At 45.3% G+C, this 461,373-nt stretch carries 412 protein-coding genes, 5 tRNA genes and 4 pseudogenes (2 of these 421 running past the window's edge); 174 read left to right on the top strand and 247 right to left on the bottom strand.

Annotation, left to right across the window (positions count from 1 at the left end; all coding sequences use genetic code 11):
* The 4 genes from QMG91_RS23310 to QMG91_RS23295 form a co-directional block, all read left to right on the top strand.
* Positions 1-692 carry the 3' portion of a M48 family metallopeptidase gene (locus QMG91_RS23310; RefSeq protein ID WP_004408239.1) on the top strand. The gene continues 88 nt to the left of window position 1, outside the view, so the window shows 692 of its 780 coding nt (coding positions 89-780); the start codon falls outside the window, past its left edge; it ends in the stop codon at positions 690-692.
* Positions 693-961: 269 nt separating this feature from the next.
* A complete protein-coding gene (locus QMG91_RS23305; protein ID WP_281832650.1) occupies positions 962-2,212 on the top strand; it encodes an outer membrane protein transport protein in 1,251 nt (416 codons plus the stop codon).
* A 14-nt stretch (positions 2,213-2,226) separates the two neighbouring features.
* Positions 2,227-4,635: a VolA/Pla-1 family phospholipase gene (locus tag QMG91_RS23300; protein WP_281832649.1), complete on the top strand. Its 2,409-nt coding sequence runs from the start codon at positions 2,227-2,229 to the stop codon at positions 4,633-4,635.
* A gap of 179 nt (positions 4,636-4,814) precedes the next feature.
* Positions 4,815-5,372: a PhnA domain-containing protein gene (locus QMG91_RS23295; protein ID WP_281832646.1), complete on the top strand. Its 558-nt coding sequence runs from the start codon at positions 4,815-4,817 to the stop codon at positions 5,370-5,372.
* 69 nt (positions 5,373-5,441) lie between these two features.
* On the opposite strand, the gene QMG91_RS23290 is transcribed toward QMG91_RS23295, so the two are convergent.
* Entirely contained in the window at positions 5,442-5,633 is a 192-nt protein-coding gene (locus QMG91_RS23290) for a hypothetical protein (RefSeq protein WP_004408245.1), read from the bottom strand.
* Between the two features lie 772 nt (positions 5,634-6,405).
* Between QMG91_RS23290 and QMG91_RS23285 the strand changes: the two genes are divergently transcribed.
* Complete coding sequence (locus QMG91_RS23285) at positions 6,406-8,043, top strand: methyl-accepting chemotaxis protein (RefSeq protein WP_004408246.1); 1,638 nt, start codon at positions 6,406-6,408, stop codon at positions 8,041-8,043.
* A 36-nt stretch (positions 8,044-8,079) separates the two neighbouring features.
* Here QMG91_RS23285 and QMG91_RS23280 read toward each other — a convergent pair whose 3' ends face one another.
* A complete protein-coding gene (locus QMG91_RS23280) occupies positions 8,080-8,793 on the bottom strand; it encodes a hypothetical protein (protein ID WP_281832642.1) in 714 nt (237 codons plus the stop codon).
* A 106-nt stretch (positions 8,794-8,899) separates the two neighbouring features.
* Positions 8,900-9,748 (bottom strand): LysR family transcriptional regulator, encoded by an 849-nt coding sequence (locus QMG91_RS23275; RefSeq protein WP_281832640.1) that lies wholly within the window; start codon positions 9,746-9,748, stop codon positions 8,900-8,902.
* A gap of 149 nt (positions 9,749-9,897) precedes the next feature.
* On the opposite strand from QMG91_RS23275, the gene QMG91_RS23270 reads away from it, so the two are divergent.
* Positions 9,898-10,551, top strand: coding sequence for a glutathione S-transferase family protein (locus tag QMG91_RS23270; protein ID WP_281832637.1), 654 nt, complete (start codon positions 9,898-9,900; stop codon positions 10,549-10,551).
* Between the two features lie 58 nt (positions 10,552-10,609).
* Here QMG91_RS23270 and QMG91_RS23265 read toward each other — a convergent pair whose 3' ends face one another.
* On the bottom strand, positions 10,610-12,475 hold the full coding sequence (locus QMG91_RS23265; protein ID WP_004408253.1) for a DEAD/DEAH box helicase: 1,866 nt from the start codon (positions 12,473-12,475) through the stop codon (positions 10,610-10,612).
* Between the two features lie 378 nt (positions 12,476-12,853).
* Between QMG91_RS23265 and rnb the strand changes: the two genes are divergently transcribed.
* Positions 12,854-14,824 (top strand): exoribonuclease II, encoded by a 1,971-nt coding sequence (gene rnb / locus QMG91_RS23260; RefSeq protein WP_281832634.1) that lies wholly within the window; start codon positions 12,854-12,856, stop codon positions 14,822-14,824.
* A 244-nt stretch (positions 14,825-15,068) separates the two neighbouring features.
* On the top strand, positions 15,069-15,899 hold the full coding sequence (locus QMG91_RS23255) for a helix-turn-helix domain-containing protein (RefSeq protein WP_004408256.1): 831 nt from the start codon (positions 15,069-15,071) through the stop codon (positions 15,897-15,899).
* 78 nt (positions 15,900-15,977) lie between these two features.
* Here the strand turns inward: QMG91_RS23255 and QMG91_RS23250 are convergent, their stop codons facing one another.
* The 8 genes from QMG91_RS23250 to QMG91_RS23215 all read right to left on the bottom strand — a co-directional run bounded on the left by QMG91_RS23250 (position 15,978) and on the right by QMG91_RS23215 (position 25,165).
* The gene (locus tag QMG91_RS23250; RefSeq protein ID WP_004408257.1) at positions 15,978-16,337 is read right to left on the bottom strand and encodes a DUF3024 domain-containing protein; all 360 of its coding nucleotides are present in this window, start codon (positions 16,335-16,337) and stop codon (positions 15,978-15,980) included.
* A gap of 295 nt (positions 16,338-16,632) precedes the next feature.
* Complete coding sequence (locus QMG91_RS23245) at positions 16,633-18,270, bottom strand: SulP family inorganic anion transporter (protein ID WP_281832631.1); 1,638 nt, start codon at positions 18,268-18,270, stop codon at positions 16,633-16,635.
* Positions 18,271-18,333: 63 nt separating this feature from the next.
* Positions 18,334-19,407 (bottom strand): ABC transporter ATP-binding protein, encoded by a 1,074-nt coding sequence (locus QMG91_RS23240; RefSeq protein WP_022612015.1) that lies wholly within the window; start codon positions 19,405-19,407, stop codon positions 18,334-18,336.
* Positions 19,408-20,943, bottom strand: coding sequence for a sulfatase (locus QMG91_RS23235; RefSeq protein ID WP_281832626.1), 1,536 nt, complete (start codon positions 20,941-20,943; stop codon positions 19,408-19,410). It abuts the gene before it with no gap.
* 23 nt (positions 20,944-20,966) lie between these two features.
* The gene (locus tag QMG91_RS23230) at positions 20,967-22,010 is read right to left on the bottom strand and encodes a DUF4432 family protein (RefSeq protein WP_281832623.1); all 1,044 of its coding nucleotides are present in this window, start codon (positions 22,008-22,010) and stop codon (positions 20,967-20,969) included.
* A complete protein-coding gene (locus tag QMG91_RS23225) occupies positions 22,007-22,855 on the bottom strand; it encodes a carbohydrate ABC transporter permease (protein WP_281832620.1) in 849 nt (282 codons plus the stop codon). The genes QMG91_RS23230 and QMG91_RS23225 overlap by 4 nt, the downstream gene beginning before the upstream one ends.
* Positions 22,852-23,703 (bottom strand): carbohydrate ABC transporter permease, encoded by an 852-nt coding sequence (locus QMG91_RS23220; protein ID WP_281832617.1) that lies wholly within the window; start codon positions 23,701-23,703, stop codon positions 22,852-22,854. Before QMG91_RS23220 ends, QMG91_RS23225 begins: the two co-directional genes overlap by 4 nt.
* Positions 23,704-23,806: 103 nt before the next feature.
* Positions 23,807-25,165 (bottom strand): ABC transporter substrate-binding protein, encoded by a 1,359-nt coding sequence (locus QMG91_RS23215; protein ID WP_281832612.1) that lies wholly within the window; start codon positions 25,163-25,165, stop codon positions 23,807-23,809.
* A gap of 141 nt (positions 25,166-25,306) precedes the next feature.
* Here QMG91_RS23215 and QMG91_RS23210 point away from each other — a divergent pair, with 141 nt between their 5' ends.
* Positions 25,307-26,227, top strand: coding sequence for a LysR family transcriptional regulator (locus QMG91_RS23210; protein ID WP_281832609.1), 921 nt, complete (start codon positions 25,307-25,309; stop codon positions 26,225-26,227).
* A gap of 91 nt (positions 26,228-26,318) precedes the next feature.
* Here QMG91_RS23210 and QMG91_RS23205 read toward each other — a convergent pair whose 3' ends face one another.
* The gene (locus QMG91_RS23205) at positions 26,319-27,005 is read right to left on the bottom strand and encodes a MaoC family dehydratase (RefSeq protein ID WP_004400926.1); all 687 of its coding nucleotides are present in this window, start codon (positions 27,003-27,005) and stop codon (positions 26,319-26,321) included.
* A 348-nt stretch (positions 27,006-27,353) separates the two neighbouring features.
* On the opposite strand from QMG91_RS23205, the gene QMG91_RS23200 reads away from it, so the two are divergent.
* From QMG91_RS23200 to QMG91_RS23190, 3 genes are all read left to right on the top strand, one after another.
* Positions 27,354-27,444 (top strand) — tRNA-Ser (locus tag QMG91_RS23200).
* Between the two features lie 261 nt (positions 27,445-27,705).
* Positions 27,706-28,125 carry an antitoxin Xre-like helix-turn-helix domain-containing protein gene (locus QMG91_RS23195; RefSeq protein WP_022561371.1) on the top strand — a complete coding sequence of 140 codons (420 nt, stop codon included), beginning with the start codon at positions 27,706-27,708 and terminating at the stop codon, positions 28,123-28,125.
* Positions 28,122-28,826, top strand: a complete 705-nt coding sequence (locus QMG91_RS23190; RefSeq protein WP_022594106.1) for an RES family NAD+ phosphorylase — start codon at positions 28,122-28,124, stop codon at positions 28,824-28,826. Before QMG91_RS23195 ends, QMG91_RS23190 begins: the two co-directional genes overlap by 4 nt.
* Here QMG91_RS23190 and QMG91_RS23185 read toward each other — a convergent pair.
* Together QMG91_RS23185 and QMG91_RS23180 are read right to left on the bottom strand one after the other, a co-directional pair.
* The gene (locus tag QMG91_RS23185) at positions 28,823-29,230 is read right to left on the bottom strand and encodes a PPC domain-containing DNA-binding protein (RefSeq protein ID WP_281832604.1); all 408 of its coding nucleotides are present in this window, start codon (positions 29,228-29,230) and stop codon (positions 28,823-28,825) included. The two genes, QMG91_RS23190 and QMG91_RS23185, sit on opposite strands and share 4 nt — an antisense overlap.
* Before the next feature lie 41 nt (positions 29,231-29,271).
* Entirely contained in the window at positions 29,272-29,739 is a 468-nt protein-coding gene (locus QMG91_RS23180; RefSeq protein WP_022589042.1) for a hypothetical protein, read from the bottom strand.
* Between the two features lie 196 nt (positions 29,740-29,935).
* Between QMG91_RS23180 and QMG91_RS23175 the strand changes: the two genes are divergently transcribed.
* On the top strand, positions 29,936-32,047 hold the full coding sequence (locus tag QMG91_RS23175; protein WP_281832601.1) for an ATP-binding protein: 2,112 nt from the start codon (positions 29,936-29,938) through the stop codon (positions 32,045-32,047).
* Between the two features lie 36 nt (positions 32,048-32,083).
* On the opposite strand, the gene QMG91_RS23170 is transcribed toward QMG91_RS23175, so the two are convergent.
* Together QMG91_RS23170 and QMG91_RS23165 are read right to left on the bottom strand one after the other, a co-directional pair.
* Positions 32,084-32,602 (bottom strand): NUDIX hydrolase, encoded by a 519-nt coding sequence (locus QMG91_RS23170; RefSeq protein WP_281832598.1) that lies wholly within the window; start codon positions 32,600-32,602, stop codon positions 32,084-32,086.
* 122 nt (positions 32,603-32,724) lie between these two features.
* Positions 32,725-33,657: an exopolyphosphatase-like protein gene (locus QMG91_RS23165; protein ID WP_022561367.1), complete on the bottom strand. Its 933-nt coding sequence runs from the start codon at positions 33,655-33,657 to the stop codon at positions 32,725-32,727.
* 277 nt (positions 33,658-33,934) lie between these two features.
* Between QMG91_RS23165 and QMG91_RS23160 the strand changes: the two genes are divergently transcribed.
* Positions 33,935-34,369: a DUF333 domain-containing protein gene (locus QMG91_RS23160; RefSeq protein WP_281832595.1), complete on the top strand. Its 435-nt coding sequence runs from the start codon at positions 33,935-33,937 to the stop codon at positions 34,367-34,369.
* Positions 34,370-34,419: 50 nt separating this feature from the next.
* On the opposite strand, the gene QMG91_RS23155 is transcribed toward QMG91_RS23160, so the two are convergent.
* The 3 genes from QMG91_RS23155 to QMG91_RS23145 form a co-directional block, all read right to left on the bottom strand.
* Entirely contained in the window at positions 34,420-35,295 is an 876-nt protein-coding gene (locus tag QMG91_RS23155; RefSeq protein WP_281832593.1) for a YdcF family protein, read from the bottom strand.
* A 343-nt stretch (positions 35,296-35,638) separates the two neighbouring features.
* The gene (locus QMG91_RS23150; RefSeq protein ID WP_004407800.1) at positions 35,639-36,043 is read right to left on the bottom strand and encodes an OsmC family protein; all 405 of its coding nucleotides are present in this window, start codon (positions 36,041-36,043) and stop codon (positions 35,639-35,641) included.
* Between the two features lie 140 nt (positions 36,044-36,183).
* Entirely contained in the window at positions 36,184-36,603 is a 420-nt protein-coding gene (locus QMG91_RS23145; RefSeq protein WP_038147243.1) for a GNAT family N-acetyltransferase, read from the bottom strand.
* A 248-nt stretch (positions 36,604-36,851) separates the two neighbouring features.
* On the opposite strand from QMG91_RS23145, the gene QMG91_RS23140 reads away from it, so the two are divergent.
* A complete protein-coding gene (locus QMG91_RS23140; protein ID WP_281832589.1) occupies positions 36,852-37,955 on the top strand; it encodes a mechanosensitive ion channel family protein in 1,104 nt (367 codons plus the stop codon).
* 179 nt (positions 37,956-38,134) lie between these two features.
* Positions 38,135-39,883, top strand: a complete 1,749-nt coding sequence (locus tag QMG91_RS23135; protein ID WP_281832588.1) for a formate--tetrahydrofolate ligase — start codon at positions 38,135-38,137, stop codon at positions 39,881-39,883.
* A 98-nt stretch (positions 39,884-39,981) separates the two neighbouring features.
* On the opposite strand, the gene QMG91_RS23130 is transcribed toward QMG91_RS23135, so the two are convergent.
* Positions 39,982-40,653, bottom strand: a complete 672-nt coding sequence (locus QMG91_RS23130; RefSeq protein ID WP_004407804.1) for an OmpA family protein — start codon at positions 40,651-40,653, stop codon at positions 39,982-39,984.
* Between the two features lie 270 nt (positions 40,654-40,923).
* Between QMG91_RS23130 and QMG91_RS23125 the strand changes: the two genes are divergently transcribed.
* The 3 genes and pseudogenes from QMG91_RS23125 to QMG91_RS23115 all read left to right on the top strand — a co-directional run bounded on the left by QMG91_RS23125 (position 40,924) and on the right by QMG91_RS23115 (position 44,333).
* Positions 40,924-41,547, top strand: a complete 624-nt coding sequence (locus QMG91_RS23125; RefSeq protein WP_281832585.1) for a thiol:disulfide interchange protein DsbA/DsbL — start codon at positions 40,924-40,926, stop codon at positions 41,545-41,547.
* Positions 41,548-41,613: 66 nt separating this feature from the next.
* Positions 41,614-42,087 (top strand): FKBP-type peptidyl-prolyl cis-trans isomerase, encoded by a 474-nt coding sequence (locus tag QMG91_RS23120; protein ID WP_022561359.1) that lies wholly within the window; start codon positions 41,614-41,616, stop codon positions 42,085-42,087.
* A 483-nt stretch (positions 42,088-42,570) separates the two neighbouring features.
* Positions 42,571-44,333: pseudogene (locus tag QMG91_RS23115) on the top strand (methyl-accepting chemotaxis protein).
* A 69-nt stretch (positions 44,334-44,402) separates the two neighbouring features.
* On the opposite strand, the gene folE reads toward QMG91_RS23115, so the two are convergent.
* Complete coding sequence (folE, locus tag QMG91_RS23110) at positions 44,403-45,056, bottom strand: GTP cyclohydrolase I FolE (RefSeq protein ID WP_281870362.1); 654 nt, start codon at positions 45,054-45,056, stop codon at positions 44,403-44,405.
* 161 nt (positions 45,057-45,217) lie between these two features.
* Between folE and moeA the strand changes: the two genes are divergently transcribed.
* The 4 genes from moeA (at position 45,218) to QMG91_RS23090 (ending at position 50,131) form a co-directional block, all read left to right on the top strand.
* Positions 45,218-46,456, top strand: a complete 1,239-nt coding sequence (moeA, locus tag QMG91_RS23105; RefSeq protein WP_281832580.1) for a molybdopterin molybdotransferase MoeA — start codon at positions 45,218-45,220, stop codon at positions 46,454-46,456.
* Positions 46,457-46,467: 11 nt separating this feature from the next.
* Positions 46,468-47,214, top strand: coding sequence for a molybdopterin-synthase adenylyltransferase MoeB (gene moeB / locus QMG91_RS23100; RefSeq protein WP_281832579.1), 747 nt, complete (start codon positions 46,468-46,470; stop codon positions 47,212-47,214).
* Between the two features lie 211 nt (positions 47,215-47,425).
* The gene (locus QMG91_RS23095) at positions 47,426-49,660 is read left to right on the top strand and encodes an LruC domain-containing protein (protein WP_281832578.1); all 2,235 of its coding nucleotides are present in this window, start codon (positions 47,426-47,428) and stop codon (positions 49,658-49,660) included.
* A 12-nt stretch (positions 49,661-49,672) separates the two neighbouring features.
* Positions 49,673-50,131 (top strand): hypothetical protein, encoded by a 459-nt coding sequence (locus tag QMG91_RS23090; RefSeq protein WP_281832576.1) that lies wholly within the window; start codon positions 49,673-49,675, stop codon positions 50,129-50,131.
* Between the two features lie 77 nt (positions 50,132-50,208).
* Here the strand turns inward: QMG91_RS23090 and QMG91_RS23085 are convergent, their stop codons facing one another.
* Positions 50,209-51,096: an MBL fold metallo-hydrolase gene (locus QMG91_RS23085; protein WP_004407814.1), complete on the bottom strand. Its 888-nt coding sequence runs from the start codon at positions 51,094-51,096 to the stop codon at positions 50,209-50,211.
* A gap of 109 nt (positions 51,097-51,205) precedes the next feature.
* Here QMG91_RS23085 and QMG91_RS23080 point away from each other — a divergent pair, with 109 nt between their 5' ends.
* The 3 genes from QMG91_RS23080 (at position 51,206) to QMG91_RS23070 (ending at position 55,410) form a co-directional block, all read left to right on the top strand.
* Positions 51,206-52,111 carry a LysR family transcriptional regulator gene (locus QMG91_RS23080; protein WP_022561353.1) on the top strand — a complete coding sequence of 302 codons (906 nt, stop codon included), beginning with the start codon at positions 51,206-51,208 and terminating at the stop codon, positions 52,109-52,111.
* A 55-nt stretch (positions 52,112-52,166) separates the two neighbouring features.
* Positions 52,167-53,003, top strand: a complete 837-nt coding sequence (locus QMG91_RS23075; protein WP_281832571.1) for a sulfurtransferase — start codon at positions 52,167-52,169, stop codon at positions 53,001-53,003.
* A gap of 115 nt (positions 53,004-53,118) precedes the next feature.
* Positions 53,119-55,410 carry a bifunctional diguanylate cyclase/phosphodiesterase gene (locus QMG91_RS23070; RefSeq protein WP_022589022.1) on the top strand — a complete coding sequence of 764 codons (2,292 nt, stop codon included), beginning with the start codon at positions 53,119-53,121 and terminating at the stop codon, positions 55,408-55,410.
* A 67-nt stretch (positions 55,411-55,477) separates the two neighbouring features.
* On the opposite strand, the gene QMG91_RS23065 is transcribed toward QMG91_RS23070, so the two are convergent.
* A complete protein-coding gene (locus QMG91_RS23065) occupies positions 55,478-56,467 on the bottom strand; it encodes a sugar-binding transcriptional regulator (RefSeq protein WP_004407819.1) in 990 nt (329 codons plus the stop codon).
* A 411-nt stretch (positions 56,468-56,878) separates the two neighbouring features.
* On the opposite strand from QMG91_RS23065, the gene tal reads away from it, so the two are divergent.
* Together tal and tkt are read left to right on the top strand one after the other, a co-directional pair.
* Positions 56,879-57,829, top strand: a complete 951-nt coding sequence (gene tal, locus QMG91_RS23060) for a transaldolase (RefSeq protein ID WP_281832567.1) — start codon at positions 56,879-56,881, stop codon at positions 57,827-57,829.
* Positions 57,830-57,917: 88 nt separating this feature from the next.
* Positions 57,918-59,910 (top strand): annotated as a pseudogene (gene tkt / locus QMG91_RS23055) (transketolase).
* A gap of 82 nt (positions 59,911-59,992) precedes the next feature.
* On the opposite strand, the gene QMG91_RS23050 reads toward tkt, so the two are convergent.
* Positions 59,993-60,478 carry a cupin domain-containing protein gene (locus tag QMG91_RS23050; RefSeq protein ID WP_281832564.1) on the bottom strand — a complete coding sequence of 162 codons (486 nt, stop codon included), beginning with the start codon at positions 60,476-60,478 and terminating at the stop codon, positions 59,993-59,995.
* A 144-nt stretch (positions 60,479-60,622) separates the two neighbouring features.
* On the opposite strand from QMG91_RS23050, the gene QMG91_RS23045 reads away from it, so the two are divergent.
* From QMG91_RS23045 to QMG91_RS23015, 7 genes are all read left to right on the top strand, one after another.
* Positions 60,623-61,390: a DeoR/GlpR family DNA-binding transcription regulator gene (locus QMG91_RS23045; RefSeq protein WP_281832561.1), complete on the top strand. Its 768-nt coding sequence runs from the start codon at positions 60,623-60,625 to the stop codon at positions 61,388-61,390.
* Positions 61,387-62,403: an ABC transporter ATP-binding protein gene (locus tag QMG91_RS23040; RefSeq protein ID WP_281832558.1), complete on the top strand. Its 1,017-nt coding sequence runs from the start codon at positions 61,387-61,389 to the stop codon at positions 62,401-62,403. The genes QMG91_RS23045 and QMG91_RS23040 overlap by 4 nt, the downstream gene beginning before the upstream one ends.
* A gap of 14 nt (positions 62,404-62,417) precedes the next feature.
* Positions 62,418-63,704: an ABC transporter substrate-binding protein gene (locus QMG91_RS23035; protein ID WP_281832556.1), complete on the top strand. Its 1,287-nt coding sequence runs from the start codon at positions 62,418-62,420 to the stop codon at positions 63,702-63,704.
* A 57-nt stretch (positions 63,705-63,761) separates the two neighbouring features.
* On the top strand, positions 63,762-64,643 hold the full coding sequence (locus QMG91_RS23030) for a carbohydrate ABC transporter permease (protein WP_281832554.1): 882 nt from the start codon (positions 63,762-63,764) through the stop codon (positions 64,641-64,643).
* Positions 64,640-65,464, top strand: a complete 825-nt coding sequence (locus tag QMG91_RS23025; RefSeq protein WP_022600552.1) for a carbohydrate ABC transporter permease — start codon at positions 64,640-64,642, stop codon at positions 65,462-65,464. The genes QMG91_RS23030 and QMG91_RS23025 overlap by 4 nt, the downstream gene beginning before the upstream one ends.
* Positions 65,464-66,267 (top strand): HAD-IIB family hydrolase, encoded by an 804-nt coding sequence (locus QMG91_RS23020; protein WP_022589534.1) that lies wholly within the window; start codon positions 65,464-65,466, stop codon positions 66,265-66,267. The genes QMG91_RS23025 and QMG91_RS23020 overlap by 1 nt, the downstream gene beginning before the upstream one ends.
* Before the next feature lie 406 nt (positions 66,268-66,673).
* A complete protein-coding gene (locus QMG91_RS23015; RefSeq protein ID WP_281832551.1) occupies positions 66,674-67,645 on the top strand; it encodes a porin in 972 nt (323 codons plus the stop codon).
* A 138-nt stretch (positions 67,646-67,783) separates the two neighbouring features.
* Here QMG91_RS23015 and QMG91_RS23010 read toward each other — a convergent pair whose 3' ends face one another.
* The gene (locus QMG91_RS23010; protein ID WP_281832548.1) at positions 67,784-68,128 is read right to left on the bottom strand and encodes a HopJ type III effector protein; all 345 of its coding nucleotides are present in this window, start codon (positions 68,126-68,128) and stop codon (positions 67,784-67,786) included.
* A gap of 190 nt (positions 68,129-68,318) precedes the next feature.
* Here QMG91_RS23010 and QMG91_RS23005 point away from each other — a divergent pair, with 190 nt between their 5' ends.
* Both QMG91_RS23005 and QMG91_RS23000 read left to right on the top strand, forming a co-directional pair.
* Positions 68,319-68,972 (top strand): GGDEF domain-containing protein, encoded by a 654-nt coding sequence (locus QMG91_RS23005; RefSeq protein WP_281832545.1) that lies wholly within the window; start codon positions 68,319-68,321, stop codon positions 68,970-68,972.
* Positions 68,969-69,352, top strand: coding sequence for a BLUF domain-containing protein (locus QMG91_RS23000; protein ID WP_281832542.1), 384 nt, complete (start codon positions 68,969-68,971; stop codon positions 69,350-69,352). Before QMG91_RS23005 ends, QMG91_RS23000 begins: the two co-directional genes overlap by 4 nt.
* Before the next feature lie 84 nt (positions 69,353-69,436).
* Here QMG91_RS23000 and QMG91_RS22995 read toward each other — a convergent pair whose 3' ends face one another.
* From QMG91_RS22995 to QMG91_RS22960, 8 genes are all read right to left on the bottom strand, one after another.
* Complete coding sequence (locus tag QMG91_RS22995; protein WP_022561340.1) at positions 69,437-70,612, bottom strand: MFS transporter; 1,176 nt, start codon at positions 70,610-70,612, stop codon at positions 69,437-69,439.
* Positions 70,605-71,570 (bottom strand): GlxA family transcriptional regulator, encoded by a 966-nt coding sequence (locus QMG91_RS22990; protein ID WP_281832538.1) that lies wholly within the window; start codon positions 71,568-71,570, stop codon positions 70,605-70,607. Before QMG91_RS22990 ends, QMG91_RS22995 begins: the two co-directional genes overlap by 8 nt.
* Positions 71,571-71,692: 122 nt before the next feature.
* A complete protein-coding gene (locus QMG91_RS22985; protein WP_004399611.1) occupies positions 71,693-74,077 on the bottom strand; it encodes a diguanylate cyclase domain-containing protein in 2,385 nt (794 codons plus the stop codon).
* 324 nt (positions 74,078-74,401) lie between these two features.
* Entirely contained in the window at positions 74,402-75,166 is a 765-nt protein-coding gene (gene agaR, locus QMG91_RS22980) for a transcriptional repressor AgaR (protein WP_281832535.1), read from the bottom strand.
* Positions 75,167-75,274: 108 nt separating this feature from the next.
* On the bottom strand, positions 75,275-76,195 hold the full coding sequence (locus tag QMG91_RS22975; protein WP_281832532.1) for a sugar kinase: 921 nt from the start codon (positions 76,193-76,195) through the stop codon (positions 75,275-75,277).
* 2 nt (positions 76,196-76,197) lie between these two features.
* A complete protein-coding gene (locus QMG91_RS22970) occupies positions 76,198-77,133 on the bottom strand; it encodes an ABC transporter permease (protein ID WP_022561336.1) in 936 nt (311 codons plus the stop codon).
* Positions 77,126-78,643 (bottom strand): sugar ABC transporter ATP-binding protein, encoded by a 1,518-nt coding sequence (locus QMG91_RS22965; RefSeq protein WP_281832526.1) that lies wholly within the window; start codon positions 78,641-78,643, stop codon positions 77,126-77,128. Before QMG91_RS22965 ends, QMG91_RS22970 begins: the two co-directional genes overlap by 8 nt.
* A 57-nt stretch (positions 78,644-78,700) precedes the next feature.
* A complete protein-coding gene (locus QMG91_RS22960; protein ID WP_022601391.1) occupies positions 78,701-79,585 on the bottom strand; it encodes a substrate-binding domain-containing protein in 885 nt (294 codons plus the stop codon).
* Between the two features lie 436 nt (positions 79,586-80,021).
* On the opposite strand from QMG91_RS22960, the gene QMG91_RS22955 reads away from it, so the two are divergent.
* Together QMG91_RS22955 and gatY are read left to right on the top strand one after the other, a co-directional pair.
* Positions 80,022-81,302 (top strand): D-tagatose-bisphosphate aldolase, class II, non-catalytic subunit, encoded by a 1,281-nt coding sequence (locus QMG91_RS22955; RefSeq protein WP_281832522.1) that lies wholly within the window; start codon positions 80,022-80,024, stop codon positions 81,300-81,302.
* A 58-nt stretch (positions 81,303-81,360) separates the two neighbouring features.
* Complete coding sequence (gatY, locus tag QMG91_RS22950; protein ID WP_281832519.1) at positions 81,361-82,218, top strand: tagatose-bisphosphate aldolase subunit GatY; 858 nt, start codon at positions 81,361-81,363, stop codon at positions 82,216-82,218.
* Between the two features lie 139 nt (positions 82,219-82,357).
* Here the strand turns inward: gatY and QMG91_RS22945 are convergent, their stop codons facing one another.
* The 14 genes from QMG91_RS22945 to QMG91_RS22880 all read right to left on the bottom strand — a co-directional run bounded on the left by QMG91_RS22945 (position 82,358) and on the right by QMG91_RS22880 (position 96,939).
* Positions 82,358-82,825: a hypothetical protein gene (locus QMG91_RS22945; protein ID WP_281832517.1), complete on the bottom strand. Its 468-nt coding sequence runs from the start codon at positions 82,823-82,825 to the stop codon at positions 82,358-82,360.
* 20 nt (positions 82,826-82,845) lie between these two features.
* Positions 82,846-84,123, bottom strand: coding sequence for a hypothetical protein (locus QMG91_RS22940; RefSeq protein ID WP_281832515.1), 1,278 nt, complete (start codon positions 84,121-84,123; stop codon positions 82,846-82,848).
* Positions 84,124-84,721: 598 nt separating this feature from the next.
* On the bottom strand, positions 84,722-86,104 hold the full coding sequence (locus QMG91_RS22935) for a class II fumarate hydratase (RefSeq protein WP_281832513.1): 1,383 nt from the start codon (positions 86,102-86,104) through the stop codon (positions 84,722-84,724).
* A 10-nt stretch (positions 86,105-86,114) separates the two neighbouring features.
* Positions 86,115-86,498 (bottom strand): hypothetical protein, encoded by a 384-nt coding sequence (locus QMG91_RS22930; RefSeq protein ID WP_004401213.1) that lies wholly within the window; start codon positions 86,496-86,498, stop codon positions 86,115-86,117.
* Positions 86,499-86,574: 76 nt separating this feature from the next.
* Complete coding sequence (locus QMG91_RS22925; protein ID WP_281832510.1) at positions 86,575-87,735, bottom strand: mandelate racemase/muconate lactonizing enzyme family protein; 1,161 nt, start codon at positions 87,733-87,735, stop codon at positions 86,575-86,577.
* Positions 87,736-87,745: 10 nt separating this feature from the next.
* Complete coding sequence (locus QMG91_RS22920) at positions 87,746-88,402, bottom strand: 2-dehydro-3-deoxy-6-phosphogalactonate aldolase (RefSeq protein WP_281832507.1); 657 nt, start codon at positions 88,400-88,402, stop codon at positions 87,746-87,748.
* On the bottom strand, positions 88,381-89,325 hold the full coding sequence (locus QMG91_RS22915; RefSeq protein ID WP_281832505.1) for a 2-dehydro-3-deoxygalactonokinase: 945 nt from the start codon (positions 89,323-89,325) through the stop codon (positions 88,381-88,383). The genes QMG91_RS22920 and QMG91_RS22915 overlap by 22 nt, the downstream gene beginning before the upstream one ends.
* Before the next feature lie 12 nt (positions 89,326-89,337).
* The gene (locus QMG91_RS22910; protein ID WP_281832503.1) at positions 89,338-90,765 is read right to left on the bottom strand and encodes an NAD-dependent succinate-semialdehyde dehydrogenase; all 1,428 of its coding nucleotides are present in this window, start codon (positions 90,763-90,765) and stop codon (positions 89,338-89,340) included.
* Positions 90,766-90,774: 9 nt separating this feature from the next.
* On the bottom strand, positions 90,775-91,749 hold the full coding sequence (locus QMG91_RS22905) for an aldo/keto reductase (protein WP_281832501.1): 975 nt from the start codon (positions 91,747-91,749) through the stop codon (positions 90,775-90,777).
* Positions 91,750-91,791: 42 nt separating this feature from the next.
* On the bottom strand, positions 91,792-93,042 hold the full coding sequence (locus QMG91_RS22900; RefSeq protein WP_281832498.1) for a sugar ABC transporter permease: 1,251 nt from the start codon (positions 93,040-93,042) through the stop codon (positions 91,792-91,794).
* Positions 93,032-93,832 carry an ATP-binding cassette domain-containing protein gene (locus QMG91_RS22895; protein WP_281832495.1) on the bottom strand — a complete coding sequence of 267 codons (801 nt, stop codon included), beginning with the start codon at positions 93,830-93,832 and terminating at the stop codon, positions 93,032-93,034. The genes QMG91_RS22900 and QMG91_RS22895 overlap by 11 nt, the downstream gene beginning before the upstream one ends.
* A gap of 75 nt (positions 93,833-93,907) precedes the next feature.
* Positions 93,908-94,975, bottom strand: a complete 1,068-nt coding sequence (locus QMG91_RS22890) for an ABC transporter substrate-binding protein (RefSeq protein ID WP_281832492.1) — start codon at positions 94,973-94,975, stop codon at positions 93,908-93,910.
* Positions 94,976-95,045: 70 nt separating this feature from the next.
* Positions 95,046-95,789 (bottom strand): FadR/GntR family transcriptional regulator, encoded by a 744-nt coding sequence (locus QMG91_RS22885; RefSeq protein WP_004401398.1) that lies wholly within the window; start codon positions 95,787-95,789, stop codon positions 95,046-95,048.
* A 256-nt stretch (positions 95,790-96,045) separates the two neighbouring features.
* Positions 96,046-96,939: a DUF808 domain-containing protein gene (locus QMG91_RS22880; protein WP_281832489.1), complete on the bottom strand. Its 894-nt coding sequence runs from the start codon at positions 96,937-96,939 to the stop codon at positions 96,046-96,048.
* 351 nt (positions 96,940-97,290) lie between these two features.
* On the opposite strand from QMG91_RS22880, the gene QMG91_RS22875 reads away from it, so the two are divergent.
* The gene (locus tag QMG91_RS22875; protein WP_281832487.1) at positions 97,291-97,578 is read left to right on the top strand and encodes a hypothetical protein; all 288 of its coding nucleotides are present in this window, start codon (positions 97,291-97,293) and stop codon (positions 97,576-97,578) included.
* Here the strand turns inward: QMG91_RS22875 and QMG91_RS22870 are convergent.
* The gene (locus QMG91_RS22870) at positions 97,575-99,026 is read right to left on the bottom strand and encodes a sensor histidine kinase (RefSeq protein WP_281832485.1); all 1,452 of its coding nucleotides are present in this window, start codon (positions 99,024-99,026) and stop codon (positions 97,575-97,577) included. The genes QMG91_RS22875 and QMG91_RS22870 overlap by 4 nt on opposite strands.
* Before the next feature lie 248 nt (positions 99,027-99,274).
* Between QMG91_RS22870 and QMG91_RS22865 the strand changes: the two genes are divergently transcribed.
* The 6 genes from QMG91_RS22865 to gntR all read left to right on the top strand — a co-directional run bounded on the left by QMG91_RS22865 (position 99,275) and on the right by gntR (position 105,419).
* On the top strand, positions 99,275-100,291 hold the full coding sequence (locus QMG91_RS22865; RefSeq protein WP_022561315.1) for a TRAP transporter substrate-binding protein: 1,017 nt from the start codon (positions 99,275-99,277) through the stop codon (positions 100,289-100,291).
* A gap of 72 nt (positions 100,292-100,363) precedes the next feature.
* Positions 100,364-100,915, top strand: a complete 552-nt coding sequence (locus QMG91_RS22860; RefSeq protein WP_281832483.1) for a TRAP transporter small permease subunit — start codon at positions 100,364-100,366, stop codon at positions 100,913-100,915.
* Positions 100,908-102,230 carry a TRAP transporter large permease gene (locus QMG91_RS22855; RefSeq protein WP_022599267.1) on the top strand — a complete coding sequence of 441 codons (1,323 nt, stop codon included), beginning with the start codon at positions 100,908-100,910 and terminating at the stop codon, positions 102,228-102,230. The genes QMG91_RS22860 and QMG91_RS22855 overlap by 8 nt, the downstream gene beginning before the upstream one ends.
* A gap of 55 nt (positions 102,231-102,285) precedes the next feature.
* Entirely contained in the window at positions 102,286-102,795 is a 510-nt protein-coding gene (locus tag QMG91_RS22850; RefSeq protein ID WP_022599268.1) for a gluconokinase, read from the top strand.
* Entirely contained in the window at positions 102,792-104,276 is a 1,485-nt protein-coding gene (gene gndA / locus QMG91_RS22845) for an NADP-dependent phosphogluconate dehydrogenase (protein WP_281832481.1), read from the top strand. Before QMG91_RS22850 ends, gndA begins: the two co-directional genes overlap by 4 nt.
* Positions 104,277-104,423: 147 nt before the next feature.
* Complete coding sequence (gntR, locus tag QMG91_RS22840) at positions 104,424-105,419, top strand: gluconate operon transcriptional repressor GntR (protein ID WP_022599270.1); 996 nt, start codon at positions 104,424-104,426, stop codon at positions 105,417-105,419.
* Positions 105,420-105,490: 71 nt separating this feature from the next.
* Here the strand turns inward: gntR and pstB are convergent, their stop codons facing one another.
* From pstB to QMG91_RS22820, 4 genes are all read right to left on the bottom strand, one after another.
* Entirely contained in the window at positions 105,491-106,243 is a 753-nt protein-coding gene (gene pstB, locus QMG91_RS22835; RefSeq protein ID WP_281832715.1) for a phosphate ABC transporter ATP-binding protein PstB, read from the bottom strand.
* Between the two features lie 128 nt (positions 106,244-106,371).
* Positions 106,372-107,676, bottom strand: a complete 1,305-nt coding sequence (gene pstA / locus QMG91_RS22830) for a phosphate ABC transporter permease PstA (RefSeq protein WP_281832478.1) — start codon at positions 107,674-107,676, stop codon at positions 106,372-106,374.
* The gene (gene pstC / locus QMG91_RS22825) at positions 107,669-109,051 is read right to left on the bottom strand and encodes a phosphate ABC transporter permease subunit PstC (protein WP_281832477.1); all 1,383 of its coding nucleotides are present in this window, start codon (positions 109,049-109,051) and stop codon (positions 107,669-107,671) included. Before pstC ends, pstA begins: the two co-directional genes overlap by 8 nt.
* 55 nt (positions 109,052-109,106) lie before the next feature.
* The gene (locus tag QMG91_RS22820; RefSeq protein ID WP_004400362.1) at positions 109,107-110,147 is read right to left on the bottom strand and encodes a PstS family phosphate ABC transporter substrate-binding protein; all 1,041 of its coding nucleotides are present in this window, start codon (positions 110,145-110,147) and stop codon (positions 109,107-109,109) included.
* A gap of 300 nt (positions 110,148-110,447) precedes the next feature.
* Here QMG91_RS22820 and QMG91_RS22815 point away from each other — a divergent pair, with 300 nt between their 5' ends.
* On the top strand, positions 110,448-110,906 hold the full coding sequence (locus tag QMG91_RS22815; protein ID WP_004400361.1) for a low molecular weight phosphatase family protein: 459 nt from the start codon (positions 110,448-110,450) through the stop codon (positions 110,904-110,906).
* A 13-nt stretch (positions 110,907-110,919) separates the two neighbouring features.
* On the opposite strand, the gene QMG91_RS22810 is transcribed toward QMG91_RS22815, so the two are convergent.
* Positions 110,920-111,387 (bottom strand): hypothetical protein, encoded by a 468-nt coding sequence (locus QMG91_RS22810; protein WP_281832476.1) that lies wholly within the window; start codon positions 111,385-111,387, stop codon positions 110,920-110,922.
* 316 nt (positions 111,388-111,703) lie between these two features.
* Here QMG91_RS22810 and QMG91_RS22805 point away from each other — a divergent pair, with 316 nt between their 5' ends.
* The 3 genes from QMG91_RS22805 (at position 111,704) to QMG91_RS22795 (ending at position 115,669) form a co-directional block, all read left to right on the top strand.
* Positions 111,704-112,480 (top strand): UDP-2,3-diacylglucosamine diphosphatase, encoded by a 777-nt coding sequence (locus QMG91_RS22805; RefSeq protein WP_281832475.1) that lies wholly within the window; start codon positions 111,704-111,706, stop codon positions 112,478-112,480.
* A 74-nt stretch (positions 112,481-112,554) separates the two neighbouring features.
* Positions 112,555-113,841 carry an RNA polymerase sigma factor gene (locus tag QMG91_RS22800; protein ID WP_281832474.1) on the top strand — a complete coding sequence of 429 codons (1,287 nt, stop codon included), beginning with the start codon at positions 112,555-112,557 and terminating at the stop codon, positions 113,839-113,841.
* Positions 113,842-114,217: 376 nt separating this feature from the next.
* Complete coding sequence (locus QMG91_RS22795) at positions 114,218-115,669, top strand: right-handed parallel beta-helix repeat-containing protein (protein ID WP_281832473.1); 1,452 nt, start codon at positions 114,218-114,220, stop codon at positions 115,667-115,669.
* A 79-nt stretch (positions 115,670-115,748) separates the two neighbouring features.
* Here the strand turns inward: QMG91_RS22795 and QMG91_RS22790 are convergent, their stop codons facing one another.
* Positions 115,749-116,099, bottom strand: a complete 351-nt coding sequence (locus QMG91_RS22790; protein WP_022561297.1) for a YciI family protein — start codon at positions 116,097-116,099, stop codon at positions 115,749-115,751.
* Between the two features lie 232 nt (positions 116,100-116,331).
* Between QMG91_RS22790 and QMG91_RS22785 the strand changes: the two genes are divergently transcribed.
* The 6 genes and pseudogenes from QMG91_RS22785 (at position 116,332) to QMG91_RS22760 (ending at position 121,729) form a co-directional block, all read left to right on the top strand.
* A complete protein-coding gene (locus QMG91_RS22785) occupies positions 116,332-118,014 on the top strand; it encodes an RluA family pseudouridine synthase (RefSeq protein ID WP_281832472.1) in 1,683 nt (560 codons plus the stop codon).
* Positions 118,015-118,146: 132 nt separating this feature from the next.
* A complete protein-coding gene (locus QMG91_RS22780; RefSeq protein ID WP_281832471.1) occupies positions 118,147-118,854 on the top strand; it encodes a CDP-alcohol phosphatidyltransferase family protein in 708 nt (235 codons plus the stop codon).
* The gene (locus QMG91_RS22775) at positions 118,854-119,786 is read left to right on the top strand and encodes a phosphatidate cytidylyltransferase (protein WP_022561294.1); all 933 of its coding nucleotides are present in this window, start codon (positions 118,854-118,856) and stop codon (positions 119,784-119,786) included. Before QMG91_RS22780 ends, QMG91_RS22775 begins: the two co-directional genes overlap by 1 nt.
* Positions 119,787-119,801: 15 nt before the next feature.
* Positions 119,802-120,434: pseudogene (locus tag QMG91_RS22770) on the top strand (lysophospholipid acyltransferase family protein); the annotation flags it as partial.
* A 39-nt stretch (positions 120,435-120,473) separates the two neighbouring features.
* Complete coding sequence (locus QMG91_RS22765; RefSeq protein WP_281832713.1) at positions 120,474-120,983, top strand: GNAT family N-acetyltransferase; 510 nt, start codon at positions 120,474-120,476, stop codon at positions 120,981-120,983.
* A 98-nt stretch (positions 120,984-121,081) separates the two neighbouring features.
* Entirely contained in the window at positions 121,082-121,729 is a 648-nt protein-coding gene (locus tag QMG91_RS22760) for an MBL fold metallo-hydrolase (RefSeq protein WP_281832470.1), read from the top strand.
* On the opposite strand, the gene QMG91_RS22755 is transcribed toward QMG91_RS22760, so the two are convergent.
* Positions 121,709-122,194 carry a methylated-DNA--[protein]-cysteine S-methyltransferase gene (locus tag QMG91_RS22755; RefSeq protein WP_281832469.1) on the bottom strand — a complete coding sequence of 162 codons (486 nt, stop codon included), beginning with the start codon at positions 122,192-122,194 and terminating at the stop codon, positions 121,709-121,711. The two genes, QMG91_RS22760 and QMG91_RS22755, sit on opposite strands and share 21 nt — an antisense overlap.
* Positions 122,191-123,555 carry a DNA-3-methyladenine glycosylase 2 family protein gene (locus tag QMG91_RS22750; protein WP_281832468.1) on the bottom strand — a complete coding sequence of 455 codons (1,365 nt, stop codon included), beginning with the start codon at positions 123,553-123,555 and terminating at the stop codon, positions 122,191-122,193. The genes QMG91_RS22755 and QMG91_RS22750 overlap by 4 nt, the downstream gene beginning before the upstream one ends.
* A 240-nt stretch (positions 123,556-123,795) precedes the next feature.
* Here QMG91_RS22750 and QMG91_RS22745 point away from each other — a divergent pair, with 240 nt between their 5' ends.
* Both QMG91_RS22745 and QMG91_RS22740 read left to right on the top strand, forming a co-directional pair.
* Positions 123,796-124,770 (top strand): DUF6929 family protein, encoded by a 975-nt coding sequence (locus QMG91_RS22745; protein ID WP_281832467.1) that lies wholly within the window; start codon positions 123,796-123,798, stop codon positions 124,768-124,770.
* 288 nt (positions 124,771-125,058) lie between these two features.
* Positions 125,059-126,027, top strand: coding sequence for a DUF6929 family protein (locus QMG91_RS22740; protein ID WP_281832466.1), 969 nt, complete (start codon positions 125,059-125,061; stop codon positions 126,025-126,027).
* 90 nt (positions 126,028-126,117) lie between these two features.
* On the opposite strand, the gene QMG91_RS22735 is transcribed toward QMG91_RS22740, so the two are convergent.
* The 3 genes from QMG91_RS22735 to QMG91_RS22725 form a co-directional block, all read right to left on the bottom strand.
* Positions 126,118-127,407, bottom strand: coding sequence for a DEAD/DEAH box helicase (locus QMG91_RS22735; protein WP_004405758.1), 1,290 nt, complete (start codon positions 127,405-127,407; stop codon positions 126,118-126,120).
* Between the two features lie 236 nt (positions 127,408-127,643).
* Positions 127,644-127,910: a hypothetical protein gene (locus tag QMG91_RS22730; protein WP_004405757.1), complete on the bottom strand. Its 267-nt coding sequence runs from the start codon at positions 127,908-127,910 to the stop codon at positions 127,644-127,646.
* A gap of 178 nt (positions 127,911-128,088) precedes the next feature.
* On the bottom strand, positions 128,089-128,589 hold the full coding sequence (locus QMG91_RS22725) for a DUF2938 family protein (RefSeq protein ID WP_281832464.1): 501 nt from the start codon (positions 128,587-128,589) through the stop codon (positions 128,089-128,091).
* Between the two features lie 41 nt (positions 128,590-128,630).
* On the opposite strand from QMG91_RS22725, the gene QMG91_RS22720 reads away from it, so the two are divergent.
* Entirely contained in the window at positions 128,631-129,044 is a 414-nt protein-coding gene (locus tag QMG91_RS22720; protein ID WP_345739850.1) for a helix-turn-helix domain-containing protein, read from the top strand.
* 96 nt (positions 129,045-129,140) lie between these two features.
* On the opposite strand, the gene QMG91_RS22715 is transcribed toward QMG91_RS22720, so the two are convergent.
* Positions 129,141-131,597 (bottom strand): M9 family metallopeptidase, encoded by a 2,457-nt coding sequence (locus QMG91_RS22715; RefSeq protein WP_281832463.1) that lies wholly within the window; start codon positions 131,595-131,597, stop codon positions 129,141-129,143.
* A 363-nt stretch (positions 131,598-131,960) separates the two neighbouring features.
* On the opposite strand from QMG91_RS22715, the gene QMG91_RS22710 reads away from it, so the two are divergent.
* Entirely contained in the window at positions 131,961-132,209 is a 249-nt protein-coding gene (locus QMG91_RS22710) for a hypothetical protein (protein ID WP_281832461.1), read from the top strand.
* A gap of 78 nt (positions 132,210-132,287) precedes the next feature.
* On the opposite strand, the gene QMG91_RS22705 is transcribed toward QMG91_RS22710, so the two are convergent.
* The 9 genes from QMG91_RS22705 to QMG91_RS22665 all read right to left on the bottom strand — a co-directional run bounded on the left by QMG91_RS22705 (position 132,288) and on the right by QMG91_RS22665 (position 141,815).
* On the bottom strand, positions 132,288-133,568 hold the full coding sequence (locus tag QMG91_RS22705) for a serine hydrolase domain-containing protein (protein ID WP_281832459.1): 1,281 nt from the start codon (positions 133,566-133,568) through the stop codon (positions 132,288-132,290).
* A 171-nt stretch (positions 133,569-133,739) separates the two neighbouring features.
* Entirely contained in the window at positions 133,740-134,222 is a 483-nt protein-coding gene (locus QMG91_RS22700; RefSeq protein ID WP_281832457.1) for a CIA30 family protein, read from the bottom strand.
* Between the two features lie 400 nt (positions 134,223-134,622).
* Entirely contained in the window at positions 134,623-136,695 is a 2,073-nt protein-coding gene (locus tag QMG91_RS22695; RefSeq protein WP_281832455.1) for a hypothetical protein, read from the bottom strand.
* Positions 136,696-138,019: 1,324 nt separating this feature from the next.
* Complete coding sequence (locus QMG91_RS22690) at positions 138,020-138,226, bottom strand: hypothetical protein (protein WP_281832708.1); 207 nt, start codon at positions 138,224-138,226, stop codon at positions 138,020-138,022.
* A gap of 111 nt (positions 138,227-138,337) precedes the next feature.
* Positions 138,338-139,291: a nucleotidyl transferase AbiEii/AbiGii toxin family protein gene (locus QMG91_RS22685; protein WP_281832453.1), complete on the bottom strand. Its 954-nt coding sequence runs from the start codon at positions 139,289-139,291 to the stop codon at positions 138,338-138,340.
* 1 nt (position 139,292) lies between these two features.
* Positions 139,293-139,697 (bottom strand): DUF6088 family protein, encoded by a 405-nt coding sequence (locus QMG91_RS22680; protein WP_281832451.1) that lies wholly within the window; start codon positions 139,695-139,697, stop codon positions 139,293-139,295.
* A 377-nt stretch (positions 139,698-140,074) separates the two neighbouring features.
* Positions 140,075-140,317, bottom strand: a complete 243-nt coding sequence (locus tag QMG91_RS22675; RefSeq protein WP_281832450.1) for a hypothetical protein — start codon at positions 140,315-140,317, stop codon at positions 140,075-140,077.
* Between the two features lie 39 nt (positions 140,318-140,356).
* Positions 140,357-140,572: a DUF3820 family protein gene (locus QMG91_RS22670; RefSeq protein WP_004405721.1), complete on the bottom strand. Its 216-nt coding sequence runs from the start codon at positions 140,570-140,572 to the stop codon at positions 140,357-140,359.
* A gap of 67 nt (positions 140,573-140,639) precedes the next feature.
* A complete protein-coding gene (locus QMG91_RS22665) occupies positions 140,640-141,815 on the bottom strand; it encodes an MFS transporter (protein ID WP_281832448.1) in 1,176 nt (391 codons plus the stop codon).
* Between the two features lie 502 nt (positions 141,816-142,317).
* Between QMG91_RS22665 and QMG91_RS22660 the strand changes: the two genes are divergently transcribed.
* Entirely contained in the window at positions 142,318-143,319 is a 1,002-nt protein-coding gene (locus QMG91_RS22660; RefSeq protein ID WP_281832446.1) for an ABC transporter substrate-binding protein, read from the top strand.
* Entirely contained in the window at positions 143,316-144,665 is a 1,350-nt protein-coding gene (locus QMG91_RS22655; RefSeq protein WP_281832444.1) for a diguanylate cyclase domain-containing protein, read from the top strand. The genes QMG91_RS22660 and QMG91_RS22655 overlap by 4 nt, the downstream gene beginning before the upstream one ends.
* 368 nt (positions 144,666-145,033) lie before the next feature.
* On the opposite strand, the gene cydX is transcribed toward QMG91_RS22655, so the two are convergent.
* The 4 genes from cydX to QMG91_RS22635 form a co-directional block, all read right to left on the bottom strand.
* On the bottom strand, positions 145,034-145,132 hold the full coding sequence (gene cydX, locus QMG91_RS22650) for a cytochrome bd-I oxidase subunit CydX (protein WP_004405717.1): 99 nt from the start codon (positions 145,130-145,132) through the stop codon (positions 145,034-145,036).
* Between the two features lie 14 nt (positions 145,133-145,146).
* Complete coding sequence (cydB, locus tag QMG91_RS22645; protein ID WP_281832442.1) at positions 145,147-146,283, bottom strand: cytochrome d ubiquinol oxidase subunit II; 1,137 nt, start codon at positions 146,281-146,283, stop codon at positions 145,147-145,149.
* 10 nt (positions 146,284-146,293) lie between these two features.
* On the bottom strand, positions 146,294-147,880 hold the full coding sequence (locus QMG91_RS22640; protein WP_281832440.1) for a cytochrome ubiquinol oxidase subunit I: 1,587 nt from the start codon (positions 147,878-147,880) through the stop codon (positions 146,294-146,296).
* Positions 147,881-148,099: 219 nt separating this feature from the next.
* Positions 148,100-149,518 carry an aminotransferase-like domain-containing protein gene (locus tag QMG91_RS22635; RefSeq protein WP_281832438.1) on the bottom strand — a complete coding sequence of 473 codons (1,419 nt, stop codon included), beginning with the start codon at positions 149,516-149,518 and terminating at the stop codon, positions 148,100-148,102.
* A 239-nt stretch (positions 149,519-149,757) separates the two neighbouring features.
* Here QMG91_RS22635 and QMG91_RS22630 point away from each other — a divergent pair, with 239 nt between their 5' ends.
* Positions 149,758-151,158 carry an alpha-amylase family protein gene (locus QMG91_RS22630; protein WP_281832436.1) on the top strand — a complete coding sequence of 467 codons (1,401 nt, stop codon included), beginning with the start codon at positions 149,758-149,760 and terminating at the stop codon, positions 151,156-151,158.
* A gap of 69 nt (positions 151,159-151,227) precedes the next feature.
* Here QMG91_RS22630 and QMG91_RS22625 read toward each other — a convergent pair.
* The 6 genes from QMG91_RS22625 to QMG91_RS22600 form a co-directional block, all read right to left on the bottom strand.
* Positions 151,228-151,301: transfer RNA gene (locus QMG91_RS22625), tRNA-Cys, on the bottom strand.
* A 47-nt stretch (positions 151,302-151,348) separates the two neighbouring features.
* Positions 151,349-151,435: transfer RNA gene (locus QMG91_RS22620), tRNA-Leu, on the bottom strand.
* A 65-nt stretch (positions 151,436-151,500) separates the two neighbouring features.
* A tRNA-Gly gene (locus QMG91_RS22615) sits at positions 151,501-151,576 on the bottom strand.
* Positions 151,577-151,578: 2 nt separating this feature from the next.
* Positions 151,579-151,652 (bottom strand) — tRNA-Cys (locus tag QMG91_RS22610).
* Between the two features lie 204 nt (positions 151,653-151,856).
* Positions 151,857-153,305 carry an ATPase RavA stimulator ViaA gene (gene viaA, locus QMG91_RS22605; protein ID WP_022561272.1) on the bottom strand — a complete coding sequence of 483 codons (1,449 nt, stop codon included), beginning with the start codon at positions 153,303-153,305 and terminating at the stop codon, positions 151,857-151,859.
* Positions 153,306-153,317: 12 nt separating this feature from the next.
* Positions 153,318-154,976, bottom strand: coding sequence for an ATPase RavA domain-containing protein (locus QMG91_RS22600; RefSeq protein ID WP_004401428.1), 1,659 nt, complete (start codon positions 154,974-154,976; stop codon positions 153,318-153,320).
* A gap of 279 nt (positions 154,977-155,255) precedes the next feature.
* Between QMG91_RS22600 and QMG91_RS22595 the strand changes: the two genes are divergently transcribed.
* The 3 genes from QMG91_RS22595 to QMG91_RS22585 all read left to right on the top strand — a co-directional run bounded on the left by QMG91_RS22595 (position 155,256) and on the right by QMG91_RS22585 (position 157,215).
* Entirely contained in the window at positions 155,256-155,771 is a 516-nt protein-coding gene (locus tag QMG91_RS22595) for an NUDIX hydrolase (protein WP_281832433.1), read from the top strand.
* A 29-nt stretch (positions 155,772-155,800) separates the two neighbouring features.
* Positions 155,801-156,805: a low-specificity L-threonine aldolase gene (ltaE, locus tag QMG91_RS22590; RefSeq protein ID WP_281832432.1), complete on the top strand. Its 1,005-nt coding sequence runs from the start codon at positions 155,801-155,803 to the stop codon at positions 156,803-156,805.
* Positions 156,806-156,897: 92 nt separating this feature from the next.
* A complete protein-coding gene (locus QMG91_RS22585) occupies positions 156,898-157,215 on the top strand; it encodes a c-type cytochrome (protein ID WP_345739849.1) in 318 nt (105 codons plus the stop codon).
* 120 nt (positions 157,216-157,335) lie between these two features.
* On the opposite strand, the gene QMG91_RS22580 is transcribed toward QMG91_RS22585, so the two are convergent.
* The 3 genes from QMG91_RS22580 to QMG91_RS22570 form a co-directional block, all read right to left on the bottom strand.
* Positions 157,336-158,547: a glycerophosphodiester phosphodiesterase family protein gene (locus QMG91_RS22580; RefSeq protein WP_223097136.1), complete on the bottom strand. Its 1,212-nt coding sequence runs from the start codon at positions 158,545-158,547 to the stop codon at positions 157,336-157,338.
* 128 nt (positions 158,548-158,675) lie between these two features.
* Positions 158,676-159,926 (bottom strand): DEAD/DEAH box helicase, encoded by a 1,251-nt coding sequence (locus tag QMG91_RS22575; protein ID WP_004402960.1) that lies wholly within the window; start codon positions 159,924-159,926, stop codon positions 158,676-158,678.
* Positions 159,927-159,991: 65 nt separating this feature from the next.
* Positions 159,992-160,579, bottom strand: coding sequence for an acyl carrier protein phosphodiesterase (locus QMG91_RS22570; RefSeq protein WP_004402959.1), 588 nt, complete (start codon positions 160,577-160,579; stop codon positions 159,992-159,994).
* Between the two features lie 438 nt (positions 160,580-161,017).
* Between QMG91_RS22570 and QMG91_RS22565 the strand changes: the two genes are divergently transcribed.
* On the top strand, positions 161,018-162,226 hold the full coding sequence (locus QMG91_RS22565) for an aromatic amino acid transport family protein (RefSeq protein ID WP_281832429.1): 1,209 nt from the start codon (positions 161,018-161,020) through the stop codon (positions 162,224-162,226).
* 512 nt (positions 162,227-162,738) lie between these two features.
* Here the strand turns inward: QMG91_RS22565 and QMG91_RS22560 are convergent.
* The 3 genes from QMG91_RS22560 to QMG91_RS22550 all read right to left on the bottom strand — a co-directional run bounded on the left by QMG91_RS22560 (position 162,739) and on the right by QMG91_RS22550 (position 166,005).
* Positions 162,739-163,428: an HAD-IA family hydrolase gene (locus QMG91_RS22560; protein WP_004401716.1), complete on the bottom strand. Its 690-nt coding sequence runs from the start codon at positions 163,426-163,428 to the stop codon at positions 162,739-162,741.
* Between the two features lie 171 nt (positions 163,429-163,599).
* Positions 163,600-165,339, bottom strand: a complete 1,740-nt coding sequence (locus QMG91_RS22555; RefSeq protein ID WP_281870357.1) for an HD domain-containing phosphohydrolase — start codon at positions 165,337-165,339, stop codon at positions 163,600-163,602.
* 138 nt (positions 165,340-165,477) lie between these two features.
* Positions 165,478-166,005, bottom strand: coding sequence for a hypothetical protein (locus QMG91_RS22550; protein ID WP_281832425.1), 528 nt, complete (start codon positions 166,003-166,005; stop codon positions 165,478-165,480).
* Positions 166,006-166,238: 233 nt separating this feature from the next.
* Between QMG91_RS22550 and QMG91_RS22545 the strand changes: the two genes are divergently transcribed.
* On the top strand, positions 166,239-166,715 hold the full coding sequence (locus QMG91_RS22545) for a CreA family protein (protein WP_004401713.1): 477 nt from the start codon (positions 166,239-166,241) through the stop codon (positions 166,713-166,715).
* Positions 166,716-166,838: 123 nt separating this feature from the next.
* On the top strand, positions 166,839-168,143 hold the full coding sequence (locus tag QMG91_RS22540) for an inosine/guanosine kinase (protein ID WP_004401711.1): 1,305 nt from the start codon (positions 166,839-166,841) through the stop codon (positions 168,141-168,143).
* A gap of 51 nt (positions 168,144-168,194) precedes the next feature.
* On the opposite strand, the gene QMG91_RS22535 is transcribed toward QMG91_RS22540, so the two are convergent.
* Entirely contained in the window at positions 168,195-169,046 is an 852-nt protein-coding gene (locus QMG91_RS22535; protein ID WP_281832423.1) for an AraC family transcriptional regulator, read from the bottom strand.
* 142 nt (positions 169,047-169,188) lie between these two features.
* Here QMG91_RS22535 and grxC point away from each other — a divergent pair, with 142 nt between their 5' ends.
* Together grxC and QMG91_RS22525 are read left to right on the top strand one after the other, a co-directional pair.
* Positions 169,189-169,467 (top strand): glutaredoxin 3, encoded by a 279-nt coding sequence (gene grxC, locus QMG91_RS22530; protein WP_281832421.1) that lies wholly within the window; start codon positions 169,189-169,191, stop codon positions 169,465-169,467.
* Between the two features lie 27 nt (positions 169,468-169,494).
* Positions 169,495-169,980, top strand: coding sequence for a YkgB family protein (locus tag QMG91_RS22525; RefSeq protein ID WP_281832419.1), 486 nt, complete (start codon positions 169,495-169,497; stop codon positions 169,978-169,980).
* A gap of 259 nt (positions 169,981-170,239) precedes the next feature.
* Here the strand turns inward: QMG91_RS22525 and QMG91_RS22520 are convergent, their stop codons facing one another.
* Entirely contained in the window at positions 170,240-170,431 is a 192-nt protein-coding gene (locus QMG91_RS22520; protein ID WP_022592538.1) for a hypothetical protein, read from the bottom strand.
* A 57-nt stretch (positions 170,432-170,488) separates the two neighbouring features.
* Positions 170,489-171,748: an MDR family MFS transporter gene (locus tag QMG91_RS22515; protein WP_281832417.1), complete on the bottom strand. Its 1,260-nt coding sequence runs from the start codon at positions 171,746-171,748 to the stop codon at positions 170,489-170,491.
* Positions 171,749-172,128: 380 nt separating this feature from the next.
* On the opposite strand from QMG91_RS22515, the gene QMG91_RS22510 reads away from it, so the two are divergent.
* The 6 genes from QMG91_RS22510 to QMG91_RS22485 all read left to right on the top strand — a co-directional run bounded on the left by QMG91_RS22510 (position 172,129) and on the right by QMG91_RS22485 (position 178,264).
* On the top strand, positions 172,129-172,950 hold the full coding sequence (locus QMG91_RS22510) for a phosphate/phosphite/phosphonate ABC transporter substrate-binding protein (RefSeq protein WP_281832706.1): 822 nt from the start codon (positions 172,129-172,131) through the stop codon (positions 172,948-172,950).
* Between the two features lie 5 nt (positions 172,951-172,955).
* The gene (locus tag QMG91_RS22505; RefSeq protein ID WP_281832415.1) at positions 172,956-174,629 is read left to right on the top strand and encodes an ATP-binding protein; all 1,674 of its coding nucleotides are present in this window, start codon (positions 172,956-172,958) and stop codon (positions 174,627-174,629) included.
* Between the two features lie 164 nt (positions 174,630-174,793).
* The gene (locus QMG91_RS22500; RefSeq protein WP_022592541.1) at positions 174,794-176,092 is read left to right on the top strand and encodes an HD domain-containing phosphohydrolase; all 1,299 of its coding nucleotides are present in this window, start codon (positions 174,794-174,796) and stop codon (positions 176,090-176,092) included.
* 14 nt (positions 176,093-176,106) lie between these two features.
* Positions 176,107-177,066: a sensor histidine kinase gene (locus tag QMG91_RS22495; protein ID WP_004398910.1), complete on the top strand. Its 960-nt coding sequence runs from the start codon at positions 176,107-176,109 to the stop codon at positions 177,064-177,066.
* A gap of 101 nt (positions 177,067-177,167) precedes the next feature.
* On the top strand, positions 177,168-177,710 hold the full coding sequence (locus QMG91_RS22490; protein WP_022597468.1) for a YaeQ family protein: 543 nt from the start codon (positions 177,168-177,170) through the stop codon (positions 177,708-177,710).
* Positions 177,707-178,264, top strand: coding sequence for a hypothetical protein (locus tag QMG91_RS22485; RefSeq protein WP_281832411.1), 558 nt, complete (start codon positions 177,707-177,709; stop codon positions 178,262-178,264). The genes QMG91_RS22490 and QMG91_RS22485 overlap by 4 nt, the downstream gene beginning before the upstream one ends.
* Positions 178,265-178,279: 15 nt before the next feature.
* Here QMG91_RS22485 and QMG91_RS22480 read toward each other — a convergent pair whose 3' ends face one another.
* The 9 genes from QMG91_RS22480 to QMG91_RS22440 form a co-directional block, all read right to left on the bottom strand.
* Positions 178,280-178,840 carry a sugar O-acetyltransferase gene (locus tag QMG91_RS22480; RefSeq protein WP_281832409.1) on the bottom strand — a complete coding sequence of 187 codons (561 nt, stop codon included), beginning with the start codon at positions 178,838-178,840 and terminating at the stop codon, positions 178,280-178,282.
* A 143-nt stretch (positions 178,841-178,983) separates the two neighbouring features.
* Positions 178,984-179,904 (bottom strand): siderophore ABC transporter substrate-binding protein, encoded by a 921-nt coding sequence (locus tag QMG91_RS22475; RefSeq protein ID WP_004398899.1) that lies wholly within the window; start codon positions 179,902-179,904, stop codon positions 178,984-178,986.
* Between the two features lie 61 nt (positions 179,905-179,965).
* The gene (locus tag QMG91_RS22470) at positions 179,966-181,882 is read right to left on the bottom strand and encodes a TonB-dependent receptor domain-containing protein (RefSeq protein ID WP_281832406.1); all 1,917 of its coding nucleotides are present in this window, start codon (positions 181,880-181,882) and stop codon (positions 179,966-179,968) included.
* 98 nt (positions 181,883-181,980) lie between these two features.
* Complete coding sequence (locus QMG91_RS22465) at positions 181,981-183,318, bottom strand: sensor histidine kinase (RefSeq protein ID WP_022561251.1); 1,338 nt, start codon at positions 183,316-183,318, stop codon at positions 181,981-181,983.
* Positions 183,315-184,073, bottom strand: a complete 759-nt coding sequence (locus tag QMG91_RS22460) for a response regulator transcription factor (protein WP_004398893.1) — start codon at positions 184,071-184,073, stop codon at positions 183,315-183,317. The genes QMG91_RS22465 and QMG91_RS22460 overlap by 4 nt, the downstream gene beginning before the upstream one ends.
* Positions 184,074-184,160: 87 nt before the next feature.
* Positions 184,161-184,925, bottom strand: coding sequence for a siderophore-interacting protein (locus QMG91_RS22455; RefSeq protein ID WP_281832402.1), 765 nt, complete (start codon positions 184,923-184,925; stop codon positions 184,161-184,163).
* A gap of 58 nt (positions 184,926-184,983) precedes the next feature.
* Positions 184,984-185,742 (bottom strand): iron chelate ABC transporter ATP-binding protein VctC, encoded by a 759-nt coding sequence (gene vctC, locus QMG91_RS22450; protein WP_281870355.1) that lies wholly within the window; start codon positions 185,740-185,742, stop codon positions 184,984-184,986.
* 10 nt (positions 185,743-185,752) lie between these two features.
* The gene (locus QMG91_RS22445; protein ID WP_022561247.1) at positions 185,753-186,700 is read right to left on the bottom strand and encodes an iron chelate uptake ABC transporter family permease subunit; all 948 of its coding nucleotides are present in this window, start codon (positions 186,698-186,700) and stop codon (positions 185,753-185,755) included.
* The gene (locus QMG91_RS22440) at positions 186,693-187,628 is read right to left on the bottom strand and encodes an ABC transporter permease (RefSeq protein ID WP_022561246.1); all 936 of its coding nucleotides are present in this window, start codon (positions 187,626-187,628) and stop codon (positions 186,693-186,695) included. Before QMG91_RS22440 ends, QMG91_RS22445 begins: the two co-directional genes overlap by 8 nt.
* A gap of 221 nt (positions 187,629-187,849) precedes the next feature.
* Between QMG91_RS22440 and QMG91_RS22435 the strand changes: the two genes are divergently transcribed.
* The 4 genes from QMG91_RS22435 (at position 187,850) to QMG91_RS22420 (ending at position 190,945) form a co-directional block, all read left to right on the top strand.
* Entirely contained in the window at positions 187,850-188,209 is a 360-nt protein-coding gene (locus tag QMG91_RS22435) for a glutaredoxin family protein (protein WP_022561245.1), read from the top strand.
* Between the two features lie 147 nt (positions 188,210-188,356).
* A complete protein-coding gene (locus tag QMG91_RS22430) occupies positions 188,357-189,457 on the top strand; it encodes a DUF3541 domain-containing protein (protein WP_022592550.1) in 1,101 nt (366 codons plus the stop codon).
* Between the two features lie 41 nt (positions 189,458-189,498).
* Complete coding sequence (locus QMG91_RS22425; RefSeq protein ID WP_281832395.1) at positions 189,499-190,020, top strand: ATP:cob(I)alamin adenosyltransferase; 522 nt, start codon at positions 189,499-189,501, stop codon at positions 190,018-190,020.
* 13 nt (positions 190,021-190,033) lie between these two features.
* Complete coding sequence (locus tag QMG91_RS22420; protein ID WP_281832392.1) at positions 190,034-190,945, top strand: ADP-ribosylglycohydrolase family protein; 912 nt, start codon at positions 190,034-190,036, stop codon at positions 190,943-190,945.
* Here the strand turns inward: QMG91_RS22420 and QMG91_RS22415 are convergent.
* A complete protein-coding gene (locus QMG91_RS22415) occupies positions 190,936-192,060 on the bottom strand; it encodes an ROK family transcriptional regulator (RefSeq protein WP_281832389.1) in 1,125 nt (374 codons plus the stop codon). The two genes, QMG91_RS22420 and QMG91_RS22415, sit on opposite strands and share 10 nt — an antisense overlap.
* 55 nt (positions 192,061-192,115) lie before the next feature.
* The gene (locus tag QMG91_RS22410; protein ID WP_281832387.1) at positions 192,116-192,946 is read right to left on the bottom strand and encodes a glycerophosphodiester phosphodiesterase; all 831 of its coding nucleotides are present in this window, start codon (positions 192,944-192,946) and stop codon (positions 192,116-192,118) included.
* A gap of 234 nt (positions 192,947-193,180) precedes the next feature.
* Here QMG91_RS22410 and QMG91_RS22405 point away from each other — a divergent pair, with 234 nt between their 5' ends.
* From QMG91_RS22405 to QMG91_RS22350, 12 genes are all read left to right on the top strand, one after another.
* Positions 193,181-194,248, top strand: coding sequence for an ABC transporter ATP-binding protein (locus QMG91_RS22405; protein WP_004398730.1), 1,068 nt, complete (start codon positions 193,181-193,183; stop codon positions 194,246-194,248).
* Positions 194,245-195,117: an ABC transporter permease gene (locus QMG91_RS22400; RefSeq protein WP_281832384.1), complete on the top strand. Its 873-nt coding sequence runs from the start codon at positions 194,245-194,247 to the stop codon at positions 195,115-195,117. The genes QMG91_RS22405 and QMG91_RS22400 overlap by 4 nt, the downstream gene beginning before the upstream one ends.
* Positions 195,114-195,944: an ABC transporter permease gene (locus QMG91_RS22395; RefSeq protein ID WP_004398734.1), complete on the top strand. Its 831-nt coding sequence runs from the start codon at positions 195,114-195,116 to the stop codon at positions 195,942-195,944. Before QMG91_RS22400 ends, QMG91_RS22395 begins: the two co-directional genes overlap by 4 nt.
* Before the next feature lie 14 nt (positions 195,945-195,958).
* Complete coding sequence (locus QMG91_RS22390) at positions 195,959-197,068, top strand: extracellular solute-binding protein (RefSeq protein ID WP_281832382.1); 1,110 nt, start codon at positions 195,959-195,961, stop codon at positions 197,066-197,068.
* A gap of 166 nt (positions 197,069-197,234) precedes the next feature.
* Entirely contained in the window at positions 197,235-198,461 is a 1,227-nt protein-coding gene (locus QMG91_RS22385) for an ABC transporter substrate-binding protein (RefSeq protein WP_281832379.1), read from the top strand.
* A 21-nt stretch (positions 198,462-198,482) separates the two neighbouring features.
* On the top strand, positions 198,483-200,906 hold the full coding sequence (locus QMG91_RS22380) for a PAS domain-containing hybrid sensor histidine kinase/response regulator (protein WP_281832377.1): 2,424 nt from the start codon (positions 198,483-198,485) through the stop codon (positions 200,904-200,906).
* Positions 200,907-201,271: 365 nt separating this feature from the next.
* Positions 201,272-202,303: an Mbeg1-like protein gene (locus QMG91_RS22375; protein ID WP_281832374.1), complete on the top strand. Its 1,032-nt coding sequence runs from the start codon at positions 201,272-201,274 to the stop codon at positions 202,301-202,303.
* A 74-nt stretch (positions 202,304-202,377) separates the two neighbouring features.
* Complete coding sequence (locus QMG91_RS22370) at positions 202,378-203,457, top strand: TRAP transporter substrate-binding protein (RefSeq protein WP_281832371.1); 1,080 nt, start codon at positions 202,378-202,380, stop codon at positions 203,455-203,457.
* 67 nt (positions 203,458-203,524) lie between these two features.
* Positions 203,525-204,112, top strand: coding sequence for a TRAP transporter small permease subunit (locus QMG91_RS22365; protein WP_004398306.1), 588 nt, complete (start codon positions 203,525-203,527; stop codon positions 204,110-204,112).
* The gene (locus QMG91_RS22360; protein ID WP_004398305.1) at positions 204,102-205,454 is read left to right on the top strand and encodes a TRAP transporter large permease; all 1,353 of its coding nucleotides are present in this window, start codon (positions 204,102-204,104) and stop codon (positions 205,452-205,454) included. The genes QMG91_RS22365 and QMG91_RS22360 overlap by 11 nt, the downstream gene beginning before the upstream one ends.
* A gap of 319 nt (positions 205,455-205,773) precedes the next feature.
* The gene (locus QMG91_RS22355; protein WP_281832365.1) at positions 205,774-206,007 is read left to right on the top strand and encodes a hypothetical protein; all 234 of its coding nucleotides are present in this window, start codon (positions 205,774-205,776) and stop codon (positions 206,005-206,007) included.
* Positions 206,001-207,614 (top strand): 5'-nucleotidase C-terminal domain-containing protein, encoded by a 1,614-nt coding sequence (locus QMG91_RS22350; protein WP_281832363.1) that lies wholly within the window; start codon positions 206,001-206,003, stop codon positions 207,612-207,614. Before QMG91_RS22355 ends, QMG91_RS22350 begins: the two co-directional genes overlap by 7 nt.
* Before the next feature lie 241 nt (positions 207,615-207,855).
* Here the strand turns inward: QMG91_RS22350 and QMG91_RS22345 are convergent, their stop codons facing one another.
* The 3 genes from QMG91_RS22345 to ppiC form a co-directional block, all read right to left on the bottom strand.
* Positions 207,856-208,290, bottom strand: coding sequence for a hypothetical protein (locus QMG91_RS22345; protein ID WP_281870354.1), 435 nt, complete (start codon positions 208,288-208,290; stop codon positions 207,856-207,858).
* Between the two features lie 317 nt (positions 208,291-208,607).
* Positions 208,608-208,958 carry a hypothetical protein gene (locus QMG91_RS22340; RefSeq protein WP_281870353.1) on the bottom strand — a complete coding sequence of 117 codons (351 nt, stop codon included), beginning with the start codon at positions 208,956-208,958 and terminating at the stop codon, positions 208,608-208,610.
* A gap of 452 nt (positions 208,959-209,410) precedes the next feature.
* Positions 209,411-209,689, bottom strand: coding sequence for a peptidylprolyl isomerase PpiC (gene ppiC, locus QMG91_RS22335; protein ID WP_004398302.1), 279 nt, complete (start codon positions 209,687-209,689; stop codon positions 209,411-209,413).
* A 227-nt stretch (positions 209,690-209,916) separates the two neighbouring features.
* Here ppiC and QMG91_RS22330 point away from each other — a divergent pair, with 227 nt between their 5' ends.
* The gene (locus tag QMG91_RS22330) at positions 209,917-210,822 is read left to right on the top strand and encodes a chemotaxis protein (protein ID WP_004398301.1); all 906 of its coding nucleotides are present in this window, start codon (positions 209,917-209,919) and stop codon (positions 210,820-210,822) included.
* Positions 210,823-211,065: 243 nt separating this feature from the next.
* Positions 211,066-212,214, top strand: a complete 1,149-nt coding sequence (gene yiaY / locus QMG91_RS22325) for an L-threonine dehydrogenase (RefSeq protein WP_281832358.1) — start codon at positions 211,066-211,068, stop codon at positions 212,212-212,214.
* Between the two features lie 69 nt (positions 212,215-212,283).
* On the opposite strand, the gene QMG91_RS22320 is transcribed toward yiaY, so the two are convergent.
* Entirely contained in the window at positions 212,284-212,745 is a 462-nt protein-coding gene (locus QMG91_RS22320; protein ID WP_004398299.1) for a TetR family transcriptional regulator, read from the bottom strand.
* Between the two features lie 491 nt (positions 212,746-213,236).
* Here QMG91_RS22320 and QMG91_RS22315 point away from each other — a divergent pair, with 491 nt between their 5' ends.
* Positions 213,237-213,533 carry a YfcZ/YiiS family protein gene (locus QMG91_RS22315; RefSeq protein WP_022604103.1) on the top strand — a complete coding sequence of 99 codons (297 nt, stop codon included), beginning with the start codon at positions 213,237-213,239 and terminating at the stop codon, positions 213,531-213,533.
* A 25-nt stretch (positions 213,534-213,558) separates the two neighbouring features.
* On the opposite strand, the gene QMG91_RS22310 is transcribed toward QMG91_RS22315, so the two are convergent.
* The gene (locus tag QMG91_RS22310) at positions 213,559-213,810 is read right to left on the bottom strand and encodes a YnjH family protein (RefSeq protein WP_004398297.1); all 252 of its coding nucleotides are present in this window, start codon (positions 213,808-213,810) and stop codon (positions 213,559-213,561) included.
* A gap of 226 nt (positions 213,811-214,036) precedes the next feature.
* On the opposite strand from QMG91_RS22310, the gene QMG91_RS22305 reads away from it, so the two are divergent.
* On the top strand, positions 214,037-214,633 hold the full coding sequence (locus QMG91_RS22305; RefSeq protein WP_022561225.1) for a leucine-rich repeat domain-containing protein: 597 nt from the start codon (positions 214,037-214,039) through the stop codon (positions 214,631-214,633).
* A gap of 40 nt (positions 214,634-214,673) precedes the next feature.
* Here QMG91_RS22305 and QMG91_RS22300 read toward each other — a convergent pair whose 3' ends face one another.
* Positions 214,674-215,777 carry a lysophospholipid acyltransferase family protein gene (locus QMG91_RS22300; protein WP_004398295.1) on the bottom strand — a complete coding sequence of 368 codons (1,104 nt, stop codon included), beginning with the start codon at positions 215,775-215,777 and terminating at the stop codon, positions 214,674-214,676.
* 300 nt (positions 215,778-216,077) lie between these two features.
* Between QMG91_RS22300 and QMG91_RS22295 the strand changes: the two genes are divergently transcribed.
* Entirely contained in the window at positions 216,078-216,686 is a 609-nt protein-coding gene (locus QMG91_RS22295) for an AraC family transcriptional regulator (protein ID WP_281832352.1), read from the top strand.
* Positions 216,687-216,732: 46 nt separating this feature from the next.
* Here QMG91_RS22295 and QMG91_RS22290 read toward each other — a convergent pair whose 3' ends face one another.
* Together QMG91_RS22290 and QMG91_RS22285 are read right to left on the bottom strand one after the other, a co-directional pair.
* Positions 216,733-217,188 carry a hypothetical protein gene (locus tag QMG91_RS22290; protein ID WP_022561223.1) on the bottom strand — a complete coding sequence of 152 codons (456 nt, stop codon included), beginning with the start codon at positions 217,186-217,188 and terminating at the stop codon, positions 216,733-216,735.
* Between the two features lie 57 nt (positions 217,189-217,245).
* On the bottom strand, positions 217,246-217,767 hold the full coding sequence (locus tag QMG91_RS22285) for a nicotinate-nicotinamide nucleotide adenylyltransferase (RefSeq protein WP_022600899.1): 522 nt from the start codon (positions 217,765-217,767) through the stop codon (positions 217,246-217,248).
* A 132-nt stretch (positions 217,768-217,899) separates the two neighbouring features.
* On the opposite strand from QMG91_RS22285, the gene nadE reads away from it, so the two are divergent.
* Entirely contained in the window at positions 217,900-218,730 is an 831-nt protein-coding gene (gene nadE / locus QMG91_RS22280; RefSeq protein WP_281832345.1) for an ammonia-dependent NAD(+) synthetase, read from the top strand.
* An 82-nt stretch (positions 218,731-218,812) separates the two neighbouring features.
* Here nadE and QMG91_RS22275 read toward each other — a convergent pair whose 3' ends face one another.
* Positions 218,813-220,630 carry a hybrid-cluster NAD(P)-dependent oxidoreductase gene (locus QMG91_RS22275; protein ID WP_281832343.1) on the bottom strand — a complete coding sequence of 606 codons (1,818 nt, stop codon included), beginning with the start codon at positions 220,628-220,630 and terminating at the stop codon, positions 218,813-218,815.
* 340 nt (positions 220,631-220,970) lie between these two features.
* On the opposite strand from QMG91_RS22275, the gene pyrC reads away from it, so the two are divergent.
* Entirely contained in the window at positions 220,971-221,999 is a 1,029-nt protein-coding gene (gene pyrC, locus QMG91_RS22270; RefSeq protein WP_004401033.1) for a dihydroorotase, read from the top strand.
* Positions 222,000-222,094: 95 nt separating this feature from the next.
* Here the strand turns inward: pyrC and QMG91_RS22265 are convergent, their stop codons facing one another.
* A complete protein-coding gene (locus tag QMG91_RS22265; protein WP_281832340.1) occupies positions 222,095-222,997 on the bottom strand; it encodes a LysR family transcriptional regulator in 903 nt (300 codons plus the stop codon).
* A gap of 102 nt (positions 222,998-223,099) precedes the next feature.
* On the opposite strand from QMG91_RS22265, the gene QMG91_RS22260 reads away from it, so the two are divergent.
* Genes QMG91_RS22260 through QMG91_RS22245 form a run of 4 tightly spaced genes read left to right on the top strand, consistent with a single transcriptional unit; the run spans position 223,100 to position 227,713 of the window.
* Positions 223,100-224,668, top strand: coding sequence for a sulfatase (locus tag QMG91_RS22260; RefSeq protein WP_281832337.1), 1,569 nt, complete (start codon positions 223,100-223,102; stop codon positions 224,666-224,668).
* A gap of 54 nt (positions 224,669-224,722) precedes the next feature.
* Positions 224,723-225,718: a Bug family tripartite tricarboxylate transporter substrate binding protein gene (locus QMG91_RS22255; RefSeq protein ID WP_022594127.1), complete on the top strand. Its 996-nt coding sequence runs from the start codon at positions 224,723-224,725 to the stop codon at positions 225,716-225,718.
* 24 nt (positions 225,719-225,742) lie between these two features.
* Positions 225,743-226,225, top strand: a complete 483-nt coding sequence (locus QMG91_RS22250) for a tripartite tricarboxylate transporter TctB family protein (RefSeq protein WP_281832332.1) — start codon at positions 225,743-225,745, stop codon at positions 226,223-226,225.
* 3 nt (positions 226,226-226,228) lie between these two features.
* Positions 226,229-227,713 (top strand): tripartite tricarboxylate transporter permease, encoded by a 1,485-nt coding sequence (locus tag QMG91_RS22245; protein ID WP_281832329.1) that lies wholly within the window; start codon positions 226,229-226,231, stop codon positions 227,711-227,713.
* Positions 227,714-228,015: 302 nt separating this feature from the next.
* Here the strand turns inward: QMG91_RS22245 and QMG91_RS22240 are convergent, their stop codons facing one another.
* Positions 228,016-228,822 carry an AraC family transcriptional regulator gene (locus tag QMG91_RS22240; protein WP_022561214.1) on the bottom strand — a complete coding sequence of 269 codons (807 nt, stop codon included), beginning with the start codon at positions 228,820-228,822 and terminating at the stop codon, positions 228,016-228,018.
* A gap of 98 nt (positions 228,823-228,920) precedes the next feature.
* On the opposite strand from QMG91_RS22240, the gene QMG91_RS22235 reads away from it, so the two are divergent.
* The 3 genes from QMG91_RS22235 to QMG91_RS22225 all read left to right on the top strand — a co-directional run bounded on the left by QMG91_RS22235 (position 228,921) and on the right by QMG91_RS22225 (position 232,680).
* Positions 228,921-229,808 carry a DMT family transporter gene (locus QMG91_RS22235; RefSeq protein WP_004400624.1) on the top strand — a complete coding sequence of 296 codons (888 nt, stop codon included), beginning with the start codon at positions 228,921-228,923 and terminating at the stop codon, positions 229,806-229,808.
* Positions 229,809-230,075: 267 nt separating this feature from the next.
* Positions 230,076-231,212 carry an FIST signal transduction protein gene (locus tag QMG91_RS22230; RefSeq protein ID WP_004400623.1) on the top strand — a complete coding sequence of 379 codons (1,137 nt, stop codon included), beginning with the start codon at positions 230,076-230,078 and terminating at the stop codon, positions 231,210-231,212.
* 1 nt (position 231,213) lies between these two features.
* Positions 231,214-232,680, top strand: coding sequence for a sensor domain-containing diguanylate cyclase (locus QMG91_RS22225; RefSeq protein WP_022561212.1), 1,467 nt, complete (start codon positions 231,214-231,216; stop codon positions 232,678-232,680).
* Positions 232,681-232,697: 17 nt separating this feature from the next.
* Here the strand turns inward: QMG91_RS22225 and QMG91_RS22220 are convergent, their stop codons facing one another.
* Together QMG91_RS22220 and QMG91_RS22215 are read right to left on the bottom strand one after the other, a co-directional pair.
* Positions 232,698-233,165 (bottom strand): GNAT family N-acetyltransferase, encoded by a 468-nt coding sequence (locus QMG91_RS22220; RefSeq protein WP_004400621.1) that lies wholly within the window; start codon positions 233,163-233,165, stop codon positions 232,698-232,700.
* Between the two features lie 193 nt (positions 233,166-233,358).
* Positions 233,359-235,797 carry a chitinase C-terminal domain-containing protein gene (locus QMG91_RS22215; RefSeq protein WP_223100187.1) on the bottom strand — a complete coding sequence of 813 codons (2,439 nt, stop codon included), beginning with the start codon at positions 235,795-235,797 and terminating at the stop codon, positions 233,359-233,361.
* 437 nt (positions 235,798-236,234) lie between these two features.
* On the opposite strand from QMG91_RS22215, the gene QMG91_RS22210 reads away from it, so the two are divergent.
* Together QMG91_RS22210 and QMG91_RS22205 are read left to right on the top strand one after the other, a co-directional pair.
* Positions 236,235-236,549, top strand: coding sequence for a hypothetical protein (locus QMG91_RS22210; RefSeq protein WP_022561211.1), 315 nt, complete (start codon positions 236,235-236,237; stop codon positions 236,547-236,549).
* A gap of 18 nt (positions 236,550-236,567) precedes the next feature.
* Positions 236,568-237,257: a helix-turn-helix transcriptional regulator gene (locus QMG91_RS22205; RefSeq protein WP_281832322.1), complete on the top strand. Its 690-nt coding sequence runs from the start codon at positions 236,568-236,570 to the stop codon at positions 237,255-237,257.
* Positions 237,258-237,293: 36 nt separating this feature from the next.
* On the opposite strand, the gene QMG91_RS22200 is transcribed toward QMG91_RS22205, so the two are convergent.
* On the bottom strand, positions 237,294-237,566 hold the full coding sequence (locus QMG91_RS22200; RefSeq protein WP_004400614.1) for a hypothetical protein: 273 nt from the start codon (positions 237,564-237,566) through the stop codon (positions 237,294-237,296).
* Between the two features lie 141 nt (positions 237,567-237,707).
* On the opposite strand from QMG91_RS22200, the gene QMG91_RS22195 reads away from it, so the two are divergent.
* On the top strand, positions 237,708-238,085 hold the full coding sequence (locus QMG91_RS22195; protein WP_281832703.1) for a nitrous oxide-stimulated promoter family protein: 378 nt from the start codon (positions 237,708-237,710) through the stop codon (positions 238,083-238,085).
* Here the strand turns inward: QMG91_RS22195 and QMG91_RS22190 are convergent.
* From QMG91_RS22190 to cra, 5 genes are all read right to left on the bottom strand, one after another.
* On the bottom strand, positions 238,061-239,347 hold the full coding sequence (locus tag QMG91_RS22190; RefSeq protein ID WP_281832319.1) for an FAD-dependent oxidoreductase: 1,287 nt from the start codon (positions 239,345-239,347) through the stop codon (positions 238,061-238,063). The two genes, QMG91_RS22195 and QMG91_RS22190, sit on opposite strands and share 25 nt — an antisense overlap.
* 181 nt (positions 239,348-239,528) lie before the next feature.
* The gene (locus QMG91_RS22185; protein ID WP_281832316.1) at positions 239,529-242,909 is read right to left on the bottom strand and encodes a methyl-accepting chemotaxis protein; all 3,381 of its coding nucleotides are present in this window, start codon (positions 242,907-242,909) and stop codon (positions 239,529-239,531) included.
* A 301-nt stretch (positions 242,910-243,210) separates the two neighbouring features.
* Entirely contained in the window at positions 243,211-245,079 is a 1,869-nt protein-coding gene (locus QMG91_RS22180) for an Lnb N-terminal periplasmic domain-containing protein (protein ID WP_281832314.1), read from the bottom strand.
* A 70-nt stretch (positions 245,080-245,149) separates the two neighbouring features.
* A complete protein-coding gene (locus tag QMG91_RS22175; RefSeq protein WP_281832312.1) occupies positions 245,150-245,626 on the bottom strand; it encodes a DUF3015 family protein in 477 nt (158 codons plus the stop codon).
* A 202-nt stretch (positions 245,627-245,828) separates the two neighbouring features.
* Positions 245,829-246,809 (bottom strand): catabolite repressor/activator, encoded by a 981-nt coding sequence (gene cra / locus QMG91_RS22170; protein ID WP_281832310.1) that lies wholly within the window; start codon positions 246,807-246,809, stop codon positions 245,829-245,831.
* 232 nt (positions 246,810-247,041) lie between these two features.
* Between cra and fruB the strand changes: the two genes are divergently transcribed.
* The 3 genes from fruB to fruA are packed head-to-tail and all read left to right on the top strand — an operon-like array spanning position 247,042 to position 250,891.
* Entirely contained in the window at positions 247,042-248,187 is a 1,146-nt protein-coding gene (gene fruB, locus QMG91_RS22165) for a fused PTS fructose transporter subunit IIA/HPr protein (protein WP_281832307.1), read from the top strand.
* Positions 248,188-248,190: 3 nt separating this feature from the next.
* Positions 248,191-249,138, top strand: a complete 948-nt coding sequence (gene pfkB / locus QMG91_RS22160) for a 1-phosphofructokinase (RefSeq protein WP_281832304.1) — start codon at positions 248,191-248,193, stop codon at positions 249,136-249,138.
* 13 nt (positions 249,139-249,151) lie between these two features.
* Entirely contained in the window at positions 249,152-250,891 is a 1,740-nt protein-coding gene (fruA, locus tag QMG91_RS22155; RefSeq protein WP_281832301.1) for a PTS fructose transporter subunit IIBC, read from the top strand.
* 51 nt (positions 250,892-250,942) lie between these two features.
* Here fruA and QMG91_RS22150 read toward each other — a convergent pair whose 3' ends face one another.
* From QMG91_RS22150 to QMG91_RS22130, 5 genes are all read right to left on the bottom strand, one after another.
* Positions 250,943-251,932, bottom strand: coding sequence for a S1 family peptidase (locus QMG91_RS22150; protein WP_281832298.1), 990 nt, complete (start codon positions 251,930-251,932; stop codon positions 250,943-250,945).
* A gap of 222 nt (positions 251,933-252,154) precedes the next feature.
* Positions 252,155-253,207, bottom strand: coding sequence for a trypsin-like serine protease (locus QMG91_RS22145; protein WP_281832296.1), 1,053 nt, complete (start codon positions 253,205-253,207; stop codon positions 252,155-252,157).
* 199 nt (positions 253,208-253,406) lie between these two features.
* Positions 253,407-254,369 carry a trypsin-like serine protease gene (locus QMG91_RS22140; RefSeq protein ID WP_281832294.1) on the bottom strand — a complete coding sequence of 321 codons (963 nt, stop codon included), beginning with the start codon at positions 254,367-254,369 and terminating at the stop codon, positions 253,407-253,409.
* Positions 254,370-254,558: 189 nt separating this feature from the next.
* On the bottom strand, positions 254,559-255,689 hold the full coding sequence (gene gcvT, locus QMG91_RS22135) for a glycine cleavage system aminomethyltransferase GcvT (protein ID WP_281832292.1): 1,131 nt from the start codon (positions 255,687-255,689) through the stop codon (positions 254,559-254,561).
* Positions 255,690-256,067: 378 nt separating this feature from the next.
* Positions 256,068-256,691 carry a helix-turn-helix domain-containing protein gene (locus tag QMG91_RS22130; protein WP_004408899.1) on the bottom strand — a complete coding sequence of 208 codons (624 nt, stop codon included), beginning with the start codon at positions 256,689-256,691 and terminating at the stop codon, positions 256,068-256,070.
* A 499-nt stretch (positions 256,692-257,190) separates the two neighbouring features.
* Between QMG91_RS22130 and QMG91_RS22125 the strand changes: the two genes are divergently transcribed.
* From QMG91_RS22125 to gcvP, 3 genes are read left to right on the top strand one after another with little or no spacing between them, the layout of a single operon-like run.
* Positions 257,191-258,489 carry a serine hydroxymethyltransferase gene (locus QMG91_RS22125; RefSeq protein WP_281832290.1) on the top strand — a complete coding sequence of 433 codons (1,299 nt, stop codon included), beginning with the start codon at positions 257,191-257,193 and terminating at the stop codon, positions 258,487-258,489.
* A 37-nt stretch (positions 258,490-258,526) separates the two neighbouring features.
* Entirely contained in the window at positions 258,527-258,907 is a 381-nt protein-coding gene (gene gcvH, locus QMG91_RS22120) for a glycine cleavage system protein GcvH (protein WP_004408901.1), read from the top strand.
* A 30-nt stretch (positions 258,908-258,937) separates the two neighbouring features.
* Positions 258,938-261,802: an aminomethyl-transferring glycine dehydrogenase gene (gcvP, locus tag QMG91_RS22115; RefSeq protein WP_281832286.1), complete on the top strand. Its 2,865-nt coding sequence runs from the start codon at positions 258,938-258,940 to the stop codon at positions 261,800-261,802.
* 190 nt (positions 261,803-261,992) lie between these two features.
* On the opposite strand, the gene QMG91_RS22110 is transcribed toward gcvP, so the two are convergent.
* A complete protein-coding gene (locus tag QMG91_RS22110) occupies positions 261,993-266,102 on the bottom strand; it encodes an esterase/lipase family protein (RefSeq protein WP_281832284.1) in 4,110 nt (1,369 codons plus the stop codon).
* A gap of 388 nt (positions 266,103-266,490) precedes the next feature.
* Positions 266,491-266,712: pseudogene (locus QMG91_RS22105) on the bottom strand (DUF5062 family protein); the annotation flags it as partial.
* A gap of 393 nt (positions 266,713-267,105) precedes the next feature.
* Here QMG91_RS22105 and QMG91_RS22100 point away from each other — a divergent pair.
* Positions 267,106-267,456 carry a hypothetical protein gene (locus QMG91_RS22100; RefSeq protein ID WP_281832281.1) on the top strand — a complete coding sequence of 117 codons (351 nt, stop codon included), beginning with the start codon at positions 267,106-267,108 and terminating at the stop codon, positions 267,454-267,456.
* A gap of 331 nt (positions 267,457-267,787) precedes the next feature.
* Here the strand turns inward: QMG91_RS22100 and QMG91_RS22095 are convergent, their stop codons facing one another.
* Positions 267,788-268,048 (bottom strand): DUF5062 family protein, encoded by a 261-nt coding sequence (locus tag QMG91_RS22095; protein ID WP_004408908.1) that lies wholly within the window; start codon positions 268,046-268,048, stop codon positions 267,788-267,790.
* 280 nt (positions 268,049-268,328) lie between these two features.
* On the opposite strand from QMG91_RS22095, the gene QMG91_RS22090 reads away from it, so the two are divergent.
* On the top strand, positions 268,329-268,907 hold the full coding sequence (locus QMG91_RS22090; protein WP_281832278.1) for a TetR/AcrR family transcriptional regulator: 579 nt from the start codon (positions 268,329-268,331) through the stop codon (positions 268,905-268,907).
* Positions 268,908-268,923: 16 nt separating this feature from the next.
* Positions 268,924-269,403 (top strand): nuclear transport factor 2 family protein, encoded by a 480-nt coding sequence (locus QMG91_RS22085; protein ID WP_281832275.1) that lies wholly within the window; start codon positions 268,924-268,926, stop codon positions 269,401-269,403.
* Between the two features lie 79 nt (positions 269,404-269,482).
* Here the strand turns inward: QMG91_RS22085 and QMG91_RS22080 are convergent, their stop codons facing one another.
* Both QMG91_RS22080 and QMG91_RS22075 read right to left on the bottom strand, forming a co-directional pair.
* A complete protein-coding gene (locus QMG91_RS22080) occupies positions 269,483-271,930 on the bottom strand; it encodes a molybdopterin guanine dinucleotide-containing S/N-oxide reductase (RefSeq protein ID WP_281832272.1) in 2,448 nt (815 codons plus the stop codon).
* 18 nt (positions 271,931-271,948) lie between these two features.
* Positions 271,949-273,043, bottom strand: a complete 1,095-nt coding sequence (locus QMG91_RS22075; protein WP_281832270.1) for a NapC/NirT family cytochrome c — start codon at positions 273,041-273,043, stop codon at positions 271,949-271,951.
* 406 nt (positions 273,044-273,449) lie between these two features.
* On the opposite strand from QMG91_RS22075, the gene QMG91_RS22070 reads away from it, so the two are divergent.
* Together QMG91_RS22070 and QMG91_RS22065 are read left to right on the top strand one after the other, a co-directional pair.
* Positions 273,450-276,770: a S41 family peptidase gene (locus tag QMG91_RS22070; RefSeq protein ID WP_281832268.1), complete on the top strand. Its 3,321-nt coding sequence runs from the start codon at positions 273,450-273,452 to the stop codon at positions 276,768-276,770.
* 154 nt (positions 276,771-276,924) lie between these two features.
* The gene (locus tag QMG91_RS22065; RefSeq protein ID WP_281832266.1) at positions 276,925-277,344 is read left to right on the top strand and encodes a GFA family protein; all 420 of its coding nucleotides are present in this window, start codon (positions 276,925-276,927) and stop codon (positions 277,342-277,344) included.
* A 24-nt stretch (positions 277,345-277,368) separates the two neighbouring features.
* On the opposite strand, the gene QMG91_RS22060 is transcribed toward QMG91_RS22065, so the two are convergent.
* The 4 genes from QMG91_RS22060 to QMG91_RS22045 form a co-directional block, all read right to left on the bottom strand.
* Positions 277,369-277,935 carry an MAPEG family protein gene (locus QMG91_RS22060; RefSeq protein WP_281832264.1) on the bottom strand — a complete coding sequence of 189 codons (567 nt, stop codon included), beginning with the start codon at positions 277,933-277,935 and terminating at the stop codon, positions 277,369-277,371.
* A gap of 142 nt (positions 277,936-278,077) precedes the next feature.
* A complete protein-coding gene (locus QMG91_RS22055) occupies positions 278,078-280,009 on the bottom strand; it encodes a TonB-dependent receptor domain-containing protein (RefSeq protein WP_281832262.1) in 1,932 nt (643 codons plus the stop codon).
* A gap of 19 nt (positions 280,010-280,028) precedes the next feature.
* A complete protein-coding gene (gene fes, locus QMG91_RS22050; RefSeq protein ID WP_281832260.1) occupies positions 280,029-281,645 on the bottom strand; it encodes an enterochelin esterase in 1,617 nt (538 codons plus the stop codon).
* A 213-nt stretch (positions 281,646-281,858) separates the two neighbouring features.
* Positions 281,859-282,857 (bottom strand): NADP-dependent oxidoreductase, encoded by a 999-nt coding sequence (locus QMG91_RS22045; RefSeq protein WP_281832258.1) that lies wholly within the window; start codon positions 282,855-282,857, stop codon positions 281,859-281,861.
* 95 nt (positions 282,858-282,952) lie between these two features.
* Between QMG91_RS22045 and QMG91_RS22040 the strand changes: the two genes are divergently transcribed.
* Positions 282,953-283,855 carry a LysR family transcriptional regulator gene (locus QMG91_RS22040; protein WP_281832256.1) on the top strand — a complete coding sequence of 301 codons (903 nt, stop codon included), beginning with the start codon at positions 282,953-282,955 and terminating at the stop codon, positions 283,853-283,855.
* 30 nt (positions 283,856-283,885) lie between these two features.
* On the opposite strand, the gene QMG91_RS22035 is transcribed toward QMG91_RS22040, so the two are convergent.
* Positions 283,886-284,917 (bottom strand): S66 family peptidase, encoded by a 1,032-nt coding sequence (locus QMG91_RS22035; protein ID WP_281832254.1) that lies wholly within the window; start codon positions 284,915-284,917, stop codon positions 283,886-283,888.
* 544 nt (positions 284,918-285,461) lie between these two features.
* Between QMG91_RS22035 and QMG91_RS22030 the strand changes: the two genes are divergently transcribed.
* The 3 genes from QMG91_RS22030 to QMG91_RS22020 all read left to right on the top strand — a co-directional run bounded on the left by QMG91_RS22030 (position 285,462) and on the right by QMG91_RS22020 (position 289,010).
* A complete protein-coding gene (locus tag QMG91_RS22030; RefSeq protein ID WP_004408558.1) occupies positions 285,462-287,150 on the top strand; it encodes an L-lactate permease in 1,689 nt (562 codons plus the stop codon).
* Positions 287,151-287,280: 130 nt separating this feature from the next.
* Positions 287,281-288,423 (top strand): FMN-dependent L-lactate dehydrogenase LldD, encoded by a 1,143-nt coding sequence (gene lldD / locus QMG91_RS22025; RefSeq protein ID WP_022561179.1) that lies wholly within the window; start codon positions 287,281-287,283, stop codon positions 288,421-288,423.
* A 110-nt stretch (positions 288,424-288,533) separates the two neighbouring features.
* Positions 288,534-289,010 carry an outer membrane beta-barrel protein gene (locus tag QMG91_RS22020; RefSeq protein WP_022561178.1) on the top strand — a complete coding sequence of 159 codons (477 nt, stop codon included), beginning with the start codon at positions 288,534-288,536 and terminating at the stop codon, positions 289,008-289,010.
* Positions 289,011-289,077: 67 nt separating this feature from the next.
* On the opposite strand, the gene QMG91_RS22015 is transcribed toward QMG91_RS22020, so the two are convergent.
* From QMG91_RS22015 to QMG91_RS21990, 6 genes are all read right to left on the bottom strand, one after another.
* Complete coding sequence (locus QMG91_RS22015) at positions 289,078-289,428, bottom strand: hypothetical protein (RefSeq protein WP_281832249.1); 351 nt, start codon at positions 289,426-289,428, stop codon at positions 289,078-289,080.
* 72 nt (positions 289,429-289,500) lie between these two features.
* Complete coding sequence (locus QMG91_RS22010; RefSeq protein ID WP_281832246.1) at positions 289,501-289,884, bottom strand: MAPEG family protein; 384 nt, start codon at positions 289,882-289,884, stop codon at positions 289,501-289,503.
* 79 nt (positions 289,885-289,963) lie between these two features.
* Positions 289,964-290,317 carry a DUF1428 domain-containing protein gene (locus QMG91_RS22005; RefSeq protein ID WP_022561175.1) on the bottom strand — a complete coding sequence of 118 codons (354 nt, stop codon included), beginning with the start codon at positions 290,315-290,317 and terminating at the stop codon, positions 289,964-289,966.
* 87 nt (positions 290,318-290,404) lie between these two features.
* On the bottom strand, positions 290,405-290,734 hold the full coding sequence (locus QMG91_RS22000) for a gamma-glutamylcyclotransferase family protein (protein ID WP_281832243.1): 330 nt from the start codon (positions 290,732-290,734) through the stop codon (positions 290,405-290,407).
* A gap of 48 nt (positions 290,735-290,782) precedes the next feature.
* Positions 290,783-291,229 carry an NUDIX hydrolase gene (locus tag QMG91_RS21995; RefSeq protein WP_281832240.1) on the bottom strand — a complete coding sequence of 149 codons (447 nt, stop codon included), beginning with the start codon at positions 291,227-291,229 and terminating at the stop codon, positions 290,783-290,785.
* On the bottom strand, positions 291,229-291,723 hold the full coding sequence (locus QMG91_RS21990) for a GNAT family N-acetyltransferase (protein ID WP_004408575.1): 495 nt from the start codon (positions 291,721-291,723) through the stop codon (positions 291,229-291,231). The genes QMG91_RS21995 and QMG91_RS21990 overlap by 1 nt, the downstream gene beginning before the upstream one ends.
* Positions 291,724-291,944: 221 nt before the next feature.
* Here QMG91_RS21990 and QMG91_RS21985 point away from each other — a divergent pair, with 221 nt between their 5' ends.
* A complete protein-coding gene (locus QMG91_RS21985; RefSeq protein ID WP_281832236.1) occupies positions 291,945-292,388 on the top strand; it encodes a DoxX family protein in 444 nt (147 codons plus the stop codon).
* A gap of 65 nt (positions 292,389-292,453) precedes the next feature.
* On the opposite strand, the gene QMG91_RS21980 is transcribed toward QMG91_RS21985, so the two are convergent.
* Together QMG91_RS21980 and QMG91_RS21975 are read right to left on the bottom strand one after the other, a co-directional pair.
* Complete coding sequence (locus QMG91_RS21980) at positions 292,454-293,065, bottom strand: LysE family translocator (protein WP_281832234.1); 612 nt, start codon at positions 293,063-293,065, stop codon at positions 292,454-292,456.
* Between the two features lie 96 nt (positions 293,066-293,161).
* Complete coding sequence (locus QMG91_RS21975) at positions 293,162-293,965, bottom strand: AraC family transcriptional regulator (protein ID WP_022561171.1); 804 nt, start codon at positions 293,963-293,965, stop codon at positions 293,162-293,164.
* 120 nt (positions 293,966-294,085) lie between these two features.
* Between QMG91_RS21975 and QMG91_RS21970 the strand changes: the two genes are divergently transcribed.
* Positions 294,086-294,571, top strand: a complete 486-nt coding sequence (locus QMG91_RS21970; protein WP_022561170.1) for a GNAT family N-acetyltransferase — start codon at positions 294,086-294,088, stop codon at positions 294,569-294,571.
* A 2-nt stretch (positions 294,572-294,573) separates the two neighbouring features.
* Here QMG91_RS21970 and QMG91_RS21965 read toward each other — a convergent pair whose 3' ends face one another.
* The 7 genes from QMG91_RS21965 to QMG91_RS21935 form a co-directional block, all read right to left on the bottom strand.
* A complete protein-coding gene (locus tag QMG91_RS21965) occupies positions 294,574-295,212 on the bottom strand; it encodes a glutathione S-transferase family protein (protein WP_022606125.1) in 639 nt (212 codons plus the stop codon).
* A 9-nt stretch (positions 295,213-295,221) separates the two neighbouring features.
* On the bottom strand, positions 295,222-295,590 hold the full coding sequence (locus QMG91_RS21960; RefSeq protein WP_281832228.1) for a chromosome partitioning protein ParB: 369 nt from the start codon (positions 295,588-295,590) through the stop codon (positions 295,222-295,224).
* Positions 295,591-295,636: 46 nt separating this feature from the next.
* Positions 295,637-296,098: a GNAT family N-acetyltransferase gene (locus QMG91_RS21955; protein WP_022606127.1), complete on the bottom strand. Its 462-nt coding sequence runs from the start codon at positions 296,096-296,098 to the stop codon at positions 295,637-295,639.
* A 72-nt stretch (positions 296,099-296,170) separates the two neighbouring features.
* Positions 296,171-296,563, bottom strand: a complete 393-nt coding sequence (locus QMG91_RS21950; protein ID WP_004408586.1) for a hypothetical protein — start codon at positions 296,561-296,563, stop codon at positions 296,171-296,173.
* Between the two features lie 107 nt (positions 296,564-296,670).
* A complete protein-coding gene (locus QMG91_RS21945; protein ID WP_004408589.1) occupies positions 296,671-297,279 on the bottom strand; it encodes a DNA-3-methyladenine glycosylase I in 609 nt (202 codons plus the stop codon).
* 2 nt (positions 297,280-297,281) lie between these two features.
* On the bottom strand, positions 297,282-297,572 hold the full coding sequence (locus QMG91_RS21940; protein WP_281832223.1) for a YciI family protein: 291 nt from the start codon (positions 297,570-297,572) through the stop codon (positions 297,282-297,284).
* Entirely contained in the window at positions 297,572-298,150 is a 579-nt protein-coding gene (locus tag QMG91_RS21935; RefSeq protein ID WP_281832221.1) for a TetR/AcrR family transcriptional regulator, read from the bottom strand. The genes QMG91_RS21940 and QMG91_RS21935 overlap by 1 nt, the downstream gene beginning before the upstream one ends.
* Before the next feature lie 171 nt (positions 298,151-298,321).
* On the opposite strand from QMG91_RS21935, the gene QMG91_RS21930 reads away from it, so the two are divergent.
* On the top strand, positions 298,322-298,744 hold the full coding sequence (locus QMG91_RS21930; RefSeq protein WP_038147465.1) for a GFA family protein: 423 nt from the start codon (positions 298,322-298,324) through the stop codon (positions 298,742-298,744).
* Here QMG91_RS21930 and QMG91_RS21925 read toward each other — a convergent pair.
* Positions 298,741-298,905: a hypothetical protein gene (locus QMG91_RS21925; protein ID WP_004408602.1), complete on the bottom strand. Its 165-nt coding sequence runs from the start codon at positions 298,903-298,905 to the stop codon at positions 298,741-298,743. The genes QMG91_RS21930 and QMG91_RS21925 overlap by 4 nt on opposite strands.
* A 121-nt stretch (positions 298,906-299,026) precedes the next feature.
* Positions 299,027-299,701: a pyrimidine 5'-nucleotidase gene (yjjG, locus tag QMG91_RS21920; protein WP_022589343.1), complete on the bottom strand. Its 675-nt coding sequence runs from the start codon at positions 299,699-299,701 to the stop codon at positions 299,027-299,029.
* A gap of 193 nt (positions 299,702-299,894) precedes the next feature.
* Here yjjG and QMG91_RS21915 point away from each other — a divergent pair, with 193 nt between their 5' ends.
* From QMG91_RS21915 to QMG91_RS21895, 5 genes are all read left to right on the top strand, one after another.
* Positions 299,895-300,290 (top strand): glyoxalase superfamily protein, encoded by a 396-nt coding sequence (locus QMG91_RS21915; protein ID WP_004400130.1) that lies wholly within the window; start codon positions 299,895-299,897, stop codon positions 300,288-300,290.
* Positions 300,291-300,481: 191 nt separating this feature from the next.
* Complete coding sequence (locus QMG91_RS21910; RefSeq protein ID WP_022561161.1) at positions 300,482-300,769, top strand: putative quinol monooxygenase; 288 nt, start codon at positions 300,482-300,484, stop codon at positions 300,767-300,769.
* 470 nt (positions 300,770-301,239) lie between these two features.
* Positions 301,240-301,788 (top strand): ECF-type riboflavin transporter substrate-binding protein, encoded by a 549-nt coding sequence (locus tag QMG91_RS21905; RefSeq protein ID WP_022561160.1) that lies wholly within the window; start codon positions 301,240-301,242, stop codon positions 301,786-301,788.
* 7 nt (positions 301,789-301,795) lie between these two features.
* Positions 301,796-303,499: an ABC transporter ATP-binding protein gene (locus tag QMG91_RS21900; RefSeq protein ID WP_281832215.1), complete on the top strand. Its 1,704-nt coding sequence runs from the start codon at positions 301,796-301,798 to the stop codon at positions 303,497-303,499.
* A complete protein-coding gene (locus tag QMG91_RS21895) occupies positions 303,496-304,338 on the top strand; it encodes an energy-coupling factor transporter transmembrane component T family protein (RefSeq protein ID WP_281832213.1) in 843 nt (280 codons plus the stop codon). The genes QMG91_RS21900 and QMG91_RS21895 overlap by 4 nt, the downstream gene beginning before the upstream one ends.
* Positions 304,339-304,534: 196 nt before the next feature.
* Here the strand turns inward: QMG91_RS21895 and QMG91_RS21890 are convergent, their stop codons facing one another.
* From QMG91_RS21890 to ppsA, 12 genes are all read right to left on the bottom strand, one after another.
* Complete coding sequence (locus QMG91_RS21890; protein WP_022614355.1) at positions 304,535-304,741, bottom strand: hypothetical protein; 207 nt, start codon at positions 304,739-304,741, stop codon at positions 304,535-304,537.
* A 186-nt stretch (positions 304,742-304,927) separates the two neighbouring features.
* Positions 304,928-306,451, bottom strand: coding sequence for an aldehyde dehydrogenase (NADP(+)) (locus QMG91_RS21885; protein ID WP_281832210.1), 1,524 nt, complete (start codon positions 306,449-306,451; stop codon positions 304,928-304,930).
* Positions 306,452-306,457: 6 nt separating this feature from the next.
* The gene (locus QMG91_RS21880; protein WP_281832208.1) at positions 306,458-307,597 is read right to left on the bottom strand and encodes a fumarylacetoacetate hydrolase family protein; all 1,140 of its coding nucleotides are present in this window, start codon (positions 307,595-307,597) and stop codon (positions 306,458-306,460) included.
* A gap of 16 nt (positions 307,598-307,613) precedes the next feature.
* Entirely contained in the window at positions 307,614-308,543 is a 930-nt protein-coding gene (locus QMG91_RS21875; RefSeq protein WP_281832206.1) for an SMP-30/gluconolactonase/LRE family protein, read from the bottom strand.
* A 9-nt stretch (positions 308,544-308,552) separates the two neighbouring features.
* A complete protein-coding gene (locus tag QMG91_RS21870) occupies positions 308,553-309,791 on the bottom strand; it encodes an enolase C-terminal domain-like protein (protein WP_281870349.1) in 1,239 nt (412 codons plus the stop codon).
* Between the two features lie 12 nt (positions 309,792-309,803).
* The gene (locus tag QMG91_RS21865) at positions 309,804-310,541 is read right to left on the bottom strand and encodes an ATP-binding cassette domain-containing protein (RefSeq protein WP_004400143.1); all 738 of its coding nucleotides are present in this window, start codon (positions 310,539-310,541) and stop codon (positions 309,804-309,806) included.
* A gap of 9 nt (positions 310,542-310,550) precedes the next feature.
* Positions 310,551-311,567 (bottom strand): ABC transporter permease, encoded by a 1,017-nt coding sequence (locus QMG91_RS21860; protein ID WP_281832200.1) that lies wholly within the window; start codon positions 311,565-311,567, stop codon positions 310,551-310,553.
* A 2-nt stretch (positions 311,568-311,569) separates the two neighbouring features.
* On the bottom strand, positions 311,570-312,571 hold the full coding sequence (locus QMG91_RS21855; RefSeq protein WP_022589333.1) for a sugar ABC transporter substrate-binding protein: 1,002 nt from the start codon (positions 312,569-312,571) through the stop codon (positions 311,570-311,572).
* 103 nt (positions 312,572-312,674) lie between these two features.
* Entirely contained in the window at positions 312,675-313,868 is a 1,194-nt protein-coding gene (locus tag QMG91_RS21850) for an AGE family epimerase/isomerase (protein ID WP_281832197.1), read from the bottom strand.
* Between the two features lie 10 nt (positions 313,869-313,878).
* Positions 313,879-314,670 (bottom strand): SDR family NAD(P)-dependent oxidoreductase, encoded by a 792-nt coding sequence (locus QMG91_RS21845; RefSeq protein WP_281832195.1) that lies wholly within the window; start codon positions 314,668-314,670, stop codon positions 313,879-313,881.
* A 34-nt stretch (positions 314,671-314,704) separates the two neighbouring features.
* Positions 314,705-315,388, bottom strand: coding sequence for a GntR family transcriptional regulator (locus QMG91_RS21840; RefSeq protein WP_022561149.1), 684 nt, complete (start codon positions 315,386-315,388; stop codon positions 314,705-314,707).
* A 256-nt stretch (positions 315,389-315,644) separates the two neighbouring features.
* Positions 315,645-318,005, bottom strand: coding sequence for a phosphoenolpyruvate synthase (gene ppsA / locus QMG91_RS21835; RefSeq protein ID WP_022561148.1), 2,361 nt, complete (start codon positions 318,003-318,005; stop codon positions 315,645-315,647).
* A gap of 192 nt (positions 318,006-318,197) precedes the next feature.
* Here ppsA and ppsR point away from each other — a divergent pair, with 192 nt between their 5' ends.
* Complete coding sequence (ppsR, locus tag QMG91_RS21830) at positions 318,198-319,031, top strand: posphoenolpyruvate synthetase regulatory kinase/phosphorylase PpsR (RefSeq protein WP_281832192.1); 834 nt, start codon at positions 318,198-318,200, stop codon at positions 319,029-319,031.
* 16 nt (positions 319,032-319,047) lie between these two features.
* Here ppsR and QMG91_RS21825 read toward each other — a convergent pair whose 3' ends face one another.
* Positions 319,048-319,971, bottom strand: a complete 924-nt coding sequence (locus QMG91_RS21825; RefSeq protein WP_004402484.1) for a LysR family transcriptional regulator — start codon at positions 319,969-319,971, stop codon at positions 319,048-319,050.
* Between the two features lie 314 nt (positions 319,972-320,285).
* Here QMG91_RS21825 and torT point away from each other — a divergent pair, with 314 nt between their 5' ends.
* From torT to gabT, 10 genes are all read left to right on the top strand, one after another.
* Positions 320,286-321,371: a TMAO reductase system periplasmic protein TorT gene (gene torT, locus QMG91_RS21820; RefSeq protein WP_022589327.1), complete on the top strand. Its 1,086-nt coding sequence runs from the start codon at positions 320,286-320,288 to the stop codon at positions 321,369-321,371.
* Entirely contained in the window at positions 321,368-322,912 is a 1,545-nt protein-coding gene (locus QMG91_RS21815; RefSeq protein WP_281832189.1) for a sugar ABC transporter ATP-binding protein, read from the top strand. Before torT ends, QMG91_RS21815 begins: the two co-directional genes overlap by 4 nt.
* Positions 322,902-323,960, top strand: coding sequence for an ABC transporter permease (locus QMG91_RS21810; RefSeq protein WP_281832187.1), 1,059 nt, complete (start codon positions 322,902-322,904; stop codon positions 323,958-323,960). Before QMG91_RS21815 ends, QMG91_RS21810 begins: the two co-directional genes overlap by 11 nt.
* Positions 323,961-324,029: 69 nt before the next feature.
* The gene (pxpA, locus tag QMG91_RS21805) at positions 324,030-324,779 is read left to right on the top strand and encodes a 5-oxoprolinase subunit PxpA (protein ID WP_281832185.1); all 750 of its coding nucleotides are present in this window, start codon (positions 324,030-324,032) and stop codon (positions 324,777-324,779) included.
* 18 nt (positions 324,780-324,797) lie between these two features.
* Positions 324,798-325,037 carry an acetyl-CoA carboxylase gene (locus QMG91_RS21800; RefSeq protein ID WP_022598579.1) on the top strand — a complete coding sequence of 80 codons (240 nt, stop codon included), beginning with the start codon at positions 324,798-324,800 and terminating at the stop codon, positions 325,035-325,037.
* Positions 325,038-325,081: 44 nt separating this feature from the next.
* Positions 325,082-326,479, top strand: a complete 1,398-nt coding sequence (locus QMG91_RS21795) for an acetyl-CoA carboxylase biotin carboxylase subunit (protein ID WP_281832182.1) — start codon at positions 325,082-325,084, stop codon at positions 326,477-326,479.
* A gap of 9 nt (positions 326,480-326,488) precedes the next feature.
* Positions 326,489-327,364, top strand: coding sequence for a 5-oxoprolinase subunit B family protein (locus tag QMG91_RS21790; protein WP_281832180.1), 876 nt, complete (start codon positions 326,489-326,491; stop codon positions 327,362-327,364).
* Positions 327,354-328,337 carry a 5-oxoprolinase subunit C family protein gene (locus QMG91_RS21785; protein ID WP_281870348.1) on the top strand — a complete coding sequence of 328 codons (984 nt, stop codon included), beginning with the start codon at positions 327,354-327,356 and terminating at the stop codon, positions 328,335-328,337. The genes QMG91_RS21790 and QMG91_RS21785 overlap by 11 nt, the downstream gene beginning before the upstream one ends.
* Complete coding sequence (locus QMG91_RS21780) at positions 328,334-329,776, top strand: NAD-dependent succinate-semialdehyde dehydrogenase (protein WP_281832176.1); 1,443 nt, start codon at positions 328,334-328,336, stop codon at positions 329,774-329,776. Before QMG91_RS21785 ends, QMG91_RS21780 begins: the two co-directional genes overlap by 4 nt.
* 52 nt (positions 329,777-329,828) lie before the next feature.
* Positions 329,829-331,103 (top strand): 4-aminobutyrate--2-oxoglutarate transaminase, encoded by a 1,275-nt coding sequence (gene gabT / locus QMG91_RS21775; protein WP_281832174.1) that lies wholly within the window; start codon positions 329,829-329,831, stop codon positions 331,101-331,103.
* A gap of 22 nt (positions 331,104-331,125) precedes the next feature.
* On the opposite strand, the gene QMG91_RS21770 is transcribed toward gabT, so the two are convergent.
* The 14 genes from QMG91_RS21770 to QMG91_RS21705 all read right to left on the bottom strand — a co-directional run bounded on the left by QMG91_RS21770 (position 331,126) and on the right by QMG91_RS21705 (position 342,667).
* Positions 331,126-331,467, bottom strand: coding sequence for an Mpo1-like protein (locus tag QMG91_RS21770; protein ID WP_281832172.1), 342 nt, complete (start codon positions 331,465-331,467; stop codon positions 331,126-331,128).
* Between the two features lie 75 nt (positions 331,468-331,542).
* On the bottom strand, positions 331,543-332,151 hold the full coding sequence (locus QMG91_RS21765) for a Crp/Fnr family transcriptional regulator (protein ID WP_281832169.1): 609 nt from the start codon (positions 332,149-332,151) through the stop codon (positions 331,543-331,545).
* A gap of 62 nt (positions 332,152-332,213) precedes the next feature.
* Positions 332,214-332,435 carry a VF530 family protein gene (locus tag QMG91_RS21760; protein ID WP_004400149.1) on the bottom strand — a complete coding sequence of 74 codons (222 nt, stop codon included), beginning with the start codon at positions 332,433-332,435 and terminating at the stop codon, positions 332,214-332,216.
* Positions 332,436-332,545: 110 nt separating this feature from the next.
* On the bottom strand, positions 332,546-333,643 hold the full coding sequence (locus QMG91_RS21755) for a DUF3472 domain-containing protein (RefSeq protein ID WP_281832164.1): 1,098 nt from the start codon (positions 333,641-333,643) through the stop codon (positions 332,546-332,548).
* A 450-nt stretch (positions 333,644-334,093) separates the two neighbouring features.
* The gene (locus QMG91_RS21750) at positions 334,094-334,330 is read right to left on the bottom strand and encodes a hypothetical protein (RefSeq protein WP_022603674.1); all 237 of its coding nucleotides are present in this window, start codon (positions 334,328-334,330) and stop codon (positions 334,094-334,096) included.
* Positions 334,314-334,799, bottom strand: coding sequence for a Tse2 family ADP-ribosyltransferase toxin (locus tag QMG91_RS21745; protein WP_281870347.1), 486 nt, complete (start codon positions 334,797-334,799; stop codon positions 334,314-334,316). The genes QMG91_RS21750 and QMG91_RS21745 overlap by 17 nt, the downstream gene beginning before the upstream one ends.
* Positions 334,800-334,979: 180 nt before the next feature.
* Positions 334,980-335,447, bottom strand: coding sequence for a GNAT family N-acetyltransferase (locus tag QMG91_RS21740; protein ID WP_281832701.1), 468 nt, complete (start codon positions 335,445-335,447; stop codon positions 334,980-334,982).
* A gap of 95 nt (positions 335,448-335,542) precedes the next feature.
* Positions 335,543-335,881, bottom strand: a complete 339-nt coding sequence (locus QMG91_RS21735) for a hypothetical protein (protein WP_281832158.1) — start codon at positions 335,879-335,881, stop codon at positions 335,543-335,545.
* A 101-nt stretch (positions 335,882-335,982) separates the two neighbouring features.
* The gene (locus QMG91_RS21730; protein ID WP_281832156.1) at positions 335,983-336,918 is read right to left on the bottom strand and encodes a DUF2971 domain-containing protein; all 936 of its coding nucleotides are present in this window, start codon (positions 336,916-336,918) and stop codon (positions 335,983-335,985) included.
* 151 nt (positions 336,919-337,069) lie between these two features.
* On the bottom strand, positions 337,070-337,396 hold the full coding sequence (locus QMG91_RS21725) for a hypothetical protein (RefSeq protein ID WP_281832154.1): 327 nt from the start codon (positions 337,394-337,396) through the stop codon (positions 337,070-337,072).
* A gap of 285 nt (positions 337,397-337,681) precedes the next feature.
* Complete coding sequence (locus QMG91_RS21720; protein ID WP_281832151.1) at positions 337,682-339,148, bottom strand: FGGY-family carbohydrate kinase; 1,467 nt, start codon at positions 339,146-339,148, stop codon at positions 337,682-337,684.
* Positions 339,149-339,172: 24 nt separating this feature from the next.
* Positions 339,173-340,198 carry an ABC transporter permease gene (locus tag QMG91_RS21715; RefSeq protein WP_281832148.1) on the bottom strand — a complete coding sequence of 342 codons (1,026 nt, stop codon included), beginning with the start codon at positions 340,196-340,198 and terminating at the stop codon, positions 339,173-339,175.
* On the bottom strand, positions 340,195-341,694 hold the full coding sequence (locus tag QMG91_RS21710; RefSeq protein ID WP_281832146.1) for a sugar ABC transporter ATP-binding protein: 1,500 nt from the start codon (positions 341,692-341,694) through the stop codon (positions 340,195-340,197). Before QMG91_RS21710 ends, QMG91_RS21715 begins: the two co-directional genes overlap by 4 nt.
* Positions 341,695-341,746: 52 nt before the next feature.
* On the bottom strand, positions 341,747-342,667 hold the full coding sequence (locus tag QMG91_RS21705) for an ABC transporter substrate-binding protein (RefSeq protein WP_281832144.1): 921 nt from the start codon (positions 342,665-342,667) through the stop codon (positions 341,747-341,749).
* A 301-nt stretch (positions 342,668-342,968) separates the two neighbouring features.
* Here QMG91_RS21705 and QMG91_RS21700 point away from each other — a divergent pair, with 301 nt between their 5' ends.
* From QMG91_RS21700 to QMG91_RS21680, 5 genes are all read left to right on the top strand, one after another.
* The gene (locus QMG91_RS21700) at positions 342,969-343,958 is read left to right on the top strand and encodes a LacI family DNA-binding transcriptional regulator (protein ID WP_004401380.1); all 990 of its coding nucleotides are present in this window, start codon (positions 342,969-342,971) and stop codon (positions 343,956-343,958) included.
* Positions 343,959-344,354: 396 nt separating this feature from the next.
* On the top strand, positions 344,355-345,428 hold the full coding sequence (locus QMG91_RS21695) for an alcohol dehydrogenase catalytic domain-containing protein (RefSeq protein WP_281832141.1): 1,074 nt from the start codon (positions 344,355-344,357) through the stop codon (positions 345,426-345,428).
* A gap of 73 nt (positions 345,429-345,501) precedes the next feature.
* Positions 345,502-346,197 carry an L-ribulose-5-phosphate 4-epimerase gene (locus QMG91_RS21690; RefSeq protein WP_281832138.1) on the top strand — a complete coding sequence of 232 codons (696 nt, stop codon included), beginning with the start codon at positions 345,502-345,504 and terminating at the stop codon, positions 346,195-346,197.
* Positions 346,198-346,205: 8 nt separating this feature from the next.
* The gene (locus tag QMG91_RS21685; protein ID WP_281832135.1) at positions 346,206-347,090 is read left to right on the top strand and encodes an L-ribulose-5-phosphate 3-epimerase; all 885 of its coding nucleotides are present in this window, start codon (positions 346,206-346,208) and stop codon (positions 347,088-347,090) included.
* A 306-nt stretch (positions 347,091-347,396) separates the two neighbouring features.
* Positions 347,397-349,586, top strand: a complete 2,190-nt coding sequence (locus QMG91_RS21680; protein WP_281832132.1) for a hypothetical protein — start codon at positions 347,397-347,399, stop codon at positions 349,584-349,586.
* Positions 349,587-349,658: 72 nt separating this feature from the next.
* Here the strand turns inward: QMG91_RS21680 and QMG91_RS21675 are convergent, their stop codons facing one another.
* The 5 genes from QMG91_RS21675 to QMG91_RS21655 all read right to left on the bottom strand — a co-directional run bounded on the left by QMG91_RS21675 (position 349,659) and on the right by QMG91_RS21655 (position 356,713).
* Positions 349,659-350,624 carry an NAD(P)-dependent alcohol dehydrogenase gene (locus QMG91_RS21675; RefSeq protein WP_045965308.1) on the bottom strand — a complete coding sequence of 322 codons (966 nt, stop codon included), beginning with the start codon at positions 350,622-350,624 and terminating at the stop codon, positions 349,659-349,661.
* 248 nt (positions 350,625-350,872) lie between these two features.
* Positions 350,873-351,661 (bottom strand): PhzF family phenazine biosynthesis protein, encoded by a 789-nt coding sequence (locus tag QMG91_RS21670; protein WP_281832129.1) that lies wholly within the window; start codon positions 351,659-351,661, stop codon positions 350,873-350,875.
* Between the two features lie 124 nt (positions 351,662-351,785).
* Positions 351,786-352,316 (bottom strand): DNA mismatch repair protein, encoded by a 531-nt coding sequence (locus tag QMG91_RS21665; protein ID WP_281832698.1) that lies wholly within the window; start codon positions 352,314-352,316, stop codon positions 351,786-351,788.
* Positions 352,317-352,367: 51 nt separating this feature from the next.
* Positions 352,368-356,198, bottom strand: coding sequence for a DUF6701 domain-containing protein (locus tag QMG91_RS21660; RefSeq protein ID WP_281832126.1), 3,831 nt, complete (start codon positions 356,196-356,198; stop codon positions 352,368-352,370).
* Positions 356,199-356,386: 188 nt separating this feature from the next.
* Complete coding sequence (locus tag QMG91_RS21655) at positions 356,387-356,713, bottom strand: nuclear transport factor 2 family protein (RefSeq protein WP_004398161.1); 327 nt, start codon at positions 356,711-356,713, stop codon at positions 356,387-356,389.
* A 318-nt stretch (positions 356,714-357,031) separates the two neighbouring features.
* On the opposite strand from QMG91_RS21655, the gene QMG91_RS21650 reads away from it, so the two are divergent.
* Positions 357,032-358,663, top strand: a complete 1,632-nt coding sequence (locus QMG91_RS21650) for an ATP-binding cassette domain-containing protein (protein ID WP_281832122.1) — start codon at positions 357,032-357,034, stop codon at positions 358,661-358,663.
* A gap of 187 nt (positions 358,664-358,850) precedes the next feature.
* Positions 358,851-359,372, top strand: a complete 522-nt coding sequence (locus QMG91_RS21645) for a hypothetical protein (protein ID WP_022598644.1) — start codon at positions 358,851-358,853, stop codon at positions 359,370-359,372.
* On the opposite strand, the gene QMG91_RS21640 is transcribed toward QMG91_RS21645, so the two are convergent.
* The 4 genes from QMG91_RS21640 to QMG91_RS21625 all read right to left on the bottom strand — a co-directional run bounded on the left by QMG91_RS21640 (position 359,360) and on the right by QMG91_RS21625 (position 365,991).
* Positions 359,360-360,400: a GGDEF domain-containing protein gene (locus QMG91_RS21640; RefSeq protein WP_281832120.1), complete on the bottom strand. Its 1,041-nt coding sequence runs from the start codon at positions 360,398-360,400 to the stop codon at positions 359,360-359,362. The two genes, QMG91_RS21645 and QMG91_RS21640, sit on opposite strands and share 13 nt — an antisense overlap.
* Positions 360,401-360,838: 438 nt before the next feature.
* Entirely contained in the window at positions 360,839-362,752 is a 1,914-nt protein-coding gene (locus QMG91_RS21635; RefSeq protein ID WP_281832118.1) for an ABC transporter substrate-binding protein, read from the bottom strand.
* 64 nt (positions 362,753-362,816) lie between these two features.
* The gene (locus QMG91_RS21630; protein WP_281832115.1) at positions 362,817-364,559 is read right to left on the bottom strand and encodes a DUF2264 domain-containing protein; all 1,743 of its coding nucleotides are present in this window, start codon (positions 364,557-364,559) and stop codon (positions 362,817-362,819) included.
* A gap of 190 nt (positions 364,560-364,749) precedes the next feature.
* Complete coding sequence (locus QMG91_RS21625; protein ID WP_281832112.1) at positions 364,750-365,991, bottom strand: anaerobic sulfatase maturase; 1,242 nt, start codon at positions 365,989-365,991, stop codon at positions 364,750-364,752.
* Positions 365,992-366,144: 153 nt separating this feature from the next.
* Between QMG91_RS21625 and QMG91_RS21620 the strand changes: the two genes are divergently transcribed.
* Complete coding sequence (locus tag QMG91_RS21620; protein WP_281832110.1) at positions 366,145-367,623, top strand: sulfatase family protein; 1,479 nt, start codon at positions 366,145-366,147, stop codon at positions 367,621-367,623.
* Positions 367,620-369,104 carry a sulfatase family protein gene (locus tag QMG91_RS21615; RefSeq protein ID WP_281832109.1) on the top strand — a complete coding sequence of 495 codons (1,485 nt, stop codon included), beginning with the start codon at positions 367,620-367,622 and terminating at the stop codon, positions 369,102-369,104. Before QMG91_RS21620 ends, QMG91_RS21615 begins: the two co-directional genes overlap by 4 nt.
* Positions 369,105-369,175: 71 nt before the next feature.
* Here QMG91_RS21615 and QMG91_RS21610 read toward each other — a convergent pair whose 3' ends face one another.
* Positions 369,176-369,493 (bottom strand): DOPA 4,5-dioxygenase family protein, encoded by a 318-nt coding sequence (locus QMG91_RS21610; RefSeq protein WP_281832106.1) that lies wholly within the window; start codon positions 369,491-369,493, stop codon positions 369,176-369,178.
* A gap of 522 nt (positions 369,494-370,015) precedes the next feature.
* Here QMG91_RS21610 and QMG91_RS21605 point away from each other — a divergent pair.
* From QMG91_RS21605 to QMG91_RS21595, 3 genes are all read left to right on the top strand, one after another.
* Positions 370,016-371,302, top strand: a complete 1,287-nt coding sequence (locus QMG91_RS21605) for a dicarboxylate/amino acid:cation symporter (RefSeq protein WP_022613846.1) — start codon at positions 370,016-370,018, stop codon at positions 371,300-371,302.
* Positions 371,303-372,190: 888 nt separating this feature from the next.
* Positions 372,191-373,027 (top strand): Cof-type HAD-IIB family hydrolase, encoded by an 837-nt coding sequence (locus tag QMG91_RS21600; protein ID WP_022589283.1) that lies wholly within the window; start codon positions 372,191-372,193, stop codon positions 373,025-373,027.
* The gene (locus QMG91_RS21595; protein WP_281832101.1) at positions 373,024-376,215 is read left to right on the top strand and encodes a condensation domain-containing protein; all 3,192 of its coding nucleotides are present in this window, start codon (positions 373,024-373,026) and stop codon (positions 376,213-376,215) included. Before QMG91_RS21600 ends, QMG91_RS21595 begins: the two co-directional genes overlap by 4 nt.
* 101 nt (positions 376,216-376,316) lie before the next feature.
* Here the strand turns inward: QMG91_RS21595 and pcp are convergent, their stop codons facing one another.
* The 16 genes from pcp to QMG91_RS21515 form a co-directional block, all read right to left on the bottom strand.
* Entirely contained in the window at positions 376,317-376,955 is a 639-nt protein-coding gene (gene pcp / locus QMG91_RS21590) for a pyroglutamyl-peptidase I (RefSeq protein ID WP_281832100.1), read from the bottom strand.
* Positions 376,956-376,963: 8 nt separating this feature from the next.
* Positions 376,964-378,232 carry a pilus assembly protein gene (locus QMG91_RS21585; protein ID WP_281832097.1) on the bottom strand — a complete coding sequence of 423 codons (1,269 nt, stop codon included), beginning with the start codon at positions 378,230-378,232 and terminating at the stop codon, positions 376,964-376,966.
* A 59-nt stretch (positions 378,233-378,291) separates the two neighbouring features.
* The gene (locus QMG91_RS21580) at positions 378,292-378,930 is read right to left on the bottom strand and encodes an OmpA family protein (protein WP_281832096.1); all 639 of its coding nucleotides are present in this window, start codon (positions 378,928-378,930) and stop codon (positions 378,292-378,294) included.
* Positions 378,931-378,935: 5 nt separating this feature from the next.
* Positions 378,936-379,307, bottom strand: coding sequence for a hypothetical protein (locus QMG91_RS21575; RefSeq protein ID WP_281832094.1), 372 nt, complete (start codon positions 379,305-379,307; stop codon positions 378,936-378,938).
* Between the two features lie 25 nt (positions 379,308-379,332).
* Positions 379,333-379,881 carry a tight adherence pilus pseudopilin TadF gene (tadF, locus tag QMG91_RS21570; protein WP_281832092.1) on the bottom strand — a complete coding sequence of 183 codons (549 nt, stop codon included), beginning with the start codon at positions 379,879-379,881 and terminating at the stop codon, positions 379,333-379,335.
* A complete protein-coding gene (locus QMG91_RS21565) occupies positions 379,856-380,350 on the bottom strand; it encodes a TadE/TadG family type IV pilus assembly protein (RefSeq protein ID WP_281832090.1) in 495 nt (164 codons plus the stop codon). The genes tadF and QMG91_RS21565 overlap by 26 nt, the downstream gene beginning before the upstream one ends.
* Positions 380,337-381,104, bottom strand: coding sequence for a tetratricopeptide repeat protein (locus QMG91_RS21560; RefSeq protein ID WP_281832088.1), 768 nt, complete (start codon positions 381,102-381,104; stop codon positions 380,337-380,339). The genes QMG91_RS21565 and QMG91_RS21560 overlap by 14 nt, the downstream gene beginning before the upstream one ends.
* A complete protein-coding gene (locus tag QMG91_RS21555; protein ID WP_409351284.1) occupies positions 381,097-381,984 on the bottom strand; it encodes a type II secretion system F family protein in 888 nt (295 codons plus the stop codon). The genes QMG91_RS21560 and QMG91_RS21555 overlap by 8 nt, the downstream gene beginning before the upstream one ends.
* On the bottom strand, positions 381,981-382,901 hold the full coding sequence (locus QMG91_RS21550; RefSeq protein ID WP_281832085.1) for a type II secretion system F family protein: 921 nt from the start codon (positions 382,899-382,901) through the stop codon (positions 381,981-381,983). The genes QMG91_RS21555 and QMG91_RS21550 overlap by 4 nt, the downstream gene beginning before the upstream one ends.
* The gene (locus QMG91_RS21545) at positions 382,898-384,181 is read right to left on the bottom strand and encodes a CpaF family protein (RefSeq protein WP_281832695.1); all 1,284 of its coding nucleotides are present in this window, start codon (positions 384,179-384,181) and stop codon (positions 382,898-382,900) included. Before QMG91_RS21545 ends, QMG91_RS21550 begins: the two co-directional genes overlap by 4 nt.
* Positions 384,181-385,413, bottom strand: a complete 1,233-nt coding sequence (locus tag QMG91_RS21540) for an AAA family ATPase (protein WP_281832084.1) — start codon at positions 385,411-385,413, stop codon at positions 384,181-384,183. The genes QMG91_RS21545 and QMG91_RS21540 overlap by 1 nt, the downstream gene beginning before the upstream one ends.
* A complete protein-coding gene (locus QMG91_RS21535; RefSeq protein WP_281832083.1) occupies positions 385,413-385,931 on the bottom strand; it encodes a hypothetical protein in 519 nt (172 codons plus the stop codon). Before QMG91_RS21535 ends, QMG91_RS21540 begins: the two co-directional genes overlap by 1 nt.
* A complete protein-coding gene (locus QMG91_RS21530; protein ID WP_281832081.1) occupies positions 385,928-387,256 on the bottom strand; it encodes a type II and III secretion system protein family protein in 1,329 nt (442 codons plus the stop codon). Before QMG91_RS21530 ends, QMG91_RS21535 begins: the two co-directional genes overlap by 4 nt.
* 12 nt (positions 387,257-387,268) lie before the next feature.
* Positions 387,269-388,054 carry a Flp pilus assembly protein CpaB gene (gene cpaB / locus QMG91_RS21525; protein WP_281832080.1) on the bottom strand — a complete coding sequence of 262 codons (786 nt, stop codon included), beginning with the start codon at positions 388,052-388,054 and terminating at the stop codon, positions 387,269-387,271.
* Between the two features lie 107 nt (positions 388,055-388,161).
* A complete protein-coding gene (locus QMG91_RS21520) occupies positions 388,162-388,365 on the bottom strand; it encodes a Flp family type IVb pilin (protein WP_281832079.1) in 204 nt (67 codons plus the stop codon).
* 491 nt (positions 388,366-388,856) lie between these two features.
* Entirely contained in the window at positions 388,857-390,308 is a 1,452-nt protein-coding gene (locus QMG91_RS21515) for a chitinase (protein WP_004409250.1), read from the bottom strand.
* A gap of 596 nt (positions 390,309-390,904) precedes the next feature.
* Here QMG91_RS21515 and QMG91_RS21510 point away from each other — a divergent pair.
* Positions 390,905-393,529 (top strand): beta-N-acetylhexosaminidase, encoded by a 2,625-nt coding sequence (locus QMG91_RS21510; protein ID WP_281832078.1) that lies wholly within the window; start codon positions 390,905-390,907, stop codon positions 393,527-393,529.
* A gap of 137 nt (positions 393,530-393,666) precedes the next feature.
* Here the strand turns inward: QMG91_RS21510 and QMG91_RS21505 are convergent, their stop codons facing one another.
* The 4 genes from QMG91_RS21505 to QMG91_RS21490 all read right to left on the bottom strand — a co-directional run bounded on the left by QMG91_RS21505 (position 393,667) and on the right by QMG91_RS21490 (position 401,480).
* Entirely contained in the window at positions 393,667-396,246 is a 2,580-nt protein-coding gene (locus QMG91_RS21505; protein ID WP_281832077.1) for a polysaccharide lyase family 8 super-sandwich domain-containing protein, read from the bottom strand.
* Positions 396,247-396,564: 318 nt separating this feature from the next.
* Positions 396,565-398,748 carry a 1,3-beta-galactosyl-N-acetylhexosamine phosphorylase gene (gene gnpA / locus QMG91_RS21500; RefSeq protein ID WP_281832076.1) on the bottom strand — a complete coding sequence of 728 codons (2,184 nt, stop codon included), beginning with the start codon at positions 398,746-398,748 and terminating at the stop codon, positions 396,565-396,567.
* An 89-nt stretch (positions 398,749-398,837) separates the two neighbouring features.
* Positions 398,838-400,007: a glycoside hydrolase family 88 protein gene (locus QMG91_RS21495; RefSeq protein WP_281832075.1), complete on the bottom strand. Its 1,170-nt coding sequence runs from the start codon at positions 400,005-400,007 to the stop codon at positions 398,838-398,840.
* A gap of 285 nt (positions 400,008-400,292) precedes the next feature.
* Positions 400,293-401,480, bottom strand: coding sequence for an RCC1 domain-containing protein (locus tag QMG91_RS21490; protein WP_281832074.1), 1,188 nt, complete (start codon positions 401,478-401,480; stop codon positions 400,293-400,295).
* 290 nt (positions 401,481-401,770) lie between these two features.
* Between QMG91_RS21490 and QMG91_RS21485 the strand changes: the two genes are divergently transcribed.
* The gene (locus QMG91_RS21485) at positions 401,771-402,625 is read left to right on the top strand and encodes an endonuclease/exonuclease/phosphatase family protein (protein WP_281832073.1); all 855 of its coding nucleotides are present in this window, start codon (positions 401,771-401,773) and stop codon (positions 402,623-402,625) included.
* A 79-nt stretch (positions 402,626-402,704) separates the two neighbouring features.
* Here QMG91_RS21485 and QMG91_RS21480 read toward each other — a convergent pair whose 3' ends face one another.
* From QMG91_RS21480 to QMG91_RS21420, 13 genes are all read right to left on the bottom strand, one after another.
* Complete coding sequence (locus QMG91_RS21480; protein ID WP_281832072.1) at positions 402,705-403,469, bottom strand: YoaP domain-containing protein; 765 nt, start codon at positions 403,467-403,469, stop codon at positions 402,705-402,707.
* Between the two features lie 30 nt (positions 403,470-403,499).
* Entirely contained in the window at positions 403,500-403,967 is a 468-nt protein-coding gene (gene tsaA / locus QMG91_RS21475) for a tRNA (N6-threonylcarbamoyladenosine(37)-N6)-methyltransferase TrmO (RefSeq protein WP_281832071.1), read from the bottom strand.
* Positions 403,968-404,059: 92 nt separating this feature from the next.
* Complete coding sequence (locus QMG91_RS21470) at positions 404,060-404,926, bottom strand: AraC family transcriptional regulator (protein ID WP_281832069.1); 867 nt, start codon at positions 404,924-404,926, stop codon at positions 404,060-404,062.
* Positions 404,927-405,095: 169 nt separating this feature from the next.
* Positions 405,096-406,055: a metal ABC transporter permease gene (locus QMG91_RS21465; RefSeq protein WP_281832067.1), complete on the bottom strand. Its 960-nt coding sequence runs from the start codon at positions 406,053-406,055 to the stop codon at positions 405,096-405,098.
* Positions 406,052-406,993 carry a metal ABC transporter permease gene (locus QMG91_RS21460; protein WP_281832066.1) on the bottom strand — a complete coding sequence of 314 codons (942 nt, stop codon included), beginning with the start codon at positions 406,991-406,993 and terminating at the stop codon, positions 406,052-406,054. The genes QMG91_RS21465 and QMG91_RS21460 overlap by 4 nt, the downstream gene beginning before the upstream one ends.
* Positions 406,990-407,745, bottom strand: a complete 756-nt coding sequence (locus QMG91_RS21455) for a metal ABC transporter ATP-binding protein (RefSeq protein ID WP_281832065.1) — start codon at positions 407,743-407,745, stop codon at positions 406,990-406,992. Before QMG91_RS21455 ends, QMG91_RS21460 begins: the two co-directional genes overlap by 4 nt.
* 5 nt (positions 407,746-407,750) lie before the next feature.
* Positions 407,751-408,650 carry a metal ABC transporter solute-binding protein, Zn/Mn family gene (locus QMG91_RS21450; protein ID WP_281832064.1) on the bottom strand — a complete coding sequence of 300 codons (900 nt, stop codon included), beginning with the start codon at positions 408,648-408,650 and terminating at the stop codon, positions 407,751-407,753.
* A 424-nt stretch (positions 408,651-409,074) separates the two neighbouring features.
* On the bottom strand, positions 409,075-409,497 hold the full coding sequence (locus QMG91_RS21445) for a hypothetical protein (RefSeq protein ID WP_045965362.1): 423 nt from the start codon (positions 409,495-409,497) through the stop codon (positions 409,075-409,077).
* Between the two features lie 185 nt (positions 409,498-409,682).
* Positions 409,683-410,189, bottom strand: a complete 507-nt coding sequence (locus QMG91_RS21440; protein ID WP_281832061.1) for a P-loop NTPase family protein — start codon at positions 410,187-410,189, stop codon at positions 409,683-409,685.
* 211 nt (positions 410,190-410,400) lie between these two features.
* Positions 410,401-410,988 carry a hypothetical protein gene (locus QMG91_RS21435; protein WP_281832059.1) on the bottom strand — a complete coding sequence of 196 codons (588 nt, stop codon included), beginning with the start codon at positions 410,986-410,988 and terminating at the stop codon, positions 410,401-410,403.
* A 199-nt stretch (positions 410,989-411,187) separates the two neighbouring features.
* Entirely contained in the window at positions 411,188-411,529 is a 342-nt protein-coding gene (locus tag QMG91_RS21430; RefSeq protein WP_022561077.1) for a hypothetical protein, read from the bottom strand.
* A 182-nt stretch (positions 411,530-411,711) separates the two neighbouring features.
* Positions 411,712-412,287, bottom strand: a complete 576-nt coding sequence (locus tag QMG91_RS21425) for an NAD(P)H-dependent oxidoreductase (RefSeq protein WP_281832058.1) — start codon at positions 412,285-412,287, stop codon at positions 411,712-411,714.
* A 44-nt stretch (positions 412,288-412,331) separates the two neighbouring features.
* Entirely contained in the window at positions 412,332-412,718 is a 387-nt protein-coding gene (locus QMG91_RS21420) for a MerR family transcriptional regulator (RefSeq protein WP_004398253.1), read from the bottom strand.
* A 296-nt stretch (positions 412,719-413,014) separates the two neighbouring features.
* Here QMG91_RS21420 and QMG91_RS21415 point away from each other — a divergent pair, with 296 nt between their 5' ends.
* From QMG91_RS21415 to QMG91_RS21385, 7 genes are read left to right on the top strand one after another with little or no spacing between them, the layout of a single operon-like run.
* Complete coding sequence (locus QMG91_RS21415) at positions 413,015-413,746, top strand: FadR/GntR family transcriptional regulator (RefSeq protein ID WP_281832056.1); 732 nt, start codon at positions 413,015-413,017, stop codon at positions 413,744-413,746.
* A gap of 14 nt (positions 413,747-413,760) precedes the next feature.
* A complete protein-coding gene (locus tag QMG91_RS21410; protein WP_281832055.1) occupies positions 413,761-414,957 on the top strand; it encodes a mandelate racemase/muconate lactonizing enzyme family protein in 1,197 nt (398 codons plus the stop codon).
* Positions 414,958-415,016: 59 nt separating this feature from the next.
* Positions 415,017-415,988: a sugar ABC transporter substrate-binding protein gene (locus QMG91_RS21405; protein WP_022613812.1), complete on the top strand. Its 972-nt coding sequence runs from the start codon at positions 415,017-415,019 to the stop codon at positions 415,986-415,988.
* 29 nt (positions 415,989-416,017) lie between these two features.
* Positions 416,018-416,998: an ABC transporter permease gene (locus tag QMG91_RS21400; RefSeq protein WP_225911849.1), complete on the top strand. Its 981-nt coding sequence runs from the start codon at positions 416,018-416,020 to the stop codon at positions 416,996-416,998.
* A gap of 1 nt (position 416,999) precedes the next feature.
* Positions 417,000-417,731, top strand: a complete 732-nt coding sequence (locus QMG91_RS21395) for an ATP-binding cassette domain-containing protein (protein ID WP_022561071.1) — start codon at positions 417,000-417,002, stop codon at positions 417,729-417,731.
* A 9-nt stretch (positions 417,732-417,740) separates the two neighbouring features.
* Positions 417,741-418,478: an SDR family oxidoreductase gene (locus QMG91_RS21390; protein ID WP_281832050.1), complete on the top strand. Its 738-nt coding sequence runs from the start codon at positions 417,741-417,743 to the stop codon at positions 418,476-418,478.
* Positions 418,478-419,353, top strand: coding sequence for an aldose 1-epimerase (locus tag QMG91_RS21385; RefSeq protein ID WP_281832048.1), 876 nt, complete (start codon positions 418,478-418,480; stop codon positions 419,351-419,353). The genes QMG91_RS21390 and QMG91_RS21385 overlap by 1 nt, the downstream gene beginning before the upstream one ends.
* Before the next feature lie 42 nt (positions 419,354-419,395).
* Here the strand turns inward: QMG91_RS21385 and kduD are convergent, their stop codons facing one another.
* From kduD to QMG91_RS21370, 3 genes are all read right to left on the bottom strand, one after another.
* The gene (gene kduD / locus QMG91_RS21380) at positions 419,396-420,157 is read right to left on the bottom strand and encodes a 2-dehydro-3-deoxy-D-gluconate 5-dehydrogenase KduD (protein WP_004402094.1); all 762 of its coding nucleotides are present in this window, start codon (positions 420,155-420,157) and stop codon (positions 419,396-419,398) included.
* A gap of 144 nt (positions 420,158-420,301) precedes the next feature.
* Complete coding sequence (gene galT, locus QMG91_RS21375) at positions 420,302-421,351, bottom strand: galactose-1-phosphate uridylyltransferase (RefSeq protein ID WP_281832692.1); 1,050 nt, start codon at positions 421,349-421,351, stop codon at positions 420,302-420,304.
* A 42-nt stretch (positions 421,352-421,393) separates the two neighbouring features.
* Complete coding sequence (locus tag QMG91_RS21370) at positions 421,394-423,022, bottom strand: SulP family inorganic anion transporter (RefSeq protein WP_281832047.1); 1,629 nt, start codon at positions 423,020-423,022, stop codon at positions 421,394-421,396.
* A gap of 237 nt (positions 423,023-423,259) precedes the next feature.
* On the opposite strand from QMG91_RS21370, the gene kduI reads away from it, so the two are divergent.
* On the top strand, positions 423,260-424,096 hold the full coding sequence (gene kduI / locus QMG91_RS21365; RefSeq protein ID WP_022589240.1) for a 5-dehydro-4-deoxy-D-glucuronate isomerase: 837 nt from the start codon (positions 423,260-423,262) through the stop codon (positions 424,094-424,096).
* 70 nt (positions 424,097-424,166) lie between these two features.
* Here kduI and QMG91_RS21360 read toward each other — a convergent pair whose 3' ends face one another.
* On the bottom strand, positions 424,167-424,775 hold the full coding sequence (locus QMG91_RS21360) for a hypothetical protein (RefSeq protein WP_281832045.1): 609 nt from the start codon (positions 424,773-424,775) through the stop codon (positions 424,167-424,169).
* 1,230 nt (positions 424,776-426,005) lie between these two features.
* On the opposite strand from QMG91_RS21360, the gene QMG91_RS21355 reads away from it, so the two are divergent.
* On the top strand, positions 426,006-428,672 hold the full coding sequence (locus QMG91_RS21355; protein ID WP_281870346.1) for a hypothetical protein: 2,667 nt from the start codon (positions 426,006-426,008) through the stop codon (positions 428,670-428,672).
* A gap of 159 nt (positions 428,673-428,831) precedes the next feature.
* Here the strand turns inward: QMG91_RS21355 and QMG91_RS21350 are convergent, their stop codons facing one another.
* Complete coding sequence (locus QMG91_RS21350; protein WP_281832041.1) at positions 428,832-429,287, bottom strand: GNAT family N-acetyltransferase; 456 nt, start codon at positions 429,285-429,287, stop codon at positions 428,832-428,834.
* A 207-nt stretch (positions 429,288-429,494) separates the two neighbouring features.
* Here QMG91_RS21350 and QMG91_RS21345 point away from each other — a divergent pair, with 207 nt between their 5' ends.
* Complete coding sequence (locus tag QMG91_RS21345; protein WP_281832040.1) at positions 429,495-429,944, top strand: DUF6795 domain-containing protein; 450 nt, start codon at positions 429,495-429,497, stop codon at positions 429,942-429,944.
* Between the two features lie 60 nt (positions 429,945-430,004).
* On the opposite strand, the gene QMG91_RS21340 is transcribed toward QMG91_RS21345, so the two are convergent.
* The 3 genes from QMG91_RS21340 to QMG91_RS21330 all read right to left on the bottom strand — a co-directional run bounded on the left by QMG91_RS21340 (position 430,005) and on the right by QMG91_RS21330 (position 432,625).
* A complete protein-coding gene (locus QMG91_RS21340; protein ID WP_281832038.1) occupies positions 430,005-430,886 on the bottom strand; it encodes a dienelactone hydrolase family protein in 882 nt (293 codons plus the stop codon).
* Positions 430,887-431,061: 175 nt separating this feature from the next.
* A complete protein-coding gene (locus QMG91_RS21335; protein ID WP_022598739.1) occupies positions 431,062-431,697 on the bottom strand; it encodes a LysE family translocator in 636 nt (211 codons plus the stop codon).
* A 112-nt stretch (positions 431,698-431,809) separates the two neighbouring features.
* Positions 431,810-432,625 (bottom strand): TauD/TfdA dioxygenase family protein, encoded by an 816-nt coding sequence (locus tag QMG91_RS21330; RefSeq protein WP_281832036.1) that lies wholly within the window; start codon positions 432,623-432,625, stop codon positions 431,810-431,812.
* Positions 432,626-432,656: 31 nt separating this feature from the next.
* Between QMG91_RS21330 and QMG91_RS21325 the strand changes: the two genes are divergently transcribed.
* On the top strand, positions 432,657-433,286 hold the full coding sequence (locus tag QMG91_RS21325; protein ID WP_281832034.1) for a class I SAM-dependent methyltransferase: 630 nt from the start codon (positions 432,657-432,659) through the stop codon (positions 433,284-433,286).
* Here QMG91_RS21325 and QMG91_RS21320 read toward each other — a convergent pair.
* The 9 genes from QMG91_RS21320 to QMG91_RS21280 form a co-directional block, all read right to left on the bottom strand.
* Positions 433,281-434,162 carry a sensor domain-containing diguanylate cyclase gene (locus tag QMG91_RS21320; RefSeq protein WP_004400286.1) on the bottom strand — a complete coding sequence of 294 codons (882 nt, stop codon included), beginning with the start codon at positions 434,160-434,162 and terminating at the stop codon, positions 433,281-433,283. The two genes, QMG91_RS21325 and QMG91_RS21320, sit on opposite strands and share 6 nt — an antisense overlap.
* 252 nt (positions 434,163-434,414) lie before the next feature.
* Positions 434,415-435,638, bottom strand: coding sequence for a quaternary amine ABC transporter ATP-binding protein (locus tag QMG91_RS21315; RefSeq protein ID WP_281832032.1), 1,224 nt, complete (start codon positions 435,636-435,638; stop codon positions 434,415-434,417).
* Positions 435,631-436,530 (bottom strand): ABC transporter permease, encoded by a 900-nt coding sequence (locus tag QMG91_RS21310; protein WP_004400296.1) that lies wholly within the window; start codon positions 436,528-436,530, stop codon positions 435,631-435,633. Before QMG91_RS21310 ends, QMG91_RS21315 begins: the two co-directional genes overlap by 8 nt.
* Before the next feature lie 97 nt (positions 436,531-436,627).
* Positions 436,628-437,620 carry an ABC transporter substrate-binding protein gene (locus QMG91_RS21305; protein ID WP_281832030.1) on the bottom strand — a complete coding sequence of 331 codons (993 nt, stop codon included), beginning with the start codon at positions 437,618-437,620 and terminating at the stop codon, positions 436,628-436,630.
* Positions 437,621-437,901: 281 nt separating this feature from the next.
* Complete coding sequence (locus tag QMG91_RS21300; protein ID WP_281832028.1) at positions 437,902-439,107, bottom strand: MFS transporter; 1,206 nt, start codon at positions 439,105-439,107, stop codon at positions 437,902-437,904.
* 182 nt (positions 439,108-439,289) lie between these two features.
* On the bottom strand, positions 439,290-440,135 hold the full coding sequence (locus QMG91_RS21295; protein WP_281832026.1) for a 3-hydroxyacyl-CoA dehydrogenase family protein: 846 nt from the start codon (positions 440,133-440,135) through the stop codon (positions 439,290-439,292).
* Positions 440,136-440,244: 109 nt separating this feature from the next.
* Positions 440,245-441,927, bottom strand: coding sequence for a BCCT family transporter (locus QMG91_RS21290; protein WP_281832025.1), 1,683 nt, complete (start codon positions 441,925-441,927; stop codon positions 440,245-440,247).
* Between the two features lie 94 nt (positions 441,928-442,021).
* Positions 442,022-444,118, bottom strand: a complete 2,097-nt coding sequence (locus QMG91_RS21285; RefSeq protein ID WP_281832024.1) for an acetate--CoA ligase family protein — start codon at positions 444,116-444,118, stop codon at positions 442,022-442,024.
* 31 nt (positions 444,119-444,149) lie between these two features.
* Positions 444,150-445,316, bottom strand: coding sequence for an acyl-CoA dehydrogenase family protein (locus QMG91_RS21280; RefSeq protein WP_281832023.1), 1,167 nt, complete (start codon positions 445,314-445,316; stop codon positions 444,150-444,152).
* Positions 445,317-445,640: 324 nt separating this feature from the next.
* Between QMG91_RS21280 and QMG91_RS21275 the strand changes: the two genes are divergently transcribed.
* Both QMG91_RS21275 and QMG91_RS21270 read left to right on the top strand, forming a co-directional pair.
* The gene (locus QMG91_RS21275; RefSeq protein ID WP_281832021.1) at positions 445,641-446,426 is read left to right on the top strand and encodes an enoyl-CoA hydratase-related protein; all 786 of its coding nucleotides are present in this window, start codon (positions 445,641-445,643) and stop codon (positions 446,424-446,426) included.
* Between the two features lie 2 nt (positions 446,427-446,428).
* Positions 446,429-447,211, top strand: coding sequence for an SDR family oxidoreductase (locus QMG91_RS21270; RefSeq protein WP_004401047.1), 783 nt, complete (start codon positions 446,429-446,431; stop codon positions 447,209-447,211).
* Positions 447,212-447,213: 2 nt separating this feature from the next.
* On the opposite strand, the gene QMG91_RS21265 is transcribed toward QMG91_RS21270, so the two are convergent.
* A complete protein-coding gene (locus QMG91_RS21265) occupies positions 447,214-448,170 on the bottom strand; it encodes a GlxA family transcriptional regulator (protein WP_281832018.1) in 957 nt (318 codons plus the stop codon).
* A gap of 126 nt (positions 448,171-448,296) precedes the next feature.
* Here QMG91_RS21265 and QMG91_RS21260 point away from each other — a divergent pair, with 126 nt between their 5' ends.
* Entirely contained in the window at positions 448,297-449,235 is a 939-nt protein-coding gene (locus QMG91_RS21260; protein ID WP_281832016.1) for an endonuclease/exonuclease/phosphatase family protein, read from the top strand.
* Positions 449,236-449,337: 102 nt separating this feature from the next.
* Positions 449,338-449,841 (top strand): GNAT family N-acetyltransferase, encoded by a 504-nt coding sequence (locus QMG91_RS21255; RefSeq protein WP_022611175.1) that lies wholly within the window; start codon positions 449,338-449,340, stop codon positions 449,839-449,841.
* Positions 449,842-449,894: 53 nt separating this feature from the next.
* Here QMG91_RS21255 and QMG91_RS21250 read toward each other — a convergent pair whose 3' ends face one another.
* From QMG91_RS21250 to fepB, 7 genes are all read right to left on the bottom strand, one after another.
* Positions 449,895-450,788 carry a patatin-like phospholipase family protein gene (locus tag QMG91_RS21250; RefSeq protein WP_281832012.1) on the bottom strand — a complete coding sequence of 298 codons (894 nt, stop codon included), beginning with the start codon at positions 450,786-450,788 and terminating at the stop codon, positions 449,895-449,897.
* 171 nt (positions 450,789-450,959) lie between these two features.
* Entirely contained in the window at positions 450,960-451,583 is a 624-nt protein-coding gene (locus tag QMG91_RS21245; RefSeq protein WP_281870343.1) for a 4'-phosphopantetheinyl transferase family protein, read from the bottom strand.
* An 8-nt stretch (positions 451,584-451,591) separates the two neighbouring features.
* Entirely contained in the window at positions 451,592-452,404 is an 813-nt protein-coding gene (locus QMG91_RS21240) for an ABC transporter ATP-binding protein (RefSeq protein WP_281832008.1), read from the bottom strand.
* Between the two features lie 114 nt (positions 452,405-452,518).
* A complete protein-coding gene (locus QMG91_RS29010) occupies positions 452,519-455,734 on the bottom strand; it encodes a condensation domain-containing protein (protein ID WP_409351280.1) in 3,216 nt (1,071 codons plus the stop codon).
* Positions 455,735-455,937: 203 nt separating this feature from the next.
* Complete coding sequence (locus tag QMG91_RS21230; RefSeq protein WP_281832006.1) at positions 455,938-456,999, bottom strand: FecCD family ABC transporter permease; 1,062 nt, start codon at positions 456,997-456,999, stop codon at positions 455,938-455,940.
* Positions 456,996-458,042: a FecCD family ABC transporter permease gene (locus QMG91_RS21225; RefSeq protein WP_281832004.1), complete on the bottom strand. Its 1,047-nt coding sequence runs from the start codon at positions 458,040-458,042 to the stop codon at positions 456,996-456,998. The genes QMG91_RS21230 and QMG91_RS21225 overlap by 4 nt, the downstream gene beginning before the upstream one ends.
* Before the next feature lie 19 nt (positions 458,043-458,061).
* Positions 458,062-459,027 carry a Fe2+-enterobactin ABC transporter substrate-binding protein gene (fepB, locus tag QMG91_RS21220; protein ID WP_281832002.1) on the bottom strand — a complete coding sequence of 322 codons (966 nt, stop codon included), beginning with the start codon at positions 459,025-459,027 and terminating at the stop codon, positions 458,062-458,064.
* A gap of 247 nt (positions 459,028-459,274) precedes the next feature.
* Here fepB and QMG91_RS21215 point away from each other — a divergent pair, with 247 nt between their 5' ends.
* Positions 459,275-460,579 (top strand): NtaA/DmoA family FMN-dependent monooxygenase, encoded by a 1,305-nt coding sequence (locus QMG91_RS21215; protein ID WP_281832000.1) that lies wholly within the window; start codon positions 459,275-459,277, stop codon positions 460,577-460,579.
* A gap of 124 nt (positions 460,580-460,703) precedes the next feature.
* Here QMG91_RS21215 and QMG91_RS21210 read toward each other — a convergent pair whose 3' ends face one another.
* A protein-coding gene (locus tag QMG91_RS21210) for an amino acid adenylation domain-containing protein (RefSeq protein ID WP_281831998.1) crosses the window boundary here: on the bottom strand, positions 460,704-461,373 show its 3' portion. Its footprint extends 3,818 nt past the window's final position; only the last 670 of its 4,488 coding nucleotides appear in the window; its start codon lies beyond the right edge, outside the window — the gene reads right to left on this strand; the stop codon is at positions 460,704-460,706.

The raw sequence follows: 461,373 nt of genomic DNA, 5'->3' as shown, positions 1-461,373 counted from the left end.
TTCTCTTCTCTGCCAACGATATGGCAAACCTCGGTGCTAACTCTTTCGAGCAAATGAAGCAACGAGAGAAGGTGAGCAATGATAGCAAAACAAACGCTTACGTGCGCTGTGTAACCGACTCGATTACAAAACACGTCCCCAAACAATCAAGTTTTGATAAATGGGAGGTTGTGGTATTCGACAGCGACCAGATCAATGCGTTTGCCCTGCCCGGTGGCAAAATTGGCGTTTACACTGGCTTGTTGAAAGTGGCGAAAAATCAGGACCAGTTGGCAACGGTTATTGGTCATGAGATTGCTCATGTCCTTGCCGATCACGGTAATGAGCGATTATCGAGTTCTCAACTAGCCAATGTAGGGCTACAGATTACTAATGTGAGCCTGCAAAACTCAGAATACCAAGGTTTGGCAATGGGCGTGTTAGGCGTTGGAGTTCAGTATGGCGTGCTTATGCCTTACGGTAGAAGCCAGGAATCTGAAGCTGATATTCTGGGGCTGGATCTGATGGCAAAAGCAGGTTTTGATCCTCGCCAGAGTGTTGAACTTTGGAAAAACATGGCGAAAGCATCCAAGGGAAAGAATCCACCTGAGCTACTTTCTACTCACCCATCTCACAATACTCGCATCACAAATTTATCCAATCGATTTAGCGCTTTACCTGCTCCAGCGTCGACCAGACCCAATTGCGGTTAAGCCTCTGACTAAAGCGTGGTGTTGTTAAACTGCGCTTTTTTTATTCAATCAATTCAATATTGTTAAACAAATCACACGTCCAGTGACAAAAGTGCCAATCGGTATTGGCAATCATTATGATCCTTTAATAAAATCCCACTCACCTCTCATTTCATACTCACGATTTAAACATCCGTTTAACATATCAGCAACATTACTTTAAGGTTGGATTGAGCCATATGGCTTTTCCTACACATACAAGTAAAAAGTCTTACCCAAGGGGACCAAGGATGAAAATTAAGCACTGCTCTCTGCTTACAATATCCATATTGTTCGCGTGTAATGTTAACGCAGCCGGCTTTCAGGTTGCAGAGCATTCAGCTTCCGGTTTAGGACGCGCTTTTTCTGGTGAAGCAGCGGTGGCAGACAATGCCGGCGTGTTAGCTCGTAACCCAGCTGCCATGACACTGTTTGACACAGCCCAATTTTCTGGCGCGCTATCCATTATCGATCCAGAAGTGGATGTCAATGACGTTACCAACAATCAATATTCCAAAGATGTAGCCCCGATGCAGTTTGTTCCTGCTTCTTATTACATCAGCCCAATCAATGATAAATGGGCATGGGGTGTTGGTTTGTTCACCACTTATGGGGTAGGAACAGATTACCCAGATTCAATCGCAGCAGGCGACATGGCAGGCAACACCTCCCTAGCCTCTGTCAATCTAAACCCGAACATTGCTTATCGGGTTAACGACAATTTCAGCGTAGGTGCAGGGGTAAACCTTGTGTATGCGATAGCTGAATTGGATAGGCACATGGGTGCGCTGGCACCTTTCTTTAGCGGTTCACCGTCAGACAAGTTGATCTCCATGGAAGGCAAAACCTTTGCCTTTGGTTGGAACATAGGTGCGCTTTATGAGCTGAATGAAAACAACCGCTTTGGATTCGGCTACCGTTCGGCAGTTAACCTGAACTTTGATGATGGCAAATTCACCGACCATGGTGGTTCTATTGTTTCTGATGCTACTAAAAACCCAGTGACGGGTAAGTTGGAAATTGAACTGCCTGATATTGTTGAACTATCGGGTTTCCACCAATTGAACGACCAATGGGGTGTTCACTACAGCTGGCAACGCACTATGTGGAGCAAGTTCAAAGAGCTAAAAGCCACAAGCTCAGACTGTAACTTAAAGGCTGGTGTTTGCTTCCTTAAAGAAGAAGATTACTCAGATAACAACCGATATTCCGTGGGGGCAACCTATGCACTCGACTCCGACTGGACATTGCGTGCAGGTCTGGCGTTTGACGAGCAAGCAGGAAAAACCACTCTTAGTATTCCCGACTCCGACCGTACCTGGTACTCCGCTGGCGTAACGTACGCCTATTCTTCAAACCTGACGTTAGATGCTGGATTTGCTTTGGTAGTAAGTAAGAAAGGTACGTTCAAAGAAACCAACGCTATAGATCAGGAACTCACGTTTGATAGTAAAGGCAGCGCTTATATCACTGCTGTCCAACTTAACTACACATTCAATTAAGCGAGGAATAACGGATGTCTAAGAAATTTTCTATTAGCTTACTTGCTTCTGCGTTGATCCTTGCTGGATGTGGCAACGACAATCAAGTAACCGGTGACCCAACCAACAATCTAGAGTCTTATCTGACTGAATCGATAAACCGTGCAACAACCATTAAGTTTACGTTGCAGGGTAAAGATACAAGTGTGCCATTGCCGACAAATTTACTGTTTAACGCAAACGACGGCACATTAAATATCCCTAATGGTGGTGATCCCGCGATAACCAATCCCAAAGTAGGAATGAGCTACGCCGACGGTTTTTCCATCACCATGCCTATAGCTATAACATTAGACGGCGTTGGATTTAATGATGGTTCCGTTACTCAAGGGGTTAAACTGTATACCCTAACTAAAAAGCTAACCGAATCAGGCGTTGCAATCGCAAGCGAGTTAACGCTTGGTACGCACTTTGCGGTTGTTACTTCTGGTAACCAGTTAGTTATCGTTCCGCTAGTACCTTTCAAAGAGAAGACAGAATACCTGTTTACTATTACTGACGATGTAGTTGATAAAAAAGGTAACGCGATTGGTACATCTCAAAGCTATGCGGCGTTGAAAACATCAAATGTAACCTATGAAACGGGAAGTTTAGCCTCCGCTCAAAAGCTGATTAAAGGGCAAGAGCTGTTGGCACTTTCACAAGGGACAGATACCAAAAAGATTGTTTACTCTTCATGGTTTACCACTCAGTCGGTTGGTGATTCCATCACACCAACAATATCGCTGATTGGTCAAAACCTTTCAGATATTGGTGGGAAGTGGAAAAATAGTGCAAACCCAAATAGTGTTGATTTATCCACTGCCTACACAATGGATTTAAGCGCGACTGCGACAGATTTCGCTGCATCTCTTAATGCAGATGACAATTTCGTTAAATATATAGCAGATGATGCAACAGATGCAGCAACTAAGCGTGCAGCTATTTTATCTGCGTACACCGCTAACACCGTCAATGTTACTAAAGGCACTGTTAAGCTTCCGTACTTTTTGGAAAACTCAGCATCAAAATATGGTACAACGCCATTTGAATCTGCGACTCCGAGTTTAGCGATTGTTCTTAACGCATTACAAGACGATGACTTAAAAGGGGTAGTTGGTGCTCAGTTAGCGGCTAAATCGATTGATCCTGCCAAACTTGCAACAGATCAAGCTGAACAAGCTAAGTTGTTCGGCGTAGATTTGAAAAAGCCAGATGGTACGCCGTTGGATTCAACTCGCAAGATAACTCAGTACTCTCCTGTACCTAAAATAAAGTCTTTAGAAAGCGTTCCATTCCTGTTATTTACTCCTGCGAGTGGTACGGTCAACGGCTTAGTCATTTATCATCACGGTATTACATCGGCGAAGGAGAACGCTTATAGCTTTGTCGCAAATATTGTGAATAATGGCGGTGCCAATCTAGCTGTTCTAGCAATTGACCACCCTATTCATGGTGAGCGGTCAATTAGTGACACGATCTCTGCAAACGCAAGTGCTCTTAATTACTTAAATTTGGGTGCTTTGCCTGTGGCAAGAGACAATATGCGCCAAAGTATATTGGATGTAGCAGGTGTACGAGCTGCATTAACCAAGACTTTTTCTAGCGGCGGTTTTGCAAGCACTGTTCTTAGCCCGTACGACCCTACTACAAATTTGCCTAAATTTATGGGTCATTCACTGGGTGGTATAACAGGCTTCTCAGCCGTTTCAGCACTCAATGAACAGCCTTCTGCTCTAGCTACCGTATTTGGAATTGCAGCAGGAGCATACCCAAATGCTGGCGGTCAGATAGCAGAATTACTTTTCGGTTCAAAGCATTTCTCACCACTAATTAAGCATAGTCTTGCTCTACAATCGAGTGATATATACAAGGCGCATTACGCTTCATCTTGTACAACTCTTGCCGCTGATAAAATCGGGGATTGCTTTACAAGCTTCACCGATACTACAGAAATTGCGAGATTGACATCTGAAACCTTTTTACCTTTTAAATATGCTGCGCAGACCGTAATAGATACCATTGATCCATATGCGATCGCTGATGGCTTCACTAACGCAGCATCGACACCTACACTGATTTATCAGTCCAAAGGTGATGATACCGTTCCTAATAGTGTGACAGGTTTAGTTCCAGGAGTTACATTTGCGGGTACAACACCTTTAGCAAATAAGCTGTCCTTGACTGCGGTTACAAATGCTAATGCTGGTGCTCAAACTGGTAACAAACACTTAGTTCAGTACAATGCAACCGCAAAGCATAGTACGGTTATTGCTCCACAGACTGCTTCGGGGAACACGTTTGCCGATCTGGCGCACCATTCAGAGATGCAGATAGGTCTTGTAGACTTTCTTCTAGATAATGCTTTGGGTAATGTCAATAACGCCAATGGTGTTCTTGAATAACTCGATACAAGTATTATTCCAAAGAGCCTTCGGGCTCTTTTTTTATGCCTATCAAATATGAAAGAAAAGTTTGTTGTATGAATTATTTATAAGAGTGGATAAATCGCCTCAATGCCCTTTTCTTTGTGGGGATTACGTGGATAATACCCTGCTCTCATTCCAACAAAGGTAAGACCTTAATGTCTACTGAATCTACATTACTTGAGCGCTGTGGTTCTAAATGCGAACTTTGCGCTTCAGACTCTTCGCTTGAAGCCTATGCAGTTGCGCCACATGCCAATGTGACCGTTGACCACGCTATTATGCTTTGTGGTACATGCTTAAATGAAATTGATGAACCTAAAGATATCAACCACTGGCGTTGCCTGAACGACAGCATGTGGAGCCCAGTTGCTCCAGTACAAGTGATGGCTTGGCGTCAGCTTAAGCGTTTGTCTTCAGAGAGTTGGGCGCAAGACGCCTTGGATATGATCTATCTAGAAGATGATGTGGCTAAATGGGCAGAGATTGGACTGGATGACGATGCCAAAAAGCCGCTTGATGTAAATGGCGTTGAACTGAAGAAAGGTGACGACGTAACGGTCATTAAAGACTTGCCAATCAAAGGCTCAAGTCAGGTGATTAAACAAGGCACAGTAGTTCGTGGTATTGGCTTAACAGACGACCCTAAGCATATTCAGGGGAAGGCAAACGGTCAGGCAATGTACATTATTGCTGAGTATTGCCGTAAGAAATAAGATAAGGAACGAACACGCCTTATTTTTGAACAGATACAAAAAAGCCAGCATTTATGCTGGCTTTCGTTTTTATCGATTCAGTCCGATATCACGTTGTAGATAAGGAGAAAGTTGTCCAACGTTGTATTTTGGTTCCGCTTTACTCTCTACAAATAAGATATCCAACAAATGAGCAATCAATCCTTTGAAGTTTAACGCATAGGTCTTCTTTCCCATAGACCCTGGAGCTGCCATTGTTTCGATGTGCATTACCTGTGCCATGATTGCCTCACAATTAATCTGTTTTCTCGATAGCTCAGATAATAGTCGTATATTTCATTTTCAAAAAATGACTTTTCTTATATTTTCAGATTAGATTTTCTAATATAACAACTCGTTAACCAAGCGGGAAATAACAAATCAAAATTAATGGGTACATATGCATTAATGACTCTAATTGTCTGATAGTACCGGATTCAGATATTCAATATTGCATATGAGATAAACATATTTTTAACAAGTGTCCTCATCCAGTATTATGTCAGTTTAAAGTAAAATTAGTAATCCGAATCCAAATCCTCTTATCTTTCACTGAACGATGGCTTCTATTTGATTTTATTTCAGCGGAACAAATCGTATCAAGCTGTGGGTAGCCTTTGTTCTATCCCTGCTTTCCTTACGTAGATTATGGTCTTTGTCTAATTTATGTACTTTAGAGCTCACTCTCCATGACTTGTGATTTTGCAGCTCTATTTTTCATTTTGTCATTATAGTGTGTACCCTCTCCCAATTATAAGATTTTACGTTATTTTTAAGGTAATTATATCCAGATATGTGGTAGTGATTTTTGTTTACTTTAAAGCTCAATATTGCATTTGCGTTACATATTGTTACATCCCTAAAGCGGTATAAACGTACGGTGTTTCAAACACTTAGCTAATTCTCTTGTGCGTATATAACACGGTAAGCCAATTACGCATTTCCTTTATTCAATATACGAATAAAATCGAATGCCATTTTTATAATGTTTCAATGTGCAACCTATGGAGTATTCATGCTGAATCGCCTTTTAAACCGACTCAATGTATCAGCAAAGATACGGCTGATCATTGTCGTCGCCAGTCTTATGATTTTTGGCGCTAAGCTCTTTTCCGCATTGAATCTGAAAGATCAGATGATTGTTGAACGTAAACAAGCAGCGGAAGCTTTAGTTCAAAGTGGAATCAGTCAGATAAACCAGATCGAAAAACTCGTTACGCGTGGCAGCCTAACCTTTGAAGAAGGTCAGCAGCAGGCGCGTGAATTAATTAAAAACAAACGCTACGGAAGTAATGGCTACTTTTGGCTGAATGATTTGAATGGCGTGATGGTCATGCACCCTATTAAGCCTGAATTAGACGGCAAGAATATGGTGGCTCATTCTACTTCCTACATTTCGGATGCGTTTCGCCAGTTTGTAGAAACTGCTCGCTCACAAGGCAGCGGGTTTGTTGCTTACGACTGGCCGCAACCTGGTAGTAGTGAACTGGAAGAGAAAGTGTCTTTTGTTGGGAAATCTAACAAATGGGGCTGGGTTCTGGGTACAGGCGTCTACTTTACTGATGTAGAAGATGCCTTTAAAGACGAGTTGATTGCTACTTCTGTTCACACGCTGATCTTTGTGATTGCGCTTGTCTTGTTCTCCACTTTAATCGCGCAGAACATTCTTAAGCCATTAAATAAGTTAACGCGAACTATGTCGCTTATCGCTGACGACAAAGACTTGTCCATTGTGATGAAAAGCAAAGGCAAAGATGAACTGGCGACAATGGCTACGGCGTTTAACAAGATGAACAATAATCTGCGAGACGTGGTGGTCAGCATCCATGGGAATACCGACTCTCTTGCTTCTCAAGCTGAAGAATTGTCAAGCGTTACTCATCAAATTCAGTCTGGAATACGCGATCAAAAAGAACAGACACTCGCCGTTGCCGGTCGGGTTGAACAACTGACGCACTCCGCTGATTTGGTATCAGAGAAAGTTGAAATTGCGCTTGTTACTACTCGCGAGTCCAATGAAGTTATCGCCTCAGGTACGCAGAGCGTTCACGAAAACCTCGATGTTATCCAGAGTGTTGCTGAGGAGGTACAGGCGACAGCTAAGATCGCCGGAGATCTGGAATCGTCTTCTAATGAAATCGGAGATATTCTGGATGTCATCAAGCAAATCGCAGAACAGACCAACCTGCTAGCGCTAAACGCGGCAATTGAAGCTGCACGAGCTGGTGAGCAAGGTCGAGGTTTTGCCGTTGTGGCCGATGAAGTACGTACCCTCGCCCAACGAACTCAGGAATCCACGGGTAACATTCAGCGAATCATTTCAGATTTGCAAACTGGTGTTCAGCAAACAGTGGGTTCGCTGCAAAACTGTCAGCATAAAGCCGAATTGGGTATCGAGAAAGCAACCAATTGCGGAGATGCACTGACAAGCGTTCAGGCGTCGATTAAAACTCTGGCAGAAATGTCTACGGAGATCGCCTCTTCTGCTGAAGACCAGCGTCATCAGATTCTGAGCATAGGCGACAGCATTTCCAGCATTTCACAGGTCGCAGAGCAAACGGAAACCGGAACCAGCCACACTTCGCAATCCAGCGAGCAATTAAGTGTGATGGCACAAAAGCTAAACGGACTGGTTAACGCCTTTAAGGTCTAAACAATCAAAATGGGGAGCGCGATGCTCCCCTTTCTTTTAGCCATACAAAAACAAACAGTCTTCGGTATTCGGGTCTAAAGCAACAATTAAATCATCACCATAGTTGTCATCACTTTGAGCCAAAATGCATGTTTTCCCTGAAGTTCCACTCTCAAAATAGAATTCCATGGGATAGGATTTCTCTAATTCGATTTTTTCAGATAACTGGTTTGCCACCAGTGAAGCCAGTAGGTTGCCATCGCTAGATACTTTGTATTGAGCCTTGTCGTTCATGTTCAAGACGCGAACGCTTTTCTTGCTGGCGTCATTTTTCGTGTTTTCTCGAACAATATTCCACTGGAACCGATACCCTTCACTCTTATTTCCAATAGCAAAGAGATAATACTTCCCTCCGTCCTTAATGACCGTTGAAGCCTTAGCGAGCTTAGCCTTTGTATTTTGGTCGCGTAGCTCGTAAGACACCAGTGGAAACGTCACCTGGTTCCAGTTAAGGCGAAGTGCTTCTGAAGCGCCGTAAAGGTCGCCTGTATACATAGAGTCTGTTCTGCCCCCTATATCATTAGAAATAGCGATAGCGTTGCCAAAACCTTTTGAAAAAGAACTTCCTGTACTTGAGAAGTGGAAAACCTTAAGAGTTGCTGTCTGTTGCTTATTGGACGTTATTTTGACTGGTTGGGAATTAGAACTGCTACCAGCGCCGCAGGCTGACAGTAGCAAGACAAAAAACACAGAGATGGTTTGTTTGAGCATAGATGGATTACCAATTTCGTTATCAAAGTGCTAATCCTTCAGCGGGGCGCAAAAACTAACACAACGAATGGGTAATCCCAAGCACAATATTGAGACAGCCCGGTATTCAAGAATATTCCGTTTGGTACTTATCACTTAACCTTCGGGCTAAATCTGCCGGAAACTTGTTTCTCGCAATAGATGATGTAACCAATACGATATCGACAGCTGGCAGAGGTGGTAGCCAGTCTTCTTCGAGAATCGAAATCCCTTCTCCCGTGTTTTGAATTGCCAATGCTCCAATAGCCTGTCCGCTGCGAATTAACCCCGTTAATGCAACAGCGCTGGCACAACTGGCAACGACTTTAAAAGGAATTTGTTTTTTGGTTAGCCCCTCCGTTGCAGATGCATAATACTGACACTCCTTTTGAAGTAAAACCAAAGGAATTGGTCGCTGTTCGAGCAAACTTTTGTTCTCACCGATTAGCCAGACTCCACGGTCGTTGGATAACAGGTACCCTTCCTCGCTTCCCGCCGGTCTGCTTACGATACCGATGTCTAACCTACCACTATCGAGCATCATCCTTACTCTGTTGCTTGGCGTGCACACTATTTGTAAATCCAAGCTTGGGATCTCTTTGCGAAGTAAGCGGACGAAGTTTGGCAACACGGATTCCGCATAATCGTCGGGGCACCCTAATCTGATAACCGTTTCAACGTCCTGACCTTTTATCTGGTTTAATGTGTCATCGTGGAGTTGCAATAGCTGGCGGGCATATAGTGCCAAGCTCTGCCCATCTTTTGTCAGGTTCAGGTTTCGACCCTGTTTTTCAAATAGCGGTTTGCCAAGTTCTGATTCCAGCCTTTTCATTTGCATACTGACGGCAGACTGTGTTTTGAAGGTTTGTTTAGCCGCTCGGGTAAAGCTGCCTGTATCCACAAAAGCCAGAAAGCTTCGTAGTGCTTCTATATCCATGTAAATTCTCCCTAAAGCTCAAATTATTCACTAAGTCGAGAATAAAAACCCATTCCATTTGCTTATAGTTTGTATAAAAACATCTGTATGGTCGACAACTCTTTTTATCTTTAACGTAAAGAAAAGTCATCAATCAACGGAAGAACAATATGTTACTGATTCTAGGAAACAAGAACTACTCTACCTGGTCATTACGCGGATGGTTAATGCTTGAAAAATCGGGTGTAAATTATGATGAGAAAGTCATAAGTCTGGTTGGTTCCGGCTTTTACAGAGAAGTTCAGGAGTACACACCAGCATTAAAAGTCCCGGCTTTAGTCGATGGTGACATTCAGGTTTGGGATTCACTGGCGATTTGTGAATACATCAATGATGCTTATATGTCTGGTCAGGCTTGGCCTTCAGATGCAAAAGAAAGAGCAAAAGCTCGCTCTCTGGCGGCTGAGATGCATTCAGGCTTTCATGCCATTCGTTCTGAAATGCCAATGAACATCAGAGCAACAAGAAAGGTTGAGCTTTCCGAGCAGGCAAAACTAGAAATTGCACGAATAGAGCAGATTTGGTCGGAGCAGTCTATCGAATTCAAAACCAAAGGTGGATGGCTGTTTGGAAGCTGGAGCATTGCAGACGTTATGTTTGCTCCTGTAGCACTCAGATTTAAAACCTACCAGATAGAAATTGGAGCGGAAGCCCAAAGGTATGCGGATCACGTGCTCAGTTGCTCTGCTATCCAGAAATGGATTGAGGAAGCTTTATTGGAAGATCTAGTGGTTCCTCAAGGGGAAGCCGGACAGGAACTTTAGTAAGATCGTAAAAAAGCAGGTCCAATGACCTGCTTCTTAATTCTTTTTCAATCAGCGATTAAGCTTCTTCGAAACGACGGTTACGCGGAGCACGCTCACCACGGTGGCTACCGCGATGATCACCGCCACGGTTACGGTCGAAACGGCGCTCGCCACGACCTTCACCACGGTTTCCGCGTCCGCCTTCACGGTTGCCACGATAACCGCCACCTTCGCGATTACCACGGTGACCGCCATCACGACGTCCACCATCGCGGCGACCACGAGGCTCACGGAAGTCGTCGAAGTCACACACTACTGCACCCACTTCTTTCTGGCGAATACGCAGTTTGCGAAGCTTACCAGCTACTTCTGAAGTCATTGCTTTTGGAAGCTGCACAAATGTATGACCGTGTGCAAGTTTGATAGCACCGATTGAACCTTTTGTTAAGCCAAGCTCGTTTGCAAGAGCACCAACGATATCTTTAACCTGAACGCCCTGCTCACGACCAACTTGCAATTGGTAAGTATCCCAATCTTGGTTGTTGTTGCCGTAGCTGCTACGACCTTCACGACGTTCTTTACGGCGCTTCTTGTCGCGCTCAATCGCTTCAATCATTGGGTCTTCGCCAATGTAGAATAGAGGACGTTTGCCTTGCTGGCGCTTAAGAAGAATAGCCGCCAGTGTTGTCGCATCAATTTCCAGAGACTCTTGAAGCTTCTCAACCAGTTCGCCGAATTTGTCCAGAGACTTGTGCTCTTTGTCTGCTGTTAGCTCGTTACCAAGCTTAACCAGACGCGCTTCTGCAACTTTGTCACGCAGTGGAAGCTGGATTTCTTCCATAGAAGACTTCGTTACGCGCTCAATAGTACGAAGCATACGGATTTGGTTGGTACGAACCAACAGAATCGCTTTACCTTTACGTCCAGCACGACCAGTACGACCGATACGGTGGATGTAAGACTCAACATCGAATGGGATGTCGTAGTTAAATACGTGTGTAATACGAGGAACGTCCAGACCACGTGCAACAACGTCGGTTGCTACCAGGATATCGATAACACCTTGTTTGATGTGATCAACAGTACGCTCACGCAGAGACTGAGGAATGTCACCGTGAAGAGCTGCCGCTTTAAACCCACGTGCACTTAGCCAGTCAGCCAGACGCTCGGTATCTTGGCGAGTACGAACGAATACGATAGACGCGTCAGTTTCTTCAGTTTCAAGAAGACGAGACATAGCTTCATCTTTCTCTACACCTTTAACAACCCAGAATTGCTGCTCTACTTTGTCTACAGTGTGGTTCTTACCAGCAACGTCGATGTGCTCAGGATTACGTAGGAAACGCTCTACGATGTTTTTCAGCATTGGAGGCATGGTTGCAGAGAAAAGCACACGTTGTGCTGTGTCTGGTGCTTGTTCCATGATCCAAGTTACGTCGTCTACGAAGCCCATGTTCAACATTTCGTCTGCTTCATCAAGAACAAACGTGTGAACTTCGTCTAGGTGAAGACGATCGCGATTGATAAGATCTTGTACACGACCTGGTGTACCTACTACGATGTGTGCACCTGATTTTAGAGCACGCATCTGATCTACGATAGAAGCACCACCGTAGATTTCCAGAACTTTAAGACCTTTGATGTTTTGACCCAGGTTCTTCATCTCAGCGGCAACCTGAATAGCCAGCTCACGAGTTGGTGCTAATACGATAGCTTGTGGCTTACGTTGGCTTAGGTCTAGCTTGTTAAGAAGAGGAAGAGAGAACGCGGCAGTTTTACCTGTACCGGTTTGAGCTTTACCAAGTGCATCCTTACCTTCTAATAGGTGAGGAATAGCAGCTGCTTGAATTGGAGTTGGAGAAACGAAACCCATACCTTCAAGTGAAGAAAGAATGGCGTCATTAAGTGCTAATTCACTAAACTGAATTACAGAATCTTGCATTGGGATCCCACTAAATTAAACAAAAACAAACGGTCCCACGTGCTCTACCAATTCCAATACCAATCCAGAAGGTATACTGACTCCGTTCAGATGCGGATAAGTAATAAAACGCATCAAGCCGCCAGGGACATCATTAAGGGAGACGGATTCTGCCCTAAAAGCACAAGAAATGCCAGAAAAAATTGAAATTCATCACATTTTTCATCGATTTTTTATAATTTGGGTCATGAAATCGACATGTTGCACAAAATTGAACCTAAAAACGTCCTTAAAGATACATTTGTCAGCCCTCATTTCCCTTTAAAATTCTCAGATTATCTGGCAATGCTACCTGTTCAACTATATAGTGTTTCGGTTCATTAACAGCGACCAAATAAGATGTTTCAAGATAACCCGTTACTCGCACAATTAAAGCAGCAAATAAAAGAAACCCTTCCGACAAAAGAAGGCACAATCAAAGCCACAGATAAAGGTTTTGGATTTCTCGAAGTAGACAGTAAAACTTCATTCTTCATCCCACCTCCATACATGAAAAAATGTATGCACGGTGACAAAGTTGAAGCCATTATCCGAACAGAAAACGAAAAAGAAGTCGCTGAGCCAGATAAGCTTATTGAACCGTCTCTGACTCGCTTTATTGGTCGTATTAAAATGTTCAAAGGGCGTCTGAACGTGGTTCCGGACCACCCTCAGTTGAAAAAGCTTTCCCTAAAAGCAAAAGCTAAGAAAGGGCTAAACCCAGAAACGCTTAGCGAAGGCGACTGGGTTGTTGGGCACCTGACCAGACACCCTCTTAAAGGTGACAATACTTTCTTTGTTGAAATTTCAGAGAAGATTACCGACGCAAACGACAAAATTGCACCTTGGTGGGTAACGCTGGCTGAAAACGATTTGCCAAACAGCGAGCCTGCGGGTATCGATAATTGGGAACTGAAAGACGATGTTGACCTAGAGCGCGTTGATATGACGTCTGTTCCTTTTGTTACTATTGATGGTGAATCAACAAAAGATATGGACGATGCCCTTTTCGCTAAGAAGAACGAAAATGGCAATTTTGAGCTAACCATTGCAATTGCAGACCCAACTGCCTATATCACTCCAGATGATGAAATGGATAAAGTCGCGCGTGATCGTGGCTTTACCATCTATCTACCGGGTCGCAACATCCCAATGCTTCCACGTGATTTGGCAGACGATCTTTGCTCTCTGATGGAAAACGAAGTTCGACCAGCCCTGTGCTGCACAGTAACCATTGCGAAAGACGGCGTAATTGGTGATGACATCAAATTCTTCGCAGCCAACATTCAATCGCATGCACGTTTGGTTTACGACCATGTTTCCGATTGGCTAGAAACAGGCAGTTCAGACGCTTGGCAACCTAACGAAACCATTGCGCAGGTGGTTAAAGATCTCCATGAATTCGCACAAGCTCGTGCAAACTGGAGAGAAGAAAATGCCGTTGTTTTCCCAGATAGACCGGATTACCGCTTCGAGCTGAGTGAAGATAACGATGTTGTTGCGATTCATGCGGATCTTCGTCGTACAGCAAATCGCTTGGTCGAAGAGTCCATGATTACCGCTAATATCTGTGCAGGTAAGGCACTTAAAAGCAAGTTCGAAACAGGCGTATTTAATACCCACGCGGGTTTTAAAGATGACAAAATGGCTGATGTCCTTGAATTGATTAACAAGGATAACGAACAACCATTTACTGGAGAGCAAGCTAAGTCTCTGGAAGGGTTCAGTGCGATTCGTCGTTGGTTGGGTAACCAAGAAACTTCTTACATGGACAATCGCATTCGCAAATATCAGGCGTACAGTGAAATTGGTAACCAACCTCTTCCTCACTACGCTATGGGATTAGACATCTACGCGACTTGGACTTCCCCAATTCGTAAATATGGTGACATGATCAACCACCGCATGCTGAAAGCACTGATTCTTGACAAAGAACCAGTACAAAAACCAGACGACGCTGTTGGTGAGGAACTGGCGCTGCACCGCAAGCACCATAAAATTGCAGAGCGCAATGTGGGTGACTGGTTATATGCGCGTACTCTGATCAACGCTCCTAAAGATCAAACTCGCTTCCAGGGTGAAATTTTTGACGTGAATCGCGCAGGTGCACGAATCAGAATTCTGGAAAATGGCGCGTCTGCTTTTATACCGAGCTCACAAATTTTAGATAATAAAGAACGCATTGAGTGCAACAGCGAAGTTGGTCAAGTACTCATTGACAAGAACGTAGAATGGCAACTTGGTGATGTTCTTGAAGTTATCTTGATCGATGTCAATCTCGAAAACCGCAGCCTGGTCGCGAAACCGACCAAAGAATTTGGAACAGAGTAGACAGTTTCAAAACTTTATTTAAAAAATAATCACTTAAGAGCTCTCAAATAAAGTAGAGCTCTTTTTGTTTCCGTTAAATAAATACACCGTTTCAGTCAAAGGCGCAGCTTATCAATTACTTAGCGTAACAAACTTCTGGTTGTCTCATTAATTGGCATCAGTCATAATTCAGCTCAACTTTCCTTGATTTCAAAAACTCAATAGAAATAATTAAGTTACGGAAGAAACAAAACAGAGAAGTGCTATGGCGAATGTAACCCTACAAAAGTTCAGCAATTTCCAACAACGATCCCGTGATAGATATCACGCAGCCAACCCAGTCATCTTTATGGTGATTGAAGGCAGCGCTTCGTTCAAATTTCCCGATGGCGTCATTGGCAAATTAAACAGCGGTGAATTCACGTTAATGGATATTTCACTGCTGACAGACGTAAAGACCGACCAACCGAATAATGCGATTAACGCAACTGCTATTCACCTGGATACCTCCATTCTTCAAAGCATCAAAGCTGGCACTGAAGATTACGTGTTTGGTAAGCAAGAGAATTCATTTGTAAAATACGACGCTGACGACGTTACTGCGCAATCTATTCAGGACTTACTGATTGGTATTCTGGCGGAGTCTAACGGTCCGAATGAAACCGCTGAGTTTCTGGCGCGTGCTTTGGTTAGTGAAATGCTGAAGATCAACCCTAGCCTGCGCAGACTGATTCACAACTCTTTTGAATTGAAAGTTAGCCAGCGTGTTATTCAACATATCGAGAAAAATATCCGCAACGAGATTTCCCTTGAAAGCGTATCTCGCACACTTGGCATGTCTCCAGCAACATTAAAAAGACGCTTAGCTGCAGAAGAGCTTTCTTTCTCTCACCTACTGAAAGAAAAACGCATCAACTATGCAGCAAACCAATTGCGTGCTTCACACGAATCCATTTGTGAGATCGCGTTCCAGAGTGGCTTTAAGAGTGCTGCTCACTTCAGTACAGCGTTTAAGAGCATTCAGGGGATGACACCAAAAGAATTCCGTTCTCGTATTAACTGGAACCGTGAAGAACTAAGACACGCCACTGTGTGACCGAGCACATAGTGACGGATTGAAATTGTCAGATTCGCCATTTCGTAGCTTAACAGGTCGATAGACCTCAGAATTGAATCAGTACCAAATACAGTGTTCTTGGTCTGATTCAATCACTGAAAACACTTGTGACAAATCTCTGCATTGTGGCATCACTGGGTGCGGGTGCCACACTTTGGACAACGATTCTTTCTGGCGCCCGTTTATGTACAACTGCCAGATATTTCCATCTGGGTCGAATTCTAATTTAGCGACATCTTTGGAATAGTCAGGATGCCCTGAATCCAACTTAAAGAAAGATTTCGTAAATAAAATACCTGACTCAATAAGTTCAAAATGCGCTTTTCCGTGTTCTACTGGTAAGCCTTGGTTTCGGTGCTCGCAAAGCCTGCGTGCCAACTTATCGAGGCGTTGTCGGTCTATATCGCATACCAACATGATGGACTTTCCCCTTTCCTTTACCCCACCCATAACTATAAACCCAGATCCGCTATTTATCCTTGTCTCAATATTAAATTGTTCACAAAATAATCAATAATTGATTTTGCATCTTGATAGAGAATGAGCTGATTAAGAATGAATCATTTGATTTGCTTAGAAATTAATTGAGCGAAGTTTCATAAAGCTACTGTTCTCACAGTTGAAAAAATTTTTCTTTAACGGAATAGAGTGAGCGCAACCAGAAATTATAGATTGTGCGTCATCTACACTTTCAGTTTCTTTGTCTTGGAGGCTAAGACTTACGCATAGTTTCAGTAAGCTCTGCTACCAACTCCCCCAACTTCGGGTGGAACTGATGCTCTGAAAAAACCGGCGCACCTTTTAACAAGCTATTTCTAGCTGCGGACTTAAAGCGACAGAAGTATATTGCCTTTCCAGAAGTTTCCATAAATTCAGACAACATTCTTACCCCAACATGGTCAATGAAGTTGACACCGCGACCAAGAATAATGATTTTTGAGGCACTGATGGTTTGTAACTCACCATGCAAGTGCTGAACACTGCCAAAAAAGATTGACCCATTTATTCTGATCACCTGTACGTCATTGGCTATAGCTTCGTCTAGCGCCAGTTCTTCCGAGTCAAGTGAGTCAACAACCGGGCGGGAAGTCTGGCGCAGATAAAAAAACAGCGAAGCTGCAACACCTACGTAAATCGCGAGTTCGAGGTGCAATACCAATGCGGATACGAATGTAAGGCTGAGTACCCAGGTTTCTTTTTTGTCGTGCTTTACCACGTCCATAATGTGTGGGACGTCAATCAGATTAAAAGCCACCACCAAAAGGATTCCCGCCATGCCTGCAATTGGAATGGAAGCGGCATAGCGAGCAAAAAACATCATGATAATCGCGAGGAAAAGACCGGAAAAAACCGCTGCCAGAGGAGATTTGGCGCCACTCGAATAATTCACGCCGCTTCGGGTAAATGAGCCGGATGATACGTAGCACGAGAAAAAAGATCCCACCACATTCGACAAACCCTGACCAATGAACTCCTGATCACTATCGATAGTTTGACGGGACTTGAGTGCAACCGAGCGAGCGATGGAAATGGCTTCTACCAGCCCTAGCAAGGCTACAGCAAAGATTCCACCTAACATGGATTCAAAAGGAACATCTTTAAATTTCGGAACGTCAAAGACTGGTAACCCTGACGGAACTTCACCGATCAGCTTGATGTCCATGTCTGCACTGCTCATGCTGTAAGCCAGAAGCATGGACGCAATCATAGCAATCAGCATATGGGGCAATTTAGAAGACCAAAGCTTTAACAGTACACTGCAGGCAATGGTAGCCAGCGCTATAACAACCGGAGCAATCTGATATTCCGATAAGTGCTGCCATCCCAATAAGAGATTTTCGACAGCGGTAGAACCAGAAGAATATTCAACACCAAGAACGTGTTTAATTTGACTCGCACTAATTACAACTGCAGCGCCAGCGGTAAACCCCAGGACGACTGAATGAGAGACAAAATTAACGACAGCACCGAATTTAAGTAGCCCAAGTGCAAGCTGAATTATCCCGGCGCATAAGGTTGAAGTGATGACTAGCTGTATATATAGCGCAGAACCGGGGGCAGCAAACTGACTAATGGTTGTAAAGATGATGACTGAAAGTGCGGCTGTAGGGCCGGATATCAGATGATGGGATGAACCAAAAAGAGCCGCAATGATGGCTGGAACAATGGCGGTGTATAAGCCATATTCGGGAGGCAACCCAGCAATCATTGCATACGCAACGCCTTGTGGTAGTACGACGATTGCCCCTGTTAACCCTGCCATCAAATCCGCTTTTACATCTGCTTTCGAAGCTTTCTTTATCCAACTCAAAAACGGAAACCACTGCTCTGCGGCTGAGGCTACTTTCATTTTCATCCTCTCTGAAATCGAAATTAGATAATTAATACTTAAACAAGGTATTGCACTTCAGGCTCAATTGCTCTTTGGTAACCGATACCCATTTATATCAAAGAAGTGAGTCTTCTCGTTAGGAAAGCACAGGGTAATGTCTTGTTCTATCTTAAAATTGGCACGCTCACCAGTTGTAACCCGAAGCGAACCCTGCCCAACTTTTACTTCAAGAAACGTTCTGTCGCCAGTGCATTCTATGCTCAAAATTACTCCCGAAAAGCCCTTGCTTTCGTCGTTACACCCTATTTGAATGTGCTCCGGTCGAACTCCAACAGTAACCGTCTGTCTTGGAATACCCTTTATGTCTAAAGGAATTGAAAGATCATCACTATGAAATCGATTTTCGCCGCTTTGTTCTACTCGGCCCTTTATTAAATTAATTGCCGGTGAACCAACAAAACTGGCAACGAATTCGCTGGCAGGTTGGTCGTACAATTCAAGCGGAGGGCCAAATTGTTCGATCCGACCTTTGTTCATCAGAATCACTCTGTCTGCCATCGTCATTGCTTCAATCTGGTCATGAGTGACATAAATCGCTGTTTTGCCCAGTTCTTTCTGCAACCGCCGTATATCCGCTCTCATCTGAACTCTTAGCTTTGCGTCTAAGTTTGATAAAGGTTCATCAAACAGGAATACTTGAGGATCTCGCACTAATGCGCGTCCCATTGCGACTCTCTGCCGTTGCCCGCCCGATAAATCGCGCGGTTTTCTTGGCAGGTAGTTGGTTAAATTCAGCATGTCCGCGGCTTTATACGTGCGCTCTTTTTGTTCTTGCTCGGACACGCCTGCAAGCTTAAGAGGGAAACGGATATTCTGTTCTACGGTCATATGCGGATAGAGCGCGTAACTCTGAAACACCATGGCAACGTTACGCTCTTTAGGGGTGAAGGTGTTTACCACTTCTCCATCAATTAGGACATCACCTTGCGAAATTTCCTCCAATCCTGCGATCAGCCTTAACAAGGTAGATTTTCCACAACCACTCTCCCCCAGTATGGCGACAAACTCTCCATCTTGAATCTCGGCATTGAGTTGATGCAAAACTTCGTCGTTTCCAAACGACTTTCCTACACCTGAAAGTGTTACTACTGCCATTTACCCCTCCTTGGGATGGTTTCGTTCTTCAACAAGCGCAAGTCGTTTATACAATTCGTCTGGCGCATGATTTTTCTTTAAAAGTCTGACTAGCTGTTGTTCCAAGTTGTTTTCTACAGCTTTATCCGTTAACTCGACTTCTTGAGTCGGGCTTTGCTTCAGGTCATAAATAACGGTGTGGCAGTCTTTCATCCCGCCCGGTCCGTGAGACCCATACCAGTGCGTGTCTTCGCGCACCGGTATCTTTAAAACAGGGACATTCCCAGCGAAAGCTAAGTCATTTTTAAGGGAGGCATCTCCTAACTCTTCTTTTGAGAAAGGACCTAACATGTGCGATGGCATCAAGGTATATTCGTTCAGGTCTGCTGAATCCATATTGGTGGGGTAACGAAAGTAAGTGTATCTCCCGTCAGTTAGGTTTACTGCTCCTCCGAAATAGCCATAAATAATGGATTCATGCAGTTGTTTCTTTTTGCCGGATAGCAAATCCAACAGGGAATATGATGCCGCCTCAGGCTCTACCGGAAGATCAAAGCAATCTAAGAGTGTTGGTGCAATATCCGTTGTCTGTGTGAGTGATTCGCAACGAGTCCCACTTAGGTGAGAAAACTGAGGGTGAAAGACAAACAAGGGAATGTGAGCGACTTCGTTGAAACAAGGCATCCGATTTTTAGCCCACCAATTGTGCTCTCCAAGTAAGAATCCGTGGTCGGTCGTGACTATGATTGCGGTGTCTTTCCATGCATCAAGTTCATCTATTTTGTCCAGAAGACGGCCTAGCTGAGTATCGCAGTGTGCCACCAGTGCTTTATAGTTTTCGCGCAGCAGTTCATTTTCCGGAAGCCCCTCAACAAAGCGGTCATATGGAGGCCAATCGTAAATTTTCTCCGCTTCCTGCTGGAATTCTGCACGATACCCGGGAGGGGCAACAAAAGGTTCATGCGGGTCGAACGTTTCAAGCTGTAAAACCCAACTATCCACATGAGAGTAACGCTCCAGAAATGAAATCGCCTCGTCGAAACACTGAGTAGAAGAGAAATCTTCCTCTGAGACAATACGCTCACGGTTCGCCATATTCTGGAGCTGAAGTGATCCCGACTCGAAGCTGACCTGCTTTTCATGGTAAATCGACTGCCACTTGTCCTTTAAAGGATCGAGAGTAGGCGCCCATTTGTCTCCTTCCTGCCCCCGCAAGTATCCGTATGAGTCGTATCTTGTGTGATAGTTACCCGCTCCGTCTTCAAAGTAATGGTAGTGATCCGTTATCAAGTGAGAGTAAATCCCCTCTTCTCGAAGGCGGTCAAATAACGAGATATCAAAGGGTTCCAGCGGCCCCCAACTGCGGTGTAAAAAGCTCAGGCGACCAGTGTGCAAATCTCTGCGTGCCGGCATGCAAGGAAGGCTGCCTACAAAGTGGCGATCAAAGACCACGCTCTTTCGGGCTAGCCTGTCAAAATTGGGCGTCTTGTACTCACCGCCATAACATCCAAGTGCAAGTCGGTTCAAAGAGTCAAATACGACAAAAATGGTTTTCATTAAAGCTTTCCTTGTTTAACGATTTAAATGTGTTCCAATGTCAGACTTATGCTGTAAGTCCTACTTTCTCCCCGCTCTAAAATCGCCATCTCGCCTTTGTCGAATGCCTCTTTTCGGTTTCTGTACCCAGTCGTACAAGGTTCTATACCAACCCCATAATGCCCAGGCGCGTCCATTCGCAATACCTGGCAATAAGGAAGCTCAACTGAGTCATAATCAATAGATAAGAAGAGCCCTAGCTCTGGACTAATCACGGCAGCTTTGGCTTTATGACCCATATTTTTGAAGATGGACAGCTTGTCTAAGCTGTTGGGTTCTGGGGGCGAATATGCCGCTAATGGGTTATGTTCGAAGGACTGCCAGATTAACTGGCGATTCGGGATATCAATATGTGAACCGGGCGCAATCAGGGGCAATCCAAGATTAAAGTGGTAAAGCATCATATGGCTTGAGGCGTGACGACCAACGTTGATCACTTTGTCTGAAAGCGTAATTTTGTTTCTACCGATTTCCATCTCTATTCGACGTTGGAGTTTTAAAGTAGTCACAAGCGGGATTGTTTGTGTAAACTCCGTCTCGCAATACACATAGGGGACATCAACGTCCTCAACCACGCCGTAGCCACGAAGAATCGCTGGCTGAAAAGCCCCACCACCATGCAATGGGTAAACGGCGTTGTAGTGCTTATCTGAATCAACATTGAATCGAGTTTCAGTATCAGGTTGCCTGATATGATCGAGACCGCAGGTATTAAGAAGCCCTCCAACCCCTTGTAAGAAACCTTGCCCGTTACTGGATTCAGGGTTCATTTGCCAAGGCGAGCAAAGACCTTGAGGAGTATGCCAGGACAAAGTCTTACCTTGATAAGTCAATCGACCCAGATCGCCGTTTCCGTCGACAATCACCTCAATTTCAAGACCACTCCCAGAGCGCATTTCTACAACACGCACTCCTCTTTCTCGTCCATCCTGTAGCGATATCAGGCGTGCTCCAGCGTGCACTTGTGTCCCTGCGGTCCAGTCGCTGAGTTGGTCGAAATGAATACCATGAACTTTCGTGTGACTCACTTGACCGCTCCTGCCGTTAACCCACGCACGATAAACCGTTGACCAAATAGAAGCGCAATTAATGCCGGGATGGCTGAAAGCACTGACGCCGCCGCCATTTGTGTATATTTGATTTCCTCTTCTTGCGCGTATTTTGCGATCGCGACAGGAACCGTACCCGTTTCGTTATTGGTTAGAGCAAGCGCAACCGGGAACTCATTCCAACTGAATACATAAATTAAAATTGTTGTAGCAACCAGACCGGGAGCCATAATTGGCGCGATTACACGAGTAATCAGAGTTAGAAATCCGGCACCGTCTACGTAGGCGGCTTCTTCTAGTTCCTTGGGAATTTCCCGAAAAAAAGACGCCATTAACCATAAGGCAATAGGCAAATGAAGGGTTACGTGAGCCAGAATGACAGCTAGATAGTCGTTGCTAATACCAATATTTCTGAACATCTCATACCAGCCACTTGCCAGAGATACTGTTGGCATAAGGTTGAACGCCATAGACCAGACTAGAAATACGTTGATGACCGACTTAGGCCAGTTCATTCTGAACAGCGAGTAACCAGCGAAAAACGCAATAATGATGACAATGAGCGTGGTAACAGATGTTACGACCACGCTATTAATGAAATTTCGAGTATAGTCAGAAGTTCGGTCAAACAAGACCTCCTGATAATTATGCAAGGTAGGTGTGAACAGGACGTCTCCCATCAACAGCGATATTTGTGTCTTAAGTGAAGACAGGGCAATGTAAACAAAGGGGGCAAGCGTCAGTGCGACCGCCAGCAAAAGAAAACCATGCAGACAGATGTCGCGGCTGAGATGACGATTGTTGTTGCCTCTACGGGGTCTCATTGGGTCATCTCCTTTTCTTTACGGGCATTAAGCGCAATCACAATGACGATGGAAACAAAGAACACCAGCGAAACCGAAATTGCCGAGCCATATCCAACCTTATCCTGAAGGAAAAATCGCTGAAAAATAGTGAAGCTTATGACTTCTGTCGAGGTTCCTGGCCCACCGGATGTCAACAGGTACACTTCATCAAATACTTTGAATGCGATAACCGCTCTAAATAGAAATGTCATCACAATAGCGGGCATTAACAGCGGCAAAGTGATGTACCACAGCTCCTGCCATGAGGTAGCGCCGTCAACCTTTGCGGCTTCGGAAACATCAATGGGCAAAGACTCAATCGCCGCCAGCAGAAGAAGAAAAGAAAAAGGAGTCCAGTGCCAGATATCAACAACAATCACCGAAGCCAAGGCTGTATAGGTTGACCCCAACCAGTCATGACCAGGAATTCCAACAAATTCGAGAATGGTGTTTATGATCCCAAATTCAGAGTTGTACATCAGGCGCCATATTGCACCAATGACAATTCCAGGAATAAGAATCGGCAAAATTAGCAGAGCGCGATAAGTTTGGCTTCGCTTCCCAACCTTTGAACATAAGAGAGCTAAAATAAGCCCAAGAAACACCTGAGCGCTTGTCGCAGTCACAACCAGAATAAGTGTGTTCTTGATACCCGCCACAAATAATGGGTCACCTGGCATTGCAGCGAAGTTAGAAAGCCCCACCCAAGAGGTAACTTTTTCGCCATCTTTCCATGAAACATCGAAAAAACTGGTCAGAAAAAGGTTGGCAATTGGCAACAGCGCCAGAAACAGAAAGATCAACAGTGCAGGGGCAAGAGAATACACTCTCCCTCTAGAGCTGATATTGAAATTGCTAAACATTGGATACCCGCAAAAAGTTTTGAAGAAGCTAAGTGAGCCGGGTAAGCGGCTCACAAAGAAAAAACGGTCACTCAGTCAAGTCTGGTAGACGACCTGTCTTGTAGCCTGCTTTTTTCAACACTTTTTCTAGATCTGCGGCCATAGAATTCAAAGCCTCAACAACGGTGATTTCGCCTGCTACGGTACGATTTAGCCCTAATTCCATGATTGCTGCCAATTCAGCGCCTTCAGGAATAGTCCACATACCTTTTGCGAGTGGAGACGCAACGCGCATTGCTTGCATATATCGGTTTTCAGGCTGCTCAGCAAACTTCGATTCGTAAGCCGCGGCACTAACTGGAGCACCCCCCAATACCGCGTATCTAATTTGTGTATCCGGTCTTTGGAACCAATTCAGAAATGCGAGCGCAGCTCGTTTGTTGGCATCAGGCAGGTTCTTAGGAATCCCACCGAGCCAGTGACCTAATGCTGGGGTTGAAGGATTGCCCGGTGCTGAAGGTAATGTTGCGTATCCAATTTTTCCAACAACGGCCGATTTATTCGGGTTGTCCATTTGAGCCCAGGCGGCAGCAGGAAGAACGGTATGTGCAAGTTTTCCCGTTACCAAGAGTTGAATCAGGTCACCTTGCGTCAGATTGGCTGAATTAGGAGGCCCCACTTCGTTAGCAAGATCGATGTATGCCTGAAGCGCTTGTCTTCCCTCTTCGCTGTTAATTGTGACAAAGTAATCACCGTTTAGCGCATCTCTAAAATACGAACCGCCAAACCCTTCAATGTAAGGGAAGAAATCCCACGTAATGGACACGGTTCCACGTCCGGCACGCTGAGCAATACCGTACATCTTTTTGGGGTTGTGTAGTTTTTTGGCATTTTCTTTTAGTTCACTAAATGTGGTTGGGGCAGACCACCCTCTCTCTTCATAAAGATCTTTTCGATAAAACATCAGAGTGATGTTTGGGTTAACTGGAACGGTTAACAGCTCACCGGTTTCTTTGCCCATAGCCTTAGTTTCACGGTTAAACCAAGGGGTGCCACCGTACTCATAAATTTGAGAATCCAACTCAAAATCAGGATCGATATTTTTCAGTGGTTCGAGAAAGCCTCCGTGATACATTTCTGGATAGAATATTCCGTTTATTATCAGTAAATCAAACTCACTTTCTGATGACCTAACAGCATTTCGTTGCTTTTCCAGACTCCCGGCATAAGGGTTAACGTCTAGGTTAATCTCATTCCCTGTTTCTTCTTCATAAAGATCGGCGATGGCTGAGAACCCAGCCAACCAGGGTGACTGATTGATCACCACATTAACCGGGACTTCTTTAGCCTGCACCATAGCCACATTCCCAATCATGAAAACCACAGTGCCAAGGGAAGCGAATTTCACTAAACGGGTAATCGCTTTTTTAAGTATTCCATTACTCATTTTTTCCTCTCATACAATCCGTGTACGTGAATACTTATCATTTTTTAAAATTGTACAAAAAACAATCTTCTTTTAATTTGATTACTCAAACTTTTGGTTATACCTTGGGCTGAGCCTTAACCGTATTGGAGGGGTAAAAGCATGCTAACTTCCAGAAGACTCCAGCATTTTCTGGCTGCCATGGAGCAACGTTCATTACTCAAGGCAGCCGAAAGCGTCAACCTGAGCCAGCCAGCGTTATCCAAGAGCATTTCTGTTCTGGAAGAAGAGTATGGCGTTAAGTTTTTTGAGAGGCACCCTCGCGGATTGGTTCCAACTGTGTTTGGTCACGCCATGGAGTTTCACGCCAGGCGGATTTTGCTGGATTTCGAACAGTCAAAACAAGACATATCCACTCTTGCATCAGGCTCGGCTGGCAAAGTTAGAATTGGCTCGGGTCTGGCTTTTATTTCATACGCCGAAAAGGCAATGGTTCAGCTAGAAGAAAAGTACTCTGGAGCAGATTTTGCGGTTATTACCGACTACGCCGAAGGGTTAAGGCATGCTTTAATCGAAAACCGGATCGATATATATGTTGGTATGGTTAATCAATTGGTCGAAGACGAAAACTTTGAAACTACCCTAGTCGCAGAAGACAAGATATTAGGGCTTTGCCATAAAAGTCATCCGTTTGCGAATCGTCATGTTTCAATCGATGATCTTAAGAATCACGACTGGGTAGCCCCCGAAAGAAGCGAGGTAGCCAGAACCGCTCTGGAGTCTTTTTTCTTCTCAAAGCAGTCCCCTTTTCCAAGGTTTCGAGTGGTTACCAATAACCCCGATATACTTGGCACATACGTGCGAGACAAACAGATGCTAAGTTTAAGCCCGGAAGGAAGCGTTGGTGACTTTACTCGTTACGACTTAACCTGGTTTCAGATAAAGGATTTTGACTACGTTAGGAAGATTGGCGTCGTAAGGCGTAAAAACGTCATTGCCCCGCCTTTAGTCGAAATATACAAGCATTTGCTAATTCAGATTATTGAGGACGCTTTCGCGCAACTATCGGTTGTTCATGACTGAGCGGGATTTTGGAGAAAAGAAATAAGGGAAGTGTTCTCACACTTCCCTTATTTATAACACTAGCTATTAAATCACTGATTGGCAGTGTTGCTTATATAACAAGCCTAATCACAGAAACAACCACACACCCTGGTCGGCGAATTCCCTCAATCTCGACCTTAATCTCACGCTCAATTTCAAGACCTTTTGCTACTGGCGTAACTTTGAGTAATGTGCTTCTTGCACGAATGCGATTACCAGCTTTAACCGGATACGGGAATCTGACCTGATTAAGACCAACGTTAACCGTCATCTTCGCAGTAGGAAACTGAGGCTTTTCTGGATCGACACTGTCAGTCAGGCGAGAAAGCATAGAAAGAGTCAGGAAACCGTGAGCAATCGGTGTTTTAAAAGGTGACTCTTCAGCGGCACGTTCAGGATCGGTATGAATCCACTGCATGTCTTCAGTTACGATACCAAAAGCATTGATTCTATCCTGATCGATAGTCAACCAGTCACCAACATGAATTTCCTCTCCGATCAAAAGCTGCAATTCACCATAGAGCTTTTCACCTTCTTCAGATAAAACGACCTGCTGTTTAACAACTTCTGGAGAGTCTTCATTTATCGCCGGAGTGTTGTGATCTTTAACCCACGGGAAAAGATGTTGCGCATGCGCCCTATTAACAATATCACTCCAGTATTCGCGCAGCATCGGAGACATCAACTCGCGAAATTCGAAATGATGCTTTTTAGCCAGTGACTCACTTTTGTGTTTGAGAATATCAACAACTTTCATATAAAACCTTATTACACAACAACTCGCATAAGAGTTCTTAACGGTAATTTTGAATGAGAATAATAGAACTGGCAAATACTTTCGGGCGAACAAGTGTTGTCTGAAACTCTATTAATCTAATTAAACCAATAAGATAAGTAATAAAACATTATTTTATTGAAGGATTAACCTATTTTCCGCTTTTGTATAATTTTAGGTCTCAGCTATATATTTATGTCATTTTTCAGTCATATATAAATTAAGTGAACAATAACGCGGCTAACTGACTAAATAGACGGCAAACAGTCTGAAAAAGTTAATTTTTCTCTTTACACGAATTCGCTATTTCCATAATATCTGCCTCACAACGGAGAGATGGCTGAGTGGTTGAAAGCACCGGTCTTGAAAACCGGCATACGTTAATAGCGTATCTAGGGTTCAAATCCCTATCTCTCCGCCACATTTTAGAAAGCCGCTGGAATTTCCAGCGGCTTTTTTCGTTTATTGTCCCGTTATAAAATCGCTTTAATCATCAAAACATCGAATACCAACCAATCCATTTCAAAGCCGAGTAAATGAAATAGAAGTGGATTGATTATCCCCAACTCAATGCTGCCTGCCTTTTCCAAATTTGTTCTTTGTCGCAAAATTAGTCCATAATTGGACTTTATATCAATAATGATTTATTTTTGGATTATTGAAGATGTTCGAGGCAGTCGTTATGGTCCAGTCAAATAGCTCTTTTAATATTGAGTCCGTTTCAACCGATGAAAAGAAAACCCGATCTACCGGGTTAAAAGCCGCGCTCAATATCTTAGAAAAATGGTCATTAACCAATCAGCAAATGATGAGTATTCTCGGGCTTAAAAAAAGCCAGTTCTTTAAAGCGAAGTCCGATCCGTTTTCATTGGCGGTCAGTAATGATTTGCTTGAAAGAATCAGCCTGGTTCTGAATATACACGGGGTTTTGAGAACCGTGTTTAACAACCCAGAACTGGTTTATGGCTTTATGACCAGTCAAAACCACAACACCTTTTTTGAAGGCAGAGCACCAATAGATGTGATTGAAGGTGGGAATTTTGGTTCGCTGTATGACGTTTATCACCGAGTGAATGCTTTACGCGGAGGACACTGGCAGTGAAGGAATGCAAAGATAAAGAGTTTACGAACGAAGTTGCATTTCGGTTGATTCCTTCTAAGTACCCCCCTATTGCATTATTTGATGATGTTGCCGACGAAGAAGAGTTTGCGGCGCTTTATGCCATTCAGGAATTGACCAACCCACGAATTCAAAACGAATTAGGTAACCTTACTCTGGTTGACCCTTCAGAGATTCCATTTGGAATTGCAGGTTGCAGTTATGCGGTCGCGCCTTTTGTCCATATCAGTGGAGATGGTGGTCGTTTTAACGACGCGCAATTTGGTGCTTACTATTGTGCTGAAAATATGGAAACCGCGATCAGTGAAGTGTCCTACCATCAGGTACGTTACTTGAACAATATTGAGAACTGCCCTTTTGAAGTCATTACCTATCGTGGGCTTGAGTGCCAGTTTACGGCAAAACTTAAAGATCTAACCTCGCTTCCCATGGAACACGATGTTTATAGTAAAAGTCATTATTCTGCGGGGCAGCAAATCGCCAGAGACTTGAAACAATCGGGCTCTGATGGTGTTACCTATTTTTCTGTGCGTGCCAGAAAACCAGAAGAAGTATGCTATGCACTTTTTGCTCCCAGATTGATCCAAAGGATTGTACAGACAGCACATTTTGAGTCGTTTTATAGCAATGGAGCCATTACTAAATTCGAGAAAGTGTCACCCTGTAACGCAGAGCAGGATTAATCTCGGTCAGCCACCACCAATTCGGAGAAACCAGTATTCCTATCGTACTCACGTGAGAATGTGAGCCGTTCATAGCTATGAAGAATGAGCTCAGCAGTAGTATCGATGCACGCACCTTCCATCAAATGCCCACCTATCACTTCCCCACTCTGCTTTGATACCGAAATATGGATATGTTGATGTTCGGGTGTGACTGTTCCCATGACAGAGACGATTTCCAAAGGTTCGGAAAGTCTTAAATATTCGCTGGCTCCCGCTAAACGCAGAAAAACCGTAGATAGACTACCGACACATGAAGCAATGGAACCTGCTTGAATCTGCTCGGCTTTAACAATGGACGATATGGCACTTTTCAGATCTTGACCGCGAGTCAGTCGGACTGCGATGGGTTTTACGTGAGACATTTTGTAGATACATCAGGACAACATGGTCGAGCGATAATAGCTTATTTCACAGCTCTCATCATGTGTTCAAATCGTTCTTTGCTGCTCGACGTACGGCTGTTTGAAGTCAGCTTAGAAACTGAAAAAGACACGAGCAACATCGAAACGCTTACAACCAAAACCTGTGTCAGGTGACTGCTTGCCGAGTCGCTCATTCCTTTTACCCACAGTAACATGGCAATAGTACATACATTGGCGCTCACCAGAATTTTACGACAAACCAGATACACAAAGTCATCAAACCAAGCCATAGATGTCAGTAGCTTAAAGCTCCTACGAAAACTGTTCCAGTAATAAACAGACCATACGGCATAGAACAACATAAGCACGCTCTGACTCCACATCTGCTGGTTCAGCTCGCCAACTAGAATTAATGTGCAGATACCAAGAAACAAGGTTACTGAGAGGCTTAGCACTACATAAGCCAATCTATATAAAGAAAAATGGGCTCTTCTATCACTCAGTTTCATATCCAATCTCCAAAAAACAAAACTACTGTATATTTATACATGTATATTTTGATTTTGAACAGAGAAATACTTCTAAAATTCATTCAGATGAACACATGTCACACGATTGAATGAAAGGCTCAACAAAGTCCAATGTTGTCGCTTATCCCACATGTTCTACACTGTTATTAGCCCTAGCTATAAGTGGTGTGAAACAATGTCAGAACAGAATATGTGGCTTACGGTTTGCGGAATTTTCTTATTTTTCATGCAAGCAGGCTTTTTACTTTTAGAATCCGGGGTAACCCGTCATAAAAACCATGTTAATGTGGCTGCGAAAAACTTAGCCGATTTGATCTTAGTAACCTTCTTTTTTTGGCTCATTGGGTACGGACTGGCGTTTGGTGCAACTTCCAATGGTTTGATGGGCACCGATCTTTTTGCACCTGATATATCAGTTGGCTTTCCCGTGAGTTTTCTCATCTTCCAATCCCTTTTCGCTGCCACTTCAGTCACCATAATTTCTGGTGCAACAGCGGAGCGACTCGCTTTTTCTAAATACCTTCTGATCGCCGCTATTTGCGGTGGCATTGTTTATCCGATTGGTGCGCATTGGACTTGGGGAAGCTTAATCGACCCGAATAATCTCGGCTGGTTGTATGAACTAGGATTTCGTGACTTTGCAGGTGGCGCTGTTGTTCACGTTTTCGGCGGGGCAACCGCATTAGCCCTCACTCTCATTTTGGGTCCCCGCCCCAATCGTTTCGATGGCACTCACCGTCATATCAGCGGAAGCAGCCCGGCAATGGCGACTGCGGGGCTTATGCTGCTCTGGCTTGGTTGGATGGGGTTTAATGGCGGGAGCAATATCTATTACGATCAAACTGTTCCTAGCATCATCATGAAAACCTTTCTCGCTGGCAGCGTCGGCGGAACAGTTGGATTTGTCGCTTCGTATTTCTTCCTCAAACACACCAATATACAGTGGGTGACTGTTGGTGTGCTGAGCGCGCTTGTATCGATAACTGCAGGGTGTATCTATTTCAACACTCTGGAAAGTGTCATTGTTTCTGCGATGGGTGCTTCAGTAGGATTGGTTGGCAAATATTATCTGGAAGAATGGAAAGTCGATGATCCTGTAGACGCGATTCCCGTTCATCTGTTTGCGGGCATTTTCGGGCTTATCGCTATTTCTTTCTTTGGAGACAAATCTCTCCTGAATTCTGGGCTCACTCTGCCGTTACAATTTTTGGCTCAGTTGGGAGGCTCTATCACCTACGTCGTTCTGGGTTTTGTAATCAGTGGCGGGATTTTCTTTGTTATCAACCATCTTTCTCCACTGCGAGTCTCAAAAGAGTACGAAGAATTAGGGCTGGATTTCTCAGAGCACCAAATTACCAACCAGTACCATGACATGATTGAACAGCTTCAGTCTCATTCGCTGGTGAATGAGGAATCCCCGACAAAACTTCAAGTCGAACCGCTTTCCGATCTGGCCATAATTGCAGAGGCGTATAACCACGTAGTGCAGCGATTCAAAAAGGAAAAAGCGTTGTCTGACAGTTATGCAGAAAGACTAAGAATACAGATGAATGAACTGAGAAAAGTTCACGATATTACTCAGGAGAAAAACAAACTGTCTGCCCTGAACACTATGATGCAAGGCATTGCTCATGAGGTGAACACGCCCTTAGGTAACTGCGTTATGTGTGTCGATATGTTGGAGCAAAAGCTCGCCATGCTGGGAAAAGGAGAATCGGATGAGACCTCCGAAATGCTCAAAAACAACATACAACGGGTTAAAGACCTTATTGAAAGCTGTCTAGAAGTCAGTAACGTAGCAGCAACCAATGAAAGTGCGACCTTTGGTTCCCCAGTAGAGACAATTAAAACCTTCATGGACTTTCGCCACTCAGACTGCACCAAGCAGGGAATATCTCTGACACTCGATAACAATCTTCCAAAGGGATTTGAAACCAGTTATCGGGCAAATGCACTGGTTCAGGTCTTATCTGAACTCGTGGACAACAGCATTGCGCACGCCTTTCACGATTCCGATACGGTTCGATCAATAAGTATTTCCCTGTACTTAAGAGATGACCTGTACATTCAGTATCAGGATACCGGAAAAGGGATCAGCGAAACTCACAGTAAACAGGTGTTCTCCCCTTTCTATTCAACCGCCAGAATTAAAGGGCACACGGGTTTAGGGTTAAACATTGCTGAAAATCTGGTCTCATTTTCTTTAGAAGGGAAAATCAGCCATAAGGGGCATTCTCTGTTCGAGATCCGTATTCCTATCAAAGAATCTGAAGATTTGGTTGCCTAAGTTTGAACAAAAAGCGCTGCATTTAGCAGCGTTTTTTTAAAGCTTTTCTTTTGCTATCAAGTGAAGAAGAAAGGTTTCCCTCTCAATGCTCATACCTTTCTTATCACTTTCCGCCATGGTTTTTTCATTGTGAGCAATGGCGTCGTGAATGTTAATCCAAACTGCCTTCATTCCGTTTTTAATTTCGTAATCTTCGTAGCGAGTATCACCCAACTCACTATCAATGTTGCACGTATAGCAATAAGAGATCATATGTATGACATCAGCATCGTCTTTGTACCACGGACGGAACTCTTCATAGATGCCAAATGGCTTGATATCCCGAATGTTCTGAGCACCCGTTTCCTCTTCAAGTTCACGTATCATGCCTGCGATGATGTCTTCACCGTCATCCAGACCGCCACCGGGTATGGTGTAGTCGTGATACCGCTCGGTATAGAGCATAAGAATGTCGTCTCCTTTCAGCACAATTGCTCTTGCGGCATTTCGGTTAACAATCTTCTTATCGTCGAGATGTCCAATTTCTGGATGAACGGTTGTTTTGAGGTGTCTCATATACTGCTGCGGTTTGGATAAGGAGCGAGAAGTATAACGACCTATTAGAAAAAGAAAAGCTCCGCCAGTTGCAGAGCTTTTCATGTATCCAGTTAGCTTAAAGGCATTCGGTTCGCCGGAAATTAACCGTCAGCATTAATGGTTTCGATCAATTCTTGTTGAACTGCGTCAGCGCTGTCGATGGTAATCTGACAGGTACCTGCTGCCTGGTGACCACCGCCGCCGTATTTCAGCATCAATTCACCAACATTGGTTTTTGAGCCACGATCAAAAATGGATTTACCTGTTGCGAAAACAATGTTTTGCTTCTGGAAACCCCACATTTTATGAATCGAGATATTACACTGCGGATAAAGCGCGTAGATTAAGAAACGGTTACCGGCATAAATGACGTCTTCGTTTGTAAGATCAAGTAGCACCAGATTCTTGTGAATGGTTGCGCATCGCTGAATCTGATCCTGAAACTTAACGTTATGCTCACGATACAAATCGATGCGCTCTTTCACGTCTGGCAATGCCAGAATTTCTTCGATGGTGTGGTTCTTACAGTAATCAATAAGATCCATCATCAGGTTGTAGTTTGAAATTCTGAATTCTCTAAAGCGTCCCAACCCTGTACGAGCATCCATCAGGAAGTTCAGAAGGTTCCAGCCTTGGGCGTCTAGTACTTCGTCGCGAGTAAACTGAGCAGAGTCGCCTTTATCGACGGCAATCATCATGTCGTCCCACTCTGGTGGGAAGGCTTTCTCGCCGCCATAGTGTTCCCAGACAACCCGAGCTGCAGAAGGTGCATTCGGATCGATAATGTGGTTTGGACGGTCCCCTGAATTACGCAGTGTTTCTGACAAGTGATGATCAAAAACCAGATGCGCGCTATGAACATAAGGCAAGTTAGTTACGATATCGTTGCTTGATATTTCCACTATCCCGTCTTGCATGTCCTTCGGGTGTACGAATTTGATATCATCAATCAAATCTAACTTCTTAAGCAGCACTGCACATACAAGCCCATCAAAGTCACTACGGGTAACAAGCCGAAATTTTTTTTCAGACATTATTGCTTTCCTTGCCTGTTGTTGAACATTCACCAACGTCAAACTTACATTAATTTGACATAATACCTATTTCAAAACCCTAGTAGACTGGTATATAGTTCAGTTCGCAATGGAGTGGGTGTTTTAACCAAGCACTCTGAGCGATGAGCCTGTCAGTGACCGCTGATTTTGAATCTAAATATCACTGTTAATATAGACCTCTTCATCGGCTTTTTCCGCTACTGCGATTACATTTATGGAAAATTACCATTTATTATCAAATTTTTAGGAGTTCAAAATGCATAAGTCCGCTCTAATTGGTGCTCTGAGTGCAGTTATGTTCTTGTCTGGCTGTGCTGACGCATCCAGCAAAACCTCCGAATACACCAAGTTATCGATGGCAAACCCTGCGTCTATGTACTGCATTGAGCAAGGGGGAAAAATCCGATTCAAAGACTCAAAACAAGGTCAGGTTGGTATTTGTGTAATGAAAGATGGTACTGAAATTGAAGAGTGGGAGTTCTTTCGCCAACAGGGCTCTGGAAAAGAGACAACAGCGGAGTCTTCCTTAGGAATGGCTAACCCTGCTTCAGTCTTCTGTGAAAAAAGCGGTGGTAAGGTTGAGATTGAAGACACGGCAAGCGGTCAAATCGGTATCTGTGTGTTTGAGGACGGTACTCGCATTGAAGAGTGGGAATACTTTAGACACCACTCACCAAAGGACCACTCCTAACAACATCATAGGGGCTCTGTCCTCAGAGCCCAACATTTCAAAAAACAGTGCTAACACTTCCACCAGCGGTCAAATTCTGCAAGCTCAGGATCCAACATTCTGTTTAGCATGCTGAGGTTAACGTCCAACACGCCTAACACTTCTCTTATCGTCACACTGTCCAAACTTTTCTCCGTTTTGGCAATGCATTGTTCTACTAAATCAAGCACTGAGCTCACTATGTGAGCGTTCTCAAGCTCTGTCGTCAAAAGTGTCCTTGCTGTATTGAGTGCTTCTTTCGCCAATTGCAAAGGTGTTTCCCTAACCTGTTCTATCGGACGGAGAATGGCACCATAATACGCACCTTCCAGAAATACACGGTACGTCGTTAGCTTTTCAATGCTTAAGAAAAGCTGACTCTCTATCGAGTTGTAAGGATAAGGCGGTGTTGCGTGCTGAGACAGATCACAAGGGATCGTGAGGTGGATACCTGACGCTTCGCATCTTTTCTTCAAGACACCTAAAAGCCCTTGTTCATCAATGAGCTTTTGAATTTCAAAGATTCTTTCGAGGTGGTAATCGTTAGAAACAAGCACCAGCCGAACTCTCGAGCCAGAATTGTACACCTTTCGGTCAACTAGAACCTTGGCGAGCATACTGATGTTTTCAACCGTACTGGTCGACTGGTTTTCGATAAGAATGTCGTCGGGTAAGCAGAATGGCTTTTCTTTGGCAACTTGATTGAAGTATTGATGCATTTCAGCCGCTTCAGATGCTGTATTACCCGGTGTTACACCTCCACAAAACCCCAGCACTACATTGGAGTATGAGTCTGGTGATAAAGATTTTAAGAATTCAATTGCCGCATCGACACGGCTTTTCGATTCCAGAGTTAACCTGTTATCTACCAGGCGTTTTCCTAAAACAACGATTAGAATTTGATGCATGTAATATACCCAAGTGACCTCAAGATGCAGGATTCAGAGCCTCATATTCTGTTCCAGTTAAAGCCTCTCTGCTTCAGAATCAAGAACGCAGCGGACTGACCTGTCCTTTTCTAGTTCTTTAACGATGAAATGGTACTGAATATGGGCTCCCAAGGGCGAGTTTAACTGGCTTCCATACTGCGTTACCGATTTTTGATTTAGACCCACTAGATCTTCAAATCGGTGTCTTGTCTGAAAGCCAGTTAATTCTCGCTGAACCAGACACCTTGAGATTACTTGGGTATAACTAAAACAAAATGCGAACCCTTGGGGCTCGCATTCATTGATTTATCTTGAGTACCGTTTAAGCACGGATTACTTCGTAACTGTGCGACATTTCAACGCCAGCACCTAGCATTAAGCATACGGAGCAGTATTTTTGCAGCGAGTCGAACACAACTTTTTCAACCAGGTTTTCGTCCAGCTCATGACCTGTTACTTTGAAATGGATATGAATTTTCGTAAATAGCTTTGGTGCCTCATCGCGACGCTCAGTCGTCAGCTCAGCGATGCAGTCGGTAACGTTTTGATTTGCACTTTTTAGACCATCAATGACATCTACAGAACTGCACCCGCCAGATGCCATAAGTACTGCTTCCATAGGACTCGGAGCGTGTTTTCCACCACTGCCGTCCATAACCATTGAGTGACCGGATTCAGAGGTTCCGATAAATTTGAAACCATCGACCCATTTAACTTCTGCTTTCATCTCTTTCTCTAGATCTTATTGTATGAGTTCCAGATGCTAACAGTATTCGAAGGTAGAACGCCACATTTCTTATGCCTCAAAAGACATCTTTTCTACGGACTTTCCTGAGATTTAAAAAAGATGAGTTAATACAGGTCGTTTTAAACTGAAGGCAGTTGCTTTACACCATAAAGTGACTGAATCACGTGCCTTCCAAACGCCCTGCCTTCGTTGCTGGTATATACCGACTTGTCACAAATGGCACCAACATCGTTTCTTTCCCTAAGTTCTTCAAGCATGGTGCAGACAATGCGCTTCGCCATCAGCGTAGACAAGCCTCTACCTCGAAACTCAGGCTGAATGAAAACATAATGAATTTGATAGAAATAAACCGGACGATTGTAAAAGCGCCCGCTCTCGACAATGTCCGTCCAGTATGAGCAATAGCCAATGGGCTTCCCTTCTTCTGAAAAGAGCAGCAAGATGCGAAATAAATCCTGCTCAACCGACTGACGAAAGCGCTTCTTACATACCATGCTGAAATGATCGAATGCTGACAACGTGACATTGTCACCAATCATTTCCCTACCAAAAGAGTTGATACACACCATGATTCCTATTCTCTTATTTTTATAATCCACTGATTTAATAGTCGTACATGATCGCAAGTTTTCAACTTAAGTTATGAACCCGTTTTTTTAAGCTGTTGAGCCGACTTTAAATTACAAATACAATCAATCACCTGTAGTTCGGGCGGTTTACTTTTCAGTTTCACCTTTCGCTCGTCAACTTATTCGGTCAACAGACTCAGATACACACGGGAAAGTCGATGGACAATCTTGCAAGCTCAATAACCCAACAGTTCCACTTACTCGAACAGTCCTGGTTCGGTGATGTCGTCATCATGACCAGCATCAGCTTCGTCGCCTGGATCGCCTGGCGAATCCTTTACGGTCGAATTGAAACGCTCGCGTCAAAAACAACCAACCGGTGGGACGACGCGATTGTTCATTCACTTAAGACACCCATAAGTGCTCTGATTTGGGGCTGGCCAGCCATGGTTTCGATAGGTTTGATTTTGCAAACCTATCTGGAAAGTTCTCTTAACTGGCTCGAAACCCTGAAGCTCCTTCTTGGTATTGCTGTCGCTGTCTGGATAGTGCTGCGCTTAATTACCAATGTTGAAGATGAAATTTTGTCTCAGAAGAAAAGAGACGAAACCACGGTTCAGGCCATAGCAAAAGTCGCTCGCCTTGTGTTCATCATCATGGGGGTTCTGTCGGTGATGCAAAGCCTTGGGCTTAGCCTCTCTGGATTGTTAACCTTCGGTGGTGTCGGTGGTTTGATTGTCGGTCTGGCAGCAAAAGATCTGCTATCAAACTTCTTTGGCGGAATGATGATTTACTTTGACCGCCCTTTCAAAGTCGGCGACTGGGTCCGCTCACCTGACCGACAAATTGAAGGCACGGTTGAACGTATCGGCTGGAGAATGACCATTATCCGCACGTTCGACAAACGTCCGCTTTACGTGCCTAATTCGGTATTCAGTAACATTGTTGTTGAGAACCCGAGCCGAATGCTCAATCGAAGAATCTACGAGACTATCGGTTTAAGGTATGACGACAACAAAAAAGTGGATGCCATTATTGCCGATGTAAAAACCATGCTTCAGAACCACCCAGACATAGACACAAATCAGACGTTGATCGTCAACTTTAATGCATTTGGTGCTTCGTCTCTGGACTTCTTCGTTTATACCTTTACCAAAACCGTAAACTGGGTTCGTTTCCATGAAGTTAAACAGGATGTCCTGCTTAAAATAATGGCCATCATCCACGACCACGAAGCCGATGTGGCGTACCCAACTCAGACACTTAAGCTCGACCACCCCGAAGGTTTAGCAGGTTTATCTTCCCCTCCACAACAGAGTTGATTGTAGTACGGCGTTACTTTTAGTGACGCCGTCACTTTAACGTTCATGTTTCTCTCGCCCACATGAATCCAGCCCGATATAATCCTCACTAGTAAAAAGGCTTTACAAAGACAATTTGCAAGGTATATTGCCCACGCAAACGTTTACGTGCCTATTTTTTGTCTTTAAAGGGGATTTAAATGCTAAGCGACATTGAGATTTGTCGAACTACTCCACTCTCATCTATCGATACCGTAGCCTACAACGCTGGGTTAGAGAAAACCGAATACACGCCTCATGGTCGCCATAAAGCAAAGGTCTCCCTGAATACATTAGAAAGGCTAAAAGAAAATCCCGAAGGGAAACTGATCGTCGTTACCGCCATCACTCCTACACCGCTGGGTGAAGGTAAAACAGTCACCACTATTGGGTTGTCTCAGGGGCTAGCCAAAATTGGCGAATCGGTCATGGCCTGTATTCGTCAGCCTTCTATGGGACCTGTCTTTGGTGTTAAAGGCGGAGCGGCAGGCGGAGGATACAGTCAGGTCGGTCCAATGGAAGAATTAAACCTCCATTTAACCGGTGATATCCACGCGGTAACCGCTGCTCATAACTTAGCCTCTGCTGCTATCGACGCACGTATCTATCATGAACAGCGCCTGGGCTACGACACTTTCAGCGAGCGAAACGATATGAAGGCACTTCGTATTGATCCGAATCGTGTTGTCTGGCGCCGTGTTATCGACCATAACGATCGGGCACTCAGAATGGTCACTGTGGGTCAGAATCAGCCAGAAAAAACCGTGAACGGGTATGAAAGACAGGATGGCTTTGACATTTCAGCGGCATCAGAGCTGATGGCTATTCTGGCTCTTGCTTCAGATTTGAAAGACCTTCGCAAGCGAATCGGAAAAATTGTTGTTGCTTATGATTTGGATGGCAACCCAGTAACGACAGAAGACTTGCAAGTTGCAGGCGCAATGACAGTGACAATGAGAGAAGCCATTGAACCGACAATGATGCAGACTCTTGAAGGTGTACCGACTCTGATCCATGCTGGTCCTTTTGCAAATATTGCCCACGGAAACTCGTCGATTATTGCCGACAGTATCGCCACTAAGCTTGCAGACTACACAGTAACCGAAGGTGGTTTTGGTTCCGACATGGGCTTCGAGAAAGCCTGCAATATCAAAGCAAACATGTCCGGAAAAACGCCAGACTGCGCCGTTGTGGTTGCGACGTTACGTGGGTTAAAGGCAAATTCAGGTCTGTATGATTTAAGACCCGGACAACCACTTCCTGACTCGATATTCCAGGAAGACGCTCAGGCTTTAGAGGCGGGTTTTGAAAACCTCAAGTGGCATTTAAACAACGTTGCGAAATACGTTGTTCCTGCTGTTGTTGCGATCAACCGTTTCCCCCAAGATTCTGAAGAAGAGCTCAATAAGCTGGCTCTGCTTGTTCAGGCGCACATGCCGGAAGTAAAAGTGGCGATCAGCGATGCGTTTGGTCAAGGCGGTAATGGTGCGGTGCAACTGGCCAAGGCTGTCGTGGAATCGTGTAAAGAAGAAATACGCTTTGCCCCACTCTATAAGCTCGAGCAGCCTTTGGAAGAGAAAATCATGGCAGTAACTGAGCTAGGATACGGCGCAGGCGCTATCAAACTTTCTGAACAGGCAAAAGTGCAGCTCGCTCAGTTTAAAGCACAGGGGTTTGACGGACTTGCTCTTTGTATGGCGAAGACTCCATTGTCCATATCAACAGACGCGTCAGTGAAAGGTGCTCCGAACGGATTTGATGTCGATATTCGTGAATTCAAGCTTTGTGCTGGTGCTGGGTTTATCTACGCATTATGCGGGAATGTCATGACCATGCCGGGGCTTTCGGAAAAGCCTGCGTTTATGAATCTGGATATCGACGATGAAGGCAACATTGTTGGTTTAAGTTAATGCTGGTTTAAGTTAATGTTGGCTTGATAAAAGTTCCGAACCGAACTAGCAAAAAGGGCGCCCCTCAGGTCGCCCTTTTTTATATCTGCTGAATAATCTTAGTAAGCCGTAATAAACATCAACTCTACTCGTCTGTTACACGCCATACCCTGTTTAGAAAGGTTTGAACAAGAAGGCATGTGTTTACCGTAACCTCGTGTGTAAACGTTGGATGGTGGCACACGTTCACGAGTCAACAGCATTTTTACTTGCATTGCGCGTTTATCAGACAGGGAATCATTTATCGTGTTGCTGCCAGTACTGTCGGTGTGACCGTCGATTACGGTTTTAATGTTGGGCTTACTTGCGAGAAACTGCCCTAGCCCGGTTAGCCAATATTGCGAAGCGTCTGTAACGTAAGCTGAGCCTGTTCTGAAGTGAATGCGCTTGCTCAACTTAATAACTGGGTGTTGACCAGGTACAACGTTGTAGCCAATACCATTCTGATCCATGTAATTCATCAGGCTTTGAATATCGGTCACGTTCTTTTGACCAGAAGGACTTCTAACCGGCGATGCCATCGTCGCCATGGTCTTGACTTCTCGCTGAATGTAGCGGGTCTGCGTCTGGGCAACCGCCATTTCTTCAACGTCCTCTCCTCCCCAATCTGGATAGATGAGTTCGGCGTCGGAGCGCGGTGCCGTTTCCAGCATGTTTGGCGGCTTGATCGCAGCACAACCTACTGTTGTTACACTGAGAAAGATACAAGCCAGTTTGAGAAGTCTTGTCATAACACTACTGATGCTCTAATTAAACACAGGGCAAATGAAGCAACCAGATTCAGAGCCATTCGCCTGTCGCGAATATCCAAATGCAAATCGGTGGTTCATAAGGTCACAATAACTTTATCGGCATACATCTCAAAACTTTAGGAAATTCTCAGAAGTACCGAATAACGCTTACCATGTGACTAAAAATTTTGAGTCTACTGTAAAATATTAGTATGTCAGCGACCAAAATTCTTCTACTATACCCTCCTCATTCGTATCCGTGTATTCACTATGATTAAACGTAAATTTTCAAGTCTTCTGATTTTGGTTTCAGCCTTCTTTCTTGCCGCTTGTAGCGACGACGGATTGCCAAAGCCAGGGACTCATTTTCAAACGCTTCCTACAGAACTGGACCAAACATTAGTTAGCCCGGTTACCGAAGTCTTTTCTTTGAACTGTGGTCACTGTCGAAACATGGAAAAATTCGTTCCGGAACTTGAAGACGAACTGCAAAAGCAGATTGGAAAAGTGCACGTCACGTTTAACGAAAGCGCCCAGATTTCTGCTTTGATTTATTACGCCGCAGCCATGCAGGTGGAAGGTGTTCCCGACCATATTATGATGGACGAACTGTTTGCCGCAGCACAGATGGGAAGTGGACATACTCAAGCTGAAATCAAAGCGGCAATGGAGCGTGTGTTCCATTCTCGTGATTTAGTCAGCCCATATGACTTTGATGAAAGCATGCAACAGAAGCTATTCAAAGAAATTGAAGTTGGAGAAACGGTCACGCAGCAGGCGCAGATCAACGCTGTACCCACCTTTATCGTTAACGGTAAATATCAGGTTGTAACGTCTGGACACAAAGATATCAAAGACATCGCTAAAACGATAAATTATCTTCTTTCACTTTAAACTTTACCCCCAAGCAGCCATACAGAGCTTGGACGTAACCATAGACCAGAAACATAAGGAATCACCGTGTCTAAGTTTGTTTTCCCTATCGTCATTTTTATTCTTGCCGCTTTTTTCATCTATCGTACCTGGACGAATCACAAAGCGTCAGAAGCTAACTTTACTCAGGGTCAGAACTTCCTGATGCAGAATAGTCAGAAAGAAGGTGTTGTAACCACTCAATCTGGTCTCCAGTATGAAGTCCTGACTAAAGGCGATGGTACAACTCATCCAGGAGCGACGAGCAACGTAAAAGTCCACTATCACGGTACGTTGCTAGATGGTTCTGTGTTTGATAGCTCTGTAGACAGAGGCGAGCCAATTTCATTCCCTCTTAATAAAGTGATTCAGGGTTGGCAAGAAGGCGTTCAGCTGATGGTTGTTGGTGACAAGTTCCGATTCTTTATTCCGAGTAATTTGGCTTATGGAAAAAATGGTACCGGTCCTATCCCACCGGGTGCAACTTTAATCTTTGAAGTAGAGTTACTTGAATTGAACTAACACAAGACAAAGACCGCCACACAGGCGGTTTTTTTATACTTCTTAAACACCTAGCTCGATATTTTCAATAATTTGCAAAAAACTATTTTTTAAACTACTAAAGTTTTTTCTTCTCCCTCCGATATAATGTCAAACCTTACCTAAAAGGTTGCCGACATATAATTTCGATTTCTATGAAACCAGTGAATCATAGTAATAGAAAATCATTTGCAACAACCAAAGTCTCAATAATAAGAAATGTGAATCATTTTTGATACCTTGTTGCATGATGAATCTCTAATGTCATTATTTTTAATAAGAACACGGATGCAATGCTATTGATAAACTTTAAGGAAATTAACAACCTGCACACTGACATATAAATGTAATGTAAATGTCACATTTATTTGTAGCGTGAGTCTCATTTCTAAATTAAGTTTATGAATATTGATGATAATTGTATTTATCATTAATGATGCAAATATTAATAAAAGAAGTATGCTTATGAATATTAAGACTCGTTAATTCTTTTAGGATTAGTTTCAATCTTAGGTGTCGCCACTATTTTGGGCGTTTCCACATTCTCCACAAAAAATATAAGTGAATTAGGTCAGGCTCGAACACAGCTTTCCGATTTGCAAGTTAGTCTTTTGATGCTGAGAAGAAATGAAAAGGATTTCTTGCTTAGAAAAGACCTTAAGTATTTGGATAAATTTGGTAAAAACGCAGATAATTTTCTTTCAATTAATGCCAGCATTGCCAGTACTCTTGCTAAATATGACATTCCCTACCCAGACCAGCTTGTTGCCGACTTAGACTTTTATAAAAACAGTTTTACTAAGATGGTTAATGCTTATAAAACGCTCGGTCTGAAAGAAGGCGAAGGTTTGATGGGTGCATACCTTGCGGCATATCAATCCGTTTTCGATGGCGCTAATAATACCGACAAAATTACCTTAGACACTTTTCATGAATCCGTTTTACAAGGTAACTACGACCCTACCCTTCTTGGCAACTTGGGTAATGCAGAGCTCAAGTCAACTGCACAAAATGTCGTTAAGCAGTTGGAAGTCATTGGTCTTAAATACAATGTGGGTATGTTAGGTGGCGTACGAGGTGCTTCTCATAAGATAGAGAAACAGTTTAAAGCCTCCGCCGAAATCCTGCAGACTGGCGTATCCAAATATGAAGAGCAAATCGTCACAATAAAATGGGGAATTACTCTCGTAGTAATCATCATCATTATTGCGGTTGTTGCTCAAATTTCGATTTCAATCAATTCAATGATGAATAAGCTGCTTACGACCATTCAGGAGATCTCTGAAACCAATAATATTGGTATGAGAGTCGACATTAATGGTAAGAGCGAACTTTCAGAGCTGGGGAAATATTTTAATCAGTTGCTTGATAGCATTGAAAAACTGGTTTCCGGTTCTCAAGTGAAGTCCAAAGCCCTGTTTGGTAGCACGGAAAGCATGCATACACAGCTGCAAGGCGTTATTGAGCAGTTCGATACACAGGCTCAACATACAGGCTCTATGGCGACTGCGGTTCAGGAGATGGTATCAACCATCAGCGAAATTTCTGAAAGCACAGCGGTTGCTGCTGAAGGTGTAAATCAGGCAGCAAACAACGCGAAAGCGGGTCGAGATGTTGTAAGCAGCACGGTAGACAACATCAACAGCCTTTCTGGTACGTTGGCTAACAGCCAGGCATCCATCAGCTCACTCAACCAGCACGTTGATCAAATCGGTGGTGCGGTTGTGATGATTCAGGAAATCGCGGAGCAGACTAACTTGCTGGCGCTTAACGCAGCAATTGAGGCGGCACGAGCAGGTGAACAGGGTCGTGGATTTGCTGTGGTAGCAGACGAAGTCCGAGCTCTCGCCAGTCGAACGCATCAGTCAACTGAAGAAATCACCTCGGTTGTGAGTGCGATTCAGGCGCAAATGTCTACAGTAGTAAGCGACATCGAAACCTGTAACTCCCAGGGCGATCAGACTAAGCAATACTCTCAAACTCTTGATGACAGCTTTACTCAAATCATCTCTGACATGGATTCTATCCAGAGCAACTCAGAAAGAATTGCCTCTGCGATTGAAGAACAAGGGATTGTGATGAATCAGGTGAGTGAGTCGATTACCGAGCTTCAATCAATTTCTGACAACAACATACACTCGGCTAAGCAGTGTATGGAAGAAGTGGATGGCGTATCCAGTCAGGCTCATGACATGGATGAAGCCGTTGCTCAGTTTAAAACAAGTTAACTGGCATGAAGATGTAAAAAAACCCAGCATAAATGCTGGGTTTTTTATTGTCAGTTCATCACTGAATTCTTATCGCAAACCGTGTAGGAATTCGTGACGAGTCGCCGGGTTAGATTTGAATATCCCACCTAACGCAGTGGTTGTGGTTTCGCTGGTCGCGTCCATAACACCGCGTGATTTCACACAGTAGTGCACGGCATCCATTGTTATTGCTACATCGTCTGTTTCCAATAACGTTTGCAATGCAACCAAAATCTGCTGAGTCATTCTTTCCTGCACCTGAGGGCGCTGCGCGAAAAAGCGAACAATACGATTGATCTTCGAAAGACCAATGATCTTTTTGCGCGGAATATAAGCAACAGCAGCTTTGCCATCTATGGTTACAAGGTGGTGTTCACAAGTGCTGGTTACGGTAATGTCTTTTACACGAACCATCTCGCTACACGCCATCTTGTTGTCGATTACTGTGATTTTTGGGAAGTTCTTATAATCCAGACCTGAAAATATCTCGTCAACGTACATTTTAGCGATACGATGTGGAGTCTCTTCAAGGCTATCATCCGACAAGTCCAGTTCCAAAAGCTGAAGAATTTCGCGCATGTGATGTTCGATACGCTCTTTCTTCTCTTCTCGACTCACGCTGTTTGGCGCCATTGGAGTCTCGATGCCCTTTTCTACCAGTGCTTGCTGAACTAACAGCGCTGATTCACTCAAACCAGACATGTGTACTTCTCCCATGCAATCTTTTACCCCTTTTGGATGGCTGACAAGCATACTCGCATTTTGGAATAATTACACCCATATTTTAAGAGAGGTTTTGGGGCTGAGACCTTAAATATGCTATTGTTCAGCGGTAAATAACATAATGATAAATGGGAAATAATATGGGTTGTTGTGACGCGCCGGGATTAATGCCGATAGAAGAAGCCATGGGCAAAATGCTCGATTCTGTTAACGCTTTAAGCAATATTCACACATTACCAATTTCAGAAGCTTGCGGTTTTGTTCTTGCCGAGCCTTTACGCTCCCCAATTCATGTTCCGCCTTTTCATAATTCTGCCATGGATGGTTATGCCATCCGTCGGGACGAATTAGTCAGCACTCCAACGATGCCTCTTGGCGGGAAATCCTTTGCTGGTCAGCCTTTTGAGGGTAACTGGTCGCCTAACACTTGCATTCGTATTATGACAGGCGCACAAATCCCAGAGGGATGCGATGCTGTAATCATGCAAGAAAACACAAAAACACACGAAGACGGTTCTGTTGAATTTCTTCAAACGGATGTCGCCCTAAATAACAATATCCGACCCATCGGTGAAGACATTAGCGAAGGCGATTTAGTTCTCGACCAAGGTCACCGACTCACCCCACGTGACATCCCAATGATTGCGTCGCTGGGTATTGCGCAAGTTCAGGTTTATAACAAACCAAAAGTCGCATTTTTCTCGACTGGCGACGAACTTAAACCTGTTGGTGAAACACTTGAAGCCGGTCAAATCTATGACAGCAATCGCTATGGAATCAAAGAACTGATTCTGAATTTTGATTGTGAAGCGATCGATTTGGGCATCATCCCTGACGATCCGGAAACGCTAAAACAAACCTTTATCAAAGCTCAGGACTTAGCCGATGTGGTTGTAACTTCTGGTGGTGTGAGCGTTGGTGAAGCGGATTACACCAAGGACATTCTGGAAGAACTCGGAGAAATCGGCTTCTGGAAACTGGCTATCAAACCGGGGAAACCATTCGCGTACGGTAAGCTGGACAATGCTCTGTTCTGCGGGCTTCCTGGAAATCCGGTTTCTGCCATGTTGACCATGTATGTATTGGTACAGCCTCTGCTCGCTAAATTAGGCGGTCACTCTCAATGGAAAGCTCCCGAATCCATCCCTGCTACCACCCGCTCAAGGTTTAAAAAGTCTCCGGGTCGTACTGATTTTCAACGAGCGATATACAGCATTGAAAACGGTCAGTTCTTTGTTGAGTCTACGGGTAACCAAAGCTCTGGTGCATTTCGTTCTATGAGCCTTTCTAACTGTTTCGCTGTGTTAGAGCGTGAACGCGGCAACATAGAACAAGGCGAAACCGTCCAAATCCAATTGTTCAATCACACCCTATATTGATTGGTGCCGATATGGATATTCTTTCTGATGAAGAAATGCTGAGGTACAACCGACAGATCATCCTGAAAAATTTTGATTTCGATGGTCAGGAAGCACTCAAAGAGTCTTCGATTCTGATTTTAGGCGCAGGCGGTTTAGGCTGTGCTTCTTCTCAGTATCTTGCGACCGCAGGGGTTGGCAAAATCACATTGGTTGACGACGATAAAGTCGAGCTATCTAACCTGCAACGTCAGGTTCTGCATTCAGACAGCACTATCGGCATAGACAAAGTTGAATCTGCTAAAGCTTCTTTAGAAAAACTGAACCCTCACATAACCATAGAGACTTACAACAAACGTTTGGACGACTCCGAGCTTGCTTCTCTTATCAAGCATCACGATTTGGTGCTTGATGCAAGTGACAATGTCACAACAAGAAACCAGCTCAATCGAATCTGTTTTGAATTGAAGAAGCCATTGGTTTCAGGTGCCGCAATTCGCATGGAAGGACAAATCTCTGTCTTCACTTACCATCATGAAGACGCCTGTTATCAGTGTCTGAGTGCCCTATTTGGTGATCAGGCACTGTCTTGTGTTGAAGCTGGGATCATGGCACCCGTTGTTGGAATCATTGGTGCAACTCAGGCTCTTGAAGCGATAAAAGTGTTGGCAAACTATGGTCAGCCATGTACCGGAAAGATATTGATGTTTGATGCGTTGTCTCTTTCCTGGCGTGAAATGAAGCTGCCAAAGAACCCGAATTGCACCGTTTGTAAGTAGCTTTATCAATTTCTAAAGCCCTCCAGGCGAGGGCTACCTTTCTAAATTCTCATCTTATATTCTCAATTTGAATCAAACCCAATTCAATCTGACATTTCAATTGAGAACTCCAAATTTCTCATTTTAATAAACCATTAAATATCAACACCTTACAACTGGCACGCAACTTGTATAAAGGAGTTTAAGCCGACGGAGATTAAAGGTGATAGATATGAATAAAAAACTTATGGGTGCATTAACACTTGCTATGGCTGGAATTACTCCTGCTATCTCTTCTGCAAGTACAGTTACAGCTTTCGAGACATGCCCAAGCAAGGCATTCTTATTTCAGAGCAGCCCGGTTGAAATCTGGGGTGTTAACCTGGTCACTGGTACCACAGAACTGTTGAACAGTGCCAGCCCTTACAACGGTAACATTAACGGTGTGGGATTTGACTTTGGCTACGCAAATGGCGAAGACGAGTCAGCAGGAACCGATAAGCGCTTCATTTATGGTTACGACACGACGAACAAGAAAGTAGTAAGAGTCGGTAACGATTACAGCGTGCAAGTTCTGAACGTGTCAGGGCTCCCTTCCAGCACTTTCTTTGTTGGTGACGTATACAACCGTACTTACTACCTTTACCGTAAAAACACTGGTCTGTACAAAATCGACCTGACTCCACTCGATTCCGATCCCAATGCAGAGCTAACACTGGAACTCATTTCATCCAACTCCAGTGTAAACCTGACCGATTTCGCTTTTCACCCCGGAAACGGAAAACTTTACGGCGTGGACAACAACACAGGTAAGCTTCACGAATTTGCAACAGACGGCAGCGGAACCATTACTGAAATTGGAGATGTCGGTCAGTTAGGGACATTTGGCGCGGGCTATTTTGATGTTAACGGTTACTACTACGTGTCAAGAAACTCAGATGTGACTTCCGGTGGTGTCGTAATCAGAGAAGGAGGGAAAATTTACCGAATCGACCTTTCTTTGGATGAGAGCGGTAACATCAACCCAGACAACATCACTGCCATAGAATTCGCCACCGGTCCAACTTCCAATCAAAACGACGGTGCACGATGCGCTAACGCACCTGTCATCGACGAAGACTCTACTATTGATTTTGGTGACGCGCCGGACGCTTACTCTACCCTACTTCTGTCAAACGGTCCTCGTCATGAATTAGACGGGTTGACCTGGATGGGTGTATCGACACCAGACGGTGATGCGGATGCTGCACAGTCTCCAGATTCCGACAACACGATTGGCACCGCCGATGAAGACGGCGTTGGCTTGGTCACTTCAATCGAAGCCGGTCTGGACAGTGTGATAACCGTTTATGCATCAACGTCCGGTTACCTGAATGCATGGATGGACTGGGAAGGAAACAACCAGTTCACCGATTCAGATGATCAGATTCTGACCGACTACTCTCTGTCTGCGGGTCTGAATACGATTGTTCTCACTGCTCCTATCACTGCGGTCGCTGGTGAAACATGGTCTCGATTCCGCTTCAGCCAGCAGTCAGGGCTGAACTACTACGGCGGCTCAACATCTGGTGAGGTTGAAGATCATCAAATGACCATTGCTGACGTAGATACAAGAGAAGAGTACTTCCCTACGAACGAAGGTTACGTCACTCTGGCTTATGAAGATAACTGGCCGGAAACAGCAGACTACGACATGAACGACCTTGTCGTACGCTACCAGATTAAGCAAGTACTTAAGACTGTCGGTGGCACAGAATACGTCGCTAAATCTGTCATCAAAGGAACACTGGATGCGGTCGGTGCAAGTTACCGCAGTGGGTTCGCAGTAAACATTCCGGGAGTGGACCCAACTAACGTCGACACAACCAAAACCCGCCTGTATCACAACGGTTCTTTGGTCAGCTTTGAAACACTTGAAGAGTCGGACAACAACGAAACCACTTTCATCATCATTGAAAACGCGAAAGATGCTCAGTCTTCAAACTGTTCGTACTTCAGAACCCAAAAAGCCTGTCGCGAAGATGTCGCATTAGAGTTTGAGTTGCATGTCAGCTTCATCGACCCAACACTGAACGGTTCAATTGGCGCCATGCCATACAAACCATTCATCTTTGGAACACCTGGCTTTGCACATGGGTCTATGTTCAATACGCCTCCTGGTCGCAGTTTAGAAATCCACTTACCGGATAATGCGCCAACCAGCAAGTTCGACAGCAGCTTCTTCAGTCTACCAGGGGATGACGACTCCAACTCAGGCAGCGGCAAATATTTCAAAACGACGAACAACCTACCGTGGGCAATCATGTTGTTTGAGAATGCTGAAGTGGATACTCAGTGGATTTGGCCAACCGAAGGGACGGATTTGCTCGAAGCCTATCCAAAATTCCAGGAATATACAGAGTCTGGTGGTGAAACATTTACAGACTGGTTTGAAGCATCAAATGCCGTTGCCGCGAAATGTTACTAAGGGAGAAGCATCATGAAAAATCTTAGCCTAGCAATTATCGTAATGTCGTCCCTTACAGCATGTGGTGGAGGCGGCGGTGGCGGAGACGCAAGCAGCGGAAATGCGTCTTCACCTGCACCGAGCGAATTGCCTGCTGCAAGCCCGGCAATTAAGACCAGTGACTTAGTCGCACCAGACGGGTTTGATTACAGCCCGATTGAGAACCGCTCGATGTCTGTGGATATTTCAGCTACATCAGTGGCAAGGGCTTATCTTTCAGTTTATCGCAACTACCACACGCTAGACGACGGTACTTTGCTACCCGACTACGGTAGCCGAATCGTTGCCATGCCACTGAAAGATGGAAAAGCAGATATCACCTTGATTGTCTCAGACAGTTCAAGCGACCTTCTGGGAGAAATCTGGTTCTACGATGGTAGCCAGCCGTTACAACAGAAATTCTACGCATCGCAAAGCAGTTGGAGTTGGTAAGCTCCCCATGAAATGGCGCAAAGCATAAGAGGGACAGCTTTGCGTCATTTCAACCTTTCAATACATCTCCGTCAGGGTTACCAGGTCCGTTCACCCATAGCGACCTGGGAGCCCAATTCCAAAGTAAAGCCTTTTCCGAATTCCGGATATTGCTTTGCCATTTTCTCAATAACCTGTTTGCTGTCTTTACTGTTTTTCACCGCTTTCTCAAAATGCTTTAAATATTCCTGAGTAAAGTCGACAGAAGATAACGAGAATTCAACACCTTCAGTGGCATGGCCCGGCACTACAACGCTTGGTTTAAGCGCTTTAATTGAAGACAGCGCCTGTTGCCATACCTGACGGGATTCCGGTGTTGGTGTATCTGCCATCCAAACATGTTCGCCACCAACCACGTTGATACCGCCCACTACGGCTTTGATTTCAGGGATCCAGACATAGCTGCGTGCTTTGTAGTCTTTGTCCAGACCTTCAATACTCAACGTATGCCCTTCTAGGGTGATCTCATCGCCTTTCAATACCGCAGGAATAACGGGGTGTGTTGGTGCATTCATTCCCAACTCGGGTCCCCATACCGATAGCTTAGTATTCAGCTTCTTCGCAATAGCATCGGCCGTCGATTGTGTAGATACGATATTCGCGTTAGGAAAAGCTTTCTTAATCACTTCAAGACCGAAGTAGTAATCAGGATCGCTATGGCTGACATAAACGGTTTTCAGATCTTTACCTAAATCGAGTATATCCGCCACTAAACGATGGGCGTCCGACTTTTTAAATAGACCATCAATCAGTACCGCTTCTTTCTCTCCAGTAACCAGCACAGACTTAACATTGAAGCTGTCTTCACCAGCGTTAAATACATGCAGTTGAAGCGGCTTGGTATCACCAATTTTTTCCAGTTCTGCCTGAGCACCGAAAGACATCATGCCCATCAAGATGGACGAAGCAATAAGGGTATTTTTCATAGTTTGTTCTCTCTCTCAAAACGTCCGCTCATTTTATAAGTCCAAATAAACGAATAAATAGACCAAATAAAACATATGTGTTACATAAAACAGAACAATGGAGATTCCCATGAAAAGTATTGGCAGAGATCTGTTTAAGTTGGTGGTGTATGCCCACGTAGTCCGAACAGGGTCTTTTACCCGTGCCGCAGATGCGCTCGACATTAGCCGTTCGGTGGTTAGCAAGCATATAGATGATCTGGAAGAGAGCCTGTCCGTCAGGTTGCTGAACCGCACGACACGTACAGTGACCATGACTGATGTGGGTTCCATGATTTATCAGCACGCCGAAAATATCATGAGTGAATACAGCGAGATCGCCTCACGTTCAAGCAGTGAGCACTCGATAATCAGCGGTAATGTGCGAATCAGTATGCCCATCGATTTTGGTGCAACGACGCTTATGCCGATTCTGGCAGACATAAAACGCCAGCATCCAGAACTTCATATGGAGATCATGTTTGATAACCGAGCAGTCAATCTTCTGGAAGAAAACGTAGATGTGGCGATTCGAGTCGGCTGGCTGAAGGAAGAAAACTACCCAGTAAGAAAACTCGGTTCGACCGAACACTGGATATGCGCATCCGAAAGTTTTGGAAATCAGGTACAGAGCCTTAATCATCAGACACTTGTTTCTCTGCCCTGGATTCAGAACAGCCAGCTCTCTCGACGAATTCAGATGAACGCGCCGGATAAAAGTAAAGTTTTCTGCGAACCCGCCGCTACAATCACATGCAATACGGCACAAGCTACACGGTTAATGGTTCTGGAAAACCTTGGTCTGAGTTTGTTTCCGGCGTTCTATGTTTACGACGATATCAAGCAGGGTCGAATGATTCGAGTTTTGGGTGACTATGAATTACGTTCTGTCGAATTTTATGCAATCTTCCCTGCTCACCCTATTCCATTTAAGTCTCGGATTCTGGTCGATACCATCGCGGAACGACTAAGGGGATTACCAATGATAGACGCCTGACATTCTGCAATACTGCAAAGAAACAAATTCCATCATAACGTAAGGAGAACGTAGCATGGCAAAAGCTTTAGTCACCCCAGAATGGGTATCTCAACGAATAAATGATCAGAAAGTTGTCATTCTTGATGCCAGTCTGGACTTGATGATTCCCGGTGCACCAGAACCCGCGAACGCAGGCTACATTCCAGGTTCTCTGCGATTCGATTATGACAAAGTAGTCTACGATAAGTCGTCTCCACTGCCTCATATGCTCCCACCAGAACACGAATTTCAGGCTCATGCCAGAGCAATGGGAATCGATAAAGACAGTGTGGTCGTTGTCTATGATCAGGCAGGCACATACGCTTCTCCTAGAGCATGGTGGATGTTTAAAACTATGGGGTTTGACTCCGTGTATCTGCTTGAAGGCGGTCTGAGAGCCTGGATTAACGCAGGTTACAAAACCCAATGTGCTTTGAGTACACCGATAGGTTTCGGCAATTTCATAGCCAAGCTGAATGAAGATTTAGTATATAGCTCACGTGACATACTAAATTCGATCTCCAGAGAGAATACTTACACCTTTGACGCAAGACCACGAGCCAGATACGAAGGAAATGTAACTGAACCACGTCCGGGAGTGAGATCCGGAAGGATCCCAGGTTCGCATAGTCTTCCATTCGGCGAACTCATGAATGGTGACAGGTTCAAACCAGTTAGTGAGCTAACTCATCTATTTAATAATTGGGATATTAATTCAGAAAGTCAGCTGATTTTCAGTTGTGGATCTGGTGTTACTGCCGCAATTTTAGCGCTTGCTGCTTATGAAGTTGGGTTTGAAAAGTTTTCTGTCTACGACGGGTCATGGACTGAATGGGGTCAGAAAATTGAGCTTCCTATAGAAGTTGGTTAATCTCTCAAAAATAGTAACAAAACATAACAATTGAGTGACAACTCAGTTAGTTTTTGGATAATTCACGTCTCCCTACAAAAGTCACTGTACGGTATCAAGGAAGTCAAAGGTAGTAATGGCAGACCTAAAACGGAACATCTGGACATTGTATAAACTGCTTTTGCTTATAAGCAGTACGATATTTTTGTTCATCGCATGGCAACAGTGGTTAAAAGTAGAGCGTTCACATTCGCAAGAGCAGTTTAATGCCGTTCAAATCTTCACAAACGGCATTACTTCTTTGCTAAACAACCAGGAAATGGTTCTGGACGTGCTCGGCGATCGTTTGTTGTCGGAAAACAATTACGAAAGTGATGATGCCAGTCAGGAATGGCTGGATCGCCTGTTAAGTATCAACAATAGCATTGCCGCATTTGGGCTCGCCGACCCTTATGGCGAAATACATCTAGTCAGCTCTAATTTAAGCAAATTCACCCAACCCAACCTGCTTCATAAAGAAAGTACTCGCGAGTCATTTGCCAAAACCCTCACCAGTTATTCAATGGTTCTTGGCCGAACTTATTACAAGGAAGACATCGACGAATTCATCCTGCCTATTCGCAAAGCCATCAGAGATGAATCTGGAAATGTTCTGGCGGTCATGACGGCAGGCTTGCAACTTGATCAGACTACTCTCTTCAACATACGGCTGCACGACAATTACGAACATAAAATAGGCGTGATTCGAGACGACTATTTTGTTCAGTTTATGACAACGCCAGAAAGAAACGGCATTGACTACAACACGCCAATTTCTGAGCGATACTTCGACAACATGTTGAACAGTGTTGCCAAATCCAACGGTTATACTCTAAAGGATTTGAAAAGAGTTGAGTCTCCAACGGTAGGTTATGTGCTTGATCAGCAGAAGCCGGGGTTATACGCGATTCAGTATATCCCCCGATTCGATATATGGACCGTTTCTGAAATTGATCTGCGCCACGTAGTATTTGAGTATCTTGGGGTTATGGCGGTTTACATTGCCATTTTCTTAGCCATTCAGGCCGTGTTCTTCCTGTTTGTTCGTTCCATCGATAAACATGAAAAAGACCGTCACGACGAGCTTCTGTTTCAAGCGAATCATGACCCACTAACACAGTTACCTAATCGTCATTATTTGCGCTCGCACATTCATCGCTGGCTGCGCCCCACTGCTCCTCCGTTTTCAATCCTTTTCATGGATATGGACCACTTTAAAAATGTGAATGACAGTTCCGGTCACGATCATGGTGATAAAGTTTTGGAAGAAATTGCAGCAAGGCTACGTTCTATTTCGGACGATCAAACGCTTCTGATTCGTGAAAGCGGCGACGAGTTTATTATTGTGACGTCATTAAGCGACCATTATGAATTGAATCGCTTTGCGAACAACATTATTCACAATCTCTCGAAACCCTATGAGATAGATCAGTTCAGCTTCATTCTTGGTTGCAGTATTGGTATTGCACAATATCCTGAACACGGGACTAGCTTGGATTCCCTACTCCGTTGCGCCGACATTGCCATGTACGATGCGAAAACTCGGCGCAACTCAGTCAGCTTCTTTACAGAGTCAATGCAAAGCAGCTATCTGCACACGGTGAAGCTCGAACAGAGACTTCGACAGGCTATCCAGCAGAGCAAACTGTACATGGTATACCAACCTCAGTTTAACGCGGAAGGTAACCTTCATGGTGTTGAAGCACTGGTGCGCTGGAATGACGACGAACTTGGTTTTGTGCCACCGGACAAATTCATTCCAATTGCAGAGTCGTGTGGCTTGATGCCAACTCTTGGTCAGCTGATCATTGATACTACGCTGGCAGAAATGTCTCAGCTACAAAGACAGCTCGGCTACGACTTTCAGGTTTCCATCAATATTTCTGTTCGTCAGATTACTCAAGAAGATTTCTTAGATAAGCTGATTCTGTCTATTCAGACCCAGCGTTTTAATCAGCACAATATCACTTTGGAAATCACTGAGAACCTGTTCATTGAAGACATCGACATTGTGCGTCCTGTTTGTGAAAACCTGAATCGCTTAGGTGTCCGAATTTCTTTGGATGACTTCGGAACAGGCTATTCGTCTCTGAGTATGCTCGGTGAATTACCCTTTCAGGAAATCAAAATCGACAAAGGCTTTATCGACAACATCCTTACTTGCACTAAGTCATTAAAAATGGCGCAGAATATTATTGCGATCGGTAAGAATTTTGACATGCAGGTTCTGGCTGAAGGTGTTGAGACCGAAAAGCACGAAGCCGTTCTGAAACGATGTGGCTGTGACCTGTTCCAGGGCTACTACTACGCAAGACCAATGGCGATGGAAGAGTTGTATCAGTTTGCAGAATCAACGGGGCATACTCAAAGTACTGCCGCCATCGCGTAGCAGATATAGGAAGCAAAACAGCGAGGACAACCTCGCTGTTTTCAATTAGAAGTTTTGCCGTTTTCGACTATTTGTCGATAACGCCCATCTGTTCATCTAGGTTGAGCACAGTTAATGCGTTACTTACCGTTGTCGCAATCACATCGACTACCCCTGTTCTAAGCGCGCCGAGAAGCGCCAGTGGCTTACTGTTTTCGGCTGCTATCGCAATGACTTCCGCAATCGGACGGAACTCTTCCAGATTCAAGCCGATAACCCTGTCACTCATCACCGTATTTGCCGAGTTGCCCTGTACGTCGAAAAAGTCATAACCCGCAAAGTCTCCAACCACTCCCTGATGTAGACGTGCCTGAACCACTTCTTCAGCGGTAAACCAGCCTAGATCCACCATGTAACTGTTTTCGCTCATATCGCCAATGCCCACCAAAGCAACATCGGCTTTACGCGCCAGATCCAGTGTCTGTTTAACGGTTCCGTTCTCCATGAACGCAATCTTTTGCGCTTTGTTTTCCGCGTACGCTGGCGCATAAAGCGTTTCAGATGTGCCACCGTACTTTTTGGCTAACTGTCGGCAAATGTGGTCAGCATTAAACTTACCGCCTCTTGGGTGAATACCGCCGATTCCACAAACAAATTTGCAGTCTCGGGGAGAAATCACCCCCATATGGTGGGCTACGGCAGATACGTTTCTTCCCTGTCCTACCGTTACCACAGTGCCGTTTTTCAGGGTACTGTTCAGGTGATTAGACACCAGGCTCGCCACTTGCTGACGCTGCTGCTCTTCCGTCGGCTGGTCTAATGCAACAAGCGCGCGCTTAACACCAAACCGTTCAATTAATCGCTGCTCTATCTTGGCACTGAATACCGGGTGGTACTTAACCGTTATTTCAACAATGCCTTCATCACGCGCTTGTTTGAGCATGCGCCCAACTTTTGCTCGGGAAATGGAAAACTTTTTGGAAATTTCTTCCTGAGTCGCGCCATCCTGATAATAGGCTACGGAAATCTCGGTCAGCAGGTCGCTATTTTCCGCATTGATGTCATTTTTTGTGGTCATGATGCTTTAGTAATGAGTCGATTTAGGTGATAAATCCTAAATCTAAGTAGCAAAAAACGCAACATTCGCTCACCATCATTACATTTACTCACTCGCTTATTTTTTCACAATTTCGTCAGTTTTGACGAGCCGTGAAACAAGCAAACGATTAATTAACTACTGGTTGTGAGGTAAATTACGTTTCACTGAAATTTCTGTATTGTGACATCAATCAATGATTGACATTAATCGCTGATCGATTAAATATGGCTACATCATTTACTCACTTAGTGAACATATGTTCGATACAAATGTTCACCGAGCAAAGAACGTTTATAGTTGGCGAAATTCCTTAACCATTTTCGTCTGACTTGCTTGCAATTTAGTGCGCGTTTTCATTTTTAGTCGCGCCCAAGAAATAGGATGATCGTAATGAGCAATAAGTTAGAGCAACTTCGTAAACTGACCACTGTCGTGGCAGATACTGGCGAAATCGATGCTATCAAAAAGTACCAGCCAGAAGACGCAACAACTAACCCTTCTCTTATTCTTAAAGCTGCTCAAATCGCAGAGTACGCACCTCTGATTGACCAAGCGATTGATTACGCAAAATCTCAAAGCGCAGACAAAGCTCAGCAAGTTCAAGACGCTTGTGACATGCTTGCTGTTAACATCGGTAAAGAAATCCTAACGACTATCCCTGGTCGTATCTCTACTGAAGTTGATGCACGTCTTTCTTACGATACAGAAGGCAGCGTTGCTAAAGCTCGTCAGCTTATCAAAATGTACAACGATGCAGGCATCTCTAACGACCGTATCCTGATCAAACTTGCTTCTACCTGGGAAGGTATCCGCGCTGCAGAAATCCTAGAGAAAGAAGGCATTAACTGTAACCTGACGCTTCTGTTCTCGTTTGCTCAGGCTCGTGCTTGTGCAGAAGCTGGCGTATTCCTAATCTCTCCATTCGTTGGTCGCATCATGGACTGGTACAAAGCGAAAGAAGGTCGCGACTTTGAAGCGTCTGAAGATCCAGGTGTGCTTTCTGTAACTAAGATCTACAACTACTACAAAGAGTACGGCTACGACACTGTGGTTATGGGCGCGAGCTTCCGTAACATTGGTGAAATCCTAGAGCTGGCTGGCTGTGACCGCCTGACTATCGCTCCTGCTCTACTGGCAGAGCTTGAAGCCTCTGAAGGTGAAGTGGTTGAGAAACTGGTTGACTCTAACGGTTCTGCTGACCGCCCAGCAGCTATGACGCACGCTGAGTTCCTATGGGATCACAACCAAGACGCAATGGCTGTTGAAAAACTGGCTGAAGGTATCCGTAACTTCGCAGTTGACCAAGGCAAGCTAGAAACAATGATTGAAGCGAAGCTTTAATACTTATACCTAATCAAATAAAGGGGAGCCGCTGTGTTCCCCTCTTAGTTTTCACTTTCTTTTTTTATAATTCTATTTGGAAGTAATTATGGATCGCAAACATTTAGCTAATGCAATTCGTGCTCTGAGCATGGATGGCGTTCAAGCAGCGAACTCCGGTCACCCAGGCGCACCTATGGGTATGGCAGACATCGCTGAAGTTCTTTGGCGCTCTCACCTAAACCACAACCCATCGAACCCTGAGTGGGCAGACCGCGACCGTTTTGTACTGTCTAACGGTCACGGCTCTATGCTGATTTACTCTCTGCTTCATCTGGCGGGTTACGATTTGCCAATCGAAGAGTTGAAGAACTTCCGTCAACTGCACTCTAAAACGCCAGGTCACCCAGAATACGGTTACGCACCAGGTGTTGAGACGACGACAGGTCCTTTAGGTCAAGGCATCACCAACGCTGTGGGCATGGCACTGGCAGAGAAATCTCTGGCGGCGCAGTTCAACAAAGACGGTCACGACATTGTTGACCACTTCACTTACGCTTTCATGGGCGACGGCTGTCTGATGGAAGGCATCTCGCACGAAGCGTGTTCTCTTGCAGGCACATTGGGTCTTGGCAAGCTGATTGCGTTCTGGGATGACAACGGCATCTCTATCGACGGTGAAGTGGAAGGCTGGTTCTCTGACGACACGCCTAAGCGTTTTGAAGCGTACGGCTGGCATGTGATTCCAGCGGTCGACGGTCACGACGCTGAAGCCATTAATGCAGCGATTGAAGCCGCGAAAGCCGATCCTCGCCCGACATTGATTTGTACTAAGACCATCATCGGTTTCGGTTCACCAAACAAATCCGGTTCGCACGACTGTCACGGTGCGCCATTGGGTCATGAAGAAATTGCAGCAGCACGTGAGTTTTTAGGTTGGGAGCACGGTCCTTTTGAAATTCCGCAGGAAGTCTACGCAGAGTGGTCTGCGAAAGAAGCAGGCGCAGCTAAGGAAGCAGCGTGGAACGAGAAATTTGCAGCTTATGAAGCAGCGTATCCAGAGCTTGCCGCTGAATTCAAGCGCGTCGAGTAAACGGCGACCTGCCAGCAGAATGGGAAGCGAAAGCGAACCAAATCATTGCTGACCTTCAGGCAAACCCAGCCAACATCGCATCACGTAAAGCGTCTCAAAACGCACTGGAAGCCTTCGGCGCTATCCTGCCTGACTTCATGGGTGGCTCCGCTGACCTTGCGCCTTCAAACCTGACCATGTGGTCTGGCTCTAAGTCACTGACGGCAGAAGACGCGTCCGGTAACTACATCCACTACGGTGTGCGTGAGTTCGGTATGACACCATCATGAACGGTATCGCGCTACATGGCGGTTTCGTTCCTTACGGTGCCACCTTCCTGATGTTCATGGAATACGCGCGTAACGCAATGCGTATGGCGGCACTGATGAAAGTGCAGAACATTCAGGTATACACGCACGACTCCATCGGTCTGGGTGAAGACGGTCCGACTCACCAGCCAGTTGAGCAAATTGCGTCTCTTCGTCTGACACCAAACATGAGCACATGGCGTCCATGTGACCAGGTAGAATCTGCAGTCGCATGGAAACTGGCGATTGAGCGCAAAGACGGTCCAACATCGCTTATCTTCTCTCGTCAGAACCTGTACCAGCAAGAGCGTGACGCAGCACAGGTTGCTGATATCGCAAAAGGCGGTTACATCCTGAAAGACAGCGATGGCAAGCCTGAGCTTATCCTGATTGCAACGGGTTCAGAAGTCGAGCTGACTGTAGAAGCAGCAGCGAAACTGACTGAAGCGGGCAAGAAAGTTCGCGTCGTATCTATGCCTTCTACGGACGCATTCGACAAGCAAGACGCGGCTTACCGTGAATCCGTACTGCCATCAGACGTGACGGCGCGTATCGCTGTTGAAGCGGGCATCGCTGACTTCTGGTACAAGTACGTAGGTTTCGACGGTCGTATCATTGGTATGACAACATTCGGTGAATCTGCACCAGCAGGCGAACTGTTCAAGATGTTCGGTTTCACCGTAGAAAACGTGGTTAAGACTGCAAACGAATTGCTGGCCTAATCGACAGTTTTTTATCCAAAGCCCTGCTCTTTTTGAGTGGGGCTTTTTACTATCTGAAGCTATGCCATCGATGGTTGGTCATCTACTTTTTGCCCACTGACCCACCTGGCTCGTCAATATTTTCGATATCCACCAAGTTCCACGGTAGCCCCTGATTGCGATAAATGCGCTTCTTCAAACGCGTGTAATCGGCAACATCATGATCCAACCTCTGACCCACAACGATACAACGTAACGTTTGTGTTCCCGTATTGGTCATTGAGTGCGCTTCTCCACCAGCCGGATGCCCAATAAAGTCACCTTCCGAAATTTCATATGAACTTTCGCCGATATAAACAGTAGCTTTGCCTTCTAGTACGTAAACACATTCATCTTCGAAGTAATGCACATGGTGTTCAGTCGAGTCAAAACCTGGCTGTATTTCGATAATATGAAATCCAAATCCAGTTATGCCGACTAAATCACCTAGTGACTTATTGATTCTTTTAGCATTTTCATTCAAGAAATGCGTTTTATCTGTTCCTTCCAGCGCTTCAATCTCATTTTTCTTTACGATTCCATGTTTCATATTGCTCTTACGCTCACATCAAGAGTTAATCCGATAGTGTTCACATTTATTTAATATTTCTGTCAATAAACACCATTTAAGCTGTAACAAATCGTTTCTAGGATCTAGTTTTGAAAATATAAATGTTCATTTGAAAACCAAAATATGAAACCCGATCCACGACAACAAGACATACTAAAAATGCTCAACGAGCACGGATTTGTCACGACAGAAGATCTCGCTAAGCACTTTAATCTCACAACTCAGACCATGAGAAAAGACATCAATATCTTATGTGAGATGGGGCTAGCCAAACGCAAGCATGGTGGTGTAGCCCTTCCCCCTGCAATGCAAAATCAAAACTTTTCTGCACGTGCCAGCTTTAATGAGTCGGTAAAGAAAAAGATAGGTGAAATCGCAGCACAATACATTGAACCAGAGAGTACTTTATTCCTTGGGTATGGCTCTACCGTTATCGGGCTGGCGCAGTCGCTACCAAGACAAATCGCGCTAACGGTCGTCACCAATAACCTGAACGCCGCCTTGATCCTCAGCGATTATCCAAACATAGAAACCTGGCTCACCGGTGGAAAAATTAGAAACCAACACAAGGACATGACGGGTTTTACCGCGACTGAGCTGTTGCGTTCTTTTAGAGCAGACCTTGCTGTTTGCAGTATTGCCGGAATATCTGAAACGGGTGAACTGCATGAATTCCAGTACGAAGAAGCAGAAATCACTCGCCTGATACTCAAGAACAGCAAAAAGACGTTTTTACTCGCAGACAGCAGCAAGTACCTACGCAGTGCGACTGTTAGTTTTGCCCACATGAAAGATATCGATACGCTCTTCACTGACTGTGAAGACTCAACGTTAGCAGACTTGTGTAAGCAGTCGGATACCCATTTGATTCTTACGGAGGAACACTCATGAGCTACCTCCAGATAAACAACATCAAAAAGCGATTTGCCGACAAGGAAGCGCTAAAGAACATTGATTTTCAAGTGAACAAAGGCGAGTTTGTTGCGCTGCTAGGACCTTCCGGTTGTGGGAAAACCACCTTACTGAGAATTCTTGCAGGCTTGGAAAGCGCAACTGAAGGGCAATTCTTTATCGATAACGAAGACGTGACGGCTCGTTCGCCCAGCGACAGGCACATCAGCATGGTCTTTCAGTCCTATGCGTTGTTCCCCCACCTTTCGGTAAAAGAAAACATCTTATTTGGTTTAAAGGCACGTAAAGTCCCCGCCAAAACTCAGAAACAAAGGCTGGAAGAAGCCGTTAACCAGGTTGGATTAGCCGACTATCTGAACAAATTGCCTTCCCAACTTTCAGGCGGCCAACGGCAGCGTGTTGCTCTGGCGAGATCTATCGTATCGCACCACCCAATCTGTTTGATGGACGAACCACTTTCTAATCTCGATGCGCAGCTCAGAGCTGATATGCGAAGCGAGCTTCGTCAACTTCAGCAAGATCTTGGGCTAACGGTGATTTACGTTACTCATGATCAGGTAGAAGCCATGTCAATGGCAGACAAGATCGTCTTACTCAATCAGGGTGTAATTGAACAAATTGGCAAACCCCAAGAATTATATCAACACCCCGCGACAACGTTTTCTGCCCGTTTTATCGGAAGCCCTCCGATGAACCTGCTTCAATTGAAAAACAAACCGTTTCTGACAGGTATCAGACCCGAACATATGCGTGTGGAGCAATCGGGAGAAAGCTGCACCGTATTAAAAGCCGATTATCACGGAGACAGTACCTTAGTCACTGCCGAAATCGAAGGTAACCAGCAGCTTTGTATCAAGCTGGATGGTCACCAGACACTTCAAAAAGGTGACTTGCTCAGTGTCAGTTGGGATGACAGCGACTGTTGTTATTTTGATCCTGACACTCAGCGACTTTTACCCACACCCCAAACTCAAAAATTCGCTACTGTTTAGTTAAGGATAAAACCATGAAAGCGATAAAGCGTGCTCTTGGACTCAGTATTTTAGCCAGTTCTTCTTTGGCGTATGCCGCAGATAAAACTGAACTCACTATGTACTACCCCGTAGCCGTTGGAGGCGCACTGACTCAGGTTGTCGACGGGATGGTCGACGATTTCGAGAAACAAAATCCAGACATCTCAGTTACTGCTATTTACGCCGGTAACTACGACGACACTCGCGTAAAAGCACTCGCCGCTCTGAAAGCAGGAGAACCTGTACAAACTTCTGTGCTTTTCTCTATCGATCTGCTTGAACTGAAACGCATGGGTGTTATTCGACCGTTCGATGACTTTGCCAAAACTTCTGAAGACAAAACATGGCTGAATAGCTTCTACCCTGCGTTGATGGAGAACGGACAGCATGAAGGCAAAACCTACGGCATCCCTTTCCAGCGTTCCACAATCGTCATGTACTACAACAAAGACGCATACCGAGCTGCTGGGTTGGATCCAGAATCACCACCTACGACATGGAAAGCATTAAGAGAAACCGCTGCAAAACTGGTGAAAAAGGACGGTTCAGGAAAAGTAACCCAGTGGGGAATGATGATTCCTTCTACAGGTTACCCGTACTGGATGTTTGGTGCTCTGACGAAACAACAAGGTCAGACACTGATGTCTTCTGATGGGAAAACCGTCAACTTCAACAGCCCCAAAGTGGTAGAGGCTCTAGAGTTCTGGAAAGACTTGGGAACCAAAGATCAGGTGATGCCAAAAGGCACCATTGAATGGGGAACACTTCGTCAGGAGTTTCTTGAAGGCAATACCGCAATGATGTGGCACTCGACAGGTAACCTTACAGCCGTACTTAAAAATGCCAAGTTTGACGTTGGTGTTGCACAACTACCTGCAAATGCAGAACTTGGTTCTCCAACTGGTGGCGGTAACTTCTACCTGCTTAATTCTGGCACAGATTCCGAGCAAAAAGCTGCATACAAGCTGGTGAAGTTTATGTCTTCACCTGAGCGAAGTGCACAGTGGAGTATTGCCACGGGTTACGTTGGTGTCAGTGAAGCGGCTTACCAGACCGAAGCGCTAAAAACCCACGCGCAAAAGGTGCCTCAGGCAGTAGTGGCTCGTGACCAACTTAAACACGCCACAGCAGAGCTGGCAACTTACGAAGCCGGACGGGTCAGAAAGGCACTGGATGACGCCATTCAGGCAACGCTTACCGGACAGAGCTCTGCCCAACAGGCACTCGATAAAGCGCAGAAACAGGCAGAACGCTTGTTAAAGCGCGCGACACGATCTTAATCACTTGAACCAGAGCGGACGAGGAATTTTCCGACTCCGCTCTATTTCGGATAACTTATGTATTTACGCTTTAGCCAAATACCCAATTCACTGCTCGCCTGGTTGCTGCTGTTACCTGCATTGGTTTTGCTGAGCAACTTTACCTTTATACCTGCGTTTAATAGCTTCTTTACCAGCTTTTTCTATCAAGGAAGTGAAGGTACAACGTTTGTCGGTGCAGAGAATTTAGAGTATTTGCTGGATGATCCTATTTTTCTTCAGGCTTTGGTTAACAACGGCTGGTATGCGCTGGTCACTGTTCCTGTGTCTATTGTTTTAGCGCTAGCAATGGCAGTTTGGGTCAATGAAAACATCTTCGGACGTGGATTTCTTCGTCTTGCCTATTTCATCCCGACTATGCTGCCTATGGTTGCTGCCGCGAATATCTGGTTGTTCTTCTATTCGCCAAACATTGGGCTATTCAATACCGTTCTTGGATACGTAGGAATAGAACCAAGAAACTGGCTGGGAGACCCAGATACGGCACTGGGTTCTTTGATGTTACTCACCATATGGAAAGAAGCTGGCTTTTTCATGATCTTCTACTTAGCCGCTTTACAAGCGATTCCTGGGGAGCTGAACGATGCGGCAAAAGTTGAGTCGCCAAGTTACTGGTATCGATTCAAAAGAGTCACCTTGCCCCTGCTTGGACCCACAACCTTGTTTGTTCTCATTAATGCACTAATCAATGCATTTAAACTGGTCGATCACCTGTTCATTCTCACCAAGGGTGGTCCGAACAATTCCAGTACCTTGCTGCTCTATTACATCTACGAGACGGCGTTTTCTTACCTAGATCATGAATACGCTTCCAGCCTGACATTAGTGTTATTGCTGTTACTTGCAGTCTGCTCAGGCGTTCAGTTTTTACTCAGTCGTAAGCGGGTGCACTATCGATGAATCAGATTCATATAACTCCTTGGTCAAAGATCATCAATGGCATTGCCAGTTGGCTGCTCGGATTGCTCTGGGTGTTGCCATTGCTCTATATGGTGTGGGCAGCATTTCATAGTGGTTCAGATGCCATTTCATTTGATCTGAGTTCCCCCTGGCGACTCGATAACTTTTTTGAAGCTTGGACGATGGCACCATTTGTCACCTACATGTGGAATACCTTCTGCTTCGTCACTTTGCTGCTCGCTCTACAAATTGTGGTTTGCACCCTCGCGGCCTACGCGCTTGCAAGACTGGATTTTAAAGGTAAGAGCATCATATTCGGTGCCATATTACTGCAACTGATGATCATGCCTGAAGCGCTCATCAGTGAGAATTATCAACGAATTGCAAATCTTAATGCGATCGATACCTATTGGGCGATCGCCCTTCCCTATATCGCCAGCGCGTTTGGGATATTCTTGTTACGTCAGACTTTTATGCAGGTTCCTCAGGAGCTTGAAGACGCAGCGAGAGTAGAAGGATTGAGTAGATTCGCCACCATCTTAAAAGTTTACGTACCGCTAGCAAAACCGACTTACCTTGCCTACGGTCTTGTCTCTATATCCTACCACTGGAACAATTTTCTTTGGCCTGTCGTAGTGACCAACACAGAACAAAGCCGCCCTATTACGGTTGGAATCGCGCTGTTCGGCTCACCGGAAATCGGGGTCGATTGGGGCGTTCTGAGTGCGGGAACACTGATTTCTATATCGCCTTTGCTGGCAATCTTTCTTATCTTCCAAAAACAATTCATGCAGTCTTTTATGAATTCGGGTCTTAAATAATGAATGCAAAAGAAACCAATACTTATTACGAAATGACCACACCAAGTCTTATTTTTACAGATGTAGACGACACGTTGACTCACAATGGTGAGCTGCCTGTCGAAACGCTCCATGCTTTGTATCGATTAAGAGAAGCCGGAATTGAAGTGGTGCCCGTTACTGGTGCATGTGCTGGCTGGTGCGATCAGATCGCCAGATTATGGCCAGTTCAGGGGGTCATTGGGGAAAACGGGGCGTTCTCCATTACAAAGAACAACGGCAGCATTGATTTCTTCGATACGGTTTCAGACGAAGATCGAAGAATAAACAGAGAATGTCTTCTGAAGATAGTTGACCGAGTCACCACCGAAGTCCCTTCACTATTGCCAGCAAAGGACAACATGTATCGACGATACGATGTCGCTATTGATCACGGGCAAGACAACAGCGGGGTTTCGAAAGAAGACTTGGACAGAGCGATGACTATTATTCGCTCTTTTGGTGTGAGTGCTGCTGTAAGTTCGGTTCATATTAATCTTTGGGTTGGAGATTACAGTAAAGCCAGCGGCGCCATGGACTGGATTAACACCCATAAGAATTGGTGCGAGGAAGAACTTCAGCTTCGTTGTGCATTTATTGGAGATTCCGCTAACGATGCCGCTATGTTTGAACGTTTTAAGCACACTGTGGGCGTTTCCAACATTCAACCTTTCCTGCCGATGCTTAAGCACAAACCTAAACAGATCATGTCACTGCCCGGAGGTTATGGTTTTGCTGAATGGGCGAATCATGTCCTTGATAGCCGAAAAGTCGAGAGCTGGTAATTTATCCACTTATATGCCTGATTGATTCCATCAACCAGGCATTTTATCCAACATCATGCCATATCAATGCGTGAAGTAGATCTCACTTCTTAAAACAAGCATACCGAACGTTAAACCTTAAAATACATGCAATTATACAGTTCTCCGTACTTTTAATTTTCAACATTATTTCTTCTTATTTTTCATAAAGATAATACAGAACAACAATCTGTATAGTCTTACCTCTTACCTACTTAAATATCCATTCATTTACTCAATAATTCCGCATACAGAACACTTGACCATTAAATGCTTTGAATTCAGTATGCCATACGAATTGAGCGGGTTGGGAAGAAACAAACTCTCAAGCTTTGGAGCTATTGCTCTGATTTTGCTCTGAATTCTTTTGTACATAAATGGATTAATTATGAAAAAAACTCTATTAGCAGTGGCTGCGCTGGCAGCAGCAGGTTCTGTAAACGCAGCAGAAGTATATAACAACGAAGGTTCAACTCTGGACATCAACGGTCGTGCTTTTGCGATTATGCAAGTTGAAGACAGCGGCGCAGGCTCTGAATCTTCTATCAGCGATGGTGGTTCACGTCTTGGCTTTACTGCAAAGCATCAAGCAACTGAAGGTGTAGCTGCAATTGGTCGCTTCGAAGTGGAATATTCAGGAGCACAAGCAACAAAAGCTGGAACGACAGATGAAGAGATCAATATCGCTTTCTCATCCCGTGATTTCTACGCAGGTCTTGAATTTACAAACATCGGTACTCTGACATTTGGTCGCCAGACAACGATTTTTGATGACGCGGCATTCCGCGGTGGATTCGATGAGTGGTATGGCTACTCTCAACAACTGGCAGATCGTGGTCGCGACAACGGCATCGTTAAGTTCTCAGCTAACAAGCTGGTTGAAAACCTGACTGCGGGCGTGACTTATCAGTTTGCTCAAGACGACAACAAACACCGCAGTGGCTTCACTATTGCTGGTGCATACGATCTTCCTATGGGTCTTGGGCTATCGGCTGGTTTCTACGACTACGCTGACGAGGTTTACGCTGGTCGTGCTACTGAAGCGAACTACTCTGGTTTCAACCTAGGTGCAAGCTACAAGATCAACGCAATGAAGTTTGGTGCTGATTTCTCGATGGAAGATCAGGATGGAACAGACGTAACTGCATGGCGTATCGGTGGTGAGTACAACCTGAACGCGGCACGCATTTATGGTGGTTACGGTGAAGTAGACGCAGACGAAGCGGATAAAGAATCTGGTTTCTACGCTGGTGTAGGTTACGCACTCGGCTCGAAAACCACAGTATTCGTTGAATACTCTCAGAAAGATACGGCGACTGATTTCTCTGGTGCAACCGCAGGCATCGTTGTTAACTTCTAATCTAAGTTAACCTAAACCAATCCATGGTTTAAAACTTCTAAATTTCATTTTGAAGAGCAATTAATCCACTGCCTTCTAACCGGATAGAAATCATTGTCTATCCGGTTTTTTTCTTACTAATGTTAGGGTCTGTTGAGGTTATCTAGCAACCAGCGCTTCGCCTTTAAACTCGATGCCTTCCCAGCCAAAACGCATAAAGTTGCGAATATTCTGGTGGTCTTCCCCTTCTGGGTTTTCAAGCACATCTTTACGGTAGAAGTCACCAAAACATGCCAACGCACTCTGAACATCTAGCTGGTTGAGTTTTGCAAAAGCAAAGATTTTGCATGAACCATTATTTTGTTCGGCTTCGTTTACCGTGTCTCCGTTCTTGAACTCTGTTTGTGTGAATTCATAATTCGCGTCAATGACAGAAATGACATCTTGAAATTGAACAGTTTCAGGGGATTGAGACAAAGCGGTCAGTAGTTCCTTTAGCTCCATGGCTGGCTTTCCTTGATTAGACAACAAATAAGCGCCGCATTATATATGATTCGATCACGCCTAAGTAGCCAAAATATTGCCGGCTTTACAGTTTACCTGACTCGAAGTTCGAATTATTTCAATTCAAGTTTGACACCATATGCAAGTAATCTAATAATTGATGTGCGTTCGGTTGACCTAGGTGCAGAGCATGTCAGACAAGATCATAAAGCAAATGTTGTTGTTTGAATTACAAGAACTTACTGGAGATGAAGATAACATCATTATCAGTAGGCTGCAGTCTGTTAACTGTATAAACACAGCGAAAGACATTAGAGATTTGCTTGCCCTTCTGTCTGACCCCTCAAAACACCATTACTTACTGCCTCTAATTAGTAACATTATCCACAACGCGATAGTGAGCGAACGCAAGTCTAGCTACACAGATAAACTCACTGGCTTATTTAACTGCGGTTATTTGAGACACTTAGAAAACTCGCTAAATGACAAAGAATTCACGTTATTCTTCTTCGACTTAAACGGCTTTAAAAAAATTAATGACACCCATGGTCATGAAATGGGTAATTTAGCGCTCCGCGATTTTGCAAAAGCTTTAAAACGAAGTTTTAGACTGAGTGACATTATTCTTCGATATGGAGGAGATGAATTCATAGTCATTGTTTTTAGAGATGACCTCGACGTAGATACCGTCAGAAACCGGTTGGCTAAAAATCTTAACTCTCAGAATAAGAGAGGTTTTTCTATTCATTTCAGTATCGGGAAGGCCGTCAATTCCTGCTGGGATTTTTCACAGACCTTACGATCTGCGGACAGAGAAATGTACATGGATAAGAGAAGACTATGAAACAGATTCTATACAGAAGTATCTCGAAAGTGGACGAAATTGACGTAACCAATATTCTGGAAGTGTCTCGAAAAAATAATAAAGCAAATGACATCACAGGATTTCTGATTTTTCATTTAGATGGGTTCTATCAAATGATTGAAGGCCCAGACAGAAACATAGAAGAACTGGTCACAAAGCTCGGACGCGACCCGAGGCACACAAATATCGAAATTCTATCCTCCAAAGACGTAAAGACTCGGCATTTCCCAGACTGGAGTATGGGCTACCTTAAGCTTGGAAAAGCAATTGGGCTCAGTTTAGCCGATTCAATTTCGAATGAAGATGCCATACTCGAAAAATTCCTCGAATTAACACCCGCTTGTTACCAGGTAACGTAATCAACTGTGGATTGCTTGGGTGTTATTTCGCCCAAGCAATTCCTGAAAAATTTCTCTGATTTTTCCCTCAAATTTCAACGTGTACTACTTTACCGCTTGTTTCATCGACGCTTTTCTGGCGTTAAACAGAAACATCAACATGACGATGACAACAAAAGGTGCGGTGTAGAGATTCAGGTTTTGCCAGCCGATTGTTGCTTCAAGCCAACCAGAAAGCATCGCTGTTATTGCGACACAGCCAAACACAAAGAACTCATTAAATGCCTGTGCTTTAGCGCGATTTTCAGGTTTGTAAGATTGGCTAAACATGCTGGTTGCGGAAATAAACATGAAGTTCCAGCCAACTCCTAGCAATATGAGAGCAAGAGTGAAATGCCACAGAGACTGACCGTGAACATTGATAGCAATGCAACCTATAAACAAAACCGCCCCCGCCACTATCATGTTGCGCGCGCCAAACTGTTCTATTAGCCGCCCAGTGAAAAACGCCGGTACGAACATGCCCAGAACGTGCCACTCTATAACCCCAGCGGCTTTGGTAAAATCAAAACCGCAACCAAGCATGGCTAGGGGTGTCGCTGTCATTAAAAGGTTCATAACCGCATAGGCAACCATGGCAGCAAATACTGAAACCATAAAGTCGGGTTGAGACACGATACTTTTTAACGGTTCACTCGGAGCTTGTTCACTCAGCTTTTGTGCTGGTGGGAAGTCAATGGTTTGCAAAACGATCAACGCGATGATGTTAAGACCAAGCACCGCAGCAAACGCACCTATATACAGCCCGTCGGGTAAAAGGTTTTGAGACATAACGGCGAGATTCGGTCCCAATACTGCAGCCAGAACCCCACCTGCCATAGAAATGGATATCGCCCTGTGTCTTGCGCTTTCAGCACTCACTTCAATAGCAGCAAACCGATAGAGTGTCCCGAAGCCAATACCAATACCGAGCAGCAGTGTCGAGAAACAAAACAACCAGAATAAACCATGGCTGAGAGAGTAAGTTGCAAGTGATGCCCCAATGATTCCGAACAGGTTACCCAAGCTAAAGCCTTTCCTTCTTCCAAGTTTGCCCATGATTAGAGAAGCAGGAATGGTCGCAGCCATTAGACCTAAAAATTGTAACCCGACAGGCAGTGTAATCAGGCTTTGAGACGGGGCTATCTCCTTTCCAATCAATCCTACAACGGAAATTAAGACAATGTTTCCCGTCATCAACAAAGCCTGACAAAGAGAAAGAAGCCACACGTTTCTATTCATTTACATCGTTCCTTTTAAAACGCTGTCGGTAAGCCAATGGGCTCACTCCAAACTGACGTTGAAATAAATTTCTTAAATTATCTCCGCTCATTAACCCTGAGCGGCTGGCGATCCTTTCTAGTGTCAGGTCGCTGTTTTTTAGCAGGTCACAAGCCAGATTCAGGCGTTCTTTTAGTAAATACTGGTTAGGGCTGACATTAAGCTCGTTTCTGAAAATTCGACCTAGCTGGCGAGTGCTCAGCCCAATGTGCTCGGCAATCTGTTCTACTTTAATTTCAGAACTTAGTTTCTGATGGATATATCGAATAGCACTCGCTACCCGCTTGTCACCTGCACTCTGAGCCTGTTGAAAAGATACAAACTGAGATTGCCCCCCAGGTCTGCGATAAAACACCAGAAGTTCCTGAGCAACGGAAACAGAAACCGCGTAACCCAAATCCTGTTCAACCAGTGAAAGACAGAGATCGATTCCTGCTGTTATGCCCGCAGACGTGGAGATGTTACCCTGATGAATGTAAATGGCGTCTGAATCGACCTTAATTTCCGGATAGCGCTGCTGAAGTGTGTCGCAGTGCCGCCAGTGCGTTGTGACAACTCGATTGTTCAGAATGCCTGCCTCTGCCAGCCAGAAAGCACCAGTACAGACAGACGTCACCCGGCGACAAGTATTTGAAATGTTTCTAAGCCAGTCAAAAATGTCTTCCCGCTCTAGGTAGCTTCTGGAAAGGTTACCACCCGGAACCACTAGCGTGTCCAGTTGTTGGATAGCCTGCCAGCTTTCCTCTGCGAAAAGCGTAAGCCCTCCGTCTGTTTTCACTTTTCCCTTTTCAAAAGAAAAGATGATCACTTCATATTCAGGCTCTTCATTAAATTTATTGGCTGAAGCGAAGACTTCTGCCGGTCCAATAACATCCAGACTCTGGCATCCCGGATAGGCGAATATCCCTATTTTCTTCATACATCTCCTTGATAGGAAAACTGCTGTTTTCGCTCTATTAGGAGTATGCTATGAACCTATCCTGTCCACAACGACGAATACCCGATCATTTCGGACATACCACTAGCACGAAATGCCTAGGTTCACGATTCCTGGACACAATTTTCGTCGAATATCCTGAATCCGTTTTTGCCGGCAGCTTTGGCTTTATACATGGCAGTATCCGCTTGAATAAACAGTTCATCAGCGCCCAGTTTCTTACCTGGCTGCGGATAAAAAGTGATTCCAATACTGGCAGAGACATGCAGCGTGTGCCCTTCGTGAACCATAGGGACGGCGACCGCCTCAAGGACTCTGCTGATGGGAATATCATAAGCACAAGGTCGGGCAACGTTCTGGATAACGAATACAAACTCATCGCCACCAAATCGAGCGACTGTGTCACCAGCACGGATGGTATTGGTAAATTGTTCTGAAACGTGTTCAAGCATCAAATCGCCGACCTGATGTCCGTAGTTGTCGTTGATCTTCTTAAACCCATCCAAATCCAGAAACAGAATGGCTATGTATTGCTTACTTCGTTCTGTCTGCAGCATTGCCTGAGTCAGACGGTCGGTAAGCAGAATACGGTTAGGCAAACCCGTTAAGGAATCGAAATGCGCAATGTAATTGAGGCGCTCTTCGTGTTTCTTCTTGATCGTGATATCGGAAAACAATCCGACGTAATGCGTGACTTTCCCATGTTCGTTGCGAATTGAACTGATGTTAAGATCCAGGGCGACTTCTTCCCCACTAGTTCGCTTCAACCACACTTCCCCATTCCATTCACCGGTTCGGACTAAAGACGAGCGCATATCTGAGAACTGCTCCTGATTCATAAAGCGATTCTGATATTCCAGCAGATTGAATTCACGGGAGTCGTCTGAGCTCACTCCTGTAATCATGTAGCAGGCTTCATTCACTTCGATCACATCCAGCTTTTCGTTACAGATGAATATGCCTTCGTTGGCATGTTGAAAAACACTTGCCGCCAGCTTTTCCTTCTCCTGTGCCAGATAGGTATCGGTAATATCTCGTACCGCGCCCACAGTGACGTCGGCTTTGCCGTCTGAATCAAATAGCGTTTTACCTTCTTCGATGACATGCTTGATTCGACCATCCGCCATCTGAAGGCGGTGGCTAACGTAAAATGGCGTATTGTTCTCTAAAGATTCTCTGAATGCGCGGTCCACTTTGACTCGATCTTCTGGGTGTATCATGTCGAGAAACAGCTGATAGGAAGGTTCGTACTCTTCAGGATCCAGCTCGAATATATGGTAAATCTGTTCTGACCAATAAAGGGACTCGGTTTCCATATTCAGAGACCAGCTACCAATATTGGCAATGCGCTGGGCTTCAATCAAGTTGTTCTGGCTCTCTTCAAGGTTCTCTGTATGACCCGTGATCTCCAGCTCCAGGTTCTTGATGCTCGCCACGAATGCCCAAAGAATAATGATTTCGGCAAAAATGTACCCTAAAATGCCCCACCCAATGGTTTTGTGAACCGATGCCTGATACTGCTGGTGCAAAGGTGTCGCATCTTTCCAGAAGAACACTTTCCCCACTTCTTCATTTAGACCACTCATCTCATTCTGATAGTCGACAATGGGTAACTGAACCACATTGTAGGGTCTGCCTTCGTACTGAATCACATCAAATCGATAATCGGGTTTAATCATCCCTGATTCGGTTATTTGACGAATCATGCCACTGAAAATGGGCTCAGACTGGTATTCGATAACGCACAGGCACTTTTCAACATAAGGTAAGCGGTGGTAATCCTCTTGAAACTCGATCCACATCGACTGAGCCAGAGCGGATGTTCTCAACGTCACCCCACTGCCAATACCGATATTGCTTTCAAGCTTTTGAAGCAGATTGCTTAATGGGGTGCCCAGATCTAAAGCTGCCACTACAGCATCGTCTTCATCACTTGTCACGGGAACGACAGAACGAAGAGCGGCACTGGTACGCCCGATTTCGTAACCTGAAATTGAATCCCCTGTCGCCAGAACCTGACTGACTGTGTTTCGAATACCGACGACAGAATCATCGAACCGAGAGGGTTGTTGTAAACGCAGAAAAGAATTGGAATCAGGAGGAAGGAATATTTGCAGCGACTTGATGTAAAACTCATCCTGAATCATCTGCCACGCAGGCATCATATGATTCATGAGCCTTTGCCGCAAAAACTCATCGATAGTGTGATCAATTTCCCCACGTTGTTCGGCTTTCCAGCGCTCTTTCAGAATGTGATTCACACGTTCGTCGCCGGCGATAAACGTACCCATTAAACTCATGTCCGTCGCAGCCTGCTCCAGAACGGTTTGATAGCTCTGTTTGATTTGAATGGCTTGCTCTTCGATTGAGTTATTCAGAGATTGTCTGGCTGAGTTAATGCTGACAAGCACAAAGAGGATATCTATCAACGCGATGATCACGCTGAGAAGCAAAAAATTATTTCGGTGGTACTTTGAGAGGTACTTCATACCGTACCTAACCTCGCTCTATCGGAACTACTGTCTCCGTATTCAAACTTTCCCTGTTTGCTACAGAACTACCCAATTTTCCTAACAACTAGGAACGCGAATTATTTCACCTAAGGCGCAATAAGTTTTCTGAGCAGCACAATCAGTGTCCGACTTTTATTCGGCGAATTCGACCCTTCATACGCAATACTTTCAGTAAGTATCAATTTTGAGCCAGAAAAGAAAATGAATGTTTGAACCCTGAAGGGTTGGCAGTGCCAAACTGTTCGTTCAGCACTGCGTTCAGGGTTTAAGAGGTAGCGAGGTATTTTGGTTGAAGCGATCCTAAACGATTATAACTTCAACGTTTTGATCGATAAGAGACTGTTTGTGTTCTTCTGAAATGCCACTGTCTGTGATCAGAACATCGACAGTGCTACAAGGGATCACTTTATAAACACTGACCTTACCGAATTTACTTGAGTCCGTCACAACGATGGTTTTCTTTATCGACTCACACATAAATCGATAAAGGCGCGCTTCGTGTTCACTGTGTGTCGTAATACCATGGTCCATGTGTATTCCATCGACACCAACGAAAATTTTATCGAAATGGTAGTCTTTTAAGCTCGCTTCGGCTTGAGGTCCATAAAAAGACTGGCTGTCACAACGTAAAGTTCCGCCTGTAATCATCACATCTAAACCTGGGGATGCAGAAAGCGCCGTGACAATATTCAGCCCGTTGGTCATAACCGTCAGATCGCTTTCCTCTGCGATCAACTTCGCAATGTATTCAGTGGTGGTGCCAGCGCCCAGAATAATGGCATCTTTAGGTTCGATCTGTTTGACCGCTTCCTTAGCGATTATCATTTTTTCTGGCGCATGATGCGTGAGTTTGATTTTATTCGATGACTCAGCAAGAGAAGATTGGTTGCGAATCGCTCCACCATGAGAGCGAATTAATAAGCCTTTTTCATCCAGATAGTCGAGATCGTTCCTTATGGTGACCAAGCTAACATCGTGTAATTCTGAAAGCTCACCCACCGACACACTGCCATTTAGATTCAGTCTGTTCAGTATACTTTCTCGTCTTTTACTGGTTTGACTCATATTTTGAAGCTACCCTCTATCTACTTCGTAAGGAGGCTATATTTTTATAACAAATTTCGAGCCTTGCCTAGAGGCCTTACTCTTAAGGGGTATATCGATCACTCAACGTTATTTGCCTGACAATTCATCTAACCGCGATGTTCCCTCCATCGGGCCAGACACCGTTACTGAACGAGAACCACATTCTGTAGCTAGCCTTAAAGACTCCTCAATTGGCTTACTCTGCAATCGAAATGCAACATAAGCGCCGCCAAAACAATCACCTGCGCCTGTCGGGTCTACTTCTTCAACGGGAAAAGCTTTCTGCTCGAACGTGTGTGTCCGTGTGAATACTTTTGCACCTTTTTCGCCCTGCTTGAGCACAATTTCACTGACACCATAGACATTAAAATACTCATTTATCGCATTTTCGAGATTATTGCTTTCGGATAAAGACGTGATTTCCGCTTCACTTGGCATAAAAATATCGGTCACTTTCAAAATTTCGATCAGTGAGCGTTTCATCGAGGCATCCAATAGCTCCTTTCTAATATTAGGATCAAATGACACAGAACCCTGATTGCCTTTCACAATTTCTATCGCTTTGGTGGTCAAAGACGCAATATCCTTGTTAAACAAAGAGGAGCCCATGATGTGGAGATGAGTACATTGTTCGAGCACGCTTAAATTGGCGTTGTCCAGATTAAGCTTTCCACACGCCGCATTCTTGATGTTGAAGATGAAGTCGCGGCTGCCATCCGCATGATAAGTAACAAACGCTGAGCCCGTCGTTTCTTGATCCAGTACTGAAATACCCGACACATCGACGCCGTCTTGCTTCAGTCTGTCGAGATTAATGCGACCAAATCCATCATTGCCGACGGCTGAAATGATTGCGCAGTCCACACCCAGCTTCGCCACCTGATCAATAAAAATGGCAGGCGCACCACTGGGATATGGTCCAGTAAACGTTCCGGTTTCAGATAAAGCCTGGTCGACTTCCGTGGCCATTATCTCAACCACGATTTCGCCTATGGTTACAATCTTCATGCTCATCCTTTCTTGTTTTTGTACACGTCGATACCGACAGCAATGAGAATCACGATGCCCTTAACGATCAGAGACACAAAAAAGTCGACATTCATCAGGCTCATAACGTTGCTGAGAACAGCAATGATGAGCGCACCAATGAGTGTGCCGATAATGGTGCCTCGCCCCCCCGTCAATGAAGTGCCGCCAAGCACACAGGCTGCAATGGCATCCAGCTCCATGCCATTGGCAGAGGTTGGCTGAGCGGAAAACATTCGGGATGCGAGCATCACTCCGCCAATCCCCGCCATTAAGCCAGTGATCATGTAGGAATAGATGGTGGTTTTGGACACGTTAATGCCTGAATACGCTGCCGCTTCCGGGTTGCCCCCAACGATGTAAACTTTGCGTCCAAATGTGGTTTTCGACAGTAGGAAATGGTTCAACGCAATCATGGCGATAAGAATGACAATGGGAAACGGAATGCCAAGAAAATATCCGTTAAACACGTACTCAAAAGGGGCATTGTCGTACAGAGAGATCGCCTGACCGTCACTGGTTAGCATCGCAGCACCACGCCAGATTCCCATAAAGCTCATGGTGACGATGAAAGGATGCACACCAAGCCATGTGGTAATAAATCCATTCGCAAACCCACACAATACGGAAACACCAAGCGCAACAGGCAGCATCAAAGAGAAAGGCAAACCATAGGTTAAGCCCACCACCAGCACCAGCCCGGTCAATGCGACAATCGAACCCACAGACAAGTCGATACCAGCAAGCAAAATGGCGTACGTCATTCCAAAGGCAACAATCGCAACAATGGAAGTCTGCAAAACAATGTTGGTTAAGTTATTGACTGTGAGAAAGTACTCAGACAAGAAAGAAGAGACGATCATCAATAAAACAAGCCCACCAAGAATACCGCCATACTCCTTGAAAAACGCTTTAATCATCGGAATCCACTCCTGTTGCGTATACCATTACTTTGTCTTGGGAAAGCCCTTTTGTATCGAGCTCTTTCACGATTCTTTTATTCCTCATCACCAGTAACCTGTCACTCATGTTGAGCGCTTCCGGCAATTCAGAAGACACCAAAATCACTGCCGTTCCGAGAGCGGTAAGGTCACGGATAATATTGTAAATTTCGTATTTGGCACCAACGTCTACACCCCGGGTTGGCTCATCCAGAATCAGGATTTTGGGCTGTTGCTCTAACCATTTTGCCAGCACAACTTTTTGCTGATTTCCACCACTTAACGAGCCCACTTCCTGCTCAGAATCGTGGACTTTTACCCGCATTTTACGAATGCTGGTATCGGTGATGCGTTGCTCTTCACTTTCATTCCGAATGCCTGCTACTGCCACTTTTTCAAAGCTCGTCAGGTTACAGTTGATATGAACACTGTGGTCAAGCACCAAGCCCTCTTCTTTTCGGTTTTCAGTAACGAAAGCGATGCCGTTTTTTATCGCTTTGCTGGGGCTATCGATATCAATGGATACGTCATTAACTTCAATGTTTCCCTCATAGGGCAACATGCCAAATATGGCGTTCATGACATCGGAACGACCTGCCCCGACCAACCCAAAGAAGCCAACCACTTCTCCCGGCTTAACATCGAAGCTTACTTCTTGAAAGTACGAGGGATTGGTAAGCGAGCGAACCCTCAAAATGGGAACCTCGCCTATTTGTGCATCTGGAACCTTGGGTGGGTAAATGTCATTCATTTCTCGCCCGACCATCATGGTGATCAGGGAATCTATATTGGTTTCGTCTTTCTTTACGGTATCGATGTACAAGCCATCTCGCATAACAGTGATGTCGTCAGAAATTCGCATGATCTCCGCCATTTTATGGCTGACGTACACAATGGCTTTGCCTTCCGATTTAAGCTCTTCAATGATGTTGAAAAGGATTTCCACCTCGGAATCGGAAAGTGAGGAAGAAGGTTCGTCAAAAATCACCACTTCTGACGAGTAACTTAGCCCTTTTGCAATTTCGACCAATTGCCGTTGTGCCATAGATAAAGAACTCACTCTGATAACTGGCGAAATAGGAATCTTGTACTTGTCGAGTAGCGCCTTGGTTGAACTGATCATCTCGGTATCGTTGATCACACCATATTTGGAAGGCTCATTGTTGGCGTATATGTTTTCTGCAACACTCAGGTTGTTACATAGGGAAAGCTCCTGAAAAATGATGGCAATGCCATGCTCACGTGAATCCAGTGGCGACTTAAACGTCACCGTCTCACCTTTTTTGATAATGTGACCACGCGTTGGCGAATGGACACCCGCCAGCATTTTCAATGTGGTGGATTTTCCACATCCGTTTTCACCCAAAATGGTATGAACACGACCTGGAGACAACTTAATAGAAAGCCCATCTACCGCTTTAACCGCGCCAAAATGCTTGCTTAAGTCGTGGGTTTCTAAAACAACATTCTGCATATTACTATCCGACATAAAATCTCACCCGAACAACTTGAGCACAGAGCACTCAAGTCGTTCAGTTACCGCGTGCTATTTACCCGTATATAGAACAGGTACGATCGGATATTCGGCATCAACAGATTTACCAGCCAGATGATCTACCGTTGCTTTGATTGCCTTTCTGCCCATGGTATCGGCGTCTTGTTTTACAACACCAATCAGGTGAGCATTATCATCCACCGCTTTAATGCCTTCAGGCATGCCATCAAACCCAATCACCACCGCATCAGATTTTTGCTTGGTAACGGCAAGCCCGGCACCGATCATCATGTCGTCACCAAAGGCAAAGATAAGGTCTGTTTCAGGGTTTGCCTGAAGCATGTTAATAGTTGAAGTCAGGGACTCTTCGCGTGTTTTACCTGGCTGAACCGCGACAATCTTGATGTCAGTGTCGGCAACAGCATCACGGAAACCGCGTAATCGGTCTTCAACTGAGGAGATTCCAGGGTAAGACAGCATAACAACGGTGCCTTTACTGTTCAGGTGTTTGACAGCAAGTTTTCCTGCCTCTACCCCACCACCGTAGTTATCTGTTGCAACATGCGAGACCACTTTGCTGTTTTCTGCACCGATATCGACGGTAATAACCGGAATGTTTGCACGCTCGGCTTTCTTCAAAGGTCCACGGACACCTTTGGAATCCACCGGAGAAATGATGATTGCGTCGACATTTTTGATAATGCAGTCTTCGATGTCGTTAATTTGTTTTGCTAAGTCCTGGTTAGCAATAGAAACTTTTAAATCCACGTTATTTTCAGTCGCACCAGCTTTCAGACCTTTTGCCAACGCAATATAAAATGGGTGTGATTGCGTTAGAAGAGAGGCACAAACTGTTGATTCATTAGCCGCATGGGCATTCATTGAAAATGCAGACATGGCAGCCATTGAAGCAATTAAAAATTTTATACTTTTCATTTTACTTTCCTTGTATCGCTTGTGATGACCAGACGCCAAGCTCTGCTGACATGAGTCACCGGCTATTTGTTTGAACAAAAAGCAGAGAGGTCCGAAACAATGAATCAGCCCTACTTTGATATTACGCACAGAATTGAATATGTGCATAACGCCTCTTGTTAAACTTATCGTTTACCAAAACATCACAACAACATTTAAAAAGCAAAAGAAAGTTTACGTAAGTTAGATTTCGATCAACTTTATCTACTTATTTGTCAATATAAAAAGTAAAAATACCCATAAACCTCACAAAATCACTTCAATAATGAGATCAAAGTCACCTTTATATGGATTTTATGCTCATATTTCGATCAATGTGATCGAGGCGAAATTTTTTCACATTTCTTTCCTTTATTTTCATAAAACACAATAAAGAAAGATTTCGAAAGGAAAGTAAGTGCAAATTTTACTGGATATGGTGGCTCAACATAAGGCAGGTACAAAAGTCGGAATTTATTCGGTTTGTTCAGCACACCCATTGGTGTTGGAAGCCGCACTCCGTCAAAGCCTAGCTGATGCCAGACCGGTACTAATAGAGGCCACATCTAACCAGGTGAATCAGTTTGGTGGCTACACTGGTATGACACCTCAAGACTTCAAAGAGCTGGTGTTTTCTCTAGCCAAGTCATTGTCGGTTCCAGAGTCTCAGGTTTTGCTTGGTGGTGATCATTTAGGACCAAACTGCTGGCAAAACGAAACCGCCGATTCTGCAATGCAAAAATCCGAAGATTTGATAGAAAGCTATGTAGAAGCTGGGTTTCGAAAAATTCATCTCGACTGTTCGATGCCCTGTTCGGGTGACCCTGTCCCATTGAGTGATGAGACCATCGCATCACGAGCTGCTCAGCTTTGTGAAGTTGCAGAAAAAACCTGGCGATCATGCGGAGGTCCCGCTCCTGTTTACATCATAGGAACCGAAGTCCCTGAGCCCGGCGGTGCAAAAGAAGACATAGACGATGCATTGGAAGTCACCAATGAAAAAGCAGCGGAAAGGACCATTCAGATTCACAAAACGCGTTTTGAGCAATGGGGGTTAGCCGACGTCTGGGAACGGGTCATTGGGCTGGTTGTGCAGCCTGGAGTCGAATTCGATCATCACAAAGTCGTCCATTATCAGCCGTCCAAAGCCAAGCCGCTGAGTGACATGATTGAGAAATACCAAACTCTGGTTTACGAAGCGCATTCAACGGATTACCAATGCAATGGTGCGTATTCACAGCTGGTCAAAGACCATTTTGCGATTCTAAAGGTAGGACCTGCACTAACCTTTGCTCTGAGAGAAGCCTTATTTGCACTCGATTGCATTGAACGTGAATGGGTCGATTCCGAAGTAACCTCTGACCTGAAACATGCCATTGAGCTGGCAATGGATGAGGATCCAAGCTACTGGGCTCGCTACTACGAAAAATCCGGCAAATTTCAGCAAATAGACAAGCACTACAGCTTGAGCGATCGGATCCGTTACTACTGGCCAAATGAAAAGGTAAAGAAAGCGGTGGGAAAACTATTCCGTAATCTGGAAAGTAACCCGCCTCCCCCAACTTTGCTCAGCCAATATCTGCCCAATCAAAGCCAAAAAATTTCTGCGGGGAAGTTAACCAACCATCCAAAGGAAATCGTGATCGATAAAGTCATGGAAATAACCGAAATATACAGCGCTGCTTGCTATCAGAAGTAGTTGTTTTAATGAAGTACAAGCCCGTTACTTAAGCGGCGTCTGAGGAGAATTTAGGTTAATGAACAACATCATAAACAGCAATTATTGGTTAACAAAAGCCAGAAAGGAGGGATTTGCCGTTCCTGCGTTTAACTTTCATAACCTGGAAACGGTTCAGGTCATTTTAGACGCAGCGAAAGAGCTGGATTCCCCAGTCATTTTGGCGGGTACACCCGGAACTTATCAGTACGGCGGTGCTCGCGAACTCGTACATATGGTCAACGCTGCCGCATTTGAACGCAACATGCGGGTTGTGGTTCATTTAGACCATCATCATGATATTTCGGACATTGAGCGCAAGGTTCAGCTTGGCATTCGCTCCGCCATGATAGACGGGAGTGCATTGCCACTGGAAGAGAACATCGCCCTTACCAAAGAAACCGTCAAAATCTGCCACGCGTATGGTTGCTGTGTGGAAGCTGAAATTGGTCAGCTTGTCGGGCAGGAAGACGATTTGATAGTTGAATCCGTTGCCGACCCGTACACCAACCCAGAAGACGCCGTTAAGCTGGTGGAACAGACCAACATAGACTCACTTGCTATCGCCATAGGTACGGCGCATGGGCTTTACAAAGATGAACCACGATTAGATTTTGAACGCCTTGCAAGAATAGCAGAGCTTATTGATATTCCTTTGGTATTGCATGGTGCGTCCGGTATCAGCGTTGCTGATGTACAGCGCTGCATTTCTCTCGGTGTTGCTAAAGTCAACGTCGCAACTGAGTTAAAAATCGCGTTTGCAGATTCTTTAAAAAATGCATTCAACGAAGACCCCAACATCAATGACCCAAGAATTTATAATGAAGCGCCGAAAGCAGCCATGACTAAATTGGTTAAAGAAAAAATCCTGATGTGTAAAAGCGAAGGGAAACGTTAGGTGAGTTATGAGCGCCTATTTTGATGGCAAACATATCAAGACATAAAATCATTGCTCTTATAAAAAGCAGTTTGAAAAAATGAAAAGCAGAAAGACTCCCCTCTTTCTGCTTTGTCATTAAGTCACGTTAATATCGATGTTACTTAATTGCGGCTTTGATTAACGCTTTTGCTGTTTCTGCATCGCTCGCGGTGTCTACCTTGGTAAAATAGGTCAGCGCTATATTTTTAGGTTCATCAACACCCGTGATAACAATATAGTCATCCTCAACACCATAACCAAGCAGTGCTTGAGATACCTGCATATTATCTTTTGGCGATCCAACAATTACGATGGCTTTCGCTCCGTTGAAACGTTCTTTTTCTAAAGAAGAACCCTGTTGAAGAACAATACTTGAATCAAGTACTGCAACCTGATGGTTTTCCGAAGCATAGAGTGCTCGCTCACCCGATGTTGCCTCAACAGGTCCTTCCATGTTGACCATTTCCGTTATCAAATCCAGCGGTGAGTTCGTGACATTCTCCACTAAAACATGAACGGGCTTCGCCAATGCAGAGACAGAAAGAAACGTTGAAACGGTTAAAGCCAATATTGATTTCATTTTCATAATTTTTGTCCTGTTATAATTTATCTATTTAGCGTTCCAGTTTCATGTACTCGGTACCACTTTCCTGATTTACCAGCCACACACTTCGTTCCGACAGTAAAGTTCTTCGCTGCCGAATAGGTCGCGTAGCTACGCTCTAACGAAGTAGCACCTTCAACGACCGTTAACACGTTGCTGTTGCTATCTGCATCATACTGACCACGGTCCATGCTCAACGTATGTCGGAATATCTGGTTTCGTAAGCCTTCATCAGGATTACAGTTACCTTGATTGACCGTCTCGCGCCAAACAGTAAATGAACTAAAATCAATGTCACGCCAAGCCGATTGACCGATTCGATTATCAACGAGGCTACTCGACCCAGTAGACACCTCAGAGTTAAAACGAGGAAGCGGCCATATCGCATGTACGTTTAGTTTGAATTCGGAACTAGAGCCCGTGTCTGATGTTAGCTCCGTTCCGTGCACCGTCATGACAGTTTCTTCCGTTGAAAACCCACTTTCATAACCGACTGCAAAGTTCACCGACGCTTCTTTCCCAGTGCTGCCTTCTACACCAAACGAGATACTTGTCGATTTTGCGATATCCAGTGTTTTATTTTGGGTACTTGTCTTAGGGAAATAGTCATCTAAGCGCCAATAACGTGAATTGCCATTCCCACCGGGCACTGAAGGGTTATTTCTCGCGTCAACTGTTTGGATTTGTGTTTTGACGTTATTAAACACATTGTTGAGTTGATTCACTCCCCAAGCATTCCAGCTAGCGACAATATCTGGGGTCCCACTCGAATCGCTGTTGTTAGACACTGGTGTAAGATCGCAATGTCTACCCTCGCCGTTGCAGAAAAAACGTTGCTCCCTAAGTTGGGCCCCGCCAGTGGTGTACACCACATAGTGAGTTTCGCCACCTCCTGATAGCATGATCAGCTCTAACTCGTGGGTTATGTCGACTTTCTCTTCCACACCAATCCAAGCTGGTCCTGTCCTAGCGAAAACACCGTACGTAAAAGGCTGTAGTGAAACTTCGATTTGCCCTCGGCTCAAAGGAACATGTGTACACGTATTTTGAGATTCTATTTGTCCCAACTCTAAATTTCTTAACTGAGCGTTCGCAACTTTGACTCGCGCATTGTACGTCTCGCAAATCCCTTGTTTTGATTCACCAAAAGGATTGACTACGATAGGACTTATCGAGACCGTACTTACATTTGCGTTAACACCGAACGATAAAAACGAAGCCAAAATCGCACTCGATAACGCCCCAAGCCTAGCTGAATTGTTATGTTGATTAACTATCATAAAATTTCCTAAATAATACTTATTGGATTAGACAGCTTTACCGACGACAAGATAGCCGAAGTGAAAAGCGACATAACATGTATCATGAAAATAATAGAATCTATATTTACGATTTTACTATTAGAATTAAGATCTCATTTTATAAAATACAAATATAACCCATTAAAACACGACTTGAAATATTTTAAAATTATAAAAATCAAGTAAATAAACTTCTAAACAGCCAGAAAATCTTTGTTTAAATGTTAAGCAAACACGCACAACCTATTGTATTTAAATGGTTTTAATTCTCAATCAATAAAGACTACAGCTTATTATTATTGGCGAGTAATTTTATTACCAGGAACAGTTTGTTCCGTAAATAACATCCATAAATTAAGAGTGAAGAAATGATACTCGATTTTTAATAAATGCACTTTCCAGAAATTTGGTTGTACTTTTCAATGGATAGTTAATATAAATAGGTAACGTTATTTAAATAACAAGATTGATGACTTTTATTTTTCCAGGGAATAAATTTGAATGTAATCTTGGTCTTTCAATGTACAAAAAAAATGGACGCCGGAGCGTCCATTTTTATATCAGATACGTTATGTAATTACTGCGCGATACCACCTTGCGTCAGTTTCGCTGGATCAAGCAGTTTTTCTAGTTCCTCGCGGCTTAGATCCGTTTCTTCTTCTGCTACGTCGATAATGGCGCGCTGTTCTTTGTACGCTTTCTTTGCAACTTCTGCCGCTTTCAGGTAACCAATCACTGGGTTTAGTGCCGTCACTAGGATTGGGTTCTTAGCCAGCGCCACTTGCAGGTTGTCTTCGCGAACTGCAAATGTGGACACAGCTTTATCTGCCAATTGCGTAGAAGCGTTAGCCAATAGCTCGATGCTTTGAATGATGTTCAAACCAATCACAGGCAGCATTACGTTCAACTGGAAGTTACCAGACTGACCACCAATGGTAATAGTGGTGTCATTACCAATCACTTGCGCCGCGACCATCGCTGCCGCTTCTGGAATCACAGGGTTAACCTTACCCGGCATAATGGAAGAACCTGGCTGAAGCGCTTGCAGTTCGATTTCGCCCAGACCTGCTAGAGGCCCTGAGTTCATCCAGCGAAGATCGTTAGCGATTTTCATGATAGCAACCGCACCTGTCTTAAGCTGACCTGATAGGCTGACGATCGCGTCTTGGCTAGACATGTTGTAGAAGAAGTTTTCACTCGGGTGGAAAGACACGCCCGTTGAAGCTGAAATATGTTTAGCAAATAAACCAGAGAATTCTGCCACAGCATTGATACCAGTGCCTACTGCTGTACCGCCTTGCGCTAGTGCTTTCACACGCGGTAGCGTTTCTTGAATACCGTTGATGGCGGAATCGATTTGGAATTTCCAGCCACGAAGTTCTTGTGCCAACGTAACTGGCATTGCATCCATCAGGTGAGTACGACCTGTTTTCACGACGTGCTCTAGGGTTTTGGCTTTCTCTTCTGTTTTGTCGCTCAGGTATTTCAGTGCAGGCACCAGTTGGTTTTCCGCTGCCAATGCTGCGCTGACAGCAATTGCCGTTGGAACCACATCGTTACTGCTCTGCCCCATGTTTACATGATCGTTTGGATTGACTGCTTTACCTGCTTTTTGGGAAGCCAGAGTTGCGATCACTTCGTTGGCGTTCATGTTAGAACTGGTACCAGAACCCGTCTGGAATACATCAACTGGGAATTGTTCGATGTGCTGACCATCAATGATTTCCTGGCAAGACTCGGAGATTGCGTCTGCAATGTCCTGTTCTAGCAAGTTCAGTTCAGCGTTCGCCTTGGCTGCGGCTTGCTTTACGAAAGCCAAAGCCTGAATAAATTTTGCTGGCATTGTAATGCCGCTGATTGGAAAATTGTCTACCGCTCGTTGGGTCTGTGCTTGATATAGTGCTGCTTCCGGTACTTGCACTTCGCCCATGCTGTCTTTTTCTATACGGTACGTAGTCATTCTATTTCCTTTATAGATCATTGATGTATTGGATGTCTCGCAGGTCTTGTTGTAGCGTTAAGAAACGTTCGTAGCCTGCTGATGAGTGGCAGTAATGCCGTTTTAGGGCAATGAGTGGTCCGTGAATTTGATCTAAACAGATTTGTCGAAGAACCCGACAGTTGGTGGCGTCGTTAATGGCTTGCAGTAGGTTGTAATACACTCTACGAAGAAACAACTCTTCCAGCAGAGGGTTGGCAAATTCTGAACCTTCCCCATACCAAGACGCTAAATTCAGGCTTGCCTGTATATAGCCAAACACCACTTCATGTTCAAAACCGTTTTCTTCAGTATGAAACAAAAAGCGATCTTCCGCCTGATAGAAGGCTTGGTATAAAAAGGTAGACTCTTTCATGATCGACTCAATTGGACTAAATCTTATTGATAACCATTATCATTCCAATTAAGTCAATCTTTCAAGGCTTTTGTCGTTAGTTGACCTGATATTGCTGCACAAACGACATATCTGGTTCTACTCCCAGCCCATGCCCGGTTGGTAAGGTGATAAATCCACCGTTTTGAGCGACCTGATTTTGCACATCCAGAGATTCAACCAGCAAATTTTCCCGGAATAAATTTGGTGTTGTATCGTATTCCAGCATCGGCTGAACGGGATGAGCACCACCCGGTAAATGTGGCATTGAAGCCAGCAGATGAATATTGGTGGCTACCGCAATTGCGGATCCCCAAACATGGTTCACGACAGGCACGAAATGACTATGCGCCATAGACAGTACTTTCTGGTATTCCGTGATCCCACCCAGTGCACAGGTTTCAGGCTGAAGCAGATCCACACATTTGTGCTCAACCAAATCACGAAACCCCCAGCGTGAAAATTCCGCTTCCCCACCGGCAATGCACATATCCAGATGAGTACACAAATCCCGATACCCCTGCTTGTCTTCAGGGGCAACGGGTTCTTCAAACCAACTCACACCAAGCCGTTCAAGCTCTCTGCCCAATGGCAACGCTTCTCGGGTTGTGTACGCGTGATTGGCATCGACCATAATTTCTATGTCATCGCCAATGGAATCTCTTACCGCTTCAACTAACTCAACATCTTGAGACACACCTAAGCCGATTTTCATCTTCATGGATTTGAAGCCTTTTGACGCAATGTCCGCGCTTTCTTTGGCAAATCGCTCTTTCAAATCAGGAACGCGTTGCAACATCATCCCATATCCGTAAACCGGGATCGTTTCACGGAAAGCGCCACCAAGTAGCTGATAAATGGGTTGTTGGTAAAATTTACCTTTGATGTCCCAAAGTGCAATATCGACGCCCGATAACGATTGCAGCGGCATACCTTTCTGACCATGATCTCGAAGTAAGTTGTATACCTTGTGCCATATCACTTCGTTATCCAGCGGGTTCATGCCGATGATCATCGGAGCGATCACCTTTTCAACAATGGTTTGATTGGCCAGTGCAACTCCCCCACCGCCAAATGCCTCTCCGTATCCCACCAGTCCATTGTCGGTTTTTATCTCAATGATGTGGGCAGTGCGTTTGGTGTAATACTGTTGCGAGTAACCCAGTTCTTCTTCAAGGTCATATTGCAGTACGTAACTCTTCACCTGTGTAATTTTCATGGCGACCTCATTAACTTCCTTGTGCACTCAGCTTTTGCCATTGCGAAACAAACGCTTCTACGTTTTGAGAAAACTCGCTGAGTGAAATTCCCGGTCGATATAACCGACTTCCTAAGCCAAACCCCTCTGCCCCGGCTTTCATAAATGGCGCCATCGTTTCAGGTGTGATTCCGCCTACTGGCAGTATTTTGATATTGGGAGGGATCACGGCTTTCCATGCCTTTAATCCCGTAGCTAAGACCTCTTCTGCCGGAAACAACTTGAGTACATAAGCGCCTGCGTAAATGGCTTTGAACGCTTCCGATGGTGTTGCTACACCGGGAATCGGTATCAGCTCTTTGCTCAAGGCGTAACGAATTAAAGCTTCATCGGTATGGGGCATGACAATCAGCTTCCCGCCAACCTTGCTCACCTCGTCGATTTGTTGTTTCGACATCACCGTTCCTGCGCCAATCAGACTTTGCCTGCCAAAACGCATCGCCAGTTTTTGTATGCTGTTTAGTGGCTGTGGCGAATTCATTGGCACTTCGATCAAATGAATACCACCTTCGACTAGCACCTCGCCATAACTCTCGACTTCTTCTGGTTTTACCCCTCGAAGAATCGCTACCAAACCACAATCACTCAGTGTGCCGTTTAATGCCCCTACTTGTTGGCTTGAATCCATGAATGCATCTCCCAAATGCCCCGAGCCGCCGTATTGTTGTACTGCGTGACCAGAGCTTCTGGCTTGAAGTAACGCAGAGCGATTCGATACAAATCGCACAACGACTCCTCACCAATCAAAGAAATTTCTGTTGGAAGACCACCTAATGCCTGCTTGGCTTCTTTCACTTCTGAACCAATCAATAAACCGGAGAGATAAGAAAATCGCAGCTCCCCTTTGACTTCACCAAACAGCACCGCACTACGACAGGAAAACAGCTCAGACATAATGCCTGACCCGTTCAAAGCGGCATCTACACCCTGTAAAAAGGTATCGATATCCATGTCATTTTGAATATCTGCACCACCCGCATTCAGGATTGAATGCTTTTTCAGAAGGGAGTACAGCTCACCTGTCATATACGTTTGGAACTCACTGATTTGAAGGTTTTGGATTAGCACCCATTTGGAATGGGTACCAGGTAGGATGACCCAACCGTCGTAAGTGCGCTCCCAGCTGTTAAGAAAAGGCAGAAGTTGAGTCTCTTCTCCACGCATCAGGTCTATTTGCCTGCCGTGGAAACAGACTCCGGGAATTAGATGGACTAACTGACAGTCTTTAGTAAGAAGAGAATGACCACCCGCATGGATGTCTTCGATACCGCAAGGGGCATCGACATAAGGCACTTCCACCCAGCCAATTTTGCTGGTAACCATGCCCGTTAAATACACATGCAATGCCGGATATGCCATGATCCAGTCGTCTACCGCCGCATAAAAAACTTGCTCAAAAGACAGCGTTTTGCCTTCATTCTTAGGGCGCTGAAGTACACCCCAAGGGAAGCTTTTTTCAGCCATCACATTGCCCTGCTCACTGAGTAAGTAAGCACGTAGCATGGTGGATCCCCAATCCATAGCAATCACACTGGCGGTTTCTTTGGTCATTCTGAATCTTCCTTAATTCAATGCCCGCGTAATTCGTTTCACTGCTAAGTAATCGTGCAGTGCTAAGTGCGAGCAATCGCATCCGATACCCGACTGTTTGATCCCTCCATGGGGCAAGTCGATACCATACTTCACACCATTGATCTGGATTTCTCCAAATCGCAGCTGGTTTGCGCACCGCTCGGCTTTCGCCTGGTTCTGTGTGAACACATACGCCGTTAAGCCTGCTTCGGTGTCATTAGCATGATCCAGTACTTCCGCTTCATTTTCAAACTCATAGAGTGAGACAACCGGTCCAAAGATCTCTTCCTTATAAATTCGCATACTGGTATCGAGGTTTGAAAGCACCGTTGGCATATAGAAATACCCTTGTTCGACGCCTTCAGGCTTCTGACCGCCATACAAAAGTGCAGCGCCGTTTTCCACAGAATCCTTCACCAGACTATCAACACGATTCCATGCAATTTCGTCAATAAGGGGTCCCATTTCCAAATCACTTTGAATGCCAAAACCCACTTTTACCGCCTTTGCTCGCTCTACCACTTTGTGGGTAAATTCCTTCGCCACACTTTTCTGAACAAACACACGGTTGGGCGTGACACAAATCTGTCCGCAGTTGCCAAATTTCACAGCACAGACAATGTCTGCTGCCAAATCCAGATCAGAATCGGCAAACACTAACACTGGAGCATTGCCGCCTAATTCCATGGAATAACGCTTGATGGATGTGGCACCGGTTTTCATGATGTGCTGCCCGGTGGCAATGGAGCCAATCAACGTCAGCATGGATGGAATGGTGGATGACGACAAAGCGTCTCCTACTTCGGCATCATCGCCGCAAACGATATTCACGACACCTTTTGGTAAACCAATGTCATGGCACAGTTTGCCGACCAGATAGGCTGAAATGGGCGACTTGAGCGAAGGCTTAATCACAATTGGGCAGCCAGACGCCATCGCCGGACCGATTTTGAACGCCAGATTCAGCAGAGGAAAATTCCACGCCAGAAACGCTGCGACTACCCCGACAGGTTCGTGAACAAGTAGATGGGTATGTGTTCCTTCTTTATCGACCAAGGAATCGGTTCTGAAGCGCGATATCTCTTCGGCATAAAACTGTAGGCTATTGACCAGAGATTCATAGTCTTCTTTTGTGCCCGCCCAGTTTTTTCCCATTTCGATCTGAATCGCTTCGCGAAGCTCTGTTTCATTTTCTATGACGGCATCGCGAAGTTTGTTCATCCAGGACACACGCTCTGCAATCGTTGTATTTGACCAGCTTGGGAAAGCCGCCTGCGCCGCCTCTAACGCACGATTCGCATCACTTGCCGAAGCTTTGGCTATTACCCCAGAAACCTGTTCGGTCGCGGGGTTGATCACATCAAATGTACTGCCTGAATTCACCAACTCGCCACCGATGTACATGGGTAAAGTACTCATTGCGGTCTCCTAAAACGGTTTGTTGTCTGAAGTGAGATCCAGCCAGTCCACTTCCGCTTGTGTCAGGGTTAACGACGCCGCATGAAGTGAGGTTTTCACCTGTTCGGGTGTTTCTGCCCCATTGAGGGCAATCACCGGGAATGGCTGGTTCAATACATACGCCAACGCCATCTCGAACATATTGAGATTCTTATGTTGGGCAAGCTCGGTGGCTCTTTCTTTGCGTTCGAAGTTGTCATCGGAATAGAACACCCGAACCAAATCTTCATCGCTGGTGTCCTGACGGTCGCCTTTGGCAAAAAAACCGCGCCCTAATGCTGACCACGCCACCAGTGGAAAGTCATTTTGAGTAAACCACTGTTTGTCCTTTTCTGAAGCGACAACCGTTTCTGGCCAGAAGGGTTCGTTAGCTTTAGCCAGCGAAAAGTGCGGGCTCGAGCTCATCATTTCCGCTTTGCCGTTGGCACGAGCGTAATCTATTGCTTCCTGAATACGTTCAGTGCTCCAGTTAGATGCACCATAAGCACGAATTCGCCCTTTCTTCACTTCTTCGTCCAGCGCATCAACCAGTGGACCAACGGGCTGACTTAAATCATCACGATGGAACATCCAGATATCCAGATAGTCGGTTTTCAACCGTTCAAGTGATCCATCAATCGCACGATGAACGGATTCTGGGTTGACCTTTGCCCCACCCGGATGAAGCGGCGCACAATAGCCTGTGATCAGCCCCTTGGTCGCCAGCACAATATTTTCTCGTATTTCGGGGTTGGCTTCTAACCAGTCGCCAATCACCATTTCAGAGTAACCGTGCTCTTCCACCGCGCCATACACTTCGGCAGTATCGATGTAGGTGCCACCGTTATCGACGAAAGCATTGAGCAAACTGAAATCTCGCTTTTTGGTGTCTGGATGGAAAATCATCGTCCCCAGACCAATCGCCGAGACGGGCTTACTGATTGACTTTAAAGAGTAAGTTTTCATCGTCATTGTTCCTTATGATCTTTGTCCATGTTCATTTAGTACTCACGCTTTACCCGTTTTCCTTGAAAGCGCATCAATCGAAACCGCAATCAACAGAATCGCACCGGAGAACATCAATTTGTCGGCAGCACTGGCACCTGAAAGATCCAAACCATTTCCAAGCGAACCAATCACCAATGCACCCAAAATGGCATTCCAAACACTGCCGCGACCGCCGAATAGCGATGTTCCGCCAATAACGGCTGCACCAATGGCGTCAAGCAGAAGTGGACCTCCGGCAAAAGCATTGAAAGATACCGACGCATAGCGAGACGCCCCTATAATTCCACCCAGTGCAGCCATCAAACCTGTAATCGCAAATGCTGCAATTTTGATTTGGTTGAGCGAGATCCCTACTCTTCGAGCAGACTCAGGGTTGCCGCCGACTGCAAACAGGGCGCGACCAAAAGGGGTGGAAGTGGTAATCCAGGCAAAAAGAAGGGTCACACCGAATAGAATCAACACCACTAAAGGCACGCCTTTGTAGCTGTTCAAAGTCATCACCGCTGCTCCGGCGAGTACAGCAAAGAAGAGCACTTTGCCCGCGATACCAGACACCGAATCCTGTTCAAGCCCCATTTGCAGCCTTAGTCGATATTCCCTTGTTGCCATAAGCACCATAAGAAGAATGCCCGCTACTACCAACGCCCAGCCCAGCCAGTCAGGTAAACTTGTGGTGGTGATGCCCCGAATGAACGGATCGCGCACATTAATAGCGCCGTGAATGCCCAGAATCTTAAGCATCAGCCCCTGAAAACCGAGCAGACCAGCGAGGGTCACGACAAATGAGGGGATTCCGATATAGGCAACCAGACTGCCCTGAAACATACTCAGCAATACGCCCGCTCCAATCGCAACAAGGCATGCCAACGGCGCTGGTACACCCATGTTGGTGGTAAGCACAGCCAATATTGCTGCGCATACCCCAGCGGTAGCCGCTACGGACAAATCAATATCCCCAAGGAGCAGCAACACCGTAATGCCAACGGCTAATATCCCGACCACGGAACTCTGCATAAATAGGAAGTAGAAGTTTCGCGCACTGAGAAATGCAGGTTCTGTTATGCCGAAATAGGTCCATATCGCAAACAACGCAAATAGAACGGGGACGAAATTGCCAAACCTTGAGTTTCTAATCCTCTCAAACCAATTCACACTTTTTGCTGGCGAGTTGCTCCCACTTCTTGGTTGGCTAACTTTGGTTGAAGCATTGGTGCTTGAAGAGCTGGCGGATGATGTGGAATTAACTGACATGCTTCACCTCTTCTTCATGACCGCGAGTCATCGCTACGACGATTTCATCTGGGGTGGTTTCTTCGGTGTTGTAGACACCAATGTTCTCACCATGGCGCATCACGGTAATCCGGTCACACACTTCAAAGATGTCGGCAAGGTTGTGGGAGATGTATACCACCGCATGATTCGTTTCACGCAGGCGTTTGACCACATCCAAAACTTGTCTGGTCTGAGCCACACCGAGAGCGGCTGTCGGTTCATCCAGCAATACCACACTGGAATCCGCACCCACAGCGCGAGCAATGGCAATAGCCTGACGCTGACCGCCAGACAAAACCTCCACTTTGGAGCGCACCGACTTAAGCGTTTTAACCTGAAGCTGCCCGACTGCCTGTAACGCTTTCTTTTCCATTTCAAGGTGATCAAGCGGGCGAAGCGATCTTGGAAGCCAGTTCAGCCAGCCGCTGTTTACAACAGGTTCACTACCCAGAGACAAATTCGCCGCAACATCGAGATTTTCACACAGTGCCAAATCCTGATAGACGATCTGAATGCCAAGCTGATTCGCACTCTGGGGCGAATCCACTGCCACCTTCTCACCATCGACAAAAAACTGACCTTGATCGGCGATGTAGGCACCCGCGAGTGTCTTCATCAGCGTAGATTTCCCTGCGCCGTTGTCTCCAACCAGCGCCATGACTTCCCCTCGCTGCACTTCAAAATGCACGTTTTTAAGCGCCTCGACACTCCCGAATGATTTTCGGATGCCTTCGACCTTTAAATGAGGGACCGCAGCATGTTGTTCCATTGGCATTCCTCGCCTTATTTGCGTCCTTGAATGGGTGGGCTGCGCCAGAACAGACATTCTGGCGCAAACTGAGTGCTACTGGCAGAAACGTGTTTTCGCCGCTTCGCCCTGACATACATCGGATTTGCTGATCGAAGGATCATTGTCGATAACGTATGCCACGCCGTTTTCACCGACCACCGAGTAGTGCTCGACCGGAACGAAAGAGACGTCCGCATCCACACCATTTTTCACGGTGCCAGATGTCAGCGAATCAACACTTTCACCCGCTAATAGCTTGTCGACCACCTGAGCCGTTACACCAGCCATTTTGTCGAATGGTCGCCACACAGATTGTGTCTGTTGACCAAGCAGAATCAGTTGCAGCGCCTGAACGGTTGCATCTAATCCACTCACAGGAACCTTGCCAGCCATTCCCTGCTCTTCCATAGATGCGATAGCAGCGGCGGCGTTACCGTCGTTTGACGACACCACGCCCTGCACGTTGTTATCCAGTTTGGTGAGCGCCTGATCCATTGAACGACGAGCAATAGCCGGGTCCCAACCCTGAGTCCAGTTTTCATACCCAAGTTTACGCTCGCCAGAGTCAAACAGTGGTTGCAACACGTTCATTTGCCCTTGGAAGATCACCGCCGCGTTCGGGTCAGTTGGAGACCCTTTTAGCACCACCAATGTGTCCCCTTTTTTGGTGTTATCGACGATGTGCTGTGCTTGCGACTCACCGGTTTTTTCCATCGATGCCTGAATCCAGAAACTGGTGTTTTCTGAATGAATCATTCGGTCATAAGCAATAGTGGGTACGCTCGATTCCGCTGCCGAATCGGCAATGATTGCTGCGGACTCACCATCAATTGGAATCACCACAAGCACTTTTGCACCACGGGTTAATGCTTGCTCAGCCTGACGCTGCTGTGTCGCGGTATCGTTGTTGGCATTGAACACTTCCACTTTGGTGTCTGGAGAAATCTGTTTCATTGCCTGCACAAAAAAGTGCGCATCCTGACTTTCCCAACGAGGGTTCACGTTTTCTGGTAGCAGCATGGCGACAAAATCTTCTGCCAGCACAGGTGTGCTGCTCATGGCGAAAGCAGACGCCAGAGTTGCCATTGAAATCATCGCTTTGGTTTTCACGTTCCTAATCATGTTTTACTCCTGCTGTTCATTTCCCTTTGTTACAGCCCAATCGCTCTTGTGAGCGAACCGTTTTAGAACATCACTTAGTGTTTGCTTCTAATCTGTCCTTAAGCCTGTCGCTGGCATCCACCAGCAAATTCAGCATGCGATTCTTCGCTTCTTCCCCATCCCCTTTAGCGATCAGTTCGTAAACTTCGCGATGGAACGGGATGGACGATTCGTTTTCTCTTGGGTCGGTATTGGTCAGCCGAATACTGCTTAGCAGCGCTGAAAAAATGATGCCTTCAAGAGCACCTAAAAACTCGTTATGAGTGGCACGCAAAATGGAGCGGTGAAACTGAGCATCGGCGAACACAAAGTCTTCTGTCGAACTCGTTTCTTTTTCCATCGCTTCAATGGCGTGCTTGATATTGTTTAAGTCTTCTTCCGTGGCACGTTGTGCCGCCCAGTAAGCCGCCTGAGGTTCAAAGATCACCCTGACTTCCATCAGTTGAGACAAGAACTCATCGGTTGGAGGCGTTGCCTGATACCAAGCCAATACGTCGTCGTCCAGCAATCCCCAGTCATTACGAGCACGAACTTTTGTGCCAATTCCGCGCCGTACTTCCAGCAGACCTTTGCCGACAAGGATCTTAATGGCGTCCCGAACACTAGACCGACTCACCTGATAGCGTTCTGCCAGTGCCCCTTCTTCTTCCAGAAGTTCCCCCGGTTTGTATAAGCCCGACACAATGCGACGACCTATTTCCCTTGCCACCTGACTTGCCAAACTTGGCGTTAAGCCTGCTATTTGTTTTAAGTTGTAGTAAGAAAGCTCATTCATAAGATGACCTTAAACATCTGATGTTTGCGTTAATAGCATTAATGCATTTTGTTAATAAATTGATCGAGAACTTTTTGTTCACTAAACAACCAACTCTTATTGCTGAAACACGCGTCTCATTATTGGAGCGCTTTTTATAAGGGAGAGATCACTTATGGATCTTGAATTACGTCTCGGAGGCAGGATAAGAATAGAAAAAGCGCAGCCGGATAGCTGCGCTTTGGAATTACTGTAAAAATGGTTTCCTAGTGTTTCTCTAGGAAGCCCGCATTTTGCTTACTATGGTCATAATGAACACCACAAACAGACCTGCGATGAAGCCTGCCATCCCATTGAGCAGTGTAGGCAGGAACCCGTTAATAAATGGAATCGACGGGATCGACATAATCAGCGATTCGATCAAGTGATGAACAACAGGCACTCCGTGTACCACGATACCACCGCCGACCAAGAACATCGCCAGAGTACCGACTACCGTCAATGTATGCATAAGCTTGGGCGCAAATGCAACAAGCCCGTCTCCGATGGCAGAAAGAAACTCCCCTTTTCTTTGCAGATAGAAACCAAGGTCATCCAGCTTGACGATCCCTGCAACTAAGCCATACACGCCAATCGTCATCAGCAGTGCTATCACACTGACGACCAGAACCTGAGTCATAAACGGGCTTTCCTGAACCGTACCCAGTGCTATCACGATAATTTCTGCTGATAGAATAAAATCCGTCCGAATCGCACCAGATATCTTCTTTCGCTCGTACTCTTCCAGGTTTTCTACGTGCTCGGATATAGAGGTAGGTTCTTCCTCATCATTATGTTGAAAGAGCTTCTCTATTACCTTTTCTGCCCCTTCATAACACAGAAACAAACCACCAATGAGCAACAGTGGTGTAATAAGCCAAGGTGCTACAGAGCTGATTACTAATGCAGCAGGCACCAAGATCAGCTTATTCTTAAAAGACCCTTTTGCGACCGACCAGACAACAGGGATCTCACGCTCAGCTCTTACACCAGATACCTGTTGAGCGTTTAAAGCAAGGTCATCTCCCAGTACCCCTGCGGTTTTCTTTGCTGCTACTTTTGACATGACTGCCACATCATCCAAAACAGTAGCGATATCATCCAACAACGTTAAAAGACTTAAACCAGCCATAAATTCCTTCAGATAAGAAACGACATCTAATAGAATGTGCGCCGCCCAAATTGGGCAGCAATTACAAATTGTTTATGAGGCACATTGAAACCTCAAGATACAGATTATAACACTTTGTTACATTTCTAAATATCTATTTTTGGCATAACTCATTGCCGATCTATTGTTAAATAACAAACAGTTACAGAACCCTTACCCATAAGTTTGGTACATTTATCTATATTTCACTTACTTACACGAATGTGATTCCCGCATATGAAACATTTTCTCTCGTTTCTCAATCACGATTCGCTTTACTTTTATATGGAACGCTATACTATTAGGGCTATTCTAAGATTCAGGATTAAAGTCATGAAGAAAGTCTGTGTGTTTGCTCTAACTCTATTTGTCTCTGCTAATGCTCTGGCAGACATCTCGATTCCCAAAAATCGGGTTGTATGTGAAAACAACGCTGCCATGCAAAAGTTCATGAAAAGAAAAGCCGTTAAGAAAACAACCAACCTTCCTGATGATTGCCGCGTTCTAGAACGTAAACGTAAGGTAGAAATAGTGAAGGCGTTCCCAAATAAAGGGTATTTGTTGGTAGAAACCAGGCTTGGGGACAAGCTCTATGTTGATAAGGATGCAATCTCACGCTAAATTGCCGGTTTGTAAGGGAAAATCACCTCAAAAGTTGTGCCTTGGCCTGGTTCACTTTGGCAGTTGATTTTCCCTTCAAGCAAATGAGTGACCAGATTATATACAACCGCTAGCCCTAGACCATTTCTCCCCTTGCCTCTTTGGGTCGTAAAAAACGGGTCAAATATCTTAGGCAAATCTTCCTGCTCAATTCCTTTGCCCTTATCTGAAATTGCGATTCGAATATCCGTCCCGATGATCTGAGTATCAACTTCTATCCTGTGTTTATCGCATTGTTCCTGAGAGTGACAGATAGCATTTTCTATCAGATTGTTGAGCACATCGCACAGCGCCTCTCTGGAAACAAACGCCGAAATCCCCGCCTGCCCTTCTATCGCAATTTCAACGTTATCGGATGACGAGAATCCGTTACTGGTGACAATATCTTCAACCAGCTCCTTCACCATTACCGCATCTTCACGGGCTTCTTCCTGTTCTATGGCAATCTTTTTAAAACACTGGATGAGTTGAGACGATTTCTCTAGGTTCTCCTCCACCATCTCAAGGCAAGACGCCGCATTCTCAACTAACAGCTCACAACTCTTTTTGGTGAGCTTTCCTTTAGACAATTGATCATTAAAGCTCTTCACCTTTTCACGTAAGTGGGACGAAGATGTAATGCAAATACCAATGGGTGTATTTAGTTCGTGCGCAACGCCTTTTACCAAAACACCGAGCGAGACCATTTTTTCTGATTCCACCAGTTTTGCCTGAGTCTCTTCCAGAGCAAAAATGTTGTCTGTCAATTCCTCAAACGAATCTTCAAGTTGCTTGGTTCTTTTCTGTACTTGTTCTTCGAGGTGAAGATTCAGTTCATCGAGCTCTTTAGACGTTTTACCGAGACGATTGATCACCGAAACCAAAACAACAACGCCGGCTACCATCATGAAAAGAATGATCACCAACGTTGTATATTCCCGTTGCCGAATGTCTCTCAGTAATGCATTGATGTACTTCTGGTCGTCCTGAACCAGACTTGTCAGAATGTCGGTAACTTCCGTTGTTTTCGGTGACATGTAGTTAATCAGTTCTAAAGCAATAGCGTCCGAATTTCTCTTTGCTAGAGCGATGATTTCCATCCGCTCCGGGATCATCTCTTTCACCAGAATCAATAGCCATTTCACTTCCTGGTGATCAGGCATTTGCTGATTCAGATTATTAATCGACTCTTCCAGTGCTTCACTGGCGAGTATTGAGGCATCAGCACTTTCGCGTATCCGTTCCTCATCATTAACGGCTACGAGCTGTATCAGCTCTGTTTCCAACTGATTTAAAGAAGACGTCGCCATTAAAATAGCCTCTGTTCGCTTCTCAGAAAGTGAAATCGTTTCTTCCGCTTTGATGTTCAGCCGAATCAGGGAACTCGTTGCCCAAATCACTAGCACCACAAGAAGCGCTAAAACAATCATCGACACTCTTAGCATTTTGTCTTTTCTGTTATTTAAAATGCTCATTTTTTCTAATCAGCTCAGAATTACGCACTGTTTTGAGTATAGATAAAATTATCGGTAGTTAAGAGATTGAGCTAAATTTTAACCAATGTGATCTACTTCAAAGACAACCACATTACGTTACCGGTAACATTTTTATCACAACGTTACCGGTAACATTACAACAATAGCCGGGACATATGTGAAACTAAAAAGGGACGTCCTTAATGAAAACACTACCTAAAACGCTCATCTCTACCTTTGTTGTAGCAGCTATGTCTTCAACCGTATTTGCTGCTGATTTCAATCTCAAGATTCAGTCTTCAGACCCTTCCGGCGACAAGAACTTTCAAGTTCAGCAGGAATGGGTTGAAAGAGTAGAAAAAATGTCCAATGGCAGAATTGATATTGATCTTTTGCCCGTTGGCGCTGTTGTGAAACATACGGAAACCCTTAACGCCATTAAGATTGGTATTCTGGATGGACATGTAACGGCAACTGGCTATTTCTCGGGTAAGGACCCTGCATTTGGTCTCATTGGAAACATGGTAGGAGCCTGGTCCGATACTACTCAGCTTTTGCAATACATGAACTATGGTGGTGGCAATGAGCTTATGACTGAGTTGTACGCCCCTTATGGTGTTCAATTTGTGGGTGCATCTACTACAGGCGTAGAGTCGTTTGTATCAAAAGTGCCGCTAAATGGAGTGGCGGATCTGAAAGGTCTTAAACTTCGTGCACCTGAAGGATTGGTGCAACAAGTATTCGCAGCTGCCGGGGCAACACCTGTTAATTTACCTGGGTCTGAAGTCTTTACTGGTTTGAGTAAAGGCGTTATTGATGCAGCAGATTACACCGTATTTTCCACTAACCAGAAAGCAGGGATGAATGATGTAGCTACTCATCCTGTGCAGCCAGGCTTCCACTCTTTGCCACTTATCGATATTTCCGTTAGCCAGAAAGTTTGGAAGAAGATGCCAGAAGATCTGCAAACTATTTTGAAAACATCGGTTCGAGATTTTTCTTATGATATGACGACTCAATTGAAGATTGCTGATCAGGCAGCGGTCAAAGAAGCATCTGCCAACCCAAAAATCACCATTCACGATTGGTCAGCAGAAGAGCGTAAGAAATTCCGTGAGATAGCGAAGAGCCAGTGGGAGGTATTTGCCAAACGATCTCCTAACGCACAAAAAGTCTATGACTCAGTCACCACGTTCTTGGAAAACAACGGTCTGCTGTAATCACAATGGGCAAGCAGACCTTGGTCCTGCTTGCTTTTTTTGAAACGTTTTTAAACGTGGAATTTTTGCTGTATGAAATCGCCCGAAAACGAATTCGCCACCGACGATGCACCCAAAAATGCACTTGATCGCTGGATTATAAAAATCGGTAACCTGCTAAGCCTTTTGTTTATTTTTACCGTAGCCATTTCTTTCTATGAAGTATTGATGCGCTACGTTTTCAATTCACCAACCACATGGGTTCATGAAACCGCTTCCTTTTTAGGTGGTTCACTCTTTGTTATTGGTGGATTATATGCCTTCGCGATGAACCGACATGTCCGTGTGGTTTTGATCTACGACCACGTTTCCCCTAGAACTCGCCAATACCTCAATATTGTTCACCACATTGTGGGGTTATGTTTCGCGGGGATGATGGCTTACGCCGCTTATATTATGGCTTCTGAAGCCTGGTTTGCACCTTGGGGAGAGTTTCGGCTCGAAACTTCTGGATCCTCTCTGAATCCTCCTTACCCTGCGTTACTGAAAGGTATTATTTTTGTCGCTCTGTGCGTACTAACGTTGCAGTTTATTTTGCACTTGATCGCTGAAATCATCGGTTTAAGGAAGCGTGATCATGTTTGAATTGTCTTCGATTGGAATTGGCTGGGGCAGTCTGTTGATGCTCGCCATCATGATTGCCCTGCTTCTAACTGGTATGCAGCTTGCGTTTGTTACTGGTTTTGTCGCCCTATTTTTTACCTTGGGATGGTTTGGTATAGATGCCCTCCCCTTAGTAACTAGCCGAATGTATGGGTTTGTCGACGGTTATATTTTCTTAGCTGTACCAATGTTTGTTTTGATGGCAGCGCTGCTAGACCGTTCAGGTATAGCTAAAGATCTCTTCGATGCCATGAAGTCAGTGGGGCGAAAAGTGCGAGGAGGTGTTGCAGTTCAAACTCTTTTTGTTGCGGTACTGCTTGCTTCAATGTCAGGTGTAATTGGCGGTGAAACCGTACTCTTGGGTATTTTGGCTTTGCCGCAAATGCTTCGCTTGGGTTATGACAGAAAACTCGCTATCGGCACTACTTGTGCTGGTGGGGCATTAGGCACAATGCTTCCTCCAAGCATCGTTTTGATCATCTATGGTTTGACGGCAAGCGTGTCTATTGGTGACCTGTTCAAAGCATCATTCGTACCCGCTTTCATGCTGGCTTCTTTCTACATTATTTATGTATTGGTGCGATGTAAGCTCAACCCTAGTCTTGCGCCGTTGCCAAGTGCTGAAGAATTAGAGCAAGATCATGCCGATACGCCAAATTATTTTAAAGCTCTATTCTTCCCTCTTCTTTCAGTTGCTACCGTTCTTGGAAGCATCTATACCGGCGTAGCTTCCGTTACTGAAGCTTCGGCCCTTGGTGTCGTCGGTATTATGATCAGCGCCATTGTCCGAAAAGAGATGTCCATAACCATGTTAAAGGAAAGTGCAATCGCGACAATGCGCACCTGCGGTATGATAATGTGGATCGGAATAGGCGCATCTGCTTTGGTTGGAGTGTACAACCTAATGGGGGGAATCGACTTCGTCGAGGAAACCATTCTGTCACTCAGTGGGGGTAACCCAACTGTAACTTTGCTGATTATGATGGTCATCCTCCTAGTATTGGGCATGTTCTTAGATTGGGTAGGCGTTGCTTTGCTCACCATGCCAATCTTCGTACCAATCATTAACAGCTTGGGTTACGATCCAATTTGGTTTGGTGTAGTTTTCTGCCTTAATATGCAGGTTTCATTCTTGTCCCCGCCATTCGGACCCGCAGCATTTTACTTGAAGTCAGTAGCACCAAAGGACATCAGTCTCGGAGAAATTTTCACTTCTCTTCTCCCATTCATTGGACTACAGATTCTGGCTCTAATTCTGGTTATCGCCTTTCCACAACTGGCCCTTTGGTGGCAATAGATTTAAGAATAATATCAACGCCAGATGTCGATCTGGCGTTAAGGAAACATGTTGAATGAATACCAAAAAAATACTGGTTATGGGTGTATCGGGATGTGGTAAAAGCCTAATTGGAAAAAGGCTTGCAGAAACGCTTAACCTCAAATTTTTCGACGGTGACGACTACCACAGCGCAGCCAACATTGAAAAAATGCAGCAAGGCATTCCACTATCCGATGAAGATCGATTCGGCTGGCTGCATTCGTTGAACAAATTATTTGTTTCTCACGACAACGCCGTCATTGCCTGCTCGGCTTTAAAGCCAGATTACAGAGACATTCTTCGGACCAACAACGAAGATGTCACCATTGTTTACTTACAAGGCAGTTTTAACACTATCTGGTCACGTCACAAGAGCAGATCAAACCATTATTTCAATGGCAGGCAGATGTTGGAAAGTCAATTTTCTACTTTAGTTGAACCCAAGCCAGGCGAAGCCATTGTTATTGATGTATCTGTGAGCGCTGATGAGGTTCTGGAATCGGCGCTGGCACAAATAAAAAAAATCCGTGGAGAGATGCAATGACCCAACAAGATTCAAGTATCTGTATGGTTGGATTGGGCGTAATGGGTAAAAGCCTGACGCTTAACCTAATAGATAATGGATACTCCGTAGTAGGATTTGATCGAAATGCAGAGAATATCGCTAAAACGCACCGTGAGGCTCGCACTTTAGATAACCTAACGGGCTTCGTCCCCGCTCATAGCTTTCAAGCACTGGTTGCTCAAAGCAAAAGCCCGAGAATCGTCTTTCTATCAGTTCCAGCTGGTCACATCGTAGATGATGTTGTCCAAGCTCTTATTCAGGCTGAATTAACGAATGAAGATATTGTCATTGATACGGGCAACAGCCTGTGGACTGACTCCTGCTCTCGTGAAGTTCGTTATAGCGGAAAAGTTAAGTTTTTTACTACTGCTGTTTCCGGAGGCGAGCAAGGTGCGAGATTTGGACCTTCGTTAATGCCAAGCGGTGACAAACAAGTTTGGGAGTTTGTGCGTCCAATTTTGCAGTCAATTTCAGCAAAATGTAGTGACAGCGTCACACTTAATGTCAACTCCAACGTTTCCCCTTGCTGTGAATACATTGGACCTGTTGGGTCGGGTCATTATGTAAAGATGGTTCACAACGGAATTGAATACGCCGACATGCAACTTGTCTGTGAAGCCTACCAGTTGATGAAGGACGGTATGGGGCTCACAACAAACGAAATCGCTGACACATTTGAACAGTGGTCACACACCACCCTATCGAGCTATTTGCTTGAAATCAGCGCAGACATCCTTCGTCAGAATGACCCCAAAAGTGGCCAGCCATTTGTTGATATGGTACTGGACACCGCTCAACAAAAAGGCACCGGGTTATGGACAGCAGTCAACAGTTTAGAGCTCGGGTGCCCTGCACCTAGTCTATCGGAAGCCGTGTTCGCTCGAGCAATCAGTGCGAGAAAACCTCTTAGGGCTTCATTCCAAAAAAACTACCTTAAACAGAAACTGAAAAGTCCCGAGCGATCTCTTACTGTTCAAACTCTAGGTGATGCTCTGTTGTGTGCCAAAATTGCTATTTACGCTCAGGGGTTTGACCTGATTAGAACTGCCGCTTTAGAACAAAACTGGGATTTAAATTTCGCTGGTATTGCCAATATCTGGCGAGCAGGCTGTATTATCAGAGCAGAGATCCTAAGGTTAATCTCAAACGTCTATAATCAAGACCCAGTCCTTGAAAACCTTATGCTAGCCTCGGATATTAAGAAGCTTATCGAAGCAAGGGAAGTCAGATGGAGAAAAACCATTGGGTTTGCTATCGAAAGTGCAATTCCCACCCCTGTTTTAACTTCTTCTCTGAATTATTTCGACAGTATGTGTTGTAGCGTTCTGCCCGCAAATCTATTGCAGGCTCAGCGAGATTATTTTGGTGCTCATGGATACCAGAGAGTGGATGAAACTGAATCCAAAACCTTTCATTTGACTTGGGAGTTAGAAAATAGGCAAGAAGTAGAGATACCCTAATCTTTCGAATCTAAAAATCACTTGGATGTATCAATGGTCATCTCAGAATAGAAAGCATATAACGCTTTGAATTCTAAATCTTGAGGTCGCCTAGGTATGCGGATAGACTGTTACCAGTAACATGAAATATTCGTTAAGTGATAACCAGTGAAGAAAAAACGGCCAACACTACAGGATGTCGCGGATTTAGTTGGGGTCACTAAGATGACTGTCAGCCGCTGCTTACGCGACCCTTCTCAGGTTTCTGAAAAACTCAGTGTCAAAATTCAGCAAGCCGTTGAAGAGTTAGGATATATTCCTAATCGTGCACCAGATATTCTTTCTAATGCCAAAAGCAAAGCCATTGGCGTACTTGTTCCATCTTTGACCAATCAGGTTTTTGCCGAGGTTATTCGCGGAATTGAGCAAATTACTGCGCCTGCTGGCTATCAGACTATGATTGCTCACTACGGCTATAGCGCCGAAGTAGAAGAACAGAATATTGCATCGCTACTCTCTTACAACGTGGACGCGATGATTCTCTCTGAAAACGAACATACCCCAAAAGCCAAAAAGATGCTGGAAGTCGCTTCCATTCCGGTTATCGAAATTATGGATAGTGTTTCAGAGCGACTCCAGCAAGCTGTAGGTTTCAACAATCATCAAGCCGCTAAATCTATGACGAAAGCTATGATCGATTCTGGTCGTAAGAATATTGCGTATTTTGCAGCTCGAATGGATCGAAGAACCCAATTAAAAATGGCTGGTTACAGAGAAGCAATGCAAGAGGCTGGTTTAGAACCTTTGGAATTGCAAACCGAGTCTGCCTCTTCCTTCACACTGGGCGCAGAGCTGTTAAAGCAAACGTTAAAAAGTAATTCAGATACCGATGGTATATTCTGCACCAACGATGACTTGGCAATTGGAGCATTTTACGAGTGCATTCGACAAGGCATCAGCGTGCCAGATCAGATAGGAATTGCAGGATTTCATGGTCATGATATTAGCCAGGCGATGACTCCAAAACTGGCCACTGTAATAACGCCACGTGAAGAGATCGGCATTCAGGCTGCTACTCACCTACTAAAACGACTTGCCGGGGAACCTATCTCTGAACCTGTCATCGATCTAAGCTATCAAATCAACATGGGTGAAAGCCTCTAACCCTCTCCCATGCCACCTAATCATCAAAAAAGGAGCCGAGGCTCCTTTTTCATTTTTACTGACGGGCGGAGTTAACCAAATCGACCGCCGATGTAGTCTTGGGTTAACACATGTTCTGGTTGCTCGAAGACGCGTTTTGTGGAGTTCACTTCCACCAAATTTCCAAGGTGGAAATAAGCAGTACGATCCGAAACCCGCGAGGCCTGTTGCATCGAGTGGGTAACAATCACAATACTGAAGTTGTTTTTTAACTCTTCAATCAGTTCTTCAATAATACCCGTCGCAATAGGATCCAGCGCTGAACAGGGTTCGTCCATCAGGATAACTTCTGGTGCAATTGAAATAGTTCGCGCAATGCACAAACGTTGTTGCTGCCCACCAGATAAGCCAGTTGCCGGCTGGTCGAGACGATCTTTGATTTCTGCCCACAACCCAGCGCGCTCTAAAGATTGCTGAACCAGTTCGTCCAGTTGATCTTTATCGTCTACCAAACCATGGATTTTTGGGCCATAAGCAACGTTATCGTATATGGATTTTGGAAACGGATTCGGGCGTTGGAACACCATGCCTACCTGAGAGCGCAGCTCTACCGTTTCAACGCTCTTATCGTAGATATTGTTGCCGTCTAATGTGATGGAGCCTTTGACCATGCATCCGGGCACCGTATCGTTCATGCGGTTCAGGCAGCGCAGGAAAGTGGATTTACCACATCCAGAAGGGCCAATCATCGCCAATACTTCTCTCTCAGCAATATCCAGGCTCACTTCACGAATCGCTGGCTTTGCGCCAAATTCGTAGTCCACATGGACGTCGCGTGCCGACATTCTCGGGTTATCAACCAGCGGAATGCCAATGGTTCTGTCTGGCGCTGCCGCATGTTCTGGCGGATGGGCTTTTTCCATGCCAGAACCATCCATTGCGTCTACTGTTGTCGTAACCATAATTCTATCTCCTACCAACGACGCTCTAAGCGTTTGCGCATCACAACCGCGCATGCATTCATGAATGCCAGAAACGCCAGCAGCACCATGATTGCGCCAGAGGTGTTTTCGACAAATCCTTTTTCGGGGTTTTCAGCCCATAAATATATCTGCACAGGAAGTGCAGTTGCGGCATCCATCGGCCCTGACGGAATATCCACAATAAACGCCACCATGCCGATCATAAGTAGCGGTGCGGTTTCACCAAGCGCCTGGGCCATCCCAATAATGGTCCCGGTCAGCATTCCCGGCATAGCGAGAGGCAGCACATGATGCATGACCATCTGCATTTTGGATGCCCCAACTCCAAGCGCCGCATCCCGAATAGACGGAGGCACAGCTTTGATAGCCGCACGACTGGAAATAATGATGGTCGGCAACGTCATAAGGGTAAGCACCAAGCCACCAACCAGAGGGGCAGAACGTGGCAGGTCAGCAAAATTCAGAAAGATCGCCAAACCCAGTAAACCAAATACGATAGAGGGCACGGCGGCCAGATTATTGATATTGACTTCAATCAGTTCGGTCACCCGATTTTTAGGAGCAAACTCTTCCAGATATATTGCCGCCGATACACCAATTGGAAAACTCAGAGCCAGAGTAATCAGCAAGGTAAAGAATGAACCCACTGTCGCCCCCCAGATCCCAGCAAGTTCTGGATCCCGACTGTCACCATTGGTGAAAAAGTTGGTATTAAACGTGGTATTGATACGCCCTTGAGCCTTTAACTCGCTAAACCATTCAATGTCTTTGTTTTTGAACTGGCGCTCGTCTTCCGGTAATCTCGCATCAATATTCCCCTTGTTAAACTGATTAACGTTGTCACCTGCCAAGGCGTAATATGTGATGGTTTGACCTACTAAAGAGGAATCGGCGAGCACTCGGTCACGCAGATCGTATTCCGCTCCATTTGATATAAATCGATAGAGTGCGCGACGTTCTCGTCTTGATTCAACGTCTGGTAGTGCTGCTTTTATCGCATCACGCAGAACGTTTCGGTAACTGGCACTAAAGAGCGCCTCTTCAGAGAGATCACCGTCTTCAATTCTTAGTCTTTCGTGTGACAGCGTCACTTCAAGTTTTATTTCTGTGGTATAAAAAGCGGTGTAGCCTTCACTCACAATGGAAAAAATCAGCACGAAAAGAAAGCTGAATGCCAGTGATATCGAAGTAATACCGTAAGCCTTAAAACGGCTTTCACGCCCAAGGCGTCCGGCTAAACCCGACTGGATTCGCTCTTTTTTGATACTTGAGATACGTTGTAATTGATCAGTCATATTGTTCCCTATACTTCTTCACAATTCTCAGGGCGACAAAGTTCAGCGCTAAGGTGACAACAAATAAGGTTAAACCCAGAGCAAATGCAGCCAGTGTTTTGGGGCTGTCGAACTCTTGGTCCCCCACCAGCAGAGTCACTATCTGCACCGTTACTGTCGTAACCGAATCGAGAGGGTTTGCAGTCAGGTTGGCAGACAACCCTGCTGCCATCACCACTATCATGGTCTCGCCAATGGCACGTGATACAGCAAGCAATAATCCACCTACCACACCCGGCAATGCTGCGGGTACTACCACGTGACGAATCGTTTCCGATTTGGTTGCCCCTAAGCCTAAAGATCCGTCTCTGAGAGACTGGGGCACTGCGGTGATCACGTCGTCAGACAAAGAAGAGACAAAAGGTATGATCATCACTCCCATCACTACCCCCGCTGCTAAAGCACTTTCTGATGAAGCACTGGAGATGCCAATCCCATGAGCAATGTCTCGAATGAAAGGAGCAGCAGTTAAAGCCGCGAAAAAACCATAAACAACAGTGGGAATACCGGCCAATATTTCCAGAACGGGTTTTACAATGTTTCTTACTCGCGCATCTGCATATTCCGCCAGATAGATTGCACTCATCAATCCAACGGGTGCGGCAATACACATGGCGATAAAGGAAATCATCAATGTTCCGGTAAACAGCGGAATAGCGCCAAATGCCCCACTCGCTCCTTCCTGATCCGCACGCAAAGCGATTTGCGGCGACCATTCCAGACCGAAAATAAAATCTGTCGCCGGAATAATCTGGAAGAATCTCACTGCTTCAAACAGCACCGACAACACGATCCCTGCGGTGGTCAGAATGGCTAAAGTCGAACAGAACAGCAGGAAGATTTGCAGCATCTTCTCTACGTGATTTCTTGCCTTGAGTTTGGGTCTTACTGCACGCCAGCCATAGGCTAAACCCAGCAACGTCACAGACAGAATCGCAACAACCCGCAACGTATTCCCTGTGGCGTTCAGGCTTTGGTAATGCTCGGCAGCACTTAGCATCGCTGCATCTTCCGAAGGCGTAATGCCTCGGGCGATGTTCACCACCTGACTAAATGCCAGGCTCTCGGACCCTATCTGTTTAATAGTTTCGCTCGGGACTTGTGCCATGACCAGAGAGGAAACCAGAGTTGGCTCTAGGCTTTGCCAGATAACCAGTAATATAAGGGCAGGTACTGCGGCAAGCGCAGCAGCATAAGAACCGTAATAAGCCGGACGAGAATGAAGGCTGTTCAAACCGCCTGACTGAGATGCAACGGCCAACGAACGTTGGCGGGCCAGATAAAATGCTACGGCAGTGAGCGTGAGCAAAACGACAACCAGTGTCGAAGTATCCATACTACAACTCCTGAAATTAGAGGAAGGAGAACATCTCCTTCCTCGTTTGGAGTGACTACAGGTTCGGAGTCAGATCCATGGCTCCGTTACGTACTACTTTCCAGTCTCTTGCAGACAACGGGATTAATCCGCGGTCTGCCAGATAACCTTCATCGCCAATTGCATCTTCTGAAGTGAAGGCACGAACATAGTCTTTAAGGCCAGGAATCACTTTCTCATGCGCTTTCTTCACGTAGAAGTACAAAGAGCGTGAAACAGGGTAAGAACCGTCGCCAATGGCATTAAACGTTGGCGTTACGCCTGCGATTTTCGAACCCTGAACCTTGTCTGAGTTTTGATCCAGGAAGCTGAAACCAAAGATACCGAATGCCGCTGGGTTCGCTTCCAGTTTCTGAACGATCAAGTTGTCATTTTCACCCGCTTCAATGAACGCACCATCTTCACGAATACCGTGACAAATCGCCTTGTACTTTTTCTTGTCTGACTTTTTCAGAGCTTTAATTTCTGAGAATGTCTTACAACCGCCTTCCATTGCCAACTCTACGAACGCGTCACGCGTACCGGATGTGGGTGGAGGACCAAGCACTTCGATCTTCTTATTTGGAAGCGCTGGGTTAACCTGACTCCAGGTTTTGTATGGGTTGTCGATATAGTTGCCTTTGCCGTCTGGTACGACTTTCGCCAGAGCCAGGAAGATGTCTTTCAACGTAAGATCCAGTTGCTTAGACTTCTTAGAGTTTGCGAAGGCAATACCGTCGTAGCCTATCTTGATTTCCACGATGTCTTTGACGCCGTTCTTCGCACACAACTCGATTTCCGAGCTTTTAATTTTGCGAGAAGCGTTAGTAATGTCTGGTGTGTTTTCACCAACGCCTGCACAGAACAACTTCAAACCACCGCCTGAACCAGTAGACTCAATCTTTGGTACAGAAAAGTTACTGGTACGTCCAAAGCGTTCTGCAACCACAGTTGCAAAAGGGTAAACCGTAGACGAACCAACGATGCTGATGTAGTCGCGGGAAGCAGCGGCGGCATGGCTTGCACCGAACACTGCTGCTGCGGCACAGCTCGCCGCGATCAAAGCTTTCAATTTCACAATCAACCTCCAAGTCGATTTAAACGTTGTGATCCAATAATCTGGATTTGAAGTGTTTTTGCTCTGTCGAGCATTCTCAACATATCCCCGCTTATCTCGCTGGCAGTACATCCTTCATCCAGGAAAATCGCGGTTATGTTTTAGACAGTAGGAGGGCTAAATGACATTTAATTGACACTTTAATTAATATGGTTTGACAGAAAAAAGAAGTGAAAGATCGATCAAAGATCGCTCATTCTTTTTTTGGGAGCTCGATATTTTACGTCTAGGGTTGAGTGACTGGTGATATGGAGAGTCGCTATGGAAAAGCCGAGCCGCCCGTTAACATTTAAGGGAAGAAGTACCTCAAATCAAACTGCTAAAGTACCTAATAAAGGGGGGCGAAAGCCGCGGGTGCTATTTCTGTGTGACGGTAAAAGCGCCTGGTCTGGACTCGCTGCATCCATTTTAAAAGAAAAGGCAGGCAGCTTTTTCGATATCTATGCCGCTACCTGCAATCATTCCGATCATACAACAAAAAAGCTTCTTAAAAAGCTGGATATGGAGAGCATCAGTTGTGTCGAGGCTATGCAGTTGAGTTCCTGTAACCATCTGAATTACGATTACCTTATCGCACTCACCCCAAGTGCTTTGGCGAACACCAAAGCCCTCCCTTTGCATGACAAGTTCATTCCATGGAACATTGAAGATGAAAGCTACCCAGAGAGACAAATAAACGAGCAACTCAATTATCTTTTGTCTCTGTATCTGTACCAATAAGCAATTAGAAAACCTATTTGCATCTCTGCGAATTTAGCCAGTCGCCCAGAAACGCTTCAATTTGCTGGTAGTGACGAATGTTATAGTTGCTCACAAAGTAACTGGCATAAACGTCATTGATTTTCGCACTTCTCAAACAGGTATAATCTGAACCCGAGTCCGAGTCACACGAACCCCAATATTCATAACCGTCTGCATTCTTTTGAAATGCCAACCAGTCGTATTGGCTTGTTCCTTCATGGAAATATAGTGACTTCAACTCTTTAGATTGCTTAAGCTTTTTGTTACCAAGAGCGGGAATTTCAAAATCACTTTTGGTGAGGTTCACCATTAGGTTCTCGAAAATCTCACTGCCAGTTGGTAGGGTAACTTTGTGTTGAAACTTAGGGACGTGCTTCGCTATTTCATCACCTTCAAAAAACAACGATGGTCCGTAACCGTCGCTGGAGTCGAAGTTAGCGAGGCTAGCACTGAGGCTCATTTTACTTCCCGGAGAAAGAGATTCATGTGACAGACAAAATCCTTCCCATTTCATAGCACTTACCGAAGAGAAAGAGACAAAAGAGCTAATCAGTAAAAAAGTTAGGTTTCTTAGCTTCATTATTTTTCAGTTTTCAATCATGGCTAATCAAACTAGCAAATTTAATCGCAAGCTTACTCACTTTTATTACCAAATAGCGCGCATATCACAAACTTCGTCGGGGCAATATTTCAACAAAGCATCATCAATCATTAACTGGACTGTCATTTGAGCTTCTTAAGTTATTACTCAGTGTTACGACTTCAAGCAGGTTAATATGAAGCACAAACTTGATGTCAGAAGTATGTTTATCTCAGACCTTCACTTAGGGTTTAAAGATTGCAGAGCGGATTACCTCCTCGACCTTCTGAAAAATTGCCAAGCCGATACTCTCTATCTGGTCGGTGACATCATCGACCTCCAGTCCCTTCGAAAACGCATGTTCTGGCCATCCAGCCACCACAAAGTTGTCCACCGGATTATTAAGTTACAGCAAAGCGGAACGCGGGTTATCTATATTCCGGGCAACCACGACGCTGCCATGCGGCGTTACATTAAGCAGTTCTTTGCCGGAGTAGAAATTCTGCCTTTCGCCGATTTTACATCCCTCTCAGGAAAACGCTTTCTGGTGTGTCATGGCGATCAGTTCGATTCTGAAGTGTGTCTGGGAAAATGGCAGGCAACACTAGGAGATGTTCTTTACGACCTTCTGCTGTTTATCAACCGTTGGTCAAATAAGTTTCGAACCATATTGGGCATGGAGTACTTTTCTCTGTCCAACTACATCAAAGAACGCATTCCCAAAGCCAGTCAGGCAATCACTCGCTATCAGGAAGCGGGACTGAACTATGCCGAGAAAAACGGTTACGACGGCATCATTTGTGGGCATATTCATTACCCGGAAGTGGTACACAGAGGTGAGATGGTTTATGTTAACGACGGCGACTGGATAGAAAACTGCACTGTTTTTGTCGAACACCATGACGCCAGTATGGAACTGATCTATTGGCCTAAGCATGTGGCATCTGTGTCTAAAATTGCCGCAGCCGCATAAGTGCCATTCTCATCTATGTCACTAAGGCTCTGATAAACTATCATTTAGTGGTTAGTCGCCGAGAGTCTGAATAAATGAATGTTGAAAGCACCCTATCTTCACTTTACCGAGCTGAGTCACCAAAAATACTGGCTTCTCTGATTCGGATTTTCGGTAATCATAATATCGATCTTGCCGAAGATATGATGCATGAAGCGTTTAACACGGCGCTGCTTCGCTGGCAAAATGATGGCTTACCAGATAACCCGAAAGCGTGGTTGATACAGACGGCTAAAAACCGCGCCATCGACCTTATCCGTTCTCAAAAGAATAAAATTAAGCTTTCTGAACAGCTTTCCGATTTTCTGGAAAGTGAATGGACTATGAGCCATTCGGTAGAAGAATCCTTCCACGAACCCTTTATTCGGGATGAACAACTCCGGTTAATTTTTCTCAGCTGCACGACAGACATTAAGCCACAGAATCAGATTCCTTTTATTCTCAAAGCGTTGTGTGGTTTTAATAACAGGGCTGTTGCCAGCGCTTTGTTGTTGCCTGAGGAAACGGTAAAGAAACGTCTGCTTCGCACTAAACAGCAATTAAAAGAACTGCCTGATCAGCTGCCTGACGAAGCGGATTACCAACAGGTGATCGAGCGCGTACATACGGTGGTTTATTTACTTTTCAATGAAGGATTTCACTCTACCGACCACAAATCCGCCATTCGAAAAGAGCTCTGTATCGATGCCATTGCTTTGCTAAAGCTGGTCATTGAGCACCCTACTCTGCCGAATAAAGAAACCTTATCTCTCTTTGCACTGATGCATTTTCACCTTGCGCGCATTGACACTCGTTTGGATGAGCAAGATTCTCTTATCCCGCTCAATCTGCAGAATCGCAGGTTGTGGAATCAACATTACATCGCCGCAGGTTGCCAGATGCTGGCTGTTGCCAAAGCTTACCGCGACCCACGAAAAGGTCGATTTTTTCTCGAAGCCAGTATTGCCGAGAAACACTGCGTTAGTGCGCATTTTGAAGATACCTGTTGGTCTGACATTGTCGAACTGTACAAAGAATTGGTGGAGCAAACAGATTCCGATGTTGCGCGCCTTAACCTTGCGGTTGCGCTGGGCTATGCGGGGTTCTCCGAACAAGCTATCGGCGTTGTAGGCAATTTGGGGAAATCGCCTGTTCTGTCCAAAACGCATATGCTGGATGCGACACTTGCTCATTTGTACGCCATGGCAGGCGATAAAGACAAGGCACTGGCTTATGCTAAGTCATCTGGAGAAAAAGGCGGCACACCACATGAACAACAATTGATGAGGCAACAGCTGGACCATTTATTAAAAGTGGAACCTAAAAACACGTCGCAGAAATAAACGTCTTCCTCCTTTCTTAAATAAGATACTTAAAAGAAATAAATCCTCGGTAAAAATTCAATAAAAGCCCATCTATTTTCATTTTTAAAACAGATAAACGACCTTGGCGTTGATATTATCAAATCGTGGATTTATTTAATTCCCATTAAAGAATTCAAATAAATTTCATATGCGGTTCATATACTAAGCTCAATTTGGCTAGTTACATACGTTCCCCAACTGTTGTCAGAAGTTAGGGTAGCTATATATATCAGGTCGTCACCTTTATTAGACAAACCTTACCTGAAAAATAGCTTTTTCTTGAGCTCAAATTTATCTCATTAAAGTCGCCGATTATTTAATTTAAACGGCTGATACTTTTATTTAGGAGCCACGCATGAATAATAAATTTATCCCAATTGCGTTAGTTTCACTTTTATTAACCACTCCCACACACGCCTCTGGTCCGGCTAGCGCCAATGTTATGGATTACGGTGCAGTAGGAAATGGTATTACTGATGACACTAGCGCATTTAACGATTGCCTCAGTAATAACCAGGTATGCTGGGTCGAGCCGGGAAAAGCTTTTAAAGTTGCCGATGTAAAAATGAACGAAGGGAACCGACTTATCGGCTTTGGAAGCGTTCAGTACGGCATGGTGAAGTACCAGGGTAGCTCCCCCTATGACGAAGCGTTAAAACCTGTTTTGATCGGGGGAAGTGGAAACAGAACGGAACCTTCAATAATTGATGCCAGCTACGTCAGTGTTGGTGCAGGCATTGAGGGTATTACCATTGATTGTGGTGGACAAACCATGAATGGTATATCCGGAGGAAGTAATCAGTTAACCGTCCAGGGTGTGACCATCGTGGGATGCAAAAACGGAATTGGCGGCTCAGGTCAAAACCAGAGCATCGATTCATACACCAGCAGTGCACACATCACCAACAGTACTTTTGGCGGCAATGAAATTGGCGTCGCAAACCTTGTTGACTCGTTTGTGGTAAACGGCGATTTTGCCAATAACAGTAATATTGGGCTGTACTTAGGGGCTGGAGCCAACGCCAACACCATAGTTAACACGCGCTTTGAATGGAATGAAGGACCTGGGATATCCAGCTACGGTGGAACAGCGCAAAATTCAATTTCAAACAGCTTTTTCGATCGCAACCACGGTCCGGGAATTGTACTGATAGGCGTGGAAAGCATGACAATATCAAACAGTTCGTTCAACCGGAATGGTTCGATAAACAATGCAGGTAATGATGCTCAGATTGATATGTACAATTCCAGCAATATTAGCATCACGGGCAGTACCAGCACAGTTGGACAAGATGATGGAGGCATCGGTGTGTTTACACCTAAATACATCATTGCTTATGGAGGCACGAACAAAAACATTTCGATAGCCGGAATGGCAACATCTGGAAAGTTCAGCAGCTCAAACCCTGATGGATCTTATACGGTAGCACCAACAAAAGGACAGGAGCCTACCGAAGGATACAGTGTGGTCGGCGTGAACGACATTCCCGATACCCAACCGACAGTAACTGGCATAACGGCATATTCGGGTGGCGGTCGATCAAACGCCACACTTTTAACCTCTACGGTCAATACAGTAAGTACTGCGGGCGCAAATAATGCTTCGGTCAAACTCACCAAATGTGTTACGGGCAGACAACAGACCATAGCTAATGAGAGTGATAAACCCATTAAAGTTTACGGAAAAGGCAGTGACAAAATAAATGGCAACGCTGCTCATTTAGGCATTGTCCAAATCGAGTACTCGATCGCCACTTATGTTTGCGTAAGAAACAACAATTGGGCACGCATAATGAGTAAGGATTAGAGGCAAGTCACTATCTAAAACGACAAAAAAGCCCAGACACTCTGCGTGTCTGGGCATTAAATAAGGCAGGAATGACAGGTTAGCCCATTTGCATAATTTCACGGACTTCCACAGAGCAGCCCGGGTGATTAAAGATCGGGCAAGTCTTAGTGATTTCCACCGCTTCATCATAGCTTTCTGCTTTCACAATCGAATAGCCAGACACCAGCTCTTTAAACTCAATCGCTGCAATATCCGTTACTACACCATCAGCATTTACACGTTTGCCACCGTAATTTAGCGGATCTCCACCATCGACCAGTTGATCTTTCGCTCTTAGTTTTTCCATCCAGTCAGTCCAGGCTTGCATCGCGGCTTCCATATCCGCGGGTGTAGTGTTTGTTGCCCATTCTGGATCGCCACCAACATAAATCAACATGTAATTACTCATTGTTTTCTCCTTGTTAAATACACTTTTATTGTTAGAACTAACCTGAATCAGTTAGCTACACTAGACGAACCACACTTCCGCTCGAGGACACTTTTTCTAAAAAAATTTCGATTTTTTTATTTTTTCTTAATTTTCAGCTTCTTGAATAAATAGGCTATTGCGCTCATCTGTACTTTTACCTGCAATTCCGTAAAATCCACCGCTCATTGTTACTATGAGTATATAAGCGAATATGTCTTCTGCTGTTTCTTACTTCACCCGATTCCAGTCATCCATTGAAGGCTATTCCCTACCCGAACGGTTTACGTTTCCGTTTTATTACCAACCTCATCCGCTTTGTGAACTGGCTTCGCAAGAGCTTCAGGCACATATTCAAACTCAGACCGACTGGGTACACGACTTTGGGTTGGGCGACGATCCATCTACTGGCAAAGGCAAAATGTTCGGTATTCTGCTGGTTCAGAATGAACTTGGCGAACTGGGTTATTTGTCGGCATTTTCAGGCAAAGTAGCGGATAGCAACCATCTTCCGGGTTTTGTTCCACCGGTGTACGACTGGCTGGCAGACGACAGTTTCGTTCAGGCTGAAATGGATGAAGTGACCAAGGTAAACACCCAAGTGGATGCACTTAAGGTGAATCCCGATTTTGACGTGCTTGCCGAAAGCCTGTCAGAACTTAAAAAACAATCAGAAATCGAGCTTGAAGAACAGCGCCAGAAAATGATTGCCGGACGAGCCAACAGAAAAGCACTGAGAGCCGAAGCAGAAAACACTCTGAAAGGTGATGAACTGGATGCGCTTAAGGAAGAACTTGGCAAACAGAGTGTTGCGGAAAAGAACCAACAGAAGCACTTGAAACTCAAGTGGCAACAACGAATTGATGAAGTGCAGCAGAATTTAGACGCCCTAACTGCCGAACTGGAAGCATTGAAAGAAAAACGCAAAGCGCTGTCTGCCGCACTGCAAAACAAGCTGTTTGATCAGTACCGCTTCTTAAATCAGGCGGGTGACGAAAAGTCACTGCTCGATATATTCTCTCAGACGACCAACCCAATTCCACCCGCTGGTTCTGGCGAATGCGCTGCACCTAAACTTTTGCACTACGCGTTTGCTAACCAGTTAAAGCCTGTGGCTATTGCGGAATTTTGGTGGGGCGTTTCGCCAAAATCAGAAGTTCGACAGCATAAAAAATACTACCCAGCCTGCCAAAGCAAGTGCCACCCGATTTTAGGTCACATGCTGGAAGGCATGGAGATGGACGAAAACCCACTGCTAAAAAACCCGGCAGAAGGGAAAGAAATCGACATCCTCTATCAGGACGAAGCCATCGTTGTCGTCAACAAGCCTTCGGAGTTTCTCTCTGTACCCGGTCGTTTTATTCAGGACTCGGTTTTCCACCGCTTGCAAGAACGTTTCCCTGATGTGGAAGGACCATTTGTGATTCATCGGCTCGACATGTCTACCTCTGGTATTCTGGTTTTTGCTTTGACACGGCGAGCAAACAAAAGCCTTCAAAAACAGTTCATTACCCGACACGTTCAAAAGCGATATGTGGCACTAATAGAAGGCTCACCCGAAAGCGACAATGGAGAAATTCATCTGCCGATGCGTGGTGATCCTGACGATCGCCCTCGCCAGCTCGTCTGCTATGAACACGGAAAACCCGCCGAAACTAAATGGGAAGTACTGGAGCGAATCGGATCGCGTACCAAAGTCCGCTTATATCCTAAAACCGGACGAACCCACCAGCTCAGAGTTCATTGTGCTCACCAACAAGGGCTGCACATGCCAATCGTCGGTGACGATCTCTATGGCATAAAAGAGAACCGCCTTCACTTGCACGCCGAATGGCTTGCTTTTGATCACCCCTACTCCAAAGAACCCATGGAGTTTCAGGTTGATGCTGACTTTTAAACCCTTACCTATTCCTTTCTTTCGGAACAGGCTTCTTAAGTTTGTGAAAAACCTCTGATTATTAGGGATTTAAAGTCTATACAGTATGTTCAATGTTTATAATCCAACCAAACAAGTTGCATGGAAGATACTGTGTCATCAGAAGAAATCGAAGGGCGTCGCCCGTTAAAAGTTCGCCAGGTTGGGATCAGCAGGAAAATCGCTGCTTGGCTTGCCCGCCGTTCCGTCACTCCTAATCAAATATCCATCGCCAGTGTTGTGTTTTCAGCATTGGCTTCAGCCGCTTTAATTGCTCAATCTTTTGCGCCTCAAGCATGGCTGGTTAATACGTTATTAGTTTGTGTTGCTCTGTTTATTCAGTGTCGCCTGCTTTGCAACCTTTTTGACGGCATGGTGGCAGTAGAAGGCGGTAAAAGTACACCTTCTGGAGAACTGTTTAACGACATTCCCGATCGCATCGCTGATTCCCTTATTTTCATTGCTCTGGGGTATTCCCTTATCCAGCTTTACCCATACGCGATTCACTTGGGTTGGCTCGCGGCATTACTGGCAGTTGGAACGGCTTATGTTCGCACCCTAGCCACCGCAATCGGCAGCAAAACCGATTTTCGTGGACCAATGGCAAAACAGCACAGAATGGCGCTGGTTACATTTGGGTCAATTGCCACCATTTGGGAGCAAATCTGGCTGCCACAAGGGGCTGTTTTCCTCACCGTTTTGGTGGTGGTCAATTTGGGTTGTGTGATCACCTTAGTAAGAAGAGCGCGCGCCGCCTATTTGTATCTGGAGAATCAGCCACAAAGTACGCCATCAAAAGAAAATAGCGCAGAGGAACAATAATGTTTGGAATTCCTCAATACTCCTTCTACGTCATGGCGTTGGTGCTGGCGCTACTCTGCATAGGCACCTTGGTTTGCTGGTTTAAACAGGTTAAACACCCCGACAAAGACTATACGGAGCTGAGCCAACGCATCACCTCTTGGTGGTGGATAATTGGATTGGTGTTCTTTGTTCTTATCCTAAGTAAAAATGCTGCCATCGCCTTTTTTGGTTTTGTAAGTTTTCTGGCACTAAAAGAATTCCTGTCGATCATTCCCACTCGATTGGCTGACCGCCGAGTGATTTTATGGGCTTACATTGCCATCCCACTTCAGTATCTCTGGGTGGGTTATGAATGGTACGGAATGTTCCTGATCTTCATTCCGGTGTATGTCTTCCTGTTTCTGCCTATGCGAATGGTTTTGCTGGGCGACACTAAAGGGTTTATCCACTCTGCTGGTGTCATCCACTGGGCAATGATGCTTACGGTTCTGTGTATCAGTCACATTGCCTACCTGTTGGTTCTGCCAGTTAAGAACCCAGAAGCGGGTCATATTGGTCCTATCCTGTTTCTGCTGTTTATGACTCAATTGAATGACGTCTCGCAGTATGTCTGGGGGAAATCTCTGGGTAAGCACAAAATTGTTCCCAAAGTCAGCCCCAACAAAACATGGGAAGGATTTATTGGAGGCGTGGTCACCATCTCGTTGATGAGCGCATTAATCGCACCGTTTTTGACGCCGTTTTCTCATGCTCAGGGATTGCTGGCAGGCGCCTTGATTGCCTTTTCAGGCTTTGTTGGGGATCTGGTGATTTCTTCAGTGAAGCGTGATTTGCAAATCAAAGACAGCGGTACTCTGATTCCGGGTCATGGCGGTGTTCTTGATCGGCTTGATAGCCTTACCTTCACGTCTCCGCTGTTTTTCCATCTGCTCTACTACCTTCATTACTAACAAGGATCAAAGAAGATGAACCGACTAATAAAAGTATTGTTCTTTGCTCTGGTAGTGAAGCCGTTTGTGCTGGTGGTGATTGGCTTGAACACCAGAGGAAGGGAAAACCTGCCGGGTCAGGGAGGATATGTGGTGATTGCGAATCACAATAGTCACTTAGATACCTTAGTGCTCATGAGCCTGTTCCCTCTTTCACAAATTCACAAAATCCGACCTGTTGCTGCTGCCGATTATTTTCTCGAACAAGGTGGATTCAAAGCTTGGTTTGCTAACGTTTGTATTGGCATTCTGGCTCTGGACAGGCAAGGAAAATCCGACAGAAATGCTCTGTTCGACGAGTGCCACAAAGCCATTCATAACGGCGACATTCTCATTCTTTTTCCTGAGGGAAGCAGAGGCAACCCAGAAGAATTCAGCGAGTTGAAAAAAGGGATATTCTATCTGGTGGATCAGCATCCCGAGACGTCTATCATCCCTGTAATGATGCACGGTTTGGGTAAAGCGATGCCAAAAGGCAGCAAGATTCCCGTACCCTTTAACTGTGACTGCATCATCGGAGAGCCTCTTCCTAGATCTGACAGTGCGGATACGTTTCTGGATACCATTATCGAGTCCTTTACGGAGCTTGCAGAGCACTGCCTGACTCGAGACAAAAATAAGGCATTGGAATTCAACCAGCCGGATTTGGTGATTAAAACAGACAGACTTACGATCCGCCCTGTCGTACCCGAAGATAAAGAAGACTTACTCAGTTACCTTTCCAACCCGAATGTTGCTCAATATCTACCAGATGGCATTTATGACGAAGCCAAAGTTGACGCCTGGCTGGAGGAGCAACTGGAAACGTCTCCTGTTGCCTACTCTTTAATTGAAAACAAGAGCAACACCGCAATCGGGCATATTCATTTCCACCCCACTTTTAACGACTATACCTATGAAATCGGCTGGGTGATTCACCCAGACTCGCAAAAGAAAGGATATGCGTTCGAAGCGGCGAAAGCGCTGATGGAACATGGCTTTGCCAAAATGAATATTCAACGTATCGTCGCGACGTGCCAGCCAGAAAATACTGCCTCTTATCAGCTAATGGAAAAGCTTGGAATGCGCCGTGAAGGACACTTTAAACAGTGTATTCAGCGCTCGAACGGAGAATGGTGGGACGAGTATTTTTACGCCATATTAAAAACGGAAATGTGAGGCATTGCCTCAAACTTCATCGTTCCACAGGAGTATATTATGTACAGCAAGCCTTCCAACTATGAAGACTTGCTGTATACAACTCAAGGACTGAGACGATGAAAAAGTTATATCCCGATTTATGGCAAACCGCCCTTTATGACGGTGGAATGGTTAACAGCTACGCTTATCTTTTGACACGCCCGAACGGCAATATTCTTTTTTACAATACTGGCGATAACGACGAGCTACAGCATATTGAAGAACTTGGCGGTATCCGCTATCAACTGCTTACTCACCGAGATGAAGCAGGACCTTCTCTAGAGAGAATTCGAAAACGATTTAACTCTCAACTCCTCTATTCTGAAGCTGAATCCGATGCTATTAGCCAGTATGCAAAGGCAGACCAGCTTTTAGAATTAAAAGACACAAGGTTTGAAGACATTGAAGTGCTGTTCACTCCGGGTCATACCGATGGCAGCGTATGTTATATCTATCACTCTCCACATGGACTTACCTATTTGTTTACAGGTGATACGTTTTTCCAATGGGATGGTCGTTGGACGACATTCATTATCCACAGCTTTGGCGGAAGCGAAGATTCAACAATTCAAAGCTTAAAGAAACTTCGCTCCGTAAAACCCAATGTGGTAATGAGCAGCGGATTTATAGGAAAAATAGGCTTAGTCGAACCCACTTATGTCGAGTGGGTATCAGCTATCGACGGTGAAATTAACCGACTTAAATTACACATCGATTCCCTCTAATTTAAGCAGAGCTTGCTTGCGCTCCAAACCACCCGCGTAGCCCGTTAGCTTACCGCTTTTTCCAATCACCCGATGGCAAGGCACGATCACTGATATCGGGTTTTTGCCATTCGCCAGCCCTACAGCCCTTACGGCTTTGGGGTTGCCTATGGCATTGGCAAGCTCTTGGTAACTCCAGGTTTCACCAAAAGGAATGGTGGTCAGAGCTTTCCAGACTTGTTTCTGAAAGTCTGTACCCTTCGCAGCCAATGGCACGTCGAAAGACTGCCTGTTGCCGTCGAAATATTCACTAAGCTCGACGCTGGCTTGTTTCAAGACGGGATGATTAGCCTGCTCGGTTCCGAGTTCATCCGGTTTGGTGGTGCAGGTTTCAAACCAAATGCCTAATAATCCTTCTTCATTGGCTTGTAGGGTCACGTCGCCAAGTTTGCTTGGCATAATGGTGTATACGTTAGCGTTTTTCATAATGGTGTATTCCAGCAATGTAAGGTAGCGTAACTTCCCCAAGGGGCAACGTTTTCTTGCGTCATATCCGGATGGTGTTCCATCGCTTTTTTAACCACCAGATCTCCGGATAAAAAACAGTCGGTTAGTGATTGCCCTCTTAACTGGGCATAGTTAATTGTCCAAGGTCCTACCCCTTTTATCTCGATCCACTCTTTAGGGTCGGCATCGGGGTGTGCAACAACGTAGTGGGCAAATCGGTGTAGAGTTTCTTTTCGGCTATTCGGCATTTTCAGAAAACTAAGATCCGCCCTTGCAACTTGTTCTGGCGTCGGAAAATACAACTTGTCAGAACTGCCATTCAACGTTGAAACCAGAAGGTTTAGCTGACCAATAGCCGCTTTCACAGAAACCTGTTGTCCTAAAATGGCGCGAACACCCGCTTCCCAAGGGCTCCAGACTCCAGGAATTCGAATACCCGATTCCTGCACCAAGGTTGGGGCTGCTTTGCTAAGGTGTTGCTCAACTTCCGATATGTTGACATCCAGATCGAACATTCTTCTCAACTTAAGCACCAGCGGTTTTAAGTCTGTAATCTCTTCCAATTCAAACTCAACCTGCATGAGCTGTTTTGATTCTACCGTCGCCTTAAACCAGCCCTTGTGACCATTGAGTTTAAAATGACGAGCATAAAAATTATCACCGACGTCTTCAACTCCGTGTATTGCCCTCATGCGGTAGAAATTGAGCATATGCTCCCAATGCAGCGGGACTTTAAAGCCCAGCCGAACCTGATTGGTTTGTGCTTCCATGTCTTCTGATTTTCTCACTTGGGACGGAGTAAGTTTTAGCAGCGTTTTAAATGCATCGTTAAAACGTCGAACACTGTTAAAGCCACTAGCAAAAGCGATGTCACTGACACTCACAGAGCTTTCGTGCAGTAATTGCTTAGCGAACATCAACTGATGATACTGGGCATATTGTTTTGGTGACATGCCCAGATACTTATCAAAAAGCTTCCGCAGATACCGGTCTGATATACCTAACCGATCTGAAAGCCCCGTTATCCCATGAGTTTGCAACGCGCCTTGCTCGATCAGTTTGATTGCTCTCTGGAACGACGTTTCTGCGCCTTTCCATGCCCATGAACTGGGTGCGCTATCCGGTCGGCAACGCAAGCAAGGTCGGTAGCCTGCCTGTAGCGCCTGTGCTTGATCGAAGTAATAAGTCACATTTTTTTCCTGTGGCAGATTCGCAGGACAAATTGGGCGGCAGAATATGCCAGTGGTTTTCACGGCCACAAAAAATCGACCGTCAAATCGATGATCCCGTGCCATTCTGGCTTTCTTACACTCTTCGATGGTTAAGGGCTGAATGTCCATTTACCTGATTTCCTTTAACTGCGTGAAGCCAGTGTACGCCATTTATCAACTTAAACTAGCCATTTTCGGAACCAAATGGATACGAGAATTTTACACTCCATACACAGATTGCTTATTTCCCGTGAAGTGAATCCTAAATTACGAAATTGCATTCGCTAACCTTAATGTTCAACTAGTTGATATGAATACTCAGTGATACATTCTGACCACCATAACTATATAAGAAACGAGTATTTTTTTATGAAAATCAAAAACAACCTCCTCGCCATGATGATCAGTGCAACAGTTGCTGCACCTGCTTTCGCTTCCACTATCGAGGTTTCTGACCCACTTCTGAATACCTCTTTCCCATCCGCTTCAGGTGTGGTTGTAGAAGGCGACAAACTCTTTGCCGTAGGAGACGACTCGCCTTGGCTTTACAACATGGATTTGGATTTCAATATTCTGAGTCAGGATTTGATCAAGCATTACCCGATTGGTGATAACGGGCGAATCCTGAAAAAAGTGAAACCAGACTACGAAGCGATGGAGGCAATGGACATTAACGAGCGCCCTTCCCTAGTTGTACTTGGCTCTGGTAGCAAAGCCGACGTACGTGAGTGGGCTTACATTATCAGCCAGGATAAAGGCGTGAAAATTGAGCGTTATCTGGCGCCGCTTTACAAGCAGCTTTACCGCGCGAGCGGCTTTAGTGGTAACCAGGAGCTTAACATTGAAGGCTTGGCGGTATCTGAAGATACGGCATACATCTTCAACCGTGGAAACGGTGGTTCCAACATTATCTTCGGTATGCCGTTAGTTGAGTTTGAAGAGTACCTACTGGGTAAGCAAGACGCGATCGAAGAGTTGAGTACTTACCACGTTACCCTGCCTAATGTTCAAGGCTTTGAAGCGGGTCTGTCTGGCGCTACTTATTGGAATGAAACCGATAGCCTTGTGTTTACCGCATCGGTCGAGGCAACGGGTGACGCTTACAACGATGGCGAAATTCTTGGTAGCTTCGTTGGTTACGTACCTGTAGGTAAACTTAGCGAAAGTAAATCTACAGACTTAAGCAACGACGCAAAATCCATCGACAAAAATGGCAAGCCTGTCATAACAAAGGTTGAATCTGTTTCCATCACCGTAAGCACACCAGAATCTATTCGTGGTGTATTGGCAAGCGACAATGACGATGGCACCAGTGAATTCTTCTCCTTCTCACTGACCAAATAGCCCTCTTTGATTAAAGCCGTTGACGTTTTATTTCGTCAACGGTTTTATTGACAATCCAGAAATTCAATCAGCTCAAATTATTTCACTTACAGCTCAACATTTTTCTTTCAACCGCAAGGCGAATTGACCTTCATGCCGAATGTATCAATTCGAAATCTCTCATTGCCGATTGTGATTAAATTCATATTTTTATTTATTTAACAATACCTTTTGCTTCATCGACTGGTGAGTTTTGGAACGCAGTGCTAAATTTCAGTGATATGCATTCAAACACATCAAGGATTTAATGTGAAAAAAGGACTTCTACTCACAGCTCTCAGTCTGGCTATTCCTTTCACGGCTTCTTCCGCCGAACTTACCGTCACAGTCCCAAAAAAAAATACAGAGTTTCCTTCCGCATCTGGCATCGTTTATACCGAAGATATGGTTTATGCCGTTGGCGATGACTCCCCTTGGCTTTACAAGATTGGACTCAATTTCCGAATTGCCGACAAGGATCTGATCAAGCACTACCCCGTTCAAGACAATGGTCGAATCGTGAAGAAGGTGAAGCCCGATTTTGAGGCGATGGAATTGCTCGACATCAACGGCAAGCCTTCTTTTGTCATGTTGGGTTCTGGTAGCAAAGCTGGCGTTCGCGAGTGGGCATTTGTCGTCAGCCAGGATAAAGCGTTGAGAATCGAAAGATCATTAGAGCCTCTATACGCCCAGCTTTACCGAGCAAGCCGCGATTTTGGTGTCGAGGAACTTAATATTGAAGGGCTTGCCGCTTCAAATGGGACGATTTTTATTCTCAACCGCGGTAACGGGGGTTCCAACGTTATTTTTACCGTCCCCACACAGCAGTTTGAAGATTACCTGACAGGCAAAACAGACGAGATCGCTAACCTCGGAGTTAACAAGATTCAGTTACCGGAAGTGGGTGGATTTGAAGCGGGCTTGTCTGGTGCAACCTATTGGGAACAGACCGACAGACTGGTCTTTACTGCTTCGGTAGAAGCAACTGGTGATGCTTACAGCGATGGTGAAATTCTTGGCAGCTTTGTCGGATCATTTCCGATCAATCAACTGGAGTCAGGAACCACACTCGACCTAACCAAAGTGGCAAAACCGGTATCCATCAGAGGTAAGCAGGTGATTACTAAAGTTGAGTCGGTTTCTCTTACAACCAGCGACCAGCTTGCTGTTAAAGGTGTATTAGCCAGTGATAATGACGATGGCACCAGTGAGTTCTTTAAATTCCGCCTGACTCAATAACGTCTCCTATAGCCCAGAGTTTCTACAATACTCTGGTTATAACAAAAGAGCCTCCATATGGAGGCTCTTTACTTTCTGTATCTGTTCAGCTTAATTCTTACCGCGACGCGCTTTGATTCTATTCATCATAGACAAACGACGCTCCGCAGACGCCTGATCTTTTGGCTCGTCTGGGTTATTGGTACGCCCACGACGATGTTTGAACGCATCTTTGCTGTTAAGCTTCTGAACGTAAGCATCGCGACGTTTCGGCTCGTATCCCGGTTGTTCAACGCGGCGGATACGTTGTTTGATTAGGTTTTCTACCTGAACCAAAGTCAGTTCTTCTTCACGGCTTACAAAAGAAACCGCATGCCCTTGTTTGCCAGCGCGACCTGTACGACCAATACGGTGCACATAGTCTTCCGCAAGAAATGGCATGTCGTAGTTGATTACATGAGGCAGGCTTTCAATGTCGAGACCACGAGCGGCAACATCTGTTGCAACCATCACTCGCGCTTTACCTTCTTTAAACTCATCTAACGCACGGCGACGAGCACTTTGCGCTTTATCGCCATGGCAAAGTACCGCTTTAATGCCATCGAGTTTCAGTTCTTTAACGATCTCGTTTGCGGTTTCTTTGTAGTTCACAAACACCAGCACCTGTTGCCAGTTTTTGCGACCAATTAGTTCAGAAAGCAGCTCTGTTTTACGTTCCTGATCCACTGGGTATACAACGTGTGCAACCGTCGCTGCTGTTGAATTCTCGCTGTCTACACTAATGCGCTTTGGCTTGCGAAGAATGTCGCTTGCAAGCTGATTAAGCTGGCTAGACGTTGTCGCAGAGAACATCATGATTTGTGGTGCAGTTTCCACTTCCATCATGATTTCACGTACCGCGTTAATGAAGCCCATATCAAGGATTCGGTCAGCTTCATCAAACACAAGGAACTCAAGGTTTGCAACCGACACATTGCCTTCGCTCATGTGTTCGCTCAAACGACCCGGAGTTGCAACCAGAATATCGACACCCTTTTCAAGCTGACGAACCTGAGAAGACATTTTGTTACCGCCGTACACCGCGGCAACATTGAGGTCTGTGTACTTGGTGTATGCCTTGATGTTATCGGCAATTTGAGCAGCCAGCTCGCGAGTTGGAGCCAGAATAAGCCCACGTGCTGTGCCTTTTGATGGCGACTTGCCTGAATCAAGAAGGTGCTGAATCACAGGCAAAGAGAATGCAGCCGTTTTACCTGTTCCTGTTTGAGCAGTTGCAAAAATATCGTGCCCTTTTCGCGCCATAGGAATGGCTTTTTGCTGAATAGGGGTGAGTTTTTCGTAACCGATTTCAGTAAGTGCTTTCGCTACTTCAGGAGCGAAACCTTGAGAAGAAAATGACATTGAAGCAAGGTCCTTAGATCAGACAACCTTTGATGACAAGCTGTCGTCTCTCGACGATAGCCAGCCAAGACTGGTACATAAATTTCAATTAGCGGCATAGTATACCCAAGTCACCTAAAGATGCTAGGTTCTGCAAGTATATGTGCATTAGATTTGTACGCAGTGATTCTAGTTGAACGCCTAAAAAGAAAAACCGGTCTGATGACCGGTTAAGTAGCCTTTAATGCGAATTGGAATTAGTGAGTCGACGACAAATAAGGACCGTTATCAATACTGTTGAACCAAACGAGATGCTTTAGATCGGTCGAATTCTGACTCGACCGGATTTTTACGTTTTTTCCGACCAAAGCCTGCGCCTTCGAATACACTTGTTCTGCGCTTTCCTGATAAGTGGCGATGCTCATTTTAAGCTGGCGTCCCTCTTCATTGGAAACCCAAACAAAGCGGTCATCTTTAGAGACACTCTTCAAAACACCAAAATTATTCCAACTGTTGTTACTCATAACCTATCCTTTCTTGTTTTTTTAGTTTCGTATCGAATCTTCCTTTTTCAATGTAATGCCAGTTATTGATTTAGTAGTCAGGCTATACAAAGGACTGAATATTAAATATGCAACCAATATTCAGAAATAACAAGGCGAAGTTCTTATCAATTATGCCAAAAGATGATAAACGCTAACCCTATAAAGAATAAGGATAAATGAGCAGTTTTATTGAGACTGTTGTCAGATAAATTCCGAACCCAAATGATAAATGAGCCACGACGCTTCTGACTCTTGCCATGTTAGGTTTTGGCGTGTTTCTTGCCGCCACTCCAAGCCCAAACGCAGGCTGCATAATCAGATATGGTGCCGCCACACTTACAAACCCAGTGAATAGTGCGACAACCAAACTTGGTGATTCGGTCCACTGCGGGTGAACACACAACATAATCCAGACAAATGCGATTCCAATGGCATAGTGTGCAACCCACCCTAATACCGTCTCACCTCGCTGTGCTGGTGTTGCCATAATAGGTGAATGCATAAACTGCCCTTTTCGCATGCACAGCATCCAACGTCCGACCCACGAATAATCCAACGATGGCAAGTTTAATAATCTTTTTTGCAGCCAGGCAAAAACATCCATAAATGCTGTTGCGCCTACTCCAATCACCAGTGCCTGCAACACAATTTCTCTCATTTCCTTTTCTGTCCTTTCTTTTTGTGCAACGAAGTGATTAGATGCTACTACTTAAAGTTAACTTCAAGTCAATAACTATGTTGGATATAGGCACGGTTGCGAAACAAAGCGGTTTGAACTCATCAGCGCTGAGATATTACGAATCCATCGGACTCATCCACTCTGCTGGAAGAAAGGGATTGCGTAGGCAGTACCCAAAAGAGGTGCTTCAAAAACTGGCTTTGATAAATTTGGGCAGAAAAGCGGGTCTATCGCTGGATGAAATTCGCGGTATGTTTGATGAGTCTGGCGACCTGAATATCGACCGGCAAGCCTTACTCAATAAGGTCGATGACATTGAACGTTCCATCCGCCAGTTGATTTGCATTAAAGACAGTTTGCTTCACGTCGCCAATTGCCCGGCTAAAGACCATTTGCAGTGCCCTTCTTTTCAAAAAATGCTCAAAGAGTTGTAAGCCCTTTGGCATAGACTCGTTCTTGGTAGGTATAAAACACAAACAAATAAAGCCGAACACAGAAGTTCGGCTTTAAGTTTGTTTACCAAGCATTAGTTAGTGAAAATGCACCAACATCTCGACTTCATCCCCTCGTTGCGGCGCGTTCAACGAGAAGTGCAAATAGCCCGCTTCTGTCACTGGGATTTGCAGATATTCATTGCTGCCCGAATAATTAGATACGTATTCGTGCTGCTCTTCTGTTGGCCAGTAAGCTCGGCTCGCGTACAGATCCACGTTGCCATTGTTTGGCTTGTTAGCATTTTCGGTATTGCTATCTTTACCCGTTAGCCACACCCGTACCTCTTGAACACCTTGCGGGACATAAACCGCAGCATAGCGTTGTTGGTGTACCGTTAAGATCTGTGCTTGACCCGATTCCAATACCACTGGCGCTAAGTCATCTTGCTCCGGTGTGAATGGTGTTGGCGCTTTGGTTTCCAATGAAGCCGTGAGCGTCACCGCATCGAACGCAGTTCGACCTGTTATGCTCATGTAATAACGACCCGGTTTGATGTAACCCGATGGCTCTGGCTCAAACGTCACGATCTCATTACTGCCCGTGCCATATTGGCTGAACTCAAAGTCGTAGTAATGGGCTTCTTTTTCAAAGCTCATATACAAATCCGCATCGCCTTGGTCGCCTCCTTGGATCTTAACTTCAAAGTGAGTGGCGTTTTCTGGTACATCAACGTAGAACAACTGCTCGCTGTATGCCCCACCACTCAATACCACGCTTTGATTTGCTGTTAACGGGGTTACTTGATCCGAAGGCTCTGTCGGTTCACCCGGATTTGGGTTTGGGTTTGGATTAGGCTGTTCTGGTTCACCAGAAACAGAGTCTAGCCAGCGGTTAAACTCACCATTATATTGCTCACCTAATAATTGAACCTGTTTTGCCCACTCGGCAAACTCACCAGAACGAGAAAGCGCCAGTAAACGGTCTACCTCTTGCGAATGCTCTTCCAACATAAAGCGTACCGCTAAGTAACTCCAACGATAAACGCGATTCGTATCATGGGAATAAGTCGTCGCAAACACATCCGACAGGCTCATCTTCCCATCAGCAATCACACCAATCGCCGCGTCGTAGCCTTGTTTATAATGCATGTACTCAGCAAAGCCCTCTAACCACCACACAATGTAACCATGAGCCAAGTTATCGCTGAATGAGCCATATTGGTTAAAGCGTGCATCTAGATAGTGAACATATTCATGTTCTAGATTGAGAATTGAAAGCTCGTCACCGTTAGCGAAACGATAGGCGACAAAACGCGCCACGTTTCCTGCCCGTGCAGGATCCCCTTCAAGATACTGACCACCATTATCCGTCGTGTTACCAAACAAGAAAGACGAGTAATCCACGTAACTGCCATTGTTCGCAAACACCACGACTTCGACTCGCTCGTTGTTGTCGTCCGCCACTGGCTGATGACCGGTGTTCGCCACTTGATGGAAGTCTGCCTCTTTTGCCGCTAAAACCTCGCAAGCTTCAACAGCCTGCGCTTGTGTTAAATCTTGAGACCGGATGATTGCCGGACCATCACACTCATGACGGTTAGGCAGCACGCGAGCCGCCAAATCATGTTTCGCCTGGTCTAAATCCAGACCGTTCAAATGCTCTAGTGCGAAGTAGCTCATCATCTCAACCGCCGCTAACCAAAGCTTGTCGTGTTCACTTCCAAGTGGGTTTTGTTCCATCACTTGTTGCATCACACGCAGTGCCTTCTCTTTGGTTTTTTGGTCTGGGCTTGCTAGCAAACGACCAGTTTCGCGTACAGCGTTATAAACCAAGAAGCTCGCGTCCGTATTCAATGCCCAAGCGTTATCACGAGCAAACACCGCCAGCGCGTCGATGTGTTGCGTGTTGCTCGCCATATAGTTGTAGAAGTCATCTCGCGCAGCGTGACCGGCCATTGCGCGAAAGAGGTTGTTAAGCCCATCCACCCACTGCGTATCTTTCGCGGTTTCACGATTGAACTGACGCAGTGCCGTAAGTTGTGCGCCCATAGTCAAAGGAAGCTGCTTTACGTTATCGACCATCAAAGTCAGGCTTTTCATCGCCCCCACATGTTCGCGCCCTTGTTCTAAAGCGTGTGGGTTGGCTAAAAACGCATTAATCGACTCAGCAAAACTTTGACCTAATGCCTGTGAAAAGTCCGGCTGTTGCGCGTTATAGCGAACGTAGTAAGCAGCACGTACAAACTCACCAAGGTTTTCTAGTTTGCGCGCCTGCTCTGCCTCACCTTTGTAACCAGCAATAGCTTGGTTCAACGCAATTTGAATACGACTTAGGCTCGCTTCACTGTAAATGTCGTTGAGTGAATCAGCAGTTGCAGAGAACCAAGCGCCATAGCAATTATGGGTCGCCTCAGAGACGGCTAAAGCAAGATCGGGCGCCTGTTGAAGTTCGGGAATATCACACTGCTCTTGAGCAAAGGAAAAACTGGAAACACTGGCAAGTACACAAGCTAGCGCCAAGCGATGACGTGGAAATATACGGGTATGAGACATAACAACACTCATTAATTAGTTATATGTTTGAGGGCGCTGTTATATTCCTTATGCTCAACAAGGTGAATTAAGTTGCATAAAATTTATGAGCTCAGTTCAGGAAATAGAACATATACTCTAATTTACAAAAAAACTGCTCAATATGGTGATTACCTCTCTCCGTAAACGTTGCACAACCTGTTGAAACAACAAAGATAAAATCCGTTGATTGGAAAGAGAAAAGCCAGAAGTGAGTCTGGCTTTTTGGTGAACAGCGCTTACCCTCGAGATTCCATTCATTACGATTTGTCGGTACAGTACGCCCATTGAAAAATAAGGTGCCTCCACAGCACGCCATAGAAATACGAAGTACAGGAAAAGAAAATGAATAACGATCTCCCGATAATTGAAACCTTAGATGAGCTTGAGCAATTTCTTATCGCTGTCGAGTCTGGCAGCCTGGGGTTGAACGGGGTTGCAGGTATTGCACTGGCGACTTCCAATGCCGATGGTCGTCCGTTTGTCGCCGTGCTGGATGACAACCACCAGCTGTTGCTTGGCCGTTGGGTGTCTAGCCAGTTGTACGAAAACGGAAAAGACATGGTACGCAACGGTCCAAGCCGTAAGCATTAACAAAGCAGGCATAAACAGAAAAACCGGCTAGGCAGCCGGTTTTTTTAATCACTCACAGAAGGCAAGATACAAAAATAATTACTTGATGTTCTTTGCTTCGGCCAAAACGGCTGGAATAACCTGACCGAAGATTAAATTCGCCATACGTGGGGTTTCAGTTTGCGGGTAACCACCATTCATCGCGATGACCGTTCCTGTTTCTTTCTCCATCGCCAACACCTGACCATGAATACCAATCATCACAAGAACCTTATGATCACCCAGATTCAAAACTCGATACTGGTCTTTATACCAGGCATCGCTGATCAGTGCGGACTCTTTGCCTTTCTTCCATGCAGAACGTACTTCGTCATTGCCCTGCCACAGCGCATCAATAAAGCCTTTTGGAATGACCTGCTCACCTAAGTAGTTTTTACCGTCATTCACAATCATCTTACCAACACGAGCCAGATCTCGTGTCGTCATATTCAAACCACCAGAAGCAACAACAAACTCCGCTGGGTCGGCCATCCAGTATGCGTTGTTTTCAGCACCCAGCTTTTTCCAGATTTTTTCTTCTAGGTAGTCAGCCAGCGTTTTCCCCGTGACTTTCTCAACCACCATACCCATTACCTCAGTATTTGGGTCTTGGTACTGGTAAACCTCACCAGTTGGATACTTACGCTCGTCGATCAAAACAAGGTAATCTTTAATACCATTAAGCCCCGAATCGTTCTTACCATGCCATTCTTGTGACTCGGTTAACCTTGGATCCCATGATTTATGTGGTGGCGTTTTAATGGCTAAACCGCTTCGCATATCAGAGACTTCCTGAACAGTAGAGCCTTCAAAAGCGGTTCCTTTGAATTGAGGAAGGTAAAACTCGACGTTCTTCGACATATCCAGCTTACCTTCGCTAACAGCAATACCCGCAAGCGTCGCAGTGAAAGACTTGGTGACCGACATATCAAGATGCGTGGAGTCTTTTGTCATACCGTTGAAAAAGTGCTGATGAATGATCTTGTCACCCTTAATCACCACCATGGCATGATTTTTCAGGCGGTCGCGTAATATCGTATACAGGCTGTGCTTGCCATCTGCGTCAAGCCCTTCCAGCTTGTTCAAGTCCAGCAAGTTTTCTTCAACTAGCCGTTGAGGAGGCACAGCTCCTTCACCTGCAGAAATGCTGTAGTGGCGAGTCAGTTTATAAGCGTTTGGGAAAGTCATTGCTGCAAACTCCCCCTGATCCCACGCAGAACGTTCGAGACCAAGTGATTCAGCCTGCTTAATAAATTCCACATCTTCCTGATGAAAGGTCGCGGCATTGGCACTAAACGTCAATGACATAAGTATCGCGGTGACTAAACTGCTATTTTTCATGATCTTCCCCAATTTCAGTCTTAATTATGAAACTCATTAAGCACCATTATAAGAGGGTAAACAAGTTAAATATTGTTTTAAGTCGAACCATATTGCAATATCAGTCTATTTACTGACAGGATGGTTCAATCCGCTGAAACCAGAAACTTTAGATCGTTTTGGTACGTGCGTTCATTGAAATGAAAAGTGAGAAACCTCTAGGTGGAACTTACCTGCCTGTTTGTCGGCTAAAAGGAAACCAAACTGCTTGGTGTCCTTAAAGCGGAAATCAGCGGCATTCGCAACGCGCCTTCCCCGAAAAACAGGCGTAAAGTCTGCTTCTTGCAGGGTGATTGTCATCCACTCTCCGTCCAAAGTATTAAAAAGGGCGCGATAGCTTACACCATCCCAAGCACTGTCTGTGCGAATTCGGAGCTGATAGGGACGCCCATCCCCTTTTATGCGCAGCGTCACCACGCTGTACGCAGTGTCGGACATATTCGGCATTTGGCGTCTGACCGATGCAAATCCGCCATTGTTTTCAAGTGACAGATGACCAGAGAAATGAGCTGTCCCGTCCTCAACAATCATACTTGAACGAGAAACGCCCCCCATAACACCATCATTGACCACCATCCATTCGGACGCGTCTGATGACTGACTGAAGTCAAACATCTCCCCTCCTTTGGCAAACACCGTCACTGAGTAAAAACAGCAAAAAACATAAACGTAACAGCACAGTAACCCTTATTCATCTTCATTATCTCAGTTGAAATTTGATGGAAGCCGGTACAGATTGATCGAAAATGTACTCGGTTAAAGCTCACCATTACGATACGAGCGATAACTAAAGTTTGATCATTTTTGATGGGCATTATCACGATCGTGATTGAAGAAGTGGCTGTAGAGATTGACCACATGGAAGATTGATCAATCTCTAAGGTATTTTTGGACATTAGCGTGTCAGGAAATTTGCTAATTTAGAGCTTAATTAATTACTTGAAGTTTGCAAAGCAATCGAAATATAAAGATCTATAATCTAACCTTTTGTCTTTTTCTCAACTCGTATACTATTTTAATAAGTATGGGCGAGTTCCACACCAGTTACAGAGAAGCCTGACATCAACGGTATTTTTACTAAGTACAGTTTATATCCACTCATATCTTGTCCACTCAATTTTTCTTTTGCCGAGTCGACTCGGCCTGTGTAAAAGTTTTCAAGCTCGTGTTCTTCATGCCTTGGAACGTAGAAACAAAATATGGATGCCTTTTTTTGTTCTTCATTTGAGAATATAACTGAGCCAGATTTACGTTTAGTTACAAGGTTCTGCTCTTGTTTGGTTACCATGTCTTTTAGCTCTTCTTGCCCTTGTTTATCAAAAAAAGCAAACGTCTTGGCGCACTCAAATCCATGCTCATACTGACACATTTCATGGACTAGCTTGCTAAAGAATTCATGTGTATATAACTGAGGTTTTTCACCATTTTTCAAATAAAACTCATCAAATTTATCGGAGTTTGGTTCTAGTGCAACAAAATCCACTCCCTCATCTTCAACGCTTTCTATTCCTCTTAATCTATCGGACAGATAATAACCGAGCCAATCCAGCTCATCATGAACGTACATTTTCTGATTACCCGAATTTTTAATCCTCCGATGGATATAGTCCAAAAAGTCATGAGGTTGAGGGAGCATGTCAGTAACTACATACAAATCGAATATGTTAATTGCCCACGGCATGTCTGAAGGGCGAAACCTTCCTGAACTCAAAACATATTGAGGGTTACTAGTAAACTCATCTAATCTCTCTTGACTAATAGGGAGTAGTATTACATCTGTCACATCTGTTAAATCTAAGTCAATAGCCCTCTCGTTTTTATCTCTCAAGTTAGGGGCATGAGACACATCGAACATCGACTCTCTAGCTCTTATGCACTGTGAATATGCACTATTGACAATTTGTTCAACGTGCTTCTCTATTCTTAGTGCTTTTCCTTCAATTGCAGGCGGACTTACTCGATGTGCTTTCGCCTCAATAATAAAAAGAGTATTTCGAAATTTAACTAGACCATCGACCTCACAACGACCCCCAGTGTGAACCGAATCATAATAAACTTCCTCATATGCTTCAGCCCCATCTAGTACCGATGTTATTAAAGAAACTGCTTTTCTCTCTAAGGTTGCCGCTCTGTGTTTATTATATCTCTTTTGCGTTTTAGCCCCTTGCCTTAAACAATCGTCTGAAACTTGATAAAAGGCAGTTAACAACATGTCTAAATGGACACAAAAGTAATTATCATCCAAACAGATGAACGGTTTCTTAGAAAAAACATTATAGCTATTAGTACTTTCTAGCTCTGTCAGGTCATTTACAGTGAGGTGTTTCAAAAGCGCTTTGACATTGCTATTGCCACGTTTAACGCCTGCATCGATATCACTCAACTTAAAAAAGAACGCGTCAGTCACATAGTTCAAAAAATCAACGTATAGAGCCTCATCGATGATCTTATAACACTGTTTTTTGTTTTTTATTTTCGCTTTGGGAAAAAATCTCAAGAACGCCTTTTTATCTGCTTTGAACAAGCCAATTAATTCGTCTCTTTTGATCTTTGAATCATCTTGATAAGAAATCATTTTTTGCAGTGAATACTTGTTAACGAAATCAAAAAGATCCAATACATCGTCATAACAAAAACCATTTGCCTCTATAAGATCTTCAGAGAACTGACCAAACAAAGCTTCCAAATAGTCCTTTGCGTGTACATCATAAAACTCACCTCTAATGAAGTTTTTATTTGCCGCATATGATGACAACCCGCCTACTGAGGGCTTACCATCTGATGTATTCTTTACGTTTTTTGACATTCCTTTTAAGCGAGTTAAGAAGCTCCCAAGCTCGATTTTCTCTCTAATTTCCTCTAAATCTGACTGAGTAATATTTCGTCCATCACAACTTTTTAGATGAGGTATCTTTGCTATGAGAGCTTCATAAATTATTGGCAAACTAGTACCAAATATCGACTCAAATTTAAGTGCAGCTATCGCGCATTTAATATCAATCTCATTCAACAAATTGATTAGCTCACCATGTTTGGCTTCGCACTCTTTTTCCAACCCCTTCAATTCTGGCATGAATTCGTCACTCATGATCATCTCCAACATTAAGCTGTCATAATAATACCTTACAATTCAATAAATTATAATATGGAATATCACAGAGTTGAATATCCTCACCTCGTTTTTGAGTTGTACTATCATTAGCGGTGCATCTACATTTTCCATCATTAGGCGTACGAGTTAACATCAGTTTTTGAGGATAGCGCCCACGTCTGATATTACAGGTAAAGCACTGAAAAAATGGATTTCTCTATAATTGCTTTCATTCATTGATATAGCTTTCCATAGACCAAATCAGAGCGTCGTAATGTTGAACTGAATTGAGGTTTTTCTATTGATCAAGTTTACATGTCCAGATGTGACGGCCAACTTATTGTAAAGACGCTTCAATTCCTACGAAACGGTATCAAATTTGTAAGTGACAATAGAACTTATGGAATAGGGGGGCTTGGAAAGGGATAAGTTAAAGTAGTTGCTTCGAGATGGTTGGTAAAGTCTCGTAGTCAAAGATCAAAAAAGGGAGTCGACTGCGGGTCGACTCCCTTGATTACGGTGCTTCGTACTTTTACTTGTTGAAGTCGTTATAGATTTCGATACTTTTATGCACGATTTCTAAGATCACTAAAGCAAGGGCCAGATATTCAATCATCGTTATGCTCCTATCACAGAGCTACAACCGTTTCCCTTCGCCTTTAGATTACACTTTCAGTACTTCGGTGCTGCCACTTTACGAGTAGAGCTAGCTCAAGGGTTACAAGAGGCTACTTAGATTGCTAGTCCAAGCCAGTGTTGAGTTTACGAAATTTAAACAGTGGTCAAAATGCAAGCACCTTGACTTACCCATTTAGTTTGCTATCCAATAAACACTTTGTTTGCTGAAAGCTAAACAATTCGTTTCTCATTTGTAACCGCAATTACTCTGTAGCAGGCGAATTATCCCTGAAATAATCCGATATCTCAATGCATTAACCTAGTTTTTGCAAAAAAACTCATGGCTTGTATAATTAAGAAGCAACTTTACGAGTAGAGCTAAATCAAGTATTTGACTTAGCTATAGTACAAAAAAACCTAGGCCGCTAACCTAGGTTTTTTTGTAAGTATCTTACCCACTTTTTGGTAACACCATTATCTCGCGCACCTTGAAGAAGTAAATCAAGCATTGTCCGTTTTTTGTCTTGCAATTCCATCCTCAACGACAAAATTAAAAGTTGGAATAGTGAGTCTACCATCTCAGGCATGTACCCAATTTTTAATCTCACAGTCTATTACGCGCACAAAATCTAGAGCTTGGTGAACCTTTAGTACTTGTGTTTCATTTTGCTAGCCATTAACTTTTCTCTTTCAAAACCGCTTATTACTTAAGCTGATGCCCCGTCTTCTTCGCAAGCTTTTGCATCGCCTCGGCAAACGTTGTTGTTCCGCCTTTCGCTTTAACCTGTATTACCTTGTACCCCATTTTTTCTAGCGCTTGGCGCTCTGCCAAAACGGCTTTGTCGTCTTGCTGGCTGCCTTGGGCAGGCTGGTGAATGTAACACCCTTCCAGTTGGCCATCTTCGAGCAGTGGGTGGTGTCAAAGCAGGCCAGATCGATCTATTGATTTAATCATGGTCTATAGGGGCTTGGTTTCTTGATAATAAATAGCGGTGAGTGACACGAATGATTCTGAAATAGATTAAATTGTTTTAATTAACAACTCTGCAATGCGCTTAAAAGACGTAAAACAGGTATCAAAATCATGAGGCTCGGCGCTAAACACCATTGGCGTAACAAAGTCTTGGAAGCGTTGGCGGAAGGCTGGGTTTTCTTCAATTTCTTGCAATCCGAGTTGTAGCTCTTGTTTTGGGTTGACAACAAACTCTGCATGTTGACTGCCAAAACGCTCAATATCCTCTTCTAACACTGATTTAAATAACGGTGTTAGCGCCTCAAGGTCTAGGCTTTCTGTCTGCTCTTCTGTCTTTAAAATGCAGTAAACATCATAGATATGGCGTACCAGTGTGGCATCATCCTTACGCTGTACATCTCGCTTCACCGACATGGTACGGCGCAACATTGAAATTACTTTTTCGACTAAAGTAGCGTGGATAGAAATACAATCGAAAGCGCTCACTTCTTGTGGTTGTTTATATAGCTCTGCAACCAGTGATTGAATACTACGAGGTTCTACATCGAGTAACGGGATTGTTTCCATCAACTCCAGTTTAATAATGGGGCGAAGGCATGGTGACTGGCTAAATTGCTGTGGGTATCTGAATTCGAATTCAACATATCGATATTCATCATTTACAGTACGCTCTTCAATCGTAAATAGCTTTGATTGAGTGATGGCCTGTTCAACCTCATTAATGCATATTTTACGAACCGCTTTCTTTTTAGCGCGGCTTAGCTCATTAAACGCTGGTTTGGGGATTAACTTAATGTCTACATCTTCTGACATTCTAAGAATTTTAACGTTTGATTTTGCAAGGGCTGTACCGCCAGAAAAGACCATTTGATGAGAGGCTGCTTTCACTTTAGCTAGCTCAGACAATAGCGCAACAACCCAATAATCTTTTTCAATGATGGCTGGGTTTCCGAGCTCAAGCACATCGGAAACCTCAAGGAATTGTTGTTTTAGTTTTTCCATATTAGCCTGGCGAATTTAATACTCGGTTACCGACAACCAATTTGCGATTAAACTGTTTGGGGTTCCACGAGTATTGAACGGATGATGGAATTTGGTTGCTTTCACCGGACAGGCTTTGCAAAGATAGGCTGTCTATCTCAAAATCGACGCCTTTCATCTTTAAAATCTCACGCATAAGAGCATCGCTTCCACCGGGGTTAGTGGGCATAGGTTTGCCTGTTAAACTGTTAATCCTTGCCTTGGTGTAGAGACCATAGCCAAGCTTTATTAACTCACCTTGTTTGACCAACTGCCTTAGCGCTCGACCAATTTGGTCGTAGCTGGCAAAACCATCAAAGTCTTTGCGCTCAAAAACATAGCGTCTGGAACGCTTTATCTTTTGATAAACACGATCAACTGCTGTCATTTGAACCCCCTAAATTTCGAACGTTTTTGAAGTATAACGCAAGGTTGTAATTATAGGAATAAATACGGCATATATAGAAATATAAATACGTCTTAACAACTAAAAAATGACAACATAACACATTGTATTTACGAAAATTTAATTAGAAACAATGTCAACGACCTTTTTCTATATCACTACCTGACCTTGCTATGAGCTGCCCTCCTTTCAAGATATTCAGCACATCCTCTATTTCAACGCCAAAATAGCGAATATTATCCAGCTTCGTGATGTTTTCTTCGATTTCGAACCTTGTGCAAATTCACCAGATACCCCAAGCCTGGAGGGCTTTTCTTTTGAGAGAGTTTAAGAAGGATGTCGCAGTTCAAAACCGCTTATTACTGAGTCTGATGCCCCGTCTTTTTCGCAAACTTTTGCATCGCCTCGGCAAACGTTGTTGTTCCGCCTTTGGCTTTAACCTGTACTACCTTGTATCCCATTTTTTCTAGCGCTTGGCGCTCTGCCAAAACGGCTTTGTCGTCTTGCTGGCTGCCTTGGGCAGGCTGATGAATGTAACACCCTTCTAGTTGACCATCTTCGACCAGTTGGTGGTGTCTCAGTGCATTGATATCAAAATTCATAGTATGTCTTTTAGTTTTAGTGAGGCGTGCTGCGGTGGGTTACATTCGCTTTAAAGGCTTAACCACGCTATCAAGCCCTTCAATTTTTAACGCTAGGCATAGTTTGAGTAAGTCACCTAGCTCTCCTTTTGGCCAGCCTTTCTTATCAAACCAGAGCAAATACTCTTCGGGTAAGTCTATCAATACTCTTCCCGCGTATTTTCCATAAGGCATTTGCATACGTGCAAGTTTAAGGAGATTTTCTTTTTCTAACATCGCATTGTGTTTCGCTTTAAAGGTATGCCTAAGCGTATCAGACTCGGGGGGTTTTCTATATCTCTATTCATGTCATCGTTCTAAGCGACAGAGGCTTTGCGCTGATCAAATGGATGATAAATATACAGGCAGAACCAAGCAGACATGCAAGTATTGCAAACTGACTGCCGTGGCTTTCCCATAACCAACCGATCAGTGCCAGACCGACCGCGGAAAAGATCGCGTACAACAAGTAAAACATACCAAATGCTGCGCCTTTATTAGATGCGAATTTACTGATGTGCGTTCTGATCGCATTGATGATTATCAGGTCGTGTATACCAGAAACGGCAAATGCCAGAATGAAAAGATATTGAGGTGACAGGTAAAGGATCGTCATGGAAGCTAACCCTAACGTGTATCCTATAGAGAGCATTTGAACAGGCTTTAATCGGTCGTTGATGTTTATGATGAGGAAACTCAAACCGAACTGACTTGCGCGAATCACTACAAGAATTGTTAGCAGAGTGGGTAAAGACATACCCTGTTCGTTACCAAGCAGTAAGAAGAATGCTTCCCCAAAAGAGCACATAGCCATAAAACAGAAAGTAATCACAGGCGTTCTGAGACTTGGTTCCAGCTTTATGACCGTTGATTTCTTTTTACTTACCCCACCTTTTACATCACGCACCCAGAAGGCTAAAACCAACACTGCCAGCAAACCCGGAATAATCGTAAACAGAAAGAGGGTTCGGAAAGTTTCCTCGCTGGTTCCGAAGTAAACCATGACAAGCAGCAGAACAGCCAGACCACTGAACTCGCCAGCAACATCCATGGCTTTGTGTAAACCAAAGCCCTTGCCCTCTTTCCCTTTTTTACTGGAAAGACCAATCAGTTTATCTTTGGGAGCGGCTCTTAGCGCCTTACCGAATCTTTCAACCGATTTAAGCGCTGCAACTTCCTGCCAGGCACCGACTGTTGAAAACAAAGGTTTTGCCAAAGCAGAGATGCTGTAGCCGAGTATGAGCATTGGCTTATTGCGATCAAATTTGTCGCTTAGGGAACCAGATACAAATCGAAGTAAATAAGACACCACGGTGGTCACTGCCAGCACTACGCCGACCTGCTGCATGTCTGTGCTTAACACAATCACTAAAAACAGCGGTAGAACCGGGTTAACCATCGCGCTCGCGGCGTCGGTAAAAAAGCTGACTAAGCCAAGATAGAATACGTTTTTTGTCGATCCCTGACGTTGAGTGTCCATTTCATTAAGCTTGATTTGTGGTCTTATTGAATGCGAGTGTAAATCAATTTCATCCTAAAGATTAACAATTTGGAGCAAGTGATGAACACCAAGTCTTTCTTGTTTATCTGAGTATTCAAAAAGCAGATGCCAGCAAGCATTTAATCCGCCTCTATGTACCTGTTTCCCCCTCTACCTAACGCGACTCAAAGCGCGCAGGTTTTGGCTCAAAGAAGAGCCTAAAAACTCTCGTTTCTAACGAGACCACCGTCACATTTCAAGGTTTAAAATGCTCCCTATACCAATCTTTCTACTTACTAACATTAAAGACAACAATTGACCGTCAACTGACTGATTTAACAATTTTTCGCTTTGCAACGATTGTAAGGCTTTTAATTTCAAACGGTGCTTAATAGCAAGTTTTTGAGCTAAATTGGAACGAAAATATCCCGTTGTTCAGCACAACACCAAATTTAGGTCTATGCTTACCCGCATAATCACTATATTTCATATTGTTAGACATATGAAAAACACGCATAAACGTCTGCTTGGGTTGGCTGGTCTTTTCCTGATAGTACTTTTGTTCTCAAAGTACTTCGGTCTTTTGCTTTTCCCTAAAGATGACAAAACGGCACCCATCATGATTGGCGTATCTCAGACCCCTTTGAGTGCTCCTTTTATCGTGGCAGACAAGCTCAACTTGTTTGAGACGAAGGGACTGAATGTCGAGATTGTCCCTTGTACAAGTGGCGTTGCGTGTGCTGAAGATTTACTGGAAAGCAAAACCGATTACGCAACCGCATCAGAAACCGTGGTGATGTTTCAAAGCTTTGAAAAGCTGGGAACCCGACTGCTCGCCAGTTTTGTTGAATCGGATAACGACGTAAAACTCCTAAGCCTGAGACCACTAAAGATTAATCGTATTTCAGACTTAGAAGGTCGCCGGGTCGGCATAGTAAAAGCCAGCGCCAGCGAGTTTTATTTTGATTCTCTGCTGATTGCGGAGAATCTGCTCGATATGCCTGTGGAGCGTATTTACTTAAATCCATCAGAACTGGTCCCTGCCCTGTTGTCTTTTCAGGTCGATGCGATATCTACCTGGGAACCATATGGTTACCTGACAAACCTAAGATCGACTCAGGAAGTGGTCAACTTGGGTTTTAAGGGCATCTACCAGTTAACGTTTAATCTGATTTCTCACACTAACCCAAGTGAAGAACAAGACATGGAAGCGAAAAAGATCCTCGAAGTTTTAAATGAAGCCAACCACTGGATTCATCAAAACCCTGAACACGCCATGAGTCTGCTGGCGGAGGTTCTGAACGTACAGGTGCATCAAATACGATGGTCCTGGGAAGATTACGTATTTAGATTGAGTATTGGAAACTCATTGTTAACCAACCTTCAACTGCAATCCAGATGGGCAATAGAGCGTGGGTTGACTCACGACCGTACCCCAGACTTTCGGCAGATTATCGACAGACGTCCGTTAGAAGCACTGAAAAGACAAAAGGAGCTGCAATGACAGGTTCATTGTTTAAAAAGCTGTGTCTTTTGTTCTTCACGACGCTGTTTCTTACCGTCACTATTGCGGCTTCTATGTATCGCATATTTCAGGAACAAACTCGTACGGAGCATGAACTCAATCAGTTGGTTAGAATTCAGTTAGGTGTGGATCTGTTGCGAAGCCAGCTTTGGCTATTTATGCAATACAAAGATTCGCTAAGCCTTAATCAGGTTGAACTCGCCCAAAAAGAGCTGGATGAGCGTTTAACGGATTTTGAATTCCGATACGGCCACACCACCAACCTTCAAAAGATGAACCAAAGCCTAGCTTCTTTAATTCAGAAGGAACAACAACTCAAACCGAGCCAAAATGAGCCAGCTTCAACACGGCTGCTTAATAGTGATGTGTTACTCCAGTCCCGCTACAACATGATCATTCAGAACATGACAGAAGAGCTGGCACTCACCCAACAGAGAATACTGTCGAAAGATGCAGAAACCTTATCAAATGCCATTTTCTATCTGTCTTGTGGGCTGGTGATTTTCTCCATTTCGATTTGTGGTTTTGCCTACAGGATTCTGGTCCGCTTCCGTTTGGGTGAACGTTCCATGAAAAAAGCGCTCACTCAGTTAAAGCGCGGAAATCTCGACTATCAAATCAAACCTGAGAAATTTGATCGCGAATTCCTCGTAATGGCGAATTTCTTCAACAAGATGGCGATGTCGTTACGTGAATCGACAGTAACCAAAGACGAACTGCAGGCAGAAATAGCAAGGCAGACAATGAAACTGCAACAGCAGAAAGCGCAGCTTCAGTTCCTGTCTGAACATGACCCTCTGACGGATCTAATGAACCGTCGTGCCATCGAACGTTCCCTTTCTGATGCCATTAACAAAGCTAACCGCACTGGTTATAAAATTGCCCTACTGTTTATCGACCTAGACGACTTTAAAGCTGTGAATGATTCACAAGGGCATGATGCCGGAGACGCCATTCTGGTTGAGGTATCACGAAGGCTTCAACAATGTATCCGTAAATCCGATTTTGCTGGTCGACAAGGAGGAGACGAGTTTGTCGTTTGCCTTGATCTGCTGGAAAACTTTGACGTGGTGAAAACAAAAGCCGAACAAATCATTCAGTCGGTAACTGATCCAATCTCTTATTGCGGTCAGGATCTTTTCGTTGGTTGCAGTATTGGCGTCAGCTATTTTCCAAATCAGACAAAAAGTGCGGACAGGCTGACTCAGCTTGCCGATGTTGCTATGTACAGTGCCAAATCCATAGAAGGCAATGTTTGCTGCAACAGTGAAGGTGAACTGATTTACGCAGCCAAAGAGCTAAGACAGACTCAATGCAGTACGTAATCTTGTATTCACATCACTATTTAACGTACCGCGAACCTTAAAAGCTCTCATTTTTGGGACTTGCCTTTCCGTTTCAATTTTATAAAAGACCTTATACCCAGTACTGATAACCGTACGCTTTTCAGTTCTTTCCCATCTATGCAAAAGGTGGCATTTTCTGATCGCTTTTTAGTTTTGTTTTAAATGGGAGACAAATATGAAGGCACCATACTTAATATATAAAAAGGCGATAAGACTATGTTCATGAGGCTAAATTCAAACAAGTAGTCTGAACTCAATCTAATTAAATCCCCCCCTTTCAGTGCAGCAAATAAGACAAAGGGCTCGAGACGACCCGAACCCTTTGATTCTGTTTTAACTAAGATCTGTTACTCATCCATTGCATCGCTGTATTCCAGCCACAGCGCGTTGATGATTCCAAATGCTGCTGCCAGCAGTAATCCCAAAATCCATACGAAATACCACATCACTAACCTCCGGTTTAATACAATGAATTCGAGTTTTCTTTGACAAACTTAGTGTCCAGTCGCCCGAACATTTTGTAGTAAGTCCATGAGGTGTAGCCCAGAATGACTGGGACCATAACAAAGGCAACTAAAGTCATGGCGTTGAGCGTCAGTTCGCTAGAGGTTGCATCCCATAGCGTCAGACTATGATCAGGCGAATGACTGGATGGAATGATAAAAGGAAACATAGTGAGTCCGGCGGTCGCAACAATAGAGGCATTCGCTAAGCTGCTAGAAACAAAAGCGAGACCGTTTTTGCTTAGTCGCGCCGCAAGGGATGCACTAAATAGAGCAATAAAGCCAACAACCGGAGCTATTGCCATTAGCGGGTACTGGCGATAGTTTTCAAACCACAACCCTTTTTGCAACAGCACTTCTTTTACCACAGGGTTTGAGTCGGCGTTCAGATCCATAGGGCTGGTAATCTGATAGCCGTTCACGTCAAACAGCATCCAACCACCTAACATAAACAGAGCGACCAACACCAAAGCAATGACTTGTGCAATTTTCCTCGCGCGGAGGTATACCTCTTCACTCGATTTCATCAGTAGCCAGGTAGAACCCTGCAACAGAGCCATGCACAAACCGACAACGCCGCACAACCACGCAAACGGATTAAGAAGATCGATAAAGCTGCCGTGATAGCTCGGCATGAGCAGGCTGTTTAGCTCAAAAGGAATGCCTTGGATCAGGTTTCCGAAGGCGACACCAAACATGATGGGTGGGATTCCTCCCGAAAACGAAATTGCGATGTCGCAGTACTGTTTCCATTTAGCCGATTCAATTTTCGCCCGATATTCCAGTGCTAGCGGTCGAAACCACAGTGCTGCCAGCGTTAAGTACATAGCGAGATAAAAGCTCGAAAAAGAAGTGGCATAAACCAGCGGCCACGCCGCAAACAGCGCGCCACCAGCTGTGATCAGCCAGACTTGGTTCCCATCCCAATGCGGAGCAATGGAATTAATCATCAGGCGTCGTTCGTACTCGTCTTTTCCGACAAATGGCACAAGCGCACCAACCCCCATATCAAACCCGTCGGTGACCATAAAGCCGATAAGTAAAACGCCAATCAGAACCCACCAGATCAAACGTAAAGTCTCATATTCAAACATCTGATTTCTCCTACACCATGACTTGTTTGCCTAGCGTTGCTTCAACGCCAGCAGGTTGGTTTTCAAAGTGATAACGCCCTGTTTTCAGGCTGCTTGGACCTTTACGCGCAACTTTGATCATCAGATACGCTTCTACCACCATAAACACGGTATAGAGAGCCAAGATTATGCCGAGAGATAACCAGAGCTCTTGCACCGGTAAGGCAGAAGCAGCGATATCGACAGGTAAAATCTCGCCCACCGCCCAAGGCTGCCTGCCATATTCCGCGACAAACCACCCTGCTTCGATGGCAATCCAAGGCAGAGGAATGCTGTAAAATGCGGCTTTAAGAACCCATGTCTTTTGAGTAATTTTGTGGCGACAGGTCTGCAAAAATGCCATGCCGAAAACAAACAGCATGATAAAGCCACAACCCACCATGATCCTGAAAGACCAGAACAACGGCCATACCGTAGGAATCGAATCATCGGCCGCTAGCTGGATCTGCTCTTCTGTGGCATCCGTAACATTTTCCGTATAGCGTTTAAGCAACAGTCCATAGCCAAGGTCTTGTTTTACATCATCGAACGCTTCTATCGTTGTCGATGAATGTTCACCTTCTCTTAAGCGTTCGAGAATTTCATAGGCTTTCATGCCGTTTCGAATACGATCGATATGCTCTTCCCTGAGATCTATCAGACCCGTGACTTGTTCTGTCAGAGAACGGGTTGTAATGATTCCCATCACGTAAGGAATTTTGATCGCATAGTCGTTATGCATGGCTTCCTGATCCGGAATACCGACAAGGGTGAACGCCGCTGGTGCGGGCTCTGTGTGCCATTCTGCTTCAATGGCTGCTAGCTTCACCTTTTGCACATCGCCTAACTCGTAGCCGGATTCATCACCCAGAATGATCACCGATACAATGGACGCCATACCGAAAGACGCCGCAATGGCAAACGAACGACGGGCAAAGGCAACATCCCGCCCTTTTAGCAGGTAGTACGCACTGATGCCCAAAATAAACATAGCGCCACAGGTATAAGATGAAGCCACGGTGTGAACAAATTTCACCTGCGCAACGGGGTTGAGTACCACCTCTGCAAAGCTCACCATTTCCATTCGCATCGTGACGTAGTTAAACTCCGACCCCACTGGATTTTGCATCCAGCCATTTGCCACCAGAATCCAGAGTGCAGAAAAACTCGAACCGAGTGCCACCAACCAGGTCGCCATAAGGTGTTGTCGCTTACTTAGCCTGTCCCAGCCAAAAAAGAACAGACCAACAAAAGTGGATTCCAAGAAGAATGCGACTAACGCTTCAATGGCAAGAGGCGCACCAAATATGTCACCAACATAGTGAGAATAGTATGACCAGTTGGTTCCGAACTGGAACTCCATGGTCAGCCCTGTTGACACCCCAAGTGCAAAATTGATTCCGAACAGTTTGCCCCAGAAACGGGTCATGTCTTTGTATATGACTTTACCAGTCATCACATAGACAGATTCCATAATCGCGAGTAAACAAGACATGCCGACCGTGAGCGGCACAAACAGAAAGTGAAACATTGCGGTTAACGCGAACTGCAACCGCGATAACTCAACCACATCAAACATTGAGGCTCCAAAACATCCGCCAAGATGCATTCCAGATAGATGAAAACACCGAGCTTCTCGTTGTTCATCCTGGTTCAGAGATCTTTCACTATTGAATTGTGTTTAATGTCTCAGAGCTTAGGATGTAGCACGTTGAACAGCTCGACTTTGGCGTATTCCACCACATCCTCGAATTGCGTAACTAGAACAGATTTAGGAACAGTTTTTAGAACAGTTGAGTCAGCACTTTGGATCTTGCAAAGCATGGATTATCTGCCCCAAGCTTTCTATACCCACGCGAATGTTCTCTTCGCACTCATACGACGTATTGATGCGAATATGATGGGAGAATTTTTTGTCGCTGCTGAATATGATCCCAGGCGCGATAGAAAGGTTTTCCTCAATTCCTTTTTCGTAAAGCACTTCCACATCGATTGACGGATCGAGCTCTACCCAAAGAAAATAGCCCCCTTTGCGACCGTGAATTTTTACCCCTTCGGGCAAATGCTTTTCAAGACAGGCAATGTGATCTGCTTTTCTCGCCGCTAACGTTCGGCGGATTTTTCTTAAATGATTGTCGTAACTGTAGTAAGTCAGATAGTGCGAGAGCCCTAGCTGGATTGGAATGCTGGTCGATAAGGTGGAAAGGTGCTGCAACCGCTGAATGGTTAACGTTTTATCACCTGCAACCACCCAACCAATTCTGAAACCCGGTGACAGGGATTTGGAAAACGAGCCACAAAGCAAAATCTGATTTCCTTTGTCATAGGCTTTTGCGGGTAATGGCGGAGTGGTTCCGGCATACAACTCGCCATAGACATCATCTTCAATCATGGGTGTTTTATACTGATGCATCAATTCGGCAAGTCTTTGCTTTTGTTTATCCGTTAGCGAATACCCCACAGGGTTTTGCGCATAGGTCATAAACCAGCACGCTTTAATGTCCATGCTTTTAAGCGCCGATTCCAACACATCGAGATCCAGACCTGATTCCGGGTCTGTAGGAATTTCTACAGCTTCCAGATTCAAACGTTCCAAAGCCTGTAGCACACCATAAAAAGCCGGATATTCAATAGCCACTCTGTCACCCGGTTTGGTGCAGGCCTGAAGGCTGAGATTCAATGCCTCCATAGCACCGGAAGTAATCACGATTTCCTTCGGCAGCACATTCAACCCCCGTTGCTGATAGCGCTGTGCAATTTGCCGGCGCAAAGACTCGCTACCAGGAGGTAAGTTTGTCAGCATACTGTTGCTCGGCATCTGCCGGCTTGCGTTGGCCAGGCTGCGGGATAATGCCTGATGCGGAAACAAAGCAGGATCAGGAAAGGCGCTGCTGAGTGGGATGATGCTCGGGTCTTTGGCTCGGTGGAGAACGTCGTAAAGCAGGTCGCTGATTTTTACTGGAAACGGTTCTAGCTTTTTAACCTTATCATCACCGATATGAATCCCACGCTGAGGCATTACATAATAGCCGGATTTGGGTTTAGCCTGAATGTATCCCTGATTTTCGAGTAACTGATACGCTTGCAGTACCGTTTCTATACTCAGCTTATATCGCTTACAGGTTGCGCGTATGGAAGGAAGCTTTTCACCGCTCAGCCAGATCTTATGTTCGATCTGCTTCTTTAAATCATTAGCCAGCTTTTGCGGTTTCTTCATTAGCTTTGCCTTTCGCCCTTAACCTTCTGTTTAGCCTAGGAATATATACTCAAACCGCCCTAATATGCCAGAGCCAGAATTATAGAAGCGAGTGAAGCATACAAAATTCTATCAAATCCACATCATAGAAAATTTCACCCCTACACTTGTTGATGAGGTTTCCGGTTACCACATTGTTGGGTTTACTCTTTGGTCAATAAGCATAGATTTTGTTATTCCAATAATAAGAGACAAACACTATGAAAAAATCCATAAAACCATCACTAGCTGTGATTGCTTGCCTCTCCATTCCTACAACTGCCTCTGCTGAAGCTATTTTGCACGCGTTTAACTGGCATTATTCCGATGTCACTGCGCGAGCAGAACAAATCGCACTAGCAGGCTATAAAAAGGTGTTGATTTCCCCCGCTATGAAGTCTCGCGGAGACAAATGGTGGGCGCGCTATCAGCCGCTCGATTTCAGGGTGATAGATTCCCCTATCGGCAACAAACAAGATTTACAAAACATGATCAACGCATTGGCTCAGTACAATGTTGATGTTTACGCCGATGTTGTGATGAATCACATGGCGAACGAATCGCTCAAACAGGATGGACTCAACTATCCGGGAAGCGATGTAATTCAGGATTACCAACAGCGTGCGGGTTACTACGCTGCGCAAACTCTGTATGGCGATTTGAATCACAATCAGTATTCTTCTGCCGATTTCCACCCTGCTGGATGCATTACTGATTGGGATAACCCAGGACACGTGCAGTACTGGCGATTATGTGGACCTAATGGAGACACCGGTCTGCCAGATCTAGAGGTAAATCCATGGGTTATAGACCAGCAAAGACAATATCTTGCTGCTCTGAAGAATATGGGAGTTAAAGGCTTTCGTGTTGACGCGGTAAAACACATGAGCCTTCACCACATCAATCAGATTTTCACACCGCAGATCTCTGCCAATATGCACATTTTTGGTGAAGTCATTACGGGAAGTGGTCAGGGTGATTCCAGCTACGACGGGTTCCTTGTCCCTTATCTAAATGGCACCAATCATTCCGCGTACGATTTCCCACTTTTTTCTTCAATCCGACGTGCTTTCTCTTATAACGGAAGTATGACCTTGCTGCATGATCCAAAGGCTTACGGTCAGGCGTTGGAAAGCACAAGAGCAATTACCTTCACAGTCACACACGACATTCCAAACAATGCGGATTTCAGACATCAAATCTTAGATCCAAAAGATGAAGAACTGGCTTATGCCTATGTTTTAGGGCGTGATGGTGGCGTCCCGCTGATTTACAGTGACGAGTTACCAGACAACGAAGATCAGGACAACGGTCGTTGGGCAAACGTATGGAATGATTCAACCATGGTTAAAATGCTCAGCTTCCACAACGCGATGCAGGGACAAGGGATGACCATGGTGCATAGTGACCAATGCACACTGCTGTTTAAACGCGGTAAGCAAGGTGTGGTTGGCATTAATAAATGTGGAGAGAGCAAGCATATAACTGTGGATACCTACCAACACGAATTTAACTGGCACATGCCATACAAAGACGTACTTTCAGGATCAACAGAAACGGTAAGCTCGCGTTATCACACGTTTGAACTGCCACCCCGTTCTGCAAAGATGCTTAAATTGTAGTTTTGTACTCAATTAGAAAAAGAAAAACCCCAGAAGGTAACTTCTGGGGTTTTCTATTCATTCAAAGAATGGAGGCGCCTCCCGGAGTCGAACCGAGGTCCACGGATTTGCAATCCGCTGCATAGCCACTCTGCCAAGGCGCCTTTATTTTTTTATGCTTACCTTTGTGATAAAGGTAAACCTTTGTAGATGGTGCCCCGGGCCGGACTTGAACCGGCACAGCGCGAACGCCGAGGGATTTTAAATCCCTTGTGTCTACCAATTCCACCACCAGGGCACACAATATTCATTGTGATGGAGACACCATCTGGATACCGCTAATCAAGCCATACCACTTTAATTTGGAGCGACACACGAGGTTCGAACTCGTGACCTCAACCTTGGCAAGGTTGCGCTCTACCAACTGAGCTAGTGTCGCAATGGAGGCGCGTCCCGGAGTCGAACCGAGGTCCACGGATTTGCAATCCGCTGCATAGCCACTCTGCCAACACGCCAAACCGAACTGCTTTAGGAGTCTCTCCCGCCGCGTTCGATGCACACTTTACGGATTCACCAACAGGAGTCAAACAAAAATTTAAGTTTTTCATTCGGTTGATGCTTAATAAAGCAAACCGACGTTTGTTTGATCTTTATTTGGTTAAAAATCACTATTTGGAATTATTGGAAAAATTAGGTTTAAGAAGACAGAAAGTAAAGCGTTACCACTTCTTGAACATTCTGCCCACAAGATTTGGGTGGTATGCCCAGCAATGGTCGAACATCGACATTAACTGAGGGTTCCCATATTTAGATAAACTGATCGCGTGGAAGCGATTTGATTTCTCTTTTAGCTGATTCACTTTTTCCAGAATGTGTTCTGGTTGTTTAGGTGCAATAAAGTCTGAAATCACAACCAAATCTGCATTGCGGTATTTATCCGATGACATCAAATCGATGGATTTTTCAATGACCGGATCTATATCAGTACCGCCGTGGAACGTATAAGACAAAAAGTCACTGGCTTCGCGTAACCCATCCTGCTTGGTCAGCTCATAGGTGATCTGCTCGGTCGAGAAGATGATAACGTAGCACTCGCGTCCTTCCGCCAGTGCAATTTGCATAAGCGCATAAGCCATTGCTTTGGCACATTGCTCTGGGAAGCCGCTCATCGAACCGGATGCATCCACACAAATGATGAAAGGTCCTTTTTCAATATCAACCTTCGCGTTGTCTGGCGTCACTGCCCTTACCTTGCGAAGTTTTCGCGACTTGCCCTGAGTTTTGTAGTTCATCAGGCGCTTGTCGATCAGATGCTTGTAGAACACCACTTCCAGTTCAGGATACGCCAGAAACATGGTTTCATTAGGAAGCAATTTGTTGAGATCATCACTTTCGTGAATACCTACAATGTCGTCTGTGGCTTCGTCACTTTTCTCTTCGACGACTCTTAACTCTTCATTTGGGGCTTTGTTCAGATCTGGGTCTTCAACTTCACTGGCCATGCGCCCAAGCTTTTCAGCGATTTCCTGTAAGGTTCCGTTCTTTTTCAGGAAGTCTGCATGATGCTTCATGGTTGAAATGTCGGTTTTAGACAACTTGGCAGACGCCATATCCCAAAGCTTACCTATTTGCGCTTCTTCACCAGATTCCGTCACCTTGTCCATGTTCTTCATGGTTTCAATGCGTTGGTACAAGTCTTCGAGCAGCTTTTCTTTGTCACTTTCCAACTCGCTGACCTGCGCCTGTTTAAGCGCCTCACTGAGGCTTTTGTACCACTGGTCACAGAAGTAATGTGGGAACATCGGGTTGTTGACCCCTTTGTTCTTTTCAAGCAGGCGTCTGGCTTGTAAATAGAACGCAGAATGCCATTCAAGACGCTTGATCACGTCGTGGATCTTGACGAAAAACTCGTCTTCCGTCCAATGAATAACTTCCTGATAAAGTGCCAGTTCGTTGCGAAAATGCTCGGTATCGCACACCTTGGTCATTTTGCGTTTAACTTTGCCGCGCCATTTAAGAAGGTGATTCTTCATTGAAGATTTAACGCCGCGATTGTTTTCTGCCACCATCATGACTTGAGAACGTGCCATCAAGTCGTTGACCGCCGTATCTATCAGCCCTGAATCTGCAATCATTAACGCCAGATTTAAACTATCAGCCCCTAACATTCCGCCCCCTTCCTATTCGAAGTACTCGTTTAGGTGTTTGATGCGAAACGCCACTTTCTCGCATTCGGCTTTTGTCGACTCAAGCGTATGAGTGATGGACTGAATGCTGGCTTCCATTTGTGTCGGTAACTCCGGGTCAATAAAGCTGTGCGGCAATGCGCCATGAAAATCGGATTTAACCTGTCTTAGGTGATGCTCGGCCGCCGTAAGCTGCTCCAGTGCGTGATTGGCTTTCTCGCTCCACTCCTGGAACAGTTCTTCCTCCAGCCCATCGTTAGTCACCAACGTAACCAGAACCGAGCGGTTTGCGATGTCTTTAATCACCAACTGCTCATCAGCGTCCAGACCAAACTTCAAACGCCCCAGATTGGTGTTTTGGTTGACGTAACCGTAGGCATCGCCACCACCTTCTTTGATCACCTTCTCCAGCTCGGTCATTGAGAGGTAAACCCAGCGGGTATTGCCTTTTTCACCCTCCCAAACAGACATGTTGCTTTGTAGAAGCGCAAGTTTCACCAATCCAGAGTCACGCCCGACCTGATAACGCTTGGCGTTACCTGTATCGAAATGGTGAATCTCTTTCTTAAGTAATTTACCTGTGCTGTCTACGGACAGATGCATAGCGTGTTTGGCTTCCAATTCATCCTGAACTTCGTCCAGTTCCTCTTTGCAGGTTTCGATCTGCTGATTGATCGTAACCTGATCAAATGCATGATTGATGGCGAAGTCACGAACCACTTCTTCCACAATCTCACGCGATTCAGGGCTGTTCCACAAGCAATCCTGCAGTAACAACAAGTCCAGAGGATTGATGGTGTCTCGCCCGTTAAAGTACGCGCTGGCTTTGAGTAACTTCACTGCCTTTTTCCAGCGACGGTCAGACACATAAAGATCCGTATCAGCAATATCAACACCACTGTCAACACGTTGCTCAATCATGCTTTTCAACTGATACAGCTTTTCAAATACTGACTCGGACAAAGAGAGTGTGTCCAAATCCTGAAGCCACTGGTGATACTCTTCATTGGTGATCGCCAGCCCTTCTGGAATTTGTGCCTCTTGCGGCGTACCTACTGTAAGCATAGAACGAAAGTTCTGCTTATCCTGAATTCGGTTTACGAACACTCGAACCAACATGCGGTCGTATAAGGCTTCTAATCCACTGTCTTCGTCGGGCAGCTCATTTGAAGCAGACACCAGCAATCGCATTGGCACTTTTTCAATTTCGTTACCATTTTTAAACGTTTTTTCGTTTACGACAGTAAGCAGAGTATTAAGGATGGCAGGACCGGCTTTCCAGATTTCATCTAGGAAAACGACTTGAGCGGTGGGCAAATATCCTTCTGTCAGACGAACGTATTTACCGTTGTCTTTTAATTCCTGAATGCTTAAAGGACCAAACACCTCTTCCGGTGTGGAAAAACGAGTCATCAGATATTCAAAGTATGAGCTGTTATCGAAAGCTTGTATTAAGCGTTTTGCAATTAAGCTTTTTGCGATACCAGGAGGTCCTAGCAAGAAAACACTTTCGCCAGAAAGCGCGGCAAGCAGGCAAAGCTTGATGGTATGTTCTCTTTCGTACACTCCATCGGAGAGTGCGTGCACCAATTTATTGATACGTTCTGATAAGAGTGCCTTCTGAGCATGAGTTGGATTATTAGAACCTAACATTTCGACACCTCGGCATCAGACAAATTTGATAATTTCATTTTAGTATTTTTATACATTTGTTATCACTTTGTTACAAGTAATATCTTGTTTTATTAGACTCTTATAGCAGATCTACACCAAATCGATGGGAAAGAAATCTTTGATTACGTAAATGAGATTTTCATCAGGAAAATATTGAGCTAAGTGATGGAAAAGTCAGAAGTAGGACTTTTTTCATGATTGTGTCTTTACAAAACAGATGCGTGCCAGCAGTATCATTAAAAAAGCAATGGAAACGCTATGTCCCGCACAATACACAGTTGGAAAAATATCTCGCTTTGCGAAGAGGATTTGAACCTTCCAACCGGAAAGCCCATTACCCACACGACCATCGTACATCCGGGTGCTGCTGTCATTTTACCAATCCTTCCAGGCAACCGAATTCTGCTCATCAGGCAGTATCGTCCGTCTCTGAAAAAGTGGATATTGGAAGCGCCTGCTGGCACCAAAGAGCCAGATGAGTCTCCAGAATGTTGTGCAAAAAGAGAGTTGGAAGAAGAAACGGGTTACAGCGCGGGCAGTTGGCATTCTTTAGGGCAGGTTACGCCATTAGCGGGGTTCTGTGACGAGATACAACACTTATTTGTCGCCAAAGATTTAAAAAAGACCGATCGTTTAAGTTGCGACGACGATGAGGTTATTGAGCTACTTCCTCATTCACTTGAAAACATTGAAAATGCGATAAAAAACGACGAGTTAACCGATGCTAAAACCATCGCCAGCATTTACAAAGCCAAGTTATGCGGATTACTATGAAACGCCGACCATAAAGGATAAATGACATAATGGATTTTAGATCAGACACTGTCACTCAACCTACCCCAAGTATGAAACAAGCCATGATTGATGCACCACTGGGTGACGATGTGTATGGTGATGACCCGACTGTAAACGATTTGGAACAATGGGCAGCGCAGCGACACGGCTTTGAAGCCGCGTTATTTACCACATCCGGCACGCAGGCCAATTTGCTCGCCCTAATGAGTCATTGTGAGCGCGGTGACGAATACATTTGTGGGCAACAGGCACACAATTATCAATATGAAGCGGGAGGCGCGGCAGTACTAGGTTCTGTTCAGCCTCAGCCAATCGAAAACGAACCAGATGGTCGAATCTGTTTAAAGAAAGTCGCCGCTGTAATCAAACCAGACGACTTCCATTTTGCGCGTACCAAACTTCTGAGCCTGGAAAACACCATCAATGGTAAAGTCCTTCCTCTTAGTTATTTAGAAGAAGCGCGACAGTTGACCACTGAAAAGGGTTTGAAATTGCATTTGGACGGTGCTCGTGTTTATAACGCAGCGGTTGCGCTGGATGTAGATATTAAAGAAATCGCTCAGCATTTTGATTCTATGACGATCTGCCTTTCTAAGGGACTGTCTGCCCCGATTGGATCGCTGTTACTCGGTGACAAAGCGTTGATCGAAAAAGCTCGCCGTATTCGAAAGATGCTGGGTGGCGCGATGCGACAGGTCGGTATTCTCGCTGCAGCAGGTAAAATCGCGTTAACTGAGCAAGTAGAGCAACTCAAAGCTGATCACAAACACGCTAAGCAGTTAGCAGAAGGCCTGGCAACAATACCTGGGTTTAGTGTAAAGCCTGAACTGGTTCAGACGAATATTGTGTTTGCGAAAGTAGATGAAACGATAGACGTTGATAGCCTCACGAATAAGCTGGCTGAACAAGGAATTATCATTAACCCACGAAGCCCGATTCGATTTGTTACACACAAAGACGTATCGTCGGATGATGTGAACACTTTGGTTGATACCATTAGACGTTTGATTTAATGCAAACTTAGAGTGAATAATGATTGAGCTTCCCCTTAGGGGAAGCTTTATTTTTGCCTAAAACAAGAAGCAATTTAGGCTGAAGCAATTACATGAGAAGTACCAAATCAATCGTTACCCTGTCCCTTTTCACGCTATTTTTCTCCCCCTTACAGTCATTCGCCGGTGATCCAGAGATGGGCAAATTGAAATCATCGAGTTGTGTTTTTTGCCACGGGACAAACTCTGATGCCGAAACAACGTATCCCAGCCTTCTTGGGAAAGATGCTCAAGCGTTGATTGATGCAATGGAAGAATACAAAAATGGAGACAGAAAAGGTGCGATGGCTGACATGATGAGAGCTCAGCTTCAGCATCTAGACAGCAATGACATAGCCGATATCGCTGCGTTTTATACGGAGCTTAATTAGGGTCTGTTGACCTTTAGAAAAACAAAAGGGAAGAGCATGCCCTTCCCTTTGCCGATACCGTTCCTAGGCGATTGACCAGAATGACCTAGGTAAGATCGGCGAAATCTGGTGTCAGTTGACCTACATTTTCATGCAGTTCGCATAGTAAGTCGTGGTCGCAGGCCAGTCAGAGAAAACACCTAGGACACCGACATCTTTAGCCAGCACGTCCAGTAATACCATGGTGTCGCCATCATTATTGGTTGCGTCTTTGATGGTTTGATAATACCAGCCACCACCATTACCCAGAGGACCAGAGCGTTCAAGTGTCCAGGTGATGATGTCTAAACCCGCTTTCTTCGCCAGTTTGGTATATTCAGATGGAACAATTTTTCCAGAATCATCAAGAGTAACCAGTGCCCACATTGGAGGCGCAATGATCTGTACTCCATCCGCAACCAGTGCTTTCATGTCGGCTAGAGTCGCTTTGAAGTTTTCGTCGTTATAGACGCGATCATCCAGATACACTGCTTGTTTTCCAAATTCAGGGTTGTTCTGAATCCAGTACTTAACATCTGCAAGGTTAAAAGACTGTGCGTAAACATCGCTCGCGGGAACGTCTGCTGCTCGATATTCATTTATCAGCTTTTGAGCGTACATTTCCTGAGAAAATCCGTTGAACGGCATATCTACCGCTGGGGACTTGAGCTCCGGTGTCATCTTCACACCGTGTTTTTTGAACAAGGCGATACTTTCAGCATGCGTCATCAGCGTGCCTTTGCTGGCGTAAAGGTCAGTTCTCCAGCCAGCTGTGCCATCCATATACTCTTCAACGGTTGTTGCCATCGGATTGGCACCGTCCATTTTGCCGGTCAGGCGTTTGAATTCAGCGAGCGTAAAGTCTGATGTTCGGCATTCGACTTTGGCTTTTTCACCTGTTGAAGGGTTCGCAGGCTGAAATGGAATGCTGCATTTTGCCGCGAGATCTGGATGCGCAAGAACATCCGTCGTGGTGTGTAAGTCACTTTGAGAATGGCGACAAACCAGTTCTTTGTCTTTGGTGAAGGTAACATCACATTCAAGGACGCCTGCCCCCATCTGGATGGCGGCAACATACGATTCTTTAGTATGCTCAGGAAACTGCATTGGCGCACCGCGGTGCCCAATAGAAAATTCGCTGCGGTAGAATGGACCCGTACTGCACTGCTGCAATTTGCGTTTAAGTGCGCCGTCGTCCATATCTTCAATCAGGTACAAAGGTCGTGGTCCTAACTGGACCGCATCGTGTGCAATGGCATTGAGGGACGATCCAAACAGTACCACTGCTGCGACCGCCTTCATCAAGTTGTTCATGGGGTGACTCCTGTCAGTTATTTTTCTTTTGAAGGAGTCAACTTAAAAGCTCGAAATGACAACTGCGTGAACAAGTCATGGCAGTTTTATGTTGTTGATAAAAATCTTAATTCTGAAATCTAAATCTGCTATTTCTTAGCTTTTCCCCTGCCATGGTGGATCTTAAGTTTCGCTTTTAACTTACGTTTTTCCGAACCACGGCTTTTTCGTTTTCTTGGCTTATCTTCTGAAATCTCTTCTTCTAAGCTGGGCTCGAAACCAGTCAACCATTCTTGAGGCAGGCGCTTATCCAGTAGCCTTTCGATGGCATTCAACAGGTATTCTTCATCACGGCTCATCAATGAAACGGCAAAACCTTCACACCCAGCACGACCCGTTCGACCAATTCTATGAATGTAATCTTCCGCTTTATACGGCATATCGAAGTTGACCACCTGCTCAAGTTGGTGAATGTCCAAACCACGAGCCGCAACGTCTGTCGCGATCAGCGCTCTGACTTTTCCAGTTTTAAAATCATCCAGTGCTTTCTGGCGTGCTCCCTGACTTTTATCACCATTAATTGATGCGGCTTTTATACCGTCAAGCTTCAGTTCTTTGACTAGCGCGTCAGATCCTTCTCTGGTTTTAGTAAATACCAGAACCTGCTGCCAGTTTCTTGAACCGATCAGATAGGCGAGAAGCTCTGATTTACGCTTTTTGTCCACCGGGTACACCATTTGTTTAACGGTATCGGCGGTTGAATTATTGGGTGTAACCTGAACCTCTACAGGCTGCGTGAGGATTCGGTAGGCAACTTTCTTGACGTTATTGGCAAAGGTTGCGGAAAAGAATAGCGTCTGGCGCGCATCATTCAAACGGCGGAGAATACGTTGAATGTCTGGCATGAAACCCATGTCCAGCATTCGATCCGCTTCGTCGAGAACCAGGACTTCCGTTTCGTTGAGCTGAATATTTTTGGTAAACAGGTGATCGAGTAAACGCCCCGGTGTTGCGACAAGAATATCCACCCCACCCTGCAGTTTCTCAGTTTGCACTTTCATACTTGTGCCGCCATACACTGCCAGCACTTTTACATCCAGTTCATGCGCATAACTGCTCAAGTTTTCTAACACCTGTTGAGCCAGTTCGCGCGTCGGGACCAAAACCAGACTACGTACCAGTTTGTCGGTTAACGGTTTTGGCGATTTGATCAAGCGCTGAATGATTGGCAAACCGTAAGCAGCGGTTTTACCTGTTCCAGTCTGCGCCCCGGCAAGAACATCTTTTCCGTCTAAAATATGCGGAATAGACTTCTCCTGAACAGTCGTTGCCTCCTTAAAACCCAGTTGAGTGATACGAGAAAGCAAAGCAGGAGTGAGACCAAGATTTTCAAATTGCATAAGGCAGAATCCGACACAAAAACAGGAGCGCGGATTGTATACTCATTAATGACTGTGGCGCAAAATTAAAGAGAAGAATAAAAGGCTTTGGCGTTTTTCAGCACATCAGGATAAAGCGTATGAAACGCTTGGTTGAGTGCTTTGTACTCTGATTCTAACGTCGCACCACATTCGCTCAAACTTGCCAGCCTTGGGCGGCGCATTGCCATTCTTTTCAAGGCAAACTGAATATTACTCAACTCAGCGTAAGACAGCAGCCACTGACCTTCCCACATATAACCAGAAACAGTTAGAAAACGTTCGGGCAATTCGTCTGTTTCTTCACTCTTTACGTCACTTTCGGCATACAGGCAAAATTCCGACAAAGACATCTTGTGATGGTGTTTCCAGTGACGGGCAAGGCAATGATCCCAAAACATGTCGAGTGCAATGGGTGCAAAGCGTTTAAGCTCTTCGGGGAATAGAGGTTTAAGATCTTTTACGATTGGATGAGTGTCGGTGTAGGAATCGACGAATCGATGGAGCTTAATACCGTTAACAATGTCTTGTTGAAATCGACCATCAGGAGACCCTTTAACAAAGTCCCCTAATAAGTTTCCAAGCAAGTTACTTTTACAAAAGTCTGCGATGTGCAGATGGGCGAGATAATTCATGAAGGTGAGTGGAATCTGACTTTTAGTCTTCCACCAATTCCTCTAATAGATAGTCAGACAAGTTTAGACCAATTTCCATCGCATCCAAAAGCTCAAGGCTTTCTTCTTCGAATTTGGTGTCTGAATTCGGTTCTTCAATCATAGGGTTTCCTCACTAAGGAAAATCTGAACTTATACATTTGGTTTAGATATAAGGCAGCGCCTTTAAAATTCCTACAAAAACACACCTACATTACAGTCAAAGTTTGAAGTTCATCTAGAAAATATCTCAACCACCCGACTGTAAATAATTATATACGATTTGGGTATTTTTTACTTTACACACTTTCTTGTTGCTTTACGCCTCCTCTGGCAAAGTACCAGACATTCAAAAACTGGCTATAAAATGAGAAAAGCCTCACTTTATGTCACGCCCTCAAGGTCATACTGTAAAAATTAATGAACACTCATAAATCTAAAGTCTTTGGCAGCACACTTATCATCGCTGGAACCACTATTGGCGCGGGAATGCTCGCCTTGCCACTTGCTTCAGCAGGAATTGGTTTTATTACGTCTTTAATGATCATGTTAGGGATTTGGCTGTTAATGGTGTATACCGCCCTGCTTATGCTTGAGGTTCACCAACATGCCGATGCAGATGCCACGCTGCATACATTGGCACAGCAATTTTTAGGGAAAAAAGGGAAATGGGTGGCAACCTTTGCCATGCTTTTCCTTTTTTACGCACTTTGCGCTGCCTATATTGCTGGTGGCGGAGAGCAGTTCCACCAGAGGCTGTCATCCCTCATGGACATTGAAATCAGCCCGACTGTGTCCACCGTCATTTTTACAGCTTTAGTTGCTGGCGCGGTTACTTTAGGCACCTCTTCAGTAGATAAAATCAATCGTGTCCTGTTTACGATAAAAATTCTCGCGATGGGTATTACGCTTTATGTGCTTGCTCCGGGGATAAACTCTGGTTACCTGGTTAACATGCCTGTACAGCAAGCGCTGATCATTTCTGCTTTACCAGTCATCTTTACCTCATTTGGCTTTCACGGCAGTATTCCAGCCGTCGTCAAATACCTTGATAAAGACATAAAGGGTTTAAGAATCGCACTGATCCTTGGTTCTTCCTTACCTCTTTTACTTTATGTTCTCTGGCAGGTGTCAACACTGGGAGTACTAAGTCAGGATGAACTGAACGCTCAAGATGGTCTGGCTGGGTTCATGCAGGCACTGTCTTCAACTGTTCAATCTGGATCTGTACAAAATGCTATTTCAGTCTTTGCCGACCTTGCGTTGCTGACTTCCTTTCTAGGTGTGAGTCTGGGTTTGTTTGAATTTCTGGGAGACAGCCTGAAAAAGCACACTAAGGATTCCAGAGTTAAAACAGCGTTGATTACTTTTGTTCCACCTATGGCATTTGCACTTTTCTACCCTCAAGGGTTTATCATGGCATTGGGTTACGCAGCGATTGCCTTGGTCATACTGGCTGTATTTCTACCTGTCAAAATGGCTCATACGGCGAGAAAAATTCACTCATCAAAATCAACGTATGTAGTTGCTGGTGGCTCTGCAAGCCTTGCAATCTGTATGATTGCCGGTATCACCATTATTGCGACCCAGTTCCTCATCTCTTTCGGATTATTAGCATCCATTGGTTAGATAATGATCACATAGGCTTGAAATACTATTTCAGTTTTCAAGCCAAATTTGTGTTTTTTAACACTTATATGTCAAAAATTTGAATCTTGGCGCAGTTCCAAATGAATCTGGTAACATATCGAAAACCCAAATGGCTTTCTAAATATGTGACTGCTATATTCAAAAACGTTGTTGCGATAAGCGGTTAAGTGCAACCAGAATTATTTTATGTGAAGTTACTTCCAGTTTTTGAGAGGTTGATATGCCGTTTAAATTCGTTTCTTTCGCACCGATCCGGTGTGACAAAAAACCTGCATGCTCATGCCCAAATTGTGGAAGCGAAGATTTCTTGATTTCAGAAAACGGCAAGGTCCTGATATGTGAACATTGTGGCAAAGTCACAAAGGACACCACACCAGAGCCTGAAACCCACGAAACCGTTCACTAATAAATTCAGATTTCAGATACAAGAAAGGCACCTATAATCAGGTGCCTTTTTTAATTTTGAGTCTTTGCATTCCGAGACTGTCGATTTAAGAAGCCGAAAAGTTAAGTTTGAGCTCCGATGTTTTCTGTTCAAAGTTAAACAGAATCTCTTCAATATTTGAAATTGTATGCACCGCTTCATGATCGACTTGGTACTCAGGCTGATTAGGGCGGTAGTAATAGGTTGTCATACCGGCTCTTATCCCTGCTTCTACCCCTTTCAAAGTATCATCAACATAGATGCATTCCTTGGGTGACACGCCCATATTCAAGGCGGTATAAAGCAGAAGATCTGGTTCTGGCTTCCAGCTGTTTGCATCGAATGCGCTATAAATGGCATTGCGGAAATAGCTGTTTAGCCCTGTTAATCGAAGCGCATGTTTAATTTTATCGCTCTCGCTATTAGAGGCGATACAAACACCAATGCCCAATTGCTGAAGCTGGCTCAACAAATAGTTGGCCCCTTTGATCGGCTTAAGCTGTGCTTCGTATAGGACTTGTTTTCTGTCTCGATAGAGTGGTTCAAGCAAATCCAAAGAGAGATTGCAATTCAGTCTGTGGCAAGTCTCGGCAAGAATATCTGCGGGTTTTCCCCCCTGAAAGTGATTCAGACAATCTTCTAAACTGATGTTTTTATTGAAATGAGCAAATACATCAACGATCGCCTGACAGCACAACACTTCACTGTCGACCAGCGTTCCTTCACAATCAAAAATCACGCAACGTATTTTATCCATATTACACCCAAGTCAATTGAGGGAAATTTGAGTGTTGTACAGCAACGCTTCTTTGGAAAGCTGAGAAAACGAAATCTGCTAGCAGCAGCCTGAATTTATATCCAAAGTGGCATCTTGATCACGATGCTTATGAATTTTTCTGTCTTATTCTTGTGTAAGTGGGAATGTTGACTACATAGCTCTTTCCAGACGCACCACATTGTCGGGATGTTCGTGGCGAATTTTCACAAATTCATCAATATTTTCAATAAGTAACGAAGTTAAATCAGGGTCAAATTGTTTCCCCTGCTTCTCAAGAAAATATTCCGTGACACTACTAATATCCCATTCACTCTTGTAACTTCGGCGGCTGAGAAGTGCATCAAATACGTCTGCAATCGCGGTGATACGTGCATAAATATGAATGTCGCTGCCTTTTTTGCCATTGGGGTATCCGTTCCCATCCCAATGCTCATGATGTTCTAGCGCGACTATTGCCGCGAGCGCCATCACATCGCCATCTGAAGAGTTAAGCAGGTTGAATCCACTTATGGTGTGGGTTTTCATTACTTCCCATTCGTTGTCATTCAGCCTACCCGGTTTATCCAAAATGGATTCAGGAATAGCTATCTTGCCAACATCGTGCATGGGTGTAATCACTTCTATCAGTTCGCAATCGGCTTTGTTCATGCCATACAGCTTTGCCAGATACGAAGACAATTTGGCAACCCGCTTAACATGGTTGCCCGTCTCACCCGAACGCGATTCTATCGCTTCTCCTAAAACATGGATCATATCTTTCTGAACTTTCAGGGTTTTCTCGTGTAATTCAAATATCTTTTGATTCTTATTCGCTAACTCCTTTTTTTGACGAATAGAAACAGACTGCAAAGCAATAATCACGATAAGTATCGAAATGATAGTCCCGGAGTAAACCAGCATTTCGAGGTTATCTTCTATGAATGATGAGGGCTTGTTGATGACGAATGCATTGGTTGGCAACGAATAGGCTGGGATACCAAAACGTTTCAATGCCCGAAAGTTGAAGATGTCACTGTGCTGTTTTGCACTGGGCAAATCTTCTGAAAGGTTGAGAGGGACATCTTTCGCCAAAAGCTTAGCCGCGGTTACACCCAGAAGAAATGGGTCTTGCACCCGCCCCCCTAAAACGTCACCTTTTATATTGTGCTCCCAAAGAACAAATACCGGTGCTTCGCTGGAATCTGCAATCTTTCTCGCAATCTTGTCGTAACTGTGGAAAACGCCCTCTTCAATTTCACTATTGAAATGGGTTAGCAAAACAGCATCTTCACTCGATGCGTTACCAAGCACGTTCCGAGCTTGTTCCAGTGTTTCCGCCGTCAATTCAACCAGTTGTATATTCTGATATATATTGAAATGCTTTTTTATCTCGTTGCGAACTATGGTAGAAGTCAGGCTGTTGTCAGAAAGTAGATAGAGTTTTTTAATATTTGGTCTTATTCTTATAATTATTTTTAAATTCTCTAATATATTATCTTCTTCGTATAGAATTGTATTTATATTCGTTATTGAATTTAAACTGGCTTGCCTGTCGTTAATACCAACGGCCACTGTCGGAACATTTCTTACCAGCTCACTATTAAATTCATTCATGAATTTTAATGCTCTGTCGTCGGTAATAATTATTCCATCAAAATAGTAATCTTTATACTTTACTTCCAAAAACTTTTTTAAGTCTTCAAAATAATCATCCCGATGGTTTCGCTTAGTATCCAGGTACTCAATGGAAGGAGCGATAACGGTATTGCTGTTTTGAAAGGCGTAAGAGATCCCCCGCTGAATGTCTGCGGTCCATTCATATGAAGGGTCGTAAGAGTGCAATACAAGGATATGAGGGTTGTGGACACTAGTGTTTGTATATGGCTGATTATATGAAACTTCTTCAGACAAGCTTGCGTAGACCTGCCCTGTAAACAGGCAGGCACAGTATACAAGCATAGCGTTTAAGAAAGAGCGTCTCATAGAGATTTACGTACATATATTTGCAGAACAATGCGAAACATATCACATAAAGAAAACGACTGTCTATTAGCCCTGAGTATGAAAATTGTGGTGCTCTACATAATATTTCTCAGCATCAAAATTATTGCTAATAAAATTAATTAGTTGCTGAACTAAATTTATATATTTCTCAGAAGTAAAATCTTCTAAATATATGTCTGAGATCAATATCTCATTATTATGTAACGTTGATAAGGCGCATCCAACTGGTTCACCATTCTTGAATGCAATAATAATTGGAAAGTCGGGTTCTAAAATAATTTGAGTGAGAAACTCAATCATTAAAGCCTGATCGCTTTCTGACTCCCAATGCTTTGCGCTTAGCATAGCAAAACAGATGGTCAGACGATGAAAGTCCACGATATACAATTCATCCGCGACTGCTTCAAAATCGCTTGCTTTCTCTTCAGAATAGTTTTTGTTTGACTGACTGGTCCGATACAGCTCTCGACCAGCGATGCTCTCTTTGGTAGGAAACTCAACATCGACTTGAGAAGACAACCACGCATTCTTGCGGGTGACGAGGTTTAATATTTGATCGTTTTGAATGGTCAACTGGACTGCCTTATCCTCAATTATCACAACCTATTGAATAGCAATGGCTTAGAAGGTGAAACGCTCTATCGAAAGCATACAGGTAGGCGTTTGTTACCTCAACCCGTTATGAACAGATATGTAAAAGCAACCGTCGCGGAATCGTAAACTCGCTCACTTTTGCACATTTATCGCTCGCAGTTCCAATCATATTGTTGTAGCTTGAGAAGATATCATTAGATCTGGGACTTAATATGTTGAAAAAGCTTGCGATTGTACCTCTGCTTGCCTTGGGTTTAACTGCCTGTGATAGCAGTGACGAAGTGGGTGATGTGGGACTTGGGTGGTTCACTCTAAAAGACATCAAACTGAATACTTGGGCTGACCCTATTGTAACAGGCGTGACCTGCCATGTTGCCAGTATAGAGGCAGACCTAAGCTTGGCGGATCCAAGTGACAGTTCCATCTCCTGCCGTCAGACGGGTGACATTACGCCTGAAATGATTGCGCAAATCGACAAATCCAAATCCGGTGAAGTGGTATTCAAAAAATCAAAAAGCATCTTCTTTAAAAGCATGAAGATCCGCCGAATTTATGATGCCAAGACACAAACTCTGATGTACCTGTCTTACTCAACTAAAGAAACAACAGGCAGCTTTAAACACAGCTTGTCTACGGTGCCACTATGGGGCACAAAAGCCTACGTCACACCATCTGCAACAGAAGAGTAAGCATAAAGATTTAATGGTCTTTGTTCCGAAATATCCTTCGGGCAAAGACCGTTTACTGGTAGCTTAGCCAATCAAAGTTGTGTAGAATCCGCGCTTCGTTTTTCAATTTACGCTTGAAACAGCATGAAATTTCCCGGTCAGCGCAAGTCCAAACACTATTTCCCTACCCATTCTCGTGATCCACTTGTCAATCAAATTCGCCAAACACCTAAATTGAGCCGTCCAACGATCGTTGGTGTTGGTCAAACCATTGTGGATATTGAAGCGAGAGTAGATGATGACTTCCTGAAACGATACGATCTAAGTAAAGGTCACTCCCTCGTTTTAGAAGAAGAAAAAGCGGACGCACTTTACCGCGAACTAACAGAGAAAAACCTGATTACCCATGAGTATCCTGGCGATACGATTGGCAACACGCTTCACAACTATTCTGTTCTTGCCGACAGCAAATCTGTCCTTCTTGGCGTGATGAGCAAGAACATCGAGGTGGGTTCCTACGCTTATCGCTACCTCTGCAACACCTCTTCCAGAATGGATCTGAACTACCTGCAAACAGTAGATGGACCAATTGGTCGCTGCTATACCCTGATTTCTGACGATGGCGAACGTACGTTTGCTTTGAACGTTGGTCAGATGAACCAGCTTTCTCCAGAAAGTATCCCTGAAAAGGTATTCAAGAAAGCTGCGGCGCTGGTTGTTTCTTCGTACCTGATGCGTGGCGAACCTACAGATCCAATGCCTATGGCTGTTCAGCGTGCTGTAGAGATGGCGAAGAAATACGATGTACCTGTAGTGCTGACACTTGGAACGAAGTACGTTATTGAAGGTAATGAGACCTGGTGGCAGGAGTACCTGAAAGAGAACGTGACTGTTGTTGCAATGAACGAGGACGAAGGCGAAGCCCTGACGGGTGAGAAAGATCCTCTGCTAGCCGCAGACAAAGCGCTTGAGTGGGTAGACTTAGTTCTGTGTACCGCAGGTCCTGTTGGACTGTATATGGCGGGATACACAGACGAGCACGCAAAACGTAAGACGACGTTCCCACTTCTACCCGGCAATATTCCAGAGTTCAATAAATATGAATTCAGCCGTGCGATGAAAAAGTCGCAATGCGAACACCCAACGAAAGTGTATTCGCACATCGCCCCTTATCTTGGTGGTCCTCTTGAAATTAAAAACACCAACGGAGCTGGCGACGCTGCGCTTTCTTCTTTGCTTCACGATATGGCCGCTAACCTCTACCATCGGTCTAACGTGCCAAATTCGAGTAAGCATGAGCAGAATTATCTGAGCTATTCGTCACTGTCGCAGATTTGTAAGTACGCTAACCGTGTAAGTTACGAGGTACTGACACAGCACTCGCCTCGCCTGACTCGCGCACTCCCTGAGCGTGAAGACAGCCTTGAAGAGGCTTACTGGGACAGGTAAATAAAGGGGCTTTCGCCCCTTTTTTGTTATCTGTGTACCAGCAATACTCAGTTATTGTTGCGCTCTAAAGCGCTTGGGGGTTGTGCCTGTGTGCTTTTTAAAGGTGAGTGTAAAAGCGCGCTCCGATTCATAGCCAACTTGCTCAGCTACGTCATCAATCGACAGCAACGACTCACGCAATAGTTCTTGTGCCCTTCCCATCCTGAGATTAGTTAAGTATTCAAACATCGGTTGTCCAACCAAAGCGGAAAAGCGACTAGCAAACGCAGCACGCGACATGCCAATCTCGCCTGCGACCAACTCCAACGTCCAACTCTTGTCAGGATGGTCATGCAACAGTTGCAGAGCACGAGAAATACGTTTGTCGTTCAGCGCTTCTAAAAACGGGCTTTTTTGCTCTCGACCAAAGTTAATTCGAATCAGTTCGACCAAGATAATTTCGGTCAGCTTATTGACGATAAGCTCTGAGCCTGGTCCTTGAGATAGGTACTCTGAACTCAACTGATCGAATGTGCTTCGCAACCAAGGATATTGCGCTAAGTCTTTATCACGCACTATCGTCACCCGAGGAAAGACCTCCAATAACGGCGTCGTTACTGTTCGCGTATAGCTAAAAGAACCACAAAGTAACAGCGTTGGTTCTTCTAAGTCAGGCTGATCTCTATCTGGAGATTGACTCGACAATACGTGGTCTTGCCCTGGACCTAAGAAGATCAAATCTCCCGCTTCCAATCGTTCCACTTGATCATCAATAATCGCCCAGCAACCACCTCGTCGAATCAAATGAAAACTGGCGTGCTCTAGGTCGTTAAAGGTTTTACTCCAAGGCGCTTCCACCTGACTACAAAAATAGACGCTGCCGACGACACGAATCGCGCGCAGCATGTCGCTCATCACTTCCATATTTAGCCCCTCCCTTAACTAGCCTGAACTCGGGATGAGAGGTTAGCTAGACGATCTGTGTATTAAATCAAGATTATCGTGCATAGATAGTATTTACTGCAACAGCTAAATTAACCCTACAGACAACAAGTGGAGAAATACCATGGCAAAAATCGAAATTTATACCAAACACTACTGCCCTCATTGCAAAGCCGCAAAACACACTTTAAAGCGTTTAGGTTTAACGTATCGAGAAATTGAAGTCAGTGATAACCCAACGCGACTAAACGAGATGAAGAATCGCAGCCAACGACGAACTGTTCCACAGATTTTTGTCGGTGACCACCATGTAGGTGGAAACGATGATTTAGTCGCCAGCATCAGAAGTGGCGATTTTGAACAGATATTAGAGCGCCAAGGCATCACAAATAACGCCAAATAGCACAAAGAAATGATAAGGAACAAGACCATGACAACTATCAATAACACCATCAATCATCGAGTAGCAGGCACACAGTCATTGACCAGCATTTCTGATCACGCGGTACGTTTTTCTATCATCATCGTCCTAGCATGGATCGGGGCAATGAAGTTTACCAGCTACGAAGCAAATGCAATCCAAGGTCTTGTGGCATCAAGCCCACTGACCAGTTGGTTATACAGTATCTTCAGCTTACAAGGTGCTTCTAACCTCATCGGTTTGATTGAAGTAGCAACCGCGGTTGCTTTGTTACTCGCGCCAGTACATCGTGTGTTTGCACTTGTCGGTGCTGCTAGTGCAACGGTTATCTTTGCCGTTACAACAAGCTTTCTGTTTACCGCACCAATCGCCGAAGCAAGCTTGGGTGGCTTCCCAGCAATCTCTGTCGTACCGGGTCAATTCCTCTTAAAAGACATTGTATTGCTTGCAGCGGCGTTATCTTTACTGGCAAAAGTTCTACGACAAGAAGATTAATCACGGTCGTTAAACCGACGTAAACACCCTACACTAAAGAAAGCTCTTACTCTAATGCCGTTCACTTAGGTGAGCGGCACTGTTTTTTTAGGAGATCAGCGAGTGTCTCAACTTTGTTTGTAGCGATTAATGATGTCGAGAGCTTGAGAAACGCGTATAAAAAATCCGATAAACAGAGTCTATCGGATTTTTACAAACTGGTAGGAGACATGCCGACTAAATTCTTAGCTGATCGGCATTAGGGCTTTCGCCCCTTTCTTTATTCCAATGCATCTTTTGCGCTGTCGATTAAATCACCCGCCTTATCGGCAAGATTGCCAGCGGCATCTTCCACTGACTCCCTCGCATTTTCGTAAGGGTCGCCTTCTATTGCCGATTTGATGTCTTCTCCAAATACCACGCCAATAGCGATGCCAACCCCAATCAGTACAACTGCAAAAATCTTATACATGCATATTCTCTTTCAATGTCCGATATCCCTATCGTAACGCAGAGAAACCTCAGATTGTCAGGTGTTTGCTAGTGTTTCTTGCAAGTCTTCTTGTTTTACAGTCCTTGCTTCTACCAGCCTGTATAACCAAATCATGATCATACAGAGCAACCCGCACAGTGCCCACAACCAGTCCGCATCAAGCTTGTCGAGCATGGCTCCTCCAACCAAAGGAGCGATTGCGAATCCTAGGGAATAAAGGGCAGCGGCTCCAAAGTAAGAACCCCTTAAATGCTCAGGCGCAAGTTGGTCTATCTGAACACTTAGTGTTGGGAAGGCAATGACTTCGCCTAAGCTTATAGTAAAGCAAGCCATCCCCCAGCCTACCGCCCAATCTTCTGGAGTAGCAATAAATCCAACCATTCCCACGCCCATCAATACCATTCCGATTTGTGTTCTTTTGAAAAGAGGCACTTTTTCCATCAGCTTAAGCATAGGGAATTGAAACACAATGATAGTCAGGGTGTTAACCAGAACTAGGCTCGCAATTAGGGTGGCGGCATCCGCAACAGAACTTCGAACTAATACTTGTGGAAGTGAAGACTCTAATTGCGCGTAAACAAACATCATAGTCAGGTTGGCAATAAGAAGAATCTGGAAAATCTTATCTCGCGCAATCACTTTTATCGTGGCTTTAAAATCAGGAACTTCACAGTCTTCTTGGTTTCTTTTTTCCGGGAAGCGGGCGAAGCTTAACCATAGCCATAGAGCAAAAATCAGGTAGGAAATACCAGTCACCAGAAACAATTTTTGAGGTGCTGCTAACGCCAGTGAAATACCAATTAAAGGTCCAATTGCTCCACCCAAATTCAGTACGAAATAACGGATATTAAGAGCCAGTTCTCTGTCTTTCCCGTTGGACAGGTTATCCCCTATAACCGCTTTCGCTGGCGCTTCGATCATTGATCTCATCAACCCACAAAGCATCAACAATACAAAGAACTGCCATATTTCACTGGCAACCCCTATTCCACCATACGCCAGTACCGCGATTAAGCTTCCTGAGATCATCACCCATTTTCGTCCAAACTTGTCAGACAAATAACCCGAATAGAGACCAGAAACCACCCCCACCACCGCCGATGCGGCGAGCATGCTTCCCACTTCCAATGCAGAAGCGTTGTAATCCTGATAAAGAAAGACGATCAGATACGGCCAGGCCATAAAATAAGTGGTTCTTGCCAGAAGAGTACCGCCTAATACCGTCCAGATCGTAAAGTTAAATCGTTTAACACGTTGCCACTGAAACAAACTTTCCTGATTTTCTGTTGTTGCCATTCATGCTCCTTGGAATCCTAGCCTGCTAATTTTTATTGTGCTTTTTGTCATCTTTACAAAGCGTTAAGGCATTCGATCTAACAGCAAAGTTTGATGCAAATGCATACGCCGCAAAGTGTTATTTTGTGCACACCATCTCAGTATTGCTGAATCAAGGTATCAATCAAAGACACAACTGTTCGTATTTTGAATTGTTTGTGTTGCATATCAATAGATTATTCTGGAAACAGCATGCGGCTGCTGGAGCCTGTAGATCGTAATGAGCTAGAAAGAGAACAATGAGGTAATCTGTGACACGTGTAACGCTTCAAATTTCCAAAGTCAGGGTTATGTCCTATCCTTTTATTATTAGTGGGTTAGGAATAATGATAGGAAATATGATGAATAATTTTTCTCGGGGTTTGCTATTGGCTCTTTTGGGGTTGCCTATTTACGGACAAGCTGCAGAAGTATCTTTTGGCATTGTACCGCAGCAGTCAGCAAAAAAACTCGCCGCTAAATGGGGACCTATCTTCCTATATTTAAGCGAAAAGACCGGTCACAACATCACCTTTGCCACGGCTAAGGATATTCCAACTTTCGAAAAGCGATTACTCAACGATGAGTACGATGTCGCCTATATGAACCCTTATCACTACACCGTGTTCAGTCAGAAGCCCGGTTACGATGCCTTTGCTAAGCAGACCAACAAGAAAATCAAAGGCATTATGATAGTTCGCAAAGACAGCGACATTACCAAACTCGCTGAATTGAACACTCAACAACTCGCGTTCCCTTCCCCTGCTGCTTTTGCCGCTAGCGTACTGCCCAGAGCAAAAATGAGCCAAGACGGTATAGACTTCACCCCCAACTACGTTTCCTCTCACGATTCCGTATATCTCGCCGTTTCTAAAGGAATCTTTCCCGCCGGCGGTGGTGTCTACCGTACATTTAACAACACAGCACCAGAAGTACGGGAATCGCTAAAAGTACTTTGGGACACTCCGGGATACACGCCTCACGCTTTTGCTGCTTCTCCAGATCTCGATCCTGAAATACTGGCAAGCATCTCTAAAGCCATGGTGGAAATGTCTGAAGACCCGAAAGGGAAAGTGCTATTAAAAAGCGTCAATTTCAAAGGAATAACACAAGCTAAAGACAGCGATTGGGATGACGTGCGATCACTCGAAATCAAACTTCTCGACCACTTGTTGGAGAACTGATTTTTATGTCGTTGCGGCTCAAAACCATCTTTGGTATCGCGTTGATTGAAGCTGTTTTACTGGCTTTACTGGTTACGCTTACGTTGGATTACCTGAAAAGCACCAACTACGACGGGCTCACCAAACGCGCCGAAACGACAGCAAATTTGTTTGCCAGTACCGTAAAAGATGCCGTCCTTTCCTGGGATTTGGCATCACTTGAAGCGTACACACAAGAATTGATGACCAATCCAGACCTGCTTTACGTGAGAGTCCTTGGCAAAAATGGAAAAACACTCGCTGCGTTAGGAGATGAAGAGCTTCTTAACAACTATACCAAGCCTGAAATGAAAGCGGAGCTGGTCACTGATGGCATTTTCGATGTTGCCTATCCGATCCAGGAAGCTGGCATTACTTACGGTGATGTACAGATAGGTCTGGATATGAGCGCCCTGAACAAGCAAATCAAAGAAGCTCAGAAATGGAGTTTCTTTATTGTCATGGGGGAAATGGCTCTGGTTGCACTTTTCTCGTACATCTTAGGCGCCTTTCTTACCAAACGGCTCACTTATCTGGAAAAAGCAGCCGATAAGATAGCCCATGGCGAGAGAAACATTAAGGTTAACGACACCGGAAACGACGAAATTTCTCACTTAGCGCAAGCGTTCAATTTCATGGTGGCACAGTTAGGGAAATCCGAAGAAACCAGCCGAAGTTACCAGGAGCAGCTCGAATCCTTGAACAGCTCCCTTGAAGCTACGGTAAAGTCCCGAACTGCTGAGTTAAAAGCCAACAATGAACACTTAGTTCGCAACAACCGTCAGCTTAAAGAGATGCAGGGCAAACTGGTTCAAAGCGAAAAGATGGCATCTATCGGAACCATGGCCGCAGGCTTCGCCCACGAAATCAACAACCCGATAGGGACAGTAGACAGCAATCTACAAACCTCTCTTGAATACCTTGATTGCTACAAAACTCTGGTCACACTTCAATTCACCATTATCAATGAAAAAGACGAAGAACGTAGAGAGCAGTTGAAAACAGCGTTGAGTCAATGGGTAGAGAAAAACGACATGAGTTTTATCGAAAGTGACTTCGCAGACACGCTCAACGATGCCCTTGCGAATGCCCATAGGGTGCGCGATATCGTTCATGGTTTAAAAAGCTACTCACTCTATCAAAAAGATTCACCACAAGCAGAAGCCAGCCTGGATGACATCGTTAAGCAGTGTGTCGAACAAATCAAATACGAGTATCAAAGCGACTTACAGATTCAGGCGGAAATCAGCAGTAACGCACGCTTGCTCTGCCACCATGCCGAGTTAAAGCAAGCGGTAAACGCCTTACTAAAAAACGCCTTGCAGGCTGTTCAAGGGCGATCTCAGGGCACAGTAACTGTCGAAACCCGAATCAATGGCGACAATGCCGAAGTGGCAGTCTCTGATACCGGTGTAGGCATCGCTTCAAGCCAGATATCTCAAGTCTTCGACCCTTTTTATTCCACCCGAAAAGTCGGTGATGGTACTGGGCTTGGTCTTACGCTCGCTCACAATATCGTTGAACAGCATTCTGGCTCTATAGAAATAGAAAGTCAGCTTCATCAAGGCTCTACGTTCACCATAGTGCTTCCGATAGAGGCAGTTTCTGCTGATTTCAAAGAGACAAGCAATATGAGAACGAATATGAAAAATTTCCCGTAGATATATGAAAAAGAAGACATTCAAAGGGTTTCTCAATAAACGAAATTACCAGTAGTAAGAACACAATTAAGCCTAACCAAATGTTTTAAAAGGCAATTACTGATAAGCACTCAGTCTGGCATACAAATTGATTAATCAGGGTAAGAACTTAAATTGGAGGTGCCATGGAAGACATCAACGTACTTGACACACTCAGCAAACCAAAGCTAGTTCTGCTTGATGATGAGGCAGATATTCTTAAAGCACTGACTCGTGTTTTAAGACGCGACTTTGAAATACATCCCTTCACTGAGCCGAGTGAAGCGCTTTCTTACCTAGAGGCTCAGGAAGTTGCCATTATCGTTTCGGACATGAAAATGCCCGACATGGATGGCGCGACTTTCTTCGGATACGCCAAAGAAATCCAACCGGAAGCCGTTCGCATATTGCTGACCGGATACAGCGATGTGGAAGATACGGTACGTGCAATTAATGACGGTGGAGTCAGTACCTATCTAAGTAAACCTTGGGATAATGACAATCTCAGATTTACCCTCCAACAATCGCTTGAATTTTACCGTGTAAAAGAAGAAAAAAATCGTCTGCAACAAGAGCTCGCCAATAAAAACGATGAGCTGGCACAGATCAACACGGCACTGGAAGAGAAAGTGGCCTTGCGGACAGAAGCCCTGAAAGACTCCAACTTAAAGCTGAAAAATACACTTAAAAGCCGATCCGGTCTGTTTAGGGACGTACTCTCGCTGATCACTGGATTGATTTCTTTCCGAACGGGTTGTAACGCTCAAGATATCGAGCGGGTCGCCTATCAATCCAAGCAGGTTGCACTGCTGTTTGAACTGGATGAAGCCCAGGTCAAACAAACCTACATGTGTGGGATCATGCACAAGCTTGGCGTTATCGGAGCAGATAAAGATGTCAATTTGGGTCAAAACTACCAGCAAAGCCATGTTGCACCATCATCAAATCCTGAATTGGGTGCAGATTTGATCTCGGAATTGCCTCGCTTCCACAGCATCGCATCTCTGGTTCGACATCAGGATGAGAACTTCGATGGAACAGGTTATCCCGGTCATCTCAAAGGGCAGGACATTCCTATCGCTTCACGGATTTTGCGAGTGGTTAAAGATTACGACTACATGGTAGCTGGTGATAATAATAAGCTGCACAAGTCGCCTTTCGCCGCTCAGAATTTCCTGCAAACCAATTCCGGCACCATCTACGACAGAGACGCAGTAAAAGCGTTTATTCAGGTACTTAAAAACCGTCCTCAGGATGGGGTTCATGAAATTGAATACTGTGTGGGTGTTAACGAATTGAATGAAGGCGATATCCTGAAACGGGACGTGATCCTGCCAAACGGTTCAGCCATGTTGACGAAAGGCAGCGAAATCAATGAGCCGATGCTTCGTCGATTGATTGATTACGAGCGCCATAACAACACTACGCTAGCGTACTTCATATAAACAGGAGTGCGCGGATGCAAGAAGAAGACGTCAACAAAAACAGTGAGCTCGAATCCTATAAGCGAGCTTACCTAAGGGAGAAAAAGATAAGGCGAGAAGCAGAGGCTTTGCTTGAGAGCAAGTCACGTGAACTGTTTCAAAGCCTCCAGTCGCTCGAAGACACCCTGGATAATGTCAACAAGCTGCAACAGCAAATGGTTCATAACGAAAAGATGGCAGCCATAGGGCAACTGGCTGCGGGGGTCACGCACGAGATTAATAACCCTGTCAGCTTTGCCCTTTCTAACATCAAGCTGCTGTCTGAATACATTGAGGATTTGGTCGCTCTTGATCAGCTTGCCATTCAGAGTCAGGAGGATGAACAAGGATTCAAATCCTACCTCGCTTACCGTGAAAAGATCGACATCAATCACCTGACCGACGACATCAAAGAGCTTATTGTCGAAACCTCTCAAGGACTGGAGAGGATTAAAGAAATATCTCACAACTTCAAAAAAGCGTCTCACAAAGGAACCGGGCAGTTTATGCCGATTGATTTGAATGACTGCATTGAGACGGCACTAAAGGTGGTGAACAGCGAAATCAAACATTCGCTCACTCTGAATAAAACGCTGGAAGATATCCCAGATATTGAGGGTTCATTTACTCAGTTGCAGCAGGTGTTTATTAATTTGTTTGTTAACGCAAAACACGCAACACCAGATAAAGGTGAATTAACCGTCATCACTGAGCCTATTGATATGGGCGATGGAGATTGGGTTAAGGTGACAGTCAGAGATACCGGGAAAGGCATACACCATTCCGATCTTGCTCATATATTTGAACCATTTTTCACCACCAAGGAAGTGGGAAAAGGAACCGGGCTCGGGTTATCTATTAGTTACGAAATCATCAAAAACCATAAAGGTTCCATTGAAGTCGCCAGTGAACCGGGTGTTGGTACAACATTTACTCTTCTTCTGCCGGGAATTTAATCAGACAAAGCCCCGCTGCTTCAAATTTCCTACATTCTTTCAGCTAATCAGCTTGTTATAACGTAATATAACCTTATACCCATCTTAAGAAGATTACCGCCGTGGCGCTTAAACCAACCATATACAAATTCCGTATCAACCTGACGGACATGAATCGCGATCACTACGACTCGCTGAACCTGACTATCGCCCAACATCCGTCTGAAAATGCTCAGCGAATGATGGCGCGCGTCATCGCGTTTTGCCTGAATGCTCAGGAAGGTCTGGAATTTACAAAAGGGCTTTCCACTATTGAAGAACCAGACGTTTGGAAGAAAAGCCTAGACGACCAAATTGAACTGTGGATTGACGTGGGCGAACCTGATGTAGAGCGAGTGAAAAAGTCTCGTCGTCTTGCAAAGCAGGTTCACGTTTACTCTTTCAATACCAAGTCAAACATATGGTGGGAGCAGAACCAAGGTAAATTTGGAATGCTAGATGCAACCATCACCCGATTTGACTGGGAAGGTATAGACGCGCTCTCTGAGCTTGTTACCCGCACGATGGATCTATCCGTAATGCTAACGGGGAATTCTGTCTTTGTTACTGCAGACAATGGTGATTGTGAAATCACATGGGAAACTCTGCAAGAGCCAAAGCAATGAGCGAGCTAAAACCTCTGCTCGATGAAGCTGGTTTGTCTTCATTAGAATTGACGGCGGATGAGCAGCGTGTATTGGAAAAACTACTGGTTTCTTGGGAATCCACCTTTGAAAACGCTTGTAAAACTCATCCAGACAAGCGCCCATCTGACATGGCGCTTGGTACGCTCACCAAAGCGCAAATGGAGTTGGCAAGTAGCCTGGAGACCCAGAGCTACGCTCTTCATAGTATGAATGAAATCATCGAGGATTCTGTTGGGAAAGAGCACGCACAAAAATTTCGTGTGGAACTGCCAACTGAATTGACCGTTTGTACCAAAGTTTGGTTGATGCTACAGGGTTACCTGCAGATGGATTTCAGCCTCGCAAACGATCATGCCGCCCGAACGGCTGAAATATTGACTGGTGTAACTGACGAAGAGCCAGACGCCATTCGAACGAAATGCATGCGTGCCTTCTATATTGGCAAAAGCCATAACCCACATCAGGATAAAACATCCTGGGGCGCACGAATATCAGGCTGGTTGAATCACTATTTTGGGAAGCAGGGAGCTTAGTCGGCTCCCTATTATTTATTGTTCGATTTCACGAATCACCTTGCAGGGGTTGCCCGCAGCAACTACGTTGGCAGGAATGTCCTTGGTCACCACACTACCCGCTCCTATTACGCTATTATCTCCAATAGTGACACCCGGGCAGATCACACTTGCACCGCCTATCCAGACGTTATCTCCAATGTTTATTGGTTCCGCATATTCCAGGCATTCGGTGACACGAGTCTTCACATCAAGTGGGTGTGTTGCGGTATAGATTTGAACATTAGGAGCAAGCATTACATTGTCGCCAATCACTACTCTATTGGCGTCCAGAATCGTGCATCCGAAGTTTGCGTAGAAATTCTCTCCCACCAGAATGTTGCTTCCATAGTCGCAATAAAACGGCGGCTCCAGGTAGACCTCTCCTTTTGCCTGAGGCAGAAGTGACTCGATGGCATCTTGCCATTCTTCACTGTTGGGTAAACTATTGTTCAATTGATGTAACCAGCGACGACAAGCAATTCTTTCACAATGAATCTCGTCATCCCAAGGCTGATACAGTTCACCAGCAAGCATTTTTTCTTTTTCTGAAACCATCAACTTTTCCTACACTGATCATTTACAAAAGCGGGTAGAATCAAAAGTCTAGCGAATCTCAGTGGTTCAGTTTTAGGCTTAAGTCAAAGTAAATAAAAAAGGTCGCATTCTGCGACCTTTTTATACTTTTCTTACCTGAGTATTTATTTAGCTGCGTGCGCTCTCTTCATGTCATCGATCATGATTTGAGTCGCTGTTACACCACTAGCAGTGATGTACCAAACAGGTGCATTCAGATAAGTAATTTTGTTGTTTTTGTAAGCGTTAGTCTTCTTGATAAGCGCGTTATCAAGTTGCTTTCTCGCTTCACCCTGAGATGCGCCAATCGCTTCATCTCGGTCAAGTACAATCAGAACATCTGGGTTTGCTTTAGAGATGTACTCATAGCTGATGTGCTCACCGTGAGATTTCGCTTCGATACCATCTGCCGCTTGTTTGAAACCAAATAGCGAATGGATGTAACCGTAACGGGATTCCACACCAAATGCAGCCACTTTACCGCCACTAGTAATGATAGCCAGAGCACGAGAATCACCATCTTGGTTCGCCGCTTTCAGCGCCTGGATTTGCTTGTCCTGACTTGCAATCAGTTCTTCAACTTTTTGCTCTTTCTCGAAAATTTTACCTAGCATGCGCCAAGCTTTCTGAGTAGAACCCCAGTAATCTTTTGAGTCAGCAAGGAAAAGAACCGTTGGAGCAATCTTTGACAGCTCTTCCATTGAGCCTGAGCTACGGTTAGAGACGATGATCAGGTCTGGCTTCATGTTGTAAATAGCTTCGAAGTTAGGCTCAAACAATGAACCCGCCGCCTTATACTTGTCGCCTTTGTACTTGGACAGGTAGCTAGGTAGGTGTGCTTTAACAACACCTACTGGTTCTACACCAATTGCGTCCAAAACATCTAAGCTATCCTGACCTAAAACCACCACATTTTGAGGCTTTGATTCTAGCGTCGTTTTACCCATTTGATGTTCTACAGTAATGGTTTTTGCTGTAGCTACACTGGCAAACAATACGCTCAATCCAATCAGCGCACTTTTCAGTAGAGTTTGCGTCGTTTTCATTGTTTTTCCTTAGTTCACTATTTTTAGGGCCTGTTAACCCTAGCTCGCTTTAAAAAGTTGGCTAAAATGACCAACTCACGTTGAATCTGATGTCTCGACCAGCGTTTGCAAAGCCACGTGCTACGGTGCTATCCCCATAAACATAGTAAGAGGCGTGATCAAAGTAGTATTTGTCAAACACGTTCTTCACCGACAAGGTCAAAGCTAGTTCTTCTTCAGAAAGTGGCATCCAGCGCGCATACAAGTCATGCACTCCGTAACCCGCTTTTTCGTTTTTGGTTGGCGAGTCGCCCGTTTCCGTCAAGCGCTCAACCAATTTTGCGTTCCAACCAAATTCCATCGAATCTTGCGGTTGGTACACTAAATCCAGTATCCAAGTGTCACCAACTGATGTACCAACTGTCATGTTGTCATCCGTTAGCGGTTCTCCGTCCAGCTTAGGGCTTGACTGTGCGTAGCTCACATAGGCAGACACATCACCAAGCTGATAACCTGCGTAAGCATTGGCGCCTTTATTGGTCAGCTTACCGACGTTGGTCATCACCTTGCCTTCGTTGCTCACCACATCTTCAATCGTGCTATCGAACAGCGTAATACCGGCACTGAAACCATTGTTGTGATATTTAAGCCCTACCTCGGCATTTGTTGCCTTCTCTGGCTTACGCTCTGGATCGTTGTTTCTGTAATCCAGCACAAACAGCTCTTTCGTTTGCTGACCACGGAATGCTTTTGCGTAGCTGGCAAACACATCCAGACCATCTAAAACCGTATAGGTCGCACCCACATTCGGGCTAAATCCGGCAGTGTCGAAGCTCAAATCCTGCGTATCAACCAATTTGTAAGTGTCGTAACGCGCGCCAAGAGTCAGCAGTAACTGCTCGGTTGCTTGCCAGTCATTTTGAGCAAACACCCCATAAACGGTGCCTTTTTCCGTGCTGTCTTTTCCGCCAGTACCAAGCTTGGCTTTGTCCTGTTTGTAATCGACACCCACTACCAGGGTATGTGCTCCGATTACACTTGTATTAAACACTTTGCCACCAAACGTGTTCATGCTCGCGGCGCTTGTTCCCCAACGAGGATGATCTTTATGCGTCAGGGTCTGCTCATTGGTATACAAGGTTGTATCTAGGTTTACGTAATTGTTAACCGCAATTTCATGGTTAAGCGTAAACGTCTTACGACCCGTTTCCTGTTGCAATGAAGCGTTCTTTTTGCTCGGAACCCAATGCGGGCGATTCAGCTTTTCGCCATCATCACTGTTGTAGTCATAACTAACAGAAAGCTTCTGCGTGTCAGTCAGGTTTCCTGACAATTTCAACAGCGCAATTTGTTGTTTTGAACCGCTGTATAGCTGTTCTTCGCCGTTTCCATCAACGATGTTTTTACTGTCTTTATATGTGGCACTGGCAAGCAGTCCCCAATCTTCCGACACTTTGCCGTAAAGGCTTGCGGAAGTTTTGTAACCGCTATTGTTGCTGTAATAACCGGCTTTTACATTGCCGCCAAACTGCTCATCTCCTTTCAGAAGATCCTGAGCATCTTTGGTTACGAACTTAACAGCGCCGCCTAAAGCTCCGGGACCATCTGTCGCACGCCCGGCACCGGCGTTAACGTCTACCTGCTTTAGCAATTCGGGCTCTACAGCCAATCGACCCTGATGGTGAAACAAGTTACCCGACTGTTCTGCGCCATCGACGCTAACGTTCAACATGGTATCTTCAATACCACGAACATATATTTTTTGAGACACCGATGACGAACCGCCAACGCTGACTTCGGATTCTCTGCGGAACACATCATTAAGATCGTTCGCCTGTGCATTTTCTAATGCACTTTGGTCAATGCTAATATCGACTTTGGTTAGTTGACTGCCTTTGACTTCGATAACTTCAATATCGTCTTGAGCAACGCTCACTGTTGACACAAGTAGTAACGCGCTAGCAACAGGCGTCAGTTTGAATGGGAGAATTGAGTTCACAGCTAACTCCATTGGTAATGAGAACTATTATCGCCGTGAATTCTGCTTACCCATCCATATTGAGTAAATTACTTTTACAAGTGTTACATATCAAACACTTATGCATCATGTGGCAATGAAATTATCATTTCTAGGCCATCTGTTGCATTGTTTACTGCTGTGATTTTTCCCTTAACTGATTCAATGTGTCGCTTAGCCAGAGCCAACCCGACACCAAACCCAGTTCTCCCCTCATTGTTTTTCTGTTTCAGCTTGAAAAACGGTTTAAAGATATGGGAAAGCATGGAGTCTGGAACGCCTGGTCCTGAATCACGAATCTTAAGCACGACATGTTTATCCCGTACTTCTGCTGACACATGGAACTCTCCCTGCTTCGGAGTGTAACGAAGCCCGTTGCGAATCACGTTTTCGATCGCCTGACCAAGTGCTCTTTGGCTTGAGAAGTTCAAAACCAGATTGTCAGGTAGGGATACGGTGACTTTAGCGTCGGGATATTCAAAAGAAGCGTCATCGATGATGGAATCAACCAGCTCCACCAGATCAAAGGACTCGCTTCTTAAATCCGGGCGTTCATTCTCTATCCAGGCAAGAGTGAGTGTATCTTCCGCCAGTTGTCGCATATTCCGAACTTCAGTCTCAATTCGGTGAAACATGCTTTTCACGTCTATTCCACGTTCGATACAGTTCAAAGCCAGTTCTATTCGGCTGATGGGAGTTCGAATTTCGTGTGACATGTCGCTGATAAGATTTCGATGATGTTCGATAAGCGTGGAAGTGCGCTCTGCCATTTCGTCAAACGTTTTGGCAATTTCACCAAATTCGTCATTGGTTCTGGTGCCACCTATCCGCTCATTGAAATTTCCCTTGCTGAACTCCTGTGTTGCGCTATGAAAACGCTGCAAAGGCTTCATGACGTACCGGTAGATGTAGACAGTCAAGGCAAGTAACGCGGCAAACGGGATAACAAACCGGAACAGCCAGAACGCGTGGGACATATAAGTTCCTGGTCGCATCCGGTCTGGAAGAATAATAAGGAAGTGGTAATTTCCCTGGGAAAGTGCCACTTCCATGATTGGGTTATCGGGGAAATAAAGATGGATTTTCCAATCGACATTTCGACCTATTCCATAGCCATCGAAAAAACGTTGGTTTAGGGGGTTTCCACCAATAACATCCACTTGTGAGCGAACCAGTGTCGCCCAGGTATCTTCTTCAATTGCTAACTCATTAAGCCAGCGATCAAGTTCTTCTATCTTGTTTTCGTCGACCAAAGTCTGTGCTTTGCTCCCCCAAGCCAGAATCTCATCTCGGTGTGATTGCTTGAGGTAACTCATTTTTTCTTCGGATAAAATTGCAACGCTATGAAGCAACGAGAAAAAAATGACGACGCCTAGAGACAAAATGATAAACAGGCGCCAGAAAAGCACTTTCTTCATACAAACAGATAACCTTTACCGTGAACGGTTTTAATGCGGCTTGTTGGCATACCCTCTGCCACCAGCTTTTTACGAATGCGGCTTAGGTGCATGTCCAGACTTCTGTCGTATTGGCAGAAATCTCGGTCTAAAACCGCCTGATAGAGATAAGGCTTAGACTGAACATGACCTTTATTTTGAGCCAAAGTCCAGAGAAGCTTGAATTGAATTGGGGTCAACTGAACGTCTGTGGGTTCATCGTTAGCGTTCACCGTCACGATTTGGGTGTACTTGTTTAAAACAAGTTCTTCGTGAGCAAGTTTGGAAGTACTGCTGATAGGTTTACCCGGAGATTGAGTTCTTCGCAAAATGCCTTCAATACGCAGGCAAAGCTCAGTAAAACTGCAAGGTTTAGATACGTAGTCGTCTGCGCCAAACCGAAGCCCACGGATTCGGTGTTCTTCCGCTCCGTAGGCTGTAAGCATGACCACTGGCGTACTGGAATGTTCGCGAACATAATTCAAAAGTTCAAACCCATCGACATCCGGTAAATCGACATCCAGAATAATCAAATCAAACGAATGAGTTTTCAGACATTCTAATGCCTTTGAGCCAGATTCGTAGCTTGTCACTTCATACTGTTGAGAGGACAACAGTGCCGAAAGTTGAGAGTTAAGATCTGGGTCATCCTCTACCAATAGCAGTTTATTCACTTTTTCATTGGTACTGTTTTCGAAGGCTGATGAAAGCTCAAAACTATTGACCGCGTCAAACATAATCCATTTCCAATTGCACAATAATGAGAATCATTATCATCTTATTACTAAGTAAAATCAATGCGCTCAGTTTAATATTACGTTGATTTATTTAGCCTGTTCTTCAGCGTCTTTTCGTTTGTCAATTTTGTGCTGATCTTCTGTACGTCCTTGTTTCCAATAACTGCTGATGTAGATCTCGTCTCTTTCCACTTCTCTTTCGTTACGGAAATATTTTCTTAGCTGTCTCATGGTTGAAAATTCTGTGGCACACCAGACTCCCGGCTTGCCTTCTTTCCATTCCAAACTTTCTACTTCTTCAGCCAAATTACGCCCTTCACCTTTCACAACCCAGCGAAACTCAACGCCTTCCGGAGCATCAATATTCTGGATATCTTCTTTAGTATTGACTTCAAAAACGGCGTAACCCGACAGGTTATCCTTTAGTGTTTCCAGCACCGTAGAAGCCGCTGGTATTCCTGTCATATCTGCTACGATAAAACACCACTGCGCTTCGGGTTCGATTGTCTTAATACTGCCCGGACCGCGAACTGAAAGGCGGTCTCCCACTTCTGACTGCTGCGCCCAGTAAGACGCAAGCCCAGCTTCTATGCTGTTTCCGTGTATAACAAAATCGACATCAATTTGATTTTTGGCTTTATCTAAATGGCGAATGGAATAGGTGCGCAGTGACTGCTCTTCTTGTGAAGCTCCACTGCCAACAAAGCTGCGACCGTCCTGAGTCAATTCCAGCTTTATGTAGGCACCAGCAAAATCGTCTTCGAAGCTCTGTACGCAATCACCTTCGAAAGTAATGCGAAGCATAGAAGGGGTAACAAACGATTTTGACTTGATAGTGAGTATCTGTGTCATCAATGAATCCTTTTGGTGTTCTTCAGTTCCCTGAAGCAACGGCTGATAGTTAGTTTTATTATTGATAGTAAAGACAGATTCGCTGTCCATTCACTTCATGGATCTGGAAATCCGTCTCGTAGATGTCTGAAAGCACCTCGGAGCGAACGACTTCAGCGACCGTGCCTGTCGCTTCAACTCTGCCTTTTTTAAGCGCAACGATGTTGTCGGAATAACAAGAGGCAAAATTGATGTCATGGATCACTATGACAACAGCTTTATTTAGCTCATGCGCCAGCGTGCGAATATTTTTCATGATCTGGAGTGAATGCTTGATATCGAGATTGTTCAGCGGCTCATCTAGAAAAACGTAATCGGTATCCTGCGCGACAACCATGGCAATGAATGCCAACTGACGCTGCCCGCCACTTAACTCATCAAGGTATTTGTGCTGGATGTCTGTCAGGTCCAGATACCCAATGGATTTCTCGATCACTGCAATATCTTCTTTGTCCAGCTTGCCGCCGCTGTGAGGGAATCGACCAAAGCAGACCAGCTCACGAACCGTAAAACGCATATTCAGACTGTTAGACTGACGCAACACAGCGAGACGTTTCGCGAGCTCTTTTGTGTCCCATTCGGCAAGCTCTTTTGTATCGATGAACACCTGCCCTTCATCTCGTTGCATAAGGCGACTCGCCATGGAAAGCAGCGTACTTTTCCCAGCACCATTTGGACCAATGATGGAAGTGACTTCCCCTTTAATAAACGAGGCACTCGCCTGATCCACTACTTTGCTTTTACCAAATGCTTTGGTGAGCTTTTCAATTTTAATCATGTTCCACCCACTACACTTTTTGTCGGATCAACAGAGAAAGGAAATACAGACCACCGACAAAGTTCACAATGACACTCAGTGTGGTTTCAAACTCAAACACACGCTCAACCAGCCATTGCCCGCTCAACAGCATACAAACGGCCATAAGCGAAGCCCCCGTCATTAAAACCTGATGGCGATAGGTGGAAAAACATTGTCTGGTGAGGTTCGCAACCAGAAGACCGAAGAAGAGAATCGGTCCAACTAATGCTGTAGAAACGGCTATCAATATCGAAACCAGAATCAGCACTTGTTTGGTCACTTTCTTAACGTCCACACCCAAGCTGATGGCGTTGTCTTTATCCAGCCAGAAAACATCCAGTTTGCTGTGAAGCATGTAAAGGTAAAAAATCACGGCACACAATGGAATCAGGCTGACGTAGACCAGTTCGCTGTTTACGTTATTGAAACTCGCAAACATGGCACCTTGTAAGAAAGAGAATTCAGACGGGTCCATGATCATCATGAAAAAGCCTGCGATATTGGAGAATAGCTGACCGAAGATCACGCCCATCAATAGCAAAGTCATGATGTTGGCGTTTTCTTTACGGAAATAGAAGCTGAAAAGAGCCAGTGAAAACCCGACCATTACAGCGACAGAGATTGAAAACTTGATGAACGAATTCAGCAATACTGTGGCGACACCACCCAGTAATATCAGCACACAAACCTGAATGAGCACATAAAGAGAATCAAACCCCATGATACTGGGTGTTAAGATTCGGTTGTGAGTGACCGTCTGAAAGACCAGTGACGACTGAGCAATTGCCACTGAGGCAATCACTATCGCCAGCACTTTTGGTGTTCTTCGAGAAAGAAAGTATTCGTAGTTATCGGCGGTGAGACCTAAGCCAACAAACAGAAAAACGAGAACCAGAGATGCCGCGAGTAAACCAATTAAAACCGCCTTATCACGCATTGTTCTTCTCCCTCAAAATCAGGTAGAGGAACACCAACCCACCTAAAATACTGATGATCATGGCGATAGGCACTTCAAACGGGAATATGATAACGCGACCCAGAACATCGCAAACCAGAACTAGAATCGCACCACACAGCGCAGCGTAAGGAATGTTTCGGCGAATGTTATCGCCCATGTAGGCAGCAACAATGTTTGGAACAATTAACCCGAGGAAAGGTAATTCACCAACGATCATGACGATACTGGCAGAAGTCACCGAAACCAGTAACACGCCAATCACCACGACTTGCTGGTAATTCAGACCTATGTTGGTTGCAAAGTCTTTTCCCATACCCGCAGCAGAAAGACGGGCGGCATACCAGTAGCTAAATGCCGAAACCGGAATGGCAATGTAAAGCAACTCATAACTGCCTTGCAGTACAGTAGAGAAGTTTGCAACAGCCCAGGTAGATAAGCTTTGTACCAGATTGTACTTATAAGCGATAAACACAGCGGCGGAGTAAACAACGTTACCAAAGATAATGCCCACCAGCGGAACGTAAATCGCATTTTTAAACTGAATGGAGTTAATAAAGCGAACAAATATCAAGGTGCCTGCCATCGCAGTGCCAAAAATAATAAAGAGGTTTTCACCATGACCAAAGATAAGAATACTCAGCAGATAGCCAAGTAAGGCACATTCAAAGGTGCCAGAAGTAGATGGCGCGGCAAATCGGTTCTGGCTGATTTGCTGCATGATCAAGCCTGCAATACTTAACCCAGCCCCTGCCAGCCAGATGGCTAACAAACGCGGTATCCGGCTAATAACTAACAGTTCCCAGGCGGCTTGATCACCTTCCAGTAACTTGGTCAGGCTTAAGTCAGCGACTCCGACGAAGAGTGATCCTGCACTCAAAACCAATAAAATAACAACTAACTTAAGCACTGCAGCTAGTAACCCCAATAATAATCATTCTTATTCAAAAACGGTTTAAAATATCCTATCCGATAGCAAAATCCTAGTCATCAATCCAATATTTACTTTTTCGCACAAGCATTTGCATAAATCACATAACTGATAGATAAATCTGTACCGCTTGGTTTTCTGTAAAAAATACGATAAGTTTTCGGACTCGAAATAGAAATATCAGCAGTTTGGAGTCAGTGATGAAGCTTATTCGATGGGTTCTTGGAAGAATCATTCTAGGGTTTAATTTTGTGTTCTCGCCGAAAGGGCAAGAAAGAAGTGAAGCAGAACAACAAGCCGTTAATGAAAAGACGAAAAACCTTTCACTGTACCAGTTCGATGCTTGCCCATTCTGCGTAAAAGTACGCCGTCAGATGAAGAGACAATCGCTGGATATCGAACTGCGCGATGCCAAAAACGATGCCACGCATCGCCAGGATCTGGAAAACGGCGGCGGCAGAGTTAAAGTGCCTTGCCTGAGAATCGATAACAATGGCGAGACGACTTGGATGTACGAATCAAACGATATCGTCGCCTACCTGCAAAAAGAATTTGCCTAATTTATTGTCTTTTATATCAAGATATAGCTAAAAACGCCGGAGCCATCGCTTCGGCGTTTTTTGTTACCGTAATCTGACATTCACCGGACTTATGCTTTTCGTCTCAAAGGTATATTCGCAGGACTATTACTAAAGCATAAAAATCTCATGAAGATTACAACCTCCGCTCTCCTTCTTTCAGCTTTACTGCTGCCAGCTCATGCCAAAAGCTTGTCCGGTGAAGTACCCAATCATGTGGCATCTGCAGACATCATACGCTCTACCTTTCAAGACAAGCTCTATACCCTGTCGCCTTTTAAAGAGGGGCATTTTGGGCTTCGAATGTATCGCCAGACGCTCGACCCACAATATAAGTATGCGATCTGGAGTGACATGGCTCGTGTTGCGAGCAGGCTAAACCGCTTCAGTGAAGAAGTTCACACTCCTGAACAGATTCATCAGTACGCCATTAACCGGCTTTCGCACTACCTCGACAACACGGATGAGCGCAGCTTGCGCCGATTTAATGCAACAAAAGCCATGCCCGAATACATGTACTTAGGTATTGGCTTATTGGGTTCCATGGCAAGAGCTAACGAATATGGGCTCAAACACAAAGACGATAAAATGCTCCGCGAGATTATTCGCCGTTACGATTTCACTAAATACGTCACCAATCCAACCATGATTGAAGCCTGGGCAGCTCAGCTTGCAAATCAGGTTTACTGGTTACGTCAGTTAGGCGAGCAGGACGTTGTGGATGAGTTCATCGAAAACTTCAAAGCCACTTATCCAGATGAGCGCGACGCACAGCTCACTAAACAGCAATTTGGAAACAAGCTGTATGGGATGACTCACATTATTCTCGCCGACTCAGGTTATTACCAGTACCCCGTTTCGGAACGAGAGCATCAGTGGATTTACGACTACCTCCGCAAAAACATCGATACGATTCTATTGAGGTCAAAGGAAGACGTTATTGCAGAAGTTGGCATTGCATTTCTTCTTGCCGGACTTGATGACGACCCTGTGGTTCAGAAAACCCGTGATGCGATACAAGCTTCGATAAACTTTGATGCGGGTCTGGTGCCTTCAGTATTGGGAAATCTCTCGCTTTCCGGAGGCGAGCATCGAAATGTTCTGGCCATCATGCTTCTCGACTGGCGGGGAACCAATGCTGTACCAAAATATGGTGATGGGTCTTCGGTGCTAACGTCTATCCCTTACGGACTGGAACCAAAAACGCCTGCACTCGCGCTTAAGCAATGATAACTTATTAGGCTTTGTATCAACGAATAGTTAGAAGCCATATGAAGCCAGTAAGTCGAGATTGGGACGAGTTCTGTTATCCATTTATATATGAAGACAATCCCGCCTGTGATTTTGAAATTGCGGCAGACGACTTGTGTTGCCGAATCGGGTTATTGCTGACTATGGGCATTCAGCCTTTAACCGAGGATATTCTTCAAAGGTTGCAACCCAATGTTTATCATCTAAATGGTTCTGTACGGGGCAAGCTGGCTATCGATGAATCTCAACTATCAGAGCTAAAAGCGGACTATCATAAACTGAGAGACTTGTTGGATGGCGGTTTCAAAGGGTTTGTTTTACCGGGTGGGACTGCCGTTTCGACAGAGCTCCACCTTGCTCGGTGTCAGGCGAAAAAAGTTGTTCGTGCGTTGGTTGCTGTCGAGCATAACGGAAAACGTTCACCTGCCCCTATCCTATTCCGCTATGCCAATTTGATGGCAAATACGTTTTATGCTTTGGCAGCGTTTGAGAATAAGGTCGCCAACATCGAAGAGACGGAGTTTGTCAGTAAAAGTTACTGATATGGAGGCAAAAATGACCCTTTCGAAAGCACAAGAGAAAATAATATTAGGCGCCCTTGTAGCTGATGCGGCTTCTTTGGGATTTCATTGGTTATATGACCAACCCACCATCAAAAGACTCGCCCCTTCAGACCCTACTTTCCAATCTGTTTCCGCATCCGAATTTGAAAACAAAGGCTATTTCGCTCACGCAAATAAAAGCGCAGGAGAACCCTCTCAATATGGTGCGCAACTTTATGCCATGTTGGACTCTTTGAAACGAAAATCGGGTCGCTTTGATTTGAACGACTACGCCTTATCGTTTCAGGAGTGGTTTGACTTTGGAGGAGAATGGGTGGGCTATATCGATAAGCCGACCAAATTAACTCTACTGGCAATGCACTCTGCTCAAGATTCAGAAGCAGAGATTTCCCGATGCGGCGCTGATGATCAGCAATTGCCCGCGGTTTCAAAGCTTCCGCCGTTGATTGCGTATATTGGTGATCATAAGGCACACATTGAGCAGGCTGTGAGGGTAACCAACAACAAAGACAGTGCGGTGCAATGGGCGCTCGCTTTAGCAACAATAATGCAGGCTGTTTTAGATGGCAGTTCAATACGTGAAGCGATCGAGCTTGTCCGATCCAACACCACAGAAGAAATTTCGACACAAATCGATGACGCAATAAACGCATTAAATCTGAGTAGCGTAGAATATGCTCAGAAGACCGGGCTGCATTGCGACTTGTTCGTCGCGTTCCCAGTTATTCTCCACATCCTTTTGACCAGTTCGGACTATCGGAACGCCGTCAAAACCAATATCTACTGCGGTGGTGACAGTTGCGGAAGAGCCATCATCATAGGTGCGATAATGGCAGTGACAGATTCCAGTGACATTCCTGCCGAATGGGTGACAAAAACCCGATTCAAGAGAGATCAGGTCTGATAAGAAAGCGTCTGGAAAAATGGGTACATACTTGCGCCATAAGAAGAAAGGTATATGCCCACTTTTGAGGGCGCAATCTCGGCAACTGGATAATCAAAGCGTTTATCCCACTCGGCTGCCAGATCCATTTCTTTGATCAACGCATCGCTAATCGCCTTTGGTGACGAACCTCCAATCACAATGCACTCAGGATCGAACCAGCTCAAGGTTAGTAGCAATGCAGGCATCAGCCTTTTTGCTGAGCGTTTTATCCAGCTGTCAACAATTGGATGTTCAATATCTGGGATGTCTTCAAGCTTGACCACATCTAGCCCCGCTTCCTGAAGCTCAATGATGAGCTCACGCAAGCAGGGTCTTGGTGCTTCCGAGCGATTAAAATATGTACCAATTTCCCCTGAATTGTTATGCCTACCGGAATGCAGCTTACCGTTCAGAATGACGGCACCTCCAATACCATGACCAATTTCAATCAGCACCAAATGTTTAATATCGTCCCATAGTCCAGAATAGTACTCTCCAACTGCTGCCACTTTACAGTCGTTATCAATCCAGACCGGGAATTCAAAATGGTGCCCGAATGCATCCGCCAGATCAACGTCCTGCCAGTGCGCCATTTGGTTAATGGTGCGGACTCGCTTGCCATCACAAAGGTGTGGTCCCGGCATCGAAACCCCAATGCCAAGAATCCTCGCATTAAGAAGCCTGTGTTTGGCTGTCATTTTAGAAATGGCATCGCGAATTAGAATGATGGTCTCTTCAACAGGTTGAGACTCATCATAGAAAATCTCAACTCTGTCGAGCACTTCGCCAGTAAAGTTGGCCAGCGCAAGGTCGATTCGGGCAATATGGAATGCAACCCCAAACGTAAAAGCAGCATAGGGCGACAGCGATACTGGCTTCGCTGGCTGTCCTCGCCCGCCTTTTACTCTTTCACTTTCCTGAATCAACTGCAGCGTGAGTAGTTCTTTACACAGGGTCGTCACAGAACCAGTACCAAAACCGGTTAATTCTGCGATCTTGGTTCTTGGTAAAGTACCGTGCTGACGTATCACTGCCAGCACCCTCTTCTGCCCTTCAGTCAGGTTAAGTTGAAGTGGTTTGATTGGAGATAGCATCTTCCGTTTGGGTTCCTTTCGATAACAAAGCATGATTTTGGCTTAACTGGCGAGATTACACAGGCTCAAGCCCGGCTTCAAGTACCAGAGACTTAAGCATTTCAATATCATCGTGACTGATCATATCGATAAGCCGTTCCCGTAACCAACCTACCACTTCGCCGTGTACGTCGTAGCCAAAATGGCGATTGAAGTGTTCCGTTGGCGTTAAGCCATTGGACGTCGTTGGCAAGAACATCCTAACGCATAAGCCAGCCTGCTTGTACGCTCTTAAATCATCTACGTGAGCGTGTGGATATTCAATACACACACAATCGGCATTGGACGCAAGAACAGCGTTCAGTTGATCGTTGTATCTTGCCAAAGTGACCACCTGAATATTCAGGTCGGGGATCACTTTCTTTGCCTTATTCAGCAACACATGATCAAAAGCCAGCAACTGAATATAGCCGATGCTTCCGGGAATCGAGCGTAACAAAGCGTGCAGTTGGATAATAAACTCATCCTGACGTTTGCGCTGCTTAACCTCAACAACTAGCCCGACGCCCCTGTCCATTGCCCATACAATGCATTCTTCCAATGTCGGGATCTTTGTGTTTAGGAATTTGTTGTCAAACCAAGACCCAAAATCAAGCTCTCGTAATGCTGAGAAATCCATTTGCTCTACATAACCAGAGCCATCAGATGTTCTGTCCACGCTGTGATCATGAATCACAACAATCTCGTTATCTGATGTCATGGCGACATCCAGCTCAATAGAGTGTGTACCTTCCTGATACGCCCCTTCAAAGGCAGGAAGCGTATTTTCTGGATAAAGGTGGCAATACCCCCTATGACTATTAACAAGAACTTTGCCTTTTCTGGCAACGTGAAACTCAAATGACATATAGTTACCTTATTCTTTATTGAAAAGTTTAATTAAACTGTAATCTATCTGTATGTGATCTTCAATCGGTTATTAATGATTAATTTATCATCATTTTATATCTTTAATTTTCAATCATTTAATGATTACTCATTGATTATAAAGTCAACAAATAGAGACGGATCACAAAAATTTTTAAATTCATTGATTAGCATTAAACTTTGTAGGCAAGTTTAAAAGGAAGAAATTAAGCCGATGTTGCAAATTAAGAATGTAACCAAGAAATTTGGAGACTTTGTCGCTTCTGAAAATATTTCGTTTGAAGCTAAGGCTGGGGAGTTTGTCACTCTGCTTGGACCAAGCGGATGCGGTAAAACTACCCTGTTGAAAATGATTGGGGGGTTTCTCACTGTAGATTCAGGCGAGATTTTGATTGATGGTCAGCGTATTGATCCATTACCCCCAGAAAAAAGAAGCACGGCCATGTGCTTTCAGTCCTATGCGCTGTTCCCACACCTTAGTGTTTCCCACAATATCTGCTTTGGTCTGGTACAGAAAAACATGCCGCTTGAGCAGCAAAAAACGCTACTGTCCGAAGCTATTTCACAGGTTGGGCTGGAAGATCACAAAGACAAGCTACCCGCTCAGCTATCCGGAGGGCAACAGCAGCGCGTCGCGCTTGCCAGGGCTATGGTTATGCGACCTGACGTCATACTGTTTGATGAACCCCTTTCCAACCTCGACGCCAAACTGCGTGAAAGCGTGCGTTTTGAAATTAAGTCGCTACAAAAAGAACAGAACCTCACAACCGTCTACGTGACTCATGATCAGGCAGAAGCACTGGCGATGAGTGACAAAATCGTGGTTCTGAACAAAGGGTCGATTGAGCAAATTGGCACACCTGAAGAAATTTATTATCAGCCTAAAAATCGCTTTGTTGCTGATTTCATCGGTGCAGCAAATATTTTACCTGCAAGAGTAAGCCCGACTGACCAAGCCAACCTGTATAAGGTGGAATGCGAGTTAGGGTCATTTTTAACTGAATCTCAGCAAGCCCCTGTGGCAGAGCGTATTTACATTTGCTGGCGCCCTGAATCCGCTCATCTGGCAAATAGCGATGAAGAAAACTGCTTTCATGTTCAGGTCGAAAACCTGGCCTTTCTGGGGAATGTCACTGATTTGTTCGGGCGTGCTGCCGACGAACCTTGTGGTCAGAAGATCCGCATTCAACTGCATCAGTCCATGTCGAGCCAACCGGGCGATAAAGTGGCTTTTAAAATGAGTCGTAACGCAATTCGCTTCCTAGAGGAGGTGAAGTCGTGAGGGCATACCTTTTTCTCATTCCCGGCTTAGGCATGATCCTGTTTTTAATGGGGAGTGCGTTGTACGCCGTTGTCGCTCAAAGCTTTGGTATGGCAGGTCTGACGGGAGAATCTTCATTCACCCTGCAATACTGGCAGGAAATGATTGCAGACCCCATTCTGCAACGTTCCATCGCTTACTCATTGCGCACCTCTATTCTGGGTAGCCTGGGCGCAATCATGCTCGCCTACCCCATTGCGCTTTGGTTAAGCCGTCCGCTGCCAGCTAAACCTGTCATCATCGGTGTGCTTCGCGCCCCAATGTTCGTCCCGGGTTTGGTTGCCGCGTTTCTGCTCATTAACGTGATCTCTTATCACGGTATTTTTAACGAAGGGCTAATGGCGCTTGGTGTGTTGGAAAAACCACTTCGATTAACCAATGACAAGTTTGGCTGGAGTGTAATACTGCTTCAGGTATGGAAAAACGTACCTTTCGCTCTAATTCTTCTTGGTGGTGCTATCAACAGTATCCGCAGCGATATTCTTAATGCTGCCGATGATCTGGGCGCGTCGCGCTGGGCAAGGTTCCGCCAGATTGTCTTCCCTCTTACCATCCCCGCTTTGCAGGCTTCATTAATACTCATATTTATTGGGGCGTTGGGGGACTTTGCCTTTGCTTCTATAGCCGGTTCCCGTAACGCGTATTCACTGTCCATGCTGATGAACTTCACGGCAACCCAGTACTACGAATGGGAAAAAGCCGCCGTCATCGCAATGGTCATTATGTTGTTGGCTGTTATCTCTGCGGTGGTGATTACCCTAATCACTCAACCTTTCTCCACGAAAACACGCTCCATCATCACCCATATTCAGAGAGGGGAATCGTTATGAACAGCAATCACAAATGGGTGATCTACCTGAGTATCGGATTTTTTGTTCTGGTCAACATCATTTGGCTGGGTGTTCCTTTCGGGATGGCGGTGCTTTGGTCTCTGGTAGACCCATCACATCCGTGGAGTTTCCCCGATATTTTCCCGCAAGTTCTGTCCTTTGCTCGGTGGACAGAGATCTGGGAAACCACTTCGCTGGAAGAAGCGCTGTTTAACAGTTACACAGTGGCACCCGCCGTTGCTCTGGTTACCGTCACTCTGGCAACACCTACGGCTTATGCGTTTGGCAGAATGGAGTTTCGAGGAAAACGAGCTGCAGAGCTGCTTACATTACTCCCTATGGTGATGCCTTCCATGATACTGGCGATTTTCTTCAGTGGAATGTTATTGCAGCTTGGGATTTCAGAACCTTATTTCAGCATTGTGATCGCGCACTCCGTTCTGGCATTGCCTTATGCGATACGAATTTTGAGCGCAGGATTTAAAGCAGTTCCACAAGATGTCATCGACGCTTGTGCTGACATGGGAGCAAGCCGCTTCACCACTTTCCGTCATGCATTTCTGCCGATGCTTAAACCAAGCATGCTGGCGTCACTGATTTTCTGTCTGGTGATCAGTATCGAAGAGTTCAATATGGCTTATGTACTCGGAGCCCCAGATTTTATAACGGTTCCTACCATTTTGTACTCCTTTCTAGGGTACTCGTTCATCCGACCGGATGCGGCGGTAGTGTCACTTTTCTTAGTGATACCTAACGTCATTTTAATGCTCATTATCGAGCAACTTTTAAAAGGAAATTACTTGTCCCAGTCAACGGGCAAAGCTTAGAAGTAGAGGATACTATGTTTAAAATTAACCCCTTGAAGGCGCTGCTGGTCGGCGTAGCCGCATGCGTTGCGACGTCGGCTTACGCTTATGACGTCACTAAGATGACATGGAAGGAAATCGAAGATCAGGCAAAAAAAGAAGGTACCGTCAGCTTTGCGGTCTGGTACCTCCAGCCTGGCTGGCGAGAGTTTGTAAAAGGATTTGAGGACAAGTATGGAATCAAAGTTCGCATCCCCGAAGGCACGTTAGACGGCAACCGAAACAAGCTGATTGCTGAAAGTAAACGTGAAAAAGGGAAGCTGGACGTCATCGCTCTTGGTGCTTCCAACATTAAAATTTTCTCGCCCGAGAAGGTATTGCTGAAACTGGATGTACTGCCGGAAATCGAATCACTCAAGACAGAAAGTGAAGGGTTCGACTCCGAAGGTTACGCGGTCACATTTTGGGGTAACCAAACAGGTATGGCGTACGACCCTGCACGTATTGAAGAAAAAGATTTGCCCCAAAGCTTTGCAGATTTAACGCAATACATACAGAACAACCCTAAATCGTTTGGTGTGAACGATCCGAACGGCGGTGGTTCTGGCGGACGATTCATTGAAGCCGCGATCCGCAGTTATTCTGGTGAGCCAAAAGGCAAAAAGCTGAGTTCTTCAGTGACACAGAAATGGCAGAAAACCTGGGACTGGTTTAACCAAAATGAAGAGCAAATGGTGATTACCGCTTCTAACGCCGATAGCTTAACCCGAATCAACGATGGTGAAATTGTGATTGCTCCTGCGTGGGAAGACCACTTGGCTGGTTTGCAAAAACGTGGCGCAATCACCTCTCGTCTGAAATTCTACATCCCTGAGTTTGGGATGTCGGGTGGTGCAAACTTCGCGGCAATTGCGAAAAACAGCCAACGGAAGGCGGCTTCGGTGCTTTTCTTACATTGGCTGACCAGTGCTGAAACACAATCTGCGCTGAATGCGAAATTTGGTGTCGCACCTCAGCATCCAAAAGCAGATTCCAGTCAGGCTTTGGTTTCTCAGGAAATGCGTAACCGTTCTACTCTGCCATTTAACGCCGTTTACGGTAAAGAGATGAGTAAGCAGTTTACTCAGAAAGTCTTAATGAAATAATCCCCAACAGGCGCTGTTTCAGCGCCTTAATTCAATGAGCTTTGTCCCCAGCAAGGCTCATTATTTAAACATCTGATATCTCTTCAAAGTTGCCTGTTTAAATCCAGATTACTGCCTATACTGTAATAAAATCAATCAACTCATTGCGTTAAAAGGCTTACGGACGATGGTAAAAATTCGCAATCTGCTCGGCATGACATTAGGGCTATTGTTGCCCTTCTCTACTGTCGCTAACGACTCATACATCAATATCTATCTGGATGCTGACCGAACTGGCTACATTGAATCCGCAACCTCTATTGAGCAAGGAATACGCACAGCTTTCGACGAAATTGGTAATACGATTCAGGGTCATGACATCCGCTTTGTCACTCTCGACCATCGAGGAAATTCTGTTCGAAGCAAAAAGCACATGGCGATCTATAAAAAAGATCCCAACGCCTTAGTCATTTTCGCTGGTCTTCATTCGCCTCCACTTATCAAATACCGCCAGTATATTAACGACAATCAGATTCTTACCCTCGTCCCGTGGGCTGCTGGCGCACCAATTACTCGCCATCCAAGCAGTGAAAACTGGGTATTCAGGCTGTCTGTTGACGACACCAAAGCCGGGGCTAGGCTGGCAAACTTCGCCGTGACTCAAGCCCAGTGTAAAAACCCTCATTTGCTGTTAGAGGAAACCCCTTGGGGAAAATCAAACCAGCGTAATATGACTGCTGCCATTAAAGATTTGCTTAACCAGACACCCACCGTGACCTGGTTTAACTGGGGAATCAATGAACCCGGAGCAAGAATCAAGATCCGAGAAGTTCAGCGTTCCGGTGCCGACTGCGTGCTGATGGTGTCCAACGCCGCTGAAGGAAAACACATTGTTAACGCGATGGCGTCATTCCCAGAAGAAGAGCGACTCCCTATTATCAGCCACTGGGGAATCACAGGGGGAGATTTTGCGGTTCAGGTTCCCCATGAGACAAGACAAAAACTGGATCTCTATGTCGTCCAGACCTGTTTTTCCTTCCTGTCCTCGCCCGAAACAGAGCTATCCACCAGTGTGTTAACCCGAGCGAAGGCCCTGTTTCCAAGCCAGATAAAATCCGCCAATGATATCGTGGCACCGACTGGATTTATTCACGGGTACGATTTGAGCAAGTTATTGATTCAGGCTTTATCTGAATTAGAGCTGGAAGGTGAAATGGTCAATAACCGCGACAAGCTAAGAATCGCGCTAGAAAACATTCAGTCACCGGTTCAGGGCTTGGTGAAGCGTTACGACAAGCCTTTTACAACATATTCTGAATCGAACAAAGATGCACATGAAGCGCTAGGGTTAGATGACCTTTGCATGGCAACATTCAATCAGGACAACAACATTTCGGTTATCGCTGGTCGATAGCATTAATACAGGAGCTGTAGTTTGCGACTGCTAAAATCTTTGTCTGCGAGACATTTGTTCGTCACCTTCATCGCAATCGTTGCCGTCTTGTTTGCAGTGATTGGCGGCTTCGCGATCAATCATCAAAGTAAGACAACGATCAGTGCTCTGCAAACCGAAGCATCTAAGGTCGAACAGGAAACCGCCAAGCGCTATTTGAATCAGTACTTACTGGATAGGCAGGTTGCATTCAAGCAGATGTCCACATCCCCCGTTTTGGTGAGTGCAGCAATGGGGAATTCGGTAAACAATCTGGAAATCCGTGACCACATTAATCAGGATCGGATATTCAAAGAATCCGTCAGTGTCGCCCTGTTTGATATCGCCAACGATGTTGTATTCAGCGAAATCAATCTCACTGGGAATAAACTGCTGGCGGCTACCTCCGTTGAAAGAATTTTCTCTCACAATGGTTCTTCCATTGTCTCCCTAATTAAGAAGGGGAGAAAACTGTACTTCTGGATGTTTCTTCCCATCACCTACAACAATTCGGTCGAAGGCGTTCTTCAGGTAGAGTTTCTGTTCAAGGACAAAGAGTTTTTTTCAGCATTGACCAATGATGGACAACGCTGGGTAGCACTTCGTCAATTTGAAACAGGTGTCGTCCCCGAAGCCCCTGAAGGAGTCAACTGGCGAATCGCTGAAGTCCCCATTAATGATTCTGGCTTAACCTTGCTATACGCAGTCAATACCGCTTCTGAAGATAAACAGAGAAGTACCCTGCTTTATCGGTTGGCTACCACCACTTTCATTACCCTTTCGGTCTGTCTTATCGGTTCCTATTTCCTTGGCAGCAAGATTATGGTTCAGCCCTTCGAAGAGCTGGCGAAGTCTCGAAAGAAGCTGGCTGAATCTTCAGAATTACTGAAGCGTCAGGAAGCGGAATCACGCAGGCTGGCAAAGGTCGCGCGCCACGCGAAAGATGTGATCATCATTACCGATACACATGGTCTGGTTACCTGGGTGAACCAAGCATTTACTCAACTGACGGAATATGAACCTAAAGAGATCATCGGTCGTAAACCCGGTTCGCTGCTGCAAGGTCCAGATACCAATCACGAAACCAAACACCGGCTTCGAAAAGCCATTATCGAAAAACGCCACGTACGTGAAGAAATCCTCAATTACAGCAAATCCGGCAAATCTTACTGGATAGACATCGACATTACCCCTGTGCATGACGAACAGGGTCGCCTTGAAGGTTTCATAGCGGTAGAACGGGATATTTCTGAAAAACAGAAGATGCAGGCTTCACTCAAAGAGGCATTAACCAAAGCGGAATCGGCAAACACAGCGAAGTCACACTTCCTTGCCAGCATCAGTCATGAAATCAGAACCCCGATGAACGGTATACTCGGTATTGCTCAGTTAATGCAAAAGACCGAGCTATCAACCATGCAGCGAGAGTACATTGATACGCTTTGTCATTCTGGCTCACACATGATGACGCTGCTCAATGACTTACTTGATTTCTCGAAAATCGAAGCTGGGAAATTGGTTCTCAGCCCCGGTAACTTCCAGCTTCTGCCTCTTATTCAGGAGATAGAGTCCACCTATTCCCCACTATGCACCGATAAAGGGATTGAGTTTGAATGTGTACATTCGATTGATGAATCCGTCTGGCTGTTTGGCGACAAAGAGCGAGTTCGACAGGTTATTGCAAACCTGGTCAGCAACGCGACGAAGTTCACCGAGCAGGGACAAATCAAAGTAGGGTTTGAGGTTCAGTCCAGTGAGCAGCATCACTTGATTGTTCGTGTCGAAGACACGGGAATAGGTATTTCAAGCGATCGGCAGCAGTCCATTTTCGATCCCTTTATTCAGGCAGAGTCCAGTACCACTCGTAGCTATGGTGGAACCGGGCTTGGGCTGGCTATTGCTAAGCAGATTTGTGAAGCCATGGACGGTCAAATTGCGCTCACTAGCAAGTCGGGATTAGGCAGTATCTTCACCGCCTCGTTTGGCTTACGTGCCGGACGCTCTGAGCATGAACTCACCGAGAAACCAACTCAAAGTTATCAAGGTATGGGACGCAAAGTGCTTATCGTTGAAGACAACCGCGTCAACATCATGATTATCGAAAAGTTCATGAAGGCGCGAGGCTTTGAGTGTGATATAGCAATGAACGGGCAAATCGCCGTTGATATGGCAGACAAGAATTTCTATCCAATTATTTTGATGGATAATCACATGCCAGAGATGGATGGCATTCAGGCAACACAGGTCATTCGCGCTCAGGAAGTCAGTGGACAAAGTTCCATCATCATAGGTTGCACTGCCGATGCTTACGCCACAACTCGCGATGCGATGATGAATGCCGGTTGCGACGAAGTATTGGTAAAACCACTCAAAGAAGCCCATCTGGACGACATGCTACATCGACTGCACGACCAGCTCGTTGCCTAATGCTGTGGGATCACTCTAGTTGATCCCGCGAATCCTATTTCAAAAGAGATCCCAATCACACAATTAACCATTCATGTTAAATGGTTGTAAACATCATCCTTCCCTTTCCTTGAATCCAAATCTCTTTATTTTTCTGACATTAAGCTCAATAAATAGCCAAAACAAACCACATCTACCTGTTAGTGCATCAGCAATACGTGACCAAAATCGTATTGAACATGAGCTATAAACACACTAGCCTATCGTTATATTGAGACTTTTGGTCTCAATATAATAAAAAGGATATTCTAATGAACGCCATTACCTACCTACAATGGAATGAATATCACTGAATGGATACAACGATAAGACTTAAGGAAATGAGCATGAAACTGAAATACACGCTTGCGGGAACGATTTGTCTGGGTCTCGCTTCGACTCAAAGTTTCGCCTTAACCACAGATGAAGCCAACAGTGTCGGCGCTTATATTGAAGCCGTACTGGTTCCAAACTACACCAACACCGCAAACTCTACGGGTACGACCTACAAAACTCATCAGCCACCTTCTATCAATAAATCTGCTGATGCGTTGAAATATCTGGAATTTGCCGAAGTTGTACACACCACCAATGGTGCTCCACAAGGCTGGAATCGAGTTGAAAACGTGGTTGATTACGATTCGGGCTTTTACGCGGGTATCTACACCAAATCAAATAAGGTGGTTGTCGCATTTCGTGGTAGTGAACTGGGTACATCAGACTGGGTAACCAACGGCATTATGGTTCAGGACATGGTGCCAGCACAGTACGCGATGGCGATTGAAAAATCGCAAGACATTAAGAACCGATATTCAGGCTATCAGATTCACTATACCGGACACAGTTTAGGCGGAGGCTTAGCCACTGCGGCTGCAATAACAACGGGTGATCCTGCAACCGCATTTGATGCTGCTGGTTTGGCAAATGCCGTGCTGGAAGAAATTAAGCTCGTCCATAGCAATCAAGGTAAACCTTCTAACCAGTGGAACACCAATGCGAGCCAAATTACCAATTACAATTTAGAGGGAGAATTTGTTTCCGATCTCGACTACCAGCAAGATGCCGATACCTTGGGTCCGACATCCAAGCAATACGGTGATATCCATTATTTATCGGCAGATCGATTTACACCTCTGTTTATAGTAAACAACGGATTAACCCGTCACTTTACAACACCTCTCAAAGAGGAGCTGATGTTCTTATCTCAGCCAATCTATCGAGTAAATACGAGCGACTACACCTCCATAGACAACGACATCAACGGTTTCACTGCGATGTTTTATGTCGATTGGACAGACGACACGCTAGACATTCTTTTCTGGCAAACCAACTTCGCCATTAATTCGTTACCAAGCCTTCTGGCAGATCTGGGGCTTTAGCTTACACGCCAATAGTCGTCTCTTATTAATTTATGGGGTAGCCACATCTGCCCCTAATAAAAAAGGTGTTTACTATGAAAACTCTTACTCTTAAATCAAAAAAGCAACGCCTCAATATCGCAATTGCCGTTGCCATTTCTGCTTCAACACTGATCAGTTTGCCTGCATCGGCAAATGAAAAAGTTCGGTGGAAAGTACAAGCGGTATTCGGTACTCATTTGCCAGCACTTGGTGACCCAATCAAATACGTTTCAGAACAAATCAAAGAAGCAAGTAATGGCAACATTCAGTTCAAGATTTACGAGCCTGGGAAACTGGTTCCGCCATTCGGGATAACGGAAGCGGTGAAAAATAAGCAGCTTAACGCTGGCTACACCTGGCTCGGTTACGATCAGGGAAAAATTCCCGCCGCTGCTCTGTTTGCTGCTGTGCCATTTGGGATGGAACCATGGGCTTATGCTTCCTGGTGGTATGATGGAGAAGGCAAAAAACTCGCAGAAAAGCTCTATGCAAAACACAACATCCACCCTGTTTTGTGTTCGGTTATTGGTCCTGAAACGGCGGGATGGTTTAAGAAGGAGCTAAAAAGCCTTAAAGACATTGAAGGGTTGAAAATCCGCTTTGCTGGTCTCGGTGGCAAAGTCATGCAAAAAGCAGGAGCTTCTGTCACCGTTCTTCCGGGCGGAGAAATTTTCCCCGCACTGGAAAAAGGCGCGATAGACGCCAGTGAGTTCTCGATGCCAGCGATAGACCAAATGATGGGCTTCGATAAAATTGCCAAGAACAACTACTTCCCGGGATGGCATCAGACCTTTACTGCGTCTCACCTCGTTGTGAATACCGACACTTGGAATTCATTAACCGATGGTCAGAGAGCAATGATCGACATGGCGTGTACTGCGGGCACTTTCCGCGCTCTGACGCGAGGCGAAGCACTTCAGGGTTCAGTCATCAATGGTTTTGAAGCCAAGAATGTAACGGCAAGACAATTGCCCGAGGATGTTTTGGATCAGTTGAAATCTTTGACCGACGAAGTCATGAGCGAAATTTCCGCGAAAGACGCTGACTTCAAAGAAATCTACCAATCTCAGCAAGCCTTTGCCGAGGAATATAAGGTATGGAAGTCCCGAGCTTACCTGCCAAACAAATATTAGGATTTGCGAATAGTCACAATTTATGGCGCCTTGTTTTGGCGCCAGTTTTTTACGGAGGAAGCTGTACATGAGCTCTGTATTACTGCCAGATTCCAATAATAAGGCACTTCTCAACCACCTACCAGATACTGCCTTGTCTTCTTTGCTGGACAAAATCATTAACCGAGTAAACGACGGCATGATTTGGATCTGGCCACTACTAATGTCCATCATCGTTTTTAACGTACTTATGCGCTACCTGATAGGTGAAGGTCGGGTGGAATTTGAAGAGCTTCAATGGCATCTTTATTCTGCAGGCTGGCTCATTGGTTTGAGCTACTGTTTCATCACCGATTCCCACGTACGCGTGGACATTCTTTACGATAACTTCTCGATAAAAACCAAATGCTGGATTGAGCTTGTCGGTATCCTGACTCTGCTTGCTCCGTTTGTATTTGTGGTTGTCTACTACTCGATTCCGTTCATCGCCTATTCCTGGCAACTGAGTGAAGTTTCAGCCGCCCCTGGTGGTTTGCCTTATCGCTGGTTCATCAAGTCGATACTCTTGGTTGGCTTTGTGTTTCTCTCTTTTGCCGTGGTTTCTCGTTTATCTCGAATCATTGCGGCTTTGATTTCCGGAAAGTTCAGCCGTATGGGAGGGACGAATGGAAATTAATGAGATTCTAGCGATAGGTATGTTTGCCTCCTTTATTGTTCTTCTTTTTTCAGGCTTTCCGGTCGCCTGGATTTTGGGTGGAGTTTCAATTTTATTTTCTGCCATCGCGCTTAGCCTAGATACATGGGCTGATACGTGGATTGGTATAGACTGGCAATACGTTTCCATTGTGATTCCACGTATTTGGGACACCATGAACAATTGGGTTCTGGTTGCGCTACCTATGTTTATTTACATGGGTTTGATGCTGGATCGATCGGGTGTAGCACAGGATCTGATGACGAATCTCGTTCGTTTATTTGGTCGGGTACGTGGTGGCTTGGCAATCACCGTCACTATTGTAGGGTTGCTGCTAGCCGCTTCCACAGGAATTATTGGCGCTGCCGTGGTGCTTCTTTCAGTGCTTGGTATCCCCCTAATGCTTAAACAAGGATATTCCAAGTCTTTGGCTTGTGGCACAGTTTGCGCGACAGGAACACTGGGGATTTTAATTCCGCCGAGCATTATGCTGGTGATGATGGGAGATAGAATTGGGTTGTCCGTGGGCGATCTGTTTTTGGGTGCGCTTTTCCCCGGTCTTCTGCTTGCTGCCCTCTATGTCGGTTACATCGCCATAACGGGTCTTCTTTTCCCTCAAAAAGCACCTCTTGCAGAAAATGCCGAGCCTGTATCAATCTTTGTAATCTTGCAGGTTTTCAAAGCGGTGCTTGCTCCTGCCAGTTTGATTGTGGCGGTATTGGGGTCGATTTTCTTTGGCATCGCGACCCCGACTGAAGCTTCAGGTGTGGGAGCAGCAGGGGCAACGCTTCTTGCCTGGTCGAAAGGTGCATTAAACCGGACGGTTTTGAAAGAAGTCGGTGAAGAAACCACAAAAACGACGGCCTTTATTTTCGCTTTATTTGTTGGAGCAACAGCGTTTTCACTGGTGCTAAGAGGTCTTGGAGGGGATGAATTAATAGAGGGTGCGTTAACGAACCTAGATATGAGCCCTAACGGTATTATTATCGCGATTCTGATTGCCGTATTTTTACTGGGCTTCTTTTTGGACTGGATCGAGATAACGTTAATTGTGTTACCACTGGTAGCACCCGTTGTCTCTTCACTTGGGTTTGATTTGATCTGGTTTACGGTTTTATTCGCAGTATGCCTGCAAACGTCATTCTTAACCCCGCCAGTCGGCTTTGCGCTCTTTTACATGAAGGGAGTTGCGCCAGATGGCGTCACTATAGGTAACATTTATCGGGGCGTTATACCCTTTATTATTCTGCAGGTTATCGCTCTGGGAATTGTATTCAACTTCCAACAAATCGTGACCTGGCTACCTGGAGTGGCTTACGGATAACGAGATAACGAAAAGCGGTTTGCCTTGTATTCACTCATGTGCAGGGCAACATCGCAAGTTGCTGACCTTTCCTGTCAGAAGTCTTTTGAAGATCTTTTTTCTTGGAAGCGATTCTCATTTTTGAGTAGCCAGAACCACATTTAGGTTACATTTTACTTACTCTTATTGATAAATCTCACAGTTTTATTGTAACCAAATAATATTTTTCGACGTTATTCTCAATATTCCTATGTAAGTTCAAAAAAATTTTCATTTCAAACCTATAATGAGGAGCTGTGAAAACGCCAACCTTCTAATAATCAAATTGTAGGGACGAAAAATGAAAACTAGCCCATTGGCATTGGCCATCTTGTCGGCAGTGGTTGCTTCAGGATGCGCAACAAGCAAATCGAATACTTCTCCATTCGATCTGACAATCTTACACGTTAACGATCACCACTCGCACTTAGAGCCTTCTCGTCAAAAGCTCAAGCTAGCTGGTCAATCTACTTATGCACAAGTTGGTGGTTTCCCGGCACTGGTTACAGTGCTGAAGCAAATGAGAATGTGCTAAAACTCCACGCGGGTGATGCAATCTCAGGTACCCTTTACTACGCGCTGTTCAAAGGCGAAGCAGATGCAGCCTTGATGAACCACGCGTGTTTCGATGCTTTCGCACTTGGTAACCACGAATTTGATGATGGCGATGCAGGTCTTGCGCGCTTCCTTGACTGGTTGAACGCGGGCAACTGCCCTCCTGAAGTTCTTGCAGCAAACGTTATTCCTAAGCAGGGTGTTTCTCCACTTGCTCAAAATTCTGCAAATGATTACTTCAAGCCATACACTATCAAACAATACGGCGACCACAAAATCGGTATTGTTGGTATCGACATCGCTAACAAGACGATGAACTCATCAAACCCAGATGAAACAACTCAGTTCTTGAACGAAGTTGAAACAGCGCAAAAATACATTGATGAGTTAGTGTCTAAAGACGTTTCTAAGATCGTTCTTCTGACGCACTACCAGTACTCAAATGATTTGCAACTTGCAGAAGCTCTGACAGACGTTGATGTGATCATCGGTGGTGACTCACACACATTGCTTGGTGACTTTGACGCAGTCGGCCTTAAGAGCGAAGGTCCTTACCCAACACTAAGAACCAACAAAGACGGCGATCAAGTTTGTGTCGCTCAGGCTTGGCAATACAGCCAGATCCTAGGTGAACTAACAGTTTCCTTCGATGGCAACAAAGTCGCGTCTTGTTCTGGTACTCCTCACCTGCTAATGGGTCAAGACTTTAAGCGTAAAGACTCAAACGGTAAACGACAGCCTGTGACTGGTGCAGAGCTAGAAGCAATCGTTGCAGACATTAATGCTCAACCAAACCTGGTTCAGGTTACGCCAGATGCAGCAACACAGAAAACACTGTCTGCTTACTCCCAGAAACTGGATGAGTTGAAAGACAAAGAAATCGCTCAGTCAACAGAGCTACTTTGCTACGAGCGTGTTCCTGGTCAACAAAAACACAACGGTGCAGACGGCTGTGATACTCACACCATCCAGCACGGTTCTCAAGTTGCTGACCTAGTGGCGCAAGCGTTCCTGGCTGAAACAAAGCGTGCAGACGTTGCAATTCAGAACGGTGGTGGTGCTCGTGCAAACATCACTCAAGGTAAGTTCACTGTCGCTGGTGCAACTAAAGTACTTCCTTTCAACAACACCATGGTTAATCTGACCATGACTGGTGCTCAGGTTAAGAAAGTACTGAACGAAGCGGTAGATAAAGCGTACCTAGAGTTTGTAGATAACAGTGCAGACGGTTCTGACGGTGCATACCCATACTCAGCAGGTATTCGTTACGACGTAGACTTCAACCGCCCTGCTGGTCAGCGTGTCCACAATTTCGAAGTTAAAGCGAAAGGTGACGGCACTTGGTCTAAGCTAAGTGACGACAGAGAACTGGTTGTTGTAACTAACAACTACATCGCTGGTGGTAAAGATGGATACCTAACCTTTGGTGAAGTATCAGCTGACAAGTCTAAGTACGAAGACACTTTGAAGCTCTACACCGAAACCTTCATCGATTACGTTCGTGGTTTGACGGCTAACGGTCAGAAAATCAAACCTGTTGCTGAAGCAGATCGTAGTACACAGAAGTTCACTCCAAAAGCAAACTAATTGCTAACAAAGTCGACCAAGTTAATTGCTTGGTCGACTTTTACTTCTTAGAAATAGTATTTCTACTATCCCAGCTAAGCATATTAAAAATTTTAATATAAGATACAAGTTTCATTATCTAATATAAATCCTGCCATTACCTTAAATTAGAATGATTCTTAATTACATGTATTAAAATGAAATGAGAAGTGTATTTCACAATGATGCTTCCATCAAAAACAAACATATTAATTTATTCGTGTCATGGAATTGATAATACATGCTTAGATATGTAGTCCAATCCTTTAAGGCTCACACAATAATCGAAAATATCTCCATTATGTGTGATTCTTATAAACAACTTGTTGGCATGCTGAATATCTCTTAGAAACCCTTCAATAAACTCTTCATAGAGCGTGAAATACTTGTGCCCTCCCTCATTGATGTATGGCTTACTCATTACTGCCTTGAAATCCTTTTCGTTGACACTGTAGTCTACGTTTACGTCATCTAAGCTGTGTAGCCTTACATTCTGATTTAGGAATCGAACACTGTATCCATCTTTCAATTGCTGTATTGACATACCTGTTTTTATGTAACCTGATACTTTATCTCGCTCAAGTGACATAGCGAGTGTCTCTTTAAATCCCGCGTCTAGATTAACTGATTGAATGTATTTCCAGTCACCAGATTTCATTACATTGGCATTGCTACTAAAGCTCACAAAATTTACGAATAAAAAACAAAGTTACTACTATAATTTTCATTTCTTATCTCTTTAAAACTTAGTAAATCTAAGTTTATCCTCATGCCACATATCAATTTTAAGAAAATTGAAACATTTGTTACGGAACTTGAGCTACCTATTCAATTCTATTGAATAAGTATTTACTTCGAATAATTCTTTATATTTTGGAATTTAGCTCTGGTTTATTTTGTTCAGAATGAACTTGATTCTATGTTTTTATTACGAATCAGTTTGGTATATGCGTAATGCCATACATTTGAAACATGTTAGAAAGAAAACCCGAATGAAAACTGTAGGGCGTTGTTTGCTTCGTTATAGCCAAAGCCATACGTCAAAGAGTTCATTTCAGAGTATTTGAACCCGATGTCTAAACCATACGATGCGATCATCGAAGTAGATTCGTCGTAAATATTGTTTGAAACACCGGTATAAAGATGAAAAGGTGAATCGCCCAATCGAGTCATAACACCAAGACCCGCACCAAAGCTATTTTCGGAATACTGAATTTTGCCATAGTGACCTATTCGCCCCCACTGATTGAAGTGGCTCACCTCTAAGCCTATATATCGCTGAGCAAATATTGGATCATTAGAATATGTTGCACTTACACCGATCATTTTATTAGTATCACATTGAACATTAAATGAAAAAAGAAATAAAATAATCACACAAAATCTAGTCACCGAGCACCCTTATCTAATTTAATTTAACATTAAACCTTTTCTATTATATTGATAATGACCCACGTGTAAAGCTTTTTGCTCAACTTTGAAATAGAGTTTATTTGATGGGATGCCTACGCCAGTTCGATAACTAAACACACTGAGATCACATATGATTGCTCTAATACCAAAGTTTTCACTATTAGGATAAATGTTGTGTAGGGGGTGTTGTTTTTCGACTGAGATTAGGAGTAAGAGCTTTCACCGCTGAGAAGTACGACGCTCATACATCTGAACTTAACAAATTCAAAGGTTGTTAAGTTCAGATGTTTAATTCTCACGGCTTTAGAGAAAAGGGAGCAAAGAAGTGCATCCAATAGCACTTCTTACAAAAAAGGTTTGTTTGGCTAAGTACGGTAAAGAACTTTCACTACGTGCCAGCCAAATTTCGTTTTCACAATAAAAGGTTTCAGAATTTCTCCGGTGAATACCGCTTTGTCGAACTGAGGCACCATCTGACCTTTTTTAAATTCACCAAGATCTCCACCTTTTTTACCTGATGGGCAAGTCGAGTATTTTTTGGCTAGTGCCTGAAACTTCGCACCTTTCTTGAGCTGTGCGAGAATGTCGTCGGCTTTGTCTTTGTGTTTCACCAAAATGTGTAATGCTGCTGCGGTTCTTGCCATAGGAATGTCTCAGTGTTTTGAAAGGCTCGGATTGTATCCGAAAGCCAGCCCAACTTCATGCCTTGTCTTGCTAGAAAGCAAACAATCTAAAATTCAATAACATACGACAACAAATACCGTATGAGCCGTAAAAGAAACAAATAGACGCACTTAAATTGATCTAAACCGAAGCCAAATGCCAAGTTTAATTGTAAAATGTAAGTGAGTTTACCTACCCGGAATCATTTATGAAAAGCAAAGCCAATCAGTCTCAAGGAATGCTGATGTTCAAATTGACGCTTCAGCAGAGCTTTGCCATCGGCACACTTAAAGTTCGGGAAATCGTCCCTTATGCGCCTACCACGCAAATCCCTTATTCTCATCCTCATGTGGTTGGTACTATCCCTATTCGTGATCTTACAGTGCCTGTTATCGATATGGCTGCAGCCATTGGGTTCAGACCAATTGCACCGGAAGAATACGAAAACAGTTACCTTATCGTAACCGACTGCCTGCGTACTATTGTGGCGTTTATGGTTCGGGATATTGAAAAGATCATCGAGTGCGACTGGCGTTCTATAGAATCAGCGCCAGACACGGTCGGAGACAACGTCTTTGTAACCGGTATTACCCGACACGAAGACAAAATTGTTCAAATGCTGGATGTAGAGTTGCTGCTATCGAAAATATACCCAGAGCACGACAGTCAGCGTATTCCTATTTTGACAGACGTCGAACGCGAGCGGTTGAAACCACTTAGTATATTGTTGGTGGATGACTCAAGTATCGCTCGAAAACAGCTTTCCGATGCATTGGACAGCATTAACATTCCTTATCAGGTCTGTAAAAACGGGGCGGATGCACTTGAGCTGATGAAGAATGACGCAAATAATCACAAACCCGTCAATATTCTGGTCAGCGATATCGAAATGCCAGGGCTGGATGGCTATGAGCTGGCATTTGAAATTCAGAACGACACGACATTAAGTAACTCATATCGAATTCTTCACACGTCGCTCTCGAGTGAAATTTGTGTAGACAGAGCACATCAGGTTGGTGCGCATGAGGCCCTGACCAAGTTTGACGCGACCGAGCTGGTTCAGGCGATGCTACGCGGAGCAAAACAACTTGAAGAATCTGTAAGCACCGCTTAGCAAAGGCTACAGACACTTTTATTAACAAAAGCCGGTTTTATACTGGCTTTTTTATTACCTTCTCCCCGACACAAATATGCGCTAATTCACATAAATTTGAAATCTATTTCAATTGCTGTCATTCGTTGCTCTAGATCAACAAACCCAACCTGTTTCATAAGCAAAGTAGAGTCATACCAACTACAACTCCCTATTTAAGGGAGCACACAAAGCAATGTATATAACAATAATGGAGACTCTGAAATGACGAGTGCATTTTTTATCCCTACCGTAAACCTAATGGGCGCAGGCTGTTTGAATGACGCCGCAGATAGTATTCAATCCCAAGGTTTCAAAAAAGGTTTGATTGTAACGGATAAAGTTCTGAACCAAATTGGCGTGGTCAAGCAGGTGCAAGATCTGCTGGCAGACAGAGCGGTAGAGACTGTTGTATTCGACGGTACTCAGCCAAACCCTACAATTGGAAACGTAGAGCTAGGCTTAGAGTTACTGACCGAAAATGATTGTGATTTTGTTATCTCTCTGGGCGGAGGATCACCACACGATTGTGCTAAAGGCATCGCGCTAGTAGCTGCAAACGGGGGCAAGATTGCCGATTATGAAGGTGTCGATCAGTCAGCCAAGCCTCAGTTGCCTTTAATTGCCATTAACACAACGGCAGGTACTGCTTCCGAGATGACACGCTTCTGCATCATTACAGATGAAGAAAGACACATCAAAATGGCGATCGTAGACAAGCACACTACCCCGCTGATTTCTGTCAACGATCCTGAGCTTATGCTAGCGAAACCCTCCTCACTGACAGCCGCAACAGGCATGGACGCGCTGACTCATGCTATTGAGGCATACGTATCGACGGCGGCAACTCCGATTACTGATGCAGTTGCAATCAAGGCCATCGAGCTCATCCAGTCACATTTGAGAACGGCGGTGAGCAATGGTGAAGATATCGAAGCGCGTGAACAAATGGCATACGCACAGTTTATGGCTGGCATGGCATTTAATAATGCTTCTCTAGGTTACGTTCATGCAATGGCACATCAATTGGGCGGCTTCTACGATCTTCCGCATGGGGTATGTAACGCAGTGCTCCTGCCACACGTGCAAAAATACAATGCACAAGTATGCCCTGGTCGTCTGAAAGATGTCGCTGCTGCAATGGGGGTTGAGGTTGCTCAGATGACCGACGAACAAGGCGCTGAAGCAGCTCTTGATGCCATCAGAGCTCTATCAAAGGATGTAGGAATACCTGCTGGTCTTGAAGCGCTCGGAGCTAGAGCTGATGACATCCCGGTATTAGCGGAAAATGCGCTAAAAGACGCTTGTGGACTCACCAATCCAAAGCAAGCAACTCATGACGAGATCTCTTCAATCTTCCAGGCAGCCATGTAAGCTTTTGAAGTAAGAAAAAAGAAACCCAGCCATTTGGCTGGGTTTCTTTATAAAGGATTAAGACTCGGATTAGCCTGCCATACGGACTAAGCTTTTTCCAAACAACACATCCAGATCCTCGCGAGTAGAATCACCGTAGTTGTCTTCTACCATTTTATATAGACGCTCAATTCCAGCTCGAGCGAATTCGTGCGCATTCTCCGACGTCACGATATGGTGGAAAAGTAAACGTAGAATTGCTAAAAACTCTGCGTTATCAAGGGCTTTAACCCAGCTTGATTTAAAGCTCTCAATCCCTTCATCCAGTACCAGATGTGCCACAAACATTTTAAAAATGCGACCATCTAATGCTGCTGTAAAATCCGTTTTCTTAGGGAAATGGTGACTGATACCTGTACGAGAGACGCCTGTTTGTTGACTCAAAGTGGTGTAAGACATTTTGTCGTATCCCAACGTAATTAGCTGGTCTACAACTGCATCCATAATTTTCTGAATGGTAATCTCAGTATCTTCTTTACTACGCTTTGGCATGTTAAGGCTCTTCTATTTTATATGTTTAAGTACACCCCAACCGAGGTCAGAATGACTTATAGTATTATGTTCGATATTTTAAAAATCTCAACAGATTGAGGAATATATAAGCAAGTATTCACGAAATTTGTGATTTGCTAGGAGTAAATCTAAATGGGGCGAAATCTCCATGACTCCGCCCATTTGATCGACTCTATACCGGTAAAACTTGATTTATTTAAAACATTCGTTTCGCAAATGATTCCGATTTCCCAAATATTCTTACAAATTACTCAATTGGGCAATACGGCCATATTTTAGGACGCGAAAAAGCCTGAATCGCGTTCACTTTTGCGTGACGGGCATCACATAAACACCATGAATATATCGTTACAAAACACTATTCCAACCCTTTATTCATTGTAAAAAAATGTTTCCAACAGGCTGAAATTCTGTGGTTTTCATTTACACAGAAGAGTAACATGTCCTTATATTTTGTAAGAGGATACGTTATGACAACTGAAGTACAAGAAAACCAGGTGTGTGAAGCATGCGGTTGCAGTGCCGAGATGGGCTTTATCATTAAAGAGGGTGATGATGTGGCTCAGGTTACCCTTTATAGTGCAGAGGACTCACAACTTGACGCTGAGCTGAATAAGTATGTCGAACTAGCGAAAACGGTTTCTGACGAAGTCCAGCATGAAACTCAGAAGTTGGAAGGAGAATCAGGTTTACAAGTCAGATTCAAATTCACATGTAGCGCTGAAAAGCTGATATTTGAACTGAAAACTCGCTCGCTAGCCCGTTGAGTTTTTTTGAGTGGCTAACCTAAGGTTAGCCACCTTGATCCAATTGTAACCATCTCAGATCACCGTTGAGTTCGAACTCCTGCTCTTTCTGACAGATCAGATAAATCTCCCCCACCTTAATGACTGATCCTAAGGTGTATGCCTTGTCCTCGTAATAACAAAGTCTCTCGAACAATTTACCATCTGTAATAACAACTGGAGATTTGGGCGTAGAGACAGATTTCGCGTGTGCTACTCCAGATATAACCAAAAGCACGACCAGAACAAAATTTCGCATCTTTATCCTCAAGCTAATGACGACTTCAAGAACTATATACTCAGGCTACCTCAAGGTACTTCTGATTTCGAAGTAGAGAAGCTTGAACTGAAACAGAAGATAGAGCTCTGAATCCTGTATCTTTAGGAAGCCTGACTATAGGTTATAGTTCAAAATCCTATACTTATCCTTGATGTAGGCTTACTATCAAAGCAAGGTCACATAACTTCTGTCAAAGGATCAAAGCATGCGTATTGGTATTATTTTGGCTGGTGTTCTTCTGGCAATTGGGGCACAGGCAAAACCACTCGACCAATATAAAATCCTTAACCACATAGATAACTATGGCAACGTTCATCTTCGCAATACTCACTACACTTCCCTGCCAGATGGCATGAAAGTGAAAGGTAACTTAAATATTGCGAAAACACAGATCGAAAAATTGCCTAAGGGTTTAGAAATTGGCGGAAGTTTAGACGCGTCCAACAGTCAACTATCCTTTATCGCTAAAGGAACCCAAATCAAAGGCTATGGAAATTTCCTTGGCTCCCAAATTAAAAAGTGGAACGCAGGCGTAAAGGTAGGAGGCTATCTTAACTTTACCGATACACCTCTTGAGGATTTACCACCAGGGCTTATCGTCACTGGGGATTTGAGCGTTATCCGCACACCGCTAGAAGAGCTGCCTCAGCCACTCACTGTAGAAGGTGACCTTTATATAGGAGGCTCCAAAATCACTAAGCTCCCGGACGAGCTAACGGTTGATGGAAACATTTACTTGGGTGGCAACCAAATTACCTATTGGCCAAAAGATCTCAAGCTTGGTGGCGCTGTAGCGAGGTAATCGACAAGAACTAAAAAGGAGTGCTATGCACTCCTTTTATTTAAGACTGATTTGCCACCGGATTGGCGTACATTTGCTTCAGAAACTCATGCGCACCTTCGGGTAGCTCTCTCAACTTACTTTCTAGCGACTCTTTTGCTTTGTCGTCCGACTGCTCACCAGTCTCGGCGGCGTAGTAGTTGATAGGGAAAAGCTTATAGATAGAGTGAATTTGATCGTCGATCTCTTGCGCCAATGCTTCAGGAGTTTCAAAATCATCTTCAATCACTTCGCCGAAGCTAACGTGAACACGTCCTTTGTAACCCACAATACCCTGAATGATACTTTCGATATCTTCAAACTCGCTTTTCTCATACGTGCCCTCTTCTGCCTTGGCGTAAAGCTCTTTCGCTTTAGCGATATCACAAGGGTCGTTTTCGTATGAAATAGCAACAGGTACGATTTTTAGCGTTTTAACGTAGTCTGCAAAAGGCATTTTTTGCTTACGCCCTTCCACATGAAGCATTTTCAAAATCGCTGGGTCGGTTTTGTCATTTCCATCTTTGGCACGCCCTTCTTTCTGAGCGATCCAGATAGAGTTATCCGTATCCAGTGAATGCTTGATATAGGAAGACAACTGACCCAGTGCTTTCATCATTTCACGAGGTGCTTTTGCACTACGGTTAACAATAAAGCTTTTGTTCAGCTTCATAAGTTCTGTAGCACAAGGCTTTTTAAGCAGGTTATCGCCAATCGCAATACGTACTGTTTTGTGTTGGTTGCGGTGTAAACCCCAGTTAACCAACGCAGGATCCATCGCGATATCACGGTGATTAGAGATAAAGAGATAAGGCGTGTTTTTGTCCAGTGTTTCTAAACCAGAGTAAGTCACACCATCCGTTGTGGTTTCCAACGTTTTGCGAAGGTACTTTTCCACTTCCATTTGAATGGCATAAACCGAATCCAGTTTTGCCCATTTAAACTTCAGATAGACCTTAACGATCGGACTCATCAGAGCCTTAAACCAAGGAGCATGGTTACTAAAGCGATGTTCTAAAATGGCAGAGATGAACTCTTCGTCGTTGATCAGGCGTTCAATGGCAGCAGGAATTTCGTCATCATTATAAGGACGAATTTCTTTATAAGGATCGGTTTTAGTTGTCATTTAATCTATACGTCAATTAAAAATCCGGCATATTCTACGCGTACTTAGAGAAGTACGCAGCTAATGAATGCGTTTATTGGTTAAGGTCAGACCAGATTATCATCTATTTGTAACAACTTACTGATCCAAACCTTCATTTATAACATTTGTGTCTCATGCAAACAGACAATCGGACACCTACCTAGTTCACCCAATTCTCATTTATTGCAAAACCTTAACCATCATTACCAAGACTTTTCATTGGCATTTTCATCAAGAAAAGATACTCTTCATACCAGTAAAAATATCCGGAAAACCTTTATGAATTATGCGGTAGAGCATCAAAACACGGTTTATTCATTTCTTGTCACCACTCCCCGAAAAAAGCGCATTAAGCATAGCCTGATTTATGTTGATTCAGGGCTGGTATTGGTCAAGTTAGGGAAGAATGAATATGCTGTCGAGCAGGACAATGCCATCTGGTTGCCTTTTGATTGCCTGACTTCTGTCACCTTTGTCCCTGGTTCACGTGTTACGCAGATCAATTTCTCGGTGAGGTTGCAGGACAAGTTCCCAACACAGGCTGGCTTTGTTTCCCTGCCTCCGGTCTCAAAAGCCATTCTAGAGAAACTGTCTTCTGCAAACGTGACCGAACAAGACAAGTCAAACCTGCTTGCGGTTGTGCGCGATGAATCCCGCTCACTTCGACCTTTACTGGATATGTCGCCGCTTAGCTTGCAGATTTCGCAATGGAGCGCGGATGAAGAAAGTGAACTGAGCAAAGAATTGTTGCTGGTACTGAGTCTGCGTGAAGCGAAGAAAAAAATGCTGTCGGGAACCAAGCGTGAATTGGTTATTGATGAGTTTTTTGCAGGAAGAGAAGAAGAGTTCGAGCAGCTAGCAATGTTAGTTATGGGCGAAAGTTTGTAGGTAAGCCCACTTCAAATTACCGAGCCTTATAACGCAAAAAGTGCCTTTAAAAAGGCACTTCCACTTGAAGCATTACATCGCCAGGTTGCTGATTATGCCAGCGGTAGTCAATTCGCATTCGTGGCTCATCTTCCTTACGCTCACCTAGCCCCAGACTGAACATAAGACCCGTGGCTTCAAGGCGCTCTGAGTATGTCATATCGTCATACTTCTCTTCATATTCTTCTGGCATCCAGACACCAATACCAAAGTGATTGCTTTCAATGCTGGAAGAAAGAAGCGGGTCGCTACCAGACTGAAGAGACCATTCTTCCCAATAGTCTTCTTGTTTGATAGGAGCGATGATCATATCCGTCACTTCAGAGATGCCTGAAGAAAGATTATCGAAGCCTCTCACGATTGACGCACACACACTGTCCTGCTCTTTGTCCACCATCACAATAGATGTGTGGTTCTGCAGTGATTCGCATGCAAATACTGGAATCGAAATGAAACCAAGCATACAAACTAATTTGCAACAACGTTTGGTCATCGATTTGAGCCCTCTAAAAAATACTGGCTATATCTTCTGATACAAATTGTGATTAAGCAAGAAATTATTGACAGAACTGGTAGTTAGAGCTGATACCGATTCATTTTGAGCTAATTTCTCACGAATAAGCGTACTTCTGATCGACACCTTTTCCGGACAAGCCATTACCGTCCACTTTTTAACGATCTCTTCTGAACGGTAAAACTTGGAAAACTGGAAGAAATTATCTGGACCAACGACGAAAGTAATATCGGCATCTGGATAGATTTCCTGAATTTTTGTCAGCACAGCGAATGTGGTAACACTCTCTCCGGGGACATACATCTCAGCTTCCACAGAGCACAGCTCAAGATTATTTTGAGCTAAATCCGAAATAAATTGTTCTACCATTTGGCAACGAAAATCGAAGTCCACCATTTCCTTACCCCACGCATGAGCGTAGCTTGGAAGCAGCAAAACTTTATCAAAATGAGTCAGTGATTCGATGACACTTTTGTGTCCAAGTGTTGGTGGATTAAATGCGCTACCAAATATTGCAATTTTCATCATAGTCATCGGATTAAATCGGGCATGTTTTCTTAACCGGAATAGATGCGCGATTCATTCAAATCAGTGTTTAATAATAGAAAGATTGGAGTATGATAAAACAGAATTAACTCTGCTGCATGAAAAGGAAAAATAATGGAACATCAAATCCGTGACGAAATGCGAGTCTTGGCATCTATTGACCCACATTTTGAGATTCAGCGTCGCGTTGATTTTATTAAACGCAAACTTATGGAGTCTGGCTGCAAATCTTTGGTACTGGGTATTAGTGGCGGTGTCGACTCCTCTACTTGTGGAAAGCTTGCACAACTTGCAGTAGACAAGCTTAACGAAGAAACCGGCAGTAATGACTATCAGTTCATCGCCGTTCGTCTACCATATGGTGTTCAAAAGGACGAAGATGAAGCGCAACTGGCTCTTAGCTTTATACAGCCAACGCATTCTGTCTCTGTGAACATCAAGCAAGGTGTCGATGGTATGCACGCAGCGTCTCATGAAGCCTTAGAGGGTACGGGACTTATCCCAACCTATGCCGCTAAGGTAGACTTTGTTAAAGGTAACGTAAAAGCTCGCGCTCGTATGGTTGCCCAGTATGAGATCGCAGGCTATGTTGGAGGATTAGTGTTAGGAACGGATCACTCAGCCGAAAACATCACAGGTTTTTACACGAAGTTTGGTGATGGTGCTTGTGACCTCGCTCCCCTGTTTGGTCTGAGTAAACGCCAGGTACGCGAACTGGCTGATACACTTGGAGCACCAGAAGTTCTGGTTCAGAAAACCCCAACAGCGGATTTGGAAGAACTTGATCCACAGAAAGCCGATGAAGATGCGTTAAACCTCACCTACGACCAAATCGATGACTTCCTGGAAGGGAAGCCTGTTTCAGACGAAGTGAAAAATAAGTTGATTGCAATCTACAAAGCAACGCAACACAAGCGTCAGCCTATCCCAACCATATACGATTAAGATCATTCCTCTTACTTTAGAGGTGATTTAAACGCAAAACAGAGAGCCTTAAGCTCTCTGTTTTCATTTTGGGTTGCTATGTTTAATTCGAATCAACTTCAACGTCACCCAGTGGTGTACTGCAACAGGCAAGGACAATGCCGTCTTCTTTGTCTCCAGGCATAATGGCAGGTACATCCGGCGTTTCAAACTCGCCACTCACCACTTTCACCCGGCATGCCCCACACAAACCCGCTCGGCAGCTATTCGCAATATTAATCCCTGCATCTTCCGCCTGCATTAGCAACGGTTTTTGATTGGTGCCTGTAAACGACCGACCATTAACGGTGATCTGAATGCTTTTTTCTTCAATGGCATTGGGTTTTGCAACTCCAAACGCTTCCTGATGATATAGGCTCTCGTCCAACCCCATCTTGAACAGCAGGCTCTTGGTTTGTGCCATAAAACCATTAGGTCCACAAACAAAAACCTGCCTGGAGTTCAGATCCGGAATTTTCTTGATGTGACTAAGAGAAAGTCGGCCTTTTAAGCCATGCCACGCATCTTCAGGCTGAGTTAAAGAAACCATAACCCGCAGACCCGGGTAGATCATGTTCAGCTTTTCAAGTTCCGAGCGACAAGGAATATCTCGCTCAGACCGACACTGATGATAGAAAACGACATTATTGACTTGATCATGGTCAGACAGGTATCTGAGCATCGACAGCATCGGCGTTACGCCACTACCCGCAGAAATCAACAGCAATGGGTTAGTCGCGTTGGTTAGGTGAAATGCGCCGTCTGGTGAGTCAGCCACTAAAGTATCGCCAACCTGAAATCGGTCATGTAACCAGTTAGACACCGCGCCTTCATCGATTCGTTTAGCAGAGATCGCATATCGCCCCGGACGGGTCGGGCTGGAAGAGAGCGTGTAACGGCGAGACAACTTACCTGCTGGGGTATCAATTTCTATGGGAAGATGCTGACCTGGCAGATAACCGGGTAATGTACCTTTGGATGGTTCCAGCCAGAAGGTGATGAAATCTCTGGCTATGGTCTCTCGTTCAACACACGTGAGAATTAACTTCGCCTTAGACTTGTCTTCGTACTCTTCTTTTGGCTTGGTCTCCAAAACTTCTACACAGTCACCCGCTCGAATGATCCCTTCATTTTTTGCGACCAGATTCTGACCAAAAAAGACACCGCCACGCTCGTTTGCCCGGAACTCAGACAGAGTTTTTAAAGGCTCTTTGGATTCACGAAAGGTGCCTGTTTTGGTGTTAACCGTTGTTAAAATGCAACGCTCACAAGGTTTAACCGCTTCAAACTCTACTTCACCTATTCGTATGCGCTTCCATCCGTCTTCCGCAAACGGCTCGGTCCCCGAAACGACAAGATTGGTTCGAAACTGACCCATAGAGTGTTTCTCGCTGCTACGTGCGTTTAACTCCTCTAACGAACCTTCACTGATAACAAGTAGCGGATAACCATCAGCAAAGCTCACATTCGTTTTGATCTTTTCACGAAACCTCGCAGACTGCTCACCACAATAAAGTAGCTGCACATCTATCCCAATGACATCGCTGAACCAACGGTTTGCCTCTTGGGAAGTTGATAGTGCTTCAAATTCGTCTTTCCAAACCTGAGTCTGCTGTGGTTTGCGTTCTAATTCATCGTAACGAAGGTGAAAAGATGGAGCGTCTGGATAAGTAAATATGAAGCCATCTGGTTGAAGCGCCGCATGAATATTGACCATGTTTGGGTATTTGCGAGCAGTTACCATAGTGCCATCAGGGGTTGCAACCATAAATCGACGGTCAAAAGTCAGACCCTGGGATTCCACCCAAGCTTTAGACAGGCTGATACCACCAATGGATTTAACAGGAAATACGTTGATTTGGGATAGTTGAATTGTAGACATCTCTTCTCACTTTCCGTTGCAGGCTTCTTATACCCAAATGCCCTCTAACCACAGGATAAGGGTACTTGGGTATAAGTATTGTTCATTCAAGCTGCTTAAATGAAGGCAAGTTACCGAGAAAAGAAGTTAGTATTCTGTTACACATTGATATTCTTTACAACAATCAATGCATTTAGAAGTATCGCATAACTAAATGAAATTAAGCATTCCATCAAAAAAGGGATGAAACCCACGGCGTTTTTGTCTATCATCCTGTCGCCTAAACGGTTGCGTTTTACACCTCGTGTGAAATTTCTGCTTTTAGGCTCCTGATTTATCTTAACCTGGTGGGAGCTTTCAAATGACAACAATTACTATCACTCGTCCTGACGACTGGCACGTTCACTTGCGCGATGGCGATGTTCTAACAGACACCGTTCGCGATATCAGCCGATACAATGGTCGAGCTCTGATCATGCCAAACACTATCCCACCTGTGACCGATACAGAAAAAGCCATTGCCTACCGTGAACGTATCATGGCAGCGAAGCCAAGTGAGCAGTTCGAACCATTAATGGCGCTTTACCTTACAGACAACACAACTCCAGATGAAATTCGTAAAGCGAAAGCATCAGGCAAAGTGGTTGCAGCTAAGCTTTACCCAGCGGGAGCGACAACAAACTCCGATTCAGGTGTAACCAATGCAAAGAACATTTACCACGTATTGGAAACCATGCAAGAAGTCGGCATGCTTCTGCTTATTCACGGTGAAGTCACTACTCATGACGTAGACATTTTTGACCGTGAGAAAACGTTCCTGGAAACGGTTCTGGCTCCTATCGTGAATGACTTCCCTAACCTGAAAATCGTTCTTGAGCACATCACAACTGCGGATGCGGCAGAGTTTGTAAAAAATGCAAACGAAAACGTGGCGGCAACCATTACAGCACACCACCTGTTGTTCAACCGCAACCACATGCTGGTTGGCGGTATTAAGCCACATTTCTACTGCCTGCCAATTCTTAAGCGTGGCACCCACCAGCAAGCACTGATTGAAGCAGCAACAAGCGGCAGCAAGAAATTCTTCCTTGGTACAGATTCAGCCCCTCACGCCAAAGGCGCAAAAGAGTCAGCGTGTGGATGTGCAGGTTCTTACACTGCCCACGCAGCAGTCGAGCTTTACGCCGAGGTTTTTGATCAAGAAGGTAAACTGGAACACCTTGAAGGTTTCGCTAGCCACAACGGCCCTGACTTCTATGGTATCCCTCGTAACTCAGATACCGTGACTCTTGTTAAAGAATCGTGGGACGTGGCAGAAACCATGCCATTTGGCAGCGACATTGTTGTGCCAATCCGTGCTGGCGAACAAATTCAGTGGAAAGTGAAATAATCACTCAGCTCAATATTGCAGAGTAAAAGTTCGTTAGCTCAACGATCCTTCAAATAATCGAAACCGAGAATAGCCCAAAGCTGTTCTCGGTTTTTTTATTTTTCAGTCGTGTCTATCAGTTCCCTGACAATATCAATCAAGCGGGTAATGATGGGAGCGTGCGTGGAAGACTGGCGGATAAACGCCCCTGCCGGCTTTTTTACAATGGGAGGGTTTGGGTGAAAAATATGAAGGCTTTTGCATTCTATCACTGGTTTTAGCTGAAAAGGCACAGGCATCACGTAATCCCCCCTTTTCACTAAATCGAAACCAAGATGAAAAGAAGTAGTTTGCAATACAATCCGCGGAGGAGGTAAACCGCGTGAGTGAAAATAGCTGCGAACCATCAATTCGTTTTCAGGCGTATCGCTGTAAACAATCCATGGAAGTTCGCACAGATCCTTGGCATCTAATGCATCCTTCGTTTCGAGCATTGGATGATCGGAACGGATCACAATTCCCTGCTCTACCTCCAGTAATGGGAAAAACACTACCTGTTCATCGTCTTCAAGATACTCGCGGGTGCCAAACATAATGTCTTGAGAACCATTCTTCACCTTTGGCAAGTTAGATGCATTTACTCCTGCTGTCAGGTGAATTCGCGTATTGGGAAACTCTTTCTGCAACTGATCAAAAGCGGGAGCCAGATATCGCAAATGAAACAGAGGTCCCGCCCCTATCTTTACCTCATCTAAATGCCCGTTAGCCAGCAGATGTACTGTTTCATTCGCGTGAAGATAATCTTGCTCTATCCGTCTGGCATAAGGAAGTAAGTGCGTTCCGAACTCGGTAAGCTGAACCCCTCTTGGTAACCGCTCAAACAATTTACACCCATATTGCTCTTCAAGCTGCTGTAACCGCTTGGTGAGCGTAGGCTGCGTGATATGAAGGCGTTCCGCTGCCTGCGTCACATTCAGTGTTTCTGAAACCATCAAGAAAGTCTGAAGATTTTTATCCATTCCTATTTTCTATACCTAGATACGCTTTTTTTCATTTTTTAAATGTCAGGTAATTCCCTATTCTTTTCAAGTAACATTTTTTTAACAAGGACGATATTAGTAATGCGAACCGTGTTTGTTCTCTTTGATTCTCTTAATCGGGCTGCCCTGGGAAGTTATGGTGGTACGGCGATTTCTACACCGAATTTTGATCGATTTGCGAAACGTGCGGTGACATTCGACAAGCACTATGCTGGTTCACTTCCCTGCATGCCCGCACGCAGAGATATGCATACCGGACGTCTGAATTTTATGCATCGCCCCTGGGGTCCACTGGAACCGTTCGATAACAGTTTTGCTTCGCTTTTGAGTAAGAACGGAGTCTATACCCACATTGTTTCTGACCATCTTCATTACTTTGAAAATGGTGGGTCAGGTTATGTGAATGCCTTTGACAGTTGGGATTTCATTCGGGGACAGGAGTACGACGTCGTTAAAGCCTTGGTTCAGCCCCCAATTGATCGCTTACGTGAGAAATACAACGAACGCCATTACCCTATGGGTAGCCTGGATTCTGGCTCAACCATCACAAGGGAATCGACAGACACCAACGCATGGCGGCGTTCACGCCATACCATCAACTCCATGTTTATTGAGAACGAAGCAGACTATCCAACTGCAAAATGCTTTCAAAGCGCCATGGAGTTTTTGGAGTTAAACCAGTCTGCTGATAACTGGTTCTTACAGCTTGAGTGTTTCGACCCACACGAACCGTTCACAGCCCCATCAAGATTCAGAGAATCCTACAAAACAGATTACAAAGGCAAAATACTGGATTGGCCGTTGTACGAAAAAGTCACCGACTCCGTCGAAGAGATCGCTGAGATAAGAGCAAATTACGCAGCATTAGTCTCCATGTGTGACGAATACTTTGGAAAGCTTCTAGACTGGTTTGATGAAAATCAGGCATGGGGAAATACCGCACTTATTTTAACCACTGATCACGGATTTCTGCTCGGGGAGCACGATTGGTGGGCGAAGAATAAGATGCCCTACTACGAAGAAATTTCGCATATTCCCCTGATGATGTGGCACCCGGAGCAATCCTCAGAACCGCGAGTAGACCAACTGACGCAAACGGCTGACTTAATGCCAACGCTTCTGGATTTCTACGGGATAACGATACCAGAGGAAGTGACGTCCCACTCGCTCTCGCCACTGCTCATGGCAAAGAGCAATTCACGCGAGACGGCCATTCTGGGCATGTTTGCAGGACCAATTTGCGTCACAGACGGGCGATACACCTATTACCGTTTTCCTAAAGACTTGGATGGCGACCCTTTGCATGCGTACACGTTGATGCCGTCTCACATGCATAAGCTCTTTACTGGTCAGGAATTGAAAACAGCCGAGCTGGTTTCTCCTTTCGACTTTACCAAGGGTGTACCCGTGCTTCAGATTACACCCAGTCAGGAGAACACTGAAACGGGCATCGAGTGCGTTAAAAACTGGGGTCATCAAGGTTCGTGTCTGTTTGATCTGTCGAACGATCCCAAACAGCTGAATGCTATCGACGACCCTGATGTGACCGAGAGATTGAACATCGCCATCGTCAAACATCTTGAACGGCACGATGCCCCAGAAGATATCTACGAATATTACGGACTTACTGCGCACAGGCAACCAGCATAAAACAGGAATATGCCACGCGCTAAACAGGCAACATTATCACGGAGGATACTTGTTATGTTTAAAAAAATACTGACCGCAGGTGGGCTTGTCGCAATGGCATGCCAAATCAGCTTTGCTAATGCAGCGTTTCCCGACCGCACCATAGAGAATATTTTTCCCTGGTCAGCCGGTACGGCAATGTCTATCAGCCAGATAATTGCTAAAGGGATGGGAGACGAGCTCGGAGTATCTGTCTCAGTCATATCAACTCCGGGAGCCGCCGGAACAAAAGCCTTTAAAACCGCGATGAATCGCCCTGCGGATGGTTACACCCTGTTTGATGGGTATGTCGCGCCGCTCGTCCTTCAACCCATGCTGGGCAACGCCGACTGGAATTACAAAGACTTTAAGCCTTTGCACGCAGCTGTTTCTAATGCCTTTTCAATCGGTAGCCGACCGGGAGAAAAGCGTTGGAGCAACTTTGAGGAAATGATGGCGTGGGGAAAAGCCAACCCAGGGAAACTTCGCTATTCCTCGGGGTCCCGAAATAACCTGCCTCATATGGTTATTGCCAAAGTGCTTCAGTCTTATGGTGTTGTCGCTCAGAACATTCCTTATAAAACAGATGGAGATGCACGGAAAGATTTGAAATCTGGAGTGCTGGATTTCTCTTTTATCAATGTAGGAGCGTACCTTCAGGACAAAAAAGGCTTCGACATTTTACTGGTGCTATCAGAGCTGCCCGGAGCAAAAGCCTCCTATGACGGCGCACCAAGTATCACCGATCTGGATATTGATTTAGGGCTTTCTGGACTAGCCCCCATGGGCTGGACATGGTGGTTAGTGCATAAAGACACGCCAGATGATGTTACTCAAATACTAAGAAACGCAATGAAAGCCACCATGCAAAACGCCGAAATTAGAGCGGCAATCAGTAAAATCGGTTTTGTCCCTCTAGATTGGGACTGGACTGAGTATGAGTCTATTGTCGGTCCTGTTGCTGGTCAGTTAGGTGCGATGGGAAATGCACTAAAATGGGAAGAGGACTCTCTAAAAGCATTAAAGAAATAATGTCTTAACTCTAGGAAGAACAGAATGTTAAAAAGGATTCATGCTGAAATAATGGTCATTGCTTTCTTTGTCGCCTTAACCGCCATTGTATTTCAGCAAATCTATACTTCTATGACTGAGCAGGGAATCGCATCTGGCGGCGCGTATGATAACGCTGCCGCCTATCCTAAAGCTTTGGCGTCACTGATCATTGTGCTTCTGGTCATCCAAGCTTTCATCTCCAAAGCTACGCGCAGTCAAAGCAGCGGAATACGTTGGCAGGAACTGATCAAGCCGGGTGTGTTGATCTGCTTATTTGCTGGGTACTTAATCGGGTTACAGGTCGTTGGCTACCATTTAGCCACTCCTGTGATGCTGGCGAGCATCTTGTTTTTAGCAGGTGTTCGTCACATCTGGTCGACGGTCATTTTTGCAGTTGTATCCTCATTACTGTTTGCATTTTTCTTTGAGAAATTTTTAAAAGTCGTCCTCCCCGGAGGGTACTGGCAACTCAATGTGGCTTGGTAATGTATGCTTTTAGAGTCTTTAAATGCCGGGGCTGAGTTGTTTCTCTCCCCTCTCACCATTGGTTTAACTCTGTTCGGAATCTTGTTTGGCTTGCTCGTAGGGGCGCTTCCCGGTCTGGGACCACTTATGGGCATTATCCTCATGCTACCAGTGGCAATAGAACAGCCTCCTATTGCGGCAATGGGATTCCTGATAGCGATATTTGTTGGCGGCTCTTGTGGTGGTTCTATCTCCGCGATATTGCTCAGAATACCGGGAACACCACTCGCAGCCGCCACTTTATTTGATGGCTATCCCATGGCGCAGAAAGGCAGAGCCGCAGATGCCATTGGAATCGCCATTTCCGCCAGTGCGATTGGCGGTTTAATTGGCGGTACAGCGCTGATCTTTTTGGCTCCACTTCTTGCACAATTTGCGAGTAACTTTGCTCCGCCCGAGTATACAGCTTTGGCCATTACCGGGCTGGTATCCATTGTCGTGATATCAGGAGGATCATTAATTAAAGGGTTGTTGTCCGGATGCTTTGGCTTACTACTCGCGACCATAGGTACAGACGAGTTTTCTACCGGGTATCGGTTCACTTTTGACTCCCACCACATGTTAAATGGTTTCCATATTGTTGCCATTGTTGTCGGCCTTTTTGCGATTTCTGAGATGGTTTTTCAAATCATGGGAAAATCTCTGACAGACCGACCGGACATTCCCGTTGTGAAAGCCAGTTTCTCCTCCCTGCGATTAACATTAAAACGGTGGGGAAACCTTATCCGCTCTTCAGCGATAGGGGCGTTTTTCGGTTCTTTGCCGGGTGCAGGCGGTGTCATCAGTTCATTTACGTCCTATGCGGTTGCCAAAGCGACGGCAAAAGATGGAGAGGTTTATGGAGAAGGGGCAGAAGGTGGCGTCGTCGCGACGGAAAGTGCCAACAATGCCACGGTAGGAGGCACATTAGTCCCCTCTCTTGCATTAGGCATTCCGGGAGATGCGTCTTCAGCGGTTTTGATTGGAGCACTACTTATCCTGGGAATTTTTCCCGGTCCGAGTCTCTTTGAACAACAACCTGAAATCGTTGGCGGCGTTTTCCTTGTCTATCTCGCTTCAAACGTGTTTCTTTTGATCGCAGGGATACTGACCACTCCCCTGTTCGTTTATGTGCTCAGGATTCGAAAATCTCATTTGATTCCTATTGTGCTGCTGATGTGCGCCATAGGCACCTTTGCACTTCAGGCATCGGTGTTCGATCTCTGGGTTATGCTGGTCTTTGGTCTGATTGGTATTCTGTTCCGAGCTGCGGATTTTCCTCTCGCTCCGATAGTGATTGGAACCATATTGGGACCACTTCTGGAAAACAACCTGAGAAGGTCCCTGCTGATATCTAATGATGGCTTATGGATATTTCTGGAGCGACCAGTTTCAGCAATACTTCTTGCTATGAATGCGTTATTGATTGCCGGTGCGGTGATATATGCGATTAAAAAGGCATCCCGTTAATTTTGAATGGCTGTAGCTACGAAAGATCAGCAAACTCTAGGGTCTGTTGACCTTTCGAGCTGATTTTTGCAGCAATTTGTGGGTTCTTTATACAAGGCAGCGCTTATTCGGTGTAGTCGCTCTACATCAATAAGCGGTAACACAGTAGAAAGGAGCCACAAATGCTGCCCGAAGGGTTCGGTTCTATGCGCTTTACTCTTTGTTGCAAGGTATTTGCTTAGAATGACTAAGCTAAAGACCTTGCGCCGCGATTAAAACGCATAGAACTCGAACAAAATTTAACCGCGAAAGGTCAACAGACCCTAACAACTGAGATCGTTGCGTGCATTCCCCTTGTATTGATCGGGGGTGACTCCGGCGTAACGCTTAAACATAGTGATGAATGGACTGGCCTGATTGTAGCCCAACATAAAGGCCGTTTCCTTCACCGACTTTCCTTTGCGCAGCAACTCCATAGAATGCAAATACCGGATTCTTAGTCGCCACTCAGTGAAACTCATCCCCAACTCACTCTGGCAATGTCGGGCCAAGGTTCGTTCAGTCGTGTGGACTTTGGATGCCCACTCTTTTAAAGACAAATTGTTCGTCGGATCTTCTTCCAACCCTCGCAAAATCGGCGCTAACATTTTTTGGCTGCTTGTCGGCAGAAAGTGCTGCTTTTCCGGAGCCATCGCTAATTGATCAAGTAAAACATCAATCAGGCGTTTGTCCTGTTCAGTTTCTGCGGAAGATACGCCTCGCAAACGAAAGTCTTCAATAATTGCCGTCATGATTGGCGTCACACCAAGCAAGCAAGTGTGGCTTGGCATGTGTCGCGTTTTTTCGATACTGACATTCATTGAACAGTAATCCAGAGGCTTACGGTTGAAGCTATGATGCAACACACCTGCAGGAACCCAGATAGCCAGATTTGGCGGTGCCAGAAAGCGAGTCCCCTCCGCAAAAAGCTCTAGCATCCCACCACGAATAAATTGCAGTTGTCCCCAAATATGAGCATGTTCACGCGTGACCGTATTGGAATTGAACGCGTCGAAGTTCATGTAAACGTCTGAGGGCAATTCGTCGAACGAGATAGCAGGATGAATATTGGTATTAAGTTGTCCACGCATTTGTCTTATCACACAACAACACTGTCTTTTTAGGGATATGTATTATTATACAGACCTGAGATACTGACAAACCAGTCACTTATTGCGATGGAGTTCACATGTATCACTTGTTTCCATTCTTTACCGTTCTTATATGGAGTGGTAATGCCATCGTAAATAAGATGTCGGCAGATATCGTCGAGCCGAGCGCCATGAGCTTCTATCGCTGGTTGCTCGCGGTTCTTATTCTGTCGCCTTTTTGCTTGAGATACACTCTGGCAAAAAGAAAAATCATTCTGCCCTATATACCCAAACTTCTTGTTTTGGCGCTTCTTGGGATGGTTCTCAATCAGTCACTAGGCTACTATGCTGCGCAAACAACTTCTGTGTCTAACATGGCGTTGATTACCTCACTTGTTCCTCTGATTAGCATCTTCCTGAGCGTTCCTCTGCTGAGGAAAAAAGTCTCTTTTCTTAGTGTCGTGGGCGCAGCGATCTCCCTGTTTGGTCTGGCATTTATGCTGGGGCAAGGAGACGTACTCTTTATATTCCAGCAAGCCATCACCGAAGGTGACTTACTTATGGTTCTTGCGGCTATAGTTTACGCCCTTTACTGCGTGCTGGTTAAAAAGTGGAAAATGCCTTTCGGTAATTTGCAGTTCATTTACCTTCAGGGAGTGCTTGCCGTCGCTATGCTGGCACCCCTATGGCTCAGTAGTGAAAACCTGACACCCGTTGACGAAGCGTTGCCACTTATTGCGTATGCAGGGTTTGGTGCTTCTGTGATTGCCCCATGGCTTTGGGTGAAAGCAATTGACGTTCTCGGCGCCGATACGTCTGCGATGTTCCTGAATTTACTTCCTGTCCTCGCTGTCGCCTTAGCCGCAGCGCTTCTGGATGAAACCATTCAACTGTTTCATTTAATCGGCGGTTTGTTTGTCATATCAGGTGTCATGATGGCTCAGTTTAAGCGTAAGCCAGCGGTCACCACGCCAGTGGTGGACTGACCACCCGATTCAAAATTAGAAGAAAATCATTTTCAAAAAAGCTCATTCACTTTAGTTTTCAGGCAAGTTTTTTGATGATTCAATCAAATACGCTCGTACTAACAGACATAAACCTAGTAATTACAAATAGATAGAATACAAATAGTTACTAAAATGTAATTTGTTAACTAATTGAAATTCAATCACATTGTATCGCCCTCGTTGCTTGATTTCGCACCAAAACAAACTAACTTTAATAGAAACAACAAACAACAAAAGGCATTCGCAATGAAAACGTTACAGTCGGTTTGGACAGGCGAGCAATGGAAAGGTCTGGAGGATATAAAAGCTCTGGACAGCGAAAACACGCTCGCTTTGCTCTTTGGCTCATTGGATTCCAGCCAGGAAGCAATAAAACGTTTACGCGAAGCGATGCCGAATACCTTGCTTACAGGGTGCACAACCGCTGGTGAAGTCTCCGGTCTTCAGGTGCACGAAAATGCTCTTGTCGCCACTTTTGTCTGTTTCGAAAAAACGCCTATACGAATGCTTAGGTTACGCATCACCGATGAACATGCCGATCAAAAAGATGTCGGTATTCAAATGGCGAAGCAGTTGATGGAAACCGACAATCTGAAACACATTCTAGTTTTGAGTGACGGTTTACACGTAAACGGCTGCCAGCTTACCGAAGGGTTCGAATGCGCAGTGCCAGACCATATTAAAGTGACCGGTGGTCTGGCTGGCGACAACGAAGCATTCGAAAAAACCTTGGTGCTTTATCAGGACGAAGTGGAAGAGAAACAGGTGGTGGCGGTGGGCTTTTACGGAGATGCAATCTCGGTCAGCTATGGTTCTCGGGGCGGCTGGAGCTCATTCGGATTGCAGAGAAAGATTACTCATTCTGAAGACAATGTGCTCTACGAACTGGATGACGAAAACGCCTTGGATATCTACAAAAGTTACCTCGGCGAACTTGCTTGCGAGCTGCCCGCTAGCGGATTAAGGTTCCCACTTGAGATTACTGAACCGACTAAATCCACTAAGCTGGTACGAACCTTACTAGGTATTGATGAAACCACAGGTTCTATCACCTTTGCGGGTAATGTACCAAGAGGAGCAACAGCAATGCTCATGAGGGCAAATGTCGATTCCTTGATCGACGGAGCGCAGGACGCTGCCGAAGTATGCCGTGACCATTTAGACGGCAGCCCTCAGTTCGCCATTCTTATCAGTTGTGTTGGAAGAAAGCTGCTGCTCAAGCAGTTGGTGGAAGACGAAATCGAAGTCGTAAACGAAGAGCTCGGTGACCAGACTCTTCTATGCGGTTTCTATTCTTATGGAGAGATTGCCCCCTATGACAAAAATTTTCCTTCCGAACTGCACAATCAGACGATGACCATCACTGCGTTTTCGGAATCCTGATATGCATAGACTGCTGAAACGCCAACTGCGCAAAGCTTTCCCAGACGGTGTCCCTGAAGAAGGAGACACCTTAGATGCAAAACAGCTTCAGAAATTCATTGAACTGGTCAATCAGGGCTATCAGTCGATGGCAGAACAGCTGACCATTACCGAGCGTTCACTCGATTTAAGTTGCACAGAACTCACGAAACGAAACAACACACTCAGCCTCATTCTGGATGCGTTACCAGATATGAGCTTTTGGATAGACAAAGAAGGTTTGGTGCGTGATATCAGACCCGGAAACTTCCCTTCTTCCTTTATCTCTTCTGAGGAAAACTTTAAAGAACTGGAAGAAGTCAGCATAGTAAAAAGTTCTCCTGAATTAGCCAACTTTCTGAAAAATTATCAGACCAAAGACAAGTACGTTGCAGAACTTAACCTGTATGCCAACCAGACCCAATATCAAGTAAAAGCCAGACTGACAGCGATCAGCCATAATCGCTGGTTGCTGGTGCTGCGCGACATTTCACTCAGCAAACAACTTGAAATGCTCCAAAAACAGCGTCTTGAACAGATACAGAAAGCACAGAAACAGTTGCAGGGTTTGGTGAATGCCGCACCTATGGGTATTGTGATTTGTAACCCCAACCAAGAAATCATCATGGTCAATCAATACATCAGCCATGTCTTTGATAAACCCAAGCGTGAGTTTCTTGGGCTGAACCCTTCAGAACTGGTGTCCAGCAAGCATCATCTTACTTTACAAGCGAACATCAACGATGTGTTACAGAATCAGGAAGAGGAGTATAACCGTCGACTGGATATCGTTCTTACCCTCCCTTCTGATGAATACATGCAGGCAGAAATCGCGCTGAGCACATTGATGTTCGAAGACCAGCTATTGCTTATTATGTCCATTTCCGACATCAGCGAACGCAAGCAGTTGGAAAAGCAGTTACGAATTCTTGCAGCCACCGATCCACTCACTGGTGCTTATAACCGGCGGAGTTTCAACGACTTTACTGAACGTGCCATCGGTACCTGCCAGCATATGAAATCACCACTTTCCCTAATCATTCTAGATATCGATTTCTTCAAGAAAATCAATGATACCTATGGTCATGCCGCTGGTGATGAGGTGTTAATTTCAGTGGTTGAGAAGATAAGTGAAGTAACAAGGGATACCGACATTCTGGGTCGCTTAGGTGGGGAAGAATTCGCTGTTGCCCTTCCCAATGCCACACTCGAACTGGCGAATGATGTCGCAGAACGGATCCGGGAAGGTATTGAGAATATGGTGGTCACTAACGGAACCCAGAATATCCGATTAACCGTTAGCCTTGGAGTGGTCACGCTTACCGACAGTATGTTGAATAACCCACTGGAAATGGCCATCAACTCCGCTGATGAATATCTGTACTTTGCCAAGGAACACGGCAGAAATCGGGTGATTAACAGCGAGCAGTACACAAAACTGACGAGCTAGCCGTCAGCTCGCGTGAATCAGTCTTTCAATTCCTGATGCAGTCTCAGGTTCTTCGCAAAGCAAACATTTCTCGCCATTTCAGTAAAGCCAACAGCTTTATGGCACGCAATGCTCGCATGGTTGTTAATGTCAGAATCGCTAGCCAGCCACTGATAGCCTTGACGCTGTGCCCAACTTTCAGCCTGACGCAACAGCAGTTTACCGAAACCCTTACCGCGATATTCTGAATCAATAAACCACCCTTCTACATAAGGTACACCGCGGGCATCAATGCCTTCTGCATGGCTGCGGATATTGAGTTCAATAAAGCCAACTACCTCGTCATTTTCATTATCAAGAACAAAGACTTCGACAATATGAACACTCGACAAATCAAAAAATGACTCGATATCCAATTTGTGTGCTGAAAGTTCATCAGGCCACAGGGCATTTCGTAGTTTCGCCCAGTCTTCTTTGTCTTTTCTCTCTGCTCGTCTGACTATCACTTTTTATCCTTATTTAAAGCCTGAAGTTTGCTGACCAAATATGTTTATTTTTTAATCATAGTCGTAAATCATGGCATTGGAATGCATATATACCTTTACAACTTCTATAAAGTGCCAAAAGTGAGTTTAATTGAATATAAAAAATGCGAGTGCAAAAGCACTCGCATTTTTATTTTGTGGAATCAGTGTCTACTTATTTCACAGCACACACTTTAGTCCAGCTACTGTCACTTCCTGGAACAGATGAAGTGTACCAGTTGGCTTTGTAAACAACGTTGTTGTGTACCATTTGGTCACCACCTGTAGCGTGGCTTGGGTTACCCGCCCAGTCAGTTTGAGGCCAGTTAGGGTAAACGTTGATACCAGTAGTATCACAAGTACCATCACCTGGACCACCAGGACCACCGTTACCGCCGCCAGTCAGGTCGCCGATAGGTAGGTTCGGATGCTCAAACTTGAACGCGTAGTCTTTACCGTTAACTTTCACTGAGTAGTTAGCAGGACCAGAGATAGGTAGGTAGTAAACCATATCTAGCTCGTAAGTGCCGCCAGCTGGTAGTGCTTTCCAGTTAGGTAGAGAGAACGATACGCGGTGCATTGGTCCGTCTAGACCACCAATGTTGTTCGCACGAGTGTGACCAGAAGCAATAACTTTCAGACCACCACCAGACTGATCTTTCGCATTGTCTGGAGCAGACACTGGGATATCAAACTGGAACTCAGTACCACCAGGTAGTTCAGTACCTGTGTTGTTAGTGAACGTTACTTTCGGGTTGATTGGGTAGTTTTGGTCACCTACTTTGAAGCCACCAACAGATACCGCAATGTCTACTGCTTCAGCAGGAGTTGGAAGTACCGCTACCTTGTTACCGTAAGGTGTTGCAACCTGGAACTTGTCGTACATGGCTTTAGTCATGGTGTTACCCATGTGGTACTCACCATTACCTGTCGCACACGCCTGCTCTGATGCGTCTACTGTTGTACGGTTGCCGTTTGCATCCAGTACGTAACAGTTGTAGTCACCCGCAAGCTCCCAGAACATGATACCGCCAATCTCTTTATCGATGACGTAATCAGCTTTCACATTGATAGAGTCTTTGTCTTCGATAGACAGGAATACGCTCTTGTTCGCGTTCCACAACCAAGGTGCAACCGCAACACTGTCGTAATGACGAGTGTAAGTGCCTGTTAGTTTATGGTCTGGGTTGTTTACTGGATCTAGGTTGTATGCTGCAGCGTAAGAACCGTAGATGCCTTTCTCAAGGTTTTTCGCGTGCCAGATTGGGTTAGAACCTGCACCCATTTCAACACCATTGGCATCTTTGTCGTGCCACATGTTGTCGATACCGGTTGCACCGTAACCACAGTTGTTCTTCTCACCTTCACCTGTGCCTGGAGCACACTCAGCTTGGTTTGGAAGAGGCGCACGACCCCAAAGACCGTTCTCACCACCGTTAACACCCTGCCAACCACGTGAGTAGTATGGAACACCGATGTTGATACGACCAGCTGGCATTGAGCCGCGGAAGTAGTGGTATGCCCAGTCTGTGTTCAGGTAGCCGATACCACCGTAAGCAGCTGTACCGTATACATTCCACTGAGCAAGCTCTGAGTCTTTACCTGTGTCATAAAGCGCGGCGTTGTGACCTACGTGATCGTTCCAGGCACCGTGCAAATCGTAAGACATGATGTTGACGTAATCGAGGTACTTAGTAACGTCGAATGTTTCCATACCACGCAGTAGGTAGCCTGATGAAGGTGCCGCGATAGTCAGCATGTAATGGTGACCATCTTGAGCAGAAGCTTGGTCAACTTTCTGACGAAGCACTTTCATTAGCTCTTGGTAAGAAGCCCATAGGTAAGCACGACGAGGTTCCATGAACGCTTTGTCGTCTGGGTTACCCGCTCCAGCCATTGATGTTGGGTATTCGTAGTCGATATCCAGACCATCAAACTTGTACTTACGCATCATTTCAACAGCAGACGCAGCAAACTTTTCAATGCCAGCGTGGTTGATAGAACCGTCTGCGTTGGTTGTCATGGTGTAGAAACCACCGTCAGCGACACGCGTACCGTCAGCACCAAAGTGGCCGCCAGTCTCAGCCCAACCACCGATAGAGATCAGTGTTTTAACGCCGTGTTTTTGCTTAGCTGTCGCCAGTGCACCGAAGTGACCCTTAAAGCCTAGAGCTGGATCAACTTCTACACCTGGCCAAGTTTTACCTACTGCTGCGTTGTTAGGATCGTTCACATCACCGATGTTCACTTTTCCATCTGCACCAATACTTACAAACGCGTAGTTAATGTGGGTCAACTGCTCCCATGGAATATCTTTTACAAGGTACTGTGCTTGAGGGTCGTCACCAGCTCGCCAGCTAGTGAAGTAACCGATTAGACGACGTGGGTGATCGGCGCCCATTTTTTCACGACCTTCCTGGTCATAAATAGTACAGTAAGGAACGGTTACACCAGGAGTCTGGTGAAGACCGTCCGGTCGACAAGCTTCGTGGTCAACTGCCGTTGTAGCTGCCACTGGGGCTGAAAATGCGCTTAATGCCAACATGCAAGAAGCAGCCAACGTGCTCAATGAGAAAAGACCCTTTTTCTCATTAATGTGGTGCGAATGTTTCATCTCTTTATCCTTAAAATCTATTAGAAAGATCAAACTGCAAAACGCATCAAAACTTGTAATGCGTTGCAAAATAACCATAGATTGGAGACGCAAATTCGGCACGTATTAAAGATTCAATTTCAAAAATGACTCGCAAACATGTGTTAATTTTATGCAACAAGGGCAGAGATAATTTGTATCAAGAACTAAATTTTATAGCATTGCGAATATACTATTGATTTGCATCAAATTCTGGATTAAATCGGTTTGCAGTCTCTGATACAGATAAATCCACTAAAGATCACACTTTATGCCCGAGTTTAGTTTGCATTCCTTTGACAGTAATCTTACATAAATATTGCAACATTCTATTTTCATTTGATTTTTTTGTTACTGACACATTCTGTCAGAGTGACTTTCTATTCTGTTCCTGAACACACTCACAAAGGAATAAATCAATGGAACAGGTAATCGAAGTGGTTAACTACAAAGTGGCAGACGGAGTAACTGAGGATCAACTTCTGGCGGCATCGGATAAAATTGTTGGCTTTCTTAATCGTATGGAAGGATTTCTATACCGTTCTCTGAGCTTCAACCCGGAAAATGATGTCTGGACAGATACGGTTTACTGGCAGAATCTAGATAATGCAAAGGCTGCGTCTGCAGAGTTTATGTCGGCTCCTGAAACTCAGGACTATGCCTCTAAGATTCAGATGGAATCTGTTAACATGCAGCACCAATTGATCAAGTCGGATACCGGCTGTTCAAACTAATTCAAGGGAACGGATAAAATGAGCAAATCAGAGAGACTGTTCGAGCTACTGACACTACTTCGCTCCAAGCGTTACGCCGTCACAGCAAAACATCTTGCCGAGGTGATGGAGGTAAGTGAAAGAACCATCTATCGCGACATTCAGTCACTCATTTTGTCTGGCGTTCCCATTGAAGGAGAGGCGGGAGTCGGCTATCTGCTGAAGTCGGGCTCTCACCTCCCTCCACTTATGTTCAATGAACAAGAAATGATGGCACTGGAACTCGGCATGCGAATGGTTAGAGCATGGTCAGATAAGGAGTTGGCCGAAGCAAGTCGTTCCGCCTCGCGAAAGATAATGTCTGTGCTGCCAGACAACCTCAAGCGACAGGTCGAAGAATTTCCATTGCTGGTACCGGACTATCACATTCAATCTGAAACAGCGGCAAGAAGTCAGATGCTTAGAAATGCCACCAAGTTGCAACAAGTGGTAAATATGAAGTATCAGGCTGAAGACGGCGCAGTTTCCGAAAGAGTGATCCAACCTCTTGGACAGATATTCTGGGGAAAGGTATGGACTCTGATTGCATGGTGTGAGCTCAGAGAGGCTTATCGCAATTTTCGGGTCGACAGGGTTATTCAGCTGGAAGTGTTAGAGACCAGATTTACGACAAGTGAAACCAAATCTCTCAAACACTACATTGCTCAATATGCGCCACCAGATGAGTGACGCATCAGGGGAAGAGAGTTACTTGTATTCGTATAGTTACTCGTCTTCAAGCCAGCTCATTTGAGGCAGTTCATCAAGATGCTCTTTGTATCTTTTCAGATTGAACGCCTCGTCGTTTTTCATTACCCCAAAAACTTCTAACATGAGCGCACAGGCGATCATATCAATGGCGTCTTCACGACTGTGCCCTGTCATCATTAAGCGCATTAAGGTTTCTTTCACTTTAATAGGGTCGCCATCTGCGATCTGGTTTTCCACCACTTCACGAAGATGTTCATCAGTCATTATTGCTTCTTGCTCGTTGCTCATTTGTCATCCAGCCAGTTAAAAACAGGCAGAGTATACCTGCTGAACCCACAATAATCACTGAGTCAATTGAAGAATATCAAGAGCTTCATCGTTATAACGCTATACAATTTTACTGACGTAAAAACGTGTGTGAGAAAAATGATGAAAAAAGGCAGCGATATTCTGCGTGGCAAACTGAACACAGAATTCAAGACTGTATCTGCAATGATTGAGATCTATTGCAAAGCGCATCACCCTCAACCCTGTTCAGACTGCCATTCACTGGAAAGCTACGCGGAGACTCGGCTAGATCGCTGCCCTTACGGAGAAGACAAACCAACTTGTAACTGCTGCCCTATCCATTGCTACAAACCTGAACCAAAGGAAAAGATGCGAATCATCATGCGCTATTCAGGTCCCAGAATGCTCCTTTATCATCCGATTCTGGCTATCCGACACCTTATCCATGAAAAGCGTGAAGTACCCGATTTGCCGAAAACAAATTTGTCTAACCGTCATTTTCGCCTAAAAGCAAAGTGATCATGACAAGAGATACCACCATACTGCTGCCACAATTCACCATTCGTCATTCTATCAGCGAGCAACCGAGCTGAACCTGCAGCGAGCGTCCAGCCGTACATTCCATGCCCGGTATTGGCATATAGGTTGTCTAACTTTAGCTTATCGATAAGTGGCATACTGGAAGGTGTACAAGGTCTGCTGCCCTCCCACCTTTCCAAAACATTGGTATAATCTGCTGCGTCAGGGAACCTTGCACGACAGGTTCGGAGCAATTCGTCGACCCTGTTTTTCGTACCCTGTGGTGTATTCGTGACAAAGTCTGCAAAGCCTGCCACACGCACTTTGTCACCAATTCGTCCAATCACAAACTTATTGGCGATATCTGTAATGCTGACATTCGGTGACGTTTCTACAGCCGGGAACGTTAAGCTATAGCCCTGTACCGGGTAGATGGGCAGGGAGATACCCAAAGGCTTCAGAAGATGACCAGAACCATGCCCCGCTGCCAGTACAACTTTGTCTGCAAGCAGTTTTTCAGACTGAGTTTCGACTCCGGTGACTAGGTCTGCGTCACTGAGAATATTCATTACTTCACACCCTAATCTCGCATCAAATGCATGATTCTCTCTTAATAGGGCGAGCATGGAATGGCAGTATTGCTCAGCGTCTCCAATATCATCGATATCAGAAAACAACCCACCCACTAAGTTTGTGCCGATATGTTCTAATGCGGGCTCTTTTTCCAGACATTCTTGAGCGGTAAGAACAGATTGCCTGTATCCCCATTGAGCTTTTCTCTCAACGGCATGTTTTGCTTCTTCCAAAGCTTGACTGCTTTGATACGCCACCAGCTTACCCGATTGACGAAAGCTGAACTCTATATCTGACTCTTTTCGTAGCGATTCCATCGATTCTCTTGAAAAAAGCGATAAGCGGAATAGCTGTTCGCTGTTCTTTTCTTCGTTAAAAGGTAAACCGTTGTATAGAAAGCGAGCGCCCCATATATTGAGGTCCATGGAGAGTTGCCACTGAAATTTCAAAGCGGCGTCCTGACCTGCAAGCACCGATGGGATTTTCTTAATCAGCCCTGGTGAAGACATCGCATCCACAAAGCTATAGCTGAGCTGCGCGCCATTTGCGTGGCTGGTACCCAATGCAACATCAGGCTCTTTTTCCAGCAATGTGACCTTATAGTCATGCTTAAGCAGTTCGTAAGCTGACGTCAAGCCAACGACCCCACCTCCAATTATGATCACGTGTTCTTGCTGTTTCTGAGCCATGTAAATTCATCCTGCGCTTGTCAGTCATTCCATTCTTCTTTTTAACAATTAGCGCAACAAATCGACAGCTAATTTTTCAAACAAATGTGAGACAGGCATAAAATGGATAACCTGTTCGCCAACCCACTCTTCAGACATAAAAAAACCTCCGAAGATTCGGAGGTTTTTATTGAGCGTGGGGTTAGCCCAGTTTAAGAATCTGCGCCTTGCCACCTTGAACGCCATTCAACCTGAAAAAGTCCATCGTCTTGTTCATGTTGTTGGCTTGTTGCGCCATCGACTCACCCGCTGCGGACGCTTCCTCTACCAAGGCTGCGTTTTGCTGAGTCATTTGGTCCATCTGGACAATCGCCGTATTCACCTGACCAATGCCTTCACTTTGCTCTCTGGCAGAGTCTGTGATCTCTTGCATCATTGCGCTTACCTTGGAGACTGAATCGACAATCTCTTTCAGGGTTTCACCAGACTGATTCACCAGTTCGGTTCCCTCTTCAACCTTAGTCTGGCTATCGCGAATCAGATCTTTGATTTCACGAGCTGCCTGAGAGGAACGCTGTGCCAGATTGCGAACTTCACCCGCGACGACAGCAAATCCGCGACCTTGCTCGCCTGCTCTTGCCGCTTCAACCGCTGCGTTAAGTGCAAGTAGATTGGTCTGGAATGCTATTTCGTCGATAACACCAATGATTTCAGAAATCTCTTTACTGGAACTGTTGATTTCCTTCATGGCTGAAACAGCCTGGTCGACAACTTTACCGCCCTTCTCAGCCTGAATTTCCGCCTCTTTCGACAGCTCATTGGCGTTTTCAGCACGTTCCGAGCTCTGTTTCACCGTACCCATCATTTGTTCCATGCTGGCAGAGGTTTCTTCAAGGCTCGACGCCTGTGCTTCGGTTCTCTGACTTAAGTCGGTATTACCCTGAGCTATCTCATTAGCGCCCTGAGCGACCGCATTGGCAGAGGATCGAATGCTGCTAATGACTTCTGTCAGTTTTTCAGCCGTCGCATTGGTGTCTTCTTTGAGCTTACCGAAACTGCCGTCATAGTCGTTAGTAATTCGTGATGTCAGATCCCCTTTCGCCATGGCCCCAAGGGTATTCATTACATCGTTCATCGCCACTTCTACCGTACTGACCAGATCGTTCAGACCCATACTCAAATTACCAAAGAAGCCTTCTTTACCTTCGATATTGATTTTCTTGCTTAAGTCTCCGTTTGAAGCCGCCATTACAATATCGTCTATCTCTTTCTCGATATTGACCTCAGCGGTACGGTCTACCCATTCAACCACCGTACCTATGCGCTTGCTGTCTACAACAATAGGATTGGAGGTCAGGGCAAACACACGATTACCAATCTCTTCGATGGTTCTATCGGTTCCGTTCAACTCAGCAAGCACACCGCGTTGCTGAATTGGGTTTTTAAAGAACTTCGCAACGTCACAATCGGTCAGTTTCTCTGCGCTGAATTCTGGGATCTGCTGACGAATGTCTGATTCAGCACTGCGCATCATCTCTTCTAGTGCTTTATTAGCGTAGATAACTTTCAGCTCTGGATCGGCAATCATTACGTTGCCAGAAACGCTGTCTAGCGCGTATTTTACACGAGCATTTTCAGACGCCACGCGTGCTTTTTCCCTTTCTTCTGCCAGCCATTCCGTGCGGTCATCCCACTCGAAAACAGTACCGACACGTTCACCTTTCACAGAAACTGGGTTTGCCACAACGGCAAACGTATGACCACCAACAACAATTTCTTTTTCAAATGTGCCACTGAGCTTATCCAGACTCTTCAGATCACCCGACAGTGCTTTGAAATAAGTATCCACTTTATTGCCTGCGATACTTTTCGCCTGAAAATCACGTACATCCTGACGAATATCACCTTCTGCCAGTTGCATCATTTTGCTGATGGCATCGTTCATGTAGATGACCTTATAGTTGGTATCTACAATCATTACTTTGCCAGAAGACCCGTCTAGCGCGTATTTCACCCGAGCATTTTCCGATGCCACGCGTGCTTTTTCCTGCTCCTCAGCCAACCATTCGGTTTTGTCTTCCCACTCAACCACAGTACCTACACGTTGGTTGTCTACAACCACGGGGCTTGCGACCAGAGCAAAGGTTCGACCGCCCAACACCAACTCATCTTTAAAGGTTTGTATCAGCCCGTCTAACATCGGCTTCTTAGCGCCAAAGTACTGGAAGTAACGATCGATTGGGTTGTTCATTAATCCCTGATGACTGAAATCAGGCACTTCGGAACGAATGTTTTGCTCTGCCTGTTTCATCATGCCAAGAATCGATTCGTTCATATAAATGACGTTGTAATTTCGATCCGCAATCATCACATTGGAACTGGCATTATCCAGAGCATTTTTAATTCGGGCATTCACACTGGCGATCTTGCGTTCTTCCTCTTCTTTATCACGCCCAACTCTGAGGCTGTCGCGCATTTTCAGCATGGAATAGAACACACCTTCCGGTTCCCGCTCGTCGTATTTTTCATCCAATTCGCCACGAGAAATTGCGTTGGCAATCTGTTCGAGTTCACTTGGGTCTTTACCCAACTGCCTCATCACAACATTGGTAAGCATGTATACAACCCCAATACTCACCACAATGGCGACAACAAATACAGCAAGGATGGTCGACACAGCGCTTTCGTTTTTATCACGCAACTCTGGTCCTAGCTGGTCCTGATCCGCTTTTACGGACAACTTCAACTCTTCAACTAAAGCAGCAAACTGTGGACCGATTACGTCCAAGGTATTGGCAACTTTGTCATTTCTGTCGACGATGATATCAACCACACTCTGGAACGCCGTCATGTACTCTTTTTCCATGCTCGACAGTTGGTTTATCAAAGCCAGATCGGAAGCGTTATCGATGAGCGTTTTGACTTCCTGCATCTCTTTGTCAAAACCACTGAATTCGGAGCGAACCCTATCAGCCGCTGAAGTTTCATTGCTTTCTAAGTATTTGATGACATACAAACGACCAAGCAGCAGGTTTCGCATCGCCAAACCGGTTCGGTAAGCAAGTTCAGAATTGTTATTCTCTGAAGCACTTAGCATTAACGCGGTTAGGCTTTTCTCCATTTGAGGACCACGTACGTTCAAGACGCCATTCACCAGCTCGTCGCGCTCAACGCGATAACGCTTAATAATTTCAAATGTGCCGCCATAACTGTGAATTTCTTCATTCAACAGCTTAACCATCTCTGCCCTTTCGGGTTTGTTGATTTCTTTGTCTGCGACTTTCAGCAGATTTTCTACTTCTTTGAAGTAGTCGTCGTACTGGTTTATGTCTTTCTGGCTGCCAGTCAGAAGAAAGTCTTTCACGTTCATTCTAACCATCAGCATGTTGGATTGAAGGATACCAGCGAGGTTGCTGTCTCTTGCTAGTTCTCGGTAGTTTTTAAAGCCATCTGACGCTGTTGTTAAAGCCAAGTAAGAGGTAAGCCCAATGACGGCCAAAGTAATCAATACTGCACCAAATGCAGCGATTAGCTTGGCTTTGAGCGTCTTCAACAACGGCAACGATCTTGTTGATTTTGCCATTATGATTTTCCCTATTTCGTTGTTGGGATAGGAATCCTCGCGGATTAGGGAAAGTATAGAACCTAAATTACGAAGCAAATCACATCGCTATATATGGCATATGAAAGCTTTGTAAAGGCAGAAGAGATTGAATAAGAAAGAAAAAATATCCTCAGTGCAAGGTCGGAAGGGTTAGTGCAATCGAATAACTTATAAAATCCTCTACAAAATTTTTCTTTTATTATCGGCTCGTAGTGAGAACCAGATCACTTTATATGCAAATGATTCTCACTTTTCTGCTCCAATTCGAGACAACAGGTCGCTAGAAATACCAGTTAGAACTGATTGTTGCTTCGGATTCTTTGTTATATTCGAAGGTTAGACGAACATCCCAGTCTGATTGATTTCCAAAACGATTTTCCCAGCTAAATTTCATATCTTGAGCATTTTGGGCTGTGACATAAGGGGTCACAAACGCGTGCATTTTCCAGAAACTACTTGCGGTGTATAACACCCCTAGCTCAGCCCCTAGATTAGAATCGTCCCAGTGACTGAAATCCAGATTCAGTTTCGGATTGGCGTATAAAGAGACATCTTTCCAGACACGTGTTGCACTACCAAATCCTCCATCAAATCGAAACCTGAGATCATCGGTTGTCGCCAGACTTTCCTGTTCAACCGAGAGTTTGGCGCTCCAAGCCCATCGATTATCAGAGAACAAGTCCACATCAAGAATGTTGAGTGCCGCTATATGGAAAAAATCAAACGAATGTAACCATACCTTCTGATTTGCAGAGCGAAGTCTAAAATCCAAAAACGTTGCGTTGGAGTCCCGAAATCTCGACGCTTCAGTCGCCAGAAAATCGTAATAGCCTACTCGAGATCTCAGCTCCAACCCATTCCCTAACGTTTTATTAGCAAAGGCACTTAACCCCAGAAGCTTCGGATTCTGAGCCTGATGTGGCGGTAACCCAGCTCTTTTCTGCCAATTGATAGTTGCGGGCTCTAACGTCAAGTTCGCCAACATTAACTGCCTTTTGTTTTCTTTTAGTTCTTCGATTTCAGATTCACTTTCAGTTGATATTTTTACTTCAATGAAATCGTAGAGAACACTTAGTACACGTGAGCGTGAATAGGACGATAGTGCTTGGTACGAATCTCCTTTCAACTCATCAATGTCTTTAGCTATACCTTTTGCTGCTAGTTTTTCATCAGCGCTGAGATCCATGTATTTCGCGTGTAACCTGTCGTATTTTGAATCTCGCTTTTTGACTTCTGCAAGCAGATCTTTCCCATGGTGCTGAGTTTTGGCGATGTTCTTAAATACATCGATTGGCATATCCCATGGTTGATTCTGGTTCAGTAATGGTGAGTCCACCACAATATTGATGAAGTTAGCTAACTGAGAAGCACAGTTAAACGAAAGAAAATAGTAAGTAAACTTCGCCTGACCAATTTCCCAAAGGTGATTCTGGAGCAGAGACACTTCTCGCGGTGTTAGATTGAGCTTGTATTCCCAAAGTACGCGCTGCTCCACTTCTGCGTAGCTCGCATCATAGATGTAGTAATCATCTTGCGTATAACTGGCATCGTACCCACCGAAAAGACCGTACGACATGTATTTTATCGGACCATCACCATCTGGCACATCTGCACCGTAGTTAACACTTAAGTCCAGCAAAGGCGAGTCGTCTTTTTCAGCTTGTTTTGGCTGATTGAGCTTGAGCATCAGGTGACCGAAGAATGATGCCGGATTACCAAAAAAGCCTGATACAAATACAACGCTGACTGACTCTGCCTGATTTATTGCTTTCCAGTTTTCAAAAGTCGGACAGCTAACCTTGGGCAAAATTAAACGACTGCCAAGCCGCTCAGACAACCACTGAACTCTTGAAGGGTAACGACATTGCGGATGAAGGTTTTCTGGGTATTCACTTTCTGGGCGTGTAATCGACTCTAATGTTGCCTTAAGTTCCGAAAGCGGGTTTTCCTGCCCATCTGAAGAAAGAAAGAAATCCGAATTGTGAATATGGCTTTTTGAGCCACCAAAGTGCAGAAGCTTTCGCCACTGCTTTGAATCTGCCAGCTCAGTCAATTTCGTTTCGGACGCATACCTACTGATTTTTTCTGGTTTAGAATGAACAGAAAAGCTAACGAATATGGATGTTAAAACAATGAGTGCGTTTTTCATGCTTGATTACGATTGAAAGAAAATAAAAAAGCGCACGAGAATATCGTGCGCTTGAATCAAAAGAGGTTTTTTATACCGCCTGACACTGACCAGACGTGTTTTCAAGAGAAGTCACCAAAGAGCCGAAGTAGCTTTCTACCTTTTCTTCGTGAGTTGCACTCTTGTAACCTTCTGCAGCAATGAACTTTTGGAAATCACCACGTAAGTTCGTCGTAATATCTGCGCGTGCTGCTGCATCACACTCTAGAATGTCCAACATCGCAACAACGTGTTCGCCATTACCTGTCGCTGTATCTTGCTCCAGCATAGGGTAGTTCGAATCAATGAACTTCGCGGCGGCCCACAAAGACATACCACACAAAGAAGGAGTCGTCAGATAGGAAGAAGAAGCATCACTAGTACTTGATGAGATGTTTACGCTCACGGCAACCCATCCATCAGCAACGCCACCTGCCAGGAAATGTCCCGTTCCACATTCTTTTAAGTAACTTGCATGTGAAACCGAAGCTGACAACATCAAGGTTAAAGCAAGCAAAATTCTTTTCATAATCGCACCTATATTCCGCTGATTGAACAGCGTTATTTTGAAAAACACTTTTAAATCGAGGTGTGAAAATTCTAACGAAGAGGCTTTAGGAAGAGAATGAGGCTGCTCTATTGAAGTTAAACAGGAAGCCCCATCCTTTTAGCGATTGAAGAACTTTTGGGAAATGAGAGGCTCGTAAACCCTCCTTTGGCGAATTATGCCGTCACTGACGAGCCACCAGCTTTCGGTGAACTAATTCCAATCCGGGTTTGTATCTCTTGGCGGACGCATTGATGCCCATTTCCATTGCGTGGTCAGCAATTAGCTCAAATTGTTGGGGTAAGGAATTTACTTTGATAGGCAGTAAATCCAAAAGACGGTTATCGCCAAATGTCGCTAGCTTAATCTTATTCAGTAGTTCAGGCGTTTCCAGCAGCCCATCCAGAATGCCTTCTAATAGCGTATAAGAAGTCACAACGATCGCATCCGGGACCGTGTTTTCCCTCACCCACTTTTCAAACAGCCTTCTGCCGTTTTCTCTGTCGAAATGATTTCCGTATGCCTTGTGAATCTGGCAATCAAAGTCTTTCAATGCCTTCAGAAAGCCAAATTCACGTTCTTTAGACACGTTCAGTTCTGGCATTGCCCCTAACAGCCCGATAGATTTTACCGATTCAGACATAATAGATTGGGTAAGAGACTTAGCCCCCTCAAAATCCTCGCTGATGACACAGGCAAAATGTTCGTCATCTAACGCACGGTCTATGGCAATAACTGGCGTACCACTTTGCTGAATCGCGTGGTAATAATCCGAGCCATCCGCCATTGCGCTGGCAACAAACAATGCATCAATACGACGGCTAATGAGTGCCTGAACGACATTTTTTTCTATCTCTGAATCGTCGTCTGAACAACCAATCAATATCTGAAAGCCAGCCTGTCGCGAGTGCGCTTCAAGCAACTTGGCCAGCCTCGCATAACTGGTGTTTTCCAGATCAGGAATCACCAGACCGAAAGATCGGCTACTGCCAGCCCTGAGTGCTGACGCCGCATGATCGGGGCGAAACTTATGCTCCTCGACGACAGCCATCACTTTCTTCTGTGTCTTTTCGCTGATTCGGTATTTCTGCGCTTTACCGTTAATCACATAGCTGGCTGTGGTTTTAGATACGCCAGCCAGTTTCGCGATTTCATCCAGTGTCATATCAAAACCTAGCTTGTGTGCGGTGGATCATACTTCCGGATCCTAATGATATTTGGGAATTGAATTATAAGCTGAATCGTTTCAGTATAAAAGCTGAAAGGATTCAGCAAATCCATCAATGTGACTGAAACACCAAAACGACGTCCATTTCATTTGCTGAATTTTTTTGGAAACATTTGCTGAACCGATTCAGCTTTAATTATTAGAAAGCCAGTACCCAAACGAGGTCACCATGCTGACACTAGATAAATCCGATATCACCTTAAACTGCTCGGCTGAAAACAAGCAGCAGGCGATATTGCTCATTGGCGAAGCCCTGACTGAAAAAGGGTTGGTCAGTTCCAATTACGTAGAAGGAATGAAAGTAAGAGAAGCTCAGGCGTCTACTTTTCTGGGCAACGGAATTGCGATTCCTCACGGCACCACAGACACCAGAACCTTAGTAACAAAAACAGGCGTGAGTATCCATCACTTCCCGAATGGCGTTGACTGGGGAGAAGGCAATACGGTCTACCTAGCGATTGGTATTGCAGCCAAGTCTGATGAGCATCTCTCCATCTTAAAGCAGTTAACAAAAGTGCTCTCTGCTGATGGTGTGGAACAGCGACTAAAAAACGTAGTCTCTCAGGAAAGCATTGTTCAAATCATCAATGGTGAATCTGCCGATCATCAGGTTTTGACCGAAGCATCTGTCCTAATCAATTTCCCAGCCACCGAAATGATGCAACTGAAAGCGGTATCCGCTGGGCTGATCAATTGCCATCAGCAAAACCAACAATCCATCGCGAGCCTTATTTCACGCACTCCAACTCATTTAGGCAAAGGACTGTGGTTGGTCAGCACCAATGAGCAGGTCGAACACACAAGCATGTCTTTTGTTTCGGTCAGCGAACCGTTCGAGTTTGACCACCAAAGCGTAAAAGCCATGATTGCGTTTGCCGCCAAAGATGATGCCCACCTCCCCTATCTGACACGTCTTCAGCAGCTTATTGAGAGTAAAGATGTAGAGCGTCTAGTAAACGCAAACAAAGATGACGTTATCGCGCTACTGTCTTCTGAACAAAATCAACCTTCCCTCCCAGAACAGGCGGCTGGCACTGACGGCGTTGAAGGTATTTTCTCCATTAAAAATGAACACGGTTTACACGCCAGACCGGGCGCAATGCTGGTAGCGGAAGCCAAGAAATTCGACGCCACTATCAAGGTCACCAACCTAAATGGTGATGGGCAGTCAGCCAATGCTAAAAGCCTGATGAAAGTCATTGCGCTGGGCGTTAAACGTGGGCATGAACTTAAATTCATCGCTCAGGGTGAAGACGCACAACAGGCGATAGATGCCATCGGTCAGGCGATTGCTTCAGGTTTAGGAGAAGGATAGACCATGAAAAAAGTCGTAACCATCACCCTGAACCCAGCACTGGACCTCACGGGTTCTCTTAACGCTCTCAACCAAGGTGGTGTCAGCCTGGTCGAGCAGAGCAGCTTTCATGCCGCAGGAAAAGGCGTAAACGTTGCACAGGTACTTCGGGATCTGGGCGCGGAAGTTGCGGTAACGGGCTTTCTTGGTAGAGACAATCAGGAAATGTTCTGCCAACTGTTTGAGAAAATTGGCGCAAAAGATCACTTTGTTCGCGTAGACGGTGCAACCAGAATCAACGTAAAGCTTGTGGAAAGTGACGATCGGGTCAGCGATATAAACTTCCCCGGTGTGTCCGTTTCATCGTCTGATAAGCAGAAGTTCGAGCAAAAACTGAAAGAGCTATCACAGGAATATGATGTGTTTGTTCTCGCGGGTAGTTTGCCAGTTGGTGTTTCACCGGAAGAGTGCCAGAACTGGATTTCCATGCTTCAGGATTCTGGCAAGCATGTGTTATTCGATAGCAGCCGGGAAGCTCTGAAAACTGGTCTCAGTGCCTCGCCTTGGTTAATCAAGCCCAATGAGGAAGAGCTAGGTTATCTGGTTGATAAGAAAATCGAATCGATTGAAGAATGCCTTAATGCTGCCGCTTATCTTGACCCGTTTACTATTCCCAATCTCGTTATCTCTCTGGGTGCAGAGGGCGTGCTCTGGAAAAAAGAGCAACGCTGGCTGCACGCCAAACCACCCAAAGTCGACATCGTGAGCACCGTTGGCGCCGGAGACACTCTGGTGGCTGGAATGTGCTGGGCTCACCTGAATCAATGGGATGATAAAGATGCCCTAGCCTTTGCTACGGCTCTGTCTGCCCTTGCCGTAAGCCAGGTTGGTGTTGGCGTCCCAGATATCGAAAAAGTTTCCTCTCTACAACAAACAATAAAAATAACGTCACTAACTGAAGCCATAGATTAATAAGGTCAAGAATATGAACATCTCCATCGTTACTGCTTGCCCCAGTGGTGTTGCAAATTCAATCATCGCGGCAGGGTTACTCAAAAATGCCGCTCAGCAACTCAAAATCCCAGCTCACATTGAGTGCCAGTCCAGCGTGATGCCGGTAGACAAGCTCTCGCAAAGTGCCATCGACAGCTCCGAGATTATTGTGATTGCAGGATATCCGGGTATTGATACCCAGCGTTTTATTGGCAAAAAGGTGTATCAGGATAGCGTATCAAACGTCGCGCAAAACGCTGAAGCATGGCTTTCCGATGCCATTGAAAACGCGACACTGTTGTCTGCTGGTGACGCTGTTGTCGAAAAGGTTGAAAACCCATCGGCAGAAAGCACCAGCAAAAACATTGTTGCGATCACTGCCTGCCCAACAGGCGTGGCTCATACCTTTATGGCGGCCGAAGCCTTAGAAGACGAAGGGAAACGCTTAGGTCACAACATCAAAGTTGAAACCCGAGGCTCGGTTGGTGCTAAAAACCAGTTAACTGACGACGACATCGCCAATGCAGATCTGGTTATTATCGCTGCTGATATTGATGTTCCTCTGGACAGATTCAATGGCAAGCTCATGTACCGAACCACAACCGGGCCGGCATTGAAGAAGACCAAACAAGAATTTGAGAATGCCTTCCAGCAAGCCACCACTTACACCCACACTGCCAAACAAGACAGTAATTCGTTTAAGAAAGAAAAGACAGGGGCATACAAACATCTGATGACAGGCGTCTCTCATATGCTTCCTCTGGTCGTCGCTGGCGGTTTGGCGATTGCACTTTCATTTGTCTTCGGGATCGAGGCGTTCAAAGAAGAAGGCACCTTAGCTGCCGCTTTGATGACGATTGGTGGCGGCTCTGCTTTTGCACTTATGGTTCCCATTCTTGCAGGCTTTATTGCTTTTTCCATTGCAGACAGACCGGGTCTGGCTCCCGGTTTGATTGGCGGTATGCTGGCTAGCTCTACCGGCGCGGGTTTCCTCGGAGGAATTGCAGCAGGCTTTATTGCTGGTTATTCCGCCAAGTGGCTGGCAGAAAAAGTATCCCTGCCACAATCTATGGAAGCGCTGAAGCCTATCTTGATCATTCCACTAATCGCGAGCTTGTTCACCGGTCTGATCATGATCTACGTCGTAGGAACCCCGGTCGCCAGTGCTATGAATGCACTGACAGAGTTTCTGAATAACATGGGCTCCACTAACGCTGTCCTGCTTGGCATTATTTTGGGCGCTATGATGTGCTTTGACCTGGGTGGTCCGGTTAACAAAGCGGCGTATACCTTTGGGGTTGGTCTTCTGGCAACCGAAACGTATGCCCCTATGGCTGCGGTTATGGCGGCAGGCATGGTCCCGGCTCTGGGTATGGGTTTGGCAACTTTCCTGGCTAAGGATAAGTTCGATGCCAGTGAGCGAGAAGCGGGAAAAGCCTCATTTGTTCTTGGGCTGTGTTTCATTTCAGAAGGTGCTATCCCATTTGCAGCAAAAGATCCTATGCGTGTCATTCCAGCGTGTATGGCAGGTGGCGCGCTGACAGGTGCTCTTTCTATGTTGTTTGGTACAGAACTACTGGCTCCACACGGAGGATTATTCGTGCTGCTTATCCCGAATGCAATCAACCCTGTGCTGATGTACCTTGCAGCTATCGCGGCGGGTTCAGCATTGACCGGCTTTGGTTATGTGGCACTAAAGAAACAAGCCGAGATGAAAGCCGCTACCGCTTAAATTGAAAAAGGTGCTCAATTGAGCACCTTTCTTTATCACTTCTAACGTCGTCTATACCTCACGCCGTCTAAACCTAAGCAGCGCTAACAGTGGTACGAACCACCACGCCAAGCTACCGGCCTCTGTATCACCATTGTTTGTTGGTTCAGGCTCCGATTTTGGTGTCACATTTTGAGAAGCAGGATCAGAGGTATTGTATTTCGGAGTTTCATTCCCCGCGAGTACACTGCTAATCCACGGAAGATAGTCCGCCACTTCAGTGAAAACGCCATGAACAGAGGAAGACGGATTACCGCATATGCTCGGTCCAAAACTCGCTATACCGATTTGAATGAACTTGCCACCATCAAACCAAACTAATGGACCACCTGAGTCCCCCTGACAGATCGCACCATACAAACCTGTTGTAGCACTGTAGCTTCCTCGGGTGCAGATATGCCCGCCTTTCACCGAAGCAAAAGAGGTACAACTGCTGTGAGTAACGTAATCCAGATCAACCTGAAGAAGATGATCGGATGTGTCGTAATTAGATTTGGTATTCCCGTGCCCAATGGCTTTGAACTTTGCGCCACTGACACGGTAGTTAGCGATATCTGAAGCAGAAGGCAAAGGCACAAACTGGTTTGAAGGTACTCCTACCATTTCCGATTCCAGTTCGATAATCGCAATATCGTTCTCCCATAGGTAGTAAGAACCGTCTTTGTAGTCATCACGGTAGTAGAAAGATTTCGCTTTGATTTTTTGTGCTGAGCTGAAATCTCCGTCTCGCTCAAGCTGCAATACAACCGTTGTGTATTTGTTGTAGAAATTGTCCTGCACGCAATGAGCCGCAGTCATGACATGTTTGGAATCCAGAATGGTGGCACCGCAGTAGTTGCTGTAGTAGCCGTAGTCGTCTCGCCTGTCGTAGTAAAGGCTCGCCATGTATGGGTAATTTGAGATATAGGCATTGCTGCCGTTGACAATGGAAGGAGACACTTGCTCAGCACCAACTACAGGCTGAGCCGTTAAGAAAACAGCAGTAAGAAACATTTTGCGCATAGAACTCTCCCCTGTAAACATCCCAAGATGTTCAAAGCTCTACTTCTAGTGTAGGAGAGATTTGTTCTATTACCCGTAAAGAATTGTAAAGCAGTCAGACGATATGAGCTAATTTATAAATAAAACGAAAGCCACTTTACAATATTTTATTCTTTAAATTCAGCCAGTAAGGATAAATTAATCAATAACTTGCCGGTATCTTGAAAAGCTCAGAGCGCACGATTATTTCTTTCTGATCGTACCAGTCATGAATAAAACAGCTAACGCCAGCCAACCCAAACTGCCGCCGCTCGATTCGGTAGAATTGCTCAAACTGTATTTGCTAAGCCATTCTTTGCGAAGCGCATCGGTTGAAACTGCCTTCGGAGTTTCATTACCGTTGATAACGCTGGTTATCCAGCTCTGGTAGTCTTTCACTTCCGTATAAACCGATGTGACGCCAGAGCTCGATACCCCGCAAATTCCGGTCACGAAACTGGCTACCCCCACCTGATATTGAATCTGAGAATTAGAGTCGGTCCAATATACTGGTCCTCCAGAGTCCCCCTGACAGGCACTGTTCAATAAGCCAGAAGATGTGGTGGTGTCTTTGAAACAGATCTGTTTATCACTCAGTTTATTTCCGTTAAAAAATGTCGCCCGACACTCAGCCTGACTCGCAACCTCAAAATTGGTTTTTAAAAGTGGCATATAACCGAACTTCTGTTTACGGTCATCATTATTGCTTTGAGTATTTCCGTGCCCCACTGCGGTAAAAGCAGCGCCAGCTGAGCCACGATACGTCGATTCTGTGGTGTCAGTCATGGTAAGAGGGATAGATGGAAAAACGCTGGATGAAAAGGTCAGCGGTGTTTCCAGCTTTAGTACCGCAATATCATTCGGTAACAGGTCAGAATTGGCGTTTGAATAGTCGTCTGGGTAATAGATTTCGCTAACCCGAACTCTTTGTTTACTGCCAAAAGGCTGGACCTGAGTTGGAAAATCTTCTTCGTTATCAAGTTGCGGTACGACAGTAGTAAACAGACTCGTGACTGTGCTGTTATACACGCAATGCGCTGCCGTCAGAACATGATTGGCATCCAGAATACTGGCTCCACAGAAATTCCCACTGGAATATCGTCCGTCGTATTCCAGTGAGTCTACAAATAGTGTTGCAATACTCGGGTAATCTGCGCTTTTTGCCACTTCCCCATTGACAATCAAAGGCTTGATTGTCGATGCCGAGCAAACTGAGCTCGCCAATATAACGCTCGAAAATAAAATCTGCTTATGCATGAATCCGTTCTCCCCCTATTCCTATTTAAACTAAGAATACATCATTTAACATCAAATCAATGTGACATTCATACAAAAGTAAATCATCCACACTCGCTATATTTTTCAGTGTGTTATGTGTTTATTGGATAAACGAGAAAGGTTCAGGGAAATATTAGTTAAGTGGAATTGAAACGCCCCAAGTCATTGGGGCGAATATTTACTTTCTACGAGTGAAACCGAATAGGAACATGCCTAGTAAGGCGAAAATACCTATCGCCCCGCCTGATGAGGTTGAACCACCAAAAAAGGCTAATCGCTTGTCATGAGTCGAGGTGAAGCTTGGCGATACTGAGCCAGCTAGCACGCTGTCAATCCAGCTTCTGTACTCATAGACGTCAGTAAATACAGTTGTCGTCTGCGGCAAGAATCCACAGGTGGAATGACCGAAACTGGTAATACCGACCTGAATGTTTTTGCTGCCGCTATTAATGTAAACCGGACCACCAGAATCCCCACTACAAGCACTATTGTATCTCTGGGTATTGGGGTTGAATGCCCCTGTTGTACAGAGCTGAGTTTGATCTATCGTTGTGTTGGTAAACGCCGACCCACATGTCGCGGCATCAACATACGTTAACTCAGTTTGCTGGAGCGTATTGCTGGTGGTTTTTGTTGAATCGTTAGTCAGACCATGACCAATCGTGACGAACGAAGTCCCCGACGCGGCGTAATTTTTGTTGGTCGGACGCTTTATTGCCACATTGTTTATATCAATGTTTCTTGGGGATTCCAGCTTAAGAATAGCAATGTCATTTTTGCTCGTGTTGCTGTTCCAACCGGGATGAATATAGATCTCGCTCACCTGATGACGAGTCACGTTACCAGGATAGTCAGTGCGATATTGGAGCTGAGGCACCACCTTTGTAAAGAGATGAACGTCTGTTCGGTCATCCACACAGTGGGCTGCGGTAAGCACGTAGCTTTCATTGAGTGTGGTTCCACCACAGAACAATGAACCGTACTGTTGGTTATATTCAAAAGCATCGAGATACAGGTTCACGATGGACGGGAAGTTTTGGACTGACGCGTCTGTTCCATTGATGATGAAAGGGTTAACTTCACCAGAGGCAGAAACAGCGAAAGGAAGCGAAGCCAACAGGGCGGTAACTGATTTACGCATCAAGATCCCTCGAATTGGTAGATTGCTCACGAATGACTTTTAGCCACATTCATTATGTATTTAAAATATTTTCACGAATTATAGCAATTCCTGTCTTAGGTCCGATGTCACAAATGTAATTGCGTGTAAGGAAAAAACGGCTGCCCATAAGGCAGCCGTTTTTAATCATTTAATTGAGCTGCAACGATGCTACGATCCGCGATAGTAACGCTGAGGTACAAACGGCATTTTCTCTACTGTCATTGCCAGTTTCTTACCACGTACTTCGGCGAATACTTCGGTTCCCACAGCGGCGAATTCCGTTTTCACGTAGCCCATAGAAACTGGTTTACCCGCCGTTGGACCTGCTGTGCCACTGGTCACGATACCGATTTCATTGTCATCAGCATCAAACAGTTTTGCACCTTCACGAACCGGGGCTTTAGTTTGACCAACCAGACCAATACGCTTGCGAGTAACATTCTTAGTCGCGATTTGATCAAGAATGATATCCGCGCCCGGGAAACCACCCGCGCGTTCGCCGTCTGTACGACGTACTTTCTGAATACCCCAAAGAAGGCTAGCCTCTACTGGCGTTGTTGTTGTATCCAGATCGTGACCGTACAGGCACAAACCACACTCAAGACGAAGTGAATCACGAGCACCAAGACCGATCCACTCAACTTCTTCGAAGTCCGTCAGTGCGCGTGCCAGTTCTTCTGCTTTGCCTTCTGAAACTGAGATTTCGTAACCGTCTTCGCCTGTGTAACCAGAACGGCTAACCAGACACTTCTCACCCAGAATTTCAATTTCACGAGCGTCCATAAACACCATGTCAGATACTTCTGGAGCAAGTCGTGCAAGCACGGCAGCGGCTTTAGGACCTTGAAGAGCAAGCAGCGCACGGTCTTCAATCACTTCCATTTCAACCGATGCTGGCAGGTTAGCTTTAAGGTGAGCAATGTCTTGCTCCTTACATGCTGCGTTTACCACTACAAACAGGTGGTCGCCAAAATTTGCCACCATCAGGTCATCCATAATGCCGCCTTCTTCGTTGGTGAAGAAAGCATAACGCTGGTTGCCAACAGGAAGATCAACAATATCGACAGGTACTAACGCTTCTAGCGCTTTTGCAGCATCTGCACCGTGCAGTCTAAGCTGCCCCATATGAGAGACATCGAACAAACCCGCCGCATCACGAGTATGCAGGTGCTCTTTCTTTACACCCAATGGGTACTGTACAGGCATATCATAACCTGCGAATGGCACCATCTTCGCGCCTACTTCCACGTGCAGTGCGTGTAGTGGGGTTTTCAGTAGTTCTGTCATTGTATTCTCCATATCGCCAAACCCTGGCTGACAATTTAGACGTTTAACTGGTTTCGGAAGAAGCTTTCTGCTTTTCCTTGGCTGTCTGGAAGGTGGAAAGAAACGCAAAAATGGCGTGTTTCCCCCTTCCCTGTTGTGACTTTCTCACCTGGTGGTTACGCTTTTTGTTTCCACGAAGTTAAGATTTGTTTCCAATAGTAGATAAAGTTGACTTGGTTTTAAACCAGCTTTGCGTGCAAGACCAACATTTTTGTGACATTTCACAACTATTTCACATGGTTGTATTAATGAAAAAATCAGTAAAATGGAAGGAAATGCCCGCAAAATTAGAGGGTTAGAGAAGCAAAGCAAACGTTTGCCTTCACTATAGGAAACTTTTAAGAATTCGAATTATTTTGCTGTGACCCACAAAATCTGTGCATCTTCGTCACTGGTAGAGACCAGCATATGACCCATATTGGCATCGTAATACACGCTGTCTCCGACCGTCATAGGCACAGGTTCATAGAACTCAGAATAGAAGAGTACTTCCCCTTCTAAGATCAATAAAAACTCTTCGCCATCGTGCCTCACCCAGTCGCTGTAATCGTCAAAATCCCGCGCTCGGATTCGGCTCTTAAATGGCATCATTTTCTTATTGGAAAGTTGAGTCGCCAGCAGCTCGTGTTCATAGGTTGGTGTTGGGTGCGGTTTCCCCTCTCCGGAACGAGTCAAATCCCGACGCCCTGTTGCCACCTTTTTTCTAGGTGGTTCAAAGAGTTGAGGCATATCAATCTTCAAACCATTCGCGAGCTTTTGCATAGCCTGAAAGGTAGGAGATATTTGTTCGTTTTCTATCTTAGAAAGCGTCGAACGCGCAAGGCCAGTACGCTTGCTTGCATCTTCTAGGGTTAACCCAAGTTTCATGCGAATTTCTTTTAGCCGCTTGCCCAATTTTAGAGGCTCAATATTTTCGTCCTGATTCTCTTTTGCAAGCGTAACAGATGGGTACTCATCGTAGATGTCTTCAGACATGCGTCCCTCTTATTTTCATACTTCCTAATGTTGTTCTTTTATTGTGCACAGAGACGCCTGAACATGAAAGTAGCCGAATGAAATTAAACAGTGCGCCATGTAGCAATTTCGGAAAACATGTTTCCAATAGGAAATTTTTGATTGATTGTCTTCTCAACTAACGCTATGTTACAGCCTTGTTAGATGGAGAACTTTCTCGCACATTTCTGACGTATTACGTAATAGACCATTTACAAACAAAAAATATTCTGCCATTCGAGTGCAACTTACCCTACAATCCGCACCGAAAAAGCAAACGTTTGGCTAAATCGCAATTCAGATTGCCACCTCAGCCAGATTGGTCACGTAGTAAACGGCAGAAATCGAAAGTTCACAGATTCGCGCTGTTTCTGCTTCAACACGAAAGATAGAAACAGAGAAACAAAGGAAGCCTGGCTTATCTAACGAAAGTTGACCGCTTAGAGTCACATTAAGTCAGACAAATGGAAGGTTATCTGCCATGAACAACAAGTCTTACCAAAACCACAGCCTGGAGAACTTCTTCTCTACTAACCTCTCTGCAACCGATGATGCCGTCTTTGCCGGAATTCAGGCAGAAAATGCTCGCCAGAACGATCAGATTGAGCTTATTGCCTCTGAAAACATCGTTTCTAAAGCGGTAATGCAAGCACAAGGCACATGCCTGACAAACAAATACGCAGAAGGTTATCCGGGTCGTCGTTACTACGGCGGTTGTGAACACGTTGATACCGTTGAAGCGATTGCTATCGAACGAGCGAAAAAACTGTTCAACTGTGAATTTGCAAACGTACAACCTCACTCCGGCGCACAAGCCAATGGTGCAGTTAAACTGGCACTTCTTCAGCCAGGCGATACCATTTTAGGCATGTCACTGGACGCTGGCGGTCACCTGACTCACGGTGCTCGCCCTGCCCTTTCAGGCAAATGGTTCAACGCCGTTCAATATGGCGTGGACAAAGAAACACTAGAAATCAATTACGAAGATGTTCGTGCTCTGGCAAAAGAACACCAACCAAAAATGATCATTGCTGGTGGCAGCGCCATTCCTCGCGTGATTGATTTTCCTAAATTCCGTGAAATCGCGGACGAAGTGGGCGCGATTCTAATGGTAGATATGGCGCACATTGCGGGTCTTATCGCAACTGGCGCACACCCAAGCCCACTGCCACACGCTCATGTTGTCACTACAACAACTCACAAAACACTTCGCGGTCCTCGCGGTGGCATGATTCTGACTAATCACGAAGACGTCATCAAAAAAATCAACTCCGCAGTATTCCCTGGTTTGCAGGGCGGTCCTCTCATGCACGTGATCGCTGCAAAAGCCGTCGCGTTTGGTGAAGCTTTGGGACCAGAATTCAAAACTTACATTGATACTGTGGTTAGTAACGCAAAAGTTTTAGCCGAAGTGTTGCAAAATCGTGGCTGTGACATAGTGACTGGTGGCACCGACACTCATCTGATGCTGGTTGACCTTCGCCCGAAAGGACTGAAAGGCAATCAGACGGAAGAAGCGTTGGAGCGCGCTGGCATCACATGTAACAAAAACGGCATACCATTTGATTCAGAGAAGCCTATGATTACATCAGGCATTCGCTTAGGTACGCCTGCCGGAACAAGCCGCGGTTTCGGTAATGAAGAATTTAAACAGATCGGAGAGTGGATCGGTGATGTACTTGACGGCTTAGTTGAAAGCCCTGAAGGCAACGCAGAAATCGAGCAACGCGTTAAGAAACAAGTGAAAGAGCTCTGCAATCGCTTCCCACTCTACCAATAATATTAAACATCCCTAGGAATTTTTTGGAGATAATTCAATGGATAATACACTGAAGTTTGCTGATAGCCACGAGTGGGTTAAAGACAATGGTGACGGCACCGTAACTATCGGTATCTCAGAGCACGCTCAGCAAATGCTTGGCGACGTCGTATTCGTAGACCTGCCAGACGCAGGCGACGACATTGAAGCTGGCGACAGCTTTTCTTTGGTTGAATCTGTAAAAGCTGCGTCAGACATCTACGCACCAATTACAGGTGAAATCCTTGAAATCAACGAAGAGCTGGAAGACAGCCCAGAGCTAATTAACGAAGAACCGTATGAAGGCGGTTGGATCGTTAAAGTGAAGCTGCAAGACGCTTCTGAACTGGACAACCTGAAAGATTCAGAAGAATACCTTAACAGTATTGAAGACGAATAAATAATCGACGAGTCGCGGTAGATAGAGATTATGACAGAGTTACTTCACCACCTAAGCACGGACAACGAGTTCATTGCACGCCATAACGGCCCTAACAATGCAGAGCAACAACACATGCTGGATGCCATCAAGTCATCCAGCCTGGACGCTCTGATTGAAGAAACCGTTCCTGCTCAAATTCGCCTTGAATCGCCAATGAGCGAAGCTGCTCCTATGAGCGAAGCAAACATGCTTGAGGCGATGAAACAATTTGCCAACCAAAACCAAATCAAGCGTACTTTCATTGGTCAGGGTTACTACAACACCTTTACACCAAACGTGATTTTACGTAACGTGCTGGAAAACCCAGGTTGGTACACAGCTTACACCCCATATCAGCCTGAGATTTCTCAGGGTCGTCTTGAAGCCTTGTTGAATTACCAACAAATGGTGATGGACTTAACGGGTATGGAAATCGCGAACGCCTCACTGCTGGATGAAGCAACGGCAGCGGCAGAAGCAATGACTCTGTGTAAGCGCGCAGGTAAAAGCAAGAGCAACGTGTTTTTCGTTGCCGACGATGTGCACCCTCAAACCCTTGCCGTGATCCAAACACGTGCAGAGTTTATTGGTTTTGAGGTGGTGACAGGTTCTGTTGAATCTCTATCTGATCACGACGTATTCGGTGCGTTGGTTCAGTACCCAGGCACTACTGGTGAGGTTCGCGACCTTACCGAGGTTATCGCTGCTGCACAAGCAAAGAAAACGTTAGTGACTGTAGCAACCGATCTTTTAGCCTGTGCTTTATTGAAGCCAGCAGGTGAAATGGGCGCAGACGTCGTTATCGGTAGCGCCCAGCGTTTCGGTGTTCCAATGGGATACGGCGGTCCACACGCTGCATTCATGGCAACCCGTGACAAACATAAGCGTACTATGCCAGGTCGTGTAATCGGTGTTTCTATCGATTCAAAAGGCAACCAAGCTCTGCGTATGGCAATGCAGACTCGTGAGCAACACATTCGCCGCGAAAAAGCCACATCGAACATTTGTACTGCGCAGGCACTGCTAGCGAACATGGCGTCGTTCTTCGCAGTATTCCACGGTGCAGAAGGTCTACGTACCATCGCGCGCCGTACGCACCACATGACTGCGATTCTGGCGGCTGGTCTGACGAAAGCCGGTTACGAGCTTGCTCATAACAGCTTCTTCGATACCATCACGCTGAACACAGGCGACAAAACTGACGCCCTGCTTGAAAAAGCATTGCACGCAAACATCAACCTTCGCAAGCTGGATGGTCAAATCGGCATTAGCTTCGATGAAACCACCACTACTCAAGACGTTGAAGCGCTATTTGGCGTATTCGGTGTTGAAGAGAAAGTGGAAGCCCTGTCTGCTGAAATTGAAGGCAACGAGTTTGCAGCGATTCCAGAAGCGTGCCGTCGTGAGTCTGAGTACCTGACTCACCCAGTGTTCAATACCCACCACAGCGAAACGCAGATGATGCGTTACCTGAAGCAGCTTGAGAACAAAGACTTCTCACTAACTCACGGCATGATCCCGCTAGGCAGCTGCACAATGAAGCTGAACGCTGCGGCTGAAATGATTCCGGTCACCTGGCCAGAATTTGGCGCGATCCACCCATTCGCACCACTAGACCAGGCAGCAGGTTACACAGCCCTTGCTCAAGATCTAAAACAGAAGCTATGTGAAATCACTGGCTACGACGAATTCTCGCTGCAGCCAAACTCTGGTGCATCGGGCGAATACGCAGGTCTTATCGCGATTCAACGATACCATGCGAGCCGTGGCGAAGGTCACCGTAACGTATGTCTGATCCCAAGTTCAGCACACGGTACGAACCCAGCGACTGCTTCTATGATGTCGATGAAAGTTGTGATCGTTAAATGTGATGACGACGGCAACATCGATGTTGAAGATTTGGCAGCGAAAATCGAGAAGCACAAAGACAACCTGTCCAGCATCATGATCACCTACCCTTCTACTCACGGTGTTTACGAAGAACAAGTGAAAGAAGTGTGCGAAATGGTTCACGCCGCTGGCGGTCAGGTTTACCTTGATGGTGCCAACATGAACGCACAGGTTGGTCTGACTTCACCTGGCTTCATCGGTTCAGACGTATCTCACCTGAACTTGCACAAAACGTTCTGTATTCCACACGGTGGTGGCGGTCCGGGTATGGGTCCAATCGGTGTTAAATCGCACCTTGCACCTTTCCTGCCGGGTCACGTTGAAAACGGTGTAGAAGGTAAAGATTACGCCGTATCTGCCGCTGACTTAGGCAGTGCTTCTATCCTGCCAATCTCGTGGGCTTACATCGCGATGATGGGCACAGAAGGTCTGACAGACGCAACCAAAGTTGCGATTCTGAACGCCAACTACGTAATGGAGCGCCTGCGCCCTCATTACCCTGTTCTTTACCGTGGCACCAACGGTCGCGTAGCGCACGAATGTATTATCGATATTCGCCCGCTAAAAGAAGACACAGGCATCAGCGAAGAAGACATCGCGAAGCGTTTGATGGACTACGGTTTCCACGCGCCAACCATGTCGTTCCCAGTTGCTGGCACACTAATGGTTGAACCAACTGAATCTGAAGATTTGGCTGAGCTAGACCGCTTCTGTGACGCGATGATCGCAATCCGCGAAGAGATGGCAAAAGTGAAAGAAGGCGAATGGCCACTGGACAACAACCCACTGGTTAACGCACCTCACACTCAAGCAGACCTGTCTGAAGCAGAGTGGAACCGCCCTTACTCTCGCGAGCTAGCGTGCTTCCCATCTGTACAAGCAAAAGCATCGAAATACTGGCCAACGGTTAACCGCGTAGACAACGTTTACGGCGACCGTAACCTAATTTGCTCTTGCCCAAGTATTGAGAGCTATGAAGACTAATTTTTAGGATTCAGTAAAAACTTTAAAGGCGAACCGATTGGTTCGCCTTTTTGTTTTGTGATGGTTAGTACTTCTAACTTAGTATTGGACAAAAGCAAGCTAGCTCCTTTGCTCTAGATTTTGAGGTTTGGATTAGGAAATATATGGCTAACTCTCTAATGAGCAAGAGCCAGCCAGTATTCCTCTAAATTCACCATTCAAACCGTTCTTCTGATTGCCTTGACTCTAACTCTTCGTCGGCTCTTTCTCGTTCTACTCTTTTTTCTAGCTTGCTAAGTATCATTTTCATACTTTCTACAACATCAGGGTTTTCATGGGAAAGAAGCTCCTCAAATATTTCAGCTCTTTGTTCAATTACAGATGCACGTGAACCACTCCAAGACATCGGGATTGCAGCCCTTTCGAAAGCTTCAATCACTAACAACGGTTCAGGACTTTCGTTGACTAGCGCTTTTGCCAAGTCGGTTAGTTTAAGGTGTTCACCATTCTTTTCATATGGAGTGATCGATGATGCTAGAGTTTTAAATCTGTATATTGGTGATTCCTTGCACCAAGCTATAGCTTTATCAATAGGGAGCTTGGATAATGGGCTTGTTTCTCTAGATAAATGACTCGTTGCGATTTGATCAGACACATTGTCATCCTTGAGAAATACATCTAAGGCTTGGGTCGGCTGTAGTTCGATTAAAGTTGATAGAAACTCCCCATAGTCAAAAGCATAAACTTTATAAGTAGCTATGCCTTCAAACAATTTTTTGAACAGAGTGTTAGCATCTTCCCCAGCCTCATCTTCCAAAAAACATACTTTAGCTATCTGCGTCAAAGAATAATCTCGGCCACCATAGTCTCGTTGTTCTCGGCTATAATCATGCTTCAGTAAGAACTCCCTGCATTTTTTAATCAAATCCACACTAGGAGCATAAATGGCTTGTCTCTCCAATCCATGAAACCTCATGGTTAGTATTTCAATAACTGCGCTGTGCCCATTTGGTTGCAACCAAAGCAAATCCAAGATAGTAATTAAATCAAAGTCAGATACTGACTCATGCCGTCTACCAGATGCCATATTTCGGTACATCCAGCTCGGAGAAGTATTGTTTTTTAACGATGTTATGAGCCTACCTACAGCAACTTCATCTAGAGGACAATCAAACTGCACCAATGGGTATATCTGACTTAGTCTATCGCTGTTTAATAAGTAATCTAAAATCAATTGTGCTTTATCAGAGTCATTATCGTAAATGTATCTAACAAAACCTCCGACAAAGTTCGAGTTTACTTTTTCGATTTCTAGCTTCTCTAGGCAGGTGGCGATATCCTCCCATACCTTTTCAATATCATTTATTCCGCTCGCTACTCCATAACCAAATCTAAATAGGTGGTTGTTAGTACTCATAGTTGTAAGAATCCGAGCTAACTTGTTTATAAGATAGTTATAATGTCCTTGAGCAACATGTGTGCCTAGTTCTTCTGCGAGTTCTTGAGCTTTTTCATAGCCCCATTTTACCGTTTCACCTTCTTCATTTAGCTCATCAAGACCGAAGTAATCATGGTTATCAGCAAATACATATAGCTCCATTTGACCATCTAGATCTTGAGCCGCAATAGTTGCCCTCAACATTTTAAGTCGGTTTTTGTGCTCTTTCGTCATTGATGCTGAATCAAACCGCAATGTTGCCCCTAAAGCCAGCCAGCCTCGTGGCCATCCCCCTTTGCTACAGAAGCTTTTGGATATAGATTCGAGATCATCGTGTAGTTCAGCTATTTTCCATAGCCCCCTAATATGACTAGCAAAAACCTCTTTGATACGCTCATCAATAACATTCCCTGACGAAGCAAGATTCCGAATAAGCAATAAGTATTCACGATACCAAGAAAGCACATCCTTTCGACTTTGAGGCTCGTAACCAAAGTCTCTTGATTTAGCACCAAAATCAAAACCATAACTTGATGAAAAATGGTAAGTCTTTAGCGAGCTATCGAGTAACTCATATCCCAGTTCTCTTTCGTTTTCATTCGTGCTATCTATGAGTTTACCAATGCAGTTAACTCGACGTTCCACTTTAGCGTGTGTACCTGATAGATAAAGCTGGAACAAACTACAAAGTAAGCTTCTAACTGAGTTGTTATTTTCTCCTTTTTTTTCAGATAATGCGAAACGACAGAGCAGATCAAAGCATTGACCGAACAAGTCATCTTCATATGCTAGAGAACGAAGAAGCCTTGTAATTGATATGTAGTGAGGGTTCTCCCTACTTAAGAAATCTGAATCACATTTTGCTCTTTGCTCCAGATAGGTGAGCACTTCATTCGGAATAACTGGGGCAATATTGCCCAACAATGAGATCGATAAGTCGTCACTACCTTTTTTAAAAAGTAGATCTATTACTCCATCAGCCTCTAGCCAAAATGATGCTAGCTTAACAGCTTCTTCGCTATCATTAAGGTACCCAATACGACGTGAAAATGACTTAAGCAGTCTTGGTTGTGTGTTGCTGTTTATGAACTTAACAACATTTGAATGTGGTACGTTCTGCAACGCTAAACGGGCTAGTCTATTCGCAATAGGGTGAGGTAATATCGCCATCCAAATACTACGTTCTTGCGCTAAGTTTCGTCGTTTCAGCTCTTTAGCAAACTTGTACATTTCATGAGGAGGAAGCATTACTATTCCACCGAGTAACTTTAATTCTTCACTAAAGTCATCTTCAGATTCCAACTGAAATGAATAAGCTAATGATAACCCCTCGGCTGCTTTTTCTAAGCCAATATCTGAATCATGGCGCTGATGAAACAGCCTTTTAAACAACTCTTCATCTTTTAATCTGGATATGTTTTCATCTTTCTCAACAGTACAGGCAAGTGCATTAGCCACTCTTGCATTACCGCCTGAAAAATCAGCGATTTTCTCAGTGGTTTGTTTACTTAAATGAGGGAATCTTGATGAAATCATTGCTTCGATAAGCTCACTAGAACTTGGCTCTAAAGTATAAACTTCAGTTTCCTCTGGCTGATCTTCTCTAACGTCGTATTCAACAGTTAGGATTCTAGCTTTGCTGTTATCTTTACATAAATTGGTAAGTTCACGATGCAAGTCGGGGGCACAGTTATCCACTACAATAACGGACTGAATATTGTCTCTAACAAGCCGTTCGACTAAAACTCGTGGAGTGGGTGAAGGAGATAGACTAATGTCCGAATAGAACACGCTCTCTTTATCAAGAGCATTTTCCCCGATTCTGTCATCAAATAGTGCTTGTACGAAGCGAGTTTTACCTACACCTGACAGCCCGACTAAACGAATAGACGCGCCAGCTTTGAGTAAGCGATTTCGAAGCAAATTCAATGCATCAACTGTAGCTAACCCTTCTGAGTCATTAGAGGAAGAATTGTGAAGGCGCACAGCTTGATCTAATATGTATTCTTCCTCAATGCCCTTTGGGCACTTAGCCCAATTACCATACTCCTCCCAGCCACTGTAATCTCTCCCAAAATTAGCTCGTAACCAACTAGCTTGTTTGGATAGTGTATCTTCAGCCACAAACTTCTTAATATGCTTATATATATCGTCTTGTTTTGCAGATGGCTTACTTATATTAATATGATGAGCATCTATTGGAATTGCCCGTTCTTTTAAGCCTGGATCTGAGCTATCAGCCTTAACAATCCTTCCAAATATTAAATATGGCTTGGTTTCAACCAACACTAAATGCCGAATGTCTTTATCGTGACACCATCCTCGATACCAAGTATTCAGATCACGTAGAGTGGCATCGTTGCGCTCTAATGAGGCAGTTGCCGCAGAAGGTTGATGTAAGAACAGCTTGAGAAACAATTGCCCGAAAAGAGAATTACCTGTTTGCGCTAGATCTGCACCAGTATGAGGTGAGCCTAAAAACGCCACACCAGTAATTCTATTTATAAGTTCAATCGCACCCTTACGCCCATTCTGATCGCTTGCCAATCTAAGTAACTGTTTAATAATTAGTCCGCCTAAGCTATGACCTACTAGTATCAACTCGCCCTTACTTAGTTGCTGCTCAGCTAAGAGTGTCTCAAGTACGTTTTGCGCTCTATCAAGGAGACCCATTCCTGAATCTCGCACAGTTAGTTTAGGAGCCTCGTAACCAATAGACCATATACATACATCTTCTATGTCCTCATGTAACCACTTAGGCCAAAAAACTTTTTCTGAATCACTCGATTGCCATGTGGTTTCAGCATTGCCACCTAATCCATGAATAAACACAACATGTTTTCTAGCTAAAGAATCGCCAGACATCAATCGTAAGTCAGCCATGCAAACCTCTATTGGTATAAATGTTATCGTTCGAATTTTATCCCAAACATTAATCACCTAATAGTTTTATTTCAACATGTTACATATAGACAAACTAAACATTAGTGATTGACACGCACAATCGTAGCCACTCAGCAGCTAAAACATTAGGCCACTCTCTCCAATTGATTGTTAGTAAACAGGTAGCCAAGTTCTTACCAATCACATTAGTTTTTGTATCTTGAAATACTCTGAATTGAATGTGACTGAAATGAATGCTCAACTCATTTCGGGGCAAAAATGTGTTAGCTAATTTCTTCCTGACAAACTTCACTCTAGATCGCAATGTAGAGCCAAGATCTAAAAGGCGAACCAGTCAGTTCGCCTTTTTGTTATTTCAATATAATTTTTATTTTAGCGGGTCGTTGTCTGGCAATGCGTTGTGAATCCATAGCGCCAGCCTGTGTTTGATGTTTGCGCCGTCCAGCTTGCTCTCGGGTAGTGGCGTGATTTGCTTGGCATCGACCAAGAATAGGTAAATCACTTTTACTTTTACGGGTTGTGGTGACTGAGGAAAGTCAAAGCCTTGCATCTTTGCCATCTTCCCAGCAATCTCAAGCGCTTTTTTAACTCAAAGGAACACTCACTTTAAGAAAACACAAAACCTATCAATTACTTTTCTACTTGCCTGCCCTTATTTTTAGTTTTCTACCAATTCCCAAACTCAGACCAAACGCATTCGTAGCGTGTTTTTCTTTGTCAGAAATGGGAACGATCCCAATCGCAAATGTAACAAAATATTTCTCAGAGACACAAAGTGACTTAATTCCCAGTAGCTGGCAAGGAACTAAAATTATCTAACTTACTGATTAGTTTGATTTATTCTTTGTTTGGTTCAAATCACAAAACTCACCTTGTGAAGAAATATTTATAACCGCGGATCAAGGTCAGACCACAATGATATTTTCGAGTGATATAAATCACAAAATAAATACAAACCGTAACTAATAAAGGTACATACGACATGATCGTTTTTGATTTATCTTCTGCTTGCACAATCTCTCACTTATTCAAAGATAGCGCGGTTCAGGCAACCACGGATTTCTTTCTTGAGGACGGTAACAAGCGTTACCGCTTGGTCGACGTGAAAAATCTTCTTGAAGAATTCGAAGGGAACGGAATGTTCCAGTCTGTGTTTATCGGCTATCGGCTCACGTTTGATGATGGCCGTGCAGTCAAAATCGACACCATCAAATCCACGGCGACGTTGATCTCTTCCCAAAACGAGAGCATTGGAGTTCCAGACAGTAAGTCATTCGACCCGAACTCAATTCAGGACTGGACGAAAGCAGGCATCAATAAATACATGTTCTGATCATCCGACACGATGTATGCGTGGGCTCAGCCCCAACGTTTTCGATCTTAGAGCAGCATGGATGCTGCCTTGACCTCATCAATAATTCAACCTAACCAAGATTTAATTCCCGCTTCCGAGTTATCTGTCGTTATCCCCTTTTGCTAGAAGGGTCCGTTTGTGCTGATCAATGGCGATGTTCTATCGGATCTCTGCAATGCAGCCCCAATAGCGGGATACTCACTTTAAGAAAACACGAAACTCATCAATTACGGCAATTGAAATAGAACAGAAACCAAGATCAAAAAGGCGAACCAGTCGGTTCGCCTTTTTGTAATTTCAATATGTTTTTTTATTTTAGCGGGTCGTTGTCTGGCAACGCGTTGTGAATCCAGAGTGCCAGCCTGTGTTTGATGTTTGCGCCGTCCAGCTTGCTCTCGGGTAGTGGCGTGATTTGCTTGGCGTCGACCAAGAATAGGTAAATCGCTTTTACTTTTACGGGTTGTGGGGACTGAGGAAGGTCAAAGCCTTGCATCTTTGCCATCTTCCCAGCAATCTCAAGCGCTTTTTTGACCAGTTTATCTTCATTATGAAGCTTAGAGCTTTTTGACATTAATTGAATCCTCTTAATCGCTTGAGCTTAGAATACATTAAGTGTCACATATGGCGTGTTAGTAAGCTCTCATATAGAAAGTAGAAGCACTCTCACATTAAAAAAACGTGAAGCCTGCCAAAAACAGTGAGTACACCAAAGCACTCCATCCTCGAACCTATCTGGAACGTTTAAAACTGTAGAAGCAAACACTTTTAAAATTTACTCGTTGACAAACTAGGTCGCATGTCCTAAATTAAAAATAGGACGTGCGACCTAGTTAATTTCAGAGAGACCATATATGCGATTGGGTAAGACAAAACTGAAGATCATTGAAGCGGCAAACACGCTGTTTTACGAGCAGGGATACGAGCACACCGCTCTGTCTCAGATCGCTAATGAAGTGGGGATCTCAAAAGGTAACTTTTATCACCACTACAAAACCAAAGACGACATTCTTGAAGCGGTACTGAACCAGCGTTTGGTCATGGTTGAACAAGCGTTGGTGTCATGGGAGTCGGAGTACAAACAGCCTGAACTTAGGATTCGCAGCTTTATTCAGTCGGCAGTAGCTACCCAATCTCAAACCCAAAAATTTGGTTGCCCTATTGGTTCATTGACGGCAGAGCTCAATAAGCTGACTCACCCTTCTCAGAATGAGATGAAAAGGTTCTTCGCCTTGTTTCGAAACTGGTTATCAAAGCAGTTTGAAGAGCTTGGTTTTCAAAGCAAAGCAGACCAGTATGCCGTGCATCTTATAACGCAGAGTCAAGGTGCAGCGTTGCTCGCACAAACATTTGAAGATGAGTCCATTGTTTCTGAGCAGGCGGAGCGAATGGAGTCGTGGCTATCAGAATTGATTGAAAGAAAAACAAGTTAAACAGTTGGAGAGAAGAATGGATACAGTAATCATTGATAAAAACAAATTTAAACGCGACTACTGGACAGAAAAAGAAAACAGCAATGCCGAACTCATCATGGATTTTGTCCAAAATATTATGAATAACCACGATTTCGAGTATGTAAAAAGCAAATACGACAACTCCAACTATGTTCAGCACAACCGCGGAATTCCAGACAAGATGATGGGTGTGATTGAGTACGTTAAGAAGTTTGCTGGTCGTTTCCCGGAGTTTTCTTATGATGTGAAAAGCGTTTATGTTGATGGTGATTACGTTACCCTGCACTCTCACGCGACAATCAAGAAATCCCACCGAGGCAACGATAAAAAAGGCATGAACATCGTCGATACATGGAGAATCAACGGCTCAGACATCGAAGAACACTGGGATGCGATTCAGCCACTCGATACCTTTATGCGTTTTTATACCCTAGTCGCTGGCGGCGCAGTTCGTAATTCCAATGGTGTTTTCTAAAAACACGCTCAGCAAGGCTGAGCTATGCATAAAAAACTGAAGCCAGCAGATGCTGGCTTCGATTTTTTAGGTTTCAACGTCAGGCATTTTTTGGTGGTGTGAATGCCGTTAGTTCGAGCGCTGGACCTTCGTATTTTTCAATTCTCACTAAGGATGAATTAGCAGCGCAGCCGTTGGCTAACCGAGATGTTGGAATGTCTAAAGTCAGTGCGTTGGCACAACCGTTTTTGCACAAACCCGATTTGTGGTCGAGGTCTAGCCACCCTCCTTCGTGAATACATACGGAACCTTGCTTGATCCCGTCAGTGACTAATGCGCCCACCAGCACCTGTCCGCGGTCATTGAATGCACGTACCAGATCTCCCTGCTTGATGCCTCTTGCCTTGGCATCCTCAGTATGGATGGAGATCGGCTCGCGATTGGCGATGGCGTAGTCTTCACGAATCGCGGCGTAGTTAAACTGGCTATGTAAGCGATGAGCGGCATGGGCAGTAACGAGTTGCAACTCACCGTCTTTCGCACTTCCAGTGTATTCCGTTGGTTCTAGCCATGTTGGGTGTGCCGGGCAATCTTCCAAGGCATAGCTTTCGATGGTTTTTGAGAATATCTCGATCTTTCCACTGGGTGTACCCAATGGATTGAGCACAGGATCTTTACGAAAATCAGCATGACGGACAAACTTCGCAGCTTTCTTGTTGAACTTCATTTCAATCAGCTCATTCTTGCTCCAGAACTGTCCAAATTTTGGCATGCGGATACGCGCTGTGCGTCCGGCTTTTTGGGCTGTTTCGTAAAACGATTTGAGCCACCCCATTTCGTCTTTGCCTTCAGTGAAAACATCTTTCCCACCGGATTTCAGTTTTTCAGCCATATCGGCAAATACATCAAAGTCGTTTCGGGCTTCTCCCTGAGGTTCCACCACCTGCTTCATCGGTACGAGATGCTGGTTACTGTAGTCCCCTGTCATCGTCATATCGTTTCGTTCGAACGAGGTTGTAATGGGCAGGACAATATCGGCATGCTTAGCCGCGGCAGTCCAGTACGGCTCGGATATGACGATCAGCTCTGGTTTTTGCCACGCTTTAATCAGTCGATTGCTGTCTTGATGATGCGTAAAGTTCGCGCCACCTGCCCACCAGATCATTTTGATGTCTGGGAACGTGAGATCGTGACCGTTGTGTTTAAAAGATTTACCCGGATTTTCCAGAGCTTCAACAATTCGCGCTACTGGGAACGCATTCACCGCGCCAGAGACTGCCCAGTCATTCCCTGCTGAAGAACCGCCGCCAACAGATGCGGATATGGCAGGAAGCACTGCAGCATCACGCGTTGGGTTTCCTCCGTTGGAATAGTGATAAGACAAACCAAATCCACCGCCCGGCAAACCAATCTGCCCCAGCATCGAAGCTAGCGTTACCAGCATCCAGTGGCGCTGTTCTCCGTATTGCTGGCGCTGGATTCCCCATCCAGACATCAACAATGTGCGGTGTTTACTGAAAATATCTGCCAGCACTTCTAGCTGCTTCGCGGGTACGCCACAGATATTCGATGCCCACGCTGCGGATTTTTCAACGCCGTCTTCTTTACCGAGAAGATAGCTTTCAAAACGGTCGTATCCGGTGGTGTACTTGTTAAGAAATGCTTTGTCGTGTTTGTTATTTTTGACCAGTGTATGGGCAATCCCCATCATCATTGCGACATCAGTCATTGGATGAGGCGCAATCCATTGAACGCTGTCACCTAAGAAATCAATGGTCTCGGAACGCATTGGATCGATGGCGATCAGCGTTTTGCCCGATTTCTTCAACTGATGGAAAAATTCTAGCCCCTGACAGTCTGTTGAAGTCCAGGCAATCTTGAGCGTGTTTAAAGGGTTCATTCCCCAAAGCACCACCACATCACTGTGTTCGAGTACGACAGGGTAAGTGGTTTGTTGCTCGTACACTTCGATAGAGCCCATAACGTGCGGCATGATAACTTGTGCCGCCCCTGTCGAATAATCCCCAAGGTGCCCTGAGTAACCACCCGCCATACTCATGTAGCGCTGCAAAAGTGTCTGAGCTTTGTGCAATACACCACTGGATCGCCAACCGTAAGAACCCGCAAAGATCGATTCAGCTCCATGAGCCTGCCGGATTCGCATGTGCTGTTCATGAATCAAAGCGTAAGCGTCATCCCAGGATACGCGGACAAACTCGTCTTTTCCTCGTTCTCCAGCTGGTGCCGACGGATTGGCAAGATACCCTTTGCGAACCATCGGATACTTGACGCGGGCTTTAGTGTGCACCTGATCCGGTCCCGTCACCTGCAAGCTGTTTGCAACGGTTTGAGCAAGCGCATTTTTGGTCGAAATCAGTTTTCCATCTTTTACTTCACACAAGATAGGTCCCATGCGACCGGCGGTCAGCACACCAGAACCTCGCTTCGTCTTCGCCAGTGCCGACAAAGGGGTAAACGAAGTGAACGCCAGCGCGCCTGCGGTCATACTGGTTCCTTTAAGGAAACCTCGACGTGTTAATTCAGTCATAATGCTATCCTTCTCTATTTAGTGCCCAGCCACGTCTTTGGCGTGGTGCTGGAAGAACTTGGTAAGTATTTCCAAATCAGGTTCTGAAATGTCGGTTCGTTCGCCCATGCTCTTGGCTACAGGTCCCCATGCATTGACAGTAAAATGATTAGCCGGGATCTTGGAATGGCATGTCGCGCAGTAAACGTTGTCGAGCTCCGTGGCATACGCCCATATAGGCTCTGGAGAATCCAGCACTGGTGCACTCGTGGTCGCGGTGAGCGTAGCGGTTCGCCACTCGTTCCCGTATTCATCGGCTTCATAGTCACCATGTTTAACGGCTGTCTGCCCTTGTTCGGAGAGCATGGCGACTATCGCTCGCTGCCCTCTTCCTAGGTAAAGCACCTGTTCTGCCCCTTTCATCTGATAAGCCTCTAGGCGAACCTCTCGGGAGGTTGGGGTCTGGGCAATAACTTCGAGTTTGGTGGTGGGTCGGATTGAACCGTACTCTCCGATTTCTGCATCAGAAACGGTGTACACATATTTTGCGGAATCTGGTGTCTGATCAGTCAATGCCATTAAACGTTCAAACGCTTCGCTGTCCATTTCTGGCTCCGGGGCAAAATGAGCGACACCTTTGTGACAATCAATACAGGTTTGTGAATTTTCTATTCCGTATTGATGCATTTTGGCGGCGTCTTCGGTCTGCTCGTACAGATCCATTGCACCGAACTCATGGCAAGATCGGCAAGTGGCTGAGTCATTGGCTCGCATTTGTTCCCATACGGTTTCAGCCATGGCAACGCGGTGGGTTTCATACAGCTCTTCATCGCCAATTTTCCCGGTCACAAATTCGTGGTAGATGTCTTTCGTTGCCCGAATTTTGGTAATGATGTAATCAATGGGTTGATTCGGGATATGGCAATCGGAACATTCCGCGCGAATGCCCTTTCCATTGGTGAAATGCACCGACCCCTGATATTCCTCATAGGGAATTTGCATCGAGTGGCAAGACAAACAAAATGAAGTGCTGGAGGTGTAGTGCATGACAGCTGCTGAGCCCCCTAAAAGAGCCCAACCGATCAGTACACCCATTGCGATTAATACCGTGATATAACGTTTTTTGTTTTTCATAATTTGAAACACTTATTCACACAATCACACGATTCACTTTAGGTGTACTCCTAAAGTGGTAGTTTCATTTTGATCCACATCATACCCACTCTCTTATTGTGGTTTTTGTCATTAAAACTGATAGATTCATCAATATAGAATACCAACGCAGTGTGTTCTGCTTAATGACCAGATATCGAAAGCTGGGTTCTAGAGATCTGCGTTGACGATAATGAGAAATGTCGGGCAGTTATCGAAGTACTGTTAAATTGGGGCTGTGAGGCGTTAGATAAGGCAAGGCACGTATTTGCCTTTTTCATTTTTTACCGTCAATAAATGTGCTGATAAGGTTGACCAATCGTCCAGAATAGATAATAACTATCAAAAACTTAATAACTATAAATTCTAAAAATAGAAGGAAACAGACATGGGTCAATCTATGCGCTTCACGCTGCTTGCTGCGTTGATTTCTGGCGCTTTTTCATCTGCCCACGCGACGCAAACAGCGCCTGCAGACTCTTCTCAATCAGATGCTCCACTGTGGTTAAGACACACGGCACTCTCGCCAGACGGCAAACAGCTGGCTTTTACCTACAAAAGCAAAATTTACCTCGTATCCAGTGAAGGGGGCGAAGCCCGCGCCATTACCAGCGGCGATTTCTACCCTCACAGTTTAATATGGGGACCAGACAATCAAACGCTGGCATTCGCCGCCAACCCATATGGCAATGACGACGTGTTTACTGTGTCTCTTAAAAACGGAAAGATGATTCGTCACACTTACCATTCTGGGTCGGATGTTCCTACTTCGTTTACTGAAAACGGCGACGCACTGCTTTTCAGTACAACGCGAATTTCCAGCAAGGAACAGGATTTTTACAGCTTGCCTGAATGGTCGCTGAGTCCGTTAGGCAACCATTTGTACCGCGTTGAACTGGATTCCCAAAACGCCTCTGCTACGCTGGCAGTACCGGCCAAACATGCGGTTTGGAATCGGGATGAGAGCAAGCTGCTGTATAACTCTCCTCATAAAGATCAGCCGTTTCGTAAACACCAACGCTCTTTCGCTGTGCCGAACATTTGGCTTTACGACAAAGCCAGCGGAGAACACAAGCAACTCACAGAAAACCGAGTGGCAGCGCAACGCCCAGTCTGGAACACTGACCAGACCGGTTTTTATTATCTGAGTGAGGCTGATGGCAATTTCAACGTCTGGCTATATGACTTAGCCACCGCTGAGAAAACCCAGATTACGCATTTCGATACCCATCCTGTTCGTCACCTGACGGTGGACGACAGCGATAACCTCGCGTTTTCTTACAACGGGGAAATATACACGCTTAAAAATGGGGAATCTGACGCCCGTAAAGTGAGCATCAACATTCACCACTTTACGCCAGAACCAAGCCAATTCATTTACACCAACAAAACCACGAGGTTTGCACCTTCGGAATACGATCCGGGCGAGTTTCTTCTGAACTCGTATGGTGACATTTATGCTTACAACGCAGAAACGTCTGAAGTGAAAGCGTTAACCAAAACCATTGAAGAAGAAAAGCACGTTAATTTCACCCCAGATGGTTATGGCGCAGTTTATAGCGCCCTGCGTGATGGGAAATGGGGGCTTTACACCACGTTTTCTGACACGGAAGAAGAACTGCTGTCTGATGCCATAACCCGCGAAGAAGCCCCGCTACTGGTGTCTGACGATCACAACATCACGCATCCTAAATATTCCCCAGACGGAAACAAACTCGCTTTTGTGGTTAATGGCCGAGCCCTGCACGTTCTGGATTTAAGCGAGAGCGAAGAAGAGTCCGTTGTCGAGAAAGTCAAAGACGCAATGGTGAGTGAGGACAAATCAGTCGATCTTGGCATAGAGCTGATTGCTCCTGACCTGATCAGTAATTTCAACGGCATCGATTACGCCTGGTCACCAGATTCTTCCCAGCTGGCGGTGCATCTATCCCCTACTCCGTACTCTAACCAAATTCATGTGGTTAAAGCCGATGGCAGCAGCCCGTCGGTGAATGTTTCCCAAAGCGGGTTTATTAACGCGATGCCTAGCTGGAGTTCCGACGGACGCGTTTTGTATTGGGCAACCACCAAATACGGAGTGAAGTCTGTATCGGGAGATGATCTCGACCTCACGATAAGCGGTGTGTTTGTTAACAGCCGAGCGAAGAAAGACTTCAAAGACGATCTCGAATTACCGGAAGAAGGCGAACAGGTTCCAAGCTACGCATTCAACGAAAACAACATTGAATACCGAGAAGCTTTCCACCTGCCGTTTTCAAAGATGGTGCTGGGCGCTCATCTTCTGGGTGATAACTTGCTGGTGGTGGACGTAGAACCCGACCTATCAGGCGACTATAAAACCAACGGACTCATTTACAATATCCGAACTCAGGAGACCTACTCGGTATTTTCTAACCAGCCAGAAGCTTACGCTGTTTACGTGACTGAAAATCAGGAGTTCGCTTATCTGCTTACCGAATACGACATTATCGAAGTGGACGTAGACTCTGGGAAACGCATACGTCACCCCATCGACCTGCCCGTTGAATTTGAGGCAGAGCCAAGACGTATTGCCGCGTTCGACCAGATCGTGCGCCAGACCAAAGAGCAGTACTATCGCCGGGACATGGGCAACGTAGACTGGGATTTCTATAGCAAGAACTACCGTAAGTTTTTGCCACACATCAACAATGACCTGGACTTCGCCGAAGTATTAAGCGAGCTGAGTGGTGAACTTAATGCGTCTCACACTGGCGCTTACGGGTATGCGCCGGAAACAATGCGTTACGACGATACCGCTTCCCTTGGGCTGATCTTTGCAGAAAACATTTCAGGTGACAGCGAACCTGCGAATGAAGATTCCAGCTCTCAGGGGCTTGTTATCAGTGAGATCTTGCCCGGAGGCCCCGCGGATGTGGAAGACATCGTACTCAAACCCGGAGACCGAGTCATCGCGATCAATGGCGACCCTGTCTCTAATTTAGCGAGCCTTGCAAAGCAGTTAAATAATAAGGCACAGGTGCCGGTTTCTGTCACCTTGCAACGGGTTGAAGGACGCCACTGGCATCAGGAAATCACACCTATCGACAGCTACGAGCAATATTCGATCATTGCCAAACGCTGGGAGCTGGAGCGCCGTAATTACGTTCTTGAGAAAAGCGATGGCAAAGTCGGGTATGTTTATCTGCCTGAAATGAACTCAGCCAGCTTTGAGCACCTTAGAGCAGAAGCGTTAGGGCGATTACGTAACACGGAAACCTTAATCATTGACGTTCGGTTCAATGGCGGTGGCTTCCTTGCCGATACGCTCATTGAGTTTCTGACGGCTCAGAAAGTTGCTGATCTGGTTCCAAGAAAAGGCAAGCCAGCTTCTGATGCTGGTCGCCGCAGCTGGCTGAAACAGTCGGTCGTTCTTGCTAATGCCTCGTCTTATTCCGAAGGTTCTGCATTCAGCCAGTACTACCAAGATCTAAAAGTGGGCCCTATCGTAGGTGAGCCTGTACCGGGCACCGGAACCGCGGTGAACACAGCAGGGTCGGCTGTTTACCCAGACATCAGTTACGTGTACCCATTCCTGCCACTCAAAACGCCGGATGGTCGCTACTATGAAAATCTGGAGCTGATACCAGATGTTCAGGCATTCAATCTGCCTTCAGAAGTAGAGAACGGAATCGATAGCCAACTTGACGCAGCAATTGCGACAGCGCTTAAGCAGATTCAGCCAAAATAGCTAGGATCTGTTGACCCTAAACTCTGAAAACCACAGGCGAGCCAATTGGCTCGCTTTTTGTATTCTGCCCTCTAAAAATCACCCCCTGACACCGGTTGTCAGCAAGGAGTGCTATGTTGGAGTTTCCATCTCATCAAATTATGGAAATCAAACCATGCACTCCCCTATCAATATCAAATGTTTATGCGGTCTTGTTACGCTCCAACTGACTCATTTACCGGAACGTTTTTCTGTGTGCCATTGCTCTTCCTGCCAGACATGGAATGGAGGACCAACAATGATGGCACCGTGTGGGGAAAATGTGGTGGTTCTGGGCAAAGAGCATGTGAAGGAGTTTCGTTCAGCCGAATGGGCACGTCGCGCTTTTTGTAAAGAGTGTGGCAGCCATATGTACAGTCGGTTTGTGAATACCGGAACGTTTAACATTCCTGCTGGGCATTTTGCCTCCTTTGCCCAAATGACAATGGAGACACAATACTTTATCGACAGAAAGCCAGGCTATTACTCATTTGAAAACGAATCAGAAACCCTGACTTCGGAAGAAGTATTTGCCCTGTTTAATCAATCCAGTTAGGGAGATTATGTATATGAACTCGGCTTATTGAATCAAAGCGATAAACAAATAACTTCCAATTCCAAATGACGCCAAAAGGCTCAGAGTCATGAAAATGGAGCGAAAGTTGTCGTTTCCACTCAGATACCCGTATGTGTATCCCAACCTCGCCAGTGCAAATCCCACCACCCAGACATAAGCAATAATGCTAGGGGGAGAAACGAACAGAAATGGTAATGCGACCGCTAAGAAGCACACCGTGTTTTCCGTTGCGTTTCGGTGAGCATTATGAGCTCTTTCCAATTCCTGCCACGCGACTTGAGTTGCGTCCTGTTTGCTGTAATCGCTGGCTTCCCATTCTTCCGGCGTCGCATAGAGTTTGTAACTCACCCGAGTTGTTTCTGTCGCCGTCATTAACCAGGCATGATTAATGGCAAGTAATACGCCCGATATGGCTAAGGAGCTCAGTACAGGAGTGGAAGGAATTGAGGGAACCAAAGGAGGAATGTTGGTAATGAGCAGGTTTACTGCAACGCCAATGATTAAGACAACAAACGGGTAAATAAGCACAAATTTCATGTACTTCTTTTGCTTTTCATCTAATTCACTCATGAAGCCTTCCTTGTATCTGAAAGAGTGGTTTTTCCATGAACCTGATAAGTGATTATCCACTGTTAAAGTGAAATTTGATATTAAAAAAGCCTCCCAGAATTCTGAGAGGCTTGAGCACTTATATCCATTCAGAGTTTAAGAATTAAAACTCAAAATCTACAGCGGCGTAGAATGCGCGGCCCACATCTACATTGTTGTAGTCGTTCTCCTGCTCGTACAAACGATGGTCAGTGATGTTAGTGACACCCGCCTTAATTTTGAATTCGTTATTGACCTGGTAGCTACCACCCAAATCGATCGTCGTATATGGCTTCAAATCACGAACTTCGGAAGTTTTGGTCGCACGGTCGTAATGCGTATACACTTGGTCACCAGTGTATTTTACGTCTGTAAACAAGGTCAACTCATCGGTGGCAAGCCAGTTCAGACCTGCATTCGCCATGACCTCTGGAGTGTAAGCCAGTTTCTCGTCGGTTTTCTTATCCTTAGCGTCTGTGTACGTCAGGTTCGCTGTCAGGTATACAGAATCAGACAGATCGACTTCACCATCAATCTCGATACCTTTGGTTTCCACTTCGTTAATATTGATCATTGAAATGATCTTCTTACCATCAGGTGCGATACCAACAGTGGAATGTCTATCCCTGCTGATCATATCTTTCAACTGATTGTGGAATGCTGTGCCTTGAACAAACCATGTTGGCTGGTTGTACACAGCAGTTAGCTCGAAAGATTTTGACGTTTCAGGTTTAAGGTCCGGGTTACCCTGAAGGTAACAACGTCCTCCACAGCTGATCATCAGAAGTTTATCTGAGGAATGCCAGATATTCGGTGCTTTAAAGCCTTCACCATATCCCCCTTTAAGCGTCAGATTGTCTGTCGCCTGGAAGACAAGGTAAGCACGAGGACTAAAGTGTGTGCCGAATTCATTATGCTTGGTGTAACGACCACTCACGGTTAAGGTTAGTGGGTCGGCGATAGCAATTTCGTCCTGAACGTAAATGGCACCTTGCTGGTTCGTCTCATTATCTGTGTAGAATTTGGTATGAGAAATTTCCGTGCGGCTGAAATCGAATCCGGTTGTGATTGAGTGATTATCAAGAGCAAATACCACTTTTCCATCAAGGTTGTGGTTGCGTTGAGTACCCGTCATTTCACCTTTTAAATCTGGATGGGAGTTGTCTTCCAGAATTTTGGTGTCTTCGTAGTAATAGTTGAAACTGTTGATACCCCAATCCCAGTCGCGTTCGTAACCGATACCCGCGTTGACTCGCTCACTCTTGTATTTATTAGCTTCGCGATCGTCTAAAGGTGCTACACGGTCATCTTTCATAAAGCCAAGGTCGAACAATACCTTATCGCTGTCAGACGCCAGCCAGGTCACCGTCGTATCAACACTTAAACGCTTCTGGGACTCCTGAAGATTGGAGTATTTTACGTCCTTATCATCAATCTCCCATGCGTCTCTGTCGCTGACATCCACATTGGCGTGATACAAAATCGTATCTGGCACCAGTGAACCACTAACAAAGATGCTGCCATTTTTTAATGCACCACCACCATTTTGTGGGTGTTTGTAACCAACAGAACCCGCCACGAAGGTTTCTTCGGTTGGCTCTTTGAGGATCACGTTTACGACACCACCAATCGCTTCACTGCCGTACAGGGTAGACATAGGACCACGAACCACTTCAACGCGGTCAATGGCACTTAGAGGGATACTCGACATGTCGAAAGATCCACGGACAATCGCATCTTTCGAGCTGACTTTTCTACCGTTAACTAACAGCAGAGTATAGGCAGAATCCAAGCCACGGATTTTGATCGACGGTTCTGAGCCACCAAAGTTTTCTACTTGAAGACCCGCTAATTTACCTAGAGCATCGGTAATATCTGTTGCAGGAATTTTATTGATCTCTTCACTGGTAACCACGGTGACAGACGCCGGAGCCTGATGAACAGAAACCTGACTGGATGTTCCCGTTACTACCATCACTTCATCATTTTCCTGAGCCAAGGCTGGAGCTACCGAAAGAGCGGCTGCCACTGCGCAGCTCAACTTCAACAATTTCATTATTTTTCCTTTATGCTTGCTACTTTACTGACATTGGAAACAAGCTTGTCAGCCCGTCTGCCAATGTGATGCGCCAGCTGAAATAATCGTGTCCGCTGGCAAATTCCTTAAACGTCACGTCGTAGCCCTTTCTTTCGAGCACGTCATGCATATGTCGATTGGTCTCTAAGATGTTGGCGAAATCCGGAAGAAGTTCGAATGCACCAGCATTGTGGTAAACCTGAATTGGCTTTCTGGTGTTTTCTTCGATTTCCCGGTTCAACCACATGCCAGACTCTCCTTTTGGTGACCACCAGAAAGATCCTGACTGGCTGAGCACTTTGCCAAACTCGTTGGGGTGCTGAAATGCTATATAGAGAGACGCCAACCCACCGTAGCTTGAGCCAGAAAGCACGGTGTTCTCGGCTTTCGGTGTAATTTGATGATGCTGGCTTAACCAGGGCATGAATTCTGTTGCGAGCATCCTGGCGAAATCAGGGTTTGGAGTAAGCTCAACGCCTCTTAATTTCTGAGAGGGGTTGTTTAGAAAGACCGCTCGCATAGGCGGAATCTGCTGAGTCTCGATAAGGTAGTCGAGCAATTTCGGTGTTTTCGCCCGATGCAGATAGGAATCACCGTCAAACAAAATCAGTAAAGGAGCGTCAGCTTCAAGCGCCTTATCATTGTATGGTCGATAAATGGCAACACTTCTTGTGTTACCCAATTGCTCACTGGCAAATTCGTGCTCGCTGACAGTTCCAGTATTTTCGGTGTTTTCATCCAACCAATCACCACTCGGCGGGTGACCGTGAGTGACGGTCGACAAAGCAATCCCTTCCTCGGGAATGTCCCAAGAATGATGGTTGTTCGGGTCGAGTTGTAAGTTCGCCAGTACCGCCATCCGCTGCTCTCTTCCTTTCGGATTTTCAAGCTGAGGCATATTCGGAGACATTCGGTAAGAAAGCCTGAAGTCCTTTGGCACAACGTAAGTCTTATGCCACAGGTCTGCACCTTCCAATTTTGAAAGGTAGGCATGACCATCGTATGGTGCGCCTAACAATCGGACATTATTCGCTTTCCCTTTCCAGAGAAACGTGACTGACACATTTTCAGTGTCATGGGGCTCAATGTATGGTGTCCCTTTTTGACTGACCTTTTCCCAAAACACTTTCTCAGCCGACGTTTTCCCTTTCAGGAGATCTTTTTGTAAGGCGATAAGATCTGGGCTGATTGGAGGTGCTTTCGGATTGACATTTTGATCGGGCTTAAGAGGCACAGTAGCAAGACTGACAGTAACGTTGGCATTCTCATTTCCCGCTTCAACCAGAATGGTGTATTTCCCTGCTTTTTGAAGATGGAGAAATATCGGAGATTCAGAATCGTTGGTCAGCAAGGTTCGCTCAAAAGAACCGGATTCATCCCTCACCTTGACTTTGGATAACGCTGACTGACTTTCAATCTCTCCTCTTAAATACTTCTCTGACTGAGTCGTCAGAAAAATGCGAGAAGTCTCACGAGTTTTCACTTCTAATTGAATCCGATTCGGCGCATCTTCTACCGAATAGATCTGCTCACCTTTAGGCTCCGCAGAAATAACACCAGAAGTGACCAAACCCAGAGATAGACAAGCTGCCGTAGCCGAGAACACGTTTTTCATAATCGCAAATGGTAATGATTATCATTGTCAGAAAATTGGCGCGATTATACGTAGACTTATCAATAGGTAAAGAAGTGTTACATATTTGAGATTGCCCCTCTTTATGACTATTTCAATAGGCAAATAGCCAACAAAATTAGGCATAAATTTTGTTTGTTCGGAACTGAAAAGCGGCAGCAATTTGCTACCGCTTGGTGGTCTTTTTGACTCGTTTTACAGCTTAATAAGCAGCTTCCCTTTGTTCTCACCAGTGAAGAAAAGATTCATCGCCGACATCGCCGTTTCCAATCCTTCTAAAACATGAGTCCGGAATTTAATTTTCCCTTGCAAAACATAAGGCGTCAGCTTTTGCAGTAGGTCAGGAATGTCGCCATAGTGGTCTGGCATAGCAAATCCCTGAACGGTTATGCGCTTCTTAATCAGAGGAATCCAGTTTGGTCCGGCAGAAGGTTCCGCTGCCGTGTAATCGGCTATCATACCGCACACTACGATTCGGCCATGGGCATTCATGCGATCGAAAATATGATGCTGAATCGGGCCGCCCGTATTCTCGAAGAACACATCCACACCGTCCGGTGTCAGCTCAGCAAGTCTGGATTTCAAATCGTCTGTCTTGTAGTTAATTGCGCCATCAAAACCCAATTCGTTAACGATCCAGTCCGCTTTTTCATCGCTGCCAACCACACCGATTACTCGTAATCCTTCTGCTTTAGCCAGTTGACCAACAATAGAGCCCACAGAGCCCGCAGCCCCCGTTACAACCAGTGTTTCACCGGATTTTGGTTTGCCAACATTAAACAGACCTTGAGTCGCAGTTAGCCCGGGTAATGCAAACACAGCAAGCGCGGTTTCAGGGTCGATATTACTTTGTACTTTGTTGACACCTTGACCGCTGCTTAGGGTGTATTCTGTCCAGCCCATCATGCCCATAACTTTGTCACCAATCGCAAAGTCAGGATGATTAGAAGCGACAACTTCGCCGAAACCGCTGGAGCGCATACGTGTGTTTAACGCCACTGGAGGAATGTAGCTCTCTTCATCTGGCATCATCCAGCCAATCATTGCCGGATCCATCGACATGTGAGTTTGCTTAATCAAAAACTCCCCTTCGGCGGGTGTCGGGATTTCATTCTCAACGACTTCAAAAAGTTGGGGACCAATTGGGCTGCCATCAGGACGTTGAGTCAAAAGAATTTCTTTATACAGAGTCATGTTTATCTCCTTAATTTTCGCAGGCAGTATTGCACATTTGATTCATTGCAAATAGCCTACATATAGCGAATCACTTTTGTTAAAAAGACAATAATATGGATAAGTTCCGAGCTCTCTCTTACTTTGTGGAAACCGCCGAGAACGGCAGCTTTTCGGCAGCGGCTAAACGTTTTAAGGTTCCTGCCTCTTCCATTTCACGACGTATTTCCGATCTGGAATCCGATCTTGGTGCGCAGCTACTCACGCGAAGCACCCGTTCTGTTGCCCTGACTGAAGTTGGAGAGCAGTATCTCAAGCAGGTTAAAGGAATTCTTGAACAGGTCAGCCAATCGGATCAGATGGTGAAGAGTTATCAGGCAGCACCAACTGGTACGCTAAAAATCAGTGCGATGGTGGGATTTGGTGAGAGTATTCTGCTTCCTATTCTGGATGAATTTTCTGCTCTTTATCCCGAGATAACACTGGATGTTGTGCTTAGTGATCAGCTATCAAAGCTTGAAAAAGACGATGTGGATATCGCAATCAGAGGTGGTTATGCACCGGATGAACGTGTTGTTGCCGTCAGGCTAATGGATAACGATTTTGTTGTGGCTGCCTCACCGACCTATATAGCAAATCACGGTTCTCCATGTTCATCACTGGAATTGAAACATCACCAGGGTTTGTTTTTCAAAACGCCAGTAGGGGCAACGCCTTGGCTGACTGAAATAAACGGAGAGTGGCTGGATGTCTCTGGCAATCCGAAGTTGGTTACAAATAACGGAGAGTGGTTACTGCAAAAGGCAATTCAGGGGCGAGGTATATTGATGCTGCCTAGATGGGTTTTACAGCCAGTATTCGATAGCGGGGATTTGGTAGAACTGACGTTTGATGATCCCGTTCAGGTGAGCGTGGGTCGGGATCTGGCTATATTTCTTCTCTACCAGAAACTGGAATACTCCATTCCTAAAATAAAAGCCACAGTAGATTTCATTACTGAAAAAGTTCGCGGCTTCTAAATTGGTATTTGCTTAGATTCAATAAGTTACTCAGACCAGTTTCTGAATAATTTTCCCGACACCATCCTCCAGCGAAACAGAAGCGACAGTACCATTAATCAAAGTCAGATTCGGTGGAACATGACCAATATCGAGGTCATACATAACCGGAATACCAAGCTGGCTTAAGTGTCTCTTTAACACCTCTTCATAGGTCAGCGCTGAATCGGCATCAGAATCGACCACGGCGTTTCTGCCTAGCAGCAGCCCATCAATACATTCAAATACCCCTTTGAACTTCATGCTAAGTATGGCTCGCGTCAGATCCATTGGCGACATTTCGGCATTTTCCAGATAAAGCAGTACGCCTTTATCCGACTGACTTTTCATACTTTGCAAATCCAGATACTTGGTACTAAATAGATGAATCAATGTATCCCAGCAGCCACCGATCAACCTTCCCTCCATCGTGTTGGAGTGTGTCGGTTCAGTAAGCCACTTCCACTGAGTTGGGGTATCAGGGTTTAAGACGGCTTGTGGGTTTTCCGAAATTGGCGGCCAGCTTCTTGTATGTGCGAGGGAAGAAACCTGTTCAAAATCGCCGCCGCGTTCAGTATTGAAATGTTGGAAAGTTTGCGCCGTTAGACGCTCAGTAGCATTATCTGTCAAATCCATCAGGTTCGGGCTGTGCGCGGTTGCCCAGCCCAACTGGTTTGTCAATACTGCGGTTAAAGTGCTGATGTCTGAAAAGCCCATTACCCACTTCGGCTTAACATCTTTTAGTTTTTCAAAATCCAGCAGTGGCAGTAACTCCATCGCTAACTCCCCACCCCAAGGAGGAGCAATGGCATCGATATTGTCGTCCAGAAGAAATGCCATCAATTCGTCAGCTCGCTCATCGGCTGGCGCACTGGCACTTTTGTGGTTACCTCTGAGACATTTCCCCTCTACCACTTGAAAACCAAGATTTTCGAGATAGCACTTAACATACTGGAGCCGCGCTTCATGCTCTGGCTGAATACCAGAAGACGGAGCAGTGATGGCAATCGTGCTTCCTGCCACTAGAGGTAAAGGGTACTTCATAGGTTTCATTCCGTTGTTAGTGAAAAATCCAATGTAAACAAATGACTAACTCAATACCAGAGGAAACGCTTTACCAAATAAAAAGAAGACAAAAAGCTGATAGCTCAGGAAAAAATTCGGTGGCGTCTACGTCTTGAGGGAACTTCTCTGACGACCAACTTCACATTATCAATATTGAGATAACCTTTGTAACGCTCAGGCTACAACTTGGATTTGCGCCTTTCTCGAAACAATAAGAACTTTATAAAGCAGTTCAACAAAAGGCTGCGGTACATACCTATCCCAATGATTTAAAATAGATTTACTTTAATTCCATCAGTTTCGACAGCCCAAAAAACCTTTCAACAAGTCGGGATACCGCTGCCAATACTCATTAGCATTATGTCACTTTTGGAACTAATCATTTTCATTTATTCCCTATATCAATAAAAACGAAAGCGCTACATTCACGCCGAATTAACATAAATAACACAAGTATAAAAATTACTCAGATCTGTACATTTCAGTAGAAATGCCTGTCTGATGCCTTTAAGAGGTTGTATCCATGAGTGAAACACTTTTAGCCCTAATTGCCTTTTCACCTATTGTGGTGGCGGCAATCCTTTTAGTTGGTCTTAACTGGCCAGCCAAAAAAGCCATGCCTGTGGCTTTTGCTTTAACCGTTGCGATTGCGCTTGTCTTTTGGGACATGTCGGCAAACCGTGTCATTGCTTCCGTATTTCAGGGTTTAGGCATTACGGTGTCTGTCCTTTGGATCGTATTCGGTGCCATCTTCTTACTTAACACTTTAAAACACACCGGTGCGATTGCGACTATACGTAATGGCTTCACCAATATCTCTCCAGATCGCCGAGTTCAGGCCATTATCATCGCCTGGTGTTTCGGTTCCTTTATTGAGGGTGCTTCAGGGTTTGGTACGCCAGCTGCGATTGCAGCGCCATTAATGGTGGCTATCGGCTTCCCTGCACTAGCTGCCGTTCTAATGGGAATGATGATTCAGTCTACTCCTGTATCTTTCGGTGCAGTTGGTACGCCAATCATCGTTGGTGTAAATAAAGGTCTGGATACCCACAACATCAGTGAAGCGCTGATTGCCAATGGATCTACCTGGGAAGCTTACTTACAGCAGATTACTTCTAGTGTCGCTCTGACTCATGCCACTGTAGGTACTTTGATGCCCGTTCTGATGGCGATGATGCTGACTCGTTTCTTTGGTAAAAACCGTAGCTGGACTGAAGGGTTGGATATTCTTCCATTTGCGCTGTTTGCAGGTATTGCTTTCACCGTTCCTTATGCCCTGACAGGTGTTTTCCTTGGCGCTGAATTCCCGTCTCTGATTGGTGGTCTGGTTGGTCTGGCAATCGTCGTAACTGCGGCGAAGAATGGCTTCCTTGTGCCTAAATCCAAGTGGGATTTCGAAAGCGAAGACAAATGGCAGGCTGAATGGCTTGGTACGCTAAAAATTGAACTGGACGACAACAAAGGCAAGCCGATGAGCCTTGTTGTTGCATGGCTTCCGTACGTATTGCTTGCCGTTATTCTTGTTGCCAGCCGTGTAAGCGCTGAGCTCAAATCGCTGCTTCAGAGTGTCAGCCTTTCCTTTGGTAACATCCTTGGTGAAACAGGCATTAGCACTGCGATTCAGCCTCTTTATCTACCCGGTGGCATTCTGGTATTCGTGGCTTTCCTTGCTGTACTTATCCAGTCGCGTAGCGCCACACCGTTGGTAAAAGCGTTTGGCGAATCAAGCAAAACACTGATCGGTGCCGGTTTTGTATTGGTATTCACCATTCCTATGGTTCGAATCTTCATTAACTCAGGCATTAACGGAGCCGATCTGGCGAGTATGCCGGTTACAACAGCAAACTTTGCGGCGGGTCTGGTAGGCGAAGCTTTCCCAGCTCTAAGTGCAACTGTCGGCGCTTTGGGTGCGTTTATCGCGGGTTCAAATACCGTTTCTAATATGATGTTTAGCCAGTTCCAGTTTGAAGTGGCACAAACGCTGTCCATTTCGAGCGCGGTTGTCGTTGCCCTTCAGGCTGTTGGCGCGGCTGCCGGTAACATGATTGCCATTCACAATGTGGTTGCAGCTTCCGCAACGGTTGGTCTGCTTGGTCGTGAAGGTGCGACATTGCGCAAAACGGTCATTCCAACTTTCTATTACCTTGTAGTAACGGGTGTGATTGGCATGGTCGTTATCTATGGGTTCAATATGACCGACGCATTAATGTAATAACTACTGTAATAAACAGAGCGGGCTTTAAAACCCGCCATAAAAACAAGTATTACTGCTTTTTTTAGCTCTTATCTTGCTCAACGCCCAGAAAAACAAGAGTTAACTTTTACTATTCAGGACTGAAAATATGATCATTTCCGCATCTACTGATTATCGCGCTGCAGCAAAAGCTAAACTGCCTCCGTTCTTGTTTCATTACATCGATGGTGGCTCATACAACGAACATACGTTAAAGCACAACACAGATGATCTGTCTGATGTCGCCCTGCGTCAACGCGTGTTACGTGACATGTCTGAACTGAGTTTGGATACCGAACTTTTTGGCGAGAAAATGTCACTGCCAATCGGTCTTGCTCCTGTTGGTCTGACAGGAATGTACGCAAGACGAGGTGAAGTGCAAGCCGCAAAAGCGGCTGACAAGAAAGGCATTCCATTCACCATGTCTACCGTGTCTGTCTGCCCGATTGAAGAAGTCGCACCGGCTATTGAGCGCCCTATGTGGTTTCAGCTTTACGTCTTGAAAGACCGTGGATTCATGAAAAACGTGCTGGAACGTGCGAAAGCAGCTGGCGTCACTACACTGGTGTTCACCGTAGATATGCCAGTTCCGGGCGCTCGTTACCGTGACATGCACTCTGGCATGAGTGGACCGAACGCAGCAGCTCGCCGCGTTTTCCAATCCATGCTTCATCCAAGCTGGGCGCTGGATGTGGGCGTATTGGGCAAACCACACGATTTAGGAAACATCTCTGCCTATCGCGGGGAACCAACTAAGCTAGAAGATTACATCGGCTGGCTTGGAGCGAACTTCGACCCGTCGATTAGCTGGAAAGATTTGGAGTGGATCCGTGATTTCTGGGATGGTCCTATGGTCATCAAAGGTATTCTGGATGAAGAAGACGCCAAAGACGCTGTTCGATTTGGTGCAGACGGCATCGTAGTATCGAACCACGGTGGACGTCAGCTAGACGGTGTATTGTCGACGGTTCGCGCTTTACCAAACATCGCCGATGCTGTGAAAGGTGACTTGAAGATCATGGTGGATTCAGGAATCCGCACGGGTCTGGATGTGGTTCGCATGTTAGCTCTGGGAGCAGACTTCACTCTGTTAGGACGTTCGTTTGTTTATGCGCTGGCAGCTCAGGGTGGAAAAGGCGTTGAGAACCTTCTGGATCTCTATGAAAAAGAGATGCGAGTGGCGATGACTCTGACAGGTGCGAAGAGCATTTCTGACATTTCTTCGGATCTTTTAGTCAAGCTAGATAAATAATCACACTTCGATCTAATAAAAAAATGTGAGAGGTTTAACAAAATCTCTCGCATTTTTTATTATTCGCCGCCAAAATACGCCCCTCCTGTTCATCCACGTTATCAATATCCATGAAAAAATCCTTATTGCCTCTGGCTCTGCTATCCCTTTCGTTTTTTGCTCAAGCTGAAGAAGGTTACTACTTTGGTGCGGGCTACAATATTTCCGCTTCGGAAAACAGCGGCGATAAAACGGGATTAAGTGCGAGTTTCGGGCATACCTTTCCTTTGGGCAGTACTTTTGCCGCATCATCAGAATGGCTTTATACCGATTTAGGCAAGCACGGTGGTTACGATATTTCCAGCATCGCCTGGAACCTGAAACCAACGCTTCCACTGAGCGATACTATGCATGTCGCAGGCGTGTTTGGTACTAACTATTTCTTTCAGGAAAGTGAGAAAGACAAAGACAACAAATTTGGTATTTCCTATGGTGCGGAGTTGGGACTGCGTTTAACTCAACATATTCAGGTAAATACCGGATACAAGATATTCAATGCGAAAAGTCAGGTGTCCTCAATGTACGCAGAGTTCCAGCTGAGATTCTAAGTTCATCATTCCTGACAATCGAATCAAAACAGGCTGCCATTGGCAGCCTGTTTACTATTCCATACCACTACGATTCAATAACAACCGTGTACTCGGGTTCCTTTTTCTTTCGCCTGTTGCTCATCGATAAAATGTCTTTGATAAATGCGGCATAAAAAATCGGGAACACATAAAACATCACCAAGACATAGCTGACTTTCAGCCTCATTGGCATGTATCGTCTCTTCCCACCATGGAATACGGTAATGCCCGTGACCATAAAGAAGCCAATAACATATATCGAGACCAACGTGCCCACCATGCTGTATACGAAAAACACCCACGCAAGAACCTTACTTAACGCTTGCCTTACGCAGGGTTCAAATTCCTGAGCCATTTCACAGTATTCCTGCAGACTCGGATCAATTAGCCAATCCATTGTTGTTTACCTAGCTCTGACTCTTTTTATATTTAGAGGATGGAATTCTATGAATTGGATATTAAATTCACATTAATTTACCAGTGAAAGATACAATAAATAACAAGAACTTAGCGCCATGCAAATAAAAGTACATAACATGCCAAACACTCGAAAGTTGAGCTGTTCTTTCAACTGAGAAATTCCATAAGCGTGAACTACCCGTCCTAGCACCAGAAGAGCACCCGCAATGTGAAGGAAATACCCATTACCATCCAGATATTCAATTGCGAACAGCAATATAATCGTTAAGGGCACGTATTCGGCAAAGTTAGCATGAGCTCGCGAGGCTCTTAACAGTTTTTTACTTTCTCCTGCACCAACGGCGATTTTGGTTTGTTTTCTGGCTGTGATTGTCCTGGCAGACAATGTGATATAGACAAATGTCAGTATCGATAGATAAATCCCGGTTATCATAAAATTCCCTTAGAAAAAACAAACGCCATAGGTTGCTAGGATTAACAACCTACGACGCAAGGTGTTGTGGCAACTAATCTTACTCGCTCACAATCATATCAAAGCCGCCATAAATCATCCGTTTACCATCAAAAGGCATAGGGTGTTTCTCTTGGTCAAACCTTGGGTCTTCCATCATTTTCGGGTAGGCAGCGTCTCTCACCTGTTTAGATGGCCAGATTACCCATGAAATACAGACTACCTCTCCTTCATGACAATCTACGGCTTTGAAAAAATCGGTGTGCTCCCCTTCTGGTATGTCGTCTCCCCAACACTCAACCACAGACAACGCACCAAGCTCTTTGAATAACCCTGCCGCCATTAAGGCGTGGTCAATGTACTTTTGCTTGTTTTCTTGCGGCACCGCTGCCGCAAATCCATCTACATAACTCATCGTCATTTCCTTATCGACACATTCCTGTTAAGACTATGCGAATTTAAGAGGTCTGCCAGTCTCAAATAGGCGATAAAGTTACGATGTTTAGGGTTTCTTAAGCTGGTAGATGTAGGCACTGACTCTTTCGCCCGTTTTAAGCTCTACAGACGTTAGAACTCGCTCGTAACCGGGTCCTTCAAATTCGTCTAGTTGCTGCCAGTGTTGGGTAAGATCACCGGACTCAAAAACGAAGCCCTGCACTTTCTCTCCATGGGGAGACAAATCAATACCTGGGTAGCCTAAATCTGCGCCCCACCCTTCCTGTTTTAATGTGCCCAGCACAAACCCTTCTTGCCAGACACCTTGCACATCCTCAAGAATATGCGCATTGGGTCGACCAGGTGCCAGTGTCCCGTAAACAAACAACCTTTTCATCTCATCCTCTGGTTCTGATTAACGACATTGACTAGCAGAATACAAACCTTATTTGTTGACTGCTAACGCCTCTCTCACATGACAAATAGCGCGCTCAAACACCGGATGACTCTGACTGGAAAGTGAGTCACTTAAACTGTGCCAATAAAATTCAAACTCATGCCCACCATCATCCTGCGTATAAAACGTCCATTGCTCAGGTAACGCATTACAGTCGCATAGAACGAAATACCAGACTTGTCCCTCGTAACCAGAGCTCCACTCATTCAGATAAGAGACACGAGAAACATCTTCAATTCCTGACTCCTCAGCCAGTTCTCTTAATGCGGCTTGCTCTATGGAAGCATCCGTTGGTTCAATTGTCCCTTTAACAAGCTGAACCCCTGCAAGTGGATGCCGAAATACAAGTATCTCTAACCCTTTTGAACCTTGCCTTAATACCAAAGGGCATGCTTTGGCTTTTCTATTCTCAATCAATGCTTTATTAATATTCATTATTCTTTCAAATCAAGCTGCCAGTAACTGACATCAATCCAGTCTCCAAACTTAGTACCTACTTTTTTGAACTCGCCGACTTGAGTAAAACCCAGAGACTTGTGCAGGGCGACACTGGAAGCATTAGGCAAACTCACCACGCCAATAACACTTTGCATTCCTCGGGCTTTTAAGATGGAAATTAAATGTGAATACAGCTTTTTACCCACACCTCGACCTGAAGCATTGGGAGACACATAAATCGTCGATTCAGTCGTAAACCGATAGGCACTTCGAGCGTGCCATAGTCCTGCGTAGGCATAGCCAACCACTCTTTCGCTATCTAGGATAACAATCCATGGCAGACCCTGCCCCTGAACTTTTCCGACTCTGCTGTTCATTTCTTCAGGGGAAATGGACCGCTCCTCAAAAGTCGCCGTGCTGTTGGCGATAAAGTAATTATAAATGTTCGTGATCGCCTCAATGTCTTGCGATTCTATGTATCTGATTTCCATATCAACTCAAATCCTTTTGAAAATGATAACTAGCTCAATGAAGCAACGACACCTTGTTAATGTCAAGTAACTCAACGAGCAATATAGTTCATTCTAAATTTTCGAACAAACCCGTCAACAAACTCCCATTAACCGCTAGAAAAGAACTCTATAAGATAACTTTCAACAGCTAATCAAAGGGGTTAGCAAAAATAGTCTTATTCGAATTTATTGAGGTTAATATGAAAAGTTTCCTAAAACAGATCACTCTAAGCACCGCAGGTTTCAGCACTTTGGCATTGCGAATTCCTGTCGGCATCATACTAATGGCACATGGTTCACAAAAATTATTCGGCTGGTTTGGCGGATATGGTCTTGAAGGAACCGGGCAGTGGATGGCATCTATCGGTCTGGCGCCGGGCGTACTGATGGCGTTTCTAGCGGGTAGCGCAGAGTTCTTTGGTGGTCTGTTCCTAATTCTCGGTCTATTGACTCGCCCAGCGGCAATAGTGACGGCATTTACTATGATTGTCGCCATTTTTTCCGTGCACTTCGAAAACGGCTTATTCCTCTCGAACAATGGTTACGAGTTTGGGCTGGCTTTGCTTGCAGCTTCTGTGTCTCTGGCTATTTCCGGCTCAGGAAAACTGGCACTGGACGAATCACTGGCCAAGAAACTGGCTTAAATATAAAGGCGCAGATAGAATCTGCGCCTTTATTAGCTCTTAGCAATTAGCTCTTTTCGCCCTAACTAAGACCAGAGTGGGTTTTGAATAATCAGACCAAGAGATACCCCCTGCAGGCAAGCGGCATAAAACAGGTTTAGCCCTTTGGCGTATCGCTCACTGCTGCTGACCTTGGATAACCAATAGCCCATTTTCACCCATACTAGGTGCATTGATACATTCAATATCGCGAGCCACGCCACCAGCACCAAGACTCCCTGCTCGCCAAAAGCGCTTTGTGCCTGCTCACTAAACAGTGAAAACATCAGAAACACCATCAGCCAGCCTTTACTGTTCAGCAACTGAACTACCAAGCCATCGACAAATCCAAATACTTTCTGCTCTCCATCAGAAGTCTGCTTGGCGCTTTTTACAAACATCACTGCCAGATAGATCAAATAGCCAGCTCCCAGTAGCTGCACAATATTCATCACGGTCGGGTAGCTCTGAACCGCCTGTCCGAGACCAAACCCAATGATTAAAGACTTCACCAGAAAAACAAGATCTACACCGGCGACGAGTGGCAACGACTTTCTTAAACCAACTCTTGCACCTGAAGCCGCAAAGATGATGTTCGCAGGTCCTGGGCTAAACACCAATGGAAACATCACACCTAACCAAATGACAAATAAGCTCATGCTTTACCTCCTTTTGCATTTTGAAAGAAGGATAATTCAACGAGTATTCTGCCTCTTGTACAAAATTGCACTTAGCTGTGACTAGGGTTTGTTGCCCTAACGAATGACATAGTTTTTGGGCGTGACACCAAAAGCGCGTTTGAAGTTTCGGTTGAAATGGCTTTGATCGTAAAAGCCGCAAGCTAAGGAGGTTTCAACACAACTATTACCCTGCGCTAAAAGCTGTTTCGCTTTATGGGCTTTCACCAAAAGCAGAAACTGATGAGGGGTAATTCCATAAGACGCTTTGAAAGCGCGGATCAGTTGAAACCTGGACTTCTGTGTTTCATCTTCCAGCTCGTCTAGCGACACATTCAGTTGCCAGTTATCCAACAGGTATTCACGTACCTTTAACGCACTCTTGTCACTTTTCAGCTTCGCCGAAGCGTTGGCAGACATTGAGCCATAGCGGGTAAAGAGCTTTTCAAGCACAACAGCCAGTAAAGAATCTTTGGTCAGGTTGAAACTGGAATGTTCTAAGGAGAGGTGAAGCTGCTGTAATTCGGAAAACAACTCAAGATCATCAATGACAGGTTTGTCTAGTATTGGATCGACCGACCGACCAGCATGCTCGAAGAGTTGATGAATGGTATCGAGATCGAAGTAAAACATGCGATACCGCCAGCCATCGTTGCAGCTCGCATAACCCGTGTGGATTTCAGAAGGGTTAATGGTAACGATATGATTTTTGGGAACAACAATATTCTGACCTCGGTAGAGAAGCCCTTCGGCGCCATCCTCAATTAACCCGATAGCCAGTTCATCATGCCAATGCTTGGCAAACTCGAACTTGTTGTAATTGGCGGACAACAGTTCAATCCCAGAAAAGTGTTCGCTCTTCCATATCTTCGCGGTTTCCAATCTGATTCCTTTTTCGATTTCGCTTTAAAGTATCACTCGCTCAGCAAGTAATCATTGTTTTTCTGAAACTTAACCCAATCTTATATTCTGAACGAAGGTTGAACTGCAAAAGGAGTACTCATGCCAACCATTAGACCTGCTCTACATTCTGACATAAAAAGAATCTCTGACATTGAATCTCTCTGCTTTCCCGAAAGTGAAGCAGCGTCATTAGAATCATTCACTAAAAGATTTGATGTTTTTCCGGAGTGCTTTTTTGTCTTAGAAGTCGATAATCAGGTCGTCGGACATATTAACGGATGTCGCTATCACCTTCCTGAACTCCCAGACGAATTATTTGAAGATGCGAATCTTCATAATCCTGACGGTGCGTTTCAAACGGTTTTCGGACTAGCGGTTGACCCACAGCACCAACGTAAAGGGTACGCTTCCGAACTCACCAAACACTTGATTCAGATTTGCCGTCAGCGTGAACTTGAAGGAATGGTTCTTACCTGCAAAGAACACCTTATCCCGTTTTATCAGCACCACGGCTTCGTTCTTCGAGGAAAATCAGAGTCATGCCATGGTGGTGCATCCTGGTTTGACATGACTCTGAATTTCTAGCCTCAGTTGAAAACCGTAATATCCATTTCTTCGATTTTACACACCGCCTGAATCGTCGGGTGCTGGCTGAGTGATTTTAGATACGCCGCCAGATTGGGGAACGTTAACGGGTTCTTCTTCACTGGCAAGGACCATTCAGCTAGCATAAACAGGAAGTAATCAACCGCCGTAAGCTTCTCACCTATCAGGTATTTGTGCTTTGCGAGTTGCTCATCAATAACGGATAGCGCATTGGCAATCTGAACTTCCTGCGCCGCTTTCACGTTCTCTACTGTACTTTCATCATTGGTATGACGATGAGCGTAGTAGTACACCATCAGTTCAGCCTGTAGCGTGTTATTCAGATAAGCCAGCCACTGGAGAAATAGCGGTCTGGCTTTGTCACCTACAGGCGGTATCAGCCCGTGTTTTGGGTGGCTTTCCGCAAGATGCATGCAAATGGCCGGGCTCTCGAAAATGGGTTGACCGTCGTCGATCAATGTCGGAATCCGACCAGCCGGATTCAGCTTTAAATACTCGGCAGATTTTTGCGAATTCGACTTTTTATCGACTAACACCAGCTCATAAGGTAACTGCATATGATGCAGAAGAAAGTGAGGGGCTAAGCTGGCATTGTTTGGGTAGTAGTAAAGTGTGTACATAACGTGTCCTTACTTAGAGTCGGTTTCTTGCACTTGATCAGGTTCTGGGTTTGTCGGAAATCGCTTTGCCTGAATGGTGGTTCTTCCTTCCATTATGCATTTCGCAATACGGTGCATACCATCAAAAACCCGAAGATCTTCCGTTAAAATGACGGGATAAGACAGATCCGCGTTAATGATCCTCTCGCAATGTTTGGCGATGTTTCGACAAGTTGGCAGAGGCCCATCTAAGCTAAACCAGGTGACTTCGTCAGGACCACAAATATCATCAATGGCGATTTCCTCGGTTGGTAACGCCTCTGCAAGTGTCCATATTCTTTCTATATCCCAGACAGATCGAACTCCATCGTTAATTTCACCATATTGCTGTTTTGCCATTTGTATTTCCTTGATATTGACCTGAGGGAGAACGGGATAAGAGCAATCAACGGTTCAGGAGCAGTTCCATGTAAACCGAATGGGGATCATACTGGTAGTCGCCAAATTCATTCCTTTCGCGAAAACCCAATGATTCGTACAACTTGATGGCAGCATGTTGCTTGTTTCCCGTTTCCAGCCTGAGTACTGAGACAGAACGATTGGACGTAGCATCGATCAAATGCCTTAAAACGCGTTTTGCCTGATCTTTACCACGAAATTCTGGCTTTACATATATGCGTTTAAACTCGCCATACTCGTCGCTGTCCTTTTTGAAAACAACAGCACCACAGGCAGACAAAACGTCACCATCGTATATACCTGCGAAATACACGTTATCGTCGTCTAACTTATCCAGAGGAAGTAAATCGTTTGATTCTGCTGGATACAGAGAATTCATGAGATGATCGATGTCTTGGATGATTTCAGGAACGCCGGGGGAATGGGAATAAAGCGGTACAACTTTCATGTGACTCCTTGTCTCTAAACTTCGAGGGAGTCAAAGGTAACACATTCGTATTAAGGTGATTTTAAGGTGAAATTAAGGTATCGATATACACTGAAATGTTTCAGGTTTAATTAACCCATTTTGCGCCGTTTCGTACTTCAACAAGGTTTGATCGCACTCACTGGTTTCCCATGGAAGGCAACTGGACAAGGAGATAGTGCAAGTTTGCTCAAAACAGCCTGCGTCTAAGCGGTTTATGTGATTTTGCATGTTGTTGCTCACCAGGCTCGCAACAACATCTCCCACAGTTTCACTGTTGTAATAACAGGCGCGTTGCTCTTGTCTCAGTGGTACGTTTGCGTGTTTGAGTACCTGTGATAACAGCGCATCTGATTCTGATGCATTTCGCACAGCCAGTTGAGAATGCACATCCTTCCCAAACCAGCCAAGAACCACTGCCAACACCAGTACTACCAACACTTTCATTCTGTTAAGTCCCTCTAACATTTGAGGGACTCACTATACCGACATTCGTCCTCTGTTATAGGCTCATAATTGAGAAACAGGTCGCGGCGCAAACCGAAAGATAAAGATCATGATGGCACTTTGAAAGCGGCTCTGGCGGCATCCACAGCCGGACGCATAGAGCATTCGCTAGCATGGTCGTTGATCAACCCCATCGCCTGCATAAACGCATATGCGGTGGTCGGTCCGACAAACTTCCAGCCTCGTTTCTTGAGTTCTTTTGACAGCGCTTTCGATTCCGGGGAAGTCGACTGAGACTGAGGTACGAAATTTTCGTCACACTTAGCTTCATAACGCCACATGAACACTGCCAGTGAACCTTCCTGTTCGACCATTTCCACCGCTCGCTTTGCGTTGTTGATTACGGCTTCAATTTTGCCTCGGTGCCTGATGATTCCTGCGTCCTGAAGAAGACGCTCGACATCACTTTCATCGAATTTGGCCACTTTGTAAAAATCGAACTGTTCAAATGCCGCACGTAAATTGTCTCTTTTCGAAAGAATGGTTCGCCAGCTTAACCCCGACTGAAAGCTCTCTAGACAGATCTTCTCGTACAATCGCTGGTCATCACCAACCGGAAAGCCCCATTCCTTATCGTGATACTCAAAAAAGTCCGGAGCAGCTGCGCACCAACTGCATCGCGGCAAACCGTCAGGTCCTTCTACAGTGTTTGTCATGATTATTTTCCTATCAAACAGTTCAGAGAATCACTGGCTGTGTGAGCCTCGATTTCGATGATACTGACTTCAACAATCTTCTCCCGAACAAATGGGTCTTCCGAAAGCTTTGCCTCCAGTTCTTCCCGATTTACCCCCTGAACAAATAACGCACCGCCCGGTCCAGGTTTTAGGTTACCCACTAAAACAAACGTTCCGTTTTTTATTCCTTCGTCTAACCAGGCCTTATGGCTTTGCATATGCTGTTTTGCCAGCTCCATCGCGCCAGTCAGTTTTAATGAAACAACAAACATCAGTGTATCTCCCTACTTTTTATTTTTTCGTCCAGCCAGTCGCACATTTGTGCCACTTCAAATTCGATAAATTCATCATCCTTAAAAGCGTTGATCAAAGTGGCAACCCCTTGGCTTCTGGCAAGCAAATGCATAGCAAGTGTTGGCGATTCCTGCTGAAAGCCCAATGCCTCAAACTGAACGATAAGCCAGCTCTTAAACAGACCAAACAGTCGGTTTGCATCTGGTAAAGCCGGGTGATCCAGCTTGCTCAATTCCGTGGTGAGTGTGCCAACCGGACAGCCAAACTGTTTAATTTTGGTTTTGTTGGCGATCAGAATATGGATAAAACTGCGGATCCGCTCTTCAGGGGCGCCGCTGGCTGATTCCCATTGCTCCAGAATGTTCTCTGTATTTTCAAAACGCCTGGTAATCACAGCCGTCAGAATGTCGTCTTTCGATTTAAAGTGATAATAGAAATTACCACGCGATATGTTCACTGCCGATGCAATATCGGCAAACGAGGTATATTCATAGCCATTCTGATAGAAGAGCATGTCTGCCGCTTCTACAATTTCCTGTCTTTTGGTACCCACCATTTCCGTCTCCAGATCCAACTTTAGGACAATTGACCTAACTCACTAATTTTAAAATAGGACAATTGTCCCAATTCTGTCGTAGATCTCGATCACATACTAGAAAATCAGCGGTAGGAAGGCGATGTGCGTTTATGTCAAAGTCCTGCACAACAATTATAAAAGGAAAGCGATATGAGAAAATATCGAGGAAGCTGTTTATGTGGCGGGGTAACATTTGAAATCACCCAATTTGATTCTCAGGTAGGACATTGCCACTGCTCGATGTGTCGTAAGTTTCACGGTGCTGCGTTCAGCACTTTTATTAACGTACCGAGAGGTCGTATTCGTTGGTTAACGGGTGATTTGCTTTTAAGAAAATATACCGCTCAAAATGGAACAGAAAGAACCTTTTGTGAGGAATGTGGCTCTAGCCTGGCTTTTAAATCTCCAAAATCAGAAAGAGGCAGCATTGAGATCGCATTGAGCGCCTTAGATGACCACGTTCCCGTGACGCCAGACGCTCACATTTTTATGTCATCGAAAGCCGACTGGTATTCAGATCAAGATGACTTACCCAAATTCGAACAGGGCAGAGATAGCTCACGATTTGACTAGCTTAAGCTCGGCTCCGCTGATTCTTCTCGTTCAGGTTTTGCTTCATTGATTTCATCGTTATCAGAGTGAATGTGCTCTGATTCGTACAGTGCGTTGTCTTGATTGTAGTATCGGACAACGAATGGAGTGAGCATAACAGAGGAAGGAAAAAAGCGCTTCATAACGGTAACCCTCTTTGAAATAGACAAGGTAATAGTAAGTCAGCGCTTTTTCGATAATCCTGATATAAAACAATAAAATGCTGTCCAGTATTTTATTTCCAGTTGCAGCATTTTCGATTGCTTATGGAAGCAGCAATTGCTGCAGTTCTTTCCAGCATTTTACTTCGTGATGTGGGTCAATACCTTCGGGTCTGTTTGCTCCTTCAGTATTGAGCCAGCATGTTTCGATGCCTGCATTCAAACCACCCAGCACGTCTGAGTGAGGGTTATCCCCTACCATTAGAATTTTGTCTTTATTTGGATGCCCCATCTTTTCAAAAGCGGCATCAAAAATAGCCACGTCTGGCTTAGCAATCCCGACTTCTTCCGAGATAATCACATGTTCAAAATATTGGCTCAAACCTGTTTTTTCCAGACGGATACTTTGAAGTTGAGTAAAGCCATTTGTGATGATTCCCAGTTTAGCTTTCTTGCTTATCAACTCTAAAACTTCAGGAACATGAGGCAGTGGTTGGCAAATATCTGCCATCGCATCAAGGAATTTTTCATTTAATTCAGACGGATGCAAGCTAAGCTTCTGTCCCCAGATTACGAAACGATCTTCTTGTAGCTGTTTCGCATTTATTTCACCGTCTTGGTATTTCACCCAAAGAGGCTTATTTACAAGTTGGTATTCTTCAAAGTCTGCCTGAGTAAAATTCACATCTAAACGAGAAAACATCGTTTGCAGACCTTTAAAAGCGTCGAAACTGAATAAGGTTTCATCCGCATCAAATAATATCCAACTGTACTTCATAGAGTTCTCCTTCAAAATATACCCACAACATACGGTTTAGATTAAAACCCTCGGGTATGGTCGTTATTATGTCACTTTACCCGCGTCATTTAGGCAGAAATATTCAATATTTTTGAAATGTAGTATTCCAATACCACCTACTTACCTAAAAACCCATGAATAATATGCGCCTAACAACAATCAGGAGTAATACATGACCAAAGCAATTCATTCCATGGTTCGTGTGTTTGATTTGGATAAGTCTTTGGAATTCTACGATAAAGCACTAGGCTTATCTGTCGCAGACCGCTACGACTTTGACGGTTTTTCTCTGATTTATCTAAGAAACAAAGAAACCGCTTTCGAGCTTGAATTAACGTACAACCACGATCAAAAAGAACCTTATACTCATGGAACTGGTTACGGTCATCTGGCTGTATCTGTGGACAACGCCGATGAAAGCCATAAAATGGCATCTGAAGCAGGTCTTGAACCAACCCCGGTAAAAGAGTTCTTCCATAATAACGAACGCCTCGCTAAGTTCTTTTTCTTGCAAGACCCAGACGGCTACAAGATTGAGTTTATCGAGCGAGACGGTCGATTCGAATAATTATAATAATGACACTTATGTTTAATCTAAAGTGCGAATAGAGTGCCTGACTCCCTCAAGTTGGGCTCATCTCTCATCCTTGTCATTGGCAGTTTAATTTTCAGACCCCCTCGGCGTCCTCCAACAACCCTCAGACACTGAGGAAAATTAAACCGCCACTTTTTTCTCTATTTTCTACCAAAGGAAATCTTATGATTCACTTACTTGCTTGCTTTACGGCTAAATCTGGTCAGGAAGAACAACTGAAGTCTATGCTTCGCGAAATGATTGAACCAACTCGTGCTGAGCCTGGCTGCGTTCGTTACGAATTGTTTGAAGATAATGGTCAGGAAGGTCATTTTATTTTTAATGAAAGCTTTATTGATCAAAAAGCATTTGAAGAGCATCAAGCCACTCCACACTTTTTGAACCTTATTGAAAACGTGGGTGACCTGCTTGCAGAAGAAATTAAGATCATTACTCTTTCCCCTGTTGAATAAGATTTAGAGCAGTGACCAAATAAAAAAACGCCTTTGACAGTCAAGCTCTGCCAAAGGCGCTTCTCCTCCACCCCGAGGATAAATTCTACTTCTTTTCAATTGGAAATAAGCTTTCTTAATGAGCTTAGTTAAAATTTAGAACATCCTTACTTAAGCGCAAGCTTAATTGTCAAAATTTATGCATTTAATTAGACAATTAACCCTTTTGGGTGAGTTTTAATAATATTTTGAATAGCCACTCATACTGTTTATTTCAAATGCCGTCTTAAATCCCTCTTACAAAAAATCAATGCGATTTATTTAACGAATATGAGCTTTATTGCAAATCAATTTGTTGACTAAATTTTATATAATCAATATGTTACTGTCTGTCTGCTAAGCAATCTCATTCTGGGTTCTTGTGTTGTGTCCCGTATGTAACAGCGCGGATATTTTTCTACTTAAGATATTATTCATCACAAGGAAACGTTATGAACTTCTCAGCGAAGATGGTAGTTGTTATTGCTATTGGGGCAGCATTGTATGGAATAGGTGGACTACCCATGTTCGGTATTCCTGTATTTGCCAATACCACTTTAAAACCTGCAATGGCTGTTCTGGCTCTGTTTTCTGTCATGTTTGGTCCTGTTGTTGGTTTCTTAGTTGGTTTTATTGGTCACTGGATCACTGACTTATTCGCGGGCTGGGGCGTGTGGATTACGTGGGTTCTCGGGTCTGGAATTGTTGGGCTGATCATGGGGCTTTTCCCGGTATTAACTCGTGAGCGTTTGAATAACGGTGAGCTACCTGCGAAAGACTTTTCCCTGTTTGTCTTATTAGCTCTGATTGGTAACGTTCTCGGTTACGGCTGCTCAGCATTCCTGGACACCATTCTGTACGCAGAACCTTTCACCAAGGTATTTACTCAGCTAACCATCATTGCATCTGCAAATACGGTTCTGATTGCCGTTGTCGGTTTCTTTATCCTGAAAGCCGTTGCCAAGAGAAAAAAGCAAAGCCGCAATCTGTCTGAGGCGTAATTCACTCATGACCATTGAGTTTTCAGACTTTTCTTTTCGATATGAGTCGCAGTCAAACGCGACTCTGAAAAATCTCAATCTTCAAATCAATCCGGGCGAAAAAATTCTTATCATTGGCCCTAGTGGCAGCGGGAAATCGACGCTCGGGCACTGTCTGAACGGGCTTATACCCGCTTCGTTTAAAGGCGAAACAAAGGGCTCACTGACTTTTAATGGCGTTGCCTCCGATACCATGAAACTGCATCAGTTTACCGAACAGGTAGGAACCGTATTGCAAGACACCGACAGCCAGTTTGTCGGATTGAGTGTCGCTGAGGACATCGCTTTCGCACTGGAAAACCAGAGAGTCACAAACAAGCAGATGCTGACGACCGTCGAACAGACGGCAAAAATGGTCGATCTTGAAAGCATGTTGGCTCACTCCCCTCACGATTTGTCTGGAGGGCAAAAGCAACGTGTCTCCCTAGCGGGTGTTTTGGTGGATGACGTGGACATTCTGCTTTTTGATGAACCTCTTGCCAGTCTTGACCCTGTGACCAGTAAAAAGACCATCGACATCATCGACAGAATTCATCGGGAAACACAAAAAACCGTTGTCATCATAGAGCACCGCCTTGAAGATGTTCTGCACCAGCATGTGGATCGCGTGGTATTGATGAGTAAAGGTGAGATTGTTTACCAATCCACTCCCGACAAGTTACTCAAATCAGGGTTACTCACTCAATATGGCATTCGCGAACCTTTGTACCTGTCTGCATTGAAAAAGGCACAATTCTCCATTGAACACATTGATCATTTGTCACAGCTGAGTGAACTCCCGCTAGATGATATAGCGCCTCAGTTAAGGCAGTGGATGAAAGATAACCCTCCTCCCAACCCAATACCTTGTGCAGACACTTTACTGTCTGTAGATAATCTCTCGTACTCCTATGACGGACAGAACAAGGTTCTCGATAACGTTTCTTTCGAGTTTAAACGCGGAGAATTCGTTTCCATTCTCGGTAAAAATGGTTCTGGAAAATCCACTCTGATAAAACTCATTATGGGTGTCTTAAAACCCGATTCAGGGCAACTGATTTGGGAGAATCAGGATCTTGCTGAACAATCGATATTCGAACGAAGCAAGAAGGTGGGCGTGGTACAGCAGAACCCAAACCATATGATTTCACAGCATATGATTTTTGACGAAGTGGCGTTCAGCCTGAGAAATCAAGGCATGTCAGAATCGCAAATCGAGTCTAAGGTTCTGGACGTTTTAGAGCTGTGCGGTTTGAAACCTTTCAGACACTGGCCCATTGAAGCCTTGAGTTACGGTCAGCGCAAGCGGGTCACCATCGCCTCTATTCTGGTCTCTGAGCCAGAACTTTTGATTCTTGATGAACCAACAGCGGGTCAGGATTATCGCAACTACACCTCAATGCTTGAGTTCATCAGGGAGCTTAACAGGAAGCTAGGAATCACTGTTGCCATCGTTTCTCACGACATGCATTTGGTTTTGGAATACACAACCCGAGCCATTCTGATATCCGATGGAAAAGTCATTGCTGATGCGCCGGTAACAGAAGTTTTCAGCCAACCAGACCTGCTCCAGTCAACCAATCTAGCACCAACCAGTCTGTATGATCTGGCAAATAAAGTGGGTATCGAAGACGCCAGCGGTTTTATGCAAAAGTTCATTTCTGAAGAAGTGAAAGGCGAGATTGCATTATGAACCCCGCTTCAAAAATAAACTTCGGAATCAACTATGTAGATACTCAGTCGCCTTTGCACCGACTGAACGGACTCACCAAATTAGTGCTGTTTGCTGCTTGGGTCACAGTGGTTCTGACGACGTTTGACCTTCGCATCTTGCTCCCTGTTGTACTCTTGGGAATGGGCTTACTGCGCTGGAGTAAAGTACCCTTTCGAATTTATCGCCCACTGCTTTTCGGAGCAATTGTTGTGCTTTCTTTGAATGCGCTGTTTATGTTTCTGCTCGCCCCAAAACAAGGACCAGAGCTGATAGGCAGCGAGCACATTCTTTTGCCTTTATGGGGAAGTTATTCTTTGTCTCAGGAAACTCTGTTCTACCTTGTGACAGTGACCATCAAATACTTCAGCATGTTTCCCATTGCGCTTGTTTTTGTTTTTACTACTCATCCGACAGAATTTGCTGCAAGTCTCAACCGTATCGGATTGCCCTACAAGATCGCTTATGCCGTGAGTTTAACCTTGCGTTACCTGCCTGAAGTGAAAAGGGATTTTGTGAACATATTGCATGCGCAGCAAGCCAGAGGGCTGGATATGTCGAAGAACGTCTCGTTTTTTCAGAGGCTTCGCAGCGTTGCCCATATTTTGGGACCACTGATTTTCGCAAGCCTTGAACGGGCAGACACTATCTCCAATGCCATGACCTTGCGCGGCTTTGGCAGACACAAAACCCGAACCTGGTACAGCGCCAGACCGCTAACCAAAACGGACAGGTCGGTTATTTTTGCAGTCCTGGTCATCGCCATACTCGCGATTGTGAAACGATACAACGACCCAACCCTGTTCTGGTATCCGTTTTAGCTGTGTCCAGAAATTTCCGACAGACAAAACAAAGCCCGCATTGAGCGGGCTTAGTTAACTTCGTTTTCGACTACCACGAAATTTTTTAATGTATTCCTTAAACTCTTCGTCAGACAGATCCTTTTTTCTGTCTCTTAGGGACGCGACCAATAAATCGCCACCGTTATGCTTAATTAAGTCTTCTAACGTCAGGTTTTTAATAGGGTCTGGCAGTTTGCTTCGCTTTGCCATTTAGTGCTTTTCTTATTTCCAGAACAATACAAACAATCATGAGTGTCAGGCTGGCAAGAATGGCGTTTTCCACTCTCACCGACTGGAAGACCATGTCATTTCCGTAATATGCTGCGCTCCATGACATACCAAACACCACGCCAGTCGCTAGGCAAACCAGAAAATTAAACATAAAACCTCCAAAATTTGACGTCAGTATTCTGACATATTGTATAGCAGGGGTTTACTACTCCATTAAACAACTGTCTGTTGATGTTTAGAGGTGACACTCAAAATAAACTTTTGAATGACTAAATAGCCAGATTTCTAGTCGATTTAATAAGTTAAGCCAACAAGGTTGACGTTCAAGCTGTTAACTTTATGTGCTACTTAACCAGTCAGGTACGTTTTGAAAACACACAGGGCGAAGCCAGCGATCAATCGATGTACTTCCTACTGAGGTGTACTGAGTATTGGACGTTGCCGGGAAGGGACCGCCATGCACCATAGACTGGCAAACTTCGACTCCGGTTGGGAAGCCATTAAAAATAATTCGCCCCGCTTTATGCTGAGCCAACGAAGCCAGCGAAGTAACTTCTTCACTTTCTCTCTGTTCGCTCAGCCAGAATGTGAAAGTCAGTTGCCCTTCAAGCACTTCGATGATTTGTCTGATTGAGGAAATGTCTTCAGCCACCACAACCAGCGACGCCGAACCAAAAACCTCTTCCTGCCAGACTGCTGGATCGGCAAGAAATTCGGCATCGGATATTTTGAACAAAGCCGGATAACAAAGGTTTTCACCTTCTCCTTTTGCTGCATTAGCTTCGGCGAGCTTTTTCGCTCCCAGGTTTTCCAGACGTTCAACTCCTTGCTGATATGACAACCGAATATGACGGTTAAGCATGGTTTGCGCACTTTGTGCCGCCACATTCTCGCTCAGTGTCCTGAGAAATCCTTCAGACTCGCTGTTATTCTCAAGCAGAATCAGACCGGGATTGGTACAGAACTGCCCTGCACCTAAACAGATAGACCCTGTCATACCTGCCGCAATATCATCCGCTGATTCTTTTAACGCCGTTTCGGTAACGAAAACCGGATTAATGGAGCTCATTTCAGCAAACACAGGAATCGGGACATTTCGTTGCTGGGCAAGTCGGGTAAGTGCTAGTCCCCCTTTTTTAGAACCAGTGAACCCCACTCCCTTGATCGCAGGGTGAGAAACCAACTGCCCTCCAATAGTGCTGCCACTCCCAGACAACAAACTGAACACACCTTTTGGCACCGCAGATTTTTCAATCGCGGCAACAATCGCACTCGCTGCAAGGTATGACAAATGTGGGTGTGAAGAGTGCGCTTTCACAATAACAGAGCACCCCGCCGCCAAGGCAGATGCTGTGTCGCCACCAGCTACAGAAAACGCCAGCGGGAAGTTACTAGCGCCAAACACAGCAACCGGTCCGATAGAACGTTTTACTAACGTCAGAGATGGTCTGGGCAGCGGCGCTCTTTCTGGCAGAGCTTCGTCATGCATTACGGGCTCATCTTGATCAATCAGCGCATTGGCGAAGAGGTTCAGCTGCCCGACAGTACGCTGTAACTCCCCTTTTAACCTGAGCTCTGGCAACCCAGTCTCCAGAACGCCAAAATGCACAATGTCGGCTTCGCGTGCTAACAGCTCGCTCCCTATGGCTTGTAAAAACTCACCTCTTTTTGCGCGAGGAAATTCCGAATAGGCGCGCCACGCCCGTTCTGCTTGCTCGCATGCCGTTACTACCTGTTCGGACGATGCGGTATCAAATGTATTCGGTAATGTTTGGTTGGTTGAAGGGTTAACTGCGTGGGTTGGATTTCCCTCACCTTTTACCCATTGTCCGGCTATCACCAATTTTCCCAGATTCTCCATAGCGCATCAGCTCCCTAACAAGTTCTTGGCGAAAAGATATTTATACAGTTCACGCACCCCGTATTCCCACGGAGGCAATTTTTCACTGTGTTCAACGGTGTTTGTAAGGACGCCCAAATGCTTAGAATGAATGGTTACCACATCCCCGACATGATGAGTAAAACCACTGCCCGGTTCGTCCCTGTCCTGAATTGGGGCAAACATGGTTCCCAGAAACAGGGCAACACCATCCGGGTATTGGTGGTGGTCACCAATAAGCTGATTGACCAGTTTCTGAGGCGTGCGGCTGATGTTTTTCATATCTGAAGACTCACTGAGTGAGAAGCCATCTCTCCCTTTGATGTCCAAATTCACTACCTCAGATTCAATATCACTGAGCGTAAATTGTTCGGTAAAAATTCGAATCAAAGGCCCTATCGCGCATGAAGCGTTGTTGTCTTTGGCTTTACCCAGTAATAAGGCGCTACGACCTTCATAGTCCCGTAAATTGACGTCGTTTCCTAGGGTCGCCCCAACGATTTTCCCTTGGTGATTGATCGCCAGTACCACCTCTGGCTCTGGGTTGTTCCAGTGAGAGGTAGACAAGACACCCACAGACGCCTCAGCTCCGACACTCGACATTGGCTGCCCTTTGGTAAAGATTTCAGCATCCGGTCCTATCCCAACTTCCAGATACTGACTCCATAGCCCTTTTTCCTGAAGGAACGCTTTTAGCTTCTGAGCTGACTCGCTTCCCGGCTCCACCTGACGAAGATCATTGCCGATAGCCTGATTCAGTTCCTGACGCAGGCTTTCTGCTTTTTGAGGGTCGCCACCTGCGTTTTCCTCGATGACTCTTTCCAGCATACTTACTGCAAAGGTAACGCCTGCCGCTTTGATGGCTTGCAGATCCAAAGGTGAAAGCAAGCTGTAATCCTGATTGCCCTCTTCGATAAGCTGTTCCCAACTGCCAATGGGGTTGTCATCCCAATCTCGTAACACGGTTTCTAATGAGTCTGAATCTAATAAATCGCTCACGGTCGGGTATTGTGGTGTCAGGTCATACACCTGATGTTGTTTAACCAATACCACTCGCGGACCGCCTTCTCTGTTCGACCAGACTCTGCCAATCCACAGCGCAGAATCATCCTTGGGGATCATCGTCATTCCTTTGCTCCTTTTCTTATATTCCGATTCGTTTACGCAGTTGATCACTCATTTGGTAGGCGTTTTCGGCATTTCCCCCTACCTCCATCTCGGCGCTCAACAAAGCCCCTTCCAATGGATTTCTAGCCAGTTGCTCATCCGACAACGAAAACTGCGCAGAAGTAATAAACAAGGTTTTCCCTTCTGCGCCGCCAAAAGTGCAGCTTGTGGGGTTGGTAACAGGTAATTTCACGACCTTGTCTAGAGAGCCATCCGGCGCAATACGAATGATTTCAGAACCACCAAATCGGCAGTTCCACAAATAGCCTTCATCGTCGATACAGGAACCATCTGGGTCACCGTTTGGGTATCCTTCAAAAAACACGCTTTGGTTACTCACTTCTCCAGACTGCTCATCGTAATCAAACGCCCAGATCACGTTGTTCATCGAATCGCCAAAGTAGAAAGTGGAACGATCTGGCGACCATGCCATGGTGTTGGTTAAACCGATGTTGTAATCCGTCCACTGACTGGAGTTTCCCAAATCATCCACACTAAAAAGCGCCCCGGATTCGCGAGTCATCGCCTTTCCGCTTCCATCAGCATGCAGGTTGGTCTGCATTGATGACACCCAGAAACGCCCCTGAGGATCGCATTTCCCTTCGTTCAAGCGATTACCCACCATGGAGTCTGGCTGGCAAACGGGAATGGTCTTTCCGCTGATTTTATCCAGCAGTGCAACCCCGTTGGCAAATGCGACAATCCAGTATTGGTCTGACTGAGCAACCCGAGCACAAGCCGTTGGAAAGTCTTCGGTTTTAATGGTTTCGCATGTTCCGTCCAGTGACACGCTGACAAGGAGTTTGCCGATAATATCGACAAACACCACGCGCTGGTTTTTCGCGTCCCACAACGGGCTTTCTCCTACGCTAAACCGTTCCGACGACACCGCGTTAAACTTGTCCATGCCTACCTCCTAATTGGGGTCGGTTAAATCTGGGTCTGCCCAGTTTGTGTTAGGTGTGTACGCAAACCAGCCAGGTCTCGATGGGTCTCTGTCGTACGGGTAGCCACCCAGTTTTTTGTAGAGCTCTGAGTACTGTTCTAACATGTCTTTGTCGAGCTCAACACCTAGCCCCGGAGTGGTCGGAACGCGGATTTTCCCGTCTTTGTATTCGAATTTTCCGCCCTGAATCACATCATCCATCAGGTGGTGGTAGTGGGCATCAGCCGCGTAGGTTAACGTTGGGAGAACGGCTCCCAGATGGAGCATGGTTGCCAACTGAATACCCAGTTCTCCAGAAGAGTGAACAGATACACTGGTCTGGAAGGTTTCGCACACGTTCGCCGCTTTAATGCAGTTTCGAATCCCGCCCCAGAACGTGGTATCCAGCAGGATGACATCCACGGCCGGATCACGAACGTTAGTCGCTAACTGTTCAAAGTTGATAATGACGGTATTCGTCGCGTTCGGAATCTGAACGCGGTTGCGAACCGTGCGCATACCGTTTAATCCCCACGTCGGGTCTTCGTAGTAATCGTTATTTAAGTCTTCGATATTGCGACCGAACCAAATGGCTTCTTCGACCGAAAATGCGGCATTCGGATCGTATCGAACTTTGTCGCCCGGCAGTGATTGCGCCATCGCCCTGAAAAGCTCCAATTCATATTCAGGGGGGAATACCCCACTTTTTAGCTTATGAACGCGAAAACCGTGTTGCTCCTTAAGGGCTTTTGCATGGGCTATAAGCTGTTCTTTGGTGCGAACCTCGCCTTCTCCGTTGTCATTGTTGAATCGGAAAAACAGATAACTGGCGAACTCCACTTCGTCCCGGACTTTGCCCCCCAAAAGGTCGCACACTGGTACGCCGAGAAACTTGCCACAAATATCCAGACAGGCAAATTCAATAGCCGCGTGGTATTGAGTCCGGTTGTTATAAAGACTGGCTGTCGGGTTACAAATCTTCATTCGCAACGCTTCCAGTTCAAATGGATCGTGCCCGACGAGGTATTGTTTCAAACCTTCAATCATGGCTTCTGCCGATTCACCACCACCACCCATTTCTCCCAATCCGGTGATGCCCACATCGGTTTCGACCTGAACCACAGTTCGGACAAATCGCCCCCAGTGAGCACCATTGGAGTGTCGCAGTGGGGCTTCTAAGGGAACCGTGATTGTGGTGGCTTTGATATCCGTAATCTTTGGGTGCTTCATTCTTCTCTCCCTTTAACTGATCAACCTAACCATGTGATCGACAGACGTATCTTCAATGGCTAAATCGGCGGTTTTCTCACCCCGAGCCATTGCCACAATCCGATCGGATACCTGATAGACGTGGTGTAAATTGTGGCTAATGAAAATGCAGGTTACGCCCTGATTTTTCAGCATCTCGATGTATTCCAGCACCTTGTCTGTCTCTTTAACGGACAGATGGTTTGTGGGTTCATCAAGAATCAGAATTCGCGAGCGAAAGTAGATGGCGCGAGCAATGGCGACCCCTTGGCGTTGCCCACCAGACAGCTCTTTTATCGGTCGGTGCGGGTATTCCAGATCCAACCCCACATCTTTGATTGCTCTTACGGCTTCTTCTGCCATTTTGGCTTCACTAAGCCAGCCAAAGCCCCGAGGACCTTTACTTCGCATTTCCCGACCGATGAACATGTTCCTCACAATCGACATTTCCGGAACCATGGCGGTGTATTGGTAAATGGTTTCGATCCCTAAACCCATCGCGTGCCGTGGGTTTCGAATCTGAACAGGCTCGTTATCCATCAATATCTCGCCGCTGCTCTGCGAGTGAACGCCCGACAATATTTTGATAAGGGTGGATTTGCCTGCGCCGTTGTCGCCAATCAACCCAATGACTTCACCCCTCGCCGCCGAGAAGTTCACATTTTTCAGTGCTTCAACACCTGAGTAGGATTTGGAAATATTTCTGCATTCCAGCAATGGAGATTCGTTCATGCTTCCCTCCTACACTTTCATTTTGTCCGCCGCACGGCGGGTATAAGTATTGAGTGCTACCGAGAACACAATCATTGCGCCGACCGCAAACTTGAACCAGTTGGCATCGATTCGGTTGATGATGATGATGTTTTCAATAAACGCGATAAGCAGCGCACCTATGATGGCACCCATTACCGTGCCCACGCCCCCTGTGAGCGCCGCACCACCAATCACCGCGGCAGCAATAGCGTGAAGTTCAAATCCGGTTCCCATGGTTGGAATGATGGCTTTGATACGAAAACACTGAATGATGCCTGCAAAGCCTGCTAGCACAGAACACAGCACAAAAGCGGTTGTCTTTACCAAAGCGGTATTGATACCCATATCGTGTGCAGCCTGAGTGTTGCCTCCAGTGGCGTAAATCCAGCTTCCGAAATCGGTTCTTCTCAGCCACATGGCAAGCACGATGGCGAAGGCCACCAGATAGAAAATCGATGCTCTCAGCAAATCGATTCGTCCAACTAGCCATGACGTATCCATGTCTCTTGGAAATGGAGGCGGAAACCCGCCGGACATCACGATCGTCAGGCTGCGGATCATAAACAGCATGCCTAGCGTTGTGATAAATGAAGGCAGACCAATTTTCAGAGTGATAAATGAGTTACAAAGCCCTATCGCCGCAGCACCGATAAGCGCGACCACGATAGCCAGCCCAACGGGAATGCCCGCAGCAAGCAGCAGCACCATGATCATGGGCGAAAAAGCAAACACGGAACCGACAGATAAATCGAACTCGCCCGATACCATCAATATGGTGACGCCAATTGCTATCAGGGTAATTTCTGGGATCGGCTGCAAGATGATCATGAAATTGTTCAGTGTCAGAAAATACGGATTCGAGGCAGAGAACAACGCCAGCATAATCAGCAGCATGAGAAAGGCACTGACTTCAGGTCTTGAAAGCAGGTCTTTGACTTGTCTTCGCACGTTCATTCTGGATTCCTTTTGAATAGGGGCGGAATCGCCCCTTAATTCTTGTTCCATGCTTAGCGAACTCCCTGATCAATGTACTTCTCAAGCGTGGGTACATCTTTCTTGGTGATCAGAGCTTTACCCGTATTGACATCCCACGCGCTCAAGCCAAATTTGTTGATTAGGTGGAGCTGTAAAATCGGCAGATAACCTTGCAGATAGGGTTGCTGGTCAACCGTTAGGTGAACGTAGCCTTTCTTCATTTCATCGATAAGGATTGGCACAAGGTCGAAACCACCCATCAGTATTTCGTCCGGCTTTTTACCCAGATCGCGCAGGCATTCCCCAGCCCCTGCGAACCAGAATCCGGCACCAATCACCGCACTGGTTTCTGGGTGCCCCTGAACGTACTGACAGATACGCGAACCGGTGATTGACAGGTCGTTGCCCGAGTCGATCACGTCGAAGGTCACTTTCCAGTCTGGGTTTTGATCATTGAGTTCTTTCAGGTACTTTTTCGCACCGCCAATGCGGTCTTCTGCCCAGCTTTCTCCCGGTCTGGCAAGACCAAGCAACACGTGTGCAGGTTTGCTGCGATCAAATTGCGCCGCTAAACCCTTAGCGACTTCGTAACCTGCCTGGAAGAGATCCTGACCAACAAACGCCAACCTTGCGCTCCCCAGTTCACCTTGGGTGTCATCCACATTGGACACAATCACCGGAATGCCCTTGTCGACCGCTCTCTGAATCGCTTCGTCGTAAAGATTGTCATCCACCACCACGGTAACAATGCCATCTACCCCTTGGTTCACCACGGTTTCAAAGTTTTGCAGATGCATTTGAAGGTTGCCGTTTTCCTGCGTAAACAGCAGTTGGCAGTCCGCTTTCAGCGTTTCACACGCATCGTCCATCCCACGTTTGATGGTTTGCCAGAAGGTGTTATCGATACCCGTTTGGGTCAGGTAAGTGAATCGCAGCGTTTTTTCCTTCTCGGCTGCAATACCGGGGGAAGCGAATCCCAACAGGGTCGTACTAAGCAAAGCGCTCAGTACCATGAGTTTTTTACAGTTAAACATGACTCTATTCCTCGTCCTTTTGAACAGATTTACGTTTCTTCAGATATGACAACTCCCTAGCACCTTCAAGAAGGCACCATAGTCAGACTCTGTATTCACGCGGTTAAAGTTGTTTCAAACTCTGCAGAACTTCAAAACATGCAGATAGTGGGTGATAGTCCGTTTTGCTTGGTGGGCTTTTCAGGTCGTCGTAACGCTTATTATCGGTATCCAAGACCCGATACCAGCCGCCGTATTGATGATCAATAAAGTGTCTTTCTGCCACCGACCACATGGTGTCGTACCAGTCCCAATATTTGTCTTCTCCGGTTTCAACCGCCAGAGCGGCGGACGCAGCAATGGTTTCCGCAGTCACCCAGTAATATCTGTCGGTATCGACCACTTGCCTGTCCGGCGAGAAGGTGTAGTTCATCCCGTCTGTGCTGGGGTCCCAACTCACATCCAGAGCAGTATCGAAAAGGTGAGCGGCGGTCTCGATCATCCATTCTTCCCGTTGATACCGAGACAGAATCAGCAATAGCTTGGACCACTCGGTGAAATGTCCGGGCAAGTAACCCCAGGGGCGAAAGAGATGTTTGGGATCGTCCAGATTGTATTCCCAGTCGTGTTGCCAGTTCTGATCATAATGCTCCCAGACTAAGCCATCGGCTTTTGATGCCAGTTCGACACAGACTCGTTTCGCCAATGTATAGGCTCTATCCAGAAAGCGAGCCTCTTTGGTGGCTTCATACGCGCAGATCATCGCTTCGCACATGTGCATGTTGGCATTCTGACCTCGATATTCAGATACGTTGCTCCAGCTACCTTCTAAAATCTCATCCACATAAAGCTGCGCATCCTTATCCCAGAAACGCACTTCAAGCACTTCCCAAATATCGTTGAGTAATGTTCGACCACTGGGCGTGTCTGCTTTGATGGAAGCTGCGGCGGCAAGCAGGACAAACGCATGCCCGTAGCAATGGCGGGTGCCATCCTCTACATCCAGCCCATTCAGCACCCAAGCGTATCCGCCGTCCTGCTGCTTGTGGTGCTCCAGCAAAAAGCGAACACCGTGTTCAGCAGCGTCCTGATATTCCTGTTTTCCGGTAATCAGATACGCCAGCGAATAGTTAAATGCGAACCGACAGGTGCCCACCAGATGCTTGGTATCGGTGTCGAAAATGGTGCCGTCATCTTTGAACTGGTTGATGTAGCCTCCTCGTTCCCTGTCGATACATTCAGGGTGATAAAAATCGATGAGGCTCTGAATGTGCGAGGTTAAGAAGGCTTCGCTGCGATAGTCCTTAGTCATGGTCATTTCATCCTTGTTATTCCGGCAATATGATGGGGACCTGACTCATCACGCCGCCATCAACGCGAATGTCAGCCCCTGTCATAAAGGCGCATTTACCTTCTGCGATAAACAGTGCCAGTTCGGCAAGTTCACTCGGTTCGGCTACTCGTCCTAGCGGATGAGCTTTCGCCCACGAATCCAATACCGCTTCTTGTGTTTTGTCCCCTTTCCAGAGATCGGCAGCCCAATGCAACATGGGTGTATTCACAGAGGCAGGACACAGTGCGTTGACTGTGATTTGATCCGCTGCGCAGTCCAGCGCCATAGAGCGGGTAAGCTGAAGAATCGCGCCTTTGGATGCGGCATAGGCTGCCACACCAGTTTGAGAAGCGTATGACTGAACTGAAGCGATATTGATGATGGCACCTTTCCCCTGTTTTCTGATTTCAGGGATGGCGTATTTGCAGGTATGAAAAACGCCGTTTAGATTGACACCAATGACTTCGTTCCAAAGTTCGACACTGGTATCCACCACATCACCGTACCGCTGAATGCCTGCGGAATTGATCACCACATCCAAACGTCCAAAAGCAGAAACCGCTTTCTCCACGCCCGCTTTCACTGCTTCAGCGTCACTCACATCAAGGGTAATGCCCATTAAGTTTTCATTGTGATTGTGGTCTGCAAGCGTGGATTCACGAGACTGCTCATCGTTGGTGAAGAATGTCACCTTGTAGCCTGCGGATAAAAAGCGATCCACCATGGCACGTCCGATCCCGCGAGAACCGCCCGTGACTAACACAGCCTTTGCGCTATTTCCGTTCATTACCGACTCCTCTTCCTTGATGATGTCTAATGGGCTAATGCGCGAAATATTCTGGAAACTGCTTTTGAATCACATCCAAATCCGGGAAAACATGAGCAATATGGGCCAGCATCGCATCCTTCGCTGCTGGCGCATTGCCGACTAAAACCGCATGGACTATCTGCCTGTGCTCATCAATCAATTCGGTCAAAACAGTCGTTCGATTTTTCAAAATCAGCTTACGAATTCGGTCCATGTGAAACTTTGAATCTAAGATGATGCCCCACACCATGGGTTTACCAGCGCATTCACAAATAAGCTGATGCATGCGCTCGTCTGAGTTGTAAAACATTTCAGAATTATTGTTTCTTGCTGCAATTTCCTGCTCATTTAAACAAGTTTCCAAGCTGAGCTGGTCCAGTTCGCTTATGGTGTTTTTTGCCGCCAACTGCGCCAAATCAGCTTCTAACGTTCTTCTGACGTAGTAAGCCGTTTCAAATAAGGCGACACGGATAGGTGCCACCATAAGCTGACGCCGGGATGCGTTATCAATTAGCCTTTCCGTTGTTAGTCTCGCTACCGCCTCACGAACCGGCGTTCGGCTCATTTCCAGCTTATCTGCCAGCATTTGCTCCGATAATGGCTGGTGAGGCAATAGCTCCATTTCGAGAATCATGTCTCTTATCACCCGATACGCTTGCTCGGACGCCGTCAAATAGTCATAACGGTGATTTCGCATTGGATTCTCTCTTTTAAATTGATGCTCTTCTGAATACTGTGTATACACTGCATACACTTGATCGATTTTTAACCGATCAATATTGAAAATGGCGGGATATTGAATAGCGATCACAAGATTGGTTATCTGGATATGAATCAGAGAGCAATGCGGGGTACGCATACTAATGCGTATTTTCTATATGAATTGATATTTTGTAGGTAAAACAAAAATCCCTCAGCTATACAGCTAAGGGATTTTCTTTTAGATCATAAGGTTACTTACCGAGGTGCAACCAGGTTTCCAAAACGGTATCTGGGTTAAGTGAAACAGAGTCTATGCCCTGCTCCATTAACCATTGTGCGAGATCGTCGTGGTCGGAAGGTCCCTGACCACAAATGCCGACGTATTTACCCGCTTTGTTGGCTGCCTGAATCGCCATGGAAAGCATGGCTTTCACCGCTTCATTACGCTCATCAAACAGGTGTGCAATTTCACCGGAATCGCGATCCAAACCAAGCGTCAGCTGAGTCATGTCGTTGGAGCCAATGGAGAAACCATCAAAGTACTTCAGGAAGCTTTCTGCCAATACTGCGTTAGATGGCAATTCACACATCATGATCACTTTCAGACCTTGATCTCCACGACGCAAATCGTGCTTCGCCAGCAAATCAATGACCGATGCCGCTTCGCTTACTGTACGGACGAATGGAATCATGATTTCTACATTTTTCAGACCCATTTTGCCGCGCACGCGTTTCATGGCTTCACATTCAAGAGCAAAGCAGTCCTGGAATTGCTCTGAGATGTAACGGGACGCACCACGGAAGCCTAACATTGGGTTTTCTTCAGTTGGTTCGTAACGCACACCACCCACCAGATTACGGTATTCGTTCGATTTGAAGTCCGACATACGAACGATCACACGCTTCGGCCAGAAGGCTGCGGCTAGTGTTGAAATACCTTCGGTTAACTTCTCGATGTAGAACTCAACCGGATTCTCGTAACCTGCGATACGTTGATCAATCTCTGCTTTAATTTCAGATGGCTGATCGTCGTAATTCAGAAGAGCTTTCGGGTGAATACCAATCATCTTGTTGATGATGAACTCGAGTCGCGCCAGCCCCACACCTTCATTCGGGATAGTGGCAAAATCAAAGGCACGATCTGGGTTGCCCACGTTCATCATGACTTTAAGTGGCAGTTCCGGTAAATCGTCGACGGAAGAACGGCGAATTTCGAAGTCCAGTTCACCTTCGTAAACATAACCGGTTTCACCCTGTGCGCAGGACACAGTCACTTGTGCACCATTGTTTAGGCGCTCAGTTGCATTACCACAACCTACAACCGCAGGAATACCAAGTTCGCGCGCAATGATCGCCGCATGACAGGTACGGCCGCCACGGTTGGTGACGATAGCGGCAGCTTTCTTCATCACAGGTTCCCAGTCAGGGTCTGTCATGTCCGCAACCAGTACGTCACCTTCCTGAACCTGATCCATTTCATCCAGTGATTCCACCACACGAACCACACCAGAACCGATGCGTTGACCAATCGCTCGACCTTCGATTAAGGCTTCAGATTGTTGGTTCAGGTGGAAGCGTTCCATGACGTTTTTGTCGTCACGAGAGCGAACGGTTTCTGGGCGCGCCTGAACAATAAGCAGTTCACCGGTTACACCGTCTTTCGCCCACTCGATGTCCATTGGACGACCGTAGTGTTTTTCGATGATTAGGGCTTGCTGCGCCAGCGCCTGAATTTCTTCATCGCTCAAAGAGAATGAACTGCGCTCTTCGGCTGAGGTATCAATGGTTTCAACCTGAGTACCCAGTTCCGAGCCCTCGGCGTAAACCATTTTGATAAGTTTTGAACCCAATGTACGGCGAACCACAGAGTGATGACCCGCCTGAAGGCTAGGTTTATGAACGTAGAACTCATCGGGGTTTACACTCCCCTGAACTACCATCTCACCCAAACCCCAGGAGGAAGTGATGAAAACAACCTGATCAAAACCAGATTCGGTATCCAGAGTAAACATCACGCCTGACGACGCTTTGTCGGAACGAACCATGCGCTGAATGCCCGCAGACAACGCCACACCTTTATGGTCGAAGCCTTGGTGGACACGGTAGGAAATCGCACGGTCATTAAATAAGGAAGCAAATACGTGTTTTACGGCTTCAATCACCGCATCGATACCACGTACGTTTAGGAAAGTTTCTTGCTGACCCGCAAAGGACGCATCTGGCAAATCTTCAGCCGTCGCGGAAGAGCGAACAGCCACAGAAAGCATCTCGTCACCTTCGCCTAATTCCGCGTAACAACGGCGGATGTCAGCTTCCAGTTCTTCAGTAAATGGATGCTCCAGCACCCAGTTTCGAATGGTCTCTCCCGTTGATTTCAGTGCTTGCACATCATCAACGTCGAGTGTTTCCAGCAGGGCATAAATACGTTCGTTCAGCCCACCGGATTCGAGAAACTGATTAAACGCAAAAGAGGTGGTGGCATAACCGTTAGGGACTTTCACACCAGCGTTGGCAAGGTTTGCCACCATTTCACCGAGTGAAGCGTTTTTACCACCAACTTTATCAACGTCATTCATTGATAAAGCGTCATACCAAACAACATTTTGTTGCATGGGATAATCTCCTTGTTATTGGATCTGTAGGGTTTTAGTGGGGCTTGAATCAACGCAAACGATTGGCTTGGGATTTAAAAAATTTTTCCGGCAGCGTCACATTTACGGGTATCGATCCCCTGTAATGTAAATAAACATATATTTTTATTATGAAACTCACACTACAAAAATATTTTAAGGATTCAACTTTTTATGCAGTGCAAAACTAGTTTTCGTGACGTGTTTTATGTTTCAGACGGTACCGCCATCACCTCGGAGACCATGGGACACGCGGTTTTAGGGCAATTTTCAATCGAAACCAGACAGACAACTCTGCCATTTGTCGAGAATGTAGAGCGCGCAAATGACGTTAAAGCACTGATAGATAAAGCATATGAAGAAACTGGCAACAAGCCATTGGTGTTTTTTTCCATCGTAGTGCCTGAAGTCAAGCAGGTTATTGAACAATCGAACGCTCAGCTGTACGACGTGCTTAATACACTGGTTGAACCGCTAAGTAAAGACCTGGGGCTGCAACCTAAGCCCAAACTGCAACGCTCTCATAGCATCAAAAAAGACGTTCACAGCTACATGGACAGGATCGCTGCAATTGAGTACACACTGGCACATGATGACGGTATTTCATTGAATAATCTGGATCAGGCAGACATTATTTTGCTGGGTGTTTCACGTTGCGGAAAGACCCCGACCAGCCTGTATCTGGCCATGCAATTCGGAATTCGCGCCGTGAATTATCCCTTCATTGAAGAAGACATGGGAAGATTAAAACTGCCGAGCGCCATCGAGCCATTTCGCTACAAAACTTTCGGGCTGACCATTGAACCAGAACGTTTACACGCCATTCGTGAAGGAAGAATGGCCAACAGTGAATACGCCAGTCAGGATCAGTGCCAGAAAGAGCTCAATACCGTAGAAGCCCTATTCCGCCGTGAAGCGATTCCTTATCTGAATACCACTTCTCTCTCGGTAGAGGAAATTGCCACCCGCTTGTTAGACATGAGCGGATTGCAAAGGCAAATGTGTTAACGCAACCAAAATAGCGTTAGTACCGATTCATCAGATCCTGATTCGGTGACACCGACATTTCCATAAACTCACAGAACGCAGCCACCGCAGTGCTGCGTTCTCTTTTTCTAGACCACACTAACCCGACTTCCATATCTGGCACGTGATCAGCCAGTGGTCGCACTTCTACCCTTCTTCCTTCTAAAGACCAAGGGCGATAGACCATGTCGGAAAGAATCGTAACACCATAGTCATTAGCCACTAGACTGCGCACCGATTCCACTGAGGACGTGCGAAAAATGGTGTTTGGCTGATAAGGAGTCTGGTTCCAGTAGCGTTGAGCGGTATTACTCGCCTCATCGACGGTAAGCATGATGTATGGGTATTGAGCGACATCGTGAAAAGTCGCCAGTTTATTTTCCAGTAATGGATGACTGGAACTGACCCACAAACGACGGGGCGAGCTTAACAACGTTTGAAAGCTGATGTCTTCCTGATTGATAAGGTTCGAGGTCAGCATAAAAGCAAGGTCGTAATCGCCAGAGACTACCCCTTCTTCTATTTCACTCCGAGTCGCTTCCACCAGCTTGACGTCCACTTTGGGGTAACTGCGTTGAAAACGGGTTAAGTAAGGTGGCACAAAATACCCTGCCACCGTATAAGACATGGCGAGGCGAATCACACCCTGTACCTGATTAGAGCTGCGATGAGAGAGCAGCATCGCCTCTTCAATCTCTTTCACGATATGGGTCGCGTGCTGATAGAACTGGTTGCCTTCATACGTCAGCATCATTCCGTGCGGCTGACGCACAAACAGATTCACATTTAACATCTCTTCCAGCGATTTGATGGCAGTGGTAATGGCAGACTGAGACACGTGCATTGCATTGGCTGCCTGAGACACCTGACCGGAATCAGCGGTCGCAATAAAGTAGCGGATCTGTTTCATGGTTGGCTGCATTTCTGTTTTCCTTAACTCTTGCATTAATAAAACTGATATCAATAGCGAACGGCTTAACCTTCCCTCCCCCTACCCAGACGTTTTAATCATTAAATCTCATACAGATAACTTAATTTCATGTAAGCAAATCACATCTTCCTTCGTTATCTGTTTTTCTAATAACACTAGACTGAATTCCATATTTTACATATCAGCGCTGCAATTTTAACCTGTTATTAACAAGTCAAACAATACCCAACTCAAACAACAGCCAACATGGATATGTTTCGGCTGGTGGTCGTTGACAACACGTTCGAACAACAGGGAGAAGAACGATGAAACGAAACACCTCTCACGCGGCATGGCTTACGCTGACAGCGATTTTTGCTGTCGCCAGTAGCCCAACCTCTCATGCAAAAGACTGGTCATACACGGTAGACGTATGGACAACCCCTTTCGATATGTCCAGCGACAGAAAAGTGATGGATTACAAACCCGTCGCCAAAGCGCAAAAACCTTGGGATATCTGTGTTTCTTTCCCTCATCTGAAAGACGCCTACTGGACAGCTGTTAACTATGGTGTGGTCGCCGAAGCCAAGCGAACTGGTGTCGGAATGCAGCTTGTTGAAGCTGGCGGCTACACCAACCTTAATAACCAGATTTCACAAATTGAAGACTGCGTTGCCTCGGGAGCGGATGCCGTCATCATCGGTGCCATCTCTTATGAAGGGCTAAACAATCTGGTTAAGAACATCGCCAAGTCTGGCATTCCGGTGATTGATATCGTCAACGGCATGTCTTCTCCTGATCTTTCAGCTAAGTCGCTGGTGTCCTTTGGCGAAATGGGCTCGAAAATCGGTAAGTACTTAGCCGATGTTCACAAGCACGACAATAAGAAGGTCAAAGTGGGCTGGTTCCCCGGTCCTCCGGGTGCCGGCTGGGTAGAAGCAGGCAACAAAGGTTTTCAGTCAGCGATTGAAGGTTCCAACATTGAAGTGGTCGAAACCAAATACGGCGATACTGGTAAAGAAGTTCAGCTCAAACTAGTGGAAGACACCTTAGAAGCGCATCCGGATCTGGAGTACATCGTCGGAACAGCGGTTACTGCAGAAGCCGCCACCAGCCTGTTAAGAGCCCGTGGATTAACGAATCAAATCAAGGTGCTTTCTTACTACTTCACTCCCGGTGTTTATCAGGGCATTAAAAGGAAGCTGATCCTCGCGGCACCGACCGATTCTGCGGTGATTCAGGGAAGAGTTGCCATTGATCAGGCAGTCCGAATTCTGGAAGGTAAACCATACACCAAGCACGTCGGCCCTCAGTTGTATGTCATCGATGCCTCCATCATCGACCACTTCGACCGCGACAGCTCATTAGCACCGGCAAACTTTAAACCTACGTTTTCGGTGAAACCACAATGATGATGAGTTCAACCTCACCCATCCTCTCTTTACACGGGATACACAAACAGTATCCCGGTGTAAAAGCACTGGACGATGTGGATTTCACTCTGGAAGCAGGCGAAGTGCATGTGTTGTTTGGTGAAAACGGGGCAGGAAAATCAACACTTATTTCCATTATCTCAGGTGCAAATCGCGCCACAGATGGAGAGATACGGTTTCGCAATCAGCCAGTGAGCTTTAAGAGTGTATTCGACGCCAGAAGCAACGGCATTAGTGCGGTGTTTCAGGAGTTTTCGCTCGTCGATACCCTATCCATCGCTCAGAACCTTTTTCTGGGTGAAGAGCCTTTGAAATCCGGTTTTCTGGATACCAGCTCTTTACAACAGAAAGCGAAAAGCCTTCTGGAACGAATGGGGTTTGACCTTGATCCCGATGTGTTAGTGGGTGAACTTTCCCGCGCTGAAAAGCAGATGGTGGAAATTGCTAAAGCGTTGCGCGGCGAGCTTTCTGTATTGATTCTGGATGAACCGACGGCTTCATTAACCAATAAAGAAACCGAGCAGCTGTTTGACCTGATTGCCCAAATCAAACAGCAGGGTGTGGGCATCATCTACATTTCCCATCGCATGGCTGAAATTCGCCAGATTGCAGACAGAATTACTGTGTTGCGTGATGGCCGCTATATCGGCACCAAAGCGTGTGAAGAGGTTGAAGAACAAGAGCTCATCACCATGATGACGGGACGCGTGGTGGATCAAATCTACCCAGACATACCCTTCTCGCCCAAAGAAACCGTTCTTGAAGTTCGCGAGATGAGCACCCGAGACGGCAACCTGGACACCCTTTCGTTCCATGCACGGGCAGGTGAAGTCGTCGGGTTTGCTGGGTTAGTCGGTTGTGGAAAATCGGAAGCACTGCGCGCCTGCTGTGGTCTGGAGCCTGTCTCTTCGGGCTTCGTGGTTTTTCAGGGCGAAAACGTCACCAATCTGAGCACTCGTGCCATGTTAGATCGCGGTTTTTTCTATAACTCCAGAGATCGCAAAGCTGAAGGTTTGGTGATGATTCGTAGCTGCCGTGAAAACATGAGTCTGGCTGCGATCCGAACCCCGCAATACTCAAGCAGTACAGGCGCACTTTCTATTGCCCATGAACAAGCGCAGACCGCACACCTAGCCACCAAGCTCAAACTGTACCCAAACAAAACCGAGCGCGATGTCGGGCAGTTCAGTGGCGGAAACCAGCAAAAGGTACTGCTTGCAAAATGCCTGACCCGAGACGTGTCTCTGTATGTATTCGATGAACCCACGGTTGGGGTGGATGTCGGAACACGCGCTGAAATCTATCGATTTATTGCCAGCCTTTGCGAGCAAGGCGCGGCAGTGGTGATCATCTCTTCCGATTTACCTGAAGTGGTTCACCTCTCTCACCGTCTTTACATCATGCGGGAAGGAAAAATCGAAGCGCACCTACAAGGCGACGAGATCACCGAACCTAATGCCCTATCCCACTTTTTTGAATCTATGCCGTCTCAGAATGAGGAGCTTCTCCATGAACACTAAGCCAATAAAAATGGATTCCTCCACTGCAAAACCAGTGTCTAACCCATCCAGAAGCAATGTAATGAACCAGATGAAAAGACTCTTTGTAAAGCTTGGTGTGCTGCCGATTTTGATGATTGCTGCCATCGTTATTTTTGCCAGCACGTCGGATAACTTTCTGACTTCGCGCAATCTCCTTAACCTTTTGCGCCAGTCTTCTTACCTCATCATGGTGGCCATCGGGCAGATGTTTGTATTGCTGACTGCGGGGTTTGACCTTTCTGTCGGCACCATCATCGCGCTGTCGTCTGTAGTGGGCGCAACCACCATGGCAAGCGTGTATGCCGCCATGCCCGATGCCATCTACCTCTCCATTGCCCTTGGCTTGTTAGCCGGCGTTGGTGTGGGTTTGCTCGTGGGCTTGGTAAACGGTGTGGGTGTCGCGCATTTCAATGTGTCTCCATTCGTCATGACCCTTGGCATTTCCTCTGTCGGATTCGGAGCGGCTCTCTACATGACAGGGGGTTCGCCCGTTTACGGTATGCCGATGGAATTTGGCGACACCTTCGGGTTTGGCAGCATTCTTGGTATTCCAACCCCAATTCTTGCTGCAATTCTGATGATGATAGCTGCCTTAGTCATCGTTAACCGGACTCGTCTGGGGCGTTACTTCTATGCCGTGGGCGGAAATATTCACGCCGCGCAGCTCTCTGGAATTCACACCCATAAGACGCTGATTCTGGCGTACTTGCTCTGCGCATTTTTTGCTGCGGTAGCGGGCATGCTGATTACCGCCCGTTTGGATACTGGCGAAGCCAACATCGGCGCAGCCATGCCACTCCAGTCTATTGCCGCATGCGTGATTGCAGGGGTAAGTCTGCGCGGCGGCGTGGGTCGGGTTGAACACGTGGTGCTGGGTGCCATCTTCATCAGCCTCGTCCAGAACGGGATGAACCTCACCCGAGTGGAATCTTATCTCCAAACCGTGGTGATTGGGGCACTGCTGATCTTCGCCGTCATCATCGACCAAATTCGTATTCGAATGCGAGCGAGCCTCGGGGCTCAGTAGGCTCCGCGCATCGTTAAAAGAAAACTATGGCATTCGTCTGGAATCAAAATTTCATAAGCAGGTATTTCTATGATCAACATAAATAGCGACATGGGGGAAGGCTTCGGCATCTACAAATTAGGTGACGATGAAGCACTCATGCCTTATATCACCGAAGCCAATGTAGCTTGCGGTTTCCATGCCTCCGACCCTAACCACATGAAGCGCACCGTGGAGCTGGCAAAACAATACGATGTAAAAGTGGGCGCGCATTTCTCATTGCCCGATTTACAAGGCTTTGGACGCAGAAAAATGCACCTTTCTCAGCCAGAGCTGCACAACATGATCGTCTATCAGATTGGGGCGTTAAAAGGCTTTCTGGATATGCTGGATATGCCGCTGAACCACCTTAAGCCTCACGGCATTTTGTACGGGATGGCGGCATCCGATCCGGAAATTGCGGAAACCATTGCCAACATCGCACTGCATTACGATGTTCCCGTATTCGGGCTGACCAATACCAGCCATGAGACAGTGTACAAGCGCAAAGGCGTTACCTTCGTCCCCGAGTTTTTCACCGACCTGGACTATGATCAACATGGGCACTTAGTGATTACTCAAACCCATGACGCAACCGACCCGATCAAAGCAGCAAAGCGGGTGTTAAAAGCCGTAGAGCAAGGCACGGTGATTGCGACTAACGGAGACGAGATCCCAGTCAGCGCCCAAACCGTTTGTGTTCATTCGGATACCCCTAACGCACTGGATATTGCCAAAGCGGTCAATGCAGCCCTTAAGCACCATTTACCGCAGTCATCAAAAGAATTTGATATTTCTTGATTTTCAAAGGAGTGAAACATGTCAGACAAAGAAATTCTCTGCCCACTGCCGGGCATCTTCTACCGCTCTTCAGCCCCCGATCAACCGAACTACAAAGAGATAGGTGACACGGTAACAGAGGGAGACACGATTGGTTTAGTGGAAGTGATGAAATCGTTCCACGAGATCAAAGCAGAAGCCTCTGGAGTGATAGACGAGTTTCTTCTGGAAAACGAGAAGCCAGTGAACGCGGGTCAGCCAATAGTCCGGCTAAAGTAGCCAGCGCTAATCAATAGCTCGCAGAATGAACACAAGGAGTTGTTATGACAATTCAAACCTTACTCGTCGCTAACCGAGGAGAAATCGCTGTGCGGATCATTCGCGCAGCTAAGGAAATGGGGATCCAGACCGTTCAGGTATACAGCGAAGCCGACAGCGAATCGCTGGCAGTCAGGCTTGCCGACACATCGGTGTGCATTGGTGCCCCAATGGCGAACCAGTCTTATCTCGATGGAAGTAAAATCATTCAGGCAGCACTGGATTCTGGTGCAGACGCGATTCATCCCGGCTATGGGTTTCTTTCTGAAAATGCGGATTTCTCTGATCAGGTGAGACAAGCCGGGTTGATATTTGTCGGCCCCAACGGAGACACCATGCGCCAGATGGCGGATAAGGCGGTCGCCCGTGAAACGGCCGAAGCCGCAGGCGTGCCTGTGGTGCCCGGAAGCTCCCCAATGAAAAACCCACAACTGGCGCTGGAAACCGCCAAAGAGATCGGTTTTCCCGTGATGATCAAAGCATCCGCAGGAGGCGGCGGTCGCGGTATTCGCGTCATCAATCAGGAATCGGAATTTCTTGAAAACTACCATCAGGCTGCCGCGGAAGCGCAAGCCGCCTTTGGTGACGGCACCTTATACCTCGAAAAATTCATTCATCAGTCTCGCCATGTGGAAGTGCAGATTCTGGCGGATGGTAACCGTGCCATTCATTTGTTTGAACGCGAATGCTCGTTGCAGCGTCGTCGCCAGAAAGTGTGGGAAGAAGCCCCTTGTACTGTGCTTCCCGAAGGTGTTCGCCAAGCCATGTGTGAGTCTGCCGTTGCTCTGGCTGAAAGCGTGAATTATCAGGGCGCAGGCACCATTGAATACCTGTACGACGACCAAAGCCAGTCGTTCTACTTTATTGAAATGAACACCCGAATTCAGGTGGAGCACCCGATTACGGAATGCATTACGGGGGTGGATTTGATTCGGGAAATGCTGCGCATTGGATCGGGTGAACCTCTTCGCCTTAACCAGGACGATATTGAAATTCGCGGTCATGCCATCGAGATTCGTCTCAATGCCGAAGACCCGTTCAATGGCTTTCTGCCCTTCCCCGGCATCATTAAGCAGTTTACCCCGCCGATGGGTTCAGGGGTTCGGTTCGACGGGCTGATCTATTCTGGTTTTGCCATTCCACCCTATTACGATTCGTTGCTGGGCAAGCTGATCGTCTGGGACACCGACCGTGACACTGCCATCCAGCGAATGGCGAGAGCCTTAAATGAACTTGAAGTCGAAGGCGTAAAGACCACTCAGCCTCTGTTCCAGAAGCTGTGTGAGTCTGAAAACGTGCTACGTGGCGACTTTAATACTGCATGGCTGGAAAGCTGGTTAGAAAACTTAAACCCGACAGATAGCACCGAGAACACGGGCCGTTCACTGTCTCAGGCATCATAAGGAAAGACGATGAAAACACGCTATTCATTCGGCGGAGACGAGCACATCTTTGTGGAAGTCAGCGAAGAAATGTCCCTCGCCGCCTTTTTTAAAAGCCTGTCTATGACGCAGGCGATCCGCGACGCCAACATTGATGGTGTTGAAGAGATCTGCCCTGCCAATGCGTCTTTTCAGGTGAAGTACAACCCAGATATTTGTTTGCCTGAAGTGATGCTTAAAACCATTCAGGACATCGAAACGTCCATGGCACAGACAGAAGCCAAAATTGCCACTCGGATCATTGAAGTCCCTGTGTTTTATCAAGACCCGTGGACACACGAAACCCTCATGCGCTTTAGAGACCGTCATCAGGATCCTGATGGAACGGACCTGTCCTATGCCGCCCGAATCAACGGCTATGATTCGGTCGAAAGCTTCATTAAAGCACACTCTGATTCGCCTTGGTTTGTGACCATGGTGGGCTTTGTGGCGGGGCTGCCATTTATGTTCCAGATGGTAGAACGCGAGAAACAGATTCAGGTACCCAAGTACGTTCGCCCAAGAACCGACACGCCAAAACACACTGTCGGCTACGGCGGCTGTTTTTCCTGTATTTATTCTGTTCGTGGTGCAGGCGGTTATCAGATGTTTGGTGTCACCCCGATGCCAATCTATGACCCAAGCCAGAACGCCGCTCACCTGAAAGATTTCCTGGTGTTCTTCCAGCCCGGCGACATAGTCAAATTTCGCCCGATTGAGGAATCCGAATATCACGACATTGTCAGTCAAGTTAAAGACGGCACGTACAAACCAAGAATCCAGTCTACCGAGTTTTCTCTGGCGGAATTTGAACAGGACATTGGCAGCTACAACGCGGCACTGAAGGAGGCGCTTTATGAGCATTAAGGTTAACCACCCGGGTCTGGCGACCGCTGTTCAGGATCTCGGTCGAACTGGGTATTTCCATCTCGGCATTCCGGTATCTGGTGCTATGGATCGTTTCGCTTGTCGCTGCGCCAACTGGTTGGTTGGTAACGACGAAAACGCCGCAGTATTGGAAGCGGTTTTTATGGGACCCAAACTCACCTTTTCTAACGACTGCACCGTCGCCGTTACTGGCGCAAACATGACGCCTTTTGTTAATGGTGAAGCGCAAACAACCTGGACGAGTTTTACGATTAAAGCGGGGCAAGAACTGACGTTTTCTCACCTGACCCAAGGTGCCCGGATTTACATAGCTGTTTCTGGCGGGATTGATGTTCCTGAAGTGTTGGGCAGCCGTTCAACCTACACACTTGGCGCGCTGGGTGGCTTTGAAGGCAGACCGATTCAGCAAGGTGACGAACTTCCGGTAGGACAATCCGGCTCAGGCTTTGAGGTTCGTACCTTACCAGAATCGCTGCGCCGACCGAATTCTAATGAATTAAGAGTCGTTACTGGGCTCTACTGGCACCGAATTACAGAGGCATCTGGCAAACAGTTTTTTGAAGATACGTGGCAAGTAGCACCGGAAGCAGACCGCATTGGGTACCGCTTTAAAAACGGCACGCCACTGGAATTTAATGAACGCGAACAACCATTTGGTGCTGGATCTGACCCATCCAATATTGTGGATGGCTGTTATCCGTATGGCTCCATTCAGGTGCCTGCAGGTAAAGAGCCCATCGTGCTTCACCGCGATGCGGTTTCTGGTGGCGGCTACTTTATGATTGGCACCGTCATATCTGGTGATATGGATCTGATTGGTCAGATGCAGCCCAATACCTCCACACGTTTTGTTGAGGTGTCGATGGAAGAAGCGTTGGCAGCACGCAAGGAATATAAGTCTCTACTAGACAAAGCGAAACACCACATCCAAAGCAGTGGGGTGAGCCAGTGACCTTACTTCAGCAACAAGCCTTTATTAACGGTCAATGGCAAGACAGTGCTAGCGGCACAACGTTTGCTGTGCTCGACCCAGCCAATGGCAACCAGCTTGGAACAGTGCCAGAGATGGGCGTAGAAGAAACACTGGTCGCCATCTCTGCCGCCCACGCTGCGTTTTCAACGTGGAGTAAAACCACTGCAAAGCAACGAGCCGAATGCCTGATGAACTGGTATCACCTCATGTTGGAGAATCAGGCGCAACTGGCTGAGCTGATCACTCAGGAATCGGGGAAACCGCTGGCAGAATCGATGGGCGAGGTTTTATACGGCGCTTCTTTCGTTCAGTGGTTTGCCGAAGAAGGAAAACGGGCTTATGGCGACATCATTCCATCCACCGCCGCAGACAGGCGCTTGCAAACCATCAAGCAGCCTGTCGGGGTTTGCGCTGCGATCACGCCATGGAATTTTCCGGTTGCCATGATCACCCGAAAAGCGGCTCCCGCTTTAGCAGCAGGCTGCACCATGGTCATCAAACCCGCCGAAGCGACACCTTTTTCCGCTTTGGCGTTGGCGAAACTCGCTAAAAAAGCGGGGATTCCGGATGGAGTCATCAACGTGGTCACTGCCTCCAACGGAGTTGAAATCGGTCAGGTTCTGTCTCGGGATGAGCGTATCAGAAAGCTGTCGTTTACGGGTTCTACAGCGGTCGGTCGGCAACTCCTCAAGCAGTGTGCTGACACGGTAAAACGAGTGTCGTTAGAACTTGGTGGTAACGCGCCATTCATTGTGTTTGATGATGCCGATATCGACTCTGCTATCGAGGGTGCAGTTGCCTCCAAATTTCGAAATTCAGGGCAGACCTGCGTCTGTACCAACCGGATTCTGGTGCAGTCGGGCGTTTACGATGCCTTTTGCGAAAAATTTGCCAGAGCCGTCAGCAAACTCAAAGTGGGTGAAGGTATTAATCCCAAACACCAGATCGGTCCTTTGATTAGTGAGCCAGCATTGGACAAGGTCGATGCCCACATTCGTGATGCGTTGAGCCAAGGCGCGCATCTGCTGACTGGCGGCTCTGGCCATTCTTTAGGTGGTTTGTTTTATCAGCCCACCGTGCTGTGCGATGTAACCCCTATGATGCGAATCGCCTCTGAAGAAACCTTTGGTCCTGTGGCACCCATTTTCAAATTCCATACCGAAGACGAAGCTATTCGACTGGCGAACGATACCGAATATGGGCTTGCGGCGTATTTCTACTCGCAAAACATTCATCGATGCCTTCGAGTGAGTGAAGCGCTGGAGTACGGCATGGTAGGCGTCAATGAAGGCATTATTTCCAATGAGGTCGCACCATTTGGCGGGGTGAAATCATCGGGCTTAGGTCGGGAAGGATCGCGTCTGGGCATCGAAGAGTATCTGGAAACCAAATACATCTGTTTTGGTGGGCTGTCTTAGCTGCTTTTATCTGTCGTAACAATCTTTATCTGTTTTTAAAAGGAACACACACATGAACAACCAGTCACTGATGGAGCGCCGGCAAAAGGCGGTCCCCAGAGGCGTGGCTTCGGCTACCCCTTTGTTTGTGAAACGCGCAAAAAATGCGGAGATTTGGGACGTAGAAAACCGTCGATATATCGATTTTGCAGCTGGAATAGCAGTCGTCAATACAGGGCATTGCAACCCGGCAGTAAGCGAAGCGGTCATCAATCAAATTGACCTGTTCAGCCACACCGCTTTTCAGGTTGCGGGTTACGAAACCTACATTGCACTTGCCGAGCGTTTGAACGCCCTCGCACCAATCGACAACGCCAAAACCATACTCATGACCACGGGGGCAGAAGCGTTAGAAAATGCCGTGAAGATTGCCCGCCATTACACGAAGCGCCGTGGCGTTATCGCCTTTCACGGAGGCTTTCATGGCAGAACCATGCTAACCATGGGCATGACGGGAAAAATCGCCCCCTACAAAGAAGGCTTTGGTCCCTTCCCTGCCGATATTTTCCATGTGCCCTTCCCCGTTCCGTATCAGGGAATGGATACTCACTACACCATGAAGTCGCTGGAAAAAGTGTTCAAAACCGACATCTCTCCTGACTCAGTGGCTGCCATTGTGATTGAGCCGATTCAGGGTGAAGGCGGGTTTTACGCAGCACCCGCTGAGTTGATGGAGCACTTGCGTGCGCTCTGCGATCAGCATGGGATCTTACTGGTCTTTGATGAAGTGCAGACGGGGTTTGGTCGCACAGGAAAAACCCTCGCAAGCGAACACTATAACGTTCAACCCGATCTGATTACTGTCGCCAAAGCGCTGGCTGGCGGCTTCCCTCTTTCTGGCATTATTGGAAAGGCTGAAATCATGGACAGCCCCAACCCCGGAGGATTGGGCGGGACTTATGGCGGCAGCCCGGTGGGGTGTGCGGCAGCACATGCAGTACTGGATGAACTCGAAAGCCGAAACCTGAACCATAAAGCACAGATTATCGGGCAAAAAATCGAGCGTGCCATTAAGCAGGTGAAAGATGCTCACCCAGACACTCCAATTGCCTACGTTCGACATGCCGGAGCCATGATTGCTTTCGACTTTGTTGACGGTGAATCCCCAGCGCCCGAGCACGTTGCCCCGTTTATCACCCACTGCCGTAACAATGGCCTGATCGTGCTGCCATGCGGTCAGTTTGGAAACGCGGTGAGATTATTGCCTCCATTAACGGTCGAGGATCATATTCTGGAAGAGGCAATTGAAATCATTCAGAACTCGCTGATCGCCATAACGACACAGTAGTTAAATAATCACTAAAGCGCTGTTACTGGCGCTTATTCTTCCACTTTCCTGAAATCAGATACTTTGGAAAGGTATAAAGCTGTTCAAGCAGAATTCGGGTAACTGCATTCACCGGACTGGTGAAAGGTTCTGGCGGGAGATGTTCTTTTTTATGTCCAATACCCTGAACAGCGATAGAGACAAGGGGCAATAACACCAAGCCTCCAGCCATCAAAAACTTGCCAAGAACCAACGAAACCAATGCTCCCCAGAACCCAATAATGAATACCGGAACCATGATTAAATGAATCAGGAAATTGCCCTGATGCTGGTGAAAATGACCGTAAGTGTTTTGCTGGTGCTGAACGAGTTTACGTATAGACATTACTGCTCTCCAATCTGTTTTGGAGAAAGATAATATCGCTAGCAAAACAAAGCATTACCATATGGTAATTTGGCTTCAACTTTTAATTCGGCTGAGAGATTGGGGCGTAATGCCCAGATAGGACGCCACGTAATATTCTGGAATACTCTCGATCAGGTGAGGCATCTGTTCACACAACTCAGCATAACGTTGCTTTGCAGTTTTCATCAGCAAAGACATGGCGCGTTGCTGGGTGTGGTAATACGCTTCTTCTGAAAGCCTTCGCCCCAGCTTTTCCCATTTTGCGCCACGTTCGTAAAGCTCAGATATCGCCTGAGTTGGTAACTCAACCGCTTGTACTTCGGTCAGCGTTTGAAAATGTAGCTGGGATGGTTCGTTGCGGATCACGCTGGAAAAATCAGTGAGGAACAGGTTTTTCACAGTTGAGGAAGGTTCGTTGAAGTGGAAGCAAGTGGTAAAGTCGCGCCCGTTCTCGTCAATGGCAAAAGAGCGTGTAATGCCAGAGCTGAGATAAAACATACTCCGGCAAGCCTGACCATTCCCAAGCAGGCTTATATCTTTCTCAAAATTCTGAACCGTGAAGCTTTCTGAGATCGTTTCCCATTCCTCATCAGATATAGAAACGAACTGAGACAAATACGCTCGAAGCTTGGTAAGCGGTTGCTGGGAACTATCTTGAGTCACGTATTACCTTAGATTTGGTGGGATTCTCAGTGAGTGAAGCCAGTCGCTATCGCGAATTCAGGTTACTTACAAAAGGTTTCAATATACAGGGCTTCAACTTTGTCCCTTGCCCACTGAGTGCGACGCAAGAACTTTAAAGAAGACTTGATAGACGGGTTGTTATAGAAACAGTTGATTTGGATTTCTGCGTCTAAGCCTTCCCATCCATAATGTTCTTGTAAACGCACGAGTATCTTCTCAAGGGTTAAACCGTGCAAAGGGTTATTAGGTTGTTCCTGGCTCATTACTGCAATTCCTGAATACCGATATTTGGCGCAGAGTGTAGCAGATTAGAAATCAGAAAGGCTAAAGAGTTATTTCTTTAGCCTTTAGGAATATGCCCTTCTAGGTTTTACTATTTTTTCTCAAATCGAAAGCTTTGATCATCGTTAGGCAAACACGCTTGTTCTTTTAAGCGATACCCAGCTTGTAGCTCTGTTGGTCCGATACACACATTTTTATCAGCTTCGATTAAGTGTTGATGAACTGGTTCATACCACCATTGTGATGAATTGGCGCAAGAAGTCGTTTTAATGAAGCCATTAGCAGCGAGGGTAATACACTTGGCATGTCCATAATCTGACAGTTTTAGTAATGAAGAGCCCTTGTCGTACGTAAAGTTTTGGTTACTGTTCTGGTTACCATCACATGCCCAAAATCCGATGACTCCGCTACCCGCTAGGTTATCAACACAATAGCCTGTCGACTTATTGATTAGCTTCATCTCGGTTGAATCAAATTTAACGTAGTCTTCCCCTGTTTTTGAATAACAGGTGCCATCATTCGTGCACAATGAATCAGCATAGGAGCCACAGTTCCCGTATTGTTTTGTCGTGGCAAATATGGCGGCTCGACCATCCATTTTTACACTTTCTATCTTCGATGAGGTGTTCGCCATAGCATTGCAACTTTGCAACTGCCCCGCTCCCTGAGAGTACTCTTCTACAAATGTGTTGATGTTGTTTTTGATGTTTCCCCATGATTCTGGAACAAATATTGTGGCAACTTCAGTAACAACTCCGGTTGATGCTGCTGTCACGGACAGAGAAACAGAACGACCTTCTTTCGTTAGATCAAATTTGTAATTCTCACCTTCAACCCAATCATATTGGTACGAACACTGAACGCCATCACCTTCATGGTCAAACGATCGGCAGTAAGCCGCACTGTTATTATCCCACTCGGTTACATCCCAAATAGAAAAATTAATTCTTTTGCCACTACCACGTTGTAAACCAGCATAACCACCATTGCCGTTTTTAAACCAAAACTGAGTCGCCCAATAGTAGTTTGAATTTGAATCGCCATCATCAAGGATGTTGTACTCATACTCCAAATGGTTACCAGCCGCAGGGAAATGGTGACCATAAGAAACCATTCCCCCAGCAACAACTGCGTGAGTAACACTCGGAATCAGACTCATAAATAAGACGGGAATCAGACATTTCTTCATAATACAAACCTATAAGATTATTGATGTGAAACACTACCGACATTTTATAAAGTAATTGATACCAAATTGTGATTTGAACAATCAGAAGTTAGGTCGCGATTCAGAAAACATGAACTTCCATGCTTATTTTTGAGCTATTTATTCAAGTAGCAGAAAGAGTAACTAAAGTTTTTATCATCAGGTAAATAATCGGATGGAGTGTGTTAAAAATTCGATTCTTGAACTTAAAAAAGAACCATTAAGCTAATTTCCACATAAGAGGAATGCGAGATTTATTCGGTATATGAGGGGGCTGAGATAGTACGGCTCAGTGTTATTGTAAGCCTGCTTAACATCGAATGACAAAACGGAGTAGATGGCTTTGTTGTTTGAGGTAGATTGGCTGCTAGTGCAGCCAATGGAGTGCTACTATGAATTCAAAGATAGAGCGGTTGTATGTGGCATACAAGTCTACTCAACAACCTTATACTTAATGATCTTATCTATGGGAATTAGCGTTGGATTTTTCTTTGATTCATCAATATATTTTTTAGCAAGTTTATTGAGCGTCAATTCGTACCGATAATTGATTTCTTCATAGTCATCTTTATCAACTGTTTCCGACTGCGAAAGAAACTCATTATGCTCTATCGCTCTTTCTAGTGCTTGTAAGCAAATAACAAGTTCTCCATTATCTATTGTTTGCATGATTCTTAACCTTTATTTTTATTCCAGCATTTAAAGCAAGGACATCTAGAGCTTTAAGGTAATCATTTTCTGACATATCAAAGTTTGGAGAAATTGAATAATGCCAACACTTCTTTTTTTGCATATAATGGTCTTTCGTTATGATTAGTTCTTTAGGAATGGTTGTCCCTGCAGGAATAACTAAGTATTCCCACTTTTTATAACCAAAAATACCTTCCTTATCAACAATCGAAGTTCCTTTACCAATCTGTGCTTTGACATACCAAACTCCGTCTTTAAGTTCTTTCTCAACGTCCGGATCTCTCACGCTTCCTGAGGGAAGTATTCTTTGTTCCAGATCAGGGTAAAGAGGGTTGACTCTATCATCATCCAAGTTTAATCCACGCCAAAAATGTAATGTAGATTTTCCCCTGTATATCTTTTCAACCTCACCTTTGCTGCTAATCAAAATATCTTCTAAAGTAATCATGTTTTCTCCCTAACTAAAAGTGTAAGTTTTTTCAATCAGAAACTAGAGAATATAAATCATAATGCATATAGATATAGAGTGAAAAACGTATGATGATACGCATTTCTAGTGAGAGTGGTGTACCCCAAAACCAAATCGAACCAAAAATGGCACGTGTTTATTGTCCCGTTGAGAAGATTGTTATGTTCTGACACTCACATTACGCGCAATCATCAGAACTTCATCTGCTGAATAGAGGTTTGAAATTGTAGTCTCAACTTGAGCTCCCAAGGTGCTTTGGTATAACTTCTGTGCAAAATTATCCGAACGAGTTGTCACCAAAATATGCTTTAAAACTGAATCTTGCGAAGAAAGCTGTTCTTTGACTAAGGGAAGAGATTTTTTGATCAGCATACGACCAATACCCTGCCCTTGAGATTTTGGTGATACTGCCAATTGCTCAAGCTCAAGCACCGCTTCAGACCGAAATCCACTCTTTTGAACCCAAATAATATAGCCGACTATTTCACCATTACTTTCAGCAACAAAATTCAAAAATCTAGGAGAGGCATTGAGGTTGCATCGCAACCATTCATATGATCTTTGCTGTCTTACAAAGGCTGACTTATGAACTTGTGAAGCTCCTTTTAAATCAGTGTCTCCATAAATCGAATTTTCATTTCTGCCTCCGTTCTCGAAATGAACATAATGCTTACGCCAGTGGTTGGTGAAGCACAGCGCAACCAATCCACTGAGCGTACTTGTTACATGTGAACGTGGCTCTCGAATCGTTCTTTTTTCAGTTTAGGATCAATAAAGCCAGCAACTTCTCGCACAATACTATCTCCCTCAGGAGAAAGCGCCATTAAGTAAACGCCCGACCAGTTATCCCAACCCCAGCCCAGCTCAACTCCATAAATTCTAACGGCACCTAAGATCTCGCTTACATGTGAAGTTGGCGATTCAACTGCTTTCGCCTCGAATTGTTTTTCCACCAGCTGGCAAAAAACAGGAAAGAATGACGACTTTGCATTCCCAATGTCGTAACTCAAGTGTCCATTCTTAGCTTTGCCAATACTTCCTAATAATCTCTTTTTACTCATGACATGTAACGCCAGGCATAAGGTGCGCTGCGACCCACTCACTAAACTCCAAACCAAAACCGCCGAGTGTAACAAGTCACCTTGATGCCTTTGTTAGTTGATTACTCGAAGAATTCTTCGAAATCCAAATCAAATCGAACTCTGCTTTGCGCTGCCTTGTAAAGCCGAACATTTGGGTTATAGGTAGATGACTCACGATATTTTTCTAGCGCTTTGCAAATTTGCTCATCTTTTACTTTGCAACCGAAAATAATAGATGACATTGAGAAATGCTTGGGGCGTTTAAATACCATTACATCTCCTAGTTGATTTATTATTGGGTTGAGTAGCGCTATAGTTACTGGGCAGAGTAAATTATTGATATCCCCTCGCTCAAATTTAAACTTTGTGTCTTCAGTCTGCATAAAATCAACCCCTAGCCCATTTAAAATCGGAACAACGTCTGGGCTATTAGAACTAAGAATAGCCACATCTGCCTCAGAGAGAGGAAGAAGAACTCTATGTTCTTTTTCATAAATCCAGTCATCTGCTTTAACTAACGCAATTTGTTGGAAGAAAGCCTTTTCTCCAATTTCGTAGATATGTTCATCAGCGATTTGATAGTCAGGCCTCTTTCGACTGTACTTTACTGGTACGGGAAAACTTGTAGCAGGAGAATATTCTGACATGCACTCACTTGAAACCACCATCATATCCTCTAGACGATCATATCCAACCACAATCCCCCTATGCTCATCAGCATAATGCGACCACATAAGTAGGTTATGTGGATCTTCTGTTAAAGAAATAATTCCATACTTATTGAGTTCATCTTCTAGATATTCAACTGTATCTCGGTGACTCAACAACTCAGTATCACTGAGATAACCAGCACCCTCGCCATACTGATCAACCATGAAGGCAACTTTTCGTCGAATTGCTTCAATTGTTGGCTTCGCATCGAAAGGATCATTTAAACCGTTAGGAGGAGTCAGACGAAGAAGTTGATCTTCAAAGAATTGCTCTCTCAAAGGCATGTATTTATACAGCTTACTCAATGTTTTCTCCAATCAACTAACGCCAGCTTAAACCGCAGACAACGCACAAAACAAGTAGCTGTACTGCGCCCTAAACACTAAATTCACCGCAAACCAAAAGTGCCACGCGTTGGCTGTCGTGTCGGTTTGAAGCATTTGTTATGTTTAAATCCTAGTTTGGTGTAAAATCTAACCTTGTAATTTTTGGTTTTGTTTTACCCCAAACATTGTAACAACCATTTACCCATCCGCTTACTTTAGCCCCAGAGTGCATTGAAGCTAACAAGCCGGAATACATTTCTTTAAAAAGTATATTTTCTTTAGGTAAAACATACGTGATTTTTTCATCACATTGCTCTGTATGAATAGTATCTCCAGAGAAATATACATACACGTTCCCAGAATCGTGAATTATTATTTTAGTAACATTTTTGTTTCCGAAGTTTGAGTTTGCCAGTACACCAAATGAGAACAACGACAGTAAAAGTAAAATTTTCATTCTATTTATCCCTTTAAAGTACAATACAGTACATAACAATTATTATCTGACACACTGTCCACATAATTTATCCACAGCCTGCCGCAATCAGACGCGAATCTAACATTCAATTCACTGATATTTAATAAAAAAAATTGAAATATAAGAAATAGAGCACATAAGCAGAGATAAAAACCAGAGGAAAGTGGACATGGTAAAAATCGATGCAAAAAGCGTCTGAGTATCGGGTACTCAAACGCTCACAAGCAAAGGAGCTATTGAGAGTTTGGGGTTAGAATAATTCCATCACTTAGAAAGCACTGTATTGAGTTCCTGAAAGCGTTGAAACTTCTCTCTTAGCCTTGCCGACTGCTTAGGTTCTGGTTCTACTATTTTTCCGCGGGTGTGGGTAGCGCTTATGGCTTCGTTGAAATCTTTGTAATGCCCGCTTCCTACTGCGGCGCACAATGCGGCGACGCGGCAGCCTTCCTGTTCGGTGGACGAGATTTCGACTGGCAGTTGGGAAGCCGAAGCAAACATGTTCACCCAGACTCGTGATTTGGTGGGACCGCCCGTCATTTTTATCCGCTTTGCGTTGGGGGTGATTTTCAGGATTCTGTCTTGATTGATCAGGTGCGAAAAGACGATGCCTTCATAAATCGCGCTGATGACTTCTTGCTTGCCGTGATGACCTTGCAAACCAATCAGGCTGCCATGTAGCCCTGATCCACCGTTTGAACCGTAAAGATAAGGCAGGTAATAGATTTCATCGTTGTTTTGCTTTTGTGCCTGTTCTACCCATTGGTTGCACTGTTGCAGACTCACATCCGGCAACAAATGTTGCCTCCACCATGCAAGATTGCTGGCAGAAGTTGGAGAACCCTCATGCACAAAGTAGGTGTCTTTGGTGCAATAGCGCCCCCAAATGTAGTGATGATCGCTCGGTTCTATCCATTTGGATAACGCAGTGGCAATGGACCAGGTTCCGGCGGCGATACTGATGGCTTGGTTGTCGTTTAAGCCAGAAGCGATGGCAGAAGCCACCACATCGAACAGCCCGCCAAAAACGGGCGTACCTGCGTTTAACCCCAATGCTCTAGCTGCACCAAGTGTCACGCTTCCACAATGTTCTGATGATTCGACCGTAGGCGGCAGGCTTGAAAGAATATCCGATACCCCAAACGCGCTGGCGAGTTGTTCTGAATACTGGTTGGTGTGGTTGTCGTAAAAGTTGCTGCCTGAAATGTTCGTCAGCTCTGCCCCTTTCTCTCCCGTCATCATAAAGCGGATATAATCGTGCACCATCAAAACCGTGTCTATCTTCTGGTAATTCTCTGGTTCATGCTCTTTTAGCCAGGCAAGCAGAGAAACAGGTTGCCCCGTCCAGATCTGTTGCCGGCTGTTCGGGTATGTACGATCTTCTACTCCGTTTTTTTGCCAGTCAGAGACCAAAGTTGCAGCCCGAGTGTCTGATGACACTATGCCATTTCTAAGTGGCTGATTGTGGCGATCCAGCAGATACAGGCCCTTACCGTGAGAGGAAAAGCTGATGCCCTTTACCTGATGTTTGGCAATTTGAGATTGGGCAATCGCAGACTGAGTGACCTCACACACGGCTAACCACAGGTCCTCCATATTGCGCTCTGCAAAGCCGGGGTGTTGAGAGAGCAAAGGAACGTTCTTTTCTGCTACCGCCATCTCCTGCCCTTCAGCGTCATATACACCGGCTTTGGTCAGGGTGCCACCTAAATCGATTCCAATAAAATACGCCATGGACTGCTCCGCGTTTATCCGTTTTTAGGCTTTCTTGCTCTTGTCTGTACCTACATAAATCGCCACCAGAATGATGATGCCTTTGATAACGTTTTGTACGTAAGGTGAAATCCCAACCAAATTGAGACCATTGTTCAATACGCCCAACAGCATTGCGCCAACCAGAGTACCGAGGATGGCACCTTTCCCTCCGTTCATTGCTGCGCCTCCCAATACAACGGCTGCAATGGCGTCTAGCTCAAAAGCAACACCCGCGTTGGGCTGACCACTCATTAAGCGGGAAGTAAGAATGATGCCTGCGACCGCTGAAGTAAGACCACTGATGGTGTACACAATCATGGTGATTTTGGGTACTTTAATGCCGCTTAGGCGCGCGGCTTCCGAGTTGCCACCAATGGCGTACACATGACGACCAAAAGGCGTGTGGTTCAGGAAGATATAAGCGATAAGATAAACCACCAGCATAATCAAAATGGGGGTTTGCAAGCCAAACACATCTCCCCTGCCAAGGAAACTAAACCAGCTCGGCAAACCAGAGATGGGGTAACCACCCGTGTAGATGAGAGCGAGCCCTCTGGCGATGCCAAGCGCAGCAAGGGTTACGATAAAGGCGGGCATTTTTCCGTAAGCGATAAGAAAACCATTGATGGCACCAAAGCACGAACCTAATGCCAAACCACCGATAATCGCCAGTTCCGGTGGGACGCCCGCAATCATTAGTCCAGCGGTGACTGTACCTGCGAGTGCCATCACCGAGCCTACAGAAAGGTCGATGCCCCCAATGAGAATGGCGCAAGTCATCCCCACCGCAATAATGGCGTTGATGGACACTTGTCTGGCAACGTTCGTCAGGTTGTTGGCAGTGAGGAAATTGTCGTCCGCTACCACCATAATAAGAAAGACGGCCAGAAATCCGAGTAGTGGGTAAAACACCGGATGTTTTGACCATTGCCTGAAGTATTTTGCTGCTCCTGAATTCGCCGTATTCTGGTTTGTCGTAGAGGCAGAATTCGCATTGGATTTATTGTCTGTTTTTGAAAGCGTACTCATGCTGCTTGCCCCGTTGCGTGTAACATTATTGTGTTTGAGTTGATGTCTTGATCGGTTAAGTCCGCGACGATTTCGCCTTCACGAAATACTACGACTCTGTCGCAAAGCCCGATGATTTCCGGCAATTCGGAAGACACCATAATGATGGCGATGCCTTGTCGGGTTAGCGCGCGGATCAATTCATAAATTTCAGCTTTCGCGCCCACGTCTATGCCACGAGTGGGTTCATCAAAGATCAGAATTTTGCAGTCGTTATTTAACCAGCGAGCAATCACCACTTTTTGCTGGTTCCCGCCGCTAAGGTTTTTGACCTCGGTTTCTTCATCCGGCGTTTTGATCTGCACTTTTTGAATCAGGTCTCGCGCTTTGGAGGCTTCCTTGTCTTTATGAATAAAGCGCCCCATGACCAGTTCGTCTGCAAAATTGTTTAATGTAATGTTGTCCTTTACGGCAAATGGCAGGATCAGACCTTCTTCTTTTCTATCTTCTGGTAACAAGCCAATGCCTTTTGACAAAGCAACCGCAGGATTCGATAGCGACACCCTCTCGCCACTTAATGTGACTTGTTTCGTGTGTGCGGGGTCTGCGCCTATTAACGCTTTCACCGTTTCGGTTCTGCCCGAACCGACTAATCCGGCAAAGCCCAGAATTTCGCCCGGATAGAGTTTGAACTGATTATTTGGGCTGTCAGCAGACAACTGAATGGCGTCCACTGAGAGAATCGGTTCTGACCGTTCAATGTGTTCTTCTTTTGCTGGAAAGGTATTTTCAACTTTGCGCCCCACCATCATCTCGACCAGATCATCAACGCTGCTCTCCGAAACCTCTTTGGTGCCAACATACGCCCCGTCTCTGAGCACAGTGATTCGGTCGCAAATTTCAAAAATCTCTTCCAGATGATGAGAGATAAAGAACATCCCTACCCCAAGTTTTCGAAGATCGGACATCACGCTAAACAGCCGCTCCGCTTCTTTTGGTGTTAGGGTGGCAGTCGGTTCATCCAGAACCAGAATTCTGGCATCAAGGGAAAGTGCTTTGGCTATTTCGATAAATTGTTGCTCGGCAATGCTAAGCTCAGAAATCGGGCAATCCAGATCGATATCCACCTCTAGCCTTTTGAAAATTTGCAGTGCTGCAATTTTCATTTTGGCTCTGTCTAACGTGCCAAACCGAGTTCGAAACTCTCGGTTGAGGAAGATGTTTTCAACCGCATTGAGGCTTGGGATTAATGAAAATTCCTGAAAGATGATTCCGATCCCTGCATCAATCGCATCCAGATATCCGGAAAATGCGACCTTTCGCCCTTCAACCGATATGGTGCCTTCGTCGTTGCTGTAAATACCGCAGAGAATTTTCATCAGAGTCGATTTGCCGGCTCCGTTTTCACCCAGCAAAGCGTGGACTTCGCCAGCATTCAGGGAAAGAGAGATGTTTTCCAAAGCTTTCACACCCGGAAACGATTTGCTGATTCCGTTCAGCTCTAGTAACGCTGTCATAACTGCTCCTAGCTGTATGGCTGCCCTACCCGAATGGGCAGGGCGAGGGGGGTTACCAGGCAAAGCCTTTGGCGTTGTCTTTAGTGAGCAGTTTAATGTCAACAGGTACGGTGGTAGGCACGTTTGCTCCCCACTTTTTCGCCAGAGCAATACCCAAACCGATACGAACCTGATCACGAGGATACTGAGCAGAAGTCGCAATAAATGGCGAGTTGCCTTTTACAATGGCTTTTACCGCTTCAGGGTGACCATCCACAGACACCAGCTTAACGTCTCGACCAGAAGCTTCTATTGCTGCCAGTGAACCCAGAGCACCGCCGTCGTTCACACTGAACAGACCCACCAGATTTGGTGCAGACTGAAGAATGTTTTCGGTCACGTTAAGCGCAATGGCACGGTCTTGCTTACCGTTTTGCTTAGTGACGATTTTGATTGCAGGAAACTCTTTGATGGCGTCTTCAAATCCACGAACACGTTCCAGAATTGGCACAACAGGGATTCCGTCCAGAATCGCCACTTCACCCTTACCGCCAATGCTTTCTGCCAGAAACTTACCTGCCTGATAACCTGCATCGTAGTTTTTGGAACCGACAAATGAATCGATAGGACCTTCAGCCTGCGCGTCAATTGCAACCGTGACTACGCCTGCTTCTTTTGCTGAAAGTACCGCAGACTGCACACCAACGGAGTCGGTAGGGTTGATCAGCAAAATATCGATGTCTTTTTGCAGCATGTCTTCGATATCACTGATTTGTTTAGACACATCGTGACGCGCGTCCGTCACAATCACTTTGGCACCGATCTCTTTTGCGGCATCTTCCAGCGACTGTTTCATGGTCACAAAGTAGGCGTTATTCATTTCCTGAAAGGACATACCAATGGTTAAGTCCTTGCTGAAAGCGGTCGAACATGTCGCCGCCAGCAGCATGGCTGAGCTCGCAGCGACTTTGAGCGATTTCGATAGTAGAGACATAATTTCTTCCTTTTGTGTTGGATATTCCCTGTTTCACACCAATGTCAACGTTAACATTCTCAGTTTTAAAAAATGCTCACTTGACTAAGTGAGCAGATCTGTTTCAATGTCAACGTCAACATTTTTATAACCTAGATTACAATTTAGTCATTTTCTGTGACGCCGCCCAAAGTTAGCGTACTTTTTAATCAATAAGTATTTGCATACATGGCGAACATTAGTCACTAACTAGATTAAAATCAGAAGGTTATTTCAAAATCAAATCGGTAAACTTTGTCGTCTTAAAAGTAAGGAAAAGGCTTTGAGTGGGAAAAAAGGGAACGTAACTATCATTGACATCGCCGAAAAAGCGAACGTTACTAACATTACAGTTTCACGAGCTTTTAACAAACCAGAGTTGGTGAAACCGGAAACGCGAGAGCGCATTCTTGCTATTGCCCGCGAGATGAATTATTCCCCTAATGCCTTTGCCAGAACCTTAAAAGGCAGTCAAAGCAATATCATAGGGCTAGTGACCGACAGTACCTTCAACCCGGTTTATTCAGAAATTACCAAAACCCTTTGCCGGGAAGCTGCTGCAAAAGGCTATTCGGTGATGATGTTTGAAACCGATGGCAGCGAAGAAGCCGAAGCCCGCGCCATTTCCGTTCTGTTCAGTTATAAGGCATCAGGAATTCTGCTTTCTCCGGTTCGGGATTCTCAAAACTACACCCCTGCTTATCTTGAGCAGGCTGAAGCCTTTAACATTCCTATCGTTCTTATCGACCGCGACATACCCAATAAAAACCTGCCCGGCGTGTTTCTCGACAACTATGAAATCGGCATGAAAGCCAGCCAGTACCTGGCAAATTTCAATGAAAAGTCGATCTTAATTATTGGCGGTCCGAGTGATTCTGAAATCACACAAGATCGCATCGCAGGGCTTCGTAAGCTGCTGAAAAAGAAGAATGTAGACATCCAAACCATCTATTCTGAGTATGACTATGAAAAAGCATTGCCTAAGATTCGGGATGCCTTTCAATCACTTGATTTCACGCCTGAACGTATCATCGGCGTCAATGGATTGATCTCCCTCGCTGCCATCAAGGTGGCAAGAGAAACCAACCTCAACAATGTGCAATTTTTCTCAATCGATGAAGTGCCCAACAGTGACATTTTTGGTTTCCATGTGCCCTGCATTGTCAACGACCCAAGAGCCTGGGGGAAAAACGTCTCCGAGATGATTTTTGGTTTGGTCGATGGCAAAGAAGTCGAACATCGACTTTTCGTTCATGGTAATCTAAAAGAGTAACTCACTGTTTCTATTTAACTTAATTAAAATCTTTCGATTTCCTTCACAGAAAAATCAACATGACTGACAATCGATCGGGATCAAATTTTCCGATCGAAAAACCTCACAACGATTAAAAAACGAGCACTAAATCACATTATTCCATCGTTTTTGGCTGCTAATGTTATCGTCAACATAAAAAATGACGCTAAACAACACGAGTAAACCAGCCTGAATATCTGTAAGTGGCTTAGCTGGCAAAGGGTTAAAGCCACTCTGAAATGCATAAGCTTTGGGATGGTTGTTTACATTAATTTGTTATCGTCATCATTTTCGGCATTCAAACAACAGTAAACGGATACCTGATTGTCATTTTTCAATCGTAAAAAATGACAACGTCAACATAAGGAAGTGAACATGAGTAATTTGCCTGAATCAATGAAAGCACTGGTTTGTCATGGTCCGAAAGACTATCGATTAGAGACCATTCCGCTCCCAAAACCAAAAGCCAAGGAAGTGCTCATAAAAGTCATTGCCTGCGGGATATGCGCCAGCGACATCAAGTGTGAATCAGGAGCCAAAATGTTTTGGGGGGATGATCCGTGGGTAAAAACACCTGTCGTCCCAGGGCATGAATTTTATGGCGAAGTCGTGGCATTGGGAGAAGGTGCGGCCGAGCATTTTGGTGTCGACATTGGCGACAGAATTGTCTCTGAACAGATTGTCCCCTGTAATCAGTGCCGATTCTGTAAAACCGGTAAATACTGGATGTGCGAAGTACACAATATCCGCGGATTCCAGAAAGAGGCAGCGGAAGGAGGCATGGCGGAATATTCGCTGTTCAATTCCGATTCTATCATCCACAAAGTCCCAGATGGTATGACTATGCCTGAAGCTGCGTTGATTGAGCCCTTTGCCTGCTCTGTTCACACCGTAAACCGTGCTGATGTTCAGTTTAACGACGTGGTGGTACTAGCTGGGGCTGGTCCTCTTGGGCTCGGAATGGTTCAGGCATTGAAACTAAAGACCCCAAAAATACTGATTGTCATAGACACCATTGATGAAAGGCTAGAACTGTCGAAACAGTATGGTGCCGACATTACCTTCAACCCTTTAAAACAAGATGTAATCAGCGAGGTAAAAGCCCTGACCGACGGTTACGGGTGCGACGTCTACATTGAAGCAACAGGTAACCCAGCAGCGGTATCACAAGGCTTGGATATGGTTCGCAAGCTTGGCCGTTTTGTGGAATTCAGCGTGTTTGGCAAGGACGTGACCGTTGACTGGTCCATCATTGGCGACCGAAAAGAGCTTGATATTCGCGGGGCACATTTGGGTCCTTACTGTTACGAAACGGTCATTGACTTCTTCTCTCGCGGATTAATGACTTCTGAAGGGGTGGTGACTGATGAATACTCCTTAGATCAGTGGGAAGAAGCCTTTGAATGCGCGCGTGGTCCGGAATCGGTCAAAGTGGTCTTACGCCCATGAGCTGCCTCTATATTCAACGTCTGATCGGGTGCTCTTTGGAGAACCCATTCCGCGCGACCTCTGTGAGGTGTTTATGTATCAGGAACTAAAACAGCGAGTGCTCGATGCCAACCTGTCTTTGCCCAAATATGGATTAGTGACCTTCACCTGGGGCAATGTGTCTGAAATTGATCGTGAACTTGGGGTATTCGCGATCAAGCCTTCGGGTATCGACTATGAGGTCATGACGGTTGAAGACATTGTTGTTCTGGATTTGGAAGGTAACCAAATCCAAGGGCAGCGATCCCCTTCCAGTGATACGCCAACTCACCTGGAGCTTTATCGCCAGTTTCGCGATATTGGCGGTATTGTTCATACCCATTCCCGACATGCAACCATCTGGTCTCAGGCTGGTTTAGATCTGCCTGCCCTTGGCACAACCCATGCCGATTACTTCTACGGTGATGTTCCCTGTACCAGACAGCTGACTAATCAGGAAATTGCCGAAGAATACGAACGCAACACTGGCAGGGTAATCATTGAGTGTTTCTCACAAAAGGAGTTAGACCCTGCCGCCATTCCCGGGGTTTTGGTGAAAGGACACGCGCCTTTTTGTTGGGGAAAAAATGCGGGGAATGCAGTCCACAACGCGGTTGTGATGGAAGAAGTGGCAGCAATGGCACTTCATACTCACGCCCTCAATGAAACCGTCACCTTTCCGCAAAGCCTTTCAGACAAACACTATTTGAGAAAACACGGCAAGGACGCCTATTACGGACAAAAGGACTGAATACCATCATGCTAAATTCGACATTAATGCGCCCTAGAGTGGGAATCTATGAGAAGGCGATGCCGCTGGACTGGGAGCTTTCGAAAAAAATTGGCACCGCGAAGTCGCTGGGCTTTGATTTTATTGAAATGTCGATTGATGAAAGCGACGAGCGTTCCGCGAGGCTTAACTGGAACGACTCACAAAGACAAACGGTTCGTGCTGCTATTGAAAAGCACTCTTTGCCGATTCAATCAATGTGTTTAAGTGTTCATCGCAAGTATCCGTTTGGTTCGGCAGACAGCAAGACTCGGGAAAAGGCGTGGGAATGCATGGAGCGAGCCATTGATCTGGCTTACGACATTGGAATTCGAACCATCCAGTTAGCGGGCTACGATGTGTACTACGAACCCTCTACAGAACTTAGCCATCAACGCTTTATTGAGGGAATGAACCGAAGCGCCAAATTAGCTGAGCAGGCTGGCGTTATGCTGGCTGTCGAGATCATGGAAACGCCTTACCTGAATTCTCTGTCTAAGTTTGAGATTCTGAAAAGAGAAGTCCCCTCGCCTTTTTTTCAAGCTTATCCAGACATCGGAAACATTACCGGCAACAATTACGATACTCTGACTGAACTGGCGCTGAGTAAACACCACATTGTTCAGATCCATTTAAAAGACGTGTTAAAAAAACGCGATGCCTTTGATGGTCAGTTCCGAAATTTGACGATTGGTGATGGCGAGGTCGATTTTTCCGCAGTACTGTCGACCATGAAAAAGGAGCACTTCAATGTGCCTATCGTGTTGGAAATGTGGGCAAAAGACGAACACTGGCAAAGTAACATAGCCAAAGCACAGCAATCGCTTAACCAGTCGGCAATATCAGCAGACTGCGAGCCATTGTTTCGCTTTTAATGAAAAAGCGGGCTTATTAGCCCGCGACTCCTTTCCCCAAAAAAATGTAACCCCACCACTTTATACTCAAGTGACCTCAATATAATTAGGTATATTCCTGCATGATTAAAACATTATAAAAAAGGTAAGTTTTTGCTAAAAACACATTAATAAATAAGAATCTTAAAAATAAAATTAATATTAAAATACAATTTAATAACCTATATGTTATTAAATATAAGTGTGCACTAAATCACGGTCATTATTTAAACTCGATGCGATATTGTTTTTCGTTTTTTACAACCAATAAACAACAAGAGAAAACAAATGCTCAACCATAATATCGACAACGTAACAAATACCATTGGCAGATTAAAAGAAACTAGTCTGGGCGATCTATTCACATTGGATGAAAATACGGATTTCTACGCTAGCTGGCCAACACTAAACCAGCTACTAAACGCCGGAAGTTCTATGACTGCGAGCTTGGGTTCTTCTATCCCGGCTGAGTCAAAATCGTCTGTAGAAAGCAAACTGAACATGGCTTATGGGCTATTTAGAAATACTTTGCCATTAAACACAGACACTTCCGATACGGATTCTATTCGCGAGATTCTCAGCGTGGTAAAAGAAGTTGAGAAAGAGCTTTATCATTCCAGCTTTCCGCGTCATTTGTCGTTGCCCTATTTTGTCCCCACTCTAACTTTGCACACTGCACTAATTCAGGCTCATCAGTTATTAGATAATTCCACTGCTAATAATGATGAGAATTGTGCAACTTCAGAGTTAATTTTCAATAGCATCACTTATTTAAATGACGCGCTAAATTCTGCCTATCTAACTCGTTTCAATCAAATAGAGGTCATTCAGTGTGGTCCTCAAAACAAATACTCCTTTATTAAAGACACAAAAAACAACAAAGCGCTATGTGATTTATTTGATCATTCAGAAAATATAAATTCCGTCAAAGCAGTAAAAAACAAAAATGCCAACCAAATTGCTTTGGATTATGTGAAAAATATTGATTTCTCAACTGCTCACTTACTTGTCGATGGGCTCGTTAATCACTTTGAAGGACATTTCTCCAATGAAAAATCCTATTCAACAGCAGAAAGTTATAACAAACAGATAGACGCGTGGAACACGGAGCTGGCGCGAAGCGTAGATAATCCGAACCTCGCGCTGCGCGATGACCCTATCTGGGTTTCTGATGACAAAGACTGCTACGACTACGTTAAAGAGTATTATTCCACCGTCGCTATAGCCATGATTGGCGACTTGCCTATTCCTGGCGCTGCTACCCTTTCCGCGGTAACGGGTTTATTTGTCAGTTGGTTAATGCCTGATCAGGCGTCTAAATGGAAGAAGTACGCCGAAGCCATTGGCAATTACATTGATCAGCAGTTAACAGAACAGGAACTCAATAATATCGAAAATGAGCTCATCGTAGCCGAAGAAGAATTTGATGCGATATGTAAGTTTTTAGAAGAGAACAGCGATGGGTGGCACTTAGGAGATGAGTTCCCAGATTCAGAAGTGGAAACACGCTTCATCGACCTAATCAACAGCGTGAAGTTAACCAAGCAGCGGATATTCAACCCCAACTGTGAACTGCATAATACATTCCCGTATTTTGACAGGCTTTTCACTCTTTATGGTTCGGTCATCGGCTCTGCGACGGTCAGCTTAAACAGCTACAACACCTACGATGAATTTCAGGATTTCTACGCAGACGCGAGAGCCTATCTTGATGGCGCAATGAAATCAGCGGTCGATTATCGAACTGAAAAATTGCGTGGTGACTATGGCGGTGCTTCCAACGTTTCACGCATGTACGACGGGCAAAGAAGCAGCTTTTACAGTGACAAACGCCCACTAAATGGCAGCAGCAACCGATGGGACGGGTATTATGCCTTAATCGCTCATCTCGATATCGAGCTTGGCTATGACTATCCGAATAGATTAAAACTGGTCGCTGGCTTACGCAATTTTGATAAATTCAGTCAGAGTTACAATGAATTCTGGACTTCAAAGAATCCCGACCATGTAGCCATACTTCCACTGTATGACGACTGGAAAGAACTGGTCGAAACCAAACGTGGTGAAGCAAACGGAAAGCGCTCCACAATCGACAGCGGCTACAGCCACTGGAGCAATGGGCCAGGTGTTCAACACAATCTATACTTTGGCGAAAACATGTACCGCTCGCACTTTTTTGGTCCGAGATTGTACGTTGAAGATTCCAACGAAGAAGGGTTCTATGTTGCTTTGCAGGACTACCCTACATTCAAAGGTCAAAACCCTTTAACTGGGGCAACGGAAATTATCGTCCCAATTGAAGACTTTAATAAAGTTGAACTTAGCCCTTGCTACAGCTTAGTTGTGTACAGCGAAGAGAATTTTGAAGGTTCCTCATTCACCTTCTCTAATGGAGGGAATAAGTTTAATTATCAGCGTCTTGATAATAGTGGGTTCACAATTAAGAGCCTGAAGGTAGTTTATACCAAAGACTACTAAAACTTAGCCATATACTAAAAGTCGGCTACATTATGTAGCCGACTTTTTGTCTATTGAATCATGCATTTCTCGTTAGCTTACGCTAATTACCACGCTGCCCTTACTGTGCATTTGCTCGGCATAGTGACGAGCTTCTTGCAGTTCTTCAAACTGGTAACGGCGATCAATGGTCGGTCTGAGGAAGCCGAGCTCCACCAAATCTTTTAGCAAAACAAGATCGAGGTTTGTGTCTATCCCGTGATTGCAGGCTAGCCTGCGCTTACCAAAGAAAATGGCTGACATCATCTGATAGTATTCCGCCAACCCCGCTTCCAGTTTCAGGCAAATTCCATTCGGTTTTAACACGTTGCAGCATGAATCAAAGCACACCGTATTGGCGACATCGAACACCACATCGTAACTTCTCTCGCCTAAGGTGAAATCGTGTAATGAGTAATCCAGCACACGGTCAGCCCCGACAGAGCGTACGAACTTCATGTTTGCAGTACTGCAAACGCCGGTCACCTCAGCGCCCAGCCATTTTGCAATTTGAACGGCTGCAGCCCCTAGCGCACCGGATGCGCCATTAATCAGTACCTTTTGACCTACCTGAACTTTGGCTTTATCGCGTAACATCTGAAGTGCGATCAATGCGCCATAAGGCAAAGAAGCGGCTTCTTCAAATGTCGTATTTTCTGGCATGAGGGTGATCATGCTGTCATCTTGTACACGAATGTATTCCGCATAGGTTCCGCTGTTTACCCCGACAATCCCAAATACATGATCATTGGGCTTAAACAAGCGAACGTTTTTACCTACCGCTTCAACGACTCCAGCAAATTCCGTCCCGAGAATTTCTTCTGATGGCATAAAGGCACCTAACGCGATTCGCGAAGGCACCCAAAGCAGTTTCGGAATGTGGTGTGGAGCGTCACTTTTGGTCACTGTCGTCGCTTTTACGCGAATCAGGACATCATCAGCAGCAGGTTTTGGCTTTTCAACTTCTGAGAAATGCAATACATCGGTGTCCCCAAAGGGCGTATATACCATTGCTTTCATGGCTGTTGCTCTCCATTAGCAGTGCAGGTGCACATCCAAGCCTTTTGCTACTAGCCATTCTTAACACCCGGATTCCCTCTACATCACCACTCACCGATGGATGGGAGAAGGTTCGGGTATCTTTGTTTTCCTTAGGAGACCAACATTAACAATGAGAATCAGTCACATCAAATGACAATTGTATTAATAGTGATACTTACCCATATAATCTCAATAAATATATGAAATCGGTGCGGGAATATTACGCGTTATACTTCGATTTCGCCTTCCAGATATTTCACTGCCTTACCAGAGACATAAACGCTGTCTTTTGTCACACGGCAATCTAACTCACCCGATCGTCTGGATGCCTGCAAAGCTTTCAGTTCCGACTTACCTAAAACTTCTGCCCAATAAGGTGCCAGACCAGCATGAATAGAACCCGTTACCGGATCTTCATCGCCACCATTGGCTGGCCAGAAATAACGAGATACAAAATCGTGGCTGCTTCCTCTGGCGGTTACTACTACGTCGTAAGGTGCCAGTTTTTTAAGGCTTTCTTGAACCTGTTCTACATTCAGAACATCTGACTCGTTATCATAAATCGCAAAATACGCCTGCGGGCTGCGCAGTACTTTTACTGGTCGAATAGATAAGCCTTCAAGTAAAGGTTCTGGAACGTCTACCGGCTCTGGAGCACGGATCGGAAAGCGCATTTCTATCATCCCGTCTTCCCGCTTTTTGACCGTCAGATTCCCCACTTCGTTGGTGGAAAATTCGAGTTCATCGTATTCCGGAAAATCGGAAAACAGAGCATAAGAAGAGGCAAGCGTAGCGTGTCCGCAGAAGTCGATTTCGGTTATGGGTGAAAACCAACGAATTGCATATTTATTGCCCCCTTCAGGAATCAGATACGCTGTTTCGGAGAGGTTATTCTCAATGGCAATGTTCTGCATCAGTTCGTCACTCAGCCAGTTTTCGGTGATCACTACCGCTGCTGAATTGCCTTTGAACCGCTTATCCGTAAAGGCATCAAACACACGCATTCGTAATTTCATATTCTGTCCTTAGTTCTCATTCCCTTTTCGACAATTATGCAGTGTTTTCAAATGAAAAGAAGCCCGCAACGATTGTTTGAAGGCTTCTATTTGCAAGAATTTTCATTTGCAAGAGTAGTCGAGTCTACGTCGGCTTTCTGGCGAGGTCTCTGGTCAAAATCAGTGCCAACCCGAAGATTTGGAGGAATAAGGCGAGGTTATTGTATTGGGCTGAATCTTTGTGGATTTGGGACATTTCATCGGTGAGTTCTAAGTTCTCAAGATACAAATCATCAATGCGATTACGCTGAGTTTGCTGCGCTGTTTCAATTAACTGGAATAGTTCTTTTAGAGAACCGATGGAGATGTTCGGGACGGGCTGCCCCACCCAGCTCTCAAGCTGCTCAGACATCTCCTGTTCAAGAATCAGCGCATCTTCACTGCTGAGCATTGGCAAGGTGGTGACGAAGGTTAACAACGCTTCCCGCTTACGCTCCAGGTTTTCAATGCGACTCCATGCAAGTTGAATCTGGTGCTGATTCCCTTCTTTCTTCTCCTGATATCGCGCATTAAGCTGGCTGTAGTCTTCGAGCACTAAACTGGAGATCAACAGCGCCAGAATGTTCAGCATCAAGCCAACAAGCACCAGCAACCAAGCGGGTGGTCTTAAAATCATGTACATATAAAATCACCACCCTAGGCTTGAGCACTTTACAGGTTGTTGACCCTAATAAATACGAGGCTCTCCACGGAAGATAACCCGATCATTCCCTCGGTACACGCCGAACGTTACAATGGCTGACGGGTTATCGTCGCCTTCACCGAGCCAGTTGAAGTGCAGGAACTCAAGCTCTTGCGCGTTGTTACCTGCACAGGATAGCCCAGTTTCTCCCGCCGCTGGTACACCTATTCTGAGTTTAAGGCGAACCTGCTCACGCGTTCCTTCCACTGTCGCATTTTGCCTTGCGATTAAGTTGCTGCTTGTACCGTTGTCGATGTTGGTGTGTGACCCTGTCAAGTCAGCACTCGTTGACCCACCTGTTGGCCATACTAACTGGCGACAATAGTTAGCCCCGTCAAAATCCGTTTCGACATCATCGGTATTCGCGACGAATTTAGAACCATTCCAGTATTCCGCGCGCACTGGCACGGTAACGTTCTGTCCACTGTTGGTACCAACATCGTCCAGCGCCAGCCGACCATATCGCATGTCTAATGATGCGGTAAATTTACGACCGTTATAGATGGTACTGCCGTCATTTCGAATCTGCACAGCGTCAACAAAGTTCGTACAACCCACAGCTGAACAGTTCATGCTGTGCTCACTGGCTTCAAGCCCAAGGCGGACCTCATATGGTCCATCAGGCTGGGTAATTCTAGGAGTAACCTGAGACGTTAGACGAGCAAACTCAAACACCGTGGAAGGAATGGAGGCAGTCCCATCACTCCAGTCTTTAAACCAGTTAGCGTTCGCGATATTACCTGTAATGAGTCGGTCGGTCAGATCGTTATTCGCACTCGCCGGATCAATGGCGTTATTCAATGCCACCAGATTTAGCTGCATAGCCACAGACTCAGCAAATCCACCATAGTTGGTTGCGGTCGTAAAGGTATATTGTGCAGGGTCTGAATTCGGAACCAAGTTTCTGCCTTGAGCTGTAACCTCGAATTCTGATTTAAAGTTTTGCTCCATATACGTGAAGCCTGCTGTCTGATACGTGGGGTTTGGCGCCTGACCTTCTTGTGTGTAGTTTTGGGTTAACTCAAACTGATAGGGGTAGAAACGCCCGACCTGAATGGTATCGCTGTCTATCCCGCTGGTCTCACCATAGTCATAAGCCAAACTTGTTGCCGTTAGATTAATGCTGCCCACCTCATTCCAGTTCAGATTTGCCAGAATGCCGTCTCTTGCGTTGGCGCTGGTTTTAAACTCGTACACTGTACCGGTGATATCCGTATTTTCGTGGGTTAACGTTCCCGCATTACCACCAGACGGGCTGTGTAAGCTATACCCCAAATTCGCTTGTGCAAAGTGACCACTTTCAGTGTGGAAATTAGGTGTGGTTGCACGTGAGCAGTCGTTCGCCACAGTATTGTCGAAAATCACAGGTTTAATACGTACCGAGAAAGACTCCCCCGCCCGCGCAAAACCGGGACCTGAGGTTGCCGTACCATCATGGGATTTCGTCACGCCGCCCACCGCAACATCGCAGAGTGCCAACCTGTCTGGTCTTGCCTCGACGACCATTACCCCTTCGATATCATTAGCATCATCCCGAACTGTGACATTAATTTGCCCTGCATCGTTGTATCTGAGGGTCATTGTGCCAACACCATCAGTAAAGACGACATTGCTATTCACAAGCACAGCCTGCAAAGTACCTGAACTTGGCACTATGTGAGATGTAGTTGTGAACTGAAGGGTTTTGGTGCCGTCATAGTCGTCCATGGTTTCAGTACCACTACCCGAAGTTTCTCTTGTCGCTTTGATGGTCACATTGGTCTGCTGACCGGCAATGATCTTCAATGGAGAAGGCTCAAATATAAACCCTGTATTGTTGAAATTGTATGGTCCGGCTGACGCCGTAATGGATGGGAAGTTAACTACGGTTGCAGTGACCGTCGCCACTTCGACTACGATATCACTGTAGAGGTAGTAAGTCGCGGTCCCCCCCTGAATGGGCATGGTACTGGTGTCTGCAATACAGGCTGCGGACGCCTGATCGGTTGCTTTCCAGCACGGTGGCGTACTGGTTTCAGGTGTAATGATCAGGTTGCCGTAAAAGTCGTTATCGACATTCCCTTCACTGTTGATCAGGTTAAAAGTAATGGGAATGGAATTACCCACCAGTTCTGTCGCGGACTGCGGAGTTATTTGCAGCTGGTAGACAGGTTGATTACAACTGGATATGTCACCATTCAGCCTTGTGTTCCCTGACATACTGGCAGTCAGCGATGCCATAGCACCGGTAAGCTTACTGCTTCCTTCAATGGATATATTGTTCTCTGCAATGACAAAAGCTGTGACATCAACGTTGCCGTACATTCTAAACAGTGACGAGTCACCATGGACCACAAAGTAGATATCATTTGGAACGCCTGACAAGTTGACCCGACCGCTATTAGCTACAACAGTACCTTTACTGTGCAGATACACCTGTCCGCTCACCTTCACTTCGGCATTGCCAGTTATATTGATTTCATTGGCAAAGTAGTCACCTGCGGTAAGGGTCACAACCGCACTGCCTGATATGTTAATTTCATCATACTGACCGGGGCTGACGCTGTGGGTACCGTTGTTTAGATTGATCGAGGTTGGGCCTGGTGTAAACGCCGCAAAATTGTAGTTTGGAACCAGCAAGCTGTTGTTGGCGATACAGTTACCCGACGTACAGCTATTGTTTGAGTGGGTGTTTACGTTGAAATAACCCAACTGATTTCCGTTAACGGCACCGGATATTTTAGAGCTGCCCACCATGGTGATCTGACCGGACGTATCCCAGGTCTGTGCCGGACCCGTAAACTGGATACATTGCTCAACATCGAATGGCACTTCGAAAATGATGTACCCTAATCTTTCCGCGATGTGTTTACGTTCTGAATCCGCATCCTGATCTTCTTCTACCATGAAACTGGATTTACCCGTTTCCAGTCGACAACGCCTTAGCCAGCCACCGTTGTTACCGTATCGAGTGTTTTTAGAAGCCACAATAATCGGCACTACATCGTAGTTCTCATCATAATCTGCGTAGGTTTCACACCCTGTGGTCACCGGGTCACCCGTATCATAAGAGTTAATGGTGATCTGGTTTTTTACGGCGAATTTAATATCGTCTCGTTCACCGCTGCCATAAGCGGCAATAAATCCGATACGTTCAGGCTGGGTTGGGTATAAGCGGGAATTTTTGCTTTTGTAACCATCGATTTCACTCCGCTCAAGAGCAATATCGAAGTAGTTACGGTTTACCACTGGAACGGTAGAAGTGAGCCAGAAATCCTCACCGTTATTGATACTTTGTACCTGATGGATGATACCGGGCGTACCACTGAATGAATTAAAACCTTGGTTCGAGTAGTTGTTGAAGTAAATTCGTTCTCTCTTGTTGCGGTTCACATTCCCCGCACTATTGGTGCCCAATCGGTACATGTATTTCTGGGTAGAAATTTCATCCACGATCACTTTTACGCCATTGAAGTCGTGTATCCCTTTTTCCATGACGACGTAATCGATTACTTTCATGGGCACATCTTCATTGCTGGAAGGGGCACGGCGGTCTGGTGCTATTTTTTGTTTGAAGCGCACATAGGTGTTGGTTACTTCAAGGACTTTAATCGCAGACGGAGAGTCCTGTTCATTAAGAAAGGAAATGGTGCTCATGAAAAACACCATCGGCACCGTGTTGTAGGTTTTCTCGAAATTCACCTGACATACGGTATTGATACAGTCGGGATGCGGGTAGGCGTTAACATTATAACGCCCATATTCAAGCTCAAGCGCGTTTGCACCGGCACCCATAAACAGCAACAGCAGAGTTAGAGCAAATCTAAAAAGTTTCATTCTTGAGCCCACAGCAGGTTAAACAAAACACCTTCTCCGTTCAAAGCCTAGTACAGATTTTCGCTCCTATTTGCTTCATTTTTAATAATTTGGCTGATTTTCTAACGCAGCTGTGTGTTTTCTGCTCAAGCTCACATTTTCGTTATGTTCCTAAGTATCCAACTCGTTTCTGATACAAAGCTGTCTACCTAAGCTTTACTCTGAGCTATCAGGTAGGAAGTGATGGCGCTGATCTTGCCATCTTCGATTTGGAATATGTCACAGAAAAAGAAAGGCTGCTCTGCTTCCCCATGCCCCTGAACGACGAGATGTTCTGAAGCTTCAAGCTGCTTAGAGACTTTCAGGCTGACGTCTTCCTGCTCCATTTGATAGCAGATGGAACGAATATTATCTGTTCCGACAATGACGTCCTTACCGACGTTTTGCCATTCGGTTTTGTCAGTCAGAAAAGGGATGAGCTCATCCACATCTCCACATGAAAAGGCAATGCACGCATTTTTGATGCTTTCGTCCATGTTCTCACCTGTTTAATTTTCAACCAGTTATTTTAACTATACCCATAAAACACACTCTTTATGACGACTAATAGAGCAATTTTGTGAGCTGACTCGGTTGTGTCATGTCTTTCATATCGCATACACTTAGCCCAACATTTCTGTAGGAGCACATGCCTAATGAACAACTAACCCCCTAAAACCAAATGAATTTTATTTTTGGATTACAGGGTTAGTGGGCGTGTCTTCGTCAAATTTCTGCTTTTCTTTCAGCCATTCAGCTGGACTGTTTTGATTCGATCGCGTCTCAGACCCTGACTATGAAATGTCGGAGTCTTTATGATCACACAAAAAAATATCGGTATACGTGCCAGTAATCTCTCCTATCAGCACCCAGACGGAGAGTGGCAATTTCAAAACCTTAACTTAATCGCGCATCAGGGGTTCTATGGTCTGGTGGGTAACAATGGCTGCGGTAAAAGCCTGCTTTGCGATTTACTGATGTCCGTCAGACAACCCACGTCGGGTCAGATTGAATTATCGGGCGAAGTAGCCCATTTGGTTCAGTTACATGAGGAATACCAGCCCAGCGAGCTCGCTTCTGACAACTTATCTATTTCAGACGGCCTATCTATTTCGGACTTCTTATCTATTTCGGACTTTTTAGGCATAACGCCTGTTCTTGAGGCAATCATACGAATTGAGCAAGGCAGCATTGATGCTAACGATTTTGAAACCGTAGGAGACAACTGGGATATAAGAGAACGCCTTGAAGACGAATTAGAAGCGATGGGCGTGAGGTGCCACTTAGATCAAAGGATAACGTCGCTTAGCGGTGGCGAGCTGACCCGCCTTAAGCTTTGGCAACTATTTGAGTCCAATCCTAATGTTCTTATTCTGGACGAACCGAGCAACCACCTCGATCAGAAAGGGAAACAGTGGCTCATTGATCGGTTGCGCCAGTTTTCAGGCTGCGCACTGGTAGTCAGCCACGACAGGCAACTGCTCAGTTACGCCGATGGAATTTTTGAGCTTTCGCACCTTGGATTAAGCCACTATTCAGGAAACTTTGAAGCTTACCATCAAACCAAAGCCGTCGAACAAGCAGCAATTACTCGCAAACTGGAGCACATTGAAAAACAACAGAAGCAGGTCGCTCGAAAAGCTCAGGAGGATCATGAAAAAGCTCAGAAGCGAGCCGCCCAGGGAAACAGGCTGCGAAAATCTGGTAGCCAAAGTAAGTTGATTCTGGATGGTGCCAAGCAAAGTGCAGAGAAATCGGCATCTGCCAAACAGAATATGCATGAAAGGCGCAAGCAAACGCTTACCGATACCCATCAATCTCTGAGCCAGTTGAAAGCTCAGCAACACTCTATGTCTCTGAGTTTTGAAAATCACTCACAAAAGCAGAGACAGTTGGTGTTTCTGGAAAACTGTATTCTGCCATTTGGTTCTGATGCCCCGATCACCTGGTCCGTACACAGTGGGGATAAGTGGCACATATCAGGTGAGAATGGCAAAGGGAAATCGACGCTGCTCAAGTGCTTGTCCGGTGAACTGTCGTTTTCCTTCGGTTCAAGCAACCTAAAAGAATGCTTATATATCGACCAGCACTTTTCACTTCTTGGAAACGAGTTACCCATGATTGATGTAGTAAAAGCGCATTTGGAACATCTCAATGACGGTGAAATTCGCAACCTGCTTGCAGCCATTGGGTTTCGACGTGATTCTGTATTTCGTTGCTGTCAGAAGTTGAGCGGTGGTGAAAAAATGAAGCTGTCAGTTTTGATCGCCAGCCATCAGGCGCAACCTTGCTTGTTGTTGTTAGATGAACCAGACAACCATCTTGATATTACCAGTAAACAGCTACTCGCGAATATGCTTGCAGACTATCAGTCGGGATTTGTTCTTGTAAGCCATGACCCTGTTTTTGTGGAAGAATCTGGAGTTCAATACACTTTTCAGATCTAATACATCGCTCTAGAAACCACTTGGGCAGCATTTCGGTGCTGTCCCATAAAATCTTGTACTTCATCTGGGGGCAACTTGAGCTTCAAACAAAATGGCTGATTTCGTTAAATCTTGATCATTTTGAATGGAAAACTTGGGTGTATGGCTTATGCTCAATTTAGTAAATACTGAATCTAGGAACATCAAAGTGGAATTGAAGACCGAGCTAGAGCAATGGGATGGAAAGAACACCGATGCCATCACACTGATTTATCAGGAACATCATTTTGAACCCTACTTCATTGCTCAGATCATTGAGCTAAGTGAGGAAGAATCCTATTGTTCCGGCGCTACCTGGTTGCTCAAACATCACTTTGAAGCTGAGGAGCAGTTAACAGACTCTGAAATTGATGCGGTTTACGGCAAGCTAAACGGCATTGAGAACTGGGAGGCTAAACTGCACTTGCTACAAGCCATCCCTTACATGCCAATATCCGAAAACAACAAACCGCTAGTGGAAACCTTTGTTCGTGCCTGTCTGGGCGACAGAAACAAGTTTCTTCGTGCCTGGGCGTACAATGCGCTGTTTGTGCTAAGTCAACAGTATCCGGAATATCTGGGAGACGTGAAGCGTCTGTTCAAAATTGCGCTGCGCAAAGAAGCGCCTTCAATTAAAGCCCGGATTAAGAACATTCTGGTTCAGAATAAGCTGGAGAATCAGACTCCGTAAACCACCTGATTACGCCCTGCCCCTTTCGCGTGGTAGAGGTAATCGTCAGCGACTTTGAACATGTCTTCTAACTGGGCACCGTCTTCTCCATACACGGACACCCCGATACTGGCGGATACGTTCACTCGGTTTTCTGACACTCTGAACGTATTGCGACACAGCACTTTTCGGATATGTTCTGCTACAGCGCAAGCAACTTTCTGTTCGGTGTATGGCAGCAACACACAAAACTCTTCTCCACCCACTCGATAAACGGAATCTGAACGGCGCACTGAATCTTTAAGTAGCTTAGCCACCTGCCTGAGAACTTCATCGCCTACGTCATGCCCGTACTTGTCATTGATCGATTTGAAGAAGTCGAGGTCAACCACCAGCATGCTGAACACATCGGTTTTCCTTCGGTGCATGGTCACCATCTGTTCGAAACTGAATGCGAGGCTTAAGCGGTTATCAATTCTGGTGAGTGGGTCAAGCAGCGCAAGGGAGGTTAACTGTTCTTCGGTCTGCTCTCGATTGTGTTCGTACACATGGGCTATTGCCCATATTGCCATTAAACACGCCAGAACATTAATAGAAGAGTGCAGCGCAAGCCCGGATTCTGGCTGTGTCGATTTCCAATAAAAAAATGCCGCGCCTATCGGCACCATTAAGGCATTAATCTTCAGACCGGTACTTTTGCCAAGTATAAGGTATCCGACTACAGGGCATAAAAACAGCCAGACAAACAGAGTGTTTTGTGTGTCGGTGACATAAATTCCAAGGTAAACCAGAGTAAACAGAAAAATCACATAGGCGGCTGAGTGCAACTTTCTGTTATTGAGAGAGCTGGAGTAGCAGAAGAGGTAAGCTGAGTAGATAGAAAAGAAGAGTTCGGTAATACCAAGGATTTTCTGTTCAAGTGCAAACAAATTGAGAAAACCGTACACAAGACCAGCAACCAGTGTAATAAAAGATACACCTTTTAACATGTTGCTCCGAAAGGACTGAGATCGATTCAGCCACTCGATGCCCGCATCCATATGTACCATTGTCTTTCCTAGTCACTTGTGCACCCAGTCGCATTTTGGGGCATTAATAATTCTCACTCAACGATAAAATCCAATCAGAACTCAATTAATTGATCCAGGTTTGATAATGACATTCCTCGGACATAAAAATGAGCCAAAAAGAAAACAAAGAGAGCTGATAAAAAATACAGTAAAAATACAAGATACTCACCAAATCTATATTTTGAGACACTACATATTGGGATTTCTGCAAATAGGGCTAATTTTTAATAATCATTGAAATGCATATAAAATGAGTAAATTTTAATCTCAGCTAGTAAATTTATGCTCCCAAAAACATTGGAATGAACATCACCAAATACTGCAACTTTTATTGACCGTTAGTTCAATAATTTTGAGCTCTGAAGAACAAAAAAGCAGAGCCAATTGGCTCTGCTTATCTGATGCTTTTTTAATCGTTTACTGCTGCTTCCACAACTGACTCATACGCATTGGTCCAGGTGTTGGGAATGTCCAGGATTGTGGCATGTTTTCAGGTACGTTTCGTAGTTTGTTGTTCACCACGACACCAACAGGCAGTGACTCAACAGTACCAATCACGTAGAAGTGCTCTTTCGCTATCTCCATGATTTGCCCCATCAGTGCCATCTGTTCTTCCTGAGAAGACGTCTTCTCTAGCTTGTTCCAAAGCTCAATCTGCTTTTTCACGTGTGCTGGTGGCTCAACCGCATTGTCACGACCTTTCGCCCAGTTGTAGTAACCAAGACCCCAGGTAGATTCAGGGCTGAATGGAAGGTAGTGACGTGCATCGTCCAGTACCCCTGCTCCACCATCACCAAAGATTGGAATCATGTCGTAATCGTTCGTCAGACGAAGGTTGGTTACGTGGTTGATTTCCATGATGCGGATATCCAGAAACACGCCGATGTCTTTCCACTGGTTCTTCACCAGTTCAAGTGAATCGGCAAGCACACCTTTGTCGTTGACCTTAGAAATTGCTTCAATGCGCAGACGCTGTCCATTCTTCATCAGACGGAAGCCTTCTTTGTCACGATTCGTCAGACCAAGAGCGTCCAGCATCTTGTTGGCTTTCTTAGGATCGAAATCCGTGTACTGGTATGCCATTTCTTCGTCGTAATATGGCGAGATTTCAAGTGGAGCCGCCTGATAAGGACCAACCGCACCAGAGAATACCGTTTCACTGATTTCGTCACGGTCAATCGCGTGAGAAAGCGCAACACGGAAATCTTTATTGGCGAACAGTTCACGCTTCACCGGATCGTTCACTGTCTGGTTAAGCGCAATCACCAACTCAGAGCTTACCGTGCTTGGGCGGAACTTGTAGGTGTAGCCGCTTTTCTTCTCGTTGTCGATAAGCAGCGGGCGGTGTGTTGGTTTACCAATGTGGCGGTGCTGGTAGTCGGTTTCACCATTCGCCGCTCTTAGTACCATTTCTTCCAGGTCTTCACTGTAACGCCAGCGCACACTGTCCAGATAAGGCAGCTGGTTACCTTCCGTATCCACTTGCCAGTAATAAGGGTTACGAACGTACTCGGCAAAACTTGCGTTTGGCCCCGGTGCAGATTTCACCATCCAAGCAGTCAATACCGGGCGATCTGCGTTGTTGTAGTGCTCAATGAAGTAATGAGCGTTACATTTGGTTCCAGCATACTGACGCCATGAATCGAACCCAGCCGTTTTGGCATTGGCTTCTGCTTTGTCGTTGAACGAAGGCATAAACTCTGAACAGTAGTGTTTTGGATACGCGGTAAAGCTTTCACTGTCTACCGTTGCCAGATGGCGAATGAACATGCCATTCGCTTTCTTAAGAACGATTTTGACCGTATGAGGGTTCAGAACTTCCGCTTTCGCAGAATCAAACGTTGGGAAAATCAGAGGTCGGTTGCCTGCGTGTTTCTCGTCACCCAATACATCGTTGATGTAAAACGCAACGTCTTCCGCAGTGAAAGGATGACCGTCTGACCATTTCACGCCCTTACGCAGGGTAATTGTGTATTCGGTGTTTGCGTCGTTTGATGTAAAGCCCGTTGCCAGGTTCGGCACAACTTTAGAGTAGGTCTCATCAAAGTTGAACAGGTTATCGTAAGCGATCGTTCGGATACGGTGACCATTATCTACAACCTTACCGACCAGATTCAGAGTGCCGCCGTACTGACCCACTTTTTCATATGGGGTTACGACCAAAGGCTCTGAAGGCAGACGCTCTTCCACCACAGGAAGTTTGCCTTGCTTCACTAACTCAGCCAGTTGTGGCGCTTCATTGAACGTCTGCGCGTAGGCTGACATCGATACTGCTGCAGTTACTGCAACGGCTACTTTGCCAAACAGAGGTAAATTTAATTTATGTTTCATCAGTCACTCCCTGATGTTTCTATTTATAAAAATGGTCGCCTTTTCCCGAAGACGATTTTCCTGATCAACACGACTCAGGAACGAAAGCTGTACGCCCAGCCAAGACAAGTGCTTTGAGGGTGGAGCTGCCTTTATTTACTTTCCCGGATACAGCGGGAACGCTGGCATGGGCGTACAACAAATTGGTGTTTGGAGCACAAGGGTAAACGGCGCTCTTGCCTTCCCCCTGTACCAATTGAATTTCGCTGTAAAGCTTCGATGATTCCACTCTGGAGTAGGTTTCATCTGTGTGGCTGAACCACGGTTTCCACTGGTCAACTGCATGACCCGTCATCAGATAACTCAGCTCTATGTCGCTCTTGATAACGTGCTTTCTGTGTTCGATTCGCTCTTCATCCAGATACTGCTCTGTGGTAACGGTGCAGCCCTCAAAAGGCTGCCAGACAGACATCAGTGCATCCCCTTCTCGCCAGCTCTCGATATTGCGAGTTCTGGTATGCCAGGTATTGGTAAAGGGGTGAAGAAACGCCAGCATGTTGTCGCCCGCAAACCCTTGGTCAATCCACTTTTCGCTTTCAACACACAGCCCGTGGTCACTGCTGTAGGCAAACTTGCTGTATTTGTCGTGGCAGTGTCTTAATTCACCACTTGCAGGTGCATTACTGATGAGGTAGCAACCCTCTTCCCGCCATAACAGGTGTTGATCGCAGACAAACTTCGGAACTAAAGTCGAATCAATCGGCTCAAGGTTTGCCTGCCAAAAAGGGTGGCTCGCGTCCAATCTCAGGCAATTGAACGCTTTGAGAGCCAGAAAAGGAGATACCGGGCTGGTGTAAAACTCGCTCGCCAGTAAATTAGGGTAAGCAAAGCCCGGTAATAAATGTCCGTCATGCGCCCAGATGGGTTGTTCACTCCACCAGCGCATTGAATTTGTCCACATGGATTTGAGCAAGGACATATCAATGCCAGCAGGCTCAAGGCTTGCCAGTTCTGACCAGAAAGCAGCACCAGCAAATCGATAATTTAGCGACCGACCATAGCAAAGCTGAGCACCTTCTGTGGCGTACCAGTATTGATAAGTTTCTGCGAATTCGACCGCACGCTTTACGTATTTCTGGCTTGCTTGTGGGTCAGAATCCTGAACCCAGCGAGCATAAATCAGCCCGTAAAAGTGGAATGCGAAAGGGTTGTAGTAATCCAGCACAGGGGCCGCGCCGTCCTGATACCAGCCCTGACCTAGGTAATGCGCATCAATAAATGCAAGATCGTCGTCGAGTTTGCTCTGGTCGATGTCGAAACCCAGTTTTTGCAATGCCGTCACTATCAATACACGAAACCAACGCCAGTTGTTTGGTGGAATCTCCAGTTCTTGAACTGGCTTCATCCAGTCTGCAAAATTTTGTTTTTCTTTATCAGTTAGCGGCTCCCAGTAAATTTCACTGGCATCAACCATCGCTACGGCAAAAGCGCTCATTTCAACGATCATCTGATCGTAGTTTTTCGGCTGTTTCCATGGCACACCGCTAGTACCGTTTACACCTTGTTTTAGCCACTCTGCCAGCTTGTGGTTCTCGTTTTTTAACTGCTGATGAGCAGGCACCGCACCCCACATAAGCCTTGCAACAAACTCGATTTGTGTCGCTTCACAATCATAATGAGCCGTACAATATGACAAGGGATCCGATACGCTTGGTTGCGTTTTAGCGAATGGCTGTTTTTCAAGCAGGAAACGTAACACATTCAGAGTATTATCCTTGCTATCAAAGCTTGTTTTGTTAGGTAGCCATTGCGCTAATCGAATGCTCATCAGCTCTCCTGTCTTGAGCGTGGTTTATGACGATGTCTCATCTTTAATCCAGATTAAAACTCATCAAAATTATTTTTTAAAACGCTTTTTCAAAATTGTGTTATTCAGATCAAAACTACGTTTCATTTTTATTAATTATCGTTGGATGAGGTCACATTTTTCTGATGAAGAACTCAATACGTAGCGTCGCCTATTTTCTCTGCAAAGGCAGGAAGTGTTTGTAATTTTGAGGATTCCAACCGCGTTTTAAGCACGCCCCCATGGCGGATAAATAAGGTCGGATATGGGAAAAGAACGCATAGTAACCTTCACAGAGCCTGTGTTTGGCGTCTATTGCTAACTCACCCTGATCATTGATTCTCTGTGCGGGACACGCACCGTGGCATAAGTCACGTTGATTACAACTGGAACAATGCAATGCAGACCCGACAGGCTTCCGCTGGGAAAATGACTGCTGAACTGGTGTTTCAATCAGATTGGGGTAATCATTGTGTCGCACGTTTCCCAGCTTGAATTCGGGATAGACAAAGTGATCGCAGCTGTATACATCCCCGTTGTGTTCAACCACGAGGTTTTCTCCGCATTGAGGTGAATGAACGCAGTTTGTTGAAGGCATCCCTAGCGACATGCCCAACGCATTGTCAAAGTGCGAGACAAACACTCTGCCAATGTCTTCCTCTCTCCAGCGTTCAAACACACCAATCATAAAGCGACCAAACTGCTCGGCGCTGACACTACGGTGTGAAACCCCTTTGCCCTTCTCTGCTTCGACAACAGGAATAAACTGAATGAACTGCGCCCCTAAGCTGGTGATATGGTCGTAAACCCGCTTTGGGTGATGCCCATTGTGGCTTTGTACTACCGTTAGAACGTTGGTCTCGACGCCATGTGCCAGCAGAATTCGTAGCCCTCGAACGACTTGTTGGTACGACCCTTTGCCACTGCGGGTTTTACGAAAGTGATCGTGAAGTTCCTCGTCGCCGTCTATGCTGATACCCACCAAAAACTGGTGCTTCTTCAGAAAAACAGCCCACTGGTCGTCAATAAGCACACCATTAGTCTGAATTGTGTTGCTGATTTGCATACCCTGTCGGGCGTGTTTTCTTTGGAACATCACGGCTTTTTCAAAAAAGGAGATTCCGCGCATAGTGGGCTCACCGCCCTGCCAGCCAAACACCACTTCCCGGCAGCCATTAGGCTGGCTTTCAATGTAACTTTTTACATGCGCTTCCAATGCCTCGTCTGACATGTCGAAGCGATTTTGTCCTGGGTAGTACTCGGTTTTATCCAGATAGAAGCAATACTCACAATCCAGATTACACAGTGGACCAATAGGTTTGCTGAGTACGTGGAATGGTCTTGCTGCTTTTGGGGAACAGGTAGGAATCCTCATTTCCCGGATAGCATCGAGGGCTGGGCTTATCGCATTCATAAGTATGTTTCTAACGGCAATTCGACATAAGAAACAATACAACAATATTTTTAAAACACCTTTCCAAATTATCAATAAATGTGATCGCGTTTAATTTTTTGAAATGGCATTTCAAATTATTATATTGCCATTCATTTCAGATTCGAGGTAGATGTGCAGCGCCCAAACCTTCTTTACGTTTTTCCTGATCAGTTTCGTCAAATGGCGATGGGGTTCTGGAATGATCCAGACTTTCGAGACTGTTTGCCCGGAGAGCCGGATCCGGTTCATACCCCGAATCTGGACAAGTTCTCCAAAGAGGCACTGGTTTTGACCAATGCGGTCAGCAATTGCCCTTTGTGCAGTCCGCATCGCGGAAGCTTGTTTACCGGGATGTACCCAAACAAAAGCGGCGTTCCACTGAACTGTAATTCTGATCGTCTGAACTCCGATCTCCCTCAAAGCGCCACCTGCCTGACGGATGTGCTTGCTCAGTCGGGTTACAGCGTCGGCTATATTGGCAAGTGGCATCTGGATTTTCCTACCGCTAATGATCCTGAAAACCCGAGTTGTTTTGTCGACCCCAATACACCTGCATGGGATTCTTACACCGAGCCCACTCGCCGGCATGGCATCGATTACTGGTACGGCTACGGCACGTTCGACCAGCATAAAAATCCCCATTACTACGACAACGATGGTAAGCGTACTGAGCCAAAAGAGTGGTCAGCCAAGCACGAAGCCGATAAAGCCATTGCTTACCTGAATAATTCAGATAACCAACGCGATCCCAACCAGCCATTTGCGCTTTTTGTTTCCATGAATCCACCGCACAGCCCATATCAGTCTTTGGATGATTGCATGGAGGACGACCTGGCTTTGTATCAGGACAAGCCTCTCGAACAGTTACTGGTGCGTGAAAACGCAGATCTAAACTGCGACAAAGTAGCTTCAGCGCCTTATTACTTTGCCAACGTGACAGGCGTCGACAGAGAGTTTGGTCGAATCCTGAGAGCCTTAAAAGAGGCGGGAGAATGGGAAAATACTCTGGTGGTGTTTACCTCAGACCATGGTGAAACCCTTTGTGCTCACGGGTTGGACGATGCGAAAAACGCCATTTATAACGAAGCGTTCAACGTCCCGTTTCTGATGAAACTGCCTTTTCAGATTCGCCCAGCGCTCTCCCATCGATTTATGAGTAGCCCCGATATTATGCCGACAGTTCTGGGCTTACTGGGACTATCAGAAAACACGCCTCAACATATTCAAGGCATCAATATCGCCCCCGGAATCATCGCGAACAAAGACAAATCCGGCTGCGCTTTGTACATCAAAAACCTCGATGGGGAACGTGATGATCAGGGAAAAATCGTCAGCTATTTTCCGGTAAGTCGAGGAATCAAAACGAAACGCTACAGTCTGGTGCTTACCATAAACCGTCAGCGTGAACTGGATTCTGTACTGCTGTTTGATAACCAGACCGATCCTTACCAACTTCAAAGCCTTGACTTCAACCCCACCCACGCCGTTGAACAGACTCTGCTCCTGCAACTTGCAGGCGAGCTAAGCCGTATCTCTGATCCGTGGGCAGAGCATGAGATTCTGGCAGACCTTATTCCTTACGACACCGAATGCAAACAGGAAAAACAATGACCGAAGAAAACCAAAAGAAAAAGCAAAGCCACCCTAATGTCATCATCATGTACGCTGATGATCTGGGTTTTGGTGATGTAGGCTGTTACGGTGCCAACGACATTCCGACACCGAACTTAGATAAGCTCGCCGAAGACGGACTCAAGTTTCATCAGGGCTACGCAACCGCTGCAACCTGTACACCTTCAAGATACAGCCTGCTGACTGGCTCGTACCCTTGGCGAAACCCAGATGCCGCCGTGTTACCGGGCGATGCCCCTCAGATCATCGGTAAGCTGGATGACACCATGCCGCGCATGTTTCAGAAAGCGGGTTACCAGACCGGTATCGTGGGTAAATGGCATCTAGGTTTGGGCAATGGCGACCTTAATTTCAATGACACCATAGATGGCACACCAAACGATGTCGGGTTCGATGAGTCCTACATCATGGCAGCGACCAACGACCGGGTGCCCTGCGTGTACATCGACAACCGAGAAGTGGAAAACCTGGATCCAAGCGACCCGATTGAAGTGACGTATGAATGGGATCAGGCTTTTGATGACGTACCTACTGGTCGTCATAACCCTGAACTGCTGGATGTGATGTACGACCATGGTCATGACGGCACCATTATTAATGGCGTCAGCCGTATCGGGCACATGCGTGGTGGCGCGTCTGCCGTCTGGAATGATGAAACCATGGGGGAAGTGTTTGCCAACAGAGCCATCGACTTCATTGAGAAAAACCAGAACGAACCTTTCTTCCTTTTCTATGCATTGCACCAACCTCATGTACCCAGAATCCCGAACCCCAAATTCAGAGGCTCCACGCCGCACGGTGTCAGGGGGGATGTCATTGTCGAGATGGACTGGTGCATAGGGCAGATTCTGGACAAGCTTGACGCACTGAATCTGCAGGATGACACCATTGTTATCTTCTCTAGTGACAACGGTCCTGTACTTAACGATGGCTACAAAGACGAAGCGGTTGCTCTCAATGGAGACCACAAAATGGCAGGACCATTGCGTGGAGGAAAATACAGCCTGTTTGAAGGCGGAACTCGGGTTCCGTTTATTGTCCGTTGGCCAGAAGGCATTCAGCGTGGCGATTCTAATGCACTCATAAATCAGGTGGATCTCTACGCGACGTTCGCTGCCATGACCGGGCAGCCATTGAAAGAACAGGAAGCCCCAGACAGCCAGAACCTATTTGGTGCTCTCACGGGTCAGGATCCAGTTGGGCGCGATGATATGGTGCTGGAAGGCATGCAGTACAAAAAGGTCTACCGAGACCAGCAGTACGCCTACATTCCTCCTCACGACGACGACTTTATCTGTCAGTACACAGGTAATGAGAAAGGCAACACACCAGAGCCGCAGCTTTTTGACTTGCATGACGACGTGGGTCAGGTAAAAAACCTGGCTACTGAAATGCCTGAGAAAGTCGACGAACTGGCAGCCAAGCTAGAAAGCATTGTCAGTAAAAAGAAATCTCGCTAAGTGAAGCACTGGCTTCATTGAAATGACAAAGCCCGTCTAAACGGGCTTTGGATATCAAATCGGTGATAGAGCTAACTTAGGGTTTCTTCGAAGATCCCCAGTTCTTGCCCAAGCCAGATGGCTCTTTCGGTGTGGTCGAGTAAATGTTCATGGCTCACGGGGTGAATCAAAACGGGCATCTTTCCTCTGTTTTCATCCAGCCACTCTATGATGCCCTTGCTGTTATCTTCAAAATGCAGTTCGAACATCGGCATTTTGTGGGGTCCTACCAAGCGCTCTACCAACGGGAAAATCGCGGTCACATCGCTGCGTTCGCGTCGAATCTGAGCGTGGAAGTCTCTCGCACCCTGAACATTGTTGAGCGCGAAATAAACGTGCGCATGAAACATAGTTGACTCCTTTGTTTTTCTTAATATTAAGTCACTGAGTATTTAAGGGAAGTATTTATTCCTGACTAATACGTTCAAAAATTTCAAACGATATCCATGTTTATCCAAGGGTTGTGGTCACATTAAGACCGATTGATGAGATCTGCGTTGAAATTTACTAAACACTAATGTAGCGGGCGATGATGAATAATTAGATTCAAAGCATATTTCGCCCAAAATTATTATTACGTAAATTATAAATTATGGTACAGATATCACTGCATTTTATAACTATGTTACTTGATTAATCTGTAATCAGGTGCTGTTCATAGATTTGCGAACTTCCCCTGTAGTCGAACTAGGTTCGGAATAGAGATTCATTATTGATTCTGCTTATCACACGATCAGGCAGAATCAAAAATGAACGTATGATACCTGGTTGGTGGGCAAGGCTCGATGACGTGTCGGGCAGTTCGTTGAGTTATGGGGATGACTCAGCGAAACACATAAAAATTAAAGAACAATTTAGGACAAGGATAAAAAATGTCTAACAATATTACGGCGAAGCCTGATGCTAAGACAGCAGGCATGAGCCTTTGGAAACAGATCGTTATTGGTATGGTGGCTGGGGTAGCAGTAGGTGCCATTTTCGGACCTAGTGCTGAAGTACTGAAACCCATAGGTACGCTGTTTATTAACCTGATCAAAATGTTGATCGTACCATTGGTATTCTGCTCCCTGATTGTGGGTATCACTTCAATGAAAGATACACGCAAAATGGGCAGAATCGGCGGCAAAGCTGTCATTCTCTATCTTTCTACGACTGCTATCGCAATCTCTATCGGTTTAGCGCTGGCAACCCTTCTTACTCCCGGTGCTGGCATCAACATCGCAACGGCAGAAGCCGCAACCGCCGCCAAAGAGTCGCCTTCTCTGGTGACAACACTGTTGAACATCATTCCTAAGAACCCTGTTGATGCGCTTGCGTCAGGCAACATTCTTCAGATCATTGCTTTTGCAATTGGTTTGGGTGTGTCACTTTCTCTGATCGGAGAAAAAGGCGAGCCTGCTATCAAGGTATTCGAAAGCCTGGCGGAAGGCATGTACAAGCTGACTTCACTGGTGATGAAACTGGCTCCTTACGGTATCTTCGGTTTGATGGCGTGGGTAGCGGGTAAATACGGTTTGGAAGTACTTCTGCCTTTAGGCAAAGTGATTCTGGCAGTTTATATCGGCTGTGTGATTCACGTTCTTGTTTTCTACAGCGGTCTGATTTCGGTTGTAGGTAAGCTAAACCCAGTGCAATACCTCAAAGGCATCGTCAATCCTGCCACTGTTGCCTTCACAACAACCAGTAGCTCTGGCACGCTTCCAGCGACCATCAAAGCTTCTCAGGAAGAGCATGGCGTGTCTAAAAGCGTTTCCAGCTTTGTTCTGCCTCTGGGTGCGACCATTAACATGGATGGCACAGCACTTTATCAGGGCGTTTGCGCACTGTTCATTGCCCAGGCATTTGGCGTTACTCTGGAAGCATCCGACTACATGGTGATCATCCTGACTTCAACGCTTGCTTCAATTGGTACAGCGGGTGTTCCGGGTGCGGGTCTGATTATGCTTTCTCTGGTTCTGACTACGGTTGGTCTGCCATTGGAAGGTTTAGCCATCGTTGCTGGTATCGATCGTATTCTCGATATGGCACGAACCAGTGTAAACGTATGTGGCGACCTGATGGTTTCTGCACTAGTTGCAAAGAGCGAAGGCGAGCTGGACGAAGACGTTTTCAACAAAACAGGGAAAGAGTCGATTTCTACCGAAACTTCTCAAGCTTAACGTTTTCTCTTTCGAATCCATCAAGAGCGCCATTTAGGCGCTCTTTTTTGTTGTCAAACTCTGTGACAACCTAGTGACAACTTATTTCATTATCGACTCAAAGCGCTTTTAGACCTCTATTCCATTCCGCAAATGAATTCCTAAACGTTGCATAATCTGGCTTGAGACCGGATTCCATAAACCAATTCTTCACAATGAATTTCTTTATTAAAGAGATAATATGAAAATTAAGTCATAAATTTTCGCTTATCCACACGCTAATAAAATGGCATTTCAAATCTTGAATTTGAGATAATTAAATTCAATGGATGAAATAAAAACTCATCACAAATAATAATTAACAAATTCAACAGCTTAACAAATCAATGAAATATTTTGATACAAATAATAAAAGAGTTGAGCTTATATCAGTAGGAATTAAAAATCTAAAAAAACGAGCTAATTAGGAAATAAAAAACAAGTTTCTCATTTACATTTTATTTCTTAATCAGACCACCATCATATCAATACTGTAAAGCTGCAAATAAAATCTCCTTACTGATAAGAGGGTCAAATAATCAAAAATTAGAATTCAATGATCACTTTTCCCAATATTGAGCCAAATAATACTCAGCGCCATTTAGGGATTTTTTTCACCAAAAAATATGCTTACTATGCGGGCAACGTTTAATTGGTAAGAAATTGAGTGCATAAAAAAACCCATTAAATCAATACATTATAATTATTTAATAAAAAGCTCACTAAATTAGATTTTAAGTTCACGAGTTAAATAACAAGCCAAATATTAATTTAGCCTTAAATTAAAAAACAAAACTATAAGGTCAAAGACCACCACTGCTGCGTGGGGACATGTCAGTGAGAGATAACTATATCTACAGGTTTATTATTATGATCGTTAACGGAAATACTATTAAAGCAATAGTTACAGATCTGGATGGCACTTTGCTCGATCCCGAGGGGAATATCACAGAATACACCAGCTGTATTCTGACCAGGCTTTACGTCAGTGGAATAGAGATAGTTTTAGCGACAGGACGACATCCCAGAGATGTGGTCAATCTTGTGAAACCACTTGATTTTGCACCCACGATAATTGGGTGCAATGGCGCGCTAGAAACTCAGGCTAATGAGCTCATTTACGCTCAAAATATCACCTTTCCACCCTATACATACCGACAGTTAATGCGATTTTTGGCGGGTCCCAGTACCCATGTCAGCGTGTTTGATGTCAATGGCTGGCATGTCAGTGAAGTGAATGACATGGTCAGCTCTTACTCTTCTAAATCTCGCTTTCCGTATTTTCTTCATCAGTACAATCACCTGCTCACTTTGCGAGCCAATAAGCTCCTCGTCTGGTCTGCCAACGACATTCACAAGATTGAAAGCCATTTAAAGACTCTGTTTGAAAATGAATGTGAAGTTGCCATGGCGTCGGACAACACAATCGAAATCAGCCCTAAGTATGTGACAAAAGCCACAGCTGCAGAAAGGCACTTGTCTTTAAAAGGCATTGATTTAAATAAAGAAACCATCGCGTTTGGGGATGGAATGAACGATGAACACATATTAAAAACAGCAGCGATGGGTGTGGTTATGCAAAACGCCATGCCTGAACTGCCTCGTCGCCTCCCCAACCCTTTGTTTACGCACAGCAACGCAAACGATGGCGTTGCCAAATTTCTTATCAAATTCTTCAATTTGTCGCTGAACGGGAGCTACGCATGAAATCGATTTCACTACCCTACGATTTTGAGTTCTGCTTAGAAGTGCCCATTGAATACGCAGACGTCTCTGCCTTTGGTTACCCCAGAGTTCAAGTTAGCGAATATCAAACGCCCTCCATGTACAGAGAATACAAAGAATGCAGACCACCTATATGGCTGGAACCCGACCCCTCTTTTAGCGGCTATTCCTCCGCACCGACATATCCTATAGAACAACCATCCGCAGTGATAAACACCAGTTACAACCCGGTTTCTTTGCCTGAACCAAAGTTCGAGCCAAAGAACAATCTAGACGACCTTACCAGCTCCGAAAAACAACTGCTTTCTAAAGCATGTTCTGTTCTCCAACTCGCCTCTCTATCTATTGATGACGATTTCGTTGAACAAGGCGGTGACTCGATCTCGGCCGTCACACTATCTGTAGAATTGGAGTCAATCGGCATGAAACTCGACACCATGGACATTATGAAATACCGAGTCTTTTCAGAAATGTCCCAACACATAAAACAAGAGACTCACACCCAAATTTTGAAAGGCGAAAACATAGGCGACATTGATCTGCTGCCGGCTCAGCGATGGTTCTTCGAACAGGATTTCATGCAACCTAACCATTACAACCACGCAGCAACTATCGCTCTGCCGGAGGACATTTCCTGTGTTCGCCTTGAACAGGCGCTTATCAGGCTGACGGAGCATCACGACATATTCCGTTCGCGTTTTAACCATTTTCATGAAACCAGTCGGCAGACTTTTATTGAGTCTACGGAAGGACTCATTTCTTTTGCCGAAGAATCGTTCGCGAATCAGGATGAATGTGATATTTACCTTGCCAACCTTAATGAAAGCTTTGAGCTTGACTCTGGCGAAGGAGTCATGTTCAAAGCGGTATTGTATCGCTTCAGGAGTGAGTGCCGCGCGCTTCTTTATATGTGCGCCCACCACCTGATTGTCGATGCCACGTCCTGGAAAGTCATCGCACGAGATTTACAATCCTTGTATGAAGGCGACTGTGAAACCAGACTGCCGCAATATTCTGGCGTTCAGATATACGCACAAACCCTGAATGCTCAGCTAGAAAAAATCTGTAAAAACGAAACCAGTTACTGGCTAAAAAGTGACAGCTTCAGCCCGAAATGTCGGTCAAGCTTTCCAGCCCGCGTCGAGACCATCACCATCGATGAGCGCGTGACAGCGCAGCTGTTAGATCAGGCAAACAAACCCTACAATACTCGGCCAAATGAGCTGCTTCTTACCGCCTTATCTAATTTATTGAGTGATCGCGGGGAACACATTGAAGTGCTGATGGAAAGCGAGGGCAGACAAAACCTCGCCAGTAACATCAAAGTGGATGCCACGGTGGGCTGGTTTGCCAGTGTGTACCCTTTAGATCTGCCTTCGACGAAAAGTCACGCAAGCCAGCAAATCAAACGGGTAAAAGAAGCTGTCCGCAATGTGCCAAACAACGGCGCAAACTATCTGCATTTGGCATACCACCACCCTGATTCGGGTGTGAAGCGGCGGCTTCAAAACCGCCTTAATGCCCCTATCAGCTTCAAATATCATGACGATTACCCGTCAGGAGATTCAGAAGTCTGGCCTTTGCTTATCAATAAGCAGGAATGTCTGGTCAATGAACGAAACAAAGCATTGCGAGAAATAGAAATCAATTGCTGGATCCAAGATCAGAAACTGCATATTCAGGTGGAAGTCACCAGCTTAAAAATCAACCTGACTTCTATGATCCTGAACTTCGCGGACGAAGTTCGCTCCATTGTTTCCCATTGCACCGACAAGCGCACCGTTCCAGCGCTAACACCGTCTGACCTTACCAATCTGGATTTGACTCAACAGCATATTGAGGCAATCGAAAACAAGATTGGCACCTTGTCGGCGATTTACCCAGCCACTCATTTTCAACGAGAATTGCTTTATTTTCATAGGCTGAACCGAGACTATCAGATCGATCAGGTTTACTACCAAATCGGTGGCGACCTGAACTTAAATGCCTTCGAGAAAGCATGGGATATTGCACTTGCGAGACACGACATTCTCCGAGCCGTGTTTTGCGATGCATTTGATCGAGGCAGCCCAATCGTCATCGTTCCTGAAGTCAGTAAAATGCGCATCGTTCACGAAGACTGGTCACATTTATCCGCCGAATCTCAGCAGGAAGAGTTGGAGGAGAGGCTGATATCCGAGAGAAGAAAAGAGATAAATGAGTTGTCTTCACCACTTATGAGGCTCTGGCTGGGTGATTTGGGCGGACACCGACACACCATGATTTTCACCTTTCACCATGTGCTGTTTGATCGCTGGTCTATGCAGACATTTTTGTCTGAAATCATGCGTGATTATGATGCTCTGGTGCAAGGTCTGTCGCCCAGCATTTATCCGATGAGTTTTGAACCTTTCTCTCATTACATATCGGATTACCAGAACGACAGTAAGGCAAAATCGTTTTGGCGTAACTATCTGCGTAATGCACCTAAAAACTTCCGCCTACCTCGCTCCAACACCACATTTAATGAGGTGCCAACGCGTATCCAAAATGTGAACATGCAACTGACAGACATCGAAACCGGTCAGATAGCTGCACGAGCAAGAGCTTATAACGTGACGACCAATCAGTTCTGTCAGCTTTGCTGGGCTCATACCCTAAGTAAAGTGACGGGCAAGCAGGATGTGGTCTTTGGTACAACACTGGCTAAGCGCCCATCCAGCATCCACGCAATAACTCATATGGTCGGTCTTTTCCTCGCCACGCCACCTGTCAGAGTGAATGTGTCTGGCAACATTGCCTTCGCGCTCTCTAACTTGGTGGAGAACAGCGCTAACCGCCTTGAATACGGATTCTTTGACCTGAACGAATACGACGAAGACTGGAAACCTGTCGCGCCATTCGGCACTTTGTTTGTGTTCGACAATTACCCTGATCAGGAAAATCATCCGACTTCAAAAATGCTGTCTTTAGAGAAATTGGGGACAGTCAGTGGAACAAACCACCAGCTCGTATTGTGTGTGACTCCGGGTCACGCAATGAGCTACACCCTCTTCTTTGACGGCACTGAGATCAGTGAAGAAGTGGCGAATCTGGTCGCGAATGAGTTTCTCTCATCAATGCTGACTCTGTGTGAGACCGATTCGCTGAATGTTGGATCAACGGGCAGCGACACCCGAATGTTTCAATAGAGCCTGAATGCACTCCATGGGCAGAGTGCATTAACTCAAAAGCCAACTGAAGTTTCAGTTGGCTTTTGTTTTTTGTTTGAGATAGAAGGCAAATCGCAAAGTCAGCAAATCGCACCTTCTGTTTCGACGATGTCTTCCTCAAAGTCGATACATGTCTGAGCGAATAGTTCTAGCCCTTTTACAATGGTATCCAGCGCCATCCCGGGCATATTGAGTTCTTCAGCCTGCTCTGGCAGCAGAGGGATATGAACAAAACCATGACGAATAACGGAATCCCGGAGATAGTGCTGAATGCCATAAAATAGGTGGTTGCATACGTAAGTTCCCGCAGTGTTAGACACACTGGCAGGTACATCCTGATTATTCAAAGCACGGCAGATAGCCTTAATAGGCAAGGTAGAAAAATAAGCTGCATCAGCGTTTTCAACAACTGGCTCGTCAATGGGCTGATTACCTTCATTATCGGGAATTCGATAATCATCCAAATTGATCGCCACTCTTTCCGGCGTTATTGTGCACCGACCAGCAGCCTGACCGACGGTTATAACAATGTCTGGCTTGTGCTGTTCTATTGCTTCAATCACCGTGTTGACTGACTTACCTCTTACTACTGGCACAGAACAAGTCACAATCCTTCCGCCTTCAAGCAGCTTACCTTCAAGTAGCGTTACGGCTTCCAACGCAGGATTTACGTCCGCTCCCCCAAATGGTTCAAAGCCTGTAATCAAAACGGTTTTCATAACAATCCTTATTTTAAATGACCAATTTCTTCCGAAATCAAGTCGAGGATTTTACTCTTTATTTCCGCTTTATTCTCTGCTTTAAACAGATTTTCTTCACCAACACAGTCTTTCAGAGCTTTGTTTTTCTTTGCATCATAATCAAAGCCTATTGCCGCAATTTTCGCTTTAATAGGTTTACCATCTTTTGTCGTTCCTACTGAAAGTGCTTCACGGATTTTTTTGCAATAACCTCGACGAACTAGGGCTGCGTGGTAATTTTTGTAGTACACCTTGTTACTGCGGCTTAACGAATCTTCACCGTCTGACAAAACAATAATCAGTCGGCGAGCATTCTCACCACTTTTGAGCAATTGCGCGGCTCGAATAATACCTTCATAAGATGCTGTCCATCCTCCAGCCTGATAGCCATTCAACTGTTGTTTGAAACTGGAAAATTTGTCGGTGAGTTCGACTTCTCGCTTATTCCAAGAGCTGGAATGACAAAAGCTCTGTCCTTTCTCAATCATGACCTGATGGACCGACGCATCATAATCGATCTTTCGTTTGCTGCGCACTAACTGGGTCATAGTGCAATTTCTGTTCTTTCCATGAATTTTAGAGCGAGTATGGCTGGTGAATGCCACAATCCCGACCGTGTTTTTCTGAGCGCCTTTGCTCTTCTTGTTTACATCCTCCAGTTTAGCGTTCACTTCCTGAATAATGTCTTTGAGATCATTAACTTTTCTGTTTCCACCACTCCAGGTTTGTTTCATGGAACCAGAGAAGTCAGCGGCATAAATAATATCTACCGCATCCCCCTCGTATTTCTGCGAAATCGCAGCACTGCTGACTTTAATCTTTCCTTCTTTGTATCCGTCTGAAAGCTTACTCGTGAAAAACGTAGAATGATCGTAATCGGCGCTTACGCTAAATTGAATGTAACGCTGTCCACCTTGCTTAAGACCAGCTTTGCATTCTGGAATCTGTTCGCAGTCTTTCCGGTAGATTTTAAGATTTTTGATGTCACTGCGGTTGCCCATATAAGCCGAAATGTAATCTTTGGCGATTTTTTGATTTGCTGTGCTTCCACTTCCATTGCCTCCGGAATCTTTATTTGGTGCGTCACGCGCTGTTAAAGCCAAAGCAGCGACTTCCGTGGCATCGTCAATTCGTGCTTTGGATTGAATAGCAAACGCTCCGTCGGTTGCAAGAACGAATATCCCGAACAGCGCCGGGATCGTTATCGCAAACAAAATAGCAGCATGACCGTGTTGTTTTCTCAAAGCGAATTGCATTCGGATACCCTAGAAGACTAAAGACAGGAAATCGGGCGTTAGATAACGCCCTGAATAAGTTATTGCTTGATTTCGACCCGGCGATTAAGCGCTTTTCCACCGTCCGTATGGTTAGTCTGAACGGGCATAGTTTCGCCTTTTGATGTCGCATTGAGCAGGGATTTATCTACCCCTTTCTCTTCCAAATATCTGGCTACGGCTTCTGAGCGCTTCAACCCGAGCGTCATGTTGTATTTTTCCGAACCTGTACTGTCTGTGTGCCCTTCAACCACAAGAGCACCATTGCTTGCGCTGATCTGTTTGGCAATAGAATCGAGAATATAACGAGACTTATGAGTCAGCTTGGCTTGGTCAAAACCAAAAAACACACGTGCCACAACTTGTGAATCATTTACAAACTGCAACGTACTGTTAGTAAGCAGATATTCGCTACACTCTTTATCGATACCGGAAGAAACGATCTGCTGGCTTATAAACGCCTCGGTCGCGGGTTCTTTTTGTGATTGTTCTATTTGATAAAATGGACCTTGATTCAAAGCGACTCTCGTTCCCTGCCCCACTTCTATTTTCTTTTCATACTCAATGTGCTCACCACCACAGTAGAAATTCAAGGCATGAGAATCGGCGGTTTTGGCCAAAACGTTGCAAGAGGCACTCAGAGCCAACAATGCGGCGAGAGGTTTAAGGCTTAGTTTCATTTTAATTACTCCTTATTGCTGGCAATTTTTCTCAGCAATTTTGCCGCGAAATCTTCTAATTTTGAGTGGGTATAAAGTTGAACCTGTGTTTCCACAACTTCTGGAATACGACGTGGAAGATACGTTGCCATGTAAACGCCATCTCGGTCATGAACGTAGGCAAACTCACCGGTAAAGCGCTGCTGACTTTCGGATATATCCACAATAGTAATGTCTTCAGAATTCAAATCTTCCTGAAGAAAGAGCGTATTTAGCTTTTCCACCCAGACTCTCTGCTTTTCATTGTGACCATCAATAAAAATAAAGGTATCTGACGAAGTCGCGTGCCCAGAGAACAGAACTGCTGCCAGTCCAAGTGAAAGAAAATTGGCTTTCATTTCGCTATATTTCCGTATGAATAACTCAGCGACCCAGCATCACTGATGATGAAGATACAGTGGTAAATTGCTCACCAATAAGGGAGCCAAACCAGTTATCGGTTTCATAACATAAGGTAATTCGATAAAGCGTGGCTTGTCTTTCCCACGATGTCACCACCGACAAATCCCTCATATTGTCCAGTGTTTGTGAAACCTGACATCGACGACCGCCAATGTGAAATGTGCGAAGCGGGTTCGGATTGCCGATACTTCTGAATGTCAGTTCTTCAACACGTGCTCCAAACCGATTGGCATTAAATCCACCAATGGTCCTATTCAGAGAATTGCGACCAATGGCAATAATGGCGTTCGCCTCATCCTGTGTTATTCGATAGTCGTTGTCATATAGCTGGGTTCGTTCCTTGAGCACATTAACCAGCGAATACGACAAACGGTCTAGTTTTCCGTGCGTTGAAATTTTAATAATGACGTCACCACTGAATACAAGTAACAGCGCCACAAATGCCCCTACGATGGCAAATTCGACAGTGAAATTACCTACTTGATTAGATCTTAAACTTGTCACGCTCATATTCCTGAATAACGATGACTTCCCGGCGAAACAGCGAGTTGTTGTCCATCAAAAAAGTAAAGATTGGTGAAAAATCGTAATCCATTCGGTAGACGGCGATGGCACTGTTAGATTCATTACCACAGGTAGCCAGGTTGGTGTTTTTAGGTATCTGGCACGGGTCAGTTAAGTTCTCAAGCTCTCTCACGGATTTCAGATAATGAACAGAAAGCTTCAGTTTTTTAGGATCAATCATATTGCCCCAAACAGAGCCACTGTCATTAACGACTTTTTGGAAAACTTTGTCGTAACCATCCTGACTTTTCTTAGATTCACGCGCAGCCTGAGATACGGTAATGTCCGTCACTGCAGATACAAATGACATGTAGCTCATCTCCACCCACAGCATGCACATCAGCCAGAACCCCATAAACCCCAAAGCAAACTCGATAGATGCCACACCCCTTATGCGTTTTCTACTCTGATTCATTGCTTTCCGAACCTGATTTAAATTCCCCAGCCGCCTTACTGTTTCTTAGCGCCAGATAGCGCTCATAAAGTTCCTGGTCAGAAATTTCGCCTTTGGACATGTCCTTGATGTAACTGATATTGCCTACCTTAGCCATCGCCAGAGTGAGGTTAGCTTCTATCTGTTCATCTGCTTTGCCTTTGAGATAAATGGGTAGCAGTAGCTGTACTGCTTTTTTCGGGTGACCTTCAATGATGTTCAGTACAGCCAGATTGTTTTTGATTTTAATGTCATCGTAAAGATGTGTGCGAGCTTGAGTAAAGTAATGTCTTGCCTGAGAAAACTCAGAAGTAGACGCATGAATCATACCCAACAAGTTCTCCAGCTCGGCATTATTGGGATTACGCTCATACGCTCTCAGAGCTTGTTTCTTTGCTTTTTCGAATTCGCCCAGTTCATAGAGGGCTTTCGCTTCTACCAGCAAGGAACCTGGCTGCTCGACCGCCCCCATATTGAGGAGGGAAATAAAAAACAAAGCTGACTCAGCGTCCCCAGAATCCAGATAGGCTTGAGCCAGCTTCATACGGGTTACTCGGTCTTCTTTCTCTGTCAACTTAGCCTTATAGAACTCCACCAGTTTTTCATGATTTCCGGAGCGTTCGAGAAGTACTTCTTCTTCTAATGGTTTCTCTTCCGGAGGCGTACTGGTACAGGCTACCAGTGCGAAAGTAGACAGAACAATAAGTGTTCTAATTAACTGTTTTTTATTAAGCATTTGCCATCATCCTCATTACACCAGGTGCTGCAATCAGAATCACAACTGGCATCATAATGAACAAAATTAAAGGGACAGACATCTTCGCCGCGAGCTTACCGATTTTTTCTTCCATCGATAGCATAGTGACATCGCGGATATCTGCAGCCAGAGTGGTCAGAACTCCGTAAATAGAGGTGCCATAATGTAAGCTTTGCTTCAAAGTCATGGTGAAGCTTCGCATTTCGTTCGTTGGCACTTGGTCGTAAAGCTCATCTAATGCTTTATCCAAACCAACAATTCGCGAGCGATCATTAGTATTTTTAAGAAGCTGTGCGAGATCTTTATCAAAACCCGACATCTCCTTAGACAGATAAGTCATGGCGGCTTCGATTGTCATACCGGTTTGAACACAAACCGCCAGTAAATCGAGCAGATAAGGTAGCTGCCCAGATAATTTGCCCTGCAAAGCTTTAACTCTCGTATTCAAATAAGCATCAGGAGCAATCAGACAAACAACCACCCAAACCGCAACAGTGACAAATGCTGAAGTTTCATCCCATCCTGCTTTACTTGAAAAAAGGTATAGAGCGACGCCTCCACCAATAAGTAAGGTAAACTTGGCAGGTATATAGAGATTGGCGTATTTAAAGTGGTAAAAACCTGCTGCATAGAAACGAGCCGCTATGTCGCTGTCACTTTTTGAAAACAGAGATTCAACTCTGTCCAGCATTGCTAAGAAAAAGGCTTTTCTACCACCCTCTGACTGCTCATTTGTGGTGAAGTTTTTTATTCGGTTTGACTTGTTAAGCTGGCTATAGATGGCATACCCAGTAAACGCCAAGCCAAACACAACCAACGCCAGAAACACAAAGATCTTGAGTTGATTATCCAGCATTATTTCACCCCCTTCATCAGCCACCACACAACCGCAATACCGATGAATTCACTGATTAAGACGTAATACAGGATAGGTCTGCCATCCGGTTCGAACATCACGAACTCATAGTTTTCTGGGTTCATGTATTTGAGCATCAGGATAAAGATGAAAGGAATTGCGGCAACTATCTTGGCAGAGGTACGGGCTTCTGACGTTAACGCGTACTTTTTCTTCTCAATCGCGCGGGCATCGAACATCAGACGGTTTAGCCTCATGATAATGTCTTTAAGCTGACCACCTCGTTGCATGTTGGCACGCAAAGTAATCACAAAGAAGTAAAACGATGGATACGGGAATCGGTTACAGGACTTCGCAAATACCGAGTCCGGGGACTCACCTAACTGGAGGCGCTCCCCCATAACTTTAAATTCTCGACCGACTTCACCTTCCAGATTCTTTCCCACAAAAGAAATGGCATGCATGATACTTTCACCCGCACTCACGGCACTGGCTAGCATGTTTAGAGCATCGGGAAACGAATCTTCAAATTGAGTTCTCTCTCGCTTTTGCAGCCAGTTCAAACCAAGGGCAATACCTACAACTTCGGTAAGTGCGATGACCGCCCACTGATTTCCACGCACAAAGTTTTGATCTATGTAAAACCCTGCCAACATCAACACCACAATAAAAGCCAAAGCTTTAATTTCTGGCATTACACCAAGTTGACGACGGGTTGTACGACCATAACGACGCAGCTTTTCAGCCAAAGTTTCTTCAGTTAATGAATTCAGGTTTACCGCTTGTTTATCCGCGTCCATAGAAGACACAAGAATCGTTTGATTCAGCTCTTCCAGATAGGGGTTAGATTTCGACTTTTTCTTAGAATTAAGTAGAACAATCGCAAGACCACCGAGTAATAAAGCAAGCCAATACATCATAGTGGCTGTCCTATCTGAAAGGCTTCATTCAGTTGGTTTTCAAGTCCAAAGAAACGGGATTTTTCAACCAACACTGAGCGTTGCATCAAACCTGCTGTGATGAAGTTTCCTTTGATTTTTCCGTCATCTGAATGTTCGCCTGTCGCCTGGAACCGGAAAATTTCTTCCAGCACGACACTACTGCCTTCCAGACCCACCACTTCTGAAATACTCATGACTTTACGGCTTCCGTCATGCAACCTGCTAATCTGGATTACCAGATCCACTGCACTGACTATGGTACGTCGTATCGCTTCAAGAGGAAGATTGTTGGTCGCCATCATCACCATGGCTTCAACACGAGCCAGTGCATCTCTTGGTGTATTGGCGTGAAGAGTCGACATTGACCCATCATGACCAGTGTTCATCGCCTGAAGCATTTCAAACGCTTCACCGCCACGACACTCACCCACAATGATTCGGTCTGGTCGCATACGTAGGGAGTTGATCACCAGATCTCGCTGATCGATTTCTCCCGTACCCTCAATACCTGCTTTTCGTGTTTCCAGGCGAACGACATGTGGCTGCATCATTTTTAACTCTGCCGCATCCTCTATGGTAACAATACGTTCCTTTTCAGACGCGAACTGAGACAGGGCATTGAGCATGGTTGTTTTACCAGAGCCCGTACCACCGGAAATCAGAATATTAAGACGACACCGAGAAGCGATCATCAATAACTTGGCCATTTCCGGGCTCATGGCACCAAATCCGCACAACTGCTCCAGACCAATACTCTGCTTCTTAAATTTACGGATAGAAATCGACGTACCATCGATGGCAATAGGAGGAATGACAATGTTTACACGGCTTCCATCAGCCAGGCGAGCATCACAAGTTGGTTGAGAGTCATCAACCCTACGCCCAACACGCGATGCGATGCGTTTGGCTATATTCAGCAGCTGTGTTTCATCAATAAAAGTGACAGGTGATTTTTCGACCATGCCCCCACGTTCAACAAACACGTCTCTGTGCCCGTTGATCATGATGTCGCTGACTGACTCGTCGTCCATTAATGATTGCAACGGTCCTAAGCCATGCAATTCGTCTACTAAGCTCTTTACAAACTCTTCCCGAACAATGGTCGCTACAGAAAGATTTTGCCTCTCTATAAGCACATCCACAGCGTTAGAAAGCTGCTTGGCGAGCTGTTCTTTGGTAAGGCTGGAGACCGCTTCTGCCTCCAAAGCTTCAAAAATCTGCTCACGAATAGTGATGTAAATGGATTTAGACTGGTCGATCATCGTGATTTCTTAAACAATTTTTTTAATAGTCCACGAGGTTTGGCGTGGACGGATTCGCCTAACATCAGAGACGTCAACTTATGTATACTTTCGCTGATATGCAGTTTGCTTTCGCTGAGACGCTTTCCGTCCAGAATTATTTCACCGAGTTTGGGTTCGTAAGGACATTCTACGTCGATTGGTTGCTTGAGAAATTTCACGACTTCTTGTCTGCTCACTGTTGCGGCTTTCTCTGGCATAGTGAAATTCAACACTGTGATAAACCGAGCTGTGGAGTTAAGCCCTTCCATTTTCACCATTAGCGATGCCATAGCTCTCAAGCACGAAACCGTAGGCTCAATAACCAGCACCACGATGTCACACTCCTTTGCCATATAATCAAGGTCTACCTTGTGGAAGGAAGAACGTGACAAATCTTCAATGATGAAATTGTTTTGATCAGACAGCTGGCTTGAAAGTGTGCGCGTGTATTCTTTCAATTGAGTTTCATTGAGTTCTTCAGAATCGACCGAAAGCAGGCTGAGCATGGGATTGACCGTAGTAGTCATGCTTTGGGCGTAAGACGCATCTAAATTGGCGCTTAGTGCCCCGAGTGAAATTGAACGTTTTTTGAAACGCTTCATTCCCAGTAATATGTCGAGATTTCCTCCTAAAAAGCTGTGATCAACCAACACACAATTACTGTCTTTTTTGCTGGTTAGCTCGTGAGCCATTTCGACCGAAAGCAGCGACGTGCCAACTCCACCTTTTCCACCTACAACGGCGACCTTTTTTGCATTTCGGCTTTTTCCCAGACCACTGTTGCGTTGTCTGTTATCGTTAACGTTTCGAACAAAATCTATAAGTTCCGGCTTAGTGACCGGCCAAAACAAATAGTAAAAGCCCATGTCTTTAAGGTTACGAATCGTCGATATGGCGTCTTCACTGCCAACAACTATTACAGAAGCGTGGTTAGGTAACAGATGACTGATCTGGCGCATATCCTCAGTCACGTTATCACTGATATTAAGCTCAACTATAACGATCTCTATGGTCGATTCACGGATGTGCTTTCGGATATCTGCGTCTGTGTTTTCTAATACCGCAGGAGCCGTAATACCTTCAAAACGATACGCTTCTTCTACTAAGCTCCGGCACTCTTCTGTTTGATGAAAAAGAACTGATGTGATCTTTTCTTCATGCTCGGCTTGAGAATTATCTGTTTTAAGCAGGTCGACTAAATCAAACATTACTGTCCCTCAATCGACTTAGCAGGTTTGCTTAACAACATTTTTTCGGGGTTTTCCATCGACTGCCAGCGAGCGTTTTCCGAGAAACAACCTGAAGGTGAGCTGCTGTAAGAACCCACCTGTTCGTATTGACAGGTTTCAACCTGCGCTTTAAATACAACCGTCTTCAATTCAAAATCGAAGCGTTCACCAAAACCTGCATCTGTCTGGATGATTTCAATTTGTTCTGGAGATACACCATGCTGTTGCAGATAAGCTTTGGTTTTTTTTGCCCACTTTTTACCTTCACGTGTGCGCCAGTTTAGCTCTATTGACTGGTTCACAATCACACCCCAGTGCTCTTTTATAAACTCATCCAGTTTCTTTTGAGCACCTGAACGCTTGTTCTTTTCGATGTTCAGCGCAATGGAGTAAGTCACAGGCACAACATGTACACTCGTACCATCGCGTTCGGATGCCTGATAAACGCAGCCACTCAGGAATACAAGGACAGATACCATTAATCCAAATCTGATCATTGCTTAAACCCTCCGGTCGCTAAAATTTCATTTGCCCACTTCTCACTTGCCTTTTGATACTTGCTGTCGAGAGCAAAAAAGCGTGACAAGGTGCTGGATTTCTTCATAGTTGGAAGCTGTACCTGAGATGGGTGAATTGGTTTCACAAGGTTCACTGTCGCAACGATGATCAGTTCAGTTTTGTTTCGTTTGGTATCTGACTTTCTAAACAGAGAACCCAGAATAGGAATGTCACCGATATAAGGAACTTTTCTTAATGACTCCACGTCTTCTGTACTCAATAGCCCACCAAGAACGAAGCTCTGACCATCCCCCAGTTCCACCGTCGTTCTCGCACGACGGGTTTTAAGCGCCGGTAGATTGTATTTCTCATTAGCAAATTGAGTGTCCAGAGAGCTGACTTCTGGCATCAGCGATAATTTTATTTTCTCATCACGCAAAACCTTGGCCATCAGCTCCAGTCGAATACCAAATTCCTTGAATCGGATCTCAGTGATGTCGTCGCGATAAATTACCATCGGTAATTCCCCACCCACGAGGAAGCTAGCACTTTCACCTGAAATCACAGATAGATTTGGCTCTGCAAGGATTTGCCCTACTGTGTCATCACCGCTGGCACTGATAACGGAAACAATATCTTGAGCGCTAAAATTGGTGACTAAGTCTACGAAGGTTCCGGCAGTCTGACCCGCCGAACCATATTCGACACCAAACTTTTCCAGAAATGAGTGAGAGACTTCAGCAATGGACAGCTTCACGTTGACTTGCTTGGTGGACGCGACTTCTATGTGATTTACGATGCCCTCAAAGTGACGACGTTTCATAAATTCCATTTCATACTTGTTCTCACCTAAGTCCCACTCGATTTGGTAGTCCTGAGATTTTTTTCCCATAAGCTCGCCAACAAGAATGTTGATTTCGTCTTTTTCTTGTTCTGTTGCCACAACACCGCTCAATACAACCTGTTCTCCAAGGTTGTAAATAGTGACTTCTGCATGTGGGTATTTGAGCTGAACTTGCTGTTGAATATGAACAAGGCTTTTGTTCACAACCAGATTTCGGCTGGCGATAGTTTTGCCTGCTTCATCAAACACAAGCAGTGAACTGGAGCCCAGCGATTTACCAAACACCACCACTTTGTGCTTATCGATAACCTGGTAATCCGCCACTTTGGGGTTCGAAATAAAGACAGAGCTGATTTCGGTTTCTGTAGAAAGGCTTCTCGCCTCACCTTCGGCTAGGTTCCATATTCTGGCAGCCTGACTCGGAAAAGAGGCAAATAAGACCAAAAGTATAAGCGAGCAGCGCTTAAACATTACAAGCATGGAAAATTTCCCTTATTTTATGGCAGATTCGCCAGCACGGAATTCTGTAATTGAGCGAAAATCGGCAAGTACGTCACCCGCATCAGCCTGTAGATCTTCTGGGGTGTATTGACCAATGGATTTATGAACTTCGAGTTCTGATATACGTTTTGCTACGGTAAGCTTGGCAACCTGTTTACGGGTAAGCTCAAGAATAACGCTGACATTAGCAATCTCTGGTGTATCCTCTTCTTCAAGTTTCAAAGGCTGTCTAACTTGAATTGCTTTTACACCAATAAGGACAGGGGTTATCGACATAGTACGACGCAGATTGCTGTCAGCAATTTCTGAATCTTGAAGTGACAATGCAACAACATCGACAAGGCTGCCATTTTCAACTAACCCACCAACGACATTTGATGAAGGGACTTCAACAGCATACGGAACACGGTTTGGTGCGATGATGTAATGCACGTAACCATCGTCTTCGGGCTGAATAAGCTTATCGTTAAAAACAAGATCCCCTTGCTTCAAATCTGTGCGGAATACCGTGCCTTGATTTAGAGTGAGTTTAACGTCCTCGGTAACCGCGTAGCTGTGCGCCTCAGATTCTGGCAACACATGAACTTCAAGCATCTCTCTGCGAACAAATGTCCCTTTTGATACATTCTCAGACACTCGCCAGACTTTCAGTTGGCTCTCTTTTTCTAACTTGGCGTCACCTGAATCGTTTTCCTGATTTGTGAGACTACCTGCTACACCATACAAACCGATAAGTATTGCTACTATCGAGCACACAATGATCAGTTTAGATTTCAAGACTCTCACCTCTGGCTAATACAATGTGCGATTACGCAGACAATACGTAGAAATGACATAATATAGATGAAATAACTAGGCGCTTAAGAAACAAGCGCCCAAGAACATTACTTGATTGTGCCAAGTTTAGTTTTAATCGTAGTAAATGCACCAGTTAGAGCTTGCTCTAGTGCACCATTCCTAAATACAGCGAATACAACACCCGTAATAGCAACAGCAATAATTGCATATTCAATCGCAGTTACACCACGCTCGTCTTTTTTAAAGTTTTCAAATGCAAGTTGAGCGTTAACAAATAATTTAGTCAGCATATTCTTATACCCTTTTAAATGAGCATCAATAAGATTATTGATGAATTGATTACTTGAAGTTCATTTTATTGACGCTGAGGATTTATTCAACGCATCTCACAATTTTAAATGTAAGAACTTAAAAAACATGCTTACATTGGGACGAGAAAAACAAATAAAACAATAAAAATCATATATTTAAAATAAAACCAGCACTTACATAATTATTAACGCACATTTGACAAAATATTGACGATCTTTATTTCAGAGTTTAATAAGGGAAGGACGCGGAGGCTATAATTTATATTTTTAACATTTGAAAAATAAAATTAACGAATAAGAACAAGAGTATGTAAGCTTTAATTTAAAGCAACCATTAGATTCCTTCAGAAATCAAATGATAAATTTAAACATTAAAGGGAATTTGTTTAGAGCCAAAAATTCTTTGAATAAATAATAACCAAGGAAGTTCTTCTATATTGGAAAAACTCCCTTGGTTTAGCTTCATTAAATTACTGACCGTCTGGAATCACTTGTCCATTCGCATCAGTCGCTCTTACGTTAAAGTGTTTTTCAACACAGTTTTCATAGTCACCCTGGAACCATGCGCTGTACGCGGTTTGGTAGCCGACTAACTTACACTCAAAGCTGTGGTTATCAGGAGTGTTTGCATCCCAGCCCCACTCTTTGTCCCAGTAAATCATCATGGCGCCAGCACCATCGGTGTTGAACGCTTTCATGTCGGCACAATCCAGTTTTTCACCAGTAATGTCTAAACCAAGCGTTGCTGTGATTTGCTTGTAGTACTTAATGCGGTTCGCGGCCTGAGGTGTTGTCGTGCCCTTACCACATTCGTATGCACCATTAATGATCTGGATTGTAGAACCGAAGCCATGTTCAATGCCTTGTGCTTTATCTGCTGCGTTAGGCTGCCAGGTGCCATCAATCACGTGAAGCATGCTTGGCTTAGGTGGTTGAGGGTAAACGTAGAAAAATACGGCGGAAGCCAAGTTTAACCAGGTATCAGCAACCAATGCCGGATCGTTCAGCAAGACAGATTTATCGCCGAACATTGCTTCCGAGAACGGACCGTAGTTGTAGTTCCAACTTAACTGTTTTGCACCACGACCAAAGTAACTCTTCTGGGGTGCACATGGCCAACGTTCACCTTGCCAGCCAGTACAGGCATTGTATGTGCCGTTGTAAACATCTTCCGACTTGTAACGCTCACGCAGGAAGTACAAGCCTTGACGCCATTCAGGGTTACCTTTCGCACCATCCCAACCCGGAGCGTGTGCCCCAGTTTCCTGAACAAAGTGCGCAAACATTGTTGCAAGCGAACGTTTACAGATTTCGTCAGAATTTCTGCCATCGGTATAAGTTCGGCAGAATGCAGGGAATTTAGCTATGCCTTTCAGGAAGTTAACGTAAGTGTATTTTTCGTTTCGAATTGGGAACAGGAAGTCCCACATTGCTTCATCTACGATAGACTCCACTCGCTGTACGTTAACTGGGTTTGCAGAACGTAAAGGCAGTACAGCTTCTACAGATGCATTGTCCAGAGTCTGAATATCAGCGCGGACAAGATCAAACAGTGGCGTGCTGGTCAATGCTGTTTCACGAGCCGCCAGTTCTGATCGTGGCATTAGGTATCCGCCATTGCCGTCACGAATCACTGTTTTACCACCTGGATCAGGTTTCGGTGGATCAACTGGGTCTACCGGCGGCTTTGGTGGCGTTGTTCCATCACACGGAACTTCAGCCCAAAACCAGGTACTGGTTCCCGGAGAATCCCACGCTCCCGGGCTATTTTGCGCTTCGTAGCACAGCCCATTGAACAGAACCACATCGCCATTATTTACCACTGTTTTACCTGGCTCCCAAGGCGTCGGAGCAGCCGTTGCTGCCATCACTGCTGTAGAAACGGATAACGCTAGCGTTAGCGATCCAATTAGACGTTTCATCGTATTTCCTTCTATCAAATAATCCGAAAATAAGCGTAGAGGCTAGCGATGAATTCGATGTCATAGGAATGAAGTGTTTTTATAGTTTGCGAGCTAATTCATTAAATGAACTTTATTGCATAAAAATCAACATGCTGAACTGTGACTCTGAGTCCGTATTTTTTCCCAGAAACATTACCGATTTTTGTATTTTAACGTTTTCTGTTGATTTTATTTTTACGGAATTAAAACCCCTATAAATCTTTAATAATTCAATATAAAAACTTTCTGTAATATGAATATTTAATGAAAGATAAATATTAGTGACATTAAAATCATTAAAATGGAAAAATTGTTTTAAATCAATTTAATAACCTAATGTTATTAATATCAGTTACAAGTTTCATTCCTTTATTTGCTGTATGGCATATTTTTAAAAATTTTATTTCGCAACGCGAATTAATCGATTGAAAAGCTCCTGATAATTTAACTAAATAGGAAGGAGAAATGAGCTTGAATTGACAGGTTCATCAATACTATCAGGTAGATTCTGGTGGCAGAATCAAGTCGTAACCTGACATAGCTTTAACGCGTATAAAAACATAAAGGATTGAGTTTTGAAATTTAAAGTAACTGCTTTGACTATGGCTCTAGCCCTTGCTAGTTCTGGCGTTCACGCTCAGACACAACAAGATCTTAAAGCCACTGCTGATTCATTAAACGTATCCACTTCTCTGGTTGTAAACCAACCTACTGACTCAAAAGCAGAGTGTCCTTGGGGACTTTGCTACCGAGCTGAAATTACAATTACTAACACAAGTGATAAAGCGGTAAATAAAGATTGGGATCTATATTTCCCAAGCATTCACCGTGTTCTTGATACTCGTGGTGATTTATTTACTATCACTCACATTGACGGTGACTTACACCGTGTATCGCCAACTGCGAAATTTAACGGCTTGCAACCTGGCGAGTCCGTCACTGTAGAATACGATGCAGAATACTGGCAGATCGTAAATAGCGACTTCATGCCTAACTACTATATTTCTGCTGATGGTCTGAAAGGCGAATTAATTAAAAACACTGCGGTGAAAGAAGCAGACACAGGTTTTGAAGACCTGTCTGGTTTCCTAACGCCAATTAGCAACGACCCAGCTGATACCGATCAGTGGCGTCGTACTGCTGACGACAAAACAAACGTCGCGACAGCAGGCTCTCGTTTCGAGAAAAACTCTGACGTTGCAGACCTTGGTCAGGCAGCAGTTTCTGCGCAAATCGTTCCTACTCCGGTAGAGCTAACTATCCAGACTGGTACAATCGACATTGCTGCAGGTCTTAACATCAAACCAATAAACAATGCACTTCGTGCAGATCAGGTAGAAGCGGTTAACGCTCGTCTGGCTCAACTTGGTGTTGCAACAAATGCAGGCGTTGAAGTGAAAGCCATCAGCAATGCAGGACATCAGGCATTTGTTGGTCGTGAAGTTAAAGGCGCTTACACTCTAAAAGTTGACGCTACTGGCGTAACTGTTGTTGGTCGCGACAACGAAGGTGTATTCAACGGTCTTCAGTCACTTGCCTCTCTGGTTACTGTCGGCAGCAGCGAGCTTCCAAAAGTAACCGTTGATTACGATGCACCACGTTTCGATTACCGTGGCATGCACATGGACGTTTCTCGTAACTTCCAGACTAAGGAACAAGTACTTAAGTTCCTTGATCAGATGGCTGCTTACAAGATGAACAAATTCCACTTCCACCTAGCGGATGATGAAGGCTGGCGTCTTGAAATTCCTGGTCTTCCAGAGCTAACGGGTGTCGGTGCTAAGCGTTGTCACGACCTGGATGAAACAACTTGTCTTCTGCCTCAACTAGGTTCTGGTCCAGATGCTGCGGCTGAAAAGCAGTACTACTCGGTTGCTGATTACGCGGAAATTCTAGCTTACGCTAACGCGCGTAACATTCAGGTTATTCCTTCGATGGACATGCCTGGTCACTCCAAAGCAGCGGTTGTTGCAATGGAAGCACGTTACAAGACATACGCAGCTCAAGGTGACTTGGCGAAAGCGGAAGAGTTCCTGTTAACGGATCCAAACGACACAACTAAGTACTTCTCTGTTCAGAACTACACCAACAACACCATCAACCCATGTATGGAGTCTAGCTTCAAGTTCATGGACAAAGTAATTGGTGAGATTGTTGCTCAGCACAACAATGCTGGACAACCTCTGACTGACTACCACATCGGTGCTGATGAAACAGCAGGTGCGTGGGTTGAGTCTCCAATCTGTCAGCAAATGTTTGCTGTTGAGTGGAATGGCATCAACAATGTTGAAGACTTAGGTCCTTACTTCATTCAGCGCATCAGCTGGATCCTAGAGAAATACAGCCTGACTCTTGCTGCATGGAACGATGGTCTGAAACACGGCGAATACATCAACCCATACACACTAGCGGGTGATAAGACTTCTGCTTACGCTTGGAGCACACTGTTCTGGGGCGGCGCAAACGAAACACACACCATCGCTAACACAGGTTACGAAGTGGTGGTTTCTGCACCAGATACAACTTACTTCGACTTCCCTTACGAAGTTGATCCAGCGGAGCCAGGATACTACTGGGGTTCTCGTGAAACCGATACTCGTGAAGTATTTGGTTTCATGCCTGAAAACTTGCCAGCAAACTCTGAAACTCTGACTGACCGTATGGGTGCACCAATGACCTACGCTGCGGCGGATGGCGTTGCACTGAACAAGAATTTCAAAGGTATTCAGGGTCACCTATGGTCTGAGACCATCCGTACAGCTCGCCAGCAAGACTTCATGGCGTTCCCACGTCTGCTTGCAATGGCTGAGCGTGCATGGTCTAAGGCTTCTTGGGAGCTAGATTACGATTCAACGATTACGTTCAAAACTAACGTTGATGGCTACGTAGGTACTTCTCACGTTGACACAGCAACTCGTGACGCAGAGTGGGAAGTGTTTGCTAACACCCTAGGTTACAAAGAGTTCGCGAAACTTGACCAGGCTGGCGTTTACTACCGTCTACCTGTTCCAGGTGCGAAAATCGAAGGTGGCAAACTGGTTGCTAACTCTGCATTCCCTGGTGTGACGATTCAGTACTCAACTGACGGCACAACATGGCAGAACTACGATGCAGCAAATCAACCTGCCGCTTCAGTTGGCGTTAAAGTACGTACTGTTGCTGCTAACGGACGTGTTGGTCGCTCTATCGATGTGAAATAATCGAGCATAACAGCTCAATGATTAAGCCCCTCAGTGAAAGCTGAGGGGCTTTCTTTATATGGGTCGCTCTCAAAACTAAAAAGGCTCCCCTGAGGGAGCCTTGTTTTCATCATTTTGACGTTGGAGAACGATAAGTACTAAGGCGTTAAAACCAGTTGCGCCCCCTGCCCGCTCTCTTTGCTGGAAAAGCCGACATCAGATTTGCCACTTGCGGTGCCTCGGTTCTCTAACACCAGACTGACGACACCTTTGTGTATCAGGTCAGACACATCCACTTCAACCCATTTACCCGCATCGGAAGGCTGAATCGTTATCCCTGCCCCAAACGTCGAAACTGCTGGTAGCGTCGCCCAGGTAACGCCATTTTCCTGCCAGTTACCGTTATTCAGCTTAGAAACAGTGATAGTCCGACTGGAATCCGTGTTCACACTTTTGATGTTAAGACGTAAAACCGTTCGGGTAGAAGCTGTCACATCCTGCGCTGTCAGATCAAATTTCAACGCCGTTTTACGGCTATAGTTTAACCCGTCTTTTTTGACAACAAGATAGCTATTGTTACCGTAGCTTTTGTCCTGATACATACCATCGCGAACAAAGGCATCGGCAAGCACTGGGACAGTAACCGGTCGAACAACCACAGGGGCATTAAAGTCTACCATCACACCCTTTCCAAGTTGGTTTGGGTTTCCAAAGGTGTAAACCGTCGTATTCTTACTTTGACCACCTTTATTGTATGTAATTTCGACACCTGTTCCGACTCCCGGAGTCGACAGCGTTATCTGCTCTGTTGAAGCCGACTCATCCACCAAAACCACACTCGGTTTATTCACAGTAACCGTTGCACCACTGGTGAGATCAATCGTTCCCGCCTGATGGAACACAATTCCCGTGATACCTAACCCGGCATGACGAACCGCCTGTAGCTTATCCGTATTGCTAAGCACGGTTACTGGAAGGTTAGCAGCATATTGCTGAGTCTGAGATGCCGTTTTGTTTGGCGCGATGATGTACTGGTAAGTCGCATTGGTGGGCTGCCAACTGTGACCCATGCGAAGCATAAACACATCATCGGTGATCACTTTGTTTTCCTGCCCAGTATTGATGGTATGCCAGTTACCTGACTTGGTTTCATTATCCATGTGACCGTACCAACGATCTGGGAAAACATAGCCAATGTTATCGTGATGAACCCAGCCAGCTTCCACCAGCTCTCGGCTTCCCTTAGGATAAACATTGCCATCCACCGTGACAGGTCCTCTCAGGCGAGTCTGGTTAATCGTCGTACTTACGTATTTTTCATGTGTGGATGAAATGCCCGCACCAAGAGCAACAAGTTCGTCGTTAAAGCTAAACCACGCTTTTTTCGCCTGAGTGTTCTTGACGTTCATATCCATCACGGCAACACCATACTTGCCATTGGATACACCACCAACAAAGGTCGTTTGTTGCTCGATCTGTCCCCAGTCCGCAGGTTTAGGCGCAATATGTGGTGCAGTTACCCCCGGCACTAACGTCCAGTCCCACACAGGAAACAGGTTATGGTATTCATCGCCCGTTTGCATGATCATTGTGCTACCAAAACCAAGCCAGTAACCCAGCAGGTTCTCACCGTTGCCCGCTTCTGTCGGCTCAATACGGGCGGAGTTCATCTTGATACCAATGAAGTGCTCAGGACCCACTTTTGTCGCGTAGTCTGAACGCCAGAATGATTTAAAACCATTAAGCCCAGAAGGACCACCATTAACATGCTGTTTAAACGCGTTTGCTTCGCTAGCACGCTGTGGGCTAAGCCCTGCAATGTAATCAGACTGACTGGTCAAAACGGCTGGATTCAGAGTCATTTTTCGGCTGATACCACGCCCACTGGCATTATAATCCAGTGTACCTTTGCTGTTTGACCAGCGAACGCCTTCTAAGAAGTAATCTGTCAGTACATCTACACTTTGAGGGCTAAATTTCCAGGATAAATCCCGAACCTGATACGCCCAGAAAGAGGCTGCCTTAAAGAAGACCTCACCATAACCACGAGTATAAAGCTGCGGACCATGTTGCTGGAATGAGAAGTCAGCCTGAATACCTTCATCACTGGTGATCACGATGGTTTCTTCAATGCCATCAAGCCCTCTTCCTACTTGGGCTGTATCTTTATTCAACAATCCGCCCCAGATAACGCCTTTGGAAAGGTCGGTACGGTTGGCGCCGGTTTTACTCGGGCTGGATGGCATATCCCCTGCTATTTGTGTGGCCAGACTGGAAGGCAATCTATCACCCAACATCATGGCAATAGGTCCAAGACGAAGCTGCCTGCCAATATCGTTCCACCACCAGTTATCGTTCACCGGGTTAATGGAATACCAGTGGTTAAGACCATTCACAACGGCGTCGTAGGCACCGGGATTCAAATTCAGTTTAACGCCAGCCGCCAGAACTTTTAAACGATCAAGGTGATCCCGAATCGGTTTTTCCTCAGTTGCCATCTTATCGTAGGCAATGTCGGGCCAGCTGCCATCGGCGTTCTGGCTGGCAATGTGCTGGCTCACCAAATCTGCCAGGCTTTGCCCTTTGCTTTGAGCAGACGAAGCTTCCTGATTCGCATAATTGGGGGCAATACGTTGTTTTAATGTTGAAATGTCATCGGCAAAAGCCAGCTGACTTGCCAGTAAAACTGGTGCGATTAAGGCGGTCTTAATGTACTTGGAGGCGAGTGTATTTATCATAATGCTTCCTTATTTGTAGGGTACATTGGTTCTGGAACAAGCAGCGGCTCTAAGCCCCTTAGTTCCAGCGCGAGAAGTTAACTTTTTATAAGTTATTGGTATTTTCTCCTGTTAATACAAATATCAGGAGTCATTTGAACCCTACCAAACAAAATATAGAAACACCATTTCAAAATATAAAGAATGGAATTTCGATCTTGATTGATGTGTTTTTTGTGATGCAATACGTCTCAGGAGTGAGATGGAAAAATGAGGGGTAAATCTATGAAAAAGAGGGAAGAAAGCGCCAGCCGATAAAACGACTGGCGATCGGGTTATTTAGGAAAACCAACGCCATTCATAGGCATCCAGTTCAATCACGCGTAGATTACCAAGGTGATCCGTTACTTCCAGCGATTGAGGTTCTGCACTGAAATTGACTGCGGTCGCCTTACCCGTTTCAGGGAAGTAAGCACAGTCGATATCAGGATGAGAAGACAGCCACTGATGTTCAGTTCCGTCATTCTTACCTAGCCATACCAGAATATTCTGAAGCAATCGGGCGTTGTCCATTGAAAACGGCAGATTACCCAGATAGACCGCTCGCCCTTCACCGTATTCGCGAGCCGTCAGAGCCAAATGTTGCCCCTGTGCCGCGATCACGCTCAGATCTTCCGCCTGAGGATACACATAACTCGGGTTGCCGAAATCCACGCTGCCATTCAGATGCTTAGCTAGGAAGTGCTCTCGATCTAACTCTACTGGCATTGCCACACGTCCCATGGTCAACGCGGTTTCTTTCTCAAGCCCGAATACATCACCAAGCTGGAAGTAACGACCATTCTTCTGGAATGCTGACGGGTCACTGACACCCAGAAGACCACCACCCTGCGCAACGAATTTTCGTAATACAACCAGTACCTGAGGGTTATCCCAATGTTCACCACCACTCCAGGCAGAATTGGCATCGCCAGTATTGATCACCACTTTAATGTCGTCGCTAATGCCATTTTCAGCAATGTCTTCAAAGCTGATAAATTCGATATCAAACGGCAGACCAGACAGACATTCAAGCAAGTTGTTTCCAACGAACTCCATCACATCCGGACGCGGCGGAACGTAAAAGCGTTGATCGCGAGCCTGATTCTGAAGCCAGCTACGCGCTTTACCCCATGCGCTCAATACGGCAATTTTCCCTGGCAGTTTCTGAGATTCAGTACGTTGCGTATTGTCCAGATAATCGCCAAACTGAGCGGAAATTTCAGTCACATGATCAATGAAGTGAGGGAACTTGTTCGCCAGCGACAGGTAACCACCGTAGCCAATTCTGTCTAACGGTTTTTGAAGCATGGCACGACGGATCTTGGTCCAGTTAGACATGGATTCGACAACAGGATCGTTTCCTTCGCGGAATACATCTGGGAAGAAGTACGGATAGAACCTCGCTTCGCGAACCTGATCGCCACCTGAATCCGTCAGACGGCGCAATGCTACTCCGTCTTCAACTGCCCCGATATTAATATCCAGACCAATTTGCTGATAGCTTTCTAAGAAAGGTTCTGTACCTATCCAGTGGTCGCCCTGAAACATGGCTGTCTTTTTGCCAGCCTGATGCGCCATATCGACCAGCTCTTTGGCAAACCCGACCACAAATTCCTGAACAAAGGTCATCCAGTCTTTGTAGCGCTTGGAAGGAACTTTGTAAGTACCGTTATAGTAACCCGCATCGACAAAGTCTTCCGGGCTTAAGGCGTAACCAAAGCGTTCTTCAAAGTCTTTCAATGCACGAGGGCTGACCGTTTCCCCATAACCTGTCCAGTCACGGTAAATGTCCTGATTCTTTTCGCCTGTATCGATAACAAACAAGAAAGCGAACGTAGTAAACCGAACTACTGTGGTGTCTGGGTGCGTTTCTAGCCAGTGAGCAAAATGCTTCAGCAGATGAGCACGGCACTCTGGGTGGTAAGGGTCAAGGCTCTTAATTCTTGGTCCTTTCCAGTCGTTTGTCAGGGCGTTATACATGGACACACTGTCCCAGACCTGACGAGCAAGAAAAGTGACCGCGTACTCGTGATAGGGCGTTACCTGTTCCACTTTTACCTGTTGTGTTTCCACATCAAAATACCAGTGACTGGCAGGAATGATTTCATTGGTAGTGCGATTTCGAACTTCCCACCACTCCTTTGGATCGCTGTCGTCGTCCAGCTCATATTTATCTTTGCTGTAACCATTTAGCGGCGTAATCACCACCTCTTCTGACATCGCAGTCACAGGGAAAGACATCAGATATTTTCTGTGCAGGTATTCAGGATGCTGATTGGCGTAATCCTGATCGGCTCTGACCAGACACATCACTGAGTAAATGTCGCTGTCCTGTTTGGCTAAAGACTCTGGCATGGTTGTGCCATCACTGTCGCGCAACGCATCCGCCTGCCAACGCTGAAAGAGATCGAGAACCACGTCTTCCTGACCTGCTTCAACAGGCAGGGTCATATGACCTTTACGAGAGGCATGGGTTGTCATAATAAACTCCAAAATTGAGGATACAGGTTCTTCCAGAACCCGATAAAAACTTGAGATAAAGCGGGCAGCCACCCGCTTTGTTTATTGAATTACCAGAAGAATTTCTCGTATCCGTTGGCACGCATCAAGGCTTCCAAATAGTAGTAGTCGCCATAAGGCAACATGTTGTCGCACAGACCTACTTTCACAAAAGATGCCCCATGAGCCAACAAACCAAGCGCATTTTCATCACCAGTTAAATCACAGGAATCCATCAGCCCTTGCAGCATGTACAGACCCCAGTTTCGGTATTGCTTGGCTTCTGACTCGTCTTCAATACACTGAGCAATCAACAGTAAACCCGCCGCGGTGATCGCGCCTGCGGAGCTGTCTTTGTACTGAATCTCGTCGGCTGGTAAAGAGTAATCCCAGGCTGGTACGCCATCAGGTGTGATTTGCTCCAGCGCGTACTTCGCCAGCTTCTTGGCAAGCTCTAAAAACGCCACTTCACCAGTGTAAAGATATGTTTGTGCAAAGCCATGAATCGCCCACGACTGGCCACGAGCCCAGCATGAATCATCAGCATAACCCTGGAATGTCTCACCTTTAATGGGCTCTTGAGTCACTGGATGGAAATTGAACGAGTGGTAAGTAGAGAAATCGTCACGAACAATGTGTTTAGCCAGAGTCTCGCTGTGTCGCTTCGCTGCCTGAGCATACACAGGTGACCCTGTCACCTTGGAAGCCCAGAATAACAACGCGGTATTTTGCAGAGAATCGATAATGGACTTACCCTGAGTAATTTCTGGACCCAGTGGATGTGTGTCATTCCACGCCACAATGTAGCCGCCAATCTTTCTGAAACGGTGAATAAGGTGGTCTGCGGCGCGAATCGCCATCATTTTCGATTCTTCATCACCTGTTAGTTTGTAATCCGCCACGCAGCTCAAGCTGTATTGAAAGCCGAGATCGTGATCCAGCCAGAATGGGTCCAGAAGCATGTCGGCAAAGTAAGATTTACGCAGTTTCGCGCTGTTTTTAAACTGCTCCTGCGCCGTCATCTGGTAACAAAGCCAAAGCTCACCTGTCCAGAAAGAAGACACCCAGTCGAACTGATCGCAGTACTGCCAATGGTTCTCTTCCGTACCGATTTTAGGGTTTCGCTCACCAATCTTTGGAATGTTTCTTTTGATGGCGTCTACCACGACAGGTAGATGATTCAACACACGCTGCTCATCAAGCGTTGCAGGCAGCTCTGGCAAAATAACGTTGTCAGTCATGAAGTTACTACTCTCTTATCTTTCACTTTACACAGCATCAAGTGGCGGTGTTTTTGATAAATCGAATAGTACTTGAGTTCAGAGAAAGAAAAATGCAGCCCGCTCACATTTTTAAAACATCGTTTCAATATTTAAATTTAAAATGAATGGTAAACAATCAAGAGCAATGAATTGTGGTCTGTTGACGTATTGTTTTCGGGCGATTCAGGATAGGGAAAGAGGATAGCTGCTATCTGTTTAGAAAAGTAAAAGGTCGCCGTTATTTGGCGACCTTGTTTACCTGACTTACTTGGAGTCAAAAACCACTCGGAGCGGATCATAATTGGCAAAAGGTGCATCCTCGACGCCGATCTGACCAAACGAGTTCAGACCGAATGTCCAGAATGCTTCGCTACCATCGTCTTCCTGAGTAATTACGATAGTGTGCCCCAATCCATTAACCGCCTTTTTAACGGGTTGTGTGAAGAATTCCACTTTGGTCGGCACATTGGTGTCCGACGGACCTGTTCCTAAACTACCAAGAAGGTCTTGCCCCCAGGAGTAAAGATCGCGCTGTTTTGATACGGCTAATGTGAAATTACCCGATGCAGAAATCGACCTCATCTTTACGCCATCGGTTTTTACCGGAGTTGGGGTGTGCGTATCTTCGTCGCTACCTATTCCCAGTTGACCCGAGAAGTTTTGCCCCCAAGCCATAACACTGCCGTCATAAAAAAGCGCAGCAGCGTGATCTTTGCCCGCAGCCGCCGATTTTACGCGTTTGTTTATGCCACTCACCACTTCTGGTGCATGACGAAATTCCAGCACATCAGGGTCGACGCCTAGCTGTCCGTTATCATTACTTCCCCAAGACAAAAGTTTGCCTCTTCGCGTAACGGCTAAGCTGAATGAACCGCCACCTTCTACGTCCACAATGTCTTGTAGCTCAGGGACACGAGTCGGTGTCAGCACATTGTTTGTGGCGGGGGTGTTTGCATCGGTTTCAAAGCCTAACTGACCAGCAGCATTGTTACCCCAAGCCCAGACATGCCCGCGTTTGGAGACGGCAAGCGCATGTCTCTGCCCTGCCCCGATATCCGTAATGAAGACTCGATCAAGCGCTTCAACCTTGGTTGGTTTCATGACTTTATCATTGGTTCCGTTACCGATCTGGCCTTCTCGATTGGTGCCCCATACCCATACGTCTCCGGCGCTATCAAGCAGCAATGTGAAATTCAGATTCGCTTTGATATCAATAACACCAACGCGCCTCGGTAGTGGCAAATCAATTGCAGTGGGCAAATCAACCGTTCGGCTAGTCTCACCGTTCCCAGCCTGATTACTGGTGTTTCGCCCCCATGTATAAAGCGTTCCATCCTTGTACGCAATGGTGTGTGCACCGCCCGCAGCGATGTCACTCTCGTAGCAACCCGACAAACCTAAAGCGGCGACCAGCGTCCCAATTAGTTTTATACTTCCCTTACTTAAACTCATCGTATTTCCTTCACTGATTAGTGTGCTCAGAAATACCATAATTGATATTGATTATCATTAGCAATTACCAAAAGTGATAATGCAAGTAATTCAGTTCCCTTTCGAGATATTCATAAGAGACACCATTTAGTTTTCACTTTTAAAAAAGGATCTGTTTCTCTGCTGACTTTGACGAAAAGCTTGAACAAAAACTGAACTATTTATGCTTCTTTGTGAAGCCTTGCCAAGAATTTTATGAAACGTCCATTTATTTTATAAAGTAAATTATCAACAAGAATAAAGGACTTCTCATGAAAAAGTTAACGCTTGTAGTGACCTCTTTGCTTGCTCACTCTGTATCATTCGCTAACCCCGACCTCAATATTGACGGTCCTGTAGAAACCGAATCTATTCGAATCGCCTCCTATAACATCATGGCTTCGCGTATGGGGGACACAGAAGCCATCCGAGACGCAATAAAATCAATTGATGCCGATATCATTGGACTCCAAGAGGTAGATAACAAAACGGGTCGATCTGCCACTAACTTTGGTCAAGCAGACTCAGTGCCAATCAACCAGGCTGAATATTTTGCCAAAGAGCTGGGGTTACATTTTGCGTTCTGCCAAGCGATCGAGTTTGATGGCGGTGAGTACGGGCATGCAGTCTTATCTAAGTATCCTGTCGAGATAGTCAAAAAAGTCGAACTACCAAATAAAGACGACAAGGAGCAACGGGTTGCGTGCGCGGTTAAAGTTGAGGTGCCAAATTATCCGGCTCCTGTTATCGCGGTAACCGCTCATTTAGACCACACCGATACAGATTTGAGACTCGATCAAGTCAGAACATTGAATGGTAATTTCTCTGCCTGGCACTTTAAAAACGGGTTACCCGTGATCATCGGGGATTTAAACCTGCCAACTCAATCAAACGAGTATTTTGAACTTCAGCAGTGGTTTAAAGAAACCGACAAAGACTTGAAGCTAACGGCACCAGCATGGAATCCGGATCGAAAAATCGATTACATTATGACAAGCGCAGCCCAGCAATGGGACATACAAAACGTCGCGGTTCCAAAGCCTACAGATAAAGTTTCGGGTAAAGCCTGGTATGAAATTTCTGACCACTTGCCTGTGATTGTTGATATGAAGCTGACGATGAAGTAACAACTCCAAGGCAGAGTGTGACATCACCTATCCTGCTATAAACAGAAAAGCCGTCTGGATTGGACGGCTTTCTTTAACTTCAAATTGACTCTTTTATGTACTTATCAAACCGGGTATCCATGCAGGCGCTGATGTCTGTTGTGACGAAATGACCTTGATAATACAAGCTGAATATTGTTGCAGGAGACGGGCAACTCTGTGCTTTCTTCAAAGTATCAAGTTTGACGATTTTTAGTGGAATACCTCGCTTATTACAGCTTTCAACCAATGAGCTCAAAACATGATATTCAGAAAATGGGCAGCGGTTCGAGTAATAAGCAACGCATCCGTCGAATTCAATGTCAGGGGATTGAACATGAGGTAAGAAGCGAGGAGGCACTGCTTCATCATTTAAAGGAAAATAGAGTAAAACAAAGTCATTTGGCGCTTCGTCACAGATAGAAAAGCCCTGCTTTTTAAGCCAGTTCGTATCGCTCATAAAGCCTTTTTTCTTCTTCCCGACAACGGTCACCAGACCATTTTTTCCGAGCTTTTCTGCCGTCAACTTGGCTTTGCCGAGCAACTGCTTACCATGACCCGCACCTTTGTATTTTCCCGACACCCAAAAGCACCCTAGCGCAATATAGTTATCCGCCGCTATTGGTAGCCATGAATTCTCCGCCGGACCAAATTCTATAAAGACTTTAGCCCGTTCATCCAATCGAATGAATTCATACCCCTTGCTGAATTCTTCGGTTAACCAGGACTTTTTGGCTTCATAGCTTTCTTTGCACTTTCTATCTGAAATAGCACAACATATATGCTCCGAAGCTATGTTCGATTGAGTCAGTGAGATATATTCCATATCGCTACCCCGCCATTACTAATATTCACGTTAGTACACCAATACCTTACTCCAATCAAAGTGAGCAGAATCTTCGTACCATTCTGGCCAGTTCTGGCACCATTCCGCTACCTTGCTGTTTTTTACGCGATCAGAACAAGGGAGATAAGGTTTAATATCGAGGATTGGCGTACCGTGTTCTGCATCGACCCAATAGAGTGAAATAACGCCTTTTTCTACATCTATATTCTGAATCTCAACGATGGAAAGCAGCAAAGGATTGGGACGAAATGGTGACCGTGTGGCGAATACACCCAGTGTATCGGGTCCTCCGTGATAGGGGTTAGTGCAGGTTAAGGTGTGCCTTAATTCTTCGGTATCAGAATGATGCCCCCACCATAGAAGCTGGATGTGGCTAAAGTTCTGGAGATCTTCTAACCCTTTTTGATATTGAGGCTGAATTTGGAGCTGAAATGTGCCATTTTCTGCATGGACCTGACCAATGGATTCTATCTTCATGGTTATCGCCTTCTTGTTGTGAGATAACCTTCATTATCTACAGACGATAAAATAAGACTTTTCCATTCCTGCTAACCGTTTGTCCAAAACTGCTATTTAGCTGGAATAATGGGCACACAAAGATCGACATGGAAAAAGCGCTGCCCTTCGTGCTCAACCGGAACATTGCACCGCTCTATCGCTTCTCTTTCATTGTCCATCTGATAACCGGATTTTGGTAACCAGACAGAGACCATCCAATCCCAGGCGTAGGAGAACTCCGTTTCTGTCAGGTAAAACGTTCGAAAGGCGTAAAGACCTCCACTCAATGTTGTGGCACTGACGTCTCCACTTGGTTTTATCCCCTCTTCAATTGGAATGGCAACCATCACTCGAAGCTGGGATTTGTTCGTTATAAAAGGGCTGTCGTGGTAAAGATGATATGAAGGCGATAAAGCAATCTGCCTTGGCTGTGCCCATTGCATAAGCCGACCGTAGAGGCTTTCAAACAACTGACCGTTAGAGATGAAATTGCCAATGTTTCGAACATAAGCCACCCGGAGAGCGGGCATCTGCTCAATCACGACAGTAGAAAGCGGTTTGCGAGTGATAGGCAAATGTACCGGACCTCTGTCAGAATCAATCCGATTTAGATAATCATCGCGCCATTGGGTCGCACTTTTACCAAAAACCTGCTTGAAGCTTTTGGCAAATGAGGCTGAGTTGGAAAAGCCGCAACTTAATGCGATGTCTGTGATGGCTCGGGATTCAAAAATAAGCAGCCTTGCCGCTTTTTCTACCCGAAGACGACGTACAAACTGGTAGGCATTCTGACCAACACGTTGCTTGAAGATTCGGTTGAAATGGAACTCTGAAAAACACGCCAGTTTCGCGAGTTGCTCTACAGTAAGGTCCTTATCAAGGTTTGCCTGAATGTAATCAATAACCCTATCTATCCGTGATTGGTACAGTAGTTCCATCTCGCCCTGCTCTATTAAAAAAGGGGCAACAAAAACGTTACCCCTTCCATGAAGACTTTTTCGTTTCCGTCATTCATATTTGCACAGTGCGCAGGGAAAAAACAGGTTGTTGTTTACCTTCCTATAAAGGAATCTCGTCAACCCAACAGTTTTTGTACCAATAAGCTTTCTATAAGCAAGATACTTTGTCACTGCCGATATGATCATGCCCAACACTGCGATGTTCGGAAGCAAGTACCTCATCTTTCAGAGCATTTCGTTTACGTCGGTGACGGATTTGCTTGGCTATGATTCCCTGATAAGGAGAGAACAGGAAAACAAACACAAAGAACACACCACAGAAAGTTGCCATGGCACCAGATGTAGCAGCATCAAGCGCATAAGCCGTGTAGAAGCCTCCAATCGCTGTTGAAGCGGCAATCAGAGTAGACACCAATAGCATCGGGAACAATCGCTTGGTCAGCAAAAATGCGGATGCTGCGGGTGCTATCATCAACGCAATCGTCAGAATTGAACCGGCTACATAAAAGGCCGAAGTGATGGTTATCGACACCAGAAACATAAACATGTAGTTAATCAATCGCGGTTTAAAACCAAGGCTGTAGGCCAGGCTTGGATCAAACGTAGATATCTTCATTTCTTTATAAAACACAGTAATAAAAGCCACGTTCAGCAGAAGCACCGCCAGAAGCACATACATGTAGCTTGGTCCAATGGATACACCATTTATCTCCAGTTGGAAGAAGGCAGCAAAATTGATGTCTCCAACCAAAATAATGTGCTCATCAAGGTGGACGTTAGAAAACTCTAACGATACAAGGATGACCCCTATGGCAAAAAGCGCGGGGAAAATAAGCCCCAGAGACGCATCTCCCTTAAGTAATCTGGTGTTTTCCAGATATTCAGTAACGAATACGATCACCATCCCCATCAGGGCTGCACCTACAATCAAAAAAGGGGATTCAAGGGAGCGCGTGAAGAGCAGACCGATAACGATACCAGGTAAAATGGCATGGCTGACGGCGTCGCTCATCATCGACTTTTTACGCAACACTAAAAACACACCAGACAAACTGCAATTAACCGCCGTTAATACCGCCAGCATAATGATACCCAGTTCGAAACTCATGACTGTACCTCCTCAGTTGCGATCTCTTCCATCAGCTTTTCTCGTTTTTTGCGAAAAGCTCTGCGACGGTGAAGCAGACCTCTCCTCGGCGCTATATAGAGGGAACCGACTGCAAAAAAGGTCAGGAACAACACAATCATAGGACCAGTCGGCATGTCTCCCAGCACGGCACTTGTTAAGGTGCCAAGCAGGCCTGAAGCTGCACCAAAAGCACCTGAAAGCGGGATCATGGTTTCCAGTCTTTTAGTCCACTGACGTGCTGCAACTGCGGGCGCGACAACAAAGGCAATCATCAAAATGATGCCCACAGCTTTGAGCCCGACGACGATAGAAACTACGATAGTCGAGAGTAACAAGGGTTCGAGTATACGTGCTGAAAAGCCTAGGCTTTTGGCAAAGCTTGGGTCGAAAGTGTAGATCTTAAATTCCTTCCAAAACAGCAGTACAACGGAGACCGCGACGATCCCGAGAACCGAAATGGCTTGGATGTCACCACTGGTAATTGCCGCAGCCTGCCCGAAAACGTAGCTATCAAGACCGGCTTTATTGGTGTAATTTCCCTGCATAATCGCCCGCATGAGCGTCAACCCACCACCGAAGAACAGTGCCAGTGCAACGGCAAAGGCCGCGTCCATCTTGATCTTGGTGTGGCGTACCACTGCACCAGCAAAGAGCATTGCCAACGTACCAGCGACAATAGCACCGGGCACAAGAACAAGGGTGGATTTTGGCGATGCACTGCCAAGCAAGCTGGCAATGACAAAAGCGACGGTTATCCCTGCCAATGAGGCATGCGAGACCACATCCCCCAACAAACTTTGCTCACGCAGGTAAGCAAATGTACCCAGAGAACCGGCTAAAAAGCCAATGATAGTGGTTCCTAGGGTGACAATCATAACAGTGTGATCGGTAAAAAGAGCGATAATTTCCTGCATCATAAACCAACCGCCTCAGCGTCTATGAAGCTGTTGCTACGACCATAGGTTTTTCTGAGGTTGTCGTCGGTAAATACATCCGCCACAGGTCCAGACGCCACAATGCCGACTCGCAAAAGGGTGATCCAGTCACAGTAAGTTTTCACCGTCGACAGATCGTGGTGAACAATGATGATGGTTTTACCCTGTTCCCGAAGTTTGTGTATTGCAGCGACAATGGCTTTTTCGCTGGCGGCATCGACCCCTTGAAAGGGTTCGTCCATCAGATACAAATCCGGGCTTTCAACCAAAGCTCTCGCCAGAAAGGTTCGTTGCTTCTGACCGCCAGAAAGTTCACCTATCTGGCGATTTGCAAACTCAATCATGCCAACTTCTTTAAGCGCCTGCTCTGCCAAAGCTTTTTCCTTGTCTCCAGGTCGCTTAAACCAACCTAAAGCGCCGTAGGTGCCCATAAGCACAACGTCAAAAACTGTGGTCGGAAAATCCCAGTCAACGCTTCGTTGCTGAGGCATGTAGCCTATTCGGCTTCGTGCCTTTTTGTAACTCTGCCCAAAAAACTCAACTGAGCCAGAAAGAGGGGTAGTGAGACCGATTAACGAGTTGAGCAGGGTGGTCTTCCCTGCTCCGTTGGGGCCCACGACCCCCATAACAACCCCTTGGGGAACTCGAAAATTAACACTTCTTAAAACAGGTTCGTCCTCGTAGGCAACAGTGACGTTCCTCGTTTCACAGGCAAGGGGTTGGGTACTAGTCATACTGCTTATGCTCCGCCTAACGCTTTATAAATTGCATCAACATTGTGGCGGAAAGAACCAAGAAAAGTATCCACTGGCTTTGAATCACCTAGTGCATCGGAGTACAACTCTTCGTCTGCAATTTTTACTGTGAAACCACGTGACTTAACGGCTTCTTGTAGTGCGACTGTCGCTTGTGGATCTGTAATGTTTTCGTAGAAGATCGCTGGTACTTTGTTGTCCGCAATGTAATCCGCCAGTTTACGCAGATCTTTCAGGCTGGCTTCGTCTTCGGTACTAACACCTTCGATTGCCAGACCTTTTAGTTTGTAGGAAGAAGCGAAATACTGGAACGCATCGTGACCAGAAATCAGTGTGCGGTTTTGCTCTGGAATGGCACCAAGCTTCTCACGGGCATAAGCATCTGCCGCAAGAATTTCACCCACGTAGCGCTCTGCATTTCGCTGATATTCAGGTGCGTTCGACGGGTCAATTTCTGACAACTTGCCAGCAATAATACGGACAACCAGGCTCCATACCTCTGCACTGTTCCAGATGTGCGGGTCGTATAGGTTGTCTTCCCATGGAAGCAGCATAGACGTTGGTACTTTTGCACCGAGCTCCAGTTGCTTATCGCCTAAGCTCTGGATCGCTCGTTCCATTTGAGCTTCTAAGTACAGACCGTTCCAAAGAACAATGTCTACACTGCGCATTTTCTTAATATCTTTAGTGCTGGGTTCGTAGTGGTGCGGATCGCCACCGGGACCAACCAAAACGGTTACATCAGCGTTTGGTGCAATGTTGTGTACTGCATCACCGATGTGGCCAGTCGTCGCCAGAATGCTAATGGCATTTGCCTGAGCAGCAAAAGCCAGGCTAGAAAGAATGGTAAAGAGCAATGCTGCTCTTTTCACTAATTTGTTCATGATTTCTCCATTGGGGTTCAAGAGCTAAAATCCTTAGCCAAATTAAATGCAAATGAGAATTGTTCTCATTTGCATTTACGCAAATATACTAATGATATTATTCTTGCTGTCAAACTCAGACCGCAGAAAAAAACGAAGAGATCCAAAAAGTTGCCTTATCAAAAGTGAATTGAACACATATCCACCGCAACAAACACTAATAATCGCTTTTCGAGATACCAGCTTGATTAAGTGAAATGAGAATGTGTTAAACAGGATTTTTGAAAGTTTAGGGGGTTGTGTTTTTACGTTGAAAAGCCATGAATTCGATTGAGATTTAAGAGATGGCTCAGGAAAAAAGAAAAAGGCTAAAGAGCGGATTCTTTAGCCTTTGATATGGTGTCTTTTCTTTCAATTTAGTCGATGCTTATTAGCGATCAGCAACCTAAGAGTCTTGCTGATTTGGCTTGTTAAATGCTGAATGAGTAAAAAGCAACAATGCCAAAACTATACCCATTGTTAGAGTTGCGAGGTAATTGATGGTTGAAGAAATAGCGTGATCCACTGTTGGACCCATAAAAGGCATGAAAACTACCCCTGAAACCACACTAAATATATACAAGTTCTTTGCCCATGGCTTGGTTAGCAATATACCAATCGTCGAAACTAAATAAATTACCAGAAAAGGAATTGCTATAAATAGTACCGCTGAATCCGTGGAAGTAAACTCTGACTCCATTTCTTGAGTAAGGTATTCCTGCAGTAATGGTGGCAGTTGCGACTCCAACGAAAATGCAACTATTACACTTGCTACTACAAGGAATAGCTCCAATGCCACAAACCATTTTATTCTTTTTGTATTATCCACTGACTCTCCTTAGAAGTTAATTGTTGCTTTACGAAAATACATACTAATAAAGAACTCAAAATATCACACAGTTATTTGATACTTAAGGATAAAAAATCAGAACATACAAAATGACATACTCAAAAAAGACCTAACGCCCGATCAATTGGAGGCATCAGCTTAAGTAGACTCAATAACAAATGAGTTTATAAGCCCCCTACTACTCGCTTTACTTCTTCGAAATTTGAGCAATAAGCTGTTTTATCTTTATATTCTGAGGTGAAGTCAGCGATTCGCATCATGTTGTCGCCATCAAATTTCTTATTCCATCGCCAAAGCTCAATGAAAGATGAAAATGTTTCTTTCCTAAAGTGACCTAGAATGAATTTCCGCACAAGAAACCTTTTCAGTATGCGCCACTGGCGTTTGAAAAGAGGTGGATTCAAGATCACGATGATATCGGCATTTTGAAACGATTCTTCCAGCCATTTGTAATACACACCTTCAATTATCCAACTCTCATTGGCTAAGATTTCCTGGAGTTTCTTTGTTCTCATTTCTTCACTGGCACGGACGTAAGAATCCTGGCTTTGGTCCCAAAACACCCGGTCGAGATCGTAAGCAGTTAAATCGGATGTCTGCTGCAATTTCTTGGCGCTGTACGTTTTTCCGCTTCCGGGACCACCAATGATATGAATTTTCCTGTACTGCAAGCGCCCTCCCCATTTATTCCTAGTGACTTATTCCAATATGTTCGTTGCGAACCATACAACGCGCAAAGGGAGCGTAAAATAGCACACAGTACATTGATATTTAATAAATTAATTCGATCTTATATAAGGTGCTATACACAAAAATGAGCAGCCCAAAGTAACTTCAATCCACATCCTCAAAGCGTTGAACGACTATCCTTCGCTCCAAAGCTTACGCTTGAACGACTCTGCGGCGATAGCTAACCATAATGAGTAAAAGTAAACAGGCGATACTGACAGAAAGTGGAAACAATACAGTTGCCACAGAATAGTGCTCCAGTGCCAGAAGAGCAAAGGTATTCCTTGCCATGAAAAGCAGGAAGAAAGGAGCATTTTCATCGTGAGGGAAATCATAGGCTTTTCGGATTGTTGGTCCAAAGCCAAGTAAGTCAACGGTCGTCAGCACAACCACAGCCCAAAGAGGGTCAGAAGTGAAGTACCAAAATGGTAACGAGGTCAGTGCCGCCAGGAAGAATACCCAATCAGTACGTGTAATCGATACATCGGAGCTCTTGATAAATGCCAAGAGGGCGACAAGTATAGTGATTGCGCCTGAAACTCCGATAGGCCACGCACCTATACCACCTTTGGCTTCAAGTTGGGCAAAAAATACGATGCCAGTAGTTGTACCCCATATAATCCACGAAAACACATGCGGTTTCGTCGTTCCTGAGATTGTTGACTTGATATAAGGAACAAATGCGACAAACGTAAGGACAATTGCTAATCCACTAAAAGCAATCTTAAAGCTGATATCCATATCTGCGGCATCCTATTGCGTCGGCACTGTATACGAATCTCTCACAATACAGACAAATTTCAAAGGTCACGCGTTGAGATTAATGTTTCTTTGACAGCCCTCTTAGGCAGATGACTTTGTTGTGTGGATGGATTGGCTGCTGATGCAGCCAAGTGTTGGTTACTATCTGTTGAAAAGAGGAGGCTCCATAGGTGCTAAATCAATTGGTGCTGCTAATACGAGAGATAGTGCACCTATCTTGGAAATATTTGTCTGATGAGTTGAGAACGAGAGTCACACTTTTCTTAGTCGTGTGCGCTGCTAAAGCGTAGCTAATCATATGTTGTCGCTCTAGAGTATTTCTTATTGCTGCAAATCTAGTATTGCAACCTTCCGCAAGATACTCATTAGCTAACCCACCTCCAAGTTCTATTTGGACAATGTTCGCATGGTTGATATCGTCTGGACCTGAAAATGAAATACCTATAATCGGTCCGGCGCTTAATGAAGCTGCACTGAATAGAGATGCGCCTATGGTTAACAACGGTTTTAACAATTTCATATAATTACCTTTTTTATGCTTAATAGATAACGCCTAGATTAAGGCGTAGACAAAATAGCAACCAAACCACAGCATTGCACTTCAAACACAAAAGTTACTTCAACTCAAAAATGTTGCGCTTTGTCTTCAAGCATAAATATTGGCAAGCCACCTATTCATTAGATACAAAACAGAGAACCAAACTATTTTAATCGACTCGCTAGTTTTGATGTTTTTTCTAACCAAGACTGCCTTGTTTGGGGGTTAGAACCTACAACTGGTCCAAAGTATGTTACTGAGCGATTTCTAATTCCTGAAAAATCTAAAATTGCCTTCTTTACATGTTTATAAATTAAATTGCCTTTAACGTACTTATACCAAAATGGTGGCGTGTCTAATGTAACTACTAGCTCCGAGCTACGACCCAATAAAAGCTTTTCAGGGAAAGACTTACCTTTTACATATCGAAATGCAAAATTGGGTAGAAATACCCTGTCTATGAGACCCTTAAACTTTGCTGGTAAAGATCCCCACCAGACAGGTGTAACAATAACAATATGATCTGACCAAAGAACCAACTCTTGAAACTGCTGCAAATCGGGTTCTAAACAAGGCATTTGGTCATATCCTTGCTCCAAGTTCATATCAAAGTTCATCTTACTGACGTGAACTTGTTTAACCTCATGCTCTAGGGCAGCGGTTTCCGCATAGTTTTCTGCTATAGATGCACAGAAGCTTTCTCTTTTTGGGTTTGCATTTATGACCAGTACTTTTTTCATTATATGAATTCCTTACGTTAAGAAAGTACAGTCTAAAGTCTGCCCTATAGGTGAGAGTCAACCCCCTCAATGCAAATAGTGATAGATTCACGATATTGCACAAGACGATCTCTTTGTTCTTCAAGCTGTTGAATTTGAAGTTCAATGTCTTTTTGCTTGTCGATAAGGAAATCTCTTACTGTTTGCCAATCAAAACTGCCTTTGTCATCTTTCAAGTCGACAATTTCTGACAGCTTGATCCCCAGAGTCTGCGCCTCTTTGATCATTTTTATAAGATTGACGTTAGTTTCGGTGTAAATGCGGTACTTTCCTGAGCGAGAAACCGTGAGTAAACCTAACGATTCATAAAGCCTGATCGCTCTCTGAGTGGCACCTGATAATTCGGATGCTTCTTTTATATACAACTCAACCTCCAGTACTTCGTTACTCATCCTAAGCCACTGACTAAAATAGCAAAATTAATGCATACACGTATAGAGGGTTAGACACATGGCAGCCGTGAGGCAGAAGTAAGAAAGCTTCTGTATGTGCTTGTTGTAAGCCAAGCTAATGGTCGAAACGACAAAATCTACATATCCAAATAAGCAACAAAACACTCACGCCATTAAGCAACTCCATCCATTTCTACCGCTCAATTTATGAGCAATAGTTCACAATTAGCTACAAACCTGTATGACAGGTTTTTGCTTATTGGTGGAAGGTAGCCTTACAAATTGCAGAATTTAGAGTGCGACTTTCCGCCGTTATTGCCATGAATTACATCGAAAGCACAAACAGCAGCTTAGTGAGCGAAGCGATTGGAGAAATCACCGCTTTTATGAGGGGGGCGGATTTGTCGCCCGGAGACAAGTTACCCAGCGAATCTTACTTTGCTCGGGAGCTTAACAAATCCAGAACCGTAGTGCGGGAGGCGTTTCGCTCTCTTGCCGCGTTAAATCTGATCAAGCTGAACGCTGGCAAGCGGGCTGAAGTGGCGGCGCTGGATTACTCCACCATCTCACCCGTGATTGAGCACGGTATCCATACCGAACAGATTTCGGTTCAGCAGGTGTACGACGTAAGAAGAACCATCGAAATGCGAACGGCTACATTAGCGGCGTTAAGACGAAGTGAAACTCAGGCAGAAACCATACTGTTTCACGCTCAGTCGATGGCGGCGCACCGAGATAACCCAGAAAACATCATGAGCCATGACATCGCTTTCCACCAGACTATCGCTATGGCTTCCTGTAACCCTATCTTCGCTCTGATGATTGGCGCGTTTGAAGGGGTAACCAAACTCACCTGGCCGGTTGGGTGGAAAAGCAGAGAGTCGCAGGACAAACAAGAATTTATGCTGAATGTGCACCTCGCGATTGCCGAAGCCATAAGAGATGGCAACCCACAAGAAGCCAATAAACAGATGGCGCTTCACTTTGATGAAAGTGTTCGGGCGCTGCTGGAAGCGGGCATTCAATAAAGGTTAGTTAGGATATGAAAATTACCCAGCTTGAAACCATCACAGTCGCCGAACACCCTAATCTGTTGTGGGTTCAGGTTCACACCGATGTCGGGCTTGTTGGATTGGGGGAAACGTTTTTCGGTGCAAAAGCAGTCGAAGCGTATGTTCATGAAACGTTAGCGCCTTTGGTTTTGGGGCAAGATCCCCGTCAGATTGACCGACTCAACCAGTCCATTTCCACTTACTTAGGCTTTCGCTCTACGGGCGTCGAAACACGTGGCAACTCCGCTTTTGATATTGCCCTTTGGGACTTGTTTGGCAAGTTAACACAGCAACCCATCGCCCAGCTTCTCGGTGGTTTCTCCCGAAATGAAATTCGAACCTACAACACCTGCGCAGGTATCGAATACATGAAAGAAGCCAAAGGACAGCGAACCGAAAACTACGGGCTCGCTGGAAAACAGCACAAATACGACGACCTGAATGGATTTCTACTCAGAGCAGACGAGCTGGCAGAATCGCTGCTTGATGACGGTATCACCGCCATGAAGATCTGGCCGTTTGATATGGCAGCAGAGAAAAACCGTGGGCTGTCGATTTCCAAATCCGATCTCAAGCAGGCGTTAATTCCGTTCGAAAAGATTCGGAAAGCGGTGGGCGACAAAATCGACATCATGGTGGAGTTTCATTCGATGTGGCAGTTGTTGCCTGCAATGGAAATCGCCCGAGAACTGGCAGAATTCGATACCTACTGGCATGAAGATCCAATCAAAATGGAGAATCTGGATGACCTTGTCCGCTACGCGAGTGCATCTAAAGCGCCAGTTTGTGCGTCGGAAACCTTAGGGGGCAGAGCGGCATTCAGAGATTACCTTCAAACCGGAGCCGCCGGGATTGTAATGCTTGATGTGAGCTGGTGTGGCGGGCTGTCTGAAGCCAAGAAGATTGCAACCATGGCAGAAACCTGGCACTTACCCGTTGCCCCACACGACTGCACGGGACCTGTGGTGCTGACGGCATCGACCCACCTTTCATTAAATGCGCCCAATGCCCTGATTCAGGAGAGCGTAAGGGCGTATTACAACACCTGGTATCAAGATTTGGTGACAGCGCTACCCACTGTTGCCAACGGCACCATCACTGTGCCACCCGGGGCAGGATTAGGGCTGGAGCTCAATCCTGATCTCGATAAAGCGTTTACCGTTTCACGTCGTATCAGCAAACGGTAGCGGAGCGCCCTGAAGGGGCTATCCAATGTTTCCCTATGAACGTCAATCAGGAGGACACAATGAGGAAACTAACTACTCTAATCGCATTATCTGCGGTCATGCTTTCAAGTGCGGCTTGGGCAAATCCGCTGAATGTGGTGTTTACGCACCATTCGTCGGCATCTAACCCTTTCTGGCAAGCGGTAAAAAAAGGATTTGATGACGCCTGTGACAAAATCGATGCCAAATGCCAGATGATTTTCACCCAAACGGAAGGGGCAATTGATCAACAGGCAAGCAACATGATCGCTGCGTTAGCCACCAAACCGGATGTGCTGATCACATCGATTGTCGATAACAACGCCTTTGATGAAATCATCAGCCGTGCTCGTGCCAATGGCACTATTGTCATCGCAGCCAACGTGGATGATCTCGAAGGAGCGAACGGCAATGCGAGACAGGCGTTTATCGGACAGGGTTTTGCTCCTGCGGGATACTCGCTAGCGAAAAAAATGGCGGAGTTCTTCCCCAAAGAAGGACCTATTCATGCTGTTGTGGGCATCTCTGCTCCCGGACAGAACTGGTCGGAACAACGTGGCGCTGGCGTGCTCAACTTCCTAAACGAATTTAAAGAAGCGAACCCCTCACGCAACGTGAAAATCGTTCGTTTGGATACCGGGACAGACGGCGCAGTGGTTGCCGAACGTGTTGGTGCTTATGTGAACGCCAATCAGGATATAACCGTCTACTTCGATACGGGTTTGTGGCATGCCTATGTTGCCCAGACTCTTGCAGACAAAGGCATTCCACCCGGAAAAGTGTTGATGGGCGGCTTTGATATTGTTGCCGAAGTACTTCAGCAAATGAAAGCAGGGTACATTCAGGTTCAGGTCGACCAGCAACCCTATATGCAAGGGTTTATGCCTGTGATGCAGGCTTATCTGGCGAAAAACTTTGGTCTCTCACCCGCCGACATCGATACCGGACAGGGCTTGGTTGTTAAAGAAGACGTCGACCAGCTTTGGGATCTTGCCCGTAAAGGGCTTCGTTAGTACGCAAATGGAACGAGCCGGATATTGCGATGAAGAGACTAATAAAACTTTACATGGAAAAACCCGAATTGGTGGGGATCGTATTCCTCATTCTGCTCGGTGTGATATTTGAAATCCGCTCAGATGGCGCTTTTCTTAACAGCGAAAACCTAAGAGGCATTCTGGGGCTATTACCAGAAATGGGGCTGGTCGCTATTGGGGTCACCTTGCTGATGATCAGCGGTGAGTTCGACTTGTCTGTCGGGTCGACTTTCGCTTTCGCACCTATGTTTATGGCGGTTCTGTTAGAACAAGGCTGGGCATTTGGGCTGGCTTTTCCATTGGGGCTACTGATGGCGATGGTGATTGGGCTTATCAACGGCATATTGACCATACGCTTTGATATTCCCAGTTTTATCGCCACGCTCGGTATGCTCTTTGTGGTGCGTTCTCTTACCATTGTGATTTCCGGTGGGTTCCCTCCCCTTCTGCCTTTGGGCGTATTGCCGAAATGGCTGTTCACCGATTATGTCGGACCCTACGATTTCTTCAGGATGTCGGTGATCTGGTTTGTGGCGATTGCGATTCTGGTTTCCGTTCTGTTGTCGCGAACCAATTTGGGAAACTGGATTCGCGCGACTGGTGGGTTTCTCCCAGCGGCTCAGTCTATGGGAATTCCGACCGCCAAAGTCAAAATTGCCTGCTTTGTATTGTGTTCTTTACTTGCTGGCTTCGCAGGTTGCATTCAGGTGATGCGCCTTGGCGCGCCGTTGCCTTCGATTGGAGAAGGAATGGAGCTGCAAGCCGTGGCGGCAGCAGTGATTGGAGGAACCGCATTAACGGGAGGCATTGGCACCATTTTAGGTGGCATTGTTGGCGCGATATTAATCCGCGTAATCGACAACGGGTTGGTATTGAGCCGTGTGGATGCTAACTGGTTCAAAATGGCGATTGGCTTGCTCACGATTATTGCGGTGGTTCTGAATGCCTGGCTTCGCAAGCGTGCCAAATCGATGAAAGTGGAGGTGTAATATGCAGTCCACCATTCTGGAATGTAAGAATCTTCACAAGTGGTATTCGGGTGTCCACGCGCTGCGTGGTGTGAGTCTGGATATCTACGCCAATGAAGCGCTTGGTCTGGTCGGAGACAATGGCGCAGGGAAATCGACGCTCATTAATATCCTGTCGGGTACTCAGGTCCCCGATGAGGGCGAAATGTTTATGGAAGAAACGCCCCTTAACTTGCGAAAACCCAGAGATGCCATGAACAAAGGGATTGAGACCATCTACCAGTACAATTCGATGGTGCCCACCATGTCCATTGCGAGGAATATCTTTATTGGTCGAGAGCCAATGAAAATGTCGATAGGCGGTATCGGTATCTTAGATCAGGAGAAAATGCGGCAAGAGAGCATTAAAGCGATAGCGGATGTCGATCTGCACCTGCGTTCTCCCGATGCCCTAGTCGGTGAGCTTTCTGGCGGTCAGCGGCAAGGGGTGGCAATCGCCAGAGCCATGCATTTCAAATCCAAAGTGATGATTCTGGACGAACCCACCAATCACCTGTCAGTAAAAGAAACCAACAAGGTCATCGACTTTGTTTCGGGGCTTAAGCATCAGTCCATCACCAGTATTTTCATCAGCCACAACATGCACCATGTGTTTGCCTGCTGTGATCGAGTGGTCGCCATGGCAAGGGGCGAAGTGGTTCTGGATAAACGAATTGAAGACACCTGCATTGAAGAGGTTCAGTCAATGCTGTAAGGAGAAACGATGATTTCATTACAAGGAAAGCGCGTATTACTGACCGGGGCATTAGGCACATTAGGTCAGGCTCAGACGGAGCAATTAGCAAAACTTGGCGCGCACGTATTGGCTCTTGATTTGCCCGATCTTGTCGATGCTCATTCGAATACAAATCCCAATGTAACGCTTGTTCCCTGTGATTTGAGCCAGATGAAAGAATCCCGGCAGATCGTTTCGGATTGCATCGCTAAACAGGGTGGCGTGGACATCTTGATCAACAATGCCGCTTTGATCATCAATCGCCCTTTTGAAGAGTTCTCTCTTGAAGAATATGAAAGCCAGATCCGAGTCAACTCTTCCGCAGCCTTTGCTTTGCTCTCCAGTGTAACTCCTCATATGAAAGCCAACCGTTGGGGAAGAATCATCAATTTCACCTCAATTACCTTAAATGGCCAGGTTGAAGGTTATGTGCCGTATGTGGCATCCAAAGGGGCGTTACTTGGGCTAACCAAGTCTCTCGCTCGGGAGTTGGGCGAGTTTGGTATTACAGTTAACGCCGTTGCACCCGGTGCCATTGTCTCGGATGCAGAAAAGCGCGTTTTTGGTCATAAAGCTCAGGAATACAGTGACTGGGTACTGGACAGGCAGTGCCTAAAGGTGCGTATTCAACCGGAATCTGTCGCACATTTGGTCGCTTTTTTATGTTCTGACTGCGCTAGTATGATTACTGGTCAAAATATAGGCATAGACGGTGGATGGTCCTGATGGAATATTTGGAAAATGAGTTCCTGCGAATAGAGTTTTCAGCTCAGCATGGTGCTGCAATCACCAAAGGTGAGGCAAAGGTGAATGGGCAGTGGGTACCATTTCTGTATTCCGACCAGTCCCAAAGTGGCAAAATCAATGCTAATGGCATGTATGTGTTAGCTCCCTTCTCGAACCGAATATCAAAAGGCGGTTTTGAGTTTGAAGGCGTTAAACACCCAATCAACAGAAACGTAGAAGCCGAAACTTACCCCCTTCACGGAAATGCCTGGCAATCCGAATGGGACATGGTGTCGCAAAGCGAGTCTGAAATTCTATATCGCTTAGAAAACGCGTCTTTTCCTCCTTTTGATTATAACGCTGAACTCAAATATTCGATCCAAGACAATACCCTTCACTGCGAACTTAAGGTGACCAACAGAGGCAGTAACCCTTTGCCATTTGGAATGGGGTTTCACCCGTGGTTTTATCGGCATGAAGGAACAGAAGTCTATTTTGAGGCACTGGGAATATGGATGGAGGACGAAGAGCACCTGCCCACCAAACACCTGAGCTTGGTTGAAGCCGCTAACTGGAGTTTTAATGAGTTCCGAGCAATGCCAGAACACCTAATCAATAATGCATACACCGAATGGAATGGCATAGCGACCATTGTGCAACCGGAAGATGGGCTTTCGATTCGGGTGACGGGGTCAGATCTGTTGTCTTACCTTATTCTTTATTCCCCTGATCAGCACGCCGAGTTTTTGTGTTTAGAACCCGTAAGCCATCCGGTGGATGCACATAATCAGCGAAGCATGCCGGGGCTGGTGACCTTATCGAATGGAGAAAGTATTTCGGCGGAAATGTCGATTCGCTTGTCGCCGATAAAGTAAAGCCTGAGCATTGGCTCAGGCTTTCGCAACTTGTGATTTTGGTTATCGCGCTAACCAGCCACCATCGACTGCCAGTGTGTAACCATTCACGTAATCCGATGCTGGCGATGCCAGGAATACAGCAGGACCTGCAATGTCTTTCGGCAAACCCCAACGTTGAGCAGGGATTCGATCCAATATTTCCTGATTTCTTTCCTTATCTGCGCGCAATGCCGCCGTGTTGTTGGTCGCCATATAACCCGGAGCGATAGCATTTACATTGATGCCTTGCGACGCCCATTCATTAGCAAGAAGCTTGGTCACTCCCATTACCGCACTTTTCGATGCTGTGTAAGAAGGTACGCGAATGCCACCCTGGAAAGATAGCATCGAGGCGATGTTGATGATCTTTCCGCCTTCGCCCTGAGCAATAAATTGCTTGGCAACTGCCTGAGACATAAAGAAAACACTCTTGATGTTGAGGTTCATTACGTCATCCCAGTCTTTTTCTGAAAACTCAAGCGCATCGTCACGACGAATAATGCCTGCGTTATTCACCAGAATATCAATACGACCTGCCATGCTGGTGGCTTTGTCTACCACCTGAGCAATCACGTCGCTGTTGCTAAGGTCTGCGATGATTGAGTAGAAGTTCTGACCCGCCGCTTCAACCAGTGCGGGAGTATCTTCTGGATCGGAGTAGTTAACGCCAACTATGTCACAGCCTGCCTGCGCCAGTGCAACTGCCATACCTTGTCCCAAACCTGTATTACAGCCAGTGACGAGAGCAACTTTTCCTTTCAGGTTAAAGGTATCTAACACCATGTTCTTCTTCCTATTGTTGTAATTATCCGTTTCTTGAGCGTTCTCAAACAAAGAAAAGAAACTTCAATTTGTTTATATTGAAACATTGTTTCACTTAAATTTTAAGGCAAAAAATTTTTATGTAACGGATATGTGATTAAACTCTTAATTCTTCGATTTGTAGTGTGTCGTGCTGACATCTCTTAATCGCTGTGCAGCCTGCTCTGGAGTGAGATCGCGCTGGCTTTCTGCCATCATCTCGTAGCCCACCATGAATTTTCTGACGGTAGCGCTACGTAGTAGTGGCGGGTAAAACGATGCATGAACTTGCCAGTGTTCGGGGTTCTCTTCCTTCTCTAGCGCACTGTGCCAGCCCATCGAATATGGGAATGAGCAGTTAAAGAGATTATCGTAACGAGTGGTCAGTTCTTTAATGGCAATCGCTAGATCGGCTTTTTGCTCGGCATTGAGATCCGTCAGCCTTGGGGCATGAGCTTTAGGCAATAGAATGGTTTCAAATGGCCATGCTGCCCAATAAGGGACGAGCGCGACCCAGTGTTCGGTTTCCACCACAATACGATCTTTTACCGCCAGTTCACGCTGGACATAATCCACCAGCATGGTTGACTCATGTTGAGCGAGGTATTCCCGCTGAGACTTGTCCTTTTTGGCAACAAGCGTAGGAACAAAACTGTTTGCCCAGACCTGACCATGCGGATGAGGCTGCGAACACCCCATGGTTGCCCCTTTGTTTTCAAACACCTGAACCCATGGGTAAGTTTTCCCGAGCTCCTGAATCTGTTCTACCCAGGTATCGATCACTTTCTCTATTGCCTGAGTATCAAGCTCTGGCAGTGTTTTGCTGTGATCCGGAGAAAAGCAAATCACTCGGCTCTCACCTGTTGCGCTTTCCAACTTGAACAGAGGATCGTCACCAGAGCCTGCTGCTGGCACACTTTCTGTGAGCGCCGCAAAGTCATTTTTGAATACGTAGGTACCTGAATAATCGGGATTCACATCTCCGCTGATCCGCGTGTTCGAAGGGCAAAGAAAACACTCTGGCTCGTAAGATGGTAAAGCCTGCTCATCGTTCGTTTCCTGTTGCCCTTGCCACGGTCTTTTGGCGCGGTGCGGCGACACCAGTACCCACTCTTCCGTCAGCGGATTGTATCGACGATGCGGATGTTCTGTGGCATCAAATATTTCAGATAACATGTCATTCATTACTGCTTATCCATTACTCTGGTCTATGGAAGACTAGGTTGATGCCATGTCTGACATCAGCCGCGTTAAACTGGGGTAGAACTGGCGCTCTGAGAACGTCTTGTCCCCTTTGAGCAAGCTCTCTCGTGGCGTGTTTTTGAAGCGACAAAAGAACACTTGTTTACCAGAAGACTGGGAGAACTCCGCAAGCATGCGCACCCCCAGATGATCAATAAAGTTGATGCCACGCCCTAAAATGATGATGTTAGGTGTGTCGATACTTTGTAGCTCGCTGTGCAGATGCTGAACACTGCCAAAGAAGATTGAACCGTTGATCCGAACCACCTGAACTTTCCCGTTAAGCCTTTTGTCCATCGCCAGTTCTTCGCAATCCAGATGATCCACTACCGGCCTAGACGTACGGCGCAAATAAAAAAACAGGGAAATAGCCACACCCACATAAATCGAAAGTTCTAAGTGCAAAGTCAGTGCCGCAATGCAGGTCGAAGCCAGCACGATGGCTTCTTTTCTGTCGTGTCGAATCACATCGAGAATATGAGGTACATCGATCAGGTTAAACGCGACAACCAGCAGGATGCCCGCCATTCCAGCAATAGGGATGTACGCGGCATATTTAGCGAAAAACAACATGATGACCGCAAGAAAAATGGCGGCAAAAACTGCTGCTAACGGGGTCTTGGCTCCGCTCGCATAGTTCACACCACTGCGGGTGAAAGAGCCGGAGGACACGTAACAGGAGAAAAACGAACCCGCGATGTTTGATAACCCCTGCCCGATAAACTCTTTATTGCTGTCGATGTTCTGCTTGGATTTTAAGGCGACTGAACGGGCTATGGAGATGGCTTCGACCAACCCGAGTAGAGCCACGGCAACAACCCCACTGATCATAGAATCATAGGGAAAGGCTGAAACATCAGGAACAGAAAATGGAGGTAGACCGCCAGAGACTTCACCCACTAATGAAATATCAAACCCAGCACCATTCATGCTGAAAGCCAGTGCCATTGAAACCATCATGGCGATCAGCATATAAGGCAATCGCGGCGAAAGGTCTTTGATCACGATACAAGTCAAAATGGTCACTACACCAATCAAGAGTGGTGCGATATGAAAGTCATTCAGGTGTTGCCAACCTAATACAAGGTTGTCTACAGCGGTTGCACCGGATGGGTAGTTCAAACCCAGCATATGCTTGATCTGGCTGGCGCTAATAACGATCGCAGCACCCGCAGTAAAGCCCAGTACCACGGAATGAGACACAAAGTTAACCACCGCCCCAAACCGAAGAAGCCCTAATACCAGCTGAACAATGCCTGCAAACAAGGTGAGAGAAATCGCGAGTTGTATATAGAGATCGCTGCCTGGCGCTGCAAACTGACTGACCGTTGTAAAAACGATAACTGATAAAGCAGCAGTGGGACCCGAAATTAAATGATGAGATGAACCGAATAGCGCGGCAACCACAGCCGGGATGATTGCCGTGTACAAACCGTATTCAGGTGGCAGACCAGCAATCATGGCGTACGCCACACCTTGTGGAAGAACAATGATGGCACCCGTTAGCCCTGCCAGTAGATCGGCTTTTAAAGTCGACGCACTGATGCTTTTCCCCCAGGAGATAAAAGAGAAAAAGCTCTTAGCTGCTAGGCGCTGTTTTTTCATTGAAGACGCTCCGATTCACTCAACCACTTACTGACTGATTTGACGCCATTATACGAATAAAAAACGCACCAACAACATTTTTAAAAAGCCGTTTCATTTATTTTTATGGTTAAATTGAAATTATGTGACAGGGATTATAAAACAGCATTTCAAAAATTTATCAATAATCATCTCAGTGATAGAGTGAAGCTCATCAAGGGTAACGTCCCTGCCTTTAGTCATAAGAGAGAACAAACAATGGAAGTACGCCAAGCTATTCACAGCGAGCATGCGAAAACGCTAGGAACAGAAGCACTTAGAGATGAGTTTCTGGTAGAGAACATCTTTGTTGCCGACCAACTGACGTTAACATACAGCCATATTGACCGAATCATTTTTGGTGGTGTGCAGCCAGTTGAAACCACAGTAGAACTAGACCCTGAACTGGGCGCTAAAATCGGCGTAGATTACTTTCTGCAACGAAGAGAACTTGGCTTAATCAACGTAGGTGGCGATGGTGTAATCGTGGTTGATGGCGAAGAATACAGCATCAATCATCAGGAAGCGCTGTACATTGGGCAGGGTGCAAAAGAGGTGACGTTCTCTAGCGTCGACTCAGCAAACCCAGCTAAGTTTTACTACAACTGTGCCCCTGCACACACGCATTACCCGAATAAGAAAATTACACTGGAAGAAGCCGCTCCGGTCACTTTAGGTGACGTAGCAACAAGCAACAAACGTACTATTTACAAATACATTGTTCCTGATGTATTGCCAACGTGTCAGCTACTGATGGGGCTGACCAAGCTGGAAGATGGCAGCCTTTGGAACACCATGCCGTGCCACACACACGATCGCAGAATGGAAGTGTATTTCTACTTCAACATGGATAAAGACGCAGCCGTATTCCACTTTATGGGTGAACCTCAGGAGACTCGTCACTTGCTGATTCACAATGAGCAGGCAGTGATCTCACCAAGCTGGTCGATTCACTCTGGTGTAGGTACTCAGGCGTACACCTTTATCTGGGGTATGGTTGGCGAAAACCAAACCTTTACCGACATGGATCACATTCCTGTCGAAGACCTAAGATAAGCTAAGGTCTTATTTTCTGCCTGACCCAATCCCCCCGTAAAGGTCAGGCAGAGCTATCAACACTGTAGCTTCAATTATTCCCTGGGGGTGCGATGTGTTTATCGTTATTTAGCTTATCGGCACTCAACATAAGTTCGAGTACCAATAACTGGTATTTATCAAGAGTACTCTCATATTCCAACTCAGAGCGAAGTGACTCGTATAAGGCAGCTCGACGAACCTTCATTTCTTCATTTGAAAACGAGCCTAATGTGTTGACCTGCTTAATTTCATCAATACTCATATCGTAGAAATCAATTTTTTCATTTATTTGATCTAATAGGACTTGATACCGTCGGTTGTGAGCACGCCATTCTGCTTCTACAAGTTTATTTCTCATTAATTGAAGGCGCGCACGATTGGTCACCATTTTTTCTACCAAGGAGACTTTTAAGTCCATTATTGGTAGCGAATCCTGAATCTCAAGCCCTCTCTCTGACACAAAGTGCCTGCCCACAGAGACCAGAACCAACAGTAATACAGCATAGATAGCAATGATTTTATACAAAAGAGGAAGGCTACTACCCCGATAACGATATGACCTCGTTACAATGCCTCGTTGCCTTTTGTCTTTTAGTTTATTCGTCCTAACGACTATTTCATTATCACTACCGACAACATCCTTGTTTAAGTTACACATATTGTCACCCAGTAAACCGATCGTTCAGGAGGACATTAGCCAACAACTTACAACACCTTTGTCCACACTATAACTATGGAAATACCATACTAGCACAACTATTCCGTGCTGCTTAAACACCTCTATCGCAAAGAACAACCATTGTGAACAAATCCACATTTCTGACTAAGACAACTCCATTCTGGCTTAGTCGCCAACCTTACTGAGTGAGAAAGGCTTGTCTGTTACGGGTTATCTCTCAGGGTATTAAGAGTCGCTGTAATATATTAAATTCTAATGTTTCAACGCTTAACAAACTATGCTTCGTTGTAATAGCAATAATGTTAGACCGTATATTTTAGGTGCATTACACAACTGAGCATTACTGTGAAAAAGCTACCTTGTAGGCACATGGAAACCACGATTAAAGAACAATCAAAACAAATGAATCTTCTAAACTAGATATTGAAGCCAGTACAAAAATTAATGGATAGACAAGAGTAAATATAAAAGTTAATCTAAAAATTTTATAGAATAAAAGCCTGTAACAAATACATTTAAATATAGATTAAACAGTTACACAAAAAGCTCATAACAAAATAAAATAAGCTAAAAAACTTAGCAATAGAAATCAGAGAATCATAATTAAAACGCAATTTCAATATATTTCTTAATTTAATTATTTCACTTATATTACAGAAACAACGATATAGCCTTTATTTTTAACAAAATAAAATAAATCAAAAATATTTTACAACTCATTGTTATTAAACAACTAATAACAAAAAACACATTCAAGCCCCTTAATCAGAAAAATATCTAACCACTTATTTTATAAGGTTTTTAATAAATACTAAACGGCATGTTATATAGGTGCACTTTTGACATATTTATAATCCAAGTGATAGCATTTTACAAAATATGAATAATTACAAAAAATCACACTTTCTTACACCAAATTTTTAAGGAGAGATTTGAGAAAAGAATTTACTTCAGTTAATAACATTTCAAACAAACGTTTATATTTAAATTATTTTTTCACCTATAGATTATGTATTTCAAAGTTGACTGGCTTCTTATTCGATAACATCGAATATTTAGTTACTTATTACGCATATATAAAAGTCAACAGTAGATTTACGAGGAGTTCTTATGGGCGCACTTAAGTTATTCATACCACTTGTAATCATTATATTAGTTGGCTGTGACGCAGAGTCAGAAACAAAAACAGTGTCTTCAAATGGCACTATTGTGTCAGATCAGAATAATAATTCATCACAATCTCAGGAAATCAAAACCGTTCAACCAGAAGAAAATGCAACATCCGTTGACGGTAACGAAACATCTAACACCAACAAGCATGAATCGAAACCACACCAAAAGGTCCCCAGTTCTGGTACTTCTGATGAAAGCGAAACTGAGTCAAACAATGAAGTAGAAGAACCCGAAATAGATCATTCTCCCAACACCACCATAAGTGTCCATAAAACCGACAATACCGCAGATGACTCCGCTGAAAGCGAGTCCGAATCCAGCATTGATATTGATGCACCCGATATAAGTCCCCCCCATGCTGAAACCAGTAATGACACAAACGATGCAAATAACTCCTCTACCCAATCCGAAACTACCGAAAATAAAGAGCAAGTTGAAGCCGAATCCACTGAATCGACTAGCAAAAATACTTCCTCGGAAACTACCAGTTCAGAGCAGGCCACCAGCGAGCAAGTGACTGCTGAGACTCAATCAAGCGTTGAGAATACAGAACAAACTTCGAGTCAATCGGAAGCAAAAGACAATACTGAGCAAGCTACTTCCGAACCCACTGAGACAACCATTACTGACAGTGCCTCTGAATCACACAATTCAGAGCAAGTTACTAACGTTCAGGTGACTACTGAGACTCAAGCAAGCATTGAGAATACAGAACAAACTTCGAGTCAATCGGAAGCAAAAGACAATACTGAGCGAGTTACTTCCGAACCCACTGAGACGAACAGTACTGACAGCACTTCTGAATCAACCAGTTCGGAGCAAACCACAAGCGAGCAGGTAGCTACTGAGACTCAAGTAAACATTGAGAATTCAGAACAAACTTCGACTCAATCGGAAGCTACAGATAGTACCGAGCAAACTACTTCCGAACCCACTGAGACGACCAGTACTGACACCACTGCTGAATCAACCAGTTCAAAGCAAGCCACCAGTGAGGAAGTGACTACTGAGACTCAAGCAAACACTGAGAATGCAGAACAAACTTCAACTCAATCGGAAGCTAAAGACAATACTGAGCAAACTATTACCGAACCCGCTGAGACAACTAGTACTGACAGTACTTCTGAATCAACCAGTTCAGAGCAAACCACTGGCGAGCTGGTGACCGCTGAGGTTCAATCAAGCCTTGAGAATACAGAACAAACTTCGGCTCACGCAGAAGCTACAGATAACACTGTGCAAACTGCTACCGAATCTGCTGACACTAACGTTGCTGATAACACCTCTGAATCAACTAGTTCGGAGCAAAACACCAGCGAGCAAGTGACTACTGAAACTCAAGCAAGCATTGAGAATACAGATCAAACTTCGACTCAATCGGAAGCTATAGATAGTACCGAGCAAGCTACTACCGAATCCGCTGACACTAACGTTGCTGATACCACCTCTGAATCAACCAGTTCGGAGCAAACTACCAGCAAGAAAGTGACTGCTGAGACTCAATCAAGCGTTGAGAATACAGAACAAATCTCAATTCAATCAGAAACCACGGATAACACTGCGCAAACTGCTACCGAATCCGCTGACACTAACGTTGCTGATAGCACCTCTGAATCAACCAGTTCGGAGCAAACCACCAGCGAGCAAGTGACTACTGAGACTAAATCAAGTATTGAGAATACAGAACAGACTTCGACTCAATCAGAAACAGCAGATAACACTGAGCAAGCTACTACCGAATCCACTGATACAACCAGTACTGACAGCACCTCTGAATCAAACAATTCAGAGCAAACCACTAGCGAGCAAGTGACTACTGAGACTGAATCAGACACTTCTGAAGAATCCATTTATGCGTATGACGATAAAACTACGTTATACAATTTGTCCCTAAGCTCTGATATGGACACGGTTCCCGAAAGCCACTCGATTCAATTAAGCCCTAGAGGCATTCATGGAGACGGTTCAAGTTCGTCTCTGATTGGCAAACCTTTGGTATGGCATGTTAGTGATAGTTACGTTGCCAGCGTAAATGAGTCTGGAGAACTAACCGGACATGCAAGAGGAACCACTACTGTATCGTTTACCATTGATGGCTTAACGAGCAACGCCATTACTATTACCGTCACTACGGGTCTTCTACCATGTGGAGGACAAATCAATGATACGGATATGTACAATGCTGGTGGATACTGCCTTAAAGTCATAGAAGGTTATTCCGGTGAAGCGGTTAATAAGTTGTTTACAGCAACACCAAGTCTTGAGGTGATGGATAAACTAGGTTACAAGTTAGATGACTCACGATACAACTACGGTCGTTCTTATGGCGCTACTTATCGGGAAACTCGTATAGATGGGGAATTTGCTCGCTTTAGATACGATGGTTGGGGCTGGCAAGATAACCCAGAAAGCGCTGACTTTGGTCGCTATGGGCAATTAGATCGATACTGCGAAGAACTTGGAACACTAAAATTCTTGGGGCGCACTAATTGGAAAAGACCAACAAGATACGAGTTGTACAGCCTGGTTTACTCACTGGGAGATCTTACGGCAAACTTTGGTTGGCCAGCTTACTACGAGTATTGGACTAACCATCCCGCTAAAGGCAGCAGGTTTTACTCTGTAGATTTAGTCAACAACATTACCAAGTCTCATTCTACTGGTCTAAAAAATTACGCATCTTGTGTTTCCTACAATGACTAAAGCGAGAATATGCTACGTGAGTAAATAAACTGATCTCACAACCTTTTAAGCCAGCAGGATAACTGCTGGCTTTTGTGTTTCCTACGGTTTCAACATTGCCGATTTTATAGTTTGTTGTCTCTGCCTAGATATATTGTTGGTAACAGCAAATCTTTGACATTAACTTGTAAGATCAAGCTCCAGCCACAGCCTGTCTTTGTGTTGAATACCATTCTCGAAAATAGGTTCCGGGTAATGCTCAAGAAAATAATCGCGCTCAACTCGGATCACCCGAAAACCAGCACGTTGGTAAAACGTCAGTTGATGCCCAAATGTTCCGGTTCCTAAACTCACCTTCTTAAAACCTTCCTTTTTCAATTCCTCGATAGTGAAATTCAGTAACTGGCTTCCCAGCTTTCTACCTTGTTGCGATGGCCAAACCGCGATGTTCATTAGTTCACATTCTGGTTCGCTAGTTGGTTTACATGCGCAAGCAGCCAGCACCGAGTCGTTTTCAGTCACCGCAAAACAGTGAGCCTGATGCAGGTACTGCTCTATTGCACTGGTATCGGGGTCGGCTTCAAGAAGAAGTTCAATCGGAATGGAGGTCAAGGCTATTCGGGTGAATTTGATCATGAGAGTACGCTTCCAGGCAATGTATTAAACTTCTTTCTTTTACAGTGGCATACATACTAGAGGCAGACCGAAAAAATATCACTCTAAATACAAAATCAGATTCATATATGTAGACTAATACACTTTTGAAATGACTCTATGATAAAACTTTTCATTACGTTTACTTTCGTCCTGTTTAGCACGCAAGTAGTAACCAAGGAAAATGACTTGCTCAACAAAACAACATACAAACTAACACCTGAAGTAAAAGGAGTCTTATTGTTAGAAGGTAATCCAATCTCAGGCGTTGAAACTGAGCTTACGGTTGGTGCCATGAAAAAGATCCGCACTCACTCTACACGAACAGATGATGAGGGAAGATTCCATTTTCATGAGTTATCTGAAGACAAACTTCTTAGCCCCAGTATTTTTGATGAGCAACTTGTCAGCGTATCAATTGAGGCTGAACATCGGGGAAACAGTGTAAAAATATGGCGCACTGTTACCGCTGGCTATGATTTTAAACCTTTTATGCTCGACAACATGTCGCACCTGACCTGCGAGATCGAATCGGAGCTCAAGTATTTTGTCTTCTCCAGAGACTCCAGCGGCAACGGTGATTACGAAGTCCACAGCATTTGTGACTTAATTGGAAGCATAGAATCTGGCAAATATTAAAGTGTAGTATTGGTAACAAAAAGCTATTTATTACCAATACTCGCTTTTTCCATCAGGTAGCTAGATTAGCTCAGATTTAAAAAACTCTATAGTTCGATTCCATGCGAGCTCGGCTTCCTCTTTCGAATACCTTCCCGTGGAATCGTTGTGGAATCCATGCTGAGTTTCTTTGTAGATGTGTGCCTGATAGGTCGCATCTATCCGCTTTAGATCGTCTTCGTATTCTGGCCAGGTAGCGTTAACCCGTTTGTCATTTTCAGCAAACTGCAGCAACAGCTTAGCCCTGATGTTTTGACGAATGTCCTTCGCGGCTGGTGTCCCGTAGAAAGGCACTCCTGCTTCAAGACTATCGCCTAGTGTTGCAGCCAGCATATTGACGACGTAGCCGCCAAAACAGAACCCGACGGCGCCCAGCTTCCCTGAACTGTTCTTGTAGCTTTTCAGGAACTTCGCCGCAGCAATGAAGTCTTCTTCGATTTTGCCGCGCTCTAGCGATTTCTGCATCGCACGTCCTTCATCATCATTACCGGGGTATCCCCCTAATGGATGTAATGCATCTGGCGCGAACGCAATAAAACCAACTTTCGCCAACCTTCTCGCGACATCCTTTATGTACGGGTTAAGCCCTCGGTTTTCGTGAATAACCAGAACAACGGGCAATGGACCTGATTTGTTGGCAGGTTTCACCATGTACCCCCTGCCCTCCCCATGTCCTTGAGGCGATGCGAAGGTCACATATGTTGCTTTGATATCGGGATCGTTGAACGAAACTTGCTCGGCAAGTGCGTAGTTAGGAATTAAAGCGGACGTCAGTGCCGTCATGGTAAAACCGAGTGCAACTAATCCACCAAGACGAGACATAAATTCTCGGCGATCAATTAATCCATGGGCGTATTCGTCGTACCAGTCAAACGCTTCCTGCGGTATTGGTCTATCAGACATAGTCACTCCTTTTACTCTGCGTGTGGGGTCGTTGTTTATCACTGTATAAGACAGCTTATTCACATGACCTCATTACTATAGCCACCCTTGCAGGCGACGATGGTTATTTACAATTCTTTACGCAGAAGTTAGGAAATGAGTGCATTACTGAAGAAAGAAAAATGCACTCTGATGCTTATAGAAAATCGATTTGCCCAAGCATCCACACACCTAGAATAACGAAGACTCCACCCATGACTTTGTGCTGGTAGTGCCTGAACTTTTCGCTCTCTAAAAGTGGTTTGCCCAAGGTGCCCGCCAGTGCCACCAGCAGTAAATTAAACGTTAATCCGAGTATATTGAGCAGTAAGCCCAGAGCCATCATTTGCTCGCCCGAACTCGCCGCAATGTTGCCTGAAACAAACTGAGGCAGGAAAAGCACAAAGAACATCAGCGCTTTAGGATTTAGCAGGTTGCTTAATAGCGCTCGCTGGTAATAAGCGCTGGCAAGTTGATTCTGATTCGATGTCTCTGGGGTCAGTGCAGCAGAGGAGGTAAAACAATCTGCCCCCATTTTTAATAGATACACACCACCAACAACATTCAAAATCGTCAGGGCAATGGGGCTCATGGCGATGAGAGCTGATACACCAATCGCAGCCAGAATGGTCAAGATCACTCCAGACGTGGCATTGCCCAGGCTGGCGAACAATCCCACTTTTCGCCCATAGCTCATGCTTGAACTGGCAATGAGTAGCATGTCGGGACCGGGAATCAGAAGTAAAGCGAGTACCGCTGTCAGATAGACAGGAAGTATGGATAAATCGATCATGTTGAGATTTGGAACGGGAACAGGCGCGGAATTTTATATCAACCTGACCAATAATATCCATACTATGATTCAGCTAATTACACTCAAATAGCGTTAAGTGCTGAAAATGCCATCAGGTAACCGTGACACGATGGAGTTTTCTTGGTGCATCACCATAATCAATCACAGCATAATGCTGGGTGACTCGGTTATCCCAAATCGCCATAGCATTCTCCGCCCATTTATAACGCACCTGAAATTCAGGCTGCCTAGCAATGGCGAAGAGTTCATTAAGAAGTGTCTGACTCCTATCTGGTTCAAGTTCATTAAATTTTCGCGTGAATTGCTCGTTGATGTAGAGAGTTTCTATTCCGGTTTCGGGGTGATGCTGCACCACATTATGTATAACCGGAGGGTTGTCCTGAGATGTTTTCACGACCTCTTTATGCCAGTCCAGCTCAACAAGATCGGGATTGATGTCTTCAAATGCAACCAGAGAATGGGTTGCTGTCAGTGCTCTGAGTGAATCCTGCATATCACTGCTGAGAGATTCAAACACAGTAGTCATAGAACACCACATGGTGTCACCTCCAACAAGTGGCAAATGCTGGGCATGCAAAAGCGAACATTTGGAAGGATTACTACGCCACGTGAGATCCGTATGCCACAAACTTTCCAGTGGCGCGTTGCCGCGAGTGGTTTCAATCACACACACCTGTGGATGAGAAGGCACGTTAGGAAAGAATGGATGAATCGGTTCAAGCTCTCCAAAACGACTTGCAAGGAAAAGGTGCTGCTCCGGCGTGAGAGTCTGTTTTTCTATGAATACCACCTGATGAGCCAGAAATGCCTGATATAAGGCTTCAAAGTCTGAATCGGTACAATGCGCCAGGGAAAGCCCGTGAATGCGAGCGCCTATGTGAGGTGTGAGTGGTTCAATCTCGATCATGCTGATACGTATTTCCTGTTAGAATTATGGAGTGTTAAATCCAATAGACCGGATATCTGTGAATTTTCTTGAGCGATTAAATGTTTATTTTTACCACTCTGACCGTGAAAAAAAGTGGACAGAAGATCCCGCCCGTATTCTTGGCTGGAGCAGCGAACAAACGCAGTTTGCCAGATTTTCAGTGTTTGAGAAGTCACTCAACCTACGCGACAAGTCCATCCTAGATCTTGGGTGTGGCTATGGCGATCTGGTCCACTTTCTTAGAGTCAAACAACCCATCAAGCATTACACAGGTATCGACTTTCACAAGAGTTTTATCAAACAGGCGAAACTAAACGCCGATGATTCTATGCGGTTTCTACACGGTAACTTCGCGCAAATGCGCTTGCCTGTTCACGACATCACCATCGCTTCAGGTTCATTGAATTACCGCAGCAATAATAAGAATTATCTTCCCACTGTCATACGTGCAGGCTTTTATGCCAGCCGAGAAGCATTTGGTTTTAATTTACTGGACAGTGACTATTTCAGAGAAGACAAATTGCTGCAAGCGTATGACCCGAAAGAGGTTCTTTCGATATGTCGCAATTTGACGGACGACGTAGAAATCATCCGCGACTATATGGAAGAAGATTTCACCATCATCATGAAACCATCATGATGCCGCGCGAACACATGAACCGTATATGATCTGCCCTTTCCCTTTCTTTTTGGCTTGATACAGAAGCACATCGGCACGAGCGAGTGCATCCCTTGGGGAACTGTCTTCGCTAATGAAACAGACGCAACCACCTGAAAAGCTAATGGCTTCAGGAAGATTTAGCGTTTCTTTCTGTATCGAGTTGAAGGTCTCGTATAAGCGGGACATCACACCATCGACACTTTCTGTTCTTGTGTCTTTAAGCACCAGACAGAATTCATCCCCACCATGGCGAAAAGCAATATCATCGGATCGAAGGGTCTTTTCTATCGCTTTAGCCAGCAGGTGAAGCAACTTGTCACCCATCTGGTGACCATAGGTATCGTTGATGTATTTAAACCCATCGAGATCGAACAAGACGATACAGGAAGTAGCTTTGGACTCCTGATACTTTTCAAACAGTGTCTGGCTCATTTCGTCGAGCATTCTCCGGTTGTTCAGCCCGGTTAATGAATCGACATAAGCGATCTGATCCAGCTCCAGTAGCTTACTCACGTCTGAAAAAATCCAGATTCTTCCTTTCCCCACTCGCTTGTCTTCATACGGGGCGCTACGACGCATAAAGGTTCTCCCGTCGTTAAACTTAAGGAGATCCTGAGAATCTTCGTCTGAGTTATAGAGCCGGTTGACTTCTCTTAGGAACACCTCCGGCTCTTCGAGCTTTCCCAGAACAAACTGGAGCATTCGGTCATCATCTTTGGAATCGATTAATTTACTTGGGATTCCCCACATCTGTGCAAAGCGAGCATTGGAGTAAATCACTCCGCGATTACTATCTGTAATCAAAACACCATCTGGCATTGTGTTTAAGGCGGTTTTATATATGTTTGAATACATCGACACCTCACATATAAATAAGCTTTCCATAATAAACTTATCAATATAAATATAGACCGGATTTCAGTACTTCTTCATTTCATTTGTATTCGAATAGCGCGAATATGCGAAGTAGAACAAGAATGAGTGGATTTAAAGAAACGGAGAAGATGTGGAACGTCGAAACCGCTTATACCATAGCGAGAGAGCATTCCGCCAACATAAAAAAACCGGTGATTCATCACCGGTTTTAGACTTGTCAGGTGTGTGCTTCTACCCCACCTTTGCCAACTTTCGGTCAGCAGTCTCCTCTTCTGGAGATTCAGAGAAAATGTCAGCGACAGCGCTACGCTCCAGTTCCCCTTTCAGGTTACCTTCCTCATCGACTACTGGCAGAGAGTAATCGCAGCACATGGTGTCTGGCAGAACTTCTTCCAGTACCGCATCCGGAGATACCGCAGGCACTTCTTCGTATAACTCATCGCAAATTACCGTGCGGTCTTTCATCGCCGCGGCATCTTGCAACCCTTCTTTGGTGAGTACGCCCTGATAACCCTCTTCAGTGACATGGTAAGCGTACTCATTCTTAAGCTGCTTCATCTGTACCAATGCTTCTTCAATGGTTTTCGCCGATACGCGATAAGCTGGCGGCTGCATGACGGTTTCTACCGTTAGTGCACGCGCTCGATTTACATCTTTAACAAAGGCTTCGACATACTCGTCTGCGGGTTGAAGAAGAATTTCTTCTGGCGCACCAACCTGTACTAGCTGTCCATCTTTCAGAATCGCAATGCGATCCCCCAGCCTCAGCGCCTCATCGAGATCATGGGTGATAAAGACGATGGTTTTATGCAGCTTTTCCTGCAGCTCGATAAGCTGGTCCTGCATTTCACTACGAATCAACGGGTCGAGCGCCGAGAAGGCTTCATCCATCAATAGAATTTCTGCATCCGTACACAAGGCACGAGCAAGACCAACACGTTGTTGCTGACCACCTGAAAGCTGCGACGGATATTGGTTTTCATACCCTTTCAAGCCCACGGTTTCTAGCCACTCCATCGATTTGGCAACGCGTTGTTTTTTGTCGATACCCTGAACTTCCAAGCCATATGCCACGTTTTCAAGTACGGTTCTGTGAGGCAACAAACCGAAACGCTGGAATACCATGGACATTTTATGACGACGAAAATCTTCCAACCCTTTGGTATCCAGGCTCATTACGTCAATACCTTCGACAATGATTTTGCCTTTAGTCGGGTCAATCAACCGGTTGAAATGGCGAATGAGTGTAGACTTACCTGAACCGGACAACCCCATGATGACGAATATTTCGCCTTTGTTGATCTGAAGGTTGATATCTCGAAGTCCAACGGTGTGTCCGGTGTCTGCCAGAATGGACTCTTTTGAGTCACCATTTTCTACTCGTTCGATAACCGACATGGGTTTCGTACCGAATACTTTGGAAAGCTGGCTGATTTCAATGAGTGGCTTAGTCATGTTTAAGCCCTCCTAAATGAGCCTGAGTACGCTTTGCGTAAGCTTGAGAAGCGCGATCAAACAGAATCGCCAGTGCCACAATGGCAAAACCATTTAACAAGCCCAATGTGAAATATTGATTGGTGATGGATTTCAGAACTGGTTGACCTAACCCTTTCACACCGATCATAGATGCGATAACCACCATGGAAAGTGCCATCATGATGGTTTGGTTAATACCTGCCATTATTGTTGGCATCGCCAGCGGCAGCTGAACGCCCCACAACCTTTGCTTTTTACTGGCACCAAACGCCGTAGCGGCTTCAAGTACCTCTCGGTCTACCAATCGTATACCCAGGTTGGTCAGTCGAATAACAGGCGGAATCGCATAAATCACTACAGCAATCAGCCCCGGTATTTTGCCGATACCCAATAGCATCACTACTGGTATCAGGTAAACAAACGCAGGCATCGTCTGCATAATATCGAGCAATGGCGTCACCACCGACTGAACACGGTTTGAACGCGCCATGGCAATACCTATGGGAATGCCAATAACAATGGAAAGCAGCGTACAAACCGTAATGATACTCAGGGTTCGCATGGTGTTTTCCCACATGCCGAAGTAACCGATCAATAACAGGGAGACAAAGCACCCCAGAGTCAGCTTCCATGAACGACTGGCAAGGTAAACTAAGCCCGTACACACCGCGAGAACAATAAACCAAGGTGTTGAGATAAGGAGCTTTTCAAACCAGACGAGAAAGGTGAGGAGCGGGTCGAATATGGATTCGATTAAATCCCCATATTCACGAGAGAAATCTTTATACGCGCCATCCAATGTTTTTCGAATGGTTCTCAGATCGGCGCGATCCATTTCGGGGAAACTGGTTAACCAGCTACTGTCAGACATAATCAATCCTTTACCAACCGGGGCAATAAGACCCTCTCACTGCCCCGGTGTACTACTTTGTACGGTCTTGGCAATTTGCCAGACCAACTCTGCGCTATTAAAGCGCTTTTTCTACCTTGCTGATGACGTCTTTAGATACCCACTGATGCCAGATTTGCGGATACTCACTTAGGAAGTGCGCCATGGCTTCTTCGCTGTCAGCCTGGTTGTCTTCCATCCACGCCAGCAGTTTGTTCATGTCAGCATTGGTGAACCCACGCTTAGTGAAGTAGTCGTATGCCGCAGGAACGCGAGAGGCGAATTCTTCAGTTGTTACTGTATGTACTGGCGAAGGCGGGTACATGGTAGGTTTTGGATCTGCACACTCTTCTTGAGTAGTACAATTCACAAACTCATCAGTAATTACGCCACTGCCAAAGTCAACTTTGACCATTTCATACTTACCCAGAATCGCTGTTGGCGCCCAGTAGTAACCGAACCATGCCTGTTCACGCTCATAAGCCTTAGCAATAGAGCCAGATAGACCGGCGCCTGAACCTGGGTCCACAACGCTGAATCCAGACTTCTCTAGATCAAGTGCGTTGAAAAGGTTACCTGCCGAAATCTGACAGTTCCAACCAGCCGGGCAGCTATAAAATGCAGATGAATCTGGATCTTCTGGATGTTCAAACAACTTAGCGTGCTTTTTCACCCCTTCAATGGTTGCCATTTCGGGGTACTTTTTGACTAAGTAAGACGGCACCCAAAAGCCTTCTTCACCACCATTAACTAGGGCTTTGCCTGCATAACGCAATCGTCCTTCTTCAACACCTTTATCCAGTGCTGCTTTCAGGCTGTTACTCCAAAGCTCTGGAGCCACATCTGGCTGCCCTTTTTCAATCATTGAGGTTCCTGTTGGCATGGTATCGCCAGGAACGAGCTCGGCATCACATCCAAAACCGTGCTCCAGAATAAAGCGGTCAATATTGGCGATAAGACTTGCTGAGTTCCAGTTCATGTCAGCAATAGATACTTCGCCACACTCTTCAGCGCTTACGGTTGATGTACCGCCTAATGCCAATAATGCCAACGCGGTCAGTTTCAATTTCATCGAGCTTCCTTCCTCTTTATTAATTCACTCAAAATAAATTTATTTAGAGCACTAAGCATATCAACACGTAATACACCATTTGATTGTGCAACAGATGATCGTAAAACCCAGTGATGTCTGGCATCTTGTTGAGTCGATCTTCACTCCCATTGACAAATTGGTTAGTACTCTAAATATATACTTAAGTATAGTCAACGAATTCAAAGATCTAGAGATATAAAAAAACCAGTCCATTTCTGAGACTGGTTTTTGCTGTTTTAGTCACTAAAGTGGCATCAATATCACTGAGAAAGTGTTGGTCCCCAGCGCACTTCGTTCCCTTCTTCTGGCTTGGCGGGAACGTTTAAAGAAAGGATTCCAGATACCAGAGCCATTGCTGCCCCAACCATAAAGACGCTTGGTGGGGATACCAGCCACAGGAATCCAAATGAGACGGGAATAACCACGGCGGCTATGTGATTAATCGTAAATGCAACACCTGCTGTTGACGCCATATCCGCTGGGTCAGCAATTTTCTGGAAGTAGGTTTTTATCGCCAGAGCAAATGCAAAAAACAGGTGGTCAATGATGTACAACGCAGCCGCCCATTCGGCAGTTTCTACAAACGCATAACCCACAAACACACAAATCAAACCTGCGTATTCAAATATCAGGGCATTTCGCTCCCCGAAACGAGCAATCATCTGACCAATTTTCTTGGCAAACAGCCAGTTAAACGCATAGTTAACCAGGAACAGGAGGGTAATCTCTGCGGCAGTGTAGCCGAATTTCTCTACCATTAAGAACCCGGCAAATACCACAAAGATCTGTCTGCGCGCGCCGCTCATAAATGTCAGAGCGTAATACAACCAGTAACGCTTTCTTAAAACCAGAGACTTATTCTGCTGAGTATGAGATTCAAACTCAGGAAACGACATCATGATAAACGCGATAATGATTAATGCAGCTCCTCCTGCAAGTAGGTAAACCCACTTGTACTCCATCTCCATAAGCTCTAACACAACCCAAAGACCACCATAAGTGCAAAGCGCAGCCAAAGACCCTACCGAGATAAGTTTACCTAAGAATTCCGGCGCTTCTTCTTTGGTCAACCATTGCAGAGAAAGGGATTGTTTCAGCGTTTCGAAGTAATGAAAACCGACAGACATGAGTAATGTTGTGCACAACAGCCCGGCAAGAGAAGGAAAAAAGCCAGTGATCGCTGTCCCTGCAGCCAACATAATAAGAGAGAGAATAATAAACCGTTGCTCACGCAGGAAAAGCAGAATAAAGACGGCAGTAAACGCCAAAAAACCTGGGATCTCACGAACACTCTGCAACAGACCAATATCTGCTCCGGTGAAGTTTGCTTTTTCTATAACGAAGTTATTCAGCAATGCCTGCCAGCTTGAAAAAGCGATAGGCACAACGATTGATACAAGAATTAAAAAGTTATGAGGTGTTTTCCAAGTTCCTGACTTGTTGGAATTTGCTTTAGAATGATCCATATTCTGACCGGGCTACTTCATTGTTAGAGGATATGCTCAAGTAATTCGATGACTTGAGTAAGAGTGAGTATATACCCAAGCTTACTCAAAACACGTGTTTCAAGACACTATCTTCTGTTTACGCTCACGGAAAAGAGCGCTGAGAATGGTCAGTTGTTTCAAACAATCTGATTTTTCGTACCCTAATATTGAAAAAATCCTTGCCCCGATTTTCTGCCCAGAAGGTTTCCATCTACCATTTGTTTCAGCAGAGGACTTGGTCGGTATTTTGGGTCTCCAAATCCGTCGTAAAGCACATTCATGATATTCAGACAGGTATCCAATCCGATCAAATCAGCCAGAGAGAGTGGTCCCAACGGGTGAGCCGCACCTAGCGTCATTGATCTATCGATTTCCTGAGCCGATGCCAGTCCGTCATCGAGTGCGCTGATGGCTTCATTAATCATTGGTATTAATATGCGATTCACGATAAATCCTGGCTTGTCCGCCGATTTTACCGCCGTTTTTCCCAGATCTTTGATGAGTTGAATGATTGTCTCTGAAGTCCGCTCGGTTGTATGGATGCCGGATATAACTTCGACAAGCTCCATTTTCGGGACGGGATTCATAAAGTGCAATCCAATTACTTGATGAGGTCGTGTCGTCTTACTGGCTAAGCGGGTGATAGAAATTGATGAGGTGTTGCTGGCAAAGATAGTGTGGGGAGGGCAGATATGATCGAGTTGCTGAAGAAGAGCGTATTTTAAGTCTTCATCTTCAGCGATCGCTTCAATGATGACATCGCTATTTCGTACTTTATTGATGTCCTCATCAGACACAATTCGTCCGAGAATCAATTCCTTTGGCTCATCCAACTGACCTTTCTCTTCACTCCGGCGAAGATTTTGTTCTATCGATACTAAACCTTGCACCAGTGCTGCGGCATTTTGATCGTTCAACAACACGTTGAAGCCAGCCATAGCAAAAACCTGAGCTATACCCTGCCCCATTTGACCCGCACCGATCACGCTGACGGTTTTCATGCCCATAACTCCTCCTTAACTTCCATAGCTCTGGCTTAAATTCTGGATACTCGAAGTCATTGAATGAAATAACCCAGAGCATCCCGATCTACGTAAATATTGAATCCGTTACTTTTTACGCTCTGACTTCCGGCGAACTCTCTACTTTTACTTGATCACCAGCGAGTTCAGATTTCTGCTCGGTCACTTCTGAATGTGCCGTGACTACATGGTTTTTTCCAGTTTTATAGCAGTGCGAAAATGCTTTATCGGATAACTCACTTCGAAAGTCCTGATAAGCCCATCGATAGAAAGAAATCACCATAATGATCAGAACCGGAATCATGGGCAGAGCCACCAGAATGGTTGATGTCTGAACGACGTTTAATCCTCCGACCGATAGCAAACCGACACCGACAATACCCAAAATGCACGTCCACAGCACACGGTTCCAGCGCGCGGGTTCCTGATAGCCTGAAATCTCTTTAGTGCTGATTGCAGATAACATGTATGCCGAGGAATCCACTGTCGTTGCGAGAAAAATGAAGCACAGAAGCGTAAATACTGATATCACGATCGTTGGGGAAGGAAGAGTATTAAGTATTGCAACCACGGTTGCAGGTATACCCTGTTCACTCAGTATTTTCTGTAGCCCCATTTGCTGGTTTACTTCAAGGTCAATGGCATAGCCACCCCAGATTGCAAAGAAAACCCAGCATCCGACACTTCCCCAGATGACACCATTAAGGACAAGCTCTTTCACTGTTCGACCTCTGGAAATTCGGGCAACGAAAAGTCCCATCATCGGTGAGTATGCAATCCACCAGGCCCAGTAAAAAATGGTCCAGCTTTCGGGAAAACCACCTTGAGCAATCGGGTCTGTCCAGAAGTTCATTCTTGGAAAATTGTTTAGGAATAACCCAAAGCTGTTCGACCAGAGGTTGAGTATAAATACGGTAGAACCAGCAAACAGCACGAATACCAACAAAACAAAAGCCAGTATCGCATTGACGCTGGACAATGTTTGTATGCCTCGGTTGAGACCTTTATACACACTCCAGCCAATTAACAAGGTCCAAAGCGCCAATATAAACATTTGTAGTAAAAACGAATTTTCGACCTCAAAAATCGCCTCAAACAATTGAGCTACAAGCGGTACGGAAAGACCCAACGAAGTGCCTACACCGCCTACGATTGAAAAAACGACAATGACATCAATAATTTTACCAATCGGACCGTCGACTTTGCTTCCCAGTATGCCTCGGCAGGCTTCACTTAATCTCAACACTTTCGCCCGACGAACGTAAAGAACGTAACCAACAGGCAGCGCGGGCAGTAAATACAGAGCCCAAGGAACAACACCCCAGTGAAACATCGGATACATTGCTGCCCATTCCGCGGAAGTGGCAGAATTGGCTTCGATGCCAAACGGTGGTGAGGAAAGGAAATACAAAGGTTCGACAAACGCCCAGTTACAGATAGAAATACCAATACCGCCACAAAACAACATGGCTATCCAGGGCAATTTCCTGAACTCGGGCACTTCATCAGGGGCACCCAGTTTTATCTTTCCTAATGGACCAAACGCGACCCAGAGCATAAACACAAAGCTACTGACACCAGTGAGCAGGTAAGCCCAGCCAAATTCGCCAGTGATCCAACTGAAGATTTGATTCACCACTCCACGGCTTTGTTCAGGAAATATTGAAAGAGGCAGTACGAGTGCCAGTATGATCGTGACGGATGGCCATAGAATCGCGCCATCTATGGCCAGAGAGTTTGAATCCGTGTTTTCATTTGCTTCGCTATGATTTGTCATAAGAATCTCCATTTCTAGTTCGTTACTATTAAGTACACAGAGCTCTATCCATTTGCTCTCTGGGTGACGCTATGGCATCGGATATGCTTTCCTTCTATTTCATGACCAACTTGATAAACGCATCGGCAGCGACAACACCTTTTCCCGCCGGTCGCACGAGAATGGGGTTAATGTCCACTTCTTCGATCTGATCCCAATGCGCCATGGCAAATTCGCTTACTGCCATAACCGCATCAATCAGAGCTTCAATATCTGCCGTCTTCTGATTTCTGTATCCGTATAAGAGCTGGCTTCCTCTGAGTGATTTAATAGCTTCTTCTATCTCGACTTGATTCGTAGGAAGCAGCAGGGTCCTGCTGTCGTGAATCAGATTGACGAGAATTCCACCACTTCCTACCACCAGCGCCAGCCCGAATTGTTCGTCTCGCTTTAACCCGACAATCATCTCTGCGACCGTGTCTCTGATCATGGGTTCGACCATAAACTGATAGTCAGCAATACCGCATTGGTTTAAACGATTTGCCATCGTATTGGCGGCGGTTTCGCAATCCACTGCCCTTGTAAGATTTAAAGCGACCGCGCCTGATTCGGTTTTATGGATTAGTTTTTCGCTCACACCTTTTAGAACAACCGGGAATCCAACCTTCTCAGAAGCTTCAGACACTTCCTCCAAGGCACACGATTTCCCAAGGGGTATTGAGAGACCATATTTGCGAAGAAGTTGTTTGGAATCCCACTCATTAAGTGACTCACTGATTCCATTCAAAGAGGAGGCTTTTCTCAGAACGAGGGTATCTGATGGAGTTTGTTTCAGAAGTGCCTGCCTTTTCTGGCTGTAACCAATAAGATTTGCCAGTGCTGAGACCCCATCCTGAAGCCCTTGAAGCGGAGCAATACCTGCATTAATCAGGCGTTTGCGAATATTTTCAGGAAGCAGCTCGCTGAGGTTACAAATGACAACAGTGGTTTTTTGTACCTCAAGGTGGGCATCAATAAGGGCATCGACGGTAATGTTCCATTCAGTCATGTTCTCGCTGCTCTGATCCGGAAAATCAAGCATAAGAATCGAAACATCAAAGTCTCCCGACATCACGGTCTTAAACACTTTAGTGCAGGTTTCTCTGTCTCCCCAGATCGCGGTATTGTAATCAAGAGGGTTGGAGATACTGGCAAACTCTGGCAGCAAACTGTTGAGATCGGCTATTTGGGCTTGGCTGAGCCCGGGTAAGAGAACATCGTGCTTATCCAGACGGTCTGCAAGCATTGTACTGTCGCCACCAGAGCAGGTCAGCGCGCTCACTCTCTGAGTCCGAGGGAGTTTGCAGATCGACGCAATCTTCAACGTCTCCAAAAGCTCAGACAGGGAATACACCCGAATCACCCCTAAGCGTTCAAACATCGCCTGATACATGTCATCTGAACCAGACAAAGAGCTGGTGTGGCTCATGGTCAGCTGGGTTCCAACATCTGATGTGCCCGCCTTGAAGACAATCAGTGGAACCCCTTTTGTCGCGGCCCGGATTGCAACCTTGCTGAAAGCTGAAACGTCTTTAAGACCTTCCAGATAGATCCCAATGGCACGAACCTTGGGATTATCCAACAAAGGGGTCACAAAATCGCAGACGTCCATAACAGCCTGATTTCCGACACTTATCACGTGAGTAAAGGGCACCGAACGTTCGTTCATGGTCAGATTGAGGGCAACATTTCCACTTTGGCTAATGATCGCAACACCGCTGTCGGCATTGTCTCCGCAAACACGATCCGGCCACAGTGTCACACCATTAGTGAAATTCAGCAGACCATAGCAGTTGGGTCCCACTACTGCCATATCGCCAGCCTGACGAACAAGCTCTTCCTGCAGCCGTTCCCCGCGAGATCCTGCTTCTGCAAAACCTGCCGCGTAGCAGACTACGCCTCCGCACCCTTTCAATCGCAGAAGGGAAACAACTTCCACACTCAGTTCTGCATTGACCGAAACAAAAGCAGCATCGGGAGATCCAGGCAGTTCCGAAATCGATCGATAACAAGGAAAACCCGCGACGTCACTATATTTTGGGTTGACCACCCACACGTCACCATCAAACCCTCTGGTTCTAATGTTTTCCAGCGGTTGCGTTAGGTTTTGACCGCCAATAAAAACAATGGATTTAGGCGACAGCAAGCGTTGAATATTTTCGACTCTGGTCATCAGTAAAACTCACTTCTATTCTGAATATCTGTTACCAGCGGGTGTAAACACCCAAACCACGTTTTTTTATCTGACCAGCAATAATGACTCGCTGAATCTCTGATGTGCCTTCCCAGATACGGTCAACTCGCGTATCGCGCCACAAGCGCTCAACGGGCTGTTCTCGCATGTATCCCCTGCCCCCCATTATCTGGAGTGCGGTATCGCAAACCTGACCAACCATCTCGGAGCAGTGAAGCTTCAGTGCTGCGGCTCGGGCATGTTTCATTTTGCGATCGTCGCTTTGGTCGATCTCCCAGCTCAAACGATAGAGCATCGACTTCGCTGCCATGATTTTTACTGCAATATCAGCCAGCATGAATTCAATTGCCTGAAAGTCTCTAAGCGGCTGACCGAATTGCTGCCGACCAGCAACAAACTGGTTAGCCTCTTCGGCTGCCCGAATAGCACCTCCCACACAGCGAGCCGCGATACCCAGCCGGGCTTCAACAAACCAGTCCTTTGTTAATTCATAGCCCTGACCCACCTCTCCCAGCATTTCTTTGTCGGTGAGGAAAACATCTTTGAAAACGAATTCTGGATGCTCAAAGGCGAAGTGATGGGTGTAGAGAGGGGTTCTTTTTACTTCGACCCCGGGTAGGTCTTTGTCGACAAAAAATACGGTAGGTTTGTCCGGATCCCCGTCGACATGAGCATGAACCAGTATGTAGTCGGCAATGTCTCCTAAGGTAACGAACCACTTTTCGCCATTGATAACCCAGCCACCGTCGACTCTGTCTGCTCTGGTCGCACATTGACGGGGATCAGAGCCAGCATCGGCTTCTGTGATGGCATAAGCATCGCGACGCTTACCCTGACAGGTAGGGATTAGATACCGTTCCTTTTGTTCCTGGCTGGCAAATTTCATCGGATATGACGGATACCAAAGTGCATCCCAAATCGCACCCGTTGCCATTCCCAACTGTTCATTGAGAAGAGTCTGTTCAAAAATGCTAAATTCCTGCCCGCCGTCTTCCCGGCTGTGATTTGGAGCATTAAATCCCCATTCCACAACTTGTTTTTTTATCTCTTCGTGGGTTTCCTTACTGATGCCATCATTTTCTTCACACTCTAATTCATGTGGAAACAGAACCTGTTCTGTGAATTCTTTTGCTTTTGTCTGTAATGCTAAGTGTTCTTTGCTGAGGTTGAAGTCCATTCCTGTGTGCCTCTAAGTCGATTTAAGTTAAGTTTTATTTTCAAAGTGGTTAACCATTTGTTAACGATATCGGAGAGTGTTAGGTGTCTGTTTACTAATAAACGACATGTTCTTTTAAATTGGTGACAAGAAAACATTAAAGGGGTAGCCATTAGTCAATGCCATTGATATGGCGCAGAGATGAAGGTTTATGTCACCTGAATGAAACAGTTCTTTTGTTGACTGAGGTTTACTTTCTGAAGGCTCTGTTCTTTTTCAGAGCCAGAAAGAGTTTCGAGACCAAATCAGGTCCGACAGATGGAATGGACTATAAGGACAGTAAGGATGACTGCTTCTATAAAAATACAGCAACAGAACCATATCTTGATCGTGACACTCGACAGACCCAAGGCAAACGCAATTGATAGCCATACTAGCCGGGAAATATACGAAGTGTTTGAACAGTTCGAGAATGACAACTCTCTTGAGGTGGCCATCGTCACTGGTGCTGGAGAGAAATTCTTCTCCGCTGGATGGGATTTGAAAGCGGCTCTGAATGGAGAAGCCGTCGATGAAAACCATGGTCCCGGAGGATTTGCGGGCATCACTGAGTACTTTGATGTAACCAAGCCAGTTATCGCGGCGGTAAACGGGTTTGCCGTAGGGGGAGGTTTTGAGCTTGCTCTGTCTTGCGATCTGGTGATCGCGTCTGACAACGCACAGTTCTTTCTCCCTGAAGGACAAATTGGAATCGTCCCTGATGCAGGTGGCGTTTTCCGCTTGTCTGAACGGATTCCCAGAGCAATTGCAATGGAGATGATGCTGACAGGAAAGCGCCTCAATGCCACTGAAGCTTACTCTATGGGGCTGGTTAATGACGTTGTCTCACCGGATGAATTAATGAGTGCAGCGGTGGCCCTTGCGGAACGAATTCGCAAAACGGCTCCTTTGTCGCAAAGAGCCATTAAGGAGTTGGTTTCCATTTCTGAGCGCCATGATATTCAGACCGCATTCGAAATACAACGAAGCGGCAGTTTGAAAAACTACAGTCAAATGCTTCGGTCAGAGGACGCAAAGGAAGGAGCAATCGCCTTTGCAGAAGGACGAGAACCCGTCTGGAAGGGGTGTTAACAATGAAGCATATATTTCGTGAGAAGCTGTTCGATGGTCGGGTCGCTTTAGTCACAGGCGGCGGCAGCGGGATCGGCCTTGAGATTGCGCGTTTAATCGGACAGTTGGGAGCAAAGGTTGTCATTGCCGCGAGGGATATTGATCGTCTTAACAACACGGCAAATCAACTTAGGGATGAAGGCATCGACTCTCACGCTGCCGAGGTGAATATTCGAGACGCGGAATCCGTTGCAGACCTATTCCGGCAGCTTGAAGAAAAATCAATTAGTGTTGATATTCTCATAAACAATGCTGGTGGTCAGTTTACTTCACCTGCCATCGATATCTCTTCAAATGGATTTAAGTCTGTTCTGGATCTGAATTTACAAGGTACTTTTCATATGTGTCAGGCATTTGCCAAACACTCTAAACCGTCCATTCGAGATTTGAGTATCGTTAATATTGTGCTTTGTCTCGAACAGGGAATTCCTGGAATGGCTCATGCCGCAGCCGCCAGAGCGGGTGTTGTAAACCTTACCAAAACACTGGCCTGGGAGTGGGCAGATAAAGGAATCAGGGTTAACGCCATTGCTCCTGGAACCATAGATACTGAAGCCCTTAAGCAGTATGACTTTGACAACCTTCAATCGGGTATCAATCAGTTGCCATTGAAGCGAATCGGGCAACCGTCAGAGATCGCACAAGCAGTTGCCTTTCTGGTATCTCCGGCTGCGTCTTATATAACGGGTATCTGCCTCGCCCAGGATGGAGGAGAGCATCTGACTGGGGCATCACCACAGATTTAGAGTCATTGGTCTCTGTCTTCACTTGGTGATACTTCAAAAAAGTTTTTGTAACTGGTTGCAAAATGAGGGGCTGAATTGAATCCGCACGCAGCCCCTACATCTGAGATACTCAGGCGAGTTTCGCGCAACAGATGTCGAGCGCGCTCCAATCTTAGTTCCAGATAATATCGCGAAATGGTTTTGTTAAAATTCGCCCTGAAAAGACGCTGCAATTGTCTGACCGAGATATGTGTTTTCGCGGCAAGCTCTTCAGCCGTCAACGGGTCATCAATATTCGTTTCCATTATCGAAATGACATTTAATAGCCTGGGATGATGAATATTGAGTCGCGAAACCAAATCTATCCGCTGGCTCTGAGACTTAGGGCGAATTTTACTTTGAATAAACTGCTCGCAAACCTGAAGGGCAACATCTCGTCCCAGTTGTTGCTGGATGATGAAAAGCATCATGTCGATTGAAGATGTGCCTCCTGCGCATGTCATCAGATTTCCGTCAATTTCAAAAAGCTCATATGAAATCTTTGCTGAAGGATAATCTTCAGAAAACGCTGGAATGGCTTCCCAGTGTAAGGTGACTTTTCTGTCGCGCAACACGCCAGCTTCTGCTAAAAAGTAGCACCCCGTATCGATTGCCCCTAAGGTTGCTCCTGACCGAAACGCCAGTTTAAGCCAACGCGTGATTTTTTGCGTATGATAATTTTGTGGATGAAAGCTTGAACAGACAAAGACATTCTTGGGTAAATTGTCAGTACTAATTTGAGATGACTGGTTAATAGTGAGTAGATTGCTTGCCGCAACGGGCTCGGTACCTTCGGAAAATAATTCCCATTTGAAAATTTCGCGCCCAACAATGCGATTCGCAATCCGCAAAGGTTCTATGGCGGCTACCAGTGCTATCATCGCAAACTCAGGAATGAGCAGAAAAGAGAGAGTAATCGAACCATCATCATTGGGTTTCATTGTCTTAATTACGCGTTATTCGTCCATAAATAATGCTAGCCATGATAATCAAAGTTACCTACCTTTTCGCAAAATCGGCGAGTTTTCTTAGGTATACGACAAACATTAGAGGTACTTTTCCAAGCCATGACATCTTCCTTAACTGTCGCGACATTTAACCTATTTAACTTCATCGTGCCACCTAATGCGTTTTACGAGTTCGATAACATATACAGCCGCGACGAATGGCAAAGAAAATGCGACTGGACTGAAAAAGTACTTCGTGAAACATGCGCTGATCTTATTGGCTTTCAGGAAGTATTCAGCGCTGGGGAACTTGCTCAGCTATGTAAACGGCAGGGCTATTCTCATTTAAAAACTGTCGATACTCCGGCTGTAGAAAGTGATTACGTGTATTTCAGCCCCGTCACTGGGTTGGCATCTAAACTTCCCATCCATTCCTGTTCCGGGTTGAGAATAGACAAGCATGTTCGGAAAGCACTTGGGTTTGATTCCAGTGTCAGGTATTCGAGAATGCCACTTCACGCCACAGTCCGTCACCCTAAGCTGGGTTTGATCGACGTTGTAGTTGTCCACTTAAAATCTCAGCGCCCAATGGAACTCGAAAATGAAGGGGCGAATTATTCTCGCTACACGAGTGACTATATTGGTTCCGTTCTGTCTAGCCAGCAACGTAACGATGAAGCCATAGCACTGAGGTATCAGCTTAGACAAATCAAAGCTCAAAATAAACGTCCAATGATTCTGATGGGAGATATGAACCAAAACATAGGGTCACCATCCGTTCAGTGTTTAATTGAACCACAACATCATGTTGCCGACTGTGACAGTCAGAAACTCTACTTACAGGATTCCTGGCAGATTGCAAAACTTGATACCCCGCGCCAGCCTTCTCACTATCACGGAGAAAGCGGAAATGTTCTGGATTATATTCTTCTATCCCAGGAGTTTTCGAGTGCAAAAATCCAGCATAAAACCCTCGATAAACATCTCGTACAACCTGAATATGATGAAGATTCGATGAGCAGCGATCATGGCATTGTTGTTGCTTTGATAGAAATGTAAATTAACCATTGATTTTGCTTAACTTTTTTCGGTATGTTGATTGTTCATTCATTCAAAAGATGCAGAAAAATGAACTGATACATGTAGAAAAAGGAGAGCAGTATGGAAATTATAATCCGACCAACAGAAATAAAAGATGTGGATGCTTTGTGCGAGATTTACACCCAGCCAAAAGCACATCGTGAAACCTTACAGCTCCCTTTACCTTCACCGCAAATGTGGCATAAACGCATTAGTAATATTCCTGAGCACGTTTATACATACGTCGCAGAAGCAGATGGCAAGGTGGTGGGCAATATCGGTTTTGAGCACATGCAGCGCCCTCGGCTTAGGCATGTCGGTCGATTTGGGCTTGGCGTTCACGACGACTATCACGGAAAAGGGATTGGCAGTAAGCTGATAGAAACCATCATTCACCTTTCGGACAAGTGGCTGAACCTTCGCCGCATAGAGCTGGACGTGAATTGTGACAATGAGCCCGCCATTGCTCTGTATAAAAAGTTCGGGTTTGAAATCGAAGGCGAAGCAGTCGATGCGTCATTCAGAGATGGCGAATTCGTCAACGTTTACCACATGGCGCGTATCAACCCAGCACACAAAAATTAAAAGTGCAGACATGAAGCAGCGGCTATACCGCTGCTTTTTTGAATTTAGATTACTTACACACAGAAATGACAGTCTTCTTCCGAAAGACCGAACACTCCCGAGCGTTTTTTCACATGCTCTTTACCCGCTTCGATTCCCATCTCATAACCAGCCAGTAACGTACTTTTTCTCATAGTGAATCGACCCACTTTGAAATGCTCGTCTGGCGCAATAACACGAACAACACAGCCTTTCGGTGGCTGACGGATGAAATCCAGTGAGGCGTTATAGTTTTTAGCCCGCTGCTTCATCGCCTCGGCAATGTTTGGGTAACGTTTTAGCAGTTGGTCCATCAGTTTTGGAAACTTCATCTCTGGCATGTTGTAGGACAAGGGGTGAGACAGGATAACGGTAATGTCTCTGGCACCTCGTCGATAAGCCTCTCGAACCGGAATTGAGTCCGCTACGCCACCATCGGTGTAGCATCCACCAGAGAAGCAAGGCGTGGTGCGATAAGCAATTGGTAGTGCCGATGTCGCTTCCATAACATCTGCAATATTTGACGGCTTTATACGATAGTAATCGGCATTTCCTGTCACGGCATTGGTGACCGCAGCGAACATAGGGATAGACGAAAACAGAAGTTCTTCATCAACAGGATAAAGAGCATTCGCTTGCTCCCATAACCATTTGACATCCACTAAGTCTCCCCCACGCACAAATCTGGTTGGATTGAAAAAACGTTTTTGGGTCGCAAGTTCAGTGATGACGCGTTGACTGCGTTTGGGAAATTTAGCCAGATAGCCAATGAGGTTGGAAGCACCGGCAGATACACCAATGGCAAAATCGTAAGGCATAAAATCGTCAATCAGAAAGGCATCCAGAACACCGCTAGCAAATATCCCCCGCATTGCACCACCTTCAACGATCAATGCTCTATTGCCCGATATTTCACTTAACTCAGCCATGCGACAGTACCTTTATTCTTTTGTAAACGCTGATTTGACCACGTTTACAGAGTACTGCAGGGCTTGCTATTGATAAATTAGATAATTTCTATCATATCAATCGATGTTTTCGATGGTCACAAATCAAAGTGAAGACGCTTTCCGCTTCAAAAGTAAAATAAACCTTTAAAATCAGTGGCTCACCAAACAGTTTTTAGCTTGATTACATAATTGAAGCTGCAAAGTCCCCGATTCAACATCCACATTTCGCAGTATCGAATCTGAGAATTCTAAGTAGTTTTTTATGTAGGGGTAGATAGCTTTAAAAACGCTCTCTTTGGCTGAGAAAATCAGAGTCGCAAACTGCTGTGGTGTAAGTCCACTTGTTGGCTGCCAGTCCATTTCGGCATCAGAAGCAAACATGGGCATTAGCGTTTGGACTTGCGATTCATCAATCAGGTTTTCTACATCTAGCCCTAACATAGATACTTCACTGTCACGTGCAACCGTAGCAAGGGCTAAGTTGTCAGTGTGGGAGATACTTCCTAAGTAGCCTTTGGGCCAAATAGGTGCCCTATGCTCACCAATCGGAAGTTTGGTGTGAGTGACTCCCAAGTCTTGCAGAGCCTCCCTGGCGACAACTCTACCAGCAGTAAACTCGGCTTTCCTTTTTGGTACAGCACGGTTCATTTCTTGGGGCAATTCAATGGCTAATTCGGAAGAATGAGAATCAGAGTATTGGGACACATCAAACTGACGCTGCCAGATTTTGACAGGTCCGAGTGTTCGGATTTGTAATTCAGCCAGAAAAGACATTTTAGTGGTTACTTTCCTAGTGGCACTATCATAGGCGTATGGCTAACGGGATCATCTATGATAACGCTGTCCAGACCAAATACCTTCTTGACCAGAGCAGCATCGATCAGGGTTTTAGGCTCACCTTGAGCAACAATCTCCCCTCCGGAAAACGCAATAAGGTGATCAGCGTATCGACATGCCTGATTCAGGTCATGCAGCACGGCAACAATGGTGTGTTTCTTTTCTCGGTTAAGGCTTCGGAATAATTCCAGTAAATCAATCTGGTGAGCCACGTCCAGATAGGTCGTTGGTTCATCCAGCAAAACTGTCGGGGTTTTCTGTGCCAGCACCATAGCGATCCAGACTCGTTGCTTTTGTCCACCAGAAAGTTCATCCACCTGCCTTTCAGCCAGTTCTGTCACACCAGTATCTTCCATCGCCTGAGATACCGCTTCCTGATCTTCCGGGCTCCATTGCTTAAATAGCTTTTGATGGGGGTAACGCCCACGAGCTATAAGATCAACAACACGAATACCATCAGGCGCCTGAGAGCTTTGAGGCAACAAGCCTAATTCTCTGGCTAATTCTTTTGCTGGCATTTCCTGAATGTTTTTACCATTCAGACACACTTGCCCGTGAACAGGTTTTAGCAAACGACACAGACTTCTTAGCAACGTAGACTTGCCACAACCGTTAGGTCCAACGATTACTGTGAACTTTCCTTCGGGAATACTGAGTTCGAGATCTTCACAGATGACCCGATTTTCGTAGGCAAGTTTGAGGTTCTCACCCTTTAACCGAAATGAAGTGTTGAATTTGGTTGGTGTAGATAGGGTCATAACTTTCTGATTTAACGGTATTAAAAAAACAAAGCAGCATTGAGAGTATCTTCCCCTCAATGCCGCTCAAACGCAACGAATTCTTATTGTGTAATGACTAATGCATGACGAGCATTACACAGTTTCAGAATCGATAACACGTCCTTTTATGTCTTCAAGCAGCTGGTCACCCCTAGCAGATTTCGCAAATTCGGCAAATAGAGCACTTGTTGTATCAGACAGAAGCTTGACCTGTGCTGGGCTGTAGTTCTTAGACATGTAACTCATCATCACACGCAGAACCTGTTCGCCGTTAACCACTTCTTCTAATACTTCAAATTGCAAACCTAAACCTGATTCGCTTTTATCCGGGTCAACCTGTTGGAAGTCCAGTCGATCGCCGTTAGGTAACTCAAGAGCACCGTTAAACTTATTCTTTGCGTGAAGCTGAATGAAGACTTCGAACATGTGACCTTCAACATCGGGTTCACCACCGACAAGCCCCTCTTCGATAAGATCAATAGGGATATCTGTATATGGCATCGATTCGTTGATATTGTTTTTAACCTGAGCAATCAAATCAGATACCGTCTGAACACCTGCAAATTTAACCAGATGAACTACGATAGTCGTGAAATACCCGATTGTATCAAAGTACTCCGCGTCTAATCGCCCTGCTGACGGTGTTCCGACAATTAACTTTTCAGGTGCTCCTAAGAAGTGTAGAGATGTCGCAATTGATGCGTAAACAACGTTAAAGAGAGACGCACTTTGAGATTTAGCAAGAGTATATAACCCCTCCCTAACCTCTTTTTCAATCTGAATTTCAACCCATCCACCTTCTGCTACAGAAGTTTCGCCTTTACCTTTCAGAGGGTGATCTTCTGGGAAAATTGGTTTCGCCCAAGGCACGCCTTTTAGGTTGTTTAACCAATAATCTAGATGTTTTTGGTTCATTCCTGAACTTCTCTGCTGACGGGCAAATTCGTGGAATGGTAACGGTTCGCTTCTCCAAACTGGGGGGTTACCTTGCAAACGCTGCTTATACGCGTGTACCAGTTCATCCATCATTAAATTCACAGACCACTCATCAAGTACAATGTGATGGAATAGGAAGGAAAGGAATTGAAGCCCTGTTTCTTTGCAGCGAATAAAACGCACTCTAAGTGGCAGTTCATTCTCTAAATCAAAAGCATGACCAGCTTCTTGTTTAAGAAACTCATCTCTATCTTCAATTTCACATTCATCTGAAGTCCAGAACCACTTGTAATTATCGATTTCCCTTGCGTCAACGACTTTTTGAAGTGGAGATCCGTTATCATCAAAGAACTGGCTACGTAAGCCTGTATGGCGAACAAGAATATCTCTATATGCTTCTCCAAATACAACTTCATCCACTTCATCAAGAAAACGTAATGCAAATGGCAAATTGAAAATCGTATCTAGACCAAATTTTGAGTACTTGGTAATCGCCTTCCAAAGTGAATTTTGTGCAAATGACAATGGCGCACTAGAAGTCCCAACTTCAGCGTCAAGCTTTTGCTCATCAGTCTGTTCAGAGTCATGAACCACAGCATGTTCAGCCAAAGACTGAGCTGTTGGATAACTAAATAGATCGTTTATATTGACTTCTATATTGTAGGTTGTCAGTAAACGTCCAATTACCCGAGTGGCAATAAGGGAGTGCCCTCCAAAATCAAAGAAATCATCAGTTGCAGTCATTGAATCTGATGCCAATGCTTCTTTAAATTCAGCCAAAATAAGATTAACAGTGTCGGATTGCTGATCTTCAACAATTTTTGTATTCACGTCTAAGGGCTCAATATCTTTGTCACTCTTAGCGTGTTTTGCCAGTTCAGCTGCAGTTGGATGACTGAATAAATCGTTAATGTGAACTTCTATTCCATGATTGGTAAGCAATCGACCAATCACTCTGGTTGCAATTAACGAATGTCCACCGAAATCGAAAAAGTCATCATCCTTCGTCATATTCTCCGATGATAATGCCTCACGAAACTCAACCAATATCACATCTGAAACGGAATGAGTTTGCTCATTGACCTGGCTAGGTAATTCGCTAAAAGCTGTATTCTGCGCCTCAGTAACTGGCTTAGCCACTCGTTCACCACCAATGTACGCAATGAACTGCTCGAATAAGTAAGCACCGATATGAGGTGAAACGGATGAGGCTGTAACAAGTTCAAAACTCAGTTCACCTTGTCGATCAATACCGACACCCAAGGAAATTTCAAACTTAGGTTGAAGAGGTGCGACTGGTAGTTTTTTTGCTTCTATGTCTTCAAGTGATAGATACTCTGCCGGATTGACGAGCCAAGTCACCAGAGCCGCAGATTCAGCAACCGTATCAAAGCTGGCTTCTGATTGATCTGCAGAATTTAAGTGCGCCGCAACTTCAGTGATCGCTTCACCAAGATCAACGTTCAAATTGCCTAAATTCAAATGGGTCAAACCAGACTCAATCATTGAGCCATTGATTTCGTGATCTTTTTGGCTAATGTCTACTGGAATAAATACATTCAGGCTGTCCAGACCATTAGATTCTGATACATATCGGGCAAACAGAACTGCCGTCGCTGAGAGGATTTCTACCTCACTCATCGCTCTTCCAAAGCGTGTTTCGTAGCTGCTTCTTTGGATAGACGTCGAGAACTTTCTTGAAACTGGTGCTTGTAGGTAAGACGAAATGTCTTCGCTGACACCCGTTTGTACCAATTCAATGTCTTGTGCAGATCGTTTAATCCAAGGCAAGCGGGAGACCGATAGGTCTTGCGTTTTTGACAGTGGAGTAAAACCAGTCAGTTGCGTGTGTCTTGCTGGGTTATCTATCGCGGAAAGACCATGGTTGTACAAAGAACTCAGCACCTCAAAAGTCTCTTTCCAAGATACCTCACCGTTCAATATTTGGTGGGAAATCACACCCAAGACGATCTCTTTTTCTTCACAAATATAGACCGTGAACTGGATCGGATATTGGCTTTCAAGAGCGATAGGAGTTGATTGCTTACTTTGAAGATGGAAAATTGCGCCCTGAACAGAATCTACGGCTTCAATATTGATGGTGTGAGACGCAGAGTTCCCTCCCGATTTCAACAATCCAGCATCTTCATCAAACTGATAGCAAACATTAAGGGATGGCACAAATTGAGGAAGTTTGCTTAATGCCGCCACCAACCTACCGATGTTTGTTTTCCCTATGAGGTGGTATGCTGCCGAGTATTGACTTGTTCCATCTTCGTTTTGTTGATGGTGCATCCAAACTCTCTCTTCAAATTCCGTTACTGCGTTGCCACGCCCACTCTTTTCCTGTAAGTGGAGCTTGTTATTTGTCATGTTCCTTTCTCCTACTCTGAATGAGTCCAGAGTTGTCCTTTAAGGGAGCCAAAGCCGAATGATTACAGAGACTAGTACTGCTAGATTGGGCTTTCATATTTAGGCGATTGAAAATCAGGGAAGTTACTTTATTCTCAACAAATCTAAATGTAAAGTATTCTCATTTGCATAAATGAAAATTAAATAAGATTCATATGAATAATTTAAAATTGTCTTGATCGTGTTAATAGCCAAATCAAGTAAATGCCACCAACAATACCTGTCATTCGACCGATGGGAACACTTGCTTGGAACGGCAACCACTGAATCAAAATGTCCGCCATTAAGACCAACATTGCGCCCATTAGAGCAGAGGAAAGTAGGGATAGTGCTCTTGACTGCCTTAGTCTTGTAACGAGTTGAGGGGCAGCCAACGCTATGAAAGCTATCGGACCTGCTGCGCCTGTTGCCAATGCAGCTAATACTACTGCGAAGAAAATCATCGAAAGGCGAACCCGCTCAACCCGAATTCCCAGTTGAGTCGCGATATCGTCCCCCATCTCTATCATGGACAATGGACGCTTTAATATCATCATCACGGGTAACAGCAACAAGACACCAATAAGTACAGGGTATACGTGTGTCCATGTTCTGGCGTGCAGAGAACCCGCAAGCCAAAGGTTAGCCATTATTGCGTTATCCAGATTGCCCTTTACGAGCATTAAACCATTAAGCGCGCTGAGAATAGATCCTATACCAATACCGGTCAGTATCAATCGATACCCACCGACAACTCCAGCTTTTACAGCCAACAGATAAACGATAACGGCTGTGAGAATTCCGCCTATAATTGCGGCTAATGCAACTTCGAGCGCCCCTTGTTCAAACAACACTATTTGAGCAATTGCCCCCGTTGCAGCGCCAGTCGTAAAACCAATGACATCCGGCGAACCGAGAGCGTTACGTGACACTGACTGAAATACCGCACCAGATAGCCCCAATGCCGCGCCAACAAAAACGGCGGTCAGAACTTTTGGCAACCTGATGTTAAGGATGACCCGTTCTTTAACGCCACCTTCGCCCATCCCAAATATTGCTTCGACAACCTGAATAAACGAGATATTGAATTTGCCAAGTGTCATTGAATAGGCAGAAAGCACACAAACAAACAACAGAAGTATTGATGCTACAAAGATGTGTACAGGCTGATACGAAATAGAAAAACGACCAAAACGCCAGACAAAGCCATTATTCAACTGATAAGAAGAAAAAAGTTGATTAATCATAGTTGGGAAATCTTCCAGCGTTTAACCAAGAATATAAAGAATGGACCTCCAATCAATGCAATCATGATTCCCACGCTTATCTCATTAGGGTAACCAATGATTCTCCCTAATACGTCTGCAACTACAGCCAGAATGGATGCTATAAGTAAGGAAAAAGGCATTAACCAATTATGATCAGGACCGGATATCATACGTACAATATGGGGGGCAGTAAGGCCAACAAAAGTGATCGGTCCTGCAGCTGCTGTTGAGGCACCGGCCAAAATAATGATAGCTATTGAAGCCAGACTCCATATTTTCAAAGGATTGACACCAAGGGCATGGCCTATATCTTCTCCCAGTGATACGGTATCCAAAGCTTTGCTTAAAGAGAACGCGATAATCATCCCTACAACAATTAACATTGAGGTTGGAATAACTACATCGTAACCACGACCTTGAAATGAACCTACTGACCAGTGCCGGAACTGCTCAAACACCATCTCATGACTGTTAACAGTAATCATATGAGTTAACGCAAGTAATACGACCGACAACGCTGTACCAGCCAATACTACCCGGACAGGATTGACCCCTTTTCGGACGCCAGCAAGCAAAAACACACCAGCCCCTGCAATCGCAGCCCCGAGCAAGCCAAACCACATGACGTAAACCACTTCATAGAGGTCAAGAAACGCTATCGCCGAAACCACTGCAACGGCAGCCCCTGCATTAACACCCAGTATTCCAGGATCAGCCAGAGGGTTGCGTGTTAAACCCTGCATGACAACCCCAGATACGCCTAGGGCTCCGCCGACTACGATAGCAAGAAGCGTTCTGGGAATTCTCAGGTGCTGAACAAGAAGATGGTCACTATTGCTCTGATCAAACGAGAATATCGCATCCAATGTCACGCTAGGTGAGATGTAGTGCGTTCCGATAAAAAGACTGAAGCAAGAAACTACAAACAGTAGACCTAATCCAATAAAGAACCAAGTACGTCTTCTTTTGTTTCTTGAATCTTTAGACATAATTGAAGGAGCAGCGTTGGTCTTTGCTGTCATCTCAAATATCCTTTATGCATTAGCCCGAATTATTCTGGTCGCCAAACCTTTCAACGATTCCATTAACAATTTCCATCGCACTATACATGTCGATTCGAAACGAATTCATACCCAAGCCAAAAACTTGTTTTTTCTTTACAGAGGGAAGGTTTACAAGAATAGGATCCTGCATAAACGCTTCTGCGCTTTTGTCATTCGCCTCTAACAAAAAGGTAGTCTGAGCTTTAAGCTGCGTAAGGAGCTCAAAGTGTACTCGCAAGAAATCGGAAAGCGGAATTGTATTATCATGCCATTGGCGATTCTGCACCTCCATGTTAAAACCAAGGTCAGAAAGCAACTTCGCGTGAACTCCTGTTTCCAGTGCAATAGCGTTGGTCGCTCCCGCGCCATAATAGGCAACAATATTTGTCTCTCCTTCAGGGATTCTTATTTTACTCTTACTTTCTTCTATAAGTAGGTCGAATTCATCAATACGTTGTTTCGCTTGTTTCTCTAGCCCTGATGCGACTCCAAGCTTGATAGCCAAATCCTGCCAAGATTGGGCAGTGTAATCCAATATGATCGTAGGTGCGATTTGTTGAAATTCTGCTACTTGCTCTCTGGCCGAATCGGCTCCTCGCCATGCAACAACAATTAAATCGGGCTCGTAAATATACGCTGATTCCAAATCAACGCTGCCTGCAGGCCATATGCTTTCAACCTGTCGCTGATTAGCCAAGTCTGCCCATTGCTTAAAAAATTTACCTTCATAGTTAGAAGCGCTAGCAATTAGAGGCGCATCAATAGCAAGTAAAGTTCCGCTTATCGTCACGGATGTAGAAAGAATCCGTTTAGGTTTGGCAGGAATAACTGTTTCGGATCCATCAGCATTCACAAATACTCGAGGATAAGCGTCGGAGGCGTTTAACGTGTTATTTGCAAACACATTTGAGGAAAGTAAAGCCATGCAAAAAATAAAGCATTTAGTTATAAAAGTAATTCTCATTTCGGTTATCATTTACAATTATCTTACTATATGAAGGGGTTATAACTGGATTCAGAGTTACTCTATATCATTTGCTTAGGTTTTTAGACCCTAGGTACTTGTTCTGAATGACGTTAATCTCGGGATATGCTAACTACTTTCATATCGATAGATCAAGATAAATCCCTGAGAAACCTCGTCAAAAACAGTTGATGCTAGTGCGATACCATTTCAAAGGTTTTGCTGTAATAAAAAGGATAATTAGAAGATGAAAGAGAATAAGCAGCTTTGCGTCGGTATGGCTTTAGCCGCTAGCTGGATGACCAAGAATGGTTGGCGTCGCAGCAACAGCGGCATTGAAGATCTCTACTCTACCAATTTCTATGTTGAGCTCGCTAAAAAAGCAGAAAAAGCCAAATTAGATTTTCTGTTCAGACCAGATACGTTATTTGTGAATACGGCAGTGCTAGATTCAGAACCTGGTTTTAGTAGCTTGGATCCAATGGTTCTCATCGCGACATTGGCACGTGAAACTGAAAAAATCGGTCTCATCTCAACAGCATCCACAACCTATAACCCTCCCTACGTTGTTGCTCGTCAACTGCAATCTCTGAATTGGGTAACCAAAGGGCGCATCGGTTGGAATGTCGTCACAGCTATCGACGGAAATAAAAACTTTGGTGAAGACACAATGATGTCTTCTGAAGAAAAATACATAAAAGCTGAAGAGTTTACTAAGGTCGTACAAGAACTTTGGCAAAGTTACCCGAACGAATCACTGATTATGGACAAAGAAACTGGTCACTATGCGGACACGAGCCAAATCTCCCCAATTGAACATAAAGGGGACTACTTCTCTGTAGAAGGTCCTCTGAATGTTCCTGGTCACCCAAGTGGTTCTATTCCTCTTTTCCAGGCAGGTTCATCCAATTCAGGGAGAAACTTCGCGTCTCGCGTGGCAGATGCTGTTTTTGCCGCAACACCTGACATCGAAGCAGGTATTGAGCTAAGAAAAGACCTAAGAAAACGAGCAGAGACACAAGGCAGAAACCCAGACCAAATCAAGGTGTTTCCGGGCATTAGCCTGTACCTGGCTGAAACTAAAGAAGAAGCAGAAGAGCTCTATCAGGAAACTCATGCCCAAGTTCCGCTATCTCGGAAGTACAATTATGTAAAAGAAGCGATAGGTCTGGATATCAGTTTACTATCAGAAGAAACGATTATTACCCCTGACATGCTTCCAAAATTAGATAGACAGGTGAGAAGCAAAACGCACTCAGACCTAATCAGACGTCTGATCGAGCGAGAACAACCTACTGTAGCTGAACTTCTGAAGCGACCAGAGGTTGCAGGTTCTTCGCATTGGCTCGTAGTAGGTACGCCAGAAGATGCCTTCAATGAGATTGAACAACGTTTCCGGGCAGGCGCAGCCGACGGTATCATTGCCGTTCCGGGCGGCTCCATCGAATCAATGAATTTGTTTTTTGGCAAGCTAATGCCGATGCTTTCGGAGTCAGGAATGTTCAGAAAGGAGTATCAGGGTTCGACTTTGCGTGAACATTTAAACCTATAGATTTCATACCCTTAATACTGTCAAATTCAGTTCGCAGGCAAGCAACTCAATTTTATATGGTTAATTAAAAACAGCTGAACCATCTGGTTTGGTTCAGCTGTTATTAACTAAAGGCAACGTGACCTCAGATTGAAATCACCTTACCAACCTCTTTCGCATTTCTGCATTTGATCAGCTTACGTGCGACAATTTTAGAACCAAAAACGTGATTGAGTTGAGTAGCAATCTCCTTTAGGTGAGATGGCTTAAGTCCTAAAGACAAGAATGGACTTTGTTCATCAAATCCAACCTGATGCTTTCCTATCACCTTCTCATAAGCTTCAATAATCCTCTTATGATCCAATGTATCAATTGATCTGTTCTTTTGAGAAACAATGCCTGAAGCTACATTCAACTCTGGTTGTTTTACTGACTCTTTTTGATTAATTGAACCAATTAATAGCTCTCTCGCTTGGATTCGATCGAACTTACCATTTCGTGATAATGGAAGTTTTTCTAGCTCAAGCAGTTGTGACGGAACATGAGAGTTTGGCAAACATTGCTGGGCAAAATCACGGATATCAACTGCGCTCGCTGATTGACCTTCAGCAACAGTATAAATCGCGCCCAAAGCAATATCACCGTTACGCTCGGTATAATCAACAATCAATACTTGCTCAATCGTAGGGCATCGATTGAGTTCTTTCTCAACATCAGGAAGTGAGACGCGCACCCCTCTCACCTTAACGTATCCATTAACTCGTCCAGCAAAGATGATATTTCCATCTTCGCGGTAATACCCCAGGTCTCCTGTT

The sequence above is a fragment of the Vibrio nigripulchritudo genome, assembly GCF_027924785.1.
Taxonomy (GTDB): Bacteria; Pseudomonadota; Gammaproteobacteria; order Enterobacterales; family Vibrionaceae; genus Vibrio; species Vibrio nigripulchritudo.
The sequence above is the reverse complement of the archived record's forward strand: the minus strand, read 5'-3'. Positions and strand labels throughout refer to the sequence as shown.

Excerpts from the sequence above, each read along its gene's own strand:
- QMG91_RS22480 (WP_281832409.1), bottom strand. The coding sequence starts at position 178,840 with ATGGTTTCAGAAAAAGAAAAAATGCTTGCTGGTGAACTGTATCAGCCT.
- QMG91_RS21945 (WP_004408589.1), bottom strand. The coding sequence starts at position 297,279 with ATGACAAACACTGTAGAAGGACCTGACGGTTTGCCGCGATGCAGTTGG.
- QMG91_RS21940 (WP_281832223.1), bottom strand. The coding sequence starts at position 297,572 with ATGTTTGTTGTTTCATTAAAACTGACTGGCGCGATGGAGCTGGCAAAA.
- nadE (WP_281832345.1), top strand. The coding sequence starts at position 217,900 with ATGGAACATCAAATCCGTGACGAAATGCGAGTCTTGGCATCTATTGAC.
- QMG91_RS22020 (WP_022561178.1), top strand. The coding sequence starts at position 288,534 with ATGAAAAAATCCTTATTGCCTCTGGCTCTGCTATCCCTTTCGTTTTTT.
- QMG91_RS21865 (WP_004400143.1), bottom strand. The coding sequence starts at position 310,541 with ATGAACGAATCTCCATTGCTGGAATGCAGAAATATTTCCAAATCCTAC.
- QMG91_RS21955 (WP_022606127.1), bottom strand. The coding sequence starts at position 296,098 with ATGAAAGTTGTACCGCTTTATTCCCATTCCCCCGGCGTTCCTGAAATC.
- QMG91_RS21760 (WP_004400149.1), bottom strand. The coding sequence starts at position 332,435 with ATGAGCCAGGAACAACCTAATAACCCTTTGCACGGTTTAACCCTTGAG.
- QMG91_RS22865 (WP_022561315.1), top strand. The coding sequence starts at position 99,275 with ATGAAAACACTACCTAAAACGCTCATCTCTACCTTTGTTGTAGCAGCT.
- QMG91_RS23090 (WP_281832576.1), top strand. The coding sequence starts at position 49,673 with ATGAAAAATCTTAGCCTAGCAATTATCGTAATGTCGTCCCTTACAGCA.
- QMG91_RS22870 (WP_281832485.1), bottom strand. The coding sequence starts at position 99,026 with ATGATTGTTTTAGCGCTTCTTGTGGTGCTAGTGATTTGGGCAACGAGT.
- QMG91_RS21330 (WP_281832036.1), bottom strand. The coding sequence starts at position 432,625 with ATGATCGAGATTGAACCACTCACACCTCACATAGGCGCTCGCATTCAC.
- QMG91_RS22045 (WP_281832258.1), bottom strand. The coding sequence starts at position 282,857 with ATGACTCTGTATAAAGAAATTCTTTTGACTCAACGTCCTGATGGCAGC.
- QMG91_RS23050 (WP_281832564.1), bottom strand. The coding sequence starts at position 60,478 with ATGAAACATGGAATCGTAAAGAAAAATGAGATTGAAGCGCTGGAAGGA.
- QMG91_RS21245 (WP_281870343.1), bottom strand. The coding sequence starts at position 451,583 with ATGTCTTTTCTGGCTGAATTACAAATCCGAACACTCGGACCTGTCAAA.
- ppsR (WP_281832192.1), top strand. The coding sequence starts at position 318,198 with ATGCAGTGCAAAACTAGTTTTCGTGACGTGTTTTATGTTTCAGACGGT.
- QMG91_RS21880 (WP_281832208.1), bottom strand. The coding sequence starts at position 307,597 with ATGACGATGATCCCCAAGGATGATTCTGCGCTGTGGATTGGCAGAGTC.
- QMG91_RS23140 (WP_281832589.1), top strand. The coding sequence starts at position 36,852 with ATGGACAATCTTGCAAGCTCAATAACCCAACAGTTCCACTTACTCGAA.
- QMG91_RS21320 (WP_004400286.1), bottom strand. The coding sequence starts at position 434,162 with ATGTATTCAAACATATATAAAACCGCCTTAAACACAATGCCAGATGGT.
- QMG91_RS21800 (WP_022598579.1), top strand. The coding sequence starts at position 324,798 with ATGTCAGACAAAGAAATTCTCTGCCCACTGCCGGGCATCTTCTACCGC.
- agaR (WP_281832535.1), bottom strand. The coding sequence starts at position 75,166 with ATGAGTCAAACCAGTAAAAGACGAGAAAGTATACTGAACAGACTGAAT.
- QMG91_RS22095 (WP_004408908.1), bottom strand. The coding sequence starts at position 268,048 with ATGTCAAAAAGCTCTAAGCTTCATAATGAAGATAAACTGGTCAAAAAA.
- QMG91_RS21530 (WP_281832081.1), bottom strand. The coding sequence starts at position 387,256 with ATGCTTGTAATGTTTAAGCGCTGCTCGCTTATACTTTTGGTCTTATTT.
- QMG91_RS21630 (WP_281832115.1), bottom strand. The coding sequence starts at position 364,559 with ATGAGCATTCGATTAGCGCAATGGCTACCTAACAAAACAAGCTTTGAT.
- QMG91_RS22305 (WP_022561225.1), top strand. The coding sequence starts at position 214,037 with ATGCGTATTGGTATTATTTTGGCTGGTGTTCTTCTGGCAATTGGGGCA.
- QMG91_RS21370 (WP_281832047.1), bottom strand. The coding sequence starts at position 423,022 with ATGAAAAAACAGCGCCTAGCAGCTAAGAGCTTTTTCTCTTTTATCTCC.
- QMG91_RS21690 (WP_281832138.1), top strand. The coding sequence starts at position 345,502 with ATGTATCAGGAACTAAAACAGCGAGTGCTCGATGCCAACCTGTCTTTG.
- QMG91_RS21270 (WP_004401047.1), top strand. The coding sequence starts at position 446,429 with ATGAAGCATATATTTCGTGAGAAGCTGTTCGATGGTCGGGTCGCTTTA.
- QMG91_RS23245 (WP_281832631.1), bottom strand. The coding sequence starts at position 18,270 with ATGAAAGTAGCCTCAGCCGCAGAGCAGTGGTTTCCGTTTTTGAGTTGG.
- QMG91_RS21815 (WP_281832189.1), top strand. The coding sequence starts at position 321,368 with ATGATGATGAGTTCAACCTCACCCATCCTCTCTTTACACGGGATACAC.
- QMG91_RS21405 (WP_022613812.1), top strand. The coding sequence starts at position 415,017 with ATGAGGAAACTAACTACTCTAATCGCATTATCTGCGGTCATGCTTTCA.
- QMG91_RS23295 (WP_281832646.1), top strand. The coding sequence starts at position 4,815 with ATGTCTACTGAATCTACATTACTTGAGCGCTGTGGTTCTAAATGCGAA.
- QMG91_RS23020 (WP_022589534.1), top strand. The coding sequence starts at position 65,464 with ATGAATGCAAAAGAAACCAATACTTATTACGAAATGACCACACCAAGT.
- QMG91_RS21670 (WP_281832129.1), bottom strand. The coding sequence starts at position 351,661 with ATGAAATTACGAATGCGTGTGTTTGATGCCTTTACGGATAAGCGGTTC.
- QMG91_RS22200 (WP_004400614.1), bottom strand. The coding sequence starts at position 237,566 with ATGAGCAACGAGCAAGAAGCAATAATGACTGATGAACATCTTCGTGAA.
- QMG91_RS21540 (WP_281832084.1), bottom strand. The coding sequence starts at position 385,413 with ATGTTTGATTTAGTCGACCTGCTTAAAACAGATAATTCTCAAGCCGAG.
- fepB (WP_281832002.1), bottom strand. The coding sequence starts at position 459,027 with ATGAGAATTACTTTTATAACTAAATGCTTTATTTTTTGCATGGCTTTA.
- gcvH (WP_004408901.1), top strand. The coding sequence starts at position 258,527 with ATGGATAATACACTGAAGTTTGCTGATAGCCACGAGTGGGTTAAAGAC.
- QMG91_RS22540 (WP_004401711.1), top strand. The coding sequence starts at position 166,839 with ATGAAATTTCCCGGTCAGCGCAAGTCCAAACACTATTTCCCTACCCAT.
- QMG91_RS22875 (WP_281832487.1), top strand. The coding sequence starts at position 97,291 with ATGAAGAAAGTCTGTGTGTTTGCTCTAACTCTATTTGTCTCTGCTAAT.
- QMG91_RS22675 (WP_281832450.1), bottom strand. The coding sequence starts at position 140,317 with ATGAATTTTGATATCAATGCACTGAGACACCACCAACTGGTCGAAGAT.
- pcp (WP_281832100.1), bottom strand. The coding sequence starts at position 376,955 with ATGAAAACCGTTTTGATTACAGGCTTTGAACCATTTGGGGGAGCGGAC.
- QMG91_RS21465 (WP_281832067.1), bottom strand. The coding sequence starts at position 406,055 with ATGAGTTTCGAACTGGGTATCATTATGCTGGCGGTATTAACGGCGGTT.
- QMG91_RS22485 (WP_281832411.1), top strand. The coding sequence starts at position 177,707 with ATGAGCGAGCTAAAACCTCTGCTCGATGAAGCTGGTTTGTCTTCATTA.
- QMG91_RS21950 (WP_004408586.1), bottom strand. The coding sequence starts at position 296,563 with ATGAAAGTGTTGGTAGTACTGGTGTTGGCAGTGGTTCTTGGCTGGTTT.
- QMG91_RS22130 (WP_004408899.1), bottom strand. The coding sequence starts at position 256,691 with ATGTCTGAAGACATCTACGATGAGTACCCATCTGTTACGCTTGCAAAA.
- QMG91_RS22290 (WP_022561223.1), bottom strand. The coding sequence starts at position 217,188 with ATGCTTGGTTTCATTTCGATTCCAGTATTTGCATGCGAATCACTGCAG.
- QMG91_RS23075 (WP_281832571.1), top strand. The coding sequence starts at position 52,167 with ATGGCAAAAGCTTTAGTCACCCCAGAATGGGTATCTCAACGAATAAAT.
- QMG91_RS21505 (WP_281832077.1), bottom strand. The coding sequence starts at position 396,246 with ATGATAAATACACTCGCCTCCAAGTACATTAAGACCGCCTTAATCGCA.
- QMG91_RS22640 (WP_281832440.1), bottom strand. The coding sequence starts at position 147,880 with ATGTTTGATGTGGTTGAGTTATCGCGGTTGCAGTTCGCGTTAACCGCA.
- QMG91_RS21850 (WP_281832197.1), bottom strand. The coding sequence starts at position 313,868 with ATGACCATGACTAAGGACTATCGCAGCGAAGCCTTCTTAACCTCGCAC.
- QMG91_RS23065 (WP_004407819.1), bottom strand. The coding sequence starts at position 56,467 with ATGACCACAAAAAATGACATCAATGCGGAAAATAGCGACCTGCTGACC.
- QMG91_RS22370 (WP_281832371.1), top strand. The coding sequence starts at position 202,378 with ATGAAAACTCTTACTCTTAAATCAAAAAAGCAACGCCTCAATATCGCA.
- pstB (WP_281832715.1), bottom strand. The coding sequence starts at position 106,243 with ATGTCGGCACGCGACGTCCATGTGGACTACGAATTTGGCGCAAAGCCA.
- QMG91_RS22415 (WP_281832389.1), bottom strand. The coding sequence starts at position 192,060 with ATGCTATCTCCAATCAAACCACTTCAACTTAACCTGACTGAAGGGCAG.
- QMG91_RS21420 (WP_004398253.1), bottom strand. The coding sequence starts at position 412,718 with ATGAGTAACGAAGTACTGGAGGTTGAGTTGTATATAAAAGAAGCATCC.
- QMG91_RS23250 (WP_004408257.1), bottom strand. The coding sequence starts at position 16,337 with ATGTTGGTATGCGATATAGACCGACAACGCCTCGATAAGTTGGCACGC.
- QMG91_RS22460 (WP_004398893.1), bottom strand. The coding sequence starts at position 184,073 with ATGTTTGACGCGGTCAATAGTTTTGAGCTTTCATCAGCCTTCGAAAAC.
- QMG91_RS22080 (WP_281832272.1), bottom strand. The coding sequence starts at position 271,930 with ATGACTGAATTAACACGTCGAGGTTTCCTTAAAGGAACCAGTATGACC.
- QMG91_RS22700 (WP_281832457.1), bottom strand. The coding sequence starts at position 134,222 with ATGTTTGACTTCAGTCAGTCATCAGACGCGTCCGAATGGATGGTGGTC.
- QMG91_RS21585 (WP_281832097.1), bottom strand. The coding sequence starts at position 378,232 with ATGCAATTCGCTTTGAGAAAACAACACGGTCATGCTGCTATTTTGTTT.
- cydB (WP_281832442.1), bottom strand. The coding sequence starts at position 146,283 with ATGTTTGAATATGAGACTTTACGTTTGATCTGGTGGGTTCTGATTGGC.
- QMG91_RS22800 (WP_281832474.1), top strand. The coding sequence starts at position 112,555 with ATGAATGTTGAAAGCACCCTATCTTCACTTTACCGAGCTGAGTCACCA.
- QMG91_RS23210 (WP_281832609.1), top strand. The coding sequence starts at position 25,307 with ATGCTAACTTCCAGAAGACTCCAGCATTTTCTGGCTGCCATGGAGCAA.
- QMG91_RS22760 (WP_281832470.1), top strand. The coding sequence starts at position 121,082 with ATGAAAAAGTTATATCCCGATTTATGGCAAACCGCCCTTTATGACGGT.
- QMG91_RS22795 (WP_281832473.1), top strand. The coding sequence starts at position 114,218 with ATGAATAATAAATTTATCCCAATTGCGTTAGTTTCACTTTTATTAACC.
- QMG91_RS23185 (WP_281832604.1), bottom strand. The coding sequence starts at position 29,230 with ATGTCTCACGTAAAACCCATCGCAGTCCGACTGACTCGCGGTCAAGAT.
- QMG91_RS22920 (WP_281832507.1), bottom strand. The coding sequence starts at position 88,402 with ATGGATTCAAGCCAACAAGTAGGGGCATTAAACGGCACACTGAGTGAT.
- QMG91_RS22330 (WP_004398301.1), top strand. The coding sequence starts at position 209,917 with ATGAAAAGCAAAGCCAATCAGTCTCAAGGAATGCTGATGTTCAAATTG.
- pxpA (WP_281832185.1), top strand. The coding sequence starts at position 324,030 with ATGATCAACATAAATAGCGACATGGGGGAAGGCTTCGGCATCTACAAA.
- QMG91_RS22905 (WP_281832501.1), bottom strand. The coding sequence starts at position 91,749 with ATGAAAACTTACTCTTTAAAGTCAATCAGTAAGCCCGTCTCGGCGATT.
- QMG91_RS21625 (WP_281832112.1), bottom strand. The coding sequence starts at position 365,991 with ATGAATGCGATAAGCCCAGCCCTCGATGCTATCCGGGAAATGAGGATT.
- QMG91_RS22465 (WP_022561251.1), bottom strand. The coding sequence starts at position 183,318 with ATGAAGAAAGTGCTTTTCTGGCGCCTGTTTATCATTTTGTCTCTAGGC.
- QMG91_RS21770 (WP_281832172.1), bottom strand. The coding sequence starts at position 331,467 with ATGTCTATACGTAAACTCGTTCAGCACCAGCAAAACACTTACGGTCAT.
- QMG91_RS22755 (WP_281832469.1), bottom strand. The coding sequence starts at position 122,194 with ATGAAAAACGCTAACGTATACACCATTATGCCAAGCAAACTTGGCGAC.
- QMG91_RS23225 (WP_281832620.1), bottom strand. The coding sequence starts at position 22,855 with ATGAGACCCCGTAGAGGCAACAACAATCGTCATCTCAGCCGCGACATC.
- QMG91_RS22860 (WP_281832483.1), top strand. The coding sequence starts at position 100,364 with ATGAAATCGCCCGAAAACGAATTCGCCACCGACGATGCACCCAAAAAT.
- QMG91_RS23040 (WP_281832558.1), top strand. The coding sequence starts at position 61,387 with ATGAGCTACCTCCAGATAAACAACATCAAAAAGCGATTTGCCGACAAG.
- fes (WP_281832260.1), bottom strand. The coding sequence starts at position 281,645 with ATGAAAAACGTGTTCTCGGCTACGGCAGCTTGTCTATCTCTGGGTTTG.
- QMG91_RS22320 (WP_004398299.1), bottom strand. The coding sequence starts at position 212,745 with ATGCCAAAGCGTAGTAAAGAAGATACTGAGATTACCATTCAGAAAATT.
- QMG91_RS23215 (WP_281832612.1), bottom strand. The coding sequence starts at position 25,165 with ATGAGTAATGGAATACTTAAAAAAGCGATTACCCGTTTAGTGAAATTC.
- cydX (WP_004405717.1), bottom strand. The coding sequence starts at position 145,132 with ATGTGGTATTTCGTATGGATTTTGGGATTACTGCTGGCAGCAGCATTT.
- QMG91_RS23015 (WP_281832551.1), top strand. The coding sequence starts at position 66,674 with ATGAAAAAAACTCTATTAGCAGTGGCTGCGCTGGCAGCAGCAGGTTCT.
- QMG91_RS23045 (WP_281832561.1), top strand. The coding sequence starts at position 60,623 with ATGAAACCCGATCCACGACAACAAGACATACTAAAAATGCTCAACGAG.
- QMG91_RS21695 (WP_281832141.1), top strand. The coding sequence starts at position 344,355 with ATGAGTAATTTGCCTGAATCAATGAAAGCACTGGTTTGTCATGGTCCG.
- QMG91_RS21300 (WP_281832028.1), bottom strand. The coding sequence starts at position 439,107 with ATGGATCATTCTAAAGCAAATTCCAACAAGTCAGGAACTTGGAAAACA.
- QMG91_RS21890 (WP_022614355.1), bottom strand. The coding sequence starts at position 304,741 with ATGTTTAATTTTCTGGTTTGCCTAGCGACTGGCGTGGTGTTTGGTATG.
- QMG91_RS21310 (WP_004400296.1), bottom strand. The coding sequence starts at position 436,530 with ATGTCTGACAGTAGCTGGTTAACCAGTTTCCCCGAAATGGATCGCGCC.
- QMG91_RS23300 (WP_281832649.1), top strand. The coding sequence starts at position 2,227 with ATGTCTAAGAAATTTTCTATTAGCTTACTTGCTTCTGCGTTGATCCTT.
- QMG91_RS21335 (WP_022598739.1), bottom strand. The coding sequence starts at position 431,697 with ATGATCGATTTATCCATACTTCCTGTCTATCTGACAGCGGTACTCGCT.
- QMG91_RS21580 (WP_281832096.1), bottom strand. The coding sequence starts at position 378,930 with ATGAAACTAAGCCTTAAACCTCTCGCCGCATTGTTGGCTCTGAGTGCC.
- QMG91_RS22245 (WP_281832329.1), top strand. The coding sequence starts at position 226,229 with ATGCTTTTAGAGTCTTTAAATGCCGGGGCTGAGTTGTTTCTCTCCCCT.
- QMG91_RS21305 (WP_281832030.1), bottom strand. The coding sequence starts at position 437,620 with ATGAAATTGAAACTGACCGCGTTGGCATTATTGGCATTAGGCGGTACA.
- QMG91_RS22315 (WP_022604103.1), top strand. The coding sequence starts at position 213,237 with ATGACAACTGAAGTACAAGAAAACCAGGTGTGTGAAGCATGCGGTTGC.
- QMG91_RS22140 (WP_281832294.1), bottom strand. The coding sequence starts at position 254,369 with ATGCGTAAATCAGTTACCGCCCTGTTGGCTTCGCTTCCTTTCGCTGTT.
- QMG91_RS21350 (WP_281832041.1), bottom strand. The coding sequence starts at position 429,287 with ATGATCAAATTCACCCGAATAGCCTTGACCTCCATTCCGATTGAACTT.
- folE (WP_281870362.1), bottom strand. The coding sequence starts at position 45,056 with ATGTCTGGTTTGAGTGAATCAGCGCTGTTAGTTCAGCAAGCACTGGTA.
- QMG91_RS22505 (WP_281832415.1), top strand. The coding sequence starts at position 172,956 with ATGTCGTTGCGGCTCAAAACCATCTTTGGTATCGCGTTGATTGAAGCT.
- QMG91_RS22390 (WP_281832382.1), top strand. The coding sequence starts at position 195,959 with ATGTTTAAAATTAACCCCTTGAAGGCGCTGCTGGTCGGCGTAGCCGCA.
- kduI (WP_022589240.1), top strand. The coding sequence starts at position 423,260 with ATGGAAGTACGCCAAGCTATTCACAGCGAGCATGCGAAAACGCTAGGA.
- QMG91_RS22030 (WP_004408558.1), top strand. The coding sequence starts at position 285,462 with ATGAGTGAAACACTTTTAGCCCTAATTGCCTTTTCACCTATTGTGGTG.
- QMG91_RS22705 (WP_281832459.1), bottom strand. The coding sequence starts at position 133,568 with ATGAAAAATAGCAGTTTAGTCACCGCGATACTTATGTCATTGACGTTT.
- QMG91_RS21275 (WP_281832021.1), top strand. The coding sequence starts at position 445,641 with ATGACTGCTTCTATAAAAATACAGCAACAGAACCATATCTTGATCGTG.
- QMG91_RS21435 (WP_281832059.1), bottom strand. The coding sequence starts at position 410,988 with ATGGATATCAGCTTTAAGATTGCTTTTAGTGGATTAGCAATTGTCCTT.
- QMG91_RS21250 (WP_281832012.1), bottom strand. The coding sequence starts at position 450,788 with ATGGCTGAGTTAAGTGAAATATCGGGCAATAGAGCATTGATCGTTGAA.
- QMG91_RS22680 (WP_281832451.1), bottom strand. The coding sequence starts at position 139,697 with ATGACAGCAGTTGATCGTGTTTATCAAAAGATAAAGCGTTCCAGACGC.
- QMG91_RS21230 (WP_281832006.1), bottom strand. The coding sequence starts at position 456,999 with ATGATTAATCAACTTTTTTCTTCTTATCAGTTGAATAATGGCTTTGTC.
- QMG91_RS22085 (WP_281832275.1), top strand. The coding sequence starts at position 268,924 with ATGGATACAGTAATCATTGATAAAAACAAATTTAAACGCGACTACTGG.
- QMG91_RS21340 (WP_281832038.1), bottom strand. The coding sequence starts at position 430,886 with ATGTCTGATAGACCAATACCGCAGGAAGCGTTTGACTGGTACGACGAA.
- viaA (WP_022561272.1), bottom strand. The coding sequence starts at position 153,305 with ATGTTAGGGGCTGATAGTTTAAATCTGGCGTTAATGATTGCAGATTCA.
- QMG91_RS22910 (WP_281832503.1), bottom strand. The coding sequence starts at position 90,765 with ATGAGTACTTTACCCATGTACATCGGTGGCGAGTTGGTGAATTCAGGC.
- QMG91_RS22075 (WP_281832270.1), bottom strand. The coding sequence starts at position 273,043 with ATGAAAAACAAAAAACGTTATATCACGGTATTAATCGCAATGGGTGTA.
- pyrC (WP_004401033.1), top strand. The coding sequence starts at position 220,971 with ATGACAACAATTACTATCACTCGTCCTGACGACTGGCACGTTCACTTG.
- QMG91_RS22090 (WP_281832278.1), top strand. The coding sequence starts at position 268,329 with ATGCGATTGGGTAAGACAAAACTGAAGATCATTGAAGCGGCAAACACG.
- QMG91_RS21520 (WP_281832079.1), bottom strand. The coding sequence starts at position 388,365 with ATGCTGACTAAATTATTTGTTAACGCTCAACTTGCATTTGAAAACTTT.
- QMG91_RS23010 (WP_281832548.1), bottom strand. The coding sequence starts at position 68,128 with ATGGAGCTAAAGGAACTACTGACCGCTTTGTCTCAATCCCCTGAAACT.
- QMG91_RS22340 (WP_281870353.1), bottom strand. The coding sequence starts at position 208,958 with ATGATCGGTGTAAGTGCAACATATTCTAATGATCCAATATTTGCTCAG.
- moeB (WP_281832579.1), top strand. The coding sequence starts at position 46,468 with ATGGATATTCTTTCTGATGAAGAAATGCTGAGGTACAACCGACAGATC.
- QMG91_RS23130 (WP_004407804.1), bottom strand. The coding sequence starts at position 40,653 with ATGACAAGACTTCTCAAACTGGCTTGTATCTTTCTCAGTGTAACAACA.
- QMG91_RS22365 (WP_004398306.1), top strand. The coding sequence starts at position 203,525 with ATGAGCTCTGTATTACTGCCAGATTCCAATAATAAGGCACTTCTCAAC.
- QMG91_RS22805 (WP_281832475.1), top strand. The coding sequence starts at position 111,704 with ATGAAGCACAAACTTGATGTCAGAAGTATGTTTATCTCAGACCTTCAC.
- QMG91_RS23145 (WP_038147243.1), bottom strand. The coding sequence starts at position 36,603 with ATGATTGGTGACAATGTCACGTTGTCAGCATTCGATCATTTCAGCATG.
- QMG91_RS21710 (WP_281832146.1), bottom strand. The coding sequence starts at position 341,694 with ATGACAGCGTTACTAGAGCTGAACGGAATCAGCAAATCGTTTCCGGGT.
- QMG91_RS23170 (WP_281832598.1), bottom strand. The coding sequence starts at position 32,602 with ATGAGACACCTCAAAACAACCGTTCATCCAGAAATTGGACATCTCGAC.
- QMG91_RS21665 (WP_281832698.1), bottom strand. The coding sequence starts at position 352,316 with ATGATTTTAAGACCACCCGCTTGGTTGCTGGTGCTTGTTGGCTTGATG.
- QMG91_RS21750 (WP_022603674.1), bottom strand. The coding sequence starts at position 334,330 with ATGCAAACAATAGATAATGGAGAACTTGTTATTTGCTTACAAGCACTA.
- QMG91_RS21715 (WP_281832148.1), bottom strand. The coding sequence starts at position 340,198 with ATGAGTACGCTTTCAAAAACAGACAATAAATCCAATGCGAATTCTGCC.
- QMG91_RS22070 (WP_281832268.1), top strand. The coding sequence starts at position 273,450 with ATGGGTCAATCTATGCGCTTCACGCTGCTTGCTGCGTTGATTTCTGGC.
- QMG91_RS22435 (WP_022561245.1), top strand. The coding sequence starts at position 187,850 with ATGAAGCTTATTCGATGGGTTCTTGGAAGAATCATTCTAGGGTTTAAT.
- QMG91_RS21840 (WP_022561149.1), bottom strand. The coding sequence starts at position 315,388 with ATGCGAAATCACCGTTATGACTATTTGACGGCGTCCGAGCAAGCGTAT.
- QMG91_RS22545 (WP_004401713.1), top strand. The coding sequence starts at position 166,239 with ATGTTGAAAAAGCTTGCGATTGTACCTCTGCTTGCCTTGGGTTTAACT.
- QMG91_RS22005 (WP_022561175.1), bottom strand. The coding sequence starts at position 290,317 with ATGAGTTATGTAGATGGATTTGCGGCAGCGGTGCCGCAAGAAAACAAG.
- QMG91_RS21495 (WP_281832075.1), bottom strand. The coding sequence starts at position 400,007 with ATGACTGACAACGTTATTTTGCCAGAGCTGCCTGCAACGCTTGATGAG.
- QMG91_RS22345 (WP_281870354.1), bottom strand. The coding sequence starts at position 208,290 with ATGAAATCTGGTGACTGGAAATACATTCAATCAGTTAATCTAGACGCG.
- QMG91_RS22935 (WP_281832513.1), bottom strand. The coding sequence starts at position 86,104 with ATGACTACGTACCGTATAGAAAAAGACAGCATGGGCGAAGTGCAAGTA.
- cra (WP_281832310.1), bottom strand. The coding sequence starts at position 246,809 with ATGACACTGGATGAAATCGCGAAACTGGCTGGCGTATCTAAAACCACA.
- QMG91_RS21895 (WP_281832213.1), top strand. The coding sequence starts at position 303,496 with ATGAACCCCGCTTCAAAAATAAACTTCGGAATCAACTATGTAGATACT.
- QMG91_RS22855 (WP_022599267.1), top strand. The coding sequence starts at position 100,908 with ATGTTTGAATTGTCTTCGATTGGAATTGGCTGGGGCAGTCTGTTGATG.
- torT (WP_022589327.1), top strand. The coding sequence starts at position 320,286 with ATGAAACGAAACACCTCTCACGCGGCATGGCTTACGCTGACAGCGATT.
- QMG91_RS23290 (WP_004408245.1), bottom strand. The coding sequence starts at position 5,633 with ATGGCACAGGTAATGCACATCGAAACAATGGCAGCTCCAGGGTCTATG.
- QMG91_RS21240 (WP_281832008.1), bottom strand. The coding sequence starts at position 452,404 with ATGACCCTATCTACACCAACCAAATTCAACACTTCATTTCGGTTAAAG.
- QMG91_RS22580 (WP_223097136.1), bottom strand. The coding sequence starts at position 158,547 with ATGAACAACTTGATGAAGGCGGTCGCAGCAGTGGTACTGTTTGGATCG.
- ltaE (WP_281832432.1), top strand. The coding sequence starts at position 155,801 with ATGGATTTTAGATCAGACACTGTCACTCAACCTACCCCAAGTATGAAA.
- QMG91_RS21855 (WP_022589333.1), bottom strand. The coding sequence starts at position 312,571 with ATGTTTAACTGTAAAAAACTCATGGTACTGAGCGCTTTGCTTAGTACG.
- QMG91_RS21470 (WP_281832069.1), bottom strand. The coding sequence starts at position 404,926 with ATGGAACTACTGTACCAATCACGGATAGATAGGGTTATTGATTACATT.
- QMG91_RS21870 (WP_281870349.1), bottom strand. The coding sequence starts at position 309,791 with ATGAAGCACCCAAAGATTACGGATATCAAAGCCACCACAATCACGGTT.
- QMG91_RS23175 (WP_281832601.1), top strand. The coding sequence starts at position 29,936 with ATGTCAGAACAGAATATGTGGCTTACGGTTTGCGGAATTTTCTTATTT.
- QMG91_RS21400 (WP_225911849.1), top strand. The coding sequence starts at position 416,018 with ATGAAGAGACTAATAAAACTTTACATGGAAAAACCCGAATTGGTGGGG.
- yjjG (WP_022589343.1), bottom strand. The coding sequence starts at position 299,701 with ATGAAGTACAGTTGGATATTATTTGATGCGGATGAAACCTTATTCAGT.
- QMG91_RS23160 (WP_281832595.1), top strand. The coding sequence starts at position 33,935 with ATGCATAAGTCCGCTCTAATTGGTGCTCTGAGTGCAGTTATGTTCTTG.
- kduD (WP_004402094.1), bottom strand. The coding sequence starts at position 420,157 with ATGGTGTTAGATACCTTTAACCTGAAAGGAAAAGTTGCTCTCGTCACT.
- QMG91_RS22750 (WP_281832468.1), bottom strand. The coding sequence starts at position 123,555 with ATGGACATTCAGCCCTTAACCATCGAAGAGTGTAAGAAAGCCAGAATG.
- QMG91_RS22895 (WP_281832495.1), bottom strand. The coding sequence starts at position 93,832 with ATGGAACAACATGCTGCGGTCCCTCATTTAAAGGTCGAAGGCATCCGA.
- QMG91_RS22375 (WP_281832374.1), top strand. The coding sequence starts at position 201,272 with ATGAAACTGAAATACACGCTTGCGGGAACGATTTGTCTGGGTCTCGCT.
- QMG91_RS21360 (WP_281832045.1), bottom strand. The coding sequence starts at position 424,775 with ATGTGTAACTTAAACAAGGATGTTGTCGGTAGTGATAATGAAATAGTC.
- QMG91_RS22015 (WP_281832249.1), bottom strand. The coding sequence starts at position 289,428 with ATGGATTGGCTAATTGATCCGAGTCTGCAGGAATACTGTGAAATGGCT.
- gatY (WP_281832519.1), top strand. The coding sequence starts at position 81,361 with ATGAACAACATCATAAACAGCAATTATTGGTTAACAAAAGCCAGAAAG.
- QMG91_RS21990 (WP_004408575.1), bottom strand. The coding sequence starts at position 291,723 with ATGGAAATCAGATACATAGAATCGCAAGACATTGAGGCGATCACGAAC.
- QMG91_RS22785 (WP_281832472.1), top strand. The coding sequence starts at position 116,332 with ATGTCTTCTGCTGTTTCTTACTTCACCCGATTCCAGTCATCCATTGAA.
- QMG91_RS22890 (WP_281832492.1), bottom strand. The coding sequence starts at position 94,975 with ATGATTAGGAACGTGAAAACCAAAGCGATGATTTCAATGGCAACTCTG.
- QMG91_RS22885 (WP_004401398.1), bottom strand. The coding sequence starts at position 95,789 with ATGAATGAGCTTTCTTACTACAACTTAAAACAAATAGCAGGCTTAACG.
- QMG91_RS21985 (WP_281832236.1), top strand. The coding sequence starts at position 291,945 with ATGAAAAGTTTCCTAAAACAGATCACTCTAAGCACCGCAGGTTTCAGC.
- QMG91_RS23030 (WP_281832554.1), top strand. The coding sequence starts at position 63,762 with ATGTATTTACGCTTTAGCCAAATACCCAATTCACTGCTCGCCTGGTTG.
- QMG91_RS21550 (WP_281832085.1), bottom strand. The coding sequence starts at position 382,901 with ATGATGTATTGGCTTGCTTTATTACTCGGTGGTCTTGCGATTGTTCTA.
- QMG91_RS22175 (WP_281832312.1), bottom strand. The coding sequence starts at position 245,626 with ATGAAAAGAATTTTGCTTGCTTTAACCTTGATGTTGTCAGCTTCGGTT.
- QMG91_RS21960 (WP_281832228.1), bottom strand. The coding sequence starts at position 295,590 with ATGGCAAAACAGCAATATGGTGAAATTAACGATGGAGTTCGATCTGTC.
- QMG91_RS22310 (WP_004398297.1), bottom strand. The coding sequence starts at position 213,810 with ATGCGAAATTTTGTTCTGGTCGTGCTTTTGGTTATATCTGGAGTAGCA.
- moeA (WP_281832580.1), top strand. The coding sequence starts at position 45,218 with ATGGGTTGTTGTGACGCGCCGGGATTAATGCCGATAGAAGAAGCCATG.
- QMG91_RS21790 (WP_281832180.1), top strand. The coding sequence starts at position 326,489 with ATGAAAACACGCTATTCATTCGGCGGAGACGAGCACATCTTTGTGGAA.
- QMG91_RS22240 (WP_022561214.1), bottom strand. The coding sequence starts at position 228,822 with ATGCGTGGACAACTTAATACCAATATTCATCCTGCTATCTCGTTCGAC.
- QMG91_RS21745 (WP_281870347.1), bottom strand. The coding sequence starts at position 334,799 with ATGATTACTTTAGAAGATATTTTGATTAGCAGCAAAGGTGAGGTTGAA.
- QMG91_RS22255 (WP_022594127.1), top strand. The coding sequence starts at position 224,723 with ATGTTTAAAAAAATACTGACCGCAGGTGGGCTTGTCGCAATGGCATGC.
- QMG91_RS22495 (WP_004398910.1), top strand. The coding sequence starts at position 176,107 with ATGCAAGAAGAAGACGTCAACAAAAACAGTGAGCTCGAATCCTATAAG.
- QMG91_RS22360 (WP_004398305.1), top strand. The coding sequence starts at position 204,102 with ATGGAAATTAATGAGATTCTAGCGATAGGTATGTTTGCCTCCTTTATT.
- QMG91_RS21605 (WP_022613846.1), top strand. The coding sequence starts at position 370,016 with ATGTCTAACAATATTACGGCGAAGCCTGATGCTAAGACAGCAGGCATG.
- QMG91_RS21675 (WP_045965308.1), bottom strand. The coding sequence starts at position 350,624 with ATGAAAGCAATGGTATATACGCCCTTTGGGGACACCGATGTATTGCAT.
- QMG91_RS21290 (WP_281832025.1), bottom strand. The coding sequence starts at position 441,927 with ATGACAAATCATAGCGAAGCAAATGAAAACACGGATTCAAACTCTCTG.
- gndA (WP_281832481.1), top strand. The coding sequence starts at position 102,792 with ATGACCCAACAAGATTCAAGTATCTGTATGGTTGGATTGGGCGTAATG.
- QMG91_RS21925 (WP_004408602.1), bottom strand. The coding sequence starts at position 298,905 with ATGAAGCGCTTTTTTCCTTCCTCTGTTATGCTCACTCCATTCGTTGTC.
- QMG91_RS22235 (WP_004400624.1), top strand. The coding sequence starts at position 228,921 with ATGTATCACTTGTTTCCATTCTTTACCGTTCTTATATGGAGTGGTAAT.
- QMG91_RS22915 (WP_281832505.1), bottom strand. The coding sequence starts at position 89,325 with ATGACCAAAGAAACCGCCAGTGTGATTGCTATGGATTGGGGATCCACC.
- QMG91_RS22965 (WP_281832526.1), bottom strand. The coding sequence starts at position 78,643 with ATGTCGGATAGTAATATGCAGAATGTTGTTTTAGAAACCCACGACTTA.
- ppiC (WP_004398302.1), bottom strand. The coding sequence starts at position 209,689 with ATGGCAAGAACCGCAGCAGCATTACACATTTTGGTGAAACACAAAGAC.
- QMG91_RS22355 (WP_281832365.1), top strand. The coding sequence starts at position 205,774 with ATGAAAACTAGCCCATTGGCATTGGCCATCTTGTCGGCAGTGGTTGCT.
- QMG91_RS21410 (WP_281832055.1), top strand. The coding sequence starts at position 413,761 with ATGAAAATTACCCAGCTTGAAACCATCACAGTCGCCGAACACCCTAAT.
- QMG91_RS22670 (WP_004405721.1), bottom strand. The coding sequence starts at position 140,572 with ATGTTAGAAAAAGAAAATCTCCTTAAACTTGCACGTATGCAAATGCCT.
- QMG91_RS21485 (WP_281832073.1), top strand. The coding sequence starts at position 401,771 with ATGAAAAAGTTAACGCTTGTAGTGACCTCTTTGCTTGCTCACTCTGTA.
- QMG91_RS21660 (WP_281832126.1), bottom strand. The coding sequence starts at position 356,198 with ATGAAACTTTTTAGATTTGCTCTAACTCTGCTGTTGCTGTTTATGGGT.
- QMG91_RS22665 (WP_281832448.1), bottom strand. The coding sequence starts at position 141,815 with ATGGACACTCAACGTCAGGGATCGACAAAAAACGTATTCTATCTTGGC.
- QMG91_RS22205 (WP_281832322.1), top strand. The coding sequence starts at position 236,568 with ATGAGCAAATCAGAGAGACTGTTCGAGCTACTGACACTACTTCGCTCC.
- QMG91_RS21810 (WP_281832187.1), top strand. The coding sequence starts at position 322,902 with ATGAACACTAAGCCAATAAAAATGGATTCCTCCACTGCAAAACCAGTG.
- QMG91_RS22515 (WP_281832417.1), bottom strand. The coding sequence starts at position 171,748 with ATGGCAACAACAGAAAATCAGGAAAGTTTGTTTCAGTGGCAACGTGTT.
- QMG91_RS23240 (WP_022612015.1), bottom strand. The coding sequence starts at position 19,407 with ATGGCAGTAGTAACACTTTCAGGTGTAGGAAAGTCGTTTGGAAACGAC.
- QMG91_RS22655 (WP_281832444.1), top strand. The coding sequence starts at position 143,316 with ATGACAGGTTCATTGTTTAAAAAGCTGTGTCTTTTGTTCTTCACGACG.
- QMG91_RS22635 (WP_281832438.1), bottom strand. The coding sequence starts at position 149,518 with ATGAAGAAACCGCAAAAGCTGGCTAATGATTTAAAGAAGCAGATCGAA.
- QMG91_RS22035 (WP_281832254.1), bottom strand. The coding sequence starts at position 284,917 with ATGAAGTACCCTTTACCTCTAGTGGCAGGAAGCACGATTGCCATCACT.
- QMG91_RS22060 (WP_281832264.1), bottom strand. The coding sequence starts at position 277,935 with ATGAGTGAATTAGATGAAAAGCAAAAGAAGTACATGAAATTTGTGCTT.
- QMG91_RS22145 (WP_281832296.1), bottom strand. The coding sequence starts at position 253,207 with ATGCATAAGCAGATTTTATTTTCGAGCGTTATATTGGCGAGCTCAGTT.
- QMG91_RS29010 (WP_409351280.1), bottom strand. The coding sequence starts at position 455,734 with ATGACAAATAACAAGCTCCACTTACAGGAAAAGAGTGGGCGTGGCAAC.
- QMG91_RS22695 (WP_281832455.1), bottom strand. The coding sequence starts at position 136,695 with ATGAGTGACGAATTCATGCCAGAATTGAAGGGGTTGGAAAAAGAGTGC.
- QMG91_RS22180 (WP_281832314.1), bottom strand. The coding sequence starts at position 245,079 with ATGAAAAACGCACTCATTGTTTTAACATCCATATTCGTTAGCTTTTCT.
- QMG91_RS22775 (WP_022561294.1), top strand. The coding sequence starts at position 118,854 with ATGTTTGGAATTCCTCAATACTCCTTCTACGTCATGGCGTTGGTGCTG.
- QMG91_RS22945 (WP_281832517.1), bottom strand. The coding sequence starts at position 82,825 with ATGAAAATGAAATCAATATTGGCTTTAACCGTTTCAACGTTTCTTTCT.
- QMG91_RS21480 (WP_281832072.1), bottom strand. The coding sequence starts at position 403,469 with ATGGAATATATCTCACTGACTCAATCGAACATAGCTTCGGAGCATATA.
- QMG91_RS22265 (WP_281832340.1), bottom strand. The coding sequence starts at position 222,997 with ATGGATAAAAATCTTCAGACTTTCTTGATGGTTTCAGAAACACTGAAT.
- QMG91_RS21655 (WP_004398161.1), bottom strand. The coding sequence starts at position 356,713 with ATGGACGAAAGCATCAAAAATGCGTGCATTGCCTTTTCATGTGGAGAT.
- QMG91_RS22430 (WP_022592550.1), top strand. The coding sequence starts at position 188,357 with ATGAAGATTACAACCTCCGCTCTCCTTCTTTCAGCTTTACTGCTGCCA.
- QMG91_RS21825 (WP_004402484.1), bottom strand. The coding sequence starts at position 319,971 with ATGCAGCCAACCATGAAACAGATCCGCTACTTTATTGCGACCGCTGAT.
- QMG91_RS21490 (WP_281832074.1), bottom strand. The coding sequence starts at position 401,480 with ATGAGTTTAAGTAAGGGAAGTATAAAACTAATTGGGACGCTGGTCGCC.
- QMG91_RS22275 (WP_281832343.1), bottom strand. The coding sequence starts at position 220,630 with ATGTCTACAATTCAACTATCCCAAATCAACGTATTTCCTGTTAAATCC.
- QMG91_RS22475 (WP_004398899.1), bottom strand. The coding sequence starts at position 179,904 with ATGAAAACGACGCAAACTCTACTGAAAAGTGCGCTGATTGGATTGAGC.
- QMG91_RS23255 (WP_004408256.1), top strand. The coding sequence starts at position 15,069 with ATGGCGAATGTAACCCTACAAAAGTTCAGCAATTTCCAACAACGATCC.
- QMG91_RS22630 (WP_281832436.1), top strand. The coding sequence starts at position 149,758 with ATGAAAAAATCCATAAAACCATCACTAGCTGTGATTGCTTGCCTCTCC.
- QMG91_RS22285 (WP_022600899.1), bottom strand. The coding sequence starts at position 217,767 with ATGATGAAAATTGCAATATTTGGTAGCGCATTTAATCCACCAACACTT.
- QMG91_RS23285 (WP_004408246.1), top strand. The coding sequence starts at position 6,406 with ATGCTGAATCGCCTTTTAAACCGACTCAATGTATCAGCAAAGATACGG.
- QMG91_RS22575 (WP_004402960.1), bottom strand. The coding sequence starts at position 159,926 with ATGCAATTTGAAAATCTTGGTCTCACTCCTGCTTTGCTTTCTCGTATC.
- QMG91_RS21430 (WP_022561077.1), bottom strand. The coding sequence starts at position 411,529 with ATGAAATTGTTAAAACCGTTGTTAACCATAGGCGCATCTCTATTCAGT.
- QMG91_RS23070 (WP_022589022.1), top strand. The coding sequence starts at position 53,119 with ATGGCAGACCTAAAACGGAACATCTGGACATTGTATAAACTGCTTTTG.
- QMG91_RS21720 (WP_281832151.1), bottom strand. The coding sequence starts at position 339,148 with ATGGCGTATTTTATTGGAATCGATTTAGGTGGCACCCTGACCAAAGCC.
- QMG91_RS23035 (WP_281832556.1), top strand. The coding sequence starts at position 62,418 with ATGAAAGCGATAAAGCGTGCTCTTGGACTCAGTATTTTAGCCAGTTCT.
- QMG91_RS21460 (WP_281832066.1), bottom strand. The coding sequence starts at position 406,993 with ATGATGCAGGAAATTATCGCTCTTTTTACCGATCACACTGTTATGATT.
- QMG91_RS21390 (WP_281832050.1), top strand. The coding sequence starts at position 417,741 with ATGATTTCATTACAAGGAAAGCGCGTATTACTGACCGGGGCATTAGGC.
- rnb (WP_281832634.1), top strand. The coding sequence starts at position 12,854 with ATGTTTCAAGATAACCCGTTACTCGCACAATTAAAGCAGCAAATAAAA.
- QMG91_RS22970 (WP_022561336.1), bottom strand. The coding sequence starts at position 77,133 with ATGATTAAAGCGTTTTTCAAGGAGTATGGCGGTATTCTTGGTGGGCTT.
- QMG91_RS22730 (WP_004405757.1), bottom strand. The coding sequence starts at position 127,910 with ATGAGTAACAACAGTTGGAATAATTTTGGTGTTTTGAAGAGTGTCTCT.
- QMG91_RS23135 (WP_281832588.1), top strand. The coding sequence starts at position 38,135 with ATGCTAAGCGACATTGAGATTTGTCGAACTACTCCACTCTCATCTATC.
- pfkB (WP_281832304.1), top strand. The coding sequence starts at position 248,191 with ATGAAAAAAGTCGTAACCATCACCCTGAACCCAGCACTGGACCTCACG.
- QMG91_RS22735 (WP_004405758.1), bottom strand. The coding sequence starts at position 127,407 with ATGTCATTTTCTTCTCAAGGTTTCGCTCCTGAAGTAGCGAAAGCACTT.
- QMG91_RS22225 (WP_022561212.1), top strand. The coding sequence starts at position 231,214 with ATGCATAGACTGCTGAAACGCCAACTGCGCAAAGCTTTCCCAGACGGT.
- QMG91_RS21450 (WP_281832064.1), bottom strand. The coding sequence starts at position 408,650 with ATGAACAAATTAGTGAAAAGAGCAGCATTGCTCTTTACCATTCTTTCT.
- QMG91_RS23205 (WP_004400926.1), bottom strand. The coding sequence starts at position 27,005 with ATGAAAGTTGTTGATATTCTCAAACACAAAAGTGAGTCACTGGCTAAA.
- tal (WP_281832567.1), top strand. The coding sequence starts at position 56,879 with ATGAGCAATAAGTTAGAGCAACTTCGTAAACTGACCACTGTCGTGGCA.
- QMG91_RS22810 (WP_281832476.1), bottom strand. The coding sequence starts at position 111,387 with ATGAGCCTCAGTGCTAGCCTCGCTAACTTCGACTCCAGCGACGGTTAC.
- QMG91_RS21260 (WP_281832016.1), top strand. The coding sequence starts at position 448,297 with ATGACATCTTCCTTAACTGTCGCGACATTTAACCTATTTAACTTCATC.
- QMG91_RS22385 (WP_281832379.1), top strand. The coding sequence starts at position 197,235 with ATGGTAAAAATTCGCAATCTGCTCGGCATGACATTAGGGCTATTGTTG.
- QMG91_RS21910 (WP_022561161.1), top strand. The coding sequence starts at position 300,482 with ATGATTCACTTACTTGCTTGCTTTACGGCTAAATCTGGTCAGGAAGAA.
- QMG91_RS21295 (WP_281832026.1), bottom strand. The coding sequence starts at position 440,135 with ATGGGCATGAAAACCGTCAGCGTGATCGGTGCGGGTCAAATGGGGCAG.
- ppsA (WP_022561148.1), bottom strand. The coding sequence starts at position 318,005 with ATGCAACAAAATGTTGTTTGGTATGACGCTTTATCAATGAATGACGTT.
- QMG91_RS21785 (WP_281870348.1), top strand. The coding sequence starts at position 327,354 with ATGAGCATTAAGGTTAACCACCCGGGTCTGGCGACCGCTGTTCAGGAT.
- QMG91_RS22925 (WP_281832510.1), bottom strand. The coding sequence starts at position 87,735 with ATGAAAATTACACAGGTGAAGAGTTACGTACTGCAATATGACCTTGAA.
- QMG91_RS22510 (WP_281832706.1), top strand. The coding sequence starts at position 172,129 with ATGAATAATTTTTCTCGGGGTTTGCTATTGGCTCTTTTGGGGTTGCCT.
- QMG91_RS22250 (WP_281832332.1), top strand. The coding sequence starts at position 225,743 with ATGTTAAAAAGGATTCATGCTGAAATAATGGTCATTGCTTTCTTTGTC.
- QMG91_RS21455 (WP_281832065.1), bottom strand. The coding sequence starts at position 407,745 with ATGACTAGTACCCAACCCCTTGCCTGTGAAACGAGGAACGTCACTGTT.
- QMG91_RS22100 (WP_281832281.1), top strand. The coding sequence starts at position 267,106 with ATGATCGTTTTTGATTTATCTTCTGCTTGCACAATCTCTCACTTATTC.
- QMG91_RS22455 (WP_281832402.1), bottom strand. The coding sequence starts at position 184,925 with ATGACACAGATACTCACTATCAAGTCAAAATCGTTTGTTACCCCTTCT.
- QMG91_RS21575 (WP_281832094.1), bottom strand. The coding sequence starts at position 379,307 with ATGAAAGCCAATTTTCTTTCACTTGGACTGGCAGCAGTTCTGTTCTCT.
- QMG91_RS21635 (WP_281832118.1), bottom strand. The coding sequence starts at position 362,752 with ATGAAACATAAATTAAATTTACCTCTGTTTGGCAAAGTAGCCGTTGCA.
- QMG91_RS22975 (WP_281832532.1), bottom strand. The coding sequence starts at position 76,195 with ATGAAGATTGTAACCATAGGCGAAATCGTGGTTGAGATAATGGCCACG.
- QMG91_RS22715 (WP_281832463.1), bottom strand. The coding sequence starts at position 131,597 with ATGTCTCATACCCGTATATTTCCACGTCATCGCTTGGCGCTAGCTTGT.
- QMG91_RS21885 (WP_281832210.1), bottom strand. The coding sequence starts at position 306,451 with ATGGAGAATCTGGGAAAATTGGTGATAGCCGGACAATGGGTAAAAGGT.
- QMG91_RS22985 (WP_004399611.1), bottom strand. The coding sequence starts at position 74,077 with ATGAAGTACCTCTCAAAGTACCACCGAAATAATTTTTTGCTTCTCAGC.
- QMG91_RS22215 (WP_223100187.1), bottom strand. The coding sequence starts at position 235,797 with ATGAAACATTCGCACCACATTAATGAGAAAAAGGGTCTTTTCTCATTG.
- QMG91_RS21965 (WP_022606125.1), bottom strand. The coding sequence starts at position 295,212 with ATGTACACACTTTACTACTACCCAAACAATGCCAGCTTAGCCCCTCAC.
- QMG91_RS21395 (WP_022561071.1), top strand. The coding sequence starts at position 417,000 with ATGCAGTCCACCATTCTGGAATGTAAGAATCTTCACAAGTGGTATTCG.
- pstA (WP_281832478.1), bottom strand. The coding sequence starts at position 107,676 with ATGACTGATCAATTACAACGTATCTCAAGTATCAAAAAAGAGCGAATC.
- QMG91_RS23155 (WP_281832593.1), bottom strand. The coding sequence starts at position 35,295 with ATGCATCAAATTCTAATCGTTGTTTTAGGAAAACGCCTGGTAGATAAC.
- QMG91_RS23235 (WP_281832626.1), bottom strand. The coding sequence starts at position 20,943 with ATGAAAACCATTTTTGTCGTATTTGACTCTTTGAACCGACTTGCACTT.
- QMG91_RS21610 (WP_281832106.1), bottom strand. The coding sequence starts at position 369,493 with ATGTTTCATGCGCACGTTTATTTCGCGCTCAACAATGTTCAGGGTGCG.
- QMG91_RS21900 (WP_281832215.1), top strand. The coding sequence starts at position 301,796 with ATGACCATTGAGTTTTCAGACTTTTCTTTTCGATATGAGTCGCAGTCA.
- QMG91_RS22725 (WP_281832464.1), bottom strand. The coding sequence starts at position 128,589 with ATGAGAGAAATTGTGTTGCAGGCACTGGTGATTGGAGTAGGCGCAACA.
- fruB (WP_281832307.1), top strand. The coding sequence starts at position 247,042 with ATGCTGACACTAGATAAATCCGATATCACCTTAAACTGCTCGGCTGAA.
- QMG91_RS21565 (WP_281832090.1), bottom strand. The coding sequence starts at position 380,350 with ATGAATCAGAGTAGAAAACGCATAAGGGGTGTGGCATCTATCGAGTTT.
- QMG91_RS23080 (WP_022561353.1), top strand. The coding sequence starts at position 51,206 with ATGAAAAGTATTGGCAGAGATCTGTTTAAGTTGGTGGTGTATGCCCAC.
- QMG91_RS23125 (WP_281832585.1), top strand. The coding sequence starts at position 40,924 with ATGATTAAACGTAAATTTTCAAGTCTTCTGATTTTGGTTTCAGCCTTC.
- QMG91_RS22880 (WP_281832489.1), bottom strand. The coding sequence starts at position 96,939 with ATGGCTGGTTTAAGTCTTTTAACGTTGTTGGATGATATCGCTACTGTT.
- QMG91_RS22010 (WP_281832246.1), bottom strand. The coding sequence starts at position 289,884 with ATGATAACCGGGATTTATCTATCGATACTGACATTTGTCTATATCACA.
- vctC (WP_281870355.1), bottom strand. The coding sequence starts at position 185,742 with ATGATTAAAATTGAAAAGCTCACCAAAGCATTTGGTAAAAGCAAAGTA.
- QMG91_RS23000 (WP_281832542.1), top strand. The coding sequence starts at position 68,969 with ATGAAACAGATTCTATACAGAAGTATCTCGAAAGTGGACGAAATTGAC.
- QMG91_RS21640 (WP_281832120.1), bottom strand. The coding sequence starts at position 360,400 with ATGGTACATATGGATGCGGGCATCGAGTGGCTGAATCGATCTCAGTCC.
- QMG91_RS22960 (WP_022601391.1), bottom strand. The coding sequence starts at position 79,585 with ATGAAAAGTATAAAATTTTTAATTGCTTCAATGGCTGCCATGTCTGCA.
- QMG91_RS22900 (WP_281832498.1), bottom strand. The coding sequence starts at position 93,042 with ATGTCAGTTAATTCCACATCATCCGCCAGCTCTTCAAGCACCAATGCT.
- QMG91_RS22685 (WP_281832453.1), bottom strand. The coding sequence starts at position 139,291 with ATGGAAAAACTAAAACAACAATTCCTTGAGGTTTCCGATGTGCTTGAG.
- QMG91_RS23150 (WP_004407800.1), bottom strand. The coding sequence starts at position 36,043 with ATGAAAGCAGAAGTTAAATGGGTCGATGGTTTCAAATTTATCGGAACC.
- QMG91_RS22210 (WP_022561211.1), top strand. The coding sequence starts at position 236,235 with ATGGAACAGGTAATCGAAGTGGTTAACTACAAAGTGGCAGACGGAGTA.
- tsaA (WP_281832071.1), bottom strand. The coding sequence starts at position 403,967 with ATGAAGATAGAATCCATTGGTCAGGTCCATGCAGAAAATGGCACATTT.
- tadF (WP_281832092.1), bottom strand. The coding sequence starts at position 379,881 with ATGAGCGTGACAAGTTTAAGATCTAATCAAGTAGGTAATTTCACTGTC.
- QMG91_RS21875 (WP_281832206.1), bottom strand. The coding sequence starts at position 308,543 with ATGGACAAGTTTAACGCGGTGTCGTCGGAACGGTTTAGCGTAGGAGAA.
- QMG91_RS21215 (WP_281832000.1), top strand. The coding sequence starts at position 459,275 with ATGAAAGAGAATAAGCAGCTTTGCGTCGGTATGGCTTTAGCCGCTAGC.
- QMG91_RS22420 (WP_281832392.1), top strand. The coding sequence starts at position 190,034 with ATGACCCTTTCGAAAGCACAAGAGAAAATAATATTAGGCGCCCTTGTA.
- QMG91_RS21705 (WP_281832144.1), bottom strand. The coding sequence starts at position 342,667 with ATGTCTCTACTATCGAAATCGCTCAAAGTCGCTGCGAGCTCAGCCATG.
- QMG91_RS22125 (WP_281832290.1), top strand. The coding sequence starts at position 257,191 with ATGAACAACAAGTCTTACCAAAACCACAGCCTGGAGAACTTCTTCTCT.
- yiaY (WP_281832358.1), top strand. The coding sequence starts at position 211,066 with ATGACGAGTGCATTTTTTATCCCTACCGTAAACCTAATGGGCGCAGGC.
- QMG91_RS21735 (WP_281832158.1), bottom strand. The coding sequence starts at position 335,881 with ATGAGTAAAAAGAGATTATTAGGAAGTATTGGCAAAGCTAAGAATGGA.
- QMG91_RS22000 (WP_281832243.1), bottom strand. The coding sequence starts at position 290,734 with ATGAAAAGGTTGTTTGTTTACGGGACACTGGCACCTGGTCGACCCAAT.
- QMG91_RS21685 (WP_281832135.1), top strand. The coding sequence starts at position 346,206 with ATGCTAAATTCGACATTAATGCGCCCTAGAGTGGGAATCTATGAGAAG.
- grxC (WP_281832421.1), top strand. The coding sequence starts at position 169,189 with ATGGCAAAAATCGAAATTTATACCAAACACTACTGCCCTCATTGCAAA.
- QMG91_RS22065 (WP_281832266.1), top strand. The coding sequence starts at position 276,925 with ATGCACTCCCCTATCAATATCAAATGTTTATGCGGTCTTGTTACGCTC.
- QMG91_RS22595 (WP_281832433.1), top strand. The coding sequence starts at position 155,256 with ATGTCCCGCACAATACACAGTTGGAAAAATATCTCGCTTTGCGAAGAG.
- QMG91_RS21425 (WP_281832058.1), bottom strand. The coding sequence starts at position 412,287 with ATGAAAAAAGTACTGGTCATAAATGCAAACCCAAAAAGAGAAAGCTTC.
- fruA (WP_281832301.1), top strand. The coding sequence starts at position 249,152 with ATGAACATCTCCATCGTTACTGCTTGCCCCAGTGGTGTTGCAAATTCA.
- QMG91_RS21615 (WP_281832109.1), top strand. The coding sequence starts at position 367,620 with ATGACCGAAGAAAACCAAAAGAAAAAGCAAAGCCACCCTAATGTCATC.
- QMG91_RS21535 (WP_281832083.1), bottom strand. The coding sequence starts at position 385,931 with ATGATCAGATTTGGATTAATGGTATCTGTCCTTGTATTCCTGAGTGGC.
- QMG91_RS21265 (WP_281832018.1), bottom strand. The coding sequence starts at position 448,170 with ATGAAACCCAATGATGATGGTTCGATTACTCTCTCTTTTCTGCTCATT.
- QMG91_RS22190 (WP_281832319.1), bottom strand. The coding sequence starts at position 239,347 with ATGGCTCAGAAACAGCAAGAACACGTGATCATAATTGGAGGTGGGGTC.
- lldD (WP_022561179.1), top strand. The coding sequence starts at position 287,281 with ATGATCATTTCCGCATCTACTGATTATCGCGCTGCAGCAAAAGCTAAA.
- QMG91_RS22790 (WP_022561297.1), bottom strand. The coding sequence starts at position 116,099 with ATGAGTAATTACATGTTGATTTATGTTGGTGGCGATCCAGAATGGGCA.
- QMG91_RS21315 (WP_281832032.1), bottom strand. The coding sequence starts at position 435,638 with ATGACTAAGCCACTCATTGAAATCAGCCAGCTTTCCAAAGTATTCGGT.
- QMG91_RS23085 (WP_004407814.1), bottom strand. The coding sequence starts at position 51,096 with ATGAAAAATACCCTTATTGCTTCGTCCATCTTGATGGGCATGATGTCT.
- QMG91_RS21845 (WP_281832195.1), bottom strand. The coding sequence starts at position 314,670 with ATGAACGGAAATAGCGCAAAGGCTGTGTTAGTCACGGGCGGTTCTCGC.
- QMG91_RS21600 (WP_022589283.1), top strand. The coding sequence starts at position 372,191 with ATGATCGTTAACGGAAATACTATTAAAGCAATAGTTACAGATCTGGAT.
- QMG91_RS21995 (WP_281832240.1), bottom strand. The coding sequence starts at position 291,229 with ATGAATATTAATAAAGCATTGATTGAGAATAGAAAAGCCAAAGCATGC.
- QMG91_RS22230 (WP_004400623.1), top strand. The coding sequence starts at position 230,076 with ATGAAAACGTTACAGTCGGTTTGGACAGGCGAGCAATGGAAAGGTCTG.
- QMG91_RS22850 (WP_022599268.1), top strand. The coding sequence starts at position 102,286 with ATGAATACCAAAAAAATACTGGTTATGGGTGTATCGGGATGTGGTAAA.
- QMG91_RS22520 (WP_022592538.1), bottom strand. The coding sequence starts at position 170,431 with ATGTATAAGATTTTTGCAGTTGTACTGATTGGGGTTGGCATCGCTATT.
- QMG91_RS22570 (WP_004402959.1), bottom strand. The coding sequence starts at position 160,579 with ATGAATTATCTCGCCCATCTGCACATCGCAGACTTTTGTAAAAGTAAC.
- QMG91_RS21680 (WP_281832132.1), top strand. The coding sequence starts at position 347,397 with ATGCTCAACCATAATATCGACAACGTAACAAATACCATTGGCAGATTA.
- QMG91_RS23005 (WP_281832545.1), top strand. The coding sequence starts at position 68,319 with ATGTCAGACAAGATCATAAAGCAAATGTTGTTGTTTGAATTACAAGAA.
- gcvT (WP_281832292.1), bottom strand. The coding sequence starts at position 255,689 with ATGGAGAATACAATGACAGAACTACTGAAAACCCCACTACACGCACTG.
- QMG91_RS22195 (WP_281832703.1), top strand. The coding sequence starts at position 237,708 with ATGAAAAAAGGCAGCGATATTCTGCGTGGCAAACTGAACACAGAATTC.
- pstC (WP_281832477.1), bottom strand. The coding sequence starts at position 109,051 with ATGGATACTTCGACACTGGTTGTCGTTTTGCTCACGCTCACTGCCGTA.
- QMG91_RS22720 (WP_345739850.1), top strand. The coding sequence starts at position 128,631 with ATGCTACTACTTAAAGTTAACTTCAAGTCAATAACTATGTTGGATATA.
- QMG91_RS21795 (WP_281832182.1), top strand. The coding sequence starts at position 325,082 with ATGACAATTCAAACCTTACTCGTCGCTAACCGAGGAGAAATCGCTGTG.
- QMG91_RS22710 (WP_281832461.1), top strand. The coding sequence starts at position 131,961 with ATGAATAACGATCTCCCGATAATTGAAACCTTAGATGAGCTTGAGCAA.
- QMG91_RS22185 (WP_281832316.1), bottom strand. The coding sequence starts at position 242,909 with ATGGCAAAATCAACAAGATCGTTGCCGTTGTTGAAGACGCTCAAAGCC.
- QMG91_RS21755 (WP_281832164.1), bottom strand. The coding sequence starts at position 333,643 with ATGAAGAAATGTCTGATTCCCGTCTTATTTATGAGTCTGATTCCGAGT.
- QMG91_RS22600 (WP_004401428.1), bottom strand. The coding sequence starts at position 154,976 with ATGTTAGGTTCTAATAATCCAACTCATGCTCAGAAGGCACTCTTATCA.
- QMG91_RS22445 (WP_022561247.1), bottom strand. The coding sequence starts at position 186,700 with ATGCGTGATAAGGCGGTTTTAATTGGTTTACTCGCGGCATCTCTGGTT.
- QMG91_RS22995 (WP_022561340.1), bottom strand. The coding sequence starts at position 70,612 with ATGAATAGAAACGTGTGGCTTCTTTCTCTTTGTCAGGCTTTGTTGATG.
- QMG91_RS23270 (WP_281832637.1), top strand. The coding sequence starts at position 9,898 with ATGTTACTGATTCTAGGAAACAAGAACTACTCTACCTGGTCATTACGC.
- QMG91_RS22425 (WP_281832395.1), top strand. The coding sequence starts at position 189,499 with ATGAAGCCAGTAAGTCGAGATTGGGACGAGTTCTGTTATCCATTTATA.
- QMG91_RS23275 (WP_281832640.1), bottom strand. The coding sequence starts at position 9,748 with ATGGATATAGAAGCACTACGAAGCTTTCTGGCTTTTGTGGATACAGGC.
- QMG91_RS21725 (WP_281832154.1), bottom strand. The coding sequence starts at position 337,396 with ATGAAAATTTTACTTTTACTGTCGTTGTTCTCATTTGGTGTACTGGCA.
- QMG91_RS22300 (WP_004398295.1), bottom strand. The coding sequence starts at position 215,777 with ATGACAACTAAAACCGATCCTTATAAAGAAATTCGTCCTTATAATGAT.
- QMG91_RS22110 (WP_281832284.1), bottom strand. The coding sequence starts at position 266,102 with ATGGCTGACTTACGATTGATGTCTGGCGATTCTTTAGCTAGAAAACAT.
- QMG91_RS22990 (WP_281832538.1), bottom strand. The coding sequence starts at position 71,570 with ATGAAGAAAATAGGGATATTCGCCTATCCGGGATGCCAGAGTCTGGAT.
- QMG91_RS22395 (WP_004398734.1), top strand. The coding sequence starts at position 195,114 with ATGAACAGCAATCACAAATGGGTGATCTACCTGAGTATCGGATTTTTT.
- QMG91_RS22525 (WP_281832419.1), top strand. The coding sequence starts at position 169,495 with ATGACAACTATCAATAACACCATCAATCATCGAGTAGCAGGCACACAG.
- QMG91_RS23180 (WP_022589042.1), bottom strand. The coding sequence starts at position 29,739 with ATGAAACTGAGTGATAGAAGAGCCCATTTTTCTTTATATAGATTGGCT.
- QMG91_RS21915 (WP_004400130.1), top strand. The coding sequence starts at position 299,895 with ATGACCAAAGCAATTCATTCCATGGTTCGTGTGTTTGATTTGGATAAG.
- QMG91_RS21280 (WP_281832023.1), bottom strand. The coding sequence starts at position 445,316 with ATGGACTTCAACCTCAGCAAAGAACACTTAGCATTACAGACAAAAGCA.
- gnpA (WP_281832076.1), bottom strand. The coding sequence starts at position 398,748 with ATGACAACCCATGCCTCTCGTAAAGGTCATATGACCCTGCCTGTTGAA.
- galT (WP_281832692.1), bottom strand. The coding sequence starts at position 421,351 with ATGTTATCTGAAATATTTGATGCCACAGAACATCCGCATCGTCGATAC.
- QMG91_RS22055 (WP_281832262.1), bottom strand. The coding sequence starts at position 280,009 with ATGAAATTGTTGAAGTTGAGCTGCGCAGTGGCAGCCGCTCTTTCGGTA.
- QMG91_RS22150 (WP_281832298.1), bottom strand. The coding sequence starts at position 251,932 with ATGCGCAAAATGTTTCTTACTGCTGTTTTCTTAACGGCTCAGCCTGTA.
- QMG91_RS22745 (WP_281832467.1), top strand. The coding sequence starts at position 123,796 with ATGAAAATCAAAAACAACCTCCTCGCCATGATGATCAGTGCAACAGTT.
- QMG91_RS23165 (WP_022561367.1), bottom strand. The coding sequence starts at position 33,657 with ATGTCTGAAAAAAAATTTCGGCTTGTTACCCGTAGTGACTTTGATGGG.
- gcvP (WP_281832286.1), top strand. The coding sequence starts at position 258,938 with ATGACAGAGTTACTTCACCACCTAAGCACGGACAACGAGTTCATTGCA.
- QMG91_RS22940 (WP_281832515.1), bottom strand. The coding sequence starts at position 84,123 with ATGATAGTTAATCAACATAACAATTCAGCTAGGCTTGGGGCGTTATCG.
- QMG91_RS22585 (WP_345739849.1), top strand. The coding sequence starts at position 156,898 with ATGAGAAGTACCAAATCAATCGTTACCCTGTCCCTTTTCACGCTATTT.
- QMG91_RS23025 (WP_022600552.1), top strand. The coding sequence starts at position 64,640 with ATGAATCAGATTCATATAACTCCTTGGTCAAAGATCATCAATGGCATT.
- QMG91_RS23280 (WP_281832642.1), bottom strand. The coding sequence starts at position 8,793 with ATGCTCAAACAAACCATCTCTGTGTTTTTTGTCTTGCTACTGTCAGCC.
- QMG91_RS22560 (WP_004401716.1), bottom strand. The coding sequence starts at position 163,428 with ATGGATAAAATACGTTGCGTGATTTTTGATTGTGAAGGAACGCTGGTC.
- QMG91_RS21650 (WP_281832122.1), top strand. The coding sequence starts at position 357,032 with ATGATCACACAAAAAAATATCGGTATACGTGCCAGTAATCTCTCCTAT.
- QMG91_RS21285 (WP_281832024.1), bottom strand. The coding sequence starts at position 444,118 with ATGACCAGAGTCGAAAATATTCAACGCTTGCTGTCGCCTAAATCCATT.
- QMG91_RS22040 (WP_281832256.1), top strand. The coding sequence starts at position 282,953 with ATGGATAAGTTCCGAGCTCTCTCTTACTTTGTGGAAACCGCCGAGAAC.
- QMG91_RS22535 (WP_281832423.1), bottom strand. The coding sequence starts at position 169,046 with ATGGAAGTGATGAGCGACATGCTGCGCGCGATTCGTGTCGTCGGCAGC.
- QMG91_RS21225 (WP_281832004.1), bottom strand. The coding sequence starts at position 458,042 with ATGACAGCAAAGACCAACGCTGCTCCTTCAATTATGTCTAAAGATTCA.
- QMG91_RS22410 (WP_281832387.1), bottom strand. The coding sequence starts at position 192,946 with ATGTCATTTGAGTTTCACGTTGCCAGAAAAGGCAAAGTTCTTGTTAAT.
- QMG91_RS22565 (WP_281832429.1), top strand. The coding sequence starts at position 161,018 with ATGAACACTCATAAATCTAAAGTCTTTGGCAGCACACTTATCATCGCT.
- QMG91_RS21560 (WP_281832088.1), bottom strand. The coding sequence starts at position 381,104 with ATGCTTAATAAAAAACAGTTAATTAGAACACTTATTGTTCTGTCTACT.
- gabT (WP_281832174.1), top strand. The coding sequence starts at position 329,829 with ATGAACAACCAGTCACTGATGGAGCGCCGGCAAAAGGCGGTCCCCAGA.
- QMG91_RS22405 (WP_004398730.1), top strand. The coding sequence starts at position 193,181 with ATGTTGCAAATTAAGAATGTAACCAAGAAATTTGGAGACTTTGTCGCT.
- QMG91_RS23305 (WP_281832650.1), top strand. The coding sequence starts at position 962 with ATGAAAATTAAGCACTGCTCTCTGCTTACAATATCCATATTGTTCGCG.
- QMG91_RS22295 (WP_281832352.1), top strand. The coding sequence starts at position 216,078 with ATGAATTATGCGGTAGAGCATCAAAACACGGTTTATTCATTTCTTGTC.
- QMG91_RS22815 (WP_004400361.1), top strand. The coding sequence starts at position 110,448 with ATGGAAAAGCCGAGCCGCCCGTTAACATTTAAGGGAAGAAGTACCTCA.
- QMG91_RS21255 (WP_022611175.1), top strand. The coding sequence starts at position 449,338 with ATGGAAATTATAATCCGACCAACAGAAATAAAAGATGTGGATGCTTTG.
- QMG91_RS21935 (WP_281832221.1), bottom strand. The coding sequence starts at position 298,150 with ATGGTGGGTACCAAAAGACAGGAAATTGTAGAAGCGGCAGACATGCTC.
- QMG91_RS21930 (WP_038147465.1), top strand. The coding sequence starts at position 298,322 with ATGAGAAAATATCGAGGAAGCTGTTTATGTGGCGGGGTAACATTTGAA.
- QMG91_RS22660 (WP_281832446.1), top strand. The coding sequence starts at position 142,318 with ATGAAAAACACGCATAAACGTCTGCTTGGGTTGGCTGGTCTTTTCCTG.
- QMG91_RS22260 (WP_281832337.1), top strand. The coding sequence starts at position 223,100 with ATGCGAACCGTGTTTGTTCTCTTTGATTCTCTTAATCGGGCTGCCCTG.
- QMG91_RS21905 (WP_022561160.1), top strand. The coding sequence starts at position 301,240 with ATGAACTTCTCAGCGAAGATGGTAGTTGTTATTGCTATTGGGGCAGCA.
- QMG91_RS21385 (WP_281832048.1), top strand. The coding sequence starts at position 418,478 with ATGGAATATTTGGAAAATGAGTTCCTGCGAATAGAGTTTTCAGCTCAG.
- QMG91_RS21860 (WP_281832200.1), bottom strand. The coding sequence starts at position 311,567 with ATGGAACAAGAATTAAGGGGCGATTCCGCCCCTATTCAAAAGGAATCC.
- QMG91_RS22930 (WP_004401213.1), bottom strand. The coding sequence starts at position 86,498 with ATGAAAGAGTCTACCTTTTTATACCAAGCCTTCTATCAGGCGGAAGAT.
- QMG91_RS21970 (WP_022561170.1), top strand. The coding sequence starts at position 294,086 with ATGCCAACCATTAGACCTGCTCTACATTCTGACATAAAAAGAATCTCT.
- QMG91_RS23095 (WP_281832578.1), top strand. The coding sequence starts at position 47,426 with ATGAATAAAAAACTTATGGGTGCATTAACACTTGCTATGGCTGGAATT.
- QMG91_RS21595 (WP_281832101.1), top strand. The coding sequence starts at position 373,024 with ATGAAATCGATTTCACTACCCTACGATTTTGAGTTCTGCTTAGAAGTG.
- QMG91_RS21980 (WP_281832234.1), bottom strand. The coding sequence starts at position 293,065 with ATGAGCTTATTTGTCATTTGGTTAGGTGTGATGTTTCCATTGGTGTTT.
- QMG91_RS23195 (WP_022561371.1), top strand. The coding sequence starts at position 27,706 with ATGGTCCAGTCAAATAGCTCTTTTAATATTGAGTCCGTTTCAACCGAT.
- QMG91_RS23265 (WP_004408253.1), bottom strand. The coding sequence starts at position 12,475 with ATGCAAGATTCTGTAATTCAGTTTAGTGAATTAGCACTTAATGACGCC.
- QMG91_RS22500 (WP_022592541.1), top strand. The coding sequence starts at position 174,794 with ATGGAAGACATCAACGTACTTGACACACTCAGCAAACCAAAGCTAGTT.
- QMG91_RS21515 (WP_004409250.1), bottom strand. The coding sequence starts at position 390,308 with ATGAAACGTCTAATTGGATCGCTAACGCTAGCGTTATCCGTTTCTACA.